The sequence below is a fragment of the Bacteroidota bacterium genome (genome assembly GCA_016706865.1).
Taxonomy (GTDB): domain Bacteria; phylum Bacteroidota; class Bacteroidia; order Chitinophagales; family BACL12; genus UBA7236.
The window spans coordinates 634385-1095757 of record JADJIS010000002.1; the positions used below are offsets into that span (position 1 = coordinate 634385).

The window sequence follows — 461373 nt, forward strand, 5'->3', positions numbered from 1 at the left end:
CTTTCAGCTGTTTTTCTTTTTCGGCAAGTTTTTCACTTTCCTCTAACTTTTTGTTTAATATTTCATGAGCGCTTTCACGATCAATGGCCTCATTATATTTTTTTACCAAACTTGAATTACTAATAAGGTTTTGCATTTCCTGCGGAGAAAGAATATCCATGCGCGATTGTGGTGCAACCAATAATGTATGCGCCAAGGGAGCCGGGGACCCTTTCTCGTTAAGTGCTGTAATTAATGCCTCACCAATTCCGAGATTTGTTAATAATTCTTCTGTTTTATAAAAATCTGTAAGGGGATAATTTTCGGATGTTAATTTTATTGCTTTTCTATCGTTTGCTGTGAAGGCCCGCAAGGCATGTTGAATTTTTAATCCTAACTGAGATAAAACTTCTGCCGGAATATCGGTTGGTAATTGGGTACAGAAAAATATTCCAACTCCCTTAGATCGAATAAGTTTAATTATGGTTTGAATTTGCTCCAATAAATTTTTGCTGGCCTCATTAAAAATGAGATGTGCCTCATCAATAATAATTACAAGTTTAGGATCTTCCTTATCTCCAATTTCCGGAAAAGTATTATATACCTCCGCAAGCAGACACAACATGAAGGTGGAAAATAATTTCGGTTTGCTTTGAATATCCGTTAAACGCAAAATATTAATGTAAGCCTGACCGCGATCATTTATTCTGCAAAGATCTTCCACCTCAAAACTTTTTTCTCCGAAAAATAGATCTGCTCCCTGTTCTTCAATTTCTATTACCTTGCGCAATATTGTGCCGGCACTTGAAGTACTTATTGCACCGTAATCTGACTCAATTTCTTTTTTGCCTTCATTGGTGAGATAATTTAATGTTTTTCTGAAATCTTTAAGGTCTAAAAGGGGTAATTTTTTATCATCACAATATTTAAATACGAGAGAAACAACGCCTTCCTGAATATCATTTAATTCGAGAATTTTGGAAAACAATACCGGTCCAAATTCTGAAATTGTTGCGCGTAAACGAACTCCCGTTTCATTGCTTATGCTCATAAGTTCCACAGGATATCCCTTCGCTTTCCAATCCTTGCCGATCTTCTGCATGCGTTCGTCAATTTTCGGGTTCGGAATTCCTTCCATCGCAATTCCGCTCACATCCCCTTTTATATCCATTATAAGAACAGCCACTCCATTATCACTTAGTTGCTCTACAATTCCCTGAAGCGTTTTCGTTTTACCGGTTCCCGTGGCTCCGGCAACAAGACCATGCCTGTTCATCATGCGCAAAGGCACTTTTACCAGGGTTTGGGCTATGGGTTGATGTTCGTAAATAGCAGTCCCGAGAACTATGGATGTTCCCTGAAAATTATAACCGTTAAGGATGCTTTGTTTAAATTCTTCTGTCCTATCCACGAAAAAAATGATTTAATTTGCCCTGTTCATCACAAGATGGGCAAAGATACACGTTATAATTTGTGCGAAAAGCTCTTAAAAACAATAATTAAATCATGGCAGCTAAATCAAAAACAGCCTTTTTTTGTCAGCAATGTGGGTTCGAATCGCCAAAATGGCAAGGGAAATGCCCCAGTTGTAACCAGTGGAACACTTTTGTGGAGGAAGTTGTGGAAAGGCAAGAGCCAAAGGAGATCTGGAAGGAGGAAAAACCTGATAAACGGGGAAATAAACCCATTTTACTCGATGAAATTGCAGCGGGAGATGTACAAAGAATTGTTACCATCGACCTCGAATTGAACAGAACACTTGGCGGCGGAATAGTGCCCGGAAGTCTGATTTTGGTTGGCGGGGAACCCGGAATAGGCAAGTCAACTTTGTTATTACAACTCGCTCTCGAGCTAAGAAAAATAAAAGTTTTATATGTGAGTGGTGAAGAAAGTGAGCAACAAATTAAAATGCGCGCTGAACGACTAAAAGGAAAAAATCCTGAATTATTTATTTCCACGGAAGTTTCTATCGGAAAATTATTTACTCAGATTAAAAATCTGGAACCTGGTTTAGTAATAATTGATTCCATCCAAACATTAATTTCCGATTTTGTAGATGCAACTGCAGGAAGTATTGCGCAGATAAAAGAATGTGCCGGACAATTGCAGCGTTATGCCAAAGAAAGTAATGTTCCTGTTTTTATTATCGGACATATTAATAAAGAAGGATATATAGCAGGACCAAAAATATTGGAGCACATGGTGGATTCTGTTTTACAATTTGAAGGTGATAGAAATTATACCCATCGGATCTTACGCACCATTAAAAATCGTTTTGGTTCCACAAGTGAAATTGGTATTTATAAAATGGAAGGTGATGGATTAAAACAAGTAAATAATCCCAGTGAATTATTAATTACCGAAAAGGATGAACCGTTAAGCGGAGTAGCTATAGCTGCCACCATGGAAGGTATGCGACCGATGTTAATTGAAGTGCAGGCATTGGTGAGTCCTGCAGTATATGGAAATCCGCAAAGAACAGCAACAGGATTTGATCTGCGAAGAATGAGTATGTTGCTTGCAGTTTTAGAAAAACGCGGAGGATTTGCATTCGGAAATAAGGATGTGTTTTTAAATATTGCGGGAGGGTTGCGGGTGGAAGATCCTGCAATTGATCTGAGTATAGCATGTGCGCTTTTATCTTCCATTGAAGATACTTTTATGCCAATGAATATTTGTTTCGCTGCAGAAATAGGATTGAGCGGAGAACTGCGCGGAGTAAGCCGAATTGAACAACGCATAATGGAAGCAGAAAAATTAGGATTCGAAATTATTTATATCTCCAAACACAACATGAAATCGCTGAATATTAAAAAATATAATATTGAGGTGAGGGCTGCGGGGAAGATGGAGGAGGTTTATCAGCGGCTTTTTGTTTAACAGAAAAGTAAAAAAATTGACAATTGACAATTGACAATTGACAATTGACAATTTTTGGATTTTCGTCGGATTGGAGTTAAGATTTCTATTGGTAAGTCAGTGCTAATTCTCAACTCTCAATACAAAAGAAACTTTTAAACTTTATCCCCGTTTCATTGTTTATAGTTCAATGAATAACTTAACATTTATAACAATGTTGAAGAAAAAGGGATTTATAATCATTTTATTTTCAATTTTAGCATATACAAATATGTCAGCACAAACAATGCAAACAGTTCCAAATGTGGATCTCGCAAAATATGCCGGAAAATGGTATGAAATTGCCTCCTTTCCTCAACGATTTCAGAAAGGTTGCCATTGCACCACTGCTGAATACACCCCAACCGATAAAGGTTATATTATTGTGGAAAACAGGTGTAATAAGGATAGTGTAAAAGGAACACTATCCTATATAAAAGGCAAGGCATTTGTTGAAAAAAATTCAGGAAATGCGAAATTGAAAGTGCAATTTTTCTGGCCTTTTAAAGGCAAATATTGGATAATTGATCTGGCAGATGATTATAGTTATGCTGTGGTGAGTCATCCTAATAAAAAATATTTGTGGATATTGTCGAGGACACCCTTAATGGATGAGAAAGAATATCAGGCAATAATTGAAAGGACAAGAGAAAAGGGTTTAGATGTAAGTAAACTCAGAATCACCGATCAGAAATGTAATTAACAGTGCATTAAATTTCAATTCGGTGTTTTCGCTTATTTTATTCTCTATTATTTTATTGGTCCAAATCATTTTTTAACATTTTTGAAAACTCTGAACTGCCGGCATAATTCATATGTCCACCATCATTAAAGTATTTTTTGTCATTGTTTATATATGAACGCCTCTCAGTGTTATATTGTAAAAAAGGAATGTTATTTGAAACACAAATGGAATCATAATATTTTTGCAATCCCGAGTTTTTATATTTAATTCCAGAGGAATTATAAGCGGGTGGGTTTATAAAAATCAATTCTATTCCTTCCTTTATAAAGGTATTAATTAAATTTTCAAATATCTTTTGTTGATCTTTTTCAATTTTAAAATTTTCTATTTCCAATTCGTTGATCGGCCTGCCAATTTCCTGTACCGGAATGAACCCCGCATTATATTCTGCTGTCAAATATGGATATGGATCATAATTTATAAGCCTTTGTGGCGACCTTCTGTTTTTAAGAACCGGAAATCTATTGTTTATCAGCGTAGTTTTATTCAGACCTTTATTGCTGATTAAACTGCTTAAATAAATATTGGTTGGGTAATATAGTGCATCATGTTCAAAGGTTCTCCAAAGTTCTTCCGTATCAAAAAGGAACCATTCCACTGCAAAAATAATTTTGTCGGGCTTTGGATAATTAGGTTTGAATATGGTTTGATACCAATTTTGATAAAACTCCGGATTGGCACCATCGCAGGCGAAATTATAAACTATTGTTCCCGTATCATTTAATAGGGCAGGTTGTATACCATGTGTTGCATGTGATGTGCCTAAAATTATTGTGTTGGCATTATAAACAGGATGTAATATCTCCTTGTATTGAAATCCAAAGTAATCATATGGTGTTATAGTTTGTTTAAAGCGAAAATTCAATATAATTAATATTATAAAGACTATAAGAAAAAAACCAAAACTTTGTGCAAGAAATTTCTTCATAAAAATTAAAATTGAAAATAAATAAATTCCTGACTGTTACCTGAATAAACATATATAACTGCTAATATTATTAAATAAATGCTCCATCTTATTACTCCGGATCTAATGTTTCTCATGTTTGAAATTCCAAATTGATGTTCCCTGCCAAGCCACTCCACTATCAGGAAAATTGGAACAAAAACCTTTACAGTAGTCGGTATGAGAAGCGGATCTTTAAAAAGTGAATTTGAAAATATGGTAGAAATGTATTGAAATGCATGTGGAAGATCATCTGCCCTGAAAAATATCCAAGCTAAAACCACCAGCATAAATGTCAGGATCATTTTAAAGAAGTCTTTGATGCCAGGTAAATATTTTCCTGCAGCAATAATATCCAGATTGTTTCTGTTTTTATTTAATAACAATAAAGGGATAAAATAGATAGCATTAAGTGCACCCCAGGCTATAAATGTCCAATTTGCACCATGCCAGAATCCACTGATTATAAATATGATAAAGGTGTTTCTCACTTTAGTAACTACATTTCCCTTACTACCTCCTAACGGAATATATAAATAATCTCTGAACCAGGTGGAAAGTGATATATGCCATCGTCGCCAGAATTCAGCAATATCTCTTGAAAAATAGGGGTAGGCAAAATTTCTTAACAGATCTATACCAAATAGTTTTGCAGTGCCAATTGCAATATCAGAATATCCTGAAAAATCGCAATAAATTTGAAAGGCAAAAAATACGGCACCCAATAAAAGAGTACTTCCTGAATACATTTCTGAATTGTTAAATACCTCATTTGCGTAAATTGCACATTGATCGGCAATCACAATTTTTTTAAATAACCCCCACAATATTTGCCTTAATCCATCAACGGCGTGATCATGATCAAAAGTTCTTTTTTTCTGAATTTGGGGTAGGAGATGTGTAGCTCTTTCAATGGGACCCGCAACCAAAAGAGGGAAAAAACTTACAAATACTCCGTATATCAGAAAACTGCGTTCAGCCTTAATTCTGCCTTTGTATATATCAATTACATACGACAATCCATGAAAAGTATAAAAGGAAATACCTACGGGTAAGATCACTTTCAAGGTCCATGGATTTACCTGTAGTCCGAATTGGGATAGCAGCTCTCCAAAGGATTCTGCAAAAAAGTTGAAATATTTAAAAAACCCTAAAAATCCGAGATTAATAATGATACTTAAATAAAACCAAAATTTCTTGTGATTTTTATTCTTCGCCTTTTCAATTTTTAAGCCCGACAAATAATCCAATAGGGTGGAAAACAGTAAAAGAAAAAGAAATCTCCAATCCCAGCATGCATAAAAAAAATAACTGGATGCTAATAGTAATACATTCTGAAATTTAAGATTTCTGTTGGCAACAAACCAATACAGTATAAATACTATAGGCAGAAACAGGGCGAAACCAAGGGAATTAAAAAGCATCTTATGGGCAGAAGATTTGCATAAAAGTAATTAATTGGCGTAAGGTTAAAAATTTTTTAACAGTGCTAGAACGGTATTAAGCTGTAAAAATGACTTAAAAATATGATTTGTTTAGTTTAAAATTTCAATTTGAAACCTCATTCCATTCGGCGGAGGACATTTCAAATTTAATTTCTCCCTTACCATAAATTCCAACTTCCCTCCAACCAGCATTTCGATAAAATTTTTCCGCTCTTGTATTTGGTGAGGTGCTGAGCCAAACAGTTTTGTCAGTTTGAGAAAAATACCATTTCAACATAGTGTCGTGTAATTTTTTTCCTATACCCATTTTTTCATATTCGGGTAAAATAAATAATGCCCATATATTATTTTCCCGCAGATCGGCAATAGCAAATCCAACCAATAAATTATTCGTCTCGCAAACCCATCCTTTGCCTCTGTTTGTTATGTATTCAAAACAATCGGCATCTGTAACTAAATTGGGATCCGATAAAATGTTTTCTTTTACAGAATGGCGGATAATTTGAATCTCGGGGATGTCTGTAACCAACGCCTCTCTTATTTTCATAGTGCTAAGGTATAATTCCGTACCGGGATTATGTATTTTGACCTTTCAGATAGAATAAATGTTACAGCTTTTCCAAATTTATTATCTTTGAAAATATTTTCATCCAAAATGAAGCACCTCAATAACCATTTATTTGCCTTTTTTTTACTTTTATTTTCTGCCGGAATTGTGTTATCGCAAAACATTTCCGTGAAACCACTTGCTGAAAATTTCAATAAGGTAAATTCTAAAATCGTTCCTCCAGTTAATGACTGGCCTTGCGATGCAACCGTTCTTGAAGTAAATGAAAGTTGTTTGTTTGTAGATGGTACAAATGTGGGAGCCACAAATTCTGACGAAGCTATTGTTACCTGCGATGGTGATAGTGAGGGAGATATTTGGTTTCAGTTTACCGTTCCAGCCGGAGAATTTGTAATAATTGAAACTGATAATGGACCAACGGTAAATGATATGGGTATGCAGATCTATCATGGTTCTTGTGCCGACCTAAATAACTATCCTTCCGGTTGTATTGCGGATGGAAGTTCTTATGCTGATCTAATGCCTGGTTTCGCAATAGTACTGGCACCGGCAGGCACTACAATATTCTTGCGTTTGTGGGAAGTAAATAATGATGCCTTTGGTGATTTTTCGATCTGCGCTTATTCAGAATGTATCGAATCCATTGTGCCGGACGGCATAATAGCCACGGATACAATTTTATGTGATGAAGGTACTGTTACCTTAACAATTGATAATGGATCTTTAGGTTCAATGGCAAGTTGGATATGGTATGAGGACAATTGTGAATCAACCCCCATCAGCACGGATGATAATTTAGTTGTTTCACCTGATGTTAGCACAACTTATTACGTTCAGGCGGATGGTGCATGTTTCACAACTTTCTGCGTTCATTTAAGAATCGAAATTTCATCAGCACCGGAAACTCCTGTAATAATAGTTGACGACTGTAAATTAACTACGTATATTTTAAATGATGCAACCTATACCTGGTATCTGGATGGTGAAATAATTTCCGGGGAAACCAGTCATCTGATCAATATTAACGAAAGTGGCAACTACACTGTAATGATCACAAATGAAGACGGTTGTTCAATTTCGTCGGACGATGTTTTTGTGAATTGTGAAGCATTAGGAATTGATGATATTGTATCTGCAGATATCAGTGTATATCCTAATCCGGGAAACGGAGAATTTAATTTAGAAATAGGAGGATATTCCGGCGAATTATCCCTACAGATATTTGATATAATGGGAAGAGAAGTGAATAAACAAAATATATTTATTTCCCCTCAAAATAATACTGTTTCCATACAATTACCTGTGCCATCAGGCATGTATTTTTTACAGGTAAAGAATGAGGATGTTGATGAAGGTGCTGTTTTGATGATAGAATAATTAATTCCATTAATCTAAATGTTCTCCACGTATTATTTTTTGTAAGAATACGCGCATGGAGGAAAAATTATCGAACTGCATTTCTCTGAAATAGATTTCCTTGCCGTCAGTTGTAGTTAATTTTATCTTATCGTTTTCACTTTTTGTTGCAATTCTTCCCAAACTCTTTACAGTTTTCGGAACATAATGAAAAGTGCTGAATTCATGATATTGAATAGTGATCTTTTTTCGCGTTACAAATGCCATAATTGTTAAATAACTTTCATAAAACAAAACAACTTTAAGCGATAAAATAACATTTATGGAATAGGTAAGCCATAAACAGGCTAAACCCACTGCCAACATACTTGCAATAGGATCGTTACTTCCCATCAATATGGAATATAATATCCACCCAAAGAAAAAATATATAAAAATGGTAAGCACATAAACGATGCTGGTTTGGGATCGGAGGAGTAGTGGTTCGGGCATAAAAAACAAATTTACACAACACTTATAAGATCTATCCAATACACGTGTTTTTTTTCCATTTGAAATTCAATTTAATTTCACTCGCGAACGGAGGGATTAACTATTATAGAAGGAAAGGGTTCTTCATAAGGTTTAATATTAAAAACCATCTCCAGGGTATAAATTATTCCCCGGTCAGCAATATTGGGATCTGATTCAACTACAGATAAATATATTTGTTTTGTAATATCTCTTCCATTAAAATCATTTAGATTAGCATTGAGACCTATACCATCTGGTGATTCGAAAAATTGGATCGTGGAACCCTCCCCTGAAAAAGCAGGTGAAAGAAGTTCAACTTTTAAATATTCCGCATTAAAAATTTTGTGTTGAATACTTATGGATTTATCCACAACCTGCAATACATCTTTCATTAAGATAATTTCAGAATTTATTGAATTGTTACCTGATATTTTTAATATTGCTTTTAAAGGAGTTGATATAAAATTATTGTTAGTTTCTATTTCAATCACCTCTTTATTTATTACTTTTATTGTTTTAGTGGTAATGATATATTTTACATCAAATTGTTTTCTTTTAGTTTGTTTTTCCAGTAATAGTGTGCAGAAAGCATAGGCACCAGGCTCTGTAAATAAAAGTGAGGTTGTTATTTTTAAATAACCCTGCAAAGTATTATTTGTTGATTTGCACATTTCCACAAATTCAGCTTTATAATTTGCATTCGGTAATTGAACTGTTGCTAGAACTTTATTTTTATAAACCAACTTCGGTACAATTACATTTCCATCGGTTAATATTTCCATTCCATTTGCCGAATTCTGTGTCAGGATATAATTATTATATTGTTCTGATTCTATGGGAATTTCAATAGCTACATAATAACTATTCTCCATCTTTTCTGGTATCCATACTTTTTTTGTATCTCCATTACAAGATTCGAAATCGCTGATACTGTTAAATCTTGTACTGTTATCTCTGGCGAATAGAAGGTCATAAGTAAAAATATTCGCTCCGCGATCCTGCGTCTGCCACATTTGTTGAATAGGATGAATTTCTGCCCAACCTTTTTTTAATGTAAAACCTGAGGGAACAATAACTAAAGGCGATCCTCTATGTCCAAGATCCAAAACCCAGGGCCCATAAACGCAAGTTTGATTATTTTCCGGGTAGTTTAATGTTTCATCCGTAACGTAAATATCTGCATCACTGTTTTGGAAGTTAATTTCGTAGTGCAATGTACCTTTTAATTTTTCACGTATTTCAAAATCTCTTGTGGTAACTGCAATTACTCCCGGTCGTGTGGACGAATCGCCAATAAATTTAAATACATCAAGCGGATCCACCCATGCATTGAAATCGCTGTCGTCACCATAATGTATAGGATAACCATAGTCGGCCGAAGGGGGAGTTGACTTTTCGATCAAATTTCCACATAATGTTTTTTTATAACCATCTATAGGTTTCCAAGGTCCTCCTTTTTTACTTTCTGCGCTGCACAAACCTATATACTCATCCTTTTTGTAAAAACCCGTACCTGCAACTCCCATTTGATATTGCATGATAAAATGGAAGGCTTCTGTTTGTTCGGCAGTGGATGTAGGTGCTATATCAGGTAAAATAAAAGTTCCGGGTGAAGAATTATTTTCCGTATCTAATGTCGTATTCGATATTTCAATTCCGTCAAGTACACCTTGCGCTAAAAGCGTAATTGGTAAAAGGAATAATAAAAAAATGAGTTTAATTTTTCGCATAGGGAATAGGTTGGGTTAGCAAGGGTTCTAATGTAAAAATATAAAAAATGGATTAGGGGGTATCGTACCCCTTAAATTAGTAAGGTTAAAATTGATGGTCTATGTTACAAAAACAAGGTAATAAAATGAAAAATTTGTTACAAAGTAGGGGTAATAAATAAAAAATTGTCTCAGGGACTAGGGTAAAATATTTAATGGAATAGGTTCAAATTGGCAATAAATCATCCAGGATATAACAATGTGATTTTGTAATGCCGCAATTCATTGCGACTCTACGATAAACCATAAATTCAGGCTGGCGCTTTAATTTGAAATTAATGTAAAATTTACTGAAGTCCCCCGACCAGCCCTCGAAAAAATTGCAAGGTATTTTATCTGCACCCGATTGTAGCGGAAACCCCGCAGCGAGGAACGAGCGAGGAGTTGAAGCGAAAAGCGGGACCGACCCTTCGAAAGAACCCAAAAAGATATGTGCTCCAATTTTTTTTATCCTCTTATTAATCCGTAACTTTGCAGCGCCAAAACCATAACATTAACGGTTCAAATTAATAGCCACTTTGCCAAAAGTTACGATCGACGATATTTCTATTGAAGTTCCTGCGGGGACAACAATTTTAGAGGCTGCAAGAATGATAGGGGTGAATGTTCCTCCTGCCATGTGTTATTACAAGAGTTTGAAGGGAAGTGGCGGAAAATGCAGGGTTTGTCTTGTAAAAGTGAGCAAAGGTTCGGAAAAAGACCCTCGCCCCATGCCAAAATTAGTGGCGAGCTGCAGAACTACCGTTATGGATGGAATGGAGGTGAAAAATACTACATCACCCGAGGTAATTGAAGCCCGCAAAGGCGTTGTGGAGTTTTTACTGATCAATCACCCTCTCGATTGCCCCATTTGTGACCAGGCCGGTGAGTGTCATCTCCAGGACCTTAGTTATGAACACGGCGTGGCTTCCAGCCGATACGAATTTAAAAGAAGAACCTTCGAAAGTGACGATATCGGCGATAAGATAAAATTGCACATGAATCGCTGTATCCTTTGCTACCGCTGCACGCAGGTTGCAGACCAACTTACCGATCAACGCGTTCATGGGGTGCTTAACCGGGGAGAAGTGAGCGAAATTTCAACTTATATTAAAAAAGCAGTGGACAACGATTTCAGCGGGAATATGATTGATGTTTGTCCCGTAGGAGCGCTTACCGATAAAACTTTCCGTTTTAAAAGCCGTGTTTGGTTCACAAAACCAATGTACGCGCATCGCAATTGCGAGAAATGTTCTGGGAAGGTAACATTGTGGTATCAGGGAGAAGAAGTTTTAAGAGTTACCTCAAGAAAAGATAAATGGGGAGAAAGTGAAGGATTTATTTGCAACGAGTGCCGTTTCGATAAAAAAGAAACCAAAGATTGGGTTGTGGAAGGCCCGGCACATATTGATAACCATTCCGTTATTGCACAAAATCATTATGAACTGCCCTACGAATTACCTGTAGTGCAAAAGAAAATACAATAATTAGCAAATTAGCCAATTAGCAAATGATTGCATTAGGGTAATTTGAAAATTAATTTCTAAAATAAAGATTAAAGTAAGCCGCAAGCTTAAATGAAAAATAATTAATTTCCAGATAGAAATTAAAACATGAACAAAAAAACAATTTATCATTTCACGAAAACATCCCCATTTGCTAATTTGCTAATTGGCTAATTTGCTAATCAAAACCATGGCTGCAGTTTTAATTTTTAAAATCATTTTAATTGTAGTGCTTTTTGCGCTTTCTCTCACTATTGCTGCCTACAGCACTTATGCGGAAAGAAAGGTTGCTGCTTTTATGCAGGATAGACTCGGACCAAATCGCGCAGGACCATTTGGACTATTACAGCCGCTTGCAGATGGTCTTAAAATGTTTATGAAAGAAGAAATTTTACCTGCAACATCAAACAAATATTTATTTATTGCCGGTCCTGCAATTACAATGACCACGGCATTAATGACAAGCGCCGTTATTCCCTGGGGACCTGAAGTTACCATTGGGGGTGTTAAAGTTCCACTACAAGTAGCAGATATTAATATCGGAATATTATATGTATTAGGAGTAGTAAGTTTAGGAGTTTACGGAATTATGATAGGTGGTTGGGCTAGTAATAATAAATATTCATTATTGGGTGCTGTTCGGGCTTCCTCACAAATGATAAGTTATGAACTTGCCATGGGTATGAGCATTATTGCAATTATTATGTCGTCGGGTTCTTTAAGTATTGGTGATATAGTGGAAGGACAAAGTGCCTGGGCCGGAATGCACTGGAATGTATTTATTCAACCCCTCGGGTTTTTAATTTTTATTATTTGTGCATTTGCCGAATGTAACAGAACGCCATTCGACCTTCCGGAATCAGAAACAGAATTAGTAGGAGGATATCACACCGAATATAGTTCCATGAAACTTGGATTTTATTTATTTGCAGAATACGTAAATATGTTTATTTCCTCTGCAATGATATCTGCACTTTATTTTGGAGGATATAATTTTCCGGGAATGGATGCTGTGCAGAATTCTGTTGGAGAAGTGTGGTTCGCTTTAATATGTGTGGCAGTATTTTTTGCTAAAATATTATTCTTCATTTTCTTTTTCATGTGGGTGCGCTGGACAATACCGCGCTTCCGCTTCGATCAGTTAATGAATTTGGGATGGAAAGTATTATTGCCGTTGTCGATATTAAATGTTTTGATCACGGGGGCGGTGATTTTGTTTAGTTGAAGTAGGAAGTAGGAAGTAGGAAGTAGGAAATAGGACATAAGTCATATCATAGGTCATACGTCATAGGTCCTATGTCATAGGTCATACGTCATAGGTCATAAGTCATAGGTCATAAAAGTAAATGTATCAATTAATAGTAGTTACCTTAACATAAAATGCAACAACTAACAAACAGAAGTAAAGTAGTTTCCAATAAACAAATGACGTTTATGGAGAGGATGTATATTCCTGCATTGTTGGGGGGATTGCGCATTACGATAAAACATTTTTTTAAGAAGAAAGTCACCGTAAATTATCCCGAAGAAACCCGCGAACACAGTAAGGTTTGGCGCGGATTACATGTATTAAAAAGAGACGAAGAAGGAAGAGAAAATTGTACAGCCTGCGGATTATGCGCTGTAGCTTGTCCCGCAGAAGCAATAACAATGGTTGCGGAAGAAAGAAAAAAAGGTGAGGAACATTTATATCGCGAAGAAAAATATGCAACTGAATACAATATAAATATGCTGCGATGTATTTTTTGCGGATTATGTGAAGAAGCTTGTCCTAAAGACGCAATATATCTGACCGATCGCATTAATTTATCTAATTATAACCGCGATCAGTTTATTTATACCAAGGATATGTTGGTGGAAGGAGTTGCAAAAGAAGACCGAATTGATATTGATATCAGAAGAAAAGGAACCCGCGAGGGCGCCAATTAAACAATTAGAAAGAATTTGATTCACAACCAATGACCCAGATATTTTTTTATTTTCTTTCAGGGATCGCAATTGCAAGCAGTTTGTTAATGCTGTTTCAACGCAATGCTATGTATAGTGTATTATATTTATTGGTTTGTTTTTTTGCAGTTGCGGGTTTATACATTATGCTCAACGCGCAATTTTTAGCCATTGTGCACATTATAGTATATGCAGGAGCTATTATGGTATTGTTTTTATATGTGCTCATGTTTCTCAATTTAAACACATCTTCTACCTTTTCGAAAAGTAATCTTTTGCGATTTGCTGCTGTGCTCACCGGTGGAATGGTATTCATTTTATTATTTGCGAGTTTTTATCAAACACAGTTAACCTATGTTGCCGATTCGCTGCACGCAGAAACAGGATCTGTGCAAACCTTGGGAAAAGTATTATTCGATGAATTTTTAATTCCCTTCGAATTGACCAGTATTTTATTCCTCTCTGCAATGGTTGGTGTGGTTATTATAAATAAAAAGGAGTCGTCGAATGGATAATACCGGAACTTTAAGTCAGCAACTGGTTACAATTCCATTGGAAAATTATGTGGTTTTGAGTCTTATCCTTTTCAGCATTGGTGTGATCGGTATTTTAATGCGCCGAAATTTGATCGTAGTATTTTTAAGCATAGAATTAATGTTGAATTCCATCAATCTTATGGCAGCAGCATTTTCATCCTATAACAATGATCCTGCAGGTCAGGCATTTGTGTTTTTTATCATGGTGGTAGCTGCAGCAGAAGTGGCGATCGGATTGGCGATGTTGGTGATGATTTATAGAAATACAAAAACTTTGGATATTAACGCATTGAATAAACTTAAATGGTAATCTTTTGAATCAACAAACACTCAATATAATAGTTACCCTGATTCCAGCATTGCCTTTGCTTGGGTTTTTGATACATATTTTTTTAAAAAATAAGATCTCCGAAAAAGTTGCAGGATGGCACGCTAGTGCATGGATAGTGCTTTCCTTTATTCTTACTTTGGTATTATTTTTTGAATTGCGCTCCACTCCGGAAATAAATGTTCAGCTTTTTAACTGGTTTAGTGTTGGGGGGATGGAAATTCCATTCGCATTTTTAATTGATCACCTCAGCATATTAATGATGCTGGTGATAACCGGCGTGGGAAGTCTGATACATATTTATTCTATCGGTTATATGCACGGTGATGAAGGATTTAACCGATTCTTTTCTTACCTGAATTTATTTATTTTCTTCATGCTCACATTAGTAATGGCAAATAATTACGTGCTGATGTTCGTGGGTTGGGAAGGTGTTGGATTATGTTCCTATTTATTAATTGGATTCTGGTTTAAAAATCAGGAATATAATAAGGCAGCAAGCAAAGCCTTCATTATGAATCGAATTGGCGATCTCGCTTTATTGATCGGATTATTTCTCATGTTCCAATATTTAGGTACTCTTACTTTTGAAGGAGTTAACAATAAATTGGATGTGAGCTCTGGCGCAAGTTACGTGCCCGATACAAACATCATAACCATCATTACCATATTATTATTTATCGGAGCTTGTGGTAAAAGCGCACAAATTCCATTATATACCTGGCTACCCGATGCCATGGCGGGTCCTACACCGGTGAGTGCATTAATTCACGCCGCAACCATGGTAACTGCTGGTATTTATATGATAGTGCGCAGTAATTTATTGTTCTCACTGGCACCAATTACAATGGATATAATAATGGTGGTGGGTATAGTGACTGCTATTTTTGCTGGAAGTATCGCCTTAAAACAAAATGATATTAAAAAGGTTTTAGCCTACTCAACTGTTAGTCAATTAGGGTTGATGTTTTTTGCAATTGGTGTTGGTGCATATGAAGCTGCTTTTTTTCATTTAATTACCCACGCATTCTTTAAGGCATTATTATTCCTCAGTGCAGGTTCTGTTATTCACGGTTTGCACGGAGAGCAGGATATTCGCAAAATGGGTGGTATAGGAAAATATATGAAAGTAACGCATTGGGTCTTCGGATTTGGTGTTTTGGCAATAATGGCTGTGCCTCCTTTCAGCGGATTTTTCTCTAAAGATGATATTTTAGCTGGGGCCTATATGCGCAGTCCGGTTTTGTGGGGATTGGGATTGATCGCCGGATTATTTACTGCATTTTATATGATGCGATTATATTATCTCGTGTTCAGAGGTGACGAGAGAATGAATGAACAAACAAAAAGTAAAATTCATGAATCGCCAAAAGTAATTACTGTGCCTTTGATCATTTTATGTGTGCTTGCGATCTTTGGGGGATTGATAAATATTCCAGAATTATTTGGGGGAGATAAAATGATGATGCATTATTTTAGTGATATCGTCCCCATTCACGAACATCATTTAGATACTACTACCGAATGGATATTGATGTTTATTGCAAGTATGGCAATTGTATTAACCATTGTGGCTGCACGCATTAAATATTTGGAACGCAAAGCCGTTCCGGAAAGTGATGTTGATATGCACGGCGCCGGTAAAATATTAAATGAAAAATTTTATATAGATGAAATATATAATGCTGTAATTGTTAAACCTTTACACGCCTTAAGTGAATTTTTTTATAAAATATTCGACCTGCAAATTATTGATGGATTTGTGAATGGTGCGGCGAAAACCACAGGATATATTGCAACACAATTAAAAAGTATTCAAACCGGAAATGTAAGTTTTTATTTATTCGCCATGGCTTTGGGCATGGGCGGAATTATCCTTTTAATTATTTTGATGTAATTCATGCTGACATTAATACTTATATTATTACCAATTGTTTCAGGACTGATCATTTATTTTCTTCCTGAAAATTTTGCGAAACAATTTTCGCTGGTGTCGGCACTTGCATCTTTAGCATTGGGTATAGTCACATATTGTCAGTTTGATATAGCAGGAGGAACTCAGTTTGTTATTAATGAGGCATGGGTTAATATGCTGGGAATTCGTTTCCATATTGGTATGGATGGTATCAGTTTATTGATGATATTATTATCTAATATTTTATCTCCATTAATTATTCTTTCCTCCTTTAAAGACAAATACGAAAATCCAAAAATATTTTACTCCTTTTTACTGATCATGCAAGGTGCAATGAACGGCGTTTTTGTTTCACTGGATATGTTCCTTTATTATATTTTCTGGGAACTTGCATTAATACCTGCGTATTTTCTTGTGTTGTGGTGGGGAAGGGGAGATAATAAAAAGATAACCGCTAAGTTTTTTATTTACACCCTTTTCGGAAGTTTATTTATGCTTATTGCCATTATCTGGTTGAGTATACAAAGTGAAACTCCGTCAACAGATATTTTAGCTATATATCAATTAAATATTCCGGTAAATATTCAATTGTATTTATTCCTGGCATTTATGCTTGCATATGCAATTAAAATTCCGGTATTTCCTTTTCATACCTGGCAACCGGATACCTACACCTATTCTCCATCGCCTGCAACTATGCTGTTGGGAGGAGTTATGCTGAAGATGGGTTTATACAGTATCATTCGCTGGGTAATTCCGGTTGTTCCACATGCCGTGGAAGAATATGGAATATATGTGATCGTTTTTGCATCGATAGGTGTACTGTATGCTTCTTTAATTGCCTGGGTGCAAAAAGATCTCAAAAAATTATTTGCCTATTCGAGTATAGCACACGTTGGTTTAATTACTGCCGGATTATTTACTGCAACTCAAATGGGTTTACAGGGCGGATTAAATCAAATGCTTGCGCATGGCATTAATGTAGTTGGTTTGTTTTATGTATGTCAGATATTATACCGCAAATTTCATGATCACGATATTCATTCCATGGGTGGAATAAGAACTAAGGCACCTTTATTTGCAGGGTTATTTTTGGTGATATTACTTGCAAGTGTTGCATTGCCGTTAACCAATGCTTTTCCGGGAGAATTTATGTTGTTGAATTCTATTTTCGGAGTAAACCCATGGTTGTGTTTACTTGCAGGTAGCGGGGTTATTTTAGGAGCAGTTTATATGTTCTCGGCTTATCGGAGAGTGATGTTGGGAGAGGTAAACAATAAAACGAATACCTTTTCCGATCTCGATACTATGGATAAATGGGTATTGATACCTATTGTGATATTAATTTTTGTTTTCGGCGTTTATCCGCAATTGATAACAAATCTTACTGAACAAAGTGTGAGTGATATTATTTTACAATACCAAACAAAGATCAACGGAACAATAATTAAATAAATGACCTCAATTATAATTTTAGCAGCAGCAGGTATTGCGTCCATGTTTGTGGGGGTGTTTAAATTTAAGCGCATTGCATTGCCGTTGGTGTTACTCGCCTGTATCGCAGCGCTATGTATCATCTTTTTAAAATTAAATGGCGGTTATGAGGATATTATCGGAAATATGTTGCAATTCGATCCATTTTCCTATGGATTCAGCATAATTATGATCTTATTGACCATGGGTGTATTCATCATCAGCAAATATTATTTCCGGGAAAACATGGAACACCTGGGGGATATTTATTCTTTGTTTCTTTTTTCGATGATAGGTGGAATATTGCTCGTTTCTTTTCAAAGTCTGGTAATGTTATTTATCAGTATCGAGATACTTTCCATTCCATTATATGTTCTTGCTGCGAGTAACAGAAAAAATTTATTCAGCAATGAGGCGGGATTAAAATATTTTTTAATGGGATCCTTTGCTTCCTGTTTTTTATTGTTGGGAATAACATTTATTTATGGAACTGCCCACACGTTTGAAATGCAGGGAATATTTAATTTTATTTATGCCTCTGAAGGGGATCTACCCGCTTTATTTATTACAGGATGTTTTTTAATTCTCGGAGCTTTTATTTTCAAAATTTCCGCTGTGCCATTTCATTTCTGGGCACCGGATGTATATGAGGGGTCTCCTAGTGTGATCACCGCCTTTATGGCGACCGTAGTTAAAACTGCAGCTTTTGGTGGCCTCATTCGTTTTATAGTGATGTCAGGTTTAGTACAAACCGATAATTGGCAAGAGATAATTACTGTAGTTGCAATTCTCACTTTAATTGTAGGGAATGTAACTGCGTTATACCAAACCAATTTTAAAAGATTATTGGCTTATTCAGGTATTGCAAATGCGGGTTATGTTTTGGTTGCCGTTGCAACATTGCAAGTAAATACCTATGAATATATTTTATATTATTTAGCATCTTATGGAGTTGCCAGTATTTTAGCATTCACCATTTATTCCATCATTAAAGATCATACAGGTATAAATACCATCGACGGTTTAAAAGGGCTTTTTGTTAAAAATAAAATGCTTGCCGTTACTCTTGCCTTTGCCATGTTATCGCTGGCTGGTATTCCTCCATTGGCAGGTTTCTTCGGAAAATATGCCGTATTCGCAAATGCTATTCAGGCCGATCAGATATGGTTGGTAGTGGTTGCTGTTGTCACCTCTTTGGTGGGCGTATTTTATTATTTCCGTGTAATGGCAAATGCCTTTAATACCAATAGTGAGATTCCTGTTGTGCCTATACATTTCAGTTATAAACTGGTTTTGATACTGGGTGTCATCATACTTCTGGTTTTGGGTCTGATGCCTGATCTTATTACGGATCTTATTGCCTGAAACAGGTTTCTACATTAAAAAAAGTTAAAATCGGGGATTCTTCGCATAATTTTTCATTTTAAACAGTTAACTTGGTTTCCTATTCATTAACCGGTCTTTCGGACCGGAAGTTTTTTGTGTCTAAAATATAAATGGGACACAAACGACTTCAGGTTGGAAGATAAAAATATCAGATCATGAAAAAAGTAACTTTATTTGCAACCATCATCGTGTTTTTTGTTGCAACAGGATTAATTCTCCAATCCTTTACCGGAAACGTACTTAAAATAGAGGGAAAAAACGTAGATATTTCAGCATTTACGGAATTAAATGTTGAAGTGCCTTATGATATTATTTTTACTCAAGATAATGCAGCCACGCTGAAAATTGATGCAGATGCGGCAACAATTGAAAAAATAGAGGTATTGCAGAAGGGCGATAAACTAACTATTGGAATTAAAGACAACCAATATAAAAATACCAAGGGAGGTGATGTAAAAATTTATCTCAGTACCGCTGCTTTAAAAACAATTAATGTTGCCGGAAGCGGAAATTTTACATCAACAAATATTATTACAAATAATGAAACAATTGCAACTTCAGTAGCAGGCTCCGGAAATATAGATGCATCTATTCAATCTGCAGGATTAAAGGGTGATATAGCTGGAAGTGGCAATATCACGCTAAAAGGGACTACCAAAAAAGTAACTTTCAGTATAGCAGGTTCGGGCAATTTTATGTTAAATGATTTAATTGCAGAAGATGTTACCGGTGATATTGCAGGAAGCGGAAGTGCAAAGGTTTATGCCAATAATATGCTCGAGGCAAGTATTGCAGGTTCAGGTGATATTATTTATTACGGAAATCCTAAAGATGTGAAGAAAAATGTTGCAGGATCGGGTAAAGTAATTGATAATTGACAATTGATAATTGACAATGTTCGATGGGAGGATGATTTTGCTTCGAGTGAATTGAGAATGGAGAGTTGAGAATGTAGTCGGGAGGGTGATTTTACTTCGCGTGGAAAGGAATATTTAATTATTAATTGATCATAAATCCTAAATGGGACGCACTCATTACTCATTACTCATTACTCATAACTCATTACTCATAACTCATAACTCATTACTCATTGTAAAATGCGAAGTTTAAGTTCCAATCAAGGCAAACTCACCACTCGCCATTTGTCAAGAGTCATTAGTCAGGAGTAAACTCATACGGCTATCGAAAAGCGAACTCACGCCTCACGATTCACGCCTCACGATTATCGATAGACTTGGTCAGTAGAAAAAACTTACTGCATACGTGAATCAACTCACTACTCACCACTCCCCCCCTCACCTAAGAATACTTCTCCCAATTACAATCCTCTGCACCTCACTCGTTCCTTCATAGATCTGTGTGATCTTTGCATCGCGCATTAAACGTTCAACGTGATATTCTTTTACGTAACCGTAACCGCCGTGAATTTGCACTGCTTCCACTGTGGTGCGCATGGCAACTTCGCTTGCAAATACTTTAGCCATACTTGATGCGAGGTCATAATTTTCGTGTGCGTCTTTTAATTGTGCAGCTTTATAAATTAATAATCGCGCAGCTTCAATTTCGGTTGCCATGTCGGCCAATTTAAATTGAATTGCCTGATGTTGTGCTATTTCTTTTCCGAAAGCTTTTCTTTCTTTTGCATATTGTAACGATAATTCATAGGCACCTGCAGCAATTCCCAATGCTTGTGATGCAATTCCAATTCTTCCGCCGCTTAATGTTTTCATCGCAAAAGAAAATCCGAAACCATCATCACCAATTCTGTTTTCTTTAGGAACTTTTACATCATTAAATAATAGAGTATGTGTATCACTTGCGCGAATCCCGAGTTTATCTTCTTTCGCTCCGACAATAAATCCGTCCATGCCTTTTTCAACAATAAGACAATTTATTCCTTTGTGACCTTTCTCAACACTTGTTTGTGCCATTACTAAATAAATACTCGCCGTTCCTCCGTTGGTGATCCAGTTTTTTGTTCCGTTCAATAAATAATGATCACCCATATCTTCCGCAGTGGTGCGTTGAGATGTTGCATCACTTCCTGCTTCAGGTTCACTCAAACAAAAGGCACCTATTTTTTTTCCGGAAGCGAGATCCGGTAAATATTTTCTTTTTTGTTCTTCGGTTCCAAAGTTTTCTAATCCCCAACACACCAGCGAATTATTTACACTCATAATTACACTGCATGAACTATCTACTTTCGAAATTTCTTCCATTGCAAGTACATAACTCATGGTATCCATTCCGCCTCCACCGTAATCAGGAGAGACCATCATTCCTAAAAAGCCGAGTTCACCCATTTGTTTTACCTCTTCATAGGGATAACGCATTTCGCGATCGCGATCTATAACTCCGGGTTTTAAAACATTTTGTGCAAAATCTCTTGCCGCTTGTTTTATCATGAGTTGCTCTTCGGTAAGTTCGAAATTCATATTGTGTAATTTATAGTTTAAATTTATTTTCTTTGCGCAAATTTATTGATCTGCGAGTTGATTTATTGTTTTGCTTGTGGAATAATTTTCCAGATAAGGAATGATAATTACTTTTCCACCATTTAATTTCATGGTGTCGGCTCCTACTATTTCGTCTGCATTATAATCTCCACCCTTCACCAATACATCCGGTTTAATCATTTTAATCAGCTGATCAGGAGTATCTTCTTCAAAAATAATAACTGCATCAACGGCATATAAACTCGCCAATAATAATGCGCGATCTTCCACAGTATTAATTGGTCTGCTTTCTCCTTTTAATCTTTTAACCGATGCATCTGAATTTAATCCAATTATGAGTACTGCATTATCTTCTAATCCGTTTGCTTTATTTAATAACCATGCATGCCCCTTGTGTAAAATATCAAAACATCCATTGGTAAAAATAATTTTTTTATTGTGAAAGCGCCATACCGATAACTTTTGCAGAAGTGATCTCTCATCACAAATTTTTTCTAATATAACTTCATTCTTCTTCATGCGTAAGTTCTTTTCGGGTGACCCGTGATAAAAGTAATAAGGATATTACTCCCACAAAAATAATCATAATTGTTTGTGCGCTCCAGGCCAACCAGCTAAAAGATATTGCATAGGTGCGGTCGAGCCCGTAGAGTGCCACTAATGTTTCCGTTACGATCAGTTGATAGGCTCCTATACCTCCCGGTGTGCTTATTATTCCAACTGTGCCAAAAACAAGAACTGCCAATGCCTGGTTTAATCCAAAATGTGTTGTTTGTTCTATTGCATAAAAACAAACATAAACCATTAAAAAATAACAGACCCAGATCAATATAGAATAAAAAATAAAAAGTTTGAAGTTTTTCAAATGGCGGATAGAATAAATACCATCACGCACATTCATTGCCATAATTTTTAACTTAAGGTAGGCTTCTGTATGTTTAAATTTTTTAATGAGGAACCAGACAAGGAAAATAAAAGTCAAAACACTTGCAATAATAATAATTATTGTGGTGGTGCTAAAGGAAATTTTTTCTGAAATAGGAATGATCACCTTCTCATTAAAAAAATCGTATATGAGTGTAAATTGTGTTACAAATAATAGAAAGGTTGCCAAAAATAAAAATAAAAGATCGATGGAGCGTTCAACAACTAATGTTCCCAAGGCTTTATCAAATGGAACTTTTTCATATCGCTGCATAATTCCGCAACGTGTTACCTCTCCTAAACGCGGCACTGCCATATTGGTGAGATAAGCTATCATCACCGAATAAAAAGTTGTTTTTAAACGCGGATCATAACCCAGGGGTTTAAGCATCATTTTCCAACGAAGCGCTCTTATATAATGACTGAATACTCCGATCAGAATAGATAAAGCCACCCACCAATAATTTGCCGAACGAAACGACAAACGCAATTCGTCTTTTTGTTCCGGTGTAAGATCTTTTGTTATATACCAAATGAGTGCAATTCCAATGGATAGGAATATCACAAATTTCAGAATATTAAAAAAGAGCTTCCTTCCCACCTTTTATTTAAGTGAATTAGTTTGGCTGTCAGGAAAGATCACAGTAGGAATAAATTTCTTTGCCTCCTCAAATTCCATGGAGGCATACGAACAAATGATCACAATATCATTCAGTTCCACCCTCCGTGCAGCGGGCCCGTTCAGACATATCACGCCGGATCCGCGTTCTCCCTTAATAATATAAGTCTCCAACCGTTCCCCGTTTCCAAGGTTGAGCACCTGAACCTTTTCATTTTCTATCATATTTGCAGCATCCATAAGGTCTTCATCAATAGTTATACTGCCGATATAGTTGAGATTCGCCTCCGTTACCCTGACACGGTGAATCTTGCTTTTTAAGATTTCAATACGCATAGCGGGTGCAAAGGTAGCGGAAAATGTACCAATGTACCAATGAACAGCCTTGATGTACCAATGCCTGCCCGGCTTTTTTTGACGGGAACAGCCAGCCCTGACGGGCACCCTCGACCTACCAGGTTTTTTTAACCTGTGAGGTTTGAGGGAGGGGATGAAAATTTACCTATGGATCAGCCAGCCCTGATGGGATTATTAGCCAAATAGCAAATTTGTAAATGGAACAGCCGAAAATGTACCGATGTACCAATGCCTGCCCGGTTTTTTTTGACGGGAACAGCCAGCCCTGACGGGCACCCTCGACCTACCAGGTTTTTTTTAACCTGTGAGGTCTGAGGGAAGGGGGAGGAAAATTTACCAATGGATCAGCCAGCCCTGATGGGATTATTAGCCAAATAGCAAATTTGTAAATGGAACAGCCGAAATTATACCAATGGAACAGCCGAAAATGTACCAATTACCAGCCGAAAAGAATGGGGAACTGAGAATGAAACAGTCGAGAATACTCGCGACCTCAAGGGGCATCAATTAACAAATTACCCGATTATCAAATTAACAAATGTCTTATCTGGATACTAGCAAAAGAATCATACGGCTCCGATCAATTAACAAGCTAACTCAAATGTAATTTATTGCAGTATCATATTAAAAAAATATACTTTTTCTTTCGAGTATAATTTTACAAGGTAATATCCTTTCATAAAATTGGTAAAATCAAAGGAGACCTCATTTTCAAAATCAAATGTTGATTGCAAAAGTAAACCTTGTAAGGACATAATTTCCAGTGTTGCATTTTCGAGAAATAATTCATCTCTTGATTTAATTGTTACTTTGCCAAAGGAGGGTACGGGAAATATATAAATGTCATCAGACAACAAACTACAATCTGATATTAAAATAGAGTCTGAAAGTATTTTACATCCTGTAGTTGAGGTAACGGAATATTCTCCAACGGAATTTACTATTATGGTTTGAGTGGTTTCTCCGGTATTCCATAAATAATTTGGCAACTCTCCGGCATCCAAAATAATTTCAGGTGAATTAAAATCGCAGAGGTCAATATCATTGCCAAGATTTAATTGGGCATTAAAATAAATATCCTCCTTAACAGTAAAATATTCAAAGAAATCATAACATGGTAATGCATAGTGCAAATTGTAAGTTCCAGGTTCAGTAATTGTTGTTGATTGCATTGTATCTCCATTGCTCCATAAATATTTTGTAAATCCATTAGGCCCCTCAACATTCAGGCTCCAATTATTAGCACAAACAACTGTGTCAGGTATAGTAAAATGTAAAAGGCTGTCGTCCAATGGCGGAACTACATAAATATTAAACGAATCAATATAGGTGTTACATACAATATGTGCTGTTAAAATATAGGTATCTTCTTCATAAATATAAGTTGAATTTAAATCTGAACCAGTGCTCCATAAATAATCATCATAAAATTCTGTTGAGGATAAATTATAGGGTATTTCATTGGGGCAGATCGTTTTATCTTGTACAGATGTAAATGTAGTATCAATATGGAATGTAACTATGGAGCTATCTATTAATGTTACAATACTATCTGTATATTGTAACCAATAAATTCCGGGCGTAGAAATTGTTGTAAACCTTGTAGTATCTCCATTACTCCACAGATAATCGCCGGGCCCCAGATTTATATCCCAATATAAAATATCATCTTCACATAACATTGTATCCGGTAAAAATTTTCCGTTACATAAGGTAAGCGAAAGGTCATCAATAAAAAAATAAATATTCTCCTCTGCAATTTCAGGATAAGTATAACCCGGTATAGGGATTTTTGCAGTATGTAATTCATCTTTGAAATTCCCCATTGTGAACCAGGCTTCACCGCCTTCTGCTAAGTAGTAACACGACATTTTCGTCCAACCACCGGGTGTTATTACAAAATTTCCTAAAACATTACTAACATGAGCGTCAACACCCAATGTATCATATTCAAAAAAGTCTGTTATTCGTGGTTCTGAAAAATATAATCCTATGGCGTCTGAAGTTAATAGTTTAACAATGTCACCTTCAATTATTCTGGTTGCCGGCGCAAGCCATCCTTCAAAATAATAATATTCTCCAGCAATTAATGAATCATTTAATTGAGCTTGTATATACTCTCTGTAATTTGTATTATTATGTGATATGAAACTGCCTAGATAGGCGATTCCGGAATGAGCAGGTTGATATGCACTGCATAAATTAGTGGGAACGCTCACCTCTGTCTCAAATATACTATCACCACATGGGTGATAATAATCAGATGTTCCATCGGTAGGTATATACCAATCTTTGATGTGTGTTTCATCTAATTGGTAAAGTCCGGATGTATAATGCGGACATGCTGTTCTGATTTCGAAATCAGGATTTGGTAAAAGGTTTTGCCCACTTAGTGAAATGTTTTCAAAAAGACATCTAAAAAATAATAATGTGAGTATAATTTTTGACATAGAGATAATTCAAATATAGCTGAATTTTATCAAACGCAATTAGAAATTTAGTTCCATTTTGAATTTGCGAGTCTCTATTTATAAATTAAGTTACGACCAACGAAGGCTATTTAATTTATTTTTTCTTGTTAAATTTTATAGGGATAAGTAACAGTCAATTACCGAAAGTTTATTTTACGATTAAATTTTACCTTCTCAACCCGACCTCACAGGTTTGTAAAGCCTGGTAGGTCTACAACTAAATTATCCAATAACCTAACGCCACCAACAATCACGGATGTTATAATAACAACTCGCGCAGTATCAGATAAACTTTTTATAGGTTGCAAATTCTCCGCATTTAAAATTTCAAAATAATCAACCTTAAAATCCTCCAAAACATTTAAAGAATTCACAGCGATATTTTCGATTTCGGATGTAGGTAAAATTCGCAATAAAGAAGATGCATAATTTAAGGTGGCATAAATTGCTCCGGCTTTTTTTCTAAGTTCCGGGGATAAACGCACATTTCTCGAGCTCATCGCCAAACCATGCAATTCCCGATAAATTGGGCAAATTACCGCTTCAGTGGGTATCTGCATTTGTTTTATAAGTGCAGTAAGGACCATACATTGTTGATAGTCCTTTTGTCCGATAAACAGTTTATCGGGTAAAACCACCTCTAAAAGTATCTTTACAACTTGTGCTACTCCTGCAAAGTGTCCGGGGCGACTAGCTCCTTCCAGGAGGGTTTCTATCCCCCCAAAACTGAATTTTTCGGTTGCAGCCTCACCGAGAGGATAAATATCGGTCACTTCCGGCAGGTATAATATATCACAGCCGGCCTTTTCAAGCATATTTATATCGCTTTCTATGGGTCTGGGATACTTTTCCAGGTCTTTAGGATCGTTAAATTGGGTTGGGTTGACAAAAATGCTGCAAACAGTAATGCTTGTAGAGCCCTTGCTCACCGAAATAAGGGAAATATGGCCTTCGTGAAGTGCACCCATGGTGGGAACAAAACCGATTTTATGCCCGGAAGCCCTAAGGTTTTGGAGTAAAGGTGTTAACGTATTGCGGTGTTTTATGATCTGCATGCCCTGATTTTACTGTATTTCAGTCGGTTTTTACTATTCCTCATTTAATTTCTGAAAGTACTTGCATAAGTACATTCTGAACTATATTTTGTAACTTTGCAGCTCAAAATTAAACTTCTAAGCAGACTTAAGAAGTTGCGGCTACGCAAATTAACTAAACTACAATATCTATGAGTAAGAAAAGAGTGTTGATTATAACGCAGGAAATGCAGCCTTATTTAAATGGATCAGATATCGGAGATATAGCAAGGGCACTTCCGCAATATATTCAGGATCAGGGGAGCGAGATACGGGTATTAATGCCTAGATACGGTGTAATCAACGAGAGAAGACACCGTTTGCATGAAGTGGTTAGATTGAGTGGGATGAATATTATTCTTAATGATGATGATTACCCTCTTATAATTAAGGTAGCCTCTGTTCCAGGTGCACGTATGCAGGTTTATTTTTTGGATAACGACGATCTTTTTAAACGCAAATATATTTTTCACGATGAGAACGATCAGTTCTATGAAGACAATGCCGAACGTATGGTTTTCTTCTGTAAAGCTGCATTGGAAACCGTGAAAAAATTCCAATGGGCACCGGATATTATTCATTGCCATGGATGGATGACCAGTCTTATCCCTATGTATATTAAAACCGCTTACAAAAGTGAACCGGTGTTTCAAAATACCAAAGTGGTTTACTCTATGTATGATGGTATGTTTAAAGAAACTCTTTCTAAGGATAAGTTTTTAGAAAAAGCTCCCATTAGCGTAAATATCGAAAAGGACGACCTGGCACAATATGCCGAATACAATCATATCGGATTGTGTAAAGGGGCTGCTTCATTTTCTGATGGCGTTATAATCGGTAGTAAAGAAATTGATAAAGACATCTCTAAGTATTTGAAAGCATCAGGAAAACCGGTACTGGAATTTACAGAGGAAGATTATCTGACAAAATACAGCGAATTTTATAACCAACTGGATCAATAATTTCCATAAACATTCCGTTATAGGCCTGATGAAAAATGCAGCTTTGATTATTGTTGGCGGGTTGATGATATTAACAGCTTCATGCCGAAAATCGAATTTTATTGGTGAAGAATTACTACCTGAGGAAGACTTTCTCAATTCAACACGCGTAGATACTTTTAAAATTGTAACCTATACCGAGACTGACGATTCCGTTGTTACCAGTCAGAATGTATTTTTTGCATTGGGTAGTATCAGCAGTGAACGGTATGGCAATTCCACTGGAAATATTTACTCTCAGGTGATGCTGCCAACCAACAATTTATTTTTTGGTGATGCTCCCGGAATTGATTCTATCGTAGTTACCATGGATTACGCCGGTTATTATGGTGATACAGAAGCGCGTCACACTGTTTCTGTTTATCGTATGATAGAGCGAATGGAATCCGGAAAATTATATTATTCCGATGCAAGATTTCATGTGTTGCCAATTGCTATTGGCAAAAAGAAGGAATTTGTACCAAATTTAAGTGATAGTGTTGTGCTGGCCGATGGTTCGATATATGAACCACATTTACGTATTAAATTATTCGATTCCTTCGGGCAAAATTTATTAGATCTGGATACTACTATTTTGGAAAATGATACAAGTTTTCTCCAGTTTTTACAGGGAATATATATTGAAACCGATACAATTACAGATGGATTTTCCAATGGTATCATGTATTTTGATATGACTTCCACACTCTCCGGGTTACGTATTTATTATCACAACAGTGAAGCAGATTCCCTGTCGGTGGTATTACCTTTTACGGGAGTTAAATCCAACAGATTTACCCATAGTTATTCAGCAGCAACTCCGGTGCAATCAGCATTATTATTTCCTGATTCCATAAATGGAGAACAGAATACCTATGTGCAGGGTTTCGGAGGATTGCGAACCATCGTGAAATTTCCTACGCTTAAAAATCTGCAGGATGTTTCTATAAATAAAGCTGAACTTATTTTATCAGTTACTGCCGACGATGGACGAAATTTTGCTCCGCCACCAAAGATCCAATTAGTGCAATTAGATTCCACAGGACATAATTTTTATTATATAGCACTTTATAGTATTGAAGTATACTCATCTATTGTGGATGATAATTTCGGAACAAATAATATTGGCGGTAATGTTACCCGGGTAGAAAGTTTGACGGGCAGGTCGGTATTACAGTATAAATACATAATTACTGAACATGTGCAGGAGATATTACAAGGTTCCATCGAAAATTATGGATTTGCATTAATTTGTCAGCCTGGAAACAGAATACCAAATGCCGTAACTTTAGGTGGAGTTCAATCAGAAAGAGATTTTTTTAAACCAAGTCTCTCTATTACATACACGACGATAAACAAATAAAAGTATGTGTGGTATAGTAGGTTATATCGGGCATCGTCAGGCTTACCCGGTTATCATTAAAGGCCTGCATCGTTTGGAATATCGCGGTTACGACAGTGCCGGAGTTGCATTGTTAAACGGCGATCTGAACATTTACAAAATTGCAGGTAAAGTAGCCGAACTCGAAAAAGAGGCGGAGGGAAAAAATACCGAAGGCACTTGCGGAATTGGTCATACCAGATGGGCAACACACGGTGAACCAAATACCACCAACGCACATCCGCATGTAAGTGAAAGCAAAAATCTCGCTATCATACATAATGGTATCATTGAAAATTACGCTTCTCTAAAAACAGAATTAATTAAACGCGGTCATCAGTTTTTATCAGATACCGATACAGAGGTATTAATTCATTTGATTGAGGATATTCAGTTAAATGAAAAAACGGACCTGGTGGAAGCGGTACGCATTGCATTAAATCAGGTGATCGGTGCTTATGCAATTGTAATTATATCAAAAGATAATCCCGATATTTTAATTGCTGCCAGAAAATCATCGCCACTTGTTATCGGAATAGGGGAGGATGAATTTTTTATTGCAAGTGATGCGAGTCCGCTCGTTGAATATACGCGAAATGTTGTGTATTTAAATGATGAAGAAATTGCTGTTGTGAACAGAACAAATGAATTGATAATTAAAACAATTCACAACGAAAAAATAACTCCTTACATGCAGGAATTGCAAATGCAATTAGACATGATCGAAAAAGGTGGATACGATCATTACATGCTCAAAGAAATTTATGAGCAACCTAATTCCATTAAAGACAGTATGCGCGGAAGATTGATCGGATCAAAAAATTCTATCGTGTTGGGAGGAATAAAAGAATACGAAAAGAAATTAATAAACGCAAAAAGAATAATCATTATCGGTTGCGGAACTTCGTGGCATGCGGGATTAGTTGGAGAATATTTATTTGAAGATCTTGCACGCATTCCAACTGAAGTGGAATATGCAAGTGAATTTCGTTATCGCAATCCTGTGATCAGTGAAGAGGATATTGTGATTGCAATTTCACAAAGTGGAGAAACTGCAGATACGCTCGCTGCAATTGAATTAGCAAAAGCAAAGGGAGCAACTATTTTTGGAATTTGTAACGTTGTTGGTTCTTCCATTCCGCGCACAACACATGCCGGTTCATATACACATGCGGGTCCTGAAATTGGTGTTGCAAGTACTAAAGCATTTACAGCGCAGGTTACTGTGCTCACGATGATGGCATTAAGTATTGCAAGAAAAAGAGGAACAATTCCCGAAAGTAAATACCAGGCAATTGCAATTGAATTAAGTAAAATTCCCGAAAAGGTACAGATAGTATTAAAATCGAACGAGCATATTAAACAGATGGCGGAAGAATATATGCACGTTAGTAATTTTTTATATTTGGGAAGAGGATTTAATTTTCCAGTTGCATTAGAAGGCGCATTAAAATTAAAAGAGATATCCTACATACATGCAGAAGGTTATCCCGCTGCAGAAATGAAACATGGTCCTATTGCATTGATAGATGAAAATATGCCCGTAGTTGTTGTTGCAACAAATATGAGTGCACACGATAAGATCATTAGCAATATTCAGGAAATTAAAGCGCGTAAAGGAAGAATCATCGCCATCATTTCCGAAAGCGACACCGTAATAGAAGCCATGGCCGAACACGTAATTCGTATTCCCGATACAGAGGAAGCGTTAACTCCTTTATTAAGTGTTATTCCACTACAATTACTCGCGTATCACATTGCTGTGCGTTTAGGCAGAAATGTGGATCAACCTAGGAATTTGGCTAAGTCGGTAACTGTGGAATAGGACACTGGATGAAGGACACGGGACACGGGACTTGACACAGGACGATGGAAATGGGACATAGGAAAACAAATAATAGAATAAAAAAGGGGAATCCGCCGGTAGGCGGACAGGCGCGGATGACGCTGATCAGGGGGATTTAAAAGGATTTTTTTTTAGGATATTATTAACAGAAGTAACTCGTTAAATTTTCGCACAAAATTTTACTCTCCTGTAACTTGTAAATTAAACTTTTGATAAATTTCAGAGGTGTAAACACACTTGATAATTAAATTAAACACCTCTAAAAATTTTCTTGAATAAATCCATTTTCAGGTTTAGTTTTTTTAAGTCCTATGTCCTTTTTCCCTGTCCTAAGTCCAGTCCTTTGTCCTGTGTCCTATGTCCTATGTCCTATATCTCACTCGACCCATAAAACCGAATTCCCCGTCCCAAACTCATTCTCTTCATACAAAGGATTACCCGGATCAACCATCCAGGTTCCATCCACTACATATTTATATAATTGTTTCCCTTTATCAAGATGAACAGGAAATACCCAACCGGCATCTGATTTTAGCATGGTATAACCGGGATCAGACCAGTTATTAAAATTGCCGCTCAACAATATTTGTTTTGCATTTGGAAATGCATTTAAAACAAAAGTGAAATTCGGGTCAACCACTTTCACCGAATTTGTTTCTTCTGCTCCTCCTACTTTATAAGGATTGTCAGGATCTACTATCCATTTTCCATCCACAATAAATTTATAAGCATAATTTCCGGGAGCCAGCACATAAGGTAATTTCCAACCTGTTTCAGTTTTTTGCATTATTAATTGCCCTGAATTCCATTCGTTAAATGTTCCGGAAAGAATTACCTGATTCGCATTTTGAAATCCCTTTAAAATAAATTCCGTAGTATTTCCGATAGCGATCACCGAGTTGAAATTTCCCATTCCATCATTGTTAATATTTTTATTTCCGGGATCGGTCATCCATTCCCCATCAACTATGTATTTGTAACTATGTGTTCCATTATTTAAATAAATTGGAATTTGCCATCCGGTAGCAGTTTTTTCCATATCCAATTCTTTTTCCCTCCAATCATTAAATGTTCCGGTTACATACACATTTTTTTTGTTGAGATATCCATCTAAAACAAATGTATGGTTACATCTGAAATAAGTGCTGTTATAGCTGCTGTATCCGTCTTTTTCTTTCTGATCATTATTGAGATCATATATCCAATTTTCGTCAACAATAAATTTATAAAAATATTTTCCGGGGATCAATTTTATTTTTGCTATCCATCCGCTGTCTGTTTTTTGCATAGGAGTCGCATCTTCTTTCCAATTATTAAAATTTCCACTAAGAAAAACTTTTGAAGCATTTACATTATTTTTTAAATAAAATATGGTTTCACCTGCAGCATTTTCAAATACATTTCTTTCCTTTTTAAAATGATTTGCACCAAATGTTACAGGCCCGGGGTATCCGGGTTCGCCGGGTGGATTGATATTGTCAAAAAATATGGGCTGACTCCCCCAATCAAATTTCGCAATATCAGCATTTAAAGGTTTGGATATTTCAGCAAAATTTTTTTCGAGTCTGGTTAAGGTCCAGCCTTCTTTTGCAAGTGGTCCTATTTTACTATAATTAAAAAGGCTATCCTCATTTAATCCAAAATACAGTATCAGGCTTTTATATTCCTCCTCATTTCTTTTGTCGATGCGTATTACCAATTTGTCGTCTTCAACGCGGATCACTTCGCTGGTTATCTGACAAAACAAAATCTCCGGATTAATTAATCCGAGAATAAATACGATTATAATTTTGATGAGATTTGATCTGTTCATCTTGTTTCCTCCTTATAAAAATACTGATATAATTTCTTTTTTTTGGTATTAATGATCACTAATCCCTTTTCCAGAAATGGAAACCCGAGTATGCCATCAAGGGTGGTATTATATGCTGTTTCTAAGCTGGATAAACCGGTCAAAACAAAAGCCATATTTTTAAGAGAATCTTCGTCAACTATCAAATAGTCAAGCTCACCTCGTAATACTCCTACATTTTGATCAGAACTTCCACCTAATACTGCTCTGTTTGTCAATGAAAAATGACTCAGCACTTTATTATTTACAGTATTGTCGAGCACATTGATCTCCGCACCGGTGTCGAAACAAAACCGCAATTTTTTACCTGCACTCTCTCCGTTTAAATAGATGATATCATTATACAACTCTATAGGAATATCAATATCAGGAATTAGTGTATCTATATCCCCCTTAAAAATTCTTTCACCTGCTTTATCCAATTTATATAATATGAGCTTAGAATTTCTTTCATCAATCACCATCTCCATGTCAGTAAAAAGATTGGCTCCGAGCAGGCCTAATATTTTAACTCCTTTTGCAGTTTCTATATGACCTAGATTAACAACATCGGCATCAAGATCAGTAAAATATAAACTATCTATTATCAAAGAATCAATTACCTGACGAAAAATCTGTGTGTTTGTACCGGCTATTCCATATGCGGTGGAACCACCGGAAAGTTTCCAATTTCTGAAGTATGTTTTGTTTAGAACTAATTTCGGAGCACCCGTATCGAATATAAAATTTCCTTCTAAGCTATCTATACGAGCTTCTATCAAAAAAAGATTATTAACCCGTTTGAGTGGAATTTCTAATTTCTCAAAATTGCCCATTGGAATAGCGCCATCAAAAACAGGTTGAGAAATTACAGGTGGGATCACTGAAAAACGCATAGTGAAACTGCTGACAGTAATTGCGATAATACTGAAGAGCAATAAAATAGTATGTTTTTTAGTTCTCAACTATTATTTAAAGGAATGTGTTATTGCAATCCTTATCAAAAATAACAACTTAAAATGTTAAGGTCTGCTATATTTTTGATACAAAAAAATTAAAGCCATTACTAATTAAATAATAAGGATAAACATGTTAAACCACCATCCATCTTTTCAAACTCCGACATGTCTAATTCAATAATATTATAATTTAATTCTGTGAGTATGTTTTTGGTCTTTGGGAAACCTTTTGGAATTATCAATATATTTTCAGACAATCGAATGCAATTCGATGCATATAATTCATCAGGTGGTATCTCAATTTTTTGGTATTGTTCGAACTCCTGTTGTTTTAATACAGAAGGCCAACCTATAATTTTGTTGTTGCCGATATATGCTATTCCGGTTTTTAGGTGAAGAATATCCTCCAATTTTAATGCAAATGTTTGATACCCAAATTTTGCGGTTATCTCTGCGAATTGACGAATGCCTTCAGCGTTTGTTCTATCGCTCAATCCTATATAAAATTTATCTTCAATTTTTAAAACATCGCCACCTTCTAAGGTTCCGGGATGGTCAATGAAATACAATTTTTTTATCGTATTTAATATTTTGTTGATGGTTTTTATTTCTTCTTTTCTGCTGGATACGCCAGGATTTGTAATAATTGCAGCTTCCTGGAAAACAACCGCAGTATCTTCTACAAAACATCCATCCGGAAAATTAATATCACTTTCCAGAGTTTTCACTTGAATGCCTGATGACTCCAGGGTTTTTACATATTCGGCATGTTGCGCCATTGCTTTAAAAAAATCGGGCTCACCTAAATTTGATGTGGTAATTCCCTGGCTAAAATTAATTCCGGGTTTGCGGGTAATTGCGTTTTTATATAACATGCAATAGGTAATTGAAGAATGCGCTGGAAGAAACAATAAAAAAACCTTGCTGAAAATTCAACAAGGTTTTTATTTTAAAAATTAAAATTATTTAGTTGCTGCCTTAAATTTTTCGCTCACAACATTCCAGTTAATAACATTGTAAAAAGCACCGATATAATCAGGGCGGCGATTTTGATAATTCAAATAATATGCATGTTCCCAAACATCAATACCGAGTATAGGAGTTCCTTTTACTTCAGCCACATCCATAAGTGCATTATCTTGATTGGGTGTTGAATTTACAACAAGCTTTTTATCTGCACCAACCATAAGCCATGCCCATCCGGAACCAAAACGTGTTGTTGCAGCAGCTGAAAATGTTTCTTTGAATTTATCAAAGCCACCCAATTGCGAATTTATTGCATCCATCAGATCGCCTGTTGGCATGCCACCGGCATTCGGCGCCATAATTTCCCAAAATAAATTGTGGTTGTAAAATCCACCCCCGTTATTTCTAACTGCAGGAGATATCTTAGAAACATTTGCAAGAATTTCCTCTATCGTTTTATTTTCCCATTCAGTTCCTGCAATTGCATTATTTAAATTGTTTGTATAAGCAGCATGATGTTTATCATGATGGATTTCCATTGTTTTTGCATCAATATGCGGCTCCAGAGCATCGTTTGAATAAGGGAGCGGTTGTAGTTGAAATGCCATAGTTTTTAATGTTTATTTGTTAGTTAATTTTTTAAAGTATTGAAATGGTTTACCAAACAGCAAAGTTAAGTTGCGACCGATAAACCACGCAACTGTAAATGTAAACCTATCAAATTAAAGTCGGGTTCATTAAGGGAGAATAAATTTTCAAGTGAGACGAAATAGGAGTCGCAGTCGCGGTCGCAGTCACAGAATCTAACCCAGAACGCAGAACAATAATATCGAATAAAGAACAAGGAATAAGAACAACAAACTATCGACGCCCGAATGATTTTCCTCCGTCTTAAACCTTTGCTAACCCTGCAAACCTTGACAACCCTGCCAGCCAGTCGCAGTCACAGTCTCAGTGGCAGACTCAGTATCTAACCCAGAACCCAGAACTCAGAACTCAGAACTCAGAACAATAATATCGAATAAAGAACAAGGAATAAAGAACAACAAACAATCCACGCCCGAATGATTTTACTCCGTCTTAAACCTTTGCTAACCCTGCAAACCTTGACAACCCTGCCAGCCAGTCGCAGTCGCAGTCTCAGTGGCAGACTCAGTATCTAACCCAGAACCCAGAACACAGAACCCAGAACACCGAACCCAGAACAATAATATCGAATAAAGAACAAGGAATAAAGAACAACAAACAATCCACGCCCGAATGATTTTACTCCGTCTTAAACCTTTGCTAACCCTGCAAACCTTTACAACCCTGTTAGCCAGTCGCAGTCACAGTCTCAGTGGCACACTCAGTATCTAACCCAGAACCCAGAACTCAGAACCCCGAACAAAACTACCTCTTCCCCTTAAAAAAATTCACCAACAATTCCCTGGCTCTATCGCCTTCAATTCCGGTGCTGATATCTGTTTTGGGGTGTAGGAGATGGCCGTAACGCGAATATCCCATTTTTGGGTCGGATGCAGCATAAACAATTCTTCCAATTTGAGCCCAGTGGCAGGCTGCGGCGCACATAGGGCATGGCTCCAGGGTGACATAAAGGGTGCAATCCACGAGATATTTTGCACCGAAATGATTGCAGGCAGCAGTAATAGCCTGCATCTCGGCATGAGCAGTGGGATCTTTCAATCGCTCTACCAAATTATGCGCCTTTGCTATGATCTGATTATTGGAGACTATTATTGCGCCTATCGGCACTTCATCCTCTCCCAAAGCCTTATCGGCAAGTTTTAATGCCTCCTGCATAAAATATGCATCCGGATCTGATATTATTCCCATTGTGACAAAGGTAACTGTTAAATAAAGTTTGATACACTCAAAATCAAAGAGTAAAAACTGGAAATTTTGTTCAAATTGGAGCAAAATGTGACAAATAACTCGCTAACATTCAATTATCTGTAACATTTGCGGGGTTTAGTTCATCTACTCTTAAAATTACCTTAATTCCTTCAAAAAGATATTTAACTCATCGTTTTTGAATTAACTTTGACCGGTCATGAAAAAAATCATTTTTATTGCAATATTATTGGGCTTAGGTGAGCTTTCAATAGCCCAATCCACAATTTCGTTACAACAGGCTATTGATATTGCAACGGAGAATAATCTGCAACTAAAACAAGGGGCTGCGGGAGTTGAATTTACAGCAAGAGCATCTCAACAGAGTCGTTTATTATTACTGCCAAATTTAAATCTGGGAACTTCTTATTTTTCCAATTTTGGTTATACTATCGACCCTGTTACAAATATTCCTACTGCAAATAATTTTCAAACAAATGGTTACCAATTAACCTCTCAGGTGAATTTATTCAGCGGAGGTAGTATAAATAATACGATCAAGAAAAGTAAAACTGATCTGCAGGTATCTACCATGAATTATAAAGAGCTTGTAGAAAATACACAGTTTCAAGTAATAAGTGCATACTTAAGTGTAATGTTTGCAGAAGAACAAGTAAAGATCGCAACTCAAAAAATAAGTACTACCGAATTGCAATTATCAAATTCGCAAAAACTCGTGAATGCAGGAAGTATACCGGAGGGAAATTTATTGACCATACAAGCACAATTGGCGCAAGATAAATTATCTTCTATTCAGGCAGCAAATAATTTAGACAGAGCATATCTCGATCTAAAATTATTATTGCAAATGAAACCGGATGATCAGATAAGAATTGTTTTTCCGGATGTTACAAAATTGGAAAATCTTTTAAGTGCTCCGGTTCCCAATGCAAATGATGTTGCAGATTATGCAATTGCAAATAAAGCGAGCATAAAAAAATATGAATATCAATTGATGAGTGATGAACTCTCCAGAAAAATTGCTGCTGCGGGTGCTATGCCTGTACTGAGTTTGATCGGGCAAATTTCCACTAATTATTCCAATGCAATTTATCCTCCTTATATTACGGAAGCTGATGCCTTTAATGTGCAGCTAGATAATAACCTGAGCGAGGTTGTTGGATTATCATTACAAGTCCCGATCTTTAATAACGGTCAGGTATTATTAAATAAACAAAATGCGGAACTCACTATAATTAATACACAACTCAATCAGCAAATTGCAATTAATGCTTTGCGTCAAAGTATAACACAAGCAGTAAACGATATGAAAGCTGCAATTGCTTCCTATGATGCGGCATTAAAAAATTATGAAGCTTCTCAAAGTGCATTCGATTTTGCGGAAAAGAAATTTAATATGGGTACTGCATCATCTTTCGATTATACAAATTCGATAAATGTTTTGGCCCAGGCGGAATCAAGTTTAGTGCAGGCAAAATACGATCTGATATTCAAAGCAAAAATTATTGATTATTATTTAGATAAACCATTGGATTTTTAAAATTATAAATATGCGTTTAGTTAAAATTTTTGGAGGCATAATAGCCTTTCTTGTAGTAATTTATCTTATTGGTAACAGTCAGGGCTGGTTTGGTGGAGGCAAAGGTATTGTTGTAAATACCGATACCGTACAAAAACGCGATATTGTGGAAACTGTGACTGCAAGTGGAAAAATTTATCCTGTAACACAAGTTGCAATTGCTGCCGAAATTTCAGGTGAGATAGTGGATCTTGCTGTTAAGGAAGGTGATAAGGTTAAAGAAGGTGATCTTTTAATGCGCATTAATCCAGACTTATATGAAACTCAGGTGGAACAAGCGCAGGCAGGTTTAGATAATACCAAAGCGCAATTGTCGAGTGCAAGAGCGCGTGTATTACAAAGTAAATTGCAATTTGATAATGCTAAAATTGCTTTCGACAGAAGTACCCAATTATTAAAAGACAAGGTAATTTCTCAAATGGAATATGAGCAGGCACAACTCAGTTTCGAAACTTCAAAAGCGGAATATGGTATTGCACAGGAAAGTGTTACCGCAATGGAATACACTGTAAAAAGTTCGGAGTCGATGTTAAAAGAAATGCGCAATAATTTTAAACGCACTTCTATTTATGCACCTGCAAACGGAACAGTGGTTGGATTAAATAAAAAGAAAGGAGAAAAAGTTTTAGGTACCATTCAAATGACCGGCGACCAGTTAATGAGCATTGCCGATCTTACACAGATGGAAATACAGGTTGATGTTAGTGAAAATGATGTATTGCGTATAGATGTAGGTGACACTGCAGAAATTGAAGTGGATGCATATATGAACAGAAAATTTAAAGGAGTGGTTTTCCAAATTGCAAACTCTGCCGGAAGTAATAGTCTTTTATCGGCAGCAACAGAACAGGCTACGAATTTTAAAGTTAAAATTTATTTGCTTCCGGAATCTTACAACGATCTTATTAAAGAAGGAAGTAATAAATATTATTTTTATCCCGGTATGAGCGCAACAGTTGAAATTAAAACAAATGTCGCACAAAGTATTTTAACCATACCAATTCAAGCTGTTGCAACAAGCGAAGATACTTCAAGCACCTCCGGAGATAAAAAAATTAATGAGATCGTTTATATGCTTGAGGGAGATAAAGTGAAGGAAGTAATAATAGTTACCGGATTACAGGATGATAATTATATTGAGGTTAAATCGGGTTTGACCGACGGACAAACAATTGTAAGCGGACCTTATAATACCATTACGAATATTTTGAAAAATGGAGATGCTGTGAAGGTGGAGGAGAAAGAGGAATTAAAAAAAGAATAGTTGGTATTATTATTCTGCAGGTTAATAGTTGAATTCAATCCAAATAAATAACCCGCTATAAATTATAGCGGGTTATTTATTTAAAAACAAGTTCAAATACCTACTTATTTCATCTTAATTAAAGTTTCTGTTTCTTTGTGCAATCCTTCAGTTTCAATTACAACTTGATAAGCACTTGGAGAAAGGTTGGAAATATCAACTATTTGTCCTTCAATAACATCCGATAATTGGATCAAACTTCCAAATAGATCATAAATTTTTATATTTAAATTAGGTACTTTATCACTACCAGTATTTTTTTGGTGTACTATGAAATATGTTCCCGCGGGATTCGGATAAATTGAATAAATATCCTGAATATTTCCTTCTCGCATTATTTCTTCAATTTCAATCGGCACTACAAAATAACCCATTGAAATTGCAGGCAACCTTACACAAACTCCATTTGGGGAAGCTGTTGAAAATGCTCCTGGACAAGTTAAATTAGGAGAATAGGTATCATCCAAACCTGTTATTTCAAAGTAGTTATCATTATTTACAGTATTGGCGCAGGTATTGTATTGGCTATTGATATCAAACACAGCGGCAGACCCCGCGGTAGAATATAATTGATCGGCATCAAGAATTAAAGCATCAATATCGGTACTTAATATTGCCTCAAAACCTGTTTCTTCAAAAGCTTCCACAACATCACCGGGATGAATATAAAAATCTTGTGTTAGTTCGGTACTGTTTGAATAAAAAACAATCAGTTTCGGATCGAGCGGATCAACATCAATAAAAACCGTTGGAGCAATGTTATCATTTAAACTTGCCATCGTGGTTTCAGTTCTTAGATATTGCAGATCATTATCGTGAATCACTCGCCATAATTGTACGGCATAATATGCTGCCCTGCGCACAAAATATGGGGCAATTTCCGCACTGTCACAACTGACAATTTCACCGATTCCCTCCTGATCTGATTGTTGGGAATTCGTCATCAACATGGTGGATGATCCACCAAGAAAATTCTGGATGGTCGTTCTTGTAATTAAATTACTGCTGTAATCAGGATCGTAACTCATTTTTACATTCCATAAAAACCAATTTTGGAGCAATACGGCATGCGCAAATGTATTTGATATGCTTGCCTCAAAGTTTTTAAATCGGGCGGTATTTACTTCCGTAAATTCATCCGGTGGTTTTACCAACACTACCTCATCATCAAGATTGTATTCCGTGATCCAGATCTCTTTAGTAGTAGGTCCTTCATCGGAATCTGTAAATTGCATTTGATGTGCATGTTCGGTAAATGAATGGTCGATTCCATCCAGCACAAACTCCTTGAAATTACCAGGTTTCAAGTCGTCTGCCGGAATACCTGAAATTTCAAGAAAAGCAATTTCAAGGTCCTCATCCACTGTTGCGTACTCCCATTCAGGTGTATATAGATAGGCAGTAATTTCTTCCGTACCTTCCAGTGCCCCAACTCCAAATCCAGGATGCAGCTGCAACATCAGATCTCGCCAATTTGAATTTACCTCGCAATCTACACTGGTGTTGGTTGTTGTATAATAAGGATGAAAAACGATAGCATCGAAAAGATAAAAACTTTCACTAGATACTTCATCATAGAATTCTGCCATACGCACATTCCAATCAGGATAATCGCATTCGCAGTCTTCAATTCCTGTATCAGGTTCTGTAATCGGTGGGGTGGTATTTACAACAGTATGCCCTTCTTCATATGGATCGAAAGGAGGTAATAAATTAAATCCCCAGGAAGCCCCGCAATTTGGAGTATTCATGGCAGGTAGTCCAATTTTGATATGATAATAGGCAGAATGACCTTTTATTGCCTCTAAAAAGTTGTGATCATCCTCCATAACATCTTGCAAAGCATCGCGCAGCTCATCTTCTTCCGTGCCTCCGAAACCTTCATAATTCCCACCGTTGATATAATCCCAATAATGATCAAAATCAGAGAATCCCATCGACAATTCACCGAATGTATTTGCCACCTCATTGCCCATTTCCACACCGATCAGGTTTACTCCTTTATCCCATAAATAATCGATTACTTCCAACATTTCGGTTGTGGATTGCGATTCAATATTTACGCAATAGATCACCTCTACATCATGACCGGGGTTATCGTGCTCTATTTTTTCAATCAAGAGTATCAGTTCATTAATATATAATGGGCGTGTTTCAGGTGTTGTAAGAAGTGCTGCATTATAAGTAGGTTGGTCTATACATTTTTGGTAAAAATCCTGAAATCGTTTTGTTAATCTTGAATCGATCCAATCACTGCAACCTACGCAATCCGGATCTTGTAATTGCTCTTCAATTTCATCGTAATGTAAAACTCCGGGCGTAATTTCAGGTGCGTCCTCCAAATCATCACTCATATCAAAATACGAGATCATCTCCTTCCAATTATATCCATACCCACCATAACTGATATTCTCCACCGGATCATAAGAACCCATTGGGTGCATAAATTTTGCACTAGCCCCGCTGAAAATCCGTATTGTTTTTGGTGCCAGGGCTGAAACGGCTTCCCAAGGGTCAGGGGCTTCAGTGTAATTTGTATTATTTGCGAAAGCTGCTTTATTCGGTTCAAAAAAATCGGTAAGGTTTACGCCGATGGATCCTTGGTTTACCGGTGCATTTTGATGGTGCAACTCCACCACCATCTGTTTATTCGGATTGTTGATGACCCATCCGTTTTCGAGCAGTGAATCCGGCATAGGTTCGGCATAGGTAATATAAACGGTATCCAAACCTGAAGTATAAATATCTATCGTATCTCCAATTTGATGTACAATGGTATCATCTTTTTCTCCGTCATATTCTGAAAAGCCCCTCCCGTTGCCATACATGTTTGTGTTTGAAATTCCTTTTGCAAATGCATCGCAAAAAATTAATGCTGAAAACAAGAATAACCCATGTGTCAGGTTTTTAATAAAACCCAATCTCCGTAAAATAGAATACTTCATCGTGTAAGGTTTTAAGGTGTGAGAAAAAAAATGTTTCACCAAATCTAACTTACGATATTGACAATTCCAAATACAAAAAAAATTGGACATGTCACAAATTCATGGAAAATAATTTGCATTTAATTATAATTTAATTAATTTGGTACTAACAAAACCATAAAGTGAAACACTATTTATTAATTTTTCTTTTTTCTATCGGATTAGTATTCTTTTCTTCATACCCAATTTGGGCACAATCTCCAGAAATAATATGGGAAAAGGGATTTGGAGGAAATAATGACGATCGGGCCATGGACGTGATTGAAACACCTGACGGAGGTTATCTTACCGTAGGATATACAAATTCACTTGATGGAGATATTACTTTAAACAAAGGAGAAAGAGATTTTTACGTCGTTAAAACCAATGTTGACGGTGTCATAGAATGGCAGTACACGTATGGTGGGTCAGAAAATGATTATTGTTATGCTGTGTGTCTTGGAATATACGGAGGCTATGTTTTGGCAGGCTCGACACAATCTAATGATGGTGATGTGACGTTGAATCAAGGTGAGGATGACTATTGGATCATAAAAATTGATGATCTCGGCAATATTGAATGGCAGAAAACGTACGGTGGAACAACTAGTGATACTGCCCTTGATATTGAACGAACTTCTGATGGAGGCTATATTGTAGCGGGAAGATCTCAATCAAATGATGGAGATGTTACAGGGCAACATGGAGCCTTAGATTATTGGATCCTAAAGATTGATACCTTGGGTAATCTCAACTGGCAAAAATGCTACGGTTCTACTGATTCTGATGAAGCTAAAGCGATAATCGAAACATCGGATGGCGGTTTTGTTGCTGTAGGTTATTCATACGGTTTCGACGGGGATGTAACCGGTGGTTGGGGAAATGCAGATTATTGGGTAATTAAAATTTCCGTGGATGGTGTCTTGCTTTGGCAGAAAAAATACGGTGGTTCGGTAACGGATATAGCTCATTCAGTGGTGGAAAAAGCTGACGGAGGATTTTTAATTGCCGGGGAAACCTATTCGAATAACGGACTTGTGACTGGGTTTCATGGTTCGCTTGATTGCTGGGTAATTTTTGTGGATGCTATGGGAAATTTGGAATGGCAACGACCTTATGGTGGTAGTGGAGGAGAGAGTGGTAAAAGAGGTATAATTAAAGTATCCGAAAACGTTTATGCGTTTGCAAGTTCGTCACAAGATGCCGATGGTGATATAACAGCGAACAATGGTGCATCAGACTATTGGCTAGTTGGTATTGATACTACTGGAAACATTTTGTGGCAAAGATCAGTAGGGGGCAGTGATTACGATGCGACCTATGAAATTGTTTATTCAAGTGATGGGAATTTTGTGCTTGTTGGAATGTCTTACTCTACAGACTTTGACGTAACTGAAACATATACCGGTTATAATTATTGGGTAGTAAAACTCGGCTTTTGCAACTCTGTATATTACGCTGATGTAGATGGTGATGGGTTTGGGGATATTATGCACGATACAATTGCCTGCAACCTGCCTATGGGTTATGTTACAGACAGCACAGATTGCAATGATACAAATAATTTAATCTATCCGACAGCAGAGGACATCTGCAATTCTATTGATGATAACTGCAATGGATTGATCGATGAAGATGCTGACTTTATTACCTGGTATGCAGATATGGATTCAGACGGATTTGGAGATTTTTCAAATGATTCCATTTCCTGTTTTGAATTATCTGGATACGTAATTGACAACACCGATTGCAATGATCTGAATGCAGAAATTAACCCTTTAGCAATTGAAATATGCAACGAAATAGACGACAATTGCAACGGCGCAATTGATGAAGGATTAACTATAAACACCTTTTATCTTGATACTGATGCAGATGGTTTTGGTAATGTAGATATTTTTACAAATTCTTGTCTGGAATTTATTACAGGTTACGCTTTAGACTCCACCGATTGCAATGATGCAAACAATTTAATTTATCCCGGTGCTCCGGAACTTTGCGATTATTTAGACAATGATTGTGATGGAATTATTGATGATAATATTGTTTATATCCATTCATACCAAGATGCAGATGGAGATAACTTTGGAAATGTAACTGTTGATTCACTATCCTGCGCATTACCGGATGGATTTGTTTTTGACAACACAGATTGTGATGATACAAATCCAAACATATATCCAGCTGCAGAAGAAATATTAAATGGCTTGGATGATGATTGTAATGGGTTGATTGATGAAGGACTAACCATAAACGAAACTATATTAAATTCAATAAAAATTTATCCAAATCCGACAGAGAATATTTTGTTTGTTGAATACTCTGCCGGAAATATTCTTTCAATCGAAATCATAAACAGTGCAGGACAAATTGTAATGACTGAATCTTTAACAGCATCACACTTTCAAATACCGGTAAATAAATATTCTTCAGGAATTTATTTGTTGAAACTTAAAACATCAGATGCTGATTCAGGAGTAATATTTGTGAAAGAATAAATTACTGCATAAATTAAAACTTTGAAAACCTACTTTCAATTAGGGGTTTGTCATAAGAATTTTCGTGTCATAACTATATCATAATTTCCATTTGCATATAACCCTGTGTGTAAATATCCGTTTATAGCATCATAACATTTATTTCATCACCCTAAATATTTTGTTATGGCACAAATGGTAACCGGCAGCTCTGCCCAAAAAAGAAAAGCTCCTCTTGTTGATCTTACCCCAATGGTTGATCTTGCATTTTTACTAATTGCATTTTTTATGCTTACTACAACTTTGCTGGAAAATAATGCAATGGTATTGAATATGCCAATTGACACCGATGATCCTGCAACTATCAGTCGTGATAGAATAATGACCATCCTCGTCGGAGAAAATAATAACATCTATTATTATAAAGCCGATGAATTGGATAAGTTAAAGGAGACTGATTATAAAAATGATGGACTTCGCAATTTATTATATGATAATAATAAACGTGTGAATGCTCTTTTTGGAAATGAAAAGGGGTTGGTGTGTATCATCAAATTGTCAGAAAATGCAAATTATAAAAACATGGTGGATGTGTTGGATGAAATGGTGATATGCGATGTTGCTACTTATGCCATCCAGGATATTACAGAAGAGGAGATTGACGCACTTAAATTAAAAAAATAACAGCAGTTGCTTATGGAATATTCTTTACTATTTCATCTCAATCTAAAATCAAAACTTAACTGCTATGAAAAATCCAAACTTCTATCTCGAATCAACAATAGATGACATTGTTTTCGAGGATCGCAACCAGGCTTATGGTGCTTATCAATTACGCAAAGACTCATCCCGTTTTTTAAGAATTTCCTTGTTTATTGGATTGTTTTTGGCTTCTGCGGTTTCCGCATTCAGCCTCTCGAAAAAACATCCGGAAATGCTTACAAAAGATATTGTGGTAAAAGTTGATGTTGTTAATCTTGAACCAAAATTACCTAAGGTGGAAGAAGTTTTACCTCCACCTCCACAAGAACAAGTAGTTCAACAAGCAACCCAGGCTTTTAATGAAATGGTTGCTACTGCAGATCCAAATGTTTTGATAGATGATGTTCCTACAATTGATGATCTTCAAAATAGAGTGATCGATAATTATACGATCGACAATCCAGTTATCGGAGAAACTCCTATCATTAATACAGTAACATCTGAGCCTGTAATAAAAAAAGAAGATTACATTCTGTTCCCTTCACAAATGCCTGAATATGTTGGCGGAACAATGGCAATGATGAAGTATTTGGGCGAAACTATTGAATACCCGCGTCATGCACGTGACAATGGAATTGAAGGTATTGTTTATGTAAGTTTTATTATCAATACTGATGGAACAATTTCTGATGCAACAGCTGTAAGAGGAATTGGTTATGGTTGTGATGAAGAAGCAGTGCGCGCAATTATGTCCATGAAAAAATGGATACCAGGAAAACAAAATGCCAGTCCGGTGCGTGTTAAAACTACCATACCGATAAAATTTGAGTTAGAAGATTAATTTATTTTGTTTTACGATCAGGTTTCGACCCGTAGCAGAACTTCTTCGAAGTTCGCTGCGGGTTTTTTTTGAGGGTGAACAAGAAAGGGAATGTTCCATGTAAACGAAAACTTACTCCCCTATGGGGTAGGGGGCCAAAAACATTAATCGGATCGACAGCCCGGGAGAATTTCCTCCGAATGGAACCGAGATAATATTGAATAAAGAACCCGTCAGTGTCCGGGCAGGCATAAACAGATAGACAACCCTGTAGATTATCCTCCGTAGTAAACCCGGATAAATATCAAATAACAATCAAAAAATAAAAAATAATAATCGGATCGATAGCTCGGGAGATTTTTCCTCCGAATGGAACCGAGATAATATCGAATAAAGAATAAAGAACAATAAACAGATCGACAACCCGGTAGATTATCCTCCGTAGTAAACCCGGATAAATATCAAATAACAATCAAAAAATAAAAAATAATAATCGGATCGATAGTTCGGGAGATTTTCCTCCGAATGGAACCGAGATATTATCGAATAAAGAACAATAAACAGATCGACAACCCGGTAGATTATCCTCCGTAGTAAACCCGGATAAATATCAAATAACAATCAAAAAATAAAAAATAATAATCGGATCGATAACCTGGGAGATTATCCTCCGAAGTGAACATTCAATGTAAACGAAAACTTACTCCCCTATGGGGTTGGGGGCTAAGAACATCAATCGGATCGACAACCCAGAACCCTGAACCCAGAACTCAGAACCCAGAACCTTTTAATCAACATGTATCCCCAACTTTCTACAAGCAGTTTCACTGGCTTTTTGTTCTGCTCTTTTTTTGCTGTAGTCGGTGTCTTCGGCAATGAGTTCGGCGTCGAGCATGAGGCCCATTTTATACATGCGTTTTCCTTTTAATTCATGTTCTTCGAGGAGATCGAAACGCACTTCACGGCCATTTTTTTGCGACCATTCGATTATTTTACTTTTAAAATTGTAGACTATGCTTTCCAATTCTTCAATTTCGTAATGAGGGACCAAAATTTTATGCATGAAAAATATAGATGCATCCTCATATCCCGAATCGATATAAATAGCACCAACCAGCGCCTCGAGTGCATTTCCAAGCACATTGCTTTTGGTAAGATCGGTACCGCCGCGCCTGATCTGCATCATTTCTCCCAAACCAATTTTTAAGGCAACACGGTTAAGCTGGTCGCGACTTACAATTTTGCTCCTCATTTCCGTTAAAAATCCTTCACTTCTGTAGGGATATTTTTTGAAGAGATAATCTGCAATAACCAGATCGATAACGGCATCGCCTAATAATTCAAGACGTTCGTTGTTGGTGTGAACCGTGCTGTGAACCGAACTATGCTGAAATGCAAGTTTGTATACGTTATGATTTACTGGAGAACTTCCCGTAATACTTTTCAGCTTTCGGCAAAAGATCTTTTCAGATCCGAAATAACAATTATAAATTTTTTGAAATGTTCTTACCAAGCAGTTAGTCACTCAACTTTTTAAAAATAACGGAAGCGTTATGTCCCCCAAATCCGAAAGTATTACTTAAAACAGCATTCAGTTCGCGGTTTTGTGCTTTATTAAAAGTTAAGTTGAGTCTCGTATCAAAAACCGGGTCGTCGGTAAAGTGATTTATTGTTGGAGGGATGATGCCGCTGTTGAGTGCCATAACACTAGCAATTGCCTCAATAGCGCCGGCAGCACCCAGCAGGTGACCGGTCATCGACTTTGTGGAGCTTATATTAATAGTATAGGCATGCTCCTTAAAAATTGCCTGTATAGCTTTAATTTCCTGTGGATCACCAATCGGAGTAGAGGTTCCGTGAACGTTTATATAATCTATGTCGCCAATGGTCATTCCCGCGTCGCGCAAGGCGTCAGTCATAACCAATTGAGCACCAAGTCCTTCCGGATGGGGTGCGGTCATATGATAGGCATCGGCACTCATTCCGCCACCCATATATTCGGCATAAATTGTAGCACCTCTTTTTATAGCGTGTTCATATTCCTCCAGGATCAAAGCACCTGCGCCTTCGCCTAAAACAAAACCATCGCGGTCGAAGTCAAAAGGACGGGAAGCTGTTTGTGGAGATTCATTTCTTTCGCTGAGCGCTTTCATTGCGTTAAATCCGCCAACACCTGCAGCGGTAACTGCGGCTTCACTTCCTCCGGAAACTATCATATCTGCCCTTCCCATGCGAATGCAATCGGCGGCAATAATAATGGAATGGGTGGAGGATGCACATGCTGAAACCGTAGCGAAGTTCACTCCCCTGAAACCATAACGAATAGAAATCATGCCTGCAGCAATATCGCTTATCATCTTTGGAATGAAAAACGGATTGAAACGCGGTGTTCCATCACCTTTGGCAAAGTAGGAAACCTCTTCTTCAAAGGTTTTCAAGCCACCAATACCACTGGCCCAGATAACACCAACACGATCGAGGTTAACATTATGAGCTCCAACTCCCGAATCTTTTACAGCTTCCTCAACGGCAGCCATAGCATAATGCAGGAATGGGTCCATACGTCGAACCTCTTTTTTATCAATTACGGTTGTGGGATCAAAGTTTTTAACCTCACAGGCAAAACGGGTTTTGAAGTTGGTAGCGTCAAAACGGGTAATAAAATCAGCGCCGCTCTTGCCGGCTACCAACCCCTCCCAATACTCGCGTACAGAGTTGCCCAGCGGAGTTAAAGCCCCAAGCCCAGTTACTACAACTCTTTTAAATGCCATGTGATGGAATAAAAATTACTTTACATGTTCTTCCAGGTAAGCAATGGCGTCACCTACTGTGGTAATGCCTTCAGCCTGTTCATCAGGAATAGAGATATTGAATTCTTTTTCAAATTCCATGATCAACTCTACTGTGTCTAATGAATCAGCGCCTAAATCATTGGTAAAGCTGGCTTCAGGAACAACTTCGGTTTCGTCTACACCAAGCTTATCAATAATGATCTTTTTTACTTTTTCTGCAATTTCTGACATTGTTTTAGGTTTTAATGGTCCAACCAATAAAGGAGGATACTGTTTAATAATAAAGTGCAAAGATAAAGGAATGTGTGTGGATTGTGCAAGTATGAGCAGATATTATCACGTCTTGTTACCTTTGAGCCTATATTTAAAGCATTGTGGCGAAACGAAAATTGAAAATAAATCCCGATTTTGATTTCTTGCTGATAGGTATCGTAACAGCGCTACAGGACTACCGCTTAGCGTGGTTCATAAACAGTACTCTGCATAAAACTTTGGCAAAAAAAGAGGATATTCAATTCACCGACCCCCTCAATAAAAAACAAATGAATTTTGCCAGATTTGATTTCGACGAGGCAATTACGCGCTCTGTTTTTCATTTATTGCAGAATAAACACGCAAACGAGTGCCTTTTACCCGAATATAAGGAGCTTGATTTTGTGTTATTGATCAAAGGCGACTACTATAAAACCAGAAAAAATGAGATCCTGAAAAAACTAAGAGGGCTCGAAAACGTTCAGGCAGCGGTGATACTGGATGTGGAACAGATAAAATCGAAGAATAATTTACTTATAGAATTATAAGAAGATTTGGGGAGATACCTTTGTAGCTTAATCATGGAAACAATATTCATCCCATAATGGTTGAAAATTGAAGATCAAATAAAATATCAAAAGTTGAAATGAAATTAAATAAGAACAAAACAAAAATAATTGCAACACTTGGTCCGGTTAGCAGTAATTACGAGATGATCACAAAGTTGATAAGGGCAGGAGTGGATGTATTCCGATTGAATTTTTCTCATGGAACACATGATCAACATAAAGAAACAATATCACTCATAAAACGCGCCAACGTTGAGTTTAACACGCATGTGAGTATCCTTGCTGACCTTCAGGGGCCAAAGATCAGGTTAGGAGAGGTGCTTCCTCAAACTATTTTACATGATGGTGACCTTTTTGAATTCACCACGAATGAAATGGTAGGTGACAATAAAAAGGCATACATCACCTATAAAAATTTTCCAAACGACGTGGAAGCCGGTGAAACAATTTTGATAGATGACGGTAAAATTGAATTGAAGGTGCTGGAAACAAACCACAAGGATACCGTAAAAACAAAAGTGGTATTCGGCGGACCAATTTCCTCAAAAAAAGGAGTGAATTTACCTGATACAAAGGTTTCAATCCCCTCACTAACAGAAAAAGATCATAAAGATCTTCTGTTTGCTCTCGATCACGGAGCAAATTGGATCGCATTGTCATTTGTAAGAAAAGCAGAAGATATTATTCATCTTAAAAATATTATTCAGCATCATGGCCATCATGCACGTGTTATTGCAAAAATTGAAAAACCGGAGGCGTTAAAAAATATAGATGAGATAATTGATCAAACGGACGCAATTATGGTAGCACGCGGGGATCTGGGAGTGGAAATGCCGGTGGAAAATGTTCCCTTTACACAAAAGGAACTTTGCCGTAAATGTTTACTGAAAACCACTCCGGTTATTATAGCAACACAAATGATGGAGAGCATGATCGAGAGTCCGCATCCAACCCGAGCGGAAGTAACTGATGTTGCAAATGCGGTTTTGGATGGAGCTGATGCCGTAATGTTAAGTGCAGAAACAGCAACAGGAAAATATCCTGAACTGGTAATAAAAACGATGGTGCGAATTTTAGAAAAAGCAGAAAAAGAAGAAATTGTTTATAACAGAAGACATGCGCCTGATAAAAATTCAAAAACCTATTTGAGTGATGCCATTTGTTTTAATGCATGCAATATTGCCGGTGAAGTACATGCAAAAGCAATAATGGGTATGACAAAAACAGGTTATACTGCATTTATGGTTGCAAGTTGCCGGCCAAAAGCAAAAATTTATATTTTTACCAATAATCCGGAAGTGGTAAATATATTAAATTTGTTATGGGGAGTAGAGGCTTTTTACTACGATGGTATGAGAGGAACAAATAATACTTTCAGGGAAGTTCAGCAACATTTAAAACAGGATGGTTTGTTGGAGGAAGGTGATATTGTAATAAATTTAGGTACAATGCCTGTTAAAGAAATGGCGCGGACAAATACCTTGAAAATAAGTGTAGTGCAATAAACGAAAATTAAATTCATTTTTTAAAATTTAAAGTTATGTGGAAGGAAGAAAATAATCAATTAAAAAGATCTTTTGTTTTTGAAGATTTTTCAGAAGCATTTGCATTTATGACAAGAGTGGCAATAATTGCGGAGAAACAAAATCATCATCCAAATTGGAGTAATGTTTATAATAAAGTTGACATAACATTATCTACGCATGATGCAGGTGATATTGTTACTGCAAAAGATAAAGAATTGGCAAAAGCTATTGATGAAATATTTGGCAACCCTCACAAATAATATTTCTGAAATGTGATTTATATTTTATATTTAAATACTTTTCCCGATCAATAAATTTAAATGCATTACTCTGACGAATTACAACAGCAGATTACCCTTCTTAGTGGGCAATTATTAAAGGTAGCAGGTAAAACGGATATTGACCACGATGCTGCCCGCGATCGCATTGATGAATTAAAACAGGTAATTCATTTTCACGACTGGAAATATTATGTGGATGCAAAAGCATTGATCACAGATTTTGAATATGATAAACTGTTCAAATATTTAAAAGATCTTGAAATTAATTTTCCTGATCTGCTTACTCCTGACTCGCCTACACAGCGTGTTGCCCGCACTTTAACCAGCGACTTTCCTTCGGTGGAACATTCAGTGCCCATGTTGTCGCTGGAAAATAGTTACGATGAAAATGATCTCAACGAATTTGATAAACGCGTTAAAGAATTAACAGGAAAACAAAACATAGAATATTGTATAGAACCAAAATTTGATGGTTCTTCCATTGCACTTATTTATGAAAATGATCTGTTGGTGCGCGCTGCAACTAGAGGTGATGGAATTAGCGGAGATGAGATAACAACGAATGCAAAACGCATGAAATCAATTCCCCTTTCCGCAAAATTTTCTGCAAGTGGAATTAATAAAGTAGAGTTGAGAGGAGAAGTGGTGATCAATAAAAATACGTTTGCTAAAATTAATCAGAAAAGAGAGGAAGATGGATTACAGATATTACAAAATCCACGAAATTCTGCGGCAGGTGCTTTAAGGGTAAAAGATTCTGATGAAATAGTAAGGAGGGGATTAGAGGCATTTATTTATCATATGGCTTATGCAGTGGATAAAAACGAAAATCAATTACTGGGGAAAAAATTAATTCATCATTACGATAATATTGAATTATTAGGTCAGCTGGGATTTAAGATCCCCAAAAAAGAAAAAAAAATATGTAATTCCGTTCCCGAATTATTAAGATTTATTGCAGAATGGGAAAATAAACGCGACGATTATGAGTATGAAATAGATGGCATGGTAATTAAAGTGAACGACATTGCATTACAACAACAATGTGGTAGCACTTCCCATCATCCCCGTTGGGCAATTGCCTTTAAGTTTAAGGCTCGCGAAGTAGAAACAGAATTGCTTGATGTGGAATTTCAAATCGGAAGAACAGGGGCAATTACACCGGTTGCAAAAGTTAAACCTGTGTATGTTGGTGGTGTAACAGTATCTTCTATTTCGCTGCACAATGAAGATATAATTAGTGAAAAAGATATTCATATTCACGACATTGTAATTGTGCAAAGAGCAGGTGATGTAATTCCTTATATAGATAGAGTAGTAAAAGAAAAAAGGGATACTTCGAAAATAAAAAAAATACATTTCCCAAAAGATTGTCCTTCCTGTCATCAGGAAATTGTTCGTCCGGCGGAGGAATCAGTTTATCGCTGTATAAATTCTGAGTGTCCTGCCCAGGCAGAGGAAAGATTAATTCATTTTGTGAGCAAGGATGCAATGGATATTGATGGATTTGGCCGTGAATCGGTGAGTGAACTTTTTAAAATTGGTATGTTAAAATCGATTCCTGATGTTTACCATCTTAATTATGATCAGGTGCTTACTTTAGAGGGATGGAAGGAAAAAAGTGTAAATAATTTGAAGGAAGGCATTGAACTCAGTAAAAAACAACCTTTATGGCGATTGATCAATGGGCTGGGAATCAGGCATATAGGTACGCAAACGGCGAAAGATCTTGTTAAAACTATTTCCAACCTGAAAGAACTTTTCGATTGTACCCAAGATCAATTAACACAAATTGAAGGAATAGGACCAAAAGTGGCATCCAGTATTACGCAATTCTTTCATAATGAGGGAAATAAACATATGATCCTGGCACTGGAATCAGCAGGTTTAAACCTCGAAAATGTAAAAACAGTTGCAGAATCTGGCAAACTCGATAATAAAACCTTTTTATTCACCGGTTCTCTCACCAAATTCACCCGCGACGAAGCCAAAGAAATGGTAGAAAACAACGGAGGAAAACTTATCGGTTCTGTCTCCAAAAACCTCAATTACCTCGTAGTTGGCGAAAATGCCGGATCTAAACTTGATAAGGCAAAGGCGATAGCGAGTATAGAGGTTATTGATGAGGAGGCGTTTTTGAGGATGATTGGGTGATTGGTGCAGTAAACAGTGGGCAGTGGGCAGTATGTAACATTTGAAGATTTTCGCTTCGGGTGGAAAATTATCTTTCATTACAACTCCGCACTTACTCCCCTATGGGGTAGGGGGCCCGTCGCAATTGGTATGAATTGCTATTTTTTCTTCGAAGTGATCCCAATTTAATATCCAATAACAAGCAAAAAATAAAAAACCCGTCAGTGGCCGGTCAAGCATATATCGGAACGACACCCGCGAGTTTTTCCTCCGTATTGAACCCAGAACTCAAAAATAATATCGAATAAAGAACAAAGAATAAAGAACAATAAACGGATAGACAACCCTGAAGATTTTCCTCCGCATTGAACCTTTTCAACCCTGTTAACCTTGTCAACCCTGCAAACCCTTCCAACCCTTTCCCCACCCTTCCTTCCTTCTTTTCCTTAGATCCTAACACTTCGAATTTTCTCCCTTCTCCCTTCGATTCTTTAAAAGTCTTCAATTCTTGGAATTATCAACATACCACCGTATATTTGCACTCCAAATAAAAATCAAGAAATACAATGGCACATCATAAAGCGGCTAAAAAATCAATTCGCCAGGCTGAAAAACGCAATGAGAAGAATCGTTACTATGGTAAAACCACGCGTAATGCGATCAAAAAATTCAGAAATGCAGCGGATAAAGCTGAAGCAGACAAATTGCTTCCGGATGTTATTTCAATGATTGACAAATTAGCAAAAAGAAACGTTATTCATAAAAATAAGGCTGCGAACATAAAATCAGCACTTATGAAAAAAGCCGTTGTAGCAGCAGCTTAAACTCGTTTTTCAATATATTTCAGCCTGGCAGGTATCTCTTGTCAGGCTTTTTTTTGCCGTGTAAGGCTTTCTAATCGGGTGATATTTGTTTATACTTTATTTTTGGCCTTATGATTTATCCCGAAAATAAAAACGTAACTATTCCTCAGCTTGCCGAAGAAGACAGGCCAAGGGAAAAACTTGTGCTGCGTGGCAGACAAAGTTTATCAAATGCAGAATTGATCGCAATCTTGATCGGCAGTGGTAATAACAAAGAGACCGCGGTGGAATTGGGGAGGCGAATTTTGCTCCAATTTAACAACGATCTTAATGAACTCGGAAAACTTGCCGTGGAAGATCTTAAAAAATTCAGAGGTATTGGTACTGCTAAAGCACTGGCCATAATTGCAGCGCTGGAATTGGGAAGGCGAAGGCAATTATCGGAGGCGGAAAAAAAATTGCAGATAAAAAGCAGCAGAGATATTTATGAATTAATATATCCATTGATATCCGATCTTCATTATGAAGAATTTTGGGTGCTTTATTTAAATAAGGCAAATAAAATAATTGAGAAGGAAAAGGTAAGCACCGGCGGATTATCAGGAACTGTTGTTGATGTAAAAATAATTCTGCGCAACGCGCTGCAAAAATTATCCTCAGGGATCATATTTGTACATAATCATCCATCCGGAAATCTGCAGCCAAGTGATGCCGATATTTCTATCACCAAAAAATTAAAGGATGCTGCAAAATTATTGGAGATAACTGTTTTAGATCATTTGATAATTGGCGATAAAAATTATTATAGTTTTGCTGATAATGGCATTATCTAAATAATATTGATGGACGCTGAACATAAAAAGGCATATTTATTATATCATATTTGTGTATTTCTGTGGGGATTTACCGCTGTTTTTGGTAAAATAATCCAATTGGAAGAAACCTTGTTGGTATGGTACCGCATGGGAATTACGGTAGTGATATTATTGGCAATTCCTGCATTGTGGAAAGGTTTCAGGGCATTGAATTTAAAAATCGTGATGCAATTGGCCGGTATCGGAGCACTGGTTACCATACATTGGATCACCTTTTATGGCTCTATTAAAGCCGCAAACATTTCGGTTGCTTTAACGTGTTTGGCAACTTCCTCATTCATGGTATCTATTTTGGAGCCCATATTATTTCGCAAGAAATTTATTTGGTACGAATTGTTACTGGCAATAATTGTTATACCTGCTATTTATCTTGTTTTTAGATTTTCGGGAGACTATAAGGAAGGAATAATTTTAGGATTGGTCTCTGCGTTATTCGCAACCATTTTTTCTTTATTCAATAAAAAAATAATCACAAAGGCAGCACCCTTAAATATTGCCTTTGTCGAAATTGGGATCGGGTTTTTATTAATGTGTATTTTAATGCCATTTTATATAAATGCACATCCTGAACTCGTATTGCAACCTTCGGTTAACGACATAGTATATTTAGTTTTATTAGCTGGATTATGCACCGTTGTTCCTTTTACTTTATCCTTATATTGTTTAAAATATATCAGTGTTTTTACGGCTTCTATTACATTAAATCTGGAACCGGTTTACGGAATTTTAATGGCAATTTTTTTCTTTAATGAAAACGAGTACTTACAACCGGGTTTTTATGTCGGCACCTTGCTGATCCTGACAGTTGTTTTTATCAATCCTTTTATTCAGCGAAAATTTGGTCCGGCATCCAAACCGCCACTGGTGATAGGAGAGTGACTTTTCTGATAAAATGCGGAAAATAAACAATAAATTTACATTACAATGTATTCCAAATTGTTATGGTATAATTTTTTTATAGGAAATGACTGATAAGGCAAGCATTCTAAAACCGGATATTTCTATTGACTTTGAATTGTTTTTTCGAATGTCTTTAGATATTATGCTTATTGCAGAACTCGATGGAAAAATAATCGATTTTAATCAGGCCTATGAAAAAATTTCAGGTTATTCGCGTGAGGAATTATTTGCCTTAAATGCTGGTTGGGATCTTGTTTTAAAAGAGGATTTAACAAATGCACTTCAGCAAGTAGAACTATTTAAAACCGGTGATCATGATGTCATTAATTATGAATTGAGAATTAAATGTAAAAATGGTGTAGTTAAAACACTCTCCTATGATGCAAGTTTAGACAAGGTAAAAAAACTCATTTATTGTATAGGTAGGGATATTACCGAAATTAGCCAAAAACATAAATTACTGGAACAAAATGAAATGCGTTTGCAATTCTTTTTCGATAATGTGTTGGATGGTATGGGAATAGTATTTGAAGGTAAATTCCAATTGGTTAATAAGGCATTTGTTAAAATTTTGGGTTACGATTCGGATGAGGAAATAATAGGTAAAAATTACGATCAATTTATTGATCCGGAGTTTCATAAAAAGGTGGAAGAAATTGTTTCTAGTAATTCGAATCAATTATATTCATCCAGGATAGTAAGAAAAGATGGAACATTTCGCAATATTGAAGCTACCGGCAAAACAATTCAGTTTCAGGATCAGGAGTTGCGAATATTTATTATACGCGACCTGGAGGAACTGAAAATTGCACAAGATAAAATTGAAGAAAGCGAAGCCCGATTTGAAACGGTATTCAAAAATTCTTCGCTCGGCCTCATGCTCCTTGATTTTGATGGAAATTTTGTAGATGCGAATATTTCTATTTTAGATCGTTTGGGTTATTCTCAAAACGAAATAAGGGAAATGAATATCATGGATATTATTTTTGAGGACGATAGAGATAATGCGCTTGAATACTGGAAATTATTGATAAGCGGAGCAGTGAATAAGATCTACAAAGAAAAAAGATTTGTAAAAAAGGATAAAAAAATTACCTGGGTTAGAGTCACCTTAAATATCATGAAAATTTCTGCTACCGAAAACATCGTTTTTGGATTGGTGGAAGATCTCGATTCGCAGAAAAAAAGTGAAAAAGCATTAATTGAAAGTGAAGAAAAATTCAGAGCTGTATATGAAAGTTCTCCAATGGGGATTCTCATTACAAAAAGCCCTGGAATTATTTATGACCTGAATCCCGCATTCGCCGAAATGATGGGATATAGTGAAGAAGAACTAAAAGGTAAAAATCTACTCGACATTACGCATGCTTCCGATTATCACAAAACCAAAAAATGGATAGAAAAGATCTTTAATAGGGAAATTCAAACCTATATCACGGAAAAAAAATATGTCAGGAAAGACGGAAATTCATTTTGGGCTAAAGCTGTAGTATCAACCATGAATGATATTACCGATGAAATAGTAACGGTTGCGATCATCGAAAATATAGAAAAGAAAAAGAAAACAGAAGATGCTCTCGAACAAAAAAACAGAGAGCTCACACAAATAAATCAGGAATTAGAACATTTTGCTTACGTGGCATCACACGATTTACAAGAACCTCTGCGAACCATTACCAGTTTTATTCAGATTTTGGATAAACGTTATATCCATAAATTAGATGAAGACGCCCAACAATTTATGGGTTTTGTGGTGGAAGGTGCCAAACGTATGCAAACACTTATTCACGATCTATTGGAATACAGTCGCATCAACAGATTTAATACCGGTTACGAAAAAATTGATCTCAACGAAATATTCAATACCATTAATCGTGTATTAAAAGATAAAATTGAATCGCATGATGCACTGGTTTTATCGGAAAATTTGCCCACAGTTTATGGTAACAGATTACAACTAACACAAGTATTTCAAAATCTCGTCGACAACGCCATAAAATTCAAAGCCAAAAAACGCAAACCCGAAATCATTATTTCCGTAAACGATCTCGGAGATAAATGGGAATTAATTTTTAAAGATAACGGCATCGGAATAAGTCAGGAATATTTCCAACGCATATTTGTCATCTTCCAACGCCTCCACACCCACGAAGAATATACCGGAACCGGAATTGGACTTGCCATCTGCAAAAAAATAATAGAACGCCACGGCGGCGAAATTTGGGTAGATTCGAAACCAGGAAAAGGAACGGCGTTTCATTTATCGATAGGGAAAAATTTGATGAGCGCAGTGAGTAATTGATAATTGACAATTGATAATTGACAATTGTCGAAGCATTGTAAATAATTCCTTCGTAGGGGAGGATTATTTTGTTAAGATTAAAAGTGAAACAATATTACAGTTACCAAAAGATTAATAAAAACGAACTGAATATGAAAACGAATAAATTTACTATAGTAGACTATGCAAAAATGGCAATAGTTTTACTCTTTTATAATAATAAGGCAGATGCTCAAGTAATCTATACCGATCTGGATCCTGATATAGAATTGCAATTAGACAATGCAACAATTGGAATTGATATGGATAATAATGGTATAGTTGATTTCATGTTTTTAAGAACATCGGGATCTTATTATCATTATCTTGGATATAGTGATCCAGATTCGCAACTTCGATTTAGGCAAGCAGATTGGGTCTTACCGTTCGGGTCTATTAATGGAATTCTTGGAGATCCGGCAACTTCAAGCGGAGGTGGAATTAATAATATTCCAGCAGCATTATACACAAACGTTCTAATAGACAGTTACAAATATTTTCAACATTCTAGCTTACAGGTGATGTCCTACGGATTTTATGTTGATTCGGCATGGCATTATGCCTTTGGTACGCATCCGTGGAATACCGTAGAAGGTGAAAATAAATACCTCGGTGTAAAATTTATTGGTAGTGATGAATGTATTCATTATGGATGGATACGATGCGAAATTGAGGATTCATGTAAAAGATTAATTATTAAGGATTATGCATTTGAATTGGAATGTGATGCTCCAATTGCTGCCGGAAGTATGGTGAGTTATGTGGATGTAGAAAATGAAAACACGTTTGATGGAACTGTGTTTAGTTTTGATAAAACTGTTTATGTTAAATTGAATGGGCAGAATAATAATCCTGTAATCCATCTTTATGATATTCATGGGAAAGAAGTATATTCTAGGGAAATACAAGATCAATTTACGGAAATTAAATTAACCGTAGTTCCCGGAATTTATCTGGTAGAAATAATTGCAGATGAAGGTCGGTATACTAAAAAGGTGTATTTGGATTGAAATTATTTTAAAAAGCATTCTTAATCCTTTTTCATTATTCTTTTTTTATCCTTTTAAATCTGCTTAATCTGCGTCATCAGCGTTCCCCTATTCCTTCATTCTTCTTCTCCTTCCCTCAGACCTGCACAGGTCTCCCAGACCTGTGAGGTCGTCGGGCTTCATTCTTTCATTCCTTCATTCTTTCATTATTTTATTCATAAGCCGGGCACTTCAAAGGATCTTTCTTGTCTCTGTTATTAAACACATAAGCGAGTGCAATTTCAAAGCCTCCCATGGCGCTGCTGGCGGTGCGGAGTTTTGAAATGTTGAGATCGTAGCTGGCAGAAACGGTGAGGTGATTTATTTGTGCACCTCCCACCATCCAAATTGCATCATTATAACGATACCAACCTCCCACAAAAATGGAGGTGTACATATTTTCTTCTTCATTTACCGGTATACTTACGTTTGTTCCGGCAACCATTTCTAAAGAATTTTTTTGTGTGGAGATATAGATCTGCGGTTGGAAACTTGCAATTCCGGAAGTGGCGAAAAATCCTCCGGCAGTTAGTGTATATTTTACACCAACCGTATTGGTATTATTAAAAAATGTTTCTTCCGGTTCGTTGATATGCCATGCCGAAAATCCTAAAGTATATCGTTCGCCTTCATAAGGAATAACAGTTAACAATGCTCCAACTCCAAGATCTACATAATCGAGCACTTCTGTTGATACGGGTTCATTATTTAATAATGCAGGGTCGAATTCAAAATCGTTCCATTGGCTGTCGAAGGTAAGTTTATTAAGATCAACAGATTTTTGTACGAGACCTCCTGTTAATCCTATTGCTAATCGCCACGCATCTTTTTCGGTATAACCAATATGATATGCCCCGGAGAAATAAATTTTATTTGTAGTTAATGCTCCATCTCCAGCCTGATCGTTAAATGCAACAAGTCCAAGACCTAATCTGTTGACAGATTTTTTGGGTTGTATCGCAACATCACTATAGGCAGAAAAAGTTTTATACGGAACGGTAACGCTCGACCATTGATCGCGATAATTTAATCCTAATCGAACAGAGCCATTAAAATTTCCGGTGTTGGCTGGATTTACCAAAAGCGGTGCAGCAAAAAATTGGGAAAAATGTACATCCTGCCCTGAAGCAGTTTTTAAAACTACTATGAACACAAATAATATGGATATAATTTTTCTCACCTTAATAATGTGATATTACCTTTTTTCTCAAATAAAATTCCGTCGGCAAAATTCCCGGTCAATGAATAAACATATACTTCCATCTCCTGTAATTTTCCGTGATAACTTCCATCCCATCCAATTTTATAATCCTGTGTTTGAAATACCAATTCGCCCCAGCGATTAAAAATTAATAACTGCATATTTTGAATGCCAAATCCCTTTACAAATAAAACATCATTTATTCCGTCGCCATTTGGTGTGAATGCAGTTGGAATATCAACTACCCCGGATGCTTCAGATTCTACTGTTCTGCAGTAGGTATCGGAACATCCGTTAGTATTTGTTGCAGTTAAACATACATTATAAGTCCCCAATTCTGTAAAAACATGTTGCGCATTTTTATCGGTAGATGTGCCACCATCACCAAAGGTCCATTCGTAAGTTACGGCATTTGTGCTGAGATTAGTAAAGGTTACTAAAGTATTTACGATAATATAATAAGGGTCATCATCAAAAAATGCAGTAGGTAATCCATCAATAATTACAAGCTGAGTAACAGTGTCGGGAATGCCGCAATTATAAGTTATTAATTCCACGTAATATTCTCCCGGAATTGTATAAGTATGTACTACACTTTCACCGGAATCAGAGGTTCCATCTCCGAAATTCCACAAATAAGTATCACCATCGGTAAAGTTACTTGTAAATGTTGCATCAATGGGAATACATCCTAAAGCCACTGATTCAAATCCGGTATTAAATTCATATAAATAATTAATGGTGACAGAAAATGTATCAACGCCATTACAACTTTCAGGATCGGTAATAATTAAAGTAACTATATATTCACCGGGATCTGAATAAGTATGTGTCGGGTTTGTTAAAGTGGAAGATGTGCCATCACCAAAATCCCAATCGTAACTCGTGGTAGCCAAAAGTACACCTGTTGTTGTAAAAGTTGCAATTAAACTATCACAATTCTCGTCACCGGAATATTCAAAGGTTGCAGAAATACTATCATTTAAAACATTAATAACCAGATAAGAAGTATCTGCGATATTACAACTATTAGAATCAATTGCAATTAACATTACATCATAAGTTCCCGGAGTTGTGTAAGTATGTGATGGCTCAAATAAAGTAGACCCGGGAGTGCCATCTCCAAAATCCCAGATATAATCCACAGCTCCAATACTTGTATTTGTAAAATCGACATTAAAAGGAACGCATCCTGATAAGGAAGGTTCGGCAAGTGCTGCTGCATAAATTCCGGAGAGATTAAAATTAATTTTTATCACACCGAGATTACACAGATCACTTCCATTTGTTTCACTGTAGGCTCCTGTTGTTGTAGGGAAATCACTCAAGCCCCAGCAACCTGCACAAACTGCCTGATATATTGCTCCGTTTTTATCGAATCGGCTAGTACCTCCATCAACGTGTTCGGGACTGGAAGGCCCACCAAAATAACTTGCAAATAAAAGTGATACTCCATTCTTTGCTAAAACATAAAAATAAAAATCATCACCATCGGTTGAAGATTGTATAGCATCGGGTGTAATTGTCATCCCGGTGGTATAACCTGTTGAACCATTATAACTTGAATTTACCGATCCACCCCATCCGCTCACATATACATTTTCACATTCGTCAACTAAAAATGCACTTGGTGAAATATTAATTGCAGAACCGCCTGATCCAAAAACTGCAGAATATGCAACAGTGGTTAATGCGGGATTTAATTTTGTTATAAATTGTTTTCCATTTGCTTCGCTATATACACCTGGAGTAACCGGATAAGCCCCTTTAGTTTGACCTGTGAAATAAATATTATCCCCATCATCTGTTTCTACAAAAAAACATTGATCGTAATTATTTGTCCCAACAAATGTACTTGCAATTAAAGAAGTTGCATTATCACTAATTCTTGCAACCCAGCCATCAGTAATTCCACCGAGATAAGTAGAGTGCCATACACCAGCAGTTGTTGGAAAATCATTACTTGCGGTTCCACCACAAACCACCGGTTCTCCCAACGAATTAATTTTCATGGAATAGGCTCCATCTTCTTCACTTCCTCCAATATATGACGACCAGATCAAAGAGGAAAGATCTTCATTTAATTTAAATACCACTCCCTCCTGATCACCGGATAATGTACTTTGAAAAACTCCTGCGGTAACGGGAAAATTAGAGGATGTAGTACTGGATGCAACAAAAATATTATTTGCATTGTCGAGAATAACTTCCCCGCGCGCAAAATCGGCATAATTAAATTGGGTAGTTAATCCATCTTTTAAATTCATGCCATCATTATTGGTTCCTCCAATAAATGTAGAGCCGATTAAAGTGCTTCCATCCGTTGAAAGTTTTGCAACATAAATATCTATGCCTGATGAAAAATTTATTATTCCATCAACTGTAACTCCAACACCACCATTAAAAGTGTCGTCGTAACTGGAAGGTAACATCGGGAAATCGGAAGAGCCCGTTGTCCCATAAATAATTAATTCACCATCTTCTGTTGCAATTAAACTATGGGGCAACTCCGAATTATTTCCTCCCAAATATGTGCTGTAAATAAGTGATGTTCCATCGGCACTAAATAGAGAAATACTAATATCGGTAGAGCCACCTTGATAAGATGTAGTATACGCACCGGCAGTTGTTGGGTATCCCGAACCAAATGCAATACCGCCTCCAAATAAATTGCCGTCAGCGTCATAGGTTGCAGTATATCCCCAATTATCTACCGACGAACCTGAATAAGAAGCAAAAACCAATTCCGGATCAATTACTAATTCGAGGTTTTTATTATATCCTTCCGGAAAATAAAAACTTACGGTATTTCCGTTTAAAACATATTCGCATGGTATTGGAACTATTTGACCCTTTCTTTTTTGATAGGCATATGGTTTTAATTCGGTAATATTTGTAATGGATGTTGTAATAATTAATTCTCCGTTTTGAATTTGAATATCATCTACACAATCGTAACGAAATTGTATTTTTGAAACATCTGAACCCGGATCAACAATAAGATCATACTTCATATTAATTCCTGAACTATAAATTCTCAGGTCAATTCCGCTGTATAAATTATTATAAGTAACCTCTCCAAAACCGGAAACTTTTTTAGCCCATTTTGAAGGGTCGTTTCCCAACAAATAATTATAATATTCTTTTGAAGGATTTCTATTTAATAATTGTGCATCGGTTTTGGCACCCTCAAAAAACATTTTATAGGCGTGTTTATGAATAATATCTATATCGTTGCTGCCGTCATTTTGAGTATGATGTGCGTGATGTGCATTCATAAGGTCTATCTGATCAACAAGATCGAAGGTGAGTGCATTTTGTTCAAGAAAAACGGTACCGGAACTAAATTCAGCTTTATATAAAATATTTTCAGCCCACTGATTTTGATTGGGAATAAATTTTATGGATTGAGAGCGTGGTACATTATTATTTTGTGCCCAAGCTGCAGTGGAAAAAACCAACGCAGTGAGTGAAACTAAGAGGAGTAATATTTTTTTAGGGGTTTGTTTCACACCCATGTTATTATTTATGATACAAAGAAACCCTGTTCCGTTGTATCAGACAATGACAGATAAACTTTGTTTCCGACACTTTGCCTAACTATAAAGTTAATAATTTAATCGGAAAATCCACGAAAAATGGGAATATTGCTCAAAAATGGCAATTCAATTCAATCCTGGAGATATATCCTTTTCACCCTTTGTGATATGGAGGTCATAACTTCATATGCGATGGTACCCTGCCTTGCAGCATAATCTGTGATCGGAATAATAGAACCGAATAACTCCACCTCATCGCCTTCTTTGGCCTCTGAAATGGAGGAAATATCCACCATGGTCATATCCATACAAACCTTGCCGATAACAGGAGCCATTTTGCCTCTAATGGAAACAATACCGGCGCCATTCCCCATTCTGCGGGAAAAACCATCTGCATATCCAATGTTTATTGTAGCGATGCGCATGTTTTTATCTGCAATAAAAGACCTTCCATAACCAACGCTATCGCCAGCAGTTATTTCTTTGATCTGGGCAATAGTTGTATGCAGGCTGCTAACAGGTAATAATCTGTTTTGCATGGATTCTGATGGATCAACACCATATAATCCGATACCTAATCTTACCATATTGTATTGAGCATCAGCAAATTGTGTAATACCGGGTGAATTTACAATATGCAGAAGAACGGGATAAGATAAAGATTGGGTGATTTTTTGCGACCAGTTTTCAAATTTTTTGATCTGTTCTGCTGTAAATGCATCCTGTTTCCTGTCATCGGCTGAAGAAAGATGGGAGAAAACACTTGCGATCTTTATTTGAGGATTTTTAGAAATTATTTCCAGTAAAGCTGCAATATCTTTTTCCTCAAACCCAAGCCTGTGCATGCCTGTATCCAGTTTTATGTGAATTGGAAAGGAAAAAGTTGCCTCTGTGCTTTCTAAACTCTGTTTTGCAGCCAGTACATCTAAAAAATTGTTCAAAATTCTGAAACTATACAATTCCGGTTCCAATTGAAATTGAAGGATCTGATCAAAACTTTCCGGTTCGGGATTCATAACCATAATTGGTAATTTAATTCCCTGCCGGCGCAGTTCCACACCTTCATCGGCATAAGCAACTGCCAGATAATCCACGCGATTGTGCGAAAGTACACGCGCAATTTCTGCTTGTCCGCTGCCATAAGAAAAAGCCTTTACCATAACCATGGTTTTTACACCCGGCTTTAATAATGATCGGTACATATTTAAATTATGTACCAAATTATTTAGTTGAATTTTTAAAACAGTGCCATGCGATTTTAATGCGAGCAAGGCACTTATTTTTTCCAATTGAAATCGTCTCGCACCTTTTAAAAGAATTATCTCATTTTCAAAGTTCAACGAGTTAAATTGTTTTATAAAAGATGTTGTATCTGCAAAAAAAGAACAGTTTAAATCTTTAAAATAATTTTTATGGGAAAAGATATTTTCACCGATGCCATAAAAATTTTCTACTGCAAGTTCTTTTAATAAATTCGCGATCTTTTTATATAAAACAGAAGCTTCCTCACCACTTTCATCAAAATCACTTAAAATAACAGTTTTGTGTGATCCTATACTGTGATGTTTTAAAAAATGTAATGCTATGTCAAGGGAGGCTAGATCGGCGCTATAGGTGTCGTTGATTATAATACAATTATTTATGCCCTTTATTAATTCAAGGCGCATGCTTACCGGCGGTAGATTTTTAGCCTGAAGCGTAATGTTTTCAATGCTTTTATCGTTTAACGTTTTTCTATTTTCGTGAATAAGCAGTGCAGTTATTAAAGCATGTATTGCATTTTCAAATGCAGCCTGATCAATAAATGGAATTGCAAAATGTAAAGTAAAGTTTTTATATAAAAGTGTAAATAATGTTTCCTCTGAAAGTATCTCTATATCTTTAATTAAAATATCTGCATTTAAAGCAACATTTGTGCTCCAGGTTAATTTATTTTGATCGGAGGAAATTAATTCATCAATAATTGTATAATCTTTTCTGTAAATTATTGATTTGGAATTTGTAAATAATTTTAATTTTTCTTTTGTTTTTTCAATATCATTTGTAAAACCTTCGTTATGCGTTTTAGTTATATTTGTGATGATACCAATTTCAGGATGAATAATATTTTCCAATGCATCCATTTCATCGGGCAACGAAATGCCTGCTTCAAAAATGGCTAATTCGTTTTTTTCATCCATCATCCAAACACTCAAGGGAACTCCAATTTGCGAATTATAACTTTTAGGACTTCTTACAATATCAAGATCTATTTTTAATAAATGATATAACCATTCCTTTACAATAGTTTTTCCATTACTTCCCGTAATTCCTACTACCGGAATTGAAAATTGTTTTCTGTGAAAGGAGGTTAATTTATGAAGTGCCTTTATTGAATTTTCAACCAATAAATAGTTGCTATCTGAAAATGTTTGGGAGGGAATATGCTCCACTACAAAATTTTTAACACCTGCTTCATGGGCCTGTTTTATATAGTGATGGCCATCAAGTTGTTTGCCGGTTATAGCAAAAAACAGAGATCTGTCGCCAAAAACCACATTGCGGGAATCTGTCAATAAATGTTCGATTCCGGCATCGGGGCTGACAATTTGTCCCCGGCACTTAAGTATCTCACAAATTGCTTCAGCAGTATAATTCATGTCAGAAATTCGCTGTAAAGCTAATACAATCGCATATTCATAGCTATTTCGGGCAGATTTTGGCTTTACTTGGGTTAAAATAACAGATACCTTTTTACAATCCCTATCTTTGCGCTTCATGCGGGGAACGACTTTTGCCTTCCTGCAAACCTTAAATTGAGTAAAAATATCTATGAGTTTAATATCCAACGTACTCTCCAAATTATTTGGTGGTAATAAATACGAAAAAGACATAAAGGCGATAATGCCTCTGGTTGAGCAGATAAAAGTGGAATATGCAAAACTTGAAAAGATCTCCAATGACGAACTCCGCAATAAAACTCCGGAATTCAGGAGAAGGATAAAGGATCATTTGAAGGAGATCGACGATCGCATTCAGCTGCTTAAGTCGGAACCCGACTCACCTCAGCTCGATGACGTTGACCGCAAAGATGAGATCTATAAAGAAATAGATGAGTTAATGAAGGAAAGAGATAACAAGATCGAAGAGATATTGTTGATCATTCTTCCCGAAGCTTTTGCAGTTATGAAAGAAACTGCTCGTCGTTTTACAGAACATACAGAAATAGTATCTACTGCTACTCAATTGGATCGTGATCTTTCAGTAAATAATGATTTTGTTGTTATTAATGGCGATCAGGCCATTTATAAGAATGAATGGGAAGCCGCCGGTGTTCCCATAAAATGGAACATGGTACATTATGATGTTCAGTTGATTGGAGGAATTGTTTTACACCAAGGTAAAATTTCGGAGATGGCAACGGGGGAAGGAAAAACTTTAGTTGCAACACTTCCTGCATATTTAAATGCATTACCAGGTGAAGGAATTCATATTGTAACCGTAAATAATTATCTGGCTCGTCGTGATGCGGAATGGAATGCACCGATTTTTAACTTTTTGGGAATGCGTGTTGATTGTATAGATCAGTACCAACCAAATTCTACGGAAAGAAGAAACGCATATCTAGCAGATCTAACGTACGGAACAAATAATGAATTCGGTTTCGATTATCTGAGAGATAATATGGTTCGCACAGTAGATGAAAAAGTGCAGCGCAAACATCATTACGCAATGGTGGATGAGGTGGATTCAGTTTTGGTGGATGATGCAAGAACTCCGCTTATTATTTCCGGTCCGGTACCTAAAGGTGGTGATGCTGAAGTTTATAATGTATTAAAACCTCGTATCCATAAATTAATTGAAGCACAGAAAAAAGTATTTACTTATAATTTAACGGAAGCAAGAAAATTAATTGAAGCGGGAAAAACGAAAGAAGGTGGTATCCATCTTTTCCGTGCACATCGCGCGTTGCCAAAAAATAATGCACTCATAAAATTATTGAGTGAAGAAGGTGTAAGAAGATTATTAAGTGATACCGAAGGAGTTTATATTTCGGAACACAACAAACGTATGCCGGAAATTGACAGCGACTTATTTTTTGTTATTGAAGAAAAACAAAACTCAGTTGACCTTACCGATAAAGGCATTGAATTAATTACAGAAGGTGGTGATGATCCTACATTTTTTATTATTCCCGATGTTGGGGCAATGATAGCAGAAATTGATCGTAATGCTCAGACCAAAGAAGAGCAGATAGCAGCTAAAGATCAGCTTATGCAAGATTTTGCAGTTAAAAGTGAACGTATACATTCGGTACAACAATTATTAAAAGCATATACCGTTTTCGAAAAAGATGTGGAATATGTGGTGATGGATAGCAAGGTGAAAATTGTAGATGAACAAACCGGTCGTATATTAGAAGGAAGAAGATATAGTGATGGTTTACATCAGGCAATTGAAGCAAAAGAAAATGTAAAAGTGGAAGCGTTGACACAAACGTATGCGACCATTACTTTACAAAATTATTTCCGCATGTTTCACAAATTATGTGGCATGACTGGAACAGCAGAAACAGAAGCAGGTGAATTTTGGGAAATATATAAATTGGATGTAACTGCAATTCCAACTAACAGAAATATTATCCGAAAAGATATTGAAGATTACGTTTATAAAACACGTAAAGAAAAATATCTCGCTGTAATTGATCGTATACAACAATTGGTGACTGATGGTCGTCCGGTTCTGGTTGGAACAACTTCTGTGGAGGTAAGTGAATTGCTTAGCAGGATGTTGCAAATGAAGGGAGTTAAACACAACGTATTAAATGCAAAACAACATCAGCGCGAGGCAGAAATAGTTGCGGATGCAGGTAAGGCTGGTTCAGTAACTATTGCAACCAACATGGCTGGTCGTGGAACGGATATTAAATTGGGAGTTGGTGTTGTTGATGCGGGTGGATTGGCAATTATTGGTACTGAGCGACATGAATCGCGTCGTGTGGACAGGCAGTTGCGCGGTCGTTCGGGACGTCAGGGAGATCCGGGTTCCAGTGAATTTTATGTATCGTTGGAAGATAACTTAATGCGTTTATTCGGAAGCGAAAGAATTGCCAAGGTTATGGATACCATGGGATATAAAGAAGGCGAAGTAATTCAGCATCGCATGATCACAAGGTCCATTGAACGCGCACAGAAAAAAGTAGAGGAAAATAACTTTGGAATAAGAAAAAGATTATTGGAATACGATGATGTAATGAATAATCAGCGTTCTCTTGTTTATCAAAAAAGAAATCACGCACTTTCAGGAGAAAGATTAACCATCGATTTAAATAATACCATTTATGATCTCTGTGATGAATTGGTAAATACACATGTCGATAGTAAAGATTATGAAGCATTCACCTTAGATGTTATCCGTTACTTCAGCATGGAAACCGAAATTTCCAAAAAAGAATTTGAATCTGATAAACCCGAGACACTTACAGATAAATTATATACCAATGCCAAGGATTATTACAAACGTAAATGTCAGGCTGTTTTAAATAAAGTGTATCCTCTTGTTAAAGATCTATATTCTTCACGTGGCGAAACACTCGAAAATGTAATTGTACCATTCACCGATGGAAGAAAGGGATTAAATGTAATGGTGAATTTAGTAAGGGCAAATGATACAAACGGAGATGAAATAAATATTGCTATTGAACGCATGATAAGTTTAATAGTAATTGACGATCATTGGAAGGACCATTTGCGCAATATGGATGACCTGAAACAATCGGTTCAAAATGCAACTTACGAGCAAAAGGATCCTTTGTTAATTTATAAATTCGAAGCATTTAATATGTTCAAAAAAATGCTTAGCGAATTAAATAAAGAGATCGTTTCCTTTTTATTTAAAGGGTATGTTCCACTTAAAACTGCCGATGATGTGCGCACAGCAGCACCTCAAAAACGCACCGATATGAGCAACCTGAAAGAAACCCGCGATGATGGTGGAGCAGCTCCCGGAAGCCGCGGCCCGGCTCAACCGGAAAGAAAAGCAGTGGAACCAATTCGCGTGGAAAAAAAGGTGGGAAGAAATGATACCTGCCCTTGCGGAAGCGGAAAGAAATATAAAAATTGTCATGGGAAAGAGGAATAATTAAAATGAGTAATGAGTTATGAGTAATGAGTGCGTAAACGATTGTATAATGTTGTAACCTCCGAAATAAGAGTTTAATGAGAAAATCGAATTTTCATCCGTCATCAGACTAAACTCATTACTCATAACTCATTACTCATTTATAGCAAACATTTTACTTCAATGGAAAATCTAAATAAATACATAGAACACACCGCCCTGAAACCTGATCTTACAATTGCTGAGGTGCAGAAATTATGTGAGGAGGCGATGCAATATCATTTTGCTGGAGTTTGTGTGCCGACATATTTTTTGGGAGATGTGGTTCCGATTCTTGCAGATACTGGGATCGATATAGTTACAGTAATTGGATTTCCTTATGGTTATTCTTCTCTCATCAGTAAATTTGAAGAAGCAGAAGATGCATTGGCAAAAGGTGCTGATCATTTAGATATGGTTATAAATATTGCTGCTGTAAAAAATAATGATTGGGATACAGTTGAAAATGAAATTGAGACCATCACGAAATTGGTGCATGCAGAAAATAAAGTAATGAAGATCATTATCGAAACCGGATTAATGTCGGAAATAGAAATTGATCTTATCTGCAAGATCGCAAATGAATTTAATGTGGATTATGTAAAAACTTCTACCGGTGTGAATGGTCCCGGTGCCGATGTGGAAACCATCAGAAATTTGCGTGAAGCCTTAAAGGCAAAAATAAAAATTAAAGCTTCAGGTGGAATAAAGACAAAGGCTTTAGCCGAGGAATTAATTGAAGCCGGTGCCGACAGAATAGGTACTTCAAAGGGAGTGGAGTTGATGATGGAAGTGAAATAATTGGCGATAATTTTCGTTTAAATTTGATGCAGGGAGTAAACTTCTAATCGGATTTATTTATGCATAGTTTACCAATCACAAAATAATTTTTATTACTTTCGTGTTATTAAGGTTAAAATGAAATCAATTTTCTCTGCGATACTGCTATTGTTAGGTTTTGGCTGTTTTGCCCAGACAGGAACTATTACTATTAAAGATAATGCCGGAGCAGGCGCTTTAGTTGAAAAACATATTTTCTTCAATAAAGAACACGGTGAACTTCCAGGCTATAGGATACAGGTGTTTGCAGGAACGAGTCTGATAACTGCTAAGGATACAAAAGCACTTTTTTTACAGAGATATTCCGATTACAATGCGAGTATTGTTTTTGAAGCACCAAATTATAAAGTGCGGATAGGAAATTACACCAATCGTTTTGACGCCAATCGCGATCTTCAGGAAATAATTACAGAATATCCCAGCGCATATGTGGTGAAAGATCTAATAAATATTGCCGAACAATGAGCGAATATTTTGCAGAAAAGATCAGGTCGCTTGCTTTAGCAAATTTTGAAGAAATTCGCGATTGTCGCAGACACTTACATCAACATCCCGAACTTTCCTTTCAGGAATTTGAAACTTCCGCTTTTATTCAGAAGAAATTAACGGAATACGGAATTCCCTTTAAAAATAATATTGCAAAAACCGGAGTTGTTGCAATAATTGAGGGAAAAGATCCTTCCAAAAAAATTATTGCGTTGCGTGCTGATATGGATGCACTTCCTATTCAGGAATTAAATGAAGTGGATTACAAATCACAAAATGAAGGTGTGATGCATGCATGTGGTCATGATGTTCACACAAGTTGTTTATTAGGTGCAGGAAAAATACTCAACGAATTAAAAAATGAATTTGAAGGAAGCATTAAATTAATTTTTCAGCCTTCGGAAGAAAAATTACCGGGTGGTGCTAAAGTGATGATAGAAGAAGGAGTCTTAAAAAATCCTGAAGTTGATGCTATTATTGCGCAACATGTTTTTACTCCGTTTGAAGCGGGTAAACTCGCTTTTTGTTTTGGGACCATGTTGGCAAGCACAGATGAAATTTATATTACCGTAAATGGTAAAGGCGGACATGGCGCTTATCCTCATGAAACAAAAGATCCTGTGATGATGGCTGCCCAGATGTTAGTTGCACTGCAACAAGTAGTGAGCAGAGTTATTTCACCCTTTCAACCGGCAGTGCTCACCTTTGGAAAAGTAATTGCAAATGGAGCAACAAATGTTATTCCTGATTCTGTATATATAGAAGGAACTTTTAGAGCTCTTGATGAAGATGTTCGTAATAAGGCACATGTTGAAATTGAAAAAATTGCAAGAGGAGTGGTGGAAGGATTAGGAGGAACATTGGAATTAAAAATTGCAAAAGGATATCCTGTCTTAAAAAATGATGATGCACTTACTCGCAGAGTTTATGATAGAGCTATAAATTATTTAGGGATTGATAATGTTATAACTACCACCCCAAGAATGGGTGCAGAGGATTTTGCTTTTTATTCGCAGGAAATTCCCGCTTGTTTTTACAGGTTGGGAACCGGAAATCCGGGAAAAGGAATTACTTCAAATATTCATACACCAACTTTTAATATTGATGAAGATGCAATAAAAACCGGAATGGGATTTATGGCATTTAATGCAATTACAGAACTAATGAGTTGACCTTTTATTTTTAATTACTACAAAGGCTCACCTTTTTTATTTCCTAAATCTGGTTAATTATTGAATTTCGGTTTTATTATTTCTCAAAATCAACCAACTTTGTAGTCCGGATGGCTAAAGGATCGAAAACAAAATCAACAGGCAAGTCAAAACTCATATCAGAATCGGATTATAAAATATTTCGGAGGCTGATGTCCTATGCCGGACCCTTTAAAAAACAATTTTATATTTCTTCCGGGTTGGCAATAGTGCTTTCTATACTTGTTCCGCTTCGTCCTTACCTCGTTGGAGTAACTGTTGACAGTTATATTCTAAAAAATGATCTGAATGGCTTGATCATAATTACACTCATTTCTGTTGCCGTATTATCTGCGGAATCAATTTGCAAGTATTTTTTTCTCTATATCACAAATTGGTTAGGGCAAAGTGTGGTAAAGAATCTGCGTGTTAAAGTATTTAATCATTTGATAAGTTTGCGATTGAGTTATTTTAATAACACACCGGTTGGTGTTTCCACCACAAGAACGATTAACGACCTCGAAACAATAAACTCTGTATTTACAGAAGGTGCAATTCAAATAATTGCAGATCTGTTGACCATTATTTTTGTGATCATTTTCATGTTTTTTATTAATTGGCAACTTACACTTGTTAGTTTGGTTAGTTTTCCATTAATAATTTATGCAACCTATATTTTTAAAGAAGGAATAAAAAGTACTTTTCAGGAAGTGCGGACCGCTGTTGCACATTTAAATTCTTTTTTACAGGAGCGTATTACAGGTATGAAAATAGTTCAGATCTTTAATGCAGAAGAATCTGAATTTGAAAAATTTAAATCGATAAATGATACGCATAGAAAAGCACAGATAAGATCAGTTTGGTATTATTCCATTTTTTTCCCTGTGGTGGAAATTATAATTGCTTTTGCAACAGCTCTCATGGTTTGGAAAGGTGCACACAGTGTATTGGAAGGAAAGGCAACAATAGGAGATATTAATGCATTTATTTTATACCTCACAATTTTATTTCGCCCGTTGCGCATGTTGGCTGATAAATTTAATACTTTGCAAATGGGTGTTGTTAGCAGCGATCGTATTTTTAAGATATTGGATACGGATGAAAAAATTGAAAATTCGGGAACAAAAAACACCGATACCATTAAAGGAAAAATTGATTTTGATCATGTTTGGTTTGCATATAAAGATGAAAACTGGATATTGAAGGATGTTAATTTTCATATAAAAGAAGGTGAAACACTTGCTATTGTTGGCGCTACAGGTGCGGGTAAAACTTCTATCATTAGTATATTAAACAGATTCTACGAAATTCAGAAGGGTGATATTAAAATTGATGATATTTCAATTCGCGATTATGAACTGTCGGCTCTTAGAAAAAAGATAGGTCTGGTTTTACAGGATGTGTTTTTATTTTCCGGCACCATCATGGATAATATTACACTTCGCAACGATGCAATAACAAAAGAAAAAGTAATTGATGCAGCCAAAATGTTGGGAGCACATGAATTTATAATGCAACTTCCCGGTGCTTATAATTATAATGTGATGGAACGCGGAGCCACTTTGTCGCTCGGACAACGACAACTCATTTCATTTATTCGCGCATTGGTATTTGACCCTGGGATTTTAATTCTAGACGAGGCAACATCTTCAGTGGATACAGAAACAGAACAGATCATTCAACACGCAATTGAAAATCTAATTACAAACAGAACATCTATTATAATTGCACATCGTTTATCCACAATTCAACATGCAGATAAAATACTTGTGCTCGATAAAGGAGAAGTAAAAGAAATCGGTTCGCATGAAGAGCTTTTAGCACACAACGGATATTATCGAAAGTTATATGATATGCAATTCGTTACCCTGAATATTTTGCAGAGTGATGAGTAGTGAGTAGTGAGTATGATCAGAGTAGGCCGTTTGTTTTTACTCCTGACTCAATGAGTAATGAGTAATGAGTAATGAGTTTGATCCACGGCAGCCGAATGTATTTACACCTGACTAATGTCTCCTGACCCTGACAAAAAAAAAGAGCAAAACCGATAAGTTTTGCTCCTTTAAATAAAAAAGAAAATTTCTTTTTAAACAGCCGCTGATAATTCTTTACCTGCTTTGAAACGCACAACATTTTTTGCAGCAATTTTAATTGCTTTACCTGTTTGTGGGTTACGACCGGTACGAGCAGCACGTTTGCTTACAGAGTAAGTTCCGAAACCTACTAAAGTAACTTTGTCACCTTTTTTTAATACTTTACGAATGCTTGTCATCATGCTGTCTAAACATGCTGCAGCTTGTGTTTTGGTTAAGCCTGTGTCGGCTGCCATTGCATCAATTAATTCACCTTTGTTCATTGTACTTGGTTTTATTAGTTAATTAAATATGTTTTACGTTGCCAAAAATACAGTGTTTACGGGCATTTCAAAACACGAATTCTCTGGAACCCCTGTATTTTCAACACTTTATACACATTTTACCTCCAAAACCCTTGATTTTGCTTGATTTCAGCCCGTTTTCAGGGTAAAAAGCGTTGTTTTTGGAAAGCCAGAAATTTATTTTGTTGAAAATAATTTTTGCAGATCACTTTTTTTGCGCAGAAATTCGTGAATCGTCCACCTTCGCTGAAGCTTCGGCGGATAAATGAGTCGTTAGCCGTGAATCGGGGATGGTCTATTAAATGAGGAAGACATCCAAGTATACTTTCATCTCAATGAGTAATGAGTTATGAGTAATGAGTGGGTTATCGAAGGCATTATATTGTTACCTCCGAATTGAATCTTTTCATAAAAAAATCGAATTTTATTCTAGGATTGACGCAAATTCCTTTCTCCTCTCTCCTTACTCCTTCTTTTAAGACACCTTCCCCCACTGTTTCACCTTCCAGCTCAATTGTGATAAATATTTTTTCAATGATTGATTTTCTGCAGCTTCCAAACTTTGATCGTTGGTTAATAATTCTTCGGCAGTATTGCGCGCTTCACGCATAATATGTTCATCGGTTTGAATATTGGCGATTCTGAATTGCGGCGCTCCACTTTGTCGCGTTCCTTCAATTTCTCCGGGACCACGCAATTGCATATCCACTTCCGAAATTTTAAATCCATCGTTGGTTTGTATCATGGTTTGAATTCTTGTGCGGGCGTCATTATTTAATTTATCTCCCGTCATTAATATACAAAACGACTGATGTGCACCTCTTCCAACTCTGCCTCTTAATTGATGTAATTGCGATAATCCGAATCGCTCCGAATTTTCAATTATCATTACAGTTGCATTCGGAACATTTACACCCACTTCAATTACTGTTGTTGAAACCATGATCTGTGTTTCATTTTTTACAAAACGCTGCATCTCAAAATCTTTATCGGCAGGTCGCATTCTGCCATGCATGATACTTATCTGATATTTGGGTCGTGGAAATTCTTTTTCCATTACCTGAACACCTTCCATTAAATTTTTAAGATCTAATTTTTCGCTTTCTTCAATTAATGGATATATAATAAATATTTGTCGCCCTTCATTTATTTGTTCCTTAATAAATCCGAATACAACCAGCCGTTCACTTTCTTTTTTGTGTATGGTTTTTATCTGTTTTCTACCCGGAGGAAGTTCATCAATAATACTTACATCAAGATCTCCGTAATAGGTCATAGCTAAAGTTCGCGGAATTGGAGTTGCGGTCATAACCAATATATGTGGTGCGAGATTATTTTTTGTCCAGAGTTTTGCGCGTTGTTCAACACCGAAACGATGTTGTTCATCAATTACTACACATCCTAAATTATTAAATTTTACAGGATCTTCAATTAATGCATGCGTGCCAAGAAGAATATTGATTTTTCCTGCATCAAGATCTTCAAGAATTTCTTTTCTTTTTTTGCCTTTAATACTTCCGGTAAGTAATTCCACTTTTAATGGAAGAGGTAATAATAATTCTTTGATGGTCTGAAAATGTTGTTGTGCAAGTATCTCGGTTGGCGCCATTAAACATGCCTGAAATCCGTTGTCTATCGCCATTAGCATGGTGAGTAGAGCAACTACCGTTTTACCGCTTCCAACATCCCCCTGCAATAACCTGTTCATTTGCCGACCGCTTATCAGATCTTTACGAATTTCTTTTACAACGCGTTTTTGTGCTTCCGTTAATTGAAAGGGTAAATGATCGGTATAAAATGGAGTGAAAGTTGTTTCTATATTTTTAAAAATAAATCCGACACTCACACTGTGTCGATACTGTTTTATACGCAGGAGTTTTATCTGATCAATAAATAATTCTTCAAATTTTAATCTCCGTATTGCGTGTTGTAAATGTAATTCTGATTCAGGAAAATGAATTTGTTTATAAGCATCAAAACGATTTATCAGTTTATATTTTGTTTTGATGGATTCCGGAATTATTTCATAAAGATCATTATCAGAAATTTGTTCTATTAGGTTGTGCGTGTATTTTGCGATCGCTTTGCCGGTAATTCCCCGGGCCTTTAATTTTTCCGTGCTCGAATAAACCGGTTGTATCTTTCCACCCAATTGAAATTCCGGCGAATCGGCAGGCTCCAGTTCGGGATGCGTGATATTTAAAATACTGTTGAAAAAATAAGGTTTACCATATACCAGATATTGTGTATCACCTTTCAGATTTTTTTGCAGCCAGCTTAAACTGTTGAACCAGACTAATTCAATAAATCCAGTTCCATCATCCAAAGTAGCAGTTAATCTTTTTCCCCGTTTTTCACCAACTATTTGAAGATTTTTTAATTTGCCTTTTAACTGCACTTCTTTTATTTCTTCCCCTTTTAAAATGGTATTATGAATATCCTTTATCGTTTTGAAATCAGTTCTGTCGATATAACGATATGGGAAAAAATGTATAAGGTCGTTGCAGTTGTCTATCTGCAATTCCTTCCGCAATAATTCAGCACGTGCTTCACCAACTCCTTTTAAATAAGTGAGGGGTGTTTGTAAGTTCAGCATTCCCACAGGGCAAAGGTAGGAGATGTAGGATTAAATAGGTAAATAAACTTTACAGTGGGAATAGCACTAATTCTATCCGATTAAAAATGGAGTTCGGATATTAATATCAGTAGCAGAAAATTTTTAAGAAGTGGATAGTTTAAAAATTTAATGAAAGCCACACAGAAATTGGATAATTTAAATCAACTTGTTTATTAAATGTTGATCCGTAATAATTTTCCTCTGGTAAATTCACATAATCCTCACGTGAAACTGTCCAGCCTTGAGTATAATATAAACTTGATTCAGTGCCTAAACTTAGATTCTTAAATAAGGAATAACTTATTTTTAAGAAAGGACCACCTCCATAAGTAAATGTTTTATCTGTTTCCGTTGATTCATACTCTTCACCGTCTCCGGAATTATATTCACTCAGATAATTATGTCCTGTGAAATCAAAACCATAAGCCCATGACCATTTGTTTCCAATTGATTTTTGTTGTCCTAATCCAAACCTATAATCTACATAATACTCCGTTCTATCAGAATTGGAACTGTATTGAATATGGCCTGTGTGATTATTAGAATAATACAACATCCCAAATCCGCTTCTAAAGAACAAAGTACCGAAATTTCTTTCGTATGTAAGCAAATAGGGGCCATTGGTTACAAATCCGTATCCATCATTTATAGTTCCAAGAAATTGACCTAAAAAAAATGTAACTTCAACACCTATGGTATTCTTTTTTAATGTTACCGAATCGGTTTGGGAAAAGCTGAAATGAGCGAAAAAGCAGAATAGGAGGGTTAGAATGGAGTTTTTCATGAAATGTGGTTTTATGTAAATTTAGCAAGTTATAAAAATTAATTGTCATAGGTATGCAATTTTCGATTTAACCTGTTTTACCACCAACGCTAATAAATTATTTCCACTTCCAATTACTCAACATGCCTTGAATATCATTCACCATAAATTGTACAACGGGTTTTAGTGAATCTGAATTCGGGCGATTGTTAAAATATAAAGCCCCTCTTACAAAGTTAGTAATGGTATCTGTTACAAAAAATTGAAAATTACTTGCAGCATCTCCACCAACAAAATAAATAAGTCCGTGAACACCAAATTCATTTTCTATTTCCTGGGGTTCAATAAAATCTGCGCGACTGCTGTGTTTATAGGTGAGTTTATAAGCATCTTCAATTAGCTTCTGCAGCGATTCTTCTCCGGATAATTCTTTATAACTTAAATAGATGGTTGCATTCAGGTCGTCGCAAATAATATTCATCCAACATGGATTTTCAGGAGCCTGATTAAAGAAAGTAATATTTTTATTTATTCTGTAGTAATCAGGTAATTGAAAGGTAAAGGGACATTGCTCATCGTTGTAAGTAACTAATTCTTTTAATTCCGGAAAATAAATACGCGGATAAGCATCAGGACGAGGAGTGTTTTCTGTGGAACAGGAAATAATAAATGCAAGTGAGAACAGAAAAGGAGTTAACAGCAATAAGTTCTTATTCATATTTTTTAATAACGCATAAAAATAAATAATCTTGTAGAGATATTTTAAAGAGATATTATATTATTCTTAAGAAATAATATTAAACATACGTTGCAAGTTAGATCTACCTCTTATTCAGAACGGCAGATCATCATCCGAAATAATATCCTTTTCGTTTTCAGGATGAGTATGCGTCATTTCATAATCGGTTCCTGTTCCGCTTGTGTTGGTAGTTCCACCCGGGCGAGGTCCTAACAATGTGAAATTTTCCGCAACAATTTCCGTGATATATCTTTTATTGCCATCACGGTCGTCCCATGAACGATTTTTAATTCTGCCTTCGATATATACCTTGGCGCCTTTACGCAATATTTTCCCGGCAATTTCCGCCAACTTTCCCCACATGGCTATATTATGCCACTCGGTTTGTTCCACTTTGTTGCCTGTTCTGTCGCGATATACTTCTGTTGTTGCCAAAGTAAAATTTGCGACAACATTTCCACCTTCAAAATTCCGGAGATCAGGGTCCTTTCCCAAATTCCCTATAAGTATTACTTTGTTTACACCACTCATATGATCGTATTTAAGTATTACACCTGTATTTCAGACATTAAAAATAAGGATTTTTTTGCAAAAATTCCCGTATTATCCCTGGAAATGCATATTTTTTTAAGGCTGAAACCTTTATTTTTATTGAGGATTCCGGGTTTATATCCGCAATATCGCTCATTTCTATTATGAAAAATCTCGTTTTAATGGTTTGGTGGGTGAGTTGTTGTGTAAAAACATCGGAAGCTCTTATTTTATCAAGATTTTGGGATGTTATTTTCCGATTACGTATCTCTCTTTTTAATTGGGTAAGAGTATAATTAGTTTTTGCTTCGATAAGTGGAAATTGATATAAATTTTTCCAGATATCTTTCTCGTTTCTAATTGTGATAAGTATATTTTTGTCGGAAATAAATACAAGATAATTAAAATATCTCGTTTTTCTCACCAACTTTTTTCCTTTTAAAGGAAGCAATTCCACCATATCATTTTTAAATGCAAAACAATTTTTATTTAAAGGACATTGGTTGCATTCCGGATTAAAAGGTTTACAGATCAATGAACCGAAATCCATCATCGCCTGATTAAAAATACCGGGTTGTTTTTTGTCGAGAATTTTTTGTGCGTACGATTCTATTTTATTTTTTGCTGTTAAACTTTCTACTTCTTCCTTTATGCCAAAATAGCGGGTAATAATGCGTATGGCATTGCTGTCGATGGCGGCATAAGGTAAAGCATATGCATACGACAATATAGCACTTGCAGTATATTTTCCTATGCCTTTTAATTGAATTACGGCTGCATAATTATCCGGAAAAATGCCCTTATGTTTTTCAACAATTTGATTTGCGGCATGATGCAAATTTCGTGCGCGGGAATAATAACCAAGTCCCTCCCAAAGTTTTAATACTTCATCCAATGATGCCTCTGCAAGTTTAAAAACAGAGGGATATTTTTTAATAAACCGGTAATAATATGGAGTGCCTTGTTCCACTCTCGTTTGTTGTAAAATAATTTCACTCAACCATATTTTATATGGATCCTTAATTGCTGTCCAGGGCAATGATCGTTTGCCGGTATCGTACCATAATAATAGTTTTTTAGTGAAATCAGTGCTCATTTATGGAGCAATATTACGAACATATCAGACTTGAGGTCAACACTTTTAAATACAATATTTAATTTAACCTTAAACAACCTGTGTGGAAGTTTGTTTTTAACTTCATAAGTGGTTTTGGTGAATATTCTATAACGGGAATCTTTTAATTAGGAACTATTGTTGTAGAGTGTTAAACTATTGATACCAAATTCAGAAACTGAAATTTCACAAAAACGGCACTTTTATAAAATAAAAAGCCGAATTTTGTAGTTTAAAGTGCTGATTATCAAACTAAACTGTCGTAATTATGAGAAAAGCAGACATCGTTAACCGCATCACAGAAAAAACCGGTCTTGAAAAAGTGGACGTAATGGTTGTTGTGGAAGCCTTTTGCAAGGAGATAAAAGAATCGATGGCGGAAGGGAACAATGTTTACGTGCGTGGATTTGGAAGTTTTATAGTTAAAACCCGTAAAAAGAAGATAGGCCGTATTATAAAAAAGAACATTGCCATAGAAATTCCTGAACAAAAGATTCCCGTGTTTAAACCGGCCAAAATTTTTGTACAAAGAGTGCGCGACGGCAAAAAGAACAAAATAAAATAATAGCGTGAAAAGATATGTAGTGGCTGTTGGACTTGCGGTTTTGATAATAATCGTGTTCTACTTTGGATTCAGCACCAAACCTCCTGTTAATAGTGTGTATGATCTAAGGAGAGAGAAACTTGTGGATTCTCTTCAGTATCCCAATGGCGAGTCGTTGCTCAAGATGCATGAGGATATGCAGAATGCAGATGGCGGCTCAAAAACCGCTTTGTTGAAACAACTTTCCGATGAGTGGCTAAAAATTGGTCAACCATCTATTTCTGCCGATTATTTGCGCCAGATTGCTGATAATGAACCTTCTTACGAAAATTATATGACAGCCGGGGCCGCTTTGGCAACTCTTATCGATTTTGAACAAGATGATAATATTCGGGTAAATGTGGTTTATGGGGCAAGATATTGTTATGAAACTGCCGCAAAACTGAAACCCGGCGACCTGGAAGCGTCGATAGGTGAGGCATCTGTATTGGTTTCAGGGACAAATAATCCCATGGAAGGGATTTTGAAATTAAGGGAAATTGACGCCCAAAACCCAGGAAATGCCAAAGTAAACCTCGAATTGGGAAGATTTTCGGTCATGAGCGGCCAGTTTGATAAAGCTTTGGAAAGGTTTGGCAGTGTTTTACAAAAAGATTCCCTAAATTTGCAGGCCCGTTATATGATGGCGCAAACGTATCTGGGATTAAAGGATACAACGGCAGCTGTTTTGGAACTGGAAAAATTGCAATCTCTTACCACCGATAAAACCATTATTGATCAGGTGGAAGTTGAAATACATAATTTAAATCATTAAAAAAAGCTTAGTATGCCATCAGGTAAAAAACGTAAAAGACATAAAATGGCCACCCACAAGCGCAAAAAACGCTTGAGAAAGAACCGTCACAAGAAGAAATCGCGTTAAGTCACAATTTCCACCCTTTATATTTTCCAACCTCCATTAAATTCCGGTAAGTATCGGGATAAACCATTTATTAAATAATTCCTGTAAAGGGGACCAAAAAAAATTATTTTGGAAAGGGAACTGATTATTAATTCAACTCCAACCGGAGCTGAAATTGCATTATTAGAGGATAAGCGTCTTGTTGAAATTCATCGCGATACGCAAAGCAGCAGATTTAATGTGGGTGATTTTTATCTCGGAAGAGTTAAAAAGATCACTCCGGGATTAAATGCCTGTTTTGTTGATGTTGGATTTGAACGCGATGCTTTTTTGCATTATACGGACCTGAATCCTCAGTTCCGCTCCATTTATAAATATACCAAAGCAGCTCAGGAAGGTCATCCGGCCAAAATGGCAAATTTTGAAAAAGAACCGGAGATCGTTAAAACAGGTAAGATCAACAATGTTATTGCTAAAAATCAGCATATACTTGTTCAGATAATAAAAGAACCTATTCAAACTAAAGGTCCGAGGTTGAGTTGCGAATTATCACTTGCTGGAAGATATCTTGTGCTTACTCCATTTAATGAAGTGGTTGGTGTATCAAGAAAAATTGATTCGGCAGTTGAAAGAAAAAGACTTCAGGGTGTAATTGAACAATTAAGACCCAAAGGTTTTGGGGTGATAATTAGAACAGTTGCTGAGGGAGTTCCAACACCTAAATTGCACGAAGATCTCAACGAATTAGTTGCACAGTGGAACGAGATAACAAAACGACTCGAAAAATTACAAGCTCCACAAATTGTTTACAGCGAAACAAGAAAAACAAATACTTTATTAAGAGATGTACTCAATGCTTCCTTCAACAATATTGTCGCCAACGACGAAAATATTGCTAAAGAAATGCGTGATTATGTAAAGAAGGTGAGTCCGGGTACAGAAAAAATGGTAACCTTTCACAATAATCCGAAATCGGTTTTTGAACAATACGGAGTTACCAAACAAATTAAATCTCTTTTTGGAAGAACAGTAAATATGGACAGCGGTGCATATTTAATTGTAGAGCATACAGAAGCATTACACGTAATTGATGTGAACAGCGGAAATAAAACTGCAGTTAAAGGAGATCAGGAACAAAATGCTCTTGCCGTAAATATGGAAGCCGCGCGTGAAATTGCGCGTCAATTACGTTTGCGCGATCTTGGTGGGATTATAATTATCGACTTTATCGATATGCGCCATCCGGATAATAAACGGACTGTGTTCAATGCCTTGAAAGAAGCGATGGAAAACGACAGGGCAAAACATACCATACTTCCAGTTTCCAAATTCGGACTTGCGCAAATTACACGTCAGCGTGTTCGTCCCGAAGTAAATATTACAACATCAGAAGTGTGCCCAACCTGCAATGGCACAGGAAAAATAGAAGCCAGTATTTTATTGGTGGATGATATAGAACGCAAAATTAAATACCTCGTTAAAAATCAAAATCAGAAGTACATTAAATTGGTTGTGCATCCATTCGTAGAAGCCTTCATTAAAAAAGGAAGATGGTTCCGCAGCACTCAATGGAAATGGTATTTCGAATATAAACAAAAGATCCATGTGATGGGAAGCGATGATTTCTTTTTAACGGAATTTAGATTTTTTGATAAGGGTGATGAGGAAATAATTGTGGAATAGAGATATCGATTTTTTTCGCAAAGTATTTTATGTTGGTTAGTGTAAATTCTACACTAACATTTTCAGTGAAGATATTCTACGCTTATTAGATGCCCGGCAGCTGCTTCCCGAAAGTGCCCCAGCAGTGTCTTAACACGGATAATCGCAAGTACTCAAAATAAAATAAATTTTAATAAAGTATTTAAACTTTCAATTCGTTCAGAATGGTGAGACGCTGCTGAACCTAGAATCGGCAGCGTCTCACAGTATGATTATTTAATAGGAGTGAAGACACTGCCTTTGCATTCCTTTGGTGCGACGCTGATGGATTATTTCGTTAAGCTCGCTAATTTCAATCACCTGAACACCCTCGTTCCAATTCCGGCAGCGTCCCATTTGAAGTTTGATATAACCCAAAATAGTGCGCTTATGGAGGCACTGCCGGGGCACTAAGGAGATTGTCGCATTCTATTAAAAATTCCACCAATTAAATTTATCACTAATATTGTTTGGGCAATGGAGAATATTAAAAAAAGCACTATAGAGGAATTTCTTATAACTAAATTAATATCAGCAAATTGTATCCCATTTGATATAGCTATTTCAAATAAATTTTGATCGAATGTCATTACAAATGCGATAATAAGGATTGATATTAATGTTAATATAATATGCAATCTACTTAAGATAATTGATATTAGTATTTTAGAAGTAAGTTTATAAATTAGCCAATAACACATACATAACAAGGATAACAAAATAAAAATAAATGTATTTGCGATTACGAAATAAGTATCGTGCATTCTGATATCAAATGATTTATCAATTACAAAAAAAGAAATACTGAACAGAAAGATCGCAACAATAATAAACAGAGTATGTGGTTTTTGTCTGATATTCATTTCTCTCAAAACTTAAACATCCAATCTTCCTTCCCCGTCTCCGAATTAATAGCTACACAAACAAAATTATCATCCAGATCAGGATGTGTTTTGAATACAAAATAGATCTTGTCGTTTAGAGTGTAAATACGAATAAGTTCGGCTTTGATTCCTAAAAGTGTTGTTATATCGAGTTTCCAATTTATGGTTTCGTTGTCGTAGTTGTATTTTGTGATGATCTGATGAGCTTCGGGAGAAATTTTGTCGTGGTGCCAGATATAAAATGTTTTTTCGGAATTATTGAGTCGTAATGGGGAGTGTCCTTTCCCGGTAAATTGAAATTGGTTGTTGAGTGAAATTCCATTAGTTAAAAATTCTGCATCAATAAATTGATTGGAATTTAAAACTGTGCTTTTGGGTTCGGTGTCGGATTTATTTTCTTTCACTTTAAATGTTGCAACCGAATTTTTTTCCTCAAAACTAATTTCCCTTCCGTCTTGTAATAAAAGATCGTGTTGAAACATATTTTGTAAACGCATGCGATAAAACTTTACATAAGAATTTTCGCTCATCCAGTTCTCATAATTTTTATTTTCCGGAGCTTCAACTTCTTTTATTTCTTTATTTAAAAGATTATAAGCATAATGTAATCCATTTTGTGTTGTAACATAAATGGTGTTGTGGCGGGTATCCATCCCAATAAATTTATCTTCCATTGCATCGTCATACCTTGTTGTATTTACCAAAGGCGATTCCACTCCTGCTTTTTTTAATAAGGAACTAAAACTATCATCGGTAATTTTCAGATCGGGCAAAGATCTGGAGTGAATGCTGTTTTCACGGGAATAAAACCAACATTTACCATCACTCATTCCGAGGTAATAGGGTAGTGTTTCAGAATTCCCTTTTATCGCTTCCATTTTTTTTAATTCTTTACCTGTAATGGCATCAATTACATTGATCTTATAATCCGTTCTTCCGTTTACAAAAAATCCATCCTGACTTAATTTTGTGAAATAGCTGCTCGCCGCAATAAAATACGTTTTCCCATTTTGTATTGCTGCTCCTAAATAATAGAGTTGCGAATAATAATCATCTTTGCTGATGGTTGTTTTCCAATATATCTTTCCTGTTTTAGCATCAAGTGATAATAGTTGATTATTAATTCCAATAAATAAGGTATCACCTCTGTTAAAACTTCCCGTAATGGTATAAGAACTACCATGATTATTTAATATAATTCCTGTCTTTACAGAGTATTCCGATTTTAAAGTTTTTGTATTTAATAAAGTTATTATCAGGTTTGTTTTATCCCCGATTTTATCCGAATGAAAAATGATACTTTTTTCATTTCCGAGAAAGGTAGGATTTATGTATTTACTGAGTTCGGTATTATATTCTGATAAAAATACCGGTGAAATATATTTGCCTGCCGTATTATTTCCTGTTTCTTTTTTTACTGGAATTATGCAATCGCTTTTAACTATGGTGCGAACTGACTTCCCATCAAAAGAGTATGTGCAACTGTCTATTCCCATTACTCTGTCAGCAGTATGTCCTATGTCGGAAAATGATGTTAAGTCAGAAGCCGATTTCATTATCTCCTGATATACTGCATCCATATCCGGCATTTCGCCCATTTTAGCTCTTTCTGTTATGTCGGAAATAAGATCATCTAAACTTCTTGTTTCTACCGAAATATTTGGGGCGGCAACAGTTGAAAAATTTGTTGCGTCAATAAAAATTCTTTTTCCGGTGATAGTGGTGATCATTAATGAATTGGAATTTTTATCGTAGGCATATAATTCTTCTAAATTTCCTAAATAATCATTGGCCATAGCAATTCCTTCGGAGAGATCTCTGTTTCCGCTGATAATATTATCCTGTGTATGTTTTGTTTCGAAATCGGCTAATTGAATTCCGTGTAAACCATCTTTTTTGTTATACATCCATATCACATCATGCCCCACGCCTAATATTTTTGTGAATGCTTCGTGATAGTCGCCGAGCACTTCGCGGTTAACTTGTTCTCCAGTACTTAAGTCACGTAATGTAAGTCGAACATCGGTGGAACCGCTTCTTTGTGTAAATCCACCGGAGCGTTCATAAATGCGGGTTTTAAAAACACCTTCCAGACTCAATAAATAATTTTTGCCTTGCATCTCCACAGGAAACACCTGATATAAACTTGTGGCGTCACTCGATTTACCGGAACGGAGCATTCCTGATCTGCCGCATTCTTTAAAGGAAAAGAAAAATACGACGCTCATTATTGCAACTATAACTACAGCGCCTATTGCGAGGTAAGGTCCTCTTCGGGTGGGTTCGTGGAAGGTCATGTTTCAAAATTAAAATAAATTGGGGTGATTGAAAAGTTTCTTGCAGAACGGGTTTCCCGCAGAGTTCGCAGAGGTGCAGAGGTTGCAGAGTTTTTATGGCGTGGGACTGCAGATGGAAATTAAACAGTAAATAAATCCGCGAAATTCGTGCAATCCATCAGAATCTGTGATTCAAATGGTTTTTAGGATAAGTATTTTCCTTCAATCGGCATTCTCCTCCCAAATCCAAATGCTTTCGGTGATATCCGCAAAACGGGAGGAAATTGGTATCGTTTCCATTCGTTGCTGTTTACCATTTTGAGGGTTCTTTTTACGGTGAATTCGTCAAAGCCGAGGGCTAAAATATCCTGAGGACTTTGATGTAATTCTATATATTGATATAATATTTTATCTAAAATATCATAAGGTGGTAAGGTGTCCTGATCTTTTTGTCCGGGGCGTAATTCGGCGCTTGGTGGTTTGGTAATAATATTCTGCGGAATTATTTGTTTATCGCGATTGATATATTTTACTAATTCGTACACCTCTGTTTTATATAGATCGGCAAGTACTGCTATTCCTCCGCAAAGGTCACCATATAAAGTTCCGTAACCGACAGCGGCTTCACTTTTATTTGTTGTATTTAATAAAATATATCCGTGTTTATTGCACATCGCCATTAGTGTTAGTCCGCGAATACGTGCCTGAATATTTTCTTCCGTTACATCAAAAGGTTTATTTTCAAAAAAAGGATTTAATTCGCTGTAAATAGATTCGTAAATATTTTTAATGGGAATTGTTTGATGTTTCATTCCGATATTTTCTGCAAGTGCCAAAGCATCGGTAACCGAATGTCCGGTGGAAAATTGGGAAGGCATTAATAATCCCATTACGTTTTCAGAACCAAGTGCTTCCGCTGCAAGAACTGCGGTAACTGCAGAATCAATTCCACCACTTAATCCGAGAATTGCTTTTTTAAATCCTAATTTTTCAAAATAATTTTTTATTCCTGTAATTAATGCGCGATAGATCAGATCGATCTTTTCTTTTGGCTGAACATGATCTTCTGTTTGTGTTTTTGCGGAATTAATTACTTCATCCAGGTCGAATATTCTCATCTGCTCAACAAAATATTCCATCTCCTCAAACACAACAGAGTTGGCATTTACAACTATGCTTCCACCATCAAAAATGAGATCGGTTTGGGCTCCGCAGTGGTTGACATAAAAAACAGGAATTTTATATTTAGCTGTATTAGCTTTCAGGGTTTCTATTCTTCCTGCTGCGTGATCATAATCAAAAGGGGACGCAGAAATATTCAGCATCACTTCCGGTTTTATTTTATCCTTTATCAAAACATCCATGGGACAAGCTTTGTACATCGGATTATCATTTCCAACATTCCAAAGATCTTCGCAAACAGTGAATGCTATTTTTCTTCCTTTAAATTCTATGTTTTGGAATTCTGTTCCCGGTTCGAAATAACGGTATTCATCAAAAATATCATAAGTAGGTAATAATGCTTTATTGATGATATGTTTTATTTCTCCCTCATAAATAAAAAATGCAGAATTGTGTAAGTCTTTTCCTTCGATTTTAGGATTTCGCGATGGTGATCCAACCACTACAGCAATATTTTTAGTGAGTGGTTTAATTTTTTCAATTACTTCGTAACACTTATCAATAAAATCATCAAAATTTAAAAAATCTCTGGGAGGATAACCACAAACGCAGAGTTCGGGAAATAAAATAATATCACTCCCTTGATTTTCTGCTTTAGTGATATAATCGGCGATCTTCAGAAAATTTTCTTCAAAATTTCCGATATGTACATTTATTTGTGCGAGGGCTATTTTCATAAAAAAAGTCACGCTTTTTGGGCGTGACAAATTTAATTCAATTATTTATAATCTGATCAGAATAAAACGCCCAGGCGTATACCGAATTGTTTAAGAGTTGAACTATTATCGTCGATATCATCATCAATAACATTTGCAAATCCATTTTGGAAAAATATACCCGCCATAATAGCGGTATTTTCTGCCATAGAATATTCTAATCCCGCACCTAAGGTTAAACTCACATTCAGCAATTGATATTGAGAGCCAGATTCGTTGTCTTTATCTCTGAAATTGGTATCCTCATATAAAACAGTTCCATCAATGGAATAATCACCTCTTGCTTTGATACAAACTCCCGGGGTTACACCAAATTGTCCGTAGTAACTAATATAATTTATTTCGTTAGTGCGCAATCTCACTGTTAATGGTATTTCAATATATTGTGTTTTAGCATCCCATTCAGAAGTTATGTCAACGGGGCCAACAGTATCTATATAAGTAATTCCGGAATTTGCGTAGTTAATAATCAAGCCCGTTGAAAAAGCATATCTTTCAACACTTCCTATCGTTTGATCGAAAAGTAATCCATATTGGAAGCCAAATTTGGTTCCTATGTTCTCTGATTGGTCTCCTTCCACTCTCAACCAGTCAAAAACCGGCGAGGCGGTTAGTCCGAAACGAAACTCTTGTGCGCGTACGGTGCTTATCACCATACAAAATATTGCAACAGATAATATAATTTTCTTCATACCTTTTTAGTTTTACAGTTGAAAAGCAAAGATAAAGCAAACATGTACTACAAACATAAGTCATTTTTCATTAACACGTATATTTTATTGCTGTTAGTTTTTCTGTTTTCTGCATGTAAAAAGGAAAATAAAAATCCTGATCCTGACATTTCTGATATAATCTCACCGAATGTGGAGATCATAAGATTGGAAAAATTAATGTCGACGGCAAACAGTGATAATTATGGGGAAATTTATGCTCAGATCGAAAATCAACATCCGGACCTGTTCCGTTCATACTATAAAAATTTCTGGGGATTCACACCCAACGATAGTTTTTCTATTGATGCTGTATATGATTCTCTATTTTCCAATACAGGAGGAAACGAATGGATGAACCGTCTTTTGGACAGTGTAAATCTGGAATATGAAAATTTGGATGACGTTACCGAAGATCTCAATAAGGCATTGACCTATTATAAATATTATTTTCCCGACAGCACCTTACCTCAATTTTATACCTATATCGGCCCTTTTGTTTATTGGACTTTATTCGACAGCACTTCGCTGGGAATAGAACTGGATATGTATATGGGAGAACACTTTGCCAATTTTGGCAACTTCGAAAATAATATGCCGCAATATATAATTACCCGCTGTGCGGAACCTTATATAGTTATAAATATTATGAAGAGTCTTGTGGATGGTGCAATTGCAGATCTCGGTGCCGATGCAACTATTTTGGATGCGATGCTGGCTCAAGGAAAAATGTTATACTATCTCGATTGTGTGCTTCCAAAGGTTGAAGACTCCATAAAAATGGGTTATACAAAGGAACAAATTATCTGGTGTGGGGAAAATGAAGGGGAAATATGGAAATTTTTAGCCGGACAAGAACTATTATTTTCAAAGCGGGGAGATGAAAAGAGGCGGTATACCGATGAAGCTCCAACCTCTGTCGGCATGCCTGCCGAATCACCGGGAAGGGCCGCGGTGTGGACCGGTTGGCAGATAGTGCGTTCTTACATGCGCGAAAATCCGGATGTAGATCTCATAGAATTATTTAATGACCCTGATGCTTTATCCATACTTAAAAAATCGGGATATGAGCCGGGCGATTGAGATCAGTTCAACATAAAAGGTGCTATCATCTGAAACTCCGGAATAACAACATCAAAGTGTTTGCCATCGAGTTTTTTGATCATGAGGTAGGTTCCTTTCATTTTCCCCATTGGTGCTATAAGATTGCATCCTGATACATATTGATGAAAGGCTCCGGGAACAATAACCGGGGTTTCACCAACCACACCTTCACCCTCTACCTCCCGCCAAATGCCCATACCGTCATAAATATGCCAGTGCCTGCGAAGTAATTGAACCGTGTTTTCACTCTTGTTTTCAATAGTTACACGATACGCAAATACAAACTCTCCATTTTTGGAATAGTTGTGCTGGAAGAATGTTTCCACACTAACTTTAACACCTTGAGTAATGCTTGTTACCATATTGTGAGGAATAAGACTGTAAATGTAAGTGATATTTTTTCTTACCCCTCTACTTTTAACCCAGAAAGTTATTCACTAGTTCCTCTGCTCTTTGGAGAGTAATGTCCAATTTGTCGTTTACGATGGAAAAATCGAACCGATCGTGGAAGCTCAGTTCCAATGTTGCTCTGTCAATTCTTGTTTTTAGAGTTTCGGGAGTTTCGGTGGCGCGTTTTTTTAATCTTTCAATTAATATTTCAAGAGAAGGAGGCTGAATAAAAATGGATAAAGTTTTTTCCGGATATTTATTTTTTAAACTTAAAGCACCTTTTACATCTACATCAAAAATGATGTTTTTGCCATCTTTCCACAATCTGGAAAGTTCACCCTCCAATGTTCCATAAAATTTTCCGGGATAAACTTCTTCCCATTCTACAAATTCGTTTGACGCGATTTTAGATTTAAAGGCATCGTTGGATAGAAAATAATAATCTTTTCCATCCACTTCATTTTCTCTTTTATTTCTTGTGGTTGCAGAAACTGAAAACGCAAGGGAAGGAATTGTATTTAACAGGTGTTTTACTACTGTAGTTTTTCCGGCTCCTGAAGGTGCTGTTACGATAATTAATTTACCGGACATTATAAAACATTATTTAATTGTTCTTTTATTTTTTCCAGTTCATCCTTCATCACCACTACCTTTCGCTGCATTTCTGCGTGGTAGGCTTTGGAACCTATGGTATTTATTTCCCTGTTCATTTCCTGACAGATAAATCCTAGTTTTTTTCCTTTTTCCGTTAATGATTCATTAATGGTCTGCACAAAATAATTACAATGGGATCTTAATCTTATCACTTCTTCGGTAATATCCATTTTTTCAAAATAGAATATTAATTCCTGTTCGAAACGATTGTTATCAATTTCTTCTTCGGTTACAAAGGCTTTCAGATCGTTGAACATTTTGCTTCGTTGTTGTTCCATACGCGATGGATCGAGGTGTTCCACTTCAATTAAAGCATTTAATATTAATTCTACGTGTAAAACAAGATCGGTTTCGAGATTTATTCCTTCGTCCAATCTGAATTTTTGTAATTGCGAGCAAACAGTATTCAAATGGTGAAATAATTCTGTATGTTGTTCTTCCGATAATGAATCGGTGGATGTTGTGGTTATATTCGGTAAACGAAAAACCAGGTCGAGAATATTAGCATCATTCACCTGAAGATCGGTGGTAATATTTTTAATTTGACGATAATATTCTTTTACAGCTGATGCATTGATATCGCCGGTTTTATCGTCAGTTAATTCAAAACCCAAAGAACAATCAGTCTTTCCTCTGACAATGGTTTTATTCAATATATTGCGGATCTCTATTTCATATTCTCTGAATAAAGGGGAAAGTCGCAGGTTTAGGTCGAAGGTTTTACTGTTGAGCGTTTTTAATTCGAGCACAATATTTTTGCCGTTGAGGGAAAAAGTTTTCCTTCCGTATCCGGTCATGGATAGTATCATAATTGGTATTTGAGTGCAAAAATACGATTATACTGTGGCTTTCAAAGTCTTATTATTTCCCGAAAAACTTACCAGTGCTACTCCTGCAAATACTAACAAGGAAGATATGATCTTAGTGATGGAAATTTTATCCGACTGCATTATTACTGCTATTAAGGTCGCTATTACTGGTTGCAGATAAATATAAACACTTACTAAGGCAGGGTTGCCATATTGGAGACCGAGAATATTAAATAAATATGCCAGCACCGTTGCGCCGAGTATTACTACTGCAAGAGCCCATAATGCATCTGATGGAATTGTTTGCCAATCGATAGCTAAAAAATCTTTAATACCAAATGGCAATACGAAAAAAAATCCGTAAAAGAATATCCATTTTGCAATAGTGAGTGGAGCATATTTTTGCATTAATGGTTTGGTATATACTAGAAATATTGCATAAGAAGTTGCATTCAGCATGATACAAATATCACCCGAAATACTGGAGGGAGAGGTAGTATCCTTTGCTCCGGAAGAAATGAGCATTGCAACACCGATGCCGCCTGTTATAATTCCCAATGCTTTAAGAACAGTTATTTTATCCTTTAAAATTATCCATGCCATTATTAAAACGATAATAGGAGTTGTAATCATTATTAATGCGCTATGTATTTCGGAGGTAAGGCTTAATCCCTTAAAAAATAATAACTGATTAATTGCAACGCCAAATAATGCTGCAAAGAATATTTTCTTTTGATCTTTTTTTTCTACTTTTTCTTTAATAAAAATGGAATGTAAAAGAAAAAATATCAAAAGTGCTCCTGTAACTGTCATCAAAACAATTCCAAACGGAGGAATATGCTCCAAAACAATTTTACCTATAGAATAATTAATTCCATAAATAATATTTGCGGATAAAATAAAGAGGTGGGCTTTGAGTGAATTCTTCACCATGCAAAGTTAAGAAATGTATTTTTGGCCGCGAAGACGCTAAGGGCGCGAAGTATGCGCTAAAAAGAAATAATTAATAGTACAAAATTATTAGCACACTTTACAACCTAAAATAGACTTTAAAAAATCACAAAACAAATCTTCGCGAAACTTCGCGCCCTTAGAGCCTTCGCGGCCTTGTTTTTAAAAATCAAGACTCAAAGAAAAATACCACTTTGGATCACCCAAACTAAACGACTCAATGGATTGAGCGCGGTCGACGCGAATGAAATATCCGAATAGTGTAGTTCTTACACCAAGCCCTGTTCCCATTACAACGGGATCGCGGAAATAATTTACATCAACGGTAATTGGAGGTTGAGAAATAACTACGTTATTATAGGGATTATCTTCTTCAAAAGGTGATAGTCCCTGCCATGCAGAACCAATATCATAAAAACCAATGATCTCAAAATTTTTCAAAAATTCTGATTTGATCGGTTTATTAAATAAATAAGAAAATATGGGGAAACGCAATTCCGAATTAAATACAGCATAACTATTTCCGTTGCGTGTATTTTGATCGTAACCACGTAAATTAGTTGCTAAGGTTTGGAATGCATAACCTGCATTCTGATCAATTTCGATATTCTGATTAAATACAGGAGCGATCCAACTATCCACTCCGCCCATATAATAAATTAATTTTTGTGTGCCGAAAGAAGTTCCACCCGCAATTCGGTTTGCCCAAATAATTTGACGATGCACTTTCTGGTAATGACGGAAGTCAAATCCTATCACACCTAAATATCCATCAAACAAACTCACTTTTAATCCCTGTGAAGTATTTACTTCAAATTGTTTGTGCATTTCAAACCAAACTTTATAACGCAAACCATTTAAAATATTTGTCATTATTGGAAAAGTATTGTCGTGCACATATTCCAGTTTTAAAGAAAGCCAATCTTCTTTGTAATTCGGTAAATTAAGACTGAAAGTGTCGTTACCTAAAAATATAATTTTTTCACCTCTGTAAGATAAACTTCCGCGCACTGATCTTATAACATCAAAAGGCCATTTAAGGGAACCTTCTACAATATTTGATTTAATACCCGCATCCACCAAAGGATACCATTGAGGTTGAAAGGTGTATTGTGCTTTTTCGGTCTGGTAATACCAGGTTACTTTTTTATCGAGTCTGCGTTTCAGATCGGAATAGGATAAATAATATTCGCCACCAGAAAATGAAGTTGGGAAACGTATTCCACCGGTAAAACGATAATCCTCAAAAAGATCACTGATGCTTACAGTAAATAAAGCACTCAGATTTGGAGTGGAATAAACTCCTCCGGTTGTATTAAAACTTTCGTATTTATTTACAAATAAACTATTATCGAGCTGACTGGTAACATATTCGCTTGAGAATTTAATTCGGTAAGGAATGATTCTGGATGAGCGGAATTTTGTACCGGTATTAATATTTTGTTGATCGGGATTATCCGATTGTCCAAGCGAAACAGCATCAGTTATTTCTCCCTCTACTGCAAATTCCGGTTCAGGAAAATCGCTTTGGAAATACATGCCTTCATCAATTTCTTTTTTAATGGTGTCGGTGCTGGTAATAATTGTTTCCGTTTTAAGCTGAGTAGCACTGTCAACCACACTTATTTTAGTGATTACATCATCATCCTTCTTTTTAGATTGATGAAATTACGGAAGGTGGTATTTTTAAGTGTGTTATTTTTCACTTCACTCATGTCGTCGGGTGCATTGGTGAGGTAAAACATATTATCCTTTCCGCGTTGAAAAACATCCACCACTTTTCCAGTTTTCCAAATTACATCGTGTTCGATGATATTACTTGCAAAATTTGTTACCGGAAAAATATAAGCAGTATCTCTGTAAATATCAGCAAGCGTAACGGAGTCGTATTTTATAAATGTTGTAAAATCGTTATAATCGTAAACGGGATTTGTTGTAATGGAATCGGGATAATGCACTAATGTGTCGGTATGATCATATAAACTATCCAGATATCCTGCGAATCTGTTTACAATGCCATTTTGATCACTTAAATATGCAAAATGTTTTTCGTCGAATTGCAATGGATCCTTCTCACTTATTTTTTTGGAGTGGGTAATTTTTACAAGGTCCTTTGCTTTGTGATTGTAATCGTAATAATAGAGATCCATATTGCCAACAGGTAAAATGGAATCTATTGATTTTGTGGTGAAGATGGTATCCTTGTCGCGGTTGGAAGCAAAAATAATTCCTTCATAACCATTGTTGAGTTGCACGTAACAAGGATTAAGATCATCGTAATAATCGTTGGTGAGTTGTTCCACGCGATCGTTGGTGAGATGATACATATAAATATCACTCTGACCGTTGTTCATTACACTCATAACCAAACGGCTGTTCATTTTTGCAAAGGATACATCCAGGATTTTCTGGAAACGTGTTAATTCTTTTGTTTCTTTTTTCTTATCCTCAACATTGTAAGTGGTGACATAATTTTTATATCGTTTCTCATAAACGATGGCTAATTTTTTTCCGTCGGGGCTCCAGCTAATTAATGGATTACTTAAGTCAGTAGCAAGAGTTCTGGTCTTTAATCCGCCGCGTTTTACTTTACGTGCTTCTTTGGAATCAATTTCCTGGATATACACTTTAAATCTTCCGTAATCATCAATCGCATATGCAATATTTTTCCCATCGGGGCTTATGGATAGCTGATGATAGTTAACATGTTTTTTAGTTTTTCGTGGAATTAAATATTCATCGGTCAGTTGATTTTTTTCAATTGCTTCCTTTTGATATTTATTTAAAAAATAACTGTACCAATCATCAATGGTGCTATTCACACCTTCCCCTAAAACAAATAAAAAGCCATTTTCGAGCGACCGGTTTATTCTGATGAGATATAACAAATTTGGAATTGTTGCCTCTCCATAATTCTCGGCGATATAATACCATAAAGCATGACCGGCAAAGCGTGCGTCTTCACCGGTAAGTTTATTAAATTTTTTATACTTACCACTTATTATTCCTTCGCGCAATTGATTGTCGAGTTCTGAATTCCATTCTTCTCCAATATAAGAGACCAAACCTTCGGTAAACCATTCAGGTAAATTCAGTAATACTGCATTTTGAACTATCTCTTGTAAATTCCCACCAAATATCATGGAGTTGATCAAAACTTTTCCAACTCCTTCGCGAATTTGTTTTCTTAAATGTTGATGGTTGCCATCGAAATAAACAAATATTTTATTTCCAATTATCTTCGTTTCTCCTCCAATATTGTATTGTTCTTCTTTTCCAACTGCAAAATTGCTTTGGTTGTAATCGGAAATATTATTATAGATAATGATCTCCGGTTTGCCGTTGAGTTTATAATCTAAAAGATCTTCTATTTGAATGAGATCGGCTTCTGCAATTTGGGCTGCAAATTTTCCGAGATTGAGTCCACCCTGATTAAAATAAACGAGAAAATGTTCACCCTCATAAAACTGCCAGGTGAATAATTTGTATTGTACGCGGTTTTGCCCGAACTGAATTTGAGTTCCTTGTCCGAATGCCACAGTTCCGCAAAGCAACAATGCAGCAATTAGTAGTGTTTTTAAACCTTTTAATGCGTAAACTTTCATCCTTCAGTCCTCTTCACCCTTGCAAAATACGTAGTTTTGCAATAAAGTTCAAGGTTTCCATTAAATTTTACAAAATAACGATATTCTCATGGCTCAAATTGTTTCATTCACCTTTAATCCGTTCTACGAAAATACCTATATTATATACGATGAAACAGGTGATTGTGTTGTGGTAGATCCCGGTTGTTACACAAAAAAGGAACAGTTGGAACTGAGCACCTTTATTACGGAACACAAGCTCAAACCGGTTTACCTACTCAATACCCATTGTCATATTGATCATGTTTTAGGCAACAAATATGTTGCCGAGACTTACAATTTGCCATTTTTAATGCCCGAAGGGGAACAAATTGTGTTGGATGAGGTGTTAAATTATGCTCCTTCCATGGGAATCAACTATCAAAAGTCGCCGGATGCCGACATTTTTGTGAAAGAAGGGGTAGATATCAAATTTGGAAACACGGTTTTGAAGGTAATTTCAGCACCCGGACACTCACCCGACTCTGTATGTTTTTACTGCGAAAAGGATAAATTTATTGCCAGTGGAGACGTTCTTTTCTACGATTCCATCGGCCGAACCGACCTTCCAGGTGGAAATTATACCACATTAATGGAATCCATTAAAAATAAACTGTTGCCTTTGGCGGATGATGTGAAGGTGTATGCTGGGCATATGCAATCGACCACTATTGGAAGGGAGAGGAAAATGAATCCATTCTTGAATGAGTAGACTCATCAATGACTGGAACAGTCAATCGCCCTTAGGTTACCAGCATCATCAATATAAACTTACAACTTAACAATTTTCTGAGTAAAACATCCTCCCAAAGTAGTTAGCTGAATAAAATAATTTCCTGCTGGGATTTCAGATATATTTAAATTATCTATATCCATAAAATCTTTAATTTTTCTTCCGTCTATGGAAAACAAAGAAATTGAATAATCGCCTTGTATATTATTAATGTCGATATTTAATTTATCAGTTACGGGATTTGGGAAAATAGAAAAGGCAGAAATATCATTATTTGATTCTGAAATATCTGTAAAGTGAACAGGATCATAAGAAAAAGTATTTGTGAGAAAATTCGGATCTATCCAATAAACTAAAATACCCCTAAAAGTTAATGGAGAAATAATCGTATAATAATCAACTTCCACCTCGTCATCTATTGTCTCTTTAACATGAATTAATATCACATCAGAATAAGTTCCATGAGCTGTTATTAAATTTCCATATCCAAGATATTCGCGCAATGAAACGGACTCCGGTTCTCCATCGAGTTGAAAAGTATCAATTTTTGATTCATTATATTCAAAAGGCAGCTCATAATAGGTGTTTGGGTTTGTCAATATTGTAGATGTGCCAAAATTATTATTACCAAGATATGTGTATTCATCTTCATCAAATTTATTATAACTGAAATATTCAGAAAAGCGTTTTATTATAAGTGTAGCTTCCGGAAAGTCTGCATCGAAGTCCGTTGTTTCCATTACTTCAAAATAATTTGGATAGGCTTCCGTAAAATTATATGATGAATAATCCCAAATTATATTTTCACCTGTGTCAGGCATTGGTATTGCCTCCTCAAAATTGTATATTGTCATATTTACCGGCGAAACAAAATCAGATACAAATTCCAATTGAGGTTGACTCCAAAGAGGAGTGGAAATGATAAAAAAAAGTAAAGGACAGAGTGCTTTCATAAGTAAATTTTAATTTATTCATGAAGATCAATCTTTACAGGTCGAGATTTAATGTTTTTATAAATCCTATACTGTTTGAAATATCTTCATGCATATAGCGATCGAACTCATTAAAAGTTACAGCCTTCCTATAATCCTCAAACAATTTTTCAATAATGGGAGAGGATTTCGCCGGTCCTCTGAATTCATATGCCTGTGCAGCTGTCAGCAATTCGATGGCGAGTATTTTTTCCAGATTTTCTGCTACGCGCAAACATTTGGTGACTGCATTAGTGCCCATGTTCACGTAATCTTTCTGTTCGTTACAACTGGAAATAGAGTCTAGACTAGCGGTGTGCAAAATTGTATGTTTTGTGAAACGATACTTTCTGCAACATATTGTGGTATTATTAATCCAGAATTTAATCCGGGATTATTGGTGAGAATCAGGCAGTTATTTCGAAACAAATCCCATATCATAACGAGTACTAATTATTCATAAAATTCGTAGATATATTGAGCCCACAATCTTCCCTCGCCATTTCCGTTTGTACAAATTCGTTGTTTTAATAAGCCATTTGTTAAATAAATATATTCATTAATTTCAGAATCATCGGTAAAAATAATATCCGGTGTTCCTTTTGTATAAGTGTTATAGGAAGTTTTTACTATTTTATCTGCTTCATAATAATATTCCTCGAATCTGGTGATATTATTTACGCGAGATTCACCAAGATATCCTTGCAGTTGAAAACTTTTAAATTTAATTATCCTATTGTTTAAATCATAGAATGTACTATCAATTTTTTTCCATTGATTCTCCCCTGTAAGTTGTTTCTTCACAAAGATCCTTTTTTTATTGTCAAAAGAATATGCATAAGAATTAAATAGATCCATTTGATTTACATCTGCCCTTAAATTTTGAGAATAGGCAGCCGGATAATTTTCATTAGAATAATAATGGAAAAATAGCAGATCACCCTTATCATTATAAATAAATTCATGCAATTTGCAATCAGACTGATTCTGATTGTAATGATTTTTTCGAATACTCTGGTAACTTAAAATATTTCCCTGTTTGTTGTATACAAAAAGTTCGGTTGCGTAAATGTTTTCGATCTTGGTATTAACCGTGAATTCAAAACGAAGCAAAGTGTCTCCAAATTGATCATATTTGTATTGTGTTGGGGTAGCGCCTTCGTAATAGCAGGATGTAATTCTTCCTAGGCTGTCGTAAGTTTTTATAAATGGTTTTGTAAAAAATATAGAATCGGTAACAGTTTTTACTTTATTTTTAATATATATATTATTTTCAGGATAGTATATTTCCGACCTTTCAAACTGACAAAAAGCAGATGTCCCCCAGCATAATAATATCAATATTTTAATTGTATGCTGCAATTATTAAATTAATTAATTTACAAATCATATTCTCTGACAAACTCCACGCTCATTTTAATATCCTCATGCAAATACCTATCAAAATCATTAAAAGAAACCACTTTTCTATATTCCTCAAACAATTTTTCTATAGTTGGAGATGTTTTCGCCGGCCTCCTGAATTCAAACGCCTGTGCTGCTGTCAGCAATTCTATAGCCAGAATTTTTTCCAGATTTTCTGCTACGCGTAAACATTTTGTCGCAGCATTGGCACCCATGCTCACGTGATCTTCCTGTTCGTTGCAACTGGAGATGGAGTCGACGCTTGCAGGCGTGCATAATTGTTTATTTTGTGATACTATACTTGCTGCAACATATTGTGGTATCATTAATCCCGAATTTAAACCAGGATTATTGGTGAGAAATTCCGGTAATTTTCTTGCACCGGATAATAAACGATAAATTCTTCTTTCAGAAATATTTCCCAATTCGCTTAATGCAATGGCTAAAAAATCTAAACTGAGTGCAAGTGGTTCGCCGTGAAAATTTCCGCCGCTTAAAATAGCATCATCTTCTGCAAATACATTCGGATTATCGGTAACTCCGTTTATTTCTCTTGTCACAATTTCTTTTACGTATTCAATTACGTCCTTACATGCTCCGTGAACCTGAGGTATACATCTGAAGGAATAAGGATCCTGCACTTGTTCTTTTTGTGAGAAAAATGTTTCACTTCCGGTTAAAATATTTAAAATATTTTCTGCGGTTTTTATTTGTCCATTTTGATTTCTTATTTTATGAATGCGCGCATCAAAAGGTTCTGCCTTGCAATCCCATGCTTCTAAACTTAAACATGCTATCAGATCTGATAATTTTGAAATGCGATCCGCCATCATCAAGCATTTAACAGCATGCGCACTCATAAATTGTGTGCCATTCAATAAAGCCAAACCTTCTTTGGAACCCAAACGAATTGCTGATAAATTAAAATCATCCAACACTGATTTTGTATTTCTGATTTGTCCTTCGTGTATCATTTCCCCTTCACCAATTAATGCCATACTCATATGCGATAAGGGACAAAGATCTCCGCTTGCACCAAGTGAACCCTGTTCATAAATAACAGGTAAAATATCCATATTAAAAAAATCGATCAGGCGCCAAACAGTTTCCACACTTACACCCGAATTTCCATAACTGAGTGATTGTGCTTTTAATAATAATAAAATTTTATTTACTTCATCATCAATAATATCTCCCACTCCACATGCGTGACTTCTGATGAGATTATATTGTAATTGTTCGATATCATCATCCGAAATTTTTACTTTGCACAGCGATCCGAAACCGGTATTTACTCCGTAAACGGGTTCTTCGCGTTCATGTAATTTTTTGTCGAGGTATGTGCGGCATTTTTGAATTGCATTTCTCACATCATCTGTTAAACCCAATTTTGTTTTTTGGTGGAGGATGTTGCTGATCGTTTCAATGGTCAATTTGTCAGAGCCGATATGATAGGTGTCCATATTTTAATGTTTCGGCGACAAAAATAAAATTAAATTTGCAGGATGCAGGATATTATGACCTTTAATGGGATAAACAAAAGTTTTGGGGATGTGCAGGCATTGAAGGATATTAGTTTTTCTATACCTGCAAATTCCATTTTTGGCTTATTGGGGCCAAATGGAGCCGGAAAAACTACCCTGATTCGCATTATCACTAAAATTTTTGCTGCCGATTCGGGACAAATTCTTTTTGCAGGCGAAAATATGAATGGGGGAGATTATTCCAATATCGGATATATGCCTGAGGAAAAGGGCATGTATAAAAAGATGAAGGTTGGCGAACACCTTATTTATTTGGGTAGATTAAAGGGTTTGTCTAAAATAAAAGCAAAAGAACGATCTGAATTTTGGCTACATAAACTAAATGCTGCCGATTGGTGGAATAAAAAACTCGAAGACCTCTCGAAAGGGATGCAACAAAAAACGCAATTTATAGCTACCGTTTTGCACGAACCTAAATTGCTGATACTGGATGAACCTTTTTCGGGTTTGGATCCCGTGAATGCAGAATTGATAAAAAATGAAATTTATAATCTTCATAAACAAGGAGTAACCATTATTTTTTCCACCCACAGAATGGAACAGGTGGAAGAAATATGTAAAAATATTGTTTTAATAAATAAGGGAAGTATGGTTATTGATGGCGAGGTAAGCAGTATTAAAAATCGTTTTAAAGAAAATAAATACAAAATTGGATTTAGCGGAGACCCGATCTTAAATACCAACGAAACCTTCGAGATTTTAGTGAGAGATGAAAATTCGATGGTAGTTAAATTAAAAGGAGATACCAGTAGAAACATTTTGCTGCAAAATTTTATCCAACAAAATGTAGAGATCAATTTATTTCAGGAGATTTTACCTTCGCTCAATGAAATATTTATTCACCTTGTAAATGATGCCAATCATGCATAAAACCTGGCTGATAGTAAGTCGTGAATATATTACAAGGGTTCGTAAAAAGTCCTTTATCATTTTTACCTTGTTGGGGCCTCTGTTATTTCTTGGAATAAGTATTTTACCTATAATTATTGCAACTGCAAATAAAGGTTCGCAAAAAATATTGGTGAAGGATGATTCGGGTTTAATTACTGCATTGCCTGATACTGCCGGATTGTATTTTAATTTTAAATACAATGCCCAGCCCCTCGCAGAATTAAAAACACAATTTACTAAGTTGGATGACGGATATGATGCACTGTTGTATATTCCTCAGATGCAGCCCGATGCACCCTATGGTATAGAAATTTACAGCAGAGATCAGATGAGTTTGACAACACGAATATATATTGAGAGTATAATTGCCGACAAACTGGAAGAAATTAATTTAAAGAATCAGAACCTCAGCAAACAACAAATATTGAAATTGCGACCCAAGGTTACTATTGATGATAAGGTTACTTCCGGAGCAAAACAAAAGGAAGGAGATGCAGTGGTAGCAAGTATATTCGGTTATGCAATGGGATTTATCATTTATATAGTTTTGTTGATCTATGGTACAATGGTAATGCGCGGAGTAATGGAAGAAAAAACTTCCCGTATCATTGAAGTAATTATAAGCAGTGTAAAACCTTTTCAATTAATGATGGGAAAAATATTGGGAATTGGATTGGTGGGACTAACACAATTTGTTGCCTGGGGATTTTTGATAACCATATTAAATATTATTTTGGGAGGAGTATTCGGAGGACAAATTGCAGAGATGCAAAATGTTTCTGCAGCTCAGGGAGGAGACCCGGATATGTTAGTGATAACACAGGCGTATGAAAGTTTAAGTGCACATCCTGTATATTATTATTTGTTGATTTTCCTTACCTATTTTTTAGGGGGATATTTTATTTATGCCGCATTATTTGCAGCAATTGGTTCACTTGCAGGAGATGATGATACGGATGTGCAGATGTATGCCATGCCGGTTACTTTATTAATTCTCGCTTCCATTTTTATTATGATGAGTGTAGTACAGCAACCGCATACTCCACTTGCATTTTGGGCTTCAATTATTCCGTTTACCTCTCCGGTTGTGATGCCGGCATTGGTTCCATTTGGAGTTCCCACATGGCAATTATTTTTATCAATAGGAACATTAATAGCTGGATTTATTTTCACCACCTTTATTGCGTCACGAATTTACCGGACTGGAATATTGATGTATGGCAAAAAGATAAAATTCAGGGAAGTTGTGAAATGGATGTTTTATAAAGGGTGATCAATACAAAAAATAAAAGCCCCCGTAGGAGCTTTTATTATATATATATCAAGCATTCAAAATACTACCGGAATTATTTATCCGGTTAATTATTTCTTGTTATCATCTTTCACTTTCACATCTATTTTATTATCGCCGTCTTCCACTTTGATGCTGCCACCTTTTTTATCGAGGTCGATTTCCACATTGGAACCTTCTTTTGATTCAACCTCTACTTTGCCTTTTTCACCGCCTTCAATAATAATAGTTGTACCATTATCATCCGTTGCGGGAGTTGTGGTTTGAACTTCTGTTTCTGTTTCTACAGGCTCATCAGTTTTATTGGCACAAGCTGCAAAAGTTACAAGAGTTATTGCAAGAATAAAAATTCGAAAATTGCTAAACATTATTTTTGGGTTTGGTTAGGTAGTGATAGTTCAAATATCATGCGCAAAAAAGTCATTTGATCGAACCTTCCTATCTACTGGCTATTTTACTGAATTAGATATATGAGGTGGGAAAAGGATTCTATAAACCCATGAATAATTGTAGCAAAATGTGAAAGAATTTCCCCAGAAAAGAAATAAATCAACAATTATCTCAGTATCAACAACCTATCTGCATCCAACCTCAACATAATAAATATCAAAATAGAAAACGCCAATACAGAAGATCCACCATAAGAAATAAAAGGAAGCGGAATTCCAATTACAGGAATTAACCCAATCGTCATCCCTACGTTGATCATGATCTGTAAAAAGAAGAAACTTGCCACACAATATGCATACACCCGGGAGAAGGGAGAACGCTGTCGTTCTGCGATAAATATTATCCTCAAAATAAATACAAGATAAACAGTCAGGAAAATAAAGGTGCCTATAAAACCAAATTCTTCTCCTATGGTGCAAAATATAAAATCTGTGCTTTGTTCCGGTACCTGTTCTGATTGTGTGAGTGTGCCCTCAAGGTAACCTTTACCCGCAATTCCGCCTGAACCTATGGTCATTTTGCTTTGGGTGATATTGAAAGTAAGATCACTGTCATCGTCAATTACACCTACTGTTACTAAAACACGTTCCGCCTGATAGTCTTTTAAAACTTTGGTCATGATATAATCGGAACCATAGGTTACAAAAGCTCCAATTAAAAGGTAAATAATAATTGCCGGCCAAACAGGATGATTTTTTTGTTTGCGAACTACCATGTAAGAAAAAAACAGAATTGCCAAACCGGCGATACTTCCTATTATTCTGAATTCAATATTTTGTAGGGCAATTACCAATACAATTACCGCTATTATAAATAAACTCATAAATAAAATTCCTTTTGGTTTATCTCTTCTGATAAACCTCATAGAATTTGACAATACATAACCAATAATAATGAGGGATAATACATAAATAATAATTACGTGATCATAGAGCAGTGAGAACACAAATGCGAGCATAATAGCAACAACCAAAATAACTTCGTTGATCTTAAATCCTTCGCGATAAACCACAATCACTAAACTTGCATATACCAACGCAGAACCAAGATCACTTTGCAAAATGATAATTCCCATCGGCACACCGAGAATTAAATAAGCGATAATTTTATTCTTAAAATTTCTTGGTTGACCAACTATCATACTCAAAAATTTCGCGAGCATGAGTGCAGTTGCTGTTTTGCCGAATTCCGCGGGTTGAAACTGGAAGGAACCCACCTGTAGCCAGCTTCTTGCACCATTTATATCCTCAGCAACAAAATAAGTAAGCACAAGAATGGCCAACATTATTCCATAAAAAATAAAAGCAAATTTTGTAAAAAAAGTACTGTCGAAGGTGAGTATGCTAAATCCAACAATTAAGGAAATAAACATCCAGATCATTTGTTTGCCGTGTGTTTGCGAAAAATTAAAAAAGCGACTTACATCAGGATCATAACTCACAGCAAATACCGTTAACAATCCAAAAACCAATAATGCAAAGTACAGCCCGAGAGCGAGCTTGTCAACATTTTGCATGATTGAATTCTTCTCTCTCATTTCTTAGTTGGTAGAACTGCAGCTTGAATTAAATTTTTAGTTTTTGCAGAATCAGCCGGAGTTTCCGTTTCGGGTTTTGGTTTTTGAATGAGGTCAGCATCGAACATTCTCTTTTCTATAACTTTCCTTTTTTCACTGATCTTACCATTCAAATATTTTTCAATAACCAGACTTGCAATTGGTGCTGCATAACTCGCTCCCCATCCCCCATTTTCCACAATAATTGCAACTGTTATTTTCGCATTTTCCTGCGGTGCATAACAACTGAACCAACTGTGACTTTTTCCATGCGGATTTTCGGCAGTTCCTGTTTTTCCACAAACTTGTATGGAATCTATATGTGCAATTCTTGCAGTTCCATAATTTACAGCACCTGCCATTCCTCTTTGAATATATGGAAATATGGAATCGCTTATTCCAGTTTCATGTTTTACTTTAAATTCCTGCAGAATGGAATCTATATCATCAGCATATTTTAATACGTGAGGCGTATAAAAAAATCCGCTGTTTGCAATTACTGCCATAGAATTTGATGATTGTAAAGGCGTAACAATAAGTTGATCCTGACCAATTCCAAGTGTTACACAATTGGAAGCTTTCCAACTTCCTTTGCCATATATTTTATCATAATCTTCCGGATCGGGAACATTTCCATTTCTTTCATTTGGTAGATCTATTCCTGTGCGGGTTCCAATTCCCCACAAAGCAAGGTGTTCATTAAAATCGCGCAAACCATCGGTGGGAGTTGCATGATTGTGTTCCATAAAATATTTAAATGTGTAGCAGAAATATGAATTACAAGAATGGCCAATTCCCAACTCCACATTTCCGGCATATGGATGATTATGGCAGTCAACGGTATGCCCTCCCATTGCATAACCTCCGTGACAACTAAAACCATCGGTGGAAGCCAAACTTCCAATATCCATGGAAATTGCAGCCATAACAGGTTTAAAGGTGGAACCCGGAGGATAATATCCGCTTAAAGCCCGGTTGTTGAGGGGGCGTTCTTCATCCATCACCAGTTTTGCAAAATTTTTGGTGCGTAAACTTCCCACCAAAAGGTTAGGATCGTAATTCGGCGAACTTACAATTGCCAGAATTTCACCTGTTGCAGGTTCAATGGCAACCAATGCTCCTCTTTTATTTGCAAGTAATTGTTCTGCATATGCCTGGAGTTCAATATCAATAGTTAGTGTTAGATTTTTTCCGGCGATAGGAGCAACATCTTCACTTCCATCGTTTAACGGTCCTACTTCGCGCCCAAAACGATCTATCACAATATTTTTATATCCTTTTTGTCCACGTAAAAGATTTTCATAACTTTTTTCCACCCCGCTTTTTCCGATCACATCTGCGTTTCGATAATATCCTCCCGACTTTTTAATATCGTTTGAATCCACTTCAGCAACATATCCCAACAAATGCGCAGCTGCCGGATAAGCATATCTTCTCACCGGACTAATTGCGGTATAAAATCCTTTGAATTCGTATAAATATTCTTCTATCCTCCCAAATTCATCAGCAGAAATTTGCGACAAAAAAACACTTTCCCGCATACGGGAGTAAGATCTTGCCTCCTTCATTTTTTTGATGAAAAATGCTTTATCTACTCCAACAATCTCACAAAAACGAGTGGTATCAATATTCTTCACTTGTGAGGGCACCACCATAAGTTTATAACTGGGTTCATTATATACTATGAGTTTACCGTTGCGATCAAAAATTTGTCCGCGGTCGGGATCCACCTGTTCTTTGCGAATACCTCTGTCATCGGCAATTTGTTTATAGGTATCGTCGATGATCTGCAAATAAAAAGTCTGATGAAAAAATAATGAAAATAGCCACTATCAATCCCTGAACTATATAACTACGTGGTTTTAAATTTTCAATGACTGCCATTTGTGTAACCTGAAAAATTGAAGAATATTATATTATGCAAATTTCGAAAATGTTTTGCAATTAAATACAGTTTGAAGTAATTAACGAAATAATTATTTTCTGACCTTTCTTTTGGAAAAAAGAAAAGCAAAAATGATAATGAGTAAAGTAGAAATTGCAGTGCTTAAAATTATTTTTAACAAAAGATATCCAATATCATTCATCCAAAACACCTGCAATAAAAAATATATGCTGTGATGAATAAAAATTATGGTAAGTGCAAAGAGAGAAAACCATACCACACCAAGCTCTGAAAGGGAAGGGGAAGTTACGTTTTCGTAGCCTGTGATAGGTGTATAAAACTTTATAAGTGAAGGTCTTATGAATGCAATAAATACACAAGCTGCTGCATGCATGCCCCCGGTTACCATAAAAAGGTCAATTGATAATCCTGCAAAAAAAGCGAGTGGCAACAACAACCATTTTGGTGTTTCAAATGGAAGTAAAATAATGAACATCGGATAAATATAGGGATGGATATAGGTGCTCACATTCAGCTTATTGAGTACCAATACCTGAAAGAGGATAAGGAAAATCAAACCGAGGAAACGCAATATCCAGTTAATTGTCTGCATTTATTACTTCATTTTCAATGGTTTCTCTTTCTTCACGCATTATTTCATTTACCACATACACATATTTTAAGGCGTTAAAATTTGTAGAGAGTTTTACATCCAGTCGATAATAATTAGAACCTTGATCCTTGCCAAAATCCTCCAAAATACCCACCATGATATTTGGTGGAAAGGAACCCAATTTAGCAGAAATGGAACCTGCCACTGTTACAATAGAATCTCCCTTTTGCAACTGACCGGGTTCTGAAACCTCTACTATACTTATATGTGTGGGCGATTTTCCTTCCCACATCATACGTCCGGTGGCATTATTTTTTTTAACTGCAACTCTGCTCCTGAACTGACTGTGCAGAACACTCATAACAACGCTATAATTAGGTGAAACCTTTACAACCCTGCCAACAATTCCGCTGGAAGTTATTACTCCCATGGTCTCCTTAATTCCATGGTTTGAGCCTTTATTCAGTGTGATGAAGTTATTTGGTTCAGTAATCGTGTTGCCAATCACCTCGGCCGGTATATAAGAATATAATTGTATACCGAAGGAGTCCTTTACGGAATATACGGAGGAAGTATCTATTTTATTCGATTCGGCCAATTGCGCCCTTAATCTGCTATTCTCAATTAGTAAACTATCATTTACCTCACGCAAAGCAAAATAATCCTGAAAATTACCGTAAGTATTCAGCACATTTCCGGTAACACCATTAGCAGAGTTGATAAAGAAGGTGCGATGATAATTATTGTAGGTGAAAACAAAATACAGTGAAATGAACTCCAGCAGTAAAAATAAAAATACTGTATAGTGTCGTATGATGAATAAAAAGAAGCTACGCATTATTCATCCATAGAATTAGTTCATGAGTAAAGCAGCATATTGTTCGCGGTTCTTCAATGCAATTCCGGTTCCACGCACAACTGCCTTTAAAGGATCGTCGGCAACATGCACTGCGAGTTTGGTTTTTAAACTGATACGTTTATCCAAACCCCTTAATAATGCACCGCCACCGGTCAAATAAATACCATTGCGCTGAATATCACTCGCCAATTCGGGAGGAGTGGTCTCCAGTGCCTTTAAAATGGCTTCTTCTATTTTAGAAATGGATTTATCTAAGGAATGTGAAATTTCAGAATAGGTAACCACAAGTTGTTTGGGTATACCTGTCATAAGGTCGCGACCACTCACCTGATAATCCTCAGGCGCTTCATCAAGCTCCGGAAGTGCCGACCCTACATTTATTTTGATCGCCTCAGCCGTACGTTCACCAATCAAAAGGTTGTGCTGGCGTCGCATATAGTCTACAATATCAGCGGTAAACTCATCTCCAGCAACGCGAATGGACTGGTCGCAAACAATACCCGAAAGCGCAACAACGGCAATTTCAGTAGTTCCTCCCCCAATATCAATAATCATATTACCGATAGGTTCCTGCACATCTAAACCAATACCAAGCGCTGCTGCCATTGGTTCGTGAATAAGCCAGGCTTCGCGGGCACCTGCCTGTTCGGCGCTGTCTTTTACTGCGCGTTTCTCCACTTCCGTGATTCCGGAGGGAATACAGATAACCATAATAAGAGACGGTTTAAACAATCTGTTTTTTGGAAATATCATGCTTATCATGCCTCTTATCATGGCTTCGGCAGCCTGAAAGTCAGCAATAACGCCATCTCGCAGCGGACGTATCGTCTTTATATTATCGTGGGTCTTCTCATGCATTTGCATTGCGCGTTTGCCTACCGCAATTACTTTTTCTGTTTTCCGGTCTATTGCAACTATCGACGGCTCATCTACCATTACCTTGTCATGTGCGATAATGAGTGTGTTAGCTGTGCCGAGATCGATTGCAATTTCCTGCGTGAGAAAGTTGAATATACCCATGTTCGTTTCTTAAAATATCTATAAAGATGCAAAATTAAAGTTTGTTATTTACATGAGAGGATATAAACAACATTTTGTTTAAAGAATTGTAAAATATATTTATGAAGGAAAATATCAATCAATTATAAAAACGAATTAATTGATGGAAAAACAAAATATATATTTATTCAGAAGGTTGAAAAAATGATTGTTGAATTAAAGCAGATTGAAATCAACTCAAATGAAGTATTATGAATTTTCAATTATCTGTAATCGATAACAATATTAATATAGGCTAAAATCAAACTAAACTTGCTCAATGTTTAAAATGTCTCAATCCATTCAAAACCATAGCTAATCCATTGGCATTGCAGTAATCGATGGAATCCTGGTCGCGAATGCTGCCTCCCGGTTGAATAACGGCTGAAATGCCCACCTCATGGGCAATTTGAACGCAGTCGGGGAAGGGAAAAAAGGCCTCGCTCGCCATAACTGCACCGGTAATATCGAAGCCAAAACTCTTAGCTTTTGTGATCGCCTGATTCAGTGAATCAACCCGGGAAGTTTGACCGGTTCCGCAACCAATTAATTGATTGTTTTTAACCAAGGCAATACCATTTGATTTTAAATGTTTAACTGCCTTTTCTGCAAACAGAAGATCGTTAATTTGTTGCGTATTGGGTTTTATTTCCGTTACATATTGTAGCTCTTCGGTTACCTTTCTGTTTCTGTCTTGCACCAAAATGCCATTCAACATGCTTTTATATTGTTGAGCAGGGAAGGAAAATAATTTTTGAGTTAAGAGTATTCGATTCTTTTTGGTTTGTAAAACAACTAATGCTTCGGGTTCATAATCGGGAGCAATTAGTACTTCAAAAAATAATTGATTGATCTTATAAGCAGTATTGAGATCAACTTTTGAATTGCAGATCAAAACACCTCCAAAGGCAGAAACGGGATCTGCTTCTAAAGCCATGTCCCAGGCCTCCTCCAAAGTGGCGGCAGTAGCCAGTCCGCAGGCATTGGTATGTTTTATGATGGCAAAAGTGCTTAAACCACGTTTTTTAACCTCTTCAAATTCCTCCATTAAATAGATACAGCTTTCGATATCTACCAAATTGTTATAAGAAATTTCTTTTCCGTGTAACTTGTCAAATACATCCGTCAACTTACCATAAAAGGCAGCTTGCTGATGTGGATTTTCTCCGTAACGCATAGCAACCTTGGGTGAAAACCGAACTCCGAAATTTTCTTCATTATTAAAATAACTATAAATGGCATTGTCATAATCGGAAGTAATTTCAAAAGCTTTTTTTGCAAAGTGTTTGCGCTGACCAATTTGAGTTATTCCATTTTGTTCAGATAAAATTTCAAGACAATCTGCATAATCATCCTTTGATGCTATGATCATAACATCTTTAAAATTTTTTGCAGCGGCTCGTATAAGAGAAACTCCACCTATATCAATTTTTTCAATGATCTCCGATTCATCATCACTTTTTTGCAGGGTTTCCTCAAAAGGATAGAGATCAACAATTACCAGGTCAATGGTCGGGATATCATATTGTGCAAGTTGCTGAAGATGTTCTTCCTCCTCGCGACGAGCTAAAATCCCTCCGAAAACCTTTGGGTGTAAGGTTTTTACTCGTCCTCCCAATATGCTCGGATACTCTGTTAGGTCTTCAACCGCTTTTACTGAAATGCCCATTTCCTCGATAAAGGTTCTGGTTCCGCCTGTGGAATAAATAGTTACACCAAGTTCGTTAAGTTTTTTAACGATGGAGTCTAACTTGTCTTTATAATAAACGGAAATTAAAGCGGATCTGATCTGAACGGGAAATTGCATATACGAGTTTTGAAAACGAAAACACAAAGTTACCGGCTTGAAGTCAAATTTTGTTCTTAGAAAGGAGTGATACTAATTTTAAAACGGATTTACTTTTTACTTAACAACAATTTTTCCACCACTCTTGGAAGGAAATAATATTCGAGTTTTCGCACTTTTTGTTCAATAGTGATAATTGTATCCTCGGGTAAAATTCCCAGTGATTTTTGAAAAATAATTTTACCGTTATCATATACTTCGTCTACTTCGTGGATAGTTATTCCGGTCTCTTTTTCAAGCTTTTCTAAAACGGTTTTATGGATGTTCTTACCATACATTCCCTTGCCTCCGTATTTCGGCAAAAGAGCGGGGTGAATATTGATAATTTTATGAGGGAAAGCATGAATTAATTGCTTCGGTATCAGCGCTAAATAACCTGCAAGTAGGATCAGGTCGATCTCAAAGTAAATTAGATCCTGAATTATTTTTTCAACATCCTCCCAATCTTTTTTTTCATAAATTTTATGGGGGATATTATTTTTTTCTGCAATGGAAATTACACCTGCTTCTTTTTTGTTGGATACTATTAATTGTACTTTGATATTGGCATTTCCTTCGAAATATCGAATACAATTTTCCGCATTCGTACCTGCTCCGGAAGCAAAAATTGCGATCTTTTTAATTGTAGTTTGCTTCTGTTCAGAGTCCGAATTCATCCACCAATATTTTTTGAAAAAGATCCTGCATATTTAATAGTCCATCCAACTTATTTAATTCCAAAGTGGAGATCACAAAATTTGTGTTTCCTGTGAAATCAGATTTTTTTGCTATCACAATGGAAGGTCCGGTCCAGGGTGTTAATGACAAAGTAATATTATCTTTTGCTGTGAGCTCTGCTTCGTATAAAGGTGTTGCACCAATTTGTAAAATAATTGGTTTTACAATGCCTACAATTGCTGTTCCCTGAAGGGTGGGATATTCTATATCAAGCGGATTTAATTGTGCTCCAAGATCCAATATCAGCGTGGTATCCACGGGATTCACCAATTCTGCGATCGGTGTAAAATCAAGAAAATTACTGAGCGGATCAAAGGAGGAAGAAATATAAACACTCATCAACATTTTTCCTCCTGAATTAAAAAATACTTCTGTTGTTTTTTGTGCCAGCGAAAAAGAATTATCAGCATTATTGCTGAACCAAATTATCACTTCAAAAAGATCGAATACTTTTCCCTGTGTAATATTATCTGCTGATTGTTGTGTGTAATTTCCACCTGTTTGTTCAAATATTTGTGTGGTGTCAAAAACAGTTATTCCGTTTGCAATTAAGTTATTTGCATAGAAGGTTTCATTTGTTGTGGTAGTATATCCATTTACCATTAAAACGTTGCTGTTTACTTTTTTCACATACACAGAATCGGAAACAGCAAAAGCGCTTTTTGCTTCACTCTGGTCCACTGATCTTATGTATAATTTATTCCATGCATTTGCAATTAATCCGTTAATGGTAATTGCATTTGGTGTTGTTGCTGCATTCTGATAAACATCACAAATTAATTCTGTTACCATTGGATCCTGCGCTTCAAATATTGCACTGGTAACAGTTTTATCTAAAATATAAGGTTCGTTTAAGGTATCGTTAAAATACACTTCAAATTGCATTAAATTATCCGTTCCATCGGGGTCGTTTCCTTCCCAATAAAATTTTAACACGGGAAAGGTTTTAAGAGGTGTATTTATACCTTTTATAATTGCTATAGTTGGGGGTGAATTTTTAACCGGAATTATGAGTGATGCAGGAGTTGGATCTTTTTCCCCGTTATTGTCAATTGCCCGAATATGAAATACATAATCCGCCGAATCGGCTCCGGCGGGTGGTGCAAGTATAAAGGTGCTGTCTTGCGATTCTGTGTAGGTCCAGATGGTTGCCGGTGTAATAACTGCATCAAAAGTGAACTCATAACCTGTCACAAAACCGTCCGCATCATCCCCCCACCAACGCAGATCAACCTCGCTTTCGAGTCTGTTTTCTCCAAAACGGATGATGGTATCGGCAACGGTATGTGTTTCCGGGGTTTGATTTGCAGTAATAACACCCTCCAGTTCTCTGTTGCAGGAAACCCAGATGAGGGTGAACATAATAAATAGGAAAAACAATATTTTATTACCGCAACGCATATTGTCGGCGAAGATAAGGCTTCTGGTCAAACACTTATATTTGCAGAATATAAATTAATATGTCAAAAAAGAGCTACTTCATACATGAAACGGCAGTGGTGGATAACGGCGCCCGAATTGGGAATGGAACCAAGGTTTGGCATTTTTCGCATTTGATGCCGAATTGCATCATTGGTGAAAATTGTTCGTTGGGACAAAATGTTTATGTAGCCTCTCACGTTTCACTCGGAAATAATGTGAAGGTGCAGAATAATGTATCTATATATGAAGGTGTTGTTTGTGAGGATGATGTTTTTCTTGGGCCTTCTATGGTTTTTACTAATGTAATTAATCCGCGCAGTGCTGTTATCAGAAAAAATGAGTTTAAAAAAACACTGGTAAAAAAAGGTGCAACAATTGGCGCAAACGCTACAATTTTATGTGGAATAGAAATAGGGGAGTTTGCATTTATCGGAGCGGGTGCTGTGGTCACTAAAAATATTATTGCCTATGCACTTGTTACAGGTAATCCTGCAAAACAAACAGGATGGATGAGCGAGGCAGGACATAAACTGGTTTTTAATTCTACAGGAATAGCAATATGCCTTGAATCAAATCAACAATATAAATTGGAAAACGGAGCAGTGACAAAACTTTAATTGATCAGGCATGGGTAAAGTAAAATTTGCAGTTGTAGGTTGCGGACATATTGGTAAAAGGCATATTGAAATGATAATGCGCAATCCGGAAACTGAACTTGTTGCGGTTTGTGATATTCTGTCAAAGGAACAATTAAATATCACGCATTTAAATATTCCTTTTTATCCATCCATATCTGCATTATTAGAAAGTGATTATAATTTCGATGTATTAAATGTTTGCACTCCAAATGGTTTGCATGCAGAACAGGCGATTTTGGCTTTAAAAAACAACAAACATGTTGTGATAGAAAAGCCAATGGCATTAAATAAAAGGGATTGTATTAATGTAATCGATATTGCTCATCAAAAACAGAAAAAGATTTTTTGTGTAATGCAAAACAGGTTTTCACCCCCATCTGTTTGGATAAAAAATATTGTCAGAAATAAATTATTGGGTAAAATTTTTATTGTGCAGGTTAATTGTTTTTGGAATCGCGATGAACGATATTATTACACCGATACCTGGCATGGAAAGGCTGATCTGGATGGTGGAACTTTATTTACTCAATTTTCGCACTTTATAGATACTATGGTCTGGTTATTTGGAGATATAAAAAATATTCAGGCAAAGTTTGCGGATTTTAATCATCATCAATTAACTGCATTCGAGGATTCCGGATTGATACAATTTGATTTTTGTAATGGTGGAATGGGGACGATAAATTATTCATCCAGCGTTTATGATTCCAATTATGAAAGTAGTATTCGAATTATCGGCGAGCTGGGAACCGTGGAAATTGGCGGGCAATACATGAATGAAGTAAAGTTTTGTAATATTAAAGATTATGTTAAACCCGAATTGGAAAAAACCGGGGAAGCAAATAATTATGGTGCTTATACAGGTTCTGCATCCAACCACCATCATATTATCCAGAATATTGTTGATGTGCTAAATAACAACGGCAAAATAGCAACTACGGCGGAAGAAGGTATGCTAGTGGTTGATATTATTGAACGAATTTATCAGTTGCGTCCCGCAGAGCTTTTGGACAAAAAATAATTGTATTCAATGGCCATATCTTCCCTTCCATTTGCAGACATCAAGTACGATCCGGAGCCACAGTGGTATATTTTATATATCAGATCAAGGTCTGAAAAAAAAGTGATGGAGCGCATGCAAAAACGCAATTTCATAGTTTATTTGCCGCTTATTAAAACAGTTCGTCAGTGGAGCGATCGTAAAAAACACGTGCTGGTTCCATTGTTTAATGGGTATTTGTTTATTAAGGTGGATCCGACACAATTTGCTTCCGTTCGAATGATAGATGGTGTTGTAAATTTTGTGCAACAAGAAAAAAAACACGCAATGATCGGTGAGGAAAAAATACTTTCCATAAAAAAATTTATTGAAACCGGATTGCCTATGGAAGCTTCGTCGGAAAATTTTGCTCAAGGCGAAAGAGTGAAAATAAATTTCGGACCTTTAAAAGACTGCGAGGGAGAATTAATAAATATCAAAAACGTAAAACAGTTTATTGTGCGTTTGGAAATGATCAATCAGGTATTAATTGTAAATGTGCCTGCTGCTTATCTGGAGAAAATAAACTAACCTTTTATTTTTTTGACATCCAATTCATCAACATAGTTAAATTCAAATGTTTTTCTGAAGAAAATAAATTTTTGCACTGTAATACTTCCTTTCAATCCCACCGGAATTTCTTTATCTGAAATAAAAGATGTTAAACCAAATGATAAAACACCACCGAGTTGGTTTAACGAAGTGTTGAATTCAATAGGCAAAACAAAATCCGATTTCTTTTTTATCCTCACTTTGTCAGAAAATCCAATAATGCCGATTTCCTTATTGTCAACGGATAATGCTATTTCCATTTCTCTGATTGTTGCCCCGATCTTATTCGGATTATGTAGCGTAATGTCGGCATTTATTTTCGGATCCGACATAATATTGGATACCTTAAAATTATCGTAACCTTTAAGTTGCAGTGATTCAGAAACTGTGCAGGAAGTCAAGATAGTTGCCAAAAGGAATAGAATCAGAATGCTTTGAAATTTCATTAAATAGTATATTTTACTATAAATTTTTATAAAAGTGGTGGTTGAATATTTGGGTAAATACAATATCTATTCCACAATCCATTTTTCAGGGTTTTGCGATTATAGGTAAGGTAAATTTAAAGTCACTTCCGCCATTGTCATTTTGTTCCACCCATATCTTACCCCCGGCCTGTTCCACAATTTTTTTGCAAATAGCAAGACCTATGCCCGTTCCTGAATATTCATTTCTGGAATGTAAACGCTGAAAGATCATAAATATTTTTTCTCGGAACTCCTCCGAGATACCAATTCCGTTATCAGAAATAGTGAACTGATAATTTTTTCCCGTAATTATATATGATAAATGTATGATAGGTTGATCTTCAACATTATATTTTATCGCATTGGAAAAGAGGTTTTGAAACAATTGTATCATCTGGGTTTCATCTGCCGTAATGGTAGGCATTGCAGGGATATTTATGATCACGTTCTTTTCATGTATCTGAGTATGTAGATTCGACATGACTGTATTAATAACATCATTAAAATCCACAATTTCTTTAGGCCGCACAAAATTGATCTCAGAAAGTGTAAGTAAGTCGCTAATCAAATTATGCATTGTTTGTGTGCCATGAGTAATGAAATCCATAAAATCTATTTCATCGCTACTCAATTTTTCTTTCAGACTTCTTTTTAATAAAGTTACATAAGAGGTAACCATACGCAACGGTTCTCTTAAATCGTGACTTGCAACGTGTGCAAATTGTCTCAGTTCATCATTAGATATTTCAAGCTGGTGAGCATATTTTTCTATTTGTTCATTTTTTTGACGAAGTAATTGCGCTTCTCTTTCCTTTTTTTCCAATTCAAATTCGTTACGCGCTTTAGCTATTACAAAAGTTTTCTCATCATTAAATACTTCCTTTAGCGTTTGAGCGTATTTCTGTTTATAGATAAAAGCATTTTTAAAGTCCTCCACCGCAGAATATGCCTCGGAAAGCTGTTCATATACATTGGACAGTGACCTTGTAACACCAAGTTGATCGAATAATTCTTCTGCGGTAATAAAAAATTTAATTGCTTCTTTTGGTTTACCCATAATAGCATAAGCTTCACCAAGTTGGTTGCTAGTATGCGCCCTGTTGTAAATGCTTTTTATTTGATCATCGTAGGCCTGTGCACGGCTGAAGAATTGTAGTGCTGTTTCAAAATCATTAAGTTTAGTATATACCAATCCAAGATTTGCACAATAGATAGAAAGAAATGAGATAGAGTTTTCTTTTTCAGCAAGATCAAGGGCTTTTAATAAATAACTCAATGCATTTTTATATTCTCCCGCCCTAAAATAAAAAACTGCATAAGAATTATAGCAATTCGCCACACCTGAAAAATCTTCGATCTGTTCGTATAGATTTAGTGCTTTGTTTAAATATTCTTCCTGAGCAAATCCAGTATCGGTGAAATTAAAAAGTATAAATACATTGTAATAAGCGTGTGCTATCCATTTTTTCTCGTAATAATTTTTTTCCGGCTTTTGTTCCAACAATTTTATACATTCGAGATAGTGTTTTTGTGATAATACATTATCGCCGGTAAAATGGTAATTTCTACCAAGATTCAAATGATAATAGGGAGCATAATTTTTTCTGAATTCACCTTTTAAATATCCAAAGGCAATATCACACAGCTTAATAGAATCGTAATAATTATTATTAACCAGACATTCATACAGTGCTTTTTCCATCAATGCCAATCCCTGATAATTTTTGCTGTTGATGTCTTTGGCAAGTTGCAACGCTTCTTCTGAAAGATCTCCTATTTCAGAATTGCGTTTGGAAACCAGGTCCCAGGAGGTATGCAGGAGCGTTTCGATCTTTTTTTCAATTTCCCGTTTATGGTTGGTTTTGTTTTCCTGCATCACTTATTTTCTGAATTCTATGTCACAAAGTTAGCGAATTTTGACTTTTTCTGATCTGAATTACTAACGACAATTTGTCAGCAACTATGGCATGGCATATCGTTTGAAAGTTGCGTCCTGCTAAATTTTGCATTATGACTATAGAAAAAGGAAACATAGCCGTTCAAACGGAAAATATCTTCCCAATAATAAAAAAGTTCTTATACAGCGACCATGAGATCTTTTTGCGTGAGTTGATCTCCAATGCTGTTGATGCCACTCAAAAACTGAAAAAACTTTCATCCCTTGGTGAAGTAAGCGGTGAGATTGGGAGTACGACCATTGAAATCAAAATAGACAAGGAAGCAAAAACAATTACTATTTCCGACAAAGGAATAGGAATGACCGCCGATGAGGTGAAAAAATATATCAATCAGATCGCCTTTTCCAGTGCCAGTGAATTTCTGGAGAAATATAATGGCGTGGAGGAAGGAAAAAGTATAATCGGACATTTTGGACTTGGATTTTATAGTGCGTTCATGGTTGCCGATAAGGTGCAACTCCTGACAAGATCTGCAAAAGCGGATTCTCAGGCAGTTCGTTGGGAATGTGATGGAAGTACAGAATTTACATTGGAAGAGTTTGAAAAGGAGGGACGTGGAACTGATGTTATTCTATATATTAATGAAGAAAATGAATCGTTTTTAGAGGAAAGTAAAATTGCCGGGCTTCTAAATAAATATTGCAAATTTTTGCCAGTTCCCATTCAATTTGGTGAAAAGGAAGAAACAATAACAAACGAATCGGAAACAGATACGGAAGATGATGCAAAAACGACTGAAACAATAAAGGTTCCGAATATCATCAATAATACAGAGCCGGCCTGGACAAAAAAACCTGCAGATCTAACAGATGAAGATTACAAAAAATTCTACAGCGAATTATATCCTTATACAGAAGCACCTTTATTCTGGATCCATTTGAATGTTGATTATCCTTTTAATCTTACCGGAATTTTATATTTTCCAAGAATTAAAAAGAGTTACGAAATTCAAAAAAATAAAATTCAATTATACAGTAATCAGGTATTTGTTACGGATGAAGTGAAGGAGATTGTGCCTGAATGGCTAACATTATTGCACGGCGTTATCGACTCTCCCGATATTCCTTTAAATGTTTCGAGAAGTTATTTACAGAGTGATCTGAATGTAAAAAAGATTAATGCCTATATCACAAAAAAGGTGGCCGATAAACTGGAAGAATTATTTAAACAGGATAGAGCGCAATTTGAGGAAAAATGGGAAAATATTAATGTGATAATTAAATACGGAATGTTGAGTGATGAAAAATTCAGCGCTCGTGCCGAAAAATTCTGTTTGTTGCAAAATACAGAAAAGAAATATTTCACCTTCGATGAATACAGTGCGCATATTGAAGCCGGTCAGACAGATAAAAGCGGACAGAAAATTGCTTTGTATACGAATAACACTATTGATCATAATGTTTATGTAGATGCTGCAAAAAACCGGGGTTATGATGTTTTGGAAGTAGATAATGTTATTGACAATCATTTTATTTCTCTGCTTGAACAAAAATTAACGGGTGTTCAATTTAAAAGAGTGGATGCAGATACTATAGATAAATTAATTGATAAGGATGAGAAAGTAGAATCTGTTTTAACAGAAGAGGAACAAAATGGAATTAAAGAATTATTTGAAAAAGTAATTGATGCAAATGCGGGAACGGTTGTTATCAATCCGCAATCGCCGGATGATAGTCCTGTATCAATTACCAAACCCGAATTTATGCGCCGTATGAAAGAAATGAGCCATATGAACGGGATGGATTTTGCCTCCATGATGCCTGATCAGTATAATCTTGTTGTGAATACAAATCATCCATTAATAAATAAAATTCTGAAAATGGATGAGGATCAAAAGCAAACATCTGTTAAACAATTACACGATCTGGCCTTGTTATCGCAAGGTATATTGAAAGGAAATGACTTAACAGAATTTGTAAAACGAAGTGTTGGAATGATGGCATAATTTGCAACTACCATCAGGTTGTGTATATTTGCATAACGAAATGAACAACTGTAAACATAAATCTTCTAAACGCTACCCACTTTTTGGTGAGTCGTGAAGATTTTTGTTGTAACATAAATCGAAGGCTTACCCGAAAAGGTAAGCCTTTTTTGTTTCGGTTAAAAAAAGAATTATGCAACTCAAAAACAATGATTATTATTCCGGTGATGTGCGTTTACTCGACATCGCTGATGAACACGGAACTCCGGTTTACGTGTATGATGCACAAATAATGACAACACAATTCAATCGTTTGAAAAAGGCTTTTGATAAGGTTGATGTAAAAATAAAATACGCCTGTAAGGCATTAACAAATATTGCAGTATTAAAACATTTTAAGTCGCTGGGATCTGATTTGGATGCGGTTTCTATTGAGGAAGTGCAGCTTGGATTGCACGCAGGATTTTCGCCCGAACAGATCTTATTTACACCAAATTGTGTTTCTATTGAGGAAATAAAACAAGCAGTAGAATTAGGTGTAACAATTAATATAGATAATATTTCCGTGCTCGAACAATTCGGACATTTATATGGAAATACTGTTCCATGTTGTATCAGAATAAATCCCCATATCGAAGCTGGTGGACATCAGCATATTCAAACCGGACATATAGATAGTAAATTTGGAATATCTGTTTATCAGATGCGACATGTGCATCGTGTGGTTACTGCGAATAAAATGCATATTATCGGATTGCATATGCACACCGGTTCTGATATTTTAGATAGCAATGTTTTTTTGCAGGGTGCAGAATTATTATTTGATGCAGCGCAACAATTTCCCGACTTACAGTTTCTCGATTTTGGAAGTGGATTTAAAGTTGGTTATAAGGAAGAAGATGTCACTACCGATATTGAAGAATTAGGTAATACATTAAGCACACGGTTTAATGAGTTTTGTGAAGAATATGGTCGCAAACTCGAACTTTGGTTTGAACCCGGAAAATTTTTGGTAAGTGAGGCTGGAATTTTATTAGTTAAAGTAAATGTAATTAAGCCAACCATGGCAACTGTTTTTGCCGGAGTCGACAGTGGGCAAAATCATTTGATAAGACCTATGTTTTATGATGCTTATCACGGAATAATAAATATTTCAAACCCAACCGGAACACAAAGAATTTATACTGTAGTTGGATATATCTGCGAAACAGATACACTAGCACGTGATAGAAAAATAACGGAGATTCACGAAGGAGATATTCTCGCAATTAAAAATGCAGGCGCTTATGGATTTACTATGAGCAATAATTATAACAGTAGAATGCGTCCGCCAGAGGTGTTTATTGTGAATGGTAAGGCGCATTTGATTAGAAAGAGAGAAACGTTGGATGATCTGTTGAGGAATCAGGTGGAGATTTAAGATTTAGTCCGCCCTTCCACAGAGTTACCGAAGGAACTCGGTGGATGGTTGAGTTTACAACAACTTCAACCCAACAATTTTCAACTGCTCATTATCCACCTCTGCCGGAGCATCCATCATAAGATCTCTTCCTGCATTATTTTTTGGAAATGGAATTACATCGCGAATTGTTTCGCCTCCACACATCAACATTACCCAGCGGTCGAAACCGAATGCGCAACCTCCGTGTGGTGGTGCTCCGTATTGAAATGCATTTACCATGAAGCCAAAACGTTTTTCTTTTTCCTCTTCTGAAAATCCGAGAATGGTAAATATTTTTTCTTGTAAAACTTTATCATGCACGCGGATACTTCCGCTTAATATTTCGTTACCATTCATCACGAGATCATAACTCTGAGCGCGAACACGCAGAGGATCGCTGTCCATATATTGAAAATCATCAAGGTGCGGAGAACAGAATGGATGATGTGCAAATATGGGTTCGCCGGTATTTTCATCGGGTTCAAATAATGGCATGTCAACAACCCAGAAAACACTCCAACTATTTTCATCTATCCATTTTTCGCGTTTTGCCATTTCTAAACGCAATTCACCCAAAACTTTTCTTGTTTTATTTATTTTATTTCCAACAATTAATATAAGATCTCCTTTTTCTGCATTAATTTCTTTTCCGATAGCTATTAATTGTTCCTGCGAATAAAATTTATCTACCGACGATTTAATACTTCCATCTAAATTAAATCGGATATAAATTAATCCGCCTGCACCGCGTTGGGGAGCTTTTACAAATTCAGTTAATTCATCAATTTGTTTGCGGGTATATTCGCTGCATCCTTTTGCATTTATTCCGGCAACCAATCCTCCCGAATTAATTACGGTATTAAATACAGAAAATTCGGTTCCTCCAACCACATTATTCAGATCATGTATTTTACAATCAAAACGCATGTCGGGTTTATCGGAACCATAATATTTTATTGCATCTAAATAAGGCAATCTTTGAAAATCAGGTAATTCGATATTTTTAGTTTTTTTGAAAACATGTTTCACCATCCCTTCAAACATGAACCATACATCTTCCTGATTCACGAAACTCATTTCGCAATCTATTTGCGTAAATTCCGGTTGACGGTCGCCACGCAAGTCTTCATCGCGAAAACATTTTGCTATCTGATAATATCGGTCCATTCCCGCAACCATTAATAATTGTTTTAATATTTGGGGAGATTGCGGCAATGCATAAAAAAGACCTGCCTGCATTCTGCTGGGAACCAAAAAATCTCTTGCACCTTCGGGAGTTGATTTAATTAAATTTGGAGTTTCAATTTCTACAAATCCTTCTGCATCTAAATATTCGCGAACAGCTCGAAGCATATTTGCCCGAAGCATTAATCTTTTTTGCATTTGTGGGCGACGAAGATCAAGATAACGATATTTCATGCGCAATTCTTCTCCGCCATCGGTATCATCATCCATTGTAAAAGGAGGTACTTCTGATGCGTTTAATATAGTTAAAGCATCTACAATTATTTCAATATCGCCCGTAGGTATCTTCGAATTTTTATTGGAGCGTTCCGCAACTTTTCCGCTGATCTGAATAACCCATTCTCTGCCAAGGGTTCTCGCTGTATCACAAAGTGCTTCATCGGTTTTCACCATAAATACCAATTGTGTCAAACCATGACGGTCTCGCAGGTCGATAAACACCATCTCCCCAAGATCTCTTTTAATATTTACCCAGCCGGAAAGTGTTACTGTTTTACCAATATCCGACGATCTCAATTCGCCACAAGTGTTTGAACGATAATAAGTTGAACTATGCATTTTTAATCAATTTCAGCACAAAAATAAAACATTAGATGAATGAAAGCCTTTTTGCACTTGACTTTCCTGCTGATTTTTTTGTTTTATATGAGAAAACCGGAGTTTGAAACCTGTTATTTACTTTGCTAATCTCACAAATTATATATAACTATCCAGAAGTGAACTTTGTGATGCCCGGATTTTTTTGGTTGTTGGAGGAAACTGTTTAACAGTACTTGAAAATTCAGATCACTACCGAAATTTGGTTGGAACAATGATTACGACTGCCGAATCAAATTGAAATTTTCGTCTATATTTGTTTTTTTTAAGCAGCACAAATGGGACAAACCAATAATTTGCATTGTGAAAATTGTGGGAATACAAAGTTCCATAATTCTCCTTTTTATTATAAATGGAACAATAAAGAATTTTTCCTCAAAAAGTGTAATCAATGTTCTCTTATTACATTAGATCCTAAACCCGATGAATTGGAATTGGGAATGTTATATAGCGACGAGTATTTTGAGACAGGACAACATGGCCTTAATAAGATCAACCAAACTTATGAAGAAAGTAAGGATAAGCTTACCATGGAACATAGAATACAGGTTATTAAAAATAACATTCTGAAATTTAAACCGGATACAAAAAATATTTTTGAAATTGGATTTGCTATGGGTCATATTTTAGCTGCTGCTAAACAAATGGGTATGGAAGTTTCCGGAATCGAATTTTCAGAATCTGCTGTCTTAAAGGCAAAAGAAAAATTTGATATTGATGCAATTTGCGGGAACTTCGAAAATATCAATCTTGAGAGTCAAAAGGGTAAATGGGATTGTGTTTATGGAGGCGATGTTTTCGAACATTTTGCCCATCCGGCAGCAGTTGTATCCAACATGCATTCTATTTTAAAGGAGGGAGGAATTGCTGTGGTAATAGTGCCTTCTACTTTTAATTTATTTTCAACTTATTTTGCGGTTTTATTTTATAAAATACTTGGTAAAAGGAAAAAATTTTATGATAATCCATACCATTTATACGAATATACACCTAAAACTATTAAGGCATTATTTCTTAAATCATTTACTGATGTTCAGGTAGTAAATAGAATTAAAAAACCCGCAGAGTTAAATATGAAAGGTGGTGGTATAGAATATAAGATCAAATATTTAATACACCTGCTTAATTATCCCTACACGAAATTATTCAACCGCAATGGTGATCGTTTATTGGTTATTGCCAGAAAATGAACCTTATAATTTTGTTACAAATTTATTTATCTGAATTTGATCTGAAATTATTGATACGATAGCACATCCCATTATTTTAGCAGTCACTTCTTCTCCTATTGTAATTAATTCGCTGCCTGAAGAAAATGTATTATAATATTGGGTATAAAGTATTTCACCCTGTAAGTCAATGATTCTGATTTCACACCTCTCCATTACAAGTGAATTTAATTCAATATTTATCGTTTGTGTTATAGGATTTGGAAAAATATTTAAAGTTAATCCTGAATTATCTGCGATTCCTATAGTAGAATTATAACAAATTTCAAGTTTAGGATAATGTGTTGGATCGTCAGTATCGCTTGATGCAAAAAGTCTCCTTCTATAAAAGTCTTCGTTTACAAGCTTTAGCATAAAACCAAAGCTGTTGGCAGGATCATTATACATGTCAGTTACAAGCTCAGTAACATCAATGTCAAGAATGTCTTCATAATCTGCTGTGGAAACCGGCAAGGTAACTTGATTAACCTCTGTAAAAGTTGGCTGCGTGTCCCAGGTAACAATATCTTCTTCCCAAGCAGAAGTAATTCTGCAAAGATATGTTTCGTTAGTTCCCGAAAGTTGTGAATTTGTTTGTGAAGACGCTTCAGAATTTGAATATAAACTCAGTTTTGCATAACAAATTTCTGATTGTTGCGGAATTTCGGAAAGATCAAACTGTAAAAGTGCTCTTTCATTACCTGCGTTGCCACTCCATGTCCATGCATTTGCTTTTAATTCAGTGTCATCACCGAAATTGGTTGTATTTTCATTACTCCATATTTTAACATCTTTGCCCTCCGTCGGCCCGGGTTGGAGGGTAATTATTGTCTGGCTCGACATTATACTATTACATAAGAAGAAAATGATCAAAACTTTTAGTGGTTTCATAGTTTTTTTCAGGGTTTTTATTTAATGATAATTAATCAGCATTCCATTTCCCTTCTGATGATTATTTCACCATCCTAACGCAACATCATCACCCCTGGGATCGGCCCCGCCTTCCATCATTTTATTATCATACAGTAAAATGGCATCAACCCTGCCCATGGGAGCGCGAAAAACAATTTTATACCCTTGTTTTGTTAATGCATCGGCGGTAGTTTTATCAAAATTGTTTTCCAGTTTAATTTCATCCGGTACCCATTGATGATGAAAACGCGGAGCATTTATGCTTTCCTGCATGGTCATATCAAATTCAATAACGTTTAAAATATTTTGAAAAACGCTTGTAATTATTGTTGAACCACCGGGAGTTCCTATCACCATAAATAAATTATTATCCTTTAAAATAATGGTTGGAGTCATATTGCTCAACATTCTTTTGTTAGGAACAATGGCGTTTGCTTCTCCGCCAATTAATCCATATAAATTTGGTTCACCGGGTTTAGCACTAAAATCATCCATCTCATTATTTAAAATAAATCCGCAACCGGCAACTACAATTCGAGAGCCATAACTATCATTTAATGTTGTAGTTATTGCAACTGCATTTCCATATTGATCAACTATACTAAAGTGTGTTGTTTCCTCACTTTCATAATCCGGAAAATTACCTGCAGCAATATCTTTTGAAGGGATTATATTAATAGTATCAACATTATACATTCTTTGCGAAGTATATTTTTTTGAAGTGAGTTGTTGCGCCGGAACATTAGTAAAATCAGGGTCTCCTAGCCATGTTGCTCGGTCGGCATACACTCGTTTTTCTGCTTCGGTCATCATATGTATTGCATTTAATGATTGAAATCCCCATCTTTTTAATGGATAATTTTCCATCATATTAAGTAACTGAATTAATGCAATTCCTCCTGCAGAAGGTGGAGGCATACTGATCACTTTATAGTTTTTATAAGTTCCGGAAACAGGTGTTCTCCAAACACTATGGTAATTTTTTAAATCATTCAGGGAAATAATTCCATTATGTGTTTTCATTTCCATTTCTATCTTTTCTGCAACTTCGCCACTATAAAAACCTTCTCTTCCCTTATCGCGAATATTAATTAAAGTGTTTGCGAGATCCATTTGAATTAATGAGTCACCACCTAACCATTTTGTTTTAATAAAATAGTTTTTCCCTTTATTTAATTTTTTTAATTCATTTTGAAGATCATTGAGATCCTCTGCCTGCATTTGTGTTAATGGAAAACCTTTTTGTGCAAGTTCAATTGCTGGTTGTACTAATTTTTCCCATGGCATGGATCCATATTTTTGATGTGCGGTCCACATGCCATCAACGCTGCCGGGCACTCCGGATGCGAGATGAGAAGTTTCAATTATTTCCCTGTCCACTTCTCCAGTCGCTTTATTAATAAACATATCTTTTGAGGATGCAGAAGGAGCTTTTTCTCTGAAATCGAGTGCATTAATATCTCCGGTTTTTAATCGCAAAAGCATAAATCCTCCGCCACCTAAATTTCCGGCGTTGGGATATACAACGGCTAATGCAAATTGCACTGCGATTGCGGCATCGATCGCATTTCCTCCAGCCTTTAAAATGTTCATACCAACTTCCGCTGCTTCGGGATGAGCACAAACTACCATTGCAGAGTCTGATAAAACACCATGCGTGCGATCTTGTAAAAACTGGTCTGCTGGATTTTGTTGCTGTTGTTGAGCCGTTTGATTCGACGACGACGAACAGCTGAGGAGGAATACAATTACTATACTAAATAAACGCATGGTGTGAAGATAAGGGATATTTGAAATGCATAAAAATGACATCCGAAAAAATAACCAACAGATGCTTATTTTTGAGGGGGAAATTTATGAAAAAATTGGTCATTGCATGCCTGAAGCTGTAAACTATATCATTTATTCTATTCCTGTTTTTTTTCTCCTTATTGGAATAGAACTTCTATTCGACAAACTCAACAAAACCGGTTATTACAGGTTGAATGATGCTTTAACTAATATTAATGCAGGCATTACTGAACAAGTAACAGGGGCATTTTTAAAAGCTTTTGTAGTTGGAATTTACCTCTGGTTGTTTGATCATTATAGGTTTTTCACAGTTCCTGATACGATATTGACCTGGGTGTTTTTATTTATAGCAGTTGATTTTTTTTATTATTGGTTTCACCGCCTTGCACATGAGGTAAATGTTTTATGGGGTGGACATGTTGTTCACCATCAAAGCGAGGAGTATAATTTAAGTGTGGCCTTACGACAAGGAGCATTTCAAAAATTTGGATCTTTTCTTTTTTATTTGCCTTTAGCTTTATTGGGATTTAATCCGGTGTTATTTATAGTGGTTAGCCAGTTTCAAACCTTGTATCAGTTTTGGATACATACAAAAACAATAAAATTATTGCCAGCGCCTATTGAATACATATTTAATACTCCATCACATCATCGTGTTCACCATGGAAGAAATCCGAAATATATCGATAAAAACCATGGGGGAACTTTAATTATCTGGGACAGATTATTTGGAACTTTTCAAAAGGAAGAGGAGGAAGTAATTTACGGTATCACCAAACCTTTAAACACCTGGAATCCTCTTAGAGCCCAATTGGATTTTTGGAAGAATCTCGCACAAGATCTGAGTCATACACATAAATTTACCGATAAACTAAAACTACTATTTCTTCCACCCGGATGGCTTCCGGCAGAACTCGGTGGCCCGAAATTCGCGCCTGAAATTACTCCCGACACAGCGGTAAAATACGATACAAAAATCCCTGTTTATTTAAATTATTATGTATTTGCGCAGTTTGTATTAATACTTACTTTCACTTCCTATTTTTTATTTTCGTTCGACAATTTTGATCTTTTGACCAATATATTGTTTATGCTTTTGATACTGCTTTCGGTAACAGCCGCAGGATTAATTTTGGAGGCAAACAGAAATGCATTTTTTGTGGAGATATTCAGGTTGGTAACAACGGTATTTTTCTATAATTATTTATTGCAAAACAATATTATTAGTAATTATTCGGGATATGATCTGTTTGTGCTTATTGTAATCAATCTGATATCTCTGGTTGTTTTTACACCATTTAAAAATGTTTTTTCAAAAAAGGCCCATGAAAATAAATAACCAGTTATTCCTGAATCTGTATATGGTAGTGGCCATTGTGCATATTTACACACTGATTTCTGATAATGAACAATATATTGTGTTATCCAAGTATTTGCTGATGCCAATGTTGATGCTTCATGTTATTGTAAATTGCAGAAAGACTTTAAAAAATGTAATTCCATTGATCGCAGCTCTGTTTTTTTGTTGGGTGGGCGACATTTTGCTGATTTATGTTGATGTGTATGAACAGTTTTTTATGTTTGGACTTGCTGCATTTTTAATTGGCCATATATTTTACATTTGGAGTTTTAGGAAATATGCAACTAAGAATCCAGGGTTGCCTAAACAGAAACTGTGGATAATGATATTTCCGGTTATTTATGCATTGGGGCTGTTAATTGTGGTTTTCCCTCACCTTGGTGATATGAAAATTCCTGTGATCGTTTATGCGATCGCAATTACTGCAATGTGTATTGCATCTATAAATAGATACGGCAGAACAAGTCAATACAGTTTTTTGTTTGTTTTTGCCGGCGCTTTATTTTTTATAGGATCCGATTCCATGATTGCAATTAATAGGTTTTACAAAGAAATTACCTCGGGATCCTTGTTAATTATGAGTACGTATATCATTGCACAATATTTAATTACATCGGGGTTATTATTGCATATTAAAGATCCTGAAAATGAATAAACTTAATTCGTGAAATTTATTACATCCATACTATCTATTTTCGTTTTTGCCGCTTTTATTGGTTGCAGTGCCAAGAGTGACATAGGTGATAATAAGGATATAGTCATCATTGGCCATGGAGGTTCAGGATTTGAAACTTTTTTTAGTCAGCTCCCGGCAAACACCCTCGCAAGCTTTGATAAGGCGATCATGGATGATGAGGCTGATGGTATTGAAATGGATATTCAATTGTCGAAAGATGATGTAGTAGTAATTTTTCACGATAAGATTTTAGATAATAAAACCGACCTCAAAGGTCTTGTTCGCGAACAGTTAGTTGCCGATTTAAATAAATGCGATTTTCACGGCGATTTTTCTATGTTTTCTAAGGGAAAACATTCCATTTCCTCTTTGGAGCAGATTCTTACACATTTTAATGAGTTTTTGCATACCAAATATTTTTATTTCAATATTAAGTTAGAAGTTGATCCTGAAAGAGAAAAGTATGCGCAGGTTATAAGTGAACAATTAGTAAAAATTATAAACGAATTCGATATTAAGAAAACCGCAATTGTTGAAACATCCGATATAAGAGTATTAAATCAAATTCAATTATTAGATAGTTCGATTATAGTTATGCAGGATATTGGTGCCTTCGAAAATGATTTTAAATATGTATTATCAAACAACTTTAATGGTTTAGTGGTAGCGAACAAAAATATTACTGCCGAACAGGTATTGTTGGCTAAAAAGGCCGGTAAAAAGGTTGTTATTTATGGAGAGAGAACTCGCGGAGGATTAAAGGAAGTTTTGGATAAGGACCCTGATGTGATCCAAACAGATAAAATTGACCTGACGAAAAGATTAGCTGATTAAGTTAATCCATGTTTTCTGTTTCTGATCACATTTTCTAAATTCCATTCTATTTTTTGTTCAAATTCTGCCTGGCGTACTGCGCAATCAAATTTGAAACATATTTTGCACATGTCGGGTGGAACACATGCGTCAATATGCACGAACCATTCGTCGGAAGTTTCATGATGTTTATGAATAATGGATTCTACTTTTTCTAATTCGTCGTGTGCTTCTTTTACAGTAAAATAATAGGGAACAGTTAAATGGCTGTCGAAGTGTAAATTTGCTCCGTATTTTATAACCCGCATATTATGTATATCAATCCAATTGGGTTCGCGGTTCTTATTAAGCGTTGTAATTATTGAATCCAAAAGTTCAGAATCTGATTCATCCATAATGCCGGCTACCGATTTTCTTACTATTTTATATCCCTCATAACAAATATAAGTGCCAAATAAAATTGCAACCGCACTGTCTATCCATTCATATTGAAAAATATATAAAAGTGTTAATCCGACAAGTAATCCGGCTGTACTCCATCCATCACTTTGTAAATGTTTCCCGCCGGCTATTAAAGTAAGTGATTGCGCTTTTTTACCTCTTTTTTCCATTATAAGCCCAAGTAAAAAATTCACTGTTCCTGCAAAAGAGATCAAAATAATACCATATCCAATATTTTGAATGCTTTGAGGATAAAATAAATTAAAAACAGATTTTCCAACAATAATAATTCCTGCAACTAATATCATACTTCCTTCAATACTGGCAGAAATAAATTCTATTTTTCCATGCCCGTAGGGATGATCCTTGTCGCGTGGTTTGGATGCGAGAATTAAACTGTATAATCCAAATGCACCTGCTACTACATTTACGATCGATTCAATGGCATCTGTTAAAACAGCATTGGAATGTGTAATGATATAGGCTGTAAATTTTACAAGCAACAGGAGAATTGCAACGCTGAGTACAATTTTTTGAAGATTTACATTTTCTATTTTTCTCATCAGATCTCCTAAAGTTATTATTAATGTGCCTCCAGCCAATTATCTCCGATACCAACTTCCGCTTCGATTGGAACATTTATGGTAATTGCATTAACCATATTGTCCACCACTAATTTTTTTAATTGCTCCACTTCTGTTTCATGCACATCAAAAACCAATTCATCATGAACTTGTAGCAACATTGTAGATCTTAATTTCGCTTTTTTAATTGCGTGATGAATTTTTATCATTGCCACCTTTATCATATCGGCTGCTGATCCCTGAATAGGGGAGTTTACTGCAATCCTTTCTGCCTGCGACCTGACAGTATTATTTTGTGAGTTAATATCTTTAATATAACGTTTCCTTCCCAAAACAGTTTTTGTATAGCCATTTGCACGTGCAAATTCAATATTACTTTCCATCAATGATTTTACTCCTGGAAATTGCATGTTGTAATTATCAATTATTTCTTTAGCCTCAGTTCTGGAAATATTTAAATTTTGAGAAAGTCCGAATGTCGTTTGGCCATAAGCAATTCCAAAATTCACAGCTTTTGCTCTTCCTCGCATTTCTCGTGTAACTTCATTTAGCGGAACATTAAATACTCTTGCCGCAGTTGCACTGTGAATATCCATTCCTTTTTTAAATGCATCAATCATTCCTTCGTCATTACTCAATGCTGCAATAATTCTTAACTCGATCTGTGAATAATCGGCACTTAATATTTTATATTCTTTGCTTCTTGGAATAAATGCTTTTCTTACCTGTTGTCCCCTTTCAGTGCGTATCGGAATATTTTGTAAATTCGGATTATTGGAACTCAAGCGTCCGCTAGAAGCAACAGCTTGAGCGAAGGTGGTGTGTAATCTGCTCGTTTTTTGATTGATAAGCAATGGAAGCGAATCAACATAAGTAGATTTTAATTTCTGTAATTCCCGATAATTTAATAATAAACTTGCGATAGGATAATTATGTTCCAGTTTCGCTAAAATATCCTCTCCCGTGGAAAGTTGTCCCGTTTTAGTTTTTTGGCCTTCGTATGGAATTTTAAGTTTAATAAATAATACCTCCCCTAATTGTTTTGGTGAATCGATATTAAAACGCACTCCGGCAATTTCATATATCTTATTTGCAGCTTCGGCGATGTCTTTTTCAAGCAATTTTGAGTAATCCTGTAAAAAAGGAACATCCAGATTAATTCCTTCAAATTCCATGTCAGCTAAAACTTCTATCAATGGAATTTCAACTTCATTATACAGAGTATTTAATTCTTCCTTAATAAGCATCGGTTGAAAAAGATGATGTAACTGTAAAGTAATATCCGCATCCTCCGCAGAATATTCTTTCACTTTTTCCACATCAGCATCGCGCATGCTCAATTGATTTTTCCCTTTTTTTCCTATTAGCGTTTCTATACTCACCGGAGAATATCCAAGATAATTTTCAGCGAGATAATCCATACCATGACGCAATTCAGGTTCTAATAAATAATGCGCTATCATACTATCCTGAAATGGGCCGGCAACATTTACATTGTACCATTTTAATGCTAAATAGTCGTATTTTAAATTTTGGGCAACCTTGGTTTTTGTATTATCCTCTAATATTGTTTTAAATTCATCTACAATTTTTTGTGCTTCTTTTTGATCTGCAGGAATGGGCACATAAAATCCTTCATGTTCCTTCCAACTAAATGCAAGCCCTACTAATTCTGCAACGTTTGCATCAATTCCTGTAGTTTCTGTATCAAAACAAAATATCGATTGATTATTGAGTTGTGTTATCAGATCTTTGCGTTGTTCGGGGGTGGTAACCAATATATAATTATGGTCTACATTGGTGATATTTTTTCCTGCAACAACTTCATCCCTTTCGTTTTGAATTTCACTTTTATTTCCCGTTGATTTAATTGGCTGACCGAACAGATCCAGTTGTTCAGGTTTTTGTTCTGCATTAACACTATATCCTTCTCCTAAAATATCTTTACCTAATTTGCGGAATTCCAATTCCTGAAAAATCGCAGCTAATTTTTCTCTGTCCGGATCTTCAATTATCAATTTATCTTCTTCAAAATCAACAGGTACATCCAACATAATTGTAGCGAGATGTTTACTCATAATTGCCTGTTCTTTAAAATTCACTACATTTTCCTGTAATTTTCCTTTAAGTTTATCTGTATTTTCATATAATCCTTCCACACTTCCGTATTCTGCTATTAATTTTTTAGCAGTTTTTTCACCTACACCCGGAACTCCCGGAATATTATCCACTGCATCTCCCATCAATCCTAAAATATCAATTACCTGCAGCGGATCCGTAATCTCCCATTTTTTTAAAATATCTTCAAGTGTCACGGTATCAAATCCGGTTCCTGTAAAACTTGGTTTGAACATATAAATTCCATCCTCCACCAATTGACCGTAATCCTTATCCATGGTTACCATATACACATCATAACCCGCTGATTTTGCTTTTTTTGCAAGGGTTCCGATGATATCATCTGCTTCATATCCCGGTTTTTCTATTAATGGAATATTAAAAGCCCTAACAATTGCTTTAATGTAAGGAATGGCAAATTTGATATCTTCCGGAGTTTCGGCGCGGTTTGCTTTGTAATCGGCAAATACTTCCTCGCGTTGTGTTATCTCCATAGAATCGAAACACACTGCAATATGTGTCGAGTTCGTTTTTTTCATCAATAAATTCAAAGTATTCACAAAACCCAGAATTGCAGAAGTATTTTGTCCTTTTGAATTAATGATCGGATTTTTCGCAAAGGCAAAATACGACCTGAATATTAACGCAAAAGCGTCGAGGAGGTAGAGTTTTTTTTCGTCGTTGTTGTTTGACATTTTTTTACTTTTATATTTATATATTATTAATTTATAGAATCTTTTTATCCTCTAACATTTTCAAGTGGGCAGTCAACAGTGAGCAGTGGGCAGTTTGTCGACCGTAAAATTATCTAATCCATCTTTATTTTTATTTTATCAAGATAATTATTTGGGTTTTTAATCATTGCGCTTAATAGTTTACCAATTTCAATCGATTTTTGTGTCAATTCATTAAAGGTATTTTCATTAATATATTTACAATTAAATGCAAATTCTAACCACACTTGAGTTTCAGAATTTTCGGCATCACTGTCCGTTAATTTAGAAATGAAATGATTCGGATATCTACGTTTTCTAAATGCTTCAGCAATATTTGCACAAATACTTCGTGATGATCTCCGAATTTGATCTGTTAATGCATATTTTTCTTCAGGGGGAAATTTTTTTGTTATTTCAAATATTTCCATCGACAACTCGAAACCTTTCTTATAAGCATAAAGGTCTTTAAAATCAGCCATTATTTTGTTTTTAAGGATTAAACAATAGGTGTAAATATAATAAAAATGAATAAATTGAATTTATTAATTTAGGTCATAGAAAACACTTTATATTTTTGTTAATTAATTCAAGGATAACTCAAAAAAAATATCAATTTCTCAAACACTCCACAATCATAAGCACCAACCAAAAAGTAGAGTTAATTTAAATTCGTAATTAGATTCTTAATTCGAAGAAAAATTTATCAATGTTACAAACTGCCCACTGCTCACTGCCCACTCCCCACTGCCTGCAGCTCTTCCCAGAATTCAGCGCCTCTTCTAGTGTGCGGTATCACAATTGTGCCCCCTACGATATTTGCAACCGCAAAAATCTCGTAAACTTCCTCAGTTGTAACACCTAGTTCGTGACATTTGCCCAAATGATATTTTATACAATCATCACATCTCAGCACCATACTCGCCACCAATCCCAACATCTCCTTCGTTTTTACAGAAAGAGCTCCTTCGGCGTAGGTATTGGTATCGAGGTTGAAAAGACGGTTGATCACTTTGTTTTGTTTGCCGAGGATCACATCGTTCATTTTGGAACGGTAGGTGTTAAATTCGTTTACAAGTTCGCTCATAGCAGTATTTTGGTCAAAATTCGGGTTTGTGGGAGGAAGAACAAAATCGGTTTAAAATATTAGTGGTAAAACTGCGTCATATCCTATGTTTTAACAATTCATTCTATCTTTACGGATACAAAAAACTAAAATATGGCAACTACTACACCAGCATCAACCACAACTAAGGCTAATCCGCGCATGGGGCGTTGGATCGGCATCGGCGTTCTTGTAATAATTGTTTTATACGTTGTTGGCGCATACAACAAAATGGTTAGCGCCGATGAGGTAGTTAATCAGAAATGGGGAGATGTAGAATCTACCTACAAACGCCGTCTCGACCTTATCGATAATTTGGTAAATACCGTTAAAGGAGCTGCTGATTTTGAAAAAAGCACACTTACCGAAATAGTGGAAGCCCGTGCAAAGGCGACCAGTATAAATATTGATCCATCCACCGCAACACCTGAACAAATGGCCGCTTTTAATCAGGCACAAGGGGCAGTTAGCTCATCATTAAGCCGTTTATTGCTGGTAGTGGAGAATTATCCAACCCTTACTGCAACTCAAAATTTTAAGGAATTACAATCACAATTGGAAGGAACCGAAAACCGTATTAATGTTGCACGCATAGATTATAATGCTGCAGTAAAAGATTTTAATACCAGAGTTAGAAAATTTCCGGGTAATTTGATCGCAGGTATTTTCGGACTGAAAACCCGTGCAACTTTTGATGCACCGGAGGAAGCAGAAACTGCACCGAAGGTTGATTTCAGCGACAATAAATAAATAATGCCAACAGCTAAATTATTTTTTTCGGAAGAAGAAAAATCCAGGATCATGCATGCAATTGCGCAGGCAGAAAAGGCTACCTCGGGTGAAATTCGTGTGCATTTGGAAGAAAAATGTGGGGATGATGTAATTAAACGCGCCACACAAATTTTTGCTAAATTAAACATGCATAAAACGGAATTAAAAAATGGAGTATTGATATATCTTGCCGTAAAAGATAAAAAATTTGCAATCATTGGCGATGAAGGAATAAATAATAGTGTCCCGGAAAATTTCTGGGACACTATTAAAAATAATATGGCATCCTCATTTTCGCAGGGTGATTTTTTAAATGGTATTATTGGTGCAATAAACGAAAGTGGCGAACAACTAAAACATTTCTTTCCTTTTCATCATGCCGATGTAAATGAAGTAAGTGATGAAATATCCTTTCACGATGATTAAACGCAGATCTGCAGGAATTTTTATTATCGGAATTTTATCGCTGATAAATATTTCGTTATACGCTCAAAATGATGATCAGCTTCCCGACAGGCCCGTACCGCCACGTTTAGTGAATGATCTGGCGGATATTATTCCGGCTGGAGAAGAGGCAAATCTTGAGAATAAATTAACTGCCTACAACGATTCTACCTCTACTCAGATTGCGGTAATTATTATAAAAACAATTGAAGATTTTGAAATTTCTGATTATGCATATAAAATAGGCAGGAAATGGGGAGTTGGACAAAAAGATCTTGACAACGGTATTGTTTTATTGGTTGCCGTTGACGATAGAAAAATGTTCATCGCAACAGGTTATGGAACTGAATCTTATATTACCGATGCACGTGCAAGCAGAATTTATCGCGAAATATTAACTCCTGCATTTCAACAAAATAATTATTATGGGGGTATTGATGCTGCAACTACCGAAATGATAAAATATTTAACCGGTGCATATGATGGTGAACCAATGGGAAATTCTCAAGACAAACCAAATGTTTTGGGAGTTATCATTTTAATTTTCGTTATCCTATTTATTCTCTCCAAATTTTTCCGCGGAGGAAATGGCGGAACTACTTTTGGCGGTCGCGGCACAACTTATTGGGGTGGTGGTGGATTTGGCGGATTTGGTGGAAGTGGTGGAGGTGGTGGCGGAGGTGGATTTGGAGGTTTTGGTGGTGGAGGATTTGGTGGCGGTGGTGCCGGAGGGAGTTGGTAGGGAGTGGCCAGTCAACAGTGGGCAGTGGGCAGTTTGTAACATTGGGGATTATTACTTCGAATTGAAATTTTCGATTAACGAAAAATAAACTTCAATTTGATATGGAGGCAAGAGAGTCCTCAAATTTTTATTTATGGTTTTTGTAGAACCACAAAATTTTGTAGCGCTACAAAAACCATAAATAAAAATAAACGATAATAGTTTGATTTGAATTTATTTCCCCAATTCCAAATCCTCCAACTCCGCTGCAGGATCCCAAAACAATTTTTTAAAATCCAGCACCTGATCATTTTTTACTTTTATCTTTTCCTTTTCCAACATCAATTGCATTTTTTCGGGAGGGACAAAATGGGCTTTGCCGGTGAGTAATCCGTTTCTGTTTACCACACGATGTGCCGGAACTTTTGGTTTTGCATTGTGTGATGCGTTCATTGCCCATCCAACCATGCGGGCACTTAATCCGGTGCCGAGATATTTGGCAATTGCTCCATAACTGCTTACTCTGCCCTTTGGAATTAATCGCACAACCTGCCAAACCAGATCAAAAAAATTTTCTTTATTCGAATATTCCGCCATAATATTTGTTTATCAAAAATAGGTTTTGCTCCTTTGTTATTCAAATCAGTCAACGGAAATATTTATGCCGCTAAAAATACCTTTTAAAGCCGGTTCCATCACGAATCTCACCGATGCGCGTTTTTTTGCTGCATACGAGGTTGATTATATCGGTTTTTGTTTCGATCCACAATCTCCAAACTACATTTCTCCCCAAAATGCACTCGCCATAAAAGGCTGGATACACGGGCCAAAAATAGTTGCTGAATTCGCAAATCAGGATTTGGACAATGTCCTAAATATCGTCAATTTCTTCGAACCGGATGTTTTGGAATTGGGAGATGAATATTTTGATTCAACGGGTTTAAAAATTAATAGTGATCTGCCGATAATTTTTAAAACTTCTAAGGAAAATGCGCAATTTATTTCATCTAAAAATATATTATTTATTTTATCTGAGGAAGAAAATTCATTTGATTTACCAGCACATCAATTTCCAATCATGATCGATATTACAAATAAAGAATTTGATGTTTCTAAATTTATGGGAGATGCAATTCAAATTAAAGGTGTTGCAGAAATGGAAGTGGGAGTGAGAGATTATGATGAGTTGGGGGAATTGATGGAGGGGTTGGGGGTGTAGGCAGTGGCAGTATAAACAGTAGGCAGTGGCAGTATAATCAGTAGGCAGTGGCAGTAGGCAGTGGCAGTAATACAGTAGTAGTATCGTAGCATTGAAATATTTGGACTTAAATGTGGTGTTTTAATGTTTTTAGGGGTTTTATATAAATATTAATTTTTTTATGATATTTGTATTTATTGTTTAACCCTTAATTTACAATAAATGGCAGATTTTAAAGAACTCTACGCCTATGTTAAAGGTTTTGAGTTGGCTATGGAAATATTCGAAATTTCTAAAAAATTTCCGATTGAAGAAAAATATTCATTAACCGACCAGATTAGAAGATCATCGCGAAGTGTATGTGCAAATATTGGCGAGGCCTACCGAAAAAGGCGATATAAAAACCATTTCATATCAAAGCTCTCAGATAGTGATGCTGAAAACTCTGAAACACAGATATGGTTAGAATTTGCATTCAAGTGTAATTATATTGATGAAGCCACTTTTCAGAGACTTAATGAAAAATCTCTTGAAGTAGGCAAATTAATAAACAACATGATAAATAACGCAGATAAATTTATTTCCTATAAATAAACACAATTACGTTACTGCCTACTGCCGCTGCCACTGCCAACTGCCTACTGCCACTGCCACTGCCACTGCCACTGCCTACTCTAAATAAAAGGCAACATACTTAATCACCTTCCCCTCCGCCAAATGCATCCCCTCATAATACGTTTTAATTTCTAAAAAAGGATGAGGAAGAGGTTTGGAATAAATATCATCATCGGAATAAATTAATTTTAATTTTAGTTGATCAATAGTATCCAAAGTAAACTGATACAAAGTGGGATCATCTGTTTTTAAATGAATTATTCCGCCGGGTATTAATATTTTTTTGTAGTAATTTAAAAATCTTTCGCTGGTTAATCTTTTTTGATCCTTGCCTTTTTTTAAATGTGGATCGGGAAAGGTGATCCAAATTTCATTTACTTCCTTTGGTTCGAAAAAGGTGGAAATAATATTAATATCTGTTCTTAAAAAAAATGCATTTATTATTTTTTGATCCAGTGCTCTTTTTGCACCGCGATGCATCCGGTTGCCTTTCACATCTACACCAATAAAATTTTTTGTTTTATCGGCAATTGCCATCTCGCAGGTATATTCTCCTTTTCCACATGCAAGTTCTAAAACAATGGGATTGGAATTTTTAAAAATTTGGGAATTCCATTTTCCCCTCGGATCTACCAATTGTTTTTCATGATCAAGTAGAACTGGATCAAGAAAATCGTAGTTCTGCAAAACATTCTCAAAAGTATCCAACTCGGCAAAACGCTGTAATTTGCTTTTTCGCATCTTGCAAAATAATTATTAAATATGCTATCAAACAAACCATAGGCATTATTATTATCGATTGTCTTATAATTTTTTAACAATTCGCATATTTGAAAACTTGAGCATTAATACATACATTTAAGCCGACAACCGGAGCCCATATGAATAAACTATTCAGAAAAAAATCCATTTCTTCCGTTCTCCAAAATTTAGATGTTGCCGACGATATTGATAAAAGTTCGGGTCTGCATCGCACCCTATCTGTTCGCGACCTTACCTTTTTCGGTATTGCTGCCATTATTGGTGCCGGTAGTTTCAGCAGTATGGGAGCGGCTTGCGCAAGTGGAGGACCGGGTGTTATAATACTTTTTGTGATATGCGGAATTGCCTGCGGATTTACTGCCATGTGTTATGCAGAATTTGCCTCCCGTATTCCGGTTGCAGGGTCGGCTTACACCTATGCTTACACCTCTTTTGGAGAAATAGTTGCGTGGATAATCGGATGGGCACTTTTGATGGAATATTCAATAGGTAATATATATGTTGCATTTGCCTGGAGCGATTATTTCGAAAACCTTTTAAATGTGATCGGAGTTGATCTTCCCGCTTGGTTAACATCAAATTACAGAAGTGCACATGCAGAATTGGGTGCTGCATGGAATACAAGTCCGGTAATTGGAGGACTACACATCATATTCGATCTTCCTGCTTTAATGATCAATATTTTAATTACCTGGTTGGTTTACGTTGGAGTTCGGGAAAGCAGAAATATTACCAATATCATGGTGGTTATTAAATTATCTATCATTGTTTTAATAATTCTTGTGGGAATATTTTATCTGGATATAGATAATTGGACACCAATTAATGATGATGGTGTAAGAAGTTTTATGCCTGAAGGATTTAAAGGAGTAATGGCAGGAGTGGCAGCTGTATTTTTTGCTTATATCGGTTTTGATGCTGTAAGTACCATGGCGGAAGAAAGTAAAAATCCGCAACGCGACCTTCCCAGAGGTATGATCTATTCACTAGTAATATGTACATCTATATATATAGTGTTAGCATTAGTTCTTACAGGAATGGCATATTATAAAGACCTTGCAGTTGGAGATCCACTTGCAGAAGTTTTCAGACTAAATGATGTTGGTTGGATGGAAACCCTTATCTCCGTATGTGCCGTAGCAGCCATGACGAGCGTAATTCTCGTTTTCCAAATGGGTCAGCCGCGCATATGGATGAGCATGAGCCGCGATGGATTATTGCCTAAAAAATTCGAAAAAATTCATCCCAAATATAAAACACCTTCCTTCGCAACTATTGTCACCGGTTTGGTGGTTGGAATTCCGATATTATTTACGGATGAAACTTTTGTGCTCGATTTTACCAGCATCGCAACCTTATTTGCATTTGTATTGGTATGCGGAGGAATTTTATTAATTCCTAGAAGGGAAAAAGAAAAGGGCAGATTTCACATGCCTTATTTTAATGCAAAACTTATATATCCGGCAATTATTTTAGGATCAATTGTTATTTTGGCTGTAGCCGCAAAAAGTTATTTCCCCGATCTATTTAACATTCAGTCAGGTGCCAGCGATATTACCTATAAGATCAGCACTTTAATATTCTGGTTACTGTGTATAGTGTTAGCCGTTTTTGCATTTGTAAAAAACTGGTCATTAATTCCATTGCTGGGCGTAACTTCCTGTTTATACCTATTAACGGGTATGACAGCCAAAAACTGGCTCTGGTTTTTCATTTGGTTCGGTTTGGGTTTGATAGTATATTTTCTTTACAGCCGAAAAAACAGCAAACTCAATGCAGAAAAGGCATGATTTTAGGTTGCCGGTAACAAAGCATAACAGAAGTAAAACTTTTCCCTTTCAAAAACATTTTTATCTTTAGCCACCAATAAAACAGGATACTTATGAGCCAACCAAGGTCACCTTTACATCCAAAAGGACTCTATGTGCTCTTCTTTACGGAGATGTGGGAGCGATTTGGATTCTATTTAATGATTGGAATTTTTGCCTTGTATATGAAGGATGCCTGGGAAAATGGCGGAATGGGCTTTGTAGATGCAAAAAAATCTGATGTTTACGGTACTTATATTGGATTGGTTTATTTAACACCCTTTATTGGCGGTTTATTAGCAGATAGAATACTGGGATACAGGAAAGCTATATTTATTGGAGGAGCATTGATGGCAATAGGGTATTTCGGATTAAGTATTCATAACGAGACGGCATTCTATATTTCTCTTCTGTTCATTATTTTAGGTAATGGATTCTTTAAGCCGAATATTTCTACCATGGTTGGGAATTTATACAACGATGAAAAGTATAAGGCAAACAAAGACAGCGGTTACAATATTTTTTATATGGGGATCAATATCGGAGCTTTTGTCTGCAATTTTGTCGCTGCCTATTTAAGGATCGAATACGGTTGGAGTTGGGCATTTGCTGCTGCAGGTTTTGGAATGATAATCTGCCTTATTATTTTTTATGCAGGAACCAAACATATAAAATCAGCTGATGTATTAAAACCCGCTCAGCCGGGAGATATGAGTGTTGGAAAAATATTTGCCGTTGTGTTATTACCTATGCTACTCTTTGGTTTAATTGGTTATTTTATTAAAGGAGTAACAGGTCCTGAAAATGAAAAAGGAAATATTTTTGGAACTGATACCAACGATGCCTTCTTATTTGGTTGTATCCCAGTAATTACTTTTTTTGTGATGCTGATGTTGCGTGCGAATAAAGAAGATAAAAGACCTATTGCCGCATTATTATCGGTTTATGCTTGTCTGGTAATTTTCTGGGCAGTATTTCACCAAAATGGCGATGCGCTTACAACATGGGCGGAAAAATATTCCAATAGAAAAGTGCCAACTGCCTTAGAAGGCACTGCATCCACACTCAAACTTGCACAAACATTTACCTATGATAAAACAATTGATCTTCCAGAAGCTCAATTTAAATTATATACAGATAGTTTAAGGGCTGAGAGACAAAAATTTACTGATTCTGGAAATAAAGATGCAGAAAAAGAAATAAATGACCTTATTATTAATAGAGAAAAAACCAGAGAATATTTTCAAACCTTGCCTGCTGAAAAAAGGCCTCCTGAAGGTGGTGATTATCTTGCGTATTCGGCAAACATCTATCAATCTGTAAATCCATTTTGGGTTATATTGCTAACACCGGTTGTAGTTGGAATTTTCGGATTCTTAAAACGCAGAGGCAAAGAACCTACAACACCTACAAAAATTGCGATCGGACTTTTAATTACAGGTTTATCTGCATGGGTAATGGTAGCAGCCGTTAATGCAACTGATCTCGAATCGGATAAGGCAAGCATTTATTGGTTGTATGGAACTTATTGTGTAATTACTTTTGGTGAATTGTGTTTATCTCCGATGGGCCTATCACTTGTAAGTAAATTGGCACCTCAACGCCTTACAGCGCTCATGATGGGGGGATTTTTCCTTTCTACATCGGTGGGAAATAAACTCGCAGGAATTTTATCGAGCAATTTTGAAAAAATAGATAATAAAGCTGATTTTTTTATGACCAACGTTTTTCTTGCAGTTGCTGCAGCCGCAATGATGTTTATTTTATTGCGTTTTTTAAATCGGGTTATGAAAGAAAAAAATGTTGATTGATAATAATTAAATTTAATCACCAAAAAATAAAATATGTCGCAACTCACACAGAAACATCCTAAAGGATTATACGTGTTGTTCTTCACAGAAATGTGGGAACGATTCGGATATTATTTAATGGTTGGAATTTTCTTTTTGTATTTAAAAGATACAGAAGGAAAAGGAATGGATACCCGAACTGCCATCGACATTGTTGGAACTTATATCGCCTTGGTTTATTTAGCACCATTTATAGGAGGTATGATAGCCGATAGGTATATAGGATATTTAAAAGCTATTTTTATTGGTGGAAGTTTAATGGCATTGGGATATTTTGGCCTCGCAATTAATGGGAGCGATAATATCATGTATTTATCTTTGTTATTAATTATTGTCGGAAACGGCTTTTTCAAACCGAATATCTCTACGCTTTTAGGTATCATGTATTCCAAAGATGAACTTAAATCCAAAAAGGATTCCGCATATAATATTTTTTATATGGGGATCAATATCGGAGCTTTCTTTTGCAATTTTGTTGCGGCATATTTAAGAAATGCCTATGGTTGGGGATATGCATTTGCCGCAGCCGGCGTTGGAATGCTTATAGGAATTATTATCCTTGCTGCCTTTGTTCGTCACGTTAGAGATTCAGATATTAAAAAACCGGTCTCACCTGATGATCTGCCGTTTTCTAAAATTGCATTATATGTTTTTCTTCCCGCAATTATTTTCGGAATTATCGGATGGATGATTAAAGGAACGATCTTTGGAACAGATTCTTCCGATGCGTTTATGTTTGCATGTATTCCAATTGTAACTTTTTATGTATCACTTTGGGTGCGTGCAAAAAAAGAAGAAAAATCGAGTATTGCGGCAATTTTGGTGGTGTATGCAATTGCCCTTGTTTTTTGGGTGATCTATAATCAAAATTCAACAGCTCAAACAATTTGGGCTGATACGTATACCGACAGATCCATATCGCCTGCTCTACAACCCGTCGCCGATAAAATTGGAATGTTGCAAACCATTGATGCATCGCCAACAGATACGATTCCTGTATTGAATGAAAATTTTGTTGCGCAATTGGATGCGAATGGAGAAGTAATGACTACAGTTGGAGTAAATACCTATTTTCAAAATCTTCCAAAAGAAGAATGGCCGGCGGAAGGAGAAACAATGCAGGTAATATCACCTGAATTATTTCAATCTATAAATCCATTCTTTATCGTTTTATTTACTCCGTTGATAATAGGTTTATTAACTTGGTTAGCAAAACGCAAACGTGAACCCACAACACCGTGGAAAATTGTTTTAGGTGTATTATTTTCCGGACTAAGTATGTTGCTCATGGCATTTGCAGCAATGTCTACAAATATTGCTATCGACAAAACAGCAGCAGCCTGGTTAATTTCCAGTTATGCTGTATTTACAATTGGTGAGTTATTTTTAAGTCCTATCGGATTGTCGTTTATATCAAAAATTTCCCCACCGCGCTTAACAGCACTTATGATGGGTGGTTGGTTTTTAATCACTTCCATAGGAGGCAAATTAGCAGGAACACTTGCAAGTTCCTGGGATATTTTCACAAATAAAACCGCATTTTTTATGATCATGTTCGTTGCTGCGGCCGTAGTTTGTGTTGTGGTAATGTTCATTATTAAATGGCTTAACAGAGTTGTAAAAGAACGAGGCGCATAAAAGATTTTTTCTTAATAATTAATTTAAAATAATAATCATGAGTGAACCAATTGATGAAATAATTATTGATAAATCACCAAATCCTACTGATCCTGAATTGGAAAAAATTCAGTCGTTTGCCGGAAAGTATCCTAAACAACTCTGGTATTTGTTCTTCAGTGAAATGTGGGAAAGATTCAGTTTTTATGGAATGCGTGGAATGCTGACATTCTTTATGATTGATCAGCTTTTTATGGATGAAAAAGTTGCCAACCTGCAATATGGTGCTACTCAGGCGTTTGTTTATGCATTTACATTTATTGGCGGTTTGTTTGCAGATAAAATTCTCGGGTTTCAAAAATCTTTATTTTGGGGTGGACTATTAATGATCACCGGAAGTATAATTCTATGTATTAATCCGCACGAATTTTTCTTTTTGGGAATTAGTTTTAACATTATAGGAACGGGATTTTTCAAACCCAATATTTCTACCATGGTTGGAAGATTATATAAGGACGGAGATAGCAGAAGAGATGCAGGATTCTCCTTATTTTATTCGGGAATCAATATAGGTGCCCTGCTTGGTGGATACGCATGTATCGCAATTGGAAAAGGAAATATGCTCGGTTCTGTTATTCCTGAAAATGCGCATTGGAATGTTGCATTTGGTTTGGTTGCAGTGGTTATGACCATCAGTTTACTCACCTTTGTTTATACAAAAAAATCGATGGGTCCAATTGGTCTTCCACCAATTAAAATTGCAGATCCAAATAACCCTTCAAAATCAGGATTCAATAAAAAATGGTACGAATACATGGTGTATATTGGTGCTGTTGCAATTATTCCTGTTATTATGAAAATGGTTGCCACTCCTGAATATGTAAATTGGTTTATGTATATAATTGGGCCTGCTGCGCTTATTTTGCTTTTTTATGAAATGACGAAACATAATAAAACAGAAATTAAAAAATTAATTGCAGCCTTATGTTTTATTTTATTTTCTATAATATTTTGGGCAATATTTGAACAGGCCGGCGGTTCTTTAACCATCTTCGCTGCCAACAATCTTAAAGATGAAGTTTTAGGGTTTATTAAACTTGATCCTAATGGCGTGAATAACGCGGCAAATTCATTATTTGTAATAATTTTCGCACCGCTTATCGGTATTTTATGGATAGCAATGGCGAAGAAAAAAGTGGAACCGAATACTGTTGTTAAATTCGGTATTGCATTTTTATTTCTCGGAATTGCCTACTACATATTTTATGCAACTCGCTTTTTTGCAGGTCCGGATGGAATGACATCTTTGGATGTATTTACGCTTGCATATTTTGTTGTTACGCTTGGGGAATTGTGTTTATCTCCAATTGGACTCTCAATTATGACTAAATTGTCCCCAACACGTCTGCAAGGTATGATGATGGGTATGTGGTTTTTGGCAAGTGCATATGGTCAATATGTAGCCGGTTTATTTGGTGCAAGTATTGTCTCCGATATTGAAAATGCAACACCTATGGATAAATTGTTATCCTATACAGAAGGATATCGCGATTTCGCTTTATATGCTATTATTGCAGGTGTTGTATTAATAGTTATTTCTCCTTTGATCAGGAAATTAATGGGAAATGTAAAATAAAGTTTTTCTAAACTTTTCAATAAATTTCTAACACATGGTAACAAAGGTCACAATTCTTTGTTGCCATGTGTTTTATCTTTGTGGCAATTCGTAGTTATGGTACATAATTTCTTTCCCGGATAATGGAAATTCTCGGTTATTTAGGTGCTTTAATTGTAGGTCTTACACTTGGTCTGCTCGGTGCCGGTGGCAGTATATTAACTGTTCCCGTGCTGTATTATTTATTTCATATTGATGCTGAACTCAGCACCGCATATTCGCTTTTTATAGTAGGTCTTACAGCACTTATTGGAGCAATACCAAATATGGTGAAGGGATCTATCAGTTATAAAACTGTTATAGTATTTTCCTTTCCTAGTTTGATCGCGGTATATTTAACAAGGGCCTTTTTAATGCCAGCTATACCGCATATTATTTTTACTTCAGAAAATTTCACTCTAACTAAAGAAATTGCAATTCTGGTGTTTTTCGCTATCATTATGATTGTTGCTGCAATCGGTATGATACAACAACGCAAAATTCCTGATCCTGTATATGATGGGAAAGCACATTTTAATTATCCGGTTATTATTACCGAAGGGCTGGTAATAGGTGCTTTAACAGGTTTAGTAGGGGCGGGTGGTGGATTTCTTATCATTCCGGCATTGGTAGTATTTGCAAAAATTCCAATGAAAATGGCCATAGGAACTTCCTTGCTTATCATAGCGATTAAATCACTTGTGGGGTTTACGGGCGATATTCAAAGCGGACAACCAATCAATTGGGAGTTTATTCTTATATTTTCAGGCGTAACCATTACCGGTATTTTAATTGGTTCCTTTCTCAGTCGATTTGTGCACGGTCAGAAATTAAAAGGCGCTTTCGGTGTATTTGTGTTAGTTATGGGTATTTTTATCATATTGCAGGAATTATTTTTGGAAATTTAAAGTTTAATAAAAGTGTCCAAAAGATTTAAAATGAATAAAAAAATGTACTTAGTATTATTTTTATTTGTGATCGTATCATTATTTGTCGCGATAAAAAATATCAATGCGCAAACCCATGTGGAAAGTAAAAGTTTCGACCTGATGTTGTCTACTTTATTATCACATTCGGCAAAAGAAATTGGTGTTGCAGATGTTGCCGGAGATACTATAAGCATTTTTTTAGACGCCCGTGAAAAAAAAGAATTCGATGTTTCACATATTAATGATGCAATTTGGATCGGATATGAAGATTTTGATATTACCAGGGTTCAAAATATTGCTAAGGATGAAAAAATTGTAGTGTATTGTTCTGTAGGTTACAGAAGTGAAAAGATTGCTGAAAAACTCACAGCTTCCGGGTTTACAAATGTGGTAAATTTATATGGAGGCATTTTCGAATGGATAAATCAAGATAAACCCGTTGTTGATCAATCAGGCAGCGAAACGGAATTGGTGCATGCGTATTCGAAAAAATGGGGCATTTGGTTAAATGAAGGTGTGAAAGTTTATGAATAAAACTCCACTTTTTATCAATAATGAATGAACAATTATATAGATATTTTTCTTAACGGTTTTAAAGGATATTGGAATTATTTTTCTCATGCTATTTTACATCCTTCCTGGGATAATTATTTCTATTGGCTTATAGCAATAAGTATTATAGTATGGATGCTCGAAATATTTTTTCCTTGGCGGAAATATCAAAAAATAATCAGAACAGATTTTTGGCTGGATGGATTCTACATGTTCTTTAATTTTTTTCTTTTTTCATTAATTGGTTATTATGCAATATCCAATGTTTTTGTCACACTTTTTAATGACGGACTTGCGCTCATCGGAATTACAAATGGCATAGCAATACAAATTAATGCACTCCCATTTTGGCTAAAGATATTATTTGCATTTATTCTCAAAGATTTTATTCAGTGGAATATTCACCGATTATTACATCGCAGTAATTGGTTATGGCAATTTCACAAGGTGCATCACAGTGTTAAACAAATGGGTTTTGCAGCACACTTGCGATTTCATTGGATGGAAAATGTGGTCTACCGAACTATTCAATATATCCCATTGGCAATGTTGGGATTCGGTATAAATGATTATCTCCTGGCGAATATGATCTCCCTTGTGATCGGGCATTTTAATCACGCCAACATTAATTTGCGAATGGGTCCTTTGAAATATTTACTCAACAATCCTCAAATGCATATCTGGCATCATGCAAAAGATCTCCCAACACAATTCCGATACGGCATCAATTTCGGCATCAGTTTAAGTATCTGGGATTATATTTTTAGAACAAACTACATTCCTCATTCCGGACGTGATATTGAACTTGGATTTCCTGATGATGAACAATTTCCAAAGGATTTTTTGCACCAGGAATTATATCCTGCAGTAAAAAAGGAAAAACAACGATAGGAATACTAAAATCAGTTACGAGCTATTTATATGGATTTATTGCAGTTCCAACACCATTTTACATTCTATTACTGCCAACTAAGTTTTATCTTTGCCGTAATGACGCCTAAATACAAACGAATACTGCTAAAACTCAGTGGCGAAGCGCTGATGGGTGAACAAAATTTCGGAATTGACCCACTCCGTTTACAACAATATGCCGCCGATATCAAAGAAGTTTCGGACGCAGGCGTACAAGTTGCCATCGTAATAGGTGGTGGTAATATTTTCAGAGGAATGAGTGGTGTTGGTTCAGGTATCGACAGAGCCCAGGGCGATTATATGGGTATGCTCGCCACAGTAATTAACGGAATGGCTTTACAAAGTGCTCTAGAAAACGTTGGATTATACACCCGACTGCTATCTGCAATAAAAATGGAACAGATTTGTGAACCCTACATCCGAAGAAGGGCAATTCGCCATTTAGAGAAGGGTAGAGTGGTAATATTTGGAGCCGGCACAGGAAATCCTTATTTCACAACCGATACCGCTGCAAGTTTAAGAGCAATAGAAACAGAAGCCGACGTAATTTTAAAAGGAACCAGAGTGGATGGTGTTTATACCGCTGATCCTGAAAAAGATCCCGCGGCAACCAAATATGAAAATATCACTTTTAAAGAAGTAATAGCTCAAAACCTTAATGTAATGGATATGACAGCCTTTACATTATGTGCAGAAAATAATTTACCGATTATTATTTTTGATATGAATAAAAAAGGAAATTTATTAAATTTATTAGCGGGAGAAAATGTTGGAACATTGGTTTCTAATAAATAATATAGGCCCTCGACCTGCCAGGTTTTTTTTTAACCTGGAAGGTCTGAGGGAAGGGGAAGAAAATGAAGAATGAAGAATGAAAAAATGAAGAACACAATTTAATAATTAGATACCCTATTAAAATAAAATAACATGACAGAAGAAGATCTTAGTCTCGTGATCGACATGGCTCAGGAGCAAATGCAAAAGGCAATAAAACATTTAGAAGTGGAACTCTCGCATGTGCGTGCGGGAAGGGCCAGTCTTGCCATTTTAGATAATATCAAAGTGGAATATTATGGTGCTTTATCACCATTACATCAGGTTTCCAATTTGGCTTTGCCCGATGCAAGAACAATAACAATTCAGGCATGGGATAAAAAAATGTTGGGGGAAATTGAAAAAGCAATTCTCCAGGCAAATATCGGATTAACTCCAATTAATAATGGAGATGTAATTCGTCTTGTAATGCCTCCTTTAACAGAGGAAAGAAGAAGAGACCTTGTTAAACAAACAAAAAATATGGGTGAAACTTCTAAAATTGCCATTCGCAATTATCGCAAGGAAGCCAACGAAGAAATAAAGAGATTACAAAAAGACGGACTCCCCGAAGACATGGCAAAAGACGGCGAAGATCAAGTGCAAAAACTCACCGATAAATTCAGCGCAGAAGTGGATAAACATTTGGCGGTGAAGGAGGCGGAGATTATGACAGTGTAGGATGAGAAATGAGTAATGAGTAATGAGTTTCCGCTGACTACGTCAGTCGGGTTTTGGTTGGAATTTTAGTAAATTTACTATTGTTTATATTTTTTAACCCTTAAAAATAAATAATATGTTCTTAGAATTGGCGCATACGCGTATGCCTGTGTTTATAACAGCTAAAAAGTTATTAATTGAATGTTATAAAGTCACTCAATTATTGCCTTCTGAAGAAAAATTTAACTTAGTGCAGCAAATCAGAAGGGCAGCACTTTCTGTTTATTTAAATATCGCAGAGGGATCATCAAGGAAATCGGAAACTGAAAGAAAACGTTTTTATGAAATTGCAAGAAGTTCGGTGGTAGAGGTTGATACAGCCCTTGACTTTTGTGAATTACAATATCATTGCAGAAAGGAAGATATGAAACGATTAGGAGACGAAATTATCAGTTGTTTTAGACAATTGTCCGGCTTAATCGGGGCTTCCAAAAAGGAGAATTAATTATCAAACAGAGTAGGAGCAAAACTCATTACTCATTACTCATTACTCATTTAAATCAACTATCATCAATCCAATGAGAATCGAAAAAGACACCATGGGCTCCATCGAAGTCCCTTCCGAAGTTTACTGGGGCGCACAGACGCAACGATCTATTTTAAATTTTCCAATTGCGCAGGATATTAATAAAATGCCTAAGGAAATTATTGCAGCTTTTGCTTATTTGAAAAAGGCAGCGGCAATTACTAATAACCAATTAAATGTATTGGATAAAAGTAAATCTGATATTATTGGTCAGGTATGCGATGAAATATTGGATGGGAAATTGAATGATCAGTTTCCATTGGTTGTTTGGCAGACAGGAAGTGGTACGCAGAGCAACATGAACGTAAACGAAGTAATTGCTTATCGCGCACATGTAATTTCCGGTGGAAAATTGGCCGATGAAAAAAAGATCATTCATCCAAACGATGATGTAAATAAATCGCAATCGAGCAATGATACTTTTCCAACAGCGATGCATATTGCTGCGTATAAAATTTTGATGGAAAATACCATTCCGGGAATTGAAAAATTAAGAGATACGCTCGCAATTAAATCACTGGCATTTATGCATATTGTTAAAATTGGTCGCACCCATTTTATGGACGCAACTCCTTTAACATTGGGCCAAGAAATTAGCGGTTATGTTTCTCAATTGGATCACGGATTAAAAGCGATCAAGAACACCTTAGCGCATTTAAGTGAATTGGCTTTAGGTGGAACCGCTGTTGGTACCGGAATTAACACTCCAAAGGGATATTCAGAATTAGTTGCAAAAAATATTGCTGAATTAACAGGATTGCCATTTATTACCGCAGAAAATAAATTCGAAGCACTTGCAGCACATGATGCAATTGTGGAAGCACACGGAGCATTAAAGACTGTCGCTGTTTCTCTAATGAAAATAGCAAATGATATACGCATGTTGTCCAGCGGCCCAAGAAGTGGTATTGGTGAATTACATATTCCCGATAACGAACCCGGATCATCCATTATGCCTGGAAAAGTAAATCCAACACAATGCGAGGCAATGACAATGGTTGCTGCTCAGGTTTTAGGAAATGATGTTGCTATAAATATCGGCGGTGCAAGCGGACATTTTGAATTAAATGTGTTTAAGCCAATGATGATCTATAATTTTTTACACAGCGCAAGATTAATTGGGGATGTTTGTGTATCTTTCAATGATAAATGTGCAGTGGGAATTGAACCCATCGAAAAAAATATAGCTGCCCATGTAAACAATTCTTTAATGCTTGTTACGTCATTAAATACAAAGATCGGATATTATAAAGCAGCAGAAATTGCCCAAAAAGCACATAAGGAACATAAAACATTAAAAGAAATGGCGGTAGAGTTGGGATATGTTACGGCGGAGGAATTTGACGCTTGGGTTGTGCCGGCGGAAATGGTTGGAAAATAATGTACCAATGAACAGCCAAAAAAAATGTACCAATGTACCGATGAACAGCCAAAATATAACGATGACCTCACAGGTTTGGGAAACCTGTGAGGTCTGAGTGGATTTTGAGGCAGGGAGATGAAATAAATAAAAATTGAAGGATAAAAAATAAATTATTTAACAACAAAATAAATTTCTAGTTATGCAAGAATTAGTAAAAAAAGTTACCGAATCAGCAGGAGTTACTGATGAGCAGGCGAAAACATCTATTGAAACAATTTCGGCCTATTTAAAAGAAAAAATGCCGAAGTCATTTCATTCACAAATCGACAATATGGTAAATGGCGGAAAACTAAGTGAGGGCGTAAAAGAAAAATTAATGGACACCGCGGTCGACGTTAAAGAAAAAACAGAAGAGATCTTTAAAGATGTTGCCGAAAAAACGGAGGAAGTAATGAAAAGCATGAAGGATAAATTGGATGATCTGTTTAATAAGAAGAAAGAATAGTTTTACATCACAGGGTTTTGTCTGAATAATTATTTTTTAGGGGACAAGAACCCTACGAGGAATGAAGAACCGTGCTCTGACCTCATTTGATCTCCTCATAATCTACATAATCGTCGTCATTCTTTTTTGACGTAGTATTTTTCGGTGGATTTGTATTTCCCTTCGATTTCGGGTCCTGTTTAAGAATCCCCTGCACCATAGGTCTTATCACAATCATGTAAACTATTAATATAAATGCTATCCACGCAAAGTCGCTCATGGGAGGAGAAAGGAGAGAGGAGAAAGGAGAGAGGAGAGAGGAGAAAGGAGGTTTCTATTTGGCGATGCCAAATAGAATTTTTTATATTTTGAATTGCTCCAATAAGGAATACTAATTTGTATTTGTTTTTTCTTAGACATTATTTATAATTTTCATTAAATTTTAAGATTCTACTTAAGTGAATTTATAATTAAACTTAATTGGTGAAAACATATTTTTATAGATTCACCAAGAGATTGTAAATTTTCCTTTTTACAATAGGATTGATCTTCAGCAACATCATAAGCTGCATCAACTTCTACCAATGAACTTCTTGCAATTTCATAATATCTTTTGCGTTCAGCCGGTGAACTTTTTGATGCGCCTTCTGCAACATTCAGGTGCACTGAAATTACGGCTCGTTTAATTTGTTGAACTAAGGCATACTTTTCTTCAGATGGAAAATTCTTTATCGCCTTATAACATTCTATTACTAATTTCCTTGTCTCAATATAAATAGGAATTTTAGTATGTGCTAAATCTAAGAACATATTACTCGTTTAAGGGTTAAACATTTAATAACCCAAAAGTAATAAAAAAACGATTGATTTTCACAAGAGTCTACTCAATTTCCACACCAGCGAAAACCAACTCCTCTCTCATTATTTTTCGTCCCAACGAATACGGTCTCCTTTCTCCTTATTTTTCGCCTCAGCGAAAACCAACTCCTCTCTCCTCTCTCCTTTCTCCTCTATCGGCTCAAATACATAGATTTCTTCGAATACATCTCCCTAAAAGCCGGATCACTCAAATCAGCAATAAATCTAATTGCTTCTCCTGTTGATTTCATCTCAGGACCTAATTCTTTATTTACATTCGGGAATTTATCAAAACTAAAAACAGGTTCTTTAATTGCGTAACCGGTTAATTTTTTATCGTAGGTAAAGTCCGTTAATTTTTTTGCACCGATCATTACTTTGGTTGCAATATTTAAATAAGGTATCTGATATGCTTTGGCAATAAAAGGAGTTGTTCTACTTGCACGTGGATTCGCTTCAATTACATAAACCACTTCATTTTTAATTGCAAACTGAATATTTATCAATCCCCGAATATTAAGTGCCATTGCAATTTTTTGAGCAAAATTGTTCATTTGATCCAAAACATTTTCACTCAAATTAAATGGAGGTAAAACTGCACTGGAATCTCCACTGTGAATACCTGCAGGTTCTATATGTTCCATAATGCCCATCACATGCACATTGTCGCCATCACAAATAGCATCAATTTCTGCTTCTTCAGCTCTGTCTAAAAAATGATCAATTAATATTCTGTTATCGGGGAAATGTTTTAAAATACCTATCACACTTTTTTCCAGCTCCTCATCATTTATTACGATGCGCATTCTTTGTCCGCCCAATACATAACTTGGTCGCACCAAAACAGGATACCCAATGCGATGTGCAACTTCAATTGCTTCCTCCACATTTGTTGCTGCACCATATTCCGGATAAGGAATATTTAATTCTTTTAACAGATCAGAAAATCTTCCGCGATCTTCTGCAATATCCATATTGTCGTAGGAAGTTCCAATTATTTTAATTCCTTTCTCATGTAATTGTTTAGCAAGTTTGAGCGCAGTTTGTCCTCCTAATTGCACTATAACACCTTCCGGTTGTTCGTGTTCTATTAATTCCCAAAGATGTTCCCAAAATACCGGTTCAAAATATAATTTATCTGCAATATCAAAATCGGTAGAAACAGTTTCCGGATTACAATTTACCATTATTGCTTCATACCCGCTTTCTTTAATTGCAAGAACTCCGTGCACACAACAATAATCAAATTCAATTCCCTGCCCAATTCTGTTTGGTCCGCTACCTAAAACTATTATTTTCTTTTTATCACTTCTTACACTTTCATTTTCATCTTCAAAAGTAGAATAGTAATAAGGAGTTTTGGCTTCAAATTCTGCAGCACAGGTATCCACTAATTTATAAGTTCTTTTAATGCCGAGATTTCTTCTGTAATTATAAACCTCTTCTTCGGTACAATTTCCAACCGTATTTGCAATCTGTAAGTCGCTATATCCCTTTTGTTTTAATTCTATCATTAATTTTTTCGGAATATTATTTAATTGATATCGGCGTAATTCTTTTTCAATTTTCACCAATTCCTGTATCTGCATTAAAAACCAAGGATCAATTAAACTCTGGTTGTGAATTGTTCTAACAGGCACACCAAGATCCATTGCTTTTTTGATATTAAAAATTCTATCCCAATGCGGTTTGGCAAGACTCTCAATTATTTCCTGACTCGATTTATAAAATCCCTTTTCTCCGCTGAGTCCTATTTTATTATTTTCTAAACTCTGACAAGCTTTTTGCAGCGCTTCCTGAAAACTTCTTCCTATGCTCATCACCTCTCCAACACTTTTCATCTGCAATCCTAAAGTATCATCGGCACCCGGAAATTTATCAAAATTCCATCGCGGCATTTTCACCACCACATAATCCAATGCAGGTTCAAAATATGCAGATGTAGATTTTGTGATCTGATTACTCAATTCATCCAAATGATAACCGATGGCAAGTTTTGCAGCAATTTTCGCAATTGGGTAACCCGTTGCTTTACTTGCTAATGCACTCGATCTGGAAACACGAGGATTTATTTCTACCGCTATCAATTCTTCCGTATAAGGATCCTGGGCAAACTGCACATTACATCCCCCCGCAAAATTTCCCATTGCCCGCATCATTTTTATGGAAAGATTGCGCATGTTCTGATAACTCGTATCACTCAAGGTCATAGCCGGTGCAACTGTTATGGAGTCGCCGGTGTGCACACCCATAGGGTCGAGATTTTCAACCACACATATTATTACTACGTTATCGTTTGCATCGCGCAAAAGTTCGAGTTCAAACTCCTTCCAACCCAAAACCGCTTTTTCCACCAAAACTTCATGAGTTGGAGAAGCAGTTAAGCCCCTCATAAGCGCTGCATCGAGTTCATCCTTGTTTTGAACGAAACCGCCTCCAGTGCCTCCCAACGTAAAGGAAGGCCTGATAACCAACGGAAAACCGATCTCCTGAGCAAATTCCTTCCCTTCCAAAAAGGAATTGGCCACATGGCTCTTCGCCACGCCTATCCCCAGTTCCACCATCAATTGTCGGAAAAGTTCCCTGTTTTCTGCCCTGTCTATTGCCTCAATATCAACCCCGATCATTTTCACATCATACTTTTGCCAAATGCCAATTTCAGATACCTCTTTCGCCAGATTCAGAGCAGTTTGACCGCCCATTGTTGGTAAAACCGAGTCGATTGGAGTGCCTTTCTCAATATTCTCGATCAGGATCTTTTCAATACTTGCCGAATTCAGAGGCCATAAATAGATCTGATCTGCTGTAACCGGATCAGTCATGATGGTTGCCGGATTGGAGTTTATAAGTGACACCTTGATACCCTCCTCACGCAAACTTCTGCTCGCCTGTGATCCGGAATAATCAAATTCACAAGCTTGTCCTATTATAATTGGACCGCTTCCAATGATCAATACATGTTTTATCGAATTATCCTTAGGCATTCGTTATTTTTTAATAAGAAAAATGAAAATAAATGAAATGGGAATGCAATCGGGCGGGAAAATTGATTTAAGCAAACAGGTGACTGCATCTTAAAGGGCAAAGATAACTAACCTCTGTTGCTTTTTCTATAAAGTGAGTTACTTGTTGAAAAGTTCTGTGTGAAATTAATGCACTTCCTACCCCAAATTATTGAATAAAGCATTCATCAAACGGTCATCTCGTCATTTACTCTAACTTTGGGTCGTAATGCCAATAACAGACTCAGGATATTTAAATTTCAAACATTCGAAGATCCATTATATCCGTTTTGGAACAGGTCCAAAGTTGTTGTTTGCCTTTCACGGATTCAGTGAAAATGCGGAGAGTTTTTTGGTTTTGGAACCGGCACTTGGGAAAAAATATTCCGTTATTGCCATCGACTTACCCTATCATGGTAATTCGAAATGGAATGAACCTGATTTTTTTACCACCGATGATCTCATTAATTTATTCAGGCAATTTATTGACATTTTTAAAGTAGATCGGTTTTCTATATTGGGATTCAGCATGGGAGGAAAATGCGCTCTTTATATCTCCAAAAATTTTTCATCCCAAATTGACGAACTCATTTTAATGGCAAGCGATGGAATCAGGACGAATAAACTTTACAATGTTGCGGTATATCCAAAATGGGGGCGACAATTATTCAGGACCACAATAAAATATCCGGGTTGGTTTTTTGGGTTCATCAATATCACGCGTAAGCTAAACCTCATCTCACCATGGTTATATAAGTTTACTTATAATCATATGGAAACCCGGGAAAAACGTCAAAGATTGTATGATACCTGGATCAGTATGGGTACTTTTAATCCGGATATTGACCTGGTAAAAGAAAAATTAAACGAATATAAAATTCCGGTTTTTTTATTCTTTGGATTACGCGATGAAGTGATACCAATTGAAGTTGCTGAATACTTTGCAAAGGATTTATTACGCTGTAAACTCACCAAATTGGACAGGGGTCATTATTTTATTGATGAAAGATTGCTCCCTTTTTTAGAAACTTCATTGCAGTCCCCAATGGATTAAAAAAGTTAACTTATTGATTTAGGGGAGTTTATACTTATAAATTTTTCACGTGTATAGTTAAATGTTCATAATCGGGCTTATCTACCGTTTTCAATTTGGAATTTAAAGAATGAATGCACAATTTTACCGCTTAAACTAAACAAGCACAACTTTATGAAAAAAACACTTCTCTGTGTATTTGCCGTTTCAATGATGGCATTCGGCACATCAGCCAAAGCTCAGTCCTTTGAAGAAGGAATGAACGTTGTATCCGTTGGGATTGGATTTCCCAACATTTATAAATCCATTTACGACATCTATGAGTTTAACTCAGGTTACACTTCCAGCGGATTTGGACCACTCAATTTTAAGTATGAACATGCTCTTACCGATCAAATTGGATTAGGAGCAGCTGTTAGCTTTTTAACATACAAAAATGCTTGGGATACTGGAACTGGATTTGAAGAAGGCTACAAAGGTTCTTTATTTGCGTTATTAGTTAGAGGTAATTACCACTTTGCTACAGGCGACAAATTAGATCCATATGTAGGAATTGGTATTGGTTACATGGGATTGAATTTCGAATATTACAATGAAGATCCTGATTACGTAGACAACGGATTCTCATTTGATTTCGGTTCACCATTCGGATACTCAGGAAGTATTGGAGCAAGATATTATTTCACCGATATGTTAGGCGCTTATGCTGAGATCGGTTGGGATGGTTTAGCTCTAATGCAGATTGGTTTATCAGCTTCATTCTAAAAAAAAAAATATTTTAAAAAGGGCTGCCTGGTGCAGCCTTTTTTATTTTAGGGTAGTTGAGTTATACCCAAATTCCTGCGGTGTTTCTGTTTGGCGGAAGGGATTTTATGGAAAAGTGATAGCAACTCATAGTACAAATCACGAATGTCTGTTAATTCTTAAAAATATAACCAATATCAAGTAATACATTTGTAAAATGATCGCGATCAGCATAATTGTTGGCATTTGCATTTTTTTATACGTTTTGCTCATTTTGTACTTTCTTTTCGGTTGGATAAAATTGGAAGAATATACGGCGGGTAAAAAAAATTGTACAACTAAGGTAAGTGTAATTATACCTGTTAGAAATGAAGAGAAAAATATTAAAAATCTGCTGGATGATTTACGCGAACAACTTTATAATCGGGAGCTATTTGAAATAATAGTTGTCGACGATTTTTCTACTGATAACACTGCAGAAGTTGTAAAAAATGCGAATATTAATAATCTGAAGATCATTTCACTTGCAGCCATTTTTCAAAACAAACAAGCATTAAAGGCTAATAAAAAAGCAGGTATTCAATTGGCAGTTGAGCAGGCAAGTGGCGAGCTTATTATTACTACAGATGCAGATTGTCATGTAGGCAGCAACTGGTTACAAACAATTGTTCATTATTATGAGCAACATAAACCTGTTATGATAGCGGGTATGGTGAGTTATTACCCTGACACTAGCTTTTTGGGTAAATTTCAGACTTTGGATTTTTTAAGTTTGGTAGGAATTGCAGCAGCCTGTATTCAAAATGGATTTTATAATTTATGTAATGGAGCAAACCTTGCATACACTAAAGAAGCATTTTTAGCTGTGGATGGATTTAAAGATATTGATCACATTCCCGGTGGTGATGATATGATGCTGATGCATAAAATGGCCAAAAAATTTAATGGCAAGATCGCCTATTTAAAAAATAAAGAAGCAATAGTTTATACAAATACGGAAAAGGATTTTATTACATTCTGGCATCAAAGAGTTCGTTGGACAAGTAAGTCGACACACTATGAAGATAAAAGAATAACTGCAATTCTGGCTTTTGTTTATCTCTCCAATTTACTTATCGTAACCAATTTGGTTATTGGGTTTTTTTATCCTCCCTTATTAAAATTGGCAATGTTCCAGTTTTTGGCAAAACTTTGTATCGATACCCTGTTTGCCTATTCTGTGACTAAATTTTTTAGAAGAGAAAATTTACTTTGGTTATTTTTACCCATGCAGATATTGCATATTATTTATATTATTTTGGTTGCTCCGGCAGGTGTTTTTGGAAAATATTACTGGAAGGGGAGGAGGATATAATTTATTTAGATAAAATAAACAGCCTATCACATTGTTGCGAAATAAAAAAATAATCATCTGGTTTTTGATCGCAATAGTTAGTTTGTCGCTACTCAGTGGATGGATGCAATACGCGTCGGGTGGAAATGATTTTATTGGGGCTTCTCTAAAAAGTTGTTTACTGATTTTCGTAATAATTAGTTTTCTTATTTTGATTTTTTCTCCACCTATCCTGTTAATTCGATTCTGGTGGAAAAAAAAGGTGGTCAAATACAATATTAGCAATAACCAAAAAGTAAGATCCATCGATAAATTTATTCGAAATGGAAATGCAATGATTGGAACAATTACAATTCTGTATGCAGTTTTGCTTGCACTTTTTTCACATGTGATCTCACCCGATATTACCCCCTATGCAAACGATCAAATGAATGAACTTGCGTTCCAGTCTCCCGGATTTTCCATCAAAGTATTGAAACAGCCTTTGGAACTTACCCCACCTAAAACAAATTTTATAAATTGGATATTATTTGGCAAAAAAGTGGATTACAGGTCAGTACCTTTGACCTCATATAAGTTTGTTAAAGATTCCATTTATGTTGAAAGGTTTATAGGTGAGGCAAGTAAAGGTCAGAAATTGGGATTTACTTTATATGAAATTACCCGTGAAGATCTTCCCGTAGCGCAACAACAGAAAATTATTGAATCAAAATACCTTTCCACACGAAATTTTCTGTTTGGTACAGATGACCTTGGGCGCGATTATCTGAGTCGGATTTTATTGGGTATAAGAGTTTCTTTATCCGTAGGAGTTGTTGCGGTAATTATTGCATTATTTATCGGAATTCCACTTGGTGCTTTTGCCGGATTTTATAAAAGGAATCCACCATATATAAAAATGAAAGGCAGAAGATCGAAATTTTTAATTCCGGTAGATAATATAATTATGTGGTTCATCAATATTATCTGGGCCATACCAACTTTGTTATTGGTTTTTCCCATTGTTTTTGCTTTTGGACAGAATTTTTACACCATTTTTATAGCAGTTGGTTTAACAATGTGGGTGGATATTGCTAGGATAGTGAGAGGGCAGGTAATGCAAGTACGGGAACAGGAATTTATTCAGGCAGCTAAAACTTTTGGCTATTCAGATATGCGTAGCATTTTCATACACATACTTCCAAATATTGTTGGACCAATTATAGTTATAACCGCTGCCAATTTTGCATATGCAATTTTGACTGAGGCGGGTTTGAGTTTTTTGGGTATTGGGGTTCAGGCTCCGGCACCAAGCTGGGGATTAATGATCTCAAAATATAAAGATAATTTAATAACAGATCCCTATTTGGCACTCATTCCCGGTTTTGCAATCACTATCTTAGTGCTCGCATTCTTTATGGTTGGAAACGGGTTACGGGATGCGCTTGATATTAAAAGCCGACTGGATTAGTAACCATAAATAAATTTGTTTAAATTTATATTTAATTATATATCGTTATGGCAATTGCCGGGTTAAATGTGATGGAAATGTTGCGGGATCAGCTGAAACTTAAACAGCTGGAAATAGATTCTTTATTGGAGATAACCAAAGCAATTAATTCTAATAAATCGTCATCAGCACTGTTCGAATTATTTCACAGGACCTTAAAGGATCAGATCGGTGTGGAAAATATGTTGCTGTTCAGTAAAAATGGCAGCGATTGGGAACCTGTATTGGGAAATAAATTTATTTCCGAATTAAATCCCGGATTAGTAAATACATTATTAAAATATAATAAACTTACCGACCTCTCCGAACTCAACGGAAACTTGCCAGATTATTTAAAACAATACGACATTTTAATTCCGGTATTTCATAAAGATAATCCACTTGCATATCTATTGATGAGCAATCCAAGAGTGGAAAGTTATGAACCACTGGAAGATAAAATAAAATTTGCACAAACGGTTACAAATATTATTACCGTTGCAATAGAAAATAAAAGATTATTCAAAAAGGAATCGGAAACTCTTGCATTTCAAAAAGAATTGGAAGTAGCTGCGCAGGTTCAGAATATGCTAATTCCACACAACCTTCCTATTAACGATAAATTGCAAATGGACGCCATTTATCTTCCGCATCAAAACATTGGAGGCGATTATTATGATTACCTGCAATTAAGTGAAGATGAATTCTTTTTTTGTATTGCAGATATTTCCGGAAAGGGAATTGCAGCTGCATTGTTGATGGCTAATTTTCAGGCACAGATTCGCGAGCTTACAAAACGCAATCCTACCACCATTGAAGAATACATGCAGGAATTAAATAAGGCTGTATTAATGAGCACAAAAGGGGAGAAGTTCATCACACTTTTTCTGGGAAAATACAATCGCAAGAACAGGATATTAAAATATGTAAACTCCGGTCACAATCCTCCAATATTAGTAAACTCACACGGATATAAATTTTTAGATAAGGGGACAACTATTTTGGGTATGTTCGACGAACTTCCTTCCGTTAAAATGGGACAAATTCCAATTGTTGAAAATACCGCCATCATTTGTTTTACCGACGGCTTAACAGATGTTGTAAATGAAGCGAACCAGGTATTTCCAATTGATGCACTTATTTCGCTTGTTGAAAATAATTACAAGGGTGATGTTGTAGCTCTAAATAAAAAGATCATCGACGAAATAATGCGTTTTAAAGGGGAGGATGGAGAGGTGAGTGATGATATAACAGTGTTGAGTGTGAAGATAATGAAGTAGTGGGGTAAAAAATGAAAGAATGAAAGAATGAAGGTAGCTTAATTTTCGCCACAGAGTTACCGAAGGAACTCTGTGGAAGGGTGATCTGAATTTCTTTTTAACATCAGATCCAAATTCACCAATATCGCCATCATCATAAAAAACATAGTGCACCGATCTTGTCGGCTTCAATAAGATCACTTAGTGCAATATTAACAATTATGGTTATGATGGATAAAGTCAAAACCATCGCGAGATATTTATATTGTTTATCGGTAAATTTATTATAGAGTTTTTGCCCAAGATATAATATGTAAACCAACAATACCACCCAAATTGTCAATCCGATAAAACCCTGTTCAACCGTTACCTGCAAATAATAATTATGTACCGTTGATCGCTCCGGGTTTCTGCTGATATAGGTCTCGAATTTATTAATCGTATATTCCTTGTAATTAAAATAAAATTGTCCCGGACCAAATCCGAGATAAGGTCTTTCCTCTATCATGTGCACCGCTGCAACCCAACGATATATTCTTTCAGCACTTGAAACATCTTCCAGACTCATGGTTGATTCCATATGTTCAGAAAAATGGGTATGGTATATGGTTTTGGTATAATCCGGGGCATAATCCATATATTTATTATTGTGCAACATATAGATCACGAAAGCAATAACAACCATTATTAATACGCCTGCTGCCGGCAATAATTTATTGTAACGAATTAAAAAATATGCCACTAACGCCCCTGCAACTGATAACCATGAAGACCTTGTATAAGAGAAATATATTGCAAGCAAGAATAATAACTTTCCTAAATTAATTACCATTTTTTGCCAGGTATATTTTTTGTACCACGTGGATGCAATAAATAAGAAAGGGAATGTTAAAGCTAAAAACACCGCATAATTAACATGGTTTCGGAAAAAGGGCACCATGGTCTTATTCACTTCACTAAACCGGAATTGGTAATGCATATGATTATTAAGCGTGAATAACACAAGCAATAAAGTTGGAGTAAATAAACACCAGAATACTATTTTAAAATCTTTTATATTTTTAACTACCAGTGCTCCTATAAAATAAAAAGTTATGATAAACCATGTTTTAGCCAAAAGATATTTAAGAGATATCACAATATCCGCTGAAAATAAAGTTGTTATCATCAGCCATCCAAAGTGAATAAATAATATAATGGTGAGAGGGTGACTTATAAAGGCTCTATCAAACAACTCCTGTTTCAGAAATACATAAAAAATGAAGGTAAGCATGAACACCAACATGATGGGTTCAGTTGGTAATGTTGTACTGAAGCCTGTAGGAGAATAATATTCTATGGATGCCGGAGTTACTATCAGCAACAGATAGAATATCGTTTTGAAATTTAATATAAGCTGATATGCAAATAAAAAGGCAATGGGTACCAAAAAAAATAGTGGCTCATATAATAAGATACCGGCAAACATGGCAACAATACCAAGAATTGCAGCGGTACGGAAAATATTTAATTCAACAGGTTGTGCCTGTAAACTACGCATTCTTTATTTTGCTTTTTATTTTTCTGTAGTTTTCTGTCAATACAGCAAGTATCACTAAAAATATAAAAGCACCCAATGTAACACCTATAACAATGAGTGAACGAACTGGCTTGTCTTTTCTAATTGCCGGATATGCTTCTTCAGTAATATTAACAGTTGAAAAATCGGTATTAATGGAAGTGAGATTTTGATCAAGTATTTTTTTATTTACGCTGAGGTCTTCCACCGCGTCTTTTAATTTTTCTTCCAATATGATAAGTGACTCACTGCTTATACCAGCCTTTTTCATGCCTCCGATACTATCCTTTAAATTTTCAACCTCGGCATCTTTCATGGCAACCTGTTTCTTAAAGGTTTCCACTACTAATTTTTTATCGCGCAACAACATTGCTTTATTGTGTCCATCAATGGTTGTAACAATATGGGTCACCATTTTAGCCGCCAGATCTTTATCTGTATCCCAAATGGAAACTTCAATGGCAGCATATTCCGTTTCAATGGCCCTGTAATTTTTCAGGAATTCCTTTTTTGTATTGTAACGCGCCATTTCTTTTGTGGAATCTATTCCGTAATGTTCCATCAAATGAAAATGATTGATCATATAATCTATGATGCTGCTGGTATTTGCAATTGTTAAAATTCTGTCCACATCTCCGGCACTTCCGAAATAGTCGATCTCAATTTCTCCCGCCGACTGGCTGTATAACACCTGCCTGTCTGACATTATCGGATTGGTAGGATAGAAGGTAACGGACGATTTATAATAATTTGGCATAAAGAACCAGGTAACGATACAGGCAACTATTGCCACAATTACTGTAATAATTATGGTGGGTTTGCGCCACTTATAGATGATCTGTATTAACCGGATTATATCATTGGATTGTTCCATACATGAATTTTAGACGGCAAAGGTAGAAAAAGTCAATCAGAATCAAGCCCTTTTGCGAATGCCTGCCATCACGGGCTGTATCATCTCTTTTATCTCTGTCAATTTGATAAGTCCTGATGCCGCAGAAGCAGCAACAGACATTAAACCGGCAATAATGAAATTAAAATACCATGCAATGGGTAATTCATATATACCAAAATTTAAAATGATAACCAGTGCTATAAAAACCAGACTTCGCATCCATTGTAGATCACTTCCCTTGATGGAAAACAATTTTGAAGCATAATACATATGAGCGGCCAGAATAATTAACTGAGCCGAAACAGTAGCAATTGAGGAGCCCTGCGCTTTGTAGGTTGGGATAAGCAGAACGTTTAATACTATATTCAAAATAAATCCGACAAGTGATATTTGATTTAGCCTTTTAATATTACCGCTGGCAGTGATCAAACTTCCATAAATATATGTTATGCTGATACAAATAAAACTCAACATCAACAACCCTAAAATATTTGCGGAATAAATGTCGCCGGAACTATATAATAATTGCATTATTTCCAACCTGTAAAATATAATGGTAATTCCAGCAGCAACAGAAAATATAAGCATCAGGGTATATCCGAGTTCAAAAAGGGGTTTTATATTTTCTTTGTTTTCTATCATCCTCGAAAACATAGGCATTAAGAGACCGGCAAATAAAAATCCCAATATACTCATCGCATCCAATAATCTAAATGCTGATGCGTAGATGCCCGCTTCGTAGGCGCCATTTTCTCCGAGCATTCTTTCCAGTAGCACTCCATCAGTCCTGAAGTAGGCGGTCATTAAAAAACCTAATAATGCATAGGGATAACTTTTTAAAAATACCTCTTTAATTAAACCACTGTCAAAATTCCATCTGATTTTTATATGTTGATTGAACAATATCAAAATTGCAACAACTAAGGAGAAAATATATCCAAATATCTGCACCCAGATAAAAGTTGTTATACTTATTTCAAAAGGAAAAATATTTGTCCATAAAATACATCCACAAATAACAGAAGTGGTGAGTTTATCCAAAACAGATAAAAAAGCATCTGTTCTGAAAAGATGAAGGGCATTTACATTGGAACGTAAAAACGAATAAAATGACATTAATATCTGCATTAAGATCAGCAATAATAAAATGGCAATTTGTTCATTTGAAAAATTAACACCAATGGCTGCAACAAATATTAAAATGCTATAAACTACAGATAAAACAAATTTTGCGATCAGGGTGGAAAATAAATATTGGCCTAATTTTTCCGGCTGCCGGGCCACCATTCTGTTGTTAAAATTATTGATACCGAAATCAAGTACAACTTGAAAAAGCCAGGCAAAATTGAATAACGCAAAATAGACGCCATAGGCATCAGGGCCTATTGTATTCTGCACTGAGCGGTCAATTCCCAATATCCAGAAGGGTTTAACCAGTAAGTTAAGCAGCAGCAGAAAGCTGATATTGGTGATAAAATTTTTCCGCATTATTTTGTTGGAATGCTAAAAATAGTTATTATTGCTTCAAATTACACGCTGGCGACAAACTTCTACTTAAAGATTTAGTGATACGGGATACTTCTACGCTTTTTCATTTAATGATTAAAAACAACTGTATAACATGCTGATAGCTGTTAATACCCGTTTCCTTATTAAGGATAAGCTGGAAGGTATTGGTTGGTTTACTTATGAAACCATGAAACGCCTCACCCGAAATCACCCGGAACATACTTTCCTGTTTTTGTTCGACCGTGATTGGGACCCTGAATTTATTTTTTCTGACAATATTATCCCGCTCAAAGTTTGGCCTCCTGCCCGACACCCCTATTTATGGAAATATTGGTTCGATTATGCACTCCCGCAAATATTTAAAAAATATAAACCGGATGTATTTATATCCACCGACGGATTTTTATCCCTAAAAACCCATGTGCCTACTTTACTCGTAATTCACGATCTTGGATTTGAACATTATCCGGATCATACTCCCGGAATCGTGAGTAAATATTACAGGAAGTTTACCCCTCTATACGCAAAAAAAGCTACCCGTATAATTACAGTTTCCCAATTTTCGAAAGATGATATTGTGAAACATTATCATACCGATCCTAAAAAAATTGATGTGGCACATAACGGTGCAAATGATCAATATGTTGTTTTGCCGGAGGAGGAAAAGGTGATAACCAGGCAAAATTTTGCAGGTGGCAAACATTACTTTGTGTATGTTGGATCGGTACATCCCCGAAAAAATGTGAAAAATTTATTGTTGGCCTTTGATCTCTTAAAGAAGGAAAATGCCACAGATCAAAAATTAATAATAGTTGGCCGATTAGCATGGAAGACAGATGAAACCCAGGCAGTTTTTGATAATATGCAATTTAAGGAGGATGTTATTTTTACCGGTCATCTGCAATTAAACGACCTCACACGAATTGTAGCTTCTGCTGATGCATTTGTATTCCCTTCTTTATTTGAAGGATTTGGGATTCCGGTGCTGGAATCAAGGGCATGTGGTGTTCCTATCATTACCTCCAACCGCAGCAGTCTGCCGGAAGTTGCGGGTAAAAATGCCCTGTATTTTGATCCGGATAATATTGATGATATAAAAAATGCCATGGAAGAATTTTTGTTTAATCGCAAAAAATATATCCCTTCACCAAGTGACGTTCAAAATGTGAAGCAAGAATTCAACTGGGACAAATCATCCGAAATAATCTATAATGCTGCAATGCACTGCCTGAAAAAAAGTGCAAAGGATAGTCATGTTATAGTGCTCAATTGATTTTGAGATTCGTTTAAATTAATATGGATAAGTGGTCTTTTCTCTGTTAAAATATCTAGAGAATACACAGGCGTAACTATTTTTTATCTAAATTTGATTTAAAGAACTTGATTTAATATGCGTTATATCCTTTTTACCTCTATTTTTCTATTCCTGGCCAGTAATATTAATGCTCAGGAAACAAAGCAGGTGTTGCAATTTCCCTTGCAGTCCACCATTAATTTTTCAGAAATTAAAACACAGTGGAACCCTCAGTTATTATGTCTCGAAATGCCTGCTCCCGGTTCAGAAACCTACAGAAGATATTTAATTGATCTTAAAAATGACTTATATGGCAACCGAACCTTTGGTTCCGAAAATAATTATAAAGAATCCGAAATAAATAATCTTCCGGATCCGGCAATATTGACAGGATGGGAGGGCAATATCATGGGATCTGGAGTTCCTAACGATAATGATATGGCTATTTCAAATGATGGAAAAATAATTTCTGTAATTAATTCCTCCATTTACATCTACGATACTTTAGGAACTTTATTGAAATCTGTTTATTTGTCCACCTTTGCCGATACACTTGGCATTGCTGCATCTTCTTTTGATCCCAAGGTAATGTATGATCCCCGTGCGGATAAATTTATTTTATTGTTTCTTAATGGATTTACACCCGAAACTAGTTTAATTACAGTTGCTTTTTCTAAAACAAATGATCCTACTGGTGAATGGAATTTTTATGCCTTGCCTGGTAATCCTAAAAATGATACCTTATGGACTGATTTTCCAATGATGGCAATCACGGAAGAAGAATTATTTCTTACCATTAATTTAATTATTCCCGATGAACCATGGCAAACTGGTTTCAGCGAAACACTTATCTGGCAAATGAGTTTGGATAAGGGTTATGCAGGAGATTCTTTAGATGCAGTTTTTCACGACAATATATTTTTTGGAGGTAAACCCATTCGCAATTTAAATCCTGTAAAAGGAGGCGAAACTACTTATGGTCCTGATATGTATTTTTTGAGCAATAGAAATTTTTCTCCGGAAAATGATACTATATTTATTGTGCATGTTACGGGATTGTTGGATGATCCGGGAACTGAAGTGGAAATTGATTATTCCATCGCCAATAAAAAGTACGGTGTTCCTCCGCAGGCGAGGCAATATCTCACCCATATTTTTGATACTAATGATGGAAGGGTATTAGGTTCATTTTATGAGGACGGTCAAATTCAATTCGTTTCGAATTCTCTTGATCCTGCTACCGGTTTCTGCGGAATTTATCATGGTGTAATTACAGATCTGGAAGGAGAAAAAACAATTGTTGCAAATATTATTGGGGATGATACTTTGGATTTCGGTTATCCGAATATTTCTTATTCAGGACATTATGATGGTGATAATCAATCTATTATTGTATTCGATCATACAGCGCCAACTGTTAATGCCGGAATGAGTGCCATTTATTTTAATTGGTATGCATACTCTGATGCAGTAAATATTAAAACCGGAGATACTTACGTAAATGTTTTATCAGGAGCTTATGAACGTTGGGGAGATTACACGGGATCACAAAGAAGATATAATCATCCGGGTGAAGTTTGGGTAAGTGGAAATTTTGGAAAGTTTGTAGAAACATTTCCATTTTCCAGCAGAAATAATGCAACATGGATAGCGAAATTAGAAAGTAATGATGTGCATGCAGCAGATATTTTATCATCTGAAAATGACTTACAATCAAAAGTTTATCCAAATCCCTTTGAAAACTATTTTACCACAGAATTTGAATTGCCCAAATCAGGTGAGGTGGATATCCGAATTTATGATTTAAATGGAAAATTAATCAAACACCTTTTAAATACACAGGGATCAAAAGGGTTGAACATATTTTCTTTTTCCATGGAACCTTTGGCTGCCGGTAATTATATTTTGGAGATTAAATTGGATGGTATGGAATATGCCACATCGCAGATAAATAAACAATAGTAAGGAAAATATATTAATGTTCTCGTATGGGGAATTGATATTGAAAAAATGAACAGCAAATATAATTGCTTTTGATTGTCAGTTTGATGTAAAAAAAATCTTCCTGTCATTGAAAAGAATTTTTCATGACATTAGTATTGATGGAATATAATTATTTTGTATATACATCAAAAAAAATGTTATGAAAACATCATCTCTACTTTTTTTAGTCTTTGTATTGACAAAAATTTCCGCGCAGGAAATCGACTTTCTTCACATCAATGAAATGGATGCTTTGTTTGCCTCAGATGGAGTTTTGTTTTTTGATAATAATGAGATTGAAGCACATATGATATTTCCTGATCCCGTTGTCGGCGAAACTCCGGTTTCTACTATATTTTTAGCAGGACTTTGGGTAGGAGGTATTGATGATGGGGGATTATTACATGTTGCAGCTCAAACGTATCGTCAATCAGGAAACGACTTTTGGCCAGGTCCCATTGCTACTGATTATGATTACCCGGGATATGCAGAAAAATATGATGATGTTTGGGTCTGTAATAAAAGTACAATCGACGATCATATAACTAACTGGAATACAGTAGGATATATTGTTCCAGAATCCATATCTGATTGGCCCGGAAATGGTGATCCGATAAATGGAGAAGCGGCAATTCTAGCTCCTTTTTTTGATTATAATAATAATATGCTCTATGATCCGGAAAATGGTGATTATCCAATTATTCGTGGTGATCAAGCTGCGTTTTTCATTTTTAATGACGATGCTGAATTGCATATGGAAAGCGGAGGAGAAAAACTAGGATTGGAAATTCATGCAATGGCATATGCATTTGACGCTCCTTCTGATAGCGCTTTGGATCAAAGTATATTTTTGAATTATGCAATTATAAATAAATCAACCAATAATTATAGCGATTTTATTATTGGAATGTTTTCTGATTTTGATATTGGCGCATATGATGATGATTATGTAGGATGTGATACTATGTTAAATATGTTTTATGGGTATAACGGAGATTTTGTTGATGGTCCAACTTCGCCAAATTACGGTCCATTTTGCCCAGCCCAGGGTATCATGTTTTTAAATCACCCACTTTATGCTTTTAAACATTGGGAAAGTAGTTTTGAAGTTAATGGCTTTCCGGAAGTTGCAGATGATTATTATGAATATATTTCCGGATTATGGAAAGATGGGACTTCACAAACCTATGGAGGAAATGGCTATGGTGGTGATGTAAATACCAGATATGCTTATCCTGGAAATATCTTCGACCCGGATGCATGGAGTGAAGTTTCACTCCATAATTCACCATACGACCGAAAGAGTACAGGGTCTGTAGGACCACAGGCTTTAAATAGTGGCGATACTATTTGCCTGGATATGGCATTTCCCGCAGCAATTGCATATGATACATTATTTTTAGATTCACTCGGATACGGTTATTTTCCGTGGTATGCTGTTTCCGTCTTAAAAGAACGTGCTGCTTCAATTCGGAATTTTTATAACACAACTTATTCAGATTGTTCGATTATATATTTAAGAAATCCGGATTTTGTAGAAGGAGTGGAGCAAGAACAATTGTTAGCTGCAAAAATTTATCCCAATCCGGCAAACACTGTAATTAATATTGAAATGCGCAATCAAATCCCGGGTGTTAAATTAATAGAAATTTGGAATGCATTTGGACAAAAAGTTCTCACTACTGAATTATTTGATACAGATGTGGTGCAAATAAATGTAAATGAATTCCCTGTAGGATTATATTTTATCCAAATTAATTCCCCTGTTGGAGAAACATTTACTGCTGGATTTCAAAAATTTTGAGAATGTTAATCCTGCAAGGTATTGAATAAATATCCTTGCGGGATTATAAATACTGCTAACTTTGCCAAATTATTTCCTTTACGGAAATATTCAAATGATTGGCAATGCGCAAAAGAAAACAATATAAGATATTAGAAAATATAACCATCACTCAAATAGCCGACCAGGGAATTGGTATCGGAAGAATAGAAGGTAAGGTGATAATGGCGGAAAACACTATTCCAGGTGATGTTATTGATCTGCAGATCACAAAGGGGAAAAGTGATTATGCGATAGGATATGCCGCCAAATTTCATGAGTATTCGAAATTACGGGTTATTCCTTTTTGCGAACATTTTGGTGTTTGTGGTGGATGCACATGGCAAAATGTATCCTACGAAACGCAACTGGAATTTAAAACACAATTGGTGCAGGATGCTTTCAGAAGAATTGGAAAAATTGAACCGCTTGAAATTCTTCCGATATTGGCTGCACCCTTTGACAAATATTACCGCAATAAACTGGAATTTACCTTTACAAATTCAGGATATGTTGCCGGTAGGTTTTCTCGCGATGAAATAATAGAAAAAAAACCTGCTTTGGGATTTCATGTTCGCAAAGAATTTGCGCATGTTTTTGATATTAAACACTGTTACCTTCAACCATATCCCTCCAATGAAATACGCCTTGCTTTAAAAGCATATGCTACAGTACATCAATTATCTTTTTACGACCTCCGAAATCAGTCAGGTTACCTCCGAAACGTTATTGTAAAAAATACACTAACTAACGGTTTAATGGTGATATTGGTTGTTGCGGAAAATAAACCGGATTTGTTAATTCCTTTGTTACAGCATTTGTCTTCAACATTTCCTGAAATAACTTCCTTATATTATTGTATCAATCAAAAAAATAACGACTCCACCTACGATCAGGAAATGATTTTATTTGCGGGGGATAAATTTATTACCGAACAAATTGACAATATTAAATATAACCTCGGACCAAAATCGTTTTTTCAGACCAACATAACGCAGGCAGTGAATTTATATCATATCGCATTGGAATATGCAGATCTTAAAAAGGAAGACATTGTTTATGATTTTTACACTGGACTGGGAAGTATCGCTTTATTAGCTGCTGCACATTGTAAAAAAGTAATTGGTGTTGAAAGTGTGGAAGCTGCAGTGGAAGATGCAAAAATGAATGCTGAAGCAAATAACATAAATAACTGCACCTTTATTTATGGTGATATGGCGAAAGTATTCGACAATGATTTTATAAATACTTATGGCAAAGCCAATGTTGTGATCACCGATCCACCGCGTGTTGGAATGCATAAAGATGTTTGTTTAAAATTACTGGAGCTGGAACCTGAAAAAATAGTATATGTAAGTTGCAATCCCGTAACCCAAGCACGTGATATTCAAATTCTTTCTGATAAATATGAAGTAATTAAATTGCAACCCGTTGATATGTTTCCACAGACTTATCATGTGGAAAATGTGGCCTTATTGCATTTGAAGGAAAGTTAATAGGGTATGCAGGGTTAGCAGAGTTTGCAAGGTTTAGTTCGGAGGATAATTATACCGCACCAAAAATTGTTGGTTGGAACATTTGAAGTTGTTGAAGTTGTTGAAGTTGTTTAATTCATAAAAAAAGTTCACTGCGAAGTAATAATCATCAGTGTTACAAACTGCCCACTGCCCACTGCCCACTCCCCACTCCCCACTCACTACTCACCACTCCCCACTTCACCTTAACAACTCCTCCAACTTATCATACGCCTCCGCATTATAAACATTATGCACTGCATTATTTATATCCTGTTTCTCTCCGGCGGTGAGATGAAAACTTAGTGATGCGCGTTTATTATTTTCAGATGGTTGATATTCGAAAGTGATCACTTCCATTTTTCCTTCTAAAATTTCATCTAAATAATTTAATACCTGATCATTTTGGTAATCCTGAATTTCTACCCAGTTTGAATAAAGATTTTCTACCGGACTCATAAATTTTTGCATTACACCATTGCTCATGTTTTTTTTGATCTGCATTTCCTGTTCAATGGCGCGAATATTTACAATAATTACGCCACTTGTATTTTCGAGTATCCATTCGTTAAATACGGCAATAAATTGTGCTGCCGTTTGAGTGCCATAATTATCGCGTATTCCCGCATCCATAATTTCTATTTCGGGAGTAGTTGGAAGATGCACATTTGGCAAAATATAAGGGAAGGTGCAATTCATGCGCAACACACTGGTAAATAATATGCTGTCAGTAGAATTATTACCTAACAAATAATGTATATCGGCTCCGTCAATTTCCGGTTGAAAAAAATGCGTAATTCTATTTTGTGGTTTTGCAAGATAGGAAACAGGATGTGCTCCAACATATAATTTTCTTTCATCATTTATGATGGTAGGGGTGAAGATCATCATAGGTATCTTACCCGAAAATTCAGGTTCCTTATAATATGCTAAGGGTCGGAACATCACAGAATCGGTATTTTCATTCAGTATTTTTTCAAACATGTATCCGCGATCTTTTCTGTAAACTTCATTTTCGTAATTGTATTTCTGCCAGGGATAAAAAAGGTCGTTTACCACTATGGTAAAACTCAAGGCATTCAATAGATCTGCCGAAATATTATCGGTATATTGTTTATCATTTAAATTTATTGGAGCACCATTTAACGATTGTAAATATAATTCCCGATAATAAGCAGCCGCCAACATGCCCCCTGATGCGCCGGTGATCAGCGGACATTGCTGCATCAATTTATGATCTGTAAGACTGTCGGCATGCTGGAGCACCTGCATCGTAAACGACATAGCCCTTAATCCACCTCCGCTGCAATTAATAAATACCAGTTTTGGTTTTTCTTTTCCAGCGCTAAAAATATTTTTTCGATTTTCAAGAATTTGAAGTGTATTTCTGATATCCTTATTTGCATAAGCGGTATCTGAAATTACTTTTAATTGTTCGAGAGAATAAACCGAACTTGAATCATAATTTAAACCATAAACTTTATTCTTATAACTCATTAAATTGGAATGCATCATCGCGTTCACAAATAAAATAATAAGTATAAAAAATATCAGTTTCCAAGGACCCATCCAATAATAAAAGGCTCCTGTTAAAACAATTAATATTGCTATCAACAAAACAATGCTTGCTGCAGCGGGAATTCGGAAAATAGGATTATCCATTAATAATCCAAAAAGAATAATAAGTATAATACTGCTTACTTCAATAAAAAATGCATTGGCATGATGTTGTTTATACACTGATCTGATAACTGATTCAGGATAGTGGTCGGCGGATCTGGTATGTTTCCATCTAAAATTGTTATTGAGATAATATTCCGTATGTACCCTGTTCTTCGACATTACTTCCTCATGAGTGGGCTCCTCCGGATCGTGTTGTGCCGCGGCACTCTTTTTCTTTTTTATGATGCCAATTATCTGAAAGATGTCTTTATTGGTCCTGAAAAAATATACCATGGAAATAAGTATAACAGAAATTAGTCCCGTAATAAATCCTCCCAGACTTGCTGCAATATTTATCAGATTTAATAATCCTTCTTTTGATTGAAAAGCAATGATTTCGAAAATATAAATAATAAAAAATAACAAGGGGAACACCGCATTGTTTAAACAATAGGTGCCAAATGGTTTATTCAGCGTTGCCAGAAATGAAAAGTTATGCGCATTTAAAATATAACTCGTAACATTCCACACAACAAAAAATCCTCCCATAGCAGCACCTAAAATGCAAAAGCTGCTGAAATTAACTTTACCAATATATTCCGGATCGAGAAATAATAAAGAAATTCCATAACGTGAACCTGCAAGTCCTGATGAAATACTGATCAAAAAGATCCAGGAAAGTAATAAAAAATGATTGCGTTTCACATGAAGCATCAGCAACCGAACCGGGAATGAATATAAAATGCTGTAAAGGGCTTTTCGCATATTCTATGATCAATTTTACGAATATAATATAATTAAGGTTCTAAGCCGCTTGTCATTCTTATGCAACGAACAGCATAAACGAAAAATTATTAGAAAGTAATTTGAATATAATGGATGATGTGTGCAAGTAAATCCGGAACCCTATTAAAAAGGAAATGCAGCATGCTCCTCATCATGCTGCATCCATTTAGGGGTAATGTTGCCTAACCAATAACCTGTAAAGGTTGACCCAAAGAAAAGAAGAATTTCTGATAATTGCAAATAATTTAATGAAATATTGTAAAATTTAGAAATATTTGAATATTTTTGAGAATTCATTGTCGATAAGCTAAAAAATTCTCTCTGATATGTCTGAAAATTACGGAATTGATAAAGTAGATATCCAGATTCTGCACATGTTAATGCAGAATGCGATGACTCCCTTTACTGAAATAGCCCAAAAAATCGGAGTTTCCCCCGGAACCATCCATGTTCGCATGAAAAAGATGGATTCAATTGGACTTATTAAATCATCGCACCTGATGGTGAATCCATTGAAACTGGGTTATGGTATCACTGCCTTTTTGGGGGTTTATCTCGATAAAAGCAGCATGTATGATAATGTTGTAAAAGACCTTGAAAAGATTCCCGAGATAGTAGATTGCCATTATATGACAGGAACCTACAGCATGTTCGTAAAGATCATCTGCAAAGACACTTTACATCTAAAAGAAATACTCCACGATAAAATTCAACAAATTTCCGGCATCGATCGTACAGAAACATTTATTTCGCTGGAAGAAAGTTTTAACCGACCGATGAAGATTGATCAGGTAAAACGTAAATGAAGATTCGAAGGGGAAGGTTCTAAGGGGTCGCCTTCGCTAAAGCTACGGCGACCAAGGGAAGGAAGGTGCGTAAGGTTAAAAAAGGGAAAGCCGATTTAATTGTAAGTCCTACTTACTGCCTAAAATTTCTAACTTAATTCGGAATAAATCCTATGTCATTTTCCCATGTCCTTAGTCAAGTCCTGTGTCCTGATTCCTGATTCCTGTGTCCGTTAAGGGAAGGAAGGTTTGTAAGGTTTGAAAAAGGGTTAATAGTTAGATTGAAAATTTTGGACCGATGTAAATACCTTTAGGGATAATTAAAGTAAGTCCTTTATCATTTTTCCAATGTCTTATATCAAGTCCTACGTCCTACGTCCTACGTCCTACTTCCTACTTCCAAATGCTCGTTTTCAAATCAAATTGCTCTGGAATGGTTAACAGATCATGGAGATAATTAAATTGTTTTTCGAGAAATGTTTCATTATCTACACTTGTAAAAATACCCGGAGCGAATAGGGCGTCTTCACTGCTTATTGCAATGTAAATTTTATTATTAACGAAAGAAATGGATATATCCTGGTAGAATTTATTTTTTAATGTGGTGATGCGTTCCACTAATTTTGGAGAGAGAATATATCTGGCTTCCACGGCATCGGTGGAATATACTGCGAACATTTTTTCGAAATCAGGATCTTCAAGCTGAACTAATTTGGTGTTTTTGCGATGAATCATTTCATTCATAAATTCACCGGAAACTTCCCCCATAACTGAACGGGAAACATCAGGAAAAATGTAGGTTTCGCCATTAAAGTTTTTATTAAAATCTGCGACAAACAAGTAACCATTAAATACTTCTGTGATCTTGGTTTCGGATTTGCCGTTGCTTGTACTTCTTTCTTCTTGTTGTACCTTTAATTTGCTGCCGTGAAAATTATTTTCTGTACTTTCAAAATGATCACTGCCCGCATAACTCCAGATATTTTGAAAAGTAAATAATTTAGATGCTTCAAATTCCTCCTGACTCAAATGTTTTTCTTCTGTATAACTAATATTTTTATCGATTGCCGGAATACTCTCATTTAAAAAAACACTGCGAAACGATTTAATGTAAGATGTTTCAATTCGCTTTAATAAATTGTAGGGGAGTAGCAGTGCAAATACTGAAAATATTGCACCCGCCCAACGCAACATAAAATCAAAACCAAATTCCACATTTAAATAATAAGTTCCTATCAAATAGGAAATAATAATTACCACAACACTAAATACAATGGTAAGTCCAATCATTAAAGTATTATTTTTTACCAATTCCGGATTTCTTTCGCCAATTTGCACTTTCAAATTTTTATTAACGAGCCCTATCACAACAAGTCCCATTACTGCATACATAAATCCGGTTATAAACTTCACAAATCCGGAATCGGCAAAAGAATCTGCTGTAAACATCTTCAAAAATCCGAGAAATAGACTTATTACCACAGCAATAAAATATATGCCGATAATTCGTGTTAAAACTCCGGTGATCATCACAAGCAAATGCCGCGACTTTAAGGAATTCAATCCCGGTTTGAGTTTGGATTGGTATAGAGTTTGAAAAGTATTATTATACAAGTTTGTTTTTTTTAGTGTGGAAATTATTATTTCAATATTGTAAATAAACAACTTTCTTCAGAAATAGTATTATTTAACCTTAAAAAGTACATGCCGTTCGCAAATTCTGCATCTATCTCAATGGTTCCATCAATACAGGAATAGTTCCGTGATACACAGATCTTACCCTGAATATCCACGATGGAAACAAATACATTGCCATCGGGAATATTATTGGTAACTACAGTAAATTTTCCGTTATTCGGATTAGGAAAAATTGATAATTGTATATTTTCAATCTCACTTGTAAATTTTAACGGCAAAGTTGTAAATGTTTGAAGCGGTGAAAATCCACTTGAACCCAATGCTCCGCAGTTAGTTTTTACTTTATATTCATAAGCCGTATTTGAAATTAAACCCGTTAATTTTTTAGAAGTTGTGGCGCTCGATTTTTTTAACCACGTTGTAGTTCCCACCGGGCGATAATAAATTTGATATTTTTCTGCGCCTGTAACTGCAGTCCAGTTTATTTTTGCACTTGTTGATGTTATCATATTGGAAAACACTCCCGTCGGAACTGGACATACTAAAGGATTGACAGTGAGAACTGTAATTATTGAGGAATCGCAACCATACATTGTTCCAAAAATTGTATTATAAATTCCCGATGTAGAAACTACAGATCCATCCGGCAAAGTATAGGTTGATGGAGCATCAATTGTTACAAAAACAGTTGTGCTGTAATTGCTGCAAGTTAATCCTGATAACAATAAGGAATAATCCTGATCTCCACCACTTAATAAACCTTTATGTGTAATAGTAATATTGTAATCACCTGCAGTAGGAGCAGAAATATAAATACACTCCGAGTTATCCGTATTATTATCTCCATTGGTTGCAAGTGCATCGGGAATTAATGGATTTAATTTGAAAGGAAAATAAACGGTATTATCACTCAGCCTTGTTAATCTGATATCAAGATCATTCACTAAAATTTTTGTTGTTGGATCCAATGCTTCCGCCGGAACATTACCTGCAGGATCGTTCCAAACAATTGTTATTTTAATTGGAGATAATCCATAACTTTTCACTGCTAAATTATCTGTTTCATTATTTAATAAATTAAGTTCCTGCATACGAATAGGCTCATCAACAACACTAGAAATAAATAATGCAGCGCCCTCTGTATCTAATAATCCCCAACCAAATGCGTAAGAAGGACCAAAGGTTGCACTGGGTTGATCTGCAGTATGCATCACCAATGCCTTTGCAGTGGATGCAAGCATATAGTGGCCGAATAAATTATTATGGTGTTGTTGTAATAAGGCAAGACTTCCCGAAGTAGATGGTGTTGCCATACTTGTTCCGGAATAATTCGAATAATCATCACTTCCTGATGCAACACAGGAATATAAACTTGCTCCGTTTGCAACAATATCAGGTTTAATTCTTCCATCATCACAAGCACCATATCCTGAAAATGAAGTGATAATAATATCTGAGGGATTAATATATCCATTCACAATATCCTCAATTGCTCCAATCGTTAAAGTATTTTTTGCTGTTTGTAATCCACCGGGAATACAATCATAAATGCCATCCGGTTTTGGTTCTGAGCCATCTGCAGTCAATAGTTCGCCGGTATACATTAATTTATAAGTTGCTCCGGAGGGAACATCATCATTTCTATTATTGGAAGCTGCAACAACCGGTAAATAATAAGGTGCTGCATTTGCAACAAGATCAACATCACGCGATTTATCTAAATAATTTCCAAAAATATAATCTTCATTATCATCAACACTCATATCTCCATACCATTCCCACATGGAAGTTCCGCTGTTGTAATACCATCCTGCAATATAACTGTAAGAGTGATTTGAAATTAACATACCTAACGATGCTTCCGTTGTCATTTCCTCGATATCTGAAGTCCAGTCGAATCCTTTTATTGTTGCCTGGTATGCATGTCCCTTTGCATTTGCATCAACTCCTGATGCGATCATGGTTCCGGCGCAATGTGTGGAGTGACTACTATAAGTTGCGGTTTGCGATAAACCCATACTTGCACGGGTATTTAATTCCTGATGTGTTGTCAACAATTTACCGGAATCCCAAATGCGCAATTGAATTCCGCTGCCCGATAAATTTAATCCTGCACCTCCGCCTGTCCATACTTTATTAGCACCATCCGTTTTTGCGGAATTAAGATTATCGGTTGTATAATAATGCGGAAATCCGTTTATTAAATTATGAATTTGAGTAAGTCCTCCATTTTCTGTGGGAAAGGATATTGGTAAATTATTTCCCTCTGCATATTTTACAGCAAGATCATATCCGACCTGATATTTGATAGACTCCATTTTCACTGAATCGAGCAAACGCTGATCAAACGTAATATTCTGTGCTGAAACTGCAACCGGCAGCATCAAAAGTATTAAAAAGTGTTTCATACAATGGTTTAGGTAATGTAAATGTAGGAAAGTTTGGGGGGATGTAAAAACAGGTTGAATTATAACCCTTATTTTTCAGGGTATCCATTCTCTAACCAACAACTAAGTTTGGTTATTTCATCAGCGGTGAGTGCCACATTTCCTTCCGGTGGCATTATTTGAAGATCGATAACAAAGGTTTGAAAGGCAGTATTTTCAATGGATGGTATTAATTCTACATAACTGGTAAAGTCGCCGATATTTGCTGCAGATTGATGACAACCACTCAGTGAACATTTATTTTTGATGATAAATTTCACCGTATTTTCATAGCTCACAAAAGGAAAAACGGAATCGCAAACAGATGTTTTATGATCATATTTGCAACCCGTTAACCCTAGACATGAAATCACACTTAAGAAAAAATATTTCATTTTATAACTACAAGCGGATGCGTTTCGTAATTATCACCCATAAATATTTTTACAATATAAATTCCTTCTGCAAGTGAGCTGATATCTATATCGGAAATAATATTATTTGTTGTCGCATTATTATTTCCATTTTCCAAAATAACAGATCCATTAATATTTGATATGGTATATCCACTAATTTGTGTATTAACATTTTGAGTCAAGACAGAAAATGTATTTGTAGCGGGATTGGGAAATAATTTAATGGAAGTGTTAACAGTATTGTTATCTGTTATTCCTGTCTCAGAGGAAATAATAATATCATAATCTTCAAATTCGCCATGATAACCAAAAGGATCGGCAGGGATATCGCAAGGTGTGGGAAGTATATGTCCGCCATTGCTCGACATTTTAGCTGTCACACGCATTTTTGTTGCACCCGATAAGGCAGTTAGCGGAATAGTAAATGAATCTTCAAAAGTGCCCACTTCATGATGATCTTCCGATAAAACTGTTTCATCAATATCCATAAAATCGCCATCCTGATTAAAATCTATCCATATTCTTAAATTCATATCATCACAAATTGTTGCATCAATGGTATGTGTTATGGATGTGGAATATTGTTCTCCTTTTAATAATGTTGTAGTTAATCCGGTATTCACAAAACTATTATTCGGATAATCTTCAAGATCGGTAGATTCTCTGTCAATAGTATTCAAAATAAAATGTGTGATCCCTGGCATATTCGCATTATAAGGAATAGCAGTTTCGGGAGTGCACCATTGTGCATGCATTGGTAAAATGTTAATTACAAATGCAAATAATAAAAGAGAGTAGAATTTAGGTTGCATAATTTTTGAATTTATTTTATCCAAAACTATATGCAATAAAATCACCAAAAAAATTCCTTAACATAAGAATTGTCAGGCAGGTGTAATTTAACTAGTGTTAAGGGGTGTTAAGGGAATAGTTAGATATTAGTATTTAGTAATTAGAGATCAATATATTGGAATTAGTATGTAGATGTTAGTTTGGAGATATGAAATCTGTTGTTGATTTATTTTTTATTATTAGAATTGGATGATTTTAATAAATGGAATTAAATTTTTATCCAGTTAAATTTTATTTCTATGAAAAAGTTAACACCAAGTTGTAAAATGTCCAATCAAAAATGAAAGCGATAACTGATATCTCTGATATCAATTATTTATTAAAGTGAAAGGATTTAGTAATATATTTCCATCGCTATCTGTTAATTTAATAAAATATTGTCCTGACATTAAGTTGGATAATTGAATTTGCGAGGTGCCAATTAGTATTTTAGAATAAACAATTTCTCCCTGTAAATTTAAAATATCCATAGAAAGAAAACTCAGGTCGTTGCTAAAAACAATATTTAATGATTCTATCACCGGATTTGGAAATATTTTAATATTTGATTGCCATTCCGGAATTTCCAAAAGAAACATATATTCTTCTGATGTTCCCATACACCCGTTTGCATCCATAACGGTTACAGAGTAACTTCCAAATTCAGTTGGTATATAGGTTTGTTCTGTCGCGCCAACTAAAGGAGTTCCATCCAAATTCCACTGATAGGATTCTGAAGTGGAGCAAAAAAAAGTGCCAATTGCAAAGGTTATTTCTGGGACAGGTAATGGATTATTTACAATTAAAATGGGTTCAGATTGTCCGTAACAACCGTGTATATCAGTTTCTTCAACAAAATATTCTCCCGCATCATATACAATTATTGTATCTGTTGTTAATCCGGTATTCCAAAGTATATCTCCTATTGCTGTAGTAAATAATAATGCTGAATCGCCGATGCAAAAGGTAGTAGGATCTGAAGTAAAAATTTCGGGTTGTGGCAGTTCATAAACTTCAACATATACTGATGCATAATCGTAACAACCATCCGTTGTTACCTTAAGTTGAATTGTTCCATTATCATCAACAACGATACTATCAGCTATGGGACCAGGAATCCAATCTAATATATCGCCTCCTGATCCATAAAGCACTACAGAATCTCCCTCACAAAATTCCAGAGGGCCACCCGGAGTAATTATTGCGGTAGGAATTTCGTGAAGTGAAACATCAATGGTGTCGGAATGTAAAATACAAGCATCATCAAATACTGTAAACCAATAACTTCCTGCCTCATTAATAGTGATGGAAGTTGTGGTATCTCCCGTATTCCATAAATAATGATCGGCATCGGGATCAACAACAAACAGCATTACGGAATCGCCGGTGCAAAGTGATGTGTCGCTTTCAAAATCAATTTCTTCAGAGGCGTAGGGATGTAATTCAACAGTGATGAGCACAGTGTCAAAATAATAATCATAGCCGACACTATAGTCATATTCCAAAGAAAAATAAGTGGTATCTCCTTCTTCTCCCGGAAAATAATTATGAAACGTATTACCGGGAAATGAAGGACTTGTTGAAAAGGCAGGTGGCCCGTCAGTGTAAAACACTTGATAGAACCCATATGTGTTTTCTGTTTGATTATTTACAGTAATTTCTATTTGTCCATAACATGGTGAAACAATATAAAAATAATCAATGTCATAATCACGATCTCCATAATCCATATTTGTACCGTGCATTTTTGTAACAAAGGTGGTATCCATGGGAACATACATTGCCTCTTCAAATGTATTATTACATTCACAAATTTCTGAGGTATCAATACCAATGTTAACTGTTATGGATGTGGAATCGTAAGATGGATATTCACTTGAATAGATATAAAAATAATAAGTGCGTGGGCAAACTACAGTGTAAGTCGAAAGATTAACAGGTCCGGCGTCAACATCAAAAATGGAAGCAAGGTCAGATGTTGTGGTATCATCATCATAAACCTTTAGCACGAGTTCTAAGGAAGAAGGATTATCAATATAAATGTGCATTATACCTGCAACAGGAACTTCCACTTTAAAATAATCTCTATCTGTTCCGCCAGGGTATAAATTATTCGTACCATAAATTTTAGTAGTAAAAGAAGTGTCAATAGGAACTTCCGTTGCATAGGCAAAACAGTTATTACATTCTGTTATTTCATTCGTATTTAAATGGATATTAGTATACAGAAGATCGGGATCGGCGGCATCATTATCTGTCAAATAACATTCATTAATTAAGAGGTAATAAGTTCCGGGGCAAAGTGCAAATTCTTTCTGAACATCAAAGCTCACATAACCCTCCACACTATAGGCAATTTGAGTGATACCATCATTTGCCAAAAGAGTAACTTCAATTGCAAGCGCAGCCCCTGTAGCTTCGGTATAATTATTAACCAATACTTCGAGAACTCCAGGTTCTGTAACTTCCAGTTTAAAATAATCAACATCACCTGGTTCCGGACCAATACTTGACCAAAATCCAGCAGGAATATTTACCAATGGCGCCTCATCCGGTGAATTATTAGGAACGTCATCTTGTGAAAAGGTAATTATAGGTGTAATTAAAATGAGTATTAATAAAATCAGAGTTTTCATAGCTGTATTTTATTCGATATTTTTTTGAACGGGTTTAATCGTAATTCAATTTAAATATACACTTTTCTTATTTCCAAGTATCAGGTATCAAGTATCAAGACTTAAATTGATCAATACCGATAAATTTTATTCCTAAGCAAAAGTTATCAGCAAGATATAAAATTTTCAATCCAAAACGATCGCCCCCTTTTTTATCCTTAACCACACCTTCCTTCCTTTATTTCCTTAGATCCTTCCCTTCGATTCTTCGATTCTTCTCCCTTCGAATCTTACATATTCCGTCTATACTGACCGCCCACCATAAACAACGCATGTGTAATCTCCCCCAGTGAAGAATACTTACAAGCCTCCATCAAGGCTTCAAATAAATTCTTATTTTCAATTGCAGTTTTTTGGAGATGGCGGAGATGGGATGCTGTTTTGTCGGAGTAATATTCGTGAAGATTATTGAGAGTGGTAATTTGAAATTGTTTTTCGTCTTCAGTGGCGCGAATTACTTCTTTGGGTAAAATTGTAGGAGAACCTTTAGAATTTAAAAAAGTATTCACACCAATTATAGGATATGCTCCGGTGTGTTTTAATGTTTCGTAATAAAGGCTTTCTTCCTGAATTTGTCCGCGCTGATACATGGTTTCCATTGCACCTAAAACTCCGCCGCGTTCTGATATTTTTTCAAATTCGGTTAATACTGCTTCTTCAACAAGATCAGTTAATTCTTCAATTATAAAAGAACCTTGAGTCGGATTTTCATTTTTAGCAAGTCCTAATTCTTTATTGATAATCAATTGAATTGCCATTGCGCGGCGAACGCTTTCTTCTGTTGGAGTTGTAATTGCTTCGTCGTATGCGTTAGTGTGTAGCGAATTACAATTATCATAAATTGCATATAAAGCTTGTAACGTTGTGCGGATATCATTAAAATCAATTTCCTGCGCGTGTAAACTTCTTCCACTGGTTTGAATATGATATTTTAATTTCTGTGTGCGATCGTCGGCGCCGTATTTGTGTTTCATTGCCTTTGCCCAAATGCGACGTGCTACACGACCTATCACTGCATATTCAGGATCGATTCCGTTGCTGAAGAAGAATGATAAATTAGGTCCGAAATCATTTATGTGCATTCCGCGACTTAAATAATATTCCACATAGGTAAATCCGTTGGCTAAGGTAAATGCCAATTGTGTAATTGGATTTGCACCGGCCTCTGCAATATGATATCCTGAAATGGAAACGGAATAAAAATTGCGCACCTTATTGTGAATAAAATAATCCTGCACATCACCCATTAATCGCAAAGCGAATTCCGTGGAAAAAATACAGGTATTTTGAGCCTGATCTTCTTTTAATATATCTGCCTGAACGGTTCCGCGAACAACGTTGAGTGTATGTTTTTTTATTTTTTGATATATATCTGCAGGTAAAACCTGATCACCGGTAACACCTAATAATAATAATCCAAGACCATTATTTCCTTCGGGAATTTCGGAATTATATTTCGGTCGTAAATGTTCTTTTCCTTTGTAAATTTCTTTTATAGTATTATTTACTTCCTCCAATAAATTATTTTCGCGGATATAAATTTCGCATTGCTGATCAATTGCTGCATTCATAAAAAATCCGAGTAACATTGGTGCCGGACCATTAATTGTCATCGACACAGATGTTTTAGGATCGGATAAATTAAATCCGCTGTATAATTTTTTAGCATCATCCAGACAACAAATACTCACTCCGCTGTTGCCAATTTTTCCATAAATATCAGGGCGATGATCGGGATCATTGCCATATAATGTTACACTGTCGAATGCCGTGGATAAACGTTTTGCAGGCATGCCTTTACTTACGTAGTGAAAACGTCTGTTGGTGCGCTCCGGGCCACCTTCTCCGGCAAACATCCTGGTTGGATCCTCTTCTTCTCTTTTAAAAGGATATATACCGGAGGTAAATGGAAATTCACCTGGAACATTTTCCTGTAATTGCCAAAATAAAATATCTCCCCAAGCCTCATATTTAGGAAGAGCAATTTTAGGAATTTGTAAATGACTTAAACTTTCGGAATGTGTTTTTATTTTTAATTCTTTATCTCTTACCTTAAAAATATAGTTTTCATTTTTGTAGGATGTTACTTTGTCGTTCCAATTGCTTATTAATTCAAGATTTTCATTTTCTATTTTGACCGAAGTCTTTTTATAAGCCTCTTCTAATTTTAGTTTTGTACTTTCATCCTCAATTAATTCCTTTGTTTTATGGATAGCATATAATTTTTGTGCTATTTCTTTTTGTTCCAGCGCTTTTTTATCATATCCTCTGTTATTTTCTGCAATTTCAGCGAGATATCGGGTGCGGGGAGGAGGGATGATGAATATTTTTTTACTCATCTCATCCGTAATATGAAAATCGCTGTGCAGATCAACCTTTGTTTTTTCTTTGATGGTATCCATCAGATGGCGATAGAGTTGATTTGTTCCCGGATCATTAAACTGCGATGCAATAGTTGCAAAAACAGGCATTTTTTCAACATCGGTCTCAAATAATTTATGATTGCGTTGAAATTGTTTTCTCACATCGCGTTGCGCATCACTTGCTCCGCGTTTATCAAATTTATTTATGGCAATAATATCTGCAAAATCAAGCATGTCGATTTTTTCGAGCTGACTAGCTGCGCCGTATTCCGGAGTCATAACATACATACAAACATCACTGTGTTCCGTAATTTCCGTATCACTTTGTCCGATACCGGAAGTCTCAAGAATAATAAGATCAAAATTCGCAGCCTTTAATATCTTAACTGCTTCATCCACATGTTTACTCAGTGCAAGATTAGCCTGGCGGGTTGCCATAGAACGCATATATACCCGCGAATTATTTATAGCGTTCATGCGAATTCTGTCGCCCAATAATGCACCGCCGGTTTTTCTTTTGCTTGGGTCAACGGATAAAATTGCAATAGTTTTATTATCAAAATCCACCAAAAATCTTCGCACTAATTCATCCACTAATGATGATTTTCCTGCTCCGCCAGTTCCTGTAATTCCCAATACAGGTGTTTTATTTTCCTTAATAAGCACTTCCACCTGCGTCATAATATTATTAGCATCTGGTGTATTATTTTCCACTGCGGAAATTAATCGCGCAATGCTTCGGTATTTTTCCTGCGAAGAATTTTTTTCATTTAATAGGGATAATTTATTCAGCTCACCATTTAAATTAATTCCTGTTGCAAAATCACTTTTCTCAACGAGATCATTTATCATCCCCTGCAAACCTAAAGACCTTCCATCGTCGGGTGAATATATTCTGGTGATACCATAATTCTGTAATTCTTCAATTTCAGTTGGTAAGATAGTACCTCCACCTCCACCAAAAATTTTTATCTGTCCTGCACCTTTTTCCTGCAGAAGATCATACATATATTTAAAATATTCGGTATGTCCTCCCTGATAACTCGTCATGGCAATTGCCTGCACATCTTCCTGAATTGCACAATTAACCACTTCATCCACACTGCGGTCATGACCGAGGTGAATAACTTCAACACCGGTTGCCTGAATAATTCGTCGCATCACATTAATTGCAGCATCATGTCCGTCGAATAAACTCGCCGCGGTAACAATTCTTATTTTATTTTTCGGGTGGTATGGTAAAGCGTCTTTCATTGTATCGAATATACTGCAAATTTAAGGATTTCGGGGTGATAGGAGGGAGGAGATAGCGGTTATTGGTAAATTCAGCCTATTGAATAGTTATTTCTTGGCATGATGATCCTCGTTTGGGCTAAAGCCCGATGGTAGTTTGTGTTTTTACCCCACCGGCTAAAGCCGGGGGTTATTGATTAGGTTGGCTAAGGATAATGTGAAGAGTAGGCATTTCTCCCACTAAGGATTAAGTTTTGATGTAAATTTATATTATGCAATCCCAAGTATTTTCAAATAGCCGTGGGTTTTAACCCACGGATAAAAAAACGAACACCTCACCGGGCTTTAGCCCAAACAGATTTTCAATTGGAAAGTAAGTTGAAGGACGGAGTTTTATATAATTATTTGATTTTTTAATGTTCGTATTATTGATGTTTTAATCTAATCATGATGATCCTCATTTGGGCTAAAGCCCGATGGTAGTTTGTGTTTTTACCCCACCGGCTAAAGCCGGAGGTTATTGGGGATTAAGTTTTGATGTAAAATTTATATTATGCAATCCGAAGTATTTTCAAATAGCCGTGGGTTTTAACCCTCGGATAAATAAAACGCACAGCTCACCGGGCTTTAGCCCAAATAGATTTTCAATTGGAAAGTAAGTTGAAGGGCGGAGTTTTATATAATTATTTGATTTTTTAATGTTCGTATTATTGATGTTTTAATCTAATCATGATGATCCTCATTTGGGCTAAAGCCCGATGGTAGTTTGTGTTTTTACCCCACCGGCTAAAGCCGGGGGTTATTGATTAGGTTGGCTAAGGATAATGTGAAGAGTAGGCATTTCTCCCACTAAGGATTAAGTTTTGATTTCAATTTATATTATGCAATCCGAAGTATTTTCAAATAGCCGTGGGTTTTAACCCACGGATAAAAAAACGCACAGCTCACCGGGCTTTAGCCCAAACAGATTTTCAATTGGAAAGTAAGTTGAAGGACGGAGTTTTATATAATTATTTGATTTTTTAATGTTCGTATTATTGATGTTTTAATCTAATCATGATGATCCTCGTTTGGGCTAAAGCCCGATGGTAGTTTGTGTTTTTACCCCACCGGCTAAAGCCGGGGGTTATTGATTAGGTTGGCTAAGGACAATGTGAAGAGTGGGCATTTCTCCAACTGGGGATTAAGTTTTGATGTAAAATTTACATTATGCAATCCGAAGTATTTTCAAATAGCCGTGGGTTTTAACCCACGGATAAATAAAACGCACACCTCACCAGGCTTTAGCCCAAACAGATTTTCAATTGGAAAGTAAGTTGAAGGGCGGAGTTTTATATAATTATTTGATTTTTTAATGTTCGTATTATTGATTTTTTAATCTAATCATGATGATCCTCATTTGGGCTAAAGCCGGTTGAAGTTTGTGTTTTTACCCCACCGGCTAAAGCCGGGGGTTATTGATTAGGTTGGCTAAGGATAATGTGAAGAGTAGGCATTTCTCCCACTAAGGATTAAGTTTTGATGTAAATTTATATTATGCAATCCGAAGTATTTTCAAATAGCCGTGGGTTTTAACCCACGGATAAAAAAAACGAACACCTCACCGGGCTTTAGCCCAAATGAGGATCTTCAATCGGGTCAAAAAATCAATAATTCGAAAACTGATGCCTAAATAAAAATTCACCGCGATCATTTTTTGCGGCAATTATATACATGCCTTTGGGAATACTTTGCAGATCAATAGTATAGGAATTGGAGGTTTCGTTCGAACCTAAAGTTGTTATCATTGAGCCAGCCGCATTAAATAAAACAAAATGCAGATCTTCAAAAGAATACTGATGCGATAATAAGATCAATTGATCGGGATATTGTTGCGCATTGTATACAATAGTTTGTTGTTTCACAATTAATGGAATAATATCTGAATATTTAAAGTTGCCATCATAGTCGGTTTGTTTTAAACGATAATATCTTGCGCCCGCTAATAAATTATGATCATTATAAGAATAAGTTAATTGTGTTGTTGAATTTCCTGCACCTGAAATATTTTCGAGCGCATAAAATTCTTTTCCGTCAAAAGATCGTTCAACTGTAAAATAATCGTTGTTGATCTCGCTTTGTGTTGTCCAATCAATTTTAATTTCATCCAACATTTCTGTTGCATTAAAACTAATGAGTTCGATAGGTAATGTCAGGAATGATAATGTAACATCATCCACCGCAAAAGAAGGATCGTTTCCATTATTATCGGTGTCGTTCTTCCAATTAAATTTGATTTGAAAATCGGGGATATTGTCGGCACAAGCCGGCAAAGTATAAGTGTAGGCAGTCCATCTGCCCTGACAACCCAGTAAACAGGAAAATGCAGTGCAACTTATTGGAGATCCACCGCCATTGCAGCAATTTGTAGTTAGATTGGTTACAAAGGTCCAGGATCCACCACCATCACAGCTGTACGACCAGCTTCCAACATCCTGCGTTCCCTCGCCATATCCAATAAAATTAAAGGTTATTGTAATCCCATAAAGTCCTGTATTATCTATTAACGGTGAAATGGCATCTTTATTTGTGAGTGAAGTGCCCGAGGCAAAATAGGCAGCACCACAATCGCCACCTGCACATAATCCTACATTCACACTTCCAACATGTAAACTCGCATCTGAAGGGCAAACAGAACCACAGGTATTTGCCGCATTTCCGCATTCTTCCACACTTGCAAAAAAGGAATTTGCCTTCACACCCTGCGCTCCGTTCAATACTTCTGTCCATGCACCATTACCGGTATCCAACAGATCGATGCTCGTATTTTTAATTCCCGAACCAAAGGTTTCGGTCCAATACACCTGTGATGTAACAGTTTTAGTTACACAAAAAATTAAGATACACAGGGTGATTTTTTTCATTATAAATCAATAATCCCTCAATTATCTGGGGGTTTATTAATTTAAAGATAATGTATGGAACGGAAATTCCTAAATTTAGCAGTCAAATTCAGGGAAATTTTGAAGTGTATTCGATTCATTTTAAATTGTTTGTTCACCCTTCAGCTCCTTCACCGTGCCGTGATTTCACACTAGAAACGATCGAATCTAAATTCAGCGTTAACGAGAGGTGAAAAATATCATTTAAAGGATTTTGATTGTTTTGAGTTGGAATGAGATAAGAAAAATCTATTCCAAAAGCATTGTAATGTACTCCGGTGCCGAGCGTATAAAATTGTCGGCCACCTTTTGTTGCATGCTCATAAAAATATCCTGTGCGCACAGCAAATTTATTATCAAACCAATACTCTATTCCTGTTGAAATTGTTATTTCATGTAACTCCTCATTAAAACCATAGGGAGCATCACTAAAAGAATTTATCATTCCACTAAAAACATTTTGTTCTCTAAAATCGGGAATTCCATTTTGTGGTTGGATATCTGAAGTATCGGGAGTCGGAACCATTAACTTATTAAGGTCAACTGCAAGGGTTATTTTGTTGTATTCGTTTAAATTTATTCCGTAAGAAACTCCAATTCCCAAATTAGTAGGTAAATAATCTTTCTCCACACTGTTTGTATAGGTGATCTTATTTCCAATATTCGAAATATTTAATCCCAAACCCAATTCTGTATTTTTTCCAACAGATTCAAATTTATTTGTATAAAAAAATGAGAGATCACCTGCAATTGCCTGAGATGGTTTAATTTGTACACCATTATTAAATTGTATTGTCGGAATATTAGAATACAAATATTTCATATTTATACCTGCTGAAAAATTGTCAAATATTTTTCGTGAATATGCAACATCAAAAGCGAATTCACGGGCATGAAAATCATTTATTACTCCTGTTCCCGTAAAACTCATATTACCTAAAGAAAAGTACCGCAGAGATGAACTTAAAAAGGATTTGTCACTTAATTTCTGATATCCGTTTAAGTTAGCCAAATAAATACCTTTGATCAAATTATCAGAAAATGGTGCATAGTTAAATGAAATTGCTGAAGGTTTATCATCATCAACAAAAACAAGTTTTGAAGCATTCCAATAAATAGAATTCACATCCGCAGAAGTTGCAATTCCAACATCTCCCATTCCCCCGGAACGTGCATCAGGGGCCATTCTCAGGAAAGGCATTGCAGTGGTCACTGTATTTAAATAATCGTTAGAATTTCCATTTCCAATTGTGATCTGAGCGTGAACGGAATTAGAAAATAATGTCGCAGAAAAAACAAAAGTAGAAATTACGGGAATATTTTTCATTCGTGTAATTTATAGGGTGAAAAGCACCATAAATAACGTTGTAGGCTCAATTTTATTATCATTTTTTAAGTCACTATTAAGTGAAATAAATTTCCATCATCTCCCATTCTACACTCCTATCCCGAAGGGAATACTCCTTACTCCTCTCTCCTCTCTCCTTTCCCGCAGGGAATTCTCCTCCCTCCTGCACAAAAAAAGGCGACCCCTTAAGATCGCCTTTTTAAAAAGAGTTTTATTTATATCATCCGTCAGCACCTTCATCATCTCCTCCGCCACCTTCTGATTGAAGAGCATCGAGATTAAACATAAGCGTAAAACGAAGAGTATTGTCTAATGGATTTTGATTGTTAGATGTTGGAACCAGATAAGAGAAATCTAATCCAAATACATTGTAACGCAAACCTAAACCAACGGTAAAGAATTGGCGACCACCTTTTGTTGCGTGCTCATAAAAATATCCTGTGCGCACTGCAAATTTATTGTCGTACCAATATTCTAATCCTGTAGAAATAATTACCTCATGTAATTCTTCACTGAAACCGTTTGGAGCATCGCCGAAAGAACTGAACATACCACTCACAACACCTTGTTCTTTAAAATCGGGAATTCCATTCTGTGGATCTGAATCCGCTGTATCCGGAGTAGGAACCATTAATTTATTGAGATCAACCGCAAGCGTTAGTTTATTATAATCGTCGAAATGCACTCCGTAAGAAGCACCGATTCCAAGATTTGTCGGAATATAATCTTTCTCAATACTGGAAGTATAAGTGATCTTGTTACCGATATTCGAAATATTTAAACCTAAACCTAATTCAGAATCTTTTCCGCTGGTTTTGAATTCGTTGGTATAAAACATCGAAATATCAGCGGCCACACCTTGAGCCGGTTTAATTTCCACACCATTAACAACCTGACCGGTTGCTAGGTTGGAGTATAAGTATTTCAAATTAAGTCCCGCAGAGAAATTATCCGTCAATTTTCGGGCATAAGCAACATCAAAGGCAAATTCGTTAGGACGGAAATCCTGTAAAACATTTCCGGAATTATCCGTAAAAGTGATGGTTCCCAGAGAAAAATAGCGCAAAGAGGCACTTAAAGCCGAAAGTTCATCCACTTTCCAGTATCCGTTCAAATAAGCCAGATAAATATCATTTACCAGATTTTTTAACCAGGGAGTATAAGTAATGGAAAGACCGGAAGGGTGTTCATCATCAATAAAAACAAGTTTGGATGCATTCCAGAATATGGAGTTGGCATCCGGAGTAATTGCGATCCCCACATCTGCCATACCGCCGGAACGCGCATCAGGTGCGATTCTTAGGAATGGGACTGCTGTAGTTACTGTATTTAAATAATCATCGCCGGTACCGCTACCGATGGTGATTTGAGCTTGAACTGAAGTTGAAAGTGTGATCACAGAGACAACCAGCATCGAAATTTTCTGAATAGTAAGCATAAGTTCTGTTAAAATTGGGAATGCAAAAATAAAGAATTCTATAACGAGTGAAAAATCATTTTAGTATTACAAGCTTCTGAAACTCGTTGGCTTTTGAATTATCGCTGCTTGCTTTTACGGTTAATTTGTAAATATAGACACCTTTTCCAATATTATCACCATACTCGTCAAGGCCATCCCACTCTATATTGTCAACGCGATATCCATCAGTGGAAACCTGTTGCTCCAGCGTTTTAATTCTTTTTCCGCTTACGGTAAATATTTCCACTTTTACATCCAAAATATCTCCGGGACGGTTGTGTTCAAACCAAAAAGAGGTATTTGTAGTGAAGGGATTCGGATAGTTCAAAACATGACTTAATGCCAGATCAGCCGTTTCAGCTACTACAAATTCGGTATATCCTTCCCCTGAATTATTATAAACATCCCAGGCTTTTACCACTACGGAGTGTCTTCCTTCCGAAATATCTGCCAAAGGATATGAGACTGTTCCGCTTTGATATTGGTCGAGTTCTGCCTCGTAATAATCGTTGAGTTTAAGCATGGTTTGTTGGTCTTCATCCAAAGTTGCAGTAATATCGTGACCAACTGCGTTCCCCAAAGCATTTATTCCATTCAGGTCGTTCAATTGGATCAACAAAGTTGGATCTTCATCGGTAAGTCCGCCAAACACAAAGGTTTCATCATTCATAAATACATCCACAACGGGGCCTTCCGTATCTTCGGCCGCGTCGTCGGCAGTTCCTCCGATAATTACGTTAAAATCGGCTCCGTTCGCGTCCTCTAAACCGTTATCAGCATAATAACTCAATTTCCCATTTCCATATGTGTAGGAGATGTCTTTAGGAACAATAAAAGTGTAAGTAAACTCTCCATTTATCACACTTGCTTTTCCTTTATATAATGCATTTTTTTGCAGTTCGAAGGAGAAGGGTTGGCTTGGACCAAAACCTACACCAGAAAAAGTTGGATCATTTACGAGGTTATTTATCGTAACAGGTTTATCGTATACTGCAGGATAAACAATTCCATTAAAGGAAGTCATTTTCACACCCGTTTCATCATTAATTTGGCCTGTAATTGTTACTTTATCCAATGCTTTTAAAGTATCTGTGTAAGATATAATTGGAAAAGTATTTACTGTTGTTGTTTTAACACTGTATTTCGGATAATTCAGTACTAATGCAGGATCGCCCAGTAAAATAAATTTTCTATTATTTTTCGGATCGGTTGTCACGGCATTTTTTCCTTCTCTAACAGCATCACCTAATGCAGGATATTTTCCATCAATACGCAAAAATAAATGTTCGAGGAAATTACTATTGAGATCATAATTTGCGGCTGCATAAACCAAACGCACAGTTGTTACTAAAGCGATGGCACCGCCATGCGGATTTAATAATGTTAATTCTCCTGCAGATTGACGATCGGGATTATCATATCTGGAAAATGAACATGTTGCAGTAATAAATAAAGGAAGTTTATCGTAGTTGTCGAATCCATTGATATCATCCACCCCTAAAACCCTTTCCTGAGCCCAGTTCTGTTCGTTTCCGTGACCGAGATAATTCATTATAAATGCACCGGAAAACATACGATTGGAAATTGCAGTTTCCACTTCGGGATAACGTTCACCACCTGCACCCGGAATTTGCTGATAGGAATCAAAATAAATTTTATCTATATTATAAATTGGATAATTATCTTCAAGATAATTTGCGAGAAGATCGGCATCTTCCACATGCGTATTATAATCTTCATCATCGGCTATAAAACATAAAGAATTTCTCCAGCTTCCAAGTGATTCCACCGATTTATAATGTATAATTTTATCCACCATTTGTGTGGCTTCTTCTAATGTAAGTACGGGAAGTCGTCCAATGCCAATATCGAGTTTTTCAGAAGTCTCTTCAATATTATCTCCTTCCGTAAGATCTAAAAATCCAAAATAATCATCCGTGCCATAAGAAATTCCACGAGATAAAGATTCAAAACTTTCATAATTAGGAACTTTCAACGTATTTTTATCTGCATCAAACATGATATATCTGTAATCAAAAGATGCATCTCCAAATAATAATAAATATTGCGGCATTAAATTCTCATCACCGGCAGCCCGAGTATAAAACATACGCATAAGATCTCGAATTGCCGAAATGTCCTGCGCTCCGGAAGAAAATTCGTTATATAATTGATAAATATCCACCACTAAAGTATCCAATCCGTGTACATCATGGTGATATGCTGCAAGGCGTCGCGCCTCACTTAAAAAAGCAGGGTGTGATACTATTACATAATCAGGAGTGAGCGTGAGATCATGCAGATCCTGATTTGATACTTCACCTTCGTAATTAATGTCTGCAGAAGAAAAAACATCTCCCGTATTAAATGCAATAAATTGTTTTAAACTATCAGAGGATGATATAAAAGTAATATCAGTGCCCGCAACATATAATTGATTTTTTACATTGATTCGATCGGTAACATCCCAAATAAAAATTCCATCATCGGCATCTAAAAAATATTTAGTGATATTTCCCGGTGCAACAGTTCTGGAATCTCTGAAATATAATTGTGCATCGCTGTATTTTAAATTTGCACGACCCAATAATTCAATATAATTTAACCATGCAGTAGATGCACTCGAACCCGTAAATTTTACATTCATATTAAAACTGGAAGCGGGTGCTGTAAATGTTGTTTCAATGCCAGCTTCAATTGCATAAGTTTCGGTAAATCCACTCACAAGTAATGGGATAATACAGGTTGCCGGAATAACCGTTGTATTCGCTGTATAATTTAAAGCGATTGTCCCTGAAGGGCTTGCTCCGGCTGCCTTTGAGCGAATTATCATAGGCTCTCCCGTAATCAGGTCGGGGAAGGAAAAAGAATAATTTCTTTCAGGAGTATATGCATCTATAACATCTCCATACCAATTTCTTCCGGAGTTGATAAGATTAATTTTATCAATATCTAAAAACGACATTATATCATAACTCGTTGAGGTAATATTTTCTGTAGGAAGTGAGGCTTGATTTTCAATAAACTTCCCAGAACCCATATCCGGTGTTATAAAATAATAAGTCTTATCGGAATAAAAATTATTTTTATGTGAAAATACTTTTGTGCTTTCATTATAATTCCATCTGTGTGGAGCCTGGCCATAAAATAAAATATAATCTCCATCTTCTAAAAAATCATTTCCATTTGCATCAAATTTATAGATAGTATTTTCCTGAATATCATCGTATCGGAATGTTGCATTCGACTCTGGTAACATACCGCCACCATTTCCGAAAATTCCAAGGGTAGAAAAATTAATACTTCCAGATAAACCATTTGCATTTAACCATGATCTGTCTATTTTAAAAATACCTTCTTTAGTCACACTGAATTTATGCCAGGTTCCGGCGGATAATTTTGAGTGATCGGTAAAATCTGTTTCGTCGGTTGTTTTATAATTATTGTTATTATTATTTGAAGTGATGGTAATTACCAATGTAAAACTTACCAATTTTTCTACCGAACCTGTCAGTTTATTTTTTTTCAACGGAACAAATTGTATATCGAGTTGTGGTTTATTTTTTGCAAAACCAATACTGTGTTCAATTGTTATCTCATCGTTGAATTGTTGTTTATTTTTTTCATTAATTCTTCCGGTATTTGTTCCATTTGTTACTACTTCATAAACCGCATTTACCATAGTTATAGTAACAACACCTTCTTGTCTGATATCAAAAGATTCGGCATAAACCGGAAGCATTTCATCATTTTCGAAGCGGAAAGAAGCGCCATCAAATTGAATGGCTTCCATTTTTTTGGTGTCATCGTAAGAAAAAATGCGCGGTGTTTCTGACCAATTAAGGCTTCGATCCACCGAAAATTGTTCACCTGCTAATACTTCAAAGGAATATAAACACGTTAAAATTGCAGTCAGAATGAGCCGGTTCCTTTTGTTATACATTTGTGATCCTGTTATGGTGTTAGTGAATTCAATTTTTAAAAGTGTCAGTTAAACGCAAATATCCCTATAATATTGCCATTCTCAGGTCATTTTTGGGGATTAATCAATATTTTATTGTAAGGTTAATAATTTCATTTTTGTTCATTACAAAACAATTTTCCTTAAATGCTCAGGATCTTCGGTTTAGCCAGTGGCATGCATCCGAAACATACGTAAATCCTGCTTTTACCGGTGCTTATAGTCAGCCACGTATCATTTTAAATTTTCGCGATCAATGGCCCGACATGCCACAAACATACATTTCTTATCGGGCATCCTATGATGGATACATCAATGCGATAAGAAGTGGTATTGGAGTTTTTGCCTATCAGGATAACCAGGGTGATGGAGCCTTACAATCCACTACAATTGGAATGCAATACATGTATCAGGCAAGACTTTCAGAAAATTGGGCCTTGAATTTCGGATTGCAATTGAGTTATTTGCAATACCGGTTGAATTGGGCAGATCTGCAGTTTTACGATCAGATAAACTTATTGTATGGTTTTAATGATGCATTTGGCAACCCGAATGTATCATCGGAAGCCGCACCCGCTGTGCTTTCTGACGCATCCATTGACCTGGGGGCGGGATTGCTTTTATACAGCAATAATTTGTACGTTGGGTTTTCAGCATCACATCTCACACAACCAACATTGAGTTTTTATGGAGACAATACCAATGCAATACCCGTAAGCATTTCAGGCCAAACGGGTGTATTTATTCAAGGCCCGAAGAAAAAAAATCCACTCATCGTAAATCCATTTGCTTTATACACCAATCAGGCAGGGTTTCAGCAGATTCAGGCAGGTTTGTATGTAAAAAAGGGGATTATTTTGTCGGGATTGTTCTTTAAACACAATACTTCAAATCTAAGCGACGTTGTTATATGTGCGGGTTTATCGAAAGGTTTGGTTAAGTTTGCTTATAGTTATGATATAGCAATTGGCGATCTGGCAGGGGTTAGTGGGGGTGCTCATGAATTGTCGCTGATGTTTAGTTTTAAGGAAAATAGCAATCGTACAAAAAAAAATAGCCAAAAAAGTATGCTCGATTGCCCCTCAGTTCTATGAATGTAAAAATAAGTTTTATACATTTGCGTTAACTCTGTAAAAAGATCAAAGTATGAAAAGAAAACTTCAGCCTGCAATTGTATTCTCAATTGTAGTTATTGTGCTCGCATTTTCTACTTCCTGTAAGAAAAGGTCGTCGGTTACTAATTTTAAGTACAACGATGCCAAATGGGGGGGATTTGAAGCACACAAATTCGCAGGACAAGCCACAGGACCTAATCTTGTGCTCGTTCAGGGAGGAACATTCGTTCAAGGATGGTCCGAACAGGATGTTACCTTCGAATACAACAATATTGCCCGCAGGGTAACAGTTTCATCGTTCTATATCGATGAAACCGAAATATCCAACCTGCAATATCGTGAATATGTATACTGGGTATCCAAGCAGTTCCCCGATTTTCCGGAAGTTATCAAAAACTCATTGCCGGATACATTGGTATGGCGCGAAGAACTTGCCTTCAATGAACCGTATGTGCAGTATTACCTTCGTCACCCATCTTACCAAAATTACCCTGTTGTGGGAGTTTCCTGGTTACAGGCAACGGAGTTTTGTAAATGGAGAAGCGATCGTGTAAACGAAATGATACTTGCCCAGAAAAAATACATCGACGTAAATACAATGGGAACCGGTGAAGATAACTTTACAGGTGAAACATATATGACCGGACAATATACTACCGGTATTAAAAAAGGTAAAAAAGATTACAGTCCATATGCTTCCGATCCAAAAATGGGAAGAACTGTTCGTATGGAAGATGGAATAATTATGCCTGACTATCGTTTGCCGACTGAAGCGGAATGGGAATATGCTGCATTAGGTTTAATTGGTAACAGAGTTCCGGGAAATGAGATGATATCTGACAGAAGAATTTATCCTTGGGATGGAACTTCACTCCGTCAGCCATCTGCAAAAGAAAAATGGGCTCAGGGTAAAATGCTTGCAAACTATAAACGCGGTCGAGGTGACTATGCGGGTATAGCAGGTAAATTGAATGATAATGCTATCGTAACTTCTCCGGTATATTCATTTATGCCGAACGATTATGGTGTATATAATATGGCCGGTAACGTAAACGAATGGGTTGCCGATGTTTATCGCGCAGTTACTTATGCTGATATGGAAGATCTTAATCCTTATCGCGGTAACGAATATATGGTGCGTGACCTTGATGAAGATTCTTATCCATTATTGGATTCATTGGGTAGAATTAAATACCGCCCTGTGAAAGATGAGGAATCTGTAAACCGCAGAAACTATAAAAAAGGATATGTAGTAGATTATCTGGATGGAGACTCCACTTCAAGTGTTACTTATGAATATGGTAAGTCTACTTTGATCAGCGATAATGCAAGAGTATATAAAGGTGGATCTTGGGCTGATGAAGCTTTCTGGTGTTCACCGGGCTCACGTCGTTATTTGGAGGAAGATCTGGCTACTGCTACTATTGGTTTCCGTTGTGCAATGATCCGTTTAGGTGGTGATGTTGATAATGAAACTAAAGGTGGTAATCACTTCAAGAAAACCAAAAAACAAAAGAAAGTGAACAAGACCGACAGGAACATGAATAAATTCTGATCTGTTCGTAACTTATATAAAAAGCCTTCCTGTTAAATGGAAGGCTTTTTTATTTAGATATGTTTATGCTCACTAAATTTTTGATATGTTTCGAATAGGATTTAGGTGCTTTAGATACTAACGGTCAAAAATGATAACATATTTTCATGTCTATTTCGCTGTTAGCTTTTTCATATCAAAGAATGATGCACATAAACTTTTTATTCTAAAAATATTAAACTTACCTTTATAAATAAGATATTTTATTATTATCGATATTTTTAATTTATAGAATTTACTTGAATGAAAAAATATCTTTTTATTGCCTTAATTTTTTTATCAGACTATACATTTTCCCAACCTACTATTACTTGGCAAAAATGTTTTGGAGGAAGTGTTAGTGATTGGTTAACCGATGGAAAACCTACACTTGATGGAGGGTATATATGTATGGGAAAAGCAATTTCAACAGATTTTGATTTGTTAGGTGTTTGTTGTCCTAATGGAGGTGCGGCTTTATGGGTTGTAAAGTTGGATAGTAATTTTGACATTGAATGGCAAAAATTATTCAATACGACCACACTTAATGAAATTAATGACATATTTGTTAACCTCGACTCTACTTATACAATATTCGGCACTGTAGAAGTTTCGGCCATCGAATGCACATGCAACCACAGTGAATCCCAAGACATTTGGATGATTAATCTAGATATTTCTGGAAACATTTTATCTCAAAAATGTTTTGGTGGTTCTTCATATGATGTTTTAAATAATGTTATTAAATGTCAAGATGGAGGGTATCTGATTGGAGCATATTCAGGCTCAATAAACGGAGATGTCGGTTATCATTTTGGGTCTGGTTTTGTTCCTGATGCGTTGGTCTTAAAAATTGATGCTCAGGGAAACATTAAATGGACTAAGGTTTTAGGAGGTACTGGATATGATGGTGCCTTTGTAGCTGAAATAACTGAAAATGAGTATTTTATTAATGTAAATACAAGTTCAAGTGATTATGATCTAACGGGTTTAATGCCAATTGATGAAACGGGTGGCAGATGGTTAATCCTAATGGACTCTACAGGACAGGTAGTAAAAGAGAATTTTGATAGATCCTTTAACTTTCAATTTAACCTTTTTACTCCGTATAAATTTGTTGAAGGCCAGTTTATTATTGTTGGTTACAACCAAATTGATACGGGAATTTTTAGTGATAATAAAGGTGGTGTAGACGCTATTGTAGGTCTTTATAATTCTGAACTTCTATTAACTGATGTTGTGCAATTTGGAGGAAGCGAATTGGATGAAGTTTTAAAAGTGAATGATTTTGGGGACGGACACTACTATTTTTCAGGGTGGTCAAGATCATCCGATTTTGATTGCCAGCCAAATCATGGTGAGAGAGATGCCTTTCTTGTTAAGACTGATAGTTCTTTAAATAAAATTTGGTCAAAGACTTTTGGCGCTTCGGGTGATGATCGCATTGGAAACATTATGATGAATAATGGAACTTTATATGCTATTGGTTTGAGTAATATTAATGGTGAAATGGATGGAGATATTACTAATGGTCATTTTATAGATTCAATTGGATCTAATGGTGAAGGTTATATAATGTCATTTTCAAACTCTTCCAATATACCTGATTCTTTAAGTACAATTACAACCTTTTTAATTTACCCTAATCCTACCAGTGGTTTTGTTCAAATTAAATCCTTTTCAACTGAAGAATGTCAATTGAATATTATTTCAATGGAAGGAAAGCGAGTTGAAACCTTCAAAATTAATTTGGGAACGAATAGTATTGATGTATCTGATTTAGCCAAGGGATTTTACATTTTTAATATTGTTAAGGAACAAAATATTTCGTTAAAACAAGTAAAAATATTGATTAATTAAACATAATTAACACCATTGAACTTCGATAAAAAAATATTTAATAACGAGTGTATTTATTGCAATATTCTTTTATGAGCGAAACCATTGAAAAATTATTCGAACTGTTTCAACATTGCAATGGAGTTACCATTGATACCCGAAATATTTCCGCAGGAGAAATGTTTTTCGGTTTGAAGGGATCTAACGTTAATGGAAATGAATTCGCACAAAAGGCATTGGATAATGGAGCAATTTGTTGTGTGGTGGATGATGAAAATTATGTAATCGATCATCATTGTTTTTTGGTGGAGGATAGTTTAATTGCATTGCAGGATTTAGCAAAAAGATATCGCTCCACATTCCAATTTCCGGTTTTAGCAATTACGGGAACAAATGGAAAAACCACGACAAAAGAATTAATTACAAAAGTTTTATCTGCAAAATATATTACCTCGGCAACTAAAGGAAATTTAAATAATCATATTGGTGTGCCTTTAACTTTGTTATCGGTAAAAAAGGATTGTGAGTTTGCCATTATAGAGATGGGCGCAAATCATCAAAAAGAAATTGAATTTTATTGCAGCATTGCTGACCCCGATTTTGCATTAATTACTAATATTGGAAAAGCACATTTAGAGGGATTTGGAGGGATAGAGGGTGTGCTTAAAGCAAAATCGGAATTATACCAATATGTGATGGAGAAACAAGGAATTTTATTTGTTAATAGTGGTCAGCATTTATTGGATGAAATAATTCGCGATTATAAAATGGTGGTAAAATATGGGTTTAAGGAAAATGACTACTTGACCGGAAAAATATTGTTGCTGGATGAATTTGCATCAGTTGAAGTTGATGATGAAATTCAAATTCATTCGAATCTTGTAGGTAATTACAATGCAGAAAATATTTTAGCTGCTGCCTGTGTCGGAAAATATTTTGATGTTGGATACAGCGATATCAAATCAGCCATAGAAGATTTTTATCCTGAAAATAACAGAAGCGAATTAAAAGAGATCGGTGGAAATTATTTTATTTTGGATGCCTATAATGCAAATCCCTCAAGCATGAAAGCTGCTCTGGAAAATTTTCATCATTTAAAAGCTGAGAAAAAGATCGTTTTAATTGGCGACATGCTCGAACTCGGAGAATTTTCAGAATCTGAACACAAAGAAATTTTACAAATTGCTTTAGGATATAAATTCGACACAATTGTAACAATTGGCCCCGAATTTTTAAAACACAAAACTTCCGGTATCATCCAATTTATGAATAGTTACGAAGCGAAGGAATGGTTTAATGAACAACAATTTAATGGGGCAACTATTTTATTGAAAGGAAGCAGAGGGATGCAATTGGAGAAGGTGATAAATAATAAATAATAATCAAAAAATACAAAACCGGCCAGTGGTCGGGCAGGCATTAATCGGATCACAACCCTGAAACTTTTGCAAACCATGTAAAAAAAGTCAACAGTCAACAGTGGGCAGTCCACAGTCAGTAACATTGGAGATTAATTCTCCGAAATAAATTTTAAATTAATTAAAACGTGAACTATAGCTCCCCTTTGGGGCTGGGGGCCCAATAACAATCAAAAAATAAAAAACATCAATCGGATCACAAGCCTGAAACTTTTGCAAACCATGTAAACTTTTGCAAACCCTAAACCTAAATTAATATCGAATAAAGAACAAGGAATAAAGAACAATAAACAATCCACGCCCGAATGATTTTCCTCCGCTTTAAACCCAGAACTCAGAACTCAGAACCCAGAACTCAGAACCCAGAACCCAGAACTCAGAACTCAGAACTCAGAACCCAGAACTCAGAACCCAGAACCCAGAACCCAGAACTCAGAACTCAGAACCCAGAACTCAGAACCCAGAACTCCGAACGATCAACCCAACTTATGAAATATCCTCAACCATTTTTCCGGAATCTCATTTTTAACTGCAGCCTCATAATCTTCATAAGCGCAAGGAACTAATTGATGGCGTTCGAAACGTTGCTGAACAATAAACGGAACCTCAACCCACCATCTTCCTGTTTTATTGCTTTTCCAAAATGTGAGATCATATTCATTGTCGGCGATATTGACAATATATTTTGTAAAATCTTTTTCTGAAACAATAGGATAATCACTTTTGCGATTATAATATCCATCTACAAAATACCAGATCATTTGTGCAACGAGTTGTGCTGTTAATTCCTGGTTGTCGAACATGGGATTATATTCGTAAATACCAAGGGAAGTAATTTTATCACTCATGCCTGCGTAACGCATCATCTGACAAATTTCTTCTCCTGATAATCCGTTTGGTGTAGCATGCGCATTTCCGGGAGCATCACATCCGCGAATTGCGGTAATATCAATACTCAAAATATCCGCGTCGCGTACTTCTGGTTCGGCAAATTGAATATTTTCTTTCATGCGGCCCAAACGAATGGAATCAAAAAATAAAGCATCAATTGCTTTCAAAATATCAGGTGAAGTAAAATGCGTTTGATATGCAATTCCCGCATAATTAAATAAATATTTTGGTTCGTGTCTGAATATATTTTGTAACCATGTTCGGGAAGGAGGTAAAAATTCCGGTTCGTCCAGATCGATACGTTCATCTATTACCATTAAATTAACTGCCTGACCTAAAAATTCATATCCTGCATATTGCCCGATGGTATTATCCTGACTGCCACCAATTATAATAGGTAAAATCTGTTGTCCCAGAAACCACTCCATCACCATTTTTAAATTTTGATAGGTTTCTTCTACCGTTTCACCGATCAGAATATCACCCGCATCAATTAAATGCAGATCATAATCATTTATGGCAAGTTGGTATAAATGTTTTCTAACGATATCAGAACCTGAAGAAGCGCCACTGTTTTGAAAACTGCCTCTGCTTTCATTAACTCCAATAATGGCGATCAAACATTCGGAGGTATCCGGCATTTCACCGGTATTCACCTTTATTTTATGCGCCCAATGGTAATTCTGAACTTTCCAATCGGTTAAATATTCCGTTGTTCTTACAGGGGTGAGCAGCTTATTGATCATGGGTTAAAATTGCCCCTAAAATGTATATAATTTTAGTCGGGTTTACACCTTAAATGAAAGGGTTTGTCTATTTATTCAGTCATTAGGATATGGCTTTTATTTTACCGGTGTTTAACGGATGTGAATTTTTTCGGAGTGGATTGTTTGGGTTTTTTAGGGTATCAGACTTAAATAATTGCGAAGAAATTCGCTCATTTTCTTAATGGGGATTAGTTTTGTAACATGTTACTATCGGTTTCTGAATTTTTAAACACAGAGTTTTTTCAAAATACAGGTCGGCAATGGTGTTGGCTTGCCGGTGTTATTGTGTTCGTAATATTATTCAAACGGTATATTTCCAAGTTTATAAGCTTATTATTATTCAGGTTAGTTCAACGAACCGATGCCAGTGAATTGCCGGAAGAATTTTTGCGGCTAATTCTCAAGCCACTGCAATATCTCATTGTATTGGAAACCATTTATTTCGGATTTAAAGCGCTTAATTATCCATTCGATCCGGAAAATGAGGTATTAAAAAATTATGTACTGCTGATTGCTAATGGTGTATATAAATTTCTTTTTGTTTTAAATGTTGCATGGTTGGTATCCCGTCTGGGGGATTTTTTAGTTGCAGTATTAAATCATCGCGCATTAAAAACCGAAGATCCCTGGGACGACCAGTTGGTGGTTTTTTTAAAGGAAATTATTCGTATACTCATCTGGATAATTGCATTTTTGGCAGTACTGGGATCTGTTTTTGCCGTTAATATTTATTCCATTGTAGCTGGCGCTGGTATTGCAGGTATTGCCATAGCCTTTGCGGCACAGGAAACACTGCAGAATGTATTCGGAAGCATTTCTATATTCACCGAGAAACCCTTTGTGGTTGGCGATCTTGTGGAAGTGGATGGAGTTACCGGAAAAGTAGTAAAGGTGGGATTCCGGAGTACTCGTATCAGAACAATTGATACGAGTTATATGACCATCCCCAATAAAAATATCGTAAATAATAAAATGAGTAATCTCGCAAGACGCACCTCGAGAAAAGTGCATTTTAACATGGGACTTACCTATAATATCACGCATGAACAATTAAACAATATTGTTAAGCAAATAAAAAGCTACGGGGAAAATCACCCCAAAAAAAATGAAGCTGTGAATGTCGGGGTTTATAATCTGACAAATCTCGGCATCGAAATTTCTGTTGAAATGCACTTTAATTACGAAACATGGGATAATTATATTAAGACACGTAATGAGGTATTATTGGAGATCATGAGGATAGTTAAGGATAACAATGCTGAATTTGCCTATCAAATTCCGCTGATTTCCGCTGAAAAAAAATCGTAATTAGTTTGATTGCCGCTTTTTCAAACCATCAAATTTTTTATAGCAACTATCTCATATTGAGTCTATTGTATAATGTTGTGGATAAAAAAGGTATTACTTTTTATTCAAAACAGAGAATCCATTGCCTTTTTATCCAACCATTTCTGTGTTCTTGTTTAACTTTGTGTTTTAATGGAAAACTTCGAAAAAGTTCCCGCCGTAATATTGTTGGCCGACGGAACTGCCTTTAACGGCTACAGCGCAGGCAAAATAGGGACAACCACAGGCGAAATTTGTTTTAATACCGGTATGACCGGTTATCAGGAAATATTCACAGATCCAAGTTATTATGGTCAGATTCTGGTGATGACCAATGCCCATATTGGCAACTACGGAACTTATAAGGAGGATGTGGAGAGTAATTCGATAAAGATTTCCGGACTTGCCGTTAAAAATTTTACCAATCAATATTCGAGAAGACTTACCCAGGATTCTATACAGGATTATTTATTGGATGAGAGTTTGGTTGCTATTAGTGATGTGGATACACGTGCAATTGTTCGCCATATCCGCAGCAAAGGTGCTATGAATTGTATAATCAGCAGTGAAACTACGGATATAGCAGAATTGACCAAAAGATTAAAAGAAGTTCCCGATATGAATGGTCTCGAACTGGCAAGTTTGGTTTCCACACAAACGCCTTATTTTATCGGAAATGCAAATGCAGAAAAAAAGGTGATAGTTTATGATTTTGGAGTGAAAAAAAGTATTTTGGATAATATTTCAATGCGGGGATGTTATTTAAAGGTTGTTCCGGCAAAAACTGCTTTTGAAGATACACAGGATTTTAATGCAGACGGATATTTTATATCCAATGGTCCCGGCGATCCGGCAAGTATGGGTTATGCAGTGGAAACAGTAAAGAAAATATTAAACAGCAATTCGCCATTATTCGGAATTTGTCTCGGTCAACAATTATTGGGATTGGCGAATGGCGTTTCCACATATAAAATGCATCATGGCCACAGAGGTTGTAATCACCCGGTTAAAAATTTAGTAACAGGCTTATGTGAGATCACAACACAAAATCACGGATTCAGTATTAAGGAAGAGGAAGTGCGTGCATCCAAAAATATGGAAGTAACACACATGAATTTAAATGATAATACCATAGAAGGATTTCGCCTCACAGATAAAAAAGCATTCAGTGTTCAATATCACCCCGAAGCAACCCCGGGCCCGCACGATGCCAGGTATTTGTTTGATGAGTTTGTGAAGATGATGGGTTGAGGAGTGGGGAGTTGGCAGTGGCAGTAGGCAGTGGCAGTAGGCAGTTTGACTGCCTGAAAATTATAGCCTGGCATTATATTTATCGATTTTTTATAGTTAACAAAAAATATTAATATTAAAGATTCAATTATAAATTAACTCCAATTATCAATTATCAATTGTCAATTGTCAATTATCAATTATCAATTACTATGAGCCATATCATTAACATTTTCGCAAGACAAATTTTAGATTCCAGAGGAAACCCTACTGTGGAAGCAGAAGTAACAACAGAATTTGGTGCAATTGGTCGCGCTGCAGTTCCTTCCGGAGCTAGCACCGGCGTGCATGAAGCTGCAGAATTACGCGATGAAGATCCTGATATTTATTTAGGGAAAGGCGTTTTAAAAGCGGTGGAAAATGTAAATGATTTTATTGCAGATGAATTAGAAGGACAAAATGTGCTCGATCAAAATCAATTGGATAAATTGATGATAGAATTGGATGGTACAGCAAATAAATCGAAGTTGGGTGCAAATGCGATATTAGCAGTTTCACTTGCTTGTGCTAAGGCAGCAGCTATAGAAATGAATATTCCTTTATATAGATATGTGGGAGGAGTTAATGCGAATACCTTACCTGTTCCTTTAATGAATATTTTAAATGGTGGTGCACATGCCGATAATAAAATTGATTTTCAGGAATTTATGATAGCTCCCATTGGCGGAGATAATTTTTCAGATGGTTTAAGAATGGGTGTGGAGGTATTTCATCATCTTAAAAAAATATTAAAGAAAAAAGGATATTCCACAAATGTTGGTGATGAAGGTGGATATGCACCAAATATTCAAACGAATGATGAAGCAATAGAAATTGTTTTAAATGCGATTGAAAGTGCCGGTTATATTCCGGGAGAAGATATTATGATCGCGCTTGACCCTGCAGTAAGTGAATTTTACGACAATGAGAGTAAAATGTATATTTTCAAAAAGTCGGATGGAAGAAAATTAACTTCTGAAGAGATGGTGGATTACTGGGTGAATTGGTGTAAAAAATATCCAATTGCAAGTATAGAAGATGGAATGGCAGAAGACGATTGGTCGGGCTGGAAATTAATGACGGAAAAACTTGGGTCTAAAATTCAACTGGTAGGTGACGATCTTTTCTGTACCAACGTAAAAAGATTGAGTAAAGGAATAAAAGAAAATATTGCAAATTCTATTTTAGTAAAAGTAAATCAGATCGGTTCATTAACTGAAACTATAAACGCAGTTTCGATGGCGCAACGCGCAAATTATACCTCGGTTATGAGTCATAGAAGTGGTGAAACAGAAGACACCACCATTGCCGATCTTGCAGTTGCCTTAAATTGCGGCCAAATTAAAACCGGCTCCGCCTCCCGCAGCGACCGGATAGCAAAATACAATCAACTGCTCCGGATAGAGGAGGAGCTAGGCGAAAACGCAGTTTGGCCAGGGAATGTGTTTTTAAAATGAGTTGGCAAGGTTGCCAAGGTTAGCATGGTTTACAAGGTTTATTTCGGAGGAAAAACCTCCAGTCTGACGATCTGCGACTGCGACTGCGACTGCGACTGCGACTGCGACTTTTTGAAAAAGTTACAATGTTAAAATAAGTTCCATTCGAAGCGACACTCTCCAATGTTACAAACTGCCCACTGCCCACTGCCCACTGTTGACTGCCCACTTTGACTTATTTTAAAATAGTAAATAATATTTTCTCCCAACCGAAATCTATCATGGTGTCAAACTGCCCACTGCCCACTGTTGACCGCCCACTTTGACTTATTTTAAAATAGTAAATAATATTTTCTCCCAACCGAAATCTATCATGGTGTCAATCTGCCCACTTTGACTTATTTTAAAATAGTAAATAATATTTTCTCCCATCCGAAATCTATCATGGTGTCAATCTGCCCACTGCCCACTGTTTACTGTTCACTCCCCCACTGCCAACAATTTTAAACAATCCACAAAATTTTAAGCATACACAAACGTTATTATCGAAGCGTTTCGATATAATTTTACTCATCAGCTAAAAGCATGTCAATTTTTCAAAGATTCAGAGCCCGCATTAAAGCATGGAAAATACCTTCCCTGTTATTGAATAAATATGTATTTACCATTTTTGTTTTTGCGGTTTGGATGACATTTTTCGATCAGAATAATTTTCTTCGTCAGTATAATCGTATGCACGATCTGAATGTGGCCAGAAGTAAAACAGCATATTATATCAAAGAAACAAAAGTCACCAACCAGCAACTCAACGAATTAAAATCCAGCCAAAAAGCCCTCGAAAAATTCGCCCGCGAAAAATACTACATGAAAAAACCAAACGAGGATGTGTTTGTGATAATGGATAAGTGAAATGATTAGCAAATTAGCAAATTAGCCAATTTGACACCTAACATTGATGGTTTATGCTTCGAATTATAAATGAATTATTAATTTTGGATTCTCGAATGTATATGCTTAATAGTAATTCCAGATAAAAAATTAATTTCCTTCCGACAATAAACCCTATTTGCTAATTGCTTCGAAAGTCTGCAGGTATTGGAACATTTTCTTCGGCTGTTAATCGGTACATTATCTTCGGCTGTTCATCATCACATTGGTATATTAACTTAGTAACCGCCATTAAACTTCCTCACAAACCACTCCACTCCAAGCAAACCTAAAATCAAAAAGAATATCCATTTCAGATTTATGATGGATTGCGTTTTAATTGTTTCGCGCATAACGGGTTTTGCAGAAGAACTTTGTTCTATGGTTGTAATTAATTTTTCCAGTTGATCGGCATATACCATTTGTCCGCCGCTTTGCACTGCGAGCTGATTTAATAAGGAATGATTTGCAGTTGTATTTATTGTCTCCAATCGTATTGGTGAGATGCTGAACGCACCATTATCTTTAAATTCTTTACCATTGTAAACAACTTTTGCATCGTAGGTATAATTTCCGGAAGGAAAATATCCTGCATCAAGAGAATAACTTTTTGTCGTTTTTGAAAATTGGAAAGGAAAATCTTTTCCGTCTTCATTTTTAATTACAACTGTTGCATCAGGTTCATTTACTAATTCATAACTATCGTTATATAATTCCGCATCCAGAATTACGGATTCACTTTCATTTAAAACATTTTTTGCTTGGGAAACGCGGAATTGTTTTTTATCGTTTTTGGCGACAAGATATTGTATCGTTTTACTAATTAATTCGTTTGTTGCATCCTGATTGGTGTTTAAAACATAATCGTACAATCTCCATTTCCAGATATTTTCGCCTAAAAAAATTGCATATTTTTCACTTGCTGGAAGGCTATACACCAGCAATGGGTTCTTCGTATTTACCGACCCAATTTTCTGAAATAAAATCACCTGAGATGCAGGGGAAACAGTGTATTGTCCGTAAGGAGCATTCAGTGCCGGTAATTTTGGAAATACAGAAACACTTTTATCATTTAGTGTAAATAAATTAAATCCATTGTCGAGTGTTGCAGTTACCTCATTCGCCGATTGCCCGGAGGAATTAATGGTAACAAGGTTTTGCATTTTATTAAATGCACTCATAGAAGTTTGTGAACCCGTGATTACCCACAACGGAATATTTTTACTTTTTAAGGAATTTAAAACATCCGGTATTTGATATTTTGAAGAAGGAAGCTGGTGCAATATCACAAGATCATATTCACCAATATTTCCTTTGATTTCCCCTGCCAACTGAATTTCCACTTCGTAATTCTGATTGGATTCTATCGATTGTTTTATAGCATTGATATCCGGGTGAGGGGAATTTGCAAGTAATAAAATTTTTTGTCGCGCATCCAACACTTCAATATAAATATCCTGAACGTTATTATCAGTGGTATTTTCTCCCTCCACCGATTGAATACGCACCTGGTAATGGCGAATGCCCGGAACATCAGCGCTTATTTCCCAACTTACATTAGAATTAAATTGATCACCATTGATGGAAATATTTTTTTCACCTAATACTTTTACTGTGCCTTTTGTAACTTCACTAATACTTATTTTAGGATTTGTGCCGCCACAATAAATAGCCTCTAATTCTGTTATAACATTAAATTTATCTTTTAAATAAACAATATTATTGTGCAATACTCTTGTGATACGAATATCTTTTTTTTGAACCGTGTCTCCCAGAGCAATGGAATAAATAGGAGAACCCAAATCATTTTTTACATAAATGGGATTACTTCCCGTATTATAAATTCCATCACTCGCAATAATTATTGCACCTACATTTAAATTCTGATATAAATTATTGAGTTCACTCAAGGCAGACGAAAGGTCGGTTGACTTTTCCTGAAAATGCATTACATCAATCCCTTCTTTTAAACTTTCACCAAAGGTGTAAGATCTCACATCAAATTTATCTTCTAACGATTTTTGCAGGTCAGTTAATAATTTTTTATAGGCAACAGAATCCGAAATTCCCATTGCAACACTGGAAGAATTATCCTGTGCTAAAATAATGATAGGCTGTTCTGTTTGATTTGACCTTGATTTTAAAAATGGATTTAATAAAAGAAAAGCAAGTATAAATACAGCAAAAAATCGCAATCCTGCCAAAACCCTTTTCCACCAAACTGCAGAAATGGCAGAACCTATCTTTTTCTCCCTAAAATACATTCCCACCGCATACACTCCCCCACACACCACACAAAGCAGCCAAAACCAAGAGGGATAATCAGTAAATAATTGAAAATTCATTCCGTTGCGAATATACGGCGCTTAAACGACGCTAGGGGCCAAAATAATATATAATCAGCGTTAAATTCAGTTATAATCAGACGTTAATTTGTACATTATACAGGCTGTTCATCGGTACATTGGTACATTTTTTCGGCTGTTCATTGGTACATTATTCCGGCTGTTCATTGGTACATCGGTACATTTTCACATTGGTACATTAAGTATGTAATGCCCCACAAACACTAATCGTTTGCCCCGTAACATAACTACTCATATCGCTTGCAAGAAAAACAGCAACATCTGCAACTTCCGAGCCTTGTCCGAAACGACCCAGAGGAATGGATTTAAAATACGTTTGTTTTAATTCCTCCGATAATTCTCCCGTCATATCAGTTTCAATAAATCCCGGGGCAATTGCATTGCAACGGATATTGCGCGATCCTAATTCTTTGGCAATTGATTTTGTGAAACCTAAAATTCCCGCTTTAGAAGCGGAATAATTCGCTTGTCCTCCCTGACCAATTAATCCAACTATAGAAGAAATATTAATTATAGAACCTTTACGCGCTTTCATCATGGGTTTGATGGCAAACTTGGTAATATTAAATACTGATTTAAGATTAATATCAATTACAGCATCCCAATCTTCCTCACTCATGCGCAACATTAAATTATCTTTGGTGATACCGGCATTATTTACAACAACATCCAACGCTCCGAAATCAGTTAAAACATCCGCAATTAATTTTTCCGCATCTGCATAAATGCCTGCATTACTTTTATATCCCTTTGCTTTTATTCCAAGCGCATTTAATTTATTTTCCAACGCAATTGCTTTTTCTTCACTGCTTAAATAAGTAAATGCCACATTCGCACCTGCTTCCGCAAATTTTATTGCAATTGCTTCGCCAATTCCGCGGGAGGCACCTGTGATGAGAGCGGTTTTGTTTTCTAATAACATCATAAAGAGTATTTAGTATTTAGAATATAGTATTTAGATAGGTACTGCCAGGGTTTATGATTGTCGATTCTCAAGGGCAAAAATCTTTATTGTATACTTCTCGATAATTAGTCAGGAGTCAATAGTTATTAGTCAGGAGTAAAAAAGATCCTGACTTCTCGGATCAAACTCACCACTGAAACATGTAGTGATCGACGCAGGAGATCTACTACATGTCACTACTCCCCACTCATCCTTTAATCACTCTCGCCATCAAAGCCCCAATAACAGCCGGAGAATCTGCAACGTGAATTCCGCAATTACGCATGATCTCGATCTTTGCTTCTGCTGTATCTGCTTTTCCGCCTACAATTGCTCCTGCGTGACCCATGGTTCTTCCTTTTGGGGCGGTTAATCCGGCTATAAAACCGACAACAGGTTTTGTTCCGTGTAATTTTATCCATTCCGCAGCATTGGCTTCCATACTTCCGCCAATTTCGCCTATTAATATAATGCCCTCTGTTTCATCATCGGCCATTAATAACTGGATGGCGTCCAAAGTTGTAGTTCCAGGAACAGGATCTCCTCCAATTCCGATACAGGTGCTTTGTCCCATACCCGCCTTGGTAACCTGATCCACTGCTTCATAGGTTAAGGTTCCTGAACGTGAAACTATTCCGATATGTCCCTTTTTATGTATAAAACCGGGCATGATGCCGACTTTTGCCTCTTCGGGAGTAATAATTCCAGGGCAATTTGGGCCAATTAATCTGCAATCCTTGTTGGAGATATAAGCTTTCACTTTTATCATATCCTGTACGGGAATTCCCTCCGTAATTGCAACAATCACCTTTATTCCGGCATCCGCTGCTTCCATAATTGCATCCGCTGCAAAAGCGGGTGGCACAAAAATGATGGTTGTGTTTGCTCCTTCCTGTTTAACTGCATCTCCAACTGTGTTAAAAACCGGACGCTCCAAGTGCATGGTTCCGCCTTTATCGGGGGTAACTCCTCCAACTACATTTGTGCCGTAGGCAATCATCTGTTCGGCATGAAATGTTCCTTCTTTACCGGTAAATCCCTGTACTATTACACGGGAATATTTTCCAACTAATACGCTCATAATCTATTATAAATGTGCTGCGAAGATAGGAGTTTGAAATGAAAACAGGAGCAAGAACTTTATTTTGACAGCTTTTCTACCATTGCATCCCTTGCATCACGCAAAAAACTGCTGGCAAAAATAAAGGAGTTCAGATTTTCATCCTTTGCGCTCAAAATATCGTTGTTGTTGCCTTCCCATGCTTTAACACCCTGGTGGAGAAAAATGATCTTTTCACCTATTTCCATCACACTATTCATGTCGTGGGTGTTAATGATGGTTGTCATATTGAACTCTCTTGTGATCTCAATAATAAGATCATCAATAATGATAGAAGTTTTTGGATCCAAACCGGAATTCGGTTCATCACAAAATAAATACTTCGGATTTAAAACAATGGCTCTGGCAATTCCTACACGTTTTTTCATCCCACCACTTATTTCACCAGGAAATTTTTTATTTACACCGGAAAGGTTTACCCTTTCCAGACAAAAATTCGCTCTATCCAGTTTTTCTTTTTTTGTTTCATAACTAAACATATTCAACGGTAACATTACATTTTCTTCCACGGTCATGGAATCGAATAAAGCAGATCCCTGAAATAACATACCAATTTCGCGGCGCAAAGCTTTTTGTTCTTCTCTGCTGAGAGCATAAAAATCGCGGCCATCGAAATAAACATTTCCTTTATCCGGTGCTATTAATCCGTTCATGATCTTCATCAGAACAGTTTTTCCGGAACCGCTGATACCTATCACCAGATTTGTTTTCCCGGCTTCAAAAACCGCAGTAACATCGTTCAGCACCTGCTGTTCGTTAAATGCTTTTGATATGTGTGAGATCTCGATCATAACAGTAAGGATACGATTACATAATCAGCCAATAAAACAAAAATGCAGCTATACACCACTGCCTGTGTGCTCGCTTTTCCAATTTCCACTGAACCGCCTTTTACATAATACCCCATATAACATGATATGGAAGAAATAATAAAGGCAAAGGCAAATGATTTGATGAACATTAATTGAACATCAAAAGGATTAAAATCCATTCGGATACCTCTGATATAATCCTCTATGGAATAAGTATCACCCAACGCAGTTGCAATATAACCTCCGCTGATTCCTGCAAAGGATGCAATGGCAACCAATAAAGGAATGGTAATAAAAGCACCAATCACTCTTGTGGCAATTAAATAACTTTCGGTGTTTACTCCCATGCTTTCCAATGCGTCAATTTGTTCGGTTACGCGCATGGAACCTAATTCGGAAGCGAGATTTGATCCTACTTTTCCTGCTAGGATCAGCGCTGTAAAAGTGGGTGCTAATTCAAAAATAATGGTATTCCGTACGATCAAACCAATGTAAGAAGCCGGCACAAAAGGTGTACCATATAGCTGATACGCAGTTTGTACCGCCGTTACGGCTCCAATAAATATGGAAACCAAAAACACGATAAATGCAGAGCCAACGCCAATATCGGTCATCTGACGGAACATCTCTTTCCAATACATTTCCCAACGCACTGGTTTGGAAAACATCCTCCGCAACATGATTAGATATTTGCCCAAATGTTCAAAAAGCCGGAATTCTAATTTCATTGGCGTAAATATAAGGATGAGGAATGAGTTATGAGTAATGAGATGGCACCGATTTAAGCATTGTAGTATAAGATCAATTAAAACGCTTCTCTAAAAGTAACATACAATCCGCTCTGTCCTTCACTTCCAAAAGCATAGTCCACACGTAAACTCAATTTATCTTCCGGCACAATAAATAATCTTCCACCAGCACCGATCGAATATTTTAATCCGCTGGCGGAAAAGTTGGAAAATTCGTCGGCTACTTCGCCAATTCCGGCAAAAATATTTACTGCAAAATATTTCCAAAAAGTTATACGATATTCTGATTGCAAACTCAAATAATTCTGATCGCGAAACCGGCCTTCAAAATTTCCGCGCATGTGTTTGTCGCCACCGAGCTCGGCAAGACGATTAAATGGAGGACTTCCGGGAACAAATATTCCGTAAAAATTAAATCCTAAAACATCATCCTTACCCATTTTATTAAACTGACTTATTTCCAATAAATAATCCACATAATTAAAATCAGATCCTAAAACTCTATTATGCACTACTCCCGAAACATCAATATTCATTCCTTCCAATGGGAAATAAATATTATCACGAGTATCGTAGGTAAGCCATAAACCAAGTCCTGTATTTCTGCCACCATCTTCACCAATAATTTCCTGTGTGCTGAAAAAACCGGTGGAGTCTTTATTATAAACCTTTGTGTTCTCGAAAAATGTTTTTACGCCTGCATAAAAATTTGGATGTATTAAACGTTGAGCATTAAAATAAAAATTAAAATAATCAAAGTCATATTTTTCCCTGTCCTCTTCCAAAGTATAATTGCCAATCCCAAAAAAATGATCGGGATATTCGAAATAAGAAATGGAATAATTAAATTTATATAAATTATTTTTATAATAAGAGTCGCCGCTGAAATTGCTTTCTATTTGTTTGTTTAAAGTATAAACAGCTACTAATTTTAGTACTGCGGGATTTGTTTCCGGATATTTTTTTGAGGGAGGTAGATAATACACACAACCGGCACCGAAATATAATCTTGTTTCAGGAGTATAACCAACAACGGGGGATGGAAATATTTTTCCTTTCCTTTCTGTATGGGATGTATCGGGAACTACTGGTTCCACTTGTGCAGTTAATGTAAATGGAATACAGTACAAAAAAATACCCATTGCATAAATTGTGATAAATTTCAAATTGCGGATTTTTAATATCAGATGCAGTAAGGTTTCCTCTGTGTTGCGCATAACTGGTTTTCAGGAATGGATCAATTAACGTATTTTTTTATTTTTAAGTCTGATGAATTTATGATTTCGGGTGCAAAATTGATGTTTTTTGATGAAATCGACGTTAAAATTTAAGAAAATGCAATATCGGACAGATAAATTGGGTATAATTGTAGTATGAAAACTCAATTTTTAAATACAATTATTTTTTGCCTGATTTTTAATTTCTCCTGCAAATTCTTACAATCTCAAAGTGTTTTTCCTGGTTTCGCCGATTCTCCACAATGGAATGTAAGTCAAACATTTTGGTTGGATACTGAAATAGTACAGTATAAATTTTCATCAGATACTCTCATGTGCGGTAACACTTATTCCAAGTTTGAAGATTATTACGATTATTATTTCCGGAGTTCAGGGAATAAAGTCTATATGCGAGAAAAAAATAATTGCAGCGACCCAGAATATGTGATTTATGATTTTGGATTGGAGGCTGGCGATACCATGACTCTTGAATTTTTTGGCGGAGAGGATTTTCCAACCGCAATGGAAGTTGAAAGCGTTGATACAATCAATTATTTTGGTGTTGACAGAAAAACGTTAACCATTAATTATGATCGATGTGGAGGAGAAATGGGTGAATTTGATACAGCAACTATGCAATGGATAGAAGGCATTGGATCGGATACACATCCCTTCTATGCTATTTTTTGTTATTGTGATGGTTGTGAGTTTTGGTCAAATTTGGTTTGTTACGACTCATCCGGAGTTCAATTATACGGAACTCCTGATGTGGATGCATGCGATATCATTATTGATGTGCCAACTCTGACAAGTAAATCTCCAAAAATTTTCCCAAATCCTGTCTCAGAACTACTGTTTTTTGAACCCGGAAATTCAGCCGAATATTTCTATAATATTCGTTCAATAACCAATAATACAGTGATGAAAAACAGCACTTCCGGACCTCTGGAGCTCAATGTAGAAAGGCTCTCCCCCGGAATCTATTTTTTTGAGTTGTTGAATGTGGCGGGACAAAGAATAGCCTCTGAAAAATTCGTCAAACTCTGAGCCCAAAATCTTTCCAAACAACTTTCTCACATTCTTTTGATTTCCGCGCCCTAACTTCTATCTTTGCGCCCGAAATCAAAAAGGTCCTCTTAAATTATATATAATGCAAGCAATTGGTAAAATTACACAGATCATCGGCGCGGTTGTCGATGTTGCTTTTAAAGAAGGAAATCTTCCTGAAATTCTGAATGCCCTGGAAGTGCGCCGTGAGAACGGTGATGCGCTTATTCTTGAGGTGCAGCAGCATCTTGGGGAGGATAGTGTTCGCACTATCGCCATGGATTCTACCGACGGTCTCGTTCGCGGAACTGTAGTATACGATCTTGGTTCTAATATCTCCATGCCAACAGGTGTTGAGATCAGAGGGCGTTTATTCAATGTTGTTGGAAAGGCTATTGATGGTATGCGTCAGGTTAAATCAGAAAAACAGGCGCCAATTCACCGCAAACCGCCTTTATATGAGGAACTTTCGACTGAATCTGAAGTACTTTTTACAGGTATTAAGGTAATCGACCTTATCGAACCTTATGCAAAGGGTGGTAAGATCGGACTTTTTGGAGGTGCAGGGGTTGGAAAAACAGTATTGATTCAGGAATTGATCAACAATATCGCCAAAGCATACGCTGGTATGTCGGTTTTTGCCGGTGTTGGTGAAAGAACTCGTGAAGGAAATGACCTTTTAAGAGAATTTATTGAATCAGACGTAATTCGTTACGGGACTGAGTTTAAACATAGCATGGAAGCAGGTGGATGGGATCTGAGCAAGGTAGATTATGCGGAAATGGAAAAATCGCAGGCAACTCTTGTTTTCGGACAAATGAACGAACCACCGGGAGCACGTGCACGTGTGGCTTTATCCGGATTAACGGTAGCTGAGTATTTCCGTGACGGAGATGCAAATGATGCTAAAGGAAAAGACATTTTATTCTTTATTGATAATATCTTCCGTTTCACACAAGCAGGTTCTGAGGTTTCGGCTTTATTGGGTCGTATGCCTTCAGCGGTGGGTTATCAGCCTACACTTGCTACGGAAATGGGTATCATGCAAGAGCGTATCACATCAACAAAACGCGGTTCTATTACTTCCGTTCAGGCGGTTTACGTTCCTGCGGATGACTTAACAGATCCGGCTCCTGCAACAACCTTCAGTCACTTGGATGCAACAACAGTATTAAGCCGTAAAATTGCCGAGTTGGGAATTTATCCTGCGGTGGATCCACTGGATTCAACTTCAAGGATCTTAACTGCCGACATCGTTGGTGCTGAACATTACAATTGCGCACAAAGAGTAAAAAGTACCTTACAGCGTTATAAAGAATTACAGGATATCATCGCCATCCTCGGTATGGATGAGTTGAGCGAGGAAGATAAATTAGTAGTGAGTCGCGCTCGTCGTGTTCAACGTTTCTTATCTCAACCATTCTTCGTTGCAGAACAATTTACAGGTCTTAAAGGTGTATTGGTTCCGATTGAAGAAACTATCCGCGGATTTAATATGATCATGGATGGTGAAGTGGATGAATATCCTGAGGCAGCCTTCAACCTTGTAGGAACAATTGATGATGCGATTGAAAAAGGTAAAAAATTAATTGCTGACGCTAAGAAATAATAGTAAAAGAAAAAAGTATGCAATTAGATATTCTTTCTCCCGACAAAAAAATATATTCAGGTAATGCTGATGGCGTTTTAATGCCGGGAATTACAGGCTCTTTTGAAGTATTAAACAATCACGCCCCAATGATCGCCGCATTAGGAAAAGGAAAAATGCGCGTGCGTGTTGGGAAAACAGATACCGTATACCAGATCACCGGCGGTTTTGTGGAAGTGCTCCATAATAATGTGAGTGTACTTGTAGAAGGCGCGAAAGAAATTTAATTTCAGTTTAAATAATATTGAAACCTCCGAAGGATGATCTTTCGGAGGTTTTTTAATTGTGGCAACTTTAAAAAAAGTAGCCACGAACCCGCCCCCCCCCCCCCCCGGGGGGGGGGGGGGAAAGAAAAAGGGGGGGGGGGGGGGGGGTTCTGGGCCCGCGGGGGGGGGGGGGGGGGGGGGGGGGGGGGGGGGGGGTGTTTTTTTTTCTTTTTTTTTTTTTTTTAATTTTTGGTGTTTTTTTCTCCCGGGGGGGGGGGGGGGATGGGGGGGGGGGGGGGGGGGGTTTTTTTTTTTTTTTTTTTTTTTGATTTTTAATTTTATTTGTTCCCCACAGAGTTACGCGCAGCGAACTCTGTGGACGGGTGTAATAATCATTTCTTTTTCAACGAACTTGCATATTCAAAACTTAATTTAAAATATTTTTTAAATGCCTTCTTATCATACAATAGCTCCTCCGGCACTAAAACATATTCTTTCATTACCACACCATGCTGCACAGAAAGTTGTGATTTATATTTTTTAATAAATAATTCTCTTTCATTCTCCGGTAAACGAATACTCAATTCACCTTCCTTCGATAAAAAACTAAACATATTTCCATTTACGGATGTATAGGGCAAAGTTTTTCCCTTTCTTTCTATTTCAGGAAACAACTCAATTATTTCATCATACAATTTTAGTTGTTCTGAAATATCCTGTTCGTTTACTTTTTTCGCTGCCATGTTGAAAGAAGATTTTCCCCCAGAGTCACTGCCACGAAGTAAAGCTCCTTCGTCGCTTACTACGTGGCTTAAAGGGATTCTGTGGGAAGGCGGTCGTGATCGCAATTCCTTCTATAAAACCTCATTGCAATCCATTATTTAATCTCAAACTTCCCAAAAACCTCATATCGAATTTTTATTTTCTGATAGGTTAGTTGCGATTGAAAATCAGCGAGTCCATCTTCAGCTATCATAAAATTTGAATTTGAATATTGACTATACCTTGCCTGAGGATAAACATTTTCATTTATTTCCTGTAATAAAATAGGACTCCCAATTGTTTCCCCAATTGCAGTAACCATTTTTGTCGCTTTATCCTTCGCAGCTTTTGTTGCATTCACTTTGGTCTCCATTCTGTATTCTTCAATTTTTGAATGGCTTACCTTGCTTATAAAAACATCAGTAGCTTTTATCGCACCCATTGCATCATATACTTTTATCACTGTTGCAGCATCTGCAGTTAATATGGTATAACTTCGAGACAATAATGCATCATCCGATTTTAAAAAGCGATAATTAAAATTGCTTTCCGCGTCACTTAGAGAAATATTTTTTGCTTCAATCCCTATATTTTTTAATGCAGCAAACATGTCGCTTTCCAGTTTGTCGATGGTTATTTTATTTTTACCATCATACCTCTCTGTTACTACAACTGTAATGTAAATCTCATCAGGAATAATTTCCATCTCTGCAGAACCTGTCACTTCAATGTAAGGAGCAGGTTCGCAACAATTTTGTTGAGTGGAAGTAGTTTGGGAAGAAATAATATTCCAGGTAATAACCATGGATAAAAAAAAGAGTAAATTTTTCATAATAGTTAGAATTAAAATTTAGTAATAAATATTTTTCAGAACTGCTTTAAACGCGTGGAAACCCATCGATATTGTTTTTAGATGGAGGTGACGCTAGTGTAAAACAATATTATGCCACTAAAGTAATCAAAACAAGAATAGAATTTAAAGCTCGATCTCTGCTATAGAAGAATTCAACCCTGCAAATATCCCAAATCCATGTACGATGTTTGAAAAAACTGTCACCGGTTCACCAAAGGGATTGTCCTGATTGCTCGCCTGTAAAGAGGAGGTGGAGATGTATTTATAATACGCCTCCGACAAATGATTTAAACGCAAAACAAACTTAGGATCAATAAAAAATTCCGTCGGGATTTCCAGCAAACTCAAGGTCATTGTTTTTTTTGTTTCTTCAAAGGTTATGTCGGTAAAAAACACCTCATCACAAAGTGTTACCATATCATCACCCTCGCCGCCAAATCCATAATCACCATCAAGTGTAAATACAGGATCATCCGTGGAAAAACAGGTATAAGTTTCGCTGAATGCGTCTTTATAATTAATCTTGAGTGAATAAAAATCTTCTCCTGAAGGATCGATAAAGGTGATCTGTATTTTGTAATGTGGCACTAAGGTGTCAATCACAAAAATATTACCCATCGAATCTATTGCGCTATATGAAACATGTACAAAAATGGTATCAATTATTTTAGCTTCTTCTATAATTACTTCTGAAGGAATACTTGTTTCGGCTGTAATTGTTTCTCTTCCCGGGGCACTCGCTTCTATTTTAAAATCATCTCCCGGTTGGGGATCTATGCTTGCAGCATCAATAAAATAATTTCCATCACCCAAGTGCACAAAATTTCCTATCAACTCTTCATTTTTATAAATATAAACTGCCGCTGTTTCCACTCTCACATTTTCAAATCCCACTGCCAGTGGATCCACACTTAATGATATGGTCATATTCCCAACACTATCAGGCTGAATAAAAGAATTCACCACTAATTTGTTTTCCTGTGTCTCCACCTCAAAATAAACCACCTTCTCGCACGACGAGAAAATGAGTATCGTGATTATTATGGAAAGGGTTTTTTGATATAGGTTCATTTTTTAATTATTGTTTTTGTCATTAGTCAATAGTCATTAGTCAGGAGTCATTAGTCAGGAGTAAAATCTTCATTTGGCGATGACGCAACTCATAACTCATTTCGTGAATCGTGAGGCGTGAATCGTGAGTATAAATCCGAGTAGGATCAAACTCATTACTCCCGTCCGACCGAGTCATCCGGGCGGGCATAACTCATTACTCATTTTCCCATCGTTAACGCCCATTCTCAATTCTCAATTCTCAACTCTCAACTCTCAACTCTCAACACTCCATTGTCTTAGAATTTAAATTCATAACTCACACTCGGAATTATCGGAAACAAACTCACCTGTTTATAATTATTTTTATTCGTGATATAATCGTATTGCTGATAAATAAAAAACGGATTTAAACGATTGTATAAATTATATGCTCCGAAATTCCAGGTTCTTTCACCCCATTTTTTTTCTTTGTGGAAGGATGCATTTACATCCATACGATGATAATCGTTCATGCGATATCCGTTTCTTCCTTCGTATGCATAGATCACTTCATTAAATACACCTTCATATTTTGCAATCGGTAAACTTATCGGTTGTCCCGTAGAATAAACCCAGGTTCCCGAAAGATCAATGTGATCATTTAATTTATAAATAACAGCTATCTCAAAATCATTTCTTCTATCGTATTTATATGGAAATACTTCTCCGAGATTAATGGTAGGAAATTGACGGTTGCTCCACGATAAAGTATATCCAACCCAACCCGTTAATTTGCCATTTCGTTTTTGAACAAATAATTCAGCACCATAAGCCTGTCCCTCACCAATTTCCACTTTATCTTCCCAGCCCTTTAATCCTTCAAATAAATAATTGGCTCCGTCTTTATATTCGATGATGCTGTTCATCTTTTTATAATATCCCTCCACACTCACTTCATAATTCTTTTTAAATACATAAGCAATTCCGATCGCAGGTTGAAATGCTCGCTGCGGCGCAACGGTATCCGTGGCAGGAACCCAAAGGTCGGTTGGCAAACCAATTCCGGAGTTTGTGAGCAAATGAATGTATTGCGTCATGGTACTGAACGACGCCTTTAAAGAAAGATCATTATTAATAAGATATCTCGCACTAATTCTCGGCTGTAGCGATTTATAAAAAACTTCTTCCACCAAAAAAGCAGAGGCGTGTAATCCGCCGTTCATTTTTAATTTATCATTTACTTCCCAGTCATCTTCAATATAAAGATCTAATTCGGTAGCATAAATATTTTCCGAGGCAAGTTCAAATCCCTCCGTAAAAATATCGATATCATCCGATTCAAATTGAGTTGCTCCCGGTTGAAAGGTGTGATATGTTATTCCCGCTCCGAATTTTAAATAATGTTTAGGTGTGGGAATAAAATCAAAATCATATTTTAAACTCCAATCATAAATTCCCGAAAAATATTCAAATCCAAAAAAGGAATTTGTTCCATCTTCATTCTCATCATTGTAATTGCTGTAAATATCAAATTTATAATCGGTAAAAGTTGCTGTGAGATTGCTGAATACCTTATTGGAAAAAACGTGATTCCATCTCGCCACCGCAGTTGCATTTCCCCAGAACAAACCATTTGCTTCTGTGCGATAACTATCTTCATCATATTGATATTCATTATTGAAATATGCTTTATCTCTTCCAAAATATCCACTCAGATATAATCTGTCCTTATCCGAAAATTTATGATTTATTTTAGCATTAAGATCATAAAAATAATATCCTGAAACTCCATCGCCTTCACTTTGAGCCTGAATAATTGGTCGCGTTATTAAATCGATATACGTTCTTCTTCCCGAAACCATGAACGAGGTTTTCCCTTTAACAATGGGACCTTCGAGAGTTAAGCGCGATGCAATTACACCAATAGATCCTTCTCCGTGAAATTCATTCATATTTCCTTCTTTCATTCTGATATCAATTACACTGGATAATCTTCCGCCGTAACGCGCGGGAAATCCTCCCTTAATAAGTGTAACTTTATTTATTGCATCCGAATTAAAAACGGAAAAGAAACCGAATAAATGGGAAGCATTATAAACAGGAACTCCATCCAACAAAATTAAATTCTGATCTGGTGAACCTCCGCGAACAAATATTCCGCTGCTTCCCTCACTTCCTCCTGAAACACCAGGTAATAATTGTAATGTTTTTAATATATCCACTTCTCCCAAAAAGGCTGGCAAAGCTCTTATCTGTTCAATTGGAATTTCGATCGTACTCATCTGCGTGCGTTCCTGAAATTGTTCCGAATTGTTTTCCGCACTTATCACAACTTCCTCCAAAACATTTGAAGAAATAAGATCAATATTGATAATAGTATCCTGTTGAAGAAAAAATTTTATTTTTTGCGGTGTAAATCCAATATAATTAAAATTCAATATAACAGTATCCCTTGGCAGTGTTAAACTGTAAAAACCATATTCATTAGAAATAGTACCATTAAAATCTTTACTGTTAAATACCGTAGCGCTTAAAAGTCTTTCACCCGAATTTTTATCACTCACATATCCGCTTATAGTGAAACTTTGTGCATGGAAATTCCAAATGATCGAAATAAACAAAATTGCAGTAAATACAATTTTCCTGAATGTGCCTGAATTCATGGTGTGAAAGTAATAGTTTGAACTAATATTTTATTAGGGTAATACAAATGGTATCTAAATATTATAAATTGCTGACAATTCCTTTCATCAACAAAAATGGCCGGTACCTTTTAAAATTGATACCAGCCATAGTTTAAAGTTTAAATTGGGTTATAAATTAAGATACTCCTCATTATAATCCTCCATAATATCGTTCACATTGCATTCTACTTGATAAATGGCATCTAATATTAATTTTTCATCACCGGGAAACGGAACGGGTTTGCCACCTATTTTTTCTTTCGATTGCTGACTTAATGCATCATAATATCCGGTAGCAGTCGCGTAATAGTTTCTAAAAATTGTTTCTCCTTTCACAGCAATAGAACGTATCACCTTACCCGATTCATCCAGATAAAGCAATTCCCCGCTTACTGCGGCAACCTTTTCCTGCCAGGTTTCTGTAACATATGCAGTTACGGTTTTATAATCAGGCACTTTGATAGGGTTTCCCAAACTATCCTTTACCATATTTCCCTCAACATCATACACAAATTCATAACCATCTATAATTTCTTTGCTTTCTGCGTATTGATTGTTGGTGACCTTTTCAGGATAAGCCTCCACATACTTAATATTGACCTTCACCGTAAATTCAATGGCCGATTCGGGCATTTTGGTGTGAATTACATACCAGCTGCCATATGGATCGCGCACCTCAATTTCAGTTAAGGCGTGTGTAACAGCATAACTCAAAGTGGAATTAGTGGCATTTTTAACTGTAAACAATACATCACTGGTTCCTTGTGTTTTTGCCACCTTAAGAAGATCGTCCACATCTTTATAGGTATCGTAATACTCATTGATCTTTTGTAACTCATAATAAGCCTCACGAGATTTATGTACGTCTTTACTCGCAATTTTTTGAGTGGCATCAGCATACCAATAGGCTGCGGCGTTCTTTTTGGCGGTGTTCAGACCGTCAACCGCGTTTGCAAATTTGAATTCGGCATCGCGTTCCTCTGTACCTAAGTAAATGGGCAAAAGGGGTTGTATTTTATTTTGACGACGATATACGGACTCATATAAGTTATAGATCTCTTCCCAACGATCCGGACGACCTTCCTTATTTAACATTTCAATCATGGAAAGGTCTTCATTGTTTGCTCTGTAAAATGCTTCCTCGAGAATCAGAATATATTCTGCCTTATCGGGATTGTCGATCAGTTTTTTTACACAGATATCTATTGCTTCATCGTAATTCCCTTTTCGGAATTCCTTTTCTGCAACCTTACAACCTGAACTTAAAATTAAAACTAAACCTAAAACGTAAATGGATTTTTTCATGTTTCCTCCTGTTTTCAATGCTATATATTAAATATTATGCCATCTGTTAAATGATATATTGCGCAAAAATGTTACATCAGTGTGTATAAATCAGAAAATATAGTTTAGACGCGTTCTAAACAGTGTGTAATGCCCTGCTATAAGCCTTATCCAGCGCGAATTTCAGATAGTTGCACGTATGTGAAAATATTTTTAAAAGAATTGTTAAACTATTGACATTTGATATTTAGTTTTGCACGGGTTTAAAAAACCCACTATTACCTTAACCAAAAAACCAAGGACTGTGCTGCATAAGAAGCCGACGACTATCACACGCCTCCTAACCTGTATAATATTAGTTACGTTTTTATTTACTGCAAACCAAGCATTTGCGGGAGTAGCGGAGGGAAAAACCTTATTTCAGGAAAAATGTAAGCAGTGTCATGCCGTTGATAAAAAAATGACCGGTCCTGCTTTACAAAATGTAAAGACCAGATGGTCCGATTCCACTAATCTTTACAAATGGATCAAAAACTCACAAGGGTTTTTGGGCACTGGCGATAAATATGCAAATGCATTATTTAAGGAATACAACAGTGTGATGCCTGCATTCCCAACTTTGACAGATGGTGATATCACGGATATCCTGGCATTTATAGATGAAGAGGCTATCAGATTAGCAACTTTAGCAACCACAACTTCAGGTCCGGTTACCACAGAAGCTAAAAAAGACAACTCCACGCTATATTGGATTTTGATCATTGCCTTATTATTTATTGCATTAATTCTCGGGCGTGCAGTTCGATATCTCGACGGTTTAGTTCGCCAGAAATATGAAGAAGGTGAAAGAGATAAGACCCCGATCTGGAAACAAAAAAAATATCGCCCTTTAGTAGGGATAGTTGGACTTTTATTACTTGCATTTTTAAGTGTTGCTATGTGGGATAGTGCTTCTTCACTGGGCAGACAACAAGGTTATGCGCCGGAACAACCGATCGCATTCTCACATAAGGTTCACGCAGGTATCAATAAAATTGACTGTCGCTATTGTCACGTTGGTGCAGAAAGAGGCAAAGCCGCCGTTATACCTTCCTTAAGCGTTTGTATGAATTGCCACTATAATATTCAGGGAGTTACCGGAACAGATCCAAATTACCCTAAGGCAATTTACGATAAAGAGATCGCTAAAATTTATTCTTATATCGGTTTCAATACAGAAACCATGAAATATGAAAAAGAACCCGTTCCGATCGAATGGACCAAGATTCACAATCTGCCAGACCACGTTTATTTTAATCACTCACAACACGTAAAGGTTGCAGGTTTGGAATGTCAGACTTGTCACGGTCAGATTCAGGAAATGGATGTTGTTCAACAAATGGAAAATCTTTCCATGGGATGGTGTGTGAATTGTCACAGAACTACAAATGTAAATTTCACTACCAATGAATTTTACAAACCTTACGAAGTATTACATGAAAAATTAAAGAACGGCGAAATGGATGCCGTTAAAGCGGAAGATATAGGCGCAACGGAATGTCAGAAGTGCCATTATTAAATAATTTATAATTACCTAAATTCTAACCATACCAAATGGCAGAAAAAAAATACTATAAAGGCCTCGAAGAATTAAATCAGGAGCCGGAATTTGTTCAACTTAATCAATTAGAGTTCAACGAAGAGATCCCTGTTGATTTTTTTGACGGTAAAAACGATTCATTGAAATCGAATCGTCGCGATTTTCTTAAAATGATGGGGTTCAGTCTTACTGCAGCAACAGTTGCAGCCGGATGCGAAATTCCTGTTCGCAAAGTAGCTCCTTATGTTTTTAAACCGGAAGATATTACACCGGGTATTGCTACTTGGTACGCTTCCTCCTATATTAATGGTGGGGATTATTGCAGTATATTGGTAAAAACCAGAGAAGGTCGCCCTATTAAAATTGAAGGAAATACTGATTCGAAAATTACCAAAGGCGGAACTTCAGCACGCGTTCAAGCAAGTGTTTTAAGTTTATACGATACAAGTCGTCTCAGAAATCCTATGACCAAAGGCGAAAGAGGCTTCTCTAACGCAACCTGGGATGATGTGGATACTGCCATCACTGGCAAATTGATTGCAAATCCAAATGCCAATATCAGAATTTTAACATCAACAATATTAAGTCCTTCCACCAAAAAAGTATTTGCAAAATTCACGGAAAAATACCCGAATACTAAAGTGTATTCTTACGATGCATTATCATACAGCGGAATGCTGATGGCGAATTTGGCGTCTAAAGGAAAAGCGGAAATACCTGACTACGATTTTTCAAAAGCTAAGGTTATTGTAAGTATTGATGCCGACTTTTTAGGTACTTGGATATCGCCAATTGAATATACAAAAGGATATATCAAAACCAGAAAGGTTTCAAAGGAAAATACGAACATGAGCCGTCATTATCAGTTTGAAAGCCGCATGTCGTTAACAGGTTCCAATGCCGATTATCGAGTTGCTGTTCTTCCATCTGAATTAGGTACCGTTGCTTTAAATTTATATGATGCAATTACCGGAAATAATGCTTCTTCAGGATTAAAATTAAAAGATGAGGCTAAACAAAGCAGACTTAAAGAGGCTGCGGAATGGTTGAAAAAAAATCAGGGTCAGTCACTTGTAGTAAGTGGATGCAATGATGCTAATGTGCAGTTAATTGTAAATGCTATTAATGAAGCCTTAGGAAATTATGGTAAAACCTTATCCTTCGACAATTCCAATATGATGCGTCAGGGTTTGGATAACAGTGTTAAAAATCTGATCAGCGAATTAAATGCCGGTCAGGTAAATATATTAATGGTGCACGATTGTAATCCTGTTTACGATCATGCAATGGGAGCAGGTCTTGCTGAAGCAATGGCTAAAGCAGAAATGAGTATATCATTTGCAGGAAATATGAACGAAACTGCGGAGAAATGTAATTTCGTTTGTCCTGATCATCATTTCCTCGAATCATGGAATGATGCGGAACCTAAAAAAGGTTATTTATCTCTTTCTCAACCCACTATCAAAAATTTATTTGAAACACGCCAAATGCAAGATTCACTATTAGCATGGTGTGGTGCAATGACTACTTATCACGACTTTTTAATGCAAAATTGGAGCGATGGTGTTTTTGCAGGTTCAATAGATAAATCTACTTCCTTTAATAAAGCATTACAAATTGGTTTACACCAACCTGAAAATGCGAGTGGAATTGCCCTTGCTATTGATAATGCCTCTGCAGTTTTGGCAGGTGTCGCAATGGTAAATAATGGCACTGCTGCTGGAACGGATGTTTCCTCTGCTGCTGCAAATATTTCCGCAATGGTTAAAAAATCAAGCGGAATTGAAATTCAATTTTATGAATCTATTGCAATAGGTGATGGAAGATATGCAGATAACCCTTGGTTACATGAATTACCTGATCCTGTTTCCAAAATAACCTGGGATAATTACTTAAATGTTTCTCCGGGTTGGGCTAAAGAAAATAACTTGACACATGGCGACGTGGTTACACTTACCGTTAATGGAAAAAGTGTGATAGTGCCTGTTGCAATTCAGCCGGGACAAGCATTTGGATCAGTATCAATTGCTGTTGGATATGGCCGAACTTTAATTGGAAAAGGTGGTGAAGGTGTTGGGGTAAATGTATATCCTTTAATTGATGCAAGTGGCGAGTCAGTTAATTATATGGCTTCCGGTGTTAAAGTTGACGCAACTGGCGAAAATGTAAAACTTGCACAAACCCAAACACATTTCAGTTTGAACGATGGCCTTGGTCAGAGAAGAATTGTTAAAGAAACTACCTTAGAAGAATATAAGAAAAATCCTCTTGCCGGAAATGAAGACAGAGCAGAGGCATTGGCATGGCAGGAAGTAACTTTCTATCCTGATTATTTCGGAAAGAAAAACGGATTTAACTGGGGAATGTCCATCGACCTTAACTCATGTACCGGTTGCGGCGCTTGTGTTATTTCTTGTAATGCAGAAAATAATATTCCTGTTGTAGGAAAAAAAGAAGTAATTCGCTCTCACGAAATGCATTGGATGCGTATCGACAGATATTATTCCGGCGATCCTGAAAATCCTGAAGTTGTTTATCAACCTATGCTTTGTCAGCATTGCGAAAATGCACCTTGTGAAAACGTTTGTCCGGTAGGAGCAACCAACCACAGTTCCGAAGGTTACAACCAAATGGCTTATAACCGTTGTATCGGAACCCGCTATTGCGCAAATAACTGTCCATATAAAGTAAGAAGATTCAACTGGTTCGATTACGGAGCTGCCGACACTTTTGGAGCAATGAATGACCCAAGTGGTACTGAGGATCTTGGTATGATGGAAGACCTTACAAGAATGGTTCTTAACCCTGATGTTACAGTTCGTTCCAGAGGTGTTATTGAAAAATGTTCTTTCTGTGTTCAGCGTATTCAGGAAGCAAAACTTACTGCTAAAAAAGGAAACAGAGAATTAAAAGATGGCGAATTCAGAGTAGCATGTCAAAGTGCCTGCCCTGCAGAAGCAATTACTTTCGGAAATAATTACGATGAAACAAGTAAACTGATGGCAGAAGCTAAAGATGAACGCACATTCGGAATTTTGGAAGAATTCCACTGGATGCCATCTGTAATGTATAAAACGAAAGTTAGAAATAAAGACAAGGCTGATCATAAAAATGAAGAAGCATTGGATATAATGGATTTATATAATTATAATTAATTGTGAAATTATGTTCGTATCACCTTTAAGGGAACCATTAATACTCGGAAATAAAACCTACAAACAAATATCAGATGATATTTGTGCACCGGTGGAAGGAAAACCTACCACCGCCTGGATGATAGCAACCACCCTTTCGGGTTTGCTGGCATTAACCGGGTTTACGATGATAGGTCTTACCATTACTTATGGTATCGGTATGTGGGGATTGAATAAAACCGTTGGTTGGGCCTGGGATATCACCAATTTCGTTTGGTGGATCGGTATTGGTCACGCCGGAACACTTATTTCCGCGATCTTATTATTATTCCGTCAGAAATGGCGCACAGGAGTTAACCGCTCCGCTGAGGCGATGACCATCTTTGCCGTTATTTGCGCCGGTTTATTTCCGATCATTCACATGGGTCGCGTTTGGTTAGCATTTTTTATCTTCCCTTATCCGAATACACGTGGTCCTGTTTGGGCGAACTTTAACTCTCCATTATTATGGGACGTATTTGCGATCTCTACCTATTTTACAGTTTCACTCGTTTTCTGGTATACAGGTTTAATTCCCGATCTTGCAACTATTCGCGATCGCGCAACTACTGCATTCAGAAAAAAGATATATAATGTTTTTTGTTTCGGATGGAAAGGAACTGCGAAAAACTGGCAGCGATTTGAATCCATTTCATTAGTACTTGCTGGTTTATCTACACCACTGGTATTATCAGTGCATACAATTGTATCCTTCGACTTCGCGACCTCCGTAATTCCGGGTTGGCATACCACTATCTTCCCACCTTACTTCGTTGCAGGTGCGATCTTTTCAGGATTTGCAATGGTATTAACGCTGATGTTAGTTGTTAGAAAAGTATTTAATCTGGAAGAATATATTACACTTCACCATATTGAATCCATGAATAAAATTATTATTCTAACAGGTTCCATAGTGGGTGTTGCATATATTACCGAGTTATTTACTGCGTGGTATTCGCAAAATCAATATGAACAATATGCATTTTTAAACAGAAGTACAGGTCCTTACTGGTGGAGTTACTGGGGTATGATGACATGTAACGTTATCTCTCCGCAATTATTCTGGGTTAAAAAATTAAGAAGATCTGTTGTATTTACTTTCTTCATGTCGATATTCATTAACGTGGGTATGTGGTTCGAACGATTTGTAATTATCGTTACCTCTACACACCGCGATTATATTCCATCATCATGGACAATGTATTATCCAACTTATGTAGAGATATTTATTTATCTGGGAACGATAGGATTATTTATGACACTGTTCCTCATTTTTGCAAAAGTGGCACCGGTAATTGCCGTGGCCGAGGTGAAATCAATTTTAAAAGTAGCGGGTGATCAGTATGTGGGGCCAAATGCAACACAAGCACAACATCATCACGATGAACATAAAGAATTAGTTTAATAAGCATAAATAATAATTTGCAGATGGCAACTAAAAAAATAATTTACGGTTTATACGAAGATGAGACCGTGCTTATAAAAGCAGTGAAAACTGTGCGTTCGGAAGGAATGAAAATTGACGACTGTTACACACCGTTTCCTGTGCATGGATTAGATGATGCTATGGGTTTGCGCCATACAAAATTGCACAGTGCAGGATTTGTTTTTGGAGCAACCGGAACATTAACAGCACTCACATTTATTCTTTGGATAACTACTAATAATTATCCTGTGAACTACGGTGGTAAACCATTTTTATCATTGCCGGCATGGATCCCAATTACTTTCGAGTTGACCGTTTTATTTGCTTCGGTAGGTATGTTTTTAACCTATTTATATTTAAACAGGCTTGCACCCGGTGTTAAACCTGATATTGTGGATGAAAGAACAACCAGTCATTTATTTGCAATGACCTTTGAAGTGGATGATCATACAACAGATCAAAGAAAAGATGAAATTAAAAGAGTATTAGCCGCAAGCGGAGCAGTTGAAATACACGAAAAAGAATTTTGATATCATAAATTATTACGAAAATGATTGTAACAAAATATATAAAAATTATTCTCCTGCTTATCGCAATACCTTTTGTATTTGCAGCATGTAAAAAAGCAGGTGGAGATTATCCGGGTGATCAATATACATTTGATATGATCAGCTCACGCGCTTACGAAACGTATTCACTTAATCCTGAATTAAGAGATAGTATGACAGCGATGATGCCGGTGGTTGGAACCGTTCCTTATATGGGGAATGCAATTTCAGGTAAGTCGGGCGATAGTTTACATATGGCACTTAATCTTCCTTATACAATTCCAAATTCTATTGAAGGATACGAAAGAGCAGGTTTGGAATTAAAAAATCCATTTACAATGGCAGATACCAAAGTAGTTGCGGAAGGGAAACACTTTTTTGATATTTATTGTGCAGTGTGCCATGGAGCTGCTGGAGATGGAAAAGGATTTATTGTAACAGAAGGAAAATATACCGCGGCACCTCCATCTTATTTTGATCCTTTGATCATGGCTTTGCCTGAGGGAAAAATGTTTCATTCTGTAACCTATGGAAAAAATGCAATGCAGTCGTATGCATATAGTCTTTCCAAAGAAGAACGTTGGAAAGTGATCACTTATATTAAATCATTACAAGCAAATCATTCATCAACACAACCGGCAGCTGTAGCAGTTGGCGACACTATTAATAAATAAACACAGAAATTAATTCCATATAGAATTGCCGAATTAATAAAAGAAAAAATAAAAGCATGAAGGGCTCAAACAAATTTGAATATTCATCAAAACTTAGAAATACTTTTCTTGCCGTTTTGGCAACCGGAGTAATATTGACTGTGATTGGATTTTTGACAGGATCTTCGATGGATAGGTTCTGGTCGAATTTTCTGCTTGATACAATTTTCTTTTTAGGTATTTCTGTACTTGCTGTATTTTTTCTCGCAGCTCACCAATTGGCAATGTCAGGTTGGCATATTACGGTAAAAAGAATTCCGGAAGCTATAAGTCAGTTTGTTATATATGGCTCTGTATTAATGGCGATCATTGTTTTTGGTGTACTAGGTAATTATCATGATCTATACCACCACTGGGATAACGATTTCATCACTCATAAAACTGTTTCTGTTGAAGAATTAAATGAGTATAATGCACACTTGGAAGAAGAAGGACATGAAGAAGAAAACATGGTTTTTCACAGAGAATGGCAGGAATTTCAATACAACCAATATCGCTCGGAAGAAGAAATTCACGGCGAACACAAAGAAGCACATGTTGAACTAGTAGCTGATGAAAACGGGGAAGTAAAAAATCCGCATTACGACAGATTCATTGATGGCAAATCATCTTATCTAAATCCAACATTCTGGACCATTAGATCTTTATTATATTTAGGAGTTTGGGTTTGGGTTTCGTTGATGTTGCGCAAATTCTCTTTAAAGGAAGATATTGACGGTTCCACAAAATGGTTCATGAAAAGTAAATTCTGGGCTGCGATATTTTTACCGATATGGGGAGTTACAAGTTCTATGATGGCCTGGGATTGGGTGATGTCACTAGATCCACATTGGTATAGTACTTTATTTGGATGGTATAATTTCGTTTCCCTTTGGGTAGCTTGTATCAGTACTATTTTATTAATTGCAATTTTCTTAAAACGCAAAGGATATTTACCTCAATTAAATGAAAACCATTTACATGATCTTGGTAAATACGCATTTGCATTCAGCATATTCTGGACATATTTATGGTTCAGTCAGTTCATGTTATATTGGTATGGAAATATTCCGGAAGAAACCAAATGGTTCCTCGAACGCGCAAGAACTAATTATAGCGGATTGTTTTATGCAAATCTTTTTCTAAACTTTATTTTCCCATTCCTCATGTTTATGCGCAGAGACGCAAAACGCGATATGAATGTTTTAACTATTGTTGCTTCTGTATTAGTATTATCACATTGGCTCGATTTCTTTGTGATGATTATGCCTATTACAGTTGGTGAACATTGGGGTATTGCATTTATGGAAGTAGGAATGTTTTTAACCTTTGCTGGATTGTTTTTATTCGTTGTATTCAGAGAACTTGCAAAAGCATCTCTGGTTCCGGAAAAACATCCTTTATATAAAGAAAGTCTTGATCATCACATATAAATTTAAACAATGGCTACCGGTTGGTTGATATTTTTTGCAATAGTAATGATTGTTGTGGTTTTGTTCCAGGTAACAAGAACACTCGACCTTGTTGGTCAATTAAGGGGTGGTGAACGCACAACTCCTGAAATGACAAATCTCCATGCAATTTTGGGGATGATCTTTATGGTTGTCGGATTATTAGGTTTCTTTTGGTCCTTCGGTCATTATCAGGATAGAATGGTTGATCATCACTCGTCTGACAATGGACTTATCATTCATAAAATGTTTGTGATAACATTATGGGTGACTGGAATTGTATTTGTTATTACTACAGTATTATTATTTTGGTTTGCATATAAATACAGAAATCGTCCGGGACATAAAGCAGTGCATTTTGCACATAGCAATAAACTGGAATTTATCTGGACCATTGTGCCTACAATTGTTTTAACCGGATTAGTTGTTTTCGGATTACAGGCTTGGACAGAAATTATGGCAAAACCATCTGAAGATGCAATTGTAGTGGAAGTAACCGGTCAGCAGTTTTTTTGGAGCAGCAGATATCCCGGACCTGATGGTAAATTAGGACCTCGTGATTATGATCTTATCTGCCCAGAAAATCCAATTGGAATTGTTACAAGAGAATGGATAGAACACCGCAAAATTTCTATCACCGGAAGCGAAAAATTAAATGCTAAAGGAGAAATACAGAAATTAACTGACCGTGAAGCAGAATTGAATGGCATTTTAAAAGGTTATTACGATATTGTTAATAATTCAGCAAATAAATACAGAGTTGCGGTGGTAAAAGATTCAGTTGCCATTTTGGAAAAAGAATTAGGAAATATTCCCGGAAAGATCAAGATTCGCGAAAAATGTCTTGAACGTATCACCGGAAAATATACGGAAGAATACATGAAATTACATGCTCCGGAATTATCATGGGGTTATGATGATCCAATGCCATCAGAAATTCACGTGCCGGTTAATAATGTGGTAAGTTTAAAAATTACAGCATTAGACGTATTGCATAATTTTTATATCCCACACATGGACGTAAAAATGGACGCAGTTCCCGGTATGCCAACATCCTTTAAATTTACTCCACTTGTAACCACAGCAGATAAAAGAGTGGAATTATCATCAAATACCGATTGGCAAGTGGTTAAGGAAGGAGAAGATCAACCGAGATGGAGAAACTTTAATTATGAGATAGCATGCGCCGAACTTTGTGGTTCAGGCCATAGTTCAATGAAATACACATTAATTATTGATACACAGGAAGATTATGAAAATTGGGTATCCGCATTGCCAAGTAAATGGAGTCAGGTTGTAAATGATCTTAAATTGGAAAACGGGTTTTCTGAATTCGCACCAAAACCGGTGGTAATTCCAGCAGCTAAAACCGATACCGTTACAGTGGCAACCGGAGATACTATTTTGATCACAAAAAAATAATTGACCGCAAGAAAAAAGAAAGATATGTCAGTAGAAACATCATTACACTCAACTCATGTTGAAACACACGATGCCGGTCATGGTCACGACGATCATCATCACCATCAAAGTTTCATCAGGAAATATATATTCAGTGAGGACCATAAAACAATATCCAAACAATTCCTGATTACCGGGATGATCTGGGCAATTGTTGGTGGTTTACTTTCTGTATTGTTCAGAATTCAATTGGGATATCCTGAAGCTGATCTTACATGGATAAAACCATTACTTGGAAAATGGATCACTGCTGAAGGACAAATTGCACCGGAGTTTTACAATGCATTAATTACCATGCACGGAACAATTCTCGTATTCTTTGTATTAACTGCGGGATTGAGCGGAACTTTCGCAAACTTTTTAATTCCATTGATGATCGGCGCGCGGGATATGGCGTCCGGCTTTTTAAATATGTTGTCGTACTGGTTCTTCTTTATAGCCAGTGTTGTTATGGCAGTATCTTTTTTTCTTGCAACAGGTCCTGCTTCAGGTGGATGGACTGCCTATCCTCCCCTCAATGCATTACATAATGCAGCTTCCGGAAGTGTGGCGGGTGTCGATTATTGGTTGATCTCCATGGCGCTCTTTATTGTGTCATCACTACTTGCAGGTTTAAATTATATCACAACAATTATCAATCTCAGAACTAAAGGGATGAAGATGTTTCGTCTTCCTCTTCCCATTTGGGCATTATTACTAACAGCAGTAATAGGGGTGTTATCTTTCCCTGTATTATTATCTGCAGCAGTATTATTATTATTCGATAGAAATTTAGGAACAAGTTTTTACCTCGACCAAATAAATCTTGGTGGTGAGCCACTTGCTAATTCCGGTGGTAGTCCAATTTTATATGAACATTTATTCTGGTTCCTTGGTCACCCGGAGGTGTACATCATCATCTTGCCCGCCATGGGAATTGTATCGGAGGTTCTATCAGTACATTCGCGTAAACCAATTTTCGGATATTCGGCGATGATATATTCGTTGCTCGCAATTACAGTATTATCATTTATTGTTTGGGCACATCACATGTTCATGACGGGAATGAATCCATTTATCGGATCCATATTCGTGATCTTTACGTTGATCATTGCCGTACCTTCTGCTATCAAAGTATTTAACTGGTTAACAACTTTATGGAAAGGAGACATAAGGCTTAATCCCCAAATGTTATTTGCCATAGGCTTTGTTTCCATGTTTATTTCGGGAGGTTTAACAGGAATATTTTTAGGAAACTCCGCAATTGATATACGATTACATGATACCTATTTTGTTGTAGCGCATTTCCATCTTGTAATGGGTGTTGCTGCATTCTTCGGAATGTTTGCCGGTGTGTATCATTGGTTCCCGAAAATGTTTGGACGTTACATGAATCAAACTTTAGGATTTATCCATTTCTGGGGAACCATATGCGCTGCTTATTTAATATTTTATCCAATGCACTTTGAAATTGCTTTGCCGAGAAGATATTATACACACTCAGGATTTGAAACTTTTGCAGGTTTTGAAAGCTTGAATATGTTTATTTCCACTGTGGCCATCATATCATTCGCATTGCAATTATTATTTGTATTCAATTTCTTTTACAGCATTTGGTATGGTAGAAAAGTAAGAGAGAAAAATCCTTACAATGCAAATACATTGGAATGGACCACGCCAATTCGTCCGGGACATGGAAACTGGCCGGGAGAATTGCCGGAAGTACACCGTTGGCCATATGATTATAATAAACACGGAAGAGAATTTATTCCTCAAACCGAACCATTGAGCCAATATGAAATTGAACATGGCGAACACGGTGATGAAGGCGATAGTGATATTATTAAAAAAGAGGAAAGAGATCATAAAGACGATCACGTTTAATAAATGAACAGAGAGACCTCCATATCAAAAACAGGATTGTTAAAAACGATAACAGCCAAACTTAAGGATTATCAAATTCTAGTTAAGTTCAGGTTGAGTTTTATCGTGGTGTTCAGTGCCGGCATCGGATATTTATTTGCCGGTGGCGATCAGAATCATTTTTTATTATTTCTATTGGGAGGATTTTTAATTACTGCTGCATCAAATGCATTAAATCAAATTATCGAATCAGATACCGATAAGCTGATGAGCAGAACTGCCGAGCGACCTCTCGCTGCTGCTCGTATGCAAAATACTGAAGCAATTATTGCGGCCGGTATTATGGCGATTTCCGGAATTGGGATCTTATGGATATTCTTTAATACACTTAGTGCATTATTGGGAGCACTTTCGCTTATCAGTTATGCATTTATTTATACTCCTATGAAAAAGGTTTCCCCGATAGCAGTTTTTATCGGTGCTTTTCCAGGAGCAATGCCACCGCTTATCGGTTTTGCTGCAGCATTTGGTCAGATTAATGATCTTGCAATTTTATTATTTGCATTACAATTTGTTTGGCAGTTTCCACACTTCTGGGCTATAGCCTGGGTTTCTTGTGAGGATTATGCTAAAGCAGGATTTCATTTATTACCTTCCGCAGATGGCAGATCAAAAACAACCGCAACACATATAGTTATATATACATTGCTTTTATTACCTGTTAGTCTTATAATGTATTTTATGGGTTATACAGGTGTGGTTTCAGCAGTGATCGTTTTTGTTACCGGATTATTATTTCTGTACCAGGCAATACAATTATACAGAACCTGCGACACCAAAAAAGCACGAAGCTTAATGTTTGGTTCGTTTTTATATTTGCCTGTAGTTTTAATCGCTTTATTAATTGATAAATTATAATTGAACTAATGTCGAATTTGATACATAAACGTTTTATTGTCCACCCATATAAATTTAATATGTGGATCGGTATCACTTCGATGGTAATGGCCTTTGCGGCTTTTACCAGTGCTTATGTGGTGAAAAAAGGAGACGTGAATGTGTGGAACAATATTCAATTACCTCCGATATTTATTACTAGCACTGTTGTAATTGTTGTGAGCAGCATTTTTATGCATGCAGCATATTTGTCATTTAAAACAGGACGAATAAGTTTATATAGGGGATTTATTATTTTGGCGTTCATATGTGGAGCTTCATTTTTAACATTACAAATTCAGGGTTGGTCTCAATTATTTAATTCCGGAGTTGATCTGGGTTCAAATGTTTCCAATTCATTTGTATACGTAATTACAGGTGCACATTTTGTACATGTTTTGGGAGGCGTTATCGCATTATTGGTTTTTTCCGTATTGTCATTTACAAAATATAAAATAAAGAACAGATCAGAAGGTGAAACACCTGATAAAAATAATATTGTTAGTGTGGAAGTAATGATGACCTACTGGCATTTTGTTGATATTTTATGGGTGTATTTATATTTTTTCTTAATATTAAACAATTAAATAAAATACTTTGGAAGCAACTGCAAAACCAACTGCAAAAGAACTATGGGACGGAGGCGATTCGCCTTTTAGGGTGAGCTATGGGAAGATCATGATGTGGTATTTTCTCATCAGTGATACCTTTACTTTTGCCGGCTTACTTATTTCCTATGGTGCAATTCGCACAAGCCATGCTAAACATGACCCGGCGAATATTCACTCATGGCCCGACCCGAACGAAGTGTTTAACGCAGGCCCGGGCTTTCATCATGCGCCATTGATCTTCGTAACCTTTATGACTTTTACGCTCATTTTGAGTTCCGTTACTATGGTGCGTGCAGTGCAGGAAGGACACAACATGAACCGACAAGGGGTTATGAAGTGGATGATTTTCACCATTATTGGAGGTTTAGTTTTTGTATTTAGTCAGGCTTGGGAATGGACACATCTTATCCATGAAGGAATGACACCAACTACCAACCCTTTTGGTGCAACTTCTTTTGGTGCTCTGTTCTTTTTGATAACCGGTTTCCACGGATTTCACGTTAGCGTGGGTGTATTATTAAATAGCTGGGCTTTATTTGCAACCTATAAAGGAGTATTTGAAAAACGCGGACATTATGAAATGATCGAAAAATTAGGACTTTACTGGCACTTTGTAGATCTTGTTTGGGTTTATGTATTTCTTGCATTTTATTTATTTTAAAAAAAATATTGATAGAATATGTCAAATTTAACTAGAGAGGAATCACGAAAAAGAGTTTGGAAGGTATGCGGAATTCTTGCTGTTGTAACTGCAGTAGAGATCGCAGCTGCTTTGTCGCATTATAAGTTTTTTCATGAGTCTCCAAAAATGCTCTTGAACATATTGTTCATTGTATTGAGTGCTGCAAAAGCATATTATATCATGAGTGAATTTATGCACCTTAAATATGAATTAAAAGCGATGGCAGTTACCATTTTGGCTCCATTTTTATTTTTGGTTTGGGGAATTATTGCATTCCTTTGGGAAGGAAGTTATTGGTTGAGTGCAAAAGAGTTTTGGGATATACTTAGATAATCATGGCAAAAAAAAAGGGGCGCTTATGGGTAGCGGTAATGCTCTTCATGATCGTTATTCTTCCCCTTATATCAGTTTTTTTACTGCAGAAGGGATTTAAAGTAAGAGAGGAAGCGCCAGCCAGTAGCAGGTTGATCCAAACTGATCTTCAACAAATTCCGGATTATTTTACCATTTCGCATCGCGGTGATACTATCACAAAACAGAAGATGCACAATAAGGTAATTCTTCTCGATTTCGCATCCTATTCCTGTGGAACTACTAACGATGCACGTGAAAGAAAACTCTTTGAAATTCAAGAGGATTATTACGGTAAAACAAAAGCTTTCCGCATTCTTACACATACACTTCAGCCCGCTCAGGATCTTACTCCACAGCTTAAATTAATGGCTGAACGATATGCCGCCAGAGAAATATGGCATTTTTTATCTGATCCCGATTCTTCCTCTATAAAACTTTTTGATTTTTGTAACAAAAGCACAAATAATATTACCTTTTCTGAAACTGATTATGCCTGTCCGAGGTTTGTTTATCTGATAGATGGCGCAGGTAATCTGAGAGGTGTTTACGATCCACTGGATGTAAAACAAAATCAGGACCTTTATAACGACATTTTATTCTTATTGAATAAACTGGATCTTAAATGACAAAAAAAAATAATCTGATAATTGGAGGAGTGGTTGGAGTTGCTTTCATACTCTTTTTTATATTCGTTTATCTACCTTATGCCGACAAACAGAAAAATTTAAATAAGGTTGCCGAATCCATGCAGTTTTCGTCATTCCTTCGCGATTCTGTTAATCATATTCCCGATTTTATTTTTATTGATCAAAATGGCAACGAAATAACCAACAGCGATGTGAAAGGAAAGGTATTTGTTGCAGATTTTTTTTATACCACCTGTGAAGCCTATTGCCCAATAACCACAGCACAATTGGCAATTATTCAAAATTCGATAAATTCTTCCGCACCTTTCAAAATATTATCTTTTTCACTGAATCCGGAAAGCGATTCTATTCCTGTATTGAAAAAATTTGCAGATCAATATGGTGCAAAAGATAAAACATGGCATTTTTTACGTGGAGAACAGGAAGATATTTATAACATCGGAGAAAAGGGATTTTATACAATTGTGCAGGATGCACAGGGTTCATTCGAAGGGCACTCCGATAAATTTACTTTAATTGATAAAAGTGGGAATATAAGAGGATTTTATAAAGGAACAGATTCTATTGAAGTGAAAGCATTAATAATGGACATTAATTATTTGTTGCTAAAAGATAAAGAACATGAGCGATAAGTCCATAAACAGGATCATTCTTTTAATTTCGATCGCAGTACCACTTTTAGTTGCTATTTTATTTTACACCCCCGCCATCCACCTGAATATTAATATTTCCTTTTTACCCAAGTTTCACGCAATGTTAAATTCGGGTGTTGCGATTTTATTGCTCTTCGGATTGTATTTTATTAAAAATAAAAATCGTAAAGCACACAAGATCAGTATGATGAGTGCCTTTTCTTTGTCTGCACTTTTTTTGATCTCGTATGTATTATATCATTCGTCAACTGACGCGACAATTTTTGGTGACAGTAATTTCGACAAGGTTTTAAGTGAGGAGGAAAAAAGTGCTCTGGGAAGCGAAAAAACGGTTTATTATATCATATTGATTTCGCATATCATTTTAGCAGCTGCAATATTGCCATTTATACTTATCACTTTATCCAGGTCACTTACGGAAAAGTTTGACAAACACCGTAAAATAGCCCGTATTACCTGGCCATTATGGTTTTATGTTGCCGTTACCGGAGTTGTTGTTTATTTTATGATAGCTCCCTATTATCCGCATTAATTTGTAATTTTGTAGTATGAAATACAGAGGTATTATTTTAACTTTTTTATTCCTCTTTTTGGCTTTGGCAAGTTCAGAATTGTCAGCCCAATGTGCAATGTGCAAAGCCTCCGCAGAAGCCGGAAATACTGATGGTAACTTGCAAAGTGCAACCTTAAATTCCGGCATTATGTATTTATTAGTAATGCCCTACCTCGCCTTCTGTGTTATTGGTTATTTGTGGTATCGCAATTACAAAAGAAGGAAAAAAGAAGAGCCTTCGGAGGCGTAAATTTCTTCATCTTATTCAAACTTATTCTAGCATCAACATTCGCATTTGGGCTAAAGCCCGTGATTGTTTTCGTATTTGACCGTGGGTTAAAACCCACGGCTATTTAAAATAATTTATGGGCCATTGAAAAAGCCATCGCTATTAATATTGATACTTTCTCGTCATGAGATTTAATTTCCAATAATTGGATAGAAAAATCTTAATAAATGGTAGAAAAAAATCTTTAAATAACCCCCGGCTTTAGCCGGTGGGCATTCGGCACAGACCACAACGGGCTTTAGCCCAAATCGCAGAACGCCAATGACAAAACCATGTATCATTAGAATGAAAAGCTAAAATCCACTCAATTGATTTCACTTTATAAAAAAATAGTATTTAGCATGATGAACTAAATATCCCCCAACATCGGCCGTATCAATATTTCCTCCACCACACTTCTATCCGAGATTTCCCAGGCATTATAAATTAAATTTGCCACATCTTCCACGGCGATAAATCTACTTTCCGGCAGATCTGTTCCAGCCCAGGATTCCGTTAAAACTGCACCAGGTAAAACTGCGGTCACACGAATATTATATTGCATGAGCTCCGCACGTAAATTTTTAGAGAATCCTAACAAAGCGAATTTTGAAATGGCATAAGATCCTCCTGTATCGTAAGAATTAATACTCGCAACAGAACACAAATTAAAAATATGTCCTTTTTTATTTTTTTTCATTTCCGGAGCAACACTTCTGGTGAGATGATATGCACTGTATAAATTTGTTTCTATCAATTGCTCCAATGTGCCATCCTTTTCATCACAAATTGTTCCCGGGATAAATACTCCTGCATTATTTATTAAAATATCAACCTTTCCTAAATTTTGCAGACAAAATTCTGCGAAAGCCAATACCTCCGATTTTTTCGATACATCACAAGGTTGCACATACACCTTTATTTTGTCGTTCAAACCGCTTAATTCGTTTTTAAGCGCTTCCAGGTCCTGTTTATTTCTCGCGCAGGCGCAGATGTCGAATCCCTTTGATGCAAACAAAGTTGCTGCAGCCTTTCCTATGCCTTTTGTGGCGCCTGTTATTATGATATTCATTGGTTGAAAGTAAGATTAATTAAATAGTTTTACAAAATAAATAAATTAAACCGGGAATGGATAGTCTTTTTGCTGATGTGATCTTGCCTTTTGCACTGGAAAAAAACTATACCTATGCAGTTCCCGACGAATTTGCTGCCTCCTTACAACCCGGAATAAGAGTAGAAGTTCCTTTTAGAAATAAAACCTACACAGGAATTATTGCAAAACTACATTCCATTAAACCTCAGGGTTATACCGCTAAAACCATTATTTCACTTCCCGATCATTTACATATTGTAAATAAGATACAATTGCAGTTTTGGGATTGGATGGCAGGATATTATATGTGTTCCAATGGTGATGTGATGAATGCCGCTTTACCTGCACCCTATAAATTAAGCAGTGAAACAATTATTGTGTTGGATGAAAATGCAGAGATTGATGCGCAAAAATTAGACGACAGAGAATTTATTGTTGCAGAAGCATTATCTATCCAAAAAGAATTATCACTAAAAGATATTCAACAGATACTGCAGTTAAAAACAATTCAACCCGTAATTAAATCGCTGATTCAAAAAGGAGTTGCGTATGTTAAAGAGGAGATGAAGGAAACCTATTCTGCAAAAACGGAAAAATTCCTTGTATTACATCCCGATTATCAATCAGAAAAAACACTGAGCGATTTATTTAATAAATTGGAATCCTTTCCAAAACAGTTGAATGTATTAATGATGTATTATCAGTTGGCGGGACAAGGGAAAAAAATAAAAAAATCGGTTTTAATGCGCAAGGCAGATGCGACTCCGGCGGTATTAAAAACGATGATCAAAAATGAAATATTTATCGAGACTGCTGATGCTGTGAGTCGCTTGCAATTGTATGGAATTTCCGATGAAGAAGAAAATAAACTAAATGAAGAACAAATTGCAGTTACAGAAAAATTAAAATTGTTATTTGAAGAAAAACAAACAGTTTTATTGCAAGGAGTTACTGGTAGCGGAAAAACGGAAGTGTATATTGAGTTCATTAAAAAATATGTTCAGGAGGGAAAACAGGTTTTATATCTTTTGCCGGAGATCGCATTAACTGCGCAAATAATTAGTAGGTTAAAAAAACGTTTTGGAAGTTTGATCGGAGTGTATCACTCTAAATTTAATCAGAATGAAAGAGTCGAAATTTGGCAGCGTGTATTGAATAATGAATACAAAATAATTTTAGGTGCGCGTTCTGCATTGTTTTTACCATTTAATCAGCTGGGATTAATTATCGTTGATGAAGAACACGATTATTCCTATAAACAGCACGAACCAAATCCGCGGTACCATGCGCGTGATGCTGCAATTTATCTGGCGCACCTGCATAATGCTAAAACTATTTTAGGTACTGCAACTCCATCCGTGGAAACATATTATCAGGCCGTAAGTGGTAAATTCGGATTGGTAAATATGTATAAACGATTTGGAGATATGGCAATGCCCGAAATTCAGATCGTTGATATTAAGGAAGAGGAAAAAAATAAGACCATGCAATCGCATCTGAGTTCTGTTTTAATTGATCAGATGAAAGCAACATTAAATAACAGAGAACAGATCATTTTATTTCAAAACCGCCGCGGATATGCTCCCTATTTAACTTGCGAGGCCTGTGGGTGGACACCGCGATGTATTAATTGTGATGTTAATTTAGTGTATCATAAATTTTCGGATGAATTGCGTTGTCATTATTGTAACTATAAACACAATGCATATCAGGCTTGTCCGGCATGTGCAAGTACACGCATCATTATTAAAGGATTTGGCACGGAAAAAATTGAAGATGAATTACAATACATTTTTCCCGAAACTAAAATTGCACGTCTCGATTTGGATGCAATAAAAACAAAACACGGACATGAGAAAGTAATTCGTGAATTCGAAGATGGAGAAGTAGATATTTTAGTAGGAACACAAATGGTAACCAAAGGATTGGATTTCGACAACGTAAATCTTGTGGGAATTTTAAGCGCGGATCAGATAATCAATTTTTCCGATTTCCGCGCAAGTGAACGCGCATTTCAAATGATGACCCAGGTGAGTGGGAGAGCGGGCAGAAAAAATAAAAAGGGTGTAGTGATGATACAGGCAATTCAAATTAATCATCCTGTATTACAATATGTTATTCAAAATGATTACTCGGGTTTTTATAATAAAGAAATAGCTGAGCGTCGCGAATTCGGATATCCTCCCTTTGTGCGGCTCATCCGATTAACCCTAAAACACAGCAAGGTGGACATGGTAAATAAAACCGCAAATTTTCTCGCTGCGGAATTAAAGAAAAGTTTTGGCGATAAAATTTTAGGCCCTGCCATTCCCGGAATTCCGCGCATAAGAAATAAATATCTTTCTGAAATTCTTATTAAATCAATTAACAGAAGATCTGATACGGAAAGATTAAAAAAAATATTGAAACTGGAGATTGAGAAATTGCAATTACATGCTTCACATAAGCGGGTGGAGGTTTTTGTGGATGTTGATCCTATGTGATTGTTATTTCAAATCAAAAAGTTTAGATTTCAACTTTCCGTATATACTTCTTTTCACCATTTTGTAATTGGACTAAATAAATTCCGCTCACTTCCTTTTGCATTGGTATTATAACAAGATTATCTGTCGTTTCAGTTGTAGTTATTTGACGCCCTGAAATATCATAAATAATAATTGAAATATTTTCACCTGTGTTATTATGTATGAAAATTTCTTTGCCAAAACTATAAACAAAAGCATCCAGTTTATTTATTTCACTAATCCCAATTGATGTAGTATCTCCAATAGTATCACCTGCAACAATTGCAACATCACATTTGGTTTCAAATGCATAATCTTTAATTGTCAGTTTACTGCCGCCATCTTCAACACTGCATCGTATCCAGCCGTAGTGCATACAATCCAAAGAATCTTCAAATCTTATACCTACATATTTATCAATTGCTTCCGGAAACCAGTCACCCCCATCAAAAACATAGTATATCGACCAATCAGGAATAATTCGGTAAGCCATTTTAGCACCAATGTCTTTAAAGTTTAAGCTTCCATTAATCATAACTCCCGGCACTATTGCAGAGACAAGATACTGATCACTTGTGAACTGGTAGGAAGTAAATACTACGATACTTTCAGTTCCACTCAAGGCTATTTCACTTATATATTGGTAACATTCACACCAGTCTGCATATGCAGAATAATTTACAAACTTTTGAAATGCAAAATCAATTAATCCTTCCTCATTTAATTCGAGTATATATGCTTCATTAGGAGGCAATGATAAAACCGTATCTGGCTCAATATCAACATAAACTGCCTGGGCGCCTACTTCCGAACCCGAGGCAATATATGCTGTTGCCATTGATGAATAAAGAAATAGTTTACGTTTGGATTTCATTTTATTCAGTTTTTATCAATGATTTTATTTTAATGGTACCGTTTGGAAGGCCTATTTTGATAGAATAAAATCCGGAGTATTTCTGTATTGTATATTTATTTAGTGATTTATGCAATCGGTAATTTTTGGTGTTTGGTTTTGATTGATATGTGTTTATATCAAAGTTAACAACTTACATCATCACAAAGTAGATTCCTTTTGGTAAATTTGCATTCCATCTAATATGTTATCTAAAAAAGCGAAATACGGCCTCAAAGCAATGTTCTATCTGGCCAAGAAGTATGGTAAGGGGCCCATCCTGATCTCCGATCTTGCCGAAGAAGAAAATATTCCTAAAAAGTTTCTTGAACTTATTTTACTTGATATGAAGCGCCAGGGCTTACTCGTAAGTAAAATGGGCAAAGGGGGAGGATATGAACTTGGTAAACATCCGGATAAGATCATGGTCGGACAGATAGTGCGTATTTTGGATGGCCCGCTTGCACCAATCAGTTGTGTTAGTAAAACTGCTTATGCAAGGTGCATTGAGTGCACCAATGAAAAAACGTGCGAGATCAGAAAGATCATGATGCAGGTGCGCGATTCCACCGCTACAATTTTGGACAATACTTCCCTAACAGATGCTCCAAAGGCGATGTTTGCAGTTTCTAAAAAATCAAAATAAAAATTTATTTTAAGTTTAAAATGTTGAATTAGTGGGAGTTATACTGTGTTTTGAGTCATTAAAACATATTATAAAAATAAAAATGTTTTAAACTATACTACTAAATTGATAGATTATATAGAATTTTGCCCCGAATCAACTAAAACATAAACTTATGCAATTGAAATCAGTACTTACCTTATTATTATGTGTTATAACTCTGAGCGTTTTTTCCCAAACAGGAACGCAAGTGGAAACTTACAATGTGAAGGTTTCTTCCAAACTGGAGCTTCGCGGATTAACACACGCACGTTATCAGCTTTTTGATGACACCACACGAATTGATGCATTTGACCTTCGTCGTGCTCGTCTCGATTTCCGTGGCGATATTGCTCCGAAAGTTGGATATCGTTTACACCTTGAATTTGCGGGTGCACCGAAAATTCTGGATGCAACTTTTATTTACAAACCATTTGATTATTTAAATGTGAATGTGGGACAAAGCAAAACTCCTTATTGTTACGACAATTTGTATTCACCCTGGAATTTATTGACCATTAGCAGAACCCAAATTGACAATGCATTATCCGGTCGCGAAGCAGATCTTTATGGCAACCAAAACGGTCGTGATATCGGTTTGTGGTTAACAGGTAAATTCAGTGTTGGAGAAGAAGTAAAAAGACCAATAGTAGAATACCATTTAGGTATATACAATGGTGCAGGAATCAACGTTGCAGACTATAATAGCGAAAAAGATTTTGGCGGTTCATTGCGCGTATCTCCTGTAAAAGACCTTTGGTTAAGTGGAAGATTTTATACAGGTCATGGCCAAACAACTGCTGAACCCGGGGTAAATACTGATCGCACGCGATATGGTGGTGATATCACATACAAATACAAAAATTTCCTTATTGAAGGTGAATTCCTCGCAGGTTCTGATGAAAGCGATAGTCTTGCATTATTAGAAAGAAACGGATATTATGTAACACTTGGTTACACTCCTATCAAAGATAAATTACAAGTAATTGCGCGTTTGGATAATTATGATCCGAATACCGATTCTGATGATAATATAACCAATAAATATATTTTAGCCGCAAGCTGGTTCTTTAATAAAAATACAAGAATTCAATTGGAATACAATATAGTTCAAGAAGAAGCAACTGAACAAAAAGATAATAATTTATTTGCCATACAATTCCAGGCAGCGTTTTAGTAAATTCAATAAATGCATTCCGGTTGATCCTGTATGCATTTATTTTTACCTTATTATACTATAAAATATATAGATTTAATAGATTATAAACTAACAATTTAAAGTACCAAAAATGAAAAAATATTTTTCCATGTTATTGCTGTTTTGTTTGATATTGGTTGCAGGAAGTTTTACTTCTGCTCCGGTAAATTTCAAACAACAACCGGCAGCTGAACTCGAAGGTAAAGTAACCTTGAGCGGAGCATTTGCACTTTATCCTTTAGCAGTAAAATGGGGTGAAGAATTTAAAAAATTGCACCCAAAAGTTTCTTTTGATATTCAGGGTGGAGGTGCAGGAAAAGGTATGACAGATGCACTTTCAGGCTCTGTTGACCTTGGAATGGTAAGTCGTGAGATAACAAAAGAAGAAGCAGCAAAAGGTGCACTTGGTTATGCAATGGCAAAGGATGCAGTTATCGCAACCTTTAATGCAAATAATCCTTATTATGCAAAAATTTATGAAAAGGGTGTTACAAAAGATCAGTTCTATAATATCTGGGTGAACAGAGGAGTTGCTACCTGGGGCGACCTGCTTAAAAATGGAGCTAAAGATAAAATGAATGTATATACGAGAAGTGATGCTTGTGGTGCTGCTGATGCATGGGCGAAATATCTCGGGAATAAAAAACAGGAAGACCTGGAAGGAATCGGAGTATTCGGTGACCCGGGAGTGGCTAACGCAGTTGCAAACGATAAATTCGGAATTGGATATAATAATGTTGGATATGCATATGATGCTAAAACAAAAAAACCAAATCCGGGTATCGGAATTATACCAATTGATATTAATGGCAATGGTAAATTGGATCCTGAAGAAAATTTTTATAGCACATCCGATAAATTAAATATGGCAATACTTGCTGATATCTATCCGTCTCCTCCTGCACGTCAATTATATTTCGTGAGTAACGGAAAAATTACTGACCCTGTGGTGGTAGCCTTTGTAAAATGGGCGCTTACTGATGGTCAGAAGTACGTTGCTGAAGCAGGATATGTGGAATTGCCGACAGATGTGCTAAATCAGCAGGTGGCCAAATTGACAAAGTAAAGTAATCGTTATATTCTACTAATCAAAGCGATCCCCTGTGCTTATATATCCCTCGAAAGGGGGATATATTTTTTACTGTACTACTAAATCAATAGGATATATAGAAAATATAGATTATGTTTGCAAAAAAATTGATATGAAGATCCAAAATTTAATCATTGCAGCAGGTTTGACTGTAATAATAGCTTCCGGTTGTTCCGGAGGTAAAGAACAAGATTCTAATGCCAACGAATTGGAAGGAAAAATTACGATATCGGGTGCTTTTGCACTGTATCCAATGGCTGTGCAATGGGGTGAAGAATTTAAAGCACTGCACCCAAAAGTACAATTTGACATTCAAGGCGGTGGTGCCGGAAAAGGCATGACAGATGTTTTGTCGGGCTCCACCGATCTTGGAATGGTTTCCAGAGATGTGAATGAAGAGGAAAAATCTAAAGGCGCATTTGATCTTGGGGTATGTAAAGATGCTGTGTTGCCTACAATTAATGCAAAAAATCCTTACCGAGATATTATTTATCAAAAAGGTATTTCTAATCAGCAATTCATCGACATTTTTATTACCGGAAAAATTAAAACATGGGGCGATCTTTTAGGAAATGGTTCCTCAGAAAAAATTGAGGTTTATACACGCAGTGATGCAGCAGGCGCTGCTGAATCATGGGCGAAATACCTTGATGGAAAAAAACAGGAAGACCTGTTAGGTGTTGGTGTAATGGGTGATCCCGGACTTGCACAAGCAATAGTGAAAAGTAAATTTTCCATTGGATTTAATAATGTGAGTTTTGCTTATGATAATGTTACAAAAATTAATAATCCCGGAATTGCAGTTGCACCAATAGATATTAATGGAAACGGAATTTTGGAAGCAGAAGAAAATTTTTATGATAATATGGATAAAGTAAATGCTGCTATCCTCTCAGGCACATATCCATCACCTCCTGCACGTCCTTTATTATTCGTATCCAAGGGCGCACCAACCGATCCACTTGTTATTGAATTCTTAAAATATGTTTTAACGGAAGGACAAAAAGGTGTGGGCGAAGCGGGTTTCGTACAATTACCGGATGATGTGATACAAGCACAAATTCAGAAATTACCCTCCGCTGCAGTTAAAGCAAAAAGCGACCACTAATAAATTTATTTCACCCATCTGAAATTAATTTACATGTTTAAAATTAAAAGATCAGTTCGCAAACGAAATCTGTCTGTCGTGCATAATAATGAGGTAGAAGAAACCTATTCTGATGCCAAAAACGATAATAAAGATTTACAAAATAGAAATAATTCAGGCAAAAATAGAAATGCCTACACGATTTCCGCCCGAGGGCGGATTATTTTAGATGGGTTTATGGGAAAGGTGGTCAAATTTATGACCATCTTCTCCCTTTTATTATTATTCCTCATTATTGTGGGATTAGTAATAAAATCAATTCCCATTTTAAAGACCCATTCACTTGGCGAATTATTGTTTTCCTCTAATTGGAGTCCATTCAAAGGTGACTTTGGATTTTATCCATTTATAATAAGTACAGTGTATGTTACTTTAATTGCAGCAATAATTGCAATTCCACTAAGTATATTAACAGCTATTTATTTAAGTGAATACGCAAATAAAAAATTCCTGAAATTTGCCGGCCCAATGCTCGATATACTTGCAGGAATACCATCGGTAATTTATGGTATTTGGGGAGTATTAATTATTGTGCCATTTATTCGCAACGATGTAAGTGGTTGGTTTGGCGTAGATGATGCAAGTGGATATTCCATTCTCGCCGGAGGAATTGTTTTGGCGGTAATGGTATTTCCGGTAATTGTTCAGGTTGTATTTGAGGTGCTGAAAATAGTGCCCGTTGAATTGCGTGAAGCAACATTATCACTTGGCGCAAATAAATGGGAGACAACAAAAAAAGTTGTTGTAAAAAAAGCATCACCCGGAATTTTAGCTGCTTGTATTCTCGGTTTTTCCCGTGCATTTGGAGAAACGATCGCAGTATTAATGGTGGTTGGTAATATAGTTCAGGTTCCAAAGGGATTATTGGACGAAGGTTATCCAATCCCATCCCTTATAGCAAATAATTACGGCGAAATGATGAGCATACCAATGTACGATTCTGCATTAATGTTTGCAGCATTGGTATTATTAGTTATCATTCTTGTATTTAATATTTACGCCCGCTGGATACTCAACCGCTGGGAAACTAAAATAGCCTGATCATGAATAAGAGAAAAATAGAGGAAAAGTTTTTTAATGTATTAATGCGCGTCGCAGCATTCATCATTTTTGGAAGTCTGATTGCAATTTCTGCAACAATATTAATTAAAGGAATTCCTTCCATGAATCTCGATATGATAACTAAAACACCCGAAGGTGGATTTTATCTTGGAAAGGAGGGAGGTATTTTAAATGCTATAGTGGGTTCATTTTATCTTGCGATCGGTGCTACAATTTTTGCTTTGATCATTAGTGTGCCAACAGTAATTTATATAAATGTTTACGCACCCAAAAAGTCGAAACTGGTAAATTTCACGCGATTGGCATTGGATGTATTATATGGCATTCCATCTATCGTTTTTGGTGCATTCGGATTTGTGTTGATGTTGCTTATAGGTATGCATGTGAGTTTATTGGCAGGTATTATAACTGTCGGTTTATTAATAGTTCCTATCGTTGCGAGAACAATGGATGAAGTAATTCGCCAGGTTCCAAACGATCTTAAAGAGGCTGCTTTCAGTCTCGGTGCAACTAAATGGGAAACTTCCATAAAAGTAATTTTAAAACAAGCGTTGCCAGGTTTAGCAACTGCTTCCTTGCTTGGTTTTGGAAGGGCAATTGGTGATGCCGCATCTGTAATGTTCACAACTGGATTTACGGATAATATTCCGCATTCCATTAATGACCCTGCTGCAACTTTACCCTTGGCGATATTTTTTCAATTGAGTTCACCTATTGCAGAAGTGCGCGACAGAGCATATGCTGCTGCATTAATTCTGACGATCATTATTTTCGGTATCAGTTTATTAAGCCGCCTTTTAATTAAAAAGTTTTCAAAGAATACCATCTAAAATAAATATTATGACAACAGAAACAAGATCTCATATCAGTATTAAAAATCTGAATATGATGTATGGCAGCAACCATGCATTAAAAAATATCAATATTAATATTCCGGATAAAAAACTTACTGCAATTATTGGCCCCAGTGGTTGCGGAAAAACAACATTATTAAAAACGTTTAATCGTTTGATAGAAGGAGTAGACGGAACTAAAATAACTGGTGAAGTATTGGTTGATGGAGAAAATATTTATGCGAAATCTGCTGATGTTACCAATATCCGCAAAAAAATGGGATTATTAAATCAGCGACCTACTCCATTGCCAATGAGTATTTTCGACAATATCGCTTTTGGTATGCGCATTCACGGTGAACGCAATAAAAAATTATTGGCCGATCGAGTTGAATATCATTTAAAACAAGCGAGTTTATGGGAAGAAGTAAAAGATCGTTTGCAAACTCCTGCCGGGAGATTATCTATTGGTCAGCAACAACGTTTATGTTTAGCCAGAGGACTCGCGGTTGAACCCGAGATAATTTTGGGTGATGAACCAACCAGCGCATTGGATCCTATTTCCACTAAACATATAGAACAAAAATTCACAGAGTTAAAAGATAAATATACTATAGTAATGGTAACACATATTCTCCGTCAGGCTAAACGTATTGCCGATTATGTGATATTTATGTATCTCGGTGAAATTATTGAACATGGTCCAACTGCTGACGTATTGGGTAATCCACAACATCAGCTCACTAAGGATTATGTTGGGGGTGCTATAAGTTAATTTTCTCTTATTCATAGAGTCCGCTTCGGTGGACGTTTGGTATCCCGCCAGCCCAATTGGGCTGGCGGTGTCATTGCGAGTCATTGCGAAGCAATGACGAAGCAAGCTCTCAAATCCTACCCCAATAATCAATATTAAGATATATCCTCATAATATATAATTCTACCAAAACCATAGGATATATAGAATTAGTTATATATTTGCGGCACCATCTAAAATAACTCTTATGGATATTGCTATTGTGCTGAGCCTTCTGGTTCTGGCCATTATAGCCTTTTCAACAGAAAAGATCTCTGTTGATATTGTGGCTATGACTTGTGTTCTGGTGCTTGTACTCACCGGGATTCTCGATTATAAACAGGCTTTCGCGCCTTTTGGAAGTGATTTTATTATCATGCTCGCTTCCATATTTGTGGTAACTTCTGCCATTGATTCTTCCGGAATTTTGGAAGTGTGGACAGCCAAATTGTTGAAACGATCCAAGGGATCTCAGTTGGCTATGATCATGCCGATGATATCCATTACCGGTTTGTTTTCTGCTTTTATGAATAATACAACCGTTACTGCCTTAATGATAAATCCAGCAATGGCAATTGCAAAAAAAACCGGAATTAATTATTCTAAAATATTATTACCTCTTGCCTTTGCATCTATAGTTGGTGGAACATGTACATTGATAGGTACATCTACCAACGTTGCTGTGAATGCCTATATGGATAAAAACGGATATGCGGCATTGGGCATGTGGGATTTTACATGGATAGGAGTTATCATGTTAGCGGTAACATTAATTTATATGTTACTCATTGGTATAAGAATGTTGCCAAAACGACATACAGGTGAATTAACGAATCAATATGGTGTGCGATCTTATTTGAGCGAGATCATTATTAAAAAAGATTCCACTTTAATTGGACAGGTAATTCATGATTCTGAATTTTCGCATATGGGTTTTGAGGTGTTGGCAGTAATACGTGGTGACAGACAATTTGCGCCCGGACCCAATATTTCTTTCCGCGAAAATGATATTGTTTTAGTGAAGGGAGAAATGAAACATTTGATGGCTGTTAAAAACACCAATGGAATTGATATTGTAGCAGATACCCTCGATTTTTATAAATCGAATGGGAAATCGTTAAAATTAACAGAAGTTGTAATTCCGGGAAGATCTGATCTTGCAGGTTCTACCATTGCCGAAATTGATTTCCGCAGAAAATACGGAATGGTGGTGGTTGCAATTAATCGCGAAGGAAAAAATATTTTGGATACTTTAAATAATATTGTTGTTGAAGTGGGTGATATGTTATTAGTGCAAGGAACAGAAGAAGCATTTTCCAATTTGCGCACACATCACGATCTTGTCGTTTTAGGTCAACACGAACCCAAAATTAAAAATCTTAAAAAAGGATATTTTGCATTGGGATTTTTTGTTACGGCGATTATCATCAGTTCCATTCCGATGTTTCATGTGCATGTGTCTATTGCATTTTTGGCAAGTGCAGTTTTATGTATGTTAGTTGGTGCAGTTAAACCAGATGATGCCTATAAAAATATTGAATGGCGTTTACTTGTATTAATTGCCGGCATGACCGCCTTCGGAACTGCAATGAGTAATTCAGGAGCAGATAAATATCTTGCAGGATTAATAGTTGATTGGTTTCATGCTTTCGGTCCTCAGGGAATTATGCTTGGATTTATGGTGCTTACTGTATTATTAACGCAACCAATGAGCAATGCTGCTGCAGCATTAGTAGTTTTACCTGTCGCGCTAGAGGCTGCAAATACCTTACACGTTAACCCAATAACTTATGCTGTTGCAGTAATGTTATCCGCATCAGTTTCTTTAATTACCCCCTTTGAACCATCCTGCATTTTGGTGTATGGTCCGGGTAAATATAAGTTTGTTGATTTTGTAAAGGTGGGAGGGATATTAACTGCGATTTTGGTTGGGATAATTTATTTTACGGTGCCGATGGGATGGCCTTTGTGAGTGAATTGTAATGTAATAGTAACTAGTTTTAATAAATAATAAGCGCATTTTTCTTTTATATATTATTTTCAAGAAAGGAAATATAAAAAATGAATTATATGCAAATGGAACCGCTTAATGTCAATTTCACTCTAATGGTTTCAAATTGGAGGTATCTTTTTCGATTGAATTTTAAGTCACATACTTCAAAAATTTTATATTTTGTTTTTTGAAAATATTTTTGTAACTTAGCTATGTGAAACAAAAGGTACCACATGGGCTTGATGTTATTATTGACAAGCTGACCAACAGTATTGAAAATGTAATTACCGGAGATAGCTTTACAACGGAAGTTTCCATACTTTCCAATAGCGACATCAAATACATAACTAAAACAAAGGGGTGGCTGTTCAATTGGAAGCATGAATTTAAAATGCCCGAACGGGAGGTTTACAAGTTGACTATTGTGAATAATCCTGCAATAATTCAAGGGTTGATAAGTTTGGAGGTGATGTCTGATCATGTCTATATGCACCTAGTTGAAAGTGCACCTTTTAACAAAGGCAAAGCAAAGGTTTATTCTGGAGTTCCCGGTAATTTGATTGCGTTTGCGTGCAAACTCTCTTTTCAACGTGGCCATGAAGGCAATATTGCCTTTCTTGCAAAGACGCAACTTATCGACCATTATATAATAAGTTTGAATGCTATACATATTGGCAAACAACGAATGATCATTGAAACTCAGTCGGCTCTTAAACTTATAAATAAATATTTTATAAATCAATAAAATGAAAACAAAAAAAATTCAATTAGACGTTGATTTTATCGGAGGGGTTAGAACATTAACTATAGAAGATAAGCAGGCAATTAGTGATTTTATAAAGCAACATAAATTATCTTCAAAAAAGGCTAGTAAAACAAAACAACTCAAGCGTAAAAATTTTGCAGAGTGAGTTATATTTTCGTTGATTAAGGTTAGCTTAATTTTGTTGATATTATCAAAGTAGGAGGAATGTTATCTGCGATAGTGGTTGGGATAATTTATTTTACGGTGCCCATGGGATGGCCGTTATGATGATTATTTAAATGTTTATTAAAGAATTATGACAAGGGAGAAATATTAAATCACTATTTTATTTGTACAATAGTTACAGTTTTTTCCGCAGGCACTAAATTTATACCATAGGTATCCACTAATACTTTTTTCATTTCGTCAACCGATTTTAATTTGGGTAAAACCAGGTTGTATTTTATGTCTGCAGATTCTTCAGTGGAAATAAATACTCTTAATTTCTTTTGTAAAAAATCGGATAATTCATAAAGTGATAAACGCGTTACTACAAAAGTGTTGTCTGTGGTTTGCACCATTCCCCCACCTTCTATAGTTTCAATGGAAGAAGTCAGTTTTGATGGGTTTTCAATTTTTAGATTATAAGTAATTACAGTGGTGTCTGTTTTTTCTATTTCAAAACTAAAAATGCCTTGAAGATCACGTATTATTTTTTCCTTTTCCATGGCATAGGTTATTCTAGCAGAATTACTAATGGCAATTAAATTAATTAAGGTGGTATCAAGATCGAGTCGGTCTGTGTTAAATTGCAGATCAGAAACGTTTAACAGATCCTGAACAATTTCTATGATCGGTGTAGCTTGATATGTAATATTTATGGCACTATCTACACGAGTTCCTTTTTGTGTTTTTGCCTCATATTTTTCATCTGGAGTGCTGGAGGTAATTTGATAGGTATAGTAGTTGGTATTATTGGTTTCCTTTTCTTGATTTGCATAATATTTATTAAAATGGGTGCCAATATTTCCGGTGTATTCACTTGCAACCCAATTATTATTCACCATTTTATCGAGCACATATTTTAATTCGTTTGAATGGCCAACCCATTGCAAAGTTTTATCCAAACCAATTACTGCTGTCATGGGTCTGCCTTCCACCTCAAACAACTTAAATGTATTTTGTTTATTATCTACAAAAAAGTTCAAGGGAAAATTTCTTTTGGTTAGAAAAAGGGAAACCTTTTCAATTGATTCATCACTCAGACACAGAATTTGAACCTCTTTGTTATACTCTTTTTGAATAGAGTCTAGATGCGGGAAGGAGGCTATACATGGTGCGCACCAGGTTGCCCAAAAATCCAAGACAATAATTTTTGATGCTTCAATTTTGGCATCGTTAATGCCAATTAATTCTTTATTGTTTAATTCTACTTTGTCGCCGATCTTTATTTGAGCTGTAACTAATGTGGTAGTATATAGCAGGATACTAAAAAATAATAAATTTTTCATCGGATGTTTAATAATTTTTGTTTCTAATAAATTTGATAGATATGTGGTTATGCAGATATAAAATAATTTGCAAAAATAGCTAAGGTTTAAATCTTTCAAAACTGTTACCATTAAATTTAAATGCACCATTATCCGGCGTCCCCAACCATAAATCGCCTTTTTTATCCTGATACATCGACACTAAATTCACATCTTGAGATCCGTCTTTTACAGGATAATTTGTGATGTTTGTGCCGTCATATTTATACACTCCTTTACTCCAGGTATTGAGCCAGATATCTCCATTTTTATCTTCAATAATGTATGAAAAATAAATATACTCTTCTCCATCAAAAATTTCTGCGTTTCCAATTCCTTCTATTTTTTGATATTGCAGCCGATCGCTTTTTGCAGTTTCTTCAAAATTCATTTTAAAACGTTGATTTGTATTACATATCCAAAAATCACCCTTTTTATCCTCATAGATGGATCTGATTCCAAAGGAACCACCATGAGGAACAATGGTTAATTCACGTTCGTACATCCACTTAACTGACTTCCCATCAAATCTGCATGCTCCAAAAACAGAGGTGCCGAACCACATTGCACCACTGGGTTCTTTATAGATGCAGTATACTTCATAGGGGCTAAAAAAGGGATTGATACCATTTTTATAAAATTCTTCGTGGAGATAATGTTTTGGAAATTCGAGGGCGTATAAATTTTTTCCATCATATCTATATGGTCCATGTTCGTTTTTTCTGCCTAACATATTAAACCACATATCGTTTGCTTCCAACTTCCAATCGTTGCTTTTTATGGGTTGTAAAACAATTATTTCTTTGCCGTCAAATTTATTAATTCCGCTTAAAGTGGAGAAGAACATATTCCCAAATTCATCTTCCTGAATTTGTCTTATACTGTCGCAGGATAAACCATGTTTTGTTGTAAGATTTAATATTGTTTTGCCATCATAATAAAATATACCTTCGCCATTGCTTCCAAACCAGTAGTGGTTATTTTTATCCTGATAAATATACCATAGATGGTCACCAAGCGCTTTTACGGTGTCGCCAAGTTCAATATTTGGTTTATTTGGTGTGTTTTCTGTTGAAGAGGTATTTTGACCTTTGCATGAGATATACACAGTGCTGATCACAAACAACACCATCAGCTTTAATATCAAATTTAATAACTTCATTTTTTTTATATTGATTGAAAGGAAAATAATTAACCACTGTTTTTTTCATGTTCTTTTGTCTGGATTATTCGCAGTCCCAGTCGTAGTTGTAAACTTCGAGCTTTATTAAGGTTTACCATTAGTGAGACCCTCGCTAAGAGCGAGAGCCTCACTAATTCTTCAGCAAAGCTCTCAATAAAGTTACACGCTGGATTTTCCTCGCATATGTGTTGATTCGAGATTAATTACATGTTTCAATTTTCAAAGTTACCATATATTATTATAACTCCAAATACCTAGAACGGGAGCAAATTGCCAAAACTTCAGAATATTTCAGTAATTAAAACAGCATTCTTTTTAGCCATCATTTTGTTCTCTAATATCTATAAATCTTGAAAATGAAAAATAAAATTTATTAACTTTACTATTGTTACCTTTTTAAATTATTTTTTAAATCACTTTACTATGAAAAAAACCGGACCTAAGAGTGAAAATGTGAGAAAAGTAACTTCTACTAAAGCGAATATTGCAATAGATAAAAAGATTCTTTTAAACATCCGGAATTTTGAGGATAAAAACCCGGAAGAGATCTCTCAACGTATCAAACAACTGGATAAGGAATGGGACATAGAACGGGTTTTAGCTCTTAATATGTCCGCCTTAGCTATTTGCGGAATAACTTCATCTCTCATTTTTAATATATACTCTATTATTTTGCCAATCTTGTTATTGCTTTTTTTTATATGGCATGCTTTTCAGGGATGGTGCCCACCAATACCAATACTCCGATATTTTAAAGTTCGGACGCGTCCAGAAATTGATAGGGAGAAATATGCTTTAAAGGCTTTGAGAGGTGATTTTGAGGGACTTTCAAATGCAGAGGATGCAGCAAATTGGGCATTTGAATCAACTAAAAAAATATAAATGCGTGAAGCTAACATTTAATGTTGACCATATCAATCAATAATAGTAGCAACTAAAGTTCGCTTGAAGTAATTGTTGGTAACTCTAAAGTCATATTTGATGACTTCTATGGAGTTCTGGTTTTATTAATTGTTAATTAAGTTTTTGAAAAAAAACAATCTTTTCTTTTAATGAAATTTTTTCCACTTCATATCCATATTCGAGCAATTCTTTTTTAAAATTCAAAAAAGAGTGGTCAATTGGAATTCCTGCAATCTTAGCAATTTCCTCAAAAGTTAGTTTAATTGATGGTTTCCCCTTTTTTTTAATATAATTCCACAACGCATTATATTTACTCATGATAAATGGTTCGTGTTATAAAGATGTTATGTTGTATTAAGGTATAACTGTATTTTTTACAATTTTGTTCTTAAAAGGTAAAGTAACTTATAATTTATTACTTAACAATTTGTCCAGTTTATCATAAATATCCATCAACCCTTTTTCCATTCCACTGTTGATCATTTCATTTCGACTTTATTTTTATTGTCCAATCAGCAAGATCAAATGTCCGCACTTTTAACCCTATAACGTGTTTATATACCAAATATGTCATCCCAATTCCGATTATTTCGCCAATTATCAATATTCCGGGATTGAATTTTCCATCAGCAAAGGCCGCGATAGGCGCGCCAGCAATGAACATTAAGCATGCTAATGGAACGCTGATACCGAAACCGGTACAATTTTCATGATCGGAAAATGAAATGGAAGAAATGGCATCTAAATTAATTTTTTGCTGAGTGACACCTTTGCGGTTTATATTCTGTTCAATATACGAAATGGTGTCAACATCATTTTCGCAATGGTAATTTATAACTTGACTAACAACTATATAATCTTTTTTAATGGAGTCTAATCTATAAAGACTGTTCTGCAACAAACAATCCTCTGATCCATGACAGATTGATTCCCATTTTGCATATTTAAAACTTTGTCCTTTTAGAGTTACACCAATTGTTCTATCAATTTTTATAACTTCTCTTTTTAATCCTTTTTTAAAAACAATTTTTTGCTGACCGTGAGAATCAGAGGTAAGAATAATTGTCAATATAAGCAATAGGTAGCGCATTATTCAATTATTTACTCAGCTTTTTTCATTCTGCGCCTCAAACCCATATCGTATAGCCTCTGCAAGAATTTCAATATTTATATCTTTAAGTGTTTTGAACTTAATACAATACCCGGTCACACTCGCCTTTCCTATTTTAGTTCCATATGTTTTGGCAAGGTAGGTTTTATCATCGATTCCAAGTATATATACAGAGATTCCGGTTGTGTTTGCACTCAACCCAATTTGATAAAATTCGCGGGTTGATCCATCAGCATATTTTAAGGTGTACATTCCATACCCGATGTTAGGATTAGAAACAACTTTATTTTCCTCGTTCTTGCCATCCAGGAACCATAGTTTACAGCTTGGGTTTATTTCCCTAATCACTCGGTGCAGCTCTTGCATGTCGTTCCGTTTTGATTCAGGTTGACTGTTTATGTATTCTTTGACCTGGTCTTGTATGTTCATACAAATATAAAATTACGGTATACCAATTATTATTAAACCAATTAACTCCTGATTTAATAATCCAATTTTAAGTCTGACACTTAATCCTGACTCATACTCATTTTCATTTCCTCAACAGCCTTTTCACCTTCTTCCGTAATCCCCATTATTTCCGTAAAGACACCAATCTCTTCTCTCGTATCAAAGAATACAATTTTTGCAATTGGTGTATCAAAGCTACTTACAACTTCAAATCCTTTGCTTTCAAAATCTGCGATAACATTATCAAGGTTTGTGATCTTGGTGCTATATGCAATATGATGAACTCCACCTGCAGGGTTGTTGTCAATAAAATCCTTGAATATACTTTTACCTGAAAGTGGTTGGATAATTTCAATAAAGGTACCACCTGAATATGTCATGGTAACTAGATTTTCAGCATCTGCCACTTTTCCGTAATATGTTCCATCATAATCCTGTAATCGTGTAGTGCCTGTCGGCATAAAATTTTTAACACCAAACATTTCCTGAAAAAATGTTTTCGATTTTTCCAAGTCTTTTATTACGTATGCAATTTGAGTTGGCTTAAGTAGTGGTGTTTCGAGTTTCTTTGTTTTGGACATATATTGAATTTATATTTTAATTGGTATTTCTCCTTGGTTACATTTGACCAAGGTAGGCAAATACACTATATCTTTTCTCTACTGTAATTAAGTTGTCAATTAATTTTAAACAGCTGTCCAAGTCGCGATAACAAAATGGTGCATCTGTTTTTATATTGTCGTTTGCAATCATTTTGGGGATGTAAATTTTCTCTCTCAATGCATTATAGTCAAATGTTGAGGCAAATTCTTTGGCTTCCCCTCGTGACATAATACGTCCAGTTCCATGGCAAAGTGAGTTGTATGTTTTTTCAACTTCCCGGGTTGCGGAAATTAAAACAACATCACCATTCATGTTTGAAGGTACTATGGTCATTTCACCTGGTTTGACTTTAACGGCACCTTTTCTAATAATTACACCATCGTCAGTGTGTTCAAAATGGTTGTGATTAATATCAATAATGAGGTTGAGGCGACCAAAATGTTTTTCTAATAGTTTGAAAATTGCGAACCTATTATCTTTAGCCCATTCGCATACATCATAAAACTTTGTGTCAAACTTTTTGGGATGGTCGATAAGGTCGTCAACAAGTTTAGATTCGTTACGGGAACCAGTATGAATTAAAAAATAAAGTTTGTCGTCGGTGTAAGATTCTAAGGCGTCAAGAAAATGGTTGCCGGAACCTAAGTCACCCAGTTTTCCTTTGTTAGCTTGAATATCGTAATATATTTGATCCCACTTCTCTCTTTTAAAATCTTCTTTAGTTAAATTCGCTTCACAAAAAAGCATACCACAACCACAATCAGAAATTGCAAACTTTCGCCAATCCTCTTGTTTAGTAAAAACAACAGTTCCTGTAGGCAAAGGAGATTTACCCGGACATGCATCCGGGAAAAAAATCACTTTTTCTGCCCGAAGATCGTGGGGTAACCATCCGTAAACTTTGTTAAGTGGTTCTGCTGAATAGTTAATTACTTCCATTTTTCGACTGATAAATTTTATGCTTTATTATGTCAAATAATCTTTTGGCGATCGGCGAAAAAGCAACATACGAATAAATAAAAGATTTCTTCCCTCAAAATTTAATTCCAAACACATAAACTAAATTTTGCCAAGCGTCTTTCAGGGTTCCCCCTATTGATCAATTTCCAAGCAAGCTAATTCTTTATAATTGTTGTCTGTTAGAAAACTTTTAATAATTTCTGAATGAAGTGAAAATATTCTGGCCAAATTTTTACTTGAAGTATTTCCTAGCCTCAGCCATATTAATTTCGGTGGGTGTCCAAGCAGAGATACCAAATCATAGAAGTCTGCATCAAAAGTTACAATGTCAAATTTATTTTCTTTCGCGAAATTCCAAATCTGCCTGTCTGTGGAAAATTGCAAATTAAATTCTTTTACATGTCTGCCTTCTGGAAATACTTCCTTCAAAATTGCGACTACACGAAAAGAAATATTTTGATCGAACAAAAGTTTCACGAGGCAATCCTGATTTTATGTTCTCTATCTGCGGCATAAGCTAAAACAGCTATTACATCTTGTTCCGTTATTTCGGGATAATCTTTAACAATTTCTTCTGATGTCATTCCGGAGGCTAACCAACCGAGAATATCATAAACAGTTATTCTCATTCCTCTAATGCAGGGCTTTCCAAAACGGACTTGCGGATCAATGGTTATGATTTCTGAATAATGTTTCATGTGACGAAGATACAAAACAAAATGCTGAAATCGAAAAACGGTTCAACTTCAAGGTGTTGCCTATTACATTTGTTAGATTATCCCAAATCAGGATGATAAGCACAAAACTTCATTAGAAGCACAGAACTTGGCCTTAGCACTTTGCAAGAAAACCCAACTTGCGTGCAATGTTATTCTTTTCCGATAGTTTCATCTCCTTTAAATATCAGAAAACTGCAACTGTTTTTTGATGGGTCATTTAATTCGATGTCGAATACTTTCATTGTATATAAAAAGTCTCCAAATAAAATCAGTTTATTATCCATTAAAAAGGCTCCAATTTTTTCATATCCATTACCAATTAGACGCTCAACAGAATTTATTTCACCATTTATATCAAACAAAATCAAAGCCGCATCAGAGTATTCATATTCACTGCTGTCCTTTAAAGAAAAGATTTCCATTCCATTAATGTTTACAAAATCTTTGTATTCTAAACCTACAGCAATGGTTTTATTAAGCACACTCATTGATTCAAGGTTAACATCATACTCGCTTTTTAAAATTTGTATCCAATTTAGATTTAATGAATCATTTAAACTGGCAACGAAACCATTTCGTGCTGATTCATCTCGAAATCTGTTTTTAGGTGATTTCAATGTTTTCTCCAAAAAATATACAGCAGATTCAAATTTCAATGTATCGTTCCCTTTAAATGAACCACCAATAAAAAATTCGTCATTTATTATTTCGAGGTGTTCTATATTCACTCCATTGGTAGCTATTGATTTCGCATTTATAATATTTCCTGATGTTTCAAATTCCAATAAAATATTCCCATTTATTTTAATGGTATCCTTTTCGAGTGCAATCCTGTTTCCACTTATAATAAAGCCAATTTTATTCTTATAAACATCATGCGTTAAAACCTTTAAATTTTCACCTTTGATAAAATAGGTATACGTTTTACCTGTTGAATGATTAGTTATTCTGATATTATTATTATTACCTCCTATTATTTCTAAGTTATTTATTAGGATACTTTTATGATATTCCCAGTTTGTCCATTCCCAAATTTGCCCTATATCATCGTAAAATCCTTGAATCCTTGAATTTGGAACATTTGATTTGATATCAGATATTTTATTTTCATTTAAAAATTTTCCATTGAGGTCTAAAACAGTTTCGTATAGTACAGCACTTGAATTCACTTTGTTATTAAGCCAATCTGCATTAAGAACAAATACCTTATTATTTTCGAATTTTACATCAAAAAGTATCCTGTTGTCAAAAGCACGAACCCAAATAAACTTTCCTTCATTATCATGTAGGGCAATACCTTCAACATAATATCCTTTAAATTTATTTACCAGAAACTTTTTAAGTTCATTATCATTAGCTCCTTTAATCAAGGAAATATATCCATTCTCTATTTGTTTAATTTTCGCAAATCTTGCGTCATGAAATATTTGCTGGCAGAATGAATTTGCAGTTAAAAAAGTAAGTAATAGAAATAGTCCTATTGGTTTCATTTATTAGTCTTAGTTAACATCTTATATAGCAAACTACAAAAATTCCCATTATCCCTAATTCCCATCACACTTTGCTCAATCCCCAATCTCCTCCAACACCGGTATATCATCCATTTTTTCTAATCTCTCTGCAAGTTCTTTTTTAGCTTCAATTAATTCTTTTTCCGCTTTGATAAGGTCTTCGTGGAGTTTTTCTTTACCTCTGCGGGTTTTGGAAAGTTTGCGCATGATCTCGAAAATTTCTCCTTCTGCTTCCATTATTTTTAGACGTTTGTAATAAGTAAGTGTTTCGGTCATGTGTGCAAGTGCGATCATTGCAGTTAAAAAAGGATGGTTATTGGTAACATTTACAGCTTTTAATTTTCCATGTTCAAGTTCCACTTTTATTGCAAAGGCAAATTCTTTCATATTAAATTCTTCGTGTTTACTTTTCGGATCTAAATATGCTTTAATTGCGTCCACATTATTCATGGTGGACAGATCCACTTCTGTATTCTTTTTGGAATTGAGGTCCTTAAAAATTACATTTCGTATTGCACGTGCTTCGTCAACGGTTGGATCATTTTTCGGGTTATCAAAATCGCGTTCCGACCAATCCCAGTTTTTACGGTGAACCGGTTTGATATATTTTTCGCAAAATTCCGTTACGTCATTTTTCAGACTCACGAATTTGCCGTCCCGTTTTATATAAACATCCTGATAAGTGCCACTGGTTTTCATATTGCCATTTTTAGGTGATAAATGTAATGAATTTCCTCTTTATGTTATTTTTTGGGGAAACTGCAATTTTTGGAGGCTTTTCAAGGTTTAAATGAAATTTTTATAAATTTTGCCCGGAGTTGACCTGTTTTCTACATTTTTTGCATGCCAAATTTGTGGAATGCAAACCAATTTCCTTCAAAAATTTATAAATTTGACTGCTTGAAAGTGCATTAAATTAATTAAGAGATTAAATTTGAACCAATGATTGTTTTCTTAAATCCATAGAAGTATGAAAATTAAATTTATCCTTTTTGTTGTTGTTTTATCGATCGTTTCTTCTGCTTTCACGCAAACGCTTAAACCGGGTTTTAGCAAATCAGAATATATAGAATTATTGTGTTTGACGGCTAAACATACTGATCCAGATCACTTTGAAGGAATTCCAATTCCTGAGAAATTTGAATTGGATTACAGGTCGCCAATTGTGGCTTTGGATAATGCTTGGGAATTATGGACGAGTGCGGATAATAAGGCTGCAATTAGTATTCGGGGCACTACAGAAAATACTGTGAGTTGGTTAGCAAACTTTTATGCTGCCATGGTACCTGCAACAGGTAAATTAAATCTATCGGCCACGGACACATTTCATTATGCCCTTTCAGAAAATCCACGAGCTGCAGTGCATGTTGGTTGGCTGGTTGCAACTGCATTTTTAAGTAAAACCATATTGCCGAAAATCGATTCCTGTTATGCTTCGGGAATAAAAGATATTTATTTAATAGGCCATAGCCAGGGAGGTGGTATTTGTTTTTTAATGACTGCCTATTTATATAGTTTGCAAAAAGAAGGCAGATTGCCTGCAGATATTCAGTTTAAAACCTATTGTAGTGCGGGACCAAAACCGGGGAATTTATTTTTTGCTTATGAATATGAGAATATAACACAGACGGGTTGGAGTTACAATGTGGTTAATGCAAACGACTGGGTTCCTGAAGTTCCTTTTTCTATTCAAACAACCGACGATTTTACAGAGGTAAACCCTTTTCGATTGGCAAAAGGAATGATCAAACAACAAAAATTTCCTAAAAATGTTGCGCTGAATCATGTTTATAAAAAATTGGATAAACCTTCGCGTAAAGCGCAAAACAATTATCAAAAATATCTTGGAGATCTGATGTCGGAATATGTAATAAAAAACATTCCGGAATTTGAGGCACCACTATATGTAGAAAGTAATAATTATGTCCGCACTGGAAATACTATAGTATTAATGGGTGATTCAGCGTATTTTAAAATTTATCCACTTGATAAGGAAAAGATATTTCAGCACCATTTACCGGCTCCGTATTTATATCTCGCAAACAAATTACCTGAAAATAATTCCGATGCGGAGCTTCAGGTTGAAAAGGTTAAACTTAACGGCAACTGGGTGTTGTTTTATATTTCCGGTAAAAAGATAACCTTTGATGGATTATATCCAACCAAAAAACCAACAATTATGTTTGACCTTAATGCCTCCAGAGTGAGTGGAAATACAAGTTGCAACTCCTTTAGCAGTAGTTTGGAAATAGAGGATGGAAACATGCTGTTTGGAGACTTGATAACAACCAAAATGTTTTGTGAGGGGGAAGGTGAACAGTCTTTTTTGGAAACCTTTCAAAGAGTAAACAAGTATAACATATCAAATACTGGTGAATTGTTATTGATGGAGGGAGAAATTGTATTGATGAAATTTAATAAAAAACAATGATATGCGAACGATAAATTATATAATTATTCTGATTTTGATGATACCTGCTTTCACTTCCTGTAAGAATGAAGCTAATGAAGCGGAAGAGAATACAGCAGCAGAAACTGCAGTGCATAATTGTTATCAATATGTTTCGAAATCAGATACGATCAAAATGGATATTACAATAGAAGATAATCATGTATCAGGAAGTTTGGTCTATAATTTTTATGAAAAGGATAAGAATACCGGAACCATAAAAGGAGAATTACGCGGAGATAAATTAACAGCTATATATTCTTTTATGAGTGAAGGTGTTAAATCCACAAGGCAAGTCATTTTTCAGAAAAACGGAGAGACTTTTACGGAAGGATATTATGTGGATGGCAATTATACAATAACCGATTTTCCTGGTACTGTTGTATTGAAAAAAATTCAATGTGAGTGATATACCCGCGTGAGCGATTGTAGCGGAAAGCCCACAGCGAGGCACGAGCGAGGACCTGCCTGCAGATGCTCTGCGTCAGGCAGGCTTGCAGCGAAAAGCGCGGCCCAAAGGGACACGCCCAGAAATCAATTAATAATAATACTCTTCATTTTATAAATTCCACCCTGCAATATTCTCACCTGATAAATTCCACCTGATAAATTGGAATTAATTGTTCCATTCACCGCCCCATTATTTGCAATAAAAATTTCATTTAAAACAATTCTTCCCTGCATATCAAAAATTTCTACAGATACTTTATCATTTAATAATTTATCATTAATATATTCAAAATTAAATACACCATTATTTGGATTCGGATAAATAACGAGTTCATTATTGTTTATTTCTTCTCCTTCTTTACAACCACTGTGTGTTACTTTTTTCTTCGATGACATTTTAGTGCAACCCGCAGCATTAGTAACCTGCACTTGATAATTTCCTGTGGTATAAGCTAAATATGCCAAATAAATTGCACCGGGAATTGGAACATTATTTTTAAACCATTGATAAGTAATATCCGTTCCCGTATTTGCAACCAAAACAACTGGACTACTCACGCACAAATTTAAACTTGCAGAGCCTAGAGTTGTGGCGGCTGCGGGATTTTCAACTACTGTTAATTCATCACTTGCAATAGCAGAACATCCGGATAGATCTATATAGGTATATGTTATTGTATGTGTTCCAACTCCTGCAGTATTCGGATTAAAATAATTAGTTCCCATAATTCCCGTACCGGTATAAAATCCTCCGGAAGGTGAACCATCGGTCAATAAAATTGCACCATCATTACTACAAATAATATCATCGCTAAAATTTAATGTAACATCCGGAAGATCTAAACATCCGGAATTTCCATGGTAAACATACACTTGCCCTTCATCGGTTTGACCGTTATCATAAAATGGTGCTGATGCAATAATATCATCATAACCATCTCCATTTATATCACCTGCATTTGCAACTTCAGATCCTAAATATGCATTTGCCTGATTCGATTCTGATATCCAGGAAGTAGATCCCGGAATTCCATCCGCACTTCCCGTAAAAACATATATTGCACCTTCATTGGTCTGCCCGTTATCATAACCTGATGAACCGAGAATTATATCACTATATCCATCATTATTTACATCTCCACCACCGGATACATTGGCCCAATTAAATACACCACCAAAATCCCCTGATACTAATAACCAATTTGGTGATTCTGATAATCCGATCGCACTTCCGTGGAATAAACTTATGACTGGTGTATTTTCATCGCCATCTCCTTCTGTTGAATTGATAATAATATCATAATAACCATCACCGTTAACATCACCTGCAGAAGAAATTGATCTTCCCTGGAGGGCGCCATCAGGACCACCGCAATCCACCCATGCAGAAGTGTTTTGTAATCCTCCCGGTTTACCGTGAAATACATACACACATCCCTGACCATCAAATCCTGTAGCATAAGCACCCACAATTACATCATCAAATCCATCTCCATTAACATCACCTGCGGCTGACAACGAATAACCATAATTTGATTCGCCGTCATAATCGGAGGCATTCCAACTCGCAGAGGAATTTAATCCGGTTGCACTACCAAGGTAAAGAAAAACAATGCCTACATGTGAAAATCCGGCATCGTATGAAGCAACAGAAATTAAAATATCATCATAACCATCGTTATTTACATCTCCTGCATCAGCAACATCATAACCAAAATAATTATTTGTTTTATTTATTTCTTTGGTCCAGTTTGGAGTTGCAGAAAGTCCGGTAACCGATCCATAAAATACAAATACTTTTCCTTCATCTATTTGTCCATTGTCGAATAATTTTGCGGCAATTATTACATCATCATAACCATCATTATTTACATCACCGGCACCCGAAATACTAGAACCCAATTGTGCATTTATTTGATTGGATTCATAGGTCCATGCAGCAGTTGCCGAAACTCCTGTGGCGGTTCCATAATATAAAAAAACTTTTCCTTCATCAGCTTCACCATTATCAAAAAGAGGTGCGGCAATTAATACATCATCAAATCCATCTCCATTTACATCACCTGCCTGTGCAACCGAAGTACCGAAATTGGCAGAAGCCTGATCAATTTCGGAGGTCCAGTTTGGTGTTATTGGGATTGGTATGGGAGGGTCGGGTATTTGTGCAAAAATGTTTGTAGAAATTGAAAATACTAATAGTAAAACAAAGGTATACTTATAGTATGCAGGTATAAATTGAATATTCCGGGTATTCCATAGTTTCATCTTGATTATTTTGTCTGTAAATATAACACATTTCGGGAACTGTGAATCGTGAGTCCGGTAGAAAATCGTGAAACATTAATCTGAATGAGTAATGAGTTATGAATAATGAATAGGTTATCGAACGCAGGTTACTGTTACCTCCGAACTGAAACTTTGATGGAAAAAATAAACATTCTTAACAACTCAAAGTAAACTCATTACTCATAACTCATTACTCATTTTCGTTAATCAAAGTCTCCGAGTGAAATCTATACTCGCTGCGAACGACTCTCACTACTCCCCACTCACCATTCACCCCAGTGAGACCCCTACTGAAAAAGTTGGAGCCTCACTTGCGCTTGCGAAAAAAAAATTCTACAATTAAAACTATTCCAATTCCCACCGTATACATCAACATATCCAACCAATTAAATGCAGAACCCATAATTATTTTGGCCAGTTTGGAATGTTGTAATCCTAAAATTTCAATTAATTGAAGATATTGTAATAATTCCACAAAATATGCGAATAATAAAACTGCAATTGCGGTTTTAATAATGGGAGTATTAAAAAATGTTTTTACAAAACAATAAATTAAAATCACCACCAAAAGATCACCAAAATAAGGACGGATGAATTTGTCTTTTACAAAAATGGCGATGCAGGCTTCTGTTATAAAAAGTGCTGCTGTTAGAAATGCGTAATTTTTGTTTAGCGTGATCGACATGAATGAATAGTAAACCCGGGAAATCTATAATAACGATTAAAAAAAAATAAAATTAAATCGGATCTACAACCCAAAACTTTCAGCTCCGAATCCACAGAGTTCGCTACGCGTAACACTGTGGGGAAACTCAAGAGGTGGAAAACCCCAAACCCCAAACTCAGAACTCCGAACACAGAACTCAGAATAATCCTAAGTCCTATTTCCTATTTCCAATGTCCTACCTCAAGTCCCGTGTCCCGTGTCCTGTGTCCCTGTCCCGTGTCCTATGTCCTACTTCCTATGTCCTACTTCCTACTTCCCCTTCCCCTGAAATATTATCAAAACCGTATAAAACATGATCTTAAAATCAATTGCCAAACTCATGTTCTCAATATAGAGAAGATCATATTTCATGCGTTGGATCATTTGATCTACGTTGCTGGCGTAGCCGAATTTTACCATGCCCCAACTGGTGAGGCCGGGTTTTACTTTTTGTAAATGTTTATAGGTGGGAGCAATTTCGGTAATTTTATCAATGTAAAATTGTCGCTCGGGGCGAGGACCAACAAGACTCATTTCTCCTTTAAAAATATTAAATAACTGAGGCAATTCATCGAAGCGCCATTTGCGCATAATTTTTCCCCAAGGAGTGATGCGTTCATCATTTTCGCTGGAGAGAGCAGGACCACTTTGTTCTGCGTCAAGAAACATACTGCGGAATTTATAAATGGTGAAAGGTTTATTATTAATTCCTACTCTTTGTTGTTTATAAATTATTGGACCCTTGGAAGATAATTTTACTTTTATTGCAATAAATAAAAACAAAGGCCATAATATTAATATTGCTATAATAGAAACCGCAATATCAATTCCTCTTTTTATAAATCGCTGCCATCGTGGCATCAGGTCGGGGTAAATTTCGATGAGTACTGCACCTAATACGTTGCTCATTTTTACTGAACCTGATAATATATCGTACATATCAGGTACTATTTTAATAACGATATTTCCTTTTTCAGCCAGTGTGTCAATTATTTTATTGAGCAAATGATGTTCGGATGTTTCTATGGCAATAATAACCTCATCGATATTGCGTTCTTCTATGATACTATTGAGCTGTGGTAATTTTCCGAGATTGGGCATGTAATTGGTGAGTTCACTTTCCTGACTGCCATTAACTTCTACATAACCGGTAAATGCATAACCCAATGATTTTTTATAATTAGTGATCTCTTTATATATTGCAAGTGCGCGTTGGTCACTTCCGATAATAATGGTGTTATAGGCTACAACTCCTTTTTGTAATTGTTTTTTGGCCTGTGAGAGAATGATCATTCTGCTGATGGTGGTCAACAGAAATTGCGCTGCGAATAAAAGAAAAAATAATTGATAATAATCGTGATAATCGCTGATATAATCATCGAGCAATAAGGAAAAGAAAATGATCAAAACACCAATAAATGCAATAACAAAAGTTCGTGTAATTTCGGCCAACCTCGATTTGCGATAAATATCGGTGTAGGTGCCGGCAACAAAATATAAAACAAGCCAAATAAAAGGGATACCAAAAATTCCTATAAAAAAATTGGGATCATTTAAAATTTGTTGTTTAATATTTATCGGATAATCTTCAATATAAAATTTGCGATAAAAGAAAAAACCTGCCCATACAAGCATTGCAGTTACATAATCGAAGAAAATATAAGTTAATATGCCTATTCTTCTTTTAAAGCGCATTAATTGGATTGGATGATCTTTAAATTATCAAAATAAATTTGTGCACTATCACTGCTTTCATTAATAGCCCTGAATTCCAGATTGTAAGATACAGGTTGATAGGCGGAAAAAAATTGTAATGTTGGATTTAAATTTACATAGATCTTATTCCAATAAGTTTTAGGAGTAATGGTTAATACCTCATCATAAATTGTTGAACCTCCCGAGGTATTACACCTCAAATAAACGAGATAATTTAAATCACATTTATAATCGATCTCTAAAAATAATTGGTGATCAATGGTGCCGAAATATAACGGATCGGTGCTTACCCTAAAGGTGTCGAGGTCGCCGGTTAAAGTTGTAACAGCAGAACGCAAACCTTCAAATACATCCGTAACAGAGGTTGTAGTGGTAAGTTCTGTTTCACTTTCCACACTGTGAAAACTATTTCCGGTTTCAAAACGATCTTTATATATAAAAGTAATGGCTGCGGAAGGTTTGTATGTTGATGTTGGTGACAATGTATCTGTTTCGCCTTCCATTAAAGTTCTTGTGATAGCATATCCATTGTAAAAAGGATATATCATTCCGGTTCCTGAAATCCCATTTTCCTTTATTCCGGGATATACAATAATATCTGTTTCACCTGATTCCAAAATGGGGACTGTTGCCGGTAATTCGAAAGCCCCGATAAAAATCCCATTGGCATAAACCCAGGCATCGGTAATTTTAGTGGAGGGATATCCCTGCAGTTCGAGGTTGCAGGTGAAAGTAAAATCATTGATATAAATATAAGAGGGAATTTTTTCCTCCGGATTAATTATTTCACAACTACTAATTACCGTGATCAAAAACAGGGGTAGTATTTTCTTTAATTTAATTCGCATCCTCGTCCAACTTTAATTTTTTTGCTGAGATTATTTTTTAATCCCTGTATGCAATATTCTTCTCTATTTTATGCAATATCATATGCGCTACTTGTAATGCCCGGTAACCGTCATCAATAGTAACCGGTGTTTCTGTGTCGTTTAATATTGCACTTGCAAATAACTCCAATTCCATTTTTATTGCATTAACAGGAACCACTTCCGGTTTATGCATATGTAATGCTTTCTTTTTAAAGGAATTTCCGGTGTTAATATCAATGGTTAACGCATCTTCTCCGGAAATAGCATCTGTGAGTGTCAATATTTCTGTCACATTTTCACCAAAATCAACCGCAATATACATATCTCGCTGAAACATTCTCATTTTGCGCATTTTTTTCATGGAAATACGGCTTGCAGTCAGATTGGCAACACAGCCATTATCAAATTCAAGACGCGCATTTGCAATATCAGGTTGGTTGCTGATCACCTTTACCCCGCTGGCACTAACACGTTTAACATTGGATTTCACAATATGTAAAATAATGTCGATATCGTGAATCATAAGGTCAAGCACCACCGAAACATCTGTCCCCCTAGGGTTAAAACTGGATAGGCGATGACTTTCAATGAACATGGGCTGCAAATCGATGCCCTGAACCGCTAAAAATGCAGGATTGAATCGCTCCACATGTCCAACCTGTGCCTTTACATTGGCTTCGTGCGCCAGCGACATCAGATATTTTGCCTCGTGCACCGAATTTGCCAATGGTTTTTCCACGAAAATGTGTTTTGCTTTTTTAAGAGCAGCCCTCGCACAATCATAATGAGAAACGGTGGGAGTAACAATGTCAACCGCATCTACGGCATCTATCAACTTATGAATATTGCCAAATCGTGTTATTCCGAAGGTTTTTTCAGCATATTGGGCATTTGTTTCGTCCGGATCATAAAATCCCACTAATTCAAAATCAGGGATCTCCTTCAAAAGCTTGAGATGAATTTTTCCAAGATGACCTGCTCCTAAAACGCCAATTCTTACCATAAACTGATTTGTGCAAATTTAAAAGTTTAGATGGGAGGGTTGTATAAATTAGAAGTATAAATGTGAACTAATATTTCACTTTGTAGCGCTATCAATACACCTTTATAAAATTCAGTAAGGCAAAATTCGTTTATCTTCACACTGATTTTACTGTATGAATTTGAAGAGTGTTTTATCCGTTTTTTTTATTTTGCCTGTTTTATCGGGACTGATGTTGTGGCAAGCCTGGCCACCTTTACAACTCACTTTTTTGGTTTTTGCCGGATTTGTACCCTTGCTCGTAGCTGAAAAGGTGATCAGCGACACATATAAAAAATATACAGGATTAAAGGTTTGGATAAGTTTATATACCGGACTTCTGGTTTGGAATTTAACAACTACATATTGGATAAGTAATGCAAGTTTGGCTGGCGGATTATTTGCGAATCTTGCAAATCCCGCATTAATGTCCGTTCCTTTTATGCTTGCTCGAAATACCAGAAAACAATTTGGTACCAGGTTGGGATATGCTTCCTTGGTGTTTTATTGGATGGCATTTGAATCTATTCATCTGAGCTGGGAACTTACCTGGCCCTGGCTGAGTGTTGGAAATGTATTTGCTGTTAAACATACCTGGATACAATGGTATGAATATACAGGAGTATTTGGAGGAACACTTTGGGTATGGATCACCAATTTATTATTGTTTTTTATTTTATACGACAGACTTTTTCCTTCCGAAAAAATCAATCCCGTAAATAATTCTCTTTTTAAAAAATACATACCTCTGTTTTCATTGGTATTAATAATTTTTATCCCGATACTTATTTCTAAAATAATTTATAACAATTATGAAGAAAAAGGTAAACCTGTAAATGTTACCGTTTTACAACCCAATTTTGATCCATACAAAGAAAAATTTGATATTCCTTATGCAATACAAATGGAAAAAATGCAGGGATTATCAAAACAGAAATTAACAGATAGCACCGACTATCTGGTCTGGCCGGAAACATCCATTCAAAAAGATATTTGGTTGGATAAAATTAAATATGAAAAACCAGTAAGAGACCTTTCAAAATTAATTGACAGTTTCCCAAACCTTACCATTGTGTTAGGTATAAACGGATTTGAAAGATATACTTCACAGGATGCATCTATTACAGCAAGGATGGAAATAATTCCGAGATTGCCCTCAAAAACATCTGACACATTGTTCTATGATATTTATAATACTGCTTTACAAATTGATTCATCCTTGCAACTGCCCTATTATCATAAATCTAAATTAGTTCCCGGAGTTGAACGAATGCCCTATCCGCAATTCATTAAATTTTTGGGAGATAAAGCAATTGCTTTAGGGGGAATAGAAGGAAGTTTAGGGACCCAAAAAGAACGTACCGTTTTTTATAATAAAGATTCCGTTGGAATTGCACCGGTAATTTGTTTTGAAAGTGTTTTTGGTGAATATGTTTCTGATTATGTAAGTAATGGTGCCGAATTGATATTTATAATTACCAATGATGGTTGGTGGGGAAATACTTCCGGATATCAACAACATTGTTTATACGGAAAGTTGAGAAGTATTGAAACGCGTCGCAGTATTGCGCGTTCCGCAAATACCGGTATATCTTGTTTTATTAATCAGCACGGAGATATTTCTCAACCCACGGAATGGAGAGAAGATGCGGTGTTAAATGCAACCTTATTGGCTAACGATGACAAAACATTTTATGTTGAATTTGGCGACTATCTTGCACGTGTTGCACTTTGGATATCGGGATTTTTAATTTTGATGACCTTGGTTTCTGCTAAGATCATTAATCGGAAAAATAATAAGGAGTTGGATAATTAATTTATTTCTTTTCCATTTATTTAATGATTCATTTTTTACATTATTAATTTTTTTCATGTATGGATTTACAAAATTTATGTTTTGAAGTAATAGAAATTGTAAGACCGATAGGTGCTTATATAAAACAGCAGCGTGAAAACTTTCAGGATATACTGATAGAAAAAAAAGGTGTGCGTGATTTTGTTACAGAGGTAGATACCAATGCGGAAAAAAGATTAGTTACGGCATTAAGTAAAATATTACCCACTGCAGGTTTTATCACCGAAGAAAAAACCGTTGAGCAATCTGATAAAGAATATTTATGGATCATTGATCCCTTGGATGGCACCATGAATTATGTACACGGAATTCCGATCTACTCCATAAGCATTGGATTACAATATAAAAATGAAATTATTTTAGGAGTGGTGTTTGAGGTTGCCAATAATGAAATGTTTTACAGTTGGAAAAATGCACCCGCCTATTGCAATGGGAAAACAATTCATATTTCCGGCTGCAATAATTTGGGTGATGCACTTATTGCAACGGGTTTTCCCTATATCAGAAATAACGAACGCACCCAAAAAATTTCGGAAACATTAAAGTATTTCCTCGACAATGGAAGAGATATCAGGCGACTCGGAACAGCGGCTACCGATCTTTGTTATGTTGCTTGTGGAAGAATGGATGTTTATTATGAGGGATTTTTAAATATTTGGGATATTGCCGCAGGAATTATTATAGCTGAAAATGCAGGTGCATTTGTTTCTGATTTTAAGGGCGAACGTAATTTCCACGAGGGAAAAATTGTAGCCACTATACCTGATATTAAAGAAGACGTGCTAAAGGGTGTTAAATTAATGCCATATGAATGAACGTTCATTCATATGGCATTAATGTGAATTTATTCGGCAAAAAGAGAAATCAACCAGTAGATCAAACCGCTCATAATTATGGATGCTGGAATTGTTAAAATCCATGTCCACATAATTTTTGTAACCACTTGCCATCTCACGGCGCTAACCCGTTTTGCAGCGCCAACTCCCATGATTGCACCTGTAATAGTATGTGTGGTAGAAGCGGGAATTCCCAAAGCTGCTGTCCCAAATAAAGTTATTGCTCCGGCAGTTTCTGCACAAAATCCGCCCATAGGTTTTAATGGAGTTAAATTATGTCCCATGGTTTTTACAACTTTCCATCCTCCAATAAGAGTTCCTAAACCGATAACGGTATAACATGCATAAAATATCCATTGTTGTGGATTATCGATATCTGCATGGCCGTTTGATGCTAATAATAAAATAATGATACCTGCAGTTTTTTGTGCATCATTACTTCCGTGACCAAGACTAAATGCAGCAGAAGAAACTAATTGCATAAAATGAAAAAATCCATCCACCTTTCGCGGTTTAAATCTTCGGAATATCCAGAGAGTTATTATTTGTAAAGTATATGCAACCAGAAGTCCAATTACTGGAGCGAGAAAAATAAAAATAAATATCCAACCAAGACCTTTATGATCAGGTTCAAACCATAATAATGCATCTGGTCCGGCTTTTACTAAAGCTGGTCCAATTAATCCGCCAATTAATGTGTGTGATATACTAATCGGCATACCGAATTTTGTACATAACCATCCCCAGATAATGGCTCCGATTAATGCAGCCAGAACAAAATAATTATCGCCGTCAACCACACTTTTATCAATTACTCCTTTACTCATTGTTTTAGAAACTTCTGTAGATTGGAAGATCCAAAGCGCTGCGAAGTTGAAAAATGCAGCCCAGATAACAGCTTTTGTAGGACTTAATACTCTTGTTGCAACTATGGTGGAAATGGAATTGGCGGCATCATTTGCACCGTTTATAAAATCAAAAACAAGTGCCAATATTACCGTAATAATAATGATAGGTTCAATACCGCTCATAAGATCACGTGGTTTTTACAATTATTGATTCAATAACATTGGCAATATCTTCACAGCGATCGCTCGCGCTTTCCATTTTTGAAATAATATCTTTTATTTTAATTATTTCAATCGGATCTTTTTCATTTGCAAAAAGATCCGTAAGTGCCAATTCAAATATTACGTCACTTTGATTCTCCACATTATTGATCTCGATAATGAGTTTGCGCAATTTTTCGATATTGCGCAGATCACGCAATTCTTCTAATGCAGCTTTTACTTTTACAGTACCATCATTTATCAACTCCGCCATTTTAATAATTGCCGACGGTAAATTATTGGGTTTGTATAATTTGATGCGCAATGCAGCATCTTTAACATGATCGGCAACATCATCAATTGTTGAAGCAAGATAATGTATATCCTCCCTATCAAATGGAGTGATGAACACGATATTGAGATTATTCATGATCTCATGTGTGATCTCATCTCCCAAATGTTCTACATGCTCAATTTCTTTTATCACCTCCTCTCTTTTTACTACATCGGTCTCTTTTACACAATGCAACAAAAGTTCAGAGATCCTTACATTATTATCCGCTGCTTTTCCAAAGAGAGGATAGAAGGTTTTGTCCTTGGGCTGGAAAAACCTTAAAACTTTGTCTATAGACATATTTTGTTATTTTAAATTAATGTTAAGTGGTGCTAAAGTAATAGTTAATAATACAAAAAATTAATATTGGCTCTTATTTTCACGATTTAGTTACATTTAGTTAACAATTCGGTAACATTGGACTGAAACTAACTCCTAAAAGTGCCTTGTTTACTGCTAAATTAAGGAATCGTTATTCATACATAAATTAAATGCTTAGTTAATATTCGGTTAACATTGCTGGAATACCTTCGCACCAACTAAATGCATAATATGTTAAACAAAATCGCCTATTTACTAATTGTTGCTGTAGGATTGTCATCTTGCGGCGGCACAAAAACCGGTGAGGAAGGTTCTAAAGAGATCTCCGGTTCCATTTCATTAGATGGATCAAGCACAGTTTATCCTCTGAGTGAAGCTGTTGCGGAAGAATTCGGATTAAAAAACCCAAAAGCAAAAGTTACGGTTGGAGAATCGGGAACAGGCGGGGGATTTAAAAAATTCGGACGCGGAGAAATTGACATTTGTGGTGCTTCCCGTCCTATTAAAGACAGTGAAAAGGCTATTTGTGATTCAGCTGGAATTAAATATCTGGAATTGGAAATTGCTTATGATGGAATAGCTATTGTTGTTAATCCATCCAATACCTGGGTTGATAAAATTACTACTGCTGAATTAAAAATGATGTGGGAAACTGCAGCTCAGGATAAAATTAAAACCTGGAGTCAGATTCGTGCCGGTTGGCCAAATGAACCCATCCATTTATATGGTGCGGGAACTGCAAGTGGAACCTTTGATTATTTTACAGAAGAAATTTGCGGTAAAAAAGGTGCGAGCCGCGGCGATTATACTGCCAGTGAAAATGATAACCAATTAGTTACAGGTGTTGCAGGTGATAAAGGTGGTTTGGGATATTTCGGAATGGCTTATTATGAAAATAATAAAGAAAAATTAAAGATCGTTCCGGTTGACAATGGTAGTGGGTCAGGAGTTATTCCAACACAGGAAACAGTTTTAAATAAATCGTACGCTCCACTTTCGCGTCCACTTTATATATATATTAACGAAGCAGCACTTGCTCGTCCTGAGGTTGCAGCATTTATCACTTTCTTTATTGAAAATGCTCCGGGTTTGAGTAAGGATGTAGGATATGTTCCTTGCGAATCAAGTGTATATACAACCCAACAAGAAGTTTTAAAAGCAGCAATTACAAGATTGACACCTACGAGTAAATAATTTATTAAAATGTTCAGGTAATAATTGTATTGCCTGAACACTTTTTATTTTTTGTGAAGAGAAAAGAAAAAATAATAGAATTCCTTTTAGCACTTAGCGGTGCTATTACTGTTTTAACTACCATTGGAATTTTATCAGTATTATTATACGAATCGGTTTTATTCTTTAAAGAGGTTTCTATTGTAGAATTTTTTACGGATACACAATGGACACCTTTATTCGATGATAAACATTTTGGAATACTTCCGCTTATTGCCGGAACGGTTTTAACTTCCTTCATCGCAATTACCGTTGCACTTCCTATCGGATTGAGTATAGCAGTGTATTTAAATGAGTATGCGCATCCAAAAGTGCGACAAACAATTAAACCCATGTTGGAAATATTAGCAGCAATTCCAACAGTTGTTTATGGGTTTTTTGCATTAACTGTGGTTACACCTTTTTTACAGCAAATTATTCCCGGATTATCCGGATTTAATGCATTATCTCCGGGAATTGTAATGGGCATTATGATCATTCCATTAATTTCTTCCTTGAGCGAAGATGCATTATATGCAGTTCCAAAATCTTTGCGTGAAGCAAGTTATGGATTAGGATCAACACCATTTCAAACATCTTTTAAAGTATTGATACCAGCCGCTTCATCAGGAATTATAGTTTCGGTGATATTGGCAATTTCCAGAGCCTTCGGTGAAACAATGATCGTTGCCGTAGCAGCCGGTTTGGAACCACGTTTAACTTTAGATCCGACAGTCCCGATCGCAACCATTACAACATACATAGTTCAGGTTTCCATGGGTGATGTACCTCAGGGATCACTTGAATTTAAAACAATATTTTCAGCTGGGATGATGTTATTTGTTTTCACATTTATTTTAAATACGATTACAGCGAAAGTGAAAAAGAAGTTTTATCATAAATATGAATAAGTGAATGGTGAATAGTGAGTAGTGAGTTTGCTCTAACGTTTCCGAAACTCACCACTCACTAAATGAGTAATGAGTAATGAGTAATGAGTTATGAGTAATGAGTTGGCTCCAGATAAATGAACGCTTGACTCCTGACTAATGTCTCTTGAATAATGACAAAAAAAACATGAACAACCGAACAAAAAATAATCTCTTCAAATACTGGGCAATTGCTTGCACCATGTTTGGAATAATTATGTTGGCGATATTTCTTATCAATATTATTGTTGATGGAATAGCGAGAATAGATTGGGCATTTATTACCAATCTTCCATCCAGAAAAGCAGAAAATGCAGGTATTTACACTGCATTAATGGGAACCGTTTGGATATTGGTTTTAACTGCAATTATTGCAATACCTATTGGAGTTGCTGCCGGAATTTATTTGGAGGAGTATGGAAAAAAATCACGACTCGCTAATATTTTAGAAATTAATATTACCAACCTCGCAGGAATTCCTTCTATTATTTATGGTATTTTGGGGTTGGAAGTATTTGTGCGCACTGCCGGATTGGGAAGTAGTTTATTGGCCGGAGCATTAACATTATCATTATTGATATTGCCAATTATAATCGTATCAACAAGAGAAGCAATCAAAGCAGTTCCGAAAACAATTAAAGAAGCAAGTTTTGCATTGGGCGCATCAAAATGGCAAACAATTTCGCGACAAATTTTACCTGCAGCAGGTGGTGGAATTGTAACCGGTGTAATTTTATCCTTATCTCGTGCAATTGGCGAAACTGCACCTCTTATTGTAGTTGGTGCATTAACATATGTTCCCTTTGCGCCATCTACACCAATGGATCAATATTCCGTATTGCCTATGCAAATATTCAACTGGATAAGCCGACCTGAAAAGGAATTTGCAACAAATGCAGCCGCAGCTATTATTATTTTATTATTAATAACCTTTGTTATGAATGGTATTGCAATATATTTGAGGAATAAATGGCAGAAAAAAGTTAAGTGGTAAATTTTTATGAGTTATAAATTAACAGCAGATAATGTTCAGGTTTGGTATGGCGATTTTCATGCACTGAAAAACATATCTATTCGTATTCGCCCCAATACTGTTACTGCATTTATTGGTCCGAGTGGTTGTGGTAAATCCACTTTTTTGCGTTTGATAAACCGCATGAACGATTATATCGACGGTTTCAGAATGGATGGACATATTCTTATCGACGAAAAAAATATTTACGCCAAAAGGGTTCGCGTGGAAGAATTGAGAAAGGAAGTTGGTATGGTATTTCAAAAACCTAATCCCTTCCCAAAATCAATATTTGAAAATGTAGTTTACGGATTGCGTATTCGCGGAGTAAACGATAAACATATTCTAGAAGAAGCATGCGAAAATTCATTGCGCCAGGCTGCTTTATGGGATGAAGTAAAAGATGATCTTAAAAAATCGGCATTGGCGATCAGCGGAGGACAACAACAGCGTTTATGTATAGCAAGAACATTAGCAGTTAAACCAAGTATAATATTAATGGATGAACCTGCAAGTGCACTGGATCCAATTTCAACAGCGAAAATTGAAGAATTAATATCACAGCTTAAACAAAATTATACCATCATAATAGTAACACACAATATGCAGCAAGCAGCCCGCATAAGCGATCGCACTGCATTCTTTTATCTTGGTGAATTAATTGAATTTGATACAACAGTAAATATATTTACGGCACCGAAGGAAGATAAGACGCAGAGTTATATTACGGGACGGTTTGGATGAAGATGTACCGATGCCTGCCCGTCTTGCGACGGGAACAGCCAAAAGATGTACCAATGTACCGATTAACAGCCGAACCTTCGGTTCAATATAAAATGGAATTAAAACGAAATTGTAAATCCGAAGCACTCAATTAACAAATTATCAAATTGACAATTAACAAATTAATAAATGACCTATGTCGCAAATAGATAATCCTGTTCATAATTTGAAGGAGGAATTGGAACAAATGTTTCAACTGGTTACAACGCAATTATTAAAAGCAAAGGAAGCCCTTACAAAATTTGATAAAGATCTTGCGCGTGAGGTTGTGCAGATCGAAAAGCGTGTGAATGGTCAGGAATTACAGATCGATCGCACTGCGGAGAATTTTATTGCATTATATGCTCCGGTTGCAATTGATCTTCGATTTGTACTTGCTGTTTTAAAGATCAACAACAATCTTGAAAGAATTGGTGATATAGCGGAGGGAATTTCCAAATATATTAATGAAACCGATAAACCATTCGATGCAGATCTAATGGAAGAAAGTAATGTAATGCCGATGTTTGAAGCTGCAATGAAAATGCTTGCAGATACAAAACTCGCCTTCGAAACAGAAGACACTTCCATCGCCAGAAAAATATTTAAAAGCGACGATTATCTCGATCATATTAATATCGAAGCAATTAATAATCTCACCCATGCAATGCATGCAGATCCTGCAAAAATTTCTGATGCCCTCTACATCATCTCCATCATCCGCAAACTCGAACGCATCGGAGATCAACTAAAAAACATCGCCGAAGAGATCATTTTCTACATAGAAGCGAAGGTTTTGAAACATGCGGGGAGGAAATGAGAGATGAGTAATGAGTAATGAGTTTGACTCTCGTTTGCCGGAAATTCTTACTCCTGACTAATGACTCTTGATTTGGGTGAATGGGGAGTAGTGAGTGGTGAAAATACTTCGAGTGATACTTTAATTACGCATCATAAAATGAATAATGAGTTATGAGTTATGAGTTTGACTCTCGTTCACCGGAAATCCTTACTCTTGACTATTGACTCCTGACTATTTCTTCCTCAAACTTTCCTCCTACCAAGATTTTCTTGTAGTAATAATTGTAATAATCCAAGATTAATTTCTTCGTGCCCCTTCGTGTCCTTTGAGCCTTCGTGGCCTCGTCATCCTTACCACAGCACATACCACAACACATGCCGCAACACACACCACAACTCATACTACAACACATACCACACCACATTCTACAACACACACTCCAACACGTACTACAACACGCAATACGCAAAACGACACACAAAAACTTTCATCAAAATAAAACCACCCGCACCCTTTCCTCCGTAAATGCTCTCAAATAAATTATTCAAACAAACAAAAACATAAAAAATGAAAAATCTGACAAAAATTTTCGCAACAATCGCTTTATTCTTTGCAATCAGTACAACATTTGCTCAAAACAGTAGCAATACAACCATGGTTGGTGGTGAAGCAATGTATCCTGCAAAAGACATTATCGACAACGCAGTTAAATCAAAAGATCACACCACGCTTGTTGCAGCAGTTAAAGCAGCAGGATTAGTTGAAACATTAAAAAGTGCAGGACCTTTTACAGTATTTGCACCGGTAAATGATGCATTCGAAAATCTTCCTGCAGGAACAGTAGAAACATTATTAAAACCAGAAAATAAAGACATGCTTGTTAAAGTTCTAACTTATCACGTTGTTTCCGGAAACATGGATTACGATGCAATATCCAAAGCAATTAAAGCTGGCAATGGCACTGCAACATTAACTACAGTAAGTGGTGGTAAATTAACAGCTATGATGAATGGTAAACACAATATCCAACTTAAAGATGAAAACGGAAATGTGTTAAATGTAACTACCTACGATGTATATCAAAGCAACGGCGTTATCCATGTGATCGACAAAGTAGCTCTTCCTAAATAATTTTGTGTGATTTAGTTTTTAGTTAACGGAGAAGGTTTCAAAACCTTCTCCGTTTTGTTTTTTACAAAAAATTTACCCAAATAAGATCCCAAAGACTTGAAAATGGTATTAAAACCCAAAAAATGCTTATTACCTTTGAATTACTTTGAAAAAGGTAATCACCATATTGATCACCATAATTTACCTCTCCGGTATATTCTCTCCATTTTATGCTCTTGCAGGTTATTATATGCACAAGGATTATATTGTTGAAAATCTTTGTATTAATCAGTCGAAACCCGAAATGGATTGTGAGGGTAAGTGTTACTTAAAAAAACAAATTGTGTCAGAGGTTACAAAGAATGCAGGTCGATCCACAAATTTACCGGATGAGACCAACACAAATTATTTTACTCCGCATTTTACAACTTCATCTGAAGGAATATATCTTTTCCCCATATATATAGATTTAAAAACAGATTTTTTTGCCTCTGCTTTTGATTTTAATTATGCACAAATAATTTTTTCTCCACCCAAATTAATAGTTTAAGTCTTATTGAATTAATTTCCACGATATATTGCCGGCACACCTTTGGCAAAATAATTGTGGACTGTAAATGGCATGAAATTATTTTATGCTTTAATTTTTAAACTATTAAATGTAAAAATTATGAAAAATTATATCTTATTATTTATACTTGGTACCGGTGTTGTTATTCTTAATTCTTGTAAAAACGATGATGAAATCGTCAACTATGAAGTAACAATTTCTATTTTAGAACCGGTAAATGGTGCTGTGTATTCCTCCGGGGAAGAATTGCATATGGAAGTAGACTTTGACGGAACTAAGGAAATCAGAAACTATGAGGTGCTCGCTTTAAATCTCACATCCGGGGATACTATTGCACACTTTACAGGTACATCCGGCGATTTATTTGTTCCTTTTCATGACCATGTGGAGGATGTGATAGTAACTGAAACTTCAAACTGTACATTAACTGCATCTGCATGGGAAATTGAGTATGCCGACAGGATCTCAGAATCGGTTACCTTCACTATTAATCCATAAAAGGTGAAAAAAATATCGATTTTAATTATAATAATTATTTCTTTTGGAAATAGTAAAAAACTCCATGCATGCGATATGTGTGGTTGCTCTTCCATGGGCGGCTTAAATAATTTATCCTCTTACGCAACCAATAATTTTATAGTATTTAAATCCGCCTACAATGCATTTCATACCTTTTCTGAAACAGAAGGTTCATTGGTTACATCAGATATGTATACATTGGATCTTGTTGGCGGGTATAGTTTGAATGATAGGTTGCATCTTTCGGGATACATTCCATTTAAGGTAAATAATTATTCATCGGGAGAAACCGAAACCAAAATCAGAGGTCTTGGTGATATTGGAATAGTTGCCAATTATATTTTGTTTAAATCAAATGATACTATTTTAGGTAATCAGCAATATAATTTCAGCGTAAAAGGTGGTATAGAATTTCCAACCGGTAAGTTCAACAAAAATTTTCGAACTGATCATCTTCCTGCATCTGTTTCAGCAGGTTCGGGTTCCATTGATCTTATTACCGGAGCGCGATTTGTTTTATATAAAGGATATACTAATTATTTAGCGGATTATACCTTTAAATATAATTTTGAAAATGCGTCGATGTATCGTTTTGGAATGCAAAATTCACTTGCCTTAATTGTTACACATAAATTGCAAAAAGGCAAAAGTGAATTTATCCTATTTGGAGGTTTGATAGGTGAACATGCCTCCTTCGATAAATTTCATGACATTGATCAACACGCAACTTCCGGAGAAAATCTGTTTCTTGATCTTGGATTTGAATTTGTCAGGAAAAAGATCTTCGCGGGAATTTCATCGGATATTCCATTGTATTCAGATTTTGGAGGAGAAATAAGCTCAAAACCAAGGTATTCCCTAAGTTTTGGTTATCTGTTTAACTAATAAATAATTTCGTGTAATTTCGGGCTTATAAAATTTTTTTCCTTTTGCAATTGTGGAATTTAACACTGTTTGCATCTGTATAAAAAAAATATTGAATCCGGATTTTTTACCATTACCCAATTTATATCTAACATCCTTAAATTTTAAATCATATGAAATTAAAATTCCTGTCAATCACCACAACTGCTTTCCTCTTTTTTGCACAAACCATTTTAAGTGCACAAGGCGCACCGGATGAAGAGGAAGATTCCACTATGACTTTTGAACAATTAGAATTTGAGGAAGCCTTAATTGAAATGTTCGGAGGTGATTTTCTTTCTGAAACGGAATCAGAAAATACCACGCTTTTATCTGGTGCTGGAAAAACGGATAAACAACAAATTGATGAATTAATGCAATCAGCAAAACTTTTGTATTCAAATATTTATGATGAATCTTCCATGCGAATTGAAAATGGAGATACTACTTTTACATCTTCCTATTTGTTTAATAATTGCTCTGAAAGCAATATTGTAAGAGAAAAAGGCGGTGAATATATCAGATATGAAAGTGTAATTTATAACAGTATAGATCTGGATGAATGCGCACTATTTTACGATGCCTGGAAGACCAAACTCAGCAATGAGCTGATTGCAGAATTTGATATGGCAGAGGAAGAAAATAATTATACTGTAGCCTATACTTTATCAGATAAAACAGATAAAAGTCTCACTATATATTTAATGATTCGTGATACAGGAAATGAATATATCACATCCCTAATATTGAGAGGAAATAAAGAACTCCTCAAACGCAAAGCCAATGCCGACCTCTGGGATAATTAAAAATTCTCCATAAAATATATTATAACTTAAACATCAAACCCTGCATCTATCAATGCAGGGTTTTTTATTATAAAATATTCTACACAATAATTTTCAATTTACCAGAAATCAATCTGACTTAAATCCAAATTCATCTTCTTCTATCCATGAGGCATATCAATTGCCACGAAGGCACAAAGACACAAAGGTTTCACGAAGAAAATATGCTATTCATCAAACTAATCCCACAAAAAAAACCTGCATTTTCTCATGCAGGTTTTTTAAAAAATTATCTAAAATTAAATTTTACAATTTCCAAAACTAAACAATCAAACTAAAATCATCCTCCCATCAATAACCAAGTCCTATGTCAAATTTCCCTTGTCCTTTGTCCAGTCCCGTGTCCTGTGTCCCGTGTCCCGAATCCTACTTAGCGAAGCTAATCGCTCTCTTCTCCCGAATAACCGTCACCTTAATATGCCCCGGATACTGCATCTCATCCTGTATTTTTTGTGCAATACTAAATGAAAGTTCTTCCGCCTGAACATCGGTAACTTTTTCTGCTTCTACTATTACACGTAACTCCCTGCCGGCTTGAATGGCATATGCTTTTTCCACTCCGTCGTTCACCAATGCAATGGATTCCATTTCTTTTATGCGTTTGAGATAACTCTCTAAAATTTCTCTTCTCGCACCAGGTCTTGCACCACTAATTGCATCACATGCCTGAACAATTGGAGAAATCACATATTGCATTTCTATCTCGTCGTGATGCGCACCTACTGCATTTACAATGGCAGGATGTTCACCGTATTTCTCACATAATTTTGCACCTAATAATGCGTGACTTAATTCACTTTCCTCCTCAGGAACTTTTCCAATATCATGCAAGAGACCGGCGCGTTTTGCGAGTTTTGCATTGAGACCTAATTCTGCTGCCATGGTTGCACATAAATGCGCAACTTCCCTGCTGTGTTGTAATAAATTCTGACCATAAGAAGAACGGAAACGCATGCGTCCGATAATGCGGATCAATTCGGGATGAAGTCCTGTAACACCTAATTCAATTACAGTTCTTTCTCCAATCTCCACAATATGTTCTTCCATTTGTTTTTTGGTTTTTGCAACCACTTCCTCGATACGAGCAGGATGTATTCTTCCATCTGCCACCAATCGCTGCAAACTCAAACGCGCAATTTCTCTGCGCACAGGATCGAAACCGGAAATAATAATTGTTTCCGGAGTATCATCCACAATAAATTCAACTCCAGTTGCTGCTTCTAATGCGCGAATATTTCTTCCTTCACGACCAATTATCTGACCTTTCTGATCATCGCTGTCGAGATTAAATACAGAAACAGAATTTTCAATTGCCTGTTCCGCTGCCGTGCGCTGAATAGTTTGAAGAATGATCTTTTTAGCTTCCTTATTCGCTTTTAATTTCGCCTCTTCAACAATTTCTTTAATATGCGACATCGCCTTGTTTTTGGCTTCGTCTTTTAATGCTTCAATTAATTCATTTCTCGCCTGATCAGCACTTAATTTACTTACTTCCTCTAATTTTTGAATATGGGTTTCGTACGCCTTATCCAATTCTCCTTTTTTAGTATTTACAACCTCTAATTGTGTTGCAAGATTTTCGCGAATGGTTGTTACCTCAGCTTCTTTTTTTGAATATTGTTGCTGCTGCTGACCTAATTGCGATTCCTTTTGTTTCATGCGCATTTCCTGCTCTTCCAGCTTCGAAACTTTTTGTAGTCTCTCTTTTTCAAGTTCCGCTTTGTGTTGAATCAATTGATCTTTTAATTCAAGAGATTTTTCGCGTTTGTAAGCATCGGAATCATTTTTACTTTTTTGTAATAATAATTCCGCTTCTTTTTTTGCGGTGGAAAGAATGTCGTTCGCTTCGCGTTGAGCTAATCCTTTTTGGCCTTTCGTTTGTCCGAAAATAAGCCTCCCTGTAATTAATCCTATCACAAGGGTAGCTACACCAATAATTACGTACATTAAAATGTCGTTCATATATATGGTTTTTATGATGAGGGACTTCAACGGTAAGAAAACCGAAAGTTAGAGAGGATATCCTTCGCAGTGCGCCGGAATTTTGCAGGTTTTGAGAAGAGTTACTTAAGAATTAAGCGCCTTTAATATTTGCTGATTGAGCAGTTCAAGTTCAGATGTGTGGTCTGTTTCCGGTATTTGCTCAACTGTTTTATTTTCCTCCCCAAGTGTATCTACCATCATCGTCAACATCGCCATCGCGAGATAATCTTGTTTATCGCTGCCTGAATGCAGGTTTTGGAGTTCTTTTATCTTTTCAGCTATTATTCTGGCTGCCTTTCTCACTGTTTCTTCTTCCTCAGGCTTCACCTTAAGCCTGTAGGGCCTGTCGCAAATTGTGACATGTATATTCAACAATTTGCTTTCCTCTGTATCCATTGGGTTTTTTACGCTCGTTTGGTCCAATTGGGACTAAAGTTAAGGAAAGATTATGAAAATGCTAAAAACGGGTGTGGAGCTTTTACCGCATTATGTGTTCAATCGTTCAAAAGCGCTATACAATTGTCCACTTCTTTGATCAGTTCATTGATCTTTTTTTTCATCTCCGCCTTGCCTGGGTTGCTTTCGTCGCTGCTTGTTCCGCCGGCTATCGTTTGAACGGTTTTTATCAGCTCAATCTGTTTTTCCAGCTCTTCTATCTTTTTATTTTTATCCTGACTGGTTTTTCGCTGGGCATCGAGCTGACTCTTCAGAATATCATTCTCATTTTTAACTGCATGATAGTTCCGGAGCAAACGGTCGAGGTTGCTTTTTATATTTTGTAACTGTTCCTGCATATTATTTGTGTGTGTGTTCTGCCCTGCTAAAAAAGCATTTGGCAGGTTCGAAACTACATATAATTATTTACGAATTACAGCATTTAGTTCCTTTTCATAACGGGAAAGCAATTTTTGAATAACATCCTCCACCTCCGAATCGGTAAGTGTGCGGTCGGGATTTCCAAAAGTTAAACCGACAGCATAACTTTTTTTGCCTTCCAGTTTCTCGCCTTCATAAACATCAAATAACCGGATATCTTTTAATATAGGTTTGCCTTCTTTTTTTGTAATGGTTTCAATTTCGGCGAATGTAACGGAAGGTTCCAAAATTAAAGCAAGGTCTCTGCGCACTTCCGGAAATTTTGAAATTTCTTTAAAGGTTACTTTTCGTGAAACTAAATTTTCCAATAGCATATTCCAATCCAATTCTGCATAATAAACCGGAATTTTAATATCAAAATCTGCACAAATTTCTTTTTTTACTGCACCACAAATTCCAATATTTTTCCCTCCGACAATTAATTCTGCTCCACTTTCTAAAATTTTATTTGTTGGGGGGATATTATTCCACGTTGCCGAACAATTCATTTCCGACAATAAAGATTCCGTTAATTGTTTAATATCGAAGTGGTCTGATCTTCTTGTTGTATTTCTCCAGTTCTCTTCCGTTGCAGAACCCGTAAAATAAATTCCGATCTTTTCGGCCTCCGTATATTTCCCATTTAATAAAGAATATACTCTTCCGAATTCAAACATCTTTAAGTCCTGTTGTTTATGGTTATGGTTGTAAGATATTACTTCCAATCCTGTGAACAACATGGTTTGACGCATACAATCCAGTTCCGCATTTAAACTGTTTAATAAATTAACGCGTTCACTGTTTATTTCAGGAATAAATTTCTCTACATATTTTGAACGTGAAATTGCATTCGTAAATATTTCATAACAACCCGAGTCCGTTAAATAATTAATTGTTCTCTGACGAATTTTTTCTTTATCCGGTTTAGGGCTCACTAAATACGGAGTTCTAATACCCGCAGGGACAGGAATATTATTAAAACCATACATACGCAGAATTTCTTCTATGATATCAATTTCGCGCAATACATCATTTTTGTAAGAAGGAACTTCCAGTTTTAATCCTTCCGGTGTTTTTTCAGCGATCTTAATATTTAATGATTCTAATATGGTGATGATCGTTTCTTGCGGGATCTTAATCGTGCTCATCATTTCCAATCTCGCATATCGCAAAAATATTTCTGTTGCATTTATTTTATTGGGATAAATGTCAATATAACTGCCTTGAATTTCTCCTCCACAAAGTTCTACAAGCATACTTGCGGCAGTTTGCAGGGCTTTCATGGTAATTTCAACATCAGTTCCTTTTGCATATCGCGAGGAAGCATCAGTTTTTAATCCCTGATTGTTTTCTGTCCTTCTGATAAAGGAGGGATTAAAACAAGCACTTTCAATAAAAATATTTTTTGTGGAGGATGTTATTCCTGAATGTATTCCGCCATAAACTCCTGCAATACACATTCCTTCTGCCGCATTGCAGATCATCAGATCATCTGCATTTAATTTTCTTGTTTTTTCATCAAGGGTGATAAATTCGGTATTTTGAGGAAGTGTTTTTATGGTCACTATATTCCCTTTTATTTTATCCGCATCAAATGCATGTAATGGCTGACCAAATTCCTGTAAAATATAATTGGTGATATCCACCGCATTATTAATTGGTCGCATCCCGACAGCCTTTAATTTATTTTGCAACCATGCCGATGATTCTTTAATAGTAATATTTTCTAACAGTATTCCGGAATATCTAAAACAACCTTTTTCATTTTCCAGCAACACTTTAATTTTATTATCTGCGGAATTAGCATTTTTATTTTCTGCAATTTTTGTTGGATCCTTTAATTCCGGAAATTCTATTCCCCTCGAAATTAATGCTGCTCTTAATTCGCGTGCAGTTCCGAAATGTGAATTTGCATCTGCGTGATTTGCAGTTAATCCGATCTCGATAATGGTATCGGAATAAATATTGAATAATTTTTTTATATCTGTTCCTACAACAGTATCGGAAGGTAAAATAAATAAACCGTCATGCCCTTCACCCAATCCAATTTCATCTTCAGCGCATAACATTCCGTTGCTCTCCACACCGCGAATTTTTGCTTTTTTAATGGTAAAACTTTCTCCTTTTATTGGGTGGATGGTAGTTCCCGTAACAGCCACAATTACTTTTTGTCCCGCAGCCACATTCGGAGCGCCACAAACTATTTGCAAAATTTCTCCCGAACCCGTATTTACCGTTGTCACTTTCAATTTATCCGCATCCGGATGTTTTTCGCAGGTAATAACTTCTCCGGCAACCAATCCCTCTAATCCTCCTTTTACACTTTCAAAAGCATAAACCCCTTCCACCTCCAAACCGATATCGGTAAGTAATTCCGCTGCTTTGTCAGCACTCATTTTTACCGGTAAGATCTCTTGTAACCAGTTCCAGGATATTTTCATGGGGTAAAGATAAATAAGAATTGTGGATGGGGTAGGTGGGAAACTCATTGTCGCATAAATGGGTGATAAAGGTCGCGGTAACAATACTTTCTTTCCGTTTTTTTCCTGCACTTTCCGGTTATTTTTCACCTGATATATTCAATGAATATGTACCTTTAAATAAGGTTTCTGTTAATAGGAGTCGGTGTCCTGTTAATATGTGATAAATTCAACTTGTAACGAATATTTATCCTCTAAATATTACAAACAATTGAGTTATTAATAGTTTATTTTATCCAAATCTGCTTATTTCACAAAATTTGAACATAACTTTAGCTATATAACTACTGAATATGACAAAATTGATATTTCTATCATTCATAGTTTTACTACTGTTCACTTGTAAGCCAGAACATATAGCATCCGATCTTGAAAAGGGAATCATTACCGGTATGGTAGTCGATTATACAACTAACACAGGAGTGCCTAATGCCACAGTCTTTTTGCTTGGTAATGACGGTGGAGGCACATGGGTTGGCGGCGGTACACCTTCATTTTTCATTGACCAGACTACTGCTGACGCAAACGGCAACTTTGCCTTCCAGGTTGAATATAATGAGGAAATAGGGTATTTGTGTTCCGCTATTTCCGACCTTTATTTTGACTATAATGATGAATTTTCAGTGGATAAATATTCTTCTGGAGTGGTTAATGTGGAAGTGAAATTACGCCCAAAGGCTTGGCTTAGTTTAACCATTAAATCTGTGAATGATTATGAATCGTTTGATTATATAGGTATTAATTCCACACCTTCCTATATATTTTATGGTGAAGTAGACACTTCGCAAATAATTTCAGTTTGGGGTAACGACTTGTATAATTTAGTATGGTTTATTTATGAAGATGGAATAAATAATGGGAGCGAATCTGCGGATATATACTGCCCTTCATTCGACACTACATACTTTGAATTATTATACTAATTTACCGTTTAAATTTTTTACAATGCTAGTGCTTGCTATTTATTAGGCTTAATGCTTTAAGTTTCATTTAGAAATGTATTTGGACAAAATATGGTAGAAACAATCCCTGCCAAGTTCGATTCGTCGAAATTTGTTTGTTTCTGATTATTTCAGTATAACTTTACTAAGGAAATTAGAAATATGAAGAATGGAACACCTGTTTATTTAACCTATATCTTCTGTATAACTATTTGCGTTCTCCCTTCCTGTAATAAAGAAAGCGGCCCAACAAACGTAAATGGCACGGTAAGGGATGTCACAACAAATGTCGGAGTATCAAATGCAGAAGTAGGTCTTTTCGAAACAGATGGCGAAAGTGCATTTGGTTTGGGAGGGGTTTTAATGGAAGAAAAATATAGTGATGCTTCCGGTGAGTTTATTTTTAGTTTTGATGCTCGTGAAGGTTATCAATATTTTGTGCAGGCAATAAAAGATCAGTATTTTAATGATCAGAGTAATAATGTTATGTTTATTGATGGAGCGGGGACATCAAGTAATTTATATGTCTTTCTTCAACCCGAAGGTTATTTAGAAATACATTACCAAAATATCCCTCCATCAACTCCTTATGACAACTTTGGTGTAAATGGATATTTAACAGATGGATTTGACGGTGACGAAATTGACACCACAGTTTTATATACTGTTTATGGAAATTCTCAAAATATTATTTATTGGGGGCTTTACGGTGAAGTTGCAAATATTGATACAATTTATTGTGTCGCTTTTGATACAACTTATTATGAATTACTATACTAAATTCTAATTACAACAGAATACAATTACACAATTTTTACTCCCTGCACCGGAAGAGAAAATTTATATCTGAATTGTAAAAGAATTTTCGTATAACTTTACATGGTAAACATGCGTATTTGAAAAAAATATATTTTCTTCTCATTGTTTTCTTACTTGCACTTTCCTGCAATAAAGATACTATTCTTGAAAAGGGAACTGTATATGGCACTGTGAGAGATAAAACCACAAACGAAGGTATAGAAGGCGCTACCGTTTACTTACTCAGCCATATTCCTTCCGGAGGTTTTGGTGGCGGCGGCGGCTCAACGCAGTTGGATTTTACTGCTTCAAATGCAGACGGAAGTTTTTCTTTTCAATTGGATTACGATAGCGAACTTGCATATACATGTGCTGCCACACATGACTTATATTTTGATTATGGGGATGAATTTCCGGTGCTGGAAGAAATTAAGGAGGGTGAAAATGTGGATATTAGTATCTATCCAAAAGGTTGGTTAAGTCTTCATGTCAAGTCCATTAATATTTATGATGAATGGGATTATATAAGTCTTTCTAACGCATATCTTTCAATTTATGGTGGATCCGTAGATACTACAATAATTCTAAGTATCAATGGTAACTACACAATTCCTGTTGTTTGGTTTATTTATGATGATGGGTTAACAACTGGAGGTCAATCTGGAGAAATATATTGCCCTTCCTTCGACACTACATATTATGAAATTTTATATTAAACTCCCACTAAAATCTATTCAACCCCTTCAACAATTTCAACCCTTCCCCTCAAAATACGGCTCCTCATCATTTGAAACCACATCCTTTTGTTTCCAATACGCCAACGTAACAATTCTGCCTTCTTTTGTTTTGAGTAAACGCCCGAAGATGGCATTGGTAGCGTTAAATGTTACATCCGTAACACCCACTGTGAAAGTTTCCGGTACGGGCGGAGCTGTTTCTCCTTCCGCAACAGGAGCTGCAGTTTTTGGTGGGGGAGATGGTACAACTACAACGGTGAAATGATTGTGTTCTAAAATGGTTTTCAGAAATGTTACGCGTTCGGGTGTGACATTTTTTTCTACGATGGCGCATTTAATGCCATCGAGATCATCGAATGTATGATTTTGATTGATCGCCATTTTATTTATACTTGAATTAAACTGTAAATATATTCATAACATCCACCCGCTAAACCTGTAACAACAATACCCGTTATACAAATGATAAACGCGAATTTAGGATGCATGCCAGTCTCTAATTTTTGAATTGGATTGTCATTTGTATCCATGAACATGGCCTTCACTATTTTTAAATAATAATACAGGGAGATGATCATATTTAATGCTGCTATAATAATTAATACGTTATTTCCTTGTCCCGCACCTGCCATCAACAAAAAGAATTTACCAAAAAATCCGGCAGTAGGAGGGATGCCCGCTAAGGAAAATAAGGATATGGTAAGTATCCATGCAAGCATCGGATTTGTTTTGTAAAATCCTTTGTAGTCATCCATATTTTCTTTTCCGGTTGCGGCACTCACTAAAGCAACCACACCAAAAGCACCAAGATTGGAAAATAAATAAACGAGAATAAAATAAATTGCAGAAGCAGTTCCTTCTGCTGAATTTCCGGAAATACCGATCAATATAAATCCAACCTGGGCAATGGAAGAAAATGCGAGGAATCGTTTTAAATTCTGTTGCCGTATTGCAAATAAATTTCCTATCAGCATTGTTGCAACACTTATCAAAAACAATAAATTATACCAAATGGTAAATATGTTTTGAAATGCCGAATATAATACCGAAACAAAAACAAAGATGATAGCTCCTTTGGAGATTACACTCAAATAAGAAGTAATAGGAACAGGTGCGCCTTCATACACATCTGCCGTCCACAAATGAAATGGCACTGCAGATATCTTAAATGCAAATCCTGCAAACAATAAAATAAAGGAGAAGATCAATAAAGGTTCTGCATTCATAACCACAGAGATCTCCGCGAAATTTAATGTCCCCAATGCACCATACAATAAAGAAATACCAAACAACAACATTCCCGACGAGAACGCCGAAGAAATAATATATTTCAACGCAGCTTCACCCGATTTTCTTTTTTCCAGATCAAAATTCACCAATGCGGCCAAAGGAATGGTTGATAATTCCAGTCCCAGGTAGAACATAAAAATATTCTGAGAAGATATCATAAAGAACATCCCCATCAGCGACGACAATAAAATAATATAAAACTCCGGAGCGTGTTTGTGATTGAGCAACCAATTATATGCCTGTAAGGATATTACCAATGCTCCCAGATTCAAAATATTTTTTTCCAGCACAATGAGGCCGGTAGTGCGAAACATATCGGCAAACAGCTCTCCCGTCACATTCCCAAAAAATCCCACCACAAAATTGACGAGCAACAACACATTGGCAACCTGAAGCACGGTTTTATTATTCAGTTTATTCTTCCATATTTTCAGGAACAATAAAATGAAAATGATGATGACCAGCATCAACTCAAATTTCATGTATGTAAAAAATGCTTCGGACATGGTGTCGGTTTTGGTTCTCCTTAGAATTTATCTGGGAGGATGATTTTTGTGCTTTTTATTGTTTGTCAATTGTCAGGAGTCATTAGTCAGGAGTCAAGAGTTATAACTGTCGTTTAGTAAACTCATTACTCATAACTCATTACTCGTTTTGTGAGTGGTGAATAGTGAGTAGTGAGTTATAGTTCCAACCTGGATCAAAACTTCCTACTTCCTATTTCCTACTTCCTATTTCCCCACCTTCATCATAATCTCCGATACCCCACTTCCAATCAGATCCGTTAATAAAAACGGAGCCATACCTATTAAAACGATTCCTGCTATTAAAACTATGGACGCCAAGCGTTCATTCCAGGTGGCGTCTTTTATTAATGTGTAATTATTATTTGTTATGGGTCCCATGATGGCGGAACCGGTTGCTCTTAAGATATAGACTGCGGTTACAACTATGCTTGCACAGGCTAAAATTGTTGCGATGCGGTAGAGGGCTTCGGGATTTTGCCATCCGCCCATAAATACCGTCATTTCAGAAACAAATCCACTGAAGCCGGGAAGTCCTAATGAACATAAACCCGCAATTACAAATACCGTGGAAATAAATGGCATCACTTTTAATAATCCTCCCAATTGCGAAACCATTCTTGTATGCGTTCTGGTATATAACATTCCGATTGCGGCGAAGAACAGGGCTGTCATTAATCCGTGAGAAACCATTTGCATTACTGCGCCATTTATTGCAGTTTGATTTAACATTCCGATTCCCAATAAAACAAATCCGCAATGCGAAACGGATGAATATGCGTTGATATATTTAAGATCTGTTTGCATTAATGTTGCAAAGGCTCCGTAAATAATTGCGATGGTGGATAATACTATTATTATTGGTTGATATTCATGTGCTGCTTCCGGCATTAAATACATAGCAACCCTTAAACATCCGTATCCTCCCAATTTCATAGAAATGCCCGCCAGAAACATTGATGCCGCCGTAGGAGCTGAGGAGTGCCCATCAGGCACCCAGGTATGAAATGGAAAAATTGCAGTGAATATTCCGAATCCCACAAATAATAATGGGAAAAATATACGTTGCATTTCTATCGGAATAAAATTCTGAGAAACAGAAACAAGATCAAAACTATTTCCGCCATAAAAATAAACCCCTAAAATTCCCACCAACACCAATGCACTTCCACCCATTAACATCAGGGCGAGTTTCATTGCGGAATATTCTTTTTTTCCGCTTCCCCAAATACCTATCAATAAATATTTCGGAATGACTGCAAGTTCTAAAAAGAAAAATAAGGTGAAAAGATCCAGGGAAATAAAAAATCCATAAGCACCTAATGCTAAAAAGGTAAGTAAAAGAAAAAACTCCTTCGACATTCTCGACTCATTCCAGGATACTAATACACCAGCTAATACTACTGATGCCGTTAATAATATCATCGCTATGGAAATTCCATCCACCCCTATATGATAATTAATATTTAAAGAGGGATACCAGGCAAAACTCTGTTCAAATAAAAATTGACTTGTATCACCCGCAGCTCTCGCATCACAATAAACATATAATAAAAATCCCCCCAAAACCAATTGCAGCGCAGCTCCCATAAATGCCACCATACGGATCTGTTTCAGATCCTTGCTGAATAGGATGAACATCGCTGTTAAAAAAGGTAATATGATCAGTACATTTAAATTCATATTTTAATTTACCTGTATTATAATTCTTTTATTTTAAACAATAAATAAAAACCAGGGTCAACACCAATACACCTCCAAAGAAATACATAGCATAACCCTGTACTTTCCCCGACTGCAATCCTTTGATCATGGATGAAATTTTAGTTGTTGTATTTCCTGTTAAATTGATAAATCCGTCCACAATATTTCTATCAAACCAAGCCGCCGGGCGACCGATTAAATTAAAAACAATTTTTTTGGTGATGAAGGTATAAATCTCATCAATATAAAATTTCTGATATGCTGCTTTATATAATCCACCGGCTGATGCGGCAATTTTTGCGGGTCTGTCACTTTGTTTCTGATAAAAATTATAGGCGATGAAAATTCCCAATAATCCGATCAATACCGGAGCAATGGAAAATACAATATCAAAATGTCCGTGTAATACCGTTCTGTCAGAGGAAACGAAATTTCCGAAAGGAATAAATCCCGTGAGTATACTTAGTGTAGATAATACAATAAGGGGTAATTTCATCGTAAAGGTTCCTTCGCTGTGGTGTTCACCGTGTAAATGTGCCTCTTTGTTCCAGAAGATAGAAAAATATAAACGGAACATATAAAATGCAGTAAGTCCTGACGTAATTAATGCAACATAAAATATAATTGGATGCGATTCGTAAGCTGCATGTAATATCATTTCCTTGCTGAAAAATCCGGCGAAGGGAGGAACACCTGCAATTGCGAGACAACCAATTAAGAATGTGATATTAGTTATCGGCATATATTTTCTCAATCCTCCCATATCCGACATATTGTTGCTGTGCACCATATGAATTACGGCACCGGCTCCAAGAAATAATAGGGATTTAAAAAATGCATGAGTGAATAAATGGAACATACTTGCAGTGTAACCGGCTCCATGTTCACCAAAACTGCTAACACCCAAGGCAAACATCATATAACCAATTTGGCTCATGGTGGAATATGCCAGAACTCTTTTAATATCATTTTGTGTGCATGCAATTACTGCCGCGAATAGTGCGGAAAATATTCCGACATAGGCAACAATTTCCAGTGCGCCGGAATCAGTAATTGCAAAAACAGGAAATAATCGCGCAACTAAAAATACCCCTGCAACCACCATGGTAGCAGCATGTATCAATGCGGAAACAGGTGTAGGTCCCTCCATTGCATCAGGCAACCAAATATGCAAAGGAAACATGGCAGATTTGCCTGCACCTCCGATAAATATTAAAGTAAGTGCCCAAGTAACAACAGAAATTCCTAAAAATGTTGCACCGAAATGTGTTGCAAATTCCGCGGATGTTAGAGTATTTATAAGTGTATTAAAATCGAATGAATTTCCAGTGAATCCCAATATTAAAATTCCTATGAGGAAAAACAGATCGGCGAAACGTGTAACAATAAATGCTTTTTTACTTGCGGCAACTGCTGAAGGTTTGTCGTAATAATATCCGATCAATAAATAAGAGGAGACACCCACCAGTTCCCAGAACATATATATCTGGAATAAATTGGAGGATATTACCAAACCAAGCATGGAGAAAGTGAATAATTGCAAATAGGAATAATAGGTTGCAAATCTTTCTTCCCCTTTCATGTAACCCAGACTATAAATATGTACCATGAGGGAAACAAAGGTTACCACCACGAGCATCATCACCGAAATAGGATCTAAAATAATTCCCATATCGATGGATAAGGAATCGGTAAATTGCAGCCAGGTATATTTAAATGGTTCAATAACTGGATACACTCCATCCACCATACCATCTGCAATAAAATATTGATAAGCGGCAACGAGTGATAAAATTGCAGAAACACCTAACAAGAGTGTTCCTAAAATTCCGGATACCTTATTAAAATACCTTCTTCCAAATAACCCAAGCAATAAAAATCCTGCAAGAGGTAAAATTGGAATTAAGGCTATATAATTGTAGTTACTCATTTTATTCTTTCAAGGTTAATATTTCATATCCTGCGAATCTTCCACATCAATGGATTTATGATCTCTGTAAATATGAATGATAATTGCAATTGCAACAGCAGCTTCTGCGGCTGCAATGGCAATGATGAATATCGTAAAAAACACTCCTGTTAATTGTTCCGGATATAAATATTTATTGAATGCTACAAAATTTATGTTCACGCTATTCAATATTAATTCAATTGCCATCAACATGGTGATCATATTGCGGCGTGTAAATAAACCGTACATCCCTATAAAAAATAAAGAGGTGCTGAGAAACAGAATATGTGTAAGTGTTACTTCCATTATACTTCTTCCGGTTTTGATTTTAGTGCGATGGTGATACAACCTACCATTGCCGACAATAATAATATACTGATCACTTCAAAAGGCAGGGCATATCCTTTTTCCGTATAATCCATCATATTTTCCCCGATATTATTTGGTGATGCATCCAATTCCATTGTGGAAATTTCAGGAAATGCGTATTGATCAATTAATAGTGTTGTTAAAACAATTCCGCACAGAGATGCCAGGGCAGAAAAGATCAAACGTTTATTCGTTGCCTTGGGCATTTCCACTCCAGCTTCCTGTGTTAGGAAAATGGAAAAAATGATGAGCACTACAATTCCTCCCACATAAACAATGATCTGCACCGCAGCTACAAATTCCACATGCATCCAAAAATATAATCCCGCAACACCCATCAACGAAAACAATAAAAATATCGCTGCCCTGAATATTTTCGTGGTCGTCATTGCGAGAATTCCGGTTCCGAGAATAAATCCGGCGAGAAGGTAGAATATGATGTCGTAAGCGGTCAAGGTTTAGTATATAGTATTTAGTAGTTAGTAATTAGATTTGGTTTTCGTTGGGATTGGAAATTTTATTTCTGGTTGATAATTTAATTTTTCATTGATAATTTTTTTTCGTGAATCGTGAGGCGTGAATCGTGAGTTTGAACATTCCTAGGTTTAAAATTTTAACTCCAACCAAGAATTTTCAAATATGAATATCGAATTTGTTCCCAATCAGATTAAACTCATTACTCATAACTCATTACTCATTCCATTTGCAATAAATCTCCTCCCTTGCAGGATCAAACTCACCACTCACTACTCACCATTCGCCCCACTACTCAACCCCTTCTCGAATCTTGCTCCCCGGCTTATTTAAAACCTTCGTTAGCAAACTTCTATCATACACACTATGCTCGAAAGTTTGCGCCATTTTAATTGCATCTGTGGGACAAGCCACGATGCATAAATTACACATGGTGCATAATTCGAGGTGATACACAAATTTATCTATTGCTTTTTTCTTTTTTCCTTCGGGGGTGATGTCGAATTTGGTGACAATTTTAATTGTTGCATTCGGACAAGCAAGTTCACACGCAGTACAGCCTGTGCAGGCATGTTCATTTGCTTCGTCGTGCAACATCACCACTTCTCCTCTGAATCTTTCTGCAAGTACAGGTAATTCTTCAGGATATTGTTGCGTAATGATCTGTTTATGATGCGTAAAATAATAACCCGTCCTCCGCATACCCGTAAGCAGCGATTTAACACCTCCATAAACTTCTTTTATATATTTTACTATAAACATGATGTCTACTCAATTATTAAATTGACAATTACCAATCCGCCGCGGCGGACCAAATGCTCAAAAAAACCAGCCCTGGATCGCAATAAATGTCGCCAACAATAAATTAAACATACTGATAGGCAACAAATATTTCCATTCCAGATTCAACAACTGATCGATGCGCAAACGCGGGAATGTCCAGCGAAACCACATGATCACAAATATCAGAAAAAATGTTTTTCCGATAAACCACAAGGAGGAGGGAATATAATCCATAATGCGATTAAATCCTTCCCAATTTCCGATATGCAATGGCATCCAACCACCTAAAAATAAAGTGGCGCCAAGAGCACATACAATAAATATATTTACATATTCCGCCAAAAAGAAAAGGGCGAATTTCATTCCCGAATATTCTGTGTGAAAACCTGCAGTTAATTCCGATTCTGCTTCTGCAAGATCGAAGGGAGCGCGATTTGTTTCTGCAGTTACTGCGATGATAAAAATTACAAATGCAATGATAACAGGAATATGCCCTTTAAATATCCACCATCCATCAGCCTGCGATTCCACAATTTTAGAAATAGAAAGATCGCCGGTGAAAATAATTACGGTGAGAATTGCGAGACCTGCACTTAATTCATAGCTCACAATTTGAGCACCACTTCGCATGGCCCCCATCAACGAATATTTATTATTGCTCGCCCATCCTGCCATTAAAATTCCTATAACACCGATGGAAGAAACAGAAGTGATATACAACACCCCGATATTAATATCCCAGATCTGAAAATTCCTTGCAAAACCCAGTGGAGCAAGTGCCAGCATCGCTGCGATCATCACCACAAAAGGAGCGAGGTTAAATAAAAATTTATCGGAACCGGTTGGAGTTAATCCCTCTTTCACCAATAATTTTAAAGTATCCGCAACGGTTTGAAACATTCCTTTTGGTCCCACTCTGTTTGGTCCGAGGCGCACCTGCATATAAGCAGAAACTTTTCTTTCCATCATAATTAAAACCAATCCCAACACCGCAAACAACCCAATACATAAAATCCCCACCACCACAAATTCTATCGTAAGCGCCAGCCATGAGGCGAATGTATTATTCAACCAGGTATCAAAAGTGTTTGCGATATTTTCGAATGAAGGCATTAGGTATTTGGTAATTTGTTAATTTTCAATTTGGTAATTGTTGTCTCCCTATTAATTATCTTTTTATTTGATGATTACTGTAATTATCAAAGTTAACTCGGCTGTTCATTGGTACATTTTTTTTCATTGGTACATTGGTACATCATCATCGATCTATGTCCGGTATCACCAAATCCAACGTCCCCATTATCGCAACCATATCTCCGATCTTTTGTCCGCGTGTCATGTGGTCGAGGGCGCTTAGATTGGAAAATCCGGGTGAACGGAATTTAATTCTGTATGGGGTCATTCCTCCTTCACTCACAATATATACTCCGAATTCACCTCTTGCTGTTTCCACTCTGGTGTAAAATTCTCCTTTTGGTAATTTTAATACTGCTTTTGTTTTAGCTTGAAAATCACCTTCGGGAATATTGTCAATTAATTGTTCGATGATGGAAATGGATTGATAAATTTCTTTCATGCGCACTAAATATCGCGCGTAACAATCACCACCGGTTTCAATGGCTTCTTCAAAATTTACGGTATTATATACATCGTAAGGATATAATTTTCTGATATCACAATTTACCCCACTTGCTCTTGCGGTAGGACCGGAACATCCATAAGAAATTGCATCTTCTTTAGAAATGTATCCCACATTTTTCATTCTGTTTTGGAATATCACATTACCTGTTACCATTTCATCGTATTCCGGTAATTTGGTTTTAAAGAATGCGATAAATTCTTTTACCTTTCTCTGAAAATCAGGATGAATTTCTGCCATCACACCACCTGGAACGATATAATTCATTGTTAATCTTGCACCACAAGTATCTTCCATAATATCCGTGATCATTTCTCTTTCTCTGAAAGCATGAAAGAACGGTGTAATTGCTCCAACATCCATTGCCAAAGCTCCCCACCATAACTGATGAGATGCAAGTCGTGTAAGCTCATCCATTAAAACGCGAATTACCTGTGCTCTTTGCGGAACTTCAATTTGCAATCCTTTTTCAACAATCAAAGCGCAACCGTGATTATTAATATGAGAGGATAAATAATCCATGCGACTCGTTACATAAATGAACTGCCGATAATTTAAACTCTCACACATTTTTTCGATGGAACGATGAATATAACCGAGATGTGGTTCTATTTTTTTAATAGTCTCTCCATTCATCGTAATTACAAGATGCAAAACCCCATGCGTACTCGGATGCTGAGGACCAATATTGATCACCAGATCGCCTTCTTGAGTGGGAATTAATTCTTGTAACATAAAGGTATTCTATTTGTTAACGTTCATTTTTTAAATGAGTAATGAGTTATCCTCCTTCGCTGAAGCTACGGCGGACAAGTGAGTAATGAGTGCGATCACGCTTACATTATAATTTTCGTTCTGGGTGAGTGGTGAATAGTGAGTGGTGAGTTTGAACCAAGACGGATTAAAACTCATTACTCATAACTCATTACTCATAGTTTTATCATATTCACTTCATCCTCAAAATCCTTCCTCAACGGCCAGCCTTCAAAATCATCTGTTAATAATAATCTTCGCAGATCGGGATGATTTAGGAAACGCACGCCGAATAATTCATATACTTCTCTTTCCAGTAATTCTGCAGTGCGCCAAATGTCGCAAACTGTTTCAATTTCCGGATTTTCTCTGTCTAATTTTGATTTAATTACTATTATATGTCTGTGTTTTGTTGATTCTAGATGGTAAACCATGGTTAAATGCGTTTTCCAATCGACACAAGTCAGACAAAACATATAATCGAAAGCCAGGTTATCATCATTAAAAATTACCTGCGCAAAATCTTTAAATTCAGAAGCTTCGATAAATAAATTAAGCATTTCGCCACCTTCTTCATAAGTAATGGAAGGAGCAATTTCACTTAATTTTATTTTTAATTCTTCCGTGGTCATTTCTGATTGAGTTTATTTACATCAAGATTATCAGAATATTTTTCGATAAACATTTTTTCTCTTTTGCCACCTGCCTGAATTTTATGTTGCAGGCTTATAAGAGCATGCAATAAGGCTTCCGGTCGAGGTGGGCAACCTGCTACATATACATCAACAGGAATAACATGATCGGCGCCTTTTACCACACTATAAGTATTATAAAAGAAGGGACCACCACTGGTTGCACATGCTCCCATTGCTATAACATACTTAGGATCAGGCATTTGGTCGTATAATCGCTTGAGAACCGGTGCCATTTTGTTCACTATGGTACCTGCAATGATGATCACATCGGCCTGGCGGGGAGTAGCGCGTGCCACTTCGAAGCCAAAACGGCTCCAGTCGTATTTTGCACTGGCAGTGCTCATCATTTCGATTGCGCAGCAACTTGTCCCGAAAACCAATGGCCATAAGGAGTTTGAGCGTGCCCAATTGATCACATCGTCGAGTTTTGTTACCAAAAATCCACCCGATGCTGTGGGGTGCACATCGCCCGGAAAAGGCTCCTGCTTGATATTCGGGTCTTTTACATCCATTTGAGAGCTCCTTTTTTATGTGCGTAAAGAAATCCGATAAATAATATGAATAAAAAGACAATAGCTTCGATAAAGGCAAACATTCCCAGTTTTTGAACGGTAACGGCCCAAGGGTATAAGAAAATGAGTTCTACGTCAAAAATGAGGAAAATGAGGGCAAAAAGGTAGTATCCAACATTAAACTGTACCCAACTTTGCCCGATAGTAGGCACTCCGCACTCGTAAGGCTCCCCTTTAACAACACTTTTGTTGGCCTTTAAAACGAGTTTTGATAACAGAATTCCCGCCGCCGAAAAAGCAACTGCTGCCATAATTAAAACTATCAACGAAGCCGGACCCATAAATCGCGGCTAAAATAGGGGTTCGTGCTTTAGTAAACAAATGTATTTATCACCGAAGAGGTTAATTTTAATTGCTTTGGATTAGGAGAGAAAACTACATTCCTAAAATTCTCCTCATGGTGTTAACCCACGTAAATTAAAAATCAGTTTTACGCAAGAGAGAAGATGTGGATTCCAATTCCGCCCGAGTCCCACATGAAAAACACATTAAATTTTAATGATTTATTTTCTGTGTAGACTCTGGCGGGCAATCGCAGGCAATATCGTAACGTACGCCCCCACATAGTCTACTCACACCAATAAAAATCAATTATACCCGTGAGGGACTTTGTGGATTCGGTGGATGATAATCATCCAAACAGTGTCCCCACAGTGTCAACTCACACAAATAAAAAATCAATTATACCCGTGAGGGACTCTTGTGGGTTCGGAGGTGGAGGTATTCTCCAGTTCGTCATCCGTTCACATGACGAAGTTCAGGTAACAACGAAGCTGATGAAAATATATTTTTGAATATTGGAAATCATGTTACAGATTTTTTTTTGTAGAATTCGGTATAATTTCCCAAATCTCTTTTGGAATCCTTTCAATGCTTTGGCTGTCTAAATTATAGTCAATTGGAGTGTAGTTTGGATTTGGAAATTCGCCATACTGACATAAGACGAGACCATAATCTGAACTCTCAATCCAAACATCTCCATTACTTTCCATAAAAATTCCCCATACATGTACAGAACTGAATGGCAATGTATCGTTCCTGAATAACAAAATATTTTTATTATCAAAAAGTTCCACAGTTACATCGTAATCCGAAATACTCACTTTTGTTTTCACTCCTAGATTCGGGTTAAAATATTCCCCAGGTGAATCTATTAAACGTGATGTATTTGGATTTAAGCTTTCTTTGCAATTACTAAAGTTAGCAATTGCAAAGAGTAAAATTGAAAAATAAATTATTCTCATACGAACCTATTTGTTTGTATAGAAATTAAAATGCTAAAATAATGAATTAGTGGTTTATCTGGTTGCTCCTTCATTCTTAATTCTATTCCCCTTCCCTCAGACCTCCCAGGTTAAAAAAAACCTTGGAGGTCGAGGGATTTCATTCTTTCATTTTTCATTCCTTCATTATTTATTTTTATCCCTTTAAATCCGCCCAATCCGCGTCATCCGCGCCTGCCCGACCACTGGCGGGTTCCTTTTTCCTCCATTCTTTCATTCCTTCATTTTTCATTCAATTCCCCCTTCCCTCAGACCTCCCAGGTTAAAAAAAACCTTGGAGGTTGAGGGATTTCATTTTTTCATTTTTCATTCCTTCATTATTTATTTTTATCCCTTTAAATCCGCCCAATCAGCGTCATCCGCGCCTGCCCGACCACTGGCGGGTTCCCCTTTTCCTCCATACTCCATACCAGCCTATTGGTTTAAGACCAAAAGGCCCCAATGTTAAATCAACGCCGGCTGTTTAATTGTCAATTGTCAATTATCAATTATCAATTGATATTTATCACCTCCCAAACTGACCCATCTCATCCATCCTCCATTGATTTATCGTGAAGTTTACCTCCAAATACAGGCATTATTTTAATAAAATTTAAATTCCAATCTCATGGCTGAATTAATTGATAAATCAAAGGATATTCTTTCACTCGAAAAAGAAAAAGATACTGTGATCCGCGATATTATGGATGGCAACGAAGCTGCTGCCACTATTGCATATAAAACAAATGAAATATGTGCGATATATCCAATAACTCCTTCCTCGGCAATGGGCGAATTGGCAGATGAATGGTCGTCGAAAAACATAAAAAATATTTTCGGTCAGGTTCCGAGAATTATTGAAATGCAAAGCGAAGCCGGTGCCGCAGGAACTATACACGGTGCACTAACCGGTGGCGCACTTGCAACAACATTTACATGCTCACAAGGATTATTATTAATGATTCCTAACATGTATAAAATTGCCGGTGAACTTACTCCAACAGTTTTTCATATTGCAGCAAGAGCTTTGGCAACACATGCACTTTCAATTTTTGGTGATCATAGCGATGTAATGGCATGCAGATCGACAGGATTTTCGATGTTGTTCGGATGTAATGCTCAGGAGGCAATGGATATGGCACTAATTGCTCAAGCTTCTACTTTGAGATCGAGAATTCCTTTCTTAAATATTTTCGATGGATTCAGAACTTCACATGAATTAAGTGAGGTGGAAATAATTCCGGATTCCACTATTAAAGCGATGATAAATATGGATGATGTATTGGCACATCGTCGTCGTTCTTTAAATCCTGCAAATCCATTTATTAAAGGAACTGCACAAAACCCGGACGTATTTTTTCAAAGTCGCGAAGCGGGAAATAATTATTATTTGCAGGTTCCGGGAATTGTAAAACAAACAATCCAACAGTTTGCCGAATTAACCGGAAGAAAATATAATCTATATGAATATTATGGCTCTGCAGATGCAGAAAATATTATTGTCATCATGGGTTCCGGGGCAGGAGCTGTGCAGGAATTAGTGGATCATGAAAATAAAAACGGCGAAAAAACCGGTGTTGTACTCGTGCGTTTATACAGACCATTTTTTGTGAATGATTTTATTAATGTTTTGCCAAAAACAGTTAAGCGAATTGCCGTGTTAGACAGATGTAAAGAACCGGGAGCAATTGGCGAACCATTGTATATGGATGTTATAAGTGCATTACATGAGGAATTTACAGGAACACAACCATTAGTAATTGGAGGTCGCTACGGATTGGCCTCTAAAGAATTTAATGCGGGAATGGTAAAAGCAATTTTTGCGGAATTAAAAAAAGAAAATCCAATAAAACATTTTACCATAGGTATCGATGATGATGTAACACATTTAAGTCTCGATTACGATAAAACATTTTCTCTGGAACAACAATATTATTTCCGTGGATTATTTTTCGGGTTGGGTGCCGATGGTACAGTGAGTGCAAATAAAAATTCCATTAAAATTATTGGTGATACAACAGGTGATTTTGTGCAGGGATATTTTGTATATGATTCCAAAAAATCGGGATCATTAACAGTTTCGCATTTAAGGGCCGGAAAAAGCCCGATCAGATCAGCATATCTAATCAACTCCGCTAATTTTATTGCATGTCATCATTTTAATTATTTGAAAAAATATGATGTACTTAAAGACGCGGAAGAAGGCGCAACATTTTTATTGAATGCCCCTTATTCCAAAGAAGAGGTCTGGAGTAAACTACCTGAAAAAATTCAGGAAGAGATAATTCTTAAAAGGTTAAAATTTTATGTGATAAATGCCACAGCGGTTGCAAAGGAAACCGGAATGGGCAGCAGAATAAATACCATTTTGCAAACTTGTTTTTTTGCCATTAGTAATGTAATTCCGAAAGAAACAGCAATTGGAAAAATAAAAGATGCCATTTATGAAAGTTATTTCAAAAAGGGAGAGGCTGTAATAAATAAAAATTATGAAGCAGTTGATAAAACTTTAGAAAATTTATTTGAAATTAATTACGGCGATCTTCCAACAGGGCATTTAAAATTAGATGCGCCCGTTCCGGATAACAGCAGCGATTTTGTGAAAAATGTTTTGGCGAGAATTATTTCAGGTGAAGGCGACGAATTACCGGTAAGTGCATTTCCGGTTGATGGAGTATACCCTTCGGGTACTACACAATATGAAAAAAGAAATATTGCGGAAAATATTCCGGTTTGGGATGAACAACTTTGTTCTCAATGCGGAAAATGTTTTCTTATTTGTCCTCATGCTGCTATCAGATGTAAAGTGTATGAAAAAGATGCGTTGGAAAATGCTCCCGCAACATTTAAATCGCATGATCCTATTGGAAAAGAATTTTTTAAGGAACACGAAGCTTATACTTTACAAGTGAGTGTGGAAGATTGCACCGGTTGTAATTTGTGTGTGGAATATTGTCCTGTGGAAAGCAGAACAGAACCGGGACATAAAGCAATTAATATGGTGGATAAAATGAACCTTGTGGAAAGTGAAAGGATAAACTGGGATTATTTTCTTGCACTACCTGATGTAGATCGTGAAAGAATAAATAAAAACACAGTAAAAGGAACCCAACTTTTGCAACCCTTATTTGAGTTTTCCGGAGCATGCGCAGGTTGTGGTGAAACACCTTATTTAAAATTGCTTACTCAGTTATTTGGCGATAGAATGATAGTTGCAAATGCAACAGGATGTTCTTCTATTTTCGGTGGAAATTTGCCAACAACACCATGGTCGTTTAATCAAGCCGGTGAAGGGCCGGCATGGGCAAATTCACTTTTTGAGGATAATGCGGAATTTGGATTGGGAATTAAACTCGCCACCGATAAAAAAATGGAAATAGCGCATGATCTGTTATTGGAAATGAAAGAAGTGGTTGGGGAGGAATTAGTTAATTCCATTATTGGAACACATGCTACAGGCGAAGCAGATATTAAAAAACAAAAATTGCAGATCAACGAATTAAGAAAACGCCTGCGGACAATTAAATCGCCACAAGCAAATATATTAATGCAGCTCGCCGATTTCCTTGCGGAAAAATCAATCTGGATAATAGGTGGAGATGGTTGGGCATATGATATTGGTTTCAGCGGATTGGATCATGTATTATCCACCCGTGAAAATGTAAATATTTTTGTTTTAGATACTGAGGTATATTCTAACACCGGCGGACAAAAATCAAAATCAACTCCTTTGGGTGCAAGTGCAAAATTTTCCATCAACGGAAAACGAACCGGAAAAAAAGATCTTGCACTGCAGGCTATAGCACATGGCAAAGCATATGTTGCACAAATTGCAATGGGAGCAAACGATGTGCATACCGTTAAAACAATTCAAGAGGCAGAAGCTTTTCCGGGACCATCATTAATAATTGCATATAGTCACTGCATTGCTCATGGTTACGATATGTGCCACGGAAATGATCAACAAAAAAATGCAGTGAATGCAGGATATTGGCCATTGTTCAGATATAATCCTTTAAAAGAAAAAGGAAATCGATTTACATTGGATTCTAAAGAACCAACTATTCCGCTTAGTGAATTCATGTATCACGAAAACCGTTTTGATCTTATAAAAACCAAGGACCCCAAATTGGCAGAATTGTTCTTACACGAAGCTGAGGCAGGAATAAAAGAGCGTTTGGAAAGGTTGAATATATTGAAAGCATTGTAGTTTTTGAGCAGATAATTAAGTTTTGATTCAAACAATGTGTAAAGGGTAAATTTCGTTTTGCAGTGAACTACTTGCGATATGAGATTTACCCTGATTTTTTTGTTGTTGAGTTCTGTTTTAATTTGTTCATGTAAACGAACTGAAGATGAGGAAGTCTATATAAATGCATTGGAGAAATCTAATGATTACATTTTAGACGTTAATGAAAGCATAAAGGCAACTATTGTGACTCGCGTAAGTTACGATCCCCGATCTCAAACACAAGAAATAATACTTAAAATAAACAAGATAGATAGCTCAACACTAGCTTATGCTAGGGAGCTGAAAAAAAATAAAGTTGAAATTAAAGCAGCGGAACTTGGTAAATTTAAAAAAGATTTAATTAGAAATAATATTGATTCACCGGACTGGGATTATTTTTTTGAGGATGATTTCTACCAAGAATCTAAAATTAAAATGATCCCATTTCATGTGGCAATAAATGAGGTAATTTTATTGGCAAATCAGATGTATACTTATTTCGCCAGAAACTTGCACTGGGCAGATATGAAAATTGACAAGCCACAGGCAATTTTTAAGGTAGATTCAAATACATATTTTGCATTATTTGCTTTTGGGTCTAAAGATCAAATTTCACCTCTTATATCAATTACTTCAATTGTCCACAACTCCCAGAAATTGGCCTCTGAGCAATACTCCTATCAATACAAAACCGGATTTTATGGTGTAATTATGAATCTTACAGACACCACCAATAATAAATTTGGCGAATATATTGTTAACTATCAAATCGACTGGGACCAAATTGGAATAAAACGGGAATTTGAGTTCCATAATTCCAATATGTTTTTAATTGATGAATAAGTTATTGTCCTTTAAATGGAATTTAACATATATCCTCCACTCCTGGTAAATGCTCTTTGCAACTTCGCAAAATTACCCAACATTAATTCAATCAACACTTAATATCAAAATCATAATTAATTAAAATTAGAACCTTTTTGGAGGCAATTTACTCCTATTGTTAACGCACCATCAACATTATAACAACTTACCATAAACTAAATCTAAACTTAATATTAACTTAACTTACTAAGCAAAAGTCCATTTTATATTTGCAGCACTAAACAACATAATATGCAAATTAAACTTAAAGGACTGCTGATAATTGCTGTATTATGCAGCACACAGCTGTTTTCTCAGACAGAAACCACCTTTAACCCAACCATTAAGGTTAAGGCTCTGGTGCATTCCAGATTTGAAGCATCACTTACCGACAGCATTGACGTGCAAAACAAATTTGTTTCAGATCCTGTGGCAGTAAACTTCAGAATGCGCAGGATAGAATTAAGAACTGATATTAAATTGAATGATAAATTCAGCGGGGTTGTACGTGTGCAACTACCTGAATTAAAAGGAGCCAACATAGGAAGAACTATTGAGTTGGCTTATATGGAATATAAATGGTCGGACAAACTAGGTCTTAGAGCAGGTCAATTTAAAATGCCGTATGAGCTGGATGAACTTACCAGTCATGAAGATCTTCGCATGGTTGATCGTGGTACTACCAGCGTTTTATTTGTTTCCAATAATCTTGCATCTTACCAACCTGGTGTAATGTTATTTGGAACTTTTATGAAAGAAAAAACTCCACTAAATTATTATCTGGCAGTTGCAAACGGCAGCAGTCGCGCCGTGAATTATGATGATAATTCTCAAAAAAATATTGTGGGGCGTTTAGAATATACCTTCATAAAAGGATTTAGAATAGGAGTGAATGCGCAAAATATTTCTTTAAAAGATCAAAATACTAATTCTTTTGGTGCTGACCTTAGTATTCAAAAGAATATCACTAAAAAAACAAAATTAATACTTGAAGGAGAATACATTCAGGGCATAAATACGAGCGATTTCACCAAAGCAATTGCAGACGATACCACCGGTGCAGATTTTTTTATTGATGATTATACCATGGGTGGATATTTTGGACAGGCATTATTCAAAATTGACATCGATAAACCTTGGTGCAAAACTTTTGAAGTAGGCGGAAAATTTGAAAACACCGATCCCAATACCTTTGTTTCAAATAATAATAATGATTACACAACTATAACCGGAAATATCGGATTTACTTTTCTCCCTGATAATATGGCAAGATTACAATTAAATATCGTAAACACCAGTTGGGCAAGTCCCGTTTCCCCCGGAGGAATTGATGCAAGTAATATGTTTATTGCGCAGTTTCAGTTGAAGATATGAGTAATGAGTAATGAGCCTGCCTGCCGACGGTGTCAGCGTCAGGCAGGTAATGAGTTCGACACCCAATTAATTTGTATTCAATTGAATCCATTTATCTAAACTATAAAAACTAAAGAGGCTGTCTCAAAAGGATAGCCTCTTTGTTTTGTACACATTTGGGTGTTTATATAGTTTTTTAAAAAATTATAGATTTTGAAGAGATTTGGAGATGGCAAAAAATTAGTTTTCAAACCTTATTCTCCGAATCAATTGAATCTTTTACCTCCCTCACTCGAAGATTTAATCGAGAATAATCATCCGGTACGTCTGGTAAATCATGTTATTGATTCAGTAAATATCGATGGACTTGTGAAGCAATATAAAGGTGGAGGGACATCAAGTTACCACCCGCGTATGTTGCTGAAGATATTAATCTATGGATATCTGAATAACATTTATTCAAGCCGCAAGATGGAAGCTTCCGTGAAGGAAAACATTCACTTTATGTGGCTGAGTGGAATGAGTCGCCCGGATCATAATACATTAAATCGTTTTCGGTCGGAGAAATTAAAGGAGGGCCTGGAAAGTGTTTTTTCCCAGGTGGTGATGTTGCTCGCAGATCAGGGTTTAGTGAGTCTGAAGGAGATTTATACAGATGGAACAAAAATAGAAGCCAACGCTAATAAATATACTTTTGTATGGGGAAACGCGATCAGGACAAACCGGGAGAGAATGAGCCGTCAATTAAAGGAGCTTTGGGCCTATAGTCAGCAAGTGGCTGTGGAAGAACTCAACGATACTTCAGCAATTAGTTTTGAGGCAGCCGATCCGGAAAAAGTAAAACAAACCATCCAGGAAATAGATAAGGCAATAAGTGGAAAAGAAATACCCCAAAAGGTTAAACAGAAGTTGAATTATGTAAAAAAAACTTCGTTGAGAACCTGAAGAAATATGAGCAGCATGAAAAAATATTAGCCGACAGAAACAGTTACTCCAAAACAGATCATGATGCCACCTTCATGCGCATGAAAGAAGACCATATGCTGAACGGCCAGCTGAAGCCTGGTTATAACCTGCAGATCTCTACCAATAATCAGTTCATCCTTAATTATACCCTTCACCAACAACCTAATGACAGCACAACTTTAAAAAACCATCTCACTCATTTTAATAAATTGTACAATAGGCTTCCTGTAAATGTAATTGCAGATGCAGGTTATGGAAGTGAAGAAAATTATTTATGGTGCGATCAGCACAATATTACTCCCTATATCAAATACAATACATTTTACAAGGATGAAACAAAAGCCCATAAAAAAAACAAGTTTGTAGCTTCCAATCTCCGATATGATAAACAGGAAGACATTTTATATTGCCCGATAAATGAACCGATGTATAATGTGGGAACACATCGAGACAAAAGCAGGAATGACTTTACCCAAATAGTTACCCATTACCAGGCTCAAAGCTGCACCAGGTGTGAGTTGAGGGATGCTTGCCATCAATCAAAAGGCGACAGGGTAGTAAAAATAAATCACAACCTCAGAAAATATAAAGCACAAGTTCATGCTCTTCTAACCAGTGAGAAAGGATTAAAACTACGACGACAACGATGTGTCGATGTAGAACCTGTCTTCGCCAATATAAAGCAGAATAAAAAGTTTAAACGATTTAATTTAAGAGGCATTAAAAGGTAGAAATAGAAACAGGATTATTAGCATTAGCACATAATCTGAAAAAAATGAATGGTAAGCTCTCATAAAAAGACTTTTGCATTATGATTTTTAAACCCCAATCTATTTAAAGTCAAAGGCGAAACATCAAACTGGTCTTAAAAAATAAAAAGAGGCTATCCTTTTGAGACAGCCTCTTTTTTGGAATAAATAGCGCAAGCCTTAGGCTTGTGTAAAATTCGTTGAAGCGTCCGCTTCCTCAAGATTTTTAATCAATTATTTCTATTTCCGCAGCCTGCAAAACCTCCTTATCATCCGCCTCAAAATTATGCACAAAAGCAACAACACTCATATTATCCGCATTCCAATCATCATCCAAAATATAAGAATAAGTAAATATATATCCTCTTCCCGCAACATTCTCCTCCGGTAAATTATCACCCGAATAATAAGTAAGCATTTTTCTTAAAACATGATTGTGTTCATAATCTTCCACCTCACCTGCATCGGTAATTTGAGCAGCAATAATGCCACTTTCTAAAAGAGATACACTTAAATGATTTGTTACACTTACATCAGATGTATAATCAATGGTAACAGTTAGTGTTAATTCTCTGGAAATAGCATCGTATACTTTTGATAAAACAATATTACAAGGTGGAATTTCACTTAATCTGTCGTTTGTATAACTTACAATATTTGTAGGAGGTTCTGCAAGATATCCGTCATCGCTAAAATCAACTCTATCCATAAAACTTGCAGGATGACCAACTACCGGACCTAAATAATCATCATCTAATGCCTCTGCTTCAACAGTAAGAAAATTCTGATCCAGATATAACGGATCACCAAAATAATTATATTCTGCAATGGCTAATACCTGTGTGGGATTTGCCGCAATTGCCAATGCAATTGCCTCATGCGCATCAGGACAATTTACACAAGCCGCTCCTGTAAAATCTTCAATTAAAACTACTTTATCATCTGGCGATTGTGGTGTACCTAAATAGGTTTCATAATCTGTTTCTGAAAGATTAATTGCAGGTCCAACCTCTTTACAGGAATAAGTTTGAAGCACTATAATAAAACCGAACAACAACAAATAGTTTACTCCGGTTAAAAAATTATTTTTCATATTCTTTCTTTTAAAATTCAATTAAAAAGTTGTTACCAATCCCGCTTTTAAACCGCTGAATGCAGGTTCGTATCTGCATACTCCGCCCGTACAAACAATTCCCGCAATTTGTTTTACATAGTTCAACGTAATTTTTGATGATTTATGAGTAAATCCTCCAAAAATGGAATAATAATGTAATGCTTTTTCTGTGAGCAAAGGATCATAATTCCACATATCACTTAATGCAAAACTCCATTTCGGAGCGATATTAAATTCCACTAAACCGTAAACCCAACTTCCATAATCCTGTTCCGTACTTTGATACTGCAATTCCACACGCATCGATTTTTTCCTGTCGAACTTATAGATAAATTCTGCAAACGGGGTAATTGCTTCCACTACAGGAATATCAGGATGGTTTTCAAAAATTTCCTGATGATAAGAAATATATTGTCCCCCCAACAATAATTTATACTTTGGTTTGCGCATTTCAAAATCAACAAATATTTCCTGAAATAACTGAACACTGTCGTTAGTTACATTCGAATAATTCGCATTTATGGTATATCCTTTTTTTGGTGTAAAAGTTAAATTCAACTGATAGGCTAATTCCCCCAATTCCTGAGCTACTGCCTGATATCTGGCTGTTAACCTCAATGAATTTTGTTTTGTAAGGGATGGAAGATAATCCATAATTCCATCCAATTGTGTTTCATTAGGCGATACACGCATAACCCAATTGTCAACCATTCTCACCTGTCCGGTTATTCCAAATCCATTTCCGATTTTAGAAGTGGAATAAGATAAGGAGGAATAAATAACGGAGCCATTTTCATTTACCAATTGATTATCAATATCCTTAATTGCTTCCTGACTTTTTTGCGCATATTCTATATACCAACTAACATCTTTAACCGTTAATGTATTATAAACTGATCCTGCATACATATTATATTTCGGTACAAAACGGTCTTCCAGATCATATCCATTTATCTGATCAACTATCACATTCATATTTTCCTGATCAATAGTTCTGTTCACGAAAGCGGCTCCAGGAGCTATTTGTATATTTTGATTTTTTGTTGGAATAATCCCTTCAATATTCGCTCCTTTAATTACCGGATTATACCTTGAAAAAAGATCTTTCATTTGTCCCCCTAACGCTTTTACGGTCCAGTTTTCATTTATATCATACTGTACTTCCATCCCAAATAACGCATTATCTATTCCCAAAGTGCGTTCTTCATATGCTCTGAATACCAATCCACTTCCAAACTGATCATAAATATATCCTCCTGTAATTGTAAGGGCGTCTATCTTTTTTTTGATATACCACCTTCCAATACCAGCATCTGTATATGGAATACCGGGATTGTGTAGGTTGGAATTATTGAAAATATCGAGTCTCAAACCGGCTTCAAGTCCAAATTGTTCATTTCTGTAACTTGTATTTAACCAACCGTTTGCTCCGCTTAAAAGATTGTCGTAGTGCGGCGTTCCGGTTGCTCCGATAGCGGAATCACTTTGATAAAATTCCGTGTTCAGCTGCAGATCACCTGAAAAACTGCTTTGGGCAATTAACACGGTGATTCCTAAACAAAAAGGTAATAACAGTAATTTTTTTCTCATATCGAATGGGTTTCCCGCCACTAAGGTAAAAAGGTGAATTGAATTTAACAGGATATAAAATTTGTTATTAATCAATTATTCCATGTTTTATGAGGCTTTAGCTTGATTACACAATTGTAATTTTCTTGTAATTTTCAATTTTCAGAGAGCAAATCAAGTGGGATCACTCAAGTTTAATGGCATAAATATTGACTGAGATGCCTATCTTTGAACTACAAAAATTTCAAATAATGAAGAAATTGGTATTAATACCCTTTTTTGTGCTCCTCTGCACTATTGCAGCAAAAGCTCAGGATCCCATTCCTGCCTTGAGTTTATATGATATCAAAGGCAATAAGGTGGAGATTTCCGATTACAAGGGAGATGGTAAAATTCAGGTTTTTAGTTTCTGGGCAACCTGGTGTATTCCATGTAAAGAGGAACTCAATAATATTGCTGAAATTTATGAAGATTGGCAAAAGGAATACAATGTAGAACTCATAGCGGTTTCTATTGACGATGCTAAAACAAAGGCAAATGTAAAATCATATGCTGAAGGACAAGGTTGGACATATACTGTTATTTTGGATACTAATAAAGAACTGCACCGTCTTTTAGGCGGCCAATCAGTGCCGTTTACCGTTGTTACGGATAAAACCGGAAGTATTGTCGAAAAACACACCGGATATATTGAAGGTGATGAATATGTTCTCGAAGACAAATTAAAGGAGCTTTCCAAGCAGCAGTAAACCAAAAAAACTTGAAAAAGGAACCCATGTGGTTCCTTTTTTTGTTTTATCCCTATAATAATTGTTAAACACTGTTAACGGATGTTGAATTACCCGAACGCAATACATCTATTATTGTTTAGTTATATAAATTTGACTTTTGCTTAAAGTGGGGGAGATGAAGAAACTGAAAACATTAATAAAAACGAGTAGTTTCGTATTGCTCTTATGTGGCCTATTAATAATTACCTCAGGAACAGACTGTAATAAAGAAACATCTGTTGCCAATGTAAATGATTCGTTGCGTATTGCGGAATTGATGTTGTTGGATAATGGTAAAATTCCCGTAGAGAATTTTTTTAAGAATCCCGAAAAAACAGCATTTTGTATTTCTCCAGACGGTAATTACATCTCTTATCTCGGCCCATATGAAACCAGATTAAATATTTATGTTCAAAAAGTGGGAGAGGGGCAAACACCTGTTCGTGTCACCTCTGATACAGAAAGAGATATCAGTAACTATTTCTGGAAAAATGACAACACTTTATTATTTGTTAAAGATTCGGGTGGCGATGAAAATTTTAAATTATATGCAATTAATAAAGATGGTTCCAATAAACGGGAACTCACTCCCGAAAAAAATGTTCGTATCGAAATAATTGATGAATTGCGCGATTTTCCTGATGAGGTGATCATCGCAATGAATAAAAATAATCCTGCTCTTTTTGAACCATACAGATTAAATATCCGCACCGGAGAACGCACACAACTTGCAGAAAATAAAGATATCATCAACCCTGTAACAATATGGAAAGCTGATAATGAAGGAAAATTGCGATTGGCTGTTAGTGTTGAAAAGGGCACAAAAACACACTTACTTTATCGCGCAACAGAAAATGAAAAATTTACTTCCATTCTTGTAAGCGATTGGAAAGAAATGGTGGAACCTTTGTTTTTTGATGAGGAGAATAAATATATTTATGCATTGTCGAACCTCAATCGCGACAAAGCTGCGTTGGTAAAAATTGATCCGGCAAATGCTCAAAATCCGGAGGTCATTTATGAGCATCCTGATGTTGATGTTTTATATGCAGAACGCTCTCCTAAAAAACATAAACTAATTTCCTGTTATTACGCAACAGATAAAAAACACACTGTTTTTTTCGATGAAGACCTGAAATCCATTTATAAAGAATTAAAGGTTGAATTTCCCGGTAGCGATATTTATTTTAATTCTTATGCAGATAATGAAAAGAATTTAATAGTTCGCACTTTTAACGATAGAACACCCGGAGATTTTTATTTGTATAACGCAGAGCTAAAATCAATTACACATCTCGCTGAAATAAATCCTAATATTGACAAGGATCAAACCTGCGATATGCAATCTGTAGCATTTACTTCTCGCGATAGTCTGAATATCAATGGATATCTCACCCTTCCACGTGTGGAAAATAAAAAATATTTGCCAACTGTTATTTTAGTGCACGGCGGACCAATGGCACGCGATTATTGGGGTTACCGGGCTGATGTACAATTATTGGCGAGCAGGGGATATGCAGTATTTCAAATTAATTTCCGTGGCTCCTGGGGTTACGGAAAAGAATTTGCTATAAAGGGATTTAAAGAATGGGGAAAAGATATGCAAAATGATATTAGTGATGGCGTCCAATGGCTAATAAATGAAGGGATCGCAGATCCCGATAATATTGCAATTTACGGCGCATCTTACGGTGGTTATGCTGCATTGGCAGGCGCTACATTTACCCCCGATTTATATGTTTGCGCAATAGATTATGTTGGACCATCCAATTTATTTACCCTCTTAAATAATTTACCTTCCTACTGGGAACCGGAAAAAGAAATGATGTATGAAATGATCGGTGATCCTAAAAAGGACAGTTTATTATTAGTGGCTGCATCACCGGTTTTTCACACTGAAAATATTTTAATTCCATTATTTATCGCCCAGGGCGCCAACGATCCCCGTGTAAATAAAACGGAATCAGAACAAATGGTAGATGCACTTCGAAATAGAAATATTGATGTGGTATACATGTTAAAAGCAAACGAAGGTCACGGATTTAAACTCGAAGAAAACAGACTCGAATTCTACAAAACAATGATGGGATTTCTGGCAGCTAATATGAAAACGAATATTCCAAAACCTTAACTTTAATTGATAATCGAAACTATTTTCAATTTATTAATTTTCAATTGACAATTGAGGAGAGAGGAGAAAGGAGAGAGGAGTTTAAATTTCTTGCGAAATTTTACTAAATCCCATCAATTGTTTTCCTGATACCCGATACTTGATACTAAAAAAAAGGAGTTTAAATTTCTTGCGAAATTTTACTAAATCCAACCGTTTGTTTTGTTAGGTCTTATACCGTTAGTGAGACCCTCGCTGGGAGCGAGAGCCTCACATCCTCCGAATTTTTGCAAACTCCACCGTTTGTTTTCCTGATACCTGATACCCGATACATTTTTGTTTTCCCATGTCCAATTTCCCATGTCCTATGTCCAGTCCCGTGTCCCGTGTCCCATGTCTCGTGTCCAATTTCCCATGTCCTATGTCCAGTCCCGTGTCCCATGTCCTAAATCCCCAAATTAAACAAATCCCCAATAATCCCATCAGAAATAAATTTTCCTTTTTTTGAGATTGTCAATTTGCCATTATCATCGCTTATGTAATTATCAGCAATATATTTTTCTGCATCCTTCATCAATCGAATAAATTCAGCTTCACCAAATTTCGTTTTAAATTGATCTTTGTCGAGTCCCCACATAGTTCGAAGGGATATCATGATATATTCATTTATTTGTTGAGATAAGGTTAATTCTTCCGATTCGAATAAAGGGTGACCAGAGCTGATATTTTTTAAATAGAGTGCATTATTACTTATGTTCCATTGCCTGGTTTTTCCATTGAAAGAATGTGCGGAAGGTCCAAATCCTGCATACCAATTCCCTAACCAATAAGAAGTATTATGTCTTGAATATTTTTTTTGTTTTGCAAAATTGGAAATTTCATAATGTTCAAATCCATGTGAGGGAAGTATTTTCGTTAATATTTCAAATTGTTGTGCTGCATGATCCTCATCAGGCTTTAACATTTTATTTTTTTCGATGAGATGAAACAATTTTGTTTTAGGTTCTACTGTTAAGGCATAACAGGAAATATGATTTATATCAAAACTTAACAATTTGAGAATATTTTTTTCCCACTCTGAATTGGTTTGATTTGGAATTCCATAAATAAGGTCGGCTGTAATATTTTCAAATCCGGCCTCTTTAATCAATATCAAACTTTTTTCTGCCTGCTCTGCATCGTGCGATCTGTTCATCATTAACAGATCTCTGTTGTAAAACGATTGTATACCCAAACTAATTCGGTTGATTCCGCTTGTTTTTAATTCCTCTAATTTTTGCGCATTGATATCATCGGGATTTGCCTCCAGTGTTATCTCCACATCTTTATCTATAGCATAGTAATGGTATATATTTTTCAGAATCAAATTCAATTCCATAGAACTTAATAAAGAAGGTGTACCTCCTCCAAAATAAATAGATTGAATGCTTTTGCCCTCCAGAAATTGTTTTCGGAGTGCTATTTCTGTTACAATAGCAGAAATAATTTCATCCCTAAGTTTAAGTGAGGTGGAAAAATGAAAGTTGCAATAGGTACAGGCCTGTTTACAAAAAGGTATATGTATATAAATTCCGGCCTTGTTTTCGTTAATCTGCATTGCAGTGCAAATGTATCAGTAAATTTGCTCTCCTTAATATGCGACTTCGTATACTCTTTTGGATATTATTGGTCACCGCCCTTTCACCGTTAAGAGCACAGGATTCCATTTGTTTTGTTGTAATCACGGAAGATCAGCAGGAAATTTCAAACAAAAAAGGTTCTTCTCTGCAATTAGAGCAGTTTGACTCAAAATTGGAAAGAAATACTTTTTTGAATGAATTTATGTATCACTATTATGAGAAGGGATTTCTCACCGCATCATGGAGTATTCTCAATGAAAGAAACGACACCCTTTACATTCAAGTAGAAAAAGGAAAAACAATTAATTGGATACAACTGAACACCACCAATGTAGACCCCTATTTTTTGGACAACAGCGGATACAGAAAAAAAGATTTCCAAAATAAAGTTTTCCGATACGATGAACTGGCTTCCGTTATGATTAAACTTTTACACTTTTCGGAGGATAATGGTTATCCTTTTGCAACAGTTTATCTCGATAGCATAGTATGGAAAGATTCTTCCATAATTGCAGATCTCATACTGCAAAAAAATCAATTCATTTTATTTGATACCATTGAAATAATCGGCAATTTAAATTTAAACGGAAATTATCTTCGTCAATATACAGGTATACATTCCGGGGAGCCATATGATCAGGAATTGCTTAACGGACTCGATAACAAATTAAAAGAAATACCATTTGCTACGGTTAGAGGTAATACCAAAATAGAATTTTATGGAAATACAGCAAAGGTGATCGTTTATCTCGATGAAAAAAAAACGAGCAGATTTGATTTTATTGTAGGTGTAATTCCAAATACAGAAATTACGGGAAGATTTATTATAACCGGCGAAGGAAGATTGGATCTGCACAATATTTTTGATGCCGGCGAAATTTTTAAATTGCATTTCTCCAAACTCGAAAGCACAACAAAAGAATTACAAACCTATTTCGGATATCCATATTTACCGGGTTTGCCGCTTGGCCTGGAGGCCGATTTTAATTTATTTTTAAAAGACTCCAATTTTCTGGAATTATCTTCCTCGGCGGGATTATTATATCAATTTGGCGGAAGTAATAATATCAAAGCCTTTGTTTCTTTTTATAGTTCAGCTATTTTAACTGTTGATACCAGTTTAATTCTTTCAACAAAAACATTGCCCTTCAATCTTGATCTTTCGGAAAGAGCATATGGATTAACCTGGAACTACGAACAACTCAATTATAAATTTAATCCCCGAAATGGATATGCTTTTTCTATCACAGGTTCCGTGGGAACTAAGACAATTAAAGAAAATAACACGATTTCATCCCTATTTGATCCCGAGTTTCCTGACTTCGATTTCAGTACTTTGTACGATAGTATTGAAACAAAAACTTTATCCATTAAATATAATTACGACTTGCGGTATTTTATTCCATTTTTTAAAAGAAATGCACTTTTGTTGCAGGCACATGGTTCATCAATTATTAATTCTACTATTCTTCAAAATGAATTATTAAGGTTGGGAGGAAATTCAGGGTTGCGCGGATTTGATGATCAGTCGATCCCGGTTTCTCAATTTCACATTTTTACTGCAGAGATCAGATATCTGCTTTCCCAAAATTCATACGCAGCAATTTTTGCCGATGCCGGATATGTAGAAAATAAAGGTGTGGGAATGTCAACCAGCGATTTCCCCTTTGGAATAGGTGCAGGAATTAATTTTGAAACAAAAGCGGGTATCTTTGGACTAAATTATGCTCTGGGAAGTCAAAATAATAATCCTCTGAGCATAAAAAATGCTAAAATTCATTTCGGTTACGTGAATTATTTCTGAGTGGTAAAATATTTATTTTTAAGTCTGTTGTTCATATGCTTTGGTGCATTCACCTTTGGCCAAATGGGTCCGAATGTGCTGCAGAATGATACTAATTCAAATCAAATTGAGTATCCCATAGTTTTAATTGATACCGATGCTGTTTTAAAAGAGCTCGAATTTCCAAAATTTTCATACGATTCCCTTTTCACAGCAAGTTCGGATGCCGGTGGCCAGGTATTAACGAGCCAGATTCATGTGCGCAAACGCGATGTGTTATTACCCATACTCTTGTTAATTATGCTGATATATGTTACCTGGTTGCGATTTGTTTTTTCGAAAGAACTCAGCGAAAATTTTACCGTTATCATTAACAGTAATCTGGGGCAACAAATTTATCGGGACAGAGAATTTTCTGCCAATATCTTTAAACTACTCACCTTTGTAAACTTTACATTATCTGCCGGAATATTCATCTTTTTACTCGCAGAGTATTACGAAATAGCAATGCCCTTCGAAATTACTTTTTATAATATATTAGCATCCATTGGGTTAATTATCCTGCTCTACTTGCTAAAGGGAGTCTGGTATGCCATAATTTCTGCGTCTTTTAAAATTGGCCCCCAGATCAGTTTTTTTCGGTTTAATGCACAGGTTATCTACCATTTGCTCGGAATTGCCCTGCTTCCCTTTGTGATATTAGCCGCATTTGCCGAGGCTCCGGTAAGCACATGGTCGCTTTTTGGAGCTTGTTTCGTGGTTTTAATTGCTTTACTGATACGCCTTTTCAAGGGATTTGCTGTTATGAGAGCCTTCGACCGGTTTCATATCGTCTATTTTTTGCTGTATATTTGCGCCCTCGAAATAGCCCCAATTCTAATAGCAGTTAAGCTTTTTAGCACTTGGGGTTAGGTGAAGGAAAAAAATTTGCCGATGAACAACAGCCAGGAACCGTTAATAAAATCAGTTAAATCCATTCTCGTTTCGCAACCTAAACCACCTGAAACCCCAAAATCACCCTATCAGGAACTTGCGGAAAAGTATAAAATCAAAATTGATTTCCGTCAGTTCATTCAGGTTCGTGGATTATCCTCAAAAGAATTCAGGAAGCAACGAATTAATATTCTCGACTTTTCAGCTGTTATTTTTACTAGCAGAAATGCGATCGATCATTTTTTCCGTCTCTGTGAAGAATTGCGCATACGCATGCCGGAAATGACCAAATATTTTTGCGTTTCTGAAGCAATTGCGGTTTACCTGCAAAAATATATTCAGTATAGAAAAAGAAAGGTTTTTTACGGCTCCGGGAAGGACTCGGAACTGCTCGACCTCTTTAAAAAACATATAACCGAAAAGTTTCTATTCCCCTGCACACCTAGCCATAAGGATGTTTTTACGGAGTATTTAAAAAATAATAATGCCGATTTCACCGAGGCAACTATTTACGAAACCGTTTCTGCCGATCTAAGTGATATGAATGGCAAGATCAATTATGATATGATCGTGTTATTCACTCCCACCGGGGTGCAAAGTTTATTTCAAAACTTTCCAAATTTCGAACAAGGCGATCTTCGAATCGGATGTATGGGAACTTCTACACTCAAAGCAATGGAAGATCGCAAACTGCGCGTTGATGTTAAGGCCCCAACTCCCGAAACTCCTTCTATTATTATGGCGTTGAGCAATTATATTGCCTTGGCGAATAAGAAGAAGTGATTGGTTAATAATCTCAGAGTAACACTTCATTCATGATTCACAAAATCAGTAATGAGTAATGCCCGCCCGGACGACCCGGTCGGACGGGAGTTATGAGTTTGCCAACTGCTACCATTGGAGTTTTGATCTCCTATTTGAAAATTTATCTATCCTGCGGGCGCAACCTATTTCCCAAATCGGAAATAGGACATAGGGCATAGGAAAACGAATACCCGGATTTATAAAAATTTCGAAGAAATTTAAACTCCTCACTCCTTTCTCCTCACTCCTCTCTCATTACTCATTACTTCGAGCTCTACACTTACCTTTGTATTAATGAAAAATCAAACATCAAATCATCTTATACACGAAAACTCACCTTACCTCCTTCAACATGCTTATAATCCTGTGGAATGGTTTCCTTGGGGGGATGAAGCATTGCAAAAGGCAAAAAATGAAGATAAACCCATTTTAGTTTCTATTGGGTATGCTGCATGTCATTGGTGCCACGTAATGGAACATGAAAGTTTTGAAGACGAACAAACCGCAAAATTTATGAATACCTGGTTTGTAAATATTAAAGTTGACCGCGAGGAACGCCCTGATATAGATAATATATATATGAATGCATGCCAGCTTCTCACAGGTGCCGGCGGCTGGCCTTTAAATATTTTTCTTACTCCTGATCTATTGCCCTTTAGCGGGGGAACTTATTTCCCGCCTAAACCCGGATACGGCAAACCTTCCTGGATGGAAGTGCTCATGTATATGAAGGATACTTTCAGCCGCGAACGCGATAAAGTGGAACAACAGGCAGCCGCTCTTTCGGAGCACATTTTGCAAATGGATAATGCTTTTATAACTCCATTAAAAGATATTTCCGACAATGAAATTCCATTTACCGAACAAGATATTATTTCAGTAATTACATCTCTTAAAAATAATTTTGATATTGTGGATGGCGGATTTGGATCAGCACCAAAATTTCCGGGTACCATGAGCCTGCAATTTTTATGGAGAGCAAACTTTTTTCTGAAGGATAGTGCAGTTGAAAATCATATTCATCTGAGTCTTCAAAAAATGATGTATGGCGGAATATTCGATCAGATAGACGGTGGATTTGCGCGATATACCGTAGATAAAAAATGGATAATACCGCATTTTGAAAAAATGTTATATGATAATGCCTTACTTATTCATTTATATGCCGAAGTATTTATGTCTACTCAGAATAAAGAATATTTACAGGTTGTACTGCGCTCTCTCGATTTTTTAGAACGTGAAATGATGAATGATGAATTTGGATTTTATTCCTCCTACGATGCCGATTCAGAAGGGGTGGAAGGTAAATATTATACCTTTACTTATGATGAAATTAAAACAATGTTTGGGGAGGATATCACATTTGTCTCCCGATTGTATAATATCGAAAAAACCGGCAATTGGGAACACACAAATATTTTATATCGCACCATTGATAATGATGCATTAGCAAAAGAATTTTCGTTGGCCAAAGAAGAGGTGGAAATTAAAATAAACCTCATCAATAAAAAATTGTTGCATTATCGGGAAAACCGCATTAAACCTGGGCTCGACGATAAGATCATACTGTCATGGAATGCTCTTACCTGCTCCGCTTTTGTGCAGGCATTTAAGGCAACTGCAATATCTAAATTCAAACACTTAGCGATAAAAAATATTGATTTTCTTTTGTCTTGTTTTGAAGATAAAAGCAATGCAGGACAATTGTTCCATACCTATAAAAACGGACTTGCAAAACATCCTGCATTTATTGAAGATTATGCTGCAATTATTCAGGCACTATTGGATATATATGAAATTACCTCGGAAGAAAAATATTTAGTTCGCGCACAATTGTATGCCACATTTGTAATAGAAAATTTTATGGATAATGATGGGATGTTTTATTTCACACATAAAGATCAAAACGACATTCCATTACGCAATAAAGATTTTTATGATAATGCAACACCTTCCGGTAATTCGATAATGGTGCATGATCTCCTTCGACTTTCTATTTTAACGGGAGAATTAAAATGGTACGATATAGCGATTAATATGTTGTTAAAATTAAAACCCGCAATTTTAAAACACGGCTCTTCCTTTGGAAATTGGTTGGGTGCCGCATTAAAAATTTTATTTCCATATGGAGAGGTAGCAGTGGTAGGTAAAGATGCCTTAAAAATTATGGAAGAATTACAACATATTTATTATCCGCATTTAATTTTTCAGGCAGATGAATCAGGAAATTCAGAATATCCTTTGCTAAAGAACAGATATAATACAGAGGGCACTTTTATTCATCTGTGCAAAAACAATGTTTGTAAACTTCCTGTCAGTTCTGTGTCTGATTACCGATCAGCTCTTACAGAATTTTGAGAAGAGGGATGTTTGGATTAACTTTATGTCAAATACGAAACGGATTCTGTTTTCGTTATTAGGTTTAATTGTAAGGATGGACAGATTTATACACAGGATACTTTTTATTTTAATACTGCTTTCAGGGTCTTCTTTTTTAAAAGGACAGTCGGCGTCGTTCCGAAGTTATGCACAACAGGATCCTCAGTTTACACAATACATGTTCAATCCAGTATATTTTAATGTAGCTGCAGTGGGCAACGAACAGGCTTGGGTATCCACTGTTAATATCAGAAATCAATGGGTGAATCTACCCGGAGCACCAGTGTCACAATCTCTCACATCTCATCTGCCAATTTACAAATTACACGGCGGTGCAGGAATTACAATAGTGAATGATATCGCGGGTCAACAGCGAAATACTGGAGCCATGTTCATGTATGCATATCAAAAACAATTCAGAACCTCTACCTTAAGTTTTGGTGCTGGAGCGGGTTTCATACAACAATCGATCGACGGGAGCAAACTAATCACGCCAACAGGCAATTACGAGAATAATGTGAACCATAATGACCCTAATTTGCCTGTCACATTAAGTTCAGAACTGTTACCCGACGCGTCGGCAGGTATCTATTTCTTTGGAAAAAATTTAACCGCAGGGATTGCTGCATCACATTTGTTGTCGCCGATCTTGAATGGAAAAGACGCGACAATCAATGATGTACAATATTACCCCGGCGGTAACGTTTATATCAGTTACAAATTTGAGGTGAACGATAAAATAGATATCACACCTAATGTTCTTTATAAAACCGACTTCGTGGAAAGTATTGTTGATGTAAATACAATTTTTACTTACAACCGCAATATTTTAGCAGGAGTATCGTTTAGGGGATATGCCAACAGTCAGTATGATGCAGTGGCATTGATAGCAGGTTTGAATATCACCGATAAGTGGCGCGTAAGTTATAGTTACGATATCACAACCTCAGCCTTAAACACGGTAAGTTCAGGATCACACGAATTAGTGCTCAGATATAGTATCCCGGTTGCAAAACCAAGAGTAGGAAAGATGATTAACAATCCGAGATATTTATATCATTAACAGCATTAAATTTGTGAATTAATAGAAAGTTGCTAATTTCACATACTTTTAGGAAAAAGTGTGTGAAAAAACTGGGGCGAAATATTATTTTTTAACCAATAAAAATGATATTTTTACACGGTTTTAAAGTTACAAATCATGTCAAGTATGAAAAGAAACCTGCCATTATTACTTATTGCATTCGTAGCCATCCTCGCCGGAACAGGCTGTAGTCACTCGAGTTGGGATGATTACAGGGGACAGTTGCTGGGAATGCAAGACCGACCGGTCTGGGAACCCATCAATCCTTTTGGAATGGTGTACATTCCGTCCGGAACTCTGCACGTAGGGCCCAGCGACCAGGATGTTAACAACTCCCTCTGGCAAAGAACAAAGTCAATTTCCATTCAAGGTTTTTACATGGATGATGCCGAGATCACCAACAACGAATATCGTCAGTTCGTTTTCTGGGTGCGCGATTCCATTTCTCACGTTCTGCTCGATCACTATGCAGAAGAAGAGGAAGGTCAGGCAACTGAAGAACCTAAAATTGACTGGTCACAACCAATCGACTGGGAAGATGAAGAAACAGTTTCCCGTCTGGAAGAAATTTATTTACCCGGTAGTGAAACCTACTACGGTGAAAAACAAGTGGACACACGCCAGCTGATCTTCAGCTACCGTTGGGCAAAATGGAAGGAAGCAGCATCCAAATCAAACCGCGATAAAAACATTGCTGATTTCATGGTGGAAGAACCAATTGAGATCTATCCCGATACTTTAGTTTGGGTGCATGATTATACTTATTCTTACAATGAACCGATGACCCGTCAATATTTTTCTCACCCTTCCTTCGACGATTATCCTGTGGTTGGTGTTTCCTGGAAACAGGCAAGTGCCTTCACAACATGGAGAACCGATTTCTGGAACGACTGGAGAAGATCACACGAGGAAGTTATTGTAGACGATTTCCGTTTACCTACCGAACACGAATGGGAATATGCTGCACGTGGTGGAAGAGATGAAGCTCCTTATCCTTGGGGTGGACCTTACGTGAGAAATACAAAAGGATGTTATCTGGCAAACTTTAAACCTGGTCGCGGTAATTATCCGGAAGATGGTGGTTATTATACAGTTAAAGTATACTCTTATGCACCGAACGATTTCGGTGTATATAATATGGCAGGTAATGTTTCCGAATGGACATCTACAGCATTTGCTGAAAACTCCTATTCATTTATTCATGATGAAAATCCTGATTATAGATATGATGCAGATGAAAATGATCCACCGGCAATGAAAAGAAAGGTTATCCGTGGAGGATCTTGGAAAGATATCAGTTATTATATACAAACAGGTTCAAGACACTGGGAATTTCAGGATACAGCAAAATGTTATGTTGGCTTCCGTTGTTGCATGACCTTCCTTGGTCGCTCTATGAGTGATTTCTAATAAATAATTTCCTAACCAAGAGTGAACACACAAAATCAGCAATTTTTAACAATCATTCTAAAACTAAAAATTTAAAACAAAATGTCAGCATTTTTCGAAACCGATCGTTTTAAACGTCTCAAGAATCTCATCATCGGATTAGGTGCATCAGTAGTACTTGTAGGAGCTCTCTTCAAAATCCTCCACTGGGAAGGTGCCGATTTCATGTTAATGGTGGGTATGTTCACTGAAGCATTCATTTTCTTATTGTTAGGTGTGTTGCCTCCACACAAAGATTATTATTGGGAGAAGATCTATCCGGACCTGGATATCGCTCCTGAAGTTGAAGAAGCAAAATCAGGTAAAAAGGTTCACAAAATGGAACCAAGAGAAAGCGTTACCAAACAATTGGACAAAATGCTGGAAGAGAGCAAAGTTGAACCAATGATGATCGAAAGATTAGGTGATAACCTTAAGAGATTAGGTGAAAATATCGAAAAATTAGGTGACGTACAAGATGCTGCACTTAATACAAACGAATATTCAACTAAAATAAAAGATGCTTCTATTGCTGTTGCTGAAATGCGTGACGCGTATTCAAATGCTGCTAAAGCTATGGAACAGATCACTTCAACATCAGTTGATACAACAAAATACCACGAGCAAGTGCAAATGGTTACTAAAAACTTAGGTCAGTTGAATGCTATTTACGAATTAGAATTACAAGATACCAACAACCATCTTAAGGCAATGAACAAATTCTATGGTAGCTTGAACAGCGCTATGGATAACCTTCAGGAATCAGTTACAGATACTGCTAAATACCGTGAAGAAATTGGTCAGTTGTCCACTAATTTGGCTGCATTGAACCGTGTATATGGTAATATGCTAAGTGCAATGAGCACAGGTGCTAACCGTTAATTCATTTTTACTTTATTAATTTATAACTAAATAAAAATATAAAATAATGTCAATACCAAAGGAACCACGCCAGCTCATGATCAACCTCATGTACCTGGTGCTTACAGCCCTGCTGGCATTGAACGTATCTGCGGAAATTCTCAACGCGTTTAATCTTGTAAATGCGGGTATCAAAGACAGTAATGAAATTCTTACAGAAAAGAATACCAGAACTATCGGTTTTGTTGAAAAAATAGCACTAACGGATACTCGTCCAGCGACTCAGCAAATCTTAAAGAATTGTCAGGAAGCGTCTAAGATCAGCGAAGAATTTGTGGGTTATGTTGAATCCTTAAAAGAGGAAATTAAGGTACTAGCAGGAGGTGATAATCCTGACCATCCCGGAAAATTAAAAACCGAAGGGGAAACAGAAAAAACAAGTAACCTTTTATTGAAAAAAGGTAAAGGAGAAGAATTAGAAGCTAAGATCAAAGAGGCAAGAACCAAATTTTTGGCTCTGGTAGGAAACGATCCTTTGATTGAGGTTCCTTTATCTATCAATGAAATTCCTGCCGATTCAAAGGCAGAATCTTGGAGTGCGTATAACTTCGATCGTGTACCTGCAATAGCATGTATAACGATCCTTACAAAACTTCAACAAGATGCAAAGAGTACTGAAAACTCTATCATTGAAAAGTTAGCAGGTTCTATTTATAAAGAAGACATTAAGGTGGATAAAATGGCTGCCCAGGTTGTAGCCCCGTCTGCCTATATGAGAAAGGGATCTGAGTATACAGCTGATATCTTTATCGGTGCAACTTCCGAATCCATTAAACCGGAAGTGTATTTAGGTTCATTTACTTCTGCAGTTAAAAAAGATCCGGATGATCCAAATGGAAAAGCATTTCTTGAAGTTGTAGGAACTGATATACCTCTCTCAGGAGCTCGTCAGATCGAAGTTGTTGGCGGTATGGGTAAAATTAAAGAGGCTGCATCCGGGCAACGCGACTTTCAAGGTGTAATTAAAATTAAACATCCAAGTGAAGAGGGTAAATTTAAATTCTATCCATTCGAATTTGGATACGAAACATTCGAAGTTGGTAAGGCCGTTGTGTCACCAACAGCTATGAATGTGTTATATATAGGAATAGATAACCCTATAAAAATTTCTGTTCCGGGTTACGCTTCTGAAAAAGTAACAGCATCAGGTTGTGGTATCACTCGTATTAAAGGTGAAGAATATAATGCAAAACCTACTGTTGCGGGTGAAGATAAAATTGTAGTATCTGTTAAAACAGAAAAGGGATCAGAAACTTCAGAAGAAAAATTCAGAGTTCGTCGTATACCGGATCCTTATGTATATGTATTAAATACTAAAGGTGGTGCATTGAAACTCGGAGAATTTAAAGCTGCAGAAAGCATTATAGTTAAAAACCCGGACTTTGTATTCCAGGTACCATATACTGTTGTAAGTTTTGAACTTGCGCATGCTCCAAAAATTGGATCAGTGCTTGCCGATGTGTCAAATTCCAACAAATTTTCGTCTATGATGAAGGATATACAAAAAAAGGCAAAAGCCGGAGATAAAATTGTAATTGAGGCAATTGTTAAAATGCCTGATGGCAGAACTGTTCCTGTAAACACTTCTTTTAAATTAATAGGTGGTTAAAAACAAATTAAGTATGAAAAGATTATTTGTTTTATCAACAGCAATATTTATTCTATCTTCCATTGCTCATGCACAACCTACAAGTGCTGCTAGATTGGATGGTATGTATAAAAGGGAATTACTTGGCACAAGAGAGGTAATACCTTACGACAACATTCGTGAAGCTGATATCTTTTGGGAAAAAAGGATATGGAGAAATATTGACTTCAGAGAAAAAATTAATCTGCCATTTACCTGGCCAGTTGATCCATTTGCCGATATTGTTTACAATGCGGTTGTAACGGGTGAATTAAAGGCTTACAAGCCTACCTATGATGATTTTCGCGAAGGTCTTGAATATCCGATAGAAGAATTACTATTAAAATTTAATAGAACCGATTCACTTACAATTTATGATGAAGAAACATATGAGGAAAAAATTGTAGTGACCAAAACGGAGTTCGACTATCAAACAGTACAAAAGATCCAAATAAAGGAAGATTGGGTTTTTGATGAGGAAACCTCCACAATGGTAGTTAGAATCATAGGTTTGACTATGATTCGCGATAGGTTGGACCCTACTACCGGTGAGGTGCTCGGACAAGAACCAATGTTTTGGATCTATTACCCTGATCTTCGCAATATAATAATTCGTCACGAAGTGTTCAATGAGAAAAATAGCGCAAGAACACTTACATTTGAAGATATTTTCGAAATGCGTTTATTCAATAGTTATATCGTAAAAGAAGATAACGTGTATGATCGCCTAATCGAAAATTACGCAACTGGTATAGACCAGGTGCTGGAAAGTGAAAAAATAAAACAGGTTATTTTTGATTACGAACATAACCTCTGGGAATTTTAATTATCTTTCTTTTCTATTCATACTTGAACGGAAGGCCGGCTTTTATAGCCGGCTTTCTATTTTTACCCAGAGTTAGAAAATTGTAATTAAACTTTAGGGTTATCTAAATCCACCAACAATTTTCTTACTCTGGGTTACCCTAAATAAGAAAATTAAAGAGCATAATTCTCAACCCTGTGTTTTTATTACAAATTTTCTATTTAGGGTAAACCCTGAATAGAAAATTCTCTGATACAATTTGGGCGGGATTAGTTTTCATGAAATATCAAATTATTTTGATAGGCAGGATCCCTTTGAATTTTCTTATTCAGGGTCTCATTTTGCAAAGTAAAAGTTTTAATGCCGTACATTTAACCACCAACAATTTTCTTACTCTGGGTTACCCTAAATAAGAAAATTAAAGAGCATAATTCTCAACCCTATGTTTTTATTACTAATTTCCTATTTAGGGCGAATTCTGAATAGAAAATTCTCCAATACAATTTGGGCGGGATTAGTTTTCATGAAATATCAAATTATTTTGATAGGCAGGATCTCTTTGAATTTTCTTATTCAGGGTCTCATTTTGCAAAGTAAAAGTTTTAATGCCGTACATTTAACCACCAACAATTTTCTTACTCTGGGTTACCCTAAATAAGAAAATTAAAGAGCATAATTCTCAACCCTATGTTTTTATTACTAATTTCCTATTTAGGGCGAATTCTGAATAGAAAATTCTCTGATACAATTTGGGCGGGATTAGTTTTCATGAAATATCAAATTATTTTGATAGGCAGGATCTCTTTGAATTTTCTTATTCAGGGTCTCATTTTGCAAAGTAAAAGTTTTAATGCCGTACATTTAACCACCAACAATTTTCTTACTCTGGGTTACCCTAAATAAGAAAATTAAAGAGCATAATTCTCAACCCTATGTTTTTATTACTAATTTCCTATTTAGGGCGAATTCTGAATAGAAAATTCTCTGATACAATTTGGGCGGGATTAGTTTTCATGAAATATCAAATTATTTTGATAGGCAGGATCCCTTTGAATTTTCTTATTCAGGGTCTCATTTGGAAGATATTTAAATTGCATAAGTTATAAAATTGTATATAATCTTTCGGGTAAAATCGATCTCCAACAATTTTCGGAGATAGAGGAATGCTCACTTAGCGAGGTTTTTTGTTTTGTATTGTACCATTATTGAGACCTTCGCTGAGAGCGAAAGCCTCAATGCTTTGCATTAAAATTTTATCTTTTCACTCGAATGAATTATTAATTGGGATTAAATTTAAATAACATACTACATAAAAATTTCACAAAAAATTTAAACTCCTTTTTAAGTGTATCAGGTATCAAGAATCAAGTATCAGGAAATCAAACAGTGGAATCTGTTAAAATTTCGCAAGAAATTTAAACTCCTTTTTAAGTGTATCGGGTATCAAGAATCAAGTATCAGGAAAACAAACAGTGGAATCTGTTAAAATTTCGTCAGAAATTTAAACTCCTCCCTCCTTTCTCCTCTCTCCTCCCTCCTCGTCCGCAGGCAAAACCTTGGGATTAAAATAATTATTAATAAGCAACGCCTTCGCCTTGCCTACAACTTTAGCAAGTTCTTCCAGTGAAGTATTTTTGATCCGTTTTACGGATTTAAATTCTTTCATCAAAGCAGCTTTTGCTTTATCTCCTATTCCTTTTATATTATCAAGCTCAGACGTGATGGCAGCATTACTTCTTTTTAATCGATGAAAGGTAATTGCAAAACGATGTGCCTCATCGCGCATTTGTTGAATTACTTTCAGACTCTCGCTTTTTTTATTTATATATAAGGGCGTTTGGTCATCTGGAAAATAAATTTCCTCCAATCTTTTTGCAATGGAACAAATTGCAACCTTGCCATAAATATCTAATTCCTTTAGTGCTTCCACTGCTGCCGACAATTGCCCTTTTCCACCATCCACCACAATTAATTGTGGAAGGGGAAGAGCTTCCTCCAATACACGTTTATATCTTCTGTGAACGATCTCGTGCATACTCGCAAAATCATCGGGACCTATTACTGTTTTAATATTAAAATGGCGATAATCTTTTTTACTTGGTTTCGCATTTTTAAAACAAACCATACTTGCTACCGGATTTGTTCCCTGTATGTTCGAATTATCAAAACATTCAATATGATAGGGTAGCGTAGTAAGTTTAAAATCGTTTTTGATGGTTTCCAGTATACGGATATTTTTATTTTTATTTTCGCGCTTTTCTTTTCCGGCTTCCCTTTCTTCCCTCACATATAATGCATTTTTAAATGCAAGATCGAGCAACTTCTTTTTTTCTCCTGCCAATGGAATAGTTTGCACAATAGTGTCATCACTTAATTCCGATTTAACAGGAACAATTATTTCTTTAGCATCACTGTTGAATTGTAAACGCAATTCTGTTATTGCGATACTCAATAATTCTTCTTTCGACTCATCCAGTTTTTTAATGAGCTCCAAAGTTTTTGCCTGAGTAACCATTCCCTGCATTATTTTTAGATATCCTATAACTGCAAAATTGCCTGCATCCGCAATGCTGAAAACATCCACATTATCAATATTGGTGTTTACAACAGTACTTCTTCCCTGATAGTCTTCAATGCTTGCAAGTTTTTTATTTAAAACTTCTGCCGCCTCAAATTCTAATCGCTCAACGTGCTCTTGCATTTTTTGTTTGAAACTGCTTTTTACAAAACTCAAATTACCTTTTAATATATTGATGATGTTATTTACATTATCCATATATTCTTGCTCGCTCATCAAACCCTCACATGGCCCTTTACAATTTCCTAAATGATATTCGAGACAAATTTTGAATTTGTGATTTTTGATATTTGTTTCTGATAAAACATAATTACAGGTTCGTATCGGGAAAACGGATTTAATAAACTCGAAAATAGATTTTACTTTCCCTTTGGAGGTAAAAGGGCCGAGATATTGTGAGCCGTCTTCAATCCTCTTTCGTGTAAAAAATATCCGTGGAAACCTTTCATTTTTTATTACAATAAAGGGATATGTTTTTCCGTCCTTTAAATTAACATTGTATTTCGGTTGTTGTGTTTTTATTAAAGTGTTTTCCAATAAAAAGGCATCCGATTCTGAATTTACAATGGTGAATTCAACTTTTTCAATTTGTTTCACCATCAATTTAATGCGCGCACTGTGATCTGTTTTTTGAAAATAACTGCTCACGCGTTTTTTTAAATTTTTGGCTTTTCCAACATATAATAATTTAGACTCCCTGTCATAATACCGATATATACCAGGTTTATGAGGAAGTGTAATTTCTATATTATTGAATTGATCCAAATTCATTAATGCAAATATAACAGGTTGTGATTTCCTTCTCGCAGACCAAATTAAAGAAGTTGGTTCCAAGTCTTTACAGACTTAAATAAAAGGAATAAAAGACACTGAAGATGAAAACAAATTGCAATTGAAAAAAGTTTAATTATATCCTTCCATCAATTCTTCATACTGGTTTATCTGATTATTATTGTATTTGCCACAATTTAATTCGATAGTTGGAGTGCCCTCAAAGGGTGAGAATCGCGCAGCCGGATCTATCCCGATGGATTTATCGGCGTACACTCTTTTCATAAAGAACCCATAAATAGGCAATGCCATGTTTGCTCCTTGTCCTAATGCCGTGGAACGAAAATGTACCACAGGATCATCTGCGCCAACCCATACGCCACAAACTAACTGTGGCACCATTCCCATGAACCAACCATCAGTATTTTCCTGTGTTGTACCGGTTTTTCCGGCTACCTCTGAAGTAATTCCACCGTATTCCTGTCGGCGCAACCTTTGGCCGGTTCCATTGTTTACAACATATTTCATCATTTCAAGCATTACCGCTGAAATTTCTTCGCGCATAACTTCCACTCTTTTGGCAGGAAATTCAGCAATAATATTTCCATTTTTATCTTCAATTCGCGACACAAAAACTGGGCGAACAGCAACACCTTTATTTGCAAAGGCCGAATATGCCGCAGTCATTTCATATACGGTAACCTCCGGAGTTCCCAAACAAATAGAGGGCTGAAATGGTATCTCTGATTCTATTCCCATGTTATGAGCAAGATCTATAACCGGTTGAATTCCAACTTCACGAAGTAAATATGCAGTAACCGTGTTTACCGATTTTCCCAATCCCTGAGATAAGGTTAACATACCGCCATAACTTCCATCTGAGTTTTTAGGTGTCCAATCGGAAACCAGGCTCCACTTTTTACCCTTTTCGAAGGTAACAGGGAGATTCGGTATCTGATAACAGGGCGAAAATCCCTTATCTGCGATAGCTGCCGTATATACAAAAGGTTTAAATGTTGAACCTACCTGTCGCCCCTGAGAGGGTTTTACGTGATCCAACTGATAATAACGCATATCAACACCACCAACCCAAGCCTTGATCTCCCCTGTATGCGGATCCATTGCCATAAAACCCGGCTGCAATGTTTTCTTTACATATTTAATAGAATCATAAGGCGACATTACTGTATCAAGATCATAGTTTTTTGCAAACCATGAAAAAACCGTCATCGTATCCTTTTTCTGAAATGCTGTGTTTATTTCGTCCTCACTTTTGCCTGCTTTTTTCATTTTGCGATAACGCTCACTCTGTTTCATCGCATTATCAATTAATCCTGGATTTGTTCTGCCACTATAAGGATAAGCCCAGGGTTCGTATTTATTTCCTTTCCAATGTGCGTTAAAATCCTTTTGCAATTTTGTGAGCCATTGACTGGTAGCCTGTTCTGCATAACTTTGCATGCGGCTGTCAATAGTTGTATAGATCTTTAATCCATCCTTATAAATATCCCATTTTCCACCATCGGGTTTTTCATTTTCTTCCACCCAATCACCAAGCCATTGGCGTAAATATTCTCGGAAATAAGTTCCATTTCCGGCTTTATGGTCTTGTCGTTTAAAATCAAGTGCAATGGGTTTTTGTTTATATACATCATATTCTTCCTGACTCAGATCTCCCGTTTCCACCATGGAATGAAGTACTATATTTCTTCTTTCCAAACATCTTTCCGGAAAACGCACAGGATTAAAAAGGGAAGGATTATTTACCATTCCTACCAGGATCGCTGACTCATCAATGGAAAGTGAATCGACAGTTTTATTAAAAAAAGTTTTAGAAGCAGTTTTAATTCCGCTGGCATCGTAGATGTATGGAATAGTATTCAAATACATTACAATAATTTCTTCTTTGGTATATCTGCGCTCCAATTTAGCCGCTGTAACCCACTCCTTTAATTTTATTACTGCCAATGAAAATTTATTACTTGCAACAGGTCTGCCATATAAATTTTTTGCAAGTTGTTGTGTAAGTGTACTTCCACCACCCGCTTCCTCCTGACGCAATATCAAAGTCTTAATTATAACACGCATTACGCTTTTTGCATCAATACCGCTGTGTTCATAAAATCTTCTGTCTTCCGTAGCAACTAAAGCCTGAATTAAATGCGGAGGAATTTCTTTTAAGGTTGCATTGGTTCTGTTCTCTCTATAAAATCTTCCTAACAACTCTCCATCTGATGTTAATATTTGTGTTGCAAGACTACTTTGAGGATTTTCTAATTCATCAAAAGAAGGCAATTTGCCAAACACACCCAAGGATAATAACAGGATAAATAACGCCATTACTCCGGCACCGATAAAAAAGATCCGCCAAAACCATTTTATCTGTTTTTTGTATACAGCTAATTCTTCTTTTACCGACATAATTTTAAATTAATCTTTTATATAATTATCCTCGAAGAAAACTTCATAACCCGTAACGTCTTTTGCCTTGTAAAACTGAACGTAATTTGATTTTGAAATTACCATTGGGGTAAATGCCTCTTTTGTAAGTTCATTAAAAACGCTGGCGTTATCTTTTATTGTATAATAGTAAGTTAAAGCTTTTGCAGCACTTGAAAATGATTTTACCATAATGATACTATTTTCCTTGCCCAATAATAAACTACTGATCTTCAGGTTATCGCTGCCGAAATTGGAGGCATCAAAAGTTGCTATATTATTTTTCATAGTGGTGGCATCTTTACCGGTTGCCCCCATCAAAAATAAAAAGTAATGTTCTTCCTCCGGTTTATAAGTATAATTAATAGTAGGCGCAACTTTTTCAACCGCATCCATTACACTTCCTCTGCGCAGATAATCGAGAATTTCCTGAGCGCGAATTCCAACCTCGTGCGTTGGGTATTTTATTGCTACCTTTTGCAATTCATTTTTGAAAATATCTACACTGTCTGCATCTGCAAATGTTAATGCATTTAGCATTTCAAACTTTGGTTTATAGGGATTGGGCACGAATAAACTATCCGCTATATGAGATCTGTTTTTAACTTCCACATAGTTTTTTTGTTGGAGCAGATCATAGGTTTGCGTATAAAAAATGTCCAATGCGTTCTTTTTTTCATCCCTTTTTTTGAAATAGTCGGGGTCGTCTATGATTTTGGCATAATCTGATTCAGGATATTTTGACAGGATAGCATTTTTATATGTCTCTTGTTTGGGATTTCCTGTCAATCGGTATAATTGATAGTATGCCTGAACCTCGTAAGAATTTGCAGGATAGTCTGTTACATTTTCCTCAAAATATTGTATAGCTTTTGGTTTATTGGAAAAATTTTCTTTATAAATTATTCCTGCTCTGAATAATGCACCTGCAATTTTTGCATTGGAAGATGCAATTTGTTCGGGTGTTTTTGGGAGACTTGCAGTAATGGCATCAATCGTAATATTTTTACCTGTAAGGTCAATTGTTTTTGTTGCAGCAGTATCAACAGCTGCAGTTTCTTCTTCACCAAAACTTCCTTTTTCACTGCGTCTCCAATTATCCTCCAATTTTCGGGTATCCCATTTTTTCTTGAATTCGGAAAATCCGCGAGAGCGTAAAGTGATATTGTAAAAATAAAAATCACCACCAGTATTTGTTCCGGCTTGCACTACATTATTGGGATCAATAATTTCATTATTTACGGTGTCTTTTTCTTCTTCCTCAACAATTATTTTTTCCAATTCTTTGAGTAATTCCTTTTCAGATAATCCTGCCCAATACTGTAACTTTTTTTCAGTGTCGATTATAGTCAATTCATCCACCAATAATTTTAAATTATCGCGTAACATTTTCACCTCCTCAAAACGGGGTTGATCTTTTGGAAGATTTAATACAGTGCTGTCATAATATGCATATGCTGATTTATATTCCACATCAGCATAATAAATATCACCTAAACGCATGTAAGAAGTGCCTTTTTGTTTTCCTTCGTTTGTACTTCTTACAGATTTATTCAGATATTCAATTCCAAGTTCTTTTTGTTTATCAGCGAGTGCAATATCCGCAAGTGTATAATAAATAAGTCCGTAGAATTCAATATACTTTTCATCCTTAAGCAGGCTCAATAATTCGTCTTTGGATTCTTTTCCGGAAACACCGTAATTTTCCATGGTTAATTTAGCCATATTTAATTTGGCATAAAAATCCATGTCGTAAGTTGGTTTGCCATCCAATACCAACTGGTAGGTGGCAAGTGCCTTTTCGTAATTATTTTGTTCGGAATATAATTGTGCTAAAATAAAATTATATCGAACAATAAGTTTTTTGTCATCAGTATTTTCAATAGCTGCCATTAAAGGTTCAATGGCATTTGCACGCTGATTTTCTTTTATATAACAATCGGCTTCTACAGCATATAATTCCCCTAACAACCAAGTAGGAAAATTTTCACGGCTTTTTAAAACGCTTAATACAGTATGTGCATCGCTATATTTTTTTTGTTCAATAAGTGAGCGTGCCACCCAAATTCCGGCTTGACTTGCAACAGGTTGATGTTTTAATCTTTCTGCAAAATTCAATTCGCCATCTTCATCCTCCTTTACACGCTTATTTGCCGATTGTTTTTCAATGATGTCGGAATATTCAGAAACTATGTATTGAAAAGTGGTTAGGGCATCCTCATAATTGCGTTTATAAAAACTCGATTTACCTATCAGAAAGTAACTATCATCCACCCATTTGCTTTTTTTATGCATTTGGATCACAAATGAGGTCTTTTTTACGATCTCATCCATGGCAGGTTGAACCCCGGAGGCCTGTTCCTGAGTGCCATACTTGAAAATGGGTAAAATTTCTTCGTAGTTATCCGTTTGACCTTCCCAAAGCGTGCGCTCATTCTCCTTCATGCTCAAACGGGCGTTAAAATACCCGTTATCCCTTGCTATGAGGTCGTCGATACTGCGTACAACAATATTATTATTGCCATTTTTGCTTGAACTGCAGGCAGAAACAAAAAAAAGAATTAAAATTGTAGCGATAAATAGGGAAAAATTTCGTTTCACAGTCAATAGTTTGTTGCCGGGTATATAACTTATTTCCGACAAAAATATTTTAAATAAAGTAAATAAAATAGCGTTTTACGCAGTAATGGCGAAAGGTAACAAAAAAACCAATCTTTGGTTGGAGAAATTGCGCACTAAATACAAGTTAGTGCTCATGCACGACAAGACTTTTGAGGTGCAAACCTCTTTGCGCCTGAGCTTGTTGAATGTGATCATACTTTTCAGCACTTTATTGGTTTTGGTGGGGATGATCGTATATCTCGCCATTGTTTTCACTCCCCTGAAAAATCTGGTGGTGGGTTATAGCGAGGTAAATACCACCCGTCAGATCACCAAAAACAACAGGACTACCGATTCCATGCTGCTTTCGCTCAAGGCTTACGATATCTATTTCGCGAACCTGCAAAAACGATTAAGTGGTGAAATTGATACTATTGTGCCCTTGGATAGCATCGAAAAGAAGGATTATTCCAACATTCAGATAGGGGAAGCCTCCGAAACGGATAAAATGTTACGTGATCAGGTGTCGCAGGAGGACCTATTTAATCTTAGTCTTGCCGATCCCAGGGAGGTTACGAGCGATCAGAATCTGGAATCATTGCACTTTTTTCCTCCTGTGAAGGGTTCTGTCACTTCCGAATTCAGTTCGAGAGAGAAACATTACGGAATTGATATCGTGGCGCCCGAAAACACTCCGGTAAAGGCTTGTCTTAGTGGGGTTGTTATCGATAGTTATTGGAGTCTCGAAAGCGGAAACGTGATCATACTTCAACATGACCATGGACTTATCTCCTTTTATAAACACAATTCTCAGATACTTAAAAAAACGGGAAACTCGGTGAAAGCCGGTGATGTTATAGCTGTAATTGGAAATACCGGTGAGTTGAGTAGCGGTCCGCACCTGCATTTTGAACTTTGGCATCAAAAAAATCCTATAAATCCAAAAGATTATATTAACTTCAACTAAAATTTAAAAACTATGTTTGGGAATAAAAATTCAACAACCCAGTCTGCACCCAACTCTTTTATTTCAAACAGGATCAATCTAGGAACTATTGTGGAAGGAACAATAGAAAGTGACGGCGACCTCAGGATTGAGGGCACCATACGCGGAACTTTGCGCACAAAAGCAAAGGTGGCAGTTGGGCCTACCGGATTGATCGAGGGTGATGTGCATTGTAAAAGTGCGGATATTGAGGGTAGAATTACGGGCGATATTGAGGTAAGCGAGGTATTAACGTTAAAATCTTCCTCCATTGTTGAAGGAAATATTTATACTGCAAAGATTGTTATTGAAAATGGAGCTCATTTCGACGGCATATGCAATATGGGTGCTAAAGAAACTAAAATAGTAGATGCCAGACCGCAATACCAGGAAGCCACGATTTGATAATTATTTTAAATATTCTGCTATGGCATTTCAGCTATTTGCAGGAATATTTATTGGCGTGTGGGGCGGAATTAAATTAGACGCTTTGCTGAACACAAAACCGTGGTTTACGGTTATACTTTCATTATTGGGAGTAGCCGCAGGTATGTACGCCGTGCTCAAAGATTTTATTAAGCCGAATAAAAAATGAATGCGTTGATTTTAAAAGAAAAAATTAGTTTATGATTTTGGGTGCGTTTAAACGATTGATCTTATTTGCAGTATTTATTGCAGCAGTGTTGTTTATTTTGAGTTTTTTCAAAAATTTCAAATCAGTAATGGCATTTGCCTGGGTACTTTATTTTGTGTTTCTTGTGTTGAGTTTTGCAACTTTATATCTTTCTGGAAAAACAATGACGGGCAAATTAAGTGGGTTTATGAATATTTTTTTTGTAAGTATTTTTTCTAAACTAATAATTACTGCCATAATTGTTATGGTATATAAAAAAAATGCCGAACCAACATCAGACATCAACTTTATAATTCCTTTTGCAATTATATATTTTTCCTTTTTGTTTTTTGAAACTTATGAGCTTGTAAAAATGTCGCGTAGGATCGGTAACAATCAAAAAAATGCAACCGGCAAAAAATGAGAATAATATATTTTATCATAATTGTGTTCTCTCTTTTTTTAATTGCGACTGCAAATGCACAGTCTGCTCCATTGTTAAATTTCGAGCGCGATGTGATTAAGTCTGAACAGAATATTGCATCGGCTAAACTCACTGTATTTAATGCTGCCCCAACCGATAATTATGATCTTAAATATGTGCGTTGCGAGTGGAATATTTCCCCCGACACACTAACTATTTCAGGCGCAATAACTTCCTATTTTACAATATTGGAAAATAGTGATCTGATCTATTTTGATGCAAGTGATTCACTTATTATTGACTCAGTTATTTATCATAACGACGAACTTATTTTTCAACACCTAAATAATGAAATTGAAATATCACTCCCTGAATCATTAACTACAGGAATTTTTGATTCAATTTGTGTTTATTATCACGGTACACCTGTTTCTTCAGGCTTCGGTTCCTTTGAAATTACGCCACATGAAACAGGTAATACCATTTGGACATTATCAGAACCATACGGAGCAAGCGATTGGTGGCCTTGTAAGCAAACAATTACCGATAAGATCGATTCCGCTGATATTTTGGTAACCACTCCTTCGGCCTATAGATCGGGAGGGCCCGGTTTATTAATTAATGAAATTGTGGATGGAGATTTTACTACATATCATTGGAGAACTAAATATCCAATGGCAACTTATTTGATTGGAATATCAGTTAGTAATTTTGAAGTGTATTCTTTTTATGCTCCTCATCATGAAGATTCTGTTTTATTTTATAATTTAATTTATCCGGAAACATTTGAATCCGCTGTTCCGTCAATAGATTTAATTGTACCTTCCTTTGAATTGTTTTCCGATATTTATTCCGATTATCCCTATCCCGATGAAAAATATGGCCATATGCAATTTGGTTGGGGTGGAGGAATGGAACATCAGACTATGAGTTCAGTTTCTAATTTTAATTACGAATTGCTTGTGCATGAAATGGCACACCAATGGTTTGGTGATAAAATTACTTGCGGCACCTGGAGAGATATCTGGTTGAATGAAGGTTTTGCTACCTATAGTACATGGTTGAGTTTCGATTTTTCTGAAGACCCAAATAACTATTTTGAAGCATGGCTTACCGGAACCAGAAATTCCATTATTTCAAAACCAGATGGATCTGTTTGGGTAGATGATACTACCACTACGGCCAGAATATTTGATGGAAGATTAACGTATTATAAAGGTGCCTGGTTATTACACATGCTAAGATGGGAATTAGGTGATTCTATATTTTTTAAAGCTATAAAAAATTATATTACAGATCCTGAATTGATCTACAATTTTGCAGTAACAGATGATTTGAAAAAACATTTGGAGTCTGAAGGTGATACAATGCTCACTCAATATTTTAATGATTGGTTTTACGGACAGGGATACCCAACATATTATTTATTATGGAACCAGGATGAAAATGATCTTTTGAAAATAGCATTGAACCAAACAACCTCCGATGCTTCCGTAGATTTTTTTGAAATGAAAGTTCCCGTGCGGTTATATGGTGAAAACGATTCGCTTGATGTTGTTTTGGAGCATAAAAAAATAGGTCAGTTATTCCAATTTGAAGTGCCTTTTGAAATTACAGGTATTGTATTGGATCCTGATATTAAATTATTGCACGCCAATGATATTATTACACATACGGAATTGCCTGACGGCCCTTTACAATTGATAACGTATCCGAATCCTGCTGATACAGAATTAAATATTCAAATGTTCAACATACGTCTTAGTGATTATTCGGTTGAATTATATAATAATGCTTCTCAAATTGTATACAGCACCCATACTCGTCTTGATGATACACGTGGTCTCCTTAAAATTGATATTTCTCAACTTGCTCCCGGGCCTTATGTATTATCGGTGAAGGATGATGTTAATGATATTGTAGTGAAACTTATCATTAAATAGACAATCTTCCTCCTGAATTAATATTTTTCAAAAAGCATATTTCAAATGCAGAGAAAATGCATCCTGAAATCCTTTAACACTTTCTTCACCTGCAATAGTTAATGCACGATCGTAAAGCAGCTCCAGATAATATTTATTAATAAGAGTTACGCCCCCACCTGCAATAAAAGAAACATGAAAATTATTTTTGTCAATTTCATTTTCAAGAGCGTAATTTTCAATCGTATGGATATAAATATTTTCCTCCATAATTTTCTGAGTGTTATCATTTGTTATTGAGTAGGCTCCTCCAAAACCAATTTTAAAATAGGGTTTAAATTTGGGAGTGTTCATTTGAACCTTAAGAGCTGTGGTTAATGCTACATCAAGTATGTCGAAATTTATTTCTTCTTCTCTATAAAATGATCCCGAAGTGTAAGCTGCGAATCCTGTTGAGCTGATTTTCTTAATAGCCAATTCATTATTCAACCAAAGTGTTTGTCGTCGGCCTTCAAAGTCAATATCGTAAAATAAGCCGGCATCATATCCATTTCCATAACTATATTCAGCACGACCATAACCTGGACCACTGTCACCTGTAGTGAATGTAATTTTTGTTTTGGAAACTCCAAGCATTAAACCAAAATATTCTTGAGATTTTGGTTTAATAAATTGATATGAAATTTCATTTGCCCGACATTTATTAAAATCTATTATTATCGAAGCGATTTCATTAGAAGTAAATCTGCAACGATCAATTTTTCCAAGTAACTTCGGACATCTTTTTGTTATCCTTGCCAATTGATTTTTATATTCCGCAACTTTAATTCCTGATTTAAGTTCTTCATCATAATAATAGATATACAATAATTCCACAATGGAATCACCATATATCGCAAAAAAATGATTTTTTTCATTTGCGCTGTAATGATATAAACTAATACCTTCTTCTGATACCACAATAGCCTTAAGCGCAATTGTATCCTTTTCAAGTAACTGAACATATCCAAGTCCCAATTTATAAAGATCAACAGGTGTATTATCAATTATAACCTGTCGGCATATATATTCTGTGTTTTCCACTGAAACACTTTTTAAAGTATGCGGAGTGAATGTTTCTACAACTGCATCCTTTGATTTTTTGAAACGAAATGTTTCAGGACTGTCGGCCCAATCTCTGAAATCAATTAATCCTTGTAAGGTATCATCCTGATTGGTGATAATAGTGCCTGGAACAAAATTTTCCTGAGCGTTCAACCATCCATGCAGGAAAATAACGACAAAAAGCAAACTAAATCGAAAAATATTCGGAGGAAGGATATTATTATTTTTGTGTTTCATTTTTGCTAAATTAGCACAAAAATATACATGAAAAAGATACTATTGTTAGGAAGTGGTGAATTGGGAAAAGAGTTCGTAATCGCATGCAAAAGATTAGGTGAATATGTGATTGCAGTTGACTCCTATAACAACGCACCTGCACAACAAGTTGCCGATGAAAGAGAAGTTATTAATATGTTGGATGGAGATGCATTGGATGCAATTGTAAAAAAACACAAACCGGATATTATTGTTCCTGAAATAGAAGCAATAAGAACGGAACGATTTTATGAATATGAAAAATGGAATATTCAGGTTGTTCCCAGTGCACGTGCGGCAAATTTCACCATGAACAGAAAAGCGATCAGAGATCTTGCTGCGATAGAATTGGGTGTTAAAACTGCAAAATATGCTTATGCTACAAGTTTGGAGGAATTAAAAAGGGCAGTTGCAGAAATTGGAATTCCTTGTGTTATTAAACCGTTGATGAGTTCCAGTGGTAAAGGACAATCTACCATTAAATCGGAATCGGATATTGAAAAAAGCTGGAATTATTCGCAGGAAGCAAAACGCGGGGATATAGCAGAAGTGATAGTTGAAGAATTTATTTCATTTGATTCAGAAATTACTTTATTAACAGTGACGCAAAAAAACGGTCCCACTTTATTTTGTGCACCAATTGGACATCGACAGGAGCGGGGTGATTATCAGGAAAGTTGGCAACCTGCATTAATTTCTTCCGAACATATTAAAGAAGCACAGGAAATTGCAAAAAAGGTTACAGAAGCATTAACAGGTGCCGGAATTTGGGGAGTGGAATTTTTCCTAAGCGCAAAAAATGGTGTGTATTTTTCAGAGTTGAGTCCGCGCCCTCACGATACCGGAATGGTTACACTTGCTGAGACACAAAATTTAAATGAATTTGAATTACATGCCCGTGCAGTTTTGGGATTGCCTATACCGGAAATTGAATTATTAAAAATTGGAGCTAGTGCAGTAATTCTTGCTCCGGAAGAAATGCAAAAATTCACATTTGAAGGAATTGAAAAAGTTTTGGAGAGTTCGCAAACAGATATCCGTATCTTCGGTAAACAAACTACAAGAAAATATCGGCGTATGGGAGTAGTGTTGGTAAATGGAAATTTAGGAGGAGATGTGAATCAGGTAAAAGAAAAAGCTATGGATCTGGCGAAATTAGTGAGCTTAAAAAAAATGGATTAAATTTGATTTATTAACCTTTTAAAAATAGAATTATGATCACATTAGAACAATATGCCGACCTCTGTGTATTGATGAGCGACACAGCAGGAGATGAATCCAAAGAAATTGCCATTGCCGAAGCAAATGGTGTAAGCGGAGCTGAATGGCTCGAATCAAAAAAAGGATATACAGCTAAAATGAGCGATCCCGCCGACATGGGAAAAACTGCAGTTGCCTTCATGCCATTATACCAAGCAGCACTAGACAAAAAACGCGGAGGTGGAGAACCCTGCACCTTAGAATTATATACCAAGATCCATGCAGAAATGGCGTTCAGAAAAGATCCGAACGATCCAACTAAAAAAATTGACTACAACATCGTTTTAGCGGAAAACGGCTATACCCATCAAACCTGGCTTGAATGTGAAAGTTACTGGACTCCACGCGTAGGTGCCGACACCGAACCAAAATATATTCCGGAACTCGGTGCCAAATTCAGAGTTTTAATGCAGCAGGAGAGTGATAGGATTTTTGGGATTGTGAGGTGAGGGGAATAATCTTAATATGCCCCCACAAATTCTACTCACACCTATAAAAATCAATTATATCCGTGAGGGACTGTGTGGCGTTCCGGATATTTTCGTCCCCAATTCCGCCAGAGTCCCACTTGAAAAATACATTAAAATTTAATGATTGATTTTCTGTGTAGATTCTGGCGGGGCAGTCGTAGGCCATAGCGTAGAGAAAGCCCCCACATAGTCTGCTCACACCTATAAAAAATCAATTATACCCGTGAGGGACTGTGTGGATTCGGAGGACTAAATTTCATCCTAAAAGTGTTTATTTAGGGAATATAAAATCAATTATATCCAGCTTGGCCACGAGTATTTTCGTCCCAATTCCGCCAGAGTCCCACTTGAAAAATTTACAAACATCAAATGATTTGTTTTCTGTGTAGACTCTGGCGGGGCAGATCAAGGGAATAACATGGAGAAATATTATTTAATTTTAGTATCTCAATTAAATAAAAATTTTATGACAGTCCGCACCTTAAAAACAGAAACAGGAATTTGTTATTATTGTACATTTACTTGTTATAAATGGCTTCCTTTATTTGAATTAACAAAAATTCACGATGCAATTTATAGGTGGTTTGACTACTTGGTTGAAAATGGTCATCAAATTGTTGGATTCGTAATAATGAATAATCATATGCATTGTATTATTCATATAAAAAAAGGAGGACCTACTATTAATCGCATTATTGGAAATGCCAAACGATTATTAGCTTATGAAATAGTGGAGCGGTTGAAAAATATTAAAAGAGAGGATATATTACACATTATGCAAGAAGGCGTTTCAGATAAAGAAAAATTAAAAGGTGTTAAACATAAAGTATTTGAAGCCTCTTTTGATGGAAAGGAATGTTTTACCTACGATTTTTTAATTGAGAAATTGCGGTATATACATAATAATCCAGTAAAGGCAGGATTAGTTACTTTTCCGGAAGAATATATTCATTCCTCAGCGAAATTTTATTTCACAAATGAACAAGGTATTTATCCTGTTACTCATTTTATAGAAATATTTGATGGGAGAGAGGTGTATGAATTTTCTATAGGGATAAAAAAGAAAGATTCGCAGGAATAAATTTAATCCTAAAAGTGTTCTAGAATTGAAATATAAATTCAATTATATCCGTGATGGCCAATGATATTTTCGTCCCCATTTCCGCCAGAGTCCCACTTGAAAAATTTACAAACATCAAATGATTTATTTTCTGTGTAGATTCTGGCGGGGCATTCATAGGCCATAGCGCAGAGAAAGCCCCCACATAGTCTACTCACACCTATAAAAAATCAATTATACCCGTGAGGGACTGTGTGGATTCGGAGGAGAAAATTTCATTCTAAAAGTGTTTACGAATGGAAATATAAAATCAATTATATCCATTATAGCCCTGGAAATTTTCGTCCTCAATTCCGCCAGAGTCCCACGTGAAAAATAATTAAAATTAAATGATTTATTTTCTGTGTAGACTCTGGCGGGGCAGTCGTAGGCCATAGCGCAGAGCAAGCCCCCACATAGTCTACTCACACCTATAAAAATCAATTATACCCGTGAGGGACTGTGGGCTTCGGAGGAGAAAATTTCATTCTAAAAGTGTTTACGAATGGAAATATAAAATCAATTATATCCATTATAACTCTGGATATTTTCGTCCCCATTTCCGCCAGAGTCCCACTTGAAAAATACATTAAAATTTAATGATTGATTTTCTGTGTAGACTCTGGCGGGGCAGTCGTAGGCCATAGCGCAGAGAAAGCCCCCACATAGTCTACTCACACCTATAAAAAATCAATTATACCCGTGAGGGACTGTGTGGATTCGGAGGAGAAAATTTCATTCTAAAAGTGTTTACGAATGGAAATATAAAATCAATTATATCCATTATAGCCCTGGAAATTTTCGTCCTCAATTCCGCCAGAGTCCCACGTGAAAAATAATTAAAATTAAATGATTTATTTTCTGTGTAGACTCTGGCGGGGCAGTCGTAGGCCATAGCGCAGAGCAAGCCCCCACATAGTCTACTCACACCTATAAAAATCAATTATACCCGTGAGGGACTGTGTGGCTTCGGAGGAGAAAATTTCATTCTAAAAGTGTTTACGAATGGAAATATAAAATCAATTATATCCATTATAACTCTGGATATTTTCGTCCCCAATTCCGCCAGAGTCCCACTTGAAAAATACATTAAAATTTAATGATTGATTTTCTGTGTAGACTCTGGCGGGGCAGTCGTAGGCCATAGCGAAGAGAAAGCCCCCACATAGTCTACTCACACCTATAAAAAATCAATTATACCCGTGAGGGACTGTGTGGATTCGGAGGACTAAATTTCATCCTAAAAGTGTTTATTTAGGGAATATAAAATCAATTATATCCAGCTTGGCCACGAGTATTTTCGACCCAATTCCGCCAGAGTCCCACATGGAAAGTAGAATAAAATTAAATGATTTATTTTCTGTGTAGACTCTGGCGGGGCAGTTGAAAGTTAGGAAATAATACCCCTATTTTTCATCTAACTTTTTCAACTCCATCTTAAGTTCTTCGAGAGTATATTCTGACATTATAATTTCAAATGTTTTATTTTCTGTCTTGATTTTTTGCATTCCAAGGTAGGGAACCTGATCGCGGTATTGAATGGCAACTATCCAAACTTCCTCACCTTTGGGAATGCCTTTAAATACATAATTTTTTTTATCGGGGGTTCCGGGAAATACACTCCTGCTGTTTATAAATACTAACTTGCAATCGGTAAATTCATTAGGTCTAATATTAACTTTCAAATCTACAGGATTTCTTATAGTTTTAAAATCATCTAAATTACTCCATCCGAAATTTGATGTATTATATATATAATAACTGAAATCATCAAATGCAATGGACTTATTTCCATAATTCATTTCTATTGTATTAATTTTTTCCTGCTCCATTAATATAGCTAATTCCTCCATGGTAGTTGCACCATATTTATCAAGCAGTGGTTTATTTATAGCATATACAAGGTCTTTTATATTATCAACTCCATATTTAACAAACATATCATACATCCATTGACAACTGTTTTCGTTATATGTGGGTCTGCTGTTGATAATGGAATCTGCATTTATATTGACATTCAGATTTACATTGCCGTTTTTGATCCTTCGTTCAAATTTTCTTGTTTCACGCGCATCCCGGCGAAGTTTTCGTTGGCATTCTCTGAATCTTTTATTTTGTTGATGTTGTGCGGAATTAAATATTCCTCTAAACCCTTCATCAAGTCTCCTGCACCTGCAGAAAAAATAATCCGATTTGTTAAACGCATATTTACACCTGCTGCAACCGGGATAAACTCCTCCACATAAAAAAGCACCACAACCAATAACTTGCTCTAATGTGAAATCATTTAATTGACTATTATTATTTACTGTCCAGTTAATTTGATCGTGTATCTCTTCACCGGTGAAAACTTTTAAACCAGGAACGATGGTATCAGTTGGAGTCATCACCAGATAATCTGTTTTGGACTTAAGGTTTAATTTTTTATCGCCCTGAACTGCCTGTACATATACCATCCCCTGCGATTCTAAAATTTTATCACCCGACATGGTTGTGATGTTATCCAATATCATGTCCGATTTTAAATATTCTTCCTTTACCTGTATAATTACGCAATCAGTTGATTTTGCATTATAAATAATAGTATTTCCTTTGATATAAACGATAGTCCCATACTCACATATTATTATGGTATCCTTTGTAGGATCTATGCAAAATTCCTGTAAATCGCGTTTGCTTTTTTTATAAAAATCTGCGATAGTTGTTGTGGAAGTTTCTTCCGGAAAAATTTCATCTAAAATTGATTTTCTGACAATTCCGGAAATAATAATATCTACACGTCGGTTTCTTTGTTTTCCTTCTTCAGTTTCATTTTCTGCAATGGGTTTATTTTCACCATACCAATTGGTGGTGATATTTTTTTCCGGTATGGAATTTAATAATAAATACTGATTAACACTTGTGCACCTTTTTTGTGATAATTGCAAATTATATACACTATCTGCATCTGAATCTGTATTGCCGCGTATCAACAATTTATAGGTCTTATAACCCGCAATAGAATCAATCACAGTTTTTAGTATACTGCTATCTGCAAAATCCAGATTAAATTTATCAGTTTCAAAGTAAACAGATGTTTTATAAAAATTAGATTGGCAGAATGAATGCTGAATTAGCAATAGGAAAAAAATAGCTGTAAATATTTTCATATGAAATTGGGTAAAAAAAAAGCAGGTTAAAATAAACCTGCCATTAAAGATAATAATAATTTTCTCACTCCAGATCACTCAGATCAAACCCATTCATAAAGCTTGTATCAAATACCCCAGCCCTGAATTTTGGATCACGCATGAGCTTTTTGTGGAAAGGAATGGTTGTTTTAATTCCCTCTACAATAAATTCATCTAAGGCTCTTTGCATTTTTAATATTACTTCTTCACGTGTGCGCGCCTTGCAAATTAATTTAGCGATCATGCTATCGTAATAAGGTGGGATGGTATAGCCTGCATACACAGCAGTATCTACACGAACTCCATGTCCTTTCGGAGAATGGAAACTGGTTATTTTACCCGGACTCGGAGAAAAATTTCTTGTGGGATCCTCCGCATTTATTCTGCATTCCATTGCGTGTAATAACGGGAAATAATTTTTTCCGGAAATTTTTTCTCCCGTTGCAATTTTAATTTGTTCTTTAATTAAATCGAAATCTACCACTTCTTCCGTAACAGTATGTTCAACCTGAATACGTGTATTCATTTCCATGAAATAAAAATTCTTGTGTTTGTCAACAAGAAATTCTATTGTTCCTACACCTTCATATTTAATACTTTCTGCAGCTTTAACCGCTGCATCACCCATTTTTTTTCTCAGCTTCTCATCAAGAAATGGTGAAGGACTTTCTTCAACTAATTTTTGATGTCTTCTTTGTATGGAACAGTCTCTTTCACTTAAATGACAAGCTCTTCCATATTGATCACCCGCTATCTGAATTTCGATATGACGTGGTTCCTCAATATATTTTTCCATATATAAACCATCATTATTAAATGATGCTTTTGCTTCCATGCTTGCGGTATCAAATGCACTTTCCACTTCATCCTCTTTCCAAACAATACGCATTCCTTTTCCACCACCACCGGCAGTAGCTTTCATGATAACCGGATATCCTATTTTTTTGGCTAATTTTTTAGCTTCAGCCACATCTTTTAATAATCCTTCACTTCCTGGAATTACAGGAACACCTGCTTTTTTCATGGTTTCCTTCGCTGTGATCTTATCGCCCATTTTGCGGATCTGATCAGCGGTAGGTCCAATAAATTTAATTCCGTATTTGGTGCATATCTCAGAAAAAGTTGCATTCTCACTTAAAAAACCATAACCAGGATGTATGGCATCCGCATTGGTAATTTCCGCAGCGGCCATAATTTTCGGAATACTTAAATACGATTCTTTGGAAGATGGAGGTCCTATACAAACTGCTTCATCGGCAAAACGTACAGGCAAACTTTCTTTATCGGCAGTGGAATAAACAGCAACGGTTTTAATTCCCATTTCTTTTGCTGTTCTAATAACCCTTAAAGCTATTTCGCCGCGATTTGCTATTAGTATTTTTTTGAACATCTTATTTTAAATATCTAATGTACAAATTTGCCAATGTGCAAATTCAAAGTGTGTAATAAAAGAAAAGATTATTTGGTCTCAATTAAAAACAATGGTTGATCATATTCCACGGGACTTGCATCATCCACAAGAATTTTTGCGATCTTACCCGAAACTTCACTTTCAATTTCGTTGAATAGTTTCATTGCTTCAATGATACATAATTTTGAACCAACGGAAATTTCATCACCAACTTTCACAAAAACATCTTTATCAGGTCCGGGAGAACGATAAAATGTTCCAACGATCGGTGATTTAATTGTCATTGTATTTTCTGCTGCAACTGCTTCAGATTTTGATTCTTCTGATGTGCTTTGCGTAGTTTTTTCTGCAGTTATTTGTTGCGTTTGTGCAACTTGTTGCATCTGCGGTTGTTGCATCATCATCGGAACTTGCATAACTCCGGAAGAAGCTAAGGCAGTTTTAATTTTAATGCGAAAATCTTGATTTTCGATAGTGAGTTCAGCGATGTTATTTTTATTAACCATCCTGATTAACTCCTGAATTTCTTTAAAGTCCATAGTAAGGTTATTTTACACGTTCAACATATTCAAATGAGCGGGTGTCAATTTTAATTACATCACCCGAATTAACAAACATAGGAACCATAATACTTGCTCCGGTTTCCAATGTTGCATTTTTAAATGCATTTGTTGCAGTATTGCCTTTCACACTCTGCTCTGCAAATGTAACTTCTAAAATGATATGTGCAGGTAACTCACAGAACAAAGGTTTTTCCGTTTCAGCATGAAATAAAATATCTATCTCCTGACCTTCCTTAAAAAATTCCTTTCCTTCCACCATTGCCTCATCCAAGGTAACCTGGTCGAAAGTTTCCTGATTCATGAAACTATAACCGGTTTCATCCTTGTATAAATATTGAAATGTGCGACGTTCAACTCTTACAGTATTGATAGTAGCGCCTGATGGAAAGGTATTTTCCAAAACCTTACCCGTTGTTAAACTTTTGATCTTCGTGCGCACAAAGGCATTGCCTTTACCCGGTTTCACATGCTGAAAATCAACCACCTGCCAAACATCATTGTTAAAGTCGATGCAAAGTCCTTTTCGAATATCTGCTGTATTTGCCATTTTATGTTAAGTGTTGTCCTGATGATTAGATCAGGATGTTTATTAATGTCATTAGTCAATAGTCAGGAGTCAATAGTCAGGGGTAACTCAAATTGTCAATTGTCAATTATCAATTATCAATTGAGTAAGCCCACTTTATCAGTGTTGCTCCCCAGGTAAATCCTCCGCCAAATGCTGCTAATACTATATTGTCTCCTTTTTTCAATTGCGGCTCCCATTCCCACAAACACAAAGGCAGCGTTCCCGCTGTTGTATTTCCGTATTTTTCAATATTGATCATCACTTTTTCTTTGGATAATCCCATACGGTCGGCTGTGGCGTCAATAATTCTCAAATTTGCCTGATGCGGAACCAGCCAGGCAATATCTTCACTCACCAGATTATTGCGTTTCATGATCTCCTCCGAAACATCTGCCATATTTTTAACGGCGAATTTGAACACTGTTTTACCTTCCTGATAAACGGTGTGCTCATTGCTGTCAACTGTTTCGTGACTTGCAGGTTTTAATGAACCACCTGCCTTCTGATGTAGGTAATGTCTTCCTGAACCGTCAGAACGCAAAATGGAATCAATAATCCCCGTTCCATCTTCACTAGGCTCAAGCATTACAGCTCCGGCACCATCTCCAAATATAACACAGGTAGTGCGATCATTATAATTTATGATGGACGACATTTTATCCGCCCCAACAATTACAACTCTCTTATATGTTCCGGTTTCAATAAATTTTGCACCCGTGGTGAGGGCGTATAAAAAACCGCTGCATGCAGCACTAATATCGTAACTTAAAATATGCCCACAGCCTAATTTATCACAAACAATATTCGCTGTTGCGGGAAAGGCCATGTCGGGCGTAGTAGTTGCCACGATCAGCATTTCAATATCTGTAGCTTTTAATCCTTTTTTTTCAAGCAACCCCTTTACAGCTTCAACAGCCATATCGCTGGTTGCCAGTCCCTCTCCCTTTAAGATCCGGCGTTCTTTTATACCGGTTCTCGACATGATCCACTCGTCAGAGGTGTCTACCATTTTCTCGAGTTCGGCGTTGGTGAGCCTGTATTCAGGAACATAACCGTAGACACCGGTTATTGCTGCAAGTGGTTTATTCATGCCTGTAGTTGGTTTTAACTAATGGAATACCTCGAATTATACGAGGAATTAAGATCAGGCTTTCTTTTCGATTGCTATTTTTCCTCTGTATGTTCCACATTCAGGGCACACACGGTGATACAAAGTTGGAGCACCGCAATTGGCACAATTGATCACATTTGGCGCTTCAACACCATGATGTGTTCTGCGTGTGCGGGTTCTTTGTTTCGAGTGACGTCGTTTTGGATTCGGCATTGTATTCTAGTTTTAATTTTTACTCAAATTATTTAAAATATCCCAACGGGGATCAATTTCCTTTTTGTCTTCTTCTTCCTTTTCTGTTGCTAACAGCTTTAATATTTCAGGATCACACCCAGGGTCACCATTCTTTTTGTCGGGATGGGTCTTTTTTATGGGAATAGATAAATGAACAAATTCATAGATCATCTCCGAAACATCCAAAACCGAATCCCCATCTGATATCCAGATCACATCTTCATTATCTTTATCCTCCTCGCGCTCATCTCCCACCTTTACATACATGGTATAATTTCCATGTATAGGAAGGTCAAATGCTTGTCCACAACGGTCGCACTCGGAGGCAACACTGCCTGAAATATCAAAATTAAGAACGAACAATCTATCCTTTTTATCAAAAATCAGATCTACGAAAACCTTGCCCTGCTTAACCAGGCTATCCTCGAAGTGACTAAAAAATGCGTCTTCCAGCACAAAATTAAAGTGGTGCTCTTCCAACTTTAGTCCAACAAACGGTATCTGGTATGCCCTCAAATCTTTCACGACCCAACTGTTTTAAAAAAGGCTGACAAAGGTAGTGAACAAAAGGCAAAAAGGGGAAAGATTTTGATTATATTGGTCAAAGAAGCATGAATTTGACCATTTTTAGTCAATTATCACCCTCTAAACGTGTAATTTCCGCTTTGATCTGCTCGGGAACAGGTGTTTTTTGATTTGTATTAAAATCATACATCACCAAAATATCTGTACCGATGGTAGACAATTCACCTTTTCCGCTAAAAATCTGATGCTGAAGCCCAAAACTGGTGTTTTTTATAAAAGAGACAGTAGTTTCAATTCTAATATTATCGGGATAATACAGTGGTTTTTTATATTCCAGCGCCGAGGATGCCAGCATAAATCCAACTTTATCCTCCTCCAGCATTTTCATTATCCCTATTTTCTCAACAAAATTGACCCGCGCAGATTGAATGTACTTGGCATACATCACATTATTAATATGACCAAACAGGTCCATTTCACTCCAATCAACTCTTAATGTTAAAATTATCGGTGTTGCCATTTGCTTGTTCTCCGATTATCTTTCTGCCTCAACGTAAGACCTTTTCAGGGGGTTTTTAGTGCTTTCAGCATATGAAACCCTTCGGTTACAGATGTCGATGGCAGCAAAAATGGCGTGTAGTATACTCTCTCCGGAAGCTTCATTCTTTCCCGCTATATCATAGGCAGTTCCATGGTCGGGCGAAGTGCGCACAAAAGGTAAACCGGCGGTAAAATTGATACCACTGCCAAAACTCAGGCTTTTAAACCCTACCAGTCCCTGATCGTGATACATTGCGAGTATTGCGTCAAATTTCTGGTAATTTCCACTGCCAAAAAATCCATCAGCAGCGAAAGGACCAACCACATATATTTTTTTGTCCTGAGCAGCTTTGATAGCAGGTATGATGATATTTTTTTCTTCATCACCAAGCAATCCTCCATCACCTGAATGTGGGTTCAATGCCAAAACTGCAATAGTAGGATTAAAAATAGCAAAATCCTGTTTCAAACTATGGTTAATAAGTTCGATCTTCTGCAGTATTTTTTCCTTTGTAATTGCTGCAGGAATTTCTTTTATTGCTAAATGATTTGTTACTAATCCAACACGTAAATTCTCGTTCATCAACAACATAACACTTTCTTTATCTCCGGCCTTTGCATTAAAATATTCCGTATGACCGTGATAATTAAAACCACTTTGTTGCATGTTATTTTTATTGATAGGTGCAGTTACAAGTGCATCTATTTTTTTCGCTAAAAGATCTTGCGTAGCGGCTTCCAGGCTTATCAGTGCAGTCTTTCCGCCTATCGCAGTGTCTTGCCCGGGTTGTAAAATAATATCATCGGTAATACAATTAATTATGTTCACCGATTTTGTATTAGATTGATCTGCATCAACACAAGTTGTATAATTAAATCCTTCTATATTGAACATTTTTTTATAAAAAGATAAAATTCTGTTTGATCCATAAATTACAGGAGTACATAATTTTAATATACGATTGTCGTCGAGTGCTTTTATGAGTACTTCGGGACCAATTCCATTAACATCTCCGAGTGTGAATCCTATCTTTAATTTATTGTCCATCGATGTAAAATTAGATAACCATCCGAAGATTTTTTAATCCTTATCACGAATTAATGCGAAGTTTGCAGAATCCTCTAGTTCAAATATCAAAATATATGCAACACAGTTTTCACCATAAAAAATCGCTCGGCCAACATTTTTTAAAAAGTGAGGCCACTGCTTTGGAAATTGTGCAAGCTCTGAAACCCGAAAATGATACTATTCCGATTCTGGAAATTGGTCCGGGTCTGGGAATTTTATCAAAACACCTTTTACAGCTTCCAAACCCGATCTTTTTTAGTGAACTGGATGCAAGAGTAATTTCCTTTCTAGAGGAGGAGCTGAAAATTGATCCCTCCTATATTATATATGGTGATTTTTTAAAATTGGATCTATCCAGATACTTTACCGGGGAATTTTTAGTGATAGGCAATTTCCCCTACAATATTTCCTCCCAAATACTTTTCAAAATTCTTGATTTTAAGGAGCAAGTACCCGTTTTAACAGGCATGTTTCAAAAGGAAATGGCCAAAAGAGTGGTTGCAAAACATGGCAATAAAGAATATGGGGTGATAACGGTAATTGTTCAGGCCTATTACGATTGCACTTACTTATTTGAACTTCCACCCACCGCATTTGATCCTCCACCGAAAGTAAATTCCGCAGTAATAAGACTTTCCAGAAAAGCGACGGCATTAAATTGTGATGAAAAACTGTTCAAACAAATAGTTAAAGCCGGCTTCAATCAAAGGAGAAAAAAACTTTCAAATGCACTTTCGGGAATTCCGGGATCAAAAGAAAAACTAATAGCCCTTAACTTTGCCGACAAAAGGGCCGAACAACTGAGTGTTGAAGATTTTATTGAACTGACCAAATCTTTTACAACTGTCCAATAAATTTATTACTCCTATTATATATATGTAAATGTTGAAAAAAGTAATCATTACTGATCATCTTCACCCTTACCTGGAGCAACAATTGACAAAACTTGGTTATGAGGTAGATGTTCAGCAGGATATAACAAATGAGCAACTCTTTGAAATAATTGATCAATACTTCGGTCTTGTTCTCAGCACCAAAATAAAAGTAACTCCTGCATTACTTGATAAGGCAACAAAACTCGTATTCATAGCAAGAGCCGGCAGTGGTATGGAGAATATTGATATTGAATATGCACTTGCCAAAAATATCCAGGTAATTAACTCACCGGAGGGAAATTCGAATGCAGTAGCTGAACATGCAGGTGGAACTCTTTTAGCCTTAATTAATAATATTACCCGATCAGATAGAGAAATAAGAGCAGGAATATGGCGCCGTGAACAAAACCGTGGTATAGAACTGGAAGGGAAAACAATTGCAATTATCGGATACGGTAATACCGGATCTGCATTTGCTTTAAAATTGCAGTCCTTTAATATGCAGGTCTTAGCATATGATAAATTTAGATCCGGATTTGGATCCCCTGGCGTAAAGGAATCTGATCTTGCCGAAATTAAAGAGAAGGCTGATATTGTTTCCTTTCATTTGCCATTAACAGACGAAACGTTCCATTTCCTCGACGATGCTTTCATTTCAGATATGAGAAAGAATTTTTGGGTGATAAATACTTCCCGTGGGAAAGTGGTTGATTCTCGTTCTTTATTGAAAGGTTTAATTTCCGGAAAGATACTTGGAGCAGGTTTGGATGTTTTTGAAAATGAGCAATTTTATCAGCTAAAGGGAGATGATAAGCTGATTATGGAAAAAATGTGCAGTTTCGAAAATATTATTCTAACCCCGCATATAGCAGGTTGGACCCATGAATCCTACTTTAAAATCTCCAAAATATTGGCTGAAAGGATTGAGGTGCTTACACTTCCAAATGTTAAGTGACAAAAATATGATACTAAAGTGACGGGTGTATGACGGGAAAATTAATTAAAGGATATACTTTTGTTTTCAATTATTTACATAATTTAGCGACTCTTAACAAATTTTAAATTTTCGGTCTATGAATAAACTCCTTTACGCACTCGTTGTACTAGTTTTGTGTGTTGGTTCGGCAAATGCCCAATCCGGTGAGATTCAGGGAAAAGTTCTGAATGATAAAGCAGAGGGAATTCCCTTCGCGAATGTGGTTGCCTATAAAAATGGTGTACTTGTTACAGGTGCCACCACCGATTTTGATGGTAAATACGCAATTCCGGCATTGGAACCAGGTACCTATGAAATTGAAGCTTCCTATGTTGGATTAAAAAAACGTCTTACAGGTATTACCGTTTCTCAGGGTATCGTTTTCCTCGACGACATTTTGCTGAGCGATAAGATACTCGATGTGGTTATTATTAAATACCAGGCTCCTTTGGTTGACAAAGGAAATACCAGTACCGGTGGTGTGGTTACAAAAGAAGACATCCAAAAAATAGCGACAAGGAACGTAACATCTATTGCAGCTACCAAAGAAGGAGTTTACCAAAGTGATGAAGGTGGTGGACTGAACATCAAGGGTTCACGTGGTGATGCAACGGAATATATTATAGATGGTGTTCGTGTTTCAGGTTCTCTTAAATTACCTCAGGATGCCATTGAACAATTAGAGGTAATTACCGGTGGTGTGGATCCTAAATATGGTGATGCAACAGGTGGTTTTATCACTATTACAACAAGAGGTCCATCTAAAAATTACAATGGAAGTATGGAATTAGCTACTTCAGAAGTTTTGGATGACTATGGATATAACCTCGCAAGTTTATTTTTAACAGGACCTATCATCATGAAAGATAAAGGTACCGACTCTGCTCAGGCAAAATTCGGTTTCTTTATTGCGGGTGAATTAGAAATGGAAAGAGATCCCGATCCTTCCGCAATCGGAAATTTTCAGGTTAAGGATGATGTGATGAATAGTTTAACTGTTGATCCATTGCGTCCATCGGTTACCGGTTTAGGATTTAATAAAAATTCAGAATTTATAACTGATGACGATATTGAAGCAATTCCTTACCGTTTAAATACAAGCAATCGCGGACTTGCTCTATCAACCAAATTAGATTATAAGTTTTCACGTAATACAAATCTTCAGGTGGGTTTATCTTGGAGAAATTTTCATGGCAATACTTATGCAAGAACATTTGCATTGTTTAATTCAGAAAATAATCCGGTAGATGATCAAAATACCTATCGCGGATATTTAAGATTTACTCAGCGTTTTCCAGAAAAAAAATCTGCATCAACAAAAGAATCCGTTGTAGGTAATGCTTATTACTCTATTCAATTGGATTATACCAAATTTATTAGTACTCGTCAGGACGGCGATCATCAAATGAATCCGTTTGCTTATGGTTATATCGGACAATACAATACTTATAAAGCTCCCGTATATTTTTATACCACCGACGAAACTACCGGTTTAACCGGTTGGGTACTTGCAGGCTATGCTGATACTTTGGTGGAATTTACAGCAGGAGAAGCAAATCCTGAATTAGCGGAATATACTACGGAGTATTATGAAGGTAGTGGAATTCCTCCATCCAGTTTATTTGATATTCAGTTAGGCGGTGGATTATTAAATGGAGAATCTTCTTCCTTATTCCTTTCTACATATAATATGTGGTATAATGCAGGGGTTCCATGGTTCAATTATTCAAAAACAAATGAAGACCAGTACAGTTTAACTTTTGGAGCATCTTTGGATCTTAAAAACCCGAATGCAACAAATGTTTCTAAACACGCAATCGAATTTGGATTTGAATTTCAACAACGCATTGAACGCTTTTATGGTGTAAATCCAATTGGATTATGGACAATAGCACGTCAGCTTGCCAACAAACATATTTTAACACTTGATACTGATAATCCATTACTTATAATTGATGGCGAAGAATATACTTATGATGAATATATAAGTACTCCAGGTTTATACTTCGGTGAATTTGATACAATTACTTACGACAGATTATCACTTGGCGATGATCAGGCATATTTTGATCAACAATTAAGAAACAGATTAAATGAAATGGGAATGCCGGTTGGCGATCTTGATTATATTAATATTGATAATCTTCCTTTAGATGCATTTTCCATGGATCTGTTCAGTGCGGATGAATTATTAAATCAAGGTAGTTCATTAGTATTTTATAATGGATACGATTATTTAGGAAATACTGTAACAGGTGCTCCATCATTCAACGATTTCTTCACACAAAAAAATGATGAAGGTTTATACACTCGTCCTATCGATGCATTCCGCCCGGTTTATACTGCCGGATATATTCAGGATAGATTCAATTTTAATGATATCGTATTCCGTGTTGGTGTTCGTGTTGACCGTTATGATGCAAATAGAAAAGTGTTGAAAGATAAATATTCATTATATGATGTTTATTCAACCTCTGAAGTGGATGGTTCTCTTAATCCAAATGGTGCACATCCAGGAAATATCGGAGAAGATTTTGTTGTTTATGTCGATGATTTTAATAGCCCTAGTCCTACAGTTTTAGGATATCGCGATGAAGATGTTTGGTATAATGCAGATGGTCAGGAAGTATCTGATCCAAACGTTATTGCAATTACATCTTCAACAGGAACAATTACACCTTATGTAATAGATCCTGATGCAAATATTAAAGATGAAAATTTTGATCCGAATTCATCATTTGAAGATTATACTCCACAGATCACTTTAATGCCGAGAATTGCATTCTCTTTCCCTATCTCTAAAGTGAAAGACAGAGAAGCATTATTTTTTGCTCATTATGATATCTTAACTCAACGCCCTCCAACAGGAACTTCTGCAAGTCCTGCAGATTATTATTTCTTCCTGGAAAATGCAGGTGCATTAATTGATAACCCGGATCTTAAACCTGAAAAAACAATTGACTATCAGGTTGGTTTCCAACAACAATTATCACCTTCATCTGTAATTAAAATTTCTGCTTTCTATAAAGAATTGAGAGATATGATTCAGGTAGTAAACGTACCTTATGCATATCCACTTTCATATTCCACTTATGGTAACCTCGATTTTGGAACTGTTAAAGGTTTAACTGTTTCTTATGATATTGCACGCAGAACAAGAAACCTGAAATTATCTACAAGTTATACATTACAGTTTGCTGATGGAACAGGTTCAAGTGCAACTTCACAGATCAACCTTGTTGGTGCCGGTCAACCGAACTTAAGAACAATTATTCCTTTATCTTACGACTCACGCCACAGTGTGAAATTAGTTCTTGATTATCGTTTCGACGATCCTGAAGGTGGTCAACCAACCTGGTTAAATGACGTTGGTTTGAATACAACCTTTAATGCGCGTTCAGGAGAACCTTACACGCGTCAGGCAAATCCACTTGCAACGGCACAATTTGGTGCCAACACAAGAGCAACTTTGGAAGGTGGTATAAATGGTTCTCGTTTGCCTTGGCATTACAGAACTGATATTAAACTTGATAAAGCATTCACTTTTGGTATTGGTAAAAACGACAGGCCGATAAGCATGGACGTTTACTTATGGGTGCAAAACCTGTTTGATAACAGAAACGTGATCGCTGTTTACGCTTATACCGGAAACCCATTGGATGATGGATATTTAGCATCTGCAGAAGGTCAGCAAATTGTAAGCACAGTATTAGATGCTCAATCTTTTACTGATCTCTATAATATAAAAGTTCAAAACCCTGATAACTATAGCATTCCAAGAAGAATACGTCTTGGTGTTGCATTTGATTTCTAAAATAGATTTAAACTGTTGAATATGTTAAAAAATAAACTGAATTGGATTTTACTTTTCACCTTGTTTGCAAGCATGAATGTTTATGCTAAGGAGAACATTGGGATCACAGGTAAACGTTTAAATACCTATGCTAAACTAACGGCTGGATGTTCTGATGCCACTACACAAGTGGATCTGGATATTAATAACGTGCGCTGCCGTTTATTAGGTGCCGGCGATTTTTGGTGGGATCTGCAAAATGATGCCAAATATGAAATTCCAAAGGTTGACCCTTCCACAGGAACTATTCCTGTGAGCTCCAGTTTTGCCGGTGCTCTTTGGGTTGGTGGTATTGATGCGGGTGGTCAACTAAAGATCGCAGCTCAAACATACCGCCAAAGCGGGAACGACTTCTGGCCTGGACCGCTCGACAACGACGGAACCATTGAAGAAGCAACTTGTAATGCTTACGACCGTCACTGGAAAGTAAACAGAACAGAAATTGATGATTTTTTTGAAACGATATTAGAATATGGTGGAAATCCGGGTGTTTCTGAAACACCGACCGAAATTCCGGAAAATAGAATTCCAACTATTATCCGCGAATGGCCAGGTTTAGGAAATCCTATGGCAACCGGTAAAGCAGGTGAATTATTAAATGTTACAAGAGACCTTGGCCCTTTCGTAGATGTAAATTTTAACGGTTACTATGAACCACAATTTGGAGAATATCCGGATATTGATGGTGATCAGGCAATTTTCTGGGTTTATAATGATAAAGGAAATATTCACACTGAATCAGGTGGTGATGCAATTGGTTTAGAAATTCAGGCACTCGCTTTTGGATTTACAACTAACGATGAAATTAACGACATGACCTTTTATCGCTACAAGGTTACCAATTTTGCAACTACTTCACTTGACTCTACTTATTTCGGTCAGTGGGTGGATTCAGATCTTGGAGCTTATGACGACGACTGGGTTGGATGCGATACTTTACTTTCTTTAGGTCTATGTTATAATGGTGACCTTGTAGATGGGCCTACTTCTCCAAATTACGGACCTAATCCTCCGATCTTTGGAACAGACTTTTTTCAAGGTCCAATTAAATATACTTTGGATGATGGTGTTATTACTGACAGTGTGAGATTGGGTATGTCGTCATTCCTATATTATGATAATAACTTCTTAATTACCGGTAATCCTGAGGTTGCGGCACATTATTATGGTTATATGTCAGGAACCTGGAAGGATGGTTCTCCATTTACATATGGCGGAAACGGATATGGTGGAACTGAACGCACAAACTTCATATTCCCAAGCGATCCTTCCGATCCTACGGGATGGAGCGAGTGTACTGAAGGTAATACTGCTTTCGACAGACGATATTTACAATCATCAGGTCCTTTCAGATTATTACCTGGTGCAAAAAATGAGATAGTAATGGGTGCAATATGGGTTCGCCCTCCGGTATCAGGTGGATGTCAAACCTCTTTTGATCTTGCTCGTTTGGCAGATCAAAAAGCACAGGCTTTATTTGATGCGAATTTCCAACTTATTGGTGGTCCTGATGCACCGGATCTAGGTATCCGCGAATTGGATCAGGCTTTAGTTCTATCATTAACAAATGGACCAACTTCAAATAATGTGGGTGAAGCTTATGTAGAAACAGATCCGTTGATAGTGAGTATTGTTAGTCAGTTACCTGATAGCATTATTGAAGCAAATCCTGGTATCACTGATACAACATATGGTTTTCAGGGATATAAGATCTATCAATTGGAAAATGCTCAGGTTTCTCCTTCCGAATATAGTGATGTAACCAAGGCGAAATTAATTTTCCAGAGTGATCTTAAAGACGGTATTGATAAGATCGTGAATTATAGTTTCGACGTTACGATAGGCGCAGATGTTCCTGAATTAATGGTAGAAGGATCAGATGAGGGTGTTAAACACACTTTCTATGTTACCGATGATGCATTTGCAGCGGGGAATTCCAAACTTATCAATTTCAAAACATATTATTTTTCAGTAGTATCCTATGCGCATAACAACTTTTTGCAATATGATGTTACCAACCCGAATTCTCAGAAACGACCTTATCTGGAAGGTAGGAAGAATATAAAAATCTATACTGCAATTCCGCACAAACCGGATCCTGAAAATGGAGGAATGGTTTTAAATGCTGAATATGGTGACGGACCTGATATTACAAAAATTGAAGGTGTTGGAAATGGAGGCAACTTCCAGGAATTAACTGATGCTTCTGTAGAAACAATTCTTAGCAATTCATTTATGCTGGCTCCTGTTTACAAAGGACGTAAAGCTCCTATAGATGTAATGGTTTATGATCCTGTTCGTTTACCTGCCGCGGAATTTGAATTAAAAATGGTGGATTCAACAAACAGCAATCCATTGAATTCTGACAGTACCTGGTGGGTGCTTACTAATCTTACAGATGGTAGTTTCATTGTTTCTGATTTCCCTATAAACTTTGTGAACGAACAGATCATTCCTGAATGGGGATTATCGGTTACTGTTCATAATGTTCAAAACCCTGGAGGCCAAACAGTTAGTGGTTCTTTTATCGAAAAAGAAGAAAATAATGGTTTAATAGGTGCAACGTTTACTTACGATGATCCAAATAAACAATGGTTAACAGGAGTTCCTGATAATGACGGTACCATTTTAGACTGGATTCGTTCAGGTATTGCTGATGGACTTTTTGCCGATGTATTACCTAACCCGGATGAAAATCAGGTGTTTGAAGGAATACTTGGTGGAACCTGGGCTCCAACAGAATTGGTAGCTTTTAACACGGCTGATGTTCCTTATATGCCATTGCGTTCTATTGTTGGTTTACGCCCTCAAATTCCGATTGAAGAAACGATCGGCGTTGATGTGATTTTCACTCCAGACAGATCGAAATGGTCAAAATGTATAGTTGTGGAAAGTGGAGAAATTACAACTATCAGAGATGAATTAAAACTTGATTTACGTCAATTACCTTCTATGGATAGTACGGGAGAACTTTTAGGCGATGGCTCTATGGGTTACTCTTATTTCCCTGGTTATGCTATTGATGTGGAAACAGGAACAAGGGTAAATATTTTCTTTGGAGAGGATGGTGGCTCAGGGCAACCTGATGGAAGAGGTAAAGATATGGTGTGGAATCCTTCTTCTACTTTCTTTGATCAAACTGGGATTCCAATATATGGTGGTAAACATTATTTATATGTTACTAAAACCAAATACGACGAAGGTAAAAATATGCACGATTCATTACAGTGGATCGGCGGGTCAAAACCGGAAACCTCTTATTATAAAGATGTTTTTGTGAACGTGGTTTGGATAACAATGCCATTCCTTCAACCGGGTTATTCTTCAGTTGTAGGTGAGCCTATGGAAATTCCTACTACCACTACTGTCCAGTTGAGAGTAACTAAACCATACTTGTCGCAATTTATTACAGGAGAGAATCTTGGTTTTCCGCTATATCGTTTCTCAACGGCCACTCTAGCTCCGGGTGTTAATGATACGGAGGTAGCTAGCAGCGCACTTGATCTTATACGCGTTGTTCCAAATCCTTATTATGCATACTCTGCTTATGAGACGAGTTCGATCGATAATAATGTCAAGATCACAAATCTACCTCCACAATGTACTGTATCTATATTTACTTTGGACGGAACTTTAGTTAGAAGGTTTGAACGCGATGTTAGTGCCGATAATACAGCCGGTGGTGAGTTGAATGCTAAGGAATCGAATACTGATACCGCACTGGATTGGGATCTAAAAAATGAGAAAAATGTTCCTTTGGCCAGCGGTATGTATATAGTGCATATTGATGCGGGACCTCTTGGAGAAAAAACAATTAAATGGTTTGGCGTAATGAGACCAATAGATCTGGATACTTTCTAAAACCGAAACACATGACAAAAATGAAAAAAATACTAGTTACCTTATTTATAGCGATTCCGGCAGTGCTTATGGCAGGAAACCCTGACCGTTCTGGAGAGGCGGGTGCATCAGAATTACTGATTAATCCCTGGGCTCAAAGTTCCGGATGGTATGGATTGAATATTGCATCAGTTAGAGGTGTTGAAGCACCGAATATCAATGTTGCCGGTATGTCGTTCTTAGAAGGCAGTCAAATAGAATTTTGCAGGACCGAATGGTTAGTTGGATCTGAGATCAGTTTAACAACTTTCGGATTTGCCCAAAAGGTTGGCGATGGAGCTATTGGCCTAACACTTACATCCATGGATCTGGGTGAAATTGAGGTAACAACAACAGAAAGTCCGGACGGAACCGGTGCATACTATAAACCGCGTTTCTCAAATCTCGGATTATCATATTCCAGAAAATTTGCTGATTATTTGAGCGGTGGTGTAACCGTAAGGGTAATAACAGAAAGTATTTCAGATGTAAAGGCCATTGGAGTTTCCATGGACGTTGGAATACAGTATATTACTGGTCCAGCGGAACATCCCGAAAAGATCAAAATGGGTATTGCTTTAAAAAATATTGGAACTCCAATGAAATTCAGCGGAGATGGTCTCAGTTTCAGAGGAAATGTTCCGGATGGTGATTACTCCATGACTCAGGATTTCAGGTCAGAAACTTTTGAATTGCCTTCCTTATTGACCATCGGTCTGTCGTACGATTTCTATTTTGGTCAGGAACATAGGTTGACAGCAGTAGGAAATTTCGTTTCTAATTCTTTCTATAAAGATCAGTTTGGAGCAGGTTTGGAATATGCATTAAAGGTGAAAAATACCGAAATGTTCATGTTGCGCACAGGTTACAGATACGAAAGCGGTATTACAAACGACGTAGATAGAACTTCAGCTTCCACAGGTATAGCAGCAGGTTTAACATTCCAATATCCTATCGACAAATTAGGAAATAATCTTGTAGCATTAAATTATTCTTACAGAACTTCACATCAATACGAAGGTTCCCATTGTTTCGGACTTCGTTTAAGTTTCTGATTAAATACTTTTTATAACTTTGCGGAAACGTTTCTCAACAGGAAACGTTTCTTTTTTTTTATTTTAAAAACAATGTCATGGGTGAAATAAGCTATTTGAGTAAAGAGGGAATGGAAAAACTGAAGATAGAAATTCAGGAATTAAAAACCAGTGGTCGCAAAGAAATGTCTCAACAAATTAATGAAGCCCGCGAAAAAGGGGATCTGGCAGAAAACGCCGAATACCATGCTGCAAAGGAGGCTCAGGGTTTAATGGAAATGAAGATCGCCAAACTGGAAGAGTTATTAATGAATGCAAGATTGTTGGATGAATCCAAAATTGATATTTCTAAAGTTTCAGTATTTACTACAGTTAAATTACATGATACTAAATTCAATAAAGATATAACTTATAAATTAGTGTCTGAAAAAGAAGCAGATATTAAAACCGGAAAAATATCTGTAACCTCCCCAATCGGAAAGGGATTGTTGGGTAAAAGTGTGGGGGATGTAGTGAAAATTATAGTGCCTGCAGGTTCCATCGAATTTAAAATATTAGATATCTCTGTTGTATAATGCCGACTATTTTTACAAGAATAATAAATGGTGAAATTCCCTGCCACAAAATTGCAGAGGATGAAAACTTTTTTGCATTTCTGGATATCATGCCACTGGCTCCGGGACATGTTTTAGTTGTTCCTAAAAAACAAATTGATTACATTTTTGATATTGACGATGATTTGTTAAGTGGAATTTTACCATTTGCAAAAAAGATCGCGGAAGCAATGGAAAAGGTGATTACTTGTGAACGTATAGGGATTTCAGTTATTGGATTGGAAGTGCCACATGCTCATTTGCACCTAATTCCACTTCGCACAATGGATGATATAAATTTCTCCAGGCCAAAATTGAAAATGTCGGAAAAAGAACTGGCGGAAATTGCAGCTAAAATTGTTGCTCAATTGTAGATCCCCACCTGGGAAAAAATAATTTAAATGTTTTTTTAATCTGTTATTTTTTTACCTTGCCGGGGTTTGCTGTGATATAATCCGCCCATCCATTAAATTGTTTTCCCTTTAATGCAATTTTTTTTCCGGAGTTAAAATGACAAACGGCCACTGCCAACGCATCCGTTGCGTCAAAATATTTTGGCATTTCAATGATCTTTAAAGTACTCTCCAGCATTTTTGCAACCTGTTCTTTAGATGCATTACCTTTTCCTGTGATGGATTGTTTTATTCGGCGCGGACTGTATTCAATAACCGGTATATTATTATTTACACCTGCTATAATTGCAGCGCCCTGCGCCCGCCCCAATTTTAACATGGATTGTACATTTTTCCCAAAGAATGGTGCTTCAATTGCCAAGGCAGTTGGTTTGTATTCTATAATATAAGCAGTGAGTTTTTCATAGATGATGCCTAAACGAATAAAATGATCATCCGTTTTTTTTAACTGGATAACTCCGTTTATTAATATTTTGATAGTATTTTTATCGGCACAAATAATACTATAACCTAATATATTTGTTCCGGGGTCAACGCCCATTATTATTTGTTGTGGATTTTTTTCTGACATTACTTGAAGCGAATTGAAAACTAAAACGAATAGATCTCTACTCTGGTCTCTCGCTATAAAAGTAGCGGTTTTACTTTTATTGGCTTTTGCACTTTATAAACAATTATACAAGAATGAGGATGTTTTGCAAATTCCTCAGTTACTAAGTGACCGTACGGGTGGCAATACATTCTTCATTCTTGTTATTTTGCTTTTTTTAATGTTCCTCAATTGGGGAATTGAAGCATATAAATGGAAATTGTTGATTCAGAAACTAAATCCCATTCGTTTTATCAGAACTTTTAAAGCTGTTTGGACCGGAGTTACACTCGGGCTTTTTACACCGAACCGGGTTGGTGAGTTTGGAGGGCGCATTTTATATGTTCCGCGTAAATTCCGAATTCCTGCCGTAATTGTTTCTTTGATTGGTAGTTTTAGTCAAAACCTGGCAACAATAATTACCGGGGTAATCAGTATGATCATTTACCTCCATAAAGTGGAACATATTGCCTCATTTCTGTTTTTTTCAGTAATTCTGATAAGTTCTATTACCATTATTTTACTCCTTCTTGCTTATTATAACCTCGATGTAGTGATTCAGGTGTTTAAAAGAAGTAAGTTTCTGAAAAGAATTTACTCTTATACCGAGGTGCTCAAAATCTACCACTCAACTGATGTTACGGTTCTTTTACTGTTATCCATTTTGAGATATGCAGTTTACGCGGCACAGTATTTGATTTTTCTCCGACTGTTTGGTGCGGAGATTGGTATTTTTGATGGGATTGTTGCAATAGGAGTTATTTATCTGGCACAAACAGTGGTTCCAAGTTTTGCGATAGTAGATCTGTTAACAAGGTTGCCGATCGCGACACTTATTTTTTCAAATTATAACGTTAATGTAGGAATTACACTGGCTGCAACTTCTAGTATCTGGATACTAAATCTGATCGTACCGGCAACATTGGGTTATATATTTATTTTTAAATATAATTTTTTTAAAAACAAACAATCATGATCAAACCATTATTATTTGCATCCCTTTCTCTGGGAACTTTATTTTCTGATAATAAAGAAAATGATTTTCCAACAACAGTTTTACCTGTTTCTGAAACTTGTGAAATTCCGCATATGGCATTTCAATCAGGCGAATCTTTAACATACAAAGTATATTATAATTGGGGTGCAGTTTGGTTGAGCGGCGGTGAAGTTTATTTTAAACTTACCAGTGAAACTTACAAAGGTATTCCGGTTTTGCATGCTGCAGGGGAAGCAAATAGTTATAAATCATTCGACTGGTTATTTAAGGTTCGTGATAAAGCAGATACCTGGATGAACAGTGAAACTCTGCAGTCATATAAATTCAGCAGAGATGTATACGAAGGCGGATATACTTTCTACCGTTCGTATGATTGGGACAGAGATAAAAATATTATTTATTCTTATCAGGATAACCGCAAAGGAAAAAAAGTAACAAAAACAATAACAGATGTTGATCCATGTGGTGTTGATCTGCTCTCTACTTTTTATTGGATGAGGACATTGGATCTGTCGAAAGCAAAAACCGGAGATAAGATACATGTTAAAATGGCTATTGATGATGAGGAGTACGATATGTATGTGAGATATGATGGTAAAGAAGTATATGAAACCAAATTGGGAAAATTTAATTGCATAAAAATAAAACCTCTGCTAAAAGAAGGTGAAATATTTAAGGAAGGGGAGGGAATGACATTATGGTTAACAGATGATGAGAACAGAATTCCTGTTCGCATTGAATCAGAATTACGTGTCGGCAGAATTACCTGCGATCTTAAATCATATGGTGGAAATAAATATCCTTTCACATCAAAAGTAGAATAAATAAAAAAACCGGTTTAACTACCGGTTTTTTTTATTGTATTTATCTTAAAAATAAAATCATACATATATAAGAGTACTTTTTTCCGGATCTGTTGTCAACAATACTTCCCTGCCCAAATATAAAGCGCGATTGTCATCCTGATGCCCCGCAGGAAATCCGAAACATACGGGAATATTAAAATTCTTTACTTGTTCCAGAATGATCATTTCAACAGATTTGCCAAATGGAACTTGATTGTCTTTCAGATCTGTCATTCCACCTATTATCAATCCTTTAAGATTATCTAATTTGCCAGCGAGTTTCATGCTCCACATCATACGGTCAATATGGTACAGGTATTCATCAATATCCTCCAAAAATAATATTTTACCAGCAGTAGAAAATCCAAATTTTGTTCCTAAAAGTGAATAGAGAATGGATAAATTTCCGCCAATCAAAACACCGTTCGTTTCGCCAGAAATATTATATGAATTTGGTGAAATATTATATTCAGGTGCAATTCCAAATAAACAATTTTTTAATGTTTCTAAGGCAGCGGAACTATTTTTTTGAAAATTGAAGGCCATTGCTGAATGAATTACGGGCATTCCTAGTTTATCTGTAATGTGTGAAAATAAAACGGTCATATCACTATATCCACAAATAAATTTAGGTGCCTGCATAAAACCTGTAAAATCTATTTTATCCATGATCCTGATTGTACCATAACCACCTCGCGCAAAAATGATGGCTCTGATCTCGGGATCATCTAAAAAAGTTTGAAGATTATTAGCTCTAAGTGCATCATCTCCTGCAAATTGTCCATCTTTTGCCGAAATAGTTTCACCATATACCGGAATTAACCCCCAGGAACGCAACAACTGGTCGGCAAATTCAATTTCACTTCTTTCTATCCACCGGGCAGTAGAGAGGATACCAATTTTATCTCCGGGCTTCACAGCTAAACGGTTGAGCATATTATTTATAATTTTGCAGTTCAAAATTGACAAAAACTTGCAACACCCGGAAAGATATTTAATAACATCAGCACTGCCTTATGCAAACGGGCCATTACATATAGGCCATATAGCAGGAGCGTATTTGCCTGCGGATATTTATGTCCGTTATCTTCGCCGAAGAAAAAGGGATGTGGTTTTTGTTTGTGGAAGCGATGAACATGGCGCTGCTATTACTATTCAGGCAAAAAAAGAAAATACCACCCCAGAGGCGATCATTGATAAATATCACGAGATCATTAAGAACGCATTTCAGGGGCTGGCCATTAGTTTTGATATATATCACCGCACATCCTCTCAAATTCATCATGAAACCTCAAGCGAATTCTTTCTGAATTTGTATAACAAAAATGTATTCGAGGAAAAAGAAAGTGAGCAGTATTTTGATGAAAAATTTCAACAGTTTCTAGCCGACAGATATATAGTTGGAACTTGTCCCGTTTGCGCTAATCCAAATGCATTTGGCGATCAATGTGAAAAATGTGGCTCTTCACTTTCTCCCGACGACCTAATTGATCCTGTTTCTTCATTGAGTAATGAAAAGCCAATTAAAAGAAAAACCACTCATTGGTACTTACCATTAAATAAATACCAGGATTGGCTAACGAGTTGGATAATTGATGGGGAAGGAAGAACAGAGGAATGGAAAAAAAATGTTGTGGGTCAATGTTCAAGTTGGTTAAAACAAGGTTTACATCCGCGATCAATTACCAGAGATCTTGATTGGGGTGTGAAAGTTCCATTGAAAAATGCAGAAGGAAAAGTATTATATGTTTGGCTCGATGCACCCATCGGTTACATTAGTGCAACAAAACAATGGGCAATAGATAATAATAAAAACTGGGAGCCTTATTGGAAAGATAAAAACACAAAATTGTTGCATTTTATCGGTAAGGATAATATAGTGTTTCATTGTTTGATATTTCCATGTATTTTAAAAAGTCACGGGGATTTTATAATACCCACAAATGTTCCGGCAAATGAATTTATGAATATGGAGGGAGATAAAATGTCAACTTCCCGAAACTGGAATATTCAATTGCATAAATATTTGGAAGAATTTCCGGATAAAGAAGATGTTTTGCGTTATGTATTATGTGCAAATATGCCCGAGACCAAAGACAGTGAATTCACCTGGAAAGACTATCAGGCGCGGAATAACAACGAATTGGTGGCTATTTTGGGAAATTATGCTAATCGTGTTTTAGTATTAACACATAAATATTTTGAAGGAAAAATTCCAACGGAAAAATCTGCGCTTTTAAGTGAGGAATATATCATCAATTATAAAAAGGATATACAAAAATTAATTGATGAGGTTTACGTTCCATCAATTGAAAATTATCGATTCAGAGATGCGCTTAATGCTATGATGGATGTTGTTAGACTTGGCAATAAATTATTAACTGATTATGAGCCCTGGAAATTAATAAAAACCGATGTAGAAAAAACTGGTGCTGTTCTCAGAGTATGTTTGGAAAGTTTGTTGGATATAGCAATTTTGTGCGAACCATTCTTGCCATTTACGGCCATTAAAATATTTAATACACTGGGAGTTAATAATGACCCCGGATTTGAATTATTAAATTCAAAACTCGAAACAAATGGACAAATTGGAGAGGCAGTTTATTTATTTGAAAAAGTGGAGGATGAAATAATAGAAGCAAAATTATCGGCACTTGAAGAAATTCGAATATCCAGGATTGAACAAAGTGAAAATAATAATGAACCAATAAAGAAAACGGAAAAACCGGTTTTAAAATCCACAATTCAATTTGAAGATTTTTCAAAATTGGATCTGCGAACCGGAATTATCATAACGGCAGAAAAAATTGATGGTGCCGATAAACTTTTGAAATTGTCTGTTGATCTGGGTTTTGAAACACGGATCATCGTATCGGGAATTGCCAAACATTTTGACCCTGCAACTTTGCCTGGAAAAAGAGTGATAGTATTGGTAAATCTGGCACCCCGAAAAATGCGTGGTGTAGAAAGCAATGGAATGATCCTTATGGCAGAAGATCCATCCGGAAAGTTGTTTTTTGTGGCGGAGGAAGGCTCTTCTGAGCCCGGATTACCCATTAGTTAACTTTTTGTGAGCTTTGAACGGTCTCAGAATTTTAATTTGGTTGTCACGCAACGCAGTATCTCCACATTGTCGTCTTTCGAGGGTTGTCTAAGAATCACAACTCAAATTCATGAAAGTCAAATTTGTTTTTCAACCTGTACTGGTTGATTGGTCGAATAGCTATATCTTTGCACGAAATTTTAAAAAAAGTATGAAGAAGATTTCTTCGTTGGGCTTGATCTTATTAGTTGCAAGTACCATTTTTACCCTTAATGCACAAACGCCTGTTGTACCAGCTGTATCATCAGGAACACTTGAATCTTTGGGGTTCGACCAGACTGAGATTGATGCCATTATGGAAACTACCGGCACTTCAACTTCAACTGCCGTGGAATCTGCCACAATGATACAGGATGCGCAACAGTCGGCTGTTGATGCTGCCAATAGCCAAATAAACACCCTGGCACCAAATACTTCAGTTATTGCATCTCCTGCTGTTCAGGAGGCTATTGCAGAAGTTATCGGTGATGAACCTGCCCCTGCTCCAATTTGGGGTCAGGACTTTTTTCGCAGCGGTTCGATAGACCTGTTTGAAAAAGTGCCAAACTCTAAGGTTGGAGACAACTATATTCTAGGCGAAGGCGACATGATAACCATTGCAGTATGGGGTTATGCTTATTATAATTCCAATTTTACGATCAATGAGGAAGGGTATATAACAACCATAGAAGTTGGTAGAATTTATTTGAAAGGGCTTACCTTCAGTGCCGCCAAACAGTTGCTGCGTCAGCGTTTTGCCTCGGCATTTGATCTTACCAATTCAAAATTTGATGTTACACTTACCTACTCCAAAAGCATAAAAGTAAATATCGTTGGAGAGGTTGTAAATCCTGGATCTTATAATATTTCCTCCTTTAATACTGCTTTCAATGCACTTGTTGCAGCTGGCGGTGTAACAGATATTGGTTCTGTGAGAAATATTCAGATAAAAAGAAATAATCGGGTGATACAAACTTTGGATGTGTATCAATTCCTGATGAATCCGGGTGCAACGGATGATACTTACCTGGAAGCTAACGATTACATCGTGGTAAACGGGATAGGCAGAGTAGTGCAGGTAGAGGGAGAAGTAAACAGACCGACAAAATACGAATTGGTGCCCGGTGAAAACCTCAATGAACTTATTTATTACGCCGGCGGGTTAAAATCAACTGCTTACAAACGCAACGTTTCCATTTTCCGTTATGTTAACAACGAAAATGTTGTTCTCGATTTCAATCTGGATAGCGTAGAAAGAGAAAAAATTAATTTTCCGTTGATAAATGGAGACAGAATAGTTTTCTCTAAAATTCCGGAAGTAATTGAAAATATTGTTACCATTCAAGGAGCTTGTCGTTTTCCAGGGAACTATCAACTTACTGCAGATATGCGTATTTCCGACCTGATTGAAAAAGCAAAAGGTTTGAATTATGATGCATACACCGACCGTGCTTATTTAATTCGCAAGGATGCTAAAATGAATGATGTTTATATTCCTTTCGAATTGGATGAAGTATTGGCAAATTCAAATTCTCCTTTCAATTTTAAATTAGCAAAATTTGATGTTATTGATATATTTTCAAAGGAAGAATTCAGAGAAACTTTTAATGTGTCAATAGATGGTGCGGTGAAAATGCCTGGATCATTTCCATATTATCAGCAAATGACCTTAAAGGATCTTCTTTATTATTCGGGCGGATTAAAGGTAGAGGCTGCAAATAATAAAATAGAGGTTTCCCGTATCGTAAATTTTAGTGATGCGAGCAATCAAAATGAACCTACCAGAGTTGTTGTGCAATCAGTTTCAGTGGATAAAGCACTGGATGTGGATGATGCAGCAAATTCGTTTGTGCTTCAACCTTACGATCAGGTTTATGTAAGAACTACACCTGAATTTGAATATCAGAAAAATATTACCATTTTGGGTGAGGTTAAATATCCCGGAGTTTATACTTTATTATCGCGCACAGAAACTTTGGCAGATGTAATTGAAAGAGCAGGCGGTTTAACACAATGGGCTTATGCAGAAGGAACAACAATGAACAGATTGGATGTTACTTCTACCCTGGTTTTTCTTGGAAAGGCAATGGAAAATCCCGAATCGAAATATAATTATGTAATGCGGGCAGGTGATATTGTTACTGTTCCTAAACAAGGTGATCTTGTTGCATTAAAGGGAGAAATAAAATATCCGTTTATCGGTGATCCGGGAACTGTTGTAGTTCCTTTTGAAAAAGGTAGATCCGCTCGTCATTTTATCAAAAAATATGGTAAGAATTTCGATGATGATGCCAAAAGAAGTGAAACTTATGTAGTTGAACCAAATGGTTATGTTCACAGAACACATAATTTCCTATTTATACATTTTTATCCTAGAGTAAAAGTAAAAGGAAGCCAAATTGTAGTTCCACAGAAACCGGAAGAGAAAATTGAGATCGAACAAAATGTTGAACCAAAGGAACCATTTGATTGGAATACTTTTGCAACTACATTTAGTGCAGGTATCTTGAGTTTTGCAACAATTTATGTTTTGTTACAACGCTGATAATAATCAATAAAGCAAAAAACGAGAACAAAGATTATGCAGTACGATCGTCCATATAATGATGAAATAAATATTGGTGATTTATTTACCAAATTCGGTGAATACCGCCGTTATATATTAAAAAAGTGGTGGGTTGTTTTAATAGTGGCAATTTTACTTGCCATTCTACTTCGCTTTTATTCTGTTTGGAAAAAAGAAAGTTATATTTCTCATGCAGATTTTGCCGTAAAAGGAACAGAAGGTTCTTCCACTTCCTCTTTGGCCTCACTGGCCAGTTCATTCGGTATCGGACTTGCAACAGGATCGGAGTTTACAAATGAATTATTTTTGGGAGTACTTCAATCAAGAACACTTGTAAAACAGGCACTTACTGAAAAAAGAACATTATCTGTAAAAAAAGGAGTTCCTCCACGCGAAGATTATCTTGCCAATTTCTATATCGAAATGTATCCGAAATGGTCGAAGAAAAAAAAGGTGAAGGATTTTAGATTGGAACATGGAAGTTTAGATTCTTTAACAAGAAAAGAGGATAGTTGTTTAACAGTTATTTATGACGAATTTATTGAGAATGATATCACAACCGAATTCAGCGATGATCTCGGGATGAATCAAATGGAGGTTTCGTCACTCAGCAGAGATTTTTCATTTTATATGGCTGACTATCTCGCTTACGCAGGATCTGCTTATTATATCAGCACTCAAGTAAAAAATGAGGAAATAACCGTAAATTTTTTACAGACTAAATCGGATTCTTTAAGAAAATTATTGGAACAAAAGGAAGACCTATTAGCCAAATTGCAGGATAATTCCAGTTATCAGGTAAAATTTGCAGGTTATCTCGGTCAAAACAGATTATTGCGCGACATAGGATTGGTTACCACGGAATATTCCACCACCTACGCTCAATTACAATTGGCTTTATTCGATCTTCAAAATAAAACACCACTAGTTGATATTATTGACCAACCAAAATATTCTACAATAAAGGAAAAAGAACAGACAACAATGTTCATGATAATTGGATTTATTTTGGGTGCATTTTTAACAAGTATAGGATTGGGTGTGCGCAAATATATTCGCGACTCTGTAGAGGAAGGCAAACAAAAGCAACTTGTGATCGAAAAATATAACAAGGAAAAAGCAAGTCAATCATTAATAGATACAGAAAGTAATAAAATTTGACACTGAGGTGTAATTAAAGAATTTGTTGGAAAATGGTTTTTAACTCTTTACATTTTTTAATTTTTTTACCGGCTGTTATCTTCCTGTACTTCGCCATTCCCTATAAATGGAGATGGTTGTTGTTATTATTCGTAAGTTATTATTTCTACATGTGTTGGAAAGCAGAATATGCTTTCCTGATAGTTCTTTCTACCTCCATCGACTATTTGTGCGGCTTGCAAATGTCGAAACACGAGGATAAAAAGAAACGAAAACCCTGGATGATATTGAGTATTGTGATGAATTTATCCATACTCTTTCTATTTAAATATTTTAATTTCTTTAACGATTCTGCACGCGTTGTATTCGATAGCCTAAATATTTTCTACAACGTTCCCGAATTTAAATTACTGCTGCCGGTAGGATTATCTTTTTATACATTTCAGGCAATCAGTTATACCGTGGATGTTTATAAGGGCACAGCAAAAGCAGAAAAGAATTTCGGTTTTTTTGCAACATTTGTTGCCTATTGGCCGCAATTGGTGGCAGGGCCAATTCAACGTAAAGAAGATTTTCTTCCCCAGTTAAAACAAAATTTCGATTTTGATTATGAAAGAGTAAAACAGGGGCTCATCAGGATCCTTTACGGTTTCTTTAAAAAGGTTGTAATAGCCGACAGGCTCGCAATATTTGTAAGAGAAGTATATAATCAGCCGGGCGATCATGGTGGATTTGCTGTTATTCTGGCAACATGGTTATTTGCTATTCAGGTATATTGCGATTTTTCGGGATATTGTGATATAGCAATTGGTTCTTCCAGAATAATGGGTCATAATCTCAGGGAAAATTTTAAAACGCCATATTTCGCAAAATCTATCAGAGAATTCTGGGAACGATGGCATATCACCCTTACAGTTTGGGTGCGCGACTATCTCTATATACCTATGGGTGGAAGTAAAGTTTCGTTCCCGCGTATGCTATTTAATAATTTAGCTGCCTTAACTATTATGGGATTTTGGCATGGAGCCAACTGGACTTTTATCATGTTCGGATTTGTGCATGGATCTTTTATTGTGATCTCACGAATATGGGATAGATACTTTCCTAAAATTAATTTGCCTACACTTTTGCCAAAAGCAAAATGGCTGACAAATTTTTTATTGATGTTCTGGATATTCAATTTAACATGTATTCCGGATATTTTCTTTTGTTCCAGAAATATCAACGAATCATGGATAATTATTCAAAGTATATTTAATCATCCCGATACAACATGGGCGCTAATTAATTCAAGTTCGCCGGCTGGTTCAACACCTAGTGTGATAGATTTTTGGCTGTCAATATTTTTTGTAGCAATTTTATTATACACTGATTATAATTTATATACGCATAAAGATGTAACGATAGAAAAAAGAATTGCTGCTAAACCGGTTTATTTAAGATGGGGATTTTACATTTTGATAACAGTATTGGTATCATGGTTTGCAGTTACAACAGATTCCGTATTTATTTATTTCCAATTTTAAAACATGAAAAAATTATTTCTTAGGTTTGGGTTATTGGTTTTGATAGTTTTGGTTTTTAGCCAGATCGCTATCATTACTATGCCATTTTCCTGGGGGAATATCAGGCTTAACTCTAAATATGAATCATACGTTGAAAACAGCGATCAATATAATACGCTGTTTATTGGGGCAAGTACAACCTATAGGCATATTAATCCTGTGGAGTTCGATTCTATTGTGAATGCAGAGCGACCTGAATTAAAAATAAAGTCCTATAATTTCGGCATTCCTGCAAACAGAACTCCACAATCAGTTTACATGCTTGAAAACTTAATTAAGTATGATAAATCCAATTTGAAATACGTAGTGATAGACCTTTCCGAACTTACAAAGATGGGTGCAGATAATCTTCACAAAAAAGAAATGATATTTTGGTATACCCCGGATAATATTTTTGACGTGATGAAAGCTAGTTGGGAATCAGAAAAAGGAATTGCAAAAAAAGTAAGTGTTCCGGGTTTACATGCCTTTTCGTTCTGTGAAAAATCATTAATGATCGGAATGGGAACTGCCATAGTTCAACAGGCAACTGGAATGAATGTTGACGAAAGAACATTAGGGCCTGATAGAAGAGGATTTTATTCACTTGATCAGGAAATGAAAGATGATCCGGATGGAGACCTTGCTGTGCGTTATTCTGAATTGCGCACTCCTGATACCATAGCTTTTCGCACACAACGTTGTCAGTTTTTATTCGATAAGTATGAAAATGCAACAGTAAACCCGAATAAAACCATAGAAAAAAATCTCACCGACCTGATAAAATATTGTGAGCAAAATGATATTAAATTAATAATTATGCTTTCGCAGCGTTTAGGCGACAGGTATGAATATTTGATCCCCCTTTACAATCAATTGCCTGCAGAAAATAAAATTGGTTTTCAGGACCCTTCTGCTTATCCAATGTTAAACGAAAGAGAAAATCTTTTTGATCTTGCACATTTAAATGCTCCTGGAGCAAAAATATTTACCGAAATATTTGTTGATGAATTTTTGCAGAGAATTGATATGCAAAATGGTATTCAACCATCTGAAAATGCCAAACCTGATAGTTTAACGATCATTCAAAATACTTCTGCGGATGATTCGTTATGATCAGCAAACTTAAAAAGAAAATTGTAAGAAAATTTGGAGATCAGGATTTTTCTGAGATCTTTAAGAAGGGATTTTCCGGAACAATTATTAGTTTATTAGGAAGAGTGACCGGTTACCTGCTATTAATGGTGATCGGATGGCTATATGGACAAGAAGCCATGGGAGTGTATACCGTTGGATTAAGTATTCTCAGTATTGTTGGAATTTTCGGAAGGTTTGGAGTGGATATGGCCATGTCGAGATTTGTAGCACAGTATAGCGCAGCAAACCGTTGGGACCTTGTGCAACATACTTACAAGATCGCATTAAAAATTGTAATACCTATTAGTGTATTTTTATCTGCAGCAACTTTTTTTATTATTCCTTTTTTTACCGATAATTTATTTGACCCTACGGCACCCGATTTCGAAAAATATACATTGTACATGCAAATTTTTGCAGTGTCAATTTTGTTTTATGTATTGGGAGGATTAAGTGAGGAATGTATTAAAGGCCTCAAAAAAACAAAACAATTTAATTGGATTTCACAAGTTGTAAATCAGTTAGTTGCTATTTTGTTTTTATTATTATTCGGATTATTTTCCAAAGATCAGTTATGGGTTAATTTATCTTATTGTATAGGAATTTTTGTCGCATTTTTAATCGCTCAGTTTTTATGGATTTTCTATTTAAAAAATCCTGTAATTGCGAAAAGTGAGTTTTTTGTAAAAAAAGAAAAAAAGAACAAAAAGGATCTGCCTTCCCAAGCTGCCCTTAATGCTATTATAGAATCGCATGAAAAAATCACCACCCCTGAATTACTTAAGGTTTCTGCTCCTATGATGTCGGCGAAATATCTTACCATGATATATACCTGGCTTGATATTTTGATTTTGGCGTGGTACGCTACTGAACCTATGGTTGCAATTTACAGAGTGGCAACCCGATTAACCTCATTGGCTACAATTCCACTCATTTCAATAAATGCAATTGCGGGACCTAAATTCGCGGAGGCGTACGGTGCCAAGGATGATAAACGTCTTCAAAACAGTGTCAGGCAAGCAACCCGACTTATATTCTGGTCGTGTATTCCATTTCTTTTCTTATTTTTAGTTTTTCCTAAATTTTGTTTGTGGACTTTCGGAAAAGGTTTTACAACGGAAGAGGCAATTATTGTATTTATTATTGTAACGCTCGGGCAGGCGGTAAACGTTTTAACAGGACCGGTTACAGTGTTACTTAATATGACCGGCCGCCAAAAGGTTACCATGTATTATGCACTGGCAACGGTTGTGATAGATGTTGGATTAAATTTGATATTAATTCCCATGTATGGAATTATTGGAGCGGCTATCGCAACAGCAGTCTCACGAACAATTTTAAATTTGGGATGTGCGCTGCAGATCTATTTTACAATGGGTATCAATACAATTTATAATCCATTTGCCGATATTGCCGCTGCGTTTAGTAAAAAGAAGAAAAAGAATAATAATAATGTTTCTGAAATAAATAACGATACGGAAATTGAATGATGTAAAAAACAGATGGCCCAATTTTTTAATAGTCGGCACAGCACGTGCAGGTACTACTTCGTTGCATGAATTTCTTGGCAATCATGATGATATTTTTATGCCTCTTCAAAAGGAACCATGCTTTTTTACTTTCTTCAATCAGGATCCGCAGTATAAAGATATGCGTCATAGATATACAACTACTATCGATGCCTATCAGGAATTATTTAATGGTCATGAGGAGAAAATTGCTGGGGAGTCTTCCACTCCATATTTATATTTTCATGAACAAACAATTTCCAATATAAAAAAACTGGTACCGGAATATAGAAAAATAAAAATATTAATTGTTCTGCGTGATCCTTCTGAACGCGCTTATTCGCAATACATGCACAACAGGAGAGATCTTCGGGAACCATTAACCTTTGAAGAAGCGATAAAGGAAGAAGAAATTCGGAAAAAAGAAAACTGGCACTTCGATTTTTTTTATACTGATAAAGGATTTTATTATGAACAGGTGAAAAACTATCTCGACAATTTTGATGATGTGAAAATTGTATTTTACGACACCCTTGAAAAAAATCCGGATAAATTATTAGAAGATATTTATTCCTTTCTTCAAGTTAAGGGTTCTGAAAAAAAGGAAATGATAAGAAGAAACCAGAGCGGAGAAATGAAGGTGAAGTGGTTTAAACAAATAATTACAACAAGAAAAAATCCCGTTCTGAATTTTTTTAGAAAAGGAATGAACAGGGAAACAAAGAAAAAATTACGCAATTGGATCAAAGATAAATTGTTGCGCTACAATCTGAAAAAAACAGAGATGGATCCGAAAACGAGACAATTGCTTATTAAAAAATACAAAGAGGATATTTTAAAATTACAAACTATTGTGGAAAGAGATCTGAGCGATTGGCTCAGGGTATAATATGAAAGAGCTGAAACAAAATTTCATTTGTATAGGTGCGCAAAAAGCTGGCACTACAACCCTGGCAGATATTTTATATCAGCATAGTGAAATTTGTATTCCTCCCATTAAAGAAACAAAGTTTTTTTTATTTGATACCGATTATCAAAAAGGCAACTCTTTTTATAATAGTTATTTTACAAATTATCAGGGACAAAAAGCAGTTGGAGAATTTGACCCTGATTATTTATTGTTCCCATTTACTGCAAAACGCATTGCAGAAACACTTGGCGAAAAAGTAAAAATAATTGTTGTTTTAAGAAATCCTGCCGACAGGGCATATTCTCATTATCTTATGACCAGGAAAAAAGGGTTGGAGGATCTGGATTTTGAAAATGCAATTTTGGAGGAAAAAAATAGAAAACAGGATATCAAAAAACAAAAAATATTTGCATATATAGAAAGAGGGATGTATGGCAAACATTTAAATGAATTTTTAAAAGTATTCCCGCCTGAAAATTTTCTTTTTTTGGTATTTGAGGAAGATTTTATACAAAACAAAGAAAATACGATTAAAAAGGTCCAGGAATTTTTGAATGTGGCCTATGAAGCCCTGGATATTAATATTCATAGCAATGAGGCCGGGGAAGCGCAAAACGAGATTATCAGAGATTTGGTAAGAAAACCTAATTTTGCGAAGAAATTTTTGAAGTTTGTTCTTCCTTCCAAGGAGGCCAGAAAAAACATAAGAAAATTTTTCATCCGCAAGAATATCCAAAAAGTAGCCAGTCCTAAATTATCACAGGAAGTGAGAAGTAGAATTTTGCTGACATATTTTATAGATGATATTCATTTAACAGAACAATTAATAAACCGCAACCTGGGAGTTTGGTATAAATAAAATGGGGATATTAGCACAGGAAAAAGGTATATTTAAAGAACCAATATCCGTTTTTGGTAAAACGGTTATATTGATCATATTTATTTTATTTACAACAAGGATTTTAACACGAACCCCACTTGTAGACTACTACACTCCATTTGAAATTCTTTGGTATTTATTTATTATCAGTTTTACAGTCGTATACGCTCTCTATATTTTTATGGTGCGTAAAACAATTGATGAAATTAACTATTATTATGTAATGATAATTGTTCTTCCGGTCTGGGCAGGACTTGCCGCTGTAATTAGTGAAGGGCAAAATTTCATGATCGGACTTTCTTCGCAACGCCATTGGTACGGAATAAGCGGAATTTTCGTAATTATTTACCTGCTGCAAACACGTTTTATTACCATCGGCGACCTCTATAGAGCACTTATTTGGCTTGGATGGGGAACAATGATTTATTTTATCATGTGTTATTTATTTCTCGACCCAAAAGCTTATCTGGATTATTCTTTTGTTGGATTTAGCGATATTAAAGGTGGATATCGATTTAAATTTGGAATTGACTTTATTGCATTCCTTTCAGTATACTATACGGTTAAATATGTTAAACAACGCGATAGAGTAAGTTTATGGTTTTCTGTAATCAATTTGTCGTATCTCTTTTTCCTCCATCAGGGACGCTCCGTAATGCTTTCCGTTATAGCTACACTTTTTGTATTTTACATGTTTGAAGTGAACTGGCAGCGAGCAGTCAGGATTTTCACCTCTATTGGAGTTGGATTTCTTGTGATCATGGGTATTATGTATGCCATTATTCCTGATCGGGTAAGTGAATATATTTTTCAATATACCAGTTTATTTGCCTTAATTTTTACCGGCGATGTCACGGGAGAAAGTTCTGTTGATGCGCGCATCGAAGAGATAGGTATTTTATTGATCTATCTGCAGGATTATGCCATCGGCTGGTGGATAGGAGTGGGAAAACTTGGAGCTGAAACTCAAACCTCTTCAGGAGTTAATGATATAACAACGGTTCCTCCGGGTGATATCGGAATTCTGGGTTCTATTATGACTTATGGAATTCTGGGATCTTTGGTAATTTATTTTCAATTTTTGATCGCGTTCAGAAGCTTTAAATTTATCAGAAGATATAAACATGAGCCATTTATGATTGCCTCAAAATATTTTTTGATATTTTGTTTTTTATCTTCGTTGGCGAAAGGATATTTATTTATGCAACCAGGTTCTACTGCTGTATTTATTCTAATAATTTATGCATATAAATTGTTAGAGGTGCAAATGGATAAACAAGGTTTGCCTGAAACTATAGCACTTAAAAATTCATTTTAAATTTAAATTTGTAAAGCATGCAATTGATCGACAAGGAAAAAAAAATACTCGTAATTGGATCCCTAAATGCCAATCCTGCCGATAGAGAAATTAGTCGTGACAATATTCGTTCTATGCAACTCATTGATGAGGATACTAAAATAGTGCCCGTAAATTTTTTTAATGCATGGGGAGACCTTGGCATGAGTAGCATGTGTTGGCACGAGAATGATCCTTATGTCCTATATATCGCTTCCAGTAATGAAGTATTTCGTTTTATTTTAAAGGACAACCGGTACGAAAAATTGGAAATACCCAATCTTACCGATATTCATGAAATTACCATGATCGGAAAATTTATTTGGATATCCAATACAAAACATGATGAAATAGTAAGTTATAATATTGAAACAAATTCAATTGGCGAACGCATAAATCTAACAGATTTTAAATCAAACGCTCCGGAAGAGGGTGAAAGTGATGCAGATACGGAAGTAGTGGATAAATTTCATTGTAATCTTATTTTCGAAGGGTATGAAGGTGATCTTTATATTTTAGTTCATCATACTTCCGGCCGTCAATTAATGAAAAGAATTGCCCAAAAATTTATTAAAAGTCAGGGAAATGGTGGAGTGGTGAATATTTCAAAAAGAAAAAGATTTCCGTTAAATTTTAAGGCTCCACATAGTGTAAGAAAGATAAATAATCAATATTGGGTGTTTGACAGCGGACATTTTGAATTAAAAATATTTGATAAGAACTGGAATTTTTTAAGAACTATGGATACCAAAGGTTTTGGAAGAGGAGGAGATCTGGATAGCAATAAAAATCTGTATTACGGTGGTGTAAGCGAAACACGAAAAAGATATCTCGGATTGTTTCCGGGTGGTGAAGCCGTTCCCAATATGGTGCAGGTAATTTCGGTGCCAGATTATAAATTGATTGGCTCTGTTAAAATCCCGAACATTGAACAAATAAACAACGTATATTGTTTGCAAAAAGATGTTGCCGATCTATTGTTGAACTTTAAAGCATAAATGGAGAACTATAAAACCATATTGCCTACATTTATTGTTGTTGGCGCCAATAAAGGCGGCACAACTTCTATATATCATTATTTAAAACAACATAAACAGGTTTATTTATCCCCTGTAAAGGAACCCCATTTTTTTTCGAAGGATATAGATGTGAATTTATTTAAAAGAGAATTCGCACAAAATAAATTGCAGGATATCGATAAGTATGTGAACGGCGAAATGAAGGAAGAATTTCATGCTGCTTTCATAAGAGATGTCGAGCAGTATAAAAAATTATTTTCTAAAGTACAAGACCAAAAAGCTGTTGGAGAACTAAGCACGTCCTATTTATTTTCAGAAGTAGCAGCAAAGGAAATTAAAGCTTTGATACCTGACTGTAAGATCATTATTTGTTTGAGAAATCCTTTCGATAGAGCGTATTCTCATTACAGAATGAATTTGTGGACCGGAAACAGCAACGAATTTGATTTTTATAAGGCTTTGGTAGAAGATTATGATTATAAACCTAAAGTTTGGGGTAATGCCCATTTGTATACAGAGATCGGTTTATATTATCAACAGGTAAAACGATATTTAGATCTATTTGGTAAGGATAATGTGAAGATCATTTTTACTGAGGATATGAAAAAGAATGCGGCTCAGGTTGTAAAAGAATTATATGAATTTATTGGGGTGGATAGTTCCTTCGTGCCCGATACCTCTACAAGGTACAATGAAGTATTTACTCCAAAATATAAAAATATTACCTGGTTTCTCAATAAATCAGGTATTCGGCCGTTGATGAAAAGATTATCACCGCAGGTGCTGAAAAATATTTTTGTAAAAGTATTTTATAAGGGAAAGGGAGAAAAAGGTGAAATACCTGCAAACGCTAAACAATTTATGTTAGAAAAGTTTTCCGAAGATATTTCCAAGTTATCCGTATTGTTGAACAAAGACCTGTCAAACTGGATTAAATGACCCTAAACATGAATCCAAAAGTTTGTATAGTTCTGGTTAATTACAAAACCTGGCAAGATACTATTGAATGCATGGAAAGCATTTTAAAAAGTGATTATCGCAATTACCAGATCGTTGTTGTAGAAAATGGAAGTGAAGATGAAAGCTGGGAAAAATTTTTAAAATGGGCGCGGGGAGAGGTGAATACCTCCTTGACTGCTGATAATAAATTATTAAATTTATCTTGTCCACCGGCGCACAAACCACTTCTTTATTTTAGGGCGGAGTCTGGTGAATCTGATACCATGCGACTGGGTCCCTTGGATGGTATAATGCCTATATTATTTATTAAAAGCAAAATAAACCTTGGATTTGCCGGAGGTAATAATACCGGAATGCGTTATGCACTCAACAGTAATTTCGATTATGTTTGGCTGTTGAATAACGATACTGTGATAGAAAAAAATGCTATTTCCGAACTGGTAAAATATGCAGAAATAAAAAGGCAGGAAAAACAAAATATTGGCATTATTGGAAGTAAATTAATGTTATATCATAAACCTGAAATTTTTCAGGGCGTGGGCGCTGTTTTTAATAAATATTCAGGAAAATCAAATATTATCGGTGCACAGGAAAAAGATAATGGACAGTACGATAACGTGGAAATTGAATGTAACTATGTAATAGGTGCATCCATGTTTGTGAGTTCAGCATTTTTATTGGATGTGGGATTAATGAGTGAAGAGTATTTTCTGTACAATGAAGAAAATGATTGGAGCGCAAGAGCAAAATTAAAGGGATGGAAAGTTGGTGTGGCAACTCAAAGCAAAGTTTATCATAAACAAGGGGCATCCACCGGCAACAGTCCTAAAAAAAGTAAATGGCAACTCAAAGCATTAAATTATAAATACAGAGGAAAAATAAAATTATATAAAAAATATTATCGCCCTCAGTTATTTTTTTTATATCTTCATCTGATCACAAGAAGTTTAAAATATATTTCAAAAGGAAATATGAGTGAAGCAAAAGTGATCTATAAGGCCATTTTTAATACCAAATTTGAATCATGATCATAAGTCACAAACATAAATACATTTTTGTAGAACTGCCACAAACGGCAAGTAGTGCTATTGCTAAAGAATTGAAAACGAATTACGATGGCCATGAAATTTTATTTAAACATGCACTCTACAGTACCGACTTTTTGAAGAAGGCCACCGCTGAAGAAAAAACCTTTAAAGTAATTAGTGGATTGCGCAACCCTATGGATATTTGTGTGAGCAACTACTTTAAATTTAAAACCGATCACGAAAACAGATATTCACAACCACGATTAATGAAACATGGTTTTTTAAGAAAATATATCATGCGTTGGTGGAATGTGAGACAATACAAATCCATTATTGAAAAAGGAGAAAATTTCGAAGATTTTTTTATGCGTGCATATAGTTTTCCTTATGCAAGCTGGAGTATAATTGAACATAAACGCATGAATTTTATCATTCGTTTTGAGAATTTGAATAACGACTTTGCCGAAGCCTTAAAAATTATCGGAGTCGAAAAAGTAAGGGATATACCGGTGGCTAATAAAACCGCTGATAAAACAAAAACATTCTGGGAATACTACGAAAGCGACAAAGCAAAAAAACGCGCTAAATATATTTTCGGACCCTATTTAAAACGTTGGAATTACGATTTTCCTGAAAGCTGGAATAATATCAAAGTACCATGGTATTCATTTATGATGTATAATTGTATTAATGTGGCGAGGATCGTTTTTTGGAAATACCTTCGTTAATTGATACTTAACAATTGATAATTGACAATGATAGTCGGCATGATGATTAAGCTTCGGAGGTAATTGATAACTCAGAACTCAAAACTCAGAACTCAGAACTCAAAACTCAGAACTCAGAACCCCGAACTCAGAACCCCGAACTCAGAACCCCGAACTCAGAACTAAAAATTCAGAACTAAAAACATTGCAAAACCTTCCAACATTTATAATTGTAGGTGCCGTGAAAGCGGGAACAACTTCATTGCATGAGTACTTGCAATTGCATCCGGAGGTGTATATGTCGCCGATAAAGGAGACGAATTTTTTTAGTGATGCGGATATGATGTTTGATGATTTTAATGTGGATTACAAGCAAGATGTATCAATTAATGTAGATAAATTTCTTTCGGGTGATATGGAACATAAAATACATATTGCACATGTAAGAACCTGGGAGCAATATCAGAAATTATTCAGGAATATTAAAAATGAAAAGGCGATAGGTGAGGTTTCGAATTCGTATCTATATCTTCCATCCACCGCAACAGCAATTAAAAATAAACTTCCCGAAGTTAAAATTGTAATGATATTAAGAGATCCTGTTGAAAGATTATATTCTCAGTTTTTAATGAATCTGAAATTGGGAAAAATAAAAGAAAAGGATCTTTTAAAAGAAATTGAAGCTGATCAGCAAAAACAAAAAAAGGGATGGGGAGTTAGTCATTTATATCTGGAAGTTGGAAATTATTATGAGCAGGTAAAAAGATATTACGATCAATTTCCCAAAGAACAGATCAAGGTGATCCTATTTGATGATTTTAAGAAAGATGCGAAAGGAACAATGAAGGATCTTTTTAAATTTTTAGGAGTGGATCCAGAATTTGAACTCGACATGAGCAAACGATATAATGAAGCCGGAATGCCGCGATTTGGGAAATTAAATTATTGGCTCACACAGATAGGTGTCTATGGCTTGGTAAAAAGAATTTTCCCTCCGGACCTAAAAAACAAAATAAAGGGATTGATCTACTCACAGGAAAACATACCAAAGATCACGGAGGCAGAAAAAAATCATCTTAAAGCATATTACCGTGAAGACCGGGCAAAACTCGCATCATTGATAGGCCGCGATCTCAGCAATTGGGACTGATTCCCATGGGTTTAACCCGATTATTTTGGTTATTTCAGGCTTTGTCCGTACCTTTGCGCTCCAATCTCAACCCCTCCGTTCATCGGAGTTGATCTGAGACTTTTATTAACTTAAAAAAATACATGTTTTAACATGGCTACTAAAATCAGATTACAGCGTCACGGTAGAAAAAAAGCGCCTTTCTATCATATTGTTGTGGCAAACGTAAATTCTCCGCGCGACGGAAAATTTATCGAACGTTTAGGAACTTATAACCCTACAACCGTTCCAGCGCAAATTACCCTTAACGTTGATAAAACCGTTGATTGGATGCAGAAAGGCGCTCAGCCTACTACAACTGCCAATGCAATTTTGCGTTACAAAGGTGTTTTATACAAAAAACATTTATTACGTGGTGTGGCAAAAGGTGCTTTTACTTTGGATGTTGCCGAAACTAAATTTCAGGAATGGATCAAATCTCACGAAGGTGCGGTTATGGACCATGTGAAAAAAGTGGAAGATAGCATTGCTACTAAAAAAGCTGCTGAAGTTGCCCGTATCAATACAAAACGCCTTGAAGAAGCATCCAAAAAAGCTGCTGCTGCAAAAGCAATTGCTGATGAGGCTGCCGCTGAAGTTGCAACAACTGAGGTATCTAACGAGGTAGAAACTGCAGAAGTGGAAACACCTGAAGTGGAAAATACTGTGGTTGAAACTTCTGAGGTTGTTGATAATGTTGAAAATACAACAGAGGAAGCAGCGCCTGATGCAGTGGAAAATACCACCGAAGAAGAAAAACCAAACGAGCAATAATTGGTGGGTGACGAACTGACAGAGATCGGTTTCGTTATAAAAACCCACGGTGTGAAGGGTCAGCTTCGTATTGCTTTCAATGAAAATATTAAAGAGCTTTCGGTTTCGGAAGCTCTTTATTTTTTGGTGAAAGGTGTAAAAATGCCCTATTTTATTAAGCAGATCGAATATTTTAAAGACGGTGATGCACTTGTGCAGGTAGAAGAAATTACCAATAAGGAGGACGCAGAATATTTTACTAAAAAACCTGTTTTCGGAAGTAAAACTTATCAATTATCGGAAGATGAGGAAGAAGTAACTCCCTTTTTAGGTTATCAGGTTGTGGATGAAATTGCGGGTGAAATTGGAGGGGTGATAGGCTATTCAGATATGGGAGATTACGAATTAATTGAAGTAAATTTTAATGGTAAGGATATTATGATCCCCATTCATGAGGATATTATCATCTCCATTGATGAAGAAAAGAATACACTTTACCTCCGGATCCCCGACGGATTACTGGACCTTTGAAATGTTTGCGACCCTTACTGTCGTTATTAAATCTCTCATATGCGAATCGATATCATTACCGTACTTCCCGAATTGTTGCGATCTCCTTTCGATCACTCCATTCTCAAAAGAGCAGCCGATAAAGGACTTTTGGAAATCAATATCGTAAATCTGAGAGACCATTCCACCTTTAAACATAATCAGGTGGATGATTATCAGTTTGGTGGTGGAGCGGGCATGGTAATGATGGTAGAGCCCATTTTTAATTGTATCAATAGTTTGAAGGCAGAAAGAAATTATGACGAAGTAATTTATCTGACCCCCGATGGCGAAACTTTCAACCAAAAAATAGCAAACCGCCTATCCCTCTACAAAAATATCATCATTTTATGCGGTCATTATAAAGGTGTTGATGACCGGGTTCGTCAACACCTCATCACTCGCGAAATTTCCATTGGCGATTATGTTTTGAGCGGAGGCGAATTAGCAGCTGCAGTGCTTGTGGATGCAATCGGCAGGCTTATTCCCGGTGTTTTAAACGATGAAACTTCTGCTTTGTCTGATTCTTTTCAGGATGATTTGCTTGCTCCTCCTGTGTATACACGCCCGGCTGTGTTTAACGATTGGGAAGTTCCGGAGATACTTTTGAGCGGGCATACTGCAAAAATTGAGGAGTGGAGGCAGGAAGAGGCTTTGAAAAAAACAAAAGTAAGGAGGCCTGATTTGCTTGAAGATAAATAGTCTAACAAAATCGAGAAATCCTATCACTAAATACCTCACACAGTGCATAAAAAAGCCCCGCTCTATATCCAGTCCCGCAGGGACGAACCATCTTGTAACCACGGACTTCAGTCCGTGAGTATTAAAGGCGAAAAATATAATACGACTGAAAACCACGCGCGTCTGCACCGATTTTTTACTCACTTATACCCCACGCTATAAATTGACGTAAAATTTGAATAAAAAATAAATTCCACGTATCTTTGCAGTCCACTTTTAAAAAAGGGTTATGGATATTATAAAAACATTGGAATTAGACCTGATTGAACCAAGAGAAATTCCACAATTTAAGGCTGGTGACACTATTACCGTAAATTACAAGATCATTGAGGGTGATAAATCCAGAACACAGGCCTTTAAAGGTGATGTGCTTCAGAGAAAAGGAACCGGCAGAACAGCTACATTTACTGTAAGAAAAATTTCTAACGGAGTTGGTGTAGAAAGAATATTTCCATTATTTTCGCCTAATATCGAAAGTATCGAATTAAATAAAGTGGGTAAGGTACGCAGAGCTAAAATATTTTATCTTCGTGGATTAAAAGGTAAATCAGCAAGAATTAAAGAAGCTAAAAGCGCTGTTACCAAATAAAGAGAGTTGTCTTGATTATATGTATATCAGTTGATCCCGGTTCGAAAGTTCCGGGATCTTTTTTTTAGCATCCTGTGGTATTCCACTCCGCAACTTTTTTTACAAGTTCTCCGTTTTCTGAATCGCCTGATATTAATAAAGTAGTATTTCCTCTGTTGTAATGATTGGATAAATTCATAATTAGATCGGGTTTTTTATCGCGGTTTAAATCACCGATCCAAATAATTCCACCAATACTTCCTTCTAAATATGCCTCCGACATTAATAGTTGTTTTTTAGAAGGATCATTATTTTTATTGAAAAATAATTTGTAATCGATGATATCACGCCACTCCTGAAAAACTGTATCTGATTTAATTCCGCTTGCTTCAAAAAAATATGTTTGATTGGATAAGGTAAATTCCATTTTTTCTCCCGGATCAAGATAATATTTTGATGGTAGTATTGCATCAATTGATCCTTCAATTAACTTTAGTCCTGATATTAAAGTGATACATATATCGTCATTTTTAATACTTATAAATTTTCCGGATCTAATAGTGCTGTCTTCATCTAATATTACATCGTAAATAGCATCTATTTTTATTTTTGTTTTTTCGATATAACTTCCTTTGTCATTAGTAAATAATCCATACCACTCCAACTGTTCTGCATTTGCAATTACCTCGTCTCCGTGAAATTGTCCGGGATGCAGTAAGTGAATATCATCGTGCGTTTCATTTATTTTTAAAGGTGATGATATGTCACTTGTAAAAATAAGGCTTGCAGTAAATAATAAACATTCAATCAGCATTATTAATATAATTGCGTGAGATCTTTTATACCAAACATTCTGCCACAAGTATATCCTTCAGCATATTTAAATCCGCTGCTCCTGCCCATTTCGCGGGCACGACTTTCTATCATGTCGAAAAATACTTTAGATGCAATATAAGTTTCCGGTTCGTTGGAATTGGGATCGTAAAATTGGGAACGATGTGCCTTTATACTTTCCATTCGTTGTTCCCATACATCGGAAATATCAATTACAATATCAGGATTAATAAATCTATCCTGAATATATGGTAAAACCATTTTGGGCCGCCAGGGTTTTTGAGATGTTCCATTTTCTTCGGTTTCAATTTTTACAAGCCCCGATAAAAAAACAGAATCTTCAATTAATTTACAAGCGCGACCATGATCCGGATGACGATCTTCCGTTGCATTACATAAAATATATTCGGGTTGATATTTTCGTATTACAGAAATTACTTTTATTTGAGTTTCACGATCGTTGCGAAAAAAACCATCTTCCAGATTTAAATTTTCGCGAATGGAGGCGCCTATAATTTTTCGTGCATCTTCTCCCTCCAGATCTCTGATATCCGCAGTTCCTCGGGAACCTAATTCTCCTCTTGTGAGATCAATTATTCCAGCGGTATTTCCTTTATTTATTTGGCTGATAAGAGTACCACTGCAACTTAATTCCACATCGTCGGGGTGTGCTCCAAAGGCAAGTATGTTCAGTTTCATGTAACAAAGTTACAGGAACTTATTAAAGTTTTTGAGCGGACAAGGCAGTATTTGAAGAGGTGGTTTTAACGGATAAAGCTTTTTCTATGGCACGCGTTATTTTTCTGTTTGTAGGATGACGGTAAGTAAAAAAATAATCTATTACTTTTCCATCCCGGCCAATCAAATATTTGTAAAAATTCCAATAGGGAGAAGATTTTATTTTTCCATTCTGTTTTTTATCCGCAAAGAATTGAAATAGGGGATGTGCGTGTTCGCCTTTTATATTCCCTTTTTCCATAATTGGAAAAGTAACTCCGTAATTAACGGAACAAAATTCATCAATAGCTTTTCCTTCCAATGGTTCCTGCGAGAATTGATCTGTGGGAAATCCTAATATAATTAATCCGGAATTTTTATATCGCTGATAAATTTCTTCCAACTCGGCTAATTGTGGTGTATGCCCACAACCCGAAGCTGTATTTACAATAAGTAGAACTTTGTCTCTAAATTGATCGAATAAAATTTCTTTGCCTGCTGAATTCCGCGCAGTAAAACCATAAATTGTTTTTTCCATTCTATAATTGTAACACGCAGAATAAATAAATGTTCAGATGCAGAATAATTTCTTATTCAATTCCAACTTCCGTTAAATATCTTTCAGCATCCAAAGCAGCCATACAGCCCGTTCCTGCTGCTGTAACTGCTTGTCGGTAATGTTTATCCTGCACATCTCCTGCGGCAAAAACACCTTCTATATTTGTTTTTGTAGAACCATTTTTTGTTACGATATATTTCTGTGCATCCATATCTATAATGCCTTCAAAAATAGATGTATTGGGTTGATGTCCGATAGCAACAAAAAAACCGGTAATTGGAATTTCCGTTATTTCATTGTTGTTTGTATTTTTAATTTTAACAGCTGTAACTACTCCATCGCCAATTACCTCCACTGTTTCTGAATTCCAATACACCTTAATGTTTGGTGTATTTAATACACGATCCTGCATTATTTTACTTGCGCGAAAATGATCTTTTCTTACGATCATGTGTACTGTAGTACAAAGTTTAGCAAGATAAAGTGCTTCTTCACATGCAGTATCTCCGGCACCAACTAACGCCACTTCCTGATTGCGAAAGAAAAACCCATCACAAACAGCACATGCACTTACACCGTTTCCATTTAATCGTTTTTCCGATTCCAATCCTAACCATTTTGCGCTTGCACCAGTACAAATAATAACAGTATATGCTTCTATGGATGTTCCATCATCAAAAAATACTTTTTTTACCTTGCCCGAAAGCTCAACCCGTGTTGCAATTCCAAAACGAACATCAGTGCCAAACCGCTCGGCTTGTTTTTTCAGGTCTTCCATCATTTCAGGACCCAAAATGCCGTTTGGATAACCCGGAAAATTTTCCACATCTGTAGTTTGCATAAGCTGACCTCCGGGTTCAATGCCCGTATACATTATCGGTTTCAAATTGGCGCGAGCTGCATAAATTGCAGCAGTATATCCTGCGGGTCCCGACCCGATAATTAAACACTTTACTATTTCCATAACTGTATTAGGTAACAAAATTTAGAGCCACAAAGTTAATCATCCCAATAATAAATTTTGATAAGAATACTCAATGTTTAATCCATTGATTTAAATCTGAAAAAAAGTGAGGTAAAACATCTTTTTTATTAAATTTTAACACTTATTTAGCACCATAATTTAACCGCTAAATTTTATTTTATGAGAATCAGGATCCACTTGTTCCTTTTTTGTTTTTTGGCTTCATTTACATTAGTAAATGCGCAAAATTCAGATCATCCCTACAAATTTGGATTTGGTACACATCTTATAGATTATAGACTGGATGGTCAAACTTATTTGAGAGATCTGGTTGACACAGGGGATCTCCAGAGCGGTTTTGTGGTGAGCCGATATACTTTTGGGGCATCTTTAAACAGATCTTTTTCCCTGGATGCTTCTGTTTCAGCAACCGGTATAAACCCTAACAAATTGTCAAATACTGAAAGTTCTTTATTGTGGGTGGATGGAGATATCAGTTTGCAGTATCATCTGGCAAATGGTTATATTTTAAAGGAGAACAGTTGTTTTGCTCCCTATATTTTCGGAGGTGTTGGATATAATTATCTGGAAGCCTTAAAAATGGATGCAACAACAGGTTTTCCAGAAGGTAAATTGGGTTTGGGTTTTGATATTTGGTTCACACCGTTATTCGGAATAAATGCACAAACCGGACTAACCACTCAATTTAATGAAGACGGAAGAAATTATGCCCACCATTCTCTTGGAATGGTAATTCGTTTTGGAAAAGGTGAAGATTCTGATGGCGACGGGATCGCAAACTGGGAAGATACCTGTCCCGAAAAAGCAGGTCTTTTAAAATTTAATGGTTGTCCCGATTCTGATTTCGATGATATTACAGATGCCGAAGATGCATGTCCAAATAATGCAGGTCTACCAGAATTTAACGGCTGCCCCGACACAGATCGCGATGGATTGGCTGATAAAGATGATGCCTGTCCGAATGAAAAAGGATTGGCCGCATTTAATGGTTGTCCGGATACAGATGCAGATGGAATTGCTGATAAAGATGATCGTTGCCCGAAGGATAAAGGTAAATCAGAATTTAAGGGATGCCCCGATACCGATAGTGACGGAATTGCGGATCTCGATGATGCCTGTAAAAATGAAAAAGGTCTTGCAAAATTTAATGGTTGTCCTGATTCTGACGGTGATGGTTTGGCAGATAAGGATGATCGTTGTCCGAAAGACAGAGGTGATCTTGCTTTAAAAGGATGCCCCGATGCCGACGGAGATGGTATTGCAGATATGGATGATAGTTGTCCGGATAAAGCGGGTGTAAAGGCAACAAATGGTTGCCCTGTAATTGCGGAAGAAATAAAAAAAGAAATTGTAGCCAAAGTAAATTTTGCTGCAAAATCAATTCAATTTGAAACCGGTTCTGATGTAATTAAAAAATCATCTTACACCACCTTAGATAATATTGTTAGTATCATGAAATTATATCCAACAACATTTTGGTCAATTGAAGGACATACAGATAATGTTGGTGATGATAAAATGAATCAGGAACTTTCCGATAAAAGAGCAGCTTCTGTTAAAAAATATTTTACTGATAAAGGTGTGGAAGCAAACAGAACAACTTCTGCAGGATTTGGTGAAACAACTCCAATTGCAGATAATAAAACTGCAACAGGTAGAGCGCAAAATAGGAGAGTTGAAATAAAAATGCAATAAGTGATTTGAAGATTCGAAGGGAGAAGATTCGAAGGGAGAAGGTTAAGGGTCTAAGGAAATAAAGGAAGGAAGGTGTGGTAAGGAATTAAAAAGGGGATACTATTTTTAATTTATAACGCTTCAGTTATCCAAATTTCAGTAGGATAACTGAAGCGTTTCATTCAGAGTATTACTCCCCATCCCATCGACGGCGCTATCTAACTACTTTATACTATATACTAAATACTCTTTAGTTATAGCCGAAGTACTTCAAACTCCTATCCTCATTCTTCCAGTTCTCCTTCACCTTCACAAATAATTCCAAAAATATTTTTCTGCCGGTGAATTTTTCTATGTCTAAGCGGGCTTCTATGCCTACTTTTTTTATTGCTAATCCGCCCTTACCTATTATTATTGATTTATGTGTTTCTTTACTAACATAAATAACTGCGCGGATAGCAATTAATGTTTCTTTATCTTTATATTCTTCAATGGCAACTTCCACCGAATATGGAATTTCCTGTTTGTAATTATAAAATATTTTTTCGCGCACAATTTCCGCAGCAATAAATCTTTCCGATTGATCGGTAATTTCTTCCGGATCAAAATAGGGTGGATGTTCGGGAAGTTGAGAGGAAATTAATTTTAATAAAACATCAATATTTGTTTTCTCCTGAGCGGAAATTGGCAGCACTTCTTTTCCTGGTAATATTTCTTTCCAATTTGCAATTAATTCTAATGTTTTTGGTTGTGTAATTGCATCTGTTTTGTTGATGATGACAATAACAGGAATTGTACTTTTATTTAATTGCTGAATAATTTCATGTTGATCATTAATTCTGTCCCACGGATCTGTCATAAATAAAATAATATCTGCATCCTGCAATGCAACTTTCACCTGATCGTTCATCCAACTGTGTAATTTATATTCCGGTGAATCAATTATTCCGGGAGTATCGGAAAAAACGATCTGCGAATTTTCATCCGAAACAATTCCCAAAATTCTTTTTCTGGTTGTCTGTGCCTTCGGACTAATAATAGAAAGTTTTTCCCCCACCAACACATTCATCAAAGTAGATTTCCCAACGTTGGGTTTGCCTATTATGTTTACGTATCCTGATCTGAAAGTCATTTTGTAAAATTAAGCAGAAAAGCGTTCTGAGTTCTGAGTTCTGCGTTCTGAGTTATTGACGGGAGGGAGATTTTCCTCCGAATTATACCTTTTCAACTAAAAAATGTTCTGAGTTCTGTGTTCCGGGTTCTGACATGCAGTAGATCTCCTGCATCGATCACTACATGTTTCAGTTCTGAGTTTTGTCGGGAGGGTGGGTGTCATTGCCGTTACTGAGAGCCTCGCTAAGAGCGAGACCCTCAGTCGCTCGGGGTTCTTGGGGATATTACCATTACTGAGAGCCTCGCTAAGAGCGAGACCCTCAGTCGCTCTTGAGCGAAGGTGGTTTTCCTCCGTATTGAACCCAGAACCCAGAACTCAGAACTCAGAACCCAGAACTCAGAACCCAGAACCCAGAACTCAGAACCCAGAACCCAGAACTCAGAACCCAGAACCCAGAACTCAGAACCCAGAACTCAGAACCCAGAACTCAGAACCCAGAACTCAGAACCCAAAACAGTAATAATCCAAAATTTAGGTAATCTCCCCAAAACCCCGTATCTTTGCACCTCGTTCTGAAATAGATTATCATTTTTAAGATATACCGCGGGGTGGAGCAGTTGGTAGCTCGTCGGGCTCATAACCCGAAGGCCACAGGTTCGAGTCCTGTCCCCGCTACTAATTTTTTTTAATATTTAAGAAAAAAAGCTGTTTTGAAATGCAGTTTTTGTTTCTTGCACAACTCCAGGTTTTCTCGCAGATAAAGCAAAAAAGTGCTGATTTATCCGGCTTTTTGGCTGTAATTGCGGGAAATTGTTTTTTATAAAAGAATTGAATTAAAGTGGGATTTACAGTTGCAATTATTGGTCGTCCGAATGTTGGGAAATCAACATTATTTAACCGTTTAACAGGGGAGAGGGTGGCTATTGTGGATGATATCAGCGGAGTTACCCGCGACAGGCACTATGGAACAGTGGAATGGAATGGAAAAACATTCGATCTGATTGATACCGGTGGATTTGTTGCGCGCTCAAGCGATGTTTTTGAGACAGAAATTCGCCGCCAGGTGAAAATTGCCATCGATGAAGCTGATCTGCTTATTTTTATGATGGATGTTACTACCGGAATTACCGATTTTGATGATGATGTAATAAAAATGTTGCGCAAATCGAAAAAAAAGGTATTTGTTGCAGTAAATAAGGTGGATAATAACGTTCGACATCTGGAAGCTACACAATTTTATGCGGCTGGTTTTGAAGATGTGTTTTTTGTTTCCTCCATTACCGGAAGCGGAACAGGCGAAATTTTGGATGCCGTTGCAGCTCAAATTCAGGAACCGGATAGCAGTGATGTTTTAAAGGAAAAAGGATTACCACGATTTGCAATTGTTGGTCAGCCGAATGCAGGAAAATCTACTTTATTAAATGCATTAACGGGACAGGAGCGCACTCTGGTTACCGATATCGCCGGAACTACAAGAGATTCCATCCATACCAGATATCAATTATTCGACAAAGATTTTATTTTAATAGATACAGCAGGTATCAGAAAGAAAGCTTCTGTAAAAGAAGATCTGGAATTTTATACTGTTATTCGTGCCATAAAAGCAGTGGACGATAGTGATGTTTGTTTGCTGGTGATCGATGCAAATTCCGGAATTGAAAGTCAGGATCTGGCTATTCTCCAGATGATAGAAAGGAAACACAAGGGATTAGTGATATTGGTAAATAAATGGGACATGGTGCAAAAGGAAACCAATACCATGCGTGATGTGGAAGCCAAGATCAGAGAGAAAATTGCACCTTTTCGCGATGTTCCGATAATCTTTATTTCTGCACTCGAAAAAACGAGGATATTTCAGGCAATGGAGGAAGCAATTAAAGTTTTTGAAAATAAACAGACTAAAGTTTCCACCTCCAAATTAAATGAAGTGATGCAGGAAGCTCTTGCCTCCTATCATCCGCCTGCAGTGCGTGGAAGTCACATCAAAATAAAATACGTTACTCAAATGCCGGCTTCGGTGCCAACTTTCGTGTTTTTCACCAATTATCCCAACGATATCCGCGAAGCGTATAAAAACTACCTGGAAAACAAGTTGAGAGAAGCCTTTCCTTTGTCGGGAGTTCCTATCAATATTTTCTTCCGCAAAAAATAGTTGTTAAACTTTTTTATATTTTTGTACTATACTAATTAAACCAAATCGAATCAAAATGAAAAAATTATCTTATTTGACCATCGCACTCGCACTTACCATATTTGTATCCTGCAAAGGAAAATCGGCTAAAGATGCTGAGGACGAAAACATGGATACTATCTCTACACAAGTAGAAACCGGTGCATCCGAATCCATCGAAAATGCCGCTAAAGTTGACGAAGTTTTAAACCAACCATCAGAAGATGAATTATTCGGAACTGATGTTGATGATGCTGCTGTTGAAAGTGCAACAAAGAAATAAATTTAAAAAATATAATAATGAAAAAGCCATCTGAAAAGATGGCTTTTTTTGTTGGAAATATATTTTAATTAAATTGTCACTCCACCCCAAACTTCTTCAACGCAACCAAATACGTATCATCTATCTGATTAATAAAAGAATAATAACCATTATTCCCCCATTTTTGTCGCGCAATAAATGCTTTAATTCCTATTTCCACTTTGGTTCGTGCGGCGCGAATTTCTGCTTCTGTTACTCCTTTATCGGGATCATGCGCTAATGCGTATTTAACGAATTTAGAGAATTGCTCATCGCTAATTACATATTTAACACCAAAATCTTTTGCATCAGCATATTTATTAAATGCACCGGGATTTTCGGAGTAGGTGGAATATCCGAATTGTTGAATTACACTGCGGTTAAATAAATAATTTACCGTTTTATTTATTGGTGATGTATCAATTGGCACTGCAATATCAGGGTGAATTCCCCAATCCATATTTTTATCATTTTTTAAACTGTCGGGTAATTCTCCGCCGTTCATCATAATGCTTACATATTGATCGTAGTATGCATCAACACCATCTGTGTATGGTCGCTGAATACTTTTTCCTGAGGGTGTATAATATCTTGCAATAGTTAATCTAATTGCAGAGCTATCGGAAAGATCATATACTTGTTGTACTAATCCTTTTCCAAAACTTCTTCTTCCAATTATTGTTGCTCTTTTATTATCCTGTAAAGCACCCGCTAAAATTTCACTTGCCGATGCAGAATATTCATTTAATAAAACAACTAAATTTCCATTTTCAAATAAACCATTTTTTCCTGCGCGATATTCATCTCTTCCCACAGCTCTACCTTCGGTATAAACAATTAAAGGAGTGCCTGCTAAAAATTCATCTGCTAATTCCACAGCACCCGTTAAATATCCTCCGGGATTTCCACGTAAGTCGAGCACTAAATTTTTCATTCCTTGATTTACCAAACCTTGCAAGGCATCATCAAATTCCAAAGGAGTTTCCTGTGCGAATTTATTTACTTTAATATATCCTGTCGCATCATCCACCATATAAGATGCATCAATACTTGTAATTGGAATTACATCTCTTTTTATGCTGAATGCCAATAAATTTTTATCACCTGTTCTTTTAATTTTTACATCAACAGTAGTTCCTTTTTTTCCGCGCAATTTTGACACTACCCTGTCGCTGGTAATTCCAATTCCCGCAACCATGGAATCACCTATCATGATCATTTTATCACCTGCCTTAATTCCAATTCTTTCAGAAGGTCCACCACTCATTGCTGCAACAACAAGAATGGTATCGTCCACAATATTGAATTCAATTCCAACGCCATCAAAATTTCCAACCAGTCCTTCATTAAATGCAGAAAGATCTTCCTTATGAATATAACTGGAATGTGGATCCAGTTTTTTAAATAATTCGTCAATTGCAGCCGGGTCATTCAGATAATCTGCAACAAAAGCATCCACTATAGAATCCACATTAATGGAGTCGACATACCTGCTGCTGATAAAATTTACTATATCATCAATTCTGCTCGTAGGATCACCATGCGACCTATAACCGGGTTTGTCGGAGGTAAAAGGAGATATTTTTGTTCCTATCATCACACCCAAGGCTAACACAGCGGCAAAGGCCAAAGGCAATAAAAATCTGTTATTGTTCACGTTTTGTATTTAAAATTTTCACAAAATAACTACATCCGGCGCACTCTGCCGCAATATTGTTCACTTCTTTTCCCTATACCTACATTTAGGTATATTCTATTGTGAGCATAAGAACGCTTTTTCCTGCAAAGTTACTGTGCTATGTTTGCATAAGTTTAGAATGGTTCTAAATAATTAACAAGATTTAAGAGTATGAACGAGTTTCTCATCACCTTTCGCGAATGTTTGGAAGCTGCCCTCATAGTGGGTATTATTTTTACTGTTTTAGATAAAAATAATCTCCACAAACAAAAAAAGACCTTATGGCTGAGTGTTTTTGCGGCAGTTGTTGCATCCGCAATTATGGGAGTTGCTCTTTATGAAATTTTGGAACAAGCCGGAGAAGGATTACAAGCTTTACTTGAAGGTATTTTTATGTATATAACAGCCGGATTATTATTTTATGTAATATTCTGGATGAGTAAAACGCTAGCGAGCAGAAAAGTTATAACTGATCAGACAACTGCAGCCATGCAATCCAAGGGGAGTTTGGGGATATTTTTGATGGTATTTTTTGCAATTCTAAGAGAAGGATTTGAAACCGCATTATTTCTTGTTGCAAGTACAAGTATTGATAGTAGTTTTTCCTACAGTGGTTTTTTTGGGGGGATTTTAATAGCAGTATTAATTGGATATTTAATAATTATTCAAGGCAAAAAAATTCAGCTTCGTCCATTTTTTAAATACACATCCTTATTACTTGTATTTTTTGCAGCAGGGATGATGGCTTATGGAACACATGAAATGGGAGAATATTTTGAAGAGCAAGAAAAAAAGGAACATGCAGAAGAAGTAGTTTCTCCTGAATATCAGATTTCAAATCCTACTCCTGAAGTAGAAGAGGAAGAAGAAGTTGTCTACGATATTTTCAAACCAAAAACAAAATCAGAAGATCCTTCCGGCACCTGGTATCGTCAAACCGAGGATAAGGATGAATACATTCATATTTTAAATGACAAAGGAATTATCGGCGTTTTCTTCAAAGGATTATTCGGCTACAACAGCAACCCGATCTTGATTGAGGTTATATTGTGGTTTGTTTCCTTAATTTTTGGGTTAGTGATTTGGAGGCGATCTTATCGTGAATCGTGAATCGTGAGGCGTGAGTCCGGCTTGCCACTGCGCCAGGGTTGTGTGTACCGCGGTTGTCAGTTCACCAACCACATTCGTGAATCTTGAGGTATGAATCGTGAGTCTGGTCTACTTCGGATTTAAAATGTGATTACAAATAGAAAGTTAAACGTAAATTTTAGGTGGGCGCACTCATTACTCATAACTCATTACTCATTTAGTGAGGCCCTCACTGAAAAAGTGAGAGCCTCACTAACTTTCATTTAAAGGCTTGCCTTTAATTGGTACCTTTTAACTAAAATTTTTAATTGGAGAAAAATCTAACAACCTACCAAGAACTAAACTCACGATTCACGCTTCACGCCTCACGAAAAAAAACTTCCAATCAGAAAGGAAAATTATAATCCCACCTCAAAGTAAAAAATTGTCAATTGTCAATTGTCAATTGTCAATTTTTTTTACCGTTCAACTATCGTAAACGCAAAATTCGGTCCCTTACCCAATTTATACGCCATGGTAACCCAAAGTTTTGCAAGATTTTCGAGCATTACGGCATTTTCAATTCCTCCTATATCGGTTACGCGAAAACCGAGGTCCTCGGCGAGAACGGAGACAATTTGTTTGGCAGAAATATCTTCCCCACAAATAAAAGTTTCAATAGCCTTGCCATCATAAACAGGATTTATCAAATTGGAAACTCCCGTGGTATTAAATGCTTTTACCACTTCGCCATTACCTGTCCATGCACTAATTGCTTCTGCAGCCGATTCAAAGGGTTCAGTGCTTGCAGAAACAGGGTTTGTAGCATCGATAATGATCTTTCCTTCCCATTCCACATCAATACTTTTTATTACTTCATCGGCAACACCAAAAGGAATTGCGACTAAAACAACTTCGGCATTTTCTACCGCTTCCTGAAATGTGGTAACCTTTGCACCAATATTCATTGCGTTCCATGCTTTCTGGCTTTGTGTATCACGCACACCAAAAGTGATATCGTGACCTTTGGCCTTCCATTTTGTTCCCGCTGCAAGACCAATATTGCCTGCTCCTAATATAGTTATGCGCATAATTTGTTGGGATAAAATTATTAATACGGAAAGATAAAAGAATTATTCGATCAAAGTGGCGTTCAGAGTGATAGTAGTGTTCAATAATTTAGAAACAGGACAAGTTAATTTTGCCTCCTCTGCTGCTGCTGCAAACGATAAGGTTGTTGCTCCGGGCACTTTTGCCGTTACCTCCAAATGCGATTCTGTTATTGCCCCGTTGTCTAAAGTAATTGTGCATGTGGTATTAATTTCATCAGGAGTAAGTTCTTTCGAATTCAAAACAAAACTCAGTTTCATGCTGAAACAGCCTGCATGCGCCGCTGCAATTAATTCCTCCGGATTGGTTCCTATGCCATCGGCAAACCGGGTCGACCAAGAGTATTGACTTTGTTTTAATACACCAGATTGTGTTGATACATGTCCTGTTCCTTCTTTTCCTGTTCCGTTCCAAACGGCAGTTCCATTGCGTTTCATTGTATTTATTTGTTTTTAGATTAATTAAATATGCCGGCACAAAGGTAGGGTTTGCAGAATAAAAATCTGCAATAAGCAACCAATAAAACATTGTAAATGGTGTTATTTGGTGATGATCAGTTGTTTTATAAAATATAGATCATCATTGCTGATCTTACAGAAATATGTTCCGGATGGTTCATTGGTAATATTAATTGTTGTGATATTGTCCATATCCTTTTCTGAGAACCAGATCATTTCTCCCATACTGTTATAGACCCTGATAAAATATTTTTTTTCATCCTCCGGTGCTGTAATTGTAAAAATTCCATTGCCTGCTGTTGGATAAATAATAAATTCAGTCTGCTCAATTTGAGGGGATGAAAATATAGTTCCGTCAGCTAATCTACCTTCGCCACAACTCACCCATTTTGGCCCATCGTTATACCATATCTCCGAAAGGGTATCCGTTTTGAAAAAGTCGTTCCAAATATGTGCAAGTTTATCTTTTCCCGAACCGCTCAAATGAAACCCTCCTCCATCTGTGGAATAATCGACTTCGCAATTCCAATAGAGTGAATCGTAATTCCTTGGATTAATTCCGTCGGCCCAGGTATATGGTCCCCAGATCATATAAGGCATTACTTTACCGGGTGCCATATATTTGAAATCCGGATCGCCTGTGATTTGGGCTTCCATTGCCCATTTATATCCGAATCCGCACCTATAAGCACCGGGCTCGTGAATAGATTTATACATTTCGTAGGTTGGATCTGCATATCCACCATAATACGGACTAGCCACATAAACGAGCTTTAAATTGGGATATCGCACCAACATACTGCTTAAAGTAACCTGAATACGATCTTTAATTGCATCTCCGTATCCTGGCATATCAAAAATGGTATCAGCACGAGAGCCCTGAAACAACCAGGCAATTTGAATTTGTTCGGGAGTTATTCCTTTCGGCTCCAACCTGTTTTCATAAATAATATCCCAGTAATTTGGATTGTCGAGGGTCATTCCTTCCATTCCCTCTCCTGCATTGGTTGCATTCAATAAAATCAGACAGGGATTGATGGAAGGATCATCCTGAACAATTTCCACCAGGTGATTGAAAGGTTCTCCTGTAGTGGAGCCTCCAAATCCTGCAAATATGATCTTCCCTTCAGCATAATTTACATTACCCAAACTGTCGAGAGGTTTAATGCTTTTAGAGATCTGAAGCCCTTTTTTGAGATGTGTTTTTGGCGGTTTATTTTTTCCTCCGGGATATAATCCGCCCTGATATGTTCCAAGATAAAATCCAGTTTTAAGATCAACGAGGGGAATATTTCCGGTAGTATCGTTATCACATTGAACCTGACCTTGAAGAGATAGGGTAGTTATAAGCAGGAAAAACAAAAAGAATGTGCTGAGTGTTCTCATATGTTTATTTTCAGATGCAGTATAAAAATAAACAAAGGAATTAAAATAAAAAAACTCCGGTTTTGGCCGGAGTTTTTTTAAATCTAATTAGTATTAATTTTTGATATCCAATTCTTTGATAAGATTGGTTGCGCCTGCATATTTATCTATAATAAATAATACATAACGTATATCAACAGATATCGTGCGATTCATAGCTGGATCAACAATATAATCTCCGGGTGTACCTTCATAATTTCCGTCGAATGCCAGACCTATTAATTCACCTTTTCCATTCATGATAGGACTTCCGCTGTTACCGCCTGTAATATCCAGATTGGAAAGAAAACAAACCGGAACAGTTCCGTTTTTATCAGCGTATCTACCGTAATCTTTTGCTTGATAAAGATTATATAATTTATCAGGAACAATAAATTCAGGATCGGCATTGTTGCGTTTTTCAATTACACCATCAATAGTAGTTTGCCAGTGATAATGAACGGCATCTCTTGCTTCATAATCCTGCACTGTGCCGTATGTTAAGCGCATAGTGGAATTTGCATCAGGGTAAAAAGATTTTTTTGGATCTTTTTTCAAAATTGCTGCTGTGAATTCACGTTCTAATTTTCCGATCTCTGTATTTGCTGCACGGAAAACAGAACCTGCTGTTTGCGCATCCGTATATAATGCAATATAATAATTATATAAAGGATCTTTTTTCAATTTCTTTTCACTTGGCGCTTTTAAAAAGGCATCTAATTTTTCTTTGGATGTAAATACAGATTTTGCAAATGCATTTTTACTCCATGTATCAAATTTCGCCTGTGGTGTTGCACCTTTTGTATCTGCCAAAATATCTTTCATAACCTGAGGATATTTATCTGCAGGTAATTTAGTATACATCATATTTAGTAAAGCACTAACTTTTTTTACTTCCGTATCATAGTGCATTCCATCCCACATTGTTTCTGCTGAAGCATTTATTGCTTCTATAGTTGCAGCTCTTTCATCGCCGGTTAAAGCGCCTTCACCAAATAGCGATTCTACCTGATTAAAATCGAGAGCAAAATTTCCCGTTGGCATTAAAACAACGGAATATATTTTATAATAAAATTCTTTGCTTACCGTGCTCATTAATTTATAAGCATTGTCGAAATTGGTAAACATTGTTTTGTATTTATCTTCCGTGGCTTTGCCTTCTGCTTTTGCCCATTTCATGAATTCAGTTTCATATTCTTTTTTAATAGAAACAGCATCCATTCTTTCTAAACCGTCTAATTGCGTTTTATATAATTTTAAGCCATTCATTAATTGCGCATAATCAGAAGCTAATTGAATACGAACATCTTCATCTTTATCCATTTCTGCTTTCATCACTTCTGTTGCTGTTCCGAAAACATCAATTTGTGCAGGATTACTTTCGTTCATTACCTCTTCAATTCCGTAACTTGTAAGATAACGTTCCGTTGACCCGGGAAAACCCATTATCATAGTGAAATCCCCTTCTTTATATCCTGCAACAGAAACCTTTAAATATTTTTTTGGTGAGTATGGAACATTGTCGGTGCTGTATTCGGCAGGATCATTATTTTTATCCGCATATACTCTGAAAATACTAAAGTCACCTGTGTGACGAGGCCACATCCAGTTGTCAGTATCTCCACCATAATTTCCCACTGAGGAAGGAGGTGCTCCGGTTAAACGCACATCATTGTAAACTTTATATAAATAAACAAAATATTGATTGCCATAATACATGGATTTTACTTCTGCTTCAAAACCCTGTTCGGCATATCTTGCTATAATTCTGTTTTGAATTTCAGTAACCACTGTTCTTCTTGCAGCCGGATCCAATCCCTCCGCAAAAGGTACGATCGAGTCAGTAATTTCAAATGCATTTTGAAGAATACGAATGGCCAATCCCGGAATTGGTAGTTCCTCTGCATAACTTTTTGCCCAATAACCGTCATCAATAATATTTCGATCTGGAGTCGACTGTGAGGCTATTGCATCAAAACCGCAGTGGTGGTTAGTAAATAGCAATCCGTTCGGAGAAACAAGTTCTCCCGTGCAAAATCCACTTCCACCTTGATAGAGTTGCACAACGGCATCCTTCAAACTTGCATTTTCAGTATTGTAGATATCATCTGCAGAAAGTTGTAAACCCAGTTGTTTCAGGTATTCAAAATTAAGTTGACGAACAAGATTTGCCAACCACATTCCTTCATCTGGGAAACTGGAGGCCTGAGCGGGTTTTACAGCTGTTGCCAAAAAAAGCACAACGGCCATAATTGTAAATTTCACTTTTTGTTTTATCATAGTGTAGTTATTATAAAAATTTCGAAATTGATGGCGAAGTTAAGGTACATTTCACGGATGACATTGAATGGCATAAAAAAAAGCGGACAAAGCCGCTTTATATAAGGTTTTGGAGGAAATTAGTCCTCCTTCAAAAATTTCTTGGTAATGAGGGTATTTCCCTGGTAATAGGCCGCCAGGAAGTAAACTCCCGGTTGAAGATCAACCAAACTCACTTTAACTTCCTGTTTGCCTGTTTCAGGGGTAATGCTTTTGATCTCTCTGCCCACTATGTTCATAATGCTTATCCTGTCAATACTCTGATAAGTAAAGCTTATTGTGGCGAAACTTTTCACAGGATTAGGGTAAATAGCCACTGTTTCTTCAACTTCCGCAATGTACTCAGATTGAGCAGATGCTGAATGAAAACTGAAAAACATCGCAGAAACTAATAGTGTTGTGTAAATTTTACGCATAGGCTGTTGTCAGAGCATGTAAAGATATATTTATTTTTTCCGGATTTCAAAAATTTTGTGCTGTGGATATCCTGATTAACAGTTTTTAACCACCGGCAACACCTTTCCTATCCGGGTTCTAGTTTGTTTAAACGTGTAAATTTTTTAAAGGTTACAAGAATTCAACTAAATTTTGAAGTCATCCTCCTCCTCTAAACCATCTAACTCATTGTTTGTGAACATACTGGAGAACAAGTCGCTGAACTGGACTCCTGACTGCAAAATATGTTTGCTAAGGAGTGAATACTCGGCAAGGCCATGTAAAACAAATTCCATCAGAAAATATTTTTCTTCCCCCGACACCTTCGGATAATATTTTTCCACCAGTCTTTTTAAGCCGGGAATGGAAAGCAGCGCACTGTGATAAGCTTCGTTATTCAGATCGTTGAACAGATCCAGTTTATTGCCTTCATTAAAATAATCGACAATTTCCTGGTAAATATTTACGCGTTTTGTAGCCGCAGGATTTTCAGTTTTTTTAACAGGTATTTTTTTCGATTTCTCCGGTGCGGGAAAATAATTTGTGAATTGTGTTCTTATCGCTTTTCCAATTAAATTTACTGCAACAATAAAAGGTCCTTCTTGTTCCCCTTCATATACTAATTCTATTTTTCCGGTGATGGAAGGAATTACTCCCCAAAAATCGCTAACACGAATATAAGTTTGAGCATCCTTATTTTTTAAAGCGCGGCGTTCGGCATTGGAAATTAAATTTTCCATTGCGGTAATGGTCATACGAGCACTAACTCCACTTTTTTGATCCACAAATTCGCTGTTGCGTGCTTCGAATGCAAGTTGCTCTATCAGGTCGCGACTAAGATCGTTCAACTTTACAATTTCATTTTGCGCATGTATAATTCTTGCTTCCTGCGTTGTAATTATTTTTGAAATGTAAATGTCTTTTGGATAATGTGTGAGTATCTGACTTTCAATTCTATCTTTTAACGGCGTTACAATAGAGCCGCGGTTTGTATAATCTTCGGGATTTGCAGTAAATACAAATTGAATATCAAGCGGTAATCTTATTTTAAATCCGCGTATCTGAATATCACCCTCTTGCAAAATATTAAATAATGCAACCTGAATTCTTGCCTGTAGATCGGGTAATTCATTTATCACAAAAATACACCTGTGCGAACGCGGAATTAATCCGAAATGAATCACTCTTTCATCGTTGTAATTTAATTTGAGGTTGGCGGCTTTAATTGGATCTACATCTCCAATCAAATCGGCAACGCTTACATCAGGGGTTGCCAATTTTTCTGTATATCGTGCATCTCGGTGCATCCAGCTGATTGGTGTATTATCGCCCTCCGCTTTTAATTTATTAATGGCATACACGGAAATAGGTGCAAATGGATCGTCGTTGAGATCACTTCCCTCCACCACCGGAATATATTCATCCAAAAGCGTTGTTAGCAAACGTGCGATCTTGGTTTTTGCCTGTCCACGCAAACCCAATAAAATCATATTGTGTCGTGATAATATCGCTCGCTCCAGATCAGGAATTACGGTATGTTCGAATCCGTGAATCCCATCAAAAAATTTATCACCTGACTTAAGTTTTGTGATAAGATTTTTTCTAAGTTCCTGTTTTATAGTTAGACTTTGATATCCCGATTTTTTTAATTCGCCGAAGGTCTTTATTTTTTCAATTTGCATTTTAAATTCTTTATTTAATTAAATTATTTTCACCCTATTAATTTACTGGTGAAATTCATCGCATATTTCTTTTTCTGTTTCTTTCGTAATCTTCAAAAATATATTCTCCTAAACCTTTTAGGGAAGTATAAAAAGCTTTTCCCTGATTTGTTTCAGTAAATTCCTGAACAAATTGCTGCAAATAAGGATCCTGCGCTATCATAAAGGTGGTGATCTTAATTCCGATCTTTCTGCAATGTCCGGCAAGATTTAAAGTTTTATTTACTATAATGCGATCCAGTCCGAAACTGTTTTTATAATATTTTCCGTCTTTAATAATACAAGTCGGTTTTCCATCCGTGATCATAAAAATTTGTTTGTTCGGATTTTTTCTCCTGCGCAACAAGTCCATCGCAAGTTCTAATCCTGCAACTGTGTTTGTGTGATATGGTCCAACCTGTAAATAAGGAATATCTTTTATTTCTATCTGCCATGCATCATTTCCAAAAACAATTACATCCAAAGTATCCTTTGGATATTTTGTTTTGATGAGTTCACTCAATGCCATGGCAACTTTTTTTGCAGGGGTAATTCTATCTTCCCCATACAATATCATGGAGTGAGAAATGTCGATCATTAACACCGTGGAAGTTTGTGCTTTGTATTCTTTTTCTACAACAACAAGGTCATCTTCATCAAGACTAAATTCTCCTATGCCGTGATTGATATGCGCATTCTTTATAGATTCGTTGTAATCAATTTGTTCATGCGTATCGCCGAAAGCATAATTTCTTCTGTCGGTGGAATTTTCATCGCCGGTGCCGGTAAAGGATGTTTTATGATTTCCATGCGGTGATTTTTTTAATTTACCGAAGATCTGATCCAAAGAATTTTTGCGGATGCTTTGTTCCATTTTGGATGTAATGCGCATAACTCCACCGTCTTCATTTTCTTCTTTTATAAAACCTCTGTCTTTTAATTCTTGAATAAAATCTCCCATGCCATATTCAGGTGTGGTCAGATTGTATTTTCTATCCAGTTGATTCAGCCAATCCAAAGCTTCCGTAAGGTCACCGCTTGTGTAAATAAGCAACTCCTGCAACAATTCGAAAAGTTTTTCGAAGGTTGTTTTATCCTTTTCTTCAAATTTTGAAAATCTGTTCCCTAACATTGATAAGATCTATTTATTTAACTTCTGCGTTTTTCCAAACCGGCACTTTTACCACTAAATAAAATATCCTGCACTCCTTCCCCTTTTAAAAATTCATGTGGAAAGCCGAGGTCTATTTTACTTACTTCATCTAATCGTTTTAATTGATCAGCATGAATTTCAATTTCACCTGCACGCAAACTATTTATTAATTGTTCAGAATTACGAGCGCCAACAATTGGAATATTATTTTTCCCGTTTTGAATCACCCATTTAATGGCGACTTGTGCCGGAGTACAATTTAATTCCTCTGCCACTTTTACAACTTCTCTTGCGATCTGCTGATTTTTTTCGCTTAATCGAACACTATTTTCCTTTAATCTTTTTGCATCTTCATTCGCATTTAAATATTTTCCGGTTAGCGCTCCACCGGCAATTGGTGCCCATCCAACCACACCCAAGTCTAATGCCTCTGCCATAGGAATAAGATCGCGTTCTACTGATCTCTGCAAAAGAGAATATTCAATTTGCAAAGCGATAAAAGGACTCCAATCTTTAAATTCCGCAATGGCATTTGCCCTCGAAACGATCCATGCAGGAGTATCAGAAATGCCTACATACAAAATTTTTCCTTGTCGCACGAGATCATCCATTGCTCTTAATACTTCTTCAATGGAAGTAGTAAAATCCCAGGCATGTAAATAATACACATCGATATAATCGGTTTGTAATCTTTTCAAACTATCTTCTACCGATTGCACCATATTTTTTTTGTGGTTTCCGCTCTGGTTTAATCCGGAACTTCTATCTGTAATTAAAGAATATTTTGTAGCAAGAACTATTTCCTTGCGTTGATTGCTTTCTTTAATAAATTCACCGAGATATTTTTCACTTGTTCCTTCTGTATATCTGTTAGCTGTATCAATAAAATTTCCACCATTTTCCAAATAGGTGAAAAATTGTTTTTTGCTTTCAGTTTGATCTGCTCCCCAACCCCATTCTTCGCCGAAGGTCATAGTGCCCAAACATATTTCTGATACTCTTAATCCGCTTCTGCCGAGTAATTTATATTTCATTTTAATATTTTAATAATGTAAAATTGTGTTTTTTAAAGGATAGATACATTCGAAAAATAAAGGATTGTAATATTACCTGAATTGTTAAGAGAACACCCTTTTACCATTTGTTAAAACTGTATTATAATAACTTAGTTCATTATATTCGCTCCAAAATTAAAATTAATTCGATGAAAAGTGTTTTTCTATTCTTATTGGCTACATGTATTTCCATTAACGCATTCGCTCAAAATGCGGATAGTGTGGCATTCAGAAAAATTTTCGATGAAATAATGCTCAATGGTGATGCTTATGACCAGTTGCATGATCTCTGTAAAAATGTGGGTCACCGGTTAAGTGGTTCTCCTCAAGCCGATATGGCTGTGCGTTGGGGTGAAGCGGAAATGAAGGCTGCCGGTTTTGATAAGGTTTGGCTGCAGGAGGTAATGGTGCCACATTGGGAACGGGGTCAAAAGGAATACGGCGAATTATTGGGATATGGCCAGTTTGAAATTTTAGCATTGGGCGGAAGCATTGCCACTCCGGATGCAGGTATAACGGCGCAAGTTGTGGAGGTGAGTGATTTTGAAGAAATGAAAAAGTTAGGTGCCGATTTTATCAAAGGAAAAATTGTTTTTTTCAACCATATTTTCCCTCAGAATGTGATAGGAGGATTTGACGGATATGGTGAGGCAGGGCCTTACAGGTGGTATGGTCCGGAGGAGGCAAGTAAAATGGGTGCTATCGCTTCTATTACCCGAAGTGTGAGCAGTGCGCATGATGAATATGCACATACAGGAAGTACAGGTTTTCGCAATGGCGGTAATCCGATTCCTTGTGTGGCCATTTCCACTATGGGTGCTGATGAATTAAGTGCGGCATTAAAAACGAATCCAACGGCAAAATTTAAAATGGTGCTGAATTGTAAAAAATTTCCCGATGTAAAATCATATAATGTAATTGGTGAAATTACGGGCTCTGAATTTCCAAATGAAATAATTGTTGTGGGTGGACATTTAGATAGTTGGGATGTTGGAGAAGGAGCGCATGATGATGGTGCGGGGTGTGTGCAAAGTATGGAAGTTATTCGAAGCTTAAAGGCATTAAATATGAAACCTAAAAGAACTATTCGATGCGTTTTATTTATGAATGAAGAAAATGGAAATATGGGAGGAAAAACGTATGGTGAATATGTAAAAAATAACAAAACTGAAAAACATATTGCAGCTTTGGAAAGTGATGCGGGAGGATTTTCGCCAAGAGGAATCAGTATTGATTCTGTTTTCCAGCATAATACAAAAGCTTTAAATGCAATTAAACCATTATTTTTAAATTATGGAGTGTATGATTTCTCTGTAGGTCATGGTGGTACTGATATTGGGCCAATGGGCGAAGCCGGAACATTATTATTCGGATTAAGACCGGATTCGCAGCGATATATGGACCTGCATCACACGGCAAACGATACTTTTGATAAAGTAAATAAACGAGAGTTACATATGGGAGCAAGTGTGATGGCGATGTATTGCTGGTGGTTGAGTGAGTATGGGGTTAAATAAAAAGTAATTTTATATATAGTTTACACAGCAATTATTATTGTGCGATTAATTTATATTAATAATTTCTATATTTATTTTCGCGAATGAGACCTATTACCTTTTTCTTTTTGCTGAGTTTTGTTTTTACAACTGAATTTATTTCAGCACAATCAGTTATGGGAAAATTAACTGATAAAAATACCGGTGAAGCCCTTATTGGTGTAAATATTTCAGCAAATAATATTGAGGTTGCTCTTTCGGATGAAAATGGAAATTATAATCTTTTTCTTCCTGATACATTGGTTACAATTAAATTCAGTTATATAGGATTTGAGCAAAGCACACTTTCATTAGAAATAAATAATGGCCAAACATTATTATACAATATCCAAATGCTTCCATTGGCTGTGTTGCTCGATGTTTATGTAGTAAGCGGAAGTTTATATGAAAAAAAACTTACCGAGGAAACAATGAGCATTGAAGTAATAAAAAAGGAAATGCTCACTCAAACAAATGCTACAAATTTATCTGATGCCATTTTAAAAGCTCCGGGTGTTTATATGATGGATGAGCAGGCGAATATTCGGGGTGGAACGGGATTTACTTATGGAGCCGGAAGCAGGGTGATGTTGGTGGTTGATGATCAAATTTTATTGGCAGCGGATAGGGGAGATGCAAAGTGGAATTTTGTTCCGATCGAAAATGTGGAGCAAATTGAAATTATTAAAGGTGCTTCCTCTGTATTATATGGAAGCAGTGCATTAAATGGTGTAATTACTGTTCGCACTGCATGGCCAACCACCACGCCTGAAAGCAGTATTACCATGTATCACGGAATATATGATAATCCAAGTTTTACTCCGGCAACCTGGTATGATAATAATCCGACTTTTACCGGAATTAATTTTTCGCACCGGCAGAAATTTGAAAAAATGGACCTTGTTTTAGGAGGACATATTTCGGATAATAATTCTTACTTATTAGGACAATATTCCAATCGGGCAAGGTTAAATTGGAAAACGCGATTTCATCCTCAAAATAATGATAAAATATCCTGGGGAATAAATGGTAATGTAATGTCGGATCGCGAGGGATTATTTTTTTTATGGGAGGGCGCTGATACAGGTGCTTATTTACCTTTTCAGGGATATGTGGATACTAGTACCTCCACTTTATTAAATTGGCAATTCAAATGGTTGTCGATAGATCCCTGGTTAAATTATTTTGATAAACATGATAACTCGCATAAATTTAAAATGCGTTTTTATAATAATAATGTTGATTATACGGATACCACTGGAGGAAACGGATATTTATTGAATTTCGATTACCAGTTTCACCGTGAGTTCAGCAGAGACATTGTTCTAACATTTGGAGTTACAGGATATTATTTTAATGTGGATGATTTTGAGCTGGGAATTCACTCCGGTTTTTCAGGAGGGAGTTATGTGCAATTAGATAAAAAATTATTTGATAAGTTGATATTGAATATCGGAATGCGGGAAGAATTTTATCAATTAGATACTATTGCAGGTTCTGCCGTTCCGATATTTAAAGGGGGATTAAATTATAAGGTTGGGAGATTAACAAATATCAGATTGTCATTCGGGCAAGGTTATCGTTTTCCGAGTTTGGTGGAGAAATATGCGCATTCAAATCTTGGGTCATTGGCAATTTTTCCAAATCCTGATCTGCTTGCAGAATACGGATGGAACACGGAACTTGGAATTAAAAGATCTTTTGCAGGAGATAATTTAAAAGGTTACGCGGATATTGCTTTTTATGTGACCGATTATTTTGAGATGACGGAGTTCAGTTTTAATTTTTATCCTGGGGAGGGCCCGGGATTTAAATCGCAGAATACAACAAGGGCAAGAATTGGAGGTGTTGAACTTACCCTCAATGGTGATGTTTCTGTTTTTGGAAATAATTTAAGTTTTTCGGGAGGATATAATTATATCTATCCTGCAGATCTTGCGGGCGATTCCAGTAATCTCGATGTAGGAAATTTCATGAAAAATTTTATGGAAGGATTTACTGCTAAATCAACTGATAGTGTCTTTTTAGCATCTGTATTAAAGTATAGGTTCCGTCACATGATACGCATGGATCTGCAATATTCGGTTAAAAAATTTTCTTTTGGTGCAGATGTTAATTATTACAGCTTAATGGAAAATCTGGATGCCATTTATATCTCCTTCATTCCCGGAATTAACGAATATCGGGAAGATCATTTACAAGGAGATTGGATCTTTGATGCCAGAGTAGGATATACTATCACCAAAAATTCAAAAGTGCAATTTCTTGTAAAAAATATGTTCAACAGAATGTATGCTTTACGGCCTGCAAAATATGACCCGCCGAGGAATTTTACGGTGCAGTATAAAATTAATTTTTGAGGTAACGAAGAATTGGAATCATTGCGAAGATTCTTTTGGTTAGAGATTTGTGGAATTAATCAAGAATTGAAATTTATCCTTTTTGATTTAACATTCTAGTTAAGATCGTGATTTTTTTTATGTCATCCCTACGGGATTTGCGTGTGTTTTCGACAAGTTGTTACCGATATTTCGTCCCTACAGGACTGGTTTTATTGGTATATTACCCCTCCTACATATCTGTTACACATTATACATATTGTTACCGATATTTCGCCCCTACCTAACTGACGTTTTATAAGAAATTATAATTCCTATTATTCTCAAAAATCAAATTGATGGATTAGTGCCGTAGGCATGGCATATTGGTAGTATAAATGTGAATGTGTTGCCTAGTGCCGTAGGCATGAAATATTAAAAATGTCTTTGGGAACAAGAATCTAAAATTGCTGGAACTTTTTTTTGAAGGATCAATAGAAAAATCCCAAAATAAAAAGATAGAGGTGCAAATTTAATTTGTCGAATTTTATTTTGAATAAATTACACTCCACTATAAGATTTTATTTACGTTTTATCAATCCTATGATCAATAAAAACACAACCGACCCAACCACTGCTGCCGCAATACTATAAAGTAAATTGGTCTCCGCTATACCGAGTTTCTCAAATATCCATCCACCCAAAACAGCGCCAACTATTCCGACAATAATGTTTCCGATAATACCGAAACCTTCGCCCTTCACTAATTTACCACCCACCCATCCGGCAAGTGCACCTATTAAAATAAAATATACAAAACTATCCATAGTAATTAATTAAGGAATGAAAGAATTAAAGAATGAAGGAATGGGGATCCGAGTCGGAGTTAATTCCTTCATTCTTTCATTATTCATTCTTTCATTTTTTCATTCTTTTCCTCGAATTGTAATTTTAATAAATTATTAAACAATCCATTTTCCATTTTCGATAATTGCTCGAAGGAACCGGATTCCATAATTTTTCCTTTGTTGAGCACAAAGATAGTATCTACATTTCTGATGGTAGATAATCGGTGTGCAATAATTATAGTGGTGCGGTTTTTCATGAGTTCTTCCAGGGCATCCTGCACCAGTTTTTCGCTTTCGGCATCCAAAGAACTCGTTGCCTCATCGAGAATCAGAATGGCAGGATCTTTTAATATTGCTCTCGCAATTGCAATTCTTTGCCGCTGACCACCGGATAATTTAACGCCGCGCTCGCCGACTATGGTATTGAGTTTTTCAGGAAATTGAGAAATAAATTGCCATGCATTTGCTTTTTTTGCCGCTTCTATCAGTTCGTCGTCGCTTGCACCGGGTTTGCCATAAGCAATATTTTCCCCTATGGTTCCACCGAACAATAAAACTTCTTGTGGCACCACCGCCATATTAAAACGAAGCTGTCTAATAGAATAGGAATTGCTTTCTTTTCCATCAAATAATATCTTTCCTTTTTCCAAAGGATATATCTGCATGATCAATTGTGCAATGGTAGATTTTCCTGCTCCACTATATCCTGCAAGTGCAATTTTGTCACCGCGATTTACAGTCAATGAAATTCCGTCCAATACATTTATATCTTGCCTTGTGGGGTAGGAAAAAACGATATCCTTTAATTCTATCTTACCCTCTAATTTTATTTTTTGATCGGGCTCGCTTAAAAGATCTAATTCACTTTTTTCATTTAAAATTTCGAATATTCTTTCTGATGCTCCAACAGTTTTTTGAAGTCGCCCATACAGATCTCCCAAACCACCAACTGCACCACCAATAAATCCCGTGTATAAAACAAAAGAAAAAAGATCACCTTCAAATATTTCACCCGCCTTTAACAAAGTTGTACCATACCATATAACTGCAACAAATCCTCCGAATAATCCGAGAATTAAAAAAGTGGAGAATCCTCCGCGGTTAACTGCTCCTTTAATTCCCGTTTCTACGACCTTTTGCATAAAGGTTTTATAGCGTTTCGATTCATAATTTTCGTTGGTAAAAGTTTTAACGGTATTGATATTTTGTAAGGTTTCTTCCACCACAACATTTGAATTTGCCAATGCATCTTGTCGCTGTTTCGAAATTTTGCGAATAAATTTTCCGTAAAAAACTGCTATTAATACCAATACGGGAAAAGTGCACATCATCATCAATGTTAATTGCGGAGAGATGTAAAATATGAATGCAACTCCGAAAACAATGGTAACCATTTGCCGCACAAACTCTGGCAAGGTTGCGCCCAACATATCCTGTAATTGATCTACATCATTTGTTGATCGGCTTGTTAATTCTCCAACGCGTCTTGTTTCATAAAATGGTATTGGAAGTGTAAGCATTTTATCAAAAAAATTGGTCCTCACATCTGCCATTGCCTTTTCAGAAACAGTTGCAAAAAGATATACTCTGAAAAACGACAAAATTGATTGCACTAACAAAGTAGCTATTAAAATAAGTGCGATCGTATTGGTATTATTCATCCATACAATTGTATTATTTCCTTTCGCCGAATCGATGAGTTTACCCATGAACCAGGGGAGTGTCATGGTAGTAAAACTGGACAATAATAAAAATACGATACCTATCAAAAAGGCGCTTCTGTATGGACGGATATAACTAAATATCTTCCCCGCAACTTTTATACTTTGTCGGGAAATTTTTTTCTTATCGCGGTCGTCGATGGGACTATACTTTCTTTTTGGTTCTGACATGAAGGGGTAAAATTATTGTAATTAGGGTTAACGACGGGTGAGGAGAGGTTTAATTGTGGAGCGTTGGTTTTAGTTGGTGGGATTGCTTCGGCCTTCGGCCTCGCAATTATGCACCTGCGGCGCATAAAAAAACCCCGCAAAGCGGGGTTTCAAATATCAAAAAAAGTTGAATTATTTCACCTGGTTAACTATTGCATCAAATGCTTCCGGATTATTAGCAGCAAGATCGGCTAATACTTTGCGGTTGATGTCTATATTGTTAAGTTTTAACTTGTGCATGAAAGTGCTGTAAGTCATTCCATGTGGACGAACTGCTGCATTGATACGCACGATCCAGATCTGACGATACATTGGTTTCTTGTCTTTTCTACCAACATATGCATACTGTAACGCTTTATCTACTGCATTTTTTGCTACTGTTAAAACATTCTTGCGACGGCCCCAATAGCCTTTCGCCATTTTTAAAACTTTCTTTCTGCGTGCCCTCGAGGCAACTTTAGGTACTGACCTTGGCATAATTTATAATTTATCCTATTGACAATAATCTTTTGATGTTTAATGAATCAGCATCACTCACGATACCTGATTGACCTAACTTGTTCTTGCGTTTATTGCTCTTTTTAGTGAGAATATGACGCTTATACGCTTTGTTGCGTTTTACTTTTCCGCTACCAGTTACCTTGAAACGCTTTTTAGCGCTACTGTTGGTCTTCATCTTCGGCATAATGACTCAGTTTTTATTTAGTCCCGAAACTTCGGGAGCGCAAAGATAGGGTATTGGTTGTAAAGTTCAAAGGAGTGGGGAAAGATTATTTGGGAAGTGGTGAATGGTGAGTGGTGAGGTCGTAAGCCGGATGATCATCCTTCGGTTAAAACGGATTAGTAAAGTCGCAGTCACAGTCGCAGTGGGCAGGTAATAACATTGAGGGATTTTACTCCGTGGTGAACAATTTCAACGCCTTCAACAACTCGTATCCGCAGTGGTTGAAATTTTATCTAAATAGTAGAGAAGCAATGCATTGCGTCTCTACTATTTAGATAAAATTTCAGAACTCAGAACCCAGAACTCAGAACTCAGAACATTTTTATACCGGTTTCTTCCCCTGAACCGCTTTAGGCATAAGGGTAATAAACATTCTTTTACCTTCCATTTTAGGTAATTGATCGGGAACACCTACTTCTTCCAAGCGTTGGGCAAATTTGAGTAAAAGAACCTCTCCCTGGCCTTTAAATGCGATCGCGCGACCTTTGAACATTACGTAGGCGCGTACTTTATTGCCTTCTAAAAGAAAATTTTCGGCGTGTTTTGATTTGAATTCAAAATCGTGATCATCGGTATGCGGAGTGAAGCGGATCTCTTTCATTTCCTGCTTCTTGGTCTTGGCCTTGAGTTCCTTTTCCTTTTTCTTTTTTTCGTAAACAAATTTTTGGAAATCAACTATACGGCAAACAGGTGGATCTGCATTTGGGGAAATTTCCACCAATTCCATTTCCAGGTCTTCTGCCATTTTTATGGCTTCCTGGACTGTAAATATGCCTGATTCAATATTTTCGCCCACAACCCTCACTTTGGGGTGGCGAATATCTCTTCCGATCTTGTATTGACTGCGTTCGTCGTTTCTCCTGAAATAGGGGTTGTAAGGTCTTCTTTGGTTTTGCAAATGGTTAAATTTTTATTGAAAAATTGTTTTTACTTCGTCGTTGATCATTTTAGCGAAATCTTCAATGGTCATGCTGCCTTTGTCGCCTTCACCGTGTTTCCGCAAAGAAACAGTTTTGTTGTTCATTTCGTTCTCTCCCACAATAAGCATGCAAGGAATTTTTTTCATCTCCGCATCCCTTATTTTTCGTCCGATCTTTTCACTTCTGGTGTCGAAGGTGGTGCGAATTTCGTGATTTTTTAAAACATTTATGATTTCTTCGCAATATTCGTTGAATTTATCGCTGATCGGGAGCACCGCAACTTGTATCGGAGCTAACCAGACAGGGAAGTTTCCGGCGTAATGTTCTAACAAAAATCCGATAAATCTTTCATGATGCTCAATGGCGCACGATGTATCACCAAAGGCATTTTTGCAGTATTGTCTTTATCTATATATGTAAGACCAAAACGAAGCGGTTGTCCAAAATCCACCTGATTGGTAGCCAAGGTAAATTCCCGTCCAATGGCAGAATATATTTGAATATCTATTTTCGGTCCGTAAAAAGCTGCTTCATCAGGTATTTCCACAAAGGGGATTTCTGCGGAGATCATCACTTTGCGCACCATCTCCTCCGTTTTCTTCCACAACTCCGGATTATCGAGGTATTTCTGCCCCAGTTTCGCGGGATCATGAGTGGAAAAACGCATCACATATTTTTCAATACCAAAAATCTTAAAATAATTAAGATACATGTCGTTCACCGCTTTGAATTCTTTTTCGAATTGTTCTTCAGTGCAATAAATATGTGCATCGTTCATGTTCATTCCGCGAACACGCATCAACCCAAATAAAGCACCACTTTCTTCATAGCGATAACACATTCCATACTCTGCAAAACGCAGGGGAAGATCGCGATAACTTCTTGGAAGCGCCGAAAATATTTTGTGGTGATGCGGACAATTCATCGCCTTTAAATAATATTTCGCTCCTTCCATTTCCATGGGAGGATACATACTATCTGCATAATAAGGTAAATGTCCGCTTGTTAAATAAAGGTCTTCTTTTGCAATATGCGGAGTTTTAACTCTTAAATATCCCGCCTGATCTTCTTTTCTTTTTGCAAGTTTTTCCAATTGTTCGATAATTGCAGCCCCGTTCGGCATCCAAAGAATTAATCCCTGACCAACAGAATCATCGGTAGTGTATATCTCCAGTTCTTTTCCGAGTTTGCGATGATCACGTTTTTTTGCTTCCTCCAACATTAATAAATGTGCATCCAGTTCACTTTGTTTTGGAAAAGTGATACCGTAAATTCGGGTGAGCATTTTATTTTTTTCATTTCCTCTCCAGTAAGCGCCGGCAATATTTAAAAGTTTTACTGCTTTGATTAATCCCGTTTCAGGAATATGCGGACCTTTACACAGATCAACAAAATTTCCCTGCTCATAAAAAGTAATGGAACCATCCTGAAGATCATTAATAAGTTCCAGTTTATATTGATCACCCTTTTCAGTAAAAAATTTAATAGCATCTGCTTTGGAAACTTCCTTTCTTCCGAAAACAGAATTTTTCTTTGCAAGCTCCCGCATTTTATTTTCAATTAACGGAAGATCTTCCTGCGTTAAAACTTTTCCACCAAGATCAATATCATAATAAAATCCGCTGTCGATGGCCGGTCCTATACCAAATTTCACTCCCGGAAATAATTCTTCCAAAGCCTCTGCCATCAAGTGTGCACTGGAATGCCAGAAAGTAGTTTTTCCCTTTTCATCATCCCAGGTCAATAATTTAATGGAAGCATCTGTATTGATCGCGCGCGTAAGATCCCAAACCTCTCCATTTACTTCTGCACTAATAATTTTTCTCGCCAATCCTTCACTTATTGATTTGGCAATTTCTAAAGAATTGACTCCTTCGTTAAATTCTCTGCTGTTTCCATCCGGAAATGTGATCTTTATCATCTGCTATTTTTCATTTAATTGTAATAATCTTTCTTCTGCAATCTTTAAATCAGGGTCTAAATTTAAGGCCTGATTGTATAAAGATATAGCCTCTTCGGTTCTTTTTAATTCCTCCGCACATAAACCTTTTCCATAATAACTCATCGCTTTGGCCGGTGCCTGTCTGATGGCAAGTTCGTAATATCGATATGATTTTTCAATGGAATCTATACCATAATAAATGGTGGCAAGATTGTAAATTGCATCAGCATCCTGAGGATTTCTGATGATCATATCATTATAAAAAGTTATTGCCTTTGAAATTTCACCTCTGTCCTGATAAAATTTTGCGATGGCATAATATGCTTCATTACTGGTATCATTTATTGCAATTGCATTGTTTAAATATTTTATTGCAATAGGGTCGTTTTTATCCGCATATGCTGTTCCGAGCTGCATATAAGCACTGTAATAATCAGGATCTACTTCTATGGTTGTCTGGAAACTGGAAAGGGCACTCACCGTATCTCCGGTCTCTTTAAAAATAATTCCCTTATAAAAATATGCATCTGCATTCTGGATATCTAATTTTAAAACGGAATTAAAAGCCTCCAGTGATTTTTTATATTCCGGTTTTGGAAGAAATAAATAATCCAGGCCGAGATTCGTAAGAATATCTATGTTCTGAGGATCAGTTTTAAGATAATCCTGTAAAATTCCTATAGCGCCATCAGCATTGTTCGCTTCGAATAAACAATCGCTCAAACCCAGTGCATACGAAGCATTGGTGGAATCCATCTGATAGGCTTTTTGATAGTCGAATAACGCGTATTTAACATTTCCAAAGTCGAGATACTCATTTGCCCGAAGGAAATATAAGTCGGCATTTTCAGGAGATTTTTTTAATTGATTGGATAAGTCTGCTATCTGTGGAGTCAGTTTTTCCATCATTTCTAACGAATCCACAGAGCTCCCTTTACCTTTTGAAAAACTAAAGATCTTGTTTTCCGATAATATGAAAAAGCCACCGATCAGCAGTAAAACTACCGCTCCACCTATGATCCACCTCTTTGAAAGCATTATGCAAAGTTACATTTTTAAACATATTAAAGCGATGTTGTAGCTGTAAAATCGTGTGTTGTGATTAATTTTGCCGCAGAAATTTAAAAAATGAAACAGATCGGTTCAGCTATCCTAATATTATTTTTGCTCATTAATTTGAGTTCAGGATGTAAACAAAGTAACAATTCGGAAGCAAATGGAACACCAACCATTTCAGAAGAAAAGAAAGATACTCTTACCTATCCGCAGGAAAAACACCTCAAAAATTTAAAACAACTCACGTTCGGAGGCGATAATGCTGAAGGGTATTTCAGTTTTAATAGTGAGATGATCGTTTTTCAACGTAGAAATGCCAACGAAAATGTGCCATGTGATCAGATCTATTACGGTAAATTACCGACCGACGATTCGCGTTTTGAATACAGTTTGTTGAGCACCGGAAAAGGAAGAACTACCTGTAGTTATTTTTTACCGGGAAATGATAAAGTATTATACGCCTCCACTCATGCAAAAGTGGATACCTGTATGCCCGATCCGGATAGGAGCAAAGGATATTTATGGGGAGTGCATTCCAGTTATGAAATTTATATTTCAGATCTTAAAGGAAATATAGTTCAACAATTGACAGACAATAATTATTACGATGCAGAAGCAGTAGTTTCCCCGAATGGAGATAAAATATTATTTACAAGTAATAGAAGTGGTGATCTTGAATTATGGACTATGACCTTAGAAGGAAAGGATCCAAAACAAATTACAAAAGGTTTAGGATACGACGGAGGAGCATTTTTTTCGCCTGATGGAAGTAAAATTATTTTCCGCGCAAGCAGACCCTCAACTGCCGAAGCAATAAAAGAATATAAGGATCTTTTAAAGGAAGGATTTGTGAAACCAACTGCTATGGAATTATTTATTTGTAATGCAGATGGAAGTGAATTAAAACAAATAACGAATCTTGGTGGCGCCAACTGGGCTCCATTTTTTCATCCATCCGGAAATAAGATCATATTTTCAAGCAACCACACTACGAAACGCGTTCCGTTTAATTTATTTATGATAAATCTGGATGGAACAGGATTAGAACAAATAACTTTTGATACTATTTTCGATTCGTTCCCGATGTTTAGTTATGATGGAAAAAAATTAATTTTTGCAAGTAACAGAAATACAGGTGGTTCACGCGATACCAATTTATTTATTGCCGATTGGGTGGATTAATAATCCTACTTTATTATGAAAACGATAATTAAAAATGCATTCGTTGTAAATGAAGGAAAAATATCTTCGCAGGATGTATTAATAAATAATGGTCGTATTCAGAAAATTGATTCCAATATTCAAATAGAAGGAAATTATAAGGAAATAAATGCAGAGGGCTTGCATTTATTGCCCGGTATCATCGACGATCAGGTGCACTTCAGAGAGCCGGGACTTACGCATAAAGGTGAAATATATACTGAAAGCAGAGCTGCGGTAGCGGGTGGTGTCACCAGTTTTATGGATATGCCGAATGTAAATCCTCCCTCCCTCACCCAGCAATTATTAGAACAACGATATTTATTAGCCGCAGATAGGTCGATTGCGAATTATTCCTTTTACATGGGTGTGAGCAACGATAATGTGGAAGAGGTTTTAAAAACGGATGCAAAAACAATTTGCGGAATTAAAATATTTATGGGTTCTTCCACCGGAAATATGTTAGTGGATGATAAAAACACCTTGGAAAATCTGTTTAGAAATGCACCTACATTAATAGCTACACATTGTGAGGATGAAGCTACAATTTTACACAACCTCGAATTAGCAGAAGAAAAATTTGGGGAGGACATTCCTGTTGAATATCATCCTATAATAAGAAACGAGGAAGCTTGTTTTTTATCGTCATCCTTTGCATCAGAACTTGCTAAAAAATGCAATACACGTTTGCATATATTACATATCAGTACAGGGGAAGAAATTAAATTATTTGATAATAAAGTTCCACTCAAGGATAAAAGAATTACCGCTGAAGTTTGTGTTCATCATTTATTTTTTAGTGCTGATGATTACCACACTTTAGGAAACAAAATAAAGTGGAACCCTGCAATTAAAGACAAACACCATCAGCCACTTTTATTTGATGCGCTTTTAAACGATTATTTTGATGTTATTGCCACTGATCATGCACCGCATACATTAGAAGAAAAGGCGAATAAATATCGCAAGTCTCCCGGAGGCGGTCCTTTGGTTCAACACAGTTTGTTAATGATGTTGGATTTTTATTTTAAAGGAAAAATAACACTCGAAAAGATCGTTGAAAAAATGAGCCACAATGTTGCAACCTGTTTCGACATTGTTGATCGTGGGTTTATTCGTGAAGGGTATTTTGCTGATCTTGTTTTGGTGGATCTCACTGCTGAACAAAGAGTTACCAAAGAAAATTTATTGTATAAATGTGGATGGAGTGCATTGGAGGGAAGAACTTTTAAGGGGAAAATAAAGACTACATTTGTCAACGGGAATATTGTTTATGATGCGGGGAAGATAATGGAATCTGCCAGAGGGGAGAGGTTGAAGTTTAATAGTTGACGTATACTCCCGAACCCAGAACTCAGAACCCAGAACTCAGAACTGAAACATGTAGTAATCGACGAAGGATATCTACTACATGTCATTACTCATCAACATCTTCATCTTTCTCCTTCTTCGAAAACCACTCTTTTATTTTTTCCACATGTTCACCAAGATCCTTTTGTCCAAGATATTTTACAGATTGATCCATGGCATATGCTAAAATGGATTTAAAAAAATTCTTTTTACTATTATTAAATATAACACCACTTGCAGCTGCGGCCATTATTATTTTTATTGCTGTATTTGCTAAACCACTTTTTTCACCATCAGTATCCTTTGGATTAATAAGATTTAATAATTTACTACGGGATAAAAAGTTTGCAATATTTATCGCAGGTTTTAGTTTTTCTTTGAGTGATTTATAGTGTGTGGATAATAATAATTCATGTTCTTTAATTTTTCCTCTGAGAAAGACTTTCTCTTTCTGTAAATCCTCAAGGGTGCGGATTTCCGGTTTATTGTTTTGTTTCTGGCTCATCATTGCTGAATTGATTGATGAAATAATTTATCATTTTTCTGCGTAAAGATCCTTTGCCTATCCAAAGAATAAGAAGTGCGATCAATAAATAAAATCCTGCCAATACTCCAAATCCCGCTGCTGTATTGTGTAGTGCATTTCCAAGCATGTACGACAATGCAAATGAACCAAATATAAAAAACAATACCAGGAAAATAATCGCTGCTCCATTTGTAATTAGGTTCGCTAGAGCAATGGATATTTTTTCTGTAATATTTAATTGAATTAATTGAAGACGTAAGTTAACATATTCTTTAACATCATCTACCATTTCATTGATATTGTCTTCCTGATTATTTTGATTTTCGTTATTATTCATATGATAGGTTAAAATGTGAATTAATAAAATAACAAATAATTATTACGCCTACTTATTCTTCCTCTGCTTCACCCTCTATAACACTTATTTCCAATCGGTTCGATTTGTAAATTTTAAGTAATATAATAAATAAACTAAGCAATAATGGTCCGTAAAGTATACCTAATATACCAAATAATGGAATGCCGATAACAACACCAACTATGGTGATCAAAGGGTGTGTATTGGCTATTTTTTTTCCTATGGCCATGCGTATAAAATTATCAATGGTGGTAACGATCAAATATCCATACACAATAATTCCTATGCCGGCAACCATATTTCCATTAGACATTTCAATAATCCCCGCTGGAATAAAAATGATAGGTGCGCCAAACATTGGTATCATAGATAGGAAGATGCCGATCCCTCCCCAAAAAATCGGATCGGAAATTCCGAAAATCCAGAAACCTAATCCCAAAAGAGTTCCCTGAATAATAGCTATAAAACCTTGACCTAAAATATTTGAATAAGTCATATTCCGCAATTCAGAACCAATAGTGAGGCTATCTTTCCTCTTAAAGGGTAAATAATTCACCAGACCTCTCTCAAATTCCCTAAAATATTTAATGGTAAAGTATAGGGTGAAATACATAACGATCACCTGTATAAAGGTACTCGCAGCTCCATTGATTATGGAAGTTACAAAATCTCCGGCCTGAGCTTTTAAGTCGGCAATTGAATTCTTGATCAGATCAGGGTCATTGAGTTTTTCTGCTGCAAAGGTGTTTATATTCTGTAATATGATTTCTGTTTGCTCCGGATTATTAACATAAAACATAACCCTGTCAGTGATCAATTTAATAATAAAGAAGATGGGAATAATTAAGCTAACAAAGGAAAGTATCAGAATAAGCGCTGTAGAAAGGCTCTTGTTCCATTTCTTTTTTTCCTGCAAATAAATATTAAGTGGCCTGAAAATTACATATATAATAATTGCGCCTAAAAATCCACTGGTAATTCTATTCAAGCCAATTGCGATACAAATAGCAAGTAGGACCAGAATAATCAAAATAAAATTATTCCTTTGTTTTAAAACGGGAACAGACATTGACATAGATAGAATTTATTGTTAAAAGTAGGAAATTATTCAAACTTTGAACCAATCTTCCATTTAATTTTTGCCTGACAAATATATTTTAAAAAATCTTCCATTTAATGGAGGGTATTACCAATTAATGGAAGGATTCCACTTACTTTTTCTTTTTGGTTTGTTGCTCTTTATTGCTCTTCATTGCCTGTTGTTGTCTCATCGCATCTTCCAAACGTTTTGCAAAACCTGATTTTTGTTTTTCGGGTTTGGCTTTGTTTTCCTGAATTCTGCGGTGAATTTCATCATCATTAATAAAGAATCTTCTGATACTCCATTGTTGTCCGAAGGTTACAAGATTACTTACAAAATAATAATAAGTTAATCCTGCAGGAGAACTATTGAGGAAGAAGAAGAAGAATATAGGTGTGATATACTGTATAGTTTTCATAGGACCGGTAAGCTGTGTTGTATTTTGCATATTCATGCGTATATACATCACCGAACTGATGGTCATTAAAATACAGAAAATACTGATGTGATTTCCAATAAATGGAATTTCGTTGCTCCATCTTATAATATCATCATAAGAAGAAAGATCATCTGCCCATAAAAATGATTGTTGACGCAATTCAATGCTTCCCGGAAATAAACGGAACATCGCAATTAGAATTGGCATAGATAATAAGGTTGGTATACATCCTCCCAAAGGATTTACTCCGGCCTTTCGGAATAATTTTAATTGTTCCTGTCCTAATTTCGCCTGATCATCTTTATATTTTTCTCTTATCTCAGCAACCTCGGGATTTAGTACCCGCATTTTTGCCATGGATAAATAGGAACGGTAAGTGAGCGGAGTTAATGCAAGTTTTAATATCAGGGTCATTAATAATATGATAAGACCATAATTACCGATAAAACTGCTCAGCCAATTAAACAAAGGAATTATCGCAAAAGTATTTATCCAGCCTATAAATCCTGAGCCTGTGGGAATAATGGTTTCCAGACCTATATCCAATGCATTTAAGTTCTGGTAATCGTTTGGTGCAAGATACCATTGCATTGGGAAATCGAAGGTGCTTTTATTATTGAAAGTAATATATAATTCGGTGTTGCAACGTTTTACATAATCGGTAGAATCCTCATCCATGTAAACATCTATCTTCCCTTTATTTTCAAATTTATCTTTTGCAATAAGGGTGCTGTTAAAAAATTGTTGCTGACAACTCACCCATTTTATTGGAGACTCAAATTTTATTTCACCATTGGTGTTTTTATAATCCACGTCGCCATCTGCCGTACTAAAATATAATTTTGAATACTGGCGTTCGTATTTAATATTTTTTTCCTGCTCCTGCATTTCATTCTTCCAGTTAAGAATGATGATCGGGTCGCGACCTGGAATTATTTGTTGAAATTCTGTGAGTTTTAAATTGTAGTCAATCAGATAATCGGTTCCGGTAAAAGCATAAATTTGTTGTAGTGCGCTACCGTTACCAAGATCAGCAGTAAAGGTTATCGATTTTCCATCACTTGTTTTATTCGCGGTAAAATATAATTCTTCCGTATTAATTACTTTATTATCGGCATAGTAAAAATTATAATTAAAACGGTTTTTATCTCCCCCAATAACATCCAAAACCCCACCGTCGTAATTTTTATATTTTTTAAGTTCAGCCCGTTGTATGGAACCGCCTTTGCTGTTAAATACAATTTTAATAAAATCATTTTCAATAGAATCTGCTTTTTCAGTGCCCTGCATTACAGATGCGAATGGTCCAAAGGATGCATTTTTCTGGCTGAGTTTGATCGAATCTTCCAAACGGATCAATGCTTCGGCAGAAAGGTTTCTTTTTAAACTGTCGGGAATAAGCGCAGAAGTTGTGATAATGGCACTTGCACCTGTATCCACTTTAACCGGATTATTTACCAGATAAATGGAATCTGCGATCCTTTTTACATTTTTGATGGAATCCTCCGTATGCTGAATTTTTGCCTGTTCCAGTCTTATGCGATTAGCATCGCGACTCTGGAACACAAAAAATACTACGATCAGAATTCCCAGCAGTACGAAACCTATTACGTTATTACGATCCATCGAATTTTAATAATTGAGCGGCAAAGTTAGGGTTTGATAGGCCATTGACAAAGAAAAGTTTGAAATTGAGTTGTCTTCTGTGTTCAAGACGACTAATAACCTAAATTATTGCATTCCATAGATTGTGCTGCGCATTGTTAGGGAGCTTTTACGCCGTGGTTGGTGTTTTTCACAAACCAAATCTTTGAGGTGGATCTCCACCATGCTCACTTCAACTCCTTATACTCAATAGCAGCCTTAATAAACGCAACAAACAGCGGATGCGGATTTTCTACCTTGCTTTTTAGTTCCGGATGAAATTGAACGCCGATAAACCAAGGATGATCCTTCACTTCCACAATTTCCACCAGATTTTGTTGTGGGTTTATACCTACAGCTATCATTCCTTTGCCTTCATAATCCTTCAGGTATTTATTATTGAATTCATAACGATGGCGATGGCGTTCGGTAATATTTTGCGATTTGTAGATGTCAAAAGTCTTGGTCTTTTTAAATAAACGGCAGTCGTAACTTCCCAAACGCATGGTTCCACCTTTTTCGGTAACATGTTTTTGTTCTTCCATCATGTCGATAACCGGATATTTTGTTTTTGCATTCATTTCGGTGGAATGTGCACCCTTCATTTTGAGAACATTTCTTCCAAACTCAATAACGGCACATTGCATTCCGAGACAAATTCCGAAAAACGGTATCTTATTTTCACGAACATATTGAATTGCGGTAATTTTTCCTTCTATACCTCTGTCGCCAAAACCCGGAGCAACTAAAACTCCATCCAATTCCCCTAATTTTTCGCGCACATTATTTTCATTGATATGTTCACTCTGAATGGAAATTACCTCCACTTTACATTCATTTGCCGCTCCGGCATGTATAAATGATTCTAAAATAGATTTATATGCATCCTGCAGCTCCACATATTTTCCCACCAAACCAATACGCACCGAATTTGTCGGGTTTTTGAGGCGAGATAAAAATATTTTCCAGTTTTTAAGATCCGGATCATTGCGTTTTGGCAATTTCAGTTTTGCAAGAACGATCTCATCCGCATTTTCCTCCAATAAATGTAGAGGAACATCATAAATGGTTTTTACATCAATTGCCTCAATAACTGAATTCACATTCACGTTGCAAAAAAGCGCCAGTTTTCTTCTGATATCTTTTGAGAGCGGATGTTCAGTGCGACAAACCAGAATATCAGCCTGAATACCACTCTCCAGCAACATTTTTACCGAGTGTTGTGTAGGTTTTGTCTTTAATTCCTGCGCAGAACTCAAATATGGAATTAAGGTAAGATGAATAATGAGACATCTTTTTTCTCCCAATTTCCATTTCAACTGACGAACCGCCTCTATATAAGGAAGTGATTCAATATCACCTACAGTTCCACCAATTTCGGTGATAACGATATCATTTTCACCGTTTTCGCCGAGCAATAACATACGACGCTGAATTTCATCGGTAATGTGCGGAATTACCTGCACCGTTTTACCTAAAAACTCACCGGCGCGTTCGCGGTTAATAACATTTTGATAAACTGCACCTGTGGTAACATTATTTGCCTGCGAAGTTTCTATTCCCAGGAATCGTTCGTAGTGGCCAAGATCCAGATCCGTTTCCGCTCCATCTTCGGTAACATAACATTCGCCATGTTCGTACGGATTGAGTGTTCCCGGGTCAACATTGATGTAGGGATCAAATTTTTGAATAGTTACTCTAAAACCACGAGCCTGTAAAAGTTTAGCCAGTGATGCGGAAAAAATACCTTTTCCAAGAGAAGACGTTACGCCACCCGTAACGAAGATATATCGAGATTGTTCATTCTTCATAACGGGCTTTAAAGGTAGGCATTTTATTTGGAGGGACTATTAACATGGTGTTGGTAAAGTTTTCTGTTCTGAGTTCTGTGTTCTGAGTTCTGAGTTCTGGGTTCTGAGTTGGGCATTGACGAAGCCGTTTATTTAATGCTCCGGGTTGAGAGGGTTGGCAAGGTTGGCAGGGTTCTGTGCGGAGGATAAACCTCTGGGTGGACGATCCGATTAATGCCTGCCCGACTACTGCTACTGTGTACCCACATCTTTAATAATTCTTACGGCGATTAATAATTTATTAAATTGTTCCAGTCCAATTTTAAGTGTGATAACACCTGGTATACCCTGTGATACATATCCTTTCCATCCGCCCATTCTACCTATAATCCAAGCCGCCCATTTGATACTGGTTTTGTTGTAGGGATTTTTTTGTTTTTCTGTGGAGCCTTCCAGATCAGCATTCATTATTTCTAATAGCTTGATCTGTTCATCATCAAAAGCCACCTTTATTGGCAGGCCTATGGTTGGATCGCCAAAACTTAAATTCATTTGTAAAATTTTAAGGATTACGGTTAATTGCATGATTACCAATTTACGAATTGACCAACCACTTTCTAATTCTGATTCCTCAATACCAAATCCATCTTTTTTTAATAACCTGAATACTTGCTCGATATTCCATCTGGAGGAATACCATTTAATGATCTGTAATGCCTGATCAAATGTTTCTATTTTATGCGTAGTTAATAATTTCCAATTAATTTTAGTAGAACTTTTACCTTCCTCCACTGCTGATATGCAATACAGTGGAATCGACACCGGATATTTTTCTTTATTTAAATTACGAGGTCGTTGAATTTTACATTCTATAAACCGAACCTGAATAGTTGCCTCTCGTCGATTCTGTCCTGTGCGTTTTTCAGATGGAATATTTATTTTATATGTTCCTGCAATCGTTGAATCTAAAACCGATTCATACATATCTTCTCCATTGAGTAATTTTCGTGTAGTTCTGCTCCTTATAATTAAATGTGTTCTGGAATCGGGAACAAGGGCAAATTGCTCAAATATATCACCCTCGCGATCCTCTATAAAAGTAACCATGGAAGCTCTCTGCAGCGTTTCCTTGCTAATTTGGGGTATCTCTATCCATTTATAAGATTCTTTATCCTCAATGGGTTGCTTTTTGTAGTTTCTATTAAGTCTATATGGCTTGTCATGATCCCGATTAAAAATTTTAATTGCTGAGTAGCCTAAAGGAGCTAGTGTCTCTGCATTAATAACTAAACCAGGATGTAATTTAAAACAATAAGCTATCTGTGAGTTATCTGAACGACCTAATCCACTGTTGCCGTCAATTCTATTTCGATGGTTGATTAAATTAATTTCACTGGTATCCTGAATGCATAATACATGACTGTTATCGCAGAGGTGTTTTACTCTGCCGGTGGCCTCTTCAATTAATTTTTCTTCACTCACTTTTGGATTAGTTAGAAATCGGTAAAATGCCTTTTGTTCAGATGGACTTTTAGAAAGTTGACGTACAACTGAAACCGTTCGTATACTTAATTGACTCCAAAAATTAATTGCTCTCGCTTCAAGTCGGGTATCATTAAAAAGTCCACTATAATTGGGTGTAAAGTTAATTTCCATTTTGTCGTTTTCATCAAACTTAGTACGACTAATGGCAATCAAAACGAGAAATATAAACAGTCAAATGTGTACAAACTGCTCAATGTATTATAATTTTACAATAAGGAAAAATAAACTTGTGGGTACACAGTAGCCGACTACTGGCGGGTTCTTTATTCCTTGTTCTATACCTGTCCGACCACTGGCGGATTCGATATTATTTAAAGTTTAAATGGGAAGAAAAATTTTCAGGCTTAGGATCCAATTATTATTTTTTATTTTTTGATTGTTATTTTTTATTACCCTTTTTCCTGCGAAGCTCAACCTCCCAATGTAACTAACTGCCCATTTATCTCCCTTGCTTTAGCGAAGGAGGACTGCCCACTGCCACTGCCTACTGCCACTGCCTACTGCCACTGCCTACTGCCACTGCCCACTGCCACTGCCACTGCCTACTGAATTAATCTCCGCAAAAAATGCGGATATTAAAGCTATCAACATTTTGAAGCAACCTCCTTTCCCCTTCTTCCCACCCTCGCACCGGCTATTCGCTACAAGTCCTCGCTCGTGCCTCGCTGCGGGCTTTCCGCTGCTATCCGGGCTAAGAAAAAAGGGTTCGCAATTTTTCCGGGGCTGTTCAAAAAAACATCTTCAACTCAAATAATTATTTTAACATCGTGCTTTAAGATTAAAAAACTTTCCTGCAATATCAAATAATTCAAAAAATATGGGACCCGAATTTCCTGATTGGCTTGCAATAATATTAATTGCACTTCCATCGCAATTAATATTTATATTTTCTTTAAACTGTTGAGAAGAAATAGGTGTGCTAATTAAACTTCCTGTTTTAAATCCTGTTTCCGGTATACGTTGTTATGAGTATAGCGAAATGTAATGTCTATACAAGCATATTACAGTAACGATAAATTAAACATTTTGCTGGGAGCAATTTTCAAAGGATTACAAATTTAATACAGGATTGAATTTCATTTTTTGTTACATACGCAAAATAAAATCCGGGTGTATGATAAGAAAATACAGTATTTAATTGATCTGCACCTCCCCAGGATGCAATTTGTTGTCCTATTGCATTGTAAATAGTTAGTTTATCGAAGGGTTCATTAATTAAGATATTTACCAGGTCGTTTGCCGGATTAGGAAACACAGTTATATTTATTTCATCTTGATTATTAACATTACTATCAAGGAAATTAAATGGTTTGCTCCATGCAAAACATCCATTTTCCAAACTAACACGTGCCCGATAAAATCCATTATAGGTTGGATAAAATATTTGGGAAATTTCATTATTAATTAAAGTATCATTTACATACCATTGCCATGCAATTCCATCAATTGCCATCAGAAAGCCATTTATCTCAGAAATATCAAAAAGTGAATTATTACATTCGTTTGATCTGGCAACATAATAATCACGATGGGGTTGAATTTGATAATTTTTTAAAGTATCCTCCCCAAATATAAGAGTATCTCCTTCAATACTTGAAATAAAAATCATATTGCCAAATGGATCGGTCATTGTGGCAGGTATACTATTATCATATATCAATGGTAATGAGAATCCGTTAATATTATTAAGATGAGAATCAAGATAAATCACAGCTGGGTCTGATGCTCCCGAAACGTTTATCATGGAATCCATTCCATTCCAAAATGCAGAAGAAATTTGAGTGCTAAAATTTAGTTTATTATTTATGCCGTTGGATATATTATATAAATAATTAAAATCTGATGAAAATAAAGAAGAATATGCATATTCACCTTTATAATTAAAAATGGACATAAACTTAGTTTCAAATCCCCAAGGTACTTCTTTTAATGTATCTTCCTCAATTATCATGAATTCATCAAAAAACGCTCCTACTATATAAACGGAATCCTTGGTAAAAATTATAGAATTGAAACCATGTGGTTCGTCACTAATTGTTCTTGCACATAATATGTTTCCCGAATTATTGCAGATTCCAAAATAATCCTGGTCATCATATGGATGAGGATTATATAGTGTGATCGAATCTAATACATAAGAATCATCATGAAATTCACCCCAAAAACATAAGTCTCCATTTTCATTGGAAACACCTTGAATACCATATGTATATCCTATTAACAATTTTGCCCAGTCTGCTTTATTCTCTTGATTGTAGTGAACAATGAACGCTTGCTCCTGATCAACAATATTTACCAGTATTGTATCGCCTAAATCCATCGCCTGACAGATGGAAGTCATGCGGCCCAGGAAATAAAATCCACCTTTTTGATCGGAAGCAATTTCGTTTGGATTTACCCCTTCTTCATAAAGGTGCGACCATATTAAATTGCCATCCGGGTCAAATTTTAAGACGAAACCCAGTGAGATTTTATCGTCTCCTGATAAAATCGTTGTGTCTATATACAAATCGCCTCTAAAGTACCAACCAGCAATTAAAATATTTCCATGTGCATCGAAAGTTGCAGATCGAAAATCTACCTTTTGCACTAATCCATTGTCAAGATTATAAATTTGTCTCGCCCAACTTATGTCTCCTTCATTATTGAGGACTGCAATATATCCGTCACCGGCTTGGTATTTAGATGTTCTTAAAAGTTGTGTATCTCCAATTGTTATTGCATTACTATAAATATCACCAACTATTAGTGTATTTCCAAAATTATCTGCATCAAACAAATTGATCGGATCTTCATGATTTCCGTGTACTTGAAGCGCCCAATCCCATTGTGGCATTTGGGAATAAGAAAATAGGTAATTACCGATTAGAACCGCTAATAATATTATACGAAGGAAGGGAGATCTTTGTGTATTAGCAAAAAGATACATAACATAGGGTTTGACTACTAAATTACAACATTTTTTTGGATTAGCCAAATTGATTCCCAAAAACCATTCTCAGCCCTGATCAAGTTTTCAGCAAAATTTTGGTGGACTCAAAGTTCTTACTTCGAGGAGTGAGACCGTCAATGAAAAAGTGAGAGCCTCACTACGTTTTCGCAAGATCTTCGGGTGTATCGATTCCAATCGTATCAATATCCGTTTCTACAATTTTTATTGTAAAATCATTTTCCAGCCAACGCAATTGTTCGAGTGATTCGGAAATTTCGAGGGAGCTTGGAGGGATGATGTTTATCTTGCGGAGGATATCACTTCTATAGGCATAGATGCCGAGATGTTTATAGTAGGATGACGTGTTTAACCAATTTTCTTTTTCTTCGCCTCTGTTAAATGGAATAGGATTTCTCGAAAAATATAATGCATTTCCCGAAACAGAAAAAACCACTTTTACAATATTGGAATTAAAAATATCATCACTGTTTTTTAATTTAATTGCCAGTGTTGCAATTTGTGTGTTTTCATCGCTGAATGCTGTTATTAATTTTTCTAATTGTTCGGGTTGAATAAATGGTTCGTCACCTTGAATATTTACAACCACATCATAATTCTCCGTTAATTTCCGAACCACCTCTCCACAGCGATCGGTGCCTGATTGATGTACGGTAGAGGTCATCATTGCATCCCCCCCAAAACTTTTTACATGTTCTTCAATTCTTGCATCATCCGTAGCTACAATTATTTTAGAAAAGGATTTTACCTTTTGTGCTTGTTCATATACGCGTTGTATCATACTTTTTCCATCAATATCAACTAAAGGTTTTCCCGGAAAACGGGTAGAGTTGTAGCGGGATGGGATGATGCCTATGATGTTCATATTAGTCATTAGTCATTAGTCATGTTGAAAATCATGATGAAAATCATGATGATTAAAAAAAGTTCCACTCGAAGCAATAATTATCATCCCGTCAAACTGCCCACTGCCACTGTTTACTGCCCACTCGATTCAAATCTTTCTTTTTCTAAAATTAATATTTCACTCGAAGCAATAATTATCATCCCGTCAAACTGCCCACTGTCCACTGCCCACTGTTTACTACCCACTCGATTCAAATTTTTCTTTTTCTAAAATTAATATTTCACTCGAAGCAATAATTATCATCCCGTCAAACTGCCCACTGCCCACTGCCCACTGTTTACTACCCAATCGATTCAAATTTTTCTTTTTCTAAAATTAATATTTCACTCGAAGCAATAATTATCATCCCGTCAAACTGCCCACTGCCCACTGCCCACTGCCCACTGTTTACTGCCCACTCGATTCAAATTTTTCTTTTTCTAAAATTAATATTTCACTCGAAGCAATAATTATCATCCCGTCAAACTGCCCACTGCCCACTGCCCACTGTTGACTCCCCATTCGATTCAAATTTTTCTTTTTCTAAAATTAATATTTCACTCGAAGCAATAATTATCATCCCGTCAAACTGCCCACTGCCCACTGTTGACTGCTCACTCCCCCTTCCTCACGATCAAATAATTATTCATCACCGCAACCACCTTCACCACTTCCCCTTTCGAAATAAATTCTCCGTCGCTTTGGCCGTCGTACCATTCGCCGTTAATTTCAATTTTTCCTGCGGGACGAAGATCGCTCATTGCTATTCCGATTTTGCCGATAAAATCGGATGGTACATTAAAGATGGTTGAATTATATCCTTCACTGTGATTTTCGGATGTTTGAAGTGATAATGTTTTAAATAGTTTGGAACGCGTAAATCTTCCGAAAAACGCGAACATCACTGCTAAGGAAATTACGAAAGAACTTAAAACTATTAATAATGATGTTGTGATCTCTCCATCTCCACTCATTTCAAAATTAAATCCTACATTTTTTACCATTGCCAATACCAATGCCGAAAATGTAAGTACCATGCCGGCAATTCCCGTGACGCCGAATCCGGGGACGACAAATATCTCGAGAATAATTAATATTAATCCGATGATAAAAAATAATATTTCCCAGTTTGCTGCTAATCCTTCCACATATAAAGGAGCAAAATAAAGTAAGGCTGCAATTACTGCAATTACCAATGCAAATCCGATACCCGGTGATTGTAATTCAAAATATAATCCCAGAAAAATAAAAGTGATACATAATCCGCGAAGCACTGGATTTAATAAAAATGCCATTACTTTATCCATTCCTGTTGTTTCATATTCGGTGATCTCGTAGTTGGAGATATTTAATTTTGCTAACAGGTCTTCAACGGAATTTACTTCCCCTTCGCAATAATTAAATTTAATTGCTTCTGCAGTGGTGAAGGTTAGAATTTTATTGGAGTCGATAATTCCCGGAACTGCACCACCTCCCTGCACCATTGCTTCGGCAATTTCAGGATCGCGGCCATTTGCCTCGGCTGTGGAACGCATAATTCCTCGCATATATGCCTGATATTTTTCATCCACTACATTTCCTTCCTGATCAACTACACTGGCGGCTCCAATTTTAGCGTAAGGCGACATATATATGGAATCGCAGCTGATGGCAATCAATGCTCCTGCGCTCGCTGCATTATTTGTGATATAACACAGAACAGGGATAGGGCATCGCAATAATTTCACGTGAATGGTATCTCCTGCATCCAATAAACCACCATAACTATCAAGGCTCATAACGATATAATCGGCATTCATCTCCTTTGCTTCGCGAATGGCCCGGTCAACAATTCGCACGGCAGTTGGCATGATATCCTGGTGCAATTCGAAGTAATAGATCTTCTTTTTTGCGACAGCATTGCCCTGTGCAGCAGTTTGCGCCTGTGTGCATAACAGTACACTTATAAAGGTAATGGTTAATAAGATGCGGCTCAAAATGCTTCTGTACATGGTTTATCAATTTACTTTTGCATGTGAATAATTTGTTAATAAATAATAAGTTCACAAAAATACAAGTTATACAGATAGTCTCTCGTATGAATAGAAAGAAAACAAGAGCAAGTTCTGTAAAAATTGTCAGTCTTTAATTATTTAACGCAAAACGTAAAAATATATGGAGGCACTTTTACAAGATAAGAATATGAAAAGAATTTGTGCATTGATACTCGTCCTTTTATGGGCTTGGAGTGTAGTTGGAAACAATCCCGTACCGGGAGACTCCGTTGGAGTTAAAACTGTGGACGGCAAAACGCTAATAGTTTATAAAGTAAGTGCGGGTGAAACTGCATATGCGGTAAGTCGAAAATATGCCATTGCCTTTAAAGATCTTTCTGCAGCAAACAGCGGAGTTGATATGGGCGCTTTAAAAGCGGGTCAGGAAATTCTCGTACCCGGAAATTTTGCTGCTAAGGTTACTCCCGTGACAAAAACGGAGCCTGTGGTTACAAAAAATGAGGTTGTTGTAAATGAACCTATTGTTGAACCTAAAGTTGTAGAAACCGAACCGGAACCTAAAGCACATGTAATTGAAACACCGGTAAAAACAGAAACTCAGGCAGAAATAATTAAGGAAGAACCAGTTGTTGCTGCTGATCCAGTTGCTGCTGATCCGGCAATGTTGTCGGAAGGTGATCTAACTGTTGAACCCGTTGTTGAAACCGCAGATAAAACAAAAACCTTTGCGCAATTATATGCGGGATATCTTTCAACAGATATGATCGCAACTTCAGAAAAAGGTGTGGCTACCTGGATAGAAAATAACGGAATTCAAACAGCGAATGATCGATTTTATGCGTTGCACAGCACAGCTCCAATTGGTTCGATAGTTAAGGTGCGCAATCTGATGAATAACAGAACCATTTATGCAAAAGTTATTGGCAGTTTAAGTGAAAGTGAAAAACAGGAAAAGGTTTTAATTAAATTAAGTGCGGGTGCGGCGGAAAGATTAAATGTGTTGGATAATCGTTTTGTAGTGGAAATGACCTACTATCTCGCAGAAGATAAGGCAATGAAATAATAGTTCAATAAATGTGTGGAGAAAGCGGCGTTGTAATTAATGCCGCTTTTTTTATTGTTTCAAGCCGGGACTGCTGAGAGGAAGTGATTATAGGGTTTGTTTCCCGCAGAGTTGGCAGAGGTGCAGAGGACGCAGAGAATGAGTAATGAGTTATGAGTAAGGAGTTTACCCCGACATCACATTGAACTTTTATGGCACCATGTAACTCATTGCTTCCTTGAAGTCATGAATTATGCTTCCAACGTTTACCAACTCATCACTCATTACTCATTACTCATTGAAGTTAACCCATCACTCGAAGCTTGCATGATTCAAACAATAATTTGAATCATCAAAACGTTCAATACCAAATTCGAGCATGAAAATCCATTTACTTCTCGCTCTTGCTTTTGTATACGTTTCTGCGACAGCCCAACAATTTAACAGGACCATTTATTTCGAAAACGACGAATCCGTTTTGGATGAAAGTGATAAAGTCGTCATAACAGAATTGGTAAATTTTTTAAAGAAGGATGATATTGAAATATCCTCCATAGAAATTTATGGATTTGCCGATACTTCTGCTTCTGTGAATTACAATAAAACCTTATCGAAAAAAAGATGTGATGTTGTTTTTTCTGTAATGGAATCAAATATTCCTGTAGCGTTAAAAGATAATGTCACCATGCATTGGTTTGGCGAATTAAAGGAAGGTGATACTAAAAAAGATCTTCATTATTCGCAGCGATGTGTGGATGTATTTATTACCTATAAGGAAATTAAATCTAAAGATAATATTTCTGAATTATTTGATCAACTGCGTACACCCACTCAAAAATTTAAAATTGATCCGACGAAGGATACGATTCTTATTGGAGAATCCGGAACTATTATCAGTATTGATGCAGATGCATTTTATATACCAAAAAGTTGTGCTGGCGAAAAGGTTGATATTGTATTATTGGAGGCTTATGATCCTCTTTCAATGTATTTAAATAACCTATCTACAATGTCGAATTCAAAACAACTGGAATCGGATGGCATGATATTTTTGAATGCACAATTGTGCAACAGAATATTAACAGTAAAGGAAGATAAACCCTTAACTATCATGTTTCCAACTGCTGAACTTAAAGAGGAGATGCAATTATTTAGTGGAGTTAAGACGGAATCAGGAAATATTAATTGGGTGGTTTCACAAAATGAACTTGCTCCATTTGCAGATTTTAAGGTTGAGGAACTGTTAAACAGATATCATTTTTATAACAAAAAATATATTGAACGCTGTCCTTTATTTTTCTGTCAGATCAAAAATTTAATTGGAATGGATTCAAGAGTTAATTCCACAAAAGTGGATGTAGGAAAGGTTGATTATGTAGCTTTTAACAAATATAAAGATAGTATTTGTGCCGTTTATGGAGTGAGGAGTTATTACCAATTGTGCAAATTAATGGAAGAGCGGGAAAATAAAAATTTTGAATCAAAAATTGGGAGAGAAAACATAGCTGCAAGCGATTGGAGCTATTATATCACCAAAACTACTGATCTGGGTTGGATGAATTGCGATCGTTTTTTAGAGCTTCCTGAAAATAAAAGAACTAATATTATTGTTGAACAGAAACCTGCTGATAATATAAATATAAGTTTAGTGTTTACGGAATTTAAAAGTATGATGGCAACTAATAATAACACCTTTGAAACTTATGGATTTGCCAATGTTAAAAAAGAAAGTAAGTGTTATGTTGTTGCCTTAAAATATGAGGATAAAAAGCCCTTCCTAAGCTTACAAAAAGTTACAATTGCACCCGATTTGGTAATTAAACCGGAATTTAAAGAATATTCGATTGCCGAGTTAAAAAAGGAGTTGAGTAAGTTGTGATTTTTACAAAATTTTGTGGTTATGAACTCTTAGAATGCAGATTTCATTGAAATTATATCCCTGCTTGTTTAATCCTCGGTTTGGGCTAAAGCCCGACATGGTGTACGAGCATTATCCCACCGGCTGAAGCCGGGGGTTATTGGTAGATCATATGGGATTTTATAATCTAAATTGAGGATTCATTTTTTATATTGAAAGAATTAATTGTAAATAATCTCCTAATTTTTGTAATTTGTTATTTATTTCAATAGTTAGAATTTCGAGTATAATAGCCGCGGGTTTTAACCCGTGGATATATGATGTTAAAATTCCCGGTCTTTAGCCCAAACGGTGATTTTCAATGGGAGAAGTATAAGATTCAGATTGTGATTTTATGATTCAGATTCCATTGGAATTAAATTCCAACATGTTTAATCCTCAGTTTGGGCTAAAGCCCGGTATTGTGTGCGCCTATTATCCCGCCGGCTAAAGCCGGGGGTTATTGGCAAATTATATGAGATTTTAAAATCTAAATTGAGGATTCATTTTTTATATTGAAAGCATTAATTGTAATTAATCTCCTAATTTTTTTAATTTGTTATTTATTTCAATAGTTAGAATTTCGAGGATAATAGCCGCGGGTTTTAACCCGTGGATATATGATGTTAAAAGTTCCGGGCTTTAGCCCAAACGGTGATTTTCAATGGGAGAAGTATAAGATTCAGATTGTGATTTTACGATTCAGATTCCATTGCAATTAAATTCCAACATGTTTAATCCTCAGTTTGGGCTAAGCCCGATATGGTGTACGCCTACTATCCCGCCGGCTAAAGCCGGGGGTTATTAGGGTGATATCTTAAGTGCCCTACGAGAAGTAAGACCCTTACTGAAATAAAACAGTCCGGCTCTAACTAATATTGTGGCACTTAAGGATTAGATATTTGATTGAATTCTGATTGAGGTATAATTAATTATCTTAGCATTTCAATTTGATGATTTCTATAAACCCTCAATTTTTTTTAATGTCCCTAAATCCTTTTTCAGAACGTTACAAAAAACTAAACAATTCTGATCTATTGGATATTATTTCTAATCCGAAAGATTATCAAGATTTAGCCCTCGAAGCAGCAAAATTAGAATTTGAAAACCGACAACTTACGGATGAGCAAAAAGAAGTAGCTAAATCGGAGTTATTCCTGAAATTAAATGCTAAAGAAGAAAAACGAAAACGATTAATGAGTATTGAGGAGAAATTAAAATATACCGGCGAATCAGTTTTTGAAAAATTTATTCCGGTAATGAGTAATCCCCGGCCTACCTTAAATAAAACAGATCGCATAACAACCTTATTACTGATCATTTATTTAATTTACTTTATTTCTGAAATAAAATTATTACGGATTAATCTCAGCTATTATAATGAGGACCTTAAAATGGACCTGTTAACCTCATTGCCTCAACTCATAATGTTTCCAATTATTATTTTCCTATTCTGGAAAAGAAGGAAAAGTGGTTGGATATTAATGACAATTTTCTTTTCATTTTGTGCAAGTGGTTTATTATTCTATTTTGTTTCTGAGCTTTTTAATCTGGTAGTAGAAAATGAAACTGATAATATATTTTCATTTTCTATAGCATTTGAATTTATTTTGCCATTTTGTATTCTCATTTTTATTTTTTGTTTTAGTTCATGGTACTTATGTAAAAAGGATTTGCGGGAAATTTATAAAATTGACCGGTTGGAGCAATTTTCAGCACTAATTTTTGGAATTGCCATTGCGTTATTAATAATAACATCAATATAATTTTTATTTGTATTTCTGTGGATTTAAATAAGACCCTGATTAAAAAAGTGAAATCCTCAATAAAATTAATCAGGGTTCCTTTTTCAACCTTTACCAACCCTTCCTTCCTTTATTTCCTTAGACCCTTCACCTTCAATTCTTCGAATCTTCTCCCTTCGAATCTTTTTTTATTGGTGAGACCCTCACTAAAAAAGTGAGAGCCTCACTAACCAGTGAAGCTCCCCTATTTCCTATGTCCTATTTCTTACTTCCTACTTCCTACTTCCTATTTCCTATTTCACAAACAACAACTCCCTATACTTCGCCAGCGGCCATTTGTTATCCGGTAAATAACGTTCCAACATATCTGCGTGTTCGCGGATCTCATCGAAGAGGGTTTTTACATCGTTGCAATAGGCATATGCTTTTTCGCGGGCATCGTCTATGCGGTTTGCACGTTTTCTTTGTTCTACCATACGCTCTAATGCTGAACGCAAATGATTTAAATGTAAGGTGATAGTTGTTGCAAGATCTATTTGTTCTTTGTAGTGATCTTCATTTAATCCCACCGCTTTTAATTTCATTACATTATCCAATAAATTATTTTGATAATCTACTGCTGCAGGTAATACGTAATTATATACAAGTTCACCATAGATACGCGCTTCTATTTGTATCTTTTTTGCATATTCTTCAAATTCAATTTCTTGACGAGCATGCAATTCTCGTTCCGTTAAAATTTTATTTTTAACAAAGATATTTTTCGCATTTTCAGTGCCGTAGAAATCGATAGCCTCAGGAGTGGTTTTTACATTGTTTAATCCGCGATTTTCTGTTGCTTCTTTTGCCCATTCATCGCTGTAATTATCTCCTTCAAATAAAATATTTTTACTTTCGGAAATATATCTTCTCAAAACACGTAAAATTGCGCTGTCCTTATTTTCACCCCCTTTTATTAACCCGTCAATTTCTTCGCGGAACGCAATGAGCTGAGCTGCGACAATGGTATTTAGTGTGGTCATAGCCTTACTGCAGTTTGCACTGGAACCAACAGCACGGAATTCAAATTTATTTCCGGTAAATGCAAAAGGACTGGTTCTATTCCTGTCGGTATTATCCAACATCAGATCCGGAATTTTATTGTGAATATCCAAACGTAATTCAGTTTTATCAGAATCGTCGAATGTATTTTGATCCACTCTGTTTTCAATTTCGTCTAATACAGAACGAAGTGCAGTACCTATAAATGCAGAAATAATTGCAGGAGGTGCTTCATTTGCTCCCAAACGATGATCGTTATTTGCACTTGCAATACTTGCTCTTAAAAGATCGGCCTGATCGTGAACAGCTTTTATGGTATTAATAAAGAAAGTGAGAAATTGTAAATTGGTTCTTGGAGTTTTTCCGGGACTCAATAAGTTTTTTCCGGTATCTGTTCCCATGCTCCAGTTATTATGTTTACCTGAACCGTTAACTCCCGCAAATGGTTTTTCGTGAAATAAAACACGCAATTTGTGATGTTTTGCAACTTTTTCCATCACATCCATCAACAAACAATTATGGTCAACTGCAATACTCGCTTCCTCAAACATCGGAGCACATTCAAATTGTCCGGGTGCCACTTCATTATGACGGGTTCTTAAAGGAATTCCAAGTTTATGACTTTCCATTTCAAAATCTATCATGAAATTGAAAACGCGTTCGGGAATTGTTCCGAAATAATGATCTTCCAATTGCTGACCTTTTGCGGGATAATGTCCAACCAATGTTCTTCCGCAAATGCTGAGGTCGGGGCGATTAATAAATAATGCTTCATCCACCACAAAATATTCCTGCTCCCAACCAAGAGTTGCAGAAACTCTTTCCACGTTTTTATCGAAATATTGACAAACAGGAACCGCTGCCTGATCTAATAAATGTAAGGATTTTAATAGCGGCGCTTTATAATCCAATGCCTCACCGGTATAGGAAACAAAAATGGTTGGAATACATAAAGTTTTACCACTACCCAATTCCATAATAAAAGCAGGAGAGGAGGGATCCCACGCAGTATATCCTCTCGCTTCGAAGGTACTTCTTATTCCTCCGCTTGGAAAGCTGGACGCATCCGGTTCTTGTTGAACTAATGCTCCACCGCTAAAAGTTTCCATTCCAACTGCGGGACCTGAAGGAGTGAAAAAACTATCATGTTTTTCTGCCGTCGCTCCCGTTAATGGCTGAAACCAATGGGTATAATGTGTTGCACCTTTGCTCATAGCCCATGCTTTCATACTTGCCGCCACCTGATCTGCAATTTTGCGATCGATCTTCTGACCCATGTGGATAGAAGTTTTTACACTGTAATAAGCTTCCTCACTCAAATGTTTGCGCATAATTTCATCGCTGAAAACATTGGAGCCATAATATTCGGAAATACGGTTGGAAGGAAGTTTAACCTCAATTACCTTTCGGTTGAGCACCTGATCCATTGCAGAAGTTCTGTTGGAGTTCATTTTTTGATTTTTTTTGTAAAAATAGTTTGTCTTTTTTGCTAAGAAATTGCAAAATTAGGGTCATTTTGTGGAAAAACGACAGGAGTCCTGAAAATATTTGTATTTTTTATTAGAATGATGGTTGAAAACTTTGATAATGCCTAAAATTTTACATATATAAAAAAATATAATATGTAATTATTAAAAATGCAGACATTTTGCAATAGATTTTTTATAAAGCCTCTAAAAAAGTTATCAAGGCATCCCTTTCTGAAGAAGATAAATTGGAGAATTGATTTTTGGATGCTTCGGCTTCTCCGCCATGCCACATAATGGCTTCGAACATGTTTCTTGCCCGGGCATCGTGTAAAAAGAAGGTATGTCCGTTCGCCAGTTGTGTGAGTCCTATGCCCCATAATGGACGCGTTTTCCATTCGGAGCCTGTGGCCAGATAGTCGGGACGTCCATCTGCAAGTGCTTCCCCCATGTCGTGTAAAAGCATATCGGTGTAGGGAAATATCGTTTGATTTGAAATTTCAGGTATTTCACTGATCATTCCGGTCTGCCATTTTTGTTTGTGACAATTTTCGCAGCCGATCTCGAAAAACAGTTGTTTTCCCAGCATTACTTTTTCATCCTCGAGATTTCTTGGGGCTGGAACAGCGAGGGTTTTTGTGTAAAAAGATGTTACATCAATAAAATGTATATCAATTTCAGGATCATCCGGGAGTCCGTCATGTTGTGATTGACCTTCACAAGATTCGGAAGTGAATAATGGACTTGTAATTCCCATATCACCATTAAATGCTCCGGAGGTTTGTTGATTTAAATGAGGCTGATTTGCTTTCCAGCCAAAACGCCCGATCGTTGTGTTTCCACTTGCAAAATCATATACATAATTTACCTTGCCTGAGATACCATCCTCATCATTATCGAATTCATCAGCATAATTTAGGATATCATTTTCGGGAATTGCTTCTAATAATCCCAAACCAAAAACAGGTGGTGCAGCGCGAACCGACAACATTGTTTCGGCCGGTAGAGGTATGTAGGTATTTTCTATAGTATAGTTTGGTTTTCTTAAACTGTAGGGTGTTCCATCGGGTAAATTATAATATTCTTCTGTATAAAAAATTTGCACTAACCCTTCAGCTAACTCTCCGATTATTGCTTTATCCTGTAATTGATCACCCATTCCAGGAACCGGATTCGGTCCATTAAATGGATTTGTTCCCGGTATGCTTATACGGAAAACAGAGGGTTTATTACCTCTTCCATCTAAAATATGGCAGCTCAAACAACTCACATTATTATATATAGGACCCAAACCTGCATTATTTGTTGCGGGGGCAGTTACAAAAGTTGCTTCAAAAGTAAGATCGCCTTCAAAATGTTTTTCCAGATTGGGCAAACTTAAATTTGGAGCAGGAGTAGAAAATGCTCCGGAAGTTGCTTCAAATAAAGTAGTATTTCCTCCCGCATAATATTCATTTGCATCGTACCATTCATTTGTAGTTATTTCGGGATCGATGGAACAACCATTAATAAATAATAAACAGGAAAACATGACCATTAAAAAAATGATCATGTTTCCATATTTTAAATTATAATTTTTAAAATTAAAGTGCATCAATTATTGGTTTCACTTCACTTTCCAATTCTTCCTGCAAATGGCGAACTGCTTCCTGTGCATCACTTACTGCTTCAGGATTTTCAAAAATTGCAGTTGTAAATGTTCCGGGAATTGCATCAATAAGATCGATTGCTGATTGAATTTCCGCCTTGATATGTTCATCTAATCCCGCATCAACTGATGCGATATATACCGAAATTCCCTCTCCGCTCATTACATAATTTCCCAAATATACATTTTGTATACTGCGAATATTATCCATAAAATCTTCCTTGCTGTTTGCACTGAATCTGCTTTCTTCTAAGGTAATATCCAATTGGGTAAATGGATCGTTAATTTTTCCATTTCCAACTTCATCAGCAATTGCTATCATACCATTAACAATTTCCTGCAAAGCCGATTTCTGACTGATATAAATACTGGAAGCTTCACCTGCATTCGAAATATTTATTTGAAAATTCTCTCCGGTTTCTTCCCAGCTATTTCTCAATTCAAAGGCATCACTTTCTAAACATAATGCGGTAGCTATTAAATATTCAAATTCTCTTGCGGTAAAGGAGGCAACAGATTTATTTCCGTCGGTTCCCCACAATAAATATTCTAATGTATGAAATCCTTTAAGTGTTCCTTCCAATCCGTCAACATATTCTTTTGTTAATGTTGCCGGACTGCTTAAAACTGCATCAAGGTCAACTACATTAACCGGCCAGCTATCAAGTGAAGGGTCAATTCCATTAGTTGCAACAGGACCATATAAAAATCCTTCCGATTGTTCCCATGGCTTACGGGAGTCGCGCCACGCTTGTCTTGCAGCTTCTAAATTTGCTTCTGTGGGAGTGGATTGTAATAATTCGACTGCCGAAATAAGATCACTGGTTTTGGTATGCAGATCAATATAAGTTTCCGTAATTATATTTTCAGCAATATGACTTAATATAGGTTGAAAATCGTAGGTGGTTATGTCGGTTGGTTCATCTTCTTTACATCCATTGAGAAGGAATATGGAAAAGCTTAATGCTAAACATGTTTTAATTATTGTTTTGTTCATTTCTTTGAGTTTTATATTAATTAAAATTGAAATGCAATTGCAGTTGTAAATGTTGTTTCTTTATTGTCTTCAGGAATTCCAATTGTTCGCAAAGTGATATCCGATTTTAAAGCGATGTGATCGTTCCAAACATAATTTAATCCGGTTCTTATTTCTGATTTTTCCCAGCGCGGATTATTAAATACATCACCGGTGGTTTCATACATAGAATCATAATAATAATATCCACAAAAAACATCGAGTTTTGAAGTTGATTCTTTAAATAAGGAAAGTATATCAAACCCAGCTTCCGCAAAATATCCGAAAGCGACACTTGCAACAGGAGTTCTTTTTACATTTAGATTATTGGATAAATTTCTATTCGCCGCAGAAACAATATCTGCATTTTGTAATGTACCATATAAAATATTTGCATTGATAGTAAAATCACCCGGTAATAAATGAATATGTGCATCAAATAAATTTACAAAGGCATCCTGCGTAATATCCGGTTTTGGGCGATTTGGTGTGCTGTTTCCGAAGTAACCACTAACACCAATTGTAGATTCTTCAAATACTTTATAATCTATTCTTGAGGACAAAGCGAAGGCATCAGCATTCACTGTTTCGAATCGCATTTGATTTCCGCGTTTTATCCAGTTTGCACTGCTGAATGCGGAATTGTCAAGTGCATTAATTAATGCTAATTCTGCAGATAATTTTTTGTAAGTTGTTTTAACTGCCAAACCGAATTCGTACCATGTTGTAGGAATTAAAGTTTCTTCCACATTATTATATGTTGTTGTCATATAATCCAATGGTTCATCTGTGGTAGCAAGATATCCAAACGGAACATGTATTCTCCCTGCTTTAATTTCCAACCATTTTTTTGGTTGAAAAGAAATTTCTAATTCTTCAATTAAAACTTCTCCACCTTTCTCGATCTCCATTTCAAACTCTCCGAATTCCTCAAATTTGTCGAATTCCATAGTGGAGCCGGTTCCGCCATGTTCAAATTCGATCTCCATTTCAAGTTTTAATTTTTCACTGAATTTGTATTCCGGAGCGAAAGTCACCCTGTTGAGATCAAAATTGTTTCGTTTATCCGGATAGGTTTCCCAATCAAAAACATTATAGGTAAGCTCCCCATAACAATGAAGCTCCAGATTGTCGAACAGGTTTTTTTTCTCCTCCTCCTGTGAAAAAAGAGAAATTGTTGAAAAAAGTACTAAAAAGGGTATGAGTATTGCTTGCTTCATTATTTAGATTTATTCTAAACAAAGGCAAAAATACAGGCTGCAGCTATTATTTTATCGGATATTGCTGCATTTGAGCCAAAATACCTAAATAAGGGTATTAGATTTTCTAAGTGGTTTTTATGTCCTTTTTTGTCGGTTTTTGACCATCCAATGCAATAATTGCGACCAGAATCACCAAAAACAGCGGTATGGACCTGTATCTGGACAGAGTATCGGCATCAAAGGTGATCATGCCGTAAGCGATTAGCAATTCAATAGAGAAATACAATATAAATAGTAAGGTGGGACTGAGTTTAAAAGGATGTTTTCTTTTTTGAATGGCATAAATAAGAAATATCCATATAAAAATTAATTCGATGGATTGATAGATGCGGAAGACGTCGTTGCTATTAAAAATGTTCGGTCTGAATAAAATATTATTCAAAGCGTAAGGAATTTTGGTGATCATATCCCATACCTGCCCATTTAATGCTTTAAATTGATAATCCGGATCATCGGGAGCCACCAGGAAATAATTCTGTTCACTTTTGAGCCAAAGTACAATATTAAGTTGTGGCTGAAGCCAGGCTGCTGCGAATAATATAGTAAGCGCAGATACAGTGCAAACAATAAAAACTCTATAAGCTGTTTGGGGTGTTCTTTTTGCAAAATACCATATAAATAAATTGGGGATAATAAGAGCTAATAAATAGTCTCTTATCAGCAATAAAAAGAATAGTGATAAACATACCAACAGTATCCTTTTAAATTCAAATTGTTTTTCTAGGTGCAAACACTGCACAATAATTATACAAATCAACAACAGGGTGGGCCCTTCTTTGAGCAGGCCGCTACTCCAGAAAACAAGGGAGGGTAAAAAGAAAATAATTGCCTGTTGAATTTTTGTAAATGTGGTAATAAGATTAAATTTTACAAGGGATTTCATCAAAGTGACCAACCCTATAAAATAGAGGAAAGACAATATTATAATGTTGCCATAAGGTCCACCAAAAGAAAAAATATTCAGCAGTGCATTTATACGGACCATGTGGTATTCAGGAGCGGAGGGTGCAATAGAACCGGCGGAAATATAATGATGCAAATCCTCCGGTAAACTTGTTTTATAATATCCAAACACCAATCTCAGAAAATCGCCCGGATGTTCCGGTAATATTTCATATAATAATTTGCTGTCGTTAAAATATCTTAAGCTATCACCATGGCCTATCACATTTTGCCAGATATAATAATTGCTACAACCCAGAATTACTCTAAAAAGAAATGCAGCGATTAAAACCTGTTTGGTTATTCCAATTACATTAAAAAATTTCCATTTGTAAATGAGGAATAGAAAAAGGAATATCCAGAAGGGTATGATGAGATTCGGTAACACATATCAAAGATAGGGGATTGAAATAGGTTTTTTGAGTATTTTAAGTTCTTATTTGTTTCAGTATCCGGAGTGCCCGATGTAAAATTTTAAAACCGGAAAATTTATTTTGTTCTGCGATCGGATTAAATATATCCCTTTCGGCAAATGGTTTAGATCGATCTGGCTAGTTCCTGGCTCAATCTGATAGGTTGCCAGCTTTTCACCCATGATATTGTATAAATCGAGGTTCAGATCTGCTTTTGTTGAAAGGATATTTAGTTGGTTTGCCGCAACGAATATTTGATCTATCGGTTCAGGTATTTCCGGTTCGTTTATAATAATTTCTTCGGATGCTTTTGATAATGAAATTTTTCCATTTTCGCCAACAATATTTGCAAAAACTTTATAACCTCTATCCGGAATAATTGTATCACCATCAACATCTGTGAGATTATTTAGAAGACTAATATCGTAATTTCCATTATAAAAAGGGATAACAAAATATTTATTTTCGGGAAGGTCTAATGTTTGGTCGAAAGAAAATGATTCTGAATTCTCGGATTTTACGACCATAATCCGATATTCATCAATATCAACAGCTTCTGTATAATTTTCAAACTGAATATTTAGATCTGTAACTGTATTTGTGGAGCCAATGTCGTAAACATTTACTTTAAAATCATTTTCTTCACAATAATATTCTGTGTATCCCAAAATTGGACCCTCGTCAGCTTCGCTAAATGAAGTTGCTGTAGAAGTGTAACTTGTAGATATGGAATCGGGAATACTGACCACCATTAAAAAATATTTTTCAAACAACTTTAATCCCCCAATATGAATATTCATATCGTCGGAAAATGTAAAGTTGTATAGCACCTCATCATGAGGTTCTATAGAATAATAAAAATTAGTGTTTAAATTTAAAAGTATTTCCTCAGGAGTTTCACCATTTGTAACGAGGTAGGCTCTGAATTCACTTGTTTCATATAACCTTGTTTCTGCTTCAAATTTTCCTTCAAAATAGGAAGTTCCACAATTGCCAGAAGGCTCTGTTAAATATACATTTTCTATATAGGCGGCTGATCTTATTTTAAATTTTTCGATATTTGATCGTAAAGCTACATTGTTTTCAATGGTGGAAATACCATCAGCTATAGATAAAATCAATGCAAAATAATTTGTGTTCAATTCAATTGGTTCGCCATTATTGTCCTGTAGTGAAAGTGGTAGGTTTACGACTACATCTTCGCCTGTTGGTGAGATTTCTAAGTATCTTGAAGCAGGCATTGATTCAAGATATTCTGTTGTTAATATAGTGTCCTCAGGGACTACTCCATGAATTAAATAAATACGGTATGCACTAACTTTTGTTTCATCTGCAGCTTTATTGAACGATATTTGTAGGTCTGATGGTATATTAAATTCACCCTTATCTATCAAATTTATTTTTGAACAAATAGATGCACTTATTTCATTTATGGTTATCGGCGTTAATGGTGTTGCTTCATAAGCATAATCTTGAATTATAAGGTATGGCAATCCACTATTAGGAATCGGGGAATAATTATCAAT

At 36.1% G+C, this 461373-nt stretch carries 377 protein-coding genes, 1 tRNA gene and 2 pseudogenes (2 of these 380 only partly in view); 195 read left to right on the forward strand and 185 right to left on the reverse strand.

The window, feature by feature from the left end; genetic code table 11:
- Positions 1 to 1390, reverse strand: the 5' portion of a protein-coding gene (locus tag IPI31_05810; GenBank protein MBK7567326.1) for a DUF853 family protein. Its footprint begins 155 nt before the window's first position; 1390 of the gene's 1545 nt are visible here — the first part of the coding sequence; it begins with the start codon at positions 1388 to 1390; its stop codon lies beyond the left edge, outside the window.
- A 95-nt stretch (positions 1391 to 1485) separates the two neighbouring features.
- Here IPI31_05810 and radA point away from each other — a divergent pair, with 95 nt between their 5' ends.
- Entirely contained in the window at positions 1486 to 2859 is a 1374-nt protein-coding gene (gene radA, locus IPI31_05815; protein MBK7567327.1) for a DNA repair protein RadA, read from the forward strand.
- A 250-nt stretch (positions 2860 to 3109) separates the two neighbouring features.
- The gene (locus tag IPI31_05820; GenBank protein ID MBK7567328.1) at positions 3110 to 3580 is read left to right on the forward strand and encodes a lipocalin family protein; all 471 of its coding nucleotides are present in this window, start codon (positions 3110 to 3112) and stop codon (positions 3578 to 3580) included.
- A 52-nt stretch (positions 3581 to 3632) separates the two neighbouring features.
- On the opposite strand, the gene IPI31_05825 is transcribed toward IPI31_05820, so the two are convergent.
- The 3 genes from IPI31_05825 to IPI31_05835 all read right to left on the reverse strand — a co-directional run bounded on the left by IPI31_05825 (position 3633) and on the right by IPI31_05835 (position 6560).
- A complete protein-coding gene (locus IPI31_05825) occupies positions 3633 to 4550 on the reverse strand; it encodes a hypothetical protein (protein ID MBK7567329.1) in 918 nt (305 codons plus the stop codon).
- A gap of 5 nt (positions 4551 to 4555) precedes the next feature.
- A complete protein-coding gene (locus tag IPI31_05830; GenBank protein MBK7567330.1) occupies positions 4556 to 5992 on the reverse strand; it encodes an MBOAT family protein in 1437 nt (478 codons plus the stop codon).
- 124 nt (positions 5993 to 6116) lie between these two features.
- On the reverse strand, positions 6117 to 6560 hold the full coding sequence (locus tag IPI31_05835) for a GNAT family N-acetyltransferase (protein ID MBK7567331.1): 444 nt from the start codon (positions 6558 to 6560) through the stop codon (positions 6117 to 6119).
- A gap of 108 nt (positions 6561 to 6668) precedes the next feature.
- Between IPI31_05835 and IPI31_05840 the strand changes: the two genes are divergently transcribed.
- Positions 6669 to 7958 (forward strand): T9SS type A sorting domain-containing protein, encoded by a 1290-nt coding sequence (locus tag IPI31_05840; protein MBK7567332.1) that lies wholly within the window; start codon positions 6669 to 6671, stop codon positions 7956 to 7958.
- 9 nt (positions 7959 to 7967) lie between these two features.
- On the opposite strand, the gene IPI31_05845 is transcribed toward IPI31_05840, so the two are convergent.
- Both IPI31_05845 and IPI31_05850 read right to left on the reverse strand, forming a co-directional pair.
- Positions 7968 to 8429 (reverse strand): hypothetical protein, encoded by a 462-nt coding sequence (locus tag IPI31_05845; protein ID MBK7567333.1) that lies wholly within the window; start codon positions 8427 to 8429, stop codon positions 7968 to 7970.
- Between the two features lie 77 nt (positions 8430 to 8506).
- A complete protein-coding gene (locus tag IPI31_05850) occupies positions 8507 to 10180 on the reverse strand; it encodes a hypothetical protein (protein MBK7567334.1) in 1674 nt (557 codons plus the stop codon).
- 548 nt (positions 10181 to 10728) lie between these two features.
- Between IPI31_05850 and IPI31_05855 the strand changes: the two genes are divergently transcribed.
- The 9 genes from IPI31_05855 to IPI31_05895 all read left to right on the forward strand — a co-directional run bounded on the left by IPI31_05855 (position 10729) and on the right by IPI31_05895 (position 20166).
- Positions 10729 to 11685 (forward strand): (2Fe-2S)-binding protein, encoded by a 957-nt coding sequence (locus IPI31_05855; protein ID MBK7567335.1) that lies wholly within the window; start codon positions 10729 to 10731, stop codon positions 11683 to 11685.
- Positions 11686 to 11893: 208 nt separating this feature from the next.
- On the forward strand, positions 11894 to 12928 hold the full coding sequence (gene nuoH / locus IPI31_05860; protein ID MBK7567336.1) for an NADH-quinone oxidoreductase subunit NuoH: 1035 nt from the start codon (positions 11894 to 11896) through the stop codon (positions 12926 to 12928).
- A 155-nt stretch (positions 12929 to 13083) separates the two neighbouring features.
- Positions 13084 to 13632, forward strand: coding sequence for an NADH-quinone oxidoreductase subunit NuoI (gene nuoI / locus IPI31_05865; protein ID MBK7567337.1), 549 nt, complete (start codon positions 13084 to 13086; stop codon positions 13630 to 13632).
- 29 nt (positions 13633 to 13661) lie between these two features.
- Positions 13662 to 14165: an NADH-quinone oxidoreductase subunit J gene (locus IPI31_05870; protein MBK7567338.1), complete on the forward strand. Its 504-nt coding sequence runs from the start codon at positions 13662 to 13664 to the stop codon at positions 14163 to 14165.
- Positions 14158 to 14496 carry an NADH-quinone oxidoreductase subunit NuoK gene (gene nuoK, locus IPI31_05875; GenBank protein ID MBK7567339.1) on the forward strand — a complete coding sequence of 113 codons (339 nt, stop codon included), beginning with the start codon at positions 14158 to 14160 and terminating at the stop codon, positions 14494 to 14496. Before IPI31_05870 ends, nuoK (IPI31_05875) begins: the two co-directional genes overlap by 8 nt.
- A gap of 4 nt (positions 14497 to 14500) precedes the next feature.
- A complete protein-coding gene (nuoL, locus tag IPI31_05880; GenBank protein ID MBK7567340.1) occupies positions 14501 to 16411 on the forward strand; it encodes an NADH-quinone oxidoreductase subunit L in 1911 nt (636 codons plus the stop codon).
- Between the two features lie 3 nt (positions 16412 to 16414).
- Positions 16415 to 17884: an NADH-quinone oxidoreductase subunit M gene (locus tag IPI31_05885; protein MBK7567341.1), complete on the forward strand. Its 1470-nt coding sequence runs from the start codon at positions 16415 to 16417 to the stop codon at positions 17882 to 17884.
- Positions 17885 to 19267, forward strand: a complete 1383-nt coding sequence (locus IPI31_05890) for an NADH-quinone oxidoreductase subunit N (protein MBK7567342.1) — start codon at positions 17885 to 17887, stop codon at positions 19265 to 19267.
- Between the two features lie 176 nt (positions 19268 to 19443).
- Positions 19444 to 20166: a DUF2807 domain-containing protein gene (locus tag IPI31_05895; GenBank protein MBK7567343.1), complete on the forward strand. Its 723-nt coding sequence runs from the start codon at positions 19444 to 19446 to the stop codon at positions 20164 to 20166.
- A 417-nt stretch (positions 20167 to 20583) separates the two neighbouring features.
- Here the strand turns inward: IPI31_05895 and IPI31_05900 are convergent, their stop codons facing one another.
- The 6 genes from IPI31_05900 to IPI31_05925 all read right to left on the reverse strand — a co-directional run bounded on the left by IPI31_05900 (position 20584) and on the right by IPI31_05925 (position 27170).
- Complete coding sequence (locus tag IPI31_05900) at positions 20584 to 21723, reverse strand: acyl-CoA dehydrogenase (GenBank protein ID MBK7567344.1); 1140 nt, start codon at positions 21721 to 21723, stop codon at positions 20584 to 20586.
- Positions 21724 to 21765: 42 nt separating this feature from the next.
- A complete protein-coding gene (gene rfaE2, locus IPI31_05905; protein ID MBK7567345.1) occupies positions 21766 to 22263 on the reverse strand; it encodes a D-glycero-beta-D-manno-heptose 1-phosphate adenylyltransferase in 498 nt (165 codons plus the stop codon).
- Positions 22250 to 23233 carry a flippase-like domain-containing protein gene (locus tag IPI31_05910; protein MBK7567346.1) on the reverse strand — a complete coding sequence of 328 codons (984 nt, stop codon included), beginning with the start codon at positions 23231 to 23233 and terminating at the stop codon, positions 22250 to 22252. The genes rfaE2 and IPI31_05910 overlap by 14 nt, the downstream gene beginning before the upstream one ends.
- A 39-nt stretch (positions 23234 to 23272) precedes the next feature.
- Entirely contained in the window at positions 23273 to 23623 is a 351-nt protein-coding gene (locus IPI31_05915) for an aspartate 1-decarboxylase (protein MBK7567347.1), read from the reverse strand.
- A 629-nt stretch (positions 23624 to 24252) separates the two neighbouring features.
- Entirely contained in the window at positions 24253 to 26094 is a 1842-nt protein-coding gene (locus IPI31_05920; GenBank protein MBK7567348.1) for a T9SS type A sorting domain-containing protein, read from the reverse strand.
- Between the two features lie 206 nt (positions 26095 to 26300).
- Positions 26301 to 27170, reverse strand: a complete 870-nt coding sequence (locus IPI31_05925; protein ID MBK7567349.1) for a pantoate--beta-alanine ligase — start codon at positions 27168 to 27170, stop codon at positions 26301 to 26303.
- Positions 27171 to 27340: 170 nt separating this feature from the next.
- Between IPI31_05925 and IPI31_05930 the strand changes: the two genes are divergently transcribed.
- Genes IPI31_05930 through glmS form a run of 3 tightly spaced genes read left to right on the forward strand, consistent with a single transcriptional unit; the run spans position 27341 to position 31374 of the window.
- Complete coding sequence (locus IPI31_05930) at positions 27341 to 28150, forward strand: glycogen/starch synthase (GenBank protein ID MBK7567350.1); 810 nt, start codon at positions 27341 to 27343, stop codon at positions 28148 to 28150.
- A gap of 28 nt (positions 28151 to 28178) precedes the next feature.
- Complete coding sequence (locus IPI31_05935) at positions 28179 to 29531, forward strand: DUF4270 domain-containing protein (GenBank protein ID MBK7567351.1); 1353 nt, start codon at positions 28179 to 28181, stop codon at positions 29529 to 29531.
- 4 nt (positions 29532 to 29535) lie between these two features.
- Positions 29536 to 31374, forward strand: a complete 1839-nt coding sequence (glmS, locus tag IPI31_05940; GenBank protein ID MBK7567352.1) for a glutamine--fructose-6-phosphate transaminase (isomerizing) — start codon at positions 29536 to 29538, stop codon at positions 31372 to 31374.
- Between the two features lie 397 nt (positions 31375 to 31771).
- On the opposite strand, the gene IPI31_05945 is transcribed toward glmS, so the two are convergent.
- The 5 genes from IPI31_05945 to IPI31_05965 all read right to left on the reverse strand — a co-directional run bounded on the left by IPI31_05945 (position 31772) and on the right by IPI31_05965 (position 36954).
- A complete protein-coding gene (locus tag IPI31_05945) occupies positions 31772 to 33208 on the reverse strand; it encodes a hypothetical protein (GenBank protein MBK7567353.1) in 1437 nt (478 codons plus the stop codon).
- Complete coding sequence (locus tag IPI31_05950) at positions 33205 to 34191, reverse strand: aspartyl protease family protein (protein ID MBK7567354.1); 987 nt, start codon at positions 34189 to 34191, stop codon at positions 33205 to 33207. Before IPI31_05950 ends, IPI31_05945 begins: the two co-directional genes overlap by 4 nt.
- Before the next feature lie 101 nt (positions 34192 to 34292).
- Positions 34293 to 35060, reverse strand: a complete 768-nt coding sequence (locus IPI31_05955) for a N(G),N(G)-dimethylarginine dimethylaminohydrolase (protein MBK7567355.1) — start codon at positions 35058 to 35060, stop codon at positions 34293 to 34295.
- A gap of 87 nt (positions 35061 to 35147) precedes the next feature.
- On the reverse strand, positions 35148 to 35759 hold the full coding sequence (locus tag IPI31_05960; GenBank protein ID MBK7567356.1) for a superoxide dismutase: 612 nt from the start codon (positions 35757 to 35759) through the stop codon (positions 35148 to 35150).
- A gap of 784 nt (positions 35760 to 36543) precedes the next feature.
- Complete coding sequence (locus IPI31_05965) at positions 36544 to 36954, reverse strand: nucleoside deaminase (protein ID MBK7567357.1); 411 nt, start codon at positions 36952 to 36954, stop codon at positions 36544 to 36546.
- Positions 36955 to 37204: 250 nt separating this feature from the next.
- On the opposite strand from IPI31_05965, the gene IPI31_05970 reads away from it, so the two are divergent.
- Positions 37205 to 38545, forward strand: coding sequence for a TolC family protein (locus IPI31_05970; protein ID MBK7567358.1), 1341 nt, complete (start codon positions 37205 to 37207; stop codon positions 38543 to 38545).
- 10 nt (positions 38546 to 38555) lie between these two features.
- Complete coding sequence (locus IPI31_05975) at positions 38556 to 39848, forward strand: efflux RND transporter periplasmic adaptor subunit (protein MBK7567359.1); 1293 nt, start codon at positions 38556 to 38558, stop codon at positions 39846 to 39848.
- Positions 39849 to 39952: 104 nt separating this feature from the next.
- On the opposite strand, the gene IPI31_05980 is transcribed toward IPI31_05975, so the two are convergent.
- Complete coding sequence (locus IPI31_05980; GenBank protein MBK7567360.1) at positions 39953 to 42832, reverse strand: T9SS type A sorting domain-containing protein; 2880 nt, start codon at positions 42830 to 42832, stop codon at positions 39953 to 39955.
- Positions 42833 to 42993: 161 nt separating this feature from the next.
- On the opposite strand from IPI31_05980, the gene IPI31_05985 reads away from it, so the two are divergent.
- The 3 genes from IPI31_05985 (at position 42994) to IPI31_05995 (ending at position 46870) form a co-directional block, all read left to right on the forward strand.
- A complete protein-coding gene (locus tag IPI31_05985) occupies positions 42994 to 45348 on the forward strand; it encodes a T9SS type A sorting domain-containing protein (protein MBK7567361.1) in 2355 nt (784 codons plus the stop codon).
- Between the two features lie 165 nt (positions 45349 to 45513).
- Positions 45514 to 46011, forward strand: a complete 498-nt coding sequence (locus IPI31_05990; GenBank protein MBK7567362.1) for a biopolymer transporter ExbD — start codon at positions 45514 to 45516, stop codon at positions 46009 to 46011.
- A gap of 64 nt (positions 46012 to 46075) precedes the next feature.
- Complete coding sequence (locus IPI31_05995; protein MBK7567363.1) at positions 46076 to 46870, forward strand: TonB family protein; 795 nt, start codon at positions 46076 to 46078, stop codon at positions 46868 to 46870.
- A gap of 766 nt (positions 46871 to 47636) precedes the next feature.
- Here the strand turns inward: IPI31_05995 and rnc are convergent.
- From rnc to IPI31_06010, 3 genes are read right to left on the reverse strand one after another with little or no spacing between them, the layout of a single operon-like run.
- Positions 47637 to 48362, reverse strand: coding sequence for a ribonuclease III (gene rnc / locus IPI31_06000; protein ID MBK7567364.1), 726 nt, complete (start codon positions 48360 to 48362; stop codon positions 47637 to 47639).
- 4 nt (positions 48363 to 48366) lie between these two features.
- A complete protein-coding gene (gene fabF, locus IPI31_06005; protein MBK7567365.1) occupies positions 48367 to 49620 on the reverse strand; it encodes a beta-ketoacyl-ACP synthase II in 1254 nt (417 codons plus the stop codon).
- A 15-nt stretch (positions 49621 to 49635) separates the two neighbouring features.
- Positions 49636 to 49872 (reverse strand): acyl carrier protein, encoded by a 237-nt coding sequence (locus IPI31_06010; GenBank protein ID MBK7567366.1) that lies wholly within the window; start codon positions 49870 to 49872, stop codon positions 49636 to 49638.
- 143 nt (positions 49873 to 50015) lie between these two features.
- Here IPI31_06010 and IPI31_06015 point away from each other — a divergent pair, with 143 nt between their 5' ends.
- The 9 genes from IPI31_06015 to IPI31_06055 all read left to right on the forward strand — a co-directional run bounded on the left by IPI31_06015 (position 50016) and on the right by IPI31_06055 (position 60310).
- Entirely contained in the window at positions 50016 to 50441 is a 426-nt protein-coding gene (locus tag IPI31_06015; protein ID MBK7567367.1) for an IPExxxVDY family protein, read from the forward strand.
- Between the two features lie 98 nt (positions 50442 to 50539).
- Entirely contained in the window at positions 50540 to 51967 is a 1428-nt protein-coding gene (gene pyk / locus IPI31_06020) for a pyruvate kinase (protein MBK7567368.1), read from the forward strand.
- A gap of 35 nt (positions 51968 to 52002) precedes the next feature.
- Complete coding sequence (locus IPI31_06025) at positions 52003 to 52248, forward strand: 4a-hydroxytetrahydrobiopterin dehydratase (GenBank protein ID MBK7567369.1); 246 nt, start codon at positions 52003 to 52005, stop codon at positions 52246 to 52248.
- A gap of 60 nt (positions 52249 to 52308) precedes the next feature.
- Positions 52309 to 54423 carry an NAD-dependent DNA ligase LigA gene (ligA, locus tag IPI31_06030; GenBank protein MBK7567370.1) on the forward strand — a complete coding sequence of 705 codons (2115 nt, stop codon included), beginning with the start codon at positions 52309 to 52311 and terminating at the stop codon, positions 54421 to 54423.
- A gap of 545 nt (positions 54424 to 54968) precedes the next feature.
- Complete coding sequence (locus IPI31_06035) at positions 54969 to 55226, forward strand: 30S ribosomal protein S20 (GenBank protein MBK7567371.1); 258 nt, start codon at positions 54969 to 54971, stop codon at positions 55224 to 55226.
- 110 nt (positions 55227 to 55336) lie between these two features.
- Positions 55337 to 56038 carry a DNA repair protein RadC gene (radC, locus tag IPI31_06040; protein ID MBK7567372.1) on the forward strand — a complete coding sequence of 234 codons (702 nt, stop codon included), beginning with the start codon at positions 55337 to 55339 and terminating at the stop codon, positions 56036 to 56038.
- Positions 56039 to 56047: 9 nt separating this feature from the next.
- On the forward strand, positions 56048 to 56959 hold the full coding sequence (locus IPI31_06045) for a DMT family transporter (GenBank protein ID MBK7567373.1): 912 nt from the start codon (positions 56048 to 56050) through the stop codon (positions 56957 to 56959).
- Between the two features lie 85 nt (positions 56960 to 57044).
- Positions 57045 to 59282, forward strand: a complete 2238-nt coding sequence (locus IPI31_06050; protein ID MBK7567374.1) for a PAS domain S-box protein — start codon at positions 57045 to 57047, stop codon at positions 59280 to 59282.
- A gap of 131 nt (positions 59283 to 59413) precedes the next feature.
- Positions 59414 to 60310 carry a T9SS type A sorting domain-containing protein gene (locus IPI31_06055; protein ID MBK7567375.1) on the forward strand — a complete coding sequence of 299 codons (897 nt, stop codon included), beginning with the start codon at positions 59414 to 59416 and terminating at the stop codon, positions 60308 to 60310.
- A 190-nt stretch (positions 60311 to 60500) separates the two neighbouring features.
- On the opposite strand, the gene IPI31_06060 is transcribed toward IPI31_06055, so the two are convergent.
- The 3 genes from IPI31_06060 to IPI31_06070 all read right to left on the reverse strand — a co-directional run bounded on the left by IPI31_06060 (position 60501) and on the right by IPI31_06070 (position 67707).
- Positions 60501 to 61508, reverse strand: coding sequence for a PorP/SprF family type IX secretion system membrane protein (locus IPI31_06060; protein MBK7567376.1), 1008 nt, complete (start codon positions 61506 to 61508; stop codon positions 60501 to 60503).
- Positions 61505 to 65047, reverse strand: a complete 3543-nt coding sequence (locus IPI31_06065) for a PKD domain-containing protein (GenBank protein ID MBK7567377.1) — start codon at positions 65045 to 65047, stop codon at positions 61505 to 61507. Before IPI31_06065 ends, IPI31_06060 begins: the two co-directional genes overlap by 4 nt.
- Positions 65048 to 65199: 152 nt before the next feature.
- Positions 65200 to 67707, reverse strand: coding sequence for a bifunctional UDP-N-acetylmuramoyl-tripeptide:D-alanyl-D-alanine ligase/alanine racemase (locus IPI31_06070; protein MBK7567378.1), 2508 nt, complete (start codon positions 67705 to 67707; stop codon positions 65200 to 65202).
- A gap of 172 nt (positions 67708 to 67879) precedes the next feature.
- Here IPI31_06070 and secA point away from each other — a divergent pair, with 172 nt between their 5' ends.
- The 5 genes from secA (at position 67880) to IPI31_06095 (ending at position 75617) form a co-directional block, all read left to right on the forward strand.
- Positions 67880 to 71188 carry a preprotein translocase subunit SecA gene (gene secA, locus IPI31_06075; protein MBK7567379.1) on the forward strand — a complete coding sequence of 1103 codons (3309 nt, stop codon included), beginning with the start codon at positions 67880 to 67882 and terminating at the stop codon, positions 71186 to 71188.
- 162 nt (positions 71189 to 71350) lie between these two features.
- A complete protein-coding gene (gene deoC / locus IPI31_06080; GenBank protein ID MBK7567380.1) occupies positions 71351 to 72007 on the forward strand; it encodes a deoxyribose-phosphate aldolase in 657 nt (218 codons plus the stop codon).
- 117 nt (positions 72008 to 72124) lie between these two features.
- A complete protein-coding gene (locus IPI31_06085; GenBank protein ID MBK7567381.1) occupies positions 72125 to 72511 on the forward strand; it encodes an SPOR domain-containing protein in 387 nt (128 codons plus the stop codon).
- Complete coding sequence (locus tag IPI31_06090; GenBank protein ID MBK7567382.1) at positions 72508 to 73704, forward strand: amidohydrolase; 1197 nt, start codon at positions 72508 to 72510, stop codon at positions 73702 to 73704. The genes IPI31_06085 and IPI31_06090 overlap by 4 nt, the downstream gene beginning before the upstream one ends.
- 110 nt (positions 73705 to 73814) lie before the next feature.
- Positions 73815 to 75617, forward strand: a complete 1803-nt coding sequence (locus tag IPI31_06095; protein MBK7567383.1) for an ABC transporter ATP-binding protein — start codon at positions 73815 to 73817, stop codon at positions 75615 to 75617.
- Positions 75618 to 75808: 191 nt separating this feature from the next.
- Here the strand turns inward: IPI31_06095 and IPI31_06100 are convergent, their stop codons facing one another.
- The 6 genes from IPI31_06100 to mutY all read right to left on the reverse strand — a co-directional run bounded on the left by IPI31_06100 (position 75809) and on the right by mutY (position 81845).
- A complete protein-coding gene (locus IPI31_06100) occupies positions 75809 to 76078 on the reverse strand; it encodes an HU family DNA-binding protein (GenBank protein ID MBK7567384.1) in 270 nt (89 codons plus the stop codon).
- Between the two features lie 496 nt (positions 76079 to 76574).
- Positions 76575 to 78695, reverse strand: coding sequence for an ATP-dependent DNA helicase RecG (recG, locus tag IPI31_06105; GenBank protein ID MBK7567385.1), 2121 nt, complete (start codon positions 78693 to 78695; stop codon positions 76575 to 76577).
- Positions 78696 to 78834: 139 nt separating this feature from the next.
- Positions 78835 to 79500 (reverse strand): hypothetical protein, encoded by a 666-nt coding sequence (locus IPI31_06110; GenBank protein ID MBK7567386.1) that lies wholly within the window; start codon positions 79498 to 79500, stop codon positions 78835 to 78837.
- A gap of 97 nt (positions 79501 to 79597) precedes the next feature.
- The gene (locus IPI31_06115) at positions 79598 to 80197 is read right to left on the reverse strand and encodes a hypothetical protein (GenBank protein ID MBK7567387.1); all 600 of its coding nucleotides are present in this window, start codon (positions 80195 to 80197) and stop codon (positions 79598 to 79600) included.
- A 114-nt stretch (positions 80198 to 80311) separates the two neighbouring features.
- Positions 80312 to 80749 (reverse strand): single-stranded DNA-binding protein, encoded by a 438-nt coding sequence (locus IPI31_06120; protein ID MBK7567388.1) that lies wholly within the window; start codon positions 80747 to 80749, stop codon positions 80312 to 80314.
- Between the two features lie 37 nt (positions 80750 to 80786).
- On the reverse strand, positions 80787 to 81845 hold the full coding sequence (mutY, locus tag IPI31_06125; GenBank protein MBK7567389.1) for an A/G-specific adenine glycosylase: 1059 nt from the start codon (positions 81843 to 81845) through the stop codon (positions 80787 to 80789).
- 286 nt (positions 81846 to 82131) lie between these two features.
- Here mutY and IPI31_06130 point away from each other — a divergent pair, with 286 nt between their 5' ends.
- The 3 genes from IPI31_06130 to IPI31_06140 all read left to right on the forward strand — a co-directional run bounded on the left by IPI31_06130 (position 82132) and on the right by IPI31_06140 (position 84991).
- Complete coding sequence (locus tag IPI31_06130) at positions 82132 to 82428, forward strand: HU family DNA-binding protein (protein MBK7567390.1); 297 nt, start codon at positions 82132 to 82134, stop codon at positions 82426 to 82428.
- Positions 82429 to 82432: 4 nt separating this feature from the next.
- A complete protein-coding gene (locus IPI31_06135; protein MBK7567391.1) occupies positions 82433 to 83221 on the forward strand; it encodes a tetratricopeptide repeat protein in 789 nt (262 codons plus the stop codon).
- Positions 83222 to 83437: 216 nt separating this feature from the next.
- On the forward strand, positions 83438 to 84991 hold the full coding sequence (locus IPI31_06140) for an Rne/Rng family ribonuclease (GenBank protein ID MBK7567392.1): 1554 nt from the start codon (positions 83438 to 83440) through the stop codon (positions 84989 to 84991).
- A 428-nt stretch (positions 84992 to 85419) separates the two neighbouring features.
- Here the strand turns inward: IPI31_06140 and IPI31_06145 are convergent, their stop codons facing one another.
- From IPI31_06145 to IPI31_06160, 4 genes are all read right to left on the reverse strand, one after another.
- A complete protein-coding gene (locus IPI31_06145) occupies positions 85420 to 85872 on the reverse strand; it encodes a hypothetical protein (protein ID MBK7567393.1) in 453 nt (150 codons plus the stop codon).
- Between the two features lie 5 nt (positions 85873 to 85877).
- Positions 85878 to 88190, reverse strand: a complete 2313-nt coding sequence (locus IPI31_06150) for a hypothetical protein (protein MBK7567394.1) — start codon at positions 88188 to 88190, stop codon at positions 85878 to 85880.
- Positions 88191 to 88372: 182 nt separating this feature from the next.
- On the reverse strand, positions 88373 to 90028 hold the full coding sequence (locus tag IPI31_06155; protein ID MBK7567395.1) for an NAD+ synthase: 1656 nt from the start codon (positions 90026 to 90028) through the stop codon (positions 88373 to 88375).
- A 56-nt stretch (positions 90029 to 90084) separates the two neighbouring features.
- Positions 90085 to 90759, reverse strand: a complete 675-nt coding sequence (locus tag IPI31_06160) for a PorT family protein (protein MBK7567396.1) — start codon at positions 90757 to 90759, stop codon at positions 90085 to 90087.
- 18 nt (positions 90760 to 90777) lie between these two features.
- Here IPI31_06160 and IPI31_06165 point away from each other — a divergent pair, with 18 nt between their 5' ends.
- Positions 90778 to 91860: a hypothetical protein gene (locus IPI31_06165; GenBank protein ID MBK7567397.1), complete on the forward strand. Its 1083-nt coding sequence runs from the start codon at positions 90778 to 90780 to the stop codon at positions 91858 to 91860.
- 2 nt (positions 91861 to 91862) lie between these two features.
- Here the strand turns inward: IPI31_06165 and apaG are convergent, their stop codons facing one another.
- From apaG to IPI31_06195, 6 genes are all read right to left on the reverse strand, one after another.
- Entirely contained in the window at positions 91863 to 92243 is a 381-nt protein-coding gene (gene apaG, locus IPI31_06170; protein MBK7567398.1) for a Co2+/Mg2+ efflux protein ApaG, read from the reverse strand.
- Between the two features lie 55 nt (positions 92244 to 92298).
- On the reverse strand, positions 92299 to 92862 hold the full coding sequence (gene gmk, locus IPI31_06175; protein ID MBK7567399.1) for a guanylate kinase: 564 nt from the start codon (positions 92860 to 92862) through the stop codon (positions 92299 to 92301).
- Positions 92862 to 93734 carry a YicC family protein gene (locus IPI31_06180; protein MBK7567400.1) on the reverse strand — a complete coding sequence of 291 codons (873 nt, stop codon included), beginning with the start codon at positions 93732 to 93734 and terminating at the stop codon, positions 92862 to 92864. The genes gmk and IPI31_06180 overlap by 1 nt, the downstream gene beginning before the upstream one ends.
- A gap of 27 nt (positions 93735 to 93761) precedes the next feature.
- Positions 93762 to 94664, reverse strand: a complete 903-nt coding sequence (locus IPI31_06185) for an EamA family transporter (protein MBK7567401.1) — start codon at positions 94662 to 94664, stop codon at positions 93762 to 93764.
- A gap of 183 nt (positions 94665 to 94847) precedes the next feature.
- Complete coding sequence (locus tag IPI31_06190) at positions 94848 to 96305, reverse strand: hypothetical protein (protein MBK7567402.1); 1458 nt, start codon at positions 96303 to 96305, stop codon at positions 94848 to 94850.
- Positions 96306 to 96319: 14 nt separating this feature from the next.
- The gene (locus tag IPI31_06195; protein MBK7567403.1) at positions 96320 to 98290 is read right to left on the reverse strand and encodes a PD40 domain-containing protein; all 1971 of its coding nucleotides are present in this window, start codon (positions 98288 to 98290) and stop codon (positions 96320 to 96322) included.
- Between the two features lie 88 nt (positions 98291 to 98378).
- Between IPI31_06195 and IPI31_06200 the strand changes: the two genes are divergently transcribed.
- Positions 98379 to 99020, forward strand: coding sequence for an MBL fold metallo-hydrolase (locus tag IPI31_06200; GenBank protein MBK7567404.1), 642 nt, complete (start codon positions 98379 to 98381; stop codon positions 99018 to 99020).
- A 59-nt stretch (positions 99021 to 99079) separates the two neighbouring features.
- On the opposite strand, the gene IPI31_06205 is transcribed toward IPI31_06200, so the two are convergent.
- The 4 genes from IPI31_06205 to hutH all read right to left on the reverse strand — a co-directional run bounded on the left by IPI31_06205 (position 99080) and on the right by hutH (position 102879).
- Positions 99080 to 99994: a T9SS type A sorting domain-containing protein gene (locus tag IPI31_06205; protein MBK7567405.1), complete on the reverse strand. Its 915-nt coding sequence runs from the start codon at positions 99992 to 99994 to the stop codon at positions 99080 to 99082.
- Positions 99995 to 100028: 34 nt separating this feature from the next.
- Positions 100029 to 100334 carry an aromatic amino acid lyase gene (locus IPI31_06210; GenBank protein ID MBK7567406.1) on the reverse strand — a complete coding sequence of 102 codons (306 nt, stop codon included), beginning with the start codon at positions 100332 to 100334 and terminating at the stop codon, positions 100029 to 100031.
- Positions 100335 to 100465: 131 nt separating this feature from the next.
- Positions 100466 to 101374, reverse strand: a complete 909-nt coding sequence (locus IPI31_06215; GenBank protein MBK7567407.1) for a hypothetical protein — start codon at positions 101372 to 101374, stop codon at positions 100466 to 100468.
- 17 nt (positions 101375 to 101391) lie between these two features.
- Positions 101392 to 102879 (reverse strand): histidine ammonia-lyase, encoded by a 1488-nt coding sequence (gene hutH / locus IPI31_06220; GenBank protein ID MBK7567408.1) that lies wholly within the window; start codon positions 102877 to 102879, stop codon positions 101392 to 101394.
- Between the two features lie 42 nt (positions 102880 to 102921).
- On the opposite strand from hutH, the gene IPI31_06225 reads away from it, so the two are divergent.
- Together IPI31_06225 and IPI31_06230 are read left to right on the forward strand one after the other, a co-directional pair.
- Entirely contained in the window at positions 102922 to 103830 is a 909-nt protein-coding gene (locus tag IPI31_06225; protein MBK7567409.1) for an ATP-binding cassette domain-containing protein, read from the forward strand.
- A complete protein-coding gene (locus IPI31_06230; protein ID MBK7567410.1) occupies positions 103823 to 105124 on the forward strand; it encodes an ABC transporter permease in 1302 nt (433 codons plus the stop codon). Before IPI31_06225 ends, IPI31_06230 begins: the two co-directional genes overlap by 8 nt.
- Before the next feature lie 89 nt (positions 105125 to 105213).
- Here IPI31_06230 and IPI31_06235 read toward each other — a convergent pair whose 3' ends face one another.
- The 9 genes from IPI31_06235 to IPI31_06275 form a co-directional block, all read right to left on the reverse strand.
- The gene (locus IPI31_06235; GenBank protein MBK7567411.1) at positions 105214 to 105510 is read right to left on the reverse strand and encodes a hypothetical protein; all 297 of its coding nucleotides are present in this window, start codon (positions 105508 to 105510) and stop codon (positions 105214 to 105216) included.
- A 188-nt stretch (positions 105511 to 105698) separates the two neighbouring features.
- Positions 105699 to 107129: a rod shape-determining protein RodA gene (gene rodA / locus IPI31_06240; GenBank protein ID MBK7567412.1), complete on the reverse strand. Its 1431-nt coding sequence runs from the start codon at positions 107127 to 107129 to the stop codon at positions 105699 to 105701.
- Positions 107126 to 108940 carry a penicillin-binding protein 2 gene (gene mrdA / locus IPI31_06245; protein MBK7567413.1) on the reverse strand — a complete coding sequence of 605 codons (1815 nt, stop codon included), beginning with the start codon at positions 108938 to 108940 and terminating at the stop codon, positions 107126 to 107128. The genes rodA and mrdA overlap by 4 nt, the downstream gene beginning before the upstream one ends.
- A gap of 183 nt (positions 108941 to 109123) precedes the next feature.
- Complete coding sequence (locus IPI31_06250; GenBank protein ID MBK7567414.1) at positions 109124 to 109645, reverse strand: rod shape-determining protein MreD; 522 nt, start codon at positions 109643 to 109645, stop codon at positions 109124 to 109126.
- Complete coding sequence (gene mreC / locus IPI31_06255) at positions 109632 to 110483, reverse strand: rod shape-determining protein MreC (GenBank protein MBK7567415.1); 852 nt, start codon at positions 110481 to 110483, stop codon at positions 109632 to 109634. The genes IPI31_06250 and mreC overlap by 14 nt, the downstream gene beginning before the upstream one ends.
- A 15-nt stretch (positions 110484 to 110498) precedes the next feature.
- Entirely contained in the window at positions 110499 to 111524 is a 1026-nt protein-coding gene (locus tag IPI31_06260) for a rod shape-determining protein (GenBank protein MBK7567416.1), read from the reverse strand.
- A gap of 295 nt (positions 111525 to 111819) precedes the next feature.
- Positions 111820 to 113349, reverse strand: a complete 1530-nt coding sequence (purH, locus tag IPI31_06265; GenBank protein ID MBK7567417.1) for a bifunctional phosphoribosylaminoimidazolecarboxamide formyltransferase/IMP cyclohydrolase — start codon at positions 113347 to 113349, stop codon at positions 111820 to 111822.
- An 89-nt stretch (positions 113350 to 113438) separates the two neighbouring features.
- Positions 113439 to 114044, reverse strand: coding sequence for a phosphoribosylglycinamide formyltransferase (locus IPI31_06270; protein MBK7567418.1), 606 nt, complete (start codon positions 114042 to 114044; stop codon positions 113439 to 113441).
- Complete coding sequence (locus IPI31_06275; GenBank protein MBK7567419.1) at positions 114028 to 115536, reverse strand: hypothetical protein; 1509 nt, start codon at positions 115534 to 115536, stop codon at positions 114028 to 114030. Before IPI31_06275 ends, IPI31_06270 begins: the two co-directional genes overlap by 17 nt.
- A 29-nt stretch (positions 115537 to 115565) precedes the next feature.
- Here IPI31_06275 and IPI31_06280 point away from each other — a divergent pair, with 29 nt between their 5' ends.
- Genes IPI31_06280 through IPI31_06290 form a run of 3 tightly spaced genes read left to right on the forward strand, consistent with a single transcriptional unit; the run spans position 115566 to position 117735 of the window.
- Complete coding sequence (locus IPI31_06280) at positions 115566 to 116144, forward strand: N-acetyltransferase (GenBank protein MBK7567420.1); 579 nt, start codon at positions 115566 to 115568, stop codon at positions 116142 to 116144.
- A 10-nt stretch (positions 116145 to 116154) separates the two neighbouring features.
- Positions 116155 to 117186 carry a Gfo/Idh/MocA family oxidoreductase gene (locus tag IPI31_06285; protein MBK7567421.1) on the forward strand — a complete coding sequence of 344 codons (1032 nt, stop codon included), beginning with the start codon at positions 116155 to 116157 and terminating at the stop codon, positions 117184 to 117186.
- A 9-nt stretch (positions 117187 to 117195) separates the two neighbouring features.
- The gene (locus IPI31_06290) at positions 117196 to 117735 is read left to right on the forward strand and encodes a UpxY family transcription antiterminator (protein MBK7567422.1); all 540 of its coding nucleotides are present in this window, start codon (positions 117196 to 117198) and stop codon (positions 117733 to 117735) included.
- Here the strand turns inward: IPI31_06290 and IPI31_06295 are convergent.
- Together IPI31_06295 and IPI31_06300 are read right to left on the reverse strand one after the other, a co-directional pair.
- The gene (locus tag IPI31_06295; protein MBK7567423.1) at positions 117732 to 118202 is read right to left on the reverse strand and encodes an LEA type 2 family protein; all 471 of its coding nucleotides are present in this window, start codon (positions 118200 to 118202) and stop codon (positions 117732 to 117734) included. The genes IPI31_06290 and IPI31_06295 overlap by 4 nt on opposite strands.
- 85 nt (positions 118203 to 118287) lie before the next feature.
- Positions 118288 to 120099 (reverse strand): tetratricopeptide repeat protein, encoded by a 1812-nt coding sequence (locus IPI31_06300; protein ID MBK7567424.1) that lies wholly within the window; start codon positions 120097 to 120099, stop codon positions 118288 to 118290.
- 134 nt (positions 120100 to 120233) lie between these two features.
- Between IPI31_06300 and htpG the strand changes: the two genes are divergently transcribed.
- Both htpG and lysA read left to right on the forward strand, forming a co-directional pair.
- Entirely contained in the window at positions 120234 to 122126 is a 1893-nt protein-coding gene (htpG, locus tag IPI31_06305; GenBank protein ID MBK7567425.1) for a molecular chaperone HtpG, read from the forward strand.
- 172 nt (positions 122127 to 122298) lie between these two features.
- Complete coding sequence (gene lysA, locus IPI31_06310) at positions 122299 to 123525, forward strand: diaminopimelate decarboxylase (protein MBK7567426.1); 1227 nt, start codon at positions 122299 to 122301, stop codon at positions 123523 to 123525.
- Positions 123526 to 123579: 54 nt separating this feature from the next.
- Here the strand turns inward: lysA and aspS are convergent, their stop codons facing one another.
- The gene (gene aspS / locus IPI31_06315; protein ID MBK7567427.1) at positions 123580 to 125349 is read right to left on the reverse strand and encodes an aspartate--tRNA ligase; all 1770 of its coding nucleotides are present in this window, start codon (positions 125347 to 125349) and stop codon (positions 123580 to 123582) included.
- 317 nt (positions 125350 to 125666) lie between these two features.
- On the opposite strand from aspS, the gene IPI31_06320 reads away from it, so the two are divergent.
- Positions 125667 to 126578: a class I SAM-dependent methyltransferase gene (locus IPI31_06320; protein MBK7567428.1), complete on the forward strand. Its 912-nt coding sequence runs from the start codon at positions 125667 to 125669 to the stop codon at positions 126576 to 126578.
- Between the two features lie 3 nt (positions 126579 to 126581).
- Here the strand turns inward: IPI31_06320 and IPI31_06325 are convergent, their stop codons facing one another.
- Positions 126582 to 127487 (reverse strand): DNRLRE domain-containing protein, encoded by a 906-nt coding sequence (locus IPI31_06325; protein ID MBK7567429.1) that lies wholly within the window; start codon positions 127485 to 127487, stop codon positions 126582 to 126584.
- A 66-nt stretch (positions 127488 to 127553) separates the two neighbouring features.
- Complete coding sequence (gene ggt, locus IPI31_06330; GenBank protein ID MBK7567430.1) at positions 127554 to 129278, reverse strand: gamma-glutamyltransferase; 1725 nt, start codon at positions 129276 to 129278, stop codon at positions 127554 to 127556.
- A 106-nt stretch (positions 129279 to 129384) separates the two neighbouring features.
- Between ggt and IPI31_06335 the strand changes: the two genes are divergently transcribed.
- The 3 genes from IPI31_06335 to IPI31_06345 are packed head-to-tail and all read left to right on the forward strand — an operon-like array spanning position 129385 to position 132169.
- Complete coding sequence (locus IPI31_06335; GenBank protein MBK7567431.1) at positions 129385 to 130638, forward strand: sterol desaturase family protein; 1254 nt, start codon at positions 129385 to 129387, stop codon at positions 130636 to 130638.
- Positions 130625 to 131314: a lysoplasmalogenase gene (locus IPI31_06340; GenBank protein ID MBK7567432.1), complete on the forward strand. Its 690-nt coding sequence runs from the start codon at positions 130625 to 130627 to the stop codon at positions 131312 to 131314. The genes IPI31_06335 and IPI31_06340 overlap by 14 nt, the downstream gene beginning before the upstream one ends.
- 9 nt (positions 131315 to 131323) lie before the next feature.
- Positions 131324 to 132169 carry a hypothetical protein gene (locus tag IPI31_06345; GenBank protein ID MBK7567433.1) on the forward strand — a complete coding sequence of 282 codons (846 nt, stop codon included), beginning with the start codon at positions 131324 to 131326 and terminating at the stop codon, positions 132167 to 132169.
- Here IPI31_06345 and IPI31_06350 read toward each other — a convergent pair.
- The 4 genes from IPI31_06350 to IPI31_06365 form a co-directional block, all read right to left on the reverse strand.
- The gene (locus tag IPI31_06350; protein ID MBK7567434.1) at positions 132166 to 133152 is read right to left on the reverse strand and encodes a cation transporter; all 987 of its coding nucleotides are present in this window, start codon (positions 133150 to 133152) and stop codon (positions 132166 to 132168) included. The genes IPI31_06345 and IPI31_06350 overlap by 4 nt on opposite strands.
- Before the next feature lie 20 nt (positions 133153 to 133172).
- Positions 133173 to 135986, reverse strand: a complete 2814-nt coding sequence (gene polA, locus IPI31_06355) for a DNA polymerase I (GenBank protein ID MBK7567435.1) — start codon at positions 135984 to 135986, stop codon at positions 133173 to 133175.
- 113 nt (positions 135987 to 136099) lie between these two features.
- Positions 136100 to 136486, reverse strand: coding sequence for a four helix bundle protein (locus IPI31_06360; protein MBK7567436.1), 387 nt, complete (start codon positions 136484 to 136486; stop codon positions 136100 to 136102).
- A gap of 248 nt (positions 136487 to 136734) precedes the next feature.
- Positions 136735 to 137091: a carboxymuconolactone decarboxylase family protein gene (locus IPI31_06365; GenBank protein MBK7567437.1), complete on the reverse strand. Its 357-nt coding sequence runs from the start codon at positions 137089 to 137091 to the stop codon at positions 136735 to 136737.
- Between the two features lie 180 nt (positions 137092 to 137271).
- Here IPI31_06365 and IPI31_06370 point away from each other — a divergent pair, with 180 nt between their 5' ends.
- The 3 genes from IPI31_06370 to IPI31_06380 are packed head-to-tail and all read left to right on the forward strand — an operon-like array spanning position 137272 to position 139066.
- Positions 137272 to 137859: a LemA family protein gene (locus tag IPI31_06370; protein ID MBK7567438.1), complete on the forward strand. Its 588-nt coding sequence runs from the start codon at positions 137272 to 137274 to the stop codon at positions 137857 to 137859.
- A gap of 3 nt (positions 137860 to 137862) precedes the next feature.
- Positions 137863 to 138306, forward strand: a complete 444-nt coding sequence (locus tag IPI31_06375; GenBank protein MBK7567439.1) for a TPM domain-containing protein — start codon at positions 137863 to 137865, stop codon at positions 138304 to 138306.
- Entirely contained in the window at positions 138299 to 139066 is a 768-nt protein-coding gene (locus IPI31_06380) for a TPM domain-containing protein (GenBank protein ID MBK7567440.1), read from the forward strand. The genes IPI31_06375 and IPI31_06380 overlap by 8 nt, the downstream gene beginning before the upstream one ends.
- Positions 139067 to 139279: 213 nt before the next feature.
- On the opposite strand, the gene IPI31_06385 is transcribed toward IPI31_06380, so the two are convergent.
- Positions 139280 to 139642: an MGMT family protein gene (locus IPI31_06385; protein MBK7567441.1), complete on the reverse strand. Its 363-nt coding sequence runs from the start codon at positions 139640 to 139642 to the stop codon at positions 139280 to 139282.
- Positions 139643 to 139706: 64 nt separating this feature from the next.
- Between IPI31_06385 and IPI31_06390 the strand changes: the two genes are divergently transcribed.
- Together IPI31_06390 and IPI31_06395 are read left to right on the forward strand one after the other, a co-directional pair.
- Positions 139707 to 140264, forward strand: a complete 558-nt coding sequence (locus tag IPI31_06390) for a hypothetical protein (GenBank protein ID MBK7567442.1) — start codon at positions 139707 to 139709, stop codon at positions 140262 to 140264.
- Positions 140265 to 140465: 201 nt separating this feature from the next.
- Entirely contained in the window at positions 140466 to 140837 is a 372-nt protein-coding gene (locus IPI31_06395) for a four helix bundle protein (GenBank protein MBK7567443.1), read from the forward strand.
- A gap of 75 nt (positions 140838 to 140912) precedes the next feature.
- Here IPI31_06395 and trmB read toward each other — a convergent pair whose 3' ends face one another.
- Complete coding sequence (gene trmB, locus IPI31_06400) at positions 140913 to 141599, reverse strand: tRNA (guanosine(46)-N7)-methyltransferase TrmB (GenBank protein MBK7567444.1); 687 nt, start codon at positions 141597 to 141599, stop codon at positions 140913 to 140915.
- A gap of 140 nt (positions 141600 to 141739) precedes the next feature.
- Here trmB and IPI31_06405 point away from each other — a divergent pair, with 140 nt between their 5' ends.
- The 12 genes from IPI31_06405 to IPI31_06460 all read left to right on the forward strand — a co-directional run bounded on the left by IPI31_06405 (position 141740) and on the right by IPI31_06460 (position 154869).
- The gene (locus IPI31_06405; GenBank protein ID MBK7567445.1) at positions 141740 to 143410 is read left to right on the forward strand and encodes an amino acid permease; all 1671 of its coding nucleotides are present in this window, start codon (positions 141740 to 141742) and stop codon (positions 143408 to 143410) included.
- Positions 143411 to 143502: 92 nt separating this feature from the next.
- Entirely contained in the window at positions 143503 to 145239 is a 1737-nt protein-coding gene (locus IPI31_06410; GenBank protein ID MBK7567446.1) for a peptide MFS transporter, read from the forward strand.
- Between the two features lie 33 nt (positions 145240 to 145272).
- Positions 145273 to 146916, forward strand: coding sequence for a peptide MFS transporter (locus IPI31_06415; GenBank protein ID MBK7567447.1), 1644 nt, complete (start codon positions 145273 to 145275; stop codon positions 146914 to 146916).
- A gap of 37 nt (positions 146917 to 146953) precedes the next feature.
- On the forward strand, positions 146954 to 148531 hold the full coding sequence (locus IPI31_06420) for a peptide MFS transporter (protein MBK7567448.1): 1578 nt from the start codon (positions 146954 to 146956) through the stop codon (positions 148529 to 148531).
- A 122-nt stretch (positions 148532 to 148653) separates the two neighbouring features.
- Positions 148654 to 149457 (forward strand): sulfite exporter TauE/SafE family protein, encoded by an 804-nt coding sequence (locus tag IPI31_06425; GenBank protein ID MBK7567449.1) that lies wholly within the window; start codon positions 148654 to 148656, stop codon positions 149455 to 149457.
- 141 nt (positions 149458 to 149598) lie between these two features.
- On the forward strand, positions 149599 to 150012 hold the full coding sequence (locus tag IPI31_06430) for a rhodanese-like domain-containing protein (GenBank protein MBK7567450.1): 414 nt from the start codon (positions 149599 to 149601) through the stop codon (positions 150010 to 150012).
- Positions 150013 to 150036: 24 nt separating this feature from the next.
- A complete protein-coding gene (locus IPI31_06435; protein MBK7567451.1) occupies positions 150037 to 150921 on the forward strand; it encodes a sterol desaturase family protein in 885 nt (294 codons plus the stop codon).
- Positions 150922 to 151020: 99 nt separating this feature from the next.
- Positions 151021 to 151737 carry a UMP kinase gene (locus tag IPI31_06440; GenBank protein ID MBK7567452.1) on the forward strand — a complete coding sequence of 239 codons (717 nt, stop codon included), beginning with the start codon at positions 151021 to 151023 and terminating at the stop codon, positions 151735 to 151737.
- Between the two features lie 132 nt (positions 151738 to 151869).
- On the forward strand, positions 151870 to 152436 hold the full coding sequence (frr, locus tag IPI31_06445; GenBank protein ID MBK7567453.1) for a ribosome recycling factor: 567 nt from the start codon (positions 151870 to 151872) through the stop codon (positions 152434 to 152436).
- Between the two features lie 115 nt (positions 152437 to 152551).
- Positions 152552 to 152920 (forward strand): four helix bundle protein, encoded by a 369-nt coding sequence (locus IPI31_06450; protein MBK7567454.1) that lies wholly within the window; start codon positions 152552 to 152554, stop codon positions 152918 to 152920.
- 73 nt (positions 152921 to 152993) lie between these two features.
- Positions 152994 to 154382 carry a class II fumarate hydratase gene (gene fumC / locus IPI31_06455; protein ID MBK7567455.1) on the forward strand — a complete coding sequence of 463 codons (1389 nt, stop codon included), beginning with the start codon at positions 152994 to 152996 and terminating at the stop codon, positions 154380 to 154382.
- Between the two features lie 181 nt (positions 154383 to 154563).
- The gene (locus IPI31_06460) at positions 154564 to 154869 is read left to right on the forward strand and encodes a hypothetical protein (protein ID MBK7567456.1); all 306 of its coding nucleotides are present in this window, start codon (positions 154564 to 154566) and stop codon (positions 154867 to 154869) included.
- Between the two features lie 82 nt (positions 154870 to 154951).
- On the opposite strand, the gene IPI31_06465 is transcribed toward IPI31_06460, so the two are convergent.
- From IPI31_06465 to carB, 3 genes are all read right to left on the reverse strand, one after another.
- Positions 154952 to 155128 carry a hypothetical protein gene (locus tag IPI31_06465; protein ID MBK7567457.1) on the reverse strand — a complete coding sequence of 59 codons (177 nt, stop codon included), beginning with the start codon at positions 155126 to 155128 and terminating at the stop codon, positions 154952 to 154954.
- Positions 155129 to 155298: 170 nt separating this feature from the next.
- Positions 155299 to 155658 (reverse strand): four helix bundle protein, encoded by a 360-nt coding sequence (locus IPI31_06470; GenBank protein MBK7567458.1) that lies wholly within the window; start codon positions 155656 to 155658, stop codon positions 155299 to 155301.
- 200 nt (positions 155659 to 155858) lie between these two features.
- Positions 155859 to 158690 (reverse strand): carbamoyl-phosphate synthase large subunit, encoded by a 2832-nt coding sequence (gene carB, locus IPI31_06475; GenBank protein ID MBK7567459.1) that lies wholly within the window; start codon positions 158688 to 158690, stop codon positions 155859 to 155861.
- Positions 158691 to 158937: 247 nt separating this feature from the next.
- On the opposite strand from carB, the gene IPI31_06480 reads away from it, so the two are divergent.
- The 5 genes from IPI31_06480 to IPI31_06500 all read left to right on the forward strand — a co-directional run bounded on the left by IPI31_06480 (position 158938) and on the right by IPI31_06500 (position 164566).
- Positions 158938 to 159762 (forward strand): alpha/beta hydrolase, encoded by an 825-nt coding sequence (locus IPI31_06480; protein MBK7567460.1) that lies wholly within the window; start codon positions 158938 to 158940, stop codon positions 159760 to 159762.
- Between the two features lie 153 nt (positions 159763 to 159915).
- Positions 159916 to 160506, forward strand: coding sequence for a porin family protein (locus tag IPI31_06485; GenBank protein ID MBK7567461.1), 591 nt, complete (start codon positions 159916 to 159918; stop codon positions 160504 to 160506).
- A 196-nt stretch (positions 160507 to 160702) separates the two neighbouring features.
- The gene (locus IPI31_06490) at positions 160703 to 161839 is read left to right on the forward strand and encodes a glycosyltransferase (GenBank protein ID MBK7567462.1); all 1137 of its coding nucleotides are present in this window, start codon (positions 160703 to 160705) and stop codon (positions 161837 to 161839) included.
- A gap of 313 nt (positions 161840 to 162152) precedes the next feature.
- Positions 162153 to 163268, forward strand: coding sequence for an ABC transporter permease (locus IPI31_06495; protein MBK7567463.1), 1116 nt, complete (start codon positions 162153 to 162155; stop codon positions 163266 to 163268).
- A 47-nt stretch (positions 163269 to 163315) separates the two neighbouring features.
- A complete protein-coding gene (locus IPI31_06500) occupies positions 163316 to 164566 on the forward strand; it encodes a SpoIIE family protein phosphatase (protein ID MBK7567464.1) in 1251 nt (416 codons plus the stop codon).
- Positions 164567 to 164699: 133 nt separating this feature from the next.
- Here the strand turns inward: IPI31_06500 and IPI31_06505 are convergent, their stop codons facing one another.
- From IPI31_06505 to IPI31_06515, 3 genes are read right to left on the reverse strand one after another with little or no spacing between them, the layout of a single operon-like run.
- Entirely contained in the window at positions 164700 to 166085 is a 1386-nt protein-coding gene (locus tag IPI31_06505) for an O-antigen ligase family protein (protein ID MBK7567465.1), read from the reverse strand.
- Entirely contained in the window at positions 166078 to 166977 is a 900-nt protein-coding gene (locus IPI31_06510; protein ID MBK7567466.1) for a hypothetical protein, read from the reverse strand. The genes IPI31_06505 and IPI31_06510 overlap by 8 nt, the downstream gene beginning before the upstream one ends.
- A 42-nt stretch (positions 166978 to 167019) precedes the next feature.
- A complete protein-coding gene (locus IPI31_06515; protein ID MBK7567467.1) occupies positions 167020 to 168486 on the reverse strand; it encodes an oligosaccharide flippase family protein in 1467 nt (488 codons plus the stop codon).
- 133 nt (positions 168487 to 168619) lie between these two features.
- Between IPI31_06515 and IPI31_06520 the strand changes: the two genes are divergently transcribed.
- The 4 genes from IPI31_06520 (at position 168620) to rlmD (ending at position 175102) form a co-directional block, all read left to right on the forward strand.
- The gene (locus tag IPI31_06520; protein ID MBK7567468.1) at positions 168620 to 169780 is read left to right on the forward strand and encodes a glycosyltransferase family 4 protein; all 1161 of its coding nucleotides are present in this window, start codon (positions 168620 to 168622) and stop codon (positions 169778 to 169780) included.
- A gap of 117 nt (positions 169781 to 169897) precedes the next feature.
- Positions 169898 to 171763 (forward strand): T9SS type A sorting domain-containing protein, encoded by a 1866-nt coding sequence (locus tag IPI31_06525; GenBank protein MBK7567469.1) that lies wholly within the window; start codon positions 169898 to 169900, stop codon positions 171761 to 171763.
- A 181-nt stretch (positions 171764 to 171944) separates the two neighbouring features.
- Positions 171945 to 173588 (forward strand): T9SS type A sorting domain-containing protein, encoded by a 1644-nt coding sequence (locus IPI31_06530; GenBank protein MBK7567470.1) that lies wholly within the window; start codon positions 171945 to 171947, stop codon positions 173586 to 173588.
- A 104-nt stretch (positions 173589 to 173692) separates the two neighbouring features.
- Positions 173693 to 175102: a 23S rRNA (uracil(1939)-C(5))-methyltransferase RlmD gene (rlmD, locus tag IPI31_06535; GenBank protein MBK7567471.1), complete on the forward strand. Its 1410-nt coding sequence runs from the start codon at positions 173693 to 173695 to the stop codon at positions 175100 to 175102.
- Between the two features lie 219 nt (positions 175103 to 175321).
- Here the strand turns inward: rlmD and IPI31_06540 are convergent, their stop codons facing one another.
- Both IPI31_06540 and IPI31_06545 read right to left on the reverse strand, forming a co-directional pair.
- A complete protein-coding gene (locus IPI31_06540; GenBank protein MBK7567472.1) occupies positions 175322 to 177547 on the reverse strand; it encodes a hypothetical protein in 2226 nt (741 codons plus the stop codon).
- Positions 177548 to 177691: 144 nt separating this feature from the next.
- Positions 177692 to 177865, reverse strand: a complete 174-nt coding sequence (locus tag IPI31_06545; GenBank protein MBK7567473.1) for a hypothetical protein — start codon at positions 177863 to 177865, stop codon at positions 177692 to 177694.
- A gap of 29 nt (positions 177866 to 177894) precedes the next feature.
- On the opposite strand from IPI31_06545, the gene IPI31_06550 reads away from it, so the two are divergent.
- Entirely contained in the window at positions 177895 to 178374 is a 480-nt protein-coding gene (locus IPI31_06550) for an Lrp/AsnC ligand binding domain-containing protein (protein ID MBK7567474.1), read from the forward strand.
- A 372-nt stretch (positions 178375 to 178746) separates the two neighbouring features.
- On the opposite strand, the gene IPI31_06555 is transcribed toward IPI31_06550, so the two are convergent.
- From IPI31_06555 to porU, 10 genes are all read right to left on the reverse strand, one after another.
- A complete protein-coding gene (locus IPI31_06555; protein MBK7567475.1) occupies positions 178747 to 179916 on the reverse strand; it encodes a DUF3137 domain-containing protein in 1170 nt (389 codons plus the stop codon).
- A 77-nt stretch (positions 179917 to 179993) separates the two neighbouring features.
- Positions 179994 to 182399 (reverse strand): S8 family serine peptidase, encoded by a 2406-nt coding sequence (locus tag IPI31_06560; protein ID MBK7567476.1) that lies wholly within the window; start codon positions 182397 to 182399, stop codon positions 179994 to 179996.
- A 68-nt stretch (positions 182400 to 182467) separates the two neighbouring features.
- On the reverse strand, positions 182468 to 182812 hold the full coding sequence (locus IPI31_06565) for a hypothetical protein (protein ID MBK7567477.1): 345 nt from the start codon (positions 182810 to 182812) through the stop codon (positions 182468 to 182470).
- Entirely contained in the window at positions 182809 to 183645 is an 837-nt protein-coding gene (locus IPI31_06570) for a T9SS type A sorting domain-containing protein (GenBank protein ID MBK7567478.1), read from the reverse strand. Before IPI31_06570 ends, IPI31_06565 begins: the two co-directional genes overlap by 4 nt.
- A gap of 348 nt (positions 183646 to 183993) precedes the next feature.
- Positions 183994 to 186300 (reverse strand): T9SS type A sorting domain-containing protein, encoded by a 2307-nt coding sequence (locus IPI31_06575; GenBank protein MBK7567479.1) that lies wholly within the window; start codon positions 186298 to 186300, stop codon positions 183994 to 183996.
- A gap of 269 nt (positions 186301 to 186569) precedes the next feature.
- Positions 186570 to 189956 (reverse strand): methylmalonyl-CoA mutase family protein, encoded by a 3387-nt coding sequence (locus tag IPI31_06580; GenBank protein MBK7567480.1) that lies wholly within the window; start codon positions 189954 to 189956, stop codon positions 186570 to 186572.
- Between the two features lie 1625 nt (positions 189957 to 191581).
- Entirely contained in the window at positions 191582 to 192838 is a 1257-nt protein-coding gene (locus IPI31_06585; protein ID MBK7567481.1) for a hypothetical protein, read from the reverse strand.
- Positions 192839 to 192971: 133 nt separating this feature from the next.
- Positions 192972 to 194183, reverse strand: coding sequence for a type IX secretion system outer membrane channel protein PorV (gene porV / locus IPI31_06590; protein MBK7567482.1), 1212 nt, complete (start codon positions 194181 to 194183; stop codon positions 192972 to 192974).
- 241 nt (positions 194184 to 194424) lie between these two features.
- Positions 194425 to 195642: a type IX secretion system outer membrane channel protein PorV gene (porV, locus tag IPI31_06595; protein MBK7567483.1), complete on the reverse strand. Its 1218-nt coding sequence runs from the start codon at positions 195640 to 195642 to the stop codon at positions 194425 to 194427.
- A 55-nt stretch (positions 195643 to 195697) separates the two neighbouring features.
- Positions 195698 to 199606: a type IX secretion system sortase PorU gene (gene porU, locus IPI31_06600; GenBank protein MBK7567484.1), complete on the reverse strand. Its 3909-nt coding sequence runs from the start codon at positions 199604 to 199606 to the stop codon at positions 195698 to 195700.
- A 41-nt stretch (positions 199607 to 199647) separates the two neighbouring features.
- Between porU and IPI31_06605 the strand changes: the two genes are divergently transcribed.
- The 4 genes from IPI31_06605 to IPI31_06620 all read left to right on the forward strand — a co-directional run bounded on the left by IPI31_06605 (position 199648) and on the right by IPI31_06620 (position 205530).
- Positions 199648 to 200718, forward strand: coding sequence for a PorP/SprF family type IX secretion system membrane protein (locus IPI31_06605; GenBank protein MBK7567485.1), 1071 nt, complete (start codon positions 199648 to 199650; stop codon positions 200716 to 200718).
- A gap of 52 nt (positions 200719 to 200770) precedes the next feature.
- Entirely contained in the window at positions 200771 to 202294 is a 1524-nt protein-coding gene (locus IPI31_06610; GenBank protein ID MBK7567486.1) for an SUMF1/EgtB/PvdO family nonheme iron enzyme, read from the forward strand.
- A 282-nt stretch (positions 202295 to 202576) separates the two neighbouring features.
- Positions 202577 to 204172 carry a T9SS type A sorting domain-containing protein gene (locus IPI31_06615; GenBank protein MBK7567487.1) on the forward strand — a complete coding sequence of 532 codons (1596 nt, stop codon included), beginning with the start codon at positions 202577 to 202579 and terminating at the stop codon, positions 204170 to 204172.
- 71 nt (positions 204173 to 204243) lie between these two features.
- A complete protein-coding gene (locus IPI31_06620; GenBank protein MBK7567488.1) occupies positions 204244 to 205530 on the forward strand; it encodes a UDP-N-acetylmuramoyl-tripeptide--D-alanyl-D-alanine ligase in 1287 nt (428 codons plus the stop codon).
- Positions 205531 to 206045: 515 nt separating this feature from the next.
- On the opposite strand, the gene IPI31_06625 is transcribed toward IPI31_06620, so the two are convergent.
- Positions 206046 to 207206 carry a formimidoylglutamase gene (locus tag IPI31_06625; GenBank protein ID MBK7567489.1) on the reverse strand — a complete coding sequence of 387 codons (1161 nt, stop codon included), beginning with the start codon at positions 207204 to 207206 and terminating at the stop codon, positions 206046 to 206048.
- A gap of 408 nt (positions 207207 to 207614) precedes the next feature.
- Here IPI31_06625 and IPI31_06630 point away from each other — a divergent pair, with 408 nt between their 5' ends.
- The 4 genes from IPI31_06630 (at position 207615) to IPI31_06645 (ending at position 212167) form a co-directional block, all read left to right on the forward strand.
- Positions 207615 to 208535: a mechanosensitive ion channel gene (locus IPI31_06630; GenBank protein MBK7567490.1), complete on the forward strand. Its 921-nt coding sequence runs from the start codon at positions 207615 to 207617 to the stop codon at positions 208533 to 208535.
- Between the two features lie 171 nt (positions 208536 to 208706).
- Positions 208707 to 209804: a glutamine-hydrolyzing carbamoyl-phosphate synthase small subunit gene (gene carA / locus IPI31_06635; protein MBK7567491.1), complete on the forward strand. Its 1098-nt coding sequence runs from the start codon at positions 208707 to 208709 to the stop codon at positions 209802 to 209804.
- A gap of 191 nt (positions 209805 to 209995) precedes the next feature.
- A complete protein-coding gene (gene eno / locus IPI31_06640) occupies positions 209996 to 211279 on the forward strand; it encodes a phosphopyruvate hydratase (protein MBK7567492.1) in 1284 nt (427 codons plus the stop codon).
- 564 nt (positions 211280 to 211843) lie between these two features.
- Positions 211844 to 212167, forward strand: a complete 324-nt coding sequence (locus tag IPI31_06645) for a septum formation initiator family protein (protein ID MBK7567493.1) — start codon at positions 211844 to 211846, stop codon at positions 212165 to 212167.
- Positions 212168 to 212424: 257 nt separating this feature from the next.
- Here the strand turns inward: IPI31_06645 and IPI31_06650 are convergent, their stop codons facing one another.
- The 6 genes from IPI31_06650 to IPI31_06675 all read right to left on the reverse strand — a co-directional run bounded on the left by IPI31_06650 (position 212425) and on the right by IPI31_06675 (position 219341).
- The gene (locus IPI31_06650; protein ID MBK7567494.1) at positions 212425 to 214530 is read right to left on the reverse strand and encodes a hypothetical protein; all 2106 of its coding nucleotides are present in this window, start codon (positions 214528 to 214530) and stop codon (positions 212425 to 212427) included.
- Between the two features lie 199 nt (positions 214531 to 214729).
- The gene (gene fabG / locus IPI31_06655; protein MBK7567495.1) at positions 214730 to 215476 is read right to left on the reverse strand and encodes a 3-oxoacyl-[acyl-carrier-protein] reductase; all 747 of its coding nucleotides are present in this window, start codon (positions 215474 to 215476) and stop codon (positions 214730 to 214732) included.
- A gap of 226 nt (positions 215477 to 215702) precedes the next feature.
- A complete protein-coding gene (gene sucD / locus IPI31_06660) occupies positions 215703 to 216575 on the reverse strand; it encodes a succinate--CoA ligase subunit alpha (GenBank protein MBK7567496.1) in 873 nt (290 codons plus the stop codon).
- A gap of 59 nt (positions 216576 to 216634) precedes the next feature.
- Positions 216635 to 217405 (reverse strand): ATP-binding cassette domain-containing protein, encoded by a 771-nt coding sequence (locus IPI31_06665; GenBank protein ID MBK7567497.1) that lies wholly within the window; start codon positions 217403 to 217405, stop codon positions 216635 to 216637.
- Positions 217402 to 218154 carry an ABC transporter permease gene (locus tag IPI31_06670; GenBank protein MBK7567498.1) on the reverse strand — a complete coding sequence of 251 codons (753 nt, stop codon included), beginning with the start codon at positions 218152 to 218154 and terminating at the stop codon, positions 217402 to 217404. Before IPI31_06670 ends, IPI31_06665 begins: the two co-directional genes overlap by 4 nt.
- 77 nt (positions 218155 to 218231) lie before the next feature.
- The gene (locus tag IPI31_06675) at positions 218232 to 219341 is read right to left on the reverse strand and encodes a BamA/TamA family outer membrane protein (protein ID MBK7567499.1); all 1110 of its coding nucleotides are present in this window, start codon (positions 219339 to 219341) and stop codon (positions 218232 to 218234) included.
- 207 nt (positions 219342 to 219548) lie between these two features.
- Between IPI31_06675 and IPI31_06680 the strand changes: the two genes are divergently transcribed.
- From IPI31_06680 to atpC, 3 genes are all read left to right on the forward strand, one after another.
- Positions 219549 to 220439: a T9SS type A sorting domain-containing protein gene (locus IPI31_06680; GenBank protein MBK7567500.1), complete on the forward strand. Its 891-nt coding sequence runs from the start codon at positions 219549 to 219551 to the stop codon at positions 220437 to 220439.
- Positions 220440 to 220542: 103 nt separating this feature from the next.
- Positions 220543 to 222048 (forward strand): F0F1 ATP synthase subunit beta, encoded by a 1506-nt coding sequence (locus IPI31_06685; GenBank protein MBK7567501.1) that lies wholly within the window; start codon positions 220543 to 220545, stop codon positions 222046 to 222048.
- Between the two features lie 17 nt (positions 222049 to 222065).
- On the forward strand, positions 222066 to 222314 hold the full coding sequence (atpC, locus tag IPI31_06690) for an ATP synthase F1 subunit epsilon (GenBank protein ID MBK7567502.1): 249 nt from the start codon (positions 222066 to 222068) through the stop codon (positions 222312 to 222314).
- Between the two features lie 371 nt (positions 222315 to 222685).
- Here the strand turns inward: atpC and IPI31_06695 are convergent, their stop codons facing one another.
- The 5 genes from IPI31_06695 to IPI31_06715 all read right to left on the reverse strand — a co-directional run bounded on the left by IPI31_06695 (position 222686) and on the right by IPI31_06715 (position 228929).
- Complete coding sequence (locus IPI31_06695) at positions 222686 to 223036, reverse strand: hypothetical protein (GenBank protein ID MBK7567503.1); 351 nt, start codon at positions 223034 to 223036, stop codon at positions 222686 to 222688.
- 134 nt (positions 223037 to 223170) lie between these two features.
- On the reverse strand, positions 223171 to 223887 hold the full coding sequence (locus tag IPI31_06700; protein ID MBK7567504.1) for an SIMPL domain-containing protein: 717 nt from the start codon (positions 223885 to 223887) through the stop codon (positions 223171 to 223173).
- 144 nt (positions 223888 to 224031) lie between these two features.
- Positions 224032 to 224979, reverse strand: coding sequence for a DUF4249 domain-containing protein (locus tag IPI31_06705; GenBank protein ID MBK7567505.1), 948 nt, complete (start codon positions 224977 to 224979; stop codon positions 224032 to 224034).
- A 278-nt stretch (positions 224980 to 225257) separates the two neighbouring features.
- Positions 225258 to 227603: a TonB-dependent receptor gene (locus IPI31_06710; GenBank protein MBK7567506.1), complete on the reverse strand. Its 2346-nt coding sequence runs from the start codon at positions 227601 to 227603 to the stop codon at positions 225258 to 225260.
- A 150-nt stretch (positions 227604 to 227753) separates the two neighbouring features.
- Positions 227754 to 228929 (reverse strand): hypothetical protein, encoded by a 1176-nt coding sequence (locus IPI31_06715; protein MBK7567507.1) that lies wholly within the window; start codon positions 228927 to 228929, stop codon positions 227754 to 227756.
- Positions 228930 to 229212: 283 nt separating this feature from the next.
- Here IPI31_06715 and IPI31_06720 point away from each other — a divergent pair, with 283 nt between their 5' ends.
- The 16 genes from IPI31_06720 to IPI31_06795 all read left to right on the forward strand — a co-directional run bounded on the left by IPI31_06720 (position 229213) and on the right by IPI31_06795 (position 245766).
- Positions 229213 to 230466: a c-type cytochrome gene (locus IPI31_06720; protein MBK7567508.1), complete on the forward strand. Its 1254-nt coding sequence runs from the start codon at positions 229213 to 229215 to the stop codon at positions 230464 to 230466.
- A gap of 35 nt (positions 230467 to 230501) precedes the next feature.
- Positions 230502 to 233642: a TAT-variant-translocated molybdopterin oxidoreductase gene (locus IPI31_06725; protein MBK7567509.1), complete on the forward strand. Its 3141-nt coding sequence runs from the start codon at positions 230502 to 230504 to the stop codon at positions 233640 to 233642.
- A gap of 10 nt (positions 233643 to 233652) precedes the next feature.
- Complete coding sequence (gene nrfD / locus IPI31_06730; GenBank protein ID MBK7567510.1) at positions 233653 to 235065, forward strand: polysulfide reductase NrfD; 1413 nt, start codon at positions 233653 to 233655, stop codon at positions 235063 to 235065.
- A 23-nt stretch (positions 235066 to 235088) separates the two neighbouring features.
- A complete protein-coding gene (locus IPI31_06735; protein ID MBK7567511.1) occupies positions 235089 to 235616 on the forward strand; it encodes a DUF3341 domain-containing protein in 528 nt (175 codons plus the stop codon).
- Positions 235617 to 235636: 20 nt separating this feature from the next.
- On the forward strand, positions 235637 to 236308 hold the full coding sequence (locus IPI31_06740; protein ID MBK7567512.1) for a c-type cytochrome: 672 nt from the start codon (positions 235637 to 235639) through the stop codon (positions 236306 to 236308).
- A 56-nt stretch (positions 236309 to 236364) separates the two neighbouring features.
- Entirely contained in the window at positions 236365 to 237759 is a 1395-nt protein-coding gene (locus IPI31_06745; GenBank protein ID MBK7567513.1) for a hypothetical protein, read from the forward strand.
- Positions 237760 to 237768: 9 nt separating this feature from the next.
- Entirely contained in the window at positions 237769 to 239199 is a 1431-nt protein-coding gene (locus tag IPI31_06750; GenBank protein ID MBK7567514.1) for a hypothetical protein, read from the forward strand.
- A 24-nt stretch (positions 239200 to 239223) separates the two neighbouring features.
- A complete protein-coding gene (locus IPI31_06755) occupies positions 239224 to 241101 on the forward strand; it encodes a cbb3-type cytochrome c oxidase subunit I (GenBank protein MBK7567515.1) in 1878 nt (625 codons plus the stop codon).
- A gap of 3 nt (positions 241102 to 241104) precedes the next feature.
- Positions 241105 to 241998 carry a protoheme IX farnesyltransferase gene (gene cyoE, locus IPI31_06760; protein MBK7567516.1) on the forward strand — a complete coding sequence of 298 codons (894 nt, stop codon included), beginning with the start codon at positions 241105 to 241107 and terminating at the stop codon, positions 241996 to 241998.
- Between the two features lie 8 nt (positions 241999 to 242006).
- Positions 242007 to 242603, forward strand: a complete 597-nt coding sequence (locus tag IPI31_06765; GenBank protein MBK7567517.1) for a cytochrome c oxidase subunit 3 — start codon at positions 242007 to 242009, stop codon at positions 242601 to 242603.
- Between the two features lie 91 nt (positions 242604 to 242694).
- On the forward strand, positions 242695 to 243288 hold the full coding sequence (locus tag IPI31_06770) for a cytochrome c oxidase subunit 3 (GenBank protein ID MBK7567518.1): 594 nt from the start codon (positions 242695 to 242697) through the stop codon (positions 243286 to 243288).
- An 18-nt stretch (positions 243289 to 243306) separates the two neighbouring features.
- Positions 243307 to 243642 carry a cytochrome C oxidase subunit IV family protein gene (locus IPI31_06775; protein ID MBK7567519.1) on the forward strand — a complete coding sequence of 112 codons (336 nt, stop codon included), beginning with the start codon at positions 243307 to 243309 and terminating at the stop codon, positions 243640 to 243642.
- Positions 243643 to 243644: 2 nt separating this feature from the next.
- The gene (locus IPI31_06780; GenBank protein ID MBK7567520.1) at positions 243645 to 244289 is read left to right on the forward strand and encodes an SCO family protein; all 645 of its coding nucleotides are present in this window, start codon (positions 243645 to 243647) and stop codon (positions 244287 to 244289) included.
- Positions 244286 to 244942, forward strand: a complete 657-nt coding sequence (locus IPI31_06785; protein MBK7567521.1) for an SCO family protein — start codon at positions 244286 to 244288, stop codon at positions 244940 to 244942. Before IPI31_06780 ends, IPI31_06785 begins: the two co-directional genes overlap by 4 nt.
- Complete coding sequence (locus IPI31_06790) at positions 244932 to 245495, forward strand: DUF420 domain-containing protein (GenBank protein ID MBK7567522.1); 564 nt, start codon at positions 244932 to 244934, stop codon at positions 245493 to 245495. Before IPI31_06785 ends, IPI31_06790 begins: the two co-directional genes overlap by 11 nt.
- A 16-nt stretch (positions 245496 to 245511) precedes the next feature.
- Positions 245512 to 245766, forward strand: a complete 255-nt coding sequence (locus IPI31_06795) for a hypothetical protein (protein ID MBK7567523.1) — start codon at positions 245512 to 245514, stop codon at positions 245764 to 245766.
- A 388-nt stretch (positions 245767 to 246154) separates the two neighbouring features.
- On the opposite strand, the gene IPI31_06800 is transcribed toward IPI31_06795, so the two are convergent.
- Positions 246155 to 246856 carry an SDR family oxidoreductase gene (locus IPI31_06800; GenBank protein ID MBK7567524.1) on the reverse strand — a complete coding sequence of 234 codons (702 nt, stop codon included), beginning with the start codon at positions 246854 to 246856 and terminating at the stop codon, positions 246155 to 246157.
- Positions 246857 to 246912: 56 nt separating this feature from the next.
- Here IPI31_06800 and priA point away from each other — a divergent pair, with 56 nt between their 5' ends.
- Positions 246913 to 249360: a primosomal protein N' gene (priA, locus tag IPI31_06805; protein MBK7567525.1), complete on the forward strand. Its 2448-nt coding sequence runs from the start codon at positions 246913 to 246915 to the stop codon at positions 249358 to 249360.
- Positions 249361 to 249382: 22 nt separating this feature from the next.
- On the opposite strand, the gene IPI31_06810 is transcribed toward priA, so the two are convergent.
- Entirely contained in the window at positions 249383 to 250255 is an 873-nt protein-coding gene (locus tag IPI31_06810) for a T9SS type A sorting domain-containing protein (protein MBK7567526.1), read from the reverse strand.
- 223 nt (positions 250256 to 250478) lie between these two features.
- Between IPI31_06810 and IPI31_06815 the strand changes: the two genes are divergently transcribed.
- The 10 genes from IPI31_06815 (at position 250479) to IPI31_06860 (ending at position 259964) form a co-directional block, all read left to right on the forward strand.
- On the forward strand, positions 250479 to 250919 hold the full coding sequence (locus IPI31_06815) for an Rrf2 family transcriptional regulator (protein ID MBK7567527.1): 441 nt from the start codon (positions 250479 to 250481) through the stop codon (positions 250917 to 250919).
- 154 nt (positions 250920 to 251073) lie between these two features.
- The gene (locus IPI31_06820) at positions 251074 to 252114 is read left to right on the forward strand and encodes a porin (GenBank protein MBK7567528.1); all 1041 of its coding nucleotides are present in this window, start codon (positions 251074 to 251076) and stop codon (positions 252112 to 252114) included.
- 112 nt (positions 252115 to 252226) lie between these two features.
- The gene (locus IPI31_06825) at positions 252227 to 253201 is read left to right on the forward strand and encodes a substrate-binding domain-containing protein (protein MBK7567529.1); all 975 of its coding nucleotides are present in this window, start codon (positions 252227 to 252229) and stop codon (positions 253199 to 253201) included.
- A gap of 136 nt (positions 253202 to 253337) precedes the next feature.
- Positions 253338 to 254333, forward strand: a complete 996-nt coding sequence (locus IPI31_06830) for a substrate-binding domain-containing protein (GenBank protein MBK7567530.1) — start codon at positions 253338 to 253340, stop codon at positions 254331 to 254333.
- 216 nt (positions 254334 to 254549) lie between these two features.
- Positions 254550 to 255413, forward strand: a complete 864-nt coding sequence (gene pstC, locus IPI31_06835) for a phosphate ABC transporter permease subunit PstC (protein ID MBK7567531.1) — start codon at positions 254550 to 254552, stop codon at positions 255411 to 255413.
- A gap of 2 nt (positions 255414 to 255415) precedes the next feature.
- Positions 255416 to 256264 carry a phosphate ABC transporter permease PstA gene (gene pstA, locus IPI31_06840; protein ID MBK7567532.1) on the forward strand — a complete coding sequence of 283 codons (849 nt, stop codon included), beginning with the start codon at positions 255416 to 255418 and terminating at the stop codon, positions 256262 to 256264.
- A 10-nt stretch (positions 256265 to 256274) separates the two neighbouring features.
- Positions 256275 to 257042 carry a phosphate ABC transporter ATP-binding protein gene (gene pstB, locus IPI31_06845; protein ID MBK7567533.1) on the forward strand — a complete coding sequence of 256 codons (768 nt, stop codon included), beginning with the start codon at positions 256275 to 256277 and terminating at the stop codon, positions 257040 to 257042.
- A gap of 226 nt (positions 257043 to 257268) precedes the next feature.
- Positions 257269 to 259032, forward strand: coding sequence for an SLC13 family permease (locus tag IPI31_06850; protein ID MBK7567534.1), 1764 nt, complete (start codon positions 257269 to 257271; stop codon positions 259030 to 259032).
- A gap of 235 nt (positions 259033 to 259267) precedes the next feature.
- On the forward strand, positions 259268 to 259798 hold the full coding sequence (locus IPI31_06855; GenBank protein MBK7567535.1) for a hypothetical protein: 531 nt from the start codon (positions 259268 to 259270) through the stop codon (positions 259796 to 259798).
- A 1-nt stretch (position 259799) separates the two neighbouring features.
- Positions 259800 to 259964 carry a hypothetical protein gene (locus IPI31_06860; GenBank protein MBK7567536.1) on the forward strand — a complete coding sequence of 55 codons (165 nt, stop codon included), beginning with the start codon at positions 259800 to 259802 and terminating at the stop codon, positions 259962 to 259964.
- Positions 259965 to 260139: 175 nt separating this feature from the next.
- On the opposite strand, the gene IPI31_06865 is transcribed toward IPI31_06860, so the two are convergent.
- Complete coding sequence (locus IPI31_06865) at positions 260140 to 261309, reverse strand: TlpA family protein disulfide reductase (GenBank protein MBK7567537.1); 1170 nt, start codon at positions 261307 to 261309, stop codon at positions 260140 to 260142.
- Between the two features lie 79 nt (positions 261310 to 261388).
- Entirely contained in the window at positions 261389 to 262489 is a 1101-nt protein-coding gene (locus IPI31_06870) for a hypothetical protein (protein MBK7567538.1), read from the reverse strand.
- A gap of 444 nt (positions 262490 to 262933) precedes the next feature.
- Between IPI31_06870 and IPI31_06875 the strand changes: the two genes are divergently transcribed.
- Positions 262934 to 263392, forward strand: a complete 459-nt coding sequence (locus IPI31_06875; protein ID MBK7567539.1) for a hypothetical protein — start codon at positions 262934 to 262936, stop codon at positions 263390 to 263392.
- A 132-nt stretch (positions 263393 to 263524) separates the two neighbouring features.
- Here IPI31_06875 and IPI31_06880 read toward each other — a convergent pair whose 3' ends face one another.
- The 9 genes from IPI31_06880 to IPI31_06920 form a co-directional block, all read right to left on the reverse strand.
- Positions 263525 to 263731 (reverse strand): hypothetical protein, encoded by a 207-nt coding sequence (locus IPI31_06880; protein ID MBK7567540.1) that lies wholly within the window; start codon positions 263729 to 263731, stop codon positions 263525 to 263527.
- A 166-nt stretch (positions 263732 to 263897) separates the two neighbouring features.
- Positions 263898 to 264503 (reverse strand): hypothetical protein, encoded by a 606-nt coding sequence (locus IPI31_06885; protein MBK7567541.1) that lies wholly within the window; start codon positions 264501 to 264503, stop codon positions 263898 to 263900.
- A gap of 15 nt (positions 264504 to 264518) precedes the next feature.
- Positions 264519 to 264953: a DUF1801 domain-containing protein gene (locus tag IPI31_06890; protein ID MBK7567542.1), complete on the reverse strand. Its 435-nt coding sequence runs from the start codon at positions 264951 to 264953 to the stop codon at positions 264519 to 264521.
- An 80-nt stretch (positions 264954 to 265033) separates the two neighbouring features.
- Entirely contained in the window at positions 265034 to 265555 is a 522-nt protein-coding gene (locus IPI31_06895; protein MBK7567543.1) for a VOC family protein, read from the reverse strand.
- Positions 265556 to 265592: 37 nt separating this feature from the next.
- On the reverse strand, positions 265593 to 266516 hold the full coding sequence (locus tag IPI31_06900; protein ID MBK7567544.1) for an RtcB family protein: 924 nt from the start codon (positions 266514 to 266516) through the stop codon (positions 265593 to 265595).
- 153 nt (positions 266517 to 266669) lie between these two features.
- Positions 266670 to 267005 (reverse strand): DUF5615 family PIN-like protein, encoded by a 336-nt coding sequence (locus IPI31_06905; GenBank protein ID MBK7567545.1) that lies wholly within the window; start codon positions 267003 to 267005, stop codon positions 266670 to 266672.
- Positions 267006 to 267010: 5 nt separating this feature from the next.
- Positions 267011 to 267235 (reverse strand): DUF433 domain-containing protein, encoded by a 225-nt coding sequence (locus tag IPI31_06910; GenBank protein ID MBK7567546.1) that lies wholly within the window; start codon positions 267233 to 267235, stop codon positions 267011 to 267013.
- A gap of 170 nt (positions 267236 to 267405) precedes the next feature.
- On the reverse strand, positions 267406 to 268746 hold the full coding sequence (locus IPI31_06915; protein ID MBK7567547.1) for a hypothetical protein: 1341 nt from the start codon (positions 268744 to 268746) through the stop codon (positions 267406 to 267408).
- Positions 268747 to 268821: 75 nt separating this feature from the next.
- Positions 268822 to 269466: a hypothetical protein gene (locus IPI31_06920; GenBank protein MBK7567548.1), complete on the reverse strand. Its 645-nt coding sequence runs from the start codon at positions 269464 to 269466 to the stop codon at positions 268822 to 268824.
- Positions 269467 to 269737: 271 nt separating this feature from the next.
- Between IPI31_06920 and IPI31_06925 the strand changes: the two genes are divergently transcribed.
- Positions 269738 to 271198 (forward strand): META domain-containing protein, encoded by a 1461-nt coding sequence (locus IPI31_06925; GenBank protein ID MBK7567549.1) that lies wholly within the window; start codon positions 269738 to 269740, stop codon positions 271196 to 271198.
- Between the two features lies 1 nt (position 271199).
- Complete coding sequence (locus IPI31_06930) at positions 271200 to 271625, forward strand: hypothetical protein (protein MBK7567550.1); 426 nt, start codon at positions 271200 to 271202, stop codon at positions 271623 to 271625.
- Between the two features lie 125 nt (positions 271626 to 271750).
- On the opposite strand, the gene IPI31_06935 is transcribed toward IPI31_06930, so the two are convergent.
- The 5 genes from IPI31_06935 to IPI31_06955 form a co-directional block, all read right to left on the reverse strand.
- A complete protein-coding gene (locus IPI31_06935; protein ID MBK7567551.1) occupies positions 271751 to 273931 on the reverse strand; it encodes an FG-GAP repeat protein in 2181 nt (726 codons plus the stop codon).
- A gap of 328 nt (positions 273932 to 274259) precedes the next feature.
- Positions 274260 to 274637: a DUF2809 domain-containing protein gene (locus IPI31_06940; protein ID MBK7567552.1), complete on the reverse strand. Its 378-nt coding sequence runs from the start codon at positions 274635 to 274637 to the stop codon at positions 274260 to 274262.
- 291 nt (positions 274638 to 274928) lie between these two features.
- Entirely contained in the window at positions 274929 to 276353 is a 1425-nt protein-coding gene (locus IPI31_06945; protein ID MBK7567553.1) for a sugar transferase, read from the reverse strand.
- Complete coding sequence (locus IPI31_06950) at positions 276353 to 277222, reverse strand: hypothetical protein (protein ID MBK7567554.1); 870 nt, start codon at positions 277220 to 277222, stop codon at positions 276353 to 276355. The genes IPI31_06945 and IPI31_06950 overlap by 1 nt, the downstream gene beginning before the upstream one ends.
- Positions 277223 to 277259: 37 nt before the next feature.
- Positions 277260 to 278246, reverse strand: coding sequence for a Gfo/Idh/MocA family oxidoreductase (locus IPI31_06955; protein MBK7567555.1), 987 nt, complete (start codon positions 278244 to 278246; stop codon positions 277260 to 277262).
- A gap of 154 nt (positions 278247 to 278400) precedes the next feature.
- On the opposite strand from IPI31_06955, the gene lnt reads away from it, so the two are divergent.
- Positions 278401 to 280080, forward strand: a complete 1680-nt coding sequence (lnt, locus tag IPI31_06960; GenBank protein ID MBK7567556.1) for an apolipoprotein N-acyltransferase — start codon at positions 278401 to 278403, stop codon at positions 280078 to 280080.
- Between the two features lie 59 nt (positions 280081 to 280139).
- Positions 280140 to 280934 (forward strand): inositol monophosphatase, encoded by a 795-nt coding sequence (locus IPI31_06965; protein ID MBK7567557.1) that lies wholly within the window; start codon positions 280140 to 280142, stop codon positions 280932 to 280934.
- A gap of 29 nt (positions 280935 to 280963) precedes the next feature.
- On the opposite strand, the gene IPI31_06970 is transcribed toward IPI31_06965, so the two are convergent.
- Together IPI31_06970 and IPI31_06975 are read right to left on the reverse strand one after the other, a co-directional pair.
- The gene (locus IPI31_06970; protein MBK7567558.1) at positions 280964 to 281986 is read right to left on the reverse strand and encodes an inorganic phosphate transporter; all 1023 of its coding nucleotides are present in this window, start codon (positions 281984 to 281986) and stop codon (positions 280964 to 280966) included.
- Positions 281987 to 281990: 4 nt separating this feature from the next.
- A complete protein-coding gene (locus tag IPI31_06975; GenBank protein ID MBK7567559.1) occupies positions 281991 to 282638 on the reverse strand; it encodes a DUF47 domain-containing protein in 648 nt (215 codons plus the stop codon).
- A 252-nt stretch (positions 282639 to 282890) separates the two neighbouring features.
- Here IPI31_06975 and IPI31_06980 point away from each other — a divergent pair, with 252 nt between their 5' ends.
- The 10 genes from IPI31_06980 to IPI31_07025 all read left to right on the forward strand — a co-directional run bounded on the left by IPI31_06980 (position 282891) and on the right by IPI31_07025 (position 291285).
- Positions 282891 to 283853, forward strand: a complete 963-nt coding sequence (locus IPI31_06980; protein ID MBK7567560.1) for a PstS family phosphate ABC transporter substrate-binding protein — start codon at positions 282891 to 282893, stop codon at positions 283851 to 283853.
- Between the two features lie 53 nt (positions 283854 to 283906).
- Positions 283907 to 284782, forward strand: a complete 876-nt coding sequence (gene pstC, locus IPI31_06985) for a phosphate ABC transporter permease subunit PstC (protein MBK7567561.1) — start codon at positions 283907 to 283909, stop codon at positions 284780 to 284782.
- A gap of 166 nt (positions 284783 to 284948) precedes the next feature.
- Positions 284949 to 285794, forward strand: coding sequence for a phosphate ABC transporter permease PstA (gene pstA, locus IPI31_06990; GenBank protein MBK7567562.1), 846 nt, complete (start codon positions 284949 to 284951; stop codon positions 285792 to 285794).
- A gap of 6 nt (positions 285795 to 285800) precedes the next feature.
- A complete protein-coding gene (locus tag IPI31_06995; GenBank protein MBK7567563.1) occupies positions 285801 to 286556 on the forward strand; it encodes a phosphate ABC transporter ATP-binding protein in 756 nt (251 codons plus the stop codon).
- 175 nt (positions 286557 to 286731) lie between these two features.
- On the forward strand, positions 286732 to 287394 hold the full coding sequence (gene phoU, locus IPI31_07000; GenBank protein ID MBK7567564.1) for a phosphate signaling complex protein PhoU: 663 nt from the start codon (positions 286732 to 286734) through the stop codon (positions 287392 to 287394).
- Between the two features lie 549 nt (positions 287395 to 287943).
- On the forward strand, positions 287944 to 288507 hold the full coding sequence (locus IPI31_07005; GenBank protein ID MBK7567565.1) for a fasciclin domain-containing protein: 564 nt from the start codon (positions 287944 to 287946) through the stop codon (positions 288505 to 288507).
- 145 nt (positions 288508 to 288652) lie between these two features.
- Positions 288653 to 289036 carry a hypothetical protein gene (locus IPI31_07010; protein ID MBK7567566.1) on the forward strand — a complete coding sequence of 128 codons (384 nt, stop codon included), beginning with the start codon at positions 288653 to 288655 and terminating at the stop codon, positions 289034 to 289036.
- Positions 289037 to 289156: 120 nt separating this feature from the next.
- Positions 289157 to 289555, forward strand: coding sequence for a hypothetical protein (locus IPI31_07015; GenBank protein ID MBK7567567.1), 399 nt, complete (start codon positions 289157 to 289159; stop codon positions 289553 to 289555).
- Positions 289556 to 289558: 3 nt separating this feature from the next.
- On the forward strand, positions 289559 to 290461 hold the full coding sequence (locus IPI31_07020; protein ID MBK7567568.1) for a hypothetical protein: 903 nt from the start codon (positions 289559 to 289561) through the stop codon (positions 290459 to 290461).
- Between the two features lie 152 nt (positions 290462 to 290613).
- Positions 290614 to 291285, forward strand: coding sequence for a hypothetical protein (locus IPI31_07025; GenBank protein ID MBK7567569.1), 672 nt, complete (start codon positions 290614 to 290616; stop codon positions 291283 to 291285).
- Positions 291286 to 291690: 405 nt separating this feature from the next.
- Here IPI31_07025 and rny read toward each other — a convergent pair whose 3' ends face one another.
- The 4 genes from rny to IPI31_07045 all read right to left on the reverse strand — a co-directional run bounded on the left by rny (position 291691) and on the right by IPI31_07045 (position 296603).
- The gene (rny, locus tag IPI31_07030; protein ID MBK7567570.1) at positions 291691 to 293286 is read right to left on the reverse strand and encodes a ribonuclease Y; all 1596 of its coding nucleotides are present in this window, start codon (positions 293284 to 293286) and stop codon (positions 291691 to 291693) included.
- Positions 293287 to 293391: 105 nt separating this feature from the next.
- Positions 293392 to 293730 carry a cell division protein ZapA gene (locus tag IPI31_07035; protein MBK7567571.1) on the reverse strand — a complete coding sequence of 113 codons (339 nt, stop codon included), beginning with the start codon at positions 293728 to 293730 and terminating at the stop codon, positions 293392 to 293394.
- Between the two features lie 71 nt (positions 293731 to 293801).
- Positions 293802 to 294101 carry a hypothetical protein gene (locus tag IPI31_07040; GenBank protein MBK7567572.1) on the reverse strand — a complete coding sequence of 100 codons (300 nt, stop codon included), beginning with the start codon at positions 294099 to 294101 and terminating at the stop codon, positions 293802 to 293804.
- Positions 294102 to 294164: 63 nt separating this feature from the next.
- Positions 294165 to 296603 carry a phenylalanine--tRNA ligase subunit beta gene (locus IPI31_07045; protein MBK7567573.1) on the reverse strand — a complete coding sequence of 813 codons (2439 nt, stop codon included), beginning with the start codon at positions 296601 to 296603 and terminating at the stop codon, positions 294165 to 294167.
- A 332-nt stretch (positions 296604 to 296935) separates the two neighbouring features.
- Here IPI31_07045 and IPI31_07050 point away from each other — a divergent pair, with 332 nt between their 5' ends.
- From IPI31_07050 to IPI31_07060, 3 genes are all read left to right on the forward strand, one after another.
- A complete protein-coding gene (locus tag IPI31_07050; protein ID MBK7567574.1) occupies positions 296936 to 297565 on the forward strand; it encodes a carboxypeptidase regulatory-like domain-containing protein in 630 nt (209 codons plus the stop codon).
- A gap of 180 nt (positions 297566 to 297745) precedes the next feature.
- Positions 297746 to 298363 (forward strand): hypothetical protein, encoded by a 618-nt coding sequence (locus IPI31_07055; protein MBK7567575.1) that lies wholly within the window; start codon positions 297746 to 297748, stop codon positions 298361 to 298363.
- Between the two features lie 116 nt (positions 298364 to 298479).
- On the forward strand, positions 298480 to 299097 hold the full coding sequence (locus tag IPI31_07060; GenBank protein MBK7567576.1) for a hypothetical protein: 618 nt from the start codon (positions 298480 to 298482) through the stop codon (positions 299095 to 299097).
- Between the two features lie 36 nt (positions 299098 to 299133).
- Here the strand turns inward: IPI31_07060 and IPI31_07065 are convergent, their stop codons facing one another.
- The 13 genes from IPI31_07065 to IPI31_07125 all read right to left on the reverse strand — a co-directional run bounded on the left by IPI31_07065 (position 299134) and on the right by IPI31_07125 (position 311116).
- Entirely contained in the window at positions 299134 to 299499 is a 366-nt protein-coding gene (locus IPI31_07065) for a hypothetical protein (GenBank protein ID MBK7567577.1), read from the reverse strand.
- Between the two features lie 5 nt (positions 299500 to 299504).
- On the reverse strand, positions 299505 to 300914 hold the full coding sequence (locus IPI31_07070) for an NADH-quinone oxidoreductase subunit N (protein MBK7567578.1): 1410 nt from the start codon (positions 300912 to 300914) through the stop codon (positions 299505 to 299507).
- 225 nt (positions 300915 to 301139) lie between these two features.
- Complete coding sequence (locus IPI31_07075; protein MBK7567579.1) at positions 301140 to 302615, reverse strand: NADH-quinone oxidoreductase subunit M; 1476 nt, start codon at positions 302613 to 302615, stop codon at positions 301140 to 301142.
- A 28-nt stretch (positions 302616 to 302643) separates the two neighbouring features.
- Complete coding sequence (gene nuoL / locus IPI31_07080; GenBank protein ID MBK7567580.1) at positions 302644 to 304566, reverse strand: NADH-quinone oxidoreductase subunit L; 1923 nt, start codon at positions 304564 to 304566, stop codon at positions 302644 to 302646.
- A gap of 15 nt (positions 304567 to 304581) precedes the next feature.
- Positions 304582 to 304893, reverse strand: a complete 312-nt coding sequence (gene nuoK / locus IPI31_07085) for an NADH-quinone oxidoreductase subunit NuoK (protein MBK7567581.1) — start codon at positions 304891 to 304893, stop codon at positions 304582 to 304584.
- Positions 304893 to 305411, reverse strand: a complete 519-nt coding sequence (locus tag IPI31_07090; GenBank protein MBK7567582.1) for an NADH-quinone oxidoreductase subunit J — start codon at positions 305409 to 305411, stop codon at positions 304893 to 304895. Before IPI31_07090 ends, nuoK (IPI31_07085) begins: the two co-directional genes overlap by 1 nt.
- Before the next feature lie 310 nt (positions 305412 to 305721).
- The gene (locus tag IPI31_07095) at positions 305722 to 306192 is read right to left on the reverse strand and encodes a 4Fe-4S binding protein (protein MBK7567583.1); all 471 of its coding nucleotides are present in this window, start codon (positions 306190 to 306192) and stop codon (positions 305722 to 305724) included.
- A 57-nt stretch (positions 306193 to 306249) separates the two neighbouring features.
- A complete protein-coding gene (nuoH, locus tag IPI31_07100; protein ID MBK7567584.1) occupies positions 306250 to 307326 on the reverse strand; it encodes an NADH-quinone oxidoreductase subunit NuoH in 1077 nt (358 codons plus the stop codon).
- Between the two features lie 145 nt (positions 307327 to 307471).
- Positions 307472 to 308587, reverse strand: a complete 1116-nt coding sequence (locus IPI31_07105) for an NADH-quinone oxidoreductase subunit D (GenBank protein ID MBK7567585.1) — start codon at positions 308585 to 308587, stop codon at positions 307472 to 307474.
- Positions 308588 to 308781: 194 nt separating this feature from the next.
- Entirely contained in the window at positions 308782 to 309237 is a 456-nt protein-coding gene (locus IPI31_07110) for an NADH-quinone oxidoreductase subunit C (protein ID MBK7567586.1), read from the reverse strand.
- The gene (locus IPI31_07115; protein ID MBK7567587.1) at positions 309234 to 309812 is read right to left on the reverse strand and encodes an NADH-quinone oxidoreductase subunit B; all 579 of its coding nucleotides are present in this window, start codon (positions 309810 to 309812) and stop codon (positions 309234 to 309236) included. Before IPI31_07115 ends, IPI31_07110 begins: the two co-directional genes overlap by 4 nt.
- A complete protein-coding gene (locus IPI31_07120) occupies positions 309803 to 310153 on the reverse strand; it encodes an NADH-quinone oxidoreductase subunit A (protein ID MBK7567588.1) in 351 nt (116 codons plus the stop codon). Before IPI31_07120 ends, IPI31_07115 begins: the two co-directional genes overlap by 10 nt.
- Before the next feature lie 528 nt (positions 310154 to 310681).
- Positions 310682 to 311116, reverse strand: coding sequence for a hypothetical protein (locus tag IPI31_07125; GenBank protein MBK7567589.1), 435 nt, complete (start codon positions 311114 to 311116; stop codon positions 310682 to 310684).
- Positions 311117 to 311762: 646 nt separating this feature from the next.
- Here IPI31_07125 and nifJ point away from each other — a divergent pair.
- The 4 genes and pseudogenes from nifJ to IPI31_07145 all read left to right on the forward strand — a co-directional run bounded on the left by nifJ (position 311763) and on the right by IPI31_07145 (position 319344).
- Complete coding sequence (gene nifJ / locus IPI31_07130; protein MBK7567590.1) at positions 311763 to 315344, forward strand: pyruvate:ferredoxin (flavodoxin) oxidoreductase; 3582 nt, start codon at positions 311763 to 311765, stop codon at positions 315342 to 315344.
- Between the two features lie 78 nt (positions 315345 to 315422).
- The gene (locus tag IPI31_07135) at positions 315423 to 316208 is read left to right on the forward strand and encodes a hypothetical protein (protein MBK7567591.1); all 786 of its coding nucleotides are present in this window, start codon (positions 315423 to 315425) and stop codon (positions 316206 to 316208) included.
- A gap of 273 nt (positions 316209 to 316481) precedes the next feature.
- Positions 316482 to 317603 (forward strand): hypothetical protein, encoded by a 1122-nt coding sequence (locus IPI31_07140; GenBank protein MBK7567592.1) that lies wholly within the window; start codon positions 316482 to 316484, stop codon positions 317601 to 317603.
- 192 nt (positions 317604 to 317795) lie between these two features.
- Positions 317796 to 319344: pseudogene (locus IPI31_07145) on the forward strand (IS1182 family transposase).
- Between the two features lie 179 nt (positions 319345 to 319523).
- Here the strand turns inward: IPI31_07145 and IPI31_07150 are convergent.
- Both IPI31_07150 and IPI31_07155 read right to left on the reverse strand, forming a co-directional pair.
- Positions 319524 to 320390: an Omp28-related outer membrane protein gene (locus tag IPI31_07150; GenBank protein ID MBK7567593.1), complete on the reverse strand. Its 867-nt coding sequence runs from the start codon at positions 320388 to 320390 to the stop codon at positions 319524 to 319526.
- Between the two features lie 21 nt (positions 320391 to 320411).
- Positions 320412 to 322001, reverse strand: a complete 1590-nt coding sequence (locus IPI31_07155; protein ID MBK7567594.1) for a hypothetical protein — start codon at positions 321999 to 322001, stop codon at positions 320412 to 320414.
- A gap of 230 nt (positions 322002 to 322231) precedes the next feature.
- Here IPI31_07155 and IPI31_07160 point away from each other — a divergent pair, with 230 nt between their 5' ends.
- Positions 322232 to 322729 carry a TlpA family protein disulfide reductase gene (locus tag IPI31_07160; protein MBK7567595.1) on the forward strand — a complete coding sequence of 166 codons (498 nt, stop codon included), beginning with the start codon at positions 322232 to 322234 and terminating at the stop codon, positions 322727 to 322729.
- A gap of 157 nt (positions 322730 to 322886) precedes the next feature.
- A complete protein-coding gene (locus tag IPI31_07165; protein MBK7567596.1) occupies positions 322887 to 324881 on the forward strand; it encodes a S9 family peptidase in 1995 nt (664 codons plus the stop codon).
- Between the two features lie 424 nt (positions 324882 to 325305).
- Here the strand turns inward: IPI31_07165 and hemW are convergent, their stop codons facing one another.
- Positions 325306 to 326457, reverse strand: a complete 1152-nt coding sequence (gene hemW / locus IPI31_07170) for a radical SAM family heme chaperone HemW (GenBank protein MBK7567597.1) — start codon at positions 326455 to 326457, stop codon at positions 325306 to 325308.
- A 38-nt stretch (positions 326458 to 326495) separates the two neighbouring features.
- Between hemW and IPI31_07175 the strand changes: the two genes are divergently transcribed.
- From IPI31_07175 to gldN, 9 genes are all read left to right on the forward strand, one after another.
- Positions 326496 to 328283: a hypothetical protein gene (locus IPI31_07175; GenBank protein MBK7567598.1), complete on the forward strand. Its 1788-nt coding sequence runs from the start codon at positions 326496 to 326498 to the stop codon at positions 328281 to 328283.
- Positions 328284 to 329174 (forward strand): DUF4271 domain-containing protein, encoded by an 891-nt coding sequence (locus IPI31_07180; protein MBK7567599.1) that lies wholly within the window; start codon positions 328284 to 328286, stop codon positions 329172 to 329174.
- 21 nt (positions 329175 to 329195) lie between these two features.
- Positions 329196 to 329978 carry a uroporphyrinogen-III synthase gene (locus IPI31_07185; GenBank protein MBK7567600.1) on the forward strand — a complete coding sequence of 261 codons (783 nt, stop codon included), beginning with the start codon at positions 329196 to 329198 and terminating at the stop codon, positions 329976 to 329978.
- A 315-nt stretch (positions 329979 to 330293) separates the two neighbouring features.
- Positions 330294 to 332357 (forward strand): thioredoxin domain-containing protein, encoded by a 2064-nt coding sequence (locus tag IPI31_07190; GenBank protein MBK7567601.1) that lies wholly within the window; start codon positions 330294 to 330296, stop codon positions 332355 to 332357.
- 76 nt (positions 332358 to 332433) lie between these two features.
- Positions 332434 to 333441 (forward strand): type IX secretion system membrane protein PorP/SprF, encoded by a 1008-nt coding sequence (locus IPI31_07195; GenBank protein ID MBK7567602.1) that lies wholly within the window; start codon positions 332434 to 332436, stop codon positions 333439 to 333441.
- A 147-nt stretch (positions 333442 to 333588) separates the two neighbouring features.
- Positions 333589 to 334872, forward strand: coding sequence for an SUMF1/EgtB/PvdO family nonheme iron enzyme (locus IPI31_07200; protein MBK7567603.1), 1284 nt, complete (start codon positions 333589 to 333591; stop codon positions 334870 to 334872).
- 81 nt (positions 334873 to 334953) lie between these two features.
- Positions 334954 to 335772: a gliding motility protein GldL gene (gene gldL / locus IPI31_07205; GenBank protein MBK7567604.1), complete on the forward strand. Its 819-nt coding sequence runs from the start codon at positions 334954 to 334956 to the stop codon at positions 335770 to 335772.
- Between the two features lie 46 nt (positions 335773 to 335818).
- Positions 335819 to 337420 (forward strand): gliding motility protein GldM, encoded by a 1602-nt coding sequence (gldM, locus tag IPI31_07210; GenBank protein ID MBK7567605.1) that lies wholly within the window; start codon positions 335819 to 335821, stop codon positions 337418 to 337420.
- A gap of 13 nt (positions 337421 to 337433) precedes the next feature.
- Entirely contained in the window at positions 337434 to 338264 is an 831-nt protein-coding gene (gene gldN, locus IPI31_07215; protein ID MBK7567606.1) for a gliding motility protein GldN, read from the forward strand.
- Positions 338265 to 339744: 1480 nt separating this feature from the next.
- Here gldN and IPI31_07220 read toward each other — a convergent pair.
- From IPI31_07220 to IPI31_07230, 3 genes are all read right to left on the reverse strand, one after another.
- Positions 339745 to 341592, reverse strand: a complete 1848-nt coding sequence (locus IPI31_07220) for an excinuclease ABC subunit C (protein MBK7567607.1) — start codon at positions 341590 to 341592, stop codon at positions 339745 to 339747.
- Positions 341593 to 341724: 132 nt separating this feature from the next.
- Positions 341725 to 344013 (reverse strand): transglycosylase domain-containing protein, encoded by a 2289-nt coding sequence (locus IPI31_07225; GenBank protein ID MBK7567608.1) that lies wholly within the window; start codon positions 344011 to 344013, stop codon positions 341725 to 341727.
- A gap of 9 nt (positions 344014 to 344022) precedes the next feature.
- Positions 344023 to 346632, reverse strand: coding sequence for a hypothetical protein (locus IPI31_07230; GenBank protein MBK7567609.1), 2610 nt, complete (start codon positions 346630 to 346632; stop codon positions 344023 to 344025).
- Positions 346633 to 346717: 85 nt separating this feature from the next.
- Between IPI31_07230 and IPI31_07235 the strand changes: the two genes are divergently transcribed.
- The 5 genes from IPI31_07235 to IPI31_07255 are packed head-to-tail and all read left to right on the forward strand — an operon-like array spanning position 346718 to position 350597.
- The gene (locus tag IPI31_07235; protein ID MBK7567610.1) at positions 346718 to 347599 is read left to right on the forward strand and encodes a M23 family metallopeptidase; all 882 of its coding nucleotides are present in this window, start codon (positions 346718 to 346720) and stop codon (positions 347597 to 347599) included.
- A 12-nt stretch (positions 347600 to 347611) separates the two neighbouring features.
- Positions 347612 to 348022, forward strand: coding sequence for a polymer-forming cytoskeletal protein (locus tag IPI31_07240; protein ID MBK7567611.1), 411 nt, complete (start codon positions 347612 to 347614; stop codon positions 348020 to 348022).
- Between the two features lie 22 nt (positions 348023 to 348044).
- Positions 348045 to 348212 (forward strand): AtpZ/AtpI family protein, encoded by a 168-nt coding sequence (locus IPI31_07245; GenBank protein ID MBK7567612.1) that lies wholly within the window; start codon positions 348045 to 348047, stop codon positions 348210 to 348212.
- A 31-nt stretch (positions 348213 to 348243) separates the two neighbouring features.
- Positions 348244 to 348654, forward strand: a complete 411-nt coding sequence (locus IPI31_07250; protein MBK7567613.1) for a hypothetical protein — start codon at positions 348244 to 348246, stop codon at positions 348652 to 348654.
- Positions 348651 to 350597 carry a T9SS type A sorting domain-containing protein gene (locus tag IPI31_07255; GenBank protein ID MBK7567614.1) on the forward strand — a complete coding sequence of 649 codons (1947 nt, stop codon included), beginning with the start codon at positions 348651 to 348653 and terminating at the stop codon, positions 350595 to 350597. Before IPI31_07250 ends, IPI31_07255 begins: the two co-directional genes overlap by 4 nt.
- A gap of 27 nt (positions 350598 to 350624) precedes the next feature.
- Here the strand turns inward: IPI31_07255 and IPI31_07260 are convergent, their stop codons facing one another.
- Positions 350625 to 351917, reverse strand: coding sequence for a hypothetical protein (locus IPI31_07260; protein MBK7567615.1), 1293 nt, complete (start codon positions 351915 to 351917; stop codon positions 350625 to 350627).
- 27 nt (positions 351918 to 351944) lie between these two features.
- On the opposite strand from IPI31_07260, the gene purT reads away from it, so the two are divergent.
- The 3 genes from purT to IPI31_07275 all read left to right on the forward strand — a co-directional run bounded on the left by purT (position 351945) and on the right by IPI31_07275 (position 354746).
- Positions 351945 to 353117, forward strand: a complete 1173-nt coding sequence (purT, locus tag IPI31_07265) for a formate-dependent phosphoribosylglycinamide formyltransferase (GenBank protein MBK7567616.1) — start codon at positions 351945 to 351947, stop codon at positions 353115 to 353117.
- 32 nt (positions 353118 to 353149) lie between these two features.
- The gene (locus tag IPI31_07270; protein MBK7567617.1) at positions 353150 to 353644 is read left to right on the forward strand and encodes a hypothetical protein; all 495 of its coding nucleotides are present in this window, start codon (positions 353150 to 353152) and stop codon (positions 353642 to 353644) included.
- A 487-nt stretch (positions 353645 to 354131) separates the two neighbouring features.
- Positions 354132 to 354746 (forward strand): hypothetical protein, encoded by a 615-nt coding sequence (locus tag IPI31_07275; protein MBK7567618.1) that lies wholly within the window; start codon positions 354132 to 354134, stop codon positions 354744 to 354746.
- Positions 354747 to 356170: 1424 nt separating this feature from the next.
- Here IPI31_07275 and IPI31_07280 read toward each other — a convergent pair.
- The 9 genes from IPI31_07280 to pdxA all read right to left on the reverse strand — a co-directional run bounded on the left by IPI31_07280 (position 356171) and on the right by pdxA (position 363934).
- Positions 356171 to 357913, reverse strand: coding sequence for an OmpA family protein (locus tag IPI31_07280; protein ID MBK7567619.1), 1743 nt, complete (start codon positions 357911 to 357913; stop codon positions 356171 to 356173).
- Positions 357914 to 357977: 64 nt separating this feature from the next.
- Positions 357978 to 359324, reverse strand: a complete 1347-nt coding sequence (gene accC / locus IPI31_07285; protein ID MBK7567620.1) for an acetyl-CoA carboxylase biotin carboxylase subunit — start codon at positions 359322 to 359324, stop codon at positions 357978 to 357980.
- Positions 359325 to 359392: 68 nt separating this feature from the next.
- Complete coding sequence (gene accB / locus IPI31_07290; GenBank protein MBK7567621.1) at positions 359393 to 359884, reverse strand: acetyl-CoA carboxylase biotin carboxyl carrier protein; 492 nt, start codon at positions 359882 to 359884, stop codon at positions 359393 to 359395.
- Positions 359885 to 359891: 7 nt separating this feature from the next.
- Positions 359892 to 360455, reverse strand: coding sequence for an elongation factor P (gene efp, locus IPI31_07295; GenBank protein ID MBK7567622.1), 564 nt, complete (start codon positions 360453 to 360455; stop codon positions 359892 to 359894).
- Between the two features lie 109 nt (positions 360456 to 360564).
- Positions 360565 to 361566 carry a ketoacyl-ACP synthase III gene (locus IPI31_07300; protein ID MBK7567623.1) on the reverse strand — a complete coding sequence of 334 codons (1002 nt, stop codon included), beginning with the start codon at positions 361564 to 361566 and terminating at the stop codon, positions 360565 to 360567.
- A 54-nt stretch (positions 361567 to 361620) separates the two neighbouring features.
- A complete protein-coding gene (rpmF, locus tag IPI31_07305) occupies positions 361621 to 361800 on the reverse strand; it encodes a 50S ribosomal protein L32 (protein ID MBK7567624.1) in 180 nt (59 codons plus the stop codon).
- A 12-nt stretch (positions 361801 to 361812) separates the two neighbouring features.
- Positions 361813 to 362346 (reverse strand): DUF177 domain-containing protein, encoded by a 534-nt coding sequence (locus IPI31_07310; GenBank protein MBK7567625.1) that lies wholly within the window; start codon positions 362344 to 362346, stop codon positions 361813 to 361815.
- Positions 362347 to 362452: 106 nt separating this feature from the next.
- Positions 362453 to 362866, reverse strand: a complete 414-nt coding sequence (locus IPI31_07315) for an acyl-CoA thioesterase (protein ID MBK7567626.1) — start codon at positions 362864 to 362866, stop codon at positions 362453 to 362455.
- 15 nt (positions 362867 to 362881) lie between these two features.
- On the reverse strand, positions 362882 to 363934 hold the full coding sequence (gene pdxA, locus IPI31_07320; GenBank protein MBK7567627.1) for a 4-hydroxythreonine-4-phosphate dehydrogenase PdxA: 1053 nt from the start codon (positions 363932 to 363934) through the stop codon (positions 362882 to 362884).
- 95 nt (positions 363935 to 364029) lie between these two features.
- Between pdxA and rsmA the strand changes: the two genes are divergently transcribed.
- The 7 genes from rsmA to IPI31_07355 all read left to right on the forward strand — a co-directional run bounded on the left by rsmA (position 364030) and on the right by IPI31_07355 (position 375539).
- Complete coding sequence (gene rsmA / locus IPI31_07325; GenBank protein ID MBK7567628.1) at positions 364030 to 364809, forward strand: ribosomal RNA small subunit methyltransferase A; 780 nt, start codon at positions 364030 to 364032, stop codon at positions 364807 to 364809.
- A 28-nt stretch (positions 364810 to 364837) separates the two neighbouring features.
- Positions 364838 to 365785, forward strand: coding sequence for a hypothetical protein (locus IPI31_07330; protein ID MBK7567629.1), 948 nt, complete (start codon positions 364838 to 364840; stop codon positions 365783 to 365785).
- A 118-nt stretch (positions 365786 to 365903) separates the two neighbouring features.
- On the forward strand, positions 365904 to 369620 hold the full coding sequence (locus IPI31_07335) for a carboxypeptidase regulatory-like domain-containing protein (GenBank protein ID MBK7567630.1): 3717 nt from the start codon (positions 365904 to 365906) through the stop codon (positions 369618 to 369620).
- A 21-nt stretch (positions 369621 to 369641) separates the two neighbouring features.
- Positions 369642 to 373520 carry a hypothetical protein gene (locus IPI31_07340; GenBank protein MBK7567631.1) on the forward strand — a complete coding sequence of 1293 codons (3879 nt, stop codon included), beginning with the start codon at positions 369642 to 369644 and terminating at the stop codon, positions 373518 to 373520.
- Between the two features lie 20 nt (positions 373521 to 373540).
- Complete coding sequence (locus IPI31_07345) at positions 373541 to 374593, forward strand: PorV/PorQ family protein (GenBank protein MBK7567632.1); 1053 nt, start codon at positions 373541 to 373543, stop codon at positions 374591 to 374593.
- Positions 374594 to 374670: 77 nt separating this feature from the next.
- Entirely contained in the window at positions 374671 to 375147 is a 477-nt protein-coding gene (greA, locus tag IPI31_07350) for a transcription elongation factor GreA (protein ID MBK7567633.1), read from the forward strand.
- Positions 375147 to 375539 carry an HIT family protein gene (locus IPI31_07355; protein MBK7567634.1) on the forward strand — a complete coding sequence of 131 codons (393 nt, stop codon included), beginning with the start codon at positions 375147 to 375149 and terminating at the stop codon, positions 375537 to 375539. The genes greA and IPI31_07355 overlap by 1 nt, the downstream gene beginning before the upstream one ends.
- Positions 375540 to 375582: 43 nt before the next feature.
- Here the strand turns inward: IPI31_07355 and ruvC are convergent, their stop codons facing one another.
- On the reverse strand, positions 375583 to 376149 hold the full coding sequence (ruvC, locus tag IPI31_07360; protein MBK7567635.1) for a crossover junction endodeoxyribonuclease RuvC: 567 nt from the start codon (positions 376147 to 376149) through the stop codon (positions 375583 to 375585).
- Positions 376150 to 376162: 13 nt separating this feature from the next.
- Here ruvC and IPI31_07365 point away from each other — a divergent pair, with 13 nt between their 5' ends.
- Together IPI31_07365 and IPI31_07370 are read left to right on the forward strand one after the other, a co-directional pair.
- Positions 376163 to 377143: a flippase-like domain-containing protein gene (locus IPI31_07365; protein ID MBK7567636.1), complete on the forward strand. Its 981-nt coding sequence runs from the start codon at positions 376163 to 376165 to the stop codon at positions 377141 to 377143.
- Positions 377140 to 377988, forward strand: coding sequence for a DUF3108 domain-containing protein (locus IPI31_07370; protein ID MBK7567637.1), 849 nt, complete (start codon positions 377140 to 377142; stop codon positions 377986 to 377988). Before IPI31_07365 ends, IPI31_07370 begins: the two co-directional genes overlap by 4 nt.
- A gap of 57 nt (positions 377989 to 378045) precedes the next feature.
- Here IPI31_07370 and IPI31_07375 read toward each other — a convergent pair whose 3' ends face one another.
- Entirely contained in the window at positions 378046 to 378945 is a 900-nt protein-coding gene (locus tag IPI31_07375) for an LD-carboxypeptidase (GenBank protein ID MBK7567638.1), read from the reverse strand.
- A 37-nt stretch (positions 378946 to 378982) separates the two neighbouring features.
- Here IPI31_07375 and metG point away from each other — a divergent pair, with 37 nt between their 5' ends.
- The 18 genes from metG (at position 378983) to rplS (ending at position 399626) form a co-directional block, all read left to right on the forward strand.
- Complete coding sequence (gene metG, locus IPI31_07380; protein MBK7567639.1) at positions 378983 to 381073, forward strand: methionine--tRNA ligase; 2091 nt, start codon at positions 378983 to 378985, stop codon at positions 381071 to 381073.
- Positions 381074 to 381263: 190 nt separating this feature from the next.
- A complete protein-coding gene (locus IPI31_07385) occupies positions 381264 to 383636 on the forward strand; it encodes an SLBB domain-containing protein (GenBank protein ID MBK7567640.1) in 2373 nt (790 codons plus the stop codon).
- Positions 383637 to 383672: 36 nt separating this feature from the next.
- Positions 383673 to 384818 (forward strand): hypothetical protein, encoded by a 1146-nt coding sequence (locus tag IPI31_07390; protein MBK7567641.1) that lies wholly within the window; start codon positions 383673 to 383675, stop codon positions 384816 to 384818.
- A gap of 149 nt (positions 384819 to 384967) precedes the next feature.
- Positions 384968 to 386323: an MBOAT family protein gene (locus IPI31_07395; GenBank protein MBK7567642.1), complete on the forward strand. Its 1356-nt coding sequence runs from the start codon at positions 384968 to 384970 to the stop codon at positions 386321 to 386323.
- Between the two features lie 3 nt (positions 386324 to 386326).
- The gene (locus IPI31_07400) at positions 386327 to 387457 is read left to right on the forward strand and encodes a hypothetical protein (protein ID MBK7567643.1); all 1131 of its coding nucleotides are present in this window, start codon (positions 386327 to 386329) and stop codon (positions 387455 to 387457) included.
- Positions 387454 to 388968, forward strand: coding sequence for a flippase (locus IPI31_07405; GenBank protein ID MBK7567644.1), 1515 nt, complete (start codon positions 387454 to 387456; stop codon positions 388966 to 388968). Before IPI31_07400 ends, IPI31_07405 begins: the two co-directional genes overlap by 4 nt.
- A complete protein-coding gene (locus tag IPI31_07410) occupies positions 388961 to 389875 on the forward strand; it encodes a sulfotransferase (GenBank protein MBK7567645.1) in 915 nt (304 codons plus the stop codon). The genes IPI31_07405 and IPI31_07410 overlap by 8 nt, the downstream gene beginning before the upstream one ends.
- A 1-nt stretch (position 389876) precedes the next feature.
- Positions 389877 to 390755, forward strand: a complete 879-nt coding sequence (locus tag IPI31_07415) for a sulfotransferase domain-containing protein (protein MBK7567646.1) — start codon at positions 389877 to 389879, stop codon at positions 390753 to 390755.
- Between the two features lies 1 nt (position 390756).
- The gene (locus IPI31_07420; protein ID MBK7567647.1) at positions 390757 to 392094 is read left to right on the forward strand and encodes a hypothetical protein; all 1338 of its coding nucleotides are present in this window, start codon (positions 390757 to 390759) and stop codon (positions 392092 to 392094) included.
- A gap of 17 nt (positions 392095 to 392111) precedes the next feature.
- Positions 392112 to 393110 (forward strand): hypothetical protein, encoded by a 999-nt coding sequence (locus tag IPI31_07425; GenBank protein ID MBK7567648.1) that lies wholly within the window; start codon positions 392112 to 392114, stop codon positions 393108 to 393110.
- Positions 393111 to 394070 carry a sulfotransferase domain-containing protein gene (locus IPI31_07430; GenBank protein ID MBK7567649.1) on the forward strand — a complete coding sequence of 320 codons (960 nt, stop codon included), beginning with the start codon at positions 393111 to 393113 and terminating at the stop codon, positions 394068 to 394070.
- Positions 394067 to 395119: a glycosyltransferase family 2 protein gene (locus IPI31_07435; protein MBK7567650.1), complete on the forward strand. Its 1053-nt coding sequence runs from the start codon at positions 394067 to 394069 to the stop codon at positions 395117 to 395119. Before IPI31_07430 ends, IPI31_07435 begins: the two co-directional genes overlap by 4 nt.
- Positions 395116 to 395847, forward strand: a complete 732-nt coding sequence (locus IPI31_07440) for a hypothetical protein (protein MBK7567651.1) — start codon at positions 395116 to 395118, stop codon at positions 395845 to 395847. Before IPI31_07435 ends, IPI31_07440 begins: the two co-directional genes overlap by 4 nt.
- Positions 395848 to 396031: 184 nt before the next feature.
- On the forward strand, positions 396032 to 396976 hold the full coding sequence (locus IPI31_07445) for a sulfotransferase (GenBank protein MBK7567652.1): 945 nt from the start codon (positions 396032 to 396034) through the stop codon (positions 396974 to 396976).
- Between the two features lie 132 nt (positions 396977 to 397108).
- Positions 397109 to 397768, forward strand: coding sequence for a 30S ribosomal protein S16 (gene rpsP / locus IPI31_07450; protein MBK7567653.1), 660 nt, complete (start codon positions 397109 to 397111; stop codon positions 397766 to 397768).
- A 51-nt stretch (positions 397769 to 397819) separates the two neighbouring features.
- Positions 397820 to 398278, forward strand: coding sequence for a hypothetical protein (locus IPI31_07455; GenBank protein ID MBK7567654.1), 459 nt, complete (start codon positions 397820 to 397822; stop codon positions 398276 to 398278).
- Positions 398279 to 398317: 39 nt separating this feature from the next.
- Positions 398318 to 398998, forward strand: coding sequence for a tRNA (guanosine(37)-N1)-methyltransferase TrmD (gene trmD, locus IPI31_07460; GenBank protein ID MBK7567655.1), 681 nt, complete (start codon positions 398318 to 398320; stop codon positions 398996 to 398998).
- A 268-nt stretch (positions 398999 to 399266) separates the two neighbouring features.
- On the forward strand, positions 399267 to 399626 hold the full coding sequence (gene rplS / locus IPI31_07465; GenBank protein ID MBK7567656.1) for a 50S ribosomal protein L19: 360 nt from the start codon (positions 399267 to 399269) through the stop codon (positions 399624 to 399626).
- Positions 399627 to 399690: 64 nt separating this feature from the next.
- Here the strand turns inward: rplS and IPI31_07470 are convergent, their stop codons facing one another.
- The 4 genes from IPI31_07470 to trxB are packed head-to-tail and all read right to left on the reverse strand — an operon-like array spanning position 399691 to position 402679.
- Positions 399691 to 400419: a hypothetical protein gene (locus tag IPI31_07470; GenBank protein MBK7567657.1), complete on the reverse strand. Its 729-nt coding sequence runs from the start codon at positions 400417 to 400419 to the stop codon at positions 399691 to 399693.
- A 2-nt stretch (positions 400420 to 400421) separates the two neighbouring features.
- The gene (gene bshB1, locus IPI31_07475) at positions 400422 to 401138 is read right to left on the reverse strand and encodes a bacillithiol biosynthesis deacetylase BshB1 (GenBank protein ID MBK7567658.1); all 717 of its coding nucleotides are present in this window, start codon (positions 401136 to 401138) and stop codon (positions 400422 to 400424) included.
- 22 nt (positions 401139 to 401160) lie between these two features.
- Positions 401161 to 401694, reverse strand: coding sequence for a glutathione peroxidase (locus tag IPI31_07480; GenBank protein ID MBK7567659.1), 534 nt, complete (start codon positions 401692 to 401694; stop codon positions 401161 to 401163).
- 52 nt (positions 401695 to 401746) lie between these two features.
- Entirely contained in the window at positions 401747 to 402679 is a 933-nt protein-coding gene (gene trxB / locus IPI31_07485; GenBank protein MBK7567660.1) for a thioredoxin-disulfide reductase, read from the reverse strand.
- Between the two features lie 180 nt (positions 402680 to 402859).
- Here trxB and IPI31_07490 point away from each other — a divergent pair, with 180 nt between their 5' ends.
- Positions 402860 to 404395 carry an OmpA family protein gene (locus tag IPI31_07490; GenBank protein MBK7567661.1) on the forward strand — a complete coding sequence of 512 codons (1536 nt, stop codon included), beginning with the start codon at positions 402860 to 402862 and terminating at the stop codon, positions 404393 to 404395.
- 229 nt (positions 404396 to 404624) lie between these two features.
- On the opposite strand, the gene era is transcribed toward IPI31_07490, so the two are convergent.
- Positions 404625 to 405506, reverse strand: a complete 882-nt coding sequence (gene era, locus IPI31_07495) for a GTPase Era (GenBank protein MBK7567662.1) — start codon at positions 405504 to 405506, stop codon at positions 404625 to 404627.
- 584 nt (positions 405507 to 406090) lie between these two features.
- Between era and IPI31_07500 the strand changes: the two genes are divergently transcribed.
- From IPI31_07500 to IPI31_07510, 3 genes are all read left to right on the forward strand, one after another.
- Positions 406091 to 406163: transfer RNA gene (locus IPI31_07500), tRNA-Met, on the forward strand.
- A gap of 163 nt (positions 406164 to 406326) precedes the next feature.
- Positions 406327 to 407640, forward strand: coding sequence for a ribosome biogenesis GTPase Der (gene der / locus IPI31_07505; protein ID MBK7567663.1), 1314 nt, complete (start codon positions 406327 to 406329; stop codon positions 407638 to 407640).
- A gap of 55 nt (positions 407641 to 407695) precedes the next feature.
- Positions 407696 to 407941, forward strand: coding sequence for a hypothetical protein (locus IPI31_07510; protein MBK7567664.1), 246 nt, complete (start codon positions 407696 to 407698; stop codon positions 407939 to 407941).
- Between the two features lie 76 nt (positions 407942 to 408017).
- On the opposite strand, the gene IPI31_07515 is transcribed toward IPI31_07510, so the two are convergent.
- Positions 408018 to 409616, reverse strand: coding sequence for a S41 family peptidase (locus IPI31_07515; protein MBK7567665.1), 1599 nt, complete (start codon positions 409614 to 409616; stop codon positions 408018 to 408020).
- 192 nt (positions 409617 to 409808) lie between these two features.
- Here IPI31_07515 and IPI31_07520 point away from each other — a divergent pair, with 192 nt between their 5' ends.
- Positions 409809 to 410747: an FTR1 family protein gene (locus IPI31_07520; GenBank protein MBK7567666.1), complete on the forward strand. Its 939-nt coding sequence runs from the start codon at positions 409809 to 409811 to the stop codon at positions 410745 to 410747.
- Between the two features lie 437 nt (positions 410748 to 411184).
- Here the strand turns inward: IPI31_07520 and IPI31_07525 are convergent, their stop codons facing one another.
- The 8 genes from IPI31_07525 to IPI31_07560 all read right to left on the reverse strand — a co-directional run bounded on the left by IPI31_07525 (position 411185) and on the right by IPI31_07560 (position 420318).
- A complete protein-coding gene (locus IPI31_07525) occupies positions 411185 to 411796 on the reverse strand; it encodes an NAD(P)-binding domain-containing protein (GenBank protein ID MBK7567667.1) in 612 nt (203 codons plus the stop codon).
- 42 nt (positions 411797 to 411838) lie between these two features.
- Positions 411839 to 412252 (reverse strand): OsmC family protein, encoded by a 414-nt coding sequence (locus tag IPI31_07530; GenBank protein MBK7567668.1) that lies wholly within the window; start codon positions 412250 to 412252, stop codon positions 411839 to 411841.
- Positions 412253 to 412354: 102 nt separating this feature from the next.
- A complete protein-coding gene (locus IPI31_07535; protein ID MBK7567669.1) occupies positions 412355 to 413659 on the reverse strand; it encodes a T9SS type A sorting domain-containing protein in 1305 nt (434 codons plus the stop codon).
- Between the two features lie 93 nt (positions 413660 to 413752).
- Positions 413753 to 415957 (reverse strand): S46 family peptidase, encoded by a 2205-nt coding sequence (locus IPI31_07540; GenBank protein MBK7567670.1) that lies wholly within the window; start codon positions 415955 to 415957, stop codon positions 413753 to 413755.
- A 119-nt stretch (positions 415958 to 416076) separates the two neighbouring features.
- On the reverse strand, positions 416077 to 416412 hold the full coding sequence (locus IPI31_07545; GenBank protein ID MBK7567671.1) for a T9SS type A sorting domain-containing protein: 336 nt from the start codon (positions 416410 to 416412) through the stop codon (positions 416077 to 416079).
- A gap of 165 nt (positions 416413 to 416577) precedes the next feature.
- Positions 416578 to 418113 carry a magnesium chelatase gene (locus IPI31_07550; GenBank protein MBK7567672.1) on the reverse strand — a complete coding sequence of 512 codons (1536 nt, stop codon included), beginning with the start codon at positions 418111 to 418113 and terminating at the stop codon, positions 416578 to 416580.
- Positions 418114 to 418168: 55 nt separating this feature from the next.
- A complete protein-coding gene (locus tag IPI31_07555; GenBank protein ID MBK7567673.1) occupies positions 418169 to 419263 on the reverse strand; it encodes a VWA domain-containing protein in 1095 nt (364 codons plus the stop codon).
- Between the two features lie 17 nt (positions 419264 to 419280).
- On the reverse strand, positions 419281 to 420318 hold the full coding sequence (locus IPI31_07560) for an aldo/keto reductase (protein MBK7567674.1): 1038 nt from the start codon (positions 420316 to 420318) through the stop codon (positions 419281 to 419283).
- A 170-nt stretch (positions 420319 to 420488) separates the two neighbouring features.
- Between IPI31_07560 and IPI31_07565 the strand changes: the two genes are divergently transcribed.
- Positions 420489 to 421856, forward strand: a complete 1368-nt coding sequence (locus tag IPI31_07565) for a M20/M25/M40 family metallo-hydrolase (GenBank protein ID MBK7567675.1) — start codon at positions 420489 to 420491, stop codon at positions 421854 to 421856.
- 83 nt (positions 421857 to 421939) lie between these two features.
- A complete protein-coding gene (locus tag IPI31_07570; GenBank protein ID MBK7567676.1) occupies positions 421940 to 424234 on the forward strand; it encodes a TonB-dependent receptor in 2295 nt (764 codons plus the stop codon).
- A gap of 539 nt (positions 424235 to 424773) precedes the next feature.
- Here IPI31_07570 and IPI31_07575 read toward each other — a convergent pair.
- The 7 genes and pseudogenes from IPI31_07575 to IPI31_07605 all read right to left on the reverse strand — a co-directional run bounded on the left by IPI31_07575 (position 424774) and on the right by IPI31_07605 (position 431595).
- Entirely contained in the window at positions 424774 to 425019 is a 246-nt protein-coding gene (locus IPI31_07575) for a GlsB/YeaQ/YmgE family stress response membrane protein (GenBank protein ID MBK7567677.1), read from the reverse strand.
- A gap of 83 nt (positions 425020 to 425102) precedes the next feature.
- Positions 425103 to 426932 carry an ATP-binding cassette domain-containing protein gene (locus IPI31_07580; protein MBK7567678.1) on the reverse strand — a complete coding sequence of 610 codons (1830 nt, stop codon included), beginning with the start codon at positions 426930 to 426932 and terminating at the stop codon, positions 425103 to 425105.
- Between the two features lie 171 nt (positions 426933 to 427103).
- Positions 427104 to 427448 (reverse strand): 50S ribosomal protein L20, encoded by a 345-nt coding sequence (gene rplT / locus IPI31_07585; GenBank protein ID MBK7567679.1) that lies wholly within the window; start codon positions 427446 to 427448, stop codon positions 427104 to 427106.
- 10 nt (positions 427449 to 427458) lie between these two features.
- Positions 427459 to 427656: a 50S ribosomal protein L35 gene (gene rpmI / locus IPI31_07590; protein MBK7567680.1), complete on the reverse strand. Its 198-nt coding sequence runs from the start codon at positions 427654 to 427656 to the stop codon at positions 427459 to 427461.
- Positions 427657 to 428017: 361 nt separating this feature from the next.
- The gene (locus IPI31_07595; protein MBK7567681.1) at positions 428018 to 428593 is read right to left on the reverse strand and encodes a translation initiation factor IF-3; all 576 of its coding nucleotides are present in this window, start codon (positions 428591 to 428593) and stop codon (positions 428018 to 428020) included.
- A gap of 12 nt (positions 428594 to 428605) precedes the next feature.
- Positions 428606 to 430536 (reverse strand): annotated as a pseudogene (gene thrS / locus IPI31_07600) (threonine--tRNA ligase).
- 3 nt (positions 430537 to 430539) lie between these two features.
- Positions 430540 to 431595: a tetratricopeptide repeat protein gene (locus IPI31_07605; protein ID MBK7567682.1), complete on the reverse strand. Its 1056-nt coding sequence runs from the start codon at positions 431593 to 431595 to the stop codon at positions 430540 to 430542.
- A 90-nt stretch (positions 431596 to 431685) separates the two neighbouring features.
- Here IPI31_07605 and IPI31_07610 point away from each other — a divergent pair, with 90 nt between their 5' ends.
- Complete coding sequence (locus IPI31_07610) at positions 431686 to 432795, forward strand: PD40 domain-containing protein (GenBank protein MBK7567683.1); 1110 nt, start codon at positions 431686 to 431688, stop codon at positions 432793 to 432795.
- A gap of 12 nt (positions 432796 to 432807) precedes the next feature.
- On the forward strand, positions 432808 to 434145 hold the full coding sequence (locus IPI31_07615; protein ID MBK7567684.1) for a dihydroorotase: 1338 nt from the start codon (positions 432808 to 432810) through the stop codon (positions 434143 to 434145).
- 85 nt (positions 434146 to 434230) lie between these two features.
- Here the strand turns inward: IPI31_07615 and IPI31_07620 are convergent, their stop codons facing one another.
- The 9 genes from IPI31_07620 to IPI31_07660 all read right to left on the reverse strand — a co-directional run bounded on the left by IPI31_07620 (position 434231) and on the right by IPI31_07660 (position 447373).
- A complete protein-coding gene (locus IPI31_07620) occupies positions 434231 to 434668 on the reverse strand; it encodes a hypothetical protein (GenBank protein MBK7567685.1) in 438 nt (145 codons plus the stop codon).
- Positions 434646 to 435026, reverse strand: coding sequence for a phage holin family protein (locus IPI31_07625; GenBank protein MBK7567686.1), 381 nt, complete (start codon positions 435024 to 435026; stop codon positions 434646 to 434648). Before IPI31_07625 ends, IPI31_07620 begins: the two co-directional genes overlap by 23 nt.
- Before the next feature lie 52 nt (positions 435027 to 435078).
- The gene (locus tag IPI31_07630; GenBank protein ID MBK7567687.1) at positions 435079 to 436122 is read right to left on the reverse strand and encodes an AI-2E family transporter; all 1044 of its coding nucleotides are present in this window, start codon (positions 436120 to 436122) and stop codon (positions 435079 to 435081) included.
- Positions 436123 to 436258: 136 nt separating this feature from the next.
- Entirely contained in the window at positions 436259 to 438193 is a 1935-nt protein-coding gene (gene yidC, locus IPI31_07635) for a membrane protein insertase YidC (GenBank protein MBK7567688.1), read from the reverse strand.
- 206 nt (positions 438194 to 438399) lie between these two features.
- A complete protein-coding gene (locus IPI31_07640; protein MBK7567689.1) occupies positions 438400 to 440022 on the reverse strand; it encodes a CTP synthase in 1623 nt (540 codons plus the stop codon).
- 231 nt (positions 440023 to 440253) lie between these two features.
- Entirely contained in the window at positions 440254 to 441657 is a 1404-nt protein-coding gene (locus IPI31_07645; GenBank protein ID MBK7567690.1) for an IS4 family transposase, read from the reverse strand.
- A gap of 931 nt (positions 441658 to 442588) precedes the next feature.
- Entirely contained in the window at positions 442589 to 444475 is a 1887-nt protein-coding gene (locus IPI31_07650) for a T9SS type A sorting domain-containing protein (protein MBK7567691.1), read from the reverse strand.
- 160 nt (positions 444476 to 444635) lie between these two features.
- On the reverse strand, positions 444636 to 445361 hold the full coding sequence (gene kdsB / locus IPI31_07655; GenBank protein ID MBK7567692.1) for a 3-deoxy-manno-octulosonate cytidylyltransferase: 726 nt from the start codon (positions 445359 to 445361) through the stop codon (positions 444636 to 444638).
- A gap of 635 nt (positions 445362 to 445996) precedes the next feature.
- Entirely contained in the window at positions 445997 to 447373 is a 1377-nt protein-coding gene (locus tag IPI31_07660; protein ID MBK7567693.1) for a nodulation protein NfeD, read from the reverse strand.
- 190 nt (positions 447374 to 447563) lie between these two features.
- Between IPI31_07660 and IPI31_07665 the strand changes: the two genes are divergently transcribed.
- The 3 genes from IPI31_07665 (at position 447564) to IPI31_07675 (ending at position 452081) form a co-directional block, all read left to right on the forward strand.
- Positions 447564 to 448439 carry a LysM peptidoglycan-binding domain-containing protein gene (locus IPI31_07665; GenBank protein MBK7567694.1) on the forward strand — a complete coding sequence of 292 codons (876 nt, stop codon included), beginning with the start codon at positions 447564 to 447566 and terminating at the stop codon, positions 448437 to 448439.
- A gap of 358 nt (positions 448440 to 448797) precedes the next feature.
- Positions 448798 to 450297: an OmpA family protein gene (locus tag IPI31_07670; GenBank protein ID MBK7567695.1), complete on the forward strand. Its 1500-nt coding sequence runs from the start codon at positions 448798 to 448800 to the stop codon at positions 450295 to 450297.
- Positions 450298 to 451298: 1001 nt separating this feature from the next.
- Positions 451299 to 452081 carry a hypothetical protein gene (locus tag IPI31_07675; protein MBK7567696.1) on the forward strand — a complete coding sequence of 261 codons (783 nt, stop codon included), beginning with the start codon at positions 451299 to 451301 and terminating at the stop codon, positions 452079 to 452081.
- Positions 452082 to 452353: 272 nt separating this feature from the next.
- Here IPI31_07675 and IPI31_07680 read toward each other — a convergent pair whose 3' ends face one another.
- The 6 genes from IPI31_07680 to IPI31_07705 form a co-directional block, all read right to left on the reverse strand.
- Positions 452354 to 454552, reverse strand: coding sequence for a glutamine synthetase III (locus tag IPI31_07680; GenBank protein ID MBK7567697.1), 2199 nt, complete (start codon positions 454550 to 454552; stop codon positions 452354 to 452356).
- Between the two features lie 211 nt (positions 454553 to 454763).
- The gene (locus IPI31_07685) at positions 454764 to 456161 is read right to left on the reverse strand and encodes a thiol oxidoreductase (protein ID MBK7567698.1); all 1398 of its coding nucleotides are present in this window, start codon (positions 456159 to 456161) and stop codon (positions 454764 to 454766) included.
- Positions 456151 to 457212, reverse strand: coding sequence for an imelysin (locus IPI31_07690; protein ID MBK7567699.1), 1062 nt, complete (start codon positions 457210 to 457212; stop codon positions 456151 to 456153). The genes IPI31_07685 and IPI31_07690 overlap by 11 nt, the downstream gene beginning before the upstream one ends.
- 20 nt (positions 457213 to 457232) lie before the next feature.
- Complete coding sequence (locus IPI31_07695; protein MBK7567700.1) at positions 457233 to 458450, reverse strand: autotransporter outer membrane beta-barrel domain-containing protein; 1218 nt, start codon at positions 458448 to 458450, stop codon at positions 457233 to 457235.
- A gap of 106 nt (positions 458451 to 458556) precedes the next feature.
- Positions 458557 to 459822 carry a hypothetical protein gene (locus IPI31_07700; GenBank protein MBK7567701.1) on the reverse strand — a complete coding sequence of 422 codons (1266 nt, stop codon included), beginning with the start codon at positions 459820 to 459822 and terminating at the stop codon, positions 458557 to 458559.
- 57 nt (positions 459823 to 459879) lie between these two features.
- Positions 459880 to 461373: the 3' portion of a T9SS type A sorting domain-containing protein gene (locus tag IPI31_07705; GenBank protein MBK7567702.1), read on the reverse strand. It continues 510 nt past the right edge of the window; the window shows 1494 of its 2004 coding nt (coding positions 511–2004); its start codon lies off the right edge, out of view; its stop codon occupies positions 459880 to 459882.

Bases quoted from the DNA above. Each gene is read 5' to 3' on its own strand.
- radA (MBK7567327.1), top strand. From the start codon at position 1,486: ATGGCAGCTAAATCAAAAACAGCCTTTTTTTGTCAGCAATGTGGGTTC.
- IPI31_05820 (MBK7567328.1), top strand. From the start codon at position 3,110: ATGTCAGCACAAACAATGCAAACAGTTCCAAATGTGGATCTCGCAAAA.
- IPI31_05825 (MBK7567329.1), bottom strand. From the start codon at position 4,550: ATGAAGAAATTTCTTGCACAAAGTTTTGGTTTTTTTCTTATAGTCTTT.
- IPI31_05830 (MBK7567330.1), bottom strand. From the start codon at position 5,992: ATGCTTTTTAATTCCCTTGGTTTCGCCCTGTTTCTGCCTATAGTATTT.
- IPI31_05835 (MBK7567331.1), bottom strand. From the start codon at position 6,560: ATGAAAATAAGAGAGGCGTTGGTTACAGACATCCCCGAGATTCAAATT.
- IPI31_05840 (MBK7567332.1), top strand. From the start codon at position 6,669: ATGAAGCACCTCAATAACCATTTATTTGCCTTTTTTTTACTTTTATTT.
- IPI31_05845 (MBK7567333.1), bottom strand. From the start codon at position 8,429: ATGCCCGAACCACTACTCCTCCGATCCCAAACCAGCATCGTTTATGTG.
- IPI31_05850 (MBK7567334.1), bottom strand. From the start codon at position 10,180: ATGCGAAAAATTAAACTCATTTTTTTATTATTCCTTTTACCAATTACG.
- nuoH (MBK7567336.1), top strand. From the start codon at position 11,894: ATGGCTGCAGTTTTAATTTTTAAAATCATTTTAATTGTAGTGCTTTTT.
- nuoI (MBK7567337.1), top strand. From the start codon at position 13,084: ATGCAACAACTAACAAACAGAAGTAAAGTAGTTTCCAATAAACAAATG.
- IPI31_05870 (MBK7567338.1), top strand. From the start codon at position 13,662: ATGACCCAGATATTTTTTTATTTTCTTTCAGGGATCGCAATTGCAAGC.
- nuoK (MBK7567339.1), top strand. From the start codon at position 14,158: ATGGATAATACCGGAACTTTAAGTCAGCAACTGGTTACAATTCCATTG.
- IPI31_05885 (MBK7567341.1), top strand. From the start codon at position 16,415: ATGCTGACATTAATACTTATATTATTACCAATTGTTTCAGGACTGATC.
- IPI31_05890 (MBK7567342.1), top strand. From the start codon at position 17,885: ATGACCTCAATTATAATTTTAGCAGCAGCAGGTATTGCGTCCATGTTT.
- IPI31_05895 (MBK7567343.1), top strand. From the start codon at position 19,444: ATGAAAAAAGTAACTTTATTTGCAACCATCATCGTGTTTTTTGTTGCA.
- IPI31_05900 (MBK7567344.1), bottom strand. From the start codon at position 21,723: ATGAATTTCGAACTTACCGAAGAGCAACTCATGATAAAACAAGCGGCA.
- rfaE2 (MBK7567345.1), bottom strand. From the start codon at position 22,263: ATGAAGAAGAATGAAGTTATATTAGAAAAAATTTGTGATGAGAGATCA.
- IPI31_05915 (MBK7567347.1), bottom strand. From the start codon at position 23,623: ATGCGTATTGAAATCTTAAAAAGCAAGATTCACCGTGTCAGGGTAACG.
- IPI31_05920 (MBK7567348.1), bottom strand. From the start codon at position 26,094: ATGTCAAAAATTATACTCACATTATTATTTTTTAGATGTCTTTTTGAA.
- IPI31_05925 (MBK7567349.1), bottom strand. From the start codon at position 27,170: ATGCAGATCATAAAACACCGCAATACGTTAACACCTTTACTCCAAAAC.
- IPI31_05930 (MBK7567350.1), top strand. From the start codon at position 27,341: ATGAGTAAGAAAAGAGTGTTGATTATAACGCAGGAAATGCAGCCTTAT.
- IPI31_05935 (MBK7567351.1), top strand. From the start codon at position 28,179: ATGAAAAATGCAGCTTTGATTATTGTTGGCGGGTTGATGATATTAACA.
- glmS (MBK7567352.1), top strand. From the start codon at position 29,536: ATGTGTGGTATAGTAGGTTATATCGGGCATCGTCAGGCTTACCCGGTT.
- IPI31_05945 (MBK7567353.1), bottom strand. From the start codon at position 33,208: ATGAACAGATCAAATCTCATCAAAATTATAATCGTATTTATTCTCGGA.
- IPI31_05955 (MBK7567355.1), bottom strand. From the start codon at position 35,060: ATGTTATATAAAAACGCAATTACCCGCAAACCCGGAATTAATTTTAGC.
- IPI31_05960 (MBK7567356.1), bottom strand. From the start codon at position 35,759: ATGGCATTTCAACTACAACCGCTCCCTTATTCAAACGATGCTCTGGAG.
- IPI31_05965 (MBK7567357.1), bottom strand. From the start codon at position 36,954: ATGCAGGAGGCATTAAAACTTGCCGATAAGGCTTTGGGAGAGGATGAA.
- IPI31_05970 (MBK7567358.1), top strand. From the start codon at position 37,205: ATGAAAAAAATCATTTTTATTGCAATATTATTGGGCTTAGGTGAGCTT.
- IPI31_05975 (MBK7567359.1), top strand. From the start codon at position 38,556: ATGCGTTTAGTTAAAATTTTTGGAGGCATAATAGCCTTTCTTGTAGTA.
- IPI31_05980 (MBK7567360.1), bottom strand. From the start codon at position 42,832: ATGAAGTATTCTATTTTACGGAGATTGGGTTTTATTAAAAACCTGACA.
- IPI31_05990 (MBK7567362.1), top strand. From the start codon at position 45,514: ATGGCACAAATGGTAACCGGCAGCTCTGCCCAAAAAAGAAAAGCTCCT.
- IPI31_05995 (MBK7567363.1), top strand. From the start codon at position 46,076: ATGAAAAATCCAAACTTCTATCTCGAATCAACAATAGATGACATTGTT.
- fabF (MBK7567365.1), bottom strand. From the start codon at position 49,620: ATGGCATTTAAAAGAGTTGTAGTAACTGGGCTTGGGGCTTTAACTCCG.
- IPI31_06010 (MBK7567366.1), bottom strand. From the start codon at position 49,872: ATGTCAGAAATTGCAGAAAAAGTAAAAAAGATCATTATTGATAAGCTT.
- pyk (MBK7567368.1), top strand. From the start codon at position 50,540: ATGAAATTAAATAAGAACAAAACAAAAATAATTGCAACACTTGGTCCG.
- IPI31_06025 (MBK7567369.1), top strand. From the start codon at position 52,003: ATGTGGAAGGAAGAAAATAATCAATTAAAAAGATCTTTTGTTTTTGAA.
- ligA (MBK7567370.1), top strand. From the start codon at position 52,309: ATGCATTACTCTGACGAATTACAACAGCAGATTACCCTTCTTAGTGGG.
- IPI31_06035 (MBK7567371.1), top strand. From the start codon at position 54,969: ATGGCACATCATAAAGCGGCTAAAAAATCAATTCGCCAGGCTGAAAAA.
- radC (MBK7567372.1), top strand. From the start codon at position 55,337: ATGATTTATCCCGAAAATAAAAACGTAACTATTCCTCAGCTTGCCGAA.
- IPI31_06045 (MBK7567373.1), top strand. From the start codon at position 56,048: ATGGACGCTGAACATAAAAAGGCATATTTATTATATCATATTTGTGTA.
- IPI31_06050 (MBK7567374.1), top strand. From the start codon at position 57,045: ATGACTGATAAGGCAAGCATTCTAAAACCGGATATTTCTATTGACTTT.
- IPI31_06055 (MBK7567375.1), top strand. From the start codon at position 59,414: ATGAAAACGAATAAATTTACTATAGTAGACTATGCAAAAATGGCAATA.
- IPI31_06065 (MBK7567377.1), bottom strand. From the start codon at position 65,047: ATGGGTGTGAAACAAACCCCTAAAAAAATATTACTCCTCTTAGTTTCA.
- IPI31_06070 (MBK7567378.1), bottom strand. From the start codon at position 67,707: ATGAATTATACTGCTGAAGCAATTTGTGAGATACTTAAGTGCCGGGGA.
- secA (MBK7567379.1), top strand. From the start codon at position 67,880: ATGAGTTTAATATCCAACGTACTCTCCAAATTATTTGGTGGTAATAAA.
- deoC (MBK7567380.1), top strand. From the start codon at position 71,351: ATGGAAAATCTAAATAAATACATAGAACACACCGCCCTGAAACCTGAT.
- IPI31_06085 (MBK7567381.1), top strand. From the start codon at position 72,125: ATGAAATCAATTTTCTCTGCGATACTGCTATTGTTAGGTTTTGGCTGT.
- IPI31_06090 (MBK7567382.1), top strand. From the start codon at position 72,508: ATGAGCGAATATTTTGCAGAAAAGATCAGGTCGCTTGCTTTAGCAAAT.
- IPI31_06095 (MBK7567383.1), top strand. From the start codon at position 73,815: ATGGCTAAAGGATCGAAAACAAAATCAACAGGCAAGTCAAAACTCATA.
- IPI31_06100 (MBK7567384.1), bottom strand. From the start codon at position 76,078: ATGAACAAAGGTGAATTAATTGATGCAATGGCAGCCGACACAGGCTTA.
- recG (MBK7567385.1), bottom strand. From the start codon at position 78,695: ATGCTGAACTTACAAACACCCCTCACTTATTTAAAAGGAGTTGGTGAA.
- IPI31_06110 (MBK7567386.1), bottom strand. From the start codon at position 79,500: ATGAAAAACTCCATTCTAACCCTCCTATTCTGCTTTTTCGCTCATTTC.
- IPI31_06115 (MBK7567387.1), bottom strand. From the start codon at position 80,197: ATGAATAAGAACTTATTGCTGTTAACTCCTTTTCTGTTCTCACTTGCA.
- IPI31_06120 (MBK7567388.1), bottom strand. From the start codon at position 80,749: ATGAGTGGTGTAAACAAAGTAATACTTATAGGGAATTTGGGAAAGGAC.
- mutY (MBK7567389.1), bottom strand. From the start codon at position 81,845: ATGAGCACTGATTTCACTAAAAAACTATTATTATGGTACGATACCGGC.
- IPI31_06130 (MBK7567390.1), top strand. From the start codon at position 82,132: ATGAGAAAAGCAGACATCGTTAACCGCATCACAGAAAAAACCGGTCTT.
- IPI31_06145 (MBK7567393.1), bottom strand. From the start codon at position 85,872: ATGAATATCAGACAAAAACCACATACTCTGTTTATTATTGTTGCGATC.
- IPI31_06150 (MBK7567394.1), bottom strand. From the start codon at position 88,190: ATGACCTTCCACGAACCCACCCGAAGAGGACCTTACCTCGCAATAGGC.
- IPI31_06155 (MBK7567395.1), bottom strand. From the start codon at position 90,028: ATGAAAATAGCCCTCGCACAAATAAATGTACATATCGGAAATTTTGAA.
- IPI31_06160 (MBK7567396.1), bottom strand. From the start codon at position 90,759: ATGAAGAAAATTATATTATCTGTTGCAATATTTTGTATGGTGATAAGC.
- apaG (MBK7567398.1), bottom strand. From the start codon at position 92,243: ATGGTAACAAGCATTACTCAAGGTGTTAAAGTTAGTGTGGAAACATTC.
- gmk (MBK7567399.1), bottom strand. From the start codon at position 92,862: ATGTCCGGTAAATTAATTATCGTAACAGCACCTTCAGGAGCCGGAAAA.
- IPI31_06180 (MBK7567400.1), bottom strand. From the start codon at position 93,734: ATGATACTATCCATGACCGGATACGGAAGGAAAACTTTTTCCCTCAAC.
- IPI31_06195 (MBK7567403.1), bottom strand. From the start codon at position 98,290: ATGAAAGTTTACGCATTAAAAGGTTTAAAAACACTACTAATTGCTGCA.
- IPI31_06200 (MBK7567404.1), top strand. From the start codon at position 98,379: ATGGCTCAAATTGTTTCATTCACCTTTAATCCGTTCTACGAAAATACC.
- IPI31_06205 (MBK7567405.1), bottom strand. From the start codon at position 99,994: ATGAAAGCACTCTGTCCTTTACTTTTTTTTATCATTTCCACTCCTCTT.
- hutH (MBK7567408.1), bottom strand. From the start codon at position 102,879: ATGGACACCTATCATATCGGCTCTGACAAATTGACCATTGAAACGATC.
- IPI31_06225 (MBK7567409.1), top strand. From the start codon at position 102,922: ATGCAGGATATTATGACCTTTAATGGGATAAACAAAAGTTTTGGGGAT.
- IPI31_06230 (MBK7567410.1), top strand. From the start codon at position 103,823: ATGCATAAAACCTGGCTGATAGTAAGTCGTGAATATATTACAAGGGTT.
- IPI31_06235 (MBK7567411.1), bottom strand. From the start codon at position 105,510: ATGTTTAGCAATTTTCGAATTTTTATTCTTGCAATAACTCTTGTAACT.
- rodA (MBK7567412.1), bottom strand. From the start codon at position 107,129: ATGAGAGAGAAGAATTCAATCATGCAAAATGTTGACAAGCTCGCTCTC.
- IPI31_06250 (MBK7567414.1), bottom strand. From the start codon at position 109,645: ATGCAGACAATTAACTGGATATTGCGTTTCCTCGGTTTGATTTTCCTT.
- mreC (MBK7567415.1), bottom strand. From the start codon at position 110,483: ATGCGTAGCTTCTTTTTATTCATCATACGACACTATACAGTATTTTTA.
- IPI31_06260 (MBK7567416.1), bottom strand. From the start codon at position 111,524: ATGGGTATATTCAACTTTCTCACGCAGGAAATTGCAATCGATCTCGGC.
- purH (MBK7567417.1), bottom strand. From the start codon at position 113,349: ATGCAATTTCCCGTTCAGATCAGATCCGCTTTAATTTCCGTTTATTAT.
- IPI31_06270 (MBK7567418.1), bottom strand. From the start codon at position 114,044: ATGAATTCGGACTCTGAACAGAAGCAAACTACAATTAAAAAGATCGCA.
- IPI31_06280 (MBK7567420.1), top strand. From the start codon at position 115,566: ATGTCAAAAAAGAGCTACTTCATACATGAAACGGCAGTGGTGGATAAC.
- IPI31_06285 (MBK7567421.1), top strand. From the start codon at position 116,155: ATGGGTAAAGTAAAATTTGCAGTTGTAGGTTGCGGACATATTGGTAAA.
- IPI31_06290 (MBK7567422.1), top strand. From the start codon at position 117,196: ATGGCCATATCTTCCCTTCCATTTGCAGACATCAAGTACGATCCGGAG.
- IPI31_06295 (MBK7567423.1), bottom strand. From the start codon at position 118,202: ATGAAATTTCAAAGCATTCTGATTCTATTCCTTTTGGCAACTATCTTG.
- IPI31_06300 (MBK7567424.1), bottom strand. From the start codon at position 120,099: ATGCAGGAAAACAAAACCAACCATAAACGGGAAATTGAAAAAAAGATC.
- htpG (MBK7567425.1), top strand. From the start codon at position 120,234: ATGACTATAGAAAAAGGAAACATAGCCGTTCAAACGGAAAATATCTTC.
- lysA (MBK7567426.1), top strand. From the start codon at position 122,299: ATGCAACTCAAAAACAATGATTATTATTCCGGTGATGTGCGTTTACTC.
- aspS (MBK7567427.1), bottom strand. From the start codon at position 125,349: ATGCATAGTTCAACTTATTATCGTTCAAACACTTGTGGCGAATTGAGA.
- IPI31_06320 (MBK7567428.1), top strand. From the start codon at position 125,667: ATGGGACAAACCAATAATTTGCATTGTGAAAATTGTGGGAATACAAAG.
- IPI31_06325 (MBK7567429.1), bottom strand. From the start codon at position 127,487: ATGAAACCACTAAAAGTTTTGATCATTTTCTTCTTATGTAATAGTATA.
- ggt (MBK7567430.1), bottom strand. From the start codon at position 129,278: ATGCGTTTATTTAGTATAGTAATTGTATTCCTCCTCAGCTGTTCGTCG.
- IPI31_06335 (MBK7567431.1), top strand. From the start codon at position 129,385: ATGCCTGAAGCTGTAAACTATATCATTTATTCTATTCCTGTTTTTTTT.
- IPI31_06340 (MBK7567432.1), top strand. From the start codon at position 130,625: ATGAAAATAAATAACCAGTTATTCCTGAATCTGTATATGGTAGTGGCC.
- IPI31_06350 (MBK7567434.1), bottom strand. From the start codon at position 133,152: ATGAGAAAAATAGAAAATGTAAATCTTCAAAAAATTGTACTCAGCGTT.
- polA (MBK7567435.1), bottom strand. From the start codon at position 135,986: ATGTCAAACAACAACGACGAAAAAAAACTCTACCTCCTCGACGCTTTT.
- IPI31_06360 (MBK7567436.1), bottom strand. From the start codon at position 136,486: ATGGCTGATTTTAAAGACCTTTATGCTTATAAGAAAGGTTTCGAGTTG.
- IPI31_06365 (MBK7567437.1), bottom strand. From the start codon at position 137,091: ATGAGCGAACTTGTAAACGAATTTAACACCTACCGTTCCAAAATGAAC.
- IPI31_06370 (MBK7567438.1), top strand. From the start codon at position 137,272: ATGGGGCGTTGGATCGGCATCGGCGTTCTTGTAATAATTGTTTTATAC.
- IPI31_06375 (MBK7567439.1), top strand. From the start codon at position 137,863: ATGCCAACAGCTAAATTATTTTTTTCGGAAGAAGAAAAATCCAGGATC.
- IPI31_06380 (MBK7567440.1), top strand. From the start codon at position 138,299: ATGATTAAACGCAGATCTGCAGGAATTTTTATTATCGGAATTTTATCG.
- IPI31_06385 (MBK7567441.1), bottom strand. From the start codon at position 139,642: ATGGCGGAATATTCGAATAAAGAAAATTTTTTTGATCTGGTTTGGCAG.
- IPI31_06390 (MBK7567442.1), top strand. From the start codon at position 139,707: ATGCCGCTAAAAATACCTTTTAAAGCCGGTTCCATCACGAATCTCACC.
- IPI31_06395 (MBK7567443.1), top strand. From the start codon at position 140,466: ATGGCAGATTTTAAAGAACTCTACGCCTATGTTAAAGGTTTTGAGTTG.
- trmB (MBK7567444.1), bottom strand. From the start codon at position 141,599: ATGCGAAAAAGCAAATTACAGCGTTTTGCCGAGTTGGATACTTTTGAG.
- IPI31_06405 (MBK7567445.1), top strand. From the start codon at position 141,740: ATGAATAAACTATTCAGAAAAAAATCCATTTCTTCCGTTCTCCAAAAT.
- IPI31_06410 (MBK7567446.1), top strand. From the start codon at position 143,503: ATGAGCCAACCAAGGTCACCTTTACATCCAAAAGGACTCTATGTGCTC.
- IPI31_06415 (MBK7567447.1), top strand. From the start codon at position 145,273: ATGTCGCAACTCACACAGAAACATCCTAAAGGATTATACGTGTTGTTC.
- IPI31_06420 (MBK7567448.1), top strand. From the start codon at position 146,954: ATGAGTGAACCAATTGATGAAATAATTATTGATAAATCACCAAATCCT.
- IPI31_06425 (MBK7567449.1), top strand. From the start codon at position 148,654: ATGGAAATTCTCGGTTATTTAGGTGCTTTAATTGTAGGTCTTACACTT.
- IPI31_06430 (MBK7567450.1), top strand. From the start codon at position 149,599: ATGTTGTCTACTTTATTATCACATTCGGCAAAAGAAATTGGTGTTGCA.
- IPI31_06435 (MBK7567451.1), top strand. From the start codon at position 150,037: ATGAACAATTATATAGATATTTTTCTTAACGGTTTTAAAGGATATTGG.
- IPI31_06440 (MBK7567452.1), top strand. From the start codon at position 151,021: ATGACGCCTAAATACAAACGAATACTGCTAAAACTCAGTGGCGAAGCG.
- frr (MBK7567453.1), top strand. From the start codon at position 151,870: ATGACAGAAGAAGATCTTAGTCTCGTGATCGACATGGCTCAGGAGCAA.
- IPI31_06450 (MBK7567454.1), top strand. From the start codon at position 152,552: ATGTTCTTAGAATTGGCGCATACGCGTATGCCTGTGTTTATAACAGCT.
- fumC (MBK7567455.1), top strand. From the start codon at position 152,994: ATGAGAATCGAAAAAGACACCATGGGCTCCATCGAAGTCCCTTCCGAA.
- IPI31_06460 (MBK7567456.1), top strand. From the start codon at position 154,564: ATGCAAGAATTAGTAAAAAAAGTTACCGAATCAGCAGGAGTTACTGAT.
- IPI31_06465 (MBK7567457.1), bottom strand. From the start codon at position 155,128: ATGAGCGACTTTGCGTGGATAGCATTTATATTAATAGTTTACATGATT.
- IPI31_06470 (MBK7567458.1), bottom strand. From the start codon at position 155,658: ATGTTCTTAGATTTAGCACATACTAAAATTCCTATTTATATTGAGACA.
- carB (MBK7567459.1), bottom strand. From the start codon at position 158,690: ATGCCTAAGGATAATTCGATAAAACATGTATTGATCATTGGAAGCGGT.
- IPI31_06480 (MBK7567460.1), top strand. From the start codon at position 158,938: ATGCCAATAACAGACTCAGGATATTTAAATTTCAAACATTCGAAGATC.
- IPI31_06485 (MBK7567461.1), top strand. From the start codon at position 159,916: ATGAAAAAAACACTTCTCTGTGTATTTGCCGTTTCAATGATGGCATTC.
- IPI31_06490 (MBK7567462.1), top strand. From the start codon at position 160,703: ATGATCGCGATCAGCATAATTGTTGGCATTTGCATTTTTTTATACGTT.
- IPI31_06495 (MBK7567463.1), top strand. From the start codon at position 162,153: ATGATTGGAACAATTACAATTCTGTATGCAGTTTTGCTTGCACTTTTT.
- IPI31_06500 (MBK7567464.1), top strand. From the start codon at position 163,316: ATGGCAATTGCCGGGTTAAATGTGATGGAAATGTTGCGGGATCAGCTG.
- IPI31_06505 (MBK7567465.1), bottom strand. From the start codon at position 166,085: ATGCGTAGTTTACAGGCACAACCTGTTGAATTAAATATTTTCCGTACC.
- IPI31_06510 (MBK7567466.1), bottom strand. From the start codon at position 166,977: ATGGAACAATCCAATGATATAATCCGGTTAATACAGATCATCTATAAG.
- IPI31_06515 (MBK7567467.1), bottom strand. From the start codon at position 168,486: ATGCGGAAAAATTTTATCACCAATATCAGCTTTCTGCTGCTGCTTAAC.
- IPI31_06520 (MBK7567468.1), top strand. From the start codon at position 168,620: ATGCTGATAGCTGTTAATACCCGTTTCCTTATTAAGGATAAGCTGGAA.
- IPI31_06525 (MBK7567469.1), top strand. From the start codon at position 169,898: ATGCGTTATATCCTTTTTACCTCTATTTTTCTATTCCTGGCCAGTAAT.
- IPI31_06530 (MBK7567470.1), top strand. From the start codon at position 171,945: ATGAAAACATCATCTCTACTTTTTTTAGTCTTTGTATTGACAAAAATT.
- rlmD (MBK7567471.1), top strand. From the start codon at position 173,693: ATGCGCAAAAGAAAACAATATAAGATATTAGAAAATATAACCATCACT.
- IPI31_06540 (MBK7567472.1), bottom strand. From the start codon at position 177,547: ATGCGAAAAGCCCTTTACAGCATTTTATATTCATTCCCGGTTCGGTTG.
- IPI31_06545 (MBK7567473.1), bottom strand. From the start codon at position 177,865: ATGAATTCTCAAAAATATTCAAATATTTCTAAATTTTACAATATTTCA.
- IPI31_06550 (MBK7567474.1), top strand. From the start codon at position 177,895: ATGTCTGAAAATTACGGAATTGATAAAGTAGATATCCAGATTCTGCAC.
- IPI31_06560 (MBK7567476.1), bottom strand. From the start codon at position 182,399: ATGAAACACTTTTTAATACTTTTGATGCTGCCGGTTGCAGTTTCAGCA.
- IPI31_06565 (MBK7567477.1), bottom strand. From the start codon at position 182,812: ATGAAATATTTTTTCTTAAGTGTGATTTCATGTCTAGGGTTAACGGGT.
- IPI31_06570 (MBK7567478.1), bottom strand. From the start codon at position 183,645: ATGCAACCTAAATTCTACTCTCTTTTATTATTTGCATTTGTAATTAAC.
- IPI31_06575 (MBK7567479.1), bottom strand. From the start codon at position 186,300: ATGAAAACTCTGATTTTATTAATACTCATTTTAATTACACCTATAATT.
- IPI31_06580 (MBK7567480.1), bottom strand. From the start codon at position 189,956: ATGAAAGACGCTTTACCATACCACCCGAAAAATAAAATAAGAATTGTT.
- IPI31_06585 (MBK7567481.1), bottom strand. From the start codon at position 192,838: ATGAAAAAAATCACCCTGTGTATCTTAATTTTTTGTGTAACTAAAACT.
- porV (MBK7567482.1), bottom strand. From the start codon at position 194,183: ATGAAAAATATTCCCGTAATTTCTACTTTTGTTTTTTCTGCGACATTA.
- porV (MBK7567483.1), bottom strand. From the start codon at position 195,642: ATGCTTACTATTCAGAAAATTTCGATGCTGGTTGTCTCTGTGATCACA.
- porU (MBK7567484.1), bottom strand. From the start codon at position 199,606: ATGTATAACAAAAGGAACCGGCTCATTCTGACTGCAATTTTAACGTGT.
- IPI31_06610 (MBK7567486.1), top strand. From the start codon at position 200,771: ATGAAAAGAAAACTTCAGCCTGCAATTGTATTCTCAATTGTAGTTATT.
- IPI31_06615 (MBK7567487.1), top strand. From the start codon at position 202,577: ATGAAAAAATATCTTTTTATTGCCTTAATTTTTTTATCAGACTATACA.
- IPI31_06620 (MBK7567488.1), top strand. From the start codon at position 204,244: ATGAGCGAAACCATTGAAAAATTATTCGAACTGTTTCAACATTGCAAT.
- IPI31_06625 (MBK7567489.1), bottom strand. From the start codon at position 207,206: ATGATCAATAAGCTGCTCACCCCTGTAAGAACAACGGAATATTTAACC.
- carA (MBK7567491.1), top strand. From the start codon at position 208,707: ATGGAAAACTTCGAAAAAGTTCCCGCCGTAATATTGTTGGCCGACGGA.
- eno (MBK7567492.1), top strand. From the start codon at position 209,996: ATGAGCCATATCATTAACATTTTCGCAAGACAAATTTTAGATTCCAGA.
- IPI31_06645 (MBK7567493.1), top strand. From the start codon at position 211,844: ATGTCAATTTTTCAAAGATTCAGAGCCCGCATTAAAGCATGGAAAATA.
- IPI31_06650 (MBK7567494.1), bottom strand. From the start codon at position 214,530: ATGAATTTTCAATTATTTACTGATTATCCCTCTTGGTTTTGGCTGCTT.
- fabG (MBK7567495.1), bottom strand. From the start codon at position 215,476: ATGATGTTATTAGAAAACAAAACCGCTCTCATCACAGGTGCCTCCCGC.
- sucD (MBK7567496.1), bottom strand. From the start codon at position 216,575: ATGAGCGTATTAGTTGGAAAATATTCCCGTGTAATAGTACAGGGATTT.
- IPI31_06665 (MBK7567497.1), bottom strand. From the start codon at position 217,405: ATGATCGAGATCTCACACATATCAAAAGCATTTAACGAACAGCAGGTG.
- IPI31_06670 (MBK7567498.1), bottom strand. From the start codon at position 218,154: ATGAAATTAGAATTCCGGCTTTTTGAACATTTGGGCAAATATCTAATC.
- IPI31_06680 (MBK7567500.1), top strand. From the start codon at position 219,549: ATGAAAACTCAATTTTTAAATACAATTATTTTTTGCCTGATTTTTAAT.
- IPI31_06685 (MBK7567501.1), top strand. From the start codon at position 220,543: ATGCAAGCAATTGGTAAAATTACACAGATCATCGGCGCGGTTGTCGAT.
- atpC (MBK7567502.1), top strand. From the start codon at position 222,066: ATGCAATTAGATATTCTTTCTCCCGACAAAAAAATATATTCAGGTAAT.
- IPI31_06695 (MBK7567503.1), bottom strand. From the start codon at position 223,036: ATGGCAGCGAAAAAAGTAAACGAACAGGATATTTCAGAACAACTAAAA.
- IPI31_06700 (MBK7567504.1), bottom strand. From the start codon at position 223,887: ATGAAAAATTTACTCTTTTTTTTATCCATGGTTATTACCTGGAATATT.
- IPI31_06705 (MBK7567505.1), bottom strand. From the start codon at position 224,979: ATGAACCTATATCAAAAAACCCTTTCCATAATAATCACGATACTCATT.
- IPI31_06710 (MBK7567506.1), bottom strand. From the start codon at position 227,603: ATGAATTCAGGCACATTCAGGAAAATTGTATTTACTGCAATTTTGTTT.
- IPI31_06715 (MBK7567507.1), bottom strand. From the start codon at position 228,929: ATGAAAAAATCCATTTACGTTTTAGGTTTAGTTTTAATTTTAAGTTCA.
- IPI31_06725 (MBK7567509.1), top strand. From the start codon at position 230,502: ATGGCAGAAAAAAAATACTATAAAGGCCTCGAAGAATTAAATCAGGAG.
- nrfD (MBK7567510.1), top strand. From the start codon at position 233,653: ATGTTCGTATCACCTTTAAGGGAACCATTAATACTCGGAAATAAAACC.
- IPI31_06735 (MBK7567511.1), top strand. From the start codon at position 235,089: ATGGCAACTAAAAAAATAATTTACGGTTTATACGAAGATGAGACCGTG.
- IPI31_06740 (MBK7567512.1), top strand. From the start codon at position 235,637: ATGATTGTAACAAAATATATAAAAATTATTCTCCTGCTTATCGCAATA.
- IPI31_06745 (MBK7567513.1), top strand. From the start codon at position 236,365: ATGAAGGGCTCAAACAAATTTGAATATTCATCAAAACTTAGAAATACT.
- IPI31_06750 (MBK7567514.1), top strand. From the start codon at position 237,769: ATGGCTACCGGTTGGTTGATATTTTTTGCAATAGTAATGATTGTTGTG.
- IPI31_06755 (MBK7567515.1), top strand. From the start codon at position 239,224: ATGTCAGTAGAAACATCATTACACTCAACTCATGTTGAAACACACGAT.
- cyoE (MBK7567516.1), top strand. From the start codon at position 241,105: ATGAACAGAGAGACCTCCATATCAAAAACAGGATTGTTAAAAACGATA.
- IPI31_06765 (MBK7567517.1), top strand. From the start codon at position 242,007: ATGTCGAATTTGATACATAAACGTTTTATTGTCCACCCATATAAATTT.
- IPI31_06770 (MBK7567518.1), top strand. From the start codon at position 242,695: ATGATGTGGTATTTTCTCATCAGTGATACCTTTACTTTTGCCGGCTTA.
- IPI31_06775 (MBK7567519.1), top strand. From the start codon at position 243,307: ATGTCAAATTTAACTAGAGAGGAATCACGAAAAAGAGTTTGGAAGGTA.
- IPI31_06780 (MBK7567520.1), top strand. From the start codon at position 243,645: ATGGCAAAAAAAAAGGGGCGCTTATGGGTAGCGGTAATGCTCTTCATG.
- IPI31_06785 (MBK7567521.1), top strand. From the start codon at position 244,286: ATGACAAAAAAAAATAATCTGATAATTGGAGGAGTGGTTGGAGTTGCT.
- IPI31_06790 (MBK7567522.1), top strand. From the start codon at position 244,932: ATGAGCGATAAGTCCATAAACAGGATCATTCTTTTAATTTCGATCGCA.
- IPI31_06795 (MBK7567523.1), top strand. From the start codon at position 245,512: ATGAAATACAGAGGTATTATTTTAACTTTTTTATTCCTCTTTTTGGCT.
- IPI31_06800 (MBK7567524.1), bottom strand. From the start codon at position 246,856: ATGAATATCATAATAACAGGCGCCACAAAAGGCATAGGAAAGGCTGCA.
- priA (MBK7567525.1), top strand. From the start codon at position 246,913: ATGGATAGTCTTTTTGCTGATGTGATCTTGCCTTTTGCACTGGAAAAA.
- IPI31_06810 (MBK7567526.1), bottom strand. From the start codon at position 250,255: ATGAAATCCAAACGTAAACTATTTCTTTATTCATCAATGGCAACAGCA.
- IPI31_06815 (MBK7567527.1), top strand. From the start codon at position 250,479: ATGTTATCTAAAAAAGCGAAATACGGCCTCAAAGCAATGTTCTATCTG.
- IPI31_06820 (MBK7567528.1), top strand. From the start codon at position 251,074: ATGCAATTGAAATCAGTACTTACCTTATTATTATGTGTTATAACTCTG.
- IPI31_06825 (MBK7567529.1), top strand. From the start codon at position 252,227: ATGAAAAAATATTTTTCCATGTTATTGCTGTTTTGTTTGATATTGGTT.
- IPI31_06830 (MBK7567530.1), top strand. From the start codon at position 253,338: ATGAAGATCCAAAATTTAATCATTGCAGCAGGTTTGACTGTAATAATA.
- pstC (MBK7567531.1), top strand. From the start codon at position 254,550: ATGGGAAAGGTGGTCAAATTTATGACCATCTTCTCCCTTTTATTATTA.
- pstA (MBK7567532.1), top strand. From the start codon at position 255,416: ATGAATAAGAGAAAAATAGAGGAAAAGTTTTTTAATGTATTAATGCGC.
- pstB (MBK7567533.1), top strand. From the start codon at position 256,275: ATGACAACAGAAACAAGATCTCATATCAGTATTAAAAATCTGAATATG.
- IPI31_06850 (MBK7567534.1), top strand. From the start codon at position 257,269: ATGGATATTGCTATTGTGCTGAGCCTTCTGGTTCTGGCCATTATAGCC.
- IPI31_06860 (MBK7567536.1), top strand. From the start codon at position 259,800: ATGAAAACAAAAAAAATTCAATTAGACGTTGATTTTATCGGAGGGGTT.
- IPI31_06865 (MBK7567537.1), bottom strand. From the start codon at position 261,309: ATGAAAAATTTATTATTTTTTAGTATCCTGCTATATACTACCACATTA.
- IPI31_06870 (MBK7567538.1), bottom strand. From the start codon at position 262,489: ATGAAGTTATTAAATTTGATATTAAAGCTGATGGTGTTGTTTGTGATC.
- IPI31_06875 (MBK7567539.1), top strand. From the start codon at position 262,934: ATGAAAAAAACCGGACCTAAGAGTGAAAATGTGAGAAAAGTAACTTCT.
- IPI31_06880 (MBK7567540.1), bottom strand. From the start codon at position 263,731: ATGAGTAAATATAATGCGTTGTGGAATTATATTAAAAAAAAGGGGAAA.
- IPI31_06885 (MBK7567541.1), bottom strand. From the start codon at position 264,503: ATGCGCTACCTATTGCTTATATTGACAATTATTCTTACCTCTGATTCT.
- IPI31_06890 (MBK7567542.1), bottom strand. From the start codon at position 264,953: ATGAACATACAAGACCAGGTCAAAGAATACATAAACAGTCAACCTGAA.
- IPI31_06895 (MBK7567543.1), bottom strand. From the start codon at position 265,555: ATGTCCAAAACAAAGAAACTCGAAACACCACTACTTAAGCCAACTCAA.
- IPI31_06900 (MBK7567544.1), bottom strand. From the start codon at position 266,516: ATGGAAGTAATTAACTATTCAGCAGAACCACTTAACAAAGTTTACGGA.
- IPI31_06910 (MBK7567546.1), bottom strand. From the start codon at position 267,235: ATGAAACATTATTCAGAAATCATAACCATTGATCCGCAAGTCCGTTTT.
- IPI31_06915 (MBK7567547.1), bottom strand. From the start codon at position 268,746: ATGAAACCAATAGGACTATTTCTATTACTTACTTTTTTAACTGCAAAT.
- IPI31_06920 (MBK7567548.1), bottom strand. From the start codon at position 269,466: ATGAAAACCAGTGGCACTTATCAGGATGTTTATATAAAACGGGACGGC.
- IPI31_06925 (MBK7567549.1), top strand. From the start codon at position 269,738: ATGAAAATTAAATTTATCCTTTTTGTTGTTGTTTTATCGATCGTTTCT.
- IPI31_06930 (MBK7567550.1), top strand. From the start codon at position 271,200: ATGCGAACGATAAATTATATAATTATTCTGATTTTGATGATACCTGCT.
- IPI31_06935 (MBK7567551.1), bottom strand. From the start codon at position 273,931: ATGAAACTATGGAATACCCGGAATATTCAATTTATACCTGCATACTAT.
- IPI31_06940 (MBK7567552.1), bottom strand. From the start codon at position 274,637: ATGTCGATCACGCTAAACAAAAATTACGCATTTCTAACAGCAGCACTT.
- IPI31_06945 (MBK7567553.1), bottom strand. From the start codon at position 276,353: ATGCGCTTTAAAAGAAGAATAGGCATATTAACTTATATTTTCTTCGAT.
- IPI31_06950 (MBK7567554.1), bottom strand. From the start codon at position 277,222: ATGCGAATTAAATTAAAGAAAATACTACCCCTGTTTTTGATCACGGTA.
- IPI31_06955 (MBK7567555.1), bottom strand. From the start codon at position 278,246: ATGGTAAGAATTGGCGTTTTAGGAGCAGGTCATCTTGGAAAAATTCAT.
- lnt (MBK7567556.1), top strand. From the start codon at position 278,401: ATGAATTTGAAGAGTGTTTTATCCGTTTTTTTTATTTTGCCTGTTTTA.
- IPI31_06965 (MBK7567557.1), top strand. From the start codon at position 280,140: ATGGATTTACAAAATTTATGTTTTGAAGTAATAGAAATTGTAAGACCG.
- IPI31_06970 (MBK7567558.1), bottom strand. From the start codon at position 281,986: ATGAGCGGTATTGAACCTATCATTATTATTACGGTAATATTGGCACTT.
- IPI31_06975 (MBK7567559.1), bottom strand. From the start codon at position 282,638: ATGTCTATAGACAAAGTTTTAAGGTTTTTCCAGCCCAAGGACAAAACC.
- IPI31_06980 (MBK7567560.1), top strand. From the start codon at position 282,891: ATGTTAAACAAAATCGCCTATTTACTAATTGTTGCTGTAGGATTGTCA.
- pstA (MBK7567562.1), top strand. From the start codon at position 284,949: ATGAACAACCGAACAAAAAATAATCTCTTCAAATACTGGGCAATTGCT.
- IPI31_06995 (MBK7567563.1), top strand. From the start codon at position 285,801: ATGAGTTATAAATTAACAGCAGATAATGTTCAGGTTTGGTATGGCGAT.
- phoU (MBK7567564.1), top strand. From the start codon at position 286,732: ATGTCGCAAATAGATAATCCTGTTCATAATTTGAAGGAGGAATTGGAA.
- IPI31_07005 (MBK7567565.1), top strand. From the start codon at position 287,944: ATGAAAAATCTGACAAAAATTTTCGCAACAATCGCTTTATTCTTTGCA.
- IPI31_07015 (MBK7567567.1), top strand. From the start codon at position 289,157: ATGAAAAATTATATCTTATTATTTATACTTGGTACCGGTGTTGTTATT.
- IPI31_07025 (MBK7567569.1), top strand. From the start codon at position 290,614: ATGAAATTAAAATTCCTGTCAATCACCACAACTGCTTTCCTCTTTTTT.
- rny (MBK7567570.1), bottom strand. From the start codon at position 293,286: ATGAACGACATTTTAATGTACGTAATTATTGGTGTAGCTACCCTTGTG.
- IPI31_07040 (MBK7567572.1), bottom strand. From the start codon at position 294,101: ATGCAGGAACAGTTACAAAATATAAAAAGCAACCTCGACCGTTTGCTC.
- IPI31_07045 (MBK7567573.1), bottom strand. From the start codon at position 296,603: ATGAAAATATCCTGGAACTGGTTACAAGAGATCTTACCGGTAAAAATG.
- IPI31_07050 (MBK7567574.1), top strand. From the start codon at position 296,936: ATGACAAAATTGATATTTCTATCATTCATAGTTTTACTACTGTTCACT.
- IPI31_07055 (MBK7567575.1), top strand. From the start codon at position 297,746: ATGAAGAATGGAACACCTGTTTATTTAACCTATATCTTCTGTATAACT.
- IPI31_07065 (MBK7567577.1), bottom strand. From the start codon at position 299,499: ATGGCGATCAATCAAAATCATACATTCGATGATCTCGATGGCATTAAA.
- IPI31_07070 (MBK7567578.1), bottom strand. From the start codon at position 300,914: ATGTCCGAAGCATTTTTTACATACATGAAATTTGAGTTGATGCTGGTC.
- IPI31_07075 (MBK7567579.1), bottom strand. From the start codon at position 302,615: ATGAATTTAAATGTACTGATCATATTACCTTTTTTAACAGCGATGTTC.
- nuoL (MBK7567580.1), bottom strand. From the start codon at position 304,566: ATGAGTAACTACAATTATATAGCCTTAATTCCAATTTTACCTCTTGCA.
- nuoK (MBK7567581.1), bottom strand. From the start codon at position 304,893: ATGGAAGTAACACTTACACATATTCTGTTTCTCAGCACCTCTTTATTT.
- IPI31_07095 (MBK7567583.1), bottom strand. From the start codon at position 306,192: ATGTTTATAGTAAAATATATAAAAGAAGTTTATGGAGGTGTTAAATCG.
- nuoH (MBK7567584.1), bottom strand. From the start codon at position 307,326: ATGCCTTCATTCGAAAATATCGCAAACACTTTTGATACCTGGTTGAAT.
- IPI31_07105 (MBK7567585.1), bottom strand. From the start codon at position 308,587: ATGTTACAAGAATTAATTCCCACTCAAGAAGGCGATCTGGTGATCAAT.
- IPI31_07110 (MBK7567586.1), bottom strand. From the start codon at position 309,237: ATGACCACGGAAGAATTAAAAATAAAATTAAGTGAAATTGCTCCTTCC.
- IPI31_07115 (MBK7567587.1), bottom strand. From the start codon at position 309,812: ATGGATGTAAAAGACCCGAATATCAAGCAGGAGCCTTTTCCGGGCGAT.
- IPI31_07120 (MBK7567588.1), bottom strand. From the start codon at position 310,153: ATGGGTCCGGCTTCGTTGATAGTTTTAATTATGGCAGCAGTTGCTTTT.
- IPI31_07125 (MBK7567589.1), bottom strand. From the start codon at position 311,116: ATGAGAATAATTTATTTTTCAATTTTACTCTTTGCAATTGCTAACTTT.
- nifJ (MBK7567590.1), top strand. From the start codon at position 311,763: ATGGCTGAATTAATTGATAAATCAAAGGATATTCTTTCACTCGAAAAA.
- IPI31_07135 (MBK7567591.1), top strand. From the start codon at position 315,423: ATGAGATTTACCCTGATTTTTTTGTTGTTGAGTTCTGTTTTAATTTGT.
- IPI31_07140 (MBK7567592.1), top strand. From the start codon at position 316,482: ATGCAAATTAAACTTAAAGGACTGCTGATAATTGCTGTATTATGCAGC.
- IPI31_07150 (MBK7567593.1), bottom strand. From the start codon at position 320,390: ATGAAAAATAATTTTTTAACCGGAGTAAACTATTTGTTGTTGTTCGGT.
- IPI31_07155 (MBK7567594.1), bottom strand. From the start codon at position 322,001: ATGAGAAAAAAATTACTGTTATTACCTTTTTGTTTAGGAATCACCGTG.
- IPI31_07160 (MBK7567595.1), top strand. From the start codon at position 322,232: ATGAAGAAATTGGTATTAATACCCTTTTTTGTGCTCCTCTGCACTATT.
- IPI31_07165 (MBK7567596.1), top strand. From the start codon at position 322,887: ATGAAGAAACTGAAAACATTAATAAAAACGAGTAGTTTCGTATTGCTC.
- hemW (MBK7567597.1), bottom strand. From the start codon at position 326,457: ATGCAGATTAACGAAAACAAGGCCGGAATTTATATACATATACCTTTT.
- IPI31_07175 (MBK7567598.1), top strand. From the start codon at position 326,496: ATGCGACTTCGTATACTCTTTTGGATATTATTGGTCACCGCCCTTTCA.
- IPI31_07185 (MBK7567600.1), top strand. From the start codon at position 329,196: ATGAACAACAGCCAGGAACCGTTAATAAAATCAGTTAAATCCATTCTC.
- IPI31_07190 (MBK7567601.1), top strand. From the start codon at position 330,294: ATGAAAAATCAAACATCAAATCATCTTATACACGAAAACTCACCTTAC.
- IPI31_07195 (MBK7567602.1), top strand. From the start codon at position 332,434: ATGGACAGATTTATACACAGGATACTTTTTATTTTAATACTGCTTTCA.
- IPI31_07200 (MBK7567603.1), top strand. From the start codon at position 333,589: ATGAAAAGAAACCTGCCATTATTACTTATTGCATTCGTAGCCATCCTC.
- gldL (MBK7567604.1), top strand. From the start codon at position 334,954: ATGTCAGCATTTTTCGAAACCGATCGTTTTAAACGTCTCAAGAATCTC.
- gldM (MBK7567605.1), top strand. From the start codon at position 335,819: ATGTCAATACCAAAGGAACCACGCCAGCTCATGATCAACCTCATGTAC.
- gldN (MBK7567606.1), top strand. From the start codon at position 337,434: ATGAAAAGATTATTTGTTTTATCAACAGCAATATTTATTCTATCTTCC.
- IPI31_07220 (MBK7567607.1), bottom strand. From the start codon at position 341,592: ATGAATTTGGATCAATTCAATAATATAGAAATTACACTTCCTCATAAA.
- IPI31_07225 (MBK7567608.1), bottom strand. From the start codon at position 344,013: ATGTCGGTAAAAGAAGAATTAGCTGTATACAAAAAACAGATAAAATGG.
- IPI31_07235 (MBK7567610.1), top strand. From the start codon at position 346,718: ATGGCGAAAGGTAACAAAAAAACCAATCTTTGGTTGGAGAAATTGCGC.
- IPI31_07240 (MBK7567611.1), top strand. From the start codon at position 347,612: ATGTTTGGGAATAAAAATTCAACAACCCAGTCTGCACCCAACTCTTTT.
- IPI31_07245 (MBK7567612.1), top strand. From the start codon at position 348,045: ATGGCATTTCAGCTATTTGCAGGAATATTTATTGGCGTGTGGGGCGGA.
- IPI31_07250 (MBK7567613.1), top strand. From the start codon at position 348,244: ATGATTTTGGGTGCGTTTAAACGATTGATCTTATTTGCAGTATTTATT.
- IPI31_07255 (MBK7567614.1), top strand. From the start codon at position 348,651: ATGAGAATAATATATTTTATCATAATTGTGTTCTCTCTTTTTTTAATT.
- IPI31_07260 (MBK7567615.1), bottom strand. From the start codon at position 351,917: ATGAAACACAAAAATAATAATATCCTTCCTCCGAATATTTTTCGATTT.
- purT (MBK7567616.1), top strand. From the start codon at position 351,945: ATGAAAAAGATACTATTGTTAGGAAGTGGTGAATTGGGAAAAGAGTTC.
- IPI31_07270 (MBK7567617.1), top strand. From the start codon at position 353,150: ATGATCACATTAGAACAATATGCCGACCTCTGTGTATTGATGAGCGAC.
- IPI31_07275 (MBK7567618.1), top strand. From the start codon at position 354,132: ATGACAGTCCGCACCTTAAAAACAGAAACAGGAATTTGTTATTATTGT.
- IPI31_07280 (MBK7567619.1), bottom strand. From the start codon at position 357,913: ATGAAAATATTTACAGCTATTTTTTTCCTATTGCTAATTCAGCATTCA.
- accC (MBK7567620.1), bottom strand. From the start codon at position 359,324: ATGTTCAAAAAAATACTAATAGCAAATCGCGGCGAAATAGCTTTAAGG.
- accB (MBK7567621.1), bottom strand. From the start codon at position 359,884: ATGGACTTTAAAGAAATTCAGGAGTTAATCAGGATGGTTAATAAAAAT.
- efp (MBK7567622.1), bottom strand. From the start codon at position 360,455: ATGGCAAATACAGCAGATATTCGAAAAGGACTTTGCATCGACTTTAAC.
- IPI31_07300 (MBK7567623.1), bottom strand. From the start codon at position 361,566: ATGAATAAACCACTTGCAGCAATAACCGGTGTCTACGGTTATGTTCCT.
- rpmF (MBK7567624.1), bottom strand. From the start codon at position 361,800: ATGCCGAATCCAAAACGACGTCACTCGAAACAAAGAACCCGCACACGC.
- IPI31_07315 (MBK7567626.1), bottom strand. From the start codon at position 362,866: ATGGCAACACCGATAATTTTAACATTAAGAGTTGATTGGAGTGAAATG.
- pdxA (MBK7567627.1), bottom strand. From the start codon at position 363,934: ATGGACAATAAATTAAAGATAGGATTCACACTCGGAGATGTTAATGGA.
- rsmA (MBK7567628.1), top strand. From the start codon at position 364,030: ATGCAACACAGTTTTCACCATAAAAAATCGCTCGGCCAACATTTTTTA.
- IPI31_07330 (MBK7567629.1), top strand. From the start codon at position 364,838: ATGTTGAAAAAAGTAATCATTACTGATCATCTTCACCCTTACCTGGAG.
- IPI31_07335 (MBK7567630.1), top strand. From the start codon at position 365,904: ATGAATAAACTCCTTTACGCACTCGTTGTACTAGTTTTGTGTGTTGGT.
- IPI31_07340 (MBK7567631.1), top strand. From the start codon at position 369,642: ATGTTAAAAAATAAACTGAATTGGATTTTACTTTTCACCTTGTTTGCA.
- IPI31_07345 (MBK7567632.1), top strand. From the start codon at position 373,541: ATGAAAAAAATACTAGTTACCTTATTTATAGCGATTCCGGCAGTGCTT.
- greA (MBK7567633.1), top strand. From the start codon at position 374,671: ATGGGTGAAATAAGCTATTTGAGTAAAGAGGGAATGGAAAAACTGAAG.
- IPI31_07355 (MBK7567634.1), top strand. From the start codon at position 375,147: ATGCCGACTATTTTTACAAGAATAATAAATGGTGAAATTCCCTGCCAC.
- ruvC (MBK7567635.1), bottom strand. From the start codon at position 376,149: ATGTCAGAAAAAAATCCACAACAAATAATAATGGGCGTTGACCCCGGA.
- IPI31_07370 (MBK7567637.1), top strand. From the start codon at position 377,140: ATGATCAAACCATTATTATTTGCATCCCTTTCTCTGGGAACTTTATTT.
- IPI31_07375 (MBK7567638.1), bottom strand. From the start codon at position 378,945: ATGCTCAACCGTTTAGCTGTGAAGCCCGGAGATAAAATTGGTATCCTC.
- IPI31_07385 (MBK7567640.1), top strand. From the start codon at position 381,264: ATGAAGAAGATTTCTTCGTTGGGCTTGATCTTATTAGTTGCAAGTACC.
- IPI31_07390 (MBK7567641.1), top strand. From the start codon at position 383,673: ATGCAGTACGATCGTCCATATAATGATGAAATAAATATTGGTGATTTA.
- IPI31_07395 (MBK7567642.1), top strand. From the start codon at position 384,968: ATGTGTTGGAAAGCAGAATATGCTTTCCTGATAGTTCTTTCTACCTCC.
- IPI31_07400 (MBK7567643.1), top strand. From the start codon at position 386,327: ATGAAAAAATTATTTCTTAGGTTTGGGTTATTGGTTTTGATAGTTTTG.
- IPI31_07405 (MBK7567644.1), top strand. From the start codon at position 387,454: ATGATCAGCAAACTTAAAAAGAAAATTGTAAGAAAATTTGGAGATCAG.
- IPI31_07415 (MBK7567646.1), top strand. From the start codon at position 389,877: ATGAAAGAGCTGAAACAAAATTTCATTTGTATAGGTGCGCAAAAAGCT.
- IPI31_07420 (MBK7567647.1), top strand. From the start codon at position 390,757: ATGGGGATATTAGCACAGGAAAAAGGTATATTTAAAGAACCAATATCC.
- IPI31_07425 (MBK7567648.1), top strand. From the start codon at position 392,112: ATGCAATTGATCGACAAGGAAAAAAAAATACTCGTAATTGGATCCCTA.
- IPI31_07430 (MBK7567649.1), top strand. From the start codon at position 393,111: ATGGAGAACTATAAAACCATATTGCCTACATTTATTGTTGTTGGCGCC.
- IPI31_07435 (MBK7567650.1), top strand. From the start codon at position 394,067: ATGACCCTAAACATGAATCCAAAAGTTTGTATAGTTCTGGTTAATTAC.
- IPI31_07440 (MBK7567651.1), top strand. From the start codon at position 395,116: ATGATCATAAGTCACAAACATAAATACATTTTTGTAGAACTGCCACAA.
- rpsP (MBK7567653.1), top strand. From the start codon at position 397,109: ATGGCTACTAAAATCAGATTACAGCGTCACGGTAGAAAAAAAGCGCCT.
- trmD (MBK7567655.1), top strand. From the start codon at position 398,318: ATGCGAATCGATATCATTACCGTACTTCCCGAATTGTTGCGATCTCCT.
- rplS (MBK7567656.1), top strand. From the start codon at position 399,267: ATGGATATTATAAAAACATTGGAATTAGACCTGATTGAACCAAGAGAA.
- IPI31_07470 (MBK7567657.1), bottom strand. From the start codon at position 400,419: ATGCTGATTGAATGTTTATTATTTACTGCAAGCCTTATTTTTACAAGT.
- bshB1 (MBK7567658.1), bottom strand. From the start codon at position 401,138: ATGAAACTGAACATACTTGCCTTTGGAGCACACCCCGACGATGTGGAA.
- IPI31_07480 (MBK7567659.1), bottom strand. From the start codon at position 401,694: ATGGAAAAAACAATTTATGGTTTTACTGCGCGGAATTCAGCAGGCAAA.
- trxB (MBK7567660.1), bottom strand. From the start codon at position 402,679: ATGGAAATAGTAAAGTGTTTAATTATCGGGTCGGGACCCGCAGGATAT.
- IPI31_07490 (MBK7567661.1), top strand. From the start codon at position 402,860: ATGAGAATCAGGATCCACTTGTTCCTTTTTTGTTTTTTGGCTTCATTT.
- era (MBK7567662.1), bottom strand. From the start codon at position 405,506: ATGACTTTCAGATCAGGATACGTAAACATAATAGGCAAACCCAACGTT.
- IPI31_07510 (MBK7567664.1), top strand. From the start codon at position 407,696: ATGAAAAAATTATCTTATTTGACCATCGCACTCGCACTTACCATATTT.
- IPI31_07520 (MBK7567666.1), top strand. From the start codon at position 409,809: ATGAACGAGTTTCTCATCACCTTTCGCGAATGTTTGGAAGCTGCCCTC.
- IPI31_07525 (MBK7567667.1), bottom strand. From the start codon at position 411,796: ATGCGCATAACTATATTAGGAGCAGGCAATATTGGTCTTGCAGCGGGA.
- IPI31_07530 (MBK7567668.1), bottom strand. From the start codon at position 412,252: ATGAAACGCAATGGAACTGCCGTTTGGAACGGAACAGGAAAAGAAGGA.
- IPI31_07535 (MBK7567669.1), bottom strand. From the start codon at position 413,659: ATGAGAACACTCAGCACATTCTTTTTGTTTTTCCTGCTTATAACTACC.
- IPI31_07540 (MBK7567670.1), bottom strand. From the start codon at position 415,957: ATGATAAAACAAAAAGTGAAATTTACAATTATGGCCGTTGTGCTTTTT.
- IPI31_07545 (MBK7567671.1), bottom strand. From the start codon at position 416,412: ATGCGTAAAATTTACACAACACTATTAGTTTCTGCGATGTTTTTCAGT.
- IPI31_07550 (MBK7567672.1), bottom strand. From the start codon at position 418,113: ATGCAAATTGAAAAAATAAAGACCTTCGGCGAATTAAAAAAATCGGGA.
- IPI31_07555 (MBK7567673.1), bottom strand. From the start codon at position 419,263: ATGTTAGGGAACAGATTTTCAAAATTTGAAGAAAAGGATAAAACAACC.
- IPI31_07560 (MBK7567674.1), bottom strand. From the start codon at position 420,318: ATGAAATATAAATTACTCGGCAGAAGCGGATTAAGAGTATCAGAAATA.
- IPI31_07565 (MBK7567675.1), top strand. From the start codon at position 420,489: ATGAAAAGTGTTTTTCTATTCTTATTGGCTACATGTATTTCCATTAAC.
- IPI31_07570 (MBK7567676.1), top strand. From the start codon at position 421,940: ATGAGACCTATTACCTTTTTCTTTTTGCTGAGTTTTGTTTTTACAACT.
- IPI31_07575 (MBK7567677.1), bottom strand. From the start codon at position 425,019: ATGGATAGTTTTGTATATTTTATTTTAATAGGTGCACTTGCCGGATGG.
- IPI31_07580 (MBK7567678.1), bottom strand. From the start codon at position 426,932: ATGTCAGAACCAAAAAGAAAGTATAGTCCCATCGACGACCGCGATAAG.
- rplT (MBK7567679.1), bottom strand. From the start codon at position 427,448: ATGCCAAGGTCAGTACCTAAAGTTGCCTCGAGGGCACGCAGAAAGAAA.
- rpmI (MBK7567680.1), bottom strand. From the start codon at position 427,656: ATGCCGAAGATGAAGACCAACAGTAGCGCTAAAAAGCGTTTCAAGGTA.
- IPI31_07605 (MBK7567682.1), bottom strand. From the start codon at position 431,595: ATGCTTTCAAAGAGGTGGATCATAGGTGGAGCGGTAGTTTTACTGCTG.
- IPI31_07610 (MBK7567683.1), top strand. From the start codon at position 431,686: ATGAAACAGATCGGTTCAGCTATCCTAATATTATTTTTGCTCATTAAT.
- IPI31_07620 (MBK7567685.1), bottom strand. From the start codon at position 434,668: ATGAGCCAGAAACAAAACAATAAACCGGAAATCCGCACCCTTGAGGAT.
- IPI31_07625 (MBK7567686.1), bottom strand. From the start codon at position 435,026: ATGAATAATAACGAAAATCAAAATAATCAGGAAGACAATATCAATGAA.
- IPI31_07630 (MBK7567687.1), bottom strand. From the start codon at position 436,122: ATGTCAATGTCTGTTCCCGTTTTAAAACAAAGGAATAATTTTATTTTG.
- yidC (MBK7567688.1), bottom strand. From the start codon at position 438,193: ATGGATCGTAATAACGTAATAGGTTTCGTACTGCTGGGAATTCTGATC.
- IPI31_07640 (MBK7567689.1), bottom strand. From the start codon at position 440,022: ATGAAGAATGAACAATCTCGATATATCTTCGTTACGGGTGGCGTAACG.
- IPI31_07645 (MBK7567690.1), bottom strand. From the start codon at position 441,657: ATGGAAATTAACTTTACACCCAATTATAGTGGACTTTTTAATGATACC.
- IPI31_07650 (MBK7567691.1), bottom strand. From the start codon at position 444,475: ATGTATCTTTTTGCTAATACACAAAGATCTCCCTTCCTTCGTATAATA.
- kdsB (MBK7567692.1), bottom strand. From the start codon at position 445,361: ATGAACATCATAGGCATCATCCCATCCCGCTACAACTCTACCCGTTTT.
- IPI31_07660 (MBK7567693.1), bottom strand. From the start codon at position 447,373: ATGTACAGAAGCATTTTGAGCCGCATCTTATTAACCATTACCTTTATA.
- IPI31_07665 (MBK7567694.1), top strand. From the start codon at position 447,564: ATGAAAAGAATTTGTGCATTGATACTCGTCCTTTTATGGGCTTGGAGT.
- IPI31_07670 (MBK7567695.1), top strand. From the start codon at position 448,798: ATGAAAATCCATTTACTTCTCGCTCTTGCTTTTGTATACGTTTCTGCG.
- IPI31_07675 (MBK7567696.1), top strand. From the start codon at position 451,299: ATGTCCCTAAATCCTTTTTCAGAACGTTACAAAAAACTAAACAATTCT.
- IPI31_07680 (MBK7567697.1), bottom strand. From the start codon at position 454,552: ATGAACTCCAACAGAACTTCTGCAATGGATCAGGTGCTCAACCGAAAG.
- IPI31_07685 (MBK7567698.1), bottom strand. From the start codon at position 456,161: ATGCACTTTAATTTTAAAAATTATAATTTAAAATATGGAAACATGATC.
- IPI31_07690 (MBK7567699.1), bottom strand. From the start codon at position 457,212: ATGAACAAAACAATAATTAAAACATGTTTAGCATTAAGCTTTTCCATA.
- IPI31_07695 (MBK7567700.1), bottom strand. From the start codon at position 458,450: ATGAAGCAAGCAATACTCATACCCTTTTTAGTACTTTTTTCAACAATT.